This is a genomic window from Bradyrhizobium liaoningense (genome assembly GCF_018130825.1).
Taxonomy (GTDB): domain Bacteria; phylum Pseudomonadota; class Alphaproteobacteria; order Rhizobiales; family Xanthobacteraceae; genus Bradyrhizobium; species Bradyrhizobium liaoningense_B.
The window spans coordinates 57,672-519,044 of sequence record NZ_JAFCJS010000002.1 but is presented as its reverse complement, the minus strand read 5'-3'; the positions used below and the strand labels follow the sequence as shown (position 1 = coordinate 519,044).

General features: G+C 63.1%; 388 protein-coding genes, 1 tRNA gene and 7 pseudogenes (1 of these 396 cut by a window edge). 179 read left to right on the top strand and 217 right to left on the bottom strand.

What is annotated here, in order from left to right; genetic code table 11:
* The 3 genes from JQ603_RS10880 to JQ603_RS10870 all read right to left on the bottom strand — a co-directional run.
* Positions 1 to 383, bottom strand: partial view of a TetR/AcrR family transcriptional regulator gene (locus JQ603_RS10880; protein WP_212339330.1) — the 5' portion only. It extends 319 nt beyond the left edge of the window; 383 of the gene's 702 nt are visible here — the first part of the coding sequence; its start codon is at positions 381 to 383; the stop codon falls past the left edge of the window.
* Positions 384 to 451: 68 nt separating this feature from the next.
* Positions 452 to 1,753, bottom strand: coding sequence for a multidrug effflux MFS transporter (locus JQ603_RS10875; protein WP_212339328.1), 1,302 nt, complete (start codon positions 1,751 to 1,753; stop codon positions 452 to 454).
* Positions 1,754 to 1,872: 119 nt separating this feature from the next.
* Positions 1,873 to 2,559 carry a TetR/AcrR family transcriptional regulator gene (locus JQ603_RS10870; protein WP_212339326.1) on the bottom strand — a complete coding sequence of 229 codons (687 nt, stop codon included), beginning with the start codon at positions 2,557 to 2,559 and terminating at the stop codon, positions 1,873 to 1,875.
* 128 nt (positions 2,560 to 2,687) lie between these two features.
* Between JQ603_RS10870 and JQ603_RS10865 the strand changes: the two genes are divergently transcribed.
* The 4 genes from JQ603_RS10865 (at position 2,688) to JQ603_RS10850 (ending at position 8,921) form a co-directional block, all read left to right on the top strand.
* Complete coding sequence (locus tag JQ603_RS10865) at positions 2,688 to 3,779, top strand: efflux RND transporter periplasmic adaptor subunit (protein ID WP_212339323.1); 1,092 nt, start codon at positions 2,688 to 2,690, stop codon at positions 3,777 to 3,779.
* Positions 3,776 to 4,846, top strand: coding sequence for an efflux RND transporter periplasmic adaptor subunit (locus JQ603_RS10860; protein WP_212339320.1), 1,071 nt, complete (start codon positions 3,776 to 3,778; stop codon positions 4,844 to 4,846). The genes JQ603_RS10865 and JQ603_RS10860 overlap by 4 nt, the downstream gene beginning before the upstream one ends.
* Positions 4,843 to 7,911 carry an efflux RND transporter permease subunit gene (locus JQ603_RS10855; protein ID WP_212339317.1) on the top strand — a complete coding sequence of 1,023 codons (3,069 nt, stop codon included), beginning with the start codon at positions 4,843 to 4,845 and terminating at the stop codon, positions 7,909 to 7,911. Before JQ603_RS10860 ends, JQ603_RS10855 begins: the two co-directional genes overlap by 4 nt.
* A 548-nt stretch (positions 7,912 to 8,459) precedes the next feature.
* Entirely contained in the window at positions 8,460 to 8,921 is a 462-nt protein-coding gene (locus tag JQ603_RS10850) for a nuclear transport factor 2 family protein (protein ID WP_212339314.1), read from the top strand.
* Positions 8,922 to 9,414: 493 nt separating this feature from the next.
* On the opposite strand, the gene JQ603_RS10845 is transcribed toward JQ603_RS10850, so the two are convergent.
* A complete protein-coding gene (locus JQ603_RS10845) occupies positions 9,415 to 10,077 on the bottom strand; it encodes a PadR family transcriptional regulator (RefSeq protein WP_212339311.1) in 663 nt (220 codons plus the stop codon).
* A gap of 383 nt (positions 10,078 to 10,460) precedes the next feature.
* Between JQ603_RS10845 and JQ603_RS10840 the strand changes: the two genes are divergently transcribed.
* The 9 genes from JQ603_RS10840 to JQ603_RS10800 all read left to right on the top strand — a co-directional run bounded on the left by JQ603_RS10840 (position 10,461) and on the right by JQ603_RS10800 (position 21,623).
* Positions 10,461 to 12,149 carry an FAD-dependent oxidoreductase gene (locus JQ603_RS10840; protein WP_212339308.1) on the top strand — a complete coding sequence of 563 codons (1,689 nt, stop codon included), beginning with the start codon at positions 10,461 to 10,463 and terminating at the stop codon, positions 12,147 to 12,149.
* Entirely contained in the window at positions 12,146 to 13,033 is an 888-nt protein-coding gene (locus JQ603_RS10835) for an SDR family oxidoreductase (protein WP_212339301.1), read from the top strand. Before JQ603_RS10840 ends, JQ603_RS10835 begins: the two co-directional genes overlap by 4 nt.
* Before the next feature lie 44 nt (positions 13,034 to 13,077).
* Positions 13,078 to 16,542, top strand: a complete 3,465-nt coding sequence (locus JQ603_RS10830) for an indolepyruvate ferredoxin oxidoreductase family protein (RefSeq protein WP_212339296.1) — start codon at positions 13,078 to 13,080, stop codon at positions 16,540 to 16,542.
* Between the two features lie 245 nt (positions 16,543 to 16,787).
* Positions 16,788 to 17,423 carry a VOC family protein gene (locus JQ603_RS10825; protein WP_212339294.1) on the top strand — a complete coding sequence of 212 codons (636 nt, stop codon included), beginning with the start codon at positions 16,788 to 16,790 and terminating at the stop codon, positions 17,421 to 17,423.
* 7 nt (positions 17,424 to 17,430) lie between these two features.
* The gene (locus JQ603_RS10820; RefSeq protein WP_212339292.1) at positions 17,431 to 17,868 is read left to right on the top strand and encodes a nuclear transport factor 2 family protein; all 438 of its coding nucleotides are present in this window, start codon (positions 17,431 to 17,433) and stop codon (positions 17,866 to 17,868) included.
* A complete protein-coding gene (locus JQ603_RS10815; protein ID WP_212339289.1) occupies positions 17,820 to 19,196 on the top strand; it encodes an MFS transporter in 1,377 nt (458 codons plus the stop codon). The genes JQ603_RS10820 and JQ603_RS10815 overlap by 49 nt, the downstream gene beginning before the upstream one ends.
* Positions 19,183 to 19,584, top strand: coding sequence for a hypothetical protein (locus JQ603_RS10810; protein ID WP_212339286.1), 402 nt, complete (start codon positions 19,183 to 19,185; stop codon positions 19,582 to 19,584). The genes JQ603_RS10815 and JQ603_RS10810 overlap by 14 nt, the downstream gene beginning before the upstream one ends.
* A 52-nt stretch (positions 19,585 to 19,636) precedes the next feature.
* Entirely contained in the window at positions 19,637 to 20,485 is an 849-nt protein-coding gene (locus JQ603_RS10805) for a fumarylacetoacetate hydrolase family protein (protein ID WP_212339283.1), read from the top strand.
* 94 nt (positions 20,486 to 20,579) lie between these two features.
* Entirely contained in the window at positions 20,580 to 21,623 is a 1,044-nt protein-coding gene (locus JQ603_RS10800) for a quinone oxidoreductase family protein (RefSeq protein ID WP_212339271.1), read from the top strand.
* Positions 21,624 to 22,110: 487 nt separating this feature from the next.
* Here the strand turns inward: JQ603_RS10800 and JQ603_RS38495 are convergent, their stop codons facing one another.
* From JQ603_RS38495 to JQ603_RS10760, 8 genes are all read right to left on the bottom strand, one after another.
* Positions 22,111 to 22,284: a GGDEF domain-containing protein gene (locus JQ603_RS38495; protein ID WP_212339269.1), complete on the bottom strand. Its 174-nt coding sequence runs from the start codon at positions 22,282 to 22,284 to the stop codon at positions 22,111 to 22,113.
* 688 nt (positions 22,285 to 22,972) lie between these two features.
* Positions 22,973 to 23,866 carry a transporter substrate-binding domain-containing protein gene (locus JQ603_RS10790; RefSeq protein WP_212339260.1) on the bottom strand — a complete coding sequence of 298 codons (894 nt, stop codon included), beginning with the start codon at positions 23,864 to 23,866 and terminating at the stop codon, positions 22,973 to 22,975.
* A 45-nt stretch (positions 23,867 to 23,911) separates the two neighbouring features.
* Positions 23,912 to 25,222: an aspartate aminotransferase family protein gene (locus JQ603_RS10785; protein ID WP_212339258.1), complete on the bottom strand. Its 1,311-nt coding sequence runs from the start codon at positions 25,220 to 25,222 to the stop codon at positions 23,912 to 23,914.
* Positions 25,223 to 25,274: 52 nt separating this feature from the next.
* Positions 25,275 to 26,165: a MurR/RpiR family transcriptional regulator gene (locus JQ603_RS10780; protein WP_212339256.1), complete on the bottom strand. Its 891-nt coding sequence runs from the start codon at positions 26,163 to 26,165 to the stop codon at positions 25,275 to 25,277.
* A 438-nt stretch (positions 26,166 to 26,603) separates the two neighbouring features.
* Complete coding sequence (locus JQ603_RS10775) at positions 26,604 to 27,083, bottom strand: MarR family winged helix-turn-helix transcriptional regulator (protein ID WP_212339253.1); 480 nt, start codon at positions 27,081 to 27,083, stop codon at positions 26,604 to 26,606.
* Between the two features lie 93 nt (positions 27,084 to 27,176).
* Entirely contained in the window at positions 27,177 to 28,226 is a 1,050-nt protein-coding gene (gene gtdA, locus JQ603_RS10770; protein ID WP_212339252.1) for a gentisate 1,2-dioxygenase, read from the bottom strand.
* 12 nt (positions 28,227 to 28,238) lie between these two features.
* On the bottom strand, positions 28,239 to 29,900 hold the full coding sequence (locus tag JQ603_RS10765; RefSeq protein ID WP_212339250.1) for an AMP-binding protein: 1,662 nt from the start codon (positions 29,898 to 29,900) through the stop codon (positions 28,239 to 28,241).
* A complete protein-coding gene (locus JQ603_RS10760) occupies positions 29,897 to 31,117 on the bottom strand; it encodes an ABC transporter substrate-binding protein (RefSeq protein WP_212339248.1) in 1,221 nt (406 codons plus the stop codon). Before JQ603_RS10760 ends, JQ603_RS10765 begins: the two co-directional genes overlap by 4 nt.
* A 152-nt stretch (positions 31,118 to 31,269) precedes the next feature.
* Between JQ603_RS10760 and JQ603_RS10755 the strand changes: the two genes are divergently transcribed.
* Together JQ603_RS10755 and JQ603_RS10750 are read left to right on the top strand one after the other, a co-directional pair.
* Entirely contained in the window at positions 31,270 to 32,124 is an 855-nt protein-coding gene (locus tag JQ603_RS10755) for a fumarylacetoacetate hydrolase family protein (protein WP_212339245.1), read from the top strand.
* Between the two features lie 396 nt (positions 32,125 to 32,520).
* Positions 32,521 to 33,723 (top strand): FAD-dependent monooxygenase, encoded by a 1,203-nt coding sequence (locus tag JQ603_RS10750; RefSeq protein ID WP_349630727.1) that lies wholly within the window; start codon positions 32,521 to 32,523, stop codon positions 33,721 to 33,723.
* Between the two features lie 144 nt (positions 33,724 to 33,867).
* Here JQ603_RS10750 and JQ603_RS10745 read toward each other — a convergent pair whose 3' ends face one another.
* The gene (locus JQ603_RS10745; RefSeq protein ID WP_212339242.1) at positions 33,868 to 34,371 is read right to left on the bottom strand and encodes a MarR family winged helix-turn-helix transcriptional regulator; all 504 of its coding nucleotides are present in this window, start codon (positions 34,369 to 34,371) and stop codon (positions 33,868 to 33,870) included.
* 250 nt (positions 34,372 to 34,621) lie between these two features.
* Between JQ603_RS10745 and JQ603_RS10740 the strand changes: the two genes are divergently transcribed.
* The 9 genes from JQ603_RS10740 to JQ603_RS10700 all read left to right on the top strand — a co-directional run bounded on the left by JQ603_RS10740 (position 34,622) and on the right by JQ603_RS10700 (position 45,625).
* Positions 34,622 to 35,503: a 3-keto-5-aminohexanoate cleavage protein gene (locus tag JQ603_RS10740; RefSeq protein WP_212339241.1), complete on the top strand. Its 882-nt coding sequence runs from the start codon at positions 34,622 to 34,624 to the stop codon at positions 35,501 to 35,503.
* 9 nt (positions 35,504 to 35,512) lie between these two features.
* The gene (locus JQ603_RS10735) at positions 35,513 to 36,505 is read left to right on the top strand and encodes a 3-hydroxyacyl-CoA dehydrogenase NAD-binding domain-containing protein (protein WP_212339239.1); all 993 of its coding nucleotides are present in this window, start codon (positions 35,513 to 35,515) and stop codon (positions 36,503 to 36,505) included.
* Positions 36,506 to 38,227: an acyl-CoA dehydrogenase family protein gene (locus JQ603_RS10730; protein ID WP_212339237.1), complete on the top strand. Its 1,722-nt coding sequence runs from the start codon at positions 36,506 to 36,508 to the stop codon at positions 38,225 to 38,227.
* Positions 38,228 to 39,049, top strand: a complete 822-nt coding sequence (locus JQ603_RS10725; RefSeq protein WP_245003543.1) for a crotonase/enoyl-CoA hydratase family protein — start codon at positions 38,228 to 38,230, stop codon at positions 39,047 to 39,049.
* A gap of 17 nt (positions 39,050 to 39,066) precedes the next feature.
* Positions 39,067 to 40,683: a class I adenylate-forming enzyme family protein gene (locus JQ603_RS10720; RefSeq protein WP_212339235.1), complete on the top strand. Its 1,617-nt coding sequence runs from the start codon at positions 39,067 to 39,069 to the stop codon at positions 40,681 to 40,683.
* A 47-nt stretch (positions 40,684 to 40,730) separates the two neighbouring features.
* Positions 40,731 to 41,867, top strand: coding sequence for an ABC transporter substrate-binding protein (locus JQ603_RS10715; RefSeq protein WP_212339233.1), 1,137 nt, complete (start codon positions 40,731 to 40,733; stop codon positions 41,865 to 41,867).
* 136 nt (positions 41,868 to 42,003) lie between these two features.
* The gene (locus tag JQ603_RS10710; protein WP_212339230.1) at positions 42,004 to 43,041 is read left to right on the top strand and encodes a branched-chain amino acid ABC transporter permease; all 1,038 of its coding nucleotides are present in this window, start codon (positions 42,004 to 42,006) and stop codon (positions 43,039 to 43,041) included.
* A gap of 70 nt (positions 43,042 to 43,111) precedes the next feature.
* Entirely contained in the window at positions 43,112 to 44,884 is a 1,773-nt protein-coding gene (locus JQ603_RS10705; RefSeq protein ID WP_212339974.1) for a branched-chain amino acid ABC transporter ATP-binding protein/permease, read from the top strand.
* 3 nt (positions 44,885 to 44,887) lie between these two features.
* Positions 44,888 to 45,625 (top strand): ABC transporter ATP-binding protein, encoded by a 738-nt coding sequence (locus JQ603_RS10700; RefSeq protein ID WP_212339228.1) that lies wholly within the window; start codon positions 44,888 to 44,890, stop codon positions 45,623 to 45,625.
* A 1,001-nt stretch (positions 45,626 to 46,626) separates the two neighbouring features.
* On the opposite strand, the gene JQ603_RS10695 is transcribed toward JQ603_RS10700, so the two are convergent.
* Both JQ603_RS10695 and JQ603_RS38415 read right to left on the bottom strand, forming a co-directional pair.
* Complete coding sequence (locus JQ603_RS10695) at positions 46,627 to 48,558, bottom strand: Na+/H+ antiporter (protein WP_349630726.1); 1,932 nt, start codon at positions 48,556 to 48,558, stop codon at positions 46,627 to 46,629.
* 393 nt (positions 48,559 to 48,951) lie between these two features.
* Positions 48,952 to 49,365 (bottom strand): annotated as a pseudogene (locus JQ603_RS38415) (hypothetical protein); the annotation flags it as partial.
* 784 nt (positions 49,366 to 50,149) lie between these two features.
* Here JQ603_RS38415 and JQ603_RS10690 point away from each other — a divergent pair.
* Positions 50,150 to 50,413 carry a hypothetical protein gene (locus JQ603_RS10690; protein WP_212339226.1) on the top strand — a complete coding sequence of 88 codons (264 nt, stop codon included), beginning with the start codon at positions 50,150 to 50,152 and terminating at the stop codon, positions 50,411 to 50,413.
* Positions 50,414 to 51,215: 802 nt separating this feature from the next.
* Positions 51,216 to 52,385: an LPS export ABC transporter permease LptF gene (gene lptF, locus JQ603_RS10685; protein ID WP_212339224.1), complete on the top strand. Its 1,170-nt coding sequence runs from the start codon at positions 51,216 to 51,218 to the stop codon at positions 52,383 to 52,385.
* A gap of 220 nt (positions 52,386 to 52,605) precedes the next feature.
* On the opposite strand, the gene JQ603_RS10680 is transcribed toward lptF, so the two are convergent.
* Positions 52,606 to 53,277, bottom strand: a complete 672-nt coding sequence (locus tag JQ603_RS10680) for a flagellar hook assembly protein FlgD (protein ID WP_212339973.1) — start codon at positions 53,275 to 53,277, stop codon at positions 52,606 to 52,608.
* A gap of 877 nt (positions 53,278 to 54,154) precedes the next feature.
* On the opposite strand from JQ603_RS10680, the gene JQ603_RS10675 reads away from it, so the two are divergent.
* The gene (locus JQ603_RS10675; protein ID WP_212339222.1) at positions 54,155 to 54,688 is read left to right on the top strand and encodes a hypothetical protein; all 534 of its coding nucleotides are present in this window, start codon (positions 54,155 to 54,157) and stop codon (positions 54,686 to 54,688) included.
* Between the two features lie 648 nt (positions 54,689 to 55,336).
* On the top strand, positions 55,337 to 56,308 hold the full coding sequence (locus tag JQ603_RS10670; RefSeq protein ID WP_212339219.1) for a hypothetical protein: 972 nt from the start codon (positions 55,337 to 55,339) through the stop codon (positions 56,306 to 56,308).
* A 2,638-nt stretch (positions 56,309 to 58,946) separates the two neighbouring features.
* On the opposite strand, the gene JQ603_RS10665 is transcribed toward JQ603_RS10670, so the two are convergent.
* From JQ603_RS10665 to JQ603_RS10645, 5 genes are all read right to left on the bottom strand, one after another.
* Positions 58,947 to 59,933: a Bug family tripartite tricarboxylate transporter substrate binding protein gene (locus JQ603_RS10665; RefSeq protein WP_212339216.1), complete on the bottom strand. Its 987-nt coding sequence runs from the start codon at positions 59,931 to 59,933 to the stop codon at positions 58,947 to 58,949.
* A gap of 96 nt (positions 59,934 to 60,029) precedes the next feature.
* Positions 60,030 to 61,052 carry a PdxA family dehydrogenase gene (locus tag JQ603_RS10660; protein WP_212339213.1) on the bottom strand — a complete coding sequence of 341 codons (1,023 nt, stop codon included), beginning with the start codon at positions 61,050 to 61,052 and terminating at the stop codon, positions 60,030 to 60,032.
* Positions 61,053 to 61,079: 27 nt separating this feature from the next.
* On the bottom strand, positions 61,080 to 62,177 hold the full coding sequence (locus tag JQ603_RS10655) for a 2Fe-2S iron-sulfur cluster-binding protein (RefSeq protein ID WP_349630725.1): 1,098 nt from the start codon (positions 62,175 to 62,177) through the stop codon (positions 61,080 to 61,082).
* 23 nt (positions 62,178 to 62,200) lie between these two features.
* The gene (locus JQ603_RS10650) at positions 62,201 to 62,686 is read right to left on the bottom strand and encodes an aromatic-ring-hydroxylating dioxygenase subunit beta (protein ID WP_212339208.1); all 486 of its coding nucleotides are present in this window, start codon (positions 62,684 to 62,686) and stop codon (positions 62,201 to 62,203) included.
* A complete protein-coding gene (locus JQ603_RS10645) occupies positions 62,683 to 63,945 on the bottom strand; it encodes an aromatic ring-hydroxylating dioxygenase subunit alpha (protein WP_212339206.1) in 1,263 nt (420 codons plus the stop codon). Before JQ603_RS10645 ends, JQ603_RS10650 begins: the two co-directional genes overlap by 4 nt.
* 199 nt (positions 63,946 to 64,144) lie before the next feature.
* On the opposite strand from JQ603_RS10645, the gene JQ603_RS10640 reads away from it, so the two are divergent.
* The 4 genes from JQ603_RS10640 to JQ603_RS10625 all read left to right on the top strand — a co-directional run bounded on the left by JQ603_RS10640 (position 64,145) and on the right by JQ603_RS10625 (position 67,446).
* Positions 64,145 to 64,711, top strand: a complete 567-nt coding sequence (locus JQ603_RS10640; protein ID WP_212339204.1) for an NADPH-dependent FMN reductase — start codon at positions 64,145 to 64,147, stop codon at positions 64,709 to 64,711.
* A gap of 337 nt (positions 64,712 to 65,048) precedes the next feature.
* Positions 65,049 to 66,287, top strand: a complete 1,239-nt coding sequence (locus JQ603_RS10635) for a cytochrome P450 (protein ID WP_212339202.1) — start codon at positions 65,049 to 65,051, stop codon at positions 66,285 to 66,287.
* Between the two features lie 2 nt (positions 66,288 to 66,289).
* Entirely contained in the window at positions 66,290 to 66,613 is a 324-nt protein-coding gene (locus JQ603_RS10630; protein WP_212339200.1) for a 2Fe-2S iron-sulfur cluster-binding protein, read from the top strand.
* 68 nt (positions 66,614 to 66,681) lie between these two features.
* The gene (locus tag JQ603_RS10625; RefSeq protein ID WP_212339197.1) at positions 66,682 to 67,446 is read left to right on the top strand and encodes an SDR family NAD(P)-dependent oxidoreductase; all 765 of its coding nucleotides are present in this window, start codon (positions 66,682 to 66,684) and stop codon (positions 67,444 to 67,446) included.
* 46 nt (positions 67,447 to 67,492) lie between these two features.
* On the opposite strand, the gene JQ603_RS10620 is transcribed toward JQ603_RS10625, so the two are convergent.
* The gene (locus JQ603_RS10620; RefSeq protein WP_212339181.1) at positions 67,493 to 68,320 is read right to left on the bottom strand and encodes an IclR family transcriptional regulator domain-containing protein; all 828 of its coding nucleotides are present in this window, start codon (positions 68,318 to 68,320) and stop codon (positions 67,493 to 67,495) included.
* Positions 68,321 to 68,461: 141 nt separating this feature from the next.
* Between JQ603_RS10620 and JQ603_RS10615 the strand changes: the two genes are divergently transcribed.
* The 5 genes from JQ603_RS10615 (at position 68,462) to JQ603_RS10595 (ending at position 73,344) form a co-directional block, all read left to right on the top strand.
* Positions 68,462 to 69,412 (top strand): branched-chain amino acid ABC transporter permease, encoded by a 951-nt coding sequence (locus JQ603_RS10615; RefSeq protein WP_212339180.1) that lies wholly within the window; start codon positions 68,462 to 68,464, stop codon positions 69,410 to 69,412.
* A 46-nt stretch (positions 69,413 to 69,458) separates the two neighbouring features.
* Positions 69,459 to 70,439 (top strand): branched-chain amino acid ABC transporter permease, encoded by a 981-nt coding sequence (locus tag JQ603_RS10610; protein ID WP_212339177.1) that lies wholly within the window; start codon positions 69,459 to 69,461, stop codon positions 70,437 to 70,439.
* Positions 70,436 to 71,263, top strand: coding sequence for an ABC transporter ATP-binding protein (locus JQ603_RS10605; RefSeq protein ID WP_212339174.1), 828 nt, complete (start codon positions 70,436 to 70,438; stop codon positions 71,261 to 71,263). The genes JQ603_RS10610 and JQ603_RS10605 overlap by 4 nt, the downstream gene beginning before the upstream one ends.
* Complete coding sequence (locus JQ603_RS10600; protein ID WP_212339170.1) at positions 71,260 to 72,078, top strand: ABC transporter ATP-binding protein; 819 nt, start codon at positions 71,260 to 71,262, stop codon at positions 72,076 to 72,078. The genes JQ603_RS10605 and JQ603_RS10600 overlap by 4 nt, the downstream gene beginning before the upstream one ends.
* A gap of 138 nt (positions 72,079 to 72,216) precedes the next feature.
* On the top strand, positions 72,217 to 73,344 hold the full coding sequence (locus JQ603_RS10595; RefSeq protein WP_212339168.1) for an ABC transporter substrate-binding protein: 1,128 nt from the start codon (positions 72,217 to 72,219) through the stop codon (positions 73,342 to 73,344).
* A gap of 156 nt (positions 73,345 to 73,500) precedes the next feature.
* Here JQ603_RS10595 and JQ603_RS10590 read toward each other — a convergent pair whose 3' ends face one another.
* On the bottom strand, positions 73,501 to 74,292 hold the full coding sequence (locus JQ603_RS10590) for a GGDEF domain-containing protein (RefSeq protein ID WP_212339166.1): 792 nt from the start codon (positions 74,290 to 74,292) through the stop codon (positions 73,501 to 73,503).
* A gap of 294 nt (positions 74,293 to 74,586) precedes the next feature.
* Here JQ603_RS10590 and JQ603_RS10585 point away from each other — a divergent pair.
* The 3 genes and pseudogenes from JQ603_RS10585 to JQ603_RS10575 form a co-directional block, all read left to right on the top strand.
* Positions 74,587 to 75,141: pseudogene (locus tag JQ603_RS10585) on the top strand (efflux RND transporter permease subunit); the annotation flags it as partial.
* A gap of 438 nt (positions 75,142 to 75,579) precedes the next feature.
* A complete protein-coding gene (locus JQ603_RS38025) occupies positions 75,580 to 75,831 on the top strand; it encodes a hypothetical protein (protein ID WP_245003542.1) in 252 nt (83 codons plus the stop codon).
* 182 nt (positions 75,832 to 76,013) lie between these two features.
* Positions 76,014 to 76,757 (top strand): response regulator transcription factor, encoded by a 744-nt coding sequence (locus tag JQ603_RS10575; RefSeq protein ID WP_212339162.1) that lies wholly within the window; start codon positions 76,014 to 76,016, stop codon positions 76,755 to 76,757.
* Positions 76,758 to 76,838: 81 nt separating this feature from the next.
* On the opposite strand, the gene tnpC is transcribed toward JQ603_RS10575, so the two are convergent.
* The 3 genes from tnpC to tnpA all read right to left on the bottom strand — a co-directional run bounded on the left by tnpC (position 76,839) and on the right by tnpA (position 79,190).
* Positions 76,839 to 78,410: an IS66 family transposase gene (tnpC, locus tag JQ603_RS10570; RefSeq protein ID WP_212337652.1), complete on the bottom strand. Its 1,572-nt coding sequence runs from the start codon at positions 78,408 to 78,410 to the stop codon at positions 76,839 to 76,841.
* A 73-nt stretch (positions 78,411 to 78,483) separates the two neighbouring features.
* Entirely contained in the window at positions 78,484 to 78,831 is a 348-nt protein-coding gene (gene tnpB / locus JQ603_RS10565) for an IS66 family insertion sequence element accessory protein TnpB (protein WP_212337653.1), read from the bottom strand.
* Positions 78,828 to 79,190 (bottom strand): IS66-like element accessory protein TnpA, encoded by a 363-nt coding sequence (gene tnpA, locus JQ603_RS10560; RefSeq protein WP_349630698.1) that lies wholly within the window; start codon positions 79,188 to 79,190, stop codon positions 78,828 to 78,830. The genes tnpB and tnpA overlap by 4 nt, the downstream gene beginning before the upstream one ends.
* A 185-nt stretch (positions 79,191 to 79,375) precedes the next feature.
* Here tnpA and JQ603_RS10555 point away from each other — a divergent pair, with 185 nt between their 5' ends.
* The 4 genes from JQ603_RS10555 (at position 79,376) to JQ603_RS10540 (ending at position 83,190) form a co-directional block, all read left to right on the top strand.
* On the top strand, positions 79,376 to 80,143 hold the full coding sequence (locus JQ603_RS10555) for a recombinase family protein (protein WP_212339160.1): 768 nt from the start codon (positions 79,376 to 79,378) through the stop codon (positions 80,141 to 80,143).
* 531 nt (positions 80,144 to 80,674) lie between these two features.
* The gene (locus JQ603_RS10550) at positions 80,675 to 81,076 is read left to right on the top strand and encodes a hypothetical protein (protein WP_212339157.1); all 402 of its coding nucleotides are present in this window, start codon (positions 80,675 to 80,677) and stop codon (positions 81,074 to 81,076) included.
* Entirely contained in the window at positions 81,030 to 81,803 is a 774-nt protein-coding gene (locus tag JQ603_RS10545; RefSeq protein WP_349630724.1) for a hypothetical protein, read from the top strand. The genes JQ603_RS10550 and JQ603_RS10545 overlap by 47 nt, the downstream gene beginning before the upstream one ends.
* 136 nt (positions 81,804 to 81,939) lie before the next feature.
* Positions 81,940 to 83,190, top strand: coding sequence for a hypothetical protein (locus tag JQ603_RS10540; RefSeq protein ID WP_245003541.1), 1,251 nt, complete (start codon positions 81,940 to 81,942; stop codon positions 83,188 to 83,190).
* 308 nt (positions 83,191 to 83,498) lie between these two features.
* On the opposite strand, the gene JQ603_RS10535 is transcribed toward JQ603_RS10540, so the two are convergent.
* The 9 genes from JQ603_RS10535 to JQ603_RS10495 form a co-directional block, all read right to left on the bottom strand.
* Positions 83,499 to 83,861: a hypothetical protein gene (locus JQ603_RS10535; protein WP_212339152.1), complete on the bottom strand. Its 363-nt coding sequence runs from the start codon at positions 83,859 to 83,861 to the stop codon at positions 83,499 to 83,501.
* Between the two features lie 295 nt (positions 83,862 to 84,156).
* Positions 84,157 to 85,077: a hypothetical protein gene (locus JQ603_RS10530; RefSeq protein WP_212339150.1), complete on the bottom strand. Its 921-nt coding sequence runs from the start codon at positions 85,075 to 85,077 to the stop codon at positions 84,157 to 84,159.
* A 201-nt stretch (positions 85,078 to 85,278) separates the two neighbouring features.
* Positions 85,279 to 85,352 (bottom strand) — tRNA-Gln (locus JQ603_RS10525).
* Positions 85,353 to 85,532: 180 nt separating this feature from the next.
* On the bottom strand, positions 85,533 to 86,504 hold the full coding sequence (locus JQ603_RS10520) for a Bug family tripartite tricarboxylate transporter substrate binding protein (RefSeq protein ID WP_212339148.1): 972 nt from the start codon (positions 86,502 to 86,504) through the stop codon (positions 85,533 to 85,535).
* 47 nt (positions 86,505 to 86,551) lie between these two features.
* On the bottom strand, positions 86,552 to 87,682 hold the full coding sequence (locus tag JQ603_RS10515; RefSeq protein WP_212339145.1) for an iron-containing alcohol dehydrogenase: 1,131 nt from the start codon (positions 87,680 to 87,682) through the stop codon (positions 86,552 to 86,554).
* Between the two features lie 13 nt (positions 87,683 to 87,695).
* On the bottom strand, positions 87,696 to 88,733 hold the full coding sequence (pdxA, locus tag JQ603_RS10510) for a 4-hydroxythreonine-4-phosphate dehydrogenase PdxA (RefSeq protein WP_212339142.1): 1,038 nt from the start codon (positions 88,731 to 88,733) through the stop codon (positions 87,696 to 87,698).
* Positions 88,730 to 89,836 (bottom strand): four-carbon acid sugar kinase family protein, encoded by a 1,107-nt coding sequence (locus JQ603_RS10505; protein ID WP_212339139.1) that lies wholly within the window; start codon positions 89,834 to 89,836, stop codon positions 88,730 to 88,732. Before JQ603_RS10505 ends, pdxA begins: the two co-directional genes overlap by 4 nt.
* Positions 89,837 to 89,838: 2 nt before the next feature.
* Positions 89,839 to 91,278, bottom strand: a complete 1,440-nt coding sequence (locus JQ603_RS10500; RefSeq protein WP_212339137.1) for an FAD-binding oxidoreductase — start codon at positions 91,276 to 91,278, stop codon at positions 89,839 to 89,841.
* Positions 91,279 to 91,305: 27 nt separating this feature from the next.
* Complete coding sequence (locus tag JQ603_RS10495; RefSeq protein ID WP_212339135.1) at positions 91,306 to 92,229, bottom strand: dihydrodipicolinate synthase family protein; 924 nt, start codon at positions 92,227 to 92,229, stop codon at positions 91,306 to 91,308.
* A 118-nt stretch (positions 92,230 to 92,347) separates the two neighbouring features.
* On the opposite strand from JQ603_RS10495, the gene JQ603_RS10490 reads away from it, so the two are divergent.
* Positions 92,348 to 93,193, top strand: a complete 846-nt coding sequence (locus tag JQ603_RS10490) for an IclR family transcriptional regulator (protein WP_212339132.1) — start codon at positions 92,348 to 92,350, stop codon at positions 93,191 to 93,193.
* A 16-nt stretch (positions 93,194 to 93,209) separates the two neighbouring features.
* On the opposite strand, the gene rnz is transcribed toward JQ603_RS10490, so the two are convergent.
* From rnz to JQ603_RS10465, 5 genes are all read right to left on the bottom strand, one after another.
* Positions 93,210 to 94,112 (bottom strand): ribonuclease Z, encoded by a 903-nt coding sequence (rnz, locus tag JQ603_RS10485; protein ID WP_212339129.1) that lies wholly within the window; start codon positions 94,110 to 94,112, stop codon positions 93,210 to 93,212.
* Positions 94,113 to 94,164: 52 nt separating this feature from the next.
* Positions 94,165 to 95,148, bottom strand: a complete 984-nt coding sequence (locus JQ603_RS10480; protein WP_212339126.1) for an antibiotic biosynthesis monooxygenase — start codon at positions 95,146 to 95,148, stop codon at positions 94,165 to 94,167.
* A 15-nt stretch (positions 95,149 to 95,163) separates the two neighbouring features.
* Positions 95,164 to 96,561 (bottom strand): guanine deaminase, encoded by a 1,398-nt coding sequence (gene guaD, locus JQ603_RS10475; protein ID WP_212339124.1) that lies wholly within the window; start codon positions 96,559 to 96,561, stop codon positions 95,164 to 95,166.
* A 15-nt stretch (positions 96,562 to 96,576) separates the two neighbouring features.
* Positions 96,577 to 97,794 (bottom strand): multidrug effflux MFS transporter, encoded by a 1,218-nt coding sequence (locus tag JQ603_RS10470; protein ID WP_212339122.1) that lies wholly within the window; start codon positions 97,792 to 97,794, stop codon positions 96,577 to 96,579.
* Positions 97,795 to 98,203: 409 nt separating this feature from the next.
* Positions 98,204 to 98,977 carry an alpha/beta fold hydrolase gene (locus JQ603_RS10465; protein WP_212339120.1) on the bottom strand — a complete coding sequence of 258 codons (774 nt, stop codon included), beginning with the start codon at positions 98,975 to 98,977 and terminating at the stop codon, positions 98,204 to 98,206.
* Between the two features lie 144 nt (positions 98,978 to 99,121).
* Here JQ603_RS10465 and JQ603_RS10460 point away from each other — a divergent pair, with 144 nt between their 5' ends.
* From JQ603_RS10460 to JQ603_RS10445, 4 genes are all read left to right on the top strand, one after another.
* Positions 99,122 to 99,772: a GntR family transcriptional regulator gene (locus JQ603_RS10460; RefSeq protein ID WP_212339971.1), complete on the top strand. Its 651-nt coding sequence runs from the start codon at positions 99,122 to 99,124 to the stop codon at positions 99,770 to 99,772.
* Positions 99,769 to 101,298 (top strand): aldehyde dehydrogenase, encoded by a 1,530-nt coding sequence (locus JQ603_RS10455; protein ID WP_212339118.1) that lies wholly within the window; start codon positions 99,769 to 99,771, stop codon positions 101,296 to 101,298. The genes JQ603_RS10460 and JQ603_RS10455 overlap by 4 nt, the downstream gene beginning before the upstream one ends.
* Before the next feature lie 77 nt (positions 101,299 to 101,375).
* Complete coding sequence (locus JQ603_RS10450; RefSeq protein ID WP_212339112.1) at positions 101,376 to 102,743, top strand: MFS transporter; 1,368 nt, start codon at positions 101,376 to 101,378, stop codon at positions 102,741 to 102,743.
* Between the two features lie 268 nt (positions 102,744 to 103,011).
* Positions 103,012 to 104,502: an amidase gene (locus JQ603_RS10445; protein ID WP_433996636.1), complete on the top strand. Its 1,491-nt coding sequence runs from the start codon at positions 103,012 to 103,014 to the stop codon at positions 104,500 to 104,502.
* A gap of 197 nt (positions 104,503 to 104,699) precedes the next feature.
* On the opposite strand, the gene JQ603_RS10440 is transcribed toward JQ603_RS10445, so the two are convergent.
* Entirely contained in the window at positions 104,700 to 105,122 is a 423-nt protein-coding gene (locus JQ603_RS10440; RefSeq protein ID WP_212339096.1) for a hypothetical protein, read from the bottom strand.
* A gap of 22 nt (positions 105,123 to 105,144) precedes the next feature.
* A complete protein-coding gene (locus JQ603_RS10435; RefSeq protein ID WP_212339093.1) occupies positions 105,145 to 107,331 on the bottom strand; it encodes a TonB-dependent receptor in 2,187 nt (728 codons plus the stop codon).
* Between the two features lie 163 nt (positions 107,332 to 107,494).
* Here JQ603_RS10435 and JQ603_RS10430 point away from each other — a divergent pair, with 163 nt between their 5' ends.
* Positions 107,495 to 108,103, top strand: a complete 609-nt coding sequence (locus JQ603_RS10430; RefSeq protein WP_212339091.1) for a TetR/AcrR family transcriptional regulator — start codon at positions 107,495 to 107,497, stop codon at positions 108,101 to 108,103.
* Positions 108,104 to 108,134: 31 nt separating this feature from the next.
* On the opposite strand, the gene JQ603_RS10425 is transcribed toward JQ603_RS10430, so the two are convergent.
* Positions 108,135 to 108,731, bottom strand: coding sequence for a TetR/AcrR family transcriptional regulator (locus tag JQ603_RS10425; protein ID WP_212339089.1), 597 nt, complete (start codon positions 108,729 to 108,731; stop codon positions 108,135 to 108,137).
* Positions 108,732 to 108,931: 200 nt separating this feature from the next.
* Here JQ603_RS10425 and JQ603_RS10420 point away from each other — a divergent pair, with 200 nt between their 5' ends.
* Both JQ603_RS10420 and JQ603_RS10415 read left to right on the top strand, forming a co-directional pair.
* A complete protein-coding gene (locus JQ603_RS10420) occupies positions 108,932 to 110,176 on the top strand; it encodes an efflux RND transporter periplasmic adaptor subunit (protein ID WP_212339087.1) in 1,245 nt (414 codons plus the stop codon).
* A 143-nt stretch (positions 110,177 to 110,319) separates the two neighbouring features.
* Positions 110,320 to 113,520: an efflux RND transporter permease subunit gene (locus JQ603_RS10415; RefSeq protein ID WP_212339081.1), complete on the top strand. Its 3,201-nt coding sequence runs from the start codon at positions 110,320 to 110,322 to the stop codon at positions 113,518 to 113,520.
* 122 nt (positions 113,521 to 113,642) lie between these two features.
* Here the strand turns inward: JQ603_RS10415 and JQ603_RS10410 are convergent, their stop codons facing one another.
* The 7 genes from JQ603_RS10410 to JQ603_RS10380 form a co-directional block, all read right to left on the bottom strand.
* Complete coding sequence (locus tag JQ603_RS10410) at positions 113,643 to 114,155, bottom strand: hypothetical protein (protein WP_212339076.1); 513 nt, start codon at positions 114,153 to 114,155, stop codon at positions 113,643 to 113,645.
* A 98-nt stretch (positions 114,156 to 114,253) separates the two neighbouring features.
* Positions 114,254 to 114,700, bottom strand: coding sequence for a MaoC family dehydratase (locus tag JQ603_RS10405; protein WP_212339072.1), 447 nt, complete (start codon positions 114,698 to 114,700; stop codon positions 114,254 to 114,256).
* 457 nt (positions 114,701 to 115,157) lie between these two features.
* A complete protein-coding gene (locus JQ603_RS10400) occupies positions 115,158 to 115,580 on the bottom strand; it encodes a hypothetical protein (protein ID WP_212339068.1) in 423 nt (140 codons plus the stop codon).
* Positions 115,581 to 115,592: 12 nt separating this feature from the next.
* A complete protein-coding gene (locus tag JQ603_RS10395) occupies positions 115,593 to 115,814 on the bottom strand; it encodes a hypothetical protein (protein WP_211409289.1) in 222 nt (73 codons plus the stop codon).
* A gap of 151 nt (positions 115,815 to 115,965) precedes the next feature.
* Positions 115,966 to 116,781, bottom strand: a complete 816-nt coding sequence (locus tag JQ603_RS10390) for a lytic murein transglycosylase (RefSeq protein ID WP_212339066.1) — start codon at positions 116,779 to 116,781, stop codon at positions 115,966 to 115,968.
* A gap of 118 nt (positions 116,782 to 116,899) precedes the next feature.
* Positions 116,900 to 117,703: a shikimate dehydrogenase family protein gene (locus JQ603_RS10385; protein WP_212339970.1), complete on the bottom strand. Its 804-nt coding sequence runs from the start codon at positions 117,701 to 117,703 to the stop codon at positions 116,900 to 116,902.
* Between the two features lie 5 nt (positions 117,704 to 117,708).
* A complete protein-coding gene (locus JQ603_RS10380; protein ID WP_212339064.1) occupies positions 117,709 to 119,553 on the bottom strand; it encodes a flavin-containing monooxygenase in 1,845 nt (614 codons plus the stop codon).
* 179 nt (positions 119,554 to 119,732) lie between these two features.
* On the opposite strand from JQ603_RS10380, the gene JQ603_RS10375 reads away from it, so the two are divergent.
* The 3 genes from JQ603_RS10375 to JQ603_RS10365 all read left to right on the top strand — a co-directional run bounded on the left by JQ603_RS10375 (position 119,733) and on the right by JQ603_RS10365 (position 123,920).
* Positions 119,733 to 121,358, top strand: coding sequence for a long-chain fatty acid--CoA ligase (locus JQ603_RS10375; RefSeq protein WP_212339062.1), 1,626 nt, complete (start codon positions 119,733 to 119,735; stop codon positions 121,356 to 121,358).
* 199 nt (positions 121,359 to 121,557) lie between these two features.
* The gene (locus JQ603_RS10370; RefSeq protein ID WP_212339060.1) at positions 121,558 to 122,676 is read left to right on the top strand and encodes a glycoside hydrolase family 172 protein; all 1,119 of its coding nucleotides are present in this window, start codon (positions 121,558 to 121,560) and stop codon (positions 122,674 to 122,676) included.
* Between the two features lie 32 nt (positions 122,677 to 122,708).
* A complete protein-coding gene (locus tag JQ603_RS10365) occupies positions 122,709 to 123,920 on the top strand; it encodes an acyl-CoA dehydrogenase family protein (RefSeq protein WP_212339058.1) in 1,212 nt (403 codons plus the stop codon).
* A 660-nt stretch (positions 123,921 to 124,580) separates the two neighbouring features.
* On the opposite strand, the gene JQ603_RS10360 is transcribed toward JQ603_RS10365, so the two are convergent.
* From JQ603_RS10360 to JQ603_RS10345, 4 genes are read right to left on the bottom strand one after another with little or no spacing between them, the layout of a single operon-like run.
* Positions 124,581 to 125,447 carry an efflux RND transporter periplasmic adaptor subunit gene (locus JQ603_RS10360; RefSeq protein WP_212339056.1) on the bottom strand — a complete coding sequence of 289 codons (867 nt, stop codon included), beginning with the start codon at positions 125,445 to 125,447 and terminating at the stop codon, positions 124,581 to 124,583.
* Positions 125,444 to 125,650, bottom strand: coding sequence for a DUF1656 domain-containing protein (locus JQ603_RS10355; RefSeq protein ID WP_212339054.1), 207 nt, complete (start codon positions 125,648 to 125,650; stop codon positions 125,444 to 125,446). Before JQ603_RS10355 ends, JQ603_RS10360 begins: the two co-directional genes overlap by 4 nt.
* On the bottom strand, positions 125,647 to 127,695 hold the full coding sequence (locus JQ603_RS10350) for an FUSC family protein (RefSeq protein WP_212339051.1): 2,049 nt from the start codon (positions 127,693 to 127,695) through the stop codon (positions 125,647 to 125,649). The genes JQ603_RS10355 and JQ603_RS10350 overlap by 4 nt, the downstream gene beginning before the upstream one ends.
* 2 nt (positions 127,696 to 127,697) lie before the next feature.
* Positions 127,698 to 128,171, bottom strand: a complete 474-nt coding sequence (locus JQ603_RS10345) for a MarR family winged helix-turn-helix transcriptional regulator (RefSeq protein WP_212339049.1) — start codon at positions 128,169 to 128,171, stop codon at positions 127,698 to 127,700.
* A 91-nt stretch (positions 128,172 to 128,262) separates the two neighbouring features.
* Here JQ603_RS10345 and JQ603_RS10340 point away from each other — a divergent pair, with 91 nt between their 5' ends.
* Positions 128,263 to 129,489: an MFS transporter gene (locus tag JQ603_RS10340; RefSeq protein ID WP_212339046.1), complete on the top strand. Its 1,227-nt coding sequence runs from the start codon at positions 128,263 to 128,265 to the stop codon at positions 129,487 to 129,489.
* 9 nt (positions 129,490 to 129,498) lie between these two features.
* Here the strand turns inward: JQ603_RS10340 and JQ603_RS10335 are convergent, their stop codons facing one another.
* The 5 genes from JQ603_RS10335 to JQ603_RS10315 form a co-directional block, all read right to left on the bottom strand.
* Positions 129,499 to 130,407 (bottom strand): amino acid ABC transporter substrate-binding protein, encoded by a 909-nt coding sequence (locus tag JQ603_RS10335; protein ID WP_212339043.1) that lies wholly within the window; start codon positions 130,405 to 130,407, stop codon positions 129,499 to 129,501.
* Positions 130,408 to 130,549: 142 nt separating this feature from the next.
* The gene (locus JQ603_RS10330; RefSeq protein WP_212339041.1) at positions 130,550 to 131,983 is read right to left on the bottom strand and encodes an amidohydrolase family protein; all 1,434 of its coding nucleotides are present in this window, start codon (positions 131,981 to 131,983) and stop codon (positions 130,550 to 130,552) included.
* Between the two features lie 27 nt (positions 131,984 to 132,010).
* Positions 132,011 to 133,036: an ABC transporter substrate-binding protein gene (locus JQ603_RS10325; protein ID WP_212339038.1), complete on the bottom strand. Its 1,026-nt coding sequence runs from the start codon at positions 133,034 to 133,036 to the stop codon at positions 132,011 to 132,013.
* Between the two features lie 39 nt (positions 133,037 to 133,075).
* Complete coding sequence (locus JQ603_RS10320; RefSeq protein WP_212339035.1) at positions 133,076 to 133,852, bottom strand: ABC transporter permease; 777 nt, start codon at positions 133,850 to 133,852, stop codon at positions 133,076 to 133,078.
* The gene (locus JQ603_RS10315) at positions 133,852 to 134,715 is read right to left on the bottom strand and encodes an ABC transporter ATP-binding protein (RefSeq protein WP_212339032.1); all 864 of its coding nucleotides are present in this window, start codon (positions 134,713 to 134,715) and stop codon (positions 133,852 to 133,854) included. The genes JQ603_RS10320 and JQ603_RS10315 overlap by 1 nt, the downstream gene beginning before the upstream one ends.
* Positions 134,716 to 134,907: 192 nt before the next feature.
* Between JQ603_RS10315 and JQ603_RS10310 the strand changes: the two genes are divergently transcribed.
* On the top strand, positions 134,908 to 135,666 hold the full coding sequence (locus tag JQ603_RS10310; RefSeq protein ID WP_212339031.1) for a GntR family transcriptional regulator: 759 nt from the start codon (positions 134,908 to 134,910) through the stop codon (positions 135,664 to 135,666).
* Here JQ603_RS10310 and JQ603_RS10305 read toward each other — a convergent pair.
* Positions 135,663 to 136,079 (bottom strand): nuclear transport factor 2 family protein, encoded by a 417-nt coding sequence (locus tag JQ603_RS10305; RefSeq protein ID WP_212339030.1) that lies wholly within the window; start codon positions 136,077 to 136,079, stop codon positions 135,663 to 135,665. The genes JQ603_RS10310 and JQ603_RS10305 overlap by 4 nt on opposite strands.
* A 148-nt stretch (positions 136,080 to 136,227) precedes the next feature.
* Here JQ603_RS10305 and JQ603_RS10300 point away from each other — a divergent pair, with 148 nt between their 5' ends.
* The 3 genes from JQ603_RS10300 (at position 136,228) to JQ603_RS10290 (ending at position 139,227) form a co-directional block, all read left to right on the top strand.
* On the top strand, positions 136,228 to 137,469 hold the full coding sequence (locus JQ603_RS10300; RefSeq protein ID WP_212339029.1) for an amidohydrolase family protein: 1,242 nt from the start codon (positions 136,228 to 136,230) through the stop codon (positions 137,467 to 137,469).
* A gap of 71 nt (positions 137,470 to 137,540) precedes the next feature.
* Positions 137,541 to 138,746 (top strand): amidohydrolase family protein, encoded by a 1,206-nt coding sequence (locus JQ603_RS10295; protein ID WP_212339028.1) that lies wholly within the window; start codon positions 137,541 to 137,543, stop codon positions 138,744 to 138,746.
* A 166-nt stretch (positions 138,747 to 138,912) separates the two neighbouring features.
* Entirely contained in the window at positions 138,913 to 139,227 is a 315-nt protein-coding gene (locus JQ603_RS10290) for a hypothetical protein (protein ID WP_212339027.1), read from the top strand.
* A gap of 12 nt (positions 139,228 to 139,239) precedes the next feature.
* Here the strand turns inward: JQ603_RS10290 and JQ603_RS10285 are convergent, their stop codons facing one another.
* The 8 genes from JQ603_RS10285 to JQ603_RS10250 form a co-directional block, all read right to left on the bottom strand.
* On the bottom strand, positions 139,240 to 140,163 hold the full coding sequence (locus JQ603_RS10285; protein ID WP_212339026.1) for a DUF1932 domain-containing protein: 924 nt from the start codon (positions 140,161 to 140,163) through the stop codon (positions 139,240 to 139,242).
* Complete coding sequence (locus tag JQ603_RS10280) at positions 140,163 to 141,032, bottom strand: ABC transporter substrate-binding protein (protein WP_212339024.1); 870 nt, start codon at positions 141,030 to 141,032, stop codon at positions 140,163 to 140,165. Before JQ603_RS10280 ends, JQ603_RS10285 begins: the two co-directional genes overlap by 1 nt.
* Before the next feature lie 24 nt (positions 141,033 to 141,056).
* On the bottom strand, positions 141,057 to 141,740 hold the full coding sequence (locus JQ603_RS10275; protein ID WP_212339021.1) for a 4-carboxy-4-hydroxy-2-oxoadipate aldolase/oxaloacetate decarboxylase: 684 nt from the start codon (positions 141,738 to 141,740) through the stop codon (positions 141,057 to 141,059).
* Positions 141,737 to 142,450 carry a PIG-L deacetylase family protein gene (locus tag JQ603_RS10270; protein ID WP_211403268.1) on the bottom strand — a complete coding sequence of 238 codons (714 nt, stop codon included), beginning with the start codon at positions 142,448 to 142,450 and terminating at the stop codon, positions 141,737 to 141,739. The genes JQ603_RS10275 and JQ603_RS10270 overlap by 4 nt, the downstream gene beginning before the upstream one ends.
* 69 nt (positions 142,451 to 142,519) lie before the next feature.
* The gene (gene dctA, locus JQ603_RS10265) at positions 142,520 to 143,821 is read right to left on the bottom strand and encodes a C4-dicarboxylate transporter DctA (protein WP_212339017.1); all 1,302 of its coding nucleotides are present in this window, start codon (positions 143,819 to 143,821) and stop codon (positions 142,520 to 142,522) included.
* Positions 143,818 to 144,702 (bottom strand): amidohydrolase family protein, encoded by an 885-nt coding sequence (locus JQ603_RS10260; protein ID WP_212339014.1) that lies wholly within the window; start codon positions 144,700 to 144,702, stop codon positions 143,818 to 143,820. The genes dctA and JQ603_RS10260 overlap by 4 nt, the downstream gene beginning before the upstream one ends.
* Positions 144,702 to 145,658: an amidohydrolase family protein gene (locus JQ603_RS10255; RefSeq protein WP_212339011.1), complete on the bottom strand. Its 957-nt coding sequence runs from the start codon at positions 145,656 to 145,658 to the stop codon at positions 144,702 to 144,704. The genes JQ603_RS10260 and JQ603_RS10255 overlap by 1 nt, the downstream gene beginning before the upstream one ends.
* A 75-nt stretch (positions 145,659 to 145,733) precedes the next feature.
* Entirely contained in the window at positions 145,734 to 146,444 is a 711-nt protein-coding gene (locus JQ603_RS10250) for a TetR/AcrR family transcriptional regulator (RefSeq protein ID WP_212339008.1), read from the bottom strand.
* Between the two features lie 114 nt (positions 146,445 to 146,558).
* On the opposite strand from JQ603_RS10250, the gene JQ603_RS10245 reads away from it, so the two are divergent.
* Together JQ603_RS10245 and JQ603_RS10240 are read left to right on the top strand one after the other, a co-directional pair.
* Positions 146,559 to 147,536: a tripartite tricarboxylate transporter substrate binding protein gene (locus JQ603_RS10245; RefSeq protein WP_212339005.1), complete on the top strand. Its 978-nt coding sequence runs from the start codon at positions 146,559 to 146,561 to the stop codon at positions 147,534 to 147,536.
* A gap of 10 nt (positions 147,537 to 147,546) precedes the next feature.
* Positions 147,547 to 148,347 (top strand): ABC transporter substrate-binding protein, encoded by an 801-nt coding sequence (locus tag JQ603_RS10240; protein ID WP_212339001.1) that lies wholly within the window; start codon positions 147,547 to 147,549, stop codon positions 148,345 to 148,347.
* A gap of 3 nt (positions 148,348 to 148,350) precedes the next feature.
* Here JQ603_RS10240 and JQ603_RS10235 read toward each other — a convergent pair whose 3' ends face one another.
* Positions 148,351 to 148,650 carry a DUF2218 domain-containing protein gene (locus JQ603_RS10235; RefSeq protein WP_212338997.1) on the bottom strand — a complete coding sequence of 100 codons (300 nt, stop codon included), beginning with the start codon at positions 148,648 to 148,650 and terminating at the stop codon, positions 148,351 to 148,353.
* 191 nt (positions 148,651 to 148,841) lie between these two features.
* Positions 148,842 to 149,057 (bottom strand): hypothetical protein, encoded by a 216-nt coding sequence (locus tag JQ603_RS10230; RefSeq protein ID WP_212338994.1) that lies wholly within the window; start codon positions 149,055 to 149,057, stop codon positions 148,842 to 148,844.
* Between the two features lie 188 nt (positions 149,058 to 149,245).
* Between JQ603_RS10230 and JQ603_RS10225 the strand changes: the two genes are divergently transcribed.
* Positions 149,246 to 149,755 carry a MarR family winged helix-turn-helix transcriptional regulator gene (locus JQ603_RS10225; protein ID WP_212338991.1) on the top strand — a complete coding sequence of 170 codons (510 nt, stop codon included), beginning with the start codon at positions 149,246 to 149,248 and terminating at the stop codon, positions 149,753 to 149,755.
* Positions 149,756 to 149,878: 123 nt separating this feature from the next.
* Positions 149,879 to 150,796: a PepSY domain-containing protein gene (locus JQ603_RS10220; protein WP_212338988.1), complete on the top strand. Its 918-nt coding sequence runs from the start codon at positions 149,879 to 149,881 to the stop codon at positions 150,794 to 150,796.
* 14 nt (positions 150,797 to 150,810) lie between these two features.
* Here the strand turns inward: JQ603_RS10220 and JQ603_RS10215 are convergent, their stop codons facing one another.
* Entirely contained in the window at positions 150,811 to 151,947 is a 1,137-nt protein-coding gene (locus JQ603_RS10215; protein WP_212338985.1) for a mechanosensitive ion channel family protein, read from the bottom strand.
* A 126-nt stretch (positions 151,948 to 152,073) separates the two neighbouring features.
* On the opposite strand from JQ603_RS10215, the gene JQ603_RS10210 reads away from it, so the two are divergent.
* Positions 152,074 to 153,324, top strand: a complete 1,251-nt coding sequence (locus JQ603_RS10210) for a DUF763 domain-containing protein (RefSeq protein ID WP_212338975.1) — start codon at positions 152,074 to 152,076, stop codon at positions 153,322 to 153,324.
* 36 nt (positions 153,325 to 153,360) lie between these two features.
* Here JQ603_RS10210 and JQ603_RS10205 read toward each other — a convergent pair whose 3' ends face one another.
* The 7 genes from JQ603_RS10205 to JQ603_RS10175 all read right to left on the bottom strand — a co-directional run bounded on the left by JQ603_RS10205 (position 153,361) and on the right by JQ603_RS10175 (position 157,076).
* Positions 153,361 to 153,603, bottom strand: a complete 243-nt coding sequence (locus tag JQ603_RS10205; protein WP_212338972.1) for a hypothetical protein — start codon at positions 153,601 to 153,603, stop codon at positions 153,361 to 153,363.
* 33 nt (positions 153,604 to 153,636) lie between these two features.
* Complete coding sequence (locus tag JQ603_RS10200; protein ID WP_212338971.1) at positions 153,637 to 153,873, bottom strand: hypothetical protein; 237 nt, start codon at positions 153,871 to 153,873, stop codon at positions 153,637 to 153,639.
* Between the two features lie 16 nt (positions 153,874 to 153,889).
* Positions 153,890 to 154,090, bottom strand: a complete 201-nt coding sequence (locus JQ603_RS10195) for a hypothetical protein (RefSeq protein ID WP_212338970.1) — start codon at positions 154,088 to 154,090, stop codon at positions 153,890 to 153,892.
* Positions 154,091 to 154,105: 15 nt separating this feature from the next.
* Entirely contained in the window at positions 154,106 to 154,291 is a 186-nt protein-coding gene (locus JQ603_RS10190) for a hypothetical protein (RefSeq protein WP_035667252.1), read from the bottom strand.
* Complete coding sequence (locus JQ603_RS10185) at positions 154,288 to 155,703, bottom strand: cytochrome P450 (protein WP_212338969.1); 1,416 nt, start codon at positions 155,701 to 155,703, stop codon at positions 154,288 to 154,290. Before JQ603_RS10185 ends, JQ603_RS10190 begins: the two co-directional genes overlap by 4 nt.
* An 81-nt stretch (positions 155,704 to 155,784) precedes the next feature.
* A complete protein-coding gene (locus JQ603_RS10180) occupies positions 155,785 to 156,111 on the bottom strand; it encodes a hypothetical protein (RefSeq protein ID WP_211409262.1) in 327 nt (108 codons plus the stop codon).
* 191 nt (positions 156,112 to 156,302) lie between these two features.
* Positions 156,303 to 157,076: a ferredoxin--NADP reductase gene (locus JQ603_RS10175; protein WP_212338968.1), complete on the bottom strand. Its 774-nt coding sequence runs from the start codon at positions 157,074 to 157,076 to the stop codon at positions 156,303 to 156,305.
* 158 nt (positions 157,077 to 157,234) lie between these two features.
* Here JQ603_RS10175 and JQ603_RS10170 point away from each other — a divergent pair, with 158 nt between their 5' ends.
* Both JQ603_RS10170 and JQ603_RS10165 read left to right on the top strand, forming a co-directional pair.
* Positions 157,235 to 158,431, top strand: coding sequence for an amidohydrolase family protein (locus JQ603_RS10170; protein WP_212338966.1), 1,197 nt, complete (start codon positions 157,235 to 157,237; stop codon positions 158,429 to 158,431).
* Positions 158,432 to 158,556: 125 nt separating this feature from the next.
* Positions 158,557 to 159,252, top strand: coding sequence for a hypothetical protein (locus JQ603_RS10165; protein ID WP_212338964.1), 696 nt, complete (start codon positions 158,557 to 158,559; stop codon positions 159,250 to 159,252).
* 4 nt (positions 159,253 to 159,256) lie between these two features.
* On the opposite strand, the gene JQ603_RS10160 is transcribed toward JQ603_RS10165, so the two are convergent.
* The 9 genes from JQ603_RS10160 to JQ603_RS10120 form a co-directional block, all read right to left on the bottom strand.
* Entirely contained in the window at positions 159,257 to 159,646 is a 390-nt protein-coding gene (locus JQ603_RS10160; RefSeq protein ID WP_212339969.1) for a hypothetical protein, read from the bottom strand.
* A 179-nt stretch (positions 159,647 to 159,825) separates the two neighbouring features.
* Positions 159,826 to 160,293, bottom strand: a complete 468-nt coding sequence (locus JQ603_RS10155; protein ID WP_018645580.1) for a MarR family winged helix-turn-helix transcriptional regulator — start codon at positions 160,291 to 160,293, stop codon at positions 159,826 to 159,828.
* 14 nt (positions 160,294 to 160,307) lie between these two features.
* Positions 160,308 to 161,012 (bottom strand): ABC transporter ATP-binding protein, encoded by a 705-nt coding sequence (locus JQ603_RS10150; protein WP_211409258.1) that lies wholly within the window; start codon positions 161,010 to 161,012, stop codon positions 160,308 to 160,310.
* Entirely contained in the window at positions 161,009 to 161,800 is a 792-nt protein-coding gene (locus tag JQ603_RS10145) for an ABC transporter ATP-binding protein (RefSeq protein ID WP_212338961.1), read from the bottom strand. The genes JQ603_RS10150 and JQ603_RS10145 overlap by 4 nt, the downstream gene beginning before the upstream one ends.
* Positions 161,797 to 163,686: an ABC transporter permease gene (locus JQ603_RS10140; RefSeq protein WP_212338959.1), complete on the bottom strand. Its 1,890-nt coding sequence runs from the start codon at positions 163,684 to 163,686 to the stop codon at positions 161,797 to 161,799. The genes JQ603_RS10145 and JQ603_RS10140 overlap by 4 nt, the downstream gene beginning before the upstream one ends.
* A 123-nt stretch (positions 163,687 to 163,809) precedes the next feature.
* On the bottom strand, positions 163,810 to 165,012 hold the full coding sequence (locus JQ603_RS10135; protein ID WP_212338957.1) for an ABC transporter substrate-binding protein: 1,203 nt from the start codon (positions 165,010 to 165,012) through the stop codon (positions 163,810 to 163,812).
* Between the two features lie 80 nt (positions 165,013 to 165,092).
* The gene (locus tag JQ603_RS10130; protein WP_018645575.1) at positions 165,093 to 165,677 is read right to left on the bottom strand and encodes an amino acid synthesis family protein; all 585 of its coding nucleotides are present in this window, start codon (positions 165,675 to 165,677) and stop codon (positions 165,093 to 165,095) included.
* Positions 165,678 to 165,692: 15 nt separating this feature from the next.
* The gene (locus JQ603_RS10125; RefSeq protein WP_212338954.1) at positions 165,693 to 166,589 is read right to left on the bottom strand and encodes a UPF0280 family protein; all 897 of its coding nucleotides are present in this window, start codon (positions 166,587 to 166,589) and stop codon (positions 165,693 to 165,695) included.
* Positions 166,586 to 168,043 carry a 6-hydroxynicotinate reductase gene (locus tag JQ603_RS10120; RefSeq protein WP_212338951.1) on the bottom strand — a complete coding sequence of 486 codons (1,458 nt, stop codon included), beginning with the start codon at positions 168,041 to 168,043 and terminating at the stop codon, positions 166,586 to 166,588. The genes JQ603_RS10125 and JQ603_RS10120 overlap by 4 nt, the downstream gene beginning before the upstream one ends.
* A gap of 251 nt (positions 168,044 to 168,294) precedes the next feature.
* Between JQ603_RS10120 and JQ603_RS10115 the strand changes: the two genes are divergently transcribed.
* Both JQ603_RS10115 and JQ603_RS10110 read left to right on the top strand, forming a co-directional pair.
* Positions 168,295 to 168,777, top strand: coding sequence for a (2Fe-2S)-binding protein (locus JQ603_RS10115; protein WP_212338949.1), 483 nt, complete (start codon positions 168,295 to 168,297; stop codon positions 168,775 to 168,777).
* A complete protein-coding gene (locus tag JQ603_RS10110; RefSeq protein ID WP_212338946.1) occupies positions 168,777 to 172,298 on the top strand; it encodes a molybdopterin cofactor-binding domain-containing protein in 3,522 nt (1,173 codons plus the stop codon). Before JQ603_RS10115 ends, JQ603_RS10110 begins: the two co-directional genes overlap by 1 nt.
* A gap of 13 nt (positions 172,299 to 172,311) precedes the next feature.
* On the opposite strand, the gene JQ603_RS10105 is transcribed toward JQ603_RS10110, so the two are convergent.
* On the bottom strand, positions 172,312 to 173,280 hold the full coding sequence (locus JQ603_RS10105; RefSeq protein WP_145658547.1) for a catechol 2,3-dioxygenase: 969 nt from the start codon (positions 173,278 to 173,280) through the stop codon (positions 172,312 to 172,314).
* A gap of 445 nt (positions 173,281 to 173,725) precedes the next feature.
* Here JQ603_RS10105 and JQ603_RS10100 point away from each other — a divergent pair, with 445 nt between their 5' ends.
* From JQ603_RS10100 to JQ603_RS10090, 3 genes are all read left to right on the top strand, one after another.
* Positions 173,726 to 175,468, top strand: a complete 1,743-nt coding sequence (locus JQ603_RS10100; RefSeq protein ID WP_212338941.1) for an ATP-binding protein — start codon at positions 173,726 to 173,728, stop codon at positions 175,466 to 175,468.
* Positions 175,469 to 175,693: 225 nt separating this feature from the next.
* Entirely contained in the window at positions 175,694 to 176,275 is a 582-nt protein-coding gene (locus tag JQ603_RS10095) for a peroxidase-related enzyme (protein WP_211403295.1), read from the top strand.
* The gene (locus JQ603_RS10090) at positions 176,272 to 176,766 is read left to right on the top strand and encodes an MgtC/SapB family protein (RefSeq protein ID WP_212338938.1); all 495 of its coding nucleotides are present in this window, start codon (positions 176,272 to 176,274) and stop codon (positions 176,764 to 176,766) included. The genes JQ603_RS10095 and JQ603_RS10090 overlap by 4 nt, the downstream gene beginning before the upstream one ends.
* Positions 176,767 to 177,015: 249 nt before the next feature.
* Here the strand turns inward: JQ603_RS10090 and JQ603_RS10085 are convergent, their stop codons facing one another.
* From JQ603_RS10085 to JQ603_RS10065, 5 genes are all read right to left on the bottom strand, one after another.
* On the bottom strand, positions 177,016 to 178,161 hold the full coding sequence (locus JQ603_RS10085; protein WP_212338937.1) for a PepSY-associated TM helix domain-containing protein: 1,146 nt from the start codon (positions 178,159 to 178,161) through the stop codon (positions 177,016 to 177,018).
* Between the two features lie 4 nt (positions 178,162 to 178,165).
* The gene (locus tag JQ603_RS10080) at positions 178,166 to 180,133 is read right to left on the bottom strand and encodes a TonB-dependent siderophore receptor (RefSeq protein WP_212338935.1); all 1,968 of its coding nucleotides are present in this window, start codon (positions 180,131 to 180,133) and stop codon (positions 178,166 to 178,168) included.
* 557 nt (positions 180,134 to 180,690) lie between these two features.
* The gene (locus tag JQ603_RS10075; RefSeq protein ID WP_212338934.1) at positions 180,691 to 183,240 is read right to left on the bottom strand and encodes an HAD-IC family P-type ATPase; all 2,550 of its coding nucleotides are present in this window, start codon (positions 183,238 to 183,240) and stop codon (positions 180,691 to 180,693) included.
* On the bottom strand, positions 183,237 to 183,404 hold the full coding sequence (locus tag JQ603_RS10070) for a hypothetical protein (protein WP_165405372.1): 168 nt from the start codon (positions 183,402 to 183,404) through the stop codon (positions 183,237 to 183,239). The genes JQ603_RS10075 and JQ603_RS10070 overlap by 4 nt, the downstream gene beginning before the upstream one ends.
* A 180-nt stretch (positions 183,405 to 183,584) precedes the next feature.
* Positions 183,585 to 183,815, bottom strand: a complete 231-nt coding sequence (locus tag JQ603_RS10065; RefSeq protein ID WP_212338925.1) for a DUF6894 family protein — start codon at positions 183,813 to 183,815, stop codon at positions 183,585 to 183,587.
* 234 nt (positions 183,816 to 184,049) lie between these two features.
* Here JQ603_RS10065 and JQ603_RS10060 point away from each other — a divergent pair, with 234 nt between their 5' ends.
* On the top strand, positions 184,050 to 184,202 hold the full coding sequence (locus JQ603_RS10060) for a hypothetical protein (protein WP_245003535.1): 153 nt from the start codon (positions 184,050 to 184,052) through the stop codon (positions 184,200 to 184,202).
* Between the two features lie 41 nt (positions 184,203 to 184,243).
* On the opposite strand, the gene JQ603_RS10055 is transcribed toward JQ603_RS10060, so the two are convergent.
* Positions 184,244 to 184,387: a hypothetical protein gene (locus JQ603_RS10055; RefSeq protein ID WP_212338917.1), complete on the bottom strand. Its 144-nt coding sequence runs from the start codon at positions 184,385 to 184,387 to the stop codon at positions 184,244 to 184,246.
* 305 nt (positions 184,388 to 184,692) lie between these two features.
* On the opposite strand from JQ603_RS10055, the gene JQ603_RS10050 reads away from it, so the two are divergent.
* A complete protein-coding gene (locus tag JQ603_RS10050; RefSeq protein WP_212338915.1) occupies positions 184,693 to 184,848 on the top strand; it encodes a hypothetical protein in 156 nt (51 codons plus the stop codon).
* Between the two features lie 15 nt (positions 184,849 to 184,863).
* On the opposite strand, the gene JQ603_RS10045 is transcribed toward JQ603_RS10050, so the two are convergent.
* Entirely contained in the window at positions 184,864 to 185,493 is a 630-nt protein-coding gene (locus JQ603_RS10045; RefSeq protein WP_212338912.1) for a ParB-like protein, read from the bottom strand.
* A 323-nt stretch (positions 185,494 to 185,816) separates the two neighbouring features.
* Between JQ603_RS10045 and JQ603_RS10040 the strand changes: the two genes are divergently transcribed.
* The 6 genes from JQ603_RS10040 to JQ603_RS10015 all read left to right on the top strand — a co-directional run bounded on the left by JQ603_RS10040 (position 185,817) and on the right by JQ603_RS10015 (position 190,621).
* Positions 185,817 to 186,158 (top strand): hypothetical protein, encoded by a 342-nt coding sequence (locus tag JQ603_RS10040; protein WP_212338908.1) that lies wholly within the window; start codon positions 185,817 to 185,819, stop codon positions 186,156 to 186,158.
* 223 nt (positions 186,159 to 186,381) lie between these two features.
* Positions 186,382 to 186,669 carry an acyl carrier protein gene (locus tag JQ603_RS10035; RefSeq protein ID WP_007592476.1) on the top strand — a complete coding sequence of 96 codons (288 nt, stop codon included), beginning with the start codon at positions 186,382 to 186,384 and terminating at the stop codon, positions 186,667 to 186,669.
* Between the two features lie 10 nt (positions 186,670 to 186,679).
* A complete protein-coding gene (locus tag JQ603_RS10030) occupies positions 186,680 to 187,150 on the top strand; it encodes a 3-hydroxyacyl-ACP dehydratase FabZ family protein (protein ID WP_212338905.1) in 471 nt (156 codons plus the stop codon).
* Positions 187,147 to 188,352: a beta-ketoacyl-ACP synthase gene (locus JQ603_RS10025; protein ID WP_212338902.1), complete on the top strand. Its 1,206-nt coding sequence runs from the start codon at positions 187,147 to 187,149 to the stop codon at positions 188,350 to 188,352. The genes JQ603_RS10030 and JQ603_RS10025 overlap by 4 nt, the downstream gene beginning before the upstream one ends.
* Before the next feature lie 50 nt (positions 188,353 to 188,402).
* Positions 188,403 to 189,680 (top strand): beta-ketoacyl-ACP synthase, encoded by a 1,278-nt coding sequence (locus JQ603_RS10020; protein ID WP_212338900.1) that lies wholly within the window; start codon positions 188,403 to 188,405, stop codon positions 189,678 to 189,680.
* Between the two features lie 8 nt (positions 189,681 to 189,688).
* Positions 189,689 to 190,621, top strand: coding sequence for a lipid A biosynthesis lauroyl acyltransferase (locus JQ603_RS10015; RefSeq protein WP_212338897.1), 933 nt, complete (start codon positions 189,689 to 189,691; stop codon positions 190,619 to 190,621).
* Between the two features lie 187 nt (positions 190,622 to 190,808).
* On the opposite strand, the gene JQ603_RS10010 is transcribed toward JQ603_RS10015, so the two are convergent.
* Entirely contained in the window at positions 190,809 to 192,545 is a 1,737-nt protein-coding gene (locus tag JQ603_RS10010; protein ID WP_212338895.1) for a tetratricopeptide repeat protein, read from the bottom strand.
* A 168-nt stretch (positions 192,546 to 192,713) separates the two neighbouring features.
* Between JQ603_RS10010 and JQ603_RS10005 the strand changes: the two genes are divergently transcribed.
* The gene (locus JQ603_RS10005; protein WP_212338886.1) at positions 192,714 to 196,925 is read left to right on the top strand and encodes an autotransporter domain-containing protein; all 4,212 of its coding nucleotides are present in this window, start codon (positions 192,714 to 192,716) and stop codon (positions 196,923 to 196,925) included.
* A 310-nt stretch (positions 196,926 to 197,235) separates the two neighbouring features.
* Here JQ603_RS10005 and JQ603_RS10000 read toward each other — a convergent pair whose 3' ends face one another.
* The 7 genes from JQ603_RS10000 to JQ603_RS09970 all read right to left on the bottom strand — a co-directional run bounded on the left by JQ603_RS10000 (position 197,236) and on the right by JQ603_RS09970 (position 205,812).
* Complete coding sequence (locus tag JQ603_RS10000) at positions 197,236 to 198,348, bottom strand: polyamine ABC transporter substrate-binding protein (RefSeq protein ID WP_212338883.1); 1,113 nt, start codon at positions 198,346 to 198,348, stop codon at positions 197,236 to 197,238.
* Between the two features lie 6 nt (positions 198,349 to 198,354).
* Complete coding sequence (locus JQ603_RS09995; protein WP_212338875.1) at positions 198,355 to 199,551, bottom strand: aminotransferase; 1,197 nt, start codon at positions 199,549 to 199,551, stop codon at positions 198,355 to 198,357.
* A gap of 8 nt (positions 199,552 to 199,559) precedes the next feature.
* Positions 199,560 to 199,886 (bottom strand): rhodanese-like domain-containing protein, encoded by a 327-nt coding sequence (locus JQ603_RS09990; RefSeq protein WP_080138282.1) that lies wholly within the window; start codon positions 199,884 to 199,886, stop codon positions 199,560 to 199,562.
* A 159-nt stretch (positions 199,887 to 200,045) separates the two neighbouring features.
* Positions 200,046 to 201,974: a potassium transporter Kup gene (locus JQ603_RS09985; RefSeq protein WP_212338865.1), complete on the bottom strand. Its 1,929-nt coding sequence runs from the start codon at positions 201,972 to 201,974 to the stop codon at positions 200,046 to 200,048.
* 141 nt (positions 201,975 to 202,115) lie between these two features.
* Entirely contained in the window at positions 202,116 to 204,014 is a 1,899-nt protein-coding gene (locus JQ603_RS09980; protein ID WP_212338863.1) for a potassium transporter Kup, read from the bottom strand.
* A gap of 169 nt (positions 204,015 to 204,183) precedes the next feature.
* On the bottom strand, positions 204,184 to 205,014 hold the full coding sequence (locus JQ603_RS09975; protein WP_212338861.1) for an OmpA/MotB family protein: 831 nt from the start codon (positions 205,012 to 205,014) through the stop codon (positions 204,184 to 204,186).
* Between the two features lie 24 nt (positions 205,015 to 205,038).
* Positions 205,039 to 205,812 (bottom strand): motility protein A, encoded by a 774-nt coding sequence (locus JQ603_RS09970; RefSeq protein WP_018645542.1) that lies wholly within the window; start codon positions 205,810 to 205,812, stop codon positions 205,039 to 205,041.
* Between the two features lie 120 nt (positions 205,813 to 205,932).
* On the opposite strand from JQ603_RS09970, the gene JQ603_RS38015 reads away from it, so the two are divergent.
* A complete protein-coding gene (locus JQ603_RS38015; RefSeq protein ID WP_245003534.1) occupies positions 205,933 to 206,400 on the top strand; it encodes a hypothetical protein in 468 nt (155 codons plus the stop codon).
* Positions 206,401 to 206,416: 16 nt separating this feature from the next.
* Here JQ603_RS38015 and JQ603_RS09960 read toward each other — a convergent pair whose 3' ends face one another.
* From JQ603_RS09960 to JQ603_RS09945, 4 genes are all read right to left on the bottom strand, one after another.
* Positions 206,417 to 207,136, bottom strand: coding sequence for an RraA family protein (locus JQ603_RS09960; protein WP_018645539.1), 720 nt, complete (start codon positions 207,134 to 207,136; stop codon positions 206,417 to 206,419).
* Positions 207,137 to 207,256: 120 nt separating this feature from the next.
* Complete coding sequence (locus JQ603_RS09955) at positions 207,257 to 208,138, bottom strand: CDP-alcohol phosphatidyltransferase family protein (RefSeq protein WP_212338859.1); 882 nt, start codon at positions 208,136 to 208,138, stop codon at positions 207,257 to 207,259.
* 85 nt (positions 208,139 to 208,223) lie between these two features.
* Positions 208,224 to 208,946 carry a phosphatidylserine decarboxylase gene (locus JQ603_RS09950; RefSeq protein ID WP_271580716.1) on the bottom strand — a complete coding sequence of 241 codons (723 nt, stop codon included), beginning with the start codon at positions 208,944 to 208,946 and terminating at the stop codon, positions 208,224 to 208,226.
* A gap of 54 nt (positions 208,947 to 209,000) precedes the next feature.
* On the bottom strand, positions 209,001 to 210,959 hold the full coding sequence (locus JQ603_RS09945; RefSeq protein ID WP_212338853.1) for an ABCB family ABC transporter ATP-binding protein/permease: 1,959 nt from the start codon (positions 210,957 to 210,959) through the stop codon (positions 209,001 to 209,003).
* Between the two features lie 201 nt (positions 210,960 to 211,160).
* On the opposite strand from JQ603_RS09945, the gene JQ603_RS09940 reads away from it, so the two are divergent.
* Positions 211,161 to 211,766, top strand: a complete 606-nt coding sequence (locus tag JQ603_RS09940; protein ID WP_212338851.1) for a TIGR00730 family Rossman fold protein — start codon at positions 211,161 to 211,163, stop codon at positions 211,764 to 211,766.
* 62 nt (positions 211,767 to 211,828) lie between these two features.
* Here JQ603_RS09940 and JQ603_RS09935 read toward each other — a convergent pair whose 3' ends face one another.
* The 4 genes from JQ603_RS09935 to cysS all read right to left on the bottom strand — a co-directional run bounded on the left by JQ603_RS09935 (position 211,829) and on the right by cysS (position 215,927).
* Positions 211,829 to 212,206, bottom strand: a complete 378-nt coding sequence (locus JQ603_RS09935; protein ID WP_212338850.1) for a VOC family protein — start codon at positions 212,204 to 212,206, stop codon at positions 211,829 to 211,831.
* Between the two features lie 139 nt (positions 212,207 to 212,345).
* Positions 212,346 to 213,944, bottom strand: a complete 1,599-nt coding sequence (cimA, locus tag JQ603_RS09930) for a citramalate synthase (RefSeq protein ID WP_212338849.1) — start codon at positions 213,942 to 213,944, stop codon at positions 212,346 to 212,348.
* Positions 213,941 to 214,432, bottom strand: a complete 492-nt coding sequence (locus tag JQ603_RS09925) for a GNAT family N-acetyltransferase (protein ID WP_212338848.1) — start codon at positions 214,430 to 214,432, stop codon at positions 213,941 to 213,943. Before JQ603_RS09925 ends, cimA begins: the two co-directional genes overlap by 4 nt.
* 115 nt (positions 214,433 to 214,547) lie before the next feature.
* Positions 214,548 to 215,927: a cysteine--tRNA ligase gene (gene cysS, locus JQ603_RS09920; RefSeq protein ID WP_212338847.1), complete on the bottom strand. Its 1,380-nt coding sequence runs from the start codon at positions 215,925 to 215,927 to the stop codon at positions 214,548 to 214,550.
* A 283-nt stretch (positions 215,928 to 216,210) separates the two neighbouring features.
* Between cysS and JQ603_RS09915 the strand changes: the two genes are divergently transcribed.
* Positions 216,211 to 216,516, top strand: coding sequence for a hypothetical protein (locus JQ603_RS09915; RefSeq protein ID WP_212338846.1), 306 nt, complete (start codon positions 216,211 to 216,213; stop codon positions 216,514 to 216,516).
* Between the two features lie 143 nt (positions 216,517 to 216,659).
* Entirely contained in the window at positions 216,660 to 217,841 is a 1,182-nt protein-coding gene (locus tag JQ603_RS09910; protein WP_212338844.1) for a DUF2865 domain-containing protein, read from the top strand.
* 54 nt (positions 217,842 to 217,895) lie between these two features.
* Here JQ603_RS09910 and JQ603_RS09905 read toward each other — a convergent pair whose 3' ends face one another.
* Positions 217,896 to 218,804 carry a DUF2189 domain-containing protein gene (locus JQ603_RS09905; RefSeq protein WP_212338842.1) on the bottom strand — a complete coding sequence of 303 codons (909 nt, stop codon included), beginning with the start codon at positions 218,802 to 218,804 and terminating at the stop codon, positions 217,896 to 217,898.
* A 528-nt stretch (positions 218,805 to 219,332) separates the two neighbouring features.
* Here JQ603_RS09905 and JQ603_RS09900 point away from each other — a divergent pair.
* The 5 genes from JQ603_RS09900 (at position 219,333) to JQ603_RS09880 (ending at position 223,860) form a co-directional block, all read left to right on the top strand.
* A complete protein-coding gene (locus JQ603_RS09900; protein WP_212338840.1) occupies positions 219,333 to 220,166 on the top strand; it encodes a cytochrome c oxidase subunit II in 834 nt (277 codons plus the stop codon).
* A gap of 75 nt (positions 220,167 to 220,241) precedes the next feature.
* Positions 220,242 to 222,020 (top strand): cbb3-type cytochrome c oxidase subunit I, encoded by a 1,779-nt coding sequence (locus JQ603_RS09895; RefSeq protein ID WP_212338837.1) that lies wholly within the window; start codon positions 220,242 to 220,244, stop codon positions 222,018 to 222,020.
* Complete coding sequence (locus JQ603_RS09890) at positions 222,017 to 222,721, top strand: cytochrome c oxidase subunit 3 (protein WP_212338834.1); 705 nt, start codon at positions 222,017 to 222,019, stop codon at positions 222,719 to 222,721. Before JQ603_RS09895 ends, JQ603_RS09890 begins: the two co-directional genes overlap by 4 nt.
* A 14-nt stretch (positions 222,722 to 222,735) precedes the next feature.
* On the top strand, positions 222,736 to 223,458 hold the full coding sequence (locus JQ603_RS09885; protein WP_212338832.1) for a heme-copper oxidase subunit III family protein: 723 nt from the start codon (positions 222,736 to 222,738) through the stop codon (positions 223,456 to 223,458).
* 9 nt (positions 223,459 to 223,467) lie between these two features.
* Positions 223,468 to 223,860 carry a cytochrome C oxidase subunit IV family protein gene (locus JQ603_RS09880; RefSeq protein ID WP_212338831.1) on the top strand — a complete coding sequence of 131 codons (393 nt, stop codon included), beginning with the start codon at positions 223,468 to 223,470 and terminating at the stop codon, positions 223,858 to 223,860.
* Positions 223,861 to 223,908: 48 nt separating this feature from the next.
* On the opposite strand, the gene JQ603_RS09875 is transcribed toward JQ603_RS09880, so the two are convergent.
* The 4 genes from JQ603_RS09875 to JQ603_RS09860 form a co-directional block, all read right to left on the bottom strand.
* Positions 223,909 to 224,442 (bottom strand): putative immunity protein, encoded by a 534-nt coding sequence (locus JQ603_RS09875; protein WP_212338829.1) that lies wholly within the window; start codon positions 224,440 to 224,442, stop codon positions 223,909 to 223,911.
* 155 nt (positions 224,443 to 224,597) lie between these two features.
* On the bottom strand, positions 224,598 to 226,355 hold the full coding sequence (locus JQ603_RS09870; RefSeq protein ID WP_212338826.1) for an NAD+ synthase: 1,758 nt from the start codon (positions 226,353 to 226,355) through the stop codon (positions 224,598 to 224,600).
* A gap of 21 nt (positions 226,356 to 226,376) precedes the next feature.
* Positions 226,377 to 226,730 carry a diacylglycerol kinase gene (locus tag JQ603_RS09865; RefSeq protein WP_212338821.1) on the bottom strand — a complete coding sequence of 118 codons (354 nt, stop codon included), beginning with the start codon at positions 226,728 to 226,730 and terminating at the stop codon, positions 226,377 to 226,379.
* Between the two features lie 4 nt (positions 226,731 to 226,734).
* On the bottom strand, positions 226,735 to 228,123 hold the full coding sequence (locus tag JQ603_RS09860) for a class II 3-deoxy-7-phosphoheptulonate synthase (protein WP_212338819.1): 1,389 nt from the start codon (positions 228,121 to 228,123) through the stop codon (positions 226,735 to 226,737).
* A gap of 180 nt (positions 228,124 to 228,303) precedes the next feature.
* Here JQ603_RS09860 and JQ603_RS09855 point away from each other — a divergent pair.
* A pseudogene (locus JQ603_RS09855) lies at positions 228,304 to 229,193 on the top strand (alpha/beta hydrolase family protein).
* 4 nt (positions 229,194 to 229,197) lie between these two features.
* Here JQ603_RS09855 and JQ603_RS09850 read toward each other — a convergent pair.
* Both JQ603_RS09850 and JQ603_RS09845 read right to left on the bottom strand, forming a co-directional pair.
* Positions 229,198 to 229,461, bottom strand: coding sequence for a hypothetical protein (locus tag JQ603_RS09850; protein WP_212338817.1), 264 nt, complete (start codon positions 229,459 to 229,461; stop codon positions 229,198 to 229,200).
* Between the two features lie 186 nt (positions 229,462 to 229,647).
* Positions 229,648 to 231,132, bottom strand: a complete 1,485-nt coding sequence (locus JQ603_RS09845; RefSeq protein ID WP_212339967.1) for an aldehyde dehydrogenase family protein — start codon at positions 231,130 to 231,132, stop codon at positions 229,648 to 229,650.
* Between the two features lie 115 nt (positions 231,133 to 231,247).
* Here JQ603_RS09845 and JQ603_RS09840 point away from each other — a divergent pair, with 115 nt between their 5' ends.
* From JQ603_RS09840 to JQ603_RS09830, 3 genes are all read left to right on the top strand, one after another.
* Positions 231,248 to 232,330, top strand: coding sequence for a substrate-binding domain-containing protein (locus JQ603_RS09840; protein WP_212338815.1), 1,083 nt, complete (start codon positions 231,248 to 231,250; stop codon positions 232,328 to 232,330).
* 75 nt (positions 232,331 to 232,405) lie between these two features.
* Positions 232,406 to 232,780, top strand: a complete 375-nt coding sequence (locus JQ603_RS09835; protein WP_212338807.1) for a winged helix-turn-helix domain-containing protein — start codon at positions 232,406 to 232,408, stop codon at positions 232,778 to 232,780.
* Between the two features lie 14 nt (positions 232,781 to 232,794).
* The gene (locus JQ603_RS09830; RefSeq protein ID WP_212338804.1) at positions 232,795 to 233,241 is read left to right on the top strand and encodes a hypothetical protein; all 447 of its coding nucleotides are present in this window, start codon (positions 232,795 to 232,797) and stop codon (positions 233,239 to 233,241) included.
* A 36-nt stretch (positions 233,242 to 233,277) separates the two neighbouring features.
* On the opposite strand, the gene JQ603_RS09825 is transcribed toward JQ603_RS09830, so the two are convergent.
* Together JQ603_RS09825 and JQ603_RS09820 are read right to left on the bottom strand one after the other, a co-directional pair.
* Entirely contained in the window at positions 233,278 to 233,655 is a 378-nt protein-coding gene (locus JQ603_RS09825) for a hypothetical protein (protein WP_212338799.1), read from the bottom strand.
* Positions 233,656 to 233,811: 156 nt separating this feature from the next.
* Positions 233,812 to 234,387 (bottom strand): hypothetical protein, encoded by a 576-nt coding sequence (locus tag JQ603_RS09820; RefSeq protein WP_212338798.1) that lies wholly within the window; start codon positions 234,385 to 234,387, stop codon positions 233,812 to 233,814.
* A gap of 162 nt (positions 234,388 to 234,549) precedes the next feature.
* Here JQ603_RS09820 and JQ603_RS09815 point away from each other — a divergent pair, with 162 nt between their 5' ends.
* Positions 234,550 to 235,488: a LysR family transcriptional regulator gene (locus tag JQ603_RS09815; protein WP_212338796.1), complete on the top strand. Its 939-nt coding sequence runs from the start codon at positions 234,550 to 234,552 to the stop codon at positions 235,486 to 235,488.
* A 55-nt stretch (positions 235,489 to 235,543) separates the two neighbouring features.
* Here JQ603_RS09815 and JQ603_RS09810 read toward each other — a convergent pair whose 3' ends face one another.
* From JQ603_RS09810 to JQ603_RS09790, 5 genes are all read right to left on the bottom strand, one after another.
* Positions 235,544 to 236,125 (bottom strand): TIGR00645 family protein, encoded by a 582-nt coding sequence (locus JQ603_RS09810; protein WP_212338793.1) that lies wholly within the window; start codon positions 236,123 to 236,125, stop codon positions 235,544 to 235,546.
* A gap of 35 nt (positions 236,126 to 236,160) precedes the next feature.
* The gene (locus JQ603_RS09805; protein WP_212338790.1) at positions 236,161 to 236,793 is read right to left on the bottom strand and encodes a YjbE family putative metal transport protein; all 633 of its coding nucleotides are present in this window, start codon (positions 236,791 to 236,793) and stop codon (positions 236,161 to 236,163) included.
* Complete coding sequence (locus JQ603_RS09800; RefSeq protein WP_212338787.1) at positions 236,790 to 237,152, bottom strand: hypothetical protein; 363 nt, start codon at positions 237,150 to 237,152, stop codon at positions 236,790 to 236,792. Before JQ603_RS09800 ends, JQ603_RS09805 begins: the two co-directional genes overlap by 4 nt.
* Before the next feature lie 2 nt (positions 237,153 to 237,154).
* The gene (locus JQ603_RS09795; protein WP_212338785.1) at positions 237,155 to 237,610 is read right to left on the bottom strand and encodes a TerB family tellurite resistance protein; all 456 of its coding nucleotides are present in this window, start codon (positions 237,608 to 237,610) and stop codon (positions 237,155 to 237,157) included.
* A 430-nt stretch (positions 237,611 to 238,040) separates the two neighbouring features.
* Positions 238,041 to 238,418, bottom strand: a complete 378-nt coding sequence (locus tag JQ603_RS09790; protein ID WP_212338782.1) for a nuclear transport factor 2 family protein — start codon at positions 238,416 to 238,418, stop codon at positions 238,041 to 238,043.
* A gap of 193 nt (positions 238,419 to 238,611) precedes the next feature.
* Between JQ603_RS09790 and JQ603_RS09785 the strand changes: the two genes are divergently transcribed.
* From JQ603_RS09785 to JQ603_RS38410, 3 genes and pseudogenes are all read left to right on the top strand, one after another.
* Positions 238,612 to 238,797, top strand: a complete 186-nt coding sequence (locus JQ603_RS09785) for a hypothetical protein (protein ID WP_212338779.1) — start codon at positions 238,612 to 238,614, stop codon at positions 238,795 to 238,797.
* A gap of 347 nt (positions 238,798 to 239,144) precedes the next feature.
* Positions 239,145 to 240,284: a hypothetical protein gene (locus JQ603_RS09780; RefSeq protein WP_212338777.1), complete on the top strand. Its 1,140-nt coding sequence runs from the start codon at positions 239,145 to 239,147 to the stop codon at positions 240,282 to 240,284.
* A gap of 1,000 nt (positions 240,285 to 241,284) precedes the next feature.
* Positions 241,285 to 241,468, top strand: a pseudogene (locus tag JQ603_RS38410) (hypothetical protein); the annotation flags it as partial.
* A 153-nt stretch (positions 241,469 to 241,621) separates the two neighbouring features.
* Here the strand turns inward: JQ603_RS38410 and gor are convergent.
* Genes gor through rpiA form a run of 3 tightly spaced genes read right to left on the bottom strand, consistent with a single transcriptional unit; the run spans position 241,622 to position 244,333 of the window.
* Positions 241,622 to 243,010 (bottom strand): glutathione-disulfide reductase, encoded by a 1,389-nt coding sequence (gene gor, locus JQ603_RS09775; protein WP_212338774.1) that lies wholly within the window; start codon positions 243,008 to 243,010, stop codon positions 241,622 to 241,624.
* Positions 243,011 to 243,065: 55 nt separating this feature from the next.
* Positions 243,066 to 243,617 carry a DUF2059 domain-containing protein gene (locus JQ603_RS09770; RefSeq protein ID WP_212338772.1) on the bottom strand — a complete coding sequence of 184 codons (552 nt, stop codon included), beginning with the start codon at positions 243,615 to 243,617 and terminating at the stop codon, positions 243,066 to 243,068.
* Between the two features lie 2 nt (positions 243,618 to 243,619).
* Positions 243,620 to 244,333, bottom strand: a complete 714-nt coding sequence (rpiA, locus tag JQ603_RS09765) for a ribose-5-phosphate isomerase RpiA (protein ID WP_212338770.1) — start codon at positions 244,331 to 244,333, stop codon at positions 243,620 to 243,622.
* A gap of 164 nt (positions 244,334 to 244,497) precedes the next feature.
* Here rpiA and JQ603_RS09760 point away from each other — a divergent pair, with 164 nt between their 5' ends.
* The 3 genes from JQ603_RS09760 to moaA all read left to right on the top strand — a co-directional run bounded on the left by JQ603_RS09760 (position 244,498) and on the right by moaA (position 246,941).
* The gene (locus JQ603_RS09760; RefSeq protein WP_212339966.1) at positions 244,498 to 245,172 is read left to right on the top strand and encodes an HAD family hydrolase; all 675 of its coding nucleotides are present in this window, start codon (positions 244,498 to 244,500) and stop codon (positions 245,170 to 245,172) included.
* Between the two features lie 155 nt (positions 245,173 to 245,327).
* A complete protein-coding gene (locus JQ603_RS09755; RefSeq protein WP_212338769.1) occupies positions 245,328 to 245,798 on the top strand; it encodes a hypothetical protein in 471 nt (156 codons plus the stop codon).
* A 108-nt stretch (positions 245,799 to 245,906) separates the two neighbouring features.
* On the top strand, positions 245,907 to 246,941 hold the full coding sequence (gene moaA, locus JQ603_RS09750; protein WP_212338767.1) for a GTP 3',8-cyclase MoaA: 1,035 nt from the start codon (positions 245,907 to 245,909) through the stop codon (positions 246,939 to 246,941).
* 81 nt (positions 246,942 to 247,022) lie between these two features.
* On the opposite strand, the gene JQ603_RS09745 is transcribed toward moaA, so the two are convergent.
* The 3 genes from JQ603_RS09745 to JQ603_RS09735 all read right to left on the bottom strand — a co-directional run bounded on the left by JQ603_RS09745 (position 247,023) and on the right by JQ603_RS09735 (position 251,857).
* Complete coding sequence (locus tag JQ603_RS09745; protein ID WP_212338765.1) at positions 247,023 to 249,272, bottom strand: ABC transporter substrate-binding protein; 2,250 nt, start codon at positions 249,270 to 249,272, stop codon at positions 247,023 to 247,025.
* Between the two features lie 147 nt (positions 249,273 to 249,419).
* Positions 249,420 to 250,949 (bottom strand): aldehyde dehydrogenase family protein, encoded by a 1,530-nt coding sequence (locus JQ603_RS09740; RefSeq protein WP_212338763.1) that lies wholly within the window; start codon positions 250,947 to 250,949, stop codon positions 249,420 to 249,422.
* An 8-nt stretch (positions 250,950 to 250,957) separates the two neighbouring features.
* Positions 250,958 to 251,857, bottom strand: a complete 900-nt coding sequence (locus tag JQ603_RS09735; protein ID WP_349630737.1) for an NAD(P)-dependent oxidoreductase — start codon at positions 251,855 to 251,857, stop codon at positions 250,958 to 250,960.
* Between the two features lie 80 nt (positions 251,858 to 251,937).
* Here JQ603_RS09735 and JQ603_RS09730 point away from each other — a divergent pair, with 80 nt between their 5' ends.
* The 4 genes from JQ603_RS09730 to JQ603_RS09715 all read left to right on the top strand — a co-directional run bounded on the left by JQ603_RS09730 (position 251,938) and on the right by JQ603_RS09715 (position 256,817).
* Complete coding sequence (locus tag JQ603_RS09730) at positions 251,938 to 252,864, top strand: LysR family transcriptional regulator (RefSeq protein ID WP_212338758.1); 927 nt, start codon at positions 251,938 to 251,940, stop codon at positions 252,862 to 252,864.
* A 273-nt stretch (positions 252,865 to 253,137) separates the two neighbouring features.
* A complete protein-coding gene (locus JQ603_RS09725) occupies positions 253,138 to 253,677 on the top strand; it encodes a TRAP transporter small permease subunit (protein ID WP_145831530.1) in 540 nt (179 codons plus the stop codon).
* Positions 253,674 to 255,275: a TRAP transporter large permease gene (locus tag JQ603_RS09720; RefSeq protein ID WP_212338755.1), complete on the top strand. Its 1,602-nt coding sequence runs from the start codon at positions 253,674 to 253,676 to the stop codon at positions 255,273 to 255,275. The genes JQ603_RS09725 and JQ603_RS09720 overlap by 4 nt, the downstream gene beginning before the upstream one ends.
* A gap of 252 nt (positions 255,276 to 255,527) precedes the next feature.
* A complete protein-coding gene (locus JQ603_RS09715) occupies positions 255,528 to 256,817 on the top strand; it encodes a M20/M25/M40 family metallo-hydrolase (RefSeq protein ID WP_212338753.1) in 1,290 nt (429 codons plus the stop codon).
* Positions 256,818 to 257,041: 224 nt separating this feature from the next.
* Here JQ603_RS09715 and JQ603_RS09710 read toward each other — a convergent pair whose 3' ends face one another.
* The 9 genes from JQ603_RS09710 to JQ603_RS09670 form a co-directional block, all read right to left on the bottom strand.
* Positions 257,042 to 258,436, bottom strand: a complete 1,395-nt coding sequence (locus JQ603_RS09710) for an ATP-binding protein (protein ID WP_212338751.1) — start codon at positions 258,434 to 258,436, stop codon at positions 257,042 to 257,044.
* A gap of 1 nt (position 258,437) precedes the next feature.
* Entirely contained in the window at positions 258,438 to 259,112 is a 675-nt protein-coding gene (locus tag JQ603_RS09705) for a response regulator transcription factor (RefSeq protein WP_130371747.1), read from the bottom strand.
* A gap of 184 nt (positions 259,113 to 259,296) precedes the next feature.
* The gene (locus JQ603_RS09700; protein WP_212338748.1) at positions 259,297 to 262,650 is read right to left on the bottom strand and encodes a DUF7379 domain-containing protein; all 3,354 of its coding nucleotides are present in this window, start codon (positions 262,648 to 262,650) and stop codon (positions 259,297 to 259,299) included.
* A 75-nt stretch (positions 262,651 to 262,725) separates the two neighbouring features.
* The gene (locus JQ603_RS09695; RefSeq protein ID WP_212338745.1) at positions 262,726 to 264,324 is read right to left on the bottom strand and encodes a hypothetical protein; all 1,599 of its coding nucleotides are present in this window, start codon (positions 264,322 to 264,324) and stop codon (positions 262,726 to 262,728) included.
* A 10-nt stretch (positions 264,325 to 264,334) separates the two neighbouring features.
* Entirely contained in the window at positions 264,335 to 265,564 is a 1,230-nt protein-coding gene (locus tag JQ603_RS09690; RefSeq protein WP_212338742.1) for a CHAT domain-containing protein, read from the bottom strand.
* 402 nt (positions 265,565 to 265,966) lie between these two features.
* Positions 265,967 to 266,740 carry an SDR family NAD(P)-dependent oxidoreductase gene (locus JQ603_RS09685; RefSeq protein WP_212338740.1) on the bottom strand — a complete coding sequence of 258 codons (774 nt, stop codon included), beginning with the start codon at positions 266,738 to 266,740 and terminating at the stop codon, positions 265,967 to 265,969.
* A 54-nt stretch (positions 266,741 to 266,794) separates the two neighbouring features.
* Positions 266,795 to 267,193, bottom strand: a complete 399-nt coding sequence (locus JQ603_RS09680; protein WP_212339965.1) for a (R)-mandelonitrile lyase — start codon at positions 267,191 to 267,193, stop codon at positions 266,795 to 266,797.
* A 118-nt stretch (positions 267,194 to 267,311) separates the two neighbouring features.
* On the bottom strand, positions 267,312 to 268,091 hold the full coding sequence (locus JQ603_RS09675) for a carboxymuconolactone decarboxylase family protein (RefSeq protein WP_212338739.1): 780 nt from the start codon (positions 268,089 to 268,091) through the stop codon (positions 267,312 to 267,314).
* Positions 268,088 to 269,296 (bottom strand): arabinose transporter, encoded by a 1,209-nt coding sequence (locus JQ603_RS09670; RefSeq protein ID WP_212338738.1) that lies wholly within the window; start codon positions 269,294 to 269,296, stop codon positions 268,088 to 268,090. The genes JQ603_RS09675 and JQ603_RS09670 overlap by 4 nt, the downstream gene beginning before the upstream one ends.
* Before the next feature lie 111 nt (positions 269,297 to 269,407).
* On the opposite strand from JQ603_RS09670, the gene JQ603_RS09665 reads away from it, so the two are divergent.
* Entirely contained in the window at positions 269,408 to 270,307 is a 900-nt protein-coding gene (locus JQ603_RS09665; protein WP_212338737.1) for a LysR family transcriptional regulator, read from the top strand.
* On the opposite strand, the gene JQ603_RS09660 is transcribed toward JQ603_RS09665, so the two are convergent.
* From JQ603_RS09660 to JQ603_RS09640, 5 genes are all read right to left on the bottom strand, one after another.
* The gene (locus JQ603_RS09660) at positions 270,288 to 270,920 is read right to left on the bottom strand and encodes a MarR family winged helix-turn-helix transcriptional regulator (protein WP_212338736.1); all 633 of its coding nucleotides are present in this window, start codon (positions 270,918 to 270,920) and stop codon (positions 270,288 to 270,290) included. The two genes, JQ603_RS09665 and JQ603_RS09660, sit on opposite strands and share 20 nt — an antisense overlap.
* 326 nt (positions 270,921 to 271,246) lie before the next feature.
* Positions 271,247 to 271,603 (bottom strand): YunG family protein, encoded by a 357-nt coding sequence (locus tag JQ603_RS09655; RefSeq protein WP_433996635.1) that lies wholly within the window; start codon positions 271,601 to 271,603, stop codon positions 271,247 to 271,249.
* Positions 271,604 to 272,031: 428 nt separating this feature from the next.
* Positions 272,032 to 273,123 carry a TRAP transporter substrate-binding protein gene (locus JQ603_RS09650; protein WP_212338735.1) on the bottom strand — a complete coding sequence of 364 codons (1,092 nt, stop codon included), beginning with the start codon at positions 273,121 to 273,123 and terminating at the stop codon, positions 272,032 to 272,034.
* A gap of 192 nt (positions 273,124 to 273,315) precedes the next feature.
* On the bottom strand, positions 273,316 to 274,458 hold the full coding sequence (locus tag JQ603_RS09645; RefSeq protein WP_212338732.1) for an Mrp/NBP35 family ATP-binding protein: 1,143 nt from the start codon (positions 274,456 to 274,458) through the stop codon (positions 273,316 to 273,318).
* 85 nt (positions 274,459 to 274,543) lie between these two features.
* Positions 274,544 to 274,993, bottom strand: a complete 450-nt coding sequence (locus JQ603_RS09640; RefSeq protein ID WP_245003531.1) for a VOC family protein — start codon at positions 274,991 to 274,993, stop codon at positions 274,544 to 274,546.
* Between the two features lie 195 nt (positions 274,994 to 275,188).
* Between JQ603_RS09640 and JQ603_RS09635 the strand changes: the two genes are divergently transcribed.
* From JQ603_RS09635 to JQ603_RS09615, 5 genes are all read left to right on the top strand, one after another.
* Positions 275,189 to 276,061, top strand: coding sequence for an NAD(P)-dependent oxidoreductase (locus tag JQ603_RS09635; protein ID WP_212338729.1), 873 nt, complete (start codon positions 275,189 to 275,191; stop codon positions 276,059 to 276,061).
* A 22-nt stretch (positions 276,062 to 276,083) separates the two neighbouring features.
* A complete protein-coding gene (gene nhaD, locus JQ603_RS09630; RefSeq protein WP_212338726.1) occupies positions 276,084 to 277,361 on the top strand; it encodes a sodium:proton antiporter NhaD in 1,278 nt (425 codons plus the stop codon).
* A 138-nt stretch (positions 277,362 to 277,499) separates the two neighbouring features.
* Positions 277,500 to 279,095, top strand: a complete 1,596-nt coding sequence (locus JQ603_RS09625; protein WP_212338723.1) for a sensor histidine kinase — start codon at positions 277,500 to 277,502, stop codon at positions 279,093 to 279,095.
* Positions 279,096 to 279,139: 44 nt separating this feature from the next.
* Positions 279,140 to 279,343, top strand: a complete 204-nt coding sequence (locus JQ603_RS09620) for a DUF1289 domain-containing protein (RefSeq protein WP_212338721.1) — start codon at positions 279,140 to 279,142, stop codon at positions 279,341 to 279,343.
* Positions 279,344 to 279,374: 31 nt separating this feature from the next.
* Positions 279,375 to 279,929, top strand: coding sequence for a TIGR02281 family clan AA aspartic protease (locus JQ603_RS09615; protein ID WP_212338719.1), 555 nt, complete (start codon positions 279,375 to 279,377; stop codon positions 279,927 to 279,929).
* Positions 279,930 to 279,933: 4 nt separating this feature from the next.
* Here the strand turns inward: JQ603_RS09615 and speB are convergent, their stop codons facing one another.
* A complete protein-coding gene (gene speB / locus JQ603_RS09610) occupies positions 279,934 to 280,896 on the bottom strand; it encodes an agmatinase (RefSeq protein WP_212338712.1) in 963 nt (320 codons plus the stop codon).
* 188 nt (positions 280,897 to 281,084) lie between these two features.
* Between speB and JQ603_RS09605 the strand changes: the two genes are divergently transcribed.
* Both JQ603_RS09605 and JQ603_RS09600 read left to right on the top strand, forming a co-directional pair.
* Positions 281,085 to 281,999, top strand: coding sequence for a polysaccharide deacetylase family protein (locus tag JQ603_RS09605; protein ID WP_212338709.1), 915 nt, complete (start codon positions 281,085 to 281,087; stop codon positions 281,997 to 281,999).
* 124 nt (positions 282,000 to 282,123) lie between these two features.
* Positions 282,124 to 282,792 (top strand): outer membrane protein, encoded by a 669-nt coding sequence (locus JQ603_RS09600; RefSeq protein WP_212338706.1) that lies wholly within the window; start codon positions 282,124 to 282,126, stop codon positions 282,790 to 282,792.
* Positions 282,793 to 282,853: 61 nt separating this feature from the next.
* Here the strand turns inward: JQ603_RS09600 and dusA are convergent, their stop codons facing one another.
* The 3 genes from dusA to JQ603_RS09585 all read right to left on the bottom strand — a co-directional run bounded on the left by dusA (position 282,854) and on the right by JQ603_RS09585 (position 302,362).
* Positions 282,854 to 283,849, bottom strand: a complete 996-nt coding sequence (gene dusA / locus JQ603_RS09595) for a tRNA dihydrouridine(20/20a) synthase DusA (protein ID WP_212338704.1) — start codon at positions 283,847 to 283,849, stop codon at positions 282,854 to 282,856.
* A gap of 258 nt (positions 283,850 to 284,107) precedes the next feature.
* Positions 284,108 to 284,923, bottom strand: coding sequence for a sulfotransferase family protein (locus JQ603_RS09590; protein WP_212338702.1), 816 nt, complete (start codon positions 284,921 to 284,923; stop codon positions 284,108 to 284,110).
* A gap of 30 nt (positions 284,924 to 284,953) precedes the next feature.
* Positions 284,954 to 302,362, bottom strand: a complete 17,409-nt coding sequence (locus JQ603_RS09585) for a beta strand repeat-containing protein (RefSeq protein WP_212338701.1) — start codon at positions 302,360 to 302,362, stop codon at positions 284,954 to 284,956.
* A 39-nt stretch (positions 302,363 to 302,401) separates the two neighbouring features.
* On the opposite strand from JQ603_RS09585, the gene JQ603_RS09580 reads away from it, so the two are divergent.
* The gene (locus JQ603_RS09580) at positions 302,402 to 302,710 is read left to right on the top strand and encodes a hypothetical protein (RefSeq protein WP_212338700.1); all 309 of its coding nucleotides are present in this window, start codon (positions 302,402 to 302,404) and stop codon (positions 302,708 to 302,710) included.
* Between the two features lie 140 nt (positions 302,711 to 302,850).
* Here the strand turns inward: JQ603_RS09580 and JQ603_RS09575 are convergent, their stop codons facing one another.
* Positions 302,851 to 303,714, bottom strand: a complete 864-nt coding sequence (locus JQ603_RS09575) for a hypothetical protein (RefSeq protein WP_212338690.1) — start codon at positions 303,712 to 303,714, stop codon at positions 302,851 to 302,853.
* Positions 303,715 to 303,982: 268 nt separating this feature from the next.
* On the opposite strand from JQ603_RS09575, the gene cysD reads away from it, so the two are divergent.
* Both cysD and cysN read left to right on the top strand, forming a co-directional pair.
* Positions 303,983 to 304,921, top strand: a complete 939-nt coding sequence (gene cysD / locus JQ603_RS09570; RefSeq protein ID WP_212338687.1) for a sulfate adenylyltransferase subunit CysD — start codon at positions 303,983 to 303,985, stop codon at positions 304,919 to 304,921.
* Positions 304,921 to 306,795, top strand: coding sequence for a sulfate adenylyltransferase subunit CysN (gene cysN / locus JQ603_RS09565; RefSeq protein WP_212338685.1), 1,875 nt, complete (start codon positions 304,921 to 304,923; stop codon positions 306,793 to 306,795). Before cysD ends, cysN begins: the two co-directional genes overlap by 1 nt.
* 110 nt (positions 306,796 to 306,905) lie before the next feature.
* On the opposite strand, the gene dhaK is transcribed toward cysN, so the two are convergent.
* The 24 genes from dhaK to JQ603_RS09445 form a co-directional block, all read right to left on the bottom strand.
* Complete coding sequence (gene dhaK, locus JQ603_RS09560; protein ID WP_212338683.1) at positions 306,906 to 307,895, bottom strand: dihydroxyacetone kinase subunit DhaK; 990 nt, start codon at positions 307,893 to 307,895, stop codon at positions 306,906 to 306,908.
* A gap of 38 nt (positions 307,896 to 307,933) precedes the next feature.
* On the bottom strand, positions 307,934 to 308,365 hold the full coding sequence (locus JQ603_RS09555) for a hypothetical protein (protein WP_212338681.1): 432 nt from the start codon (positions 308,363 to 308,365) through the stop codon (positions 307,934 to 307,936).
* A complete protein-coding gene (ptsP, locus tag JQ603_RS09550) occupies positions 308,362 to 309,960 on the bottom strand; it encodes a phosphoenolpyruvate--protein phosphotransferase (RefSeq protein WP_349630723.1) in 1,599 nt (532 codons plus the stop codon). Before ptsP ends, JQ603_RS09555 begins: the two co-directional genes overlap by 4 nt.
* A 4-nt stretch (positions 309,961 to 309,964) precedes the next feature.
* The gene (locus JQ603_RS09545) at positions 309,965 to 310,279 is read right to left on the bottom strand and encodes an HPr family phosphocarrier protein (protein ID WP_212338678.1); all 315 of its coding nucleotides are present in this window, start codon (positions 310,277 to 310,279) and stop codon (positions 309,965 to 309,967) included.
* Positions 310,272 to 310,658 (bottom strand): dihydroxyacetone kinase phosphoryl donor subunit DhaM, encoded by a 387-nt coding sequence (gene dhaM / locus JQ603_RS09540; protein ID WP_027557143.1) that lies wholly within the window; start codon positions 310,656 to 310,658, stop codon positions 310,272 to 310,274. The genes JQ603_RS09545 and dhaM overlap by 8 nt, the downstream gene beginning before the upstream one ends.
* Positions 310,655 to 311,269, bottom strand: coding sequence for a dihydroxyacetone kinase subunit DhaL (dhaL, locus tag JQ603_RS09535; RefSeq protein WP_212338675.1), 615 nt, complete (start codon positions 311,267 to 311,269; stop codon positions 310,655 to 310,657). The genes dhaM and dhaL overlap by 4 nt, the downstream gene beginning before the upstream one ends.
* Positions 311,266 to 312,273: an ABC transporter ATP-binding protein gene (locus JQ603_RS09530; RefSeq protein WP_212338673.1), complete on the bottom strand. Its 1,008-nt coding sequence runs from the start codon at positions 312,271 to 312,273 to the stop codon at positions 311,266 to 311,268. The genes dhaL and JQ603_RS09530 overlap by 4 nt, the downstream gene beginning before the upstream one ends.
* Positions 312,266 to 313,363, bottom strand: coding sequence for an ABC transporter ATP-binding protein (locus JQ603_RS09525; protein ID WP_212338671.1), 1,098 nt, complete (start codon positions 313,361 to 313,363; stop codon positions 312,266 to 312,268). Before JQ603_RS09525 ends, JQ603_RS09530 begins: the two co-directional genes overlap by 8 nt.
* 6 nt (positions 313,364 to 313,369) lie before the next feature.
* Positions 313,370 to 313,582, bottom strand: coding sequence for a hypothetical protein (locus JQ603_RS09520; protein ID WP_212338668.1), 213 nt, complete (start codon positions 313,580 to 313,582; stop codon positions 313,370 to 313,372).
* Complete coding sequence (locus tag JQ603_RS09515; protein WP_027557138.1) at positions 313,579 to 314,532, bottom strand: carbohydrate ABC transporter permease; 954 nt, start codon at positions 314,530 to 314,532, stop codon at positions 313,579 to 313,581. The genes JQ603_RS09520 and JQ603_RS09515 overlap by 4 nt, the downstream gene beginning before the upstream one ends.
* Positions 314,529 to 315,488, bottom strand: coding sequence for a carbohydrate ABC transporter permease (locus JQ603_RS09510; RefSeq protein WP_212338665.1), 960 nt, complete (start codon positions 315,486 to 315,488; stop codon positions 314,529 to 314,531). Before JQ603_RS09510 ends, JQ603_RS09515 begins: the two co-directional genes overlap by 4 nt.
* A gap of 101 nt (positions 315,489 to 315,589) precedes the next feature.
* Positions 315,590 to 316,924, bottom strand: a complete 1,335-nt coding sequence (locus tag JQ603_RS09505; protein WP_433996634.1) for an ABC transporter substrate-binding protein — start codon at positions 316,922 to 316,924, stop codon at positions 315,590 to 315,592.
* A 787-nt stretch (positions 316,925 to 317,711) separates the two neighbouring features.
* Positions 317,712 to 318,503, bottom strand: a complete 792-nt coding sequence (gene eutC / locus JQ603_RS09500; protein ID WP_212338660.1) for an ethanolamine ammonia-lyase subunit EutC — start codon at positions 318,501 to 318,503, stop codon at positions 317,712 to 317,714.
* 1 nt (position 318,504) lies between these two features.
* Positions 318,505 to 319,896 (bottom strand): ethanolamine ammonia-lyase subunit EutB, encoded by a 1,392-nt coding sequence (locus JQ603_RS09495; RefSeq protein ID WP_212339962.1) that lies wholly within the window; start codon positions 319,894 to 319,896, stop codon positions 318,505 to 318,507.
* Between the two features lie 5 nt (positions 319,897 to 319,901).
* Complete coding sequence (gene hisN, locus JQ603_RS09490; RefSeq protein WP_212338658.1) at positions 319,902 to 320,690, bottom strand: histidinol-phosphatase; 789 nt, start codon at positions 320,688 to 320,690, stop codon at positions 319,902 to 319,904.
* Positions 320,690 to 321,625, bottom strand: a complete 936-nt coding sequence (locus JQ603_RS09485) for a choline/ethanolamine kinase family protein (protein ID WP_212338652.1) — start codon at positions 321,623 to 321,625, stop codon at positions 320,690 to 320,692. Before JQ603_RS09485 ends, hisN begins: the two co-directional genes overlap by 1 nt.
* Positions 321,626 to 321,643: 18 nt before the next feature.
* Entirely contained in the window at positions 321,644 to 322,609 is a 966-nt protein-coding gene (locus JQ603_RS09480) for a phosphotransferase (RefSeq protein ID WP_212338649.1), read from the bottom strand.
* Complete coding sequence (locus JQ603_RS09475) at positions 322,606 to 323,886, bottom strand: Zn-dependent hydrolase (RefSeq protein WP_212338646.1); 1,281 nt, start codon at positions 323,884 to 323,886, stop codon at positions 322,606 to 322,608. Before JQ603_RS09475 ends, JQ603_RS09480 begins: the two co-directional genes overlap by 4 nt.
* A complete protein-coding gene (locus JQ603_RS09470; protein WP_212338644.1) occupies positions 323,879 to 324,640 on the bottom strand; it encodes a DeoR/GlpR family DNA-binding transcription regulator in 762 nt (253 codons plus the stop codon). The genes JQ603_RS09475 and JQ603_RS09470 overlap by 8 nt, the downstream gene beginning before the upstream one ends.
* A 67-nt stretch (positions 324,641 to 324,707) precedes the next feature.
* The gene (locus JQ603_RS09465) at positions 324,708 to 326,549 is read right to left on the bottom strand and encodes an ABC transporter ATP-binding protein (RefSeq protein WP_212338642.1); all 1,842 of its coding nucleotides are present in this window, start codon (positions 326,547 to 326,549) and stop codon (positions 324,708 to 324,710) included.
* Positions 326,546 to 327,466, bottom strand: coding sequence for an ABC transporter permease (locus JQ603_RS09460; protein WP_212338640.1), 921 nt, complete (start codon positions 327,464 to 327,466; stop codon positions 326,546 to 326,548). The genes JQ603_RS09465 and JQ603_RS09460 overlap by 4 nt, the downstream gene beginning before the upstream one ends.
* Positions 327,467 to 327,479: 13 nt before the next feature.
* Positions 327,480 to 328,460 (bottom strand): ABC transporter permease, encoded by a 981-nt coding sequence (locus JQ603_RS09455; RefSeq protein ID WP_212338639.1) that lies wholly within the window; start codon positions 328,458 to 328,460, stop codon positions 327,480 to 327,482.
* Between the two features lie 73 nt (positions 328,461 to 328,533).
* Positions 328,534 to 330,117 (bottom strand): ABC transporter substrate-binding protein, encoded by a 1,584-nt coding sequence (locus tag JQ603_RS09450; protein ID WP_212338637.1) that lies wholly within the window; start codon positions 330,115 to 330,117, stop codon positions 328,534 to 328,536.
* A gap of 338 nt (positions 330,118 to 330,455) precedes the next feature.
* Complete coding sequence (locus tag JQ603_RS09445; RefSeq protein ID WP_212338635.1) at positions 330,456 to 331,376, bottom strand: LysR substrate-binding domain-containing protein; 921 nt, start codon at positions 331,374 to 331,376, stop codon at positions 330,456 to 330,458.
* Positions 331,377 to 331,476: 100 nt separating this feature from the next.
* On the opposite strand from JQ603_RS09445, the gene JQ603_RS09440 reads away from it, so the two are divergent.
* The 23 genes from JQ603_RS09440 to JQ603_RS09330 all read left to right on the top strand — a co-directional run bounded on the left by JQ603_RS09440 (position 331,477) and on the right by JQ603_RS09330 (position 359,366).
* Positions 331,477 to 332,250, top strand: coding sequence for an ABC transporter ATP-binding protein (locus JQ603_RS09440; RefSeq protein ID WP_212338633.1), 774 nt, complete (start codon positions 331,477 to 331,479; stop codon positions 332,248 to 332,250).
* Positions 332,247 to 332,969, top strand: a complete 723-nt coding sequence (locus tag JQ603_RS09435; RefSeq protein WP_212338630.1) for an ABC transporter ATP-binding protein — start codon at positions 332,247 to 332,249, stop codon at positions 332,967 to 332,969. The genes JQ603_RS09440 and JQ603_RS09435 overlap by 4 nt, the downstream gene beginning before the upstream one ends.
* A gap of 3 nt (positions 332,970 to 332,972) precedes the next feature.
* The gene (locus JQ603_RS09430) at positions 332,973 to 333,887 is read left to right on the top strand and encodes a branched-chain amino acid ABC transporter permease (RefSeq protein WP_212338627.1); all 915 of its coding nucleotides are present in this window, start codon (positions 332,973 to 332,975) and stop codon (positions 333,885 to 333,887) included.
* A 3-nt stretch (positions 333,888 to 333,890) separates the two neighbouring features.
* The gene (locus tag JQ603_RS09425) at positions 333,891 to 334,964 is read left to right on the top strand and encodes a branched-chain amino acid ABC transporter permease (protein WP_212338624.1); all 1,074 of its coding nucleotides are present in this window, start codon (positions 333,891 to 333,893) and stop codon (positions 334,962 to 334,964) included.
* A 31-nt stretch (positions 334,965 to 334,995) separates the two neighbouring features.
* Positions 334,996 to 336,183, top strand: a complete 1,188-nt coding sequence (locus JQ603_RS09420; protein WP_212338621.1) for an ABC transporter substrate-binding protein — start codon at positions 334,996 to 334,998, stop codon at positions 336,181 to 336,183.
* Positions 336,184 to 336,267: 84 nt separating this feature from the next.
* Positions 336,268 to 336,996, top strand: coding sequence for a 5-oxoprolinase subunit PxpA (pxpA, locus tag JQ603_RS09415; protein ID WP_212338620.1), 729 nt, complete (start codon positions 336,268 to 336,270; stop codon positions 336,994 to 336,996).
* 43 nt (positions 336,997 to 337,039) lie between these two features.
* Positions 337,040 to 337,282 (top strand): acetyl-CoA carboxylase, encoded by a 243-nt coding sequence (locus JQ603_RS09410; RefSeq protein ID WP_212338619.1) that lies wholly within the window; start codon positions 337,040 to 337,042, stop codon positions 337,280 to 337,282.
* Positions 337,283 to 337,299: 17 nt separating this feature from the next.
* Positions 337,300 to 338,700 carry an acetyl-CoA carboxylase biotin carboxylase subunit gene (locus tag JQ603_RS09405; RefSeq protein ID WP_212338618.1) on the top strand — a complete coding sequence of 467 codons (1,401 nt, stop codon included), beginning with the start codon at positions 337,300 to 337,302 and terminating at the stop codon, positions 338,698 to 338,700.
* A gap of 43 nt (positions 338,701 to 338,743) precedes the next feature.
* The gene (locus JQ603_RS09400; protein WP_212338617.1) at positions 338,744 to 339,619 is read left to right on the top strand and encodes a 5-oxoprolinase subunit B family protein; all 876 of its coding nucleotides are present in this window, start codon (positions 338,744 to 338,746) and stop codon (positions 339,617 to 339,619) included.
* Positions 339,609 to 340,586, top strand: coding sequence for a biotin-dependent carboxyltransferase family protein (locus tag JQ603_RS09395; protein WP_212338615.1), 978 nt, complete (start codon positions 339,609 to 339,611; stop codon positions 340,584 to 340,586). The genes JQ603_RS09400 and JQ603_RS09395 overlap by 11 nt, the downstream gene beginning before the upstream one ends.
* Positions 340,587 to 340,810: 224 nt before the next feature.
* Positions 340,811 to 341,776 (top strand): LysR family transcriptional regulator, encoded by a 966-nt coding sequence (locus tag JQ603_RS09390; protein ID WP_212339961.1) that lies wholly within the window; start codon positions 340,811 to 340,813, stop codon positions 341,774 to 341,776.
* A 105-nt stretch (positions 341,777 to 341,881) separates the two neighbouring features.
* Positions 341,882 to 342,841, top strand: coding sequence for a helix-turn-helix domain-containing protein (locus JQ603_RS09385; protein WP_212338613.1), 960 nt, complete (start codon positions 341,882 to 341,884; stop codon positions 342,839 to 342,841).
* A gap of 167 nt (positions 342,842 to 343,008) precedes the next feature.
* Positions 343,009 to 345,033 carry a hydantoinase/oxoprolinase family protein gene (locus JQ603_RS09380; RefSeq protein WP_212339960.1) on the top strand — a complete coding sequence of 675 codons (2,025 nt, stop codon included), beginning with the start codon at positions 343,009 to 343,011 and terminating at the stop codon, positions 345,031 to 345,033.
* A gap of 3 nt (positions 345,034 to 345,036) precedes the next feature.
* Positions 345,037 to 346,998: a hydantoinase B/oxoprolinase family protein gene (locus tag JQ603_RS09375; protein ID WP_212338611.1), complete on the top strand. Its 1,962-nt coding sequence runs from the start codon at positions 345,037 to 345,039 to the stop codon at positions 346,996 to 346,998.
* Positions 346,999 to 347,104: 106 nt separating this feature from the next.
* Positions 347,105 to 348,202, top strand: a complete 1,098-nt coding sequence (gene torT / locus JQ603_RS09370; protein WP_212338608.1) for a TMAO reductase system periplasmic protein TorT — start codon at positions 347,105 to 347,107, stop codon at positions 348,200 to 348,202.
* A 62-nt stretch (positions 348,203 to 348,264) separates the two neighbouring features.
* The gene (locus JQ603_RS09365) at positions 348,265 to 349,803 is read left to right on the top strand and encodes a sugar ABC transporter ATP-binding protein (protein ID WP_212338605.1); all 1,539 of its coding nucleotides are present in this window, start codon (positions 348,265 to 348,267) and stop codon (positions 349,801 to 349,803) included.
* Entirely contained in the window at positions 349,800 to 350,819 is a 1,020-nt protein-coding gene (locus JQ603_RS09360) for an ABC transporter permease (protein ID WP_212338602.1), read from the top strand. The genes JQ603_RS09365 and JQ603_RS09360 overlap by 4 nt, the downstream gene beginning before the upstream one ends.
* A gap of 13 nt (positions 350,820 to 350,832) precedes the next feature.
* Positions 350,833 to 351,825: an ABC transporter permease gene (locus tag JQ603_RS09355; protein ID WP_245003528.1), complete on the top strand. Its 993-nt coding sequence runs from the start codon at positions 350,833 to 350,835 to the stop codon at positions 351,823 to 351,825.
* A complete protein-coding gene (locus tag JQ603_RS09350; RefSeq protein ID WP_212338583.1) occupies positions 351,822 to 352,697 on the top strand; it encodes an FAD binding domain-containing protein in 876 nt (291 codons plus the stop codon). The genes JQ603_RS09355 and JQ603_RS09350 overlap by 4 nt, the downstream gene beginning before the upstream one ends.
* Positions 352,698 to 352,718: 21 nt before the next feature.
* Positions 352,719 to 353,177 (top strand): (2Fe-2S)-binding protein, encoded by a 459-nt coding sequence (locus JQ603_RS09345; RefSeq protein ID WP_212338580.1) that lies wholly within the window; start codon positions 352,719 to 352,721, stop codon positions 353,175 to 353,177.
* Between the two features lie 14 nt (positions 353,178 to 353,191).
* Positions 353,192 to 355,567 (top strand): xanthine dehydrogenase family protein molybdopterin-binding subunit, encoded by a 2,376-nt coding sequence (locus tag JQ603_RS09340; RefSeq protein WP_212338572.1) that lies wholly within the window; start codon positions 353,192 to 353,194, stop codon positions 355,565 to 355,567.
* Between the two features lie 6 nt (positions 355,568 to 355,573).
* Positions 355,574 to 357,265: a hydantoinase B/oxoprolinase family protein gene (locus JQ603_RS09335; RefSeq protein ID WP_245003527.1), complete on the top strand. Its 1,692-nt coding sequence runs from the start codon at positions 355,574 to 355,576 to the stop codon at positions 357,263 to 357,265.
* Between the two features lie 22 nt (positions 357,266 to 357,287).
* Positions 357,288 to 359,366: a hydantoinase/oxoprolinase family protein gene (locus JQ603_RS09330; RefSeq protein ID WP_212338569.1), complete on the top strand. Its 2,079-nt coding sequence runs from the start codon at positions 357,288 to 357,290 to the stop codon at positions 359,364 to 359,366.
* A gap of 81 nt (positions 359,367 to 359,447) precedes the next feature.
* On the opposite strand, the gene JQ603_RS09325 is transcribed toward JQ603_RS09330, so the two are convergent.
* From JQ603_RS09325 to JQ603_RS09210, 25 genes and pseudogenes are all read right to left on the bottom strand, one after another.
* On the bottom strand, positions 359,448 to 362,765 hold the full coding sequence (locus JQ603_RS09325) for a molybdopterin-dependent oxidoreductase (RefSeq protein ID WP_212338566.1): 3,318 nt from the start codon (positions 362,763 to 362,765) through the stop codon (positions 359,448 to 359,450).
* A 26-nt stretch (positions 362,766 to 362,791) separates the two neighbouring features.
* On the bottom strand, positions 362,792 to 363,754 hold the full coding sequence (locus tag JQ603_RS09320; protein WP_349630720.1) for an ornithine cyclodeaminase family protein: 963 nt from the start codon (positions 363,752 to 363,754) through the stop codon (positions 362,792 to 362,794).
* 19 nt (positions 363,755 to 363,773) lie between these two features.
* A complete protein-coding gene (locus JQ603_RS09315) occupies positions 363,774 to 364,448 on the bottom strand; it encodes a helix-turn-helix domain-containing protein (protein ID WP_271580420.1) in 675 nt (224 codons plus the stop codon).
* Between the two features lie 53 nt (positions 364,449 to 364,501).
* The gene (locus JQ603_RS09310; RefSeq protein ID WP_245003526.1) at positions 364,502 to 365,722 is read right to left on the bottom strand and encodes an ABC transporter substrate-binding protein; all 1,221 of its coding nucleotides are present in this window, start codon (positions 365,720 to 365,722) and stop codon (positions 364,502 to 364,504) included.
* Between the two features lie 45 nt (positions 365,723 to 365,767).
* A pseudogene (locus JQ603_RS38010) lies at positions 365,768 to 366,652 on the bottom strand (branched-chain amino acid ABC transporter permease); the annotation flags it as partial.
* A gap of 147 nt (positions 366,653 to 366,799) precedes the next feature.
* A pseudogene (locus tag JQ603_RS38005) lies at positions 366,800 to 367,675 on the bottom strand (branched-chain amino acid ABC transporter permease); the annotation flags it as partial.
* Between the two features lie 26 nt (positions 367,676 to 367,701).
* On the bottom strand, positions 367,702 to 368,403 hold the full coding sequence (locus JQ603_RS09300) for an ABC transporter ATP-binding protein (RefSeq protein ID WP_212338553.1): 702 nt from the start codon (positions 368,401 to 368,403) through the stop codon (positions 367,702 to 367,704).
* Positions 368,396 to 369,175, bottom strand: a complete 780-nt coding sequence (locus JQ603_RS09295) for an ABC transporter ATP-binding protein (RefSeq protein WP_212338550.1) — start codon at positions 369,173 to 369,175, stop codon at positions 368,396 to 368,398. The genes JQ603_RS09300 and JQ603_RS09295 overlap by 8 nt, the downstream gene beginning before the upstream one ends.
* Before the next feature lie 213 nt (positions 369,176 to 369,388).
* A complete protein-coding gene (locus JQ603_RS09290) occupies positions 369,389 to 370,672 on the bottom strand; it encodes an NAD(P)/FAD-dependent oxidoreductase (RefSeq protein WP_212338547.1) in 1,284 nt (427 codons plus the stop codon).
* 509 nt (positions 370,673 to 371,181) lie between these two features.
* Positions 371,182 to 371,883: an HpcH/HpaI aldolase family protein gene (locus tag JQ603_RS09285; protein ID WP_212338544.1), complete on the bottom strand. Its 702-nt coding sequence runs from the start codon at positions 371,881 to 371,883 to the stop codon at positions 371,182 to 371,184.
* 13 nt (positions 371,884 to 371,896) lie between these two features.
* On the bottom strand, positions 371,897 to 372,700 hold the full coding sequence (locus tag JQ603_RS09280; RefSeq protein WP_212338542.1) for an SDR family NAD(P)-dependent oxidoreductase: 804 nt from the start codon (positions 372,698 to 372,700) through the stop codon (positions 371,897 to 371,899).
* 7 nt (positions 372,701 to 372,707) lie between these two features.
* Positions 372,708 to 374,390 carry a hydantoinase B/oxoprolinase family protein gene (locus JQ603_RS09275; protein WP_212338540.1) on the bottom strand — a complete coding sequence of 561 codons (1,683 nt, stop codon included), beginning with the start codon at positions 374,388 to 374,390 and terminating at the stop codon, positions 372,708 to 372,710.
* Between the two features lie 13 nt (positions 374,391 to 374,403).
* On the bottom strand, positions 374,404 to 376,470 hold the full coding sequence (locus JQ603_RS09270) for a hydantoinase/oxoprolinase family protein (RefSeq protein WP_212338538.1): 2,067 nt from the start codon (positions 376,468 to 376,470) through the stop codon (positions 374,404 to 374,406).
* 234 nt (positions 376,471 to 376,704) lie between these two features.
* Positions 376,705 to 377,643, bottom strand: a complete 939-nt coding sequence (gene nac / locus JQ603_RS09265; RefSeq protein ID WP_212338535.1) for a nitrogen assimilation transcriptional regulator NAC — start codon at positions 377,641 to 377,643, stop codon at positions 376,705 to 376,707.
* Positions 377,644 to 377,766: 123 nt separating this feature from the next.
* Positions 377,767 to 378,975 carry an aspartate transaminase gene (locus JQ603_RS09260; RefSeq protein WP_212338515.1) on the bottom strand — a complete coding sequence of 403 codons (1,209 nt, stop codon included), beginning with the start codon at positions 378,973 to 378,975 and terminating at the stop codon, positions 377,767 to 377,769.
* Positions 378,976 to 379,034: 59 nt separating this feature from the next.
* Positions 379,035 to 379,775, bottom strand: coding sequence for a branched-chain amino acid ABC transporter ATP-binding protein (locus JQ603_RS09255; RefSeq protein ID WP_212338512.1), 741 nt, complete (start codon positions 379,773 to 379,775; stop codon positions 379,035 to 379,037).
* Entirely contained in the window at positions 379,768 to 380,538 is a 771-nt protein-coding gene (locus tag JQ603_RS09250) for an ABC transporter ATP-binding protein (RefSeq protein WP_212338510.1), read from the bottom strand. The genes JQ603_RS09255 and JQ603_RS09250 overlap by 8 nt, the downstream gene beginning before the upstream one ends.
* On the bottom strand, positions 380,535 to 381,521 hold the full coding sequence (locus tag JQ603_RS09245; RefSeq protein WP_212338508.1) for a branched-chain amino acid ABC transporter permease: 987 nt from the start codon (positions 381,519 to 381,521) through the stop codon (positions 380,535 to 380,537). The genes JQ603_RS09250 and JQ603_RS09245 overlap by 4 nt, the downstream gene beginning before the upstream one ends.
* 44 nt (positions 381,522 to 381,565) lie before the next feature.
* Positions 381,566 to 382,438, bottom strand: coding sequence for a branched-chain amino acid ABC transporter permease (locus JQ603_RS09240; RefSeq protein WP_212338506.1), 873 nt, complete (start codon positions 382,436 to 382,438; stop codon positions 381,566 to 381,568).
* Positions 382,439 to 382,450: 12 nt separating this feature from the next.
* Complete coding sequence (locus tag JQ603_RS09235; protein WP_212338504.1) at positions 382,451 to 383,638, bottom strand: ABC transporter substrate-binding protein; 1,188 nt, start codon at positions 383,636 to 383,638, stop codon at positions 382,451 to 382,453.
* A gap of 289 nt (positions 383,639 to 383,927) precedes the next feature.
* Positions 383,928 to 384,173 (bottom strand): hypothetical protein, encoded by a 246-nt coding sequence (locus tag JQ603_RS09230; RefSeq protein ID WP_212338503.1) that lies wholly within the window; start codon positions 384,171 to 384,173, stop codon positions 383,928 to 383,930.
* 222 nt (positions 384,174 to 384,395) lie between these two features.
* Positions 384,396 to 385,538 carry a homoserine O-succinyltransferase MetA gene (metA, locus tag JQ603_RS09225; protein WP_212338502.1) on the bottom strand — a complete coding sequence of 381 codons (1,143 nt, stop codon included), beginning with the start codon at positions 385,536 to 385,538 and terminating at the stop codon, positions 384,396 to 384,398.
* Complete coding sequence (locus tag JQ603_RS09220) at positions 385,535 to 386,836, bottom strand: O-acetylhomoserine aminocarboxypropyltransferase/cysteine synthase family protein (protein WP_212339957.1); 1,302 nt, start codon at positions 386,834 to 386,836, stop codon at positions 385,535 to 385,537. The genes metA and JQ603_RS09220 overlap by 4 nt, the downstream gene beginning before the upstream one ends.
* Before the next feature lie 32 nt (positions 386,837 to 386,868).
* Positions 386,869 to 387,873 (bottom strand): amino acid--[acyl-carrier-protein] ligase, encoded by a 1,005-nt coding sequence (locus tag JQ603_RS09215; RefSeq protein ID WP_212338501.1) that lies wholly within the window; start codon positions 387,871 to 387,873, stop codon positions 386,869 to 386,871.
* Positions 387,874 to 387,897: 24 nt separating this feature from the next.
* A complete protein-coding gene (locus JQ603_RS09210; RefSeq protein WP_212338500.1) occupies positions 387,898 to 389,124 on the bottom strand; it encodes an acyl-CoA dehydrogenase family protein in 1,227 nt (408 codons plus the stop codon).
* Positions 389,125 to 389,366: 242 nt separating this feature from the next.
* Here JQ603_RS09210 and JQ603_RS09205 point away from each other — a divergent pair, with 242 nt between their 5' ends.
* From JQ603_RS09205 to JQ603_RS09190, 4 genes are read left to right on the top strand one after another with little or no spacing between them, the layout of a single operon-like run.
* Positions 389,367 to 389,636, top strand: coding sequence for a phosphopantetheine-binding protein (locus JQ603_RS09205; protein WP_026311989.1), 270 nt, complete (start codon positions 389,367 to 389,369; stop codon positions 389,634 to 389,636).
* Positions 389,633 to 391,543 (top strand): long-chain-acyl-CoA synthetase, encoded by a 1,911-nt coding sequence (locus JQ603_RS09200; RefSeq protein ID WP_245003525.1) that lies wholly within the window; start codon positions 389,633 to 389,635, stop codon positions 391,541 to 391,543. The genes JQ603_RS09205 and JQ603_RS09200 overlap by 4 nt, the downstream gene beginning before the upstream one ends.
* Before the next feature lie 35 nt (positions 391,544 to 391,578).
* Entirely contained in the window at positions 391,579 to 391,824 is a 246-nt protein-coding gene (locus tag JQ603_RS09195) for an acyl carrier protein (RefSeq protein ID WP_212338499.1), read from the top strand.
* Positions 391,811 to 393,196 (top strand): class I adenylate-forming enzyme family protein, encoded by a 1,386-nt coding sequence (locus JQ603_RS09190; RefSeq protein ID WP_212338498.1) that lies wholly within the window; start codon positions 391,811 to 391,813, stop codon positions 393,194 to 393,196. The genes JQ603_RS09195 and JQ603_RS09190 overlap by 14 nt, the downstream gene beginning before the upstream one ends.
* Positions 393,197 to 393,276: 80 nt before the next feature.
* On the opposite strand, the gene JQ603_RS09185 is transcribed toward JQ603_RS09190, so the two are convergent.
* Positions 393,277 to 393,531 carry a hypothetical protein gene (locus JQ603_RS09185; protein ID WP_212338496.1) on the bottom strand — a complete coding sequence of 85 codons (255 nt, stop codon included), beginning with the start codon at positions 393,529 to 393,531 and terminating at the stop codon, positions 393,277 to 393,279.
* A gap of 482 nt (positions 393,532 to 394,013) precedes the next feature.
* Positions 394,014 to 394,658: a response regulator transcription factor gene (locus JQ603_RS09180; protein ID WP_212338495.1), complete on the bottom strand. Its 645-nt coding sequence runs from the start codon at positions 394,656 to 394,658 to the stop codon at positions 394,014 to 394,016.
* A gap of 768 nt (positions 394,659 to 395,426) precedes the next feature.
* Here JQ603_RS09180 and JQ603_RS09175 point away from each other — a divergent pair.
* From JQ603_RS09175 to JQ603_RS09165, 3 genes are all read left to right on the top strand, one after another.
* The gene (locus JQ603_RS09175; protein ID WP_245003524.1) at positions 395,427 to 396,164 is read left to right on the top strand and encodes a LuxR C-terminal-related transcriptional regulator; all 738 of its coding nucleotides are present in this window, start codon (positions 395,427 to 395,429) and stop codon (positions 396,162 to 396,164) included.
* 985 nt (positions 396,165 to 397,149) lie between these two features.
* Positions 397,150 to 398,178 (top strand): Wzz/FepE/Etk N-terminal domain-containing protein, encoded by a 1,029-nt coding sequence (locus JQ603_RS09170; RefSeq protein WP_212338491.1) that lies wholly within the window; start codon positions 397,150 to 397,152, stop codon positions 398,176 to 398,178.
* A 111-nt stretch (positions 398,179 to 398,289) separates the two neighbouring features.
* Entirely contained in the window at positions 398,290 to 398,625 is a 336-nt protein-coding gene (locus JQ603_RS09165; RefSeq protein WP_212338489.1) for a hypothetical protein, read from the top strand.
* A 133-nt stretch (positions 398,626 to 398,758) separates the two neighbouring features.
* On the opposite strand, the gene JQ603_RS09160 is transcribed toward JQ603_RS09165, so the two are convergent.
* The 8 genes and pseudogenes from JQ603_RS09160 to asnB (JQ603_RS09130) all read right to left on the bottom strand — a co-directional run bounded on the left by JQ603_RS09160 (position 398,759) and on the right by asnB (JQ603_RS09130) (position 410,604).
* The gene (locus JQ603_RS09160; RefSeq protein ID WP_212338487.1) at positions 398,759 to 399,007 is read right to left on the bottom strand and encodes a hypothetical protein; all 249 of its coding nucleotides are present in this window, start codon (positions 399,005 to 399,007) and stop codon (positions 398,759 to 398,761) included.
* An 83-nt stretch (positions 399,008 to 399,090) separates the two neighbouring features.
* Entirely contained in the window at positions 399,091 to 400,518 is a 1,428-nt protein-coding gene (locus JQ603_RS09155; protein WP_212338486.1) for an HlyD family type I secretion periplasmic adaptor subunit, read from the bottom strand.
* Positions 400,505 to 403,183 carry a type I secretion system permease/ATPase gene (locus tag JQ603_RS09150; RefSeq protein WP_212338485.1) on the bottom strand — a complete coding sequence of 893 codons (2,679 nt, stop codon included), beginning with the start codon at positions 403,181 to 403,183 and terminating at the stop codon, positions 400,505 to 400,507. Before JQ603_RS09150 ends, JQ603_RS09155 begins: the two co-directional genes overlap by 14 nt.
* 108 nt (positions 403,184 to 403,291) lie before the next feature.
* Complete coding sequence (locus JQ603_RS09145) at positions 403,292 to 405,298, bottom strand: hypothetical protein (protein WP_212338473.1); 2,007 nt, start codon at positions 405,296 to 405,298, stop codon at positions 403,292 to 403,294.
* Between the two features lie 391 nt (positions 405,299 to 405,689).
* Positions 405,690 to 405,892: pseudogene (locus JQ603_RS38490) on the bottom strand (hypothetical protein); the annotation flags it as partial.
* 885 nt (positions 405,893 to 406,777) lie between these two features.
* Positions 406,778 to 408,067 (bottom strand): glycosyltransferase family 4 protein, encoded by a 1,290-nt coding sequence (locus tag JQ603_RS09140; RefSeq protein ID WP_349630719.1) that lies wholly within the window; start codon positions 408,065 to 408,067, stop codon positions 406,778 to 406,780.
* 66 nt (positions 408,068 to 408,133) lie between these two features.
* Positions 408,134 to 408,616, bottom strand: a complete 483-nt coding sequence (locus JQ603_RS09135; RefSeq protein ID WP_212338468.1) for an acyltransferase — start codon at positions 408,614 to 408,616, stop codon at positions 408,134 to 408,136.
* 83 nt (positions 408,617 to 408,699) lie between these two features.
* Complete coding sequence (gene asnB, locus JQ603_RS09130) at positions 408,700 to 410,604, bottom strand: asparagine synthase (glutamine-hydrolyzing) (protein ID WP_212338465.1); 1,905 nt, start codon at positions 410,602 to 410,604, stop codon at positions 408,700 to 408,702.
* On the opposite strand from asnB (JQ603_RS09130), the gene JQ603_RS09125 reads away from it, so the two are divergent.
* Positions 410,525 to 410,767 carry a hypothetical protein gene (locus JQ603_RS09125; RefSeq protein WP_212340007.1) on the top strand — a complete coding sequence of 81 codons (243 nt, stop codon included), beginning with the start codon at positions 410,525 to 410,527 and terminating at the stop codon, positions 410,765 to 410,767. The genes asnB (JQ603_RS09130) and JQ603_RS09125 overlap by 80 nt on opposite strands.
* A 91-nt stretch (positions 410,768 to 410,858) precedes the next feature.
* Here the strand turns inward: JQ603_RS09125 and JQ603_RS09120 are convergent, their stop codons facing one another.
* The 5 genes from JQ603_RS09120 to JQ603_RS09095 all read right to left on the bottom strand — a co-directional run bounded on the left by JQ603_RS09120 (position 410,859) and on the right by JQ603_RS09095 (position 416,397).
* Positions 410,859 to 411,881, bottom strand: a complete 1,023-nt coding sequence (locus JQ603_RS09120; RefSeq protein WP_212338462.1) for a glycosyltransferase — start codon at positions 411,879 to 411,881, stop codon at positions 410,859 to 410,861.
* A gap of 134 nt (positions 411,882 to 412,015) precedes the next feature.
* Positions 412,016 to 413,158 carry a glycosyltransferase gene (locus tag JQ603_RS09115; protein ID WP_212338459.1) on the bottom strand — a complete coding sequence of 381 codons (1,143 nt, stop codon included), beginning with the start codon at positions 413,156 to 413,158 and terminating at the stop codon, positions 412,016 to 412,018.
* Positions 413,159 to 413,383: 225 nt separating this feature from the next.
* A complete protein-coding gene (locus JQ603_RS09105; RefSeq protein WP_212338445.1) occupies positions 413,384 to 414,640 on the bottom strand; it encodes a DegT/DnrJ/EryC1/StrS family aminotransferase in 1,257 nt (418 codons plus the stop codon).
* Entirely contained in the window at positions 414,630 to 415,289 is a 660-nt protein-coding gene (locus tag JQ603_RS09100; protein ID WP_212338443.1) for a sugar transferase, read from the bottom strand. Before JQ603_RS09100 ends, JQ603_RS09105 begins: the two co-directional genes overlap by 11 nt.
* Positions 415,276 to 416,397 (bottom strand): Gfo/Idh/MocA family protein, encoded by a 1,122-nt coding sequence (locus tag JQ603_RS09095; protein WP_212338441.1) that lies wholly within the window; start codon positions 416,395 to 416,397, stop codon positions 415,276 to 415,278. Before JQ603_RS09095 ends, JQ603_RS09100 begins: the two co-directional genes overlap by 14 nt.
* 159 nt (positions 416,398 to 416,556) lie before the next feature.
* On the opposite strand from JQ603_RS09095, the gene JQ603_RS09090 reads away from it, so the two are divergent.
* The 8 genes from JQ603_RS09090 (at position 416,557) to galE (ending at position 430,859) form a co-directional block, all read left to right on the top strand.
* Positions 416,557 to 418,587 carry a hypothetical protein gene (locus JQ603_RS09090; protein WP_212338439.1) on the top strand — a complete coding sequence of 677 codons (2,031 nt, stop codon included), beginning with the start codon at positions 416,557 to 416,559 and terminating at the stop codon, positions 418,585 to 418,587.
* Positions 418,588 to 419,165: 578 nt separating this feature from the next.
* Entirely contained in the window at positions 419,166 to 420,602 is a 1,437-nt protein-coding gene (locus JQ603_RS09085) for an O-antigen ligase family protein (RefSeq protein WP_212338437.1), read from the top strand.
* Positions 420,599 to 421,762, top strand: coding sequence for a glycosyltransferase family 4 protein (locus JQ603_RS09080; protein ID WP_212338435.1), 1,164 nt, complete (start codon positions 420,599 to 420,601; stop codon positions 421,760 to 421,762). Before JQ603_RS09085 ends, JQ603_RS09080 begins: the two co-directional genes overlap by 4 nt.
* A 67-nt stretch (positions 421,763 to 421,829) precedes the next feature.
* On the top strand, positions 421,830 to 423,368 hold the full coding sequence (locus tag JQ603_RS09075) for a lipopolysaccharide biosynthesis protein (protein WP_212338433.1): 1,539 nt from the start codon (positions 421,830 to 421,832) through the stop codon (positions 423,366 to 423,368).
* A gap of 82 nt (positions 423,369 to 423,450) precedes the next feature.
* Positions 423,451 to 425,547: a WD40/YVTN/BNR-like repeat-containing protein gene (locus tag JQ603_RS09070; RefSeq protein WP_212338431.1), complete on the top strand. Its 2,097-nt coding sequence runs from the start codon at positions 423,451 to 423,453 to the stop codon at positions 425,545 to 425,547.
* Between the two features lie 124 nt (positions 425,548 to 425,671).
* Positions 425,672 to 427,522: an asparagine synthase (glutamine-hydrolyzing) gene (gene asnB, locus JQ603_RS09065; protein ID WP_212338428.1), complete on the top strand. Its 1,851-nt coding sequence runs from the start codon at positions 425,672 to 425,674 to the stop codon at positions 427,520 to 427,522.
* A gap of 554 nt (positions 427,523 to 428,076) precedes the next feature.
* Complete coding sequence (locus tag JQ603_RS09060) at positions 428,077 to 429,459, top strand: polysaccharide biosynthesis/export family protein (RefSeq protein WP_212338426.1); 1,383 nt, start codon at positions 428,077 to 428,079, stop codon at positions 429,457 to 429,459.
* Positions 429,460 to 429,728: 269 nt separating this feature from the next.
* A complete protein-coding gene (galE, locus tag JQ603_RS09055; RefSeq protein WP_245003573.1) occupies positions 429,729 to 430,859 on the top strand; it encodes a UDP-glucose 4-epimerase GalE in 1,131 nt (376 codons plus the stop codon).
* Between the two features lie 361 nt (positions 430,860 to 431,220).
* Here the strand turns inward: galE and JQ603_RS09050 are convergent, their stop codons facing one another.
* Positions 431,221 to 431,595, bottom strand: a complete 375-nt coding sequence (locus JQ603_RS09050) for a VanZ family protein (RefSeq protein WP_212339954.1) — start codon at positions 431,593 to 431,595, stop codon at positions 431,221 to 431,223.
* A 674-nt stretch (positions 431,596 to 432,269) separates the two neighbouring features.
* Between JQ603_RS09050 and JQ603_RS09045 the strand changes: the two genes are divergently transcribed.
* The 4 genes from JQ603_RS09045 (at position 432,270) to JQ603_RS09030 (ending at position 437,159) form a co-directional block, all read left to right on the top strand.
* Entirely contained in the window at positions 432,270 to 434,498 is a 2,229-nt protein-coding gene (locus JQ603_RS09045; protein ID WP_212338423.1) for a hypothetical protein, read from the top strand.
* Between the two features lie 41 nt (positions 434,499 to 434,539).
* Positions 434,540 to 435,583: a TAXI family TRAP transporter solute-binding subunit gene (locus tag JQ603_RS09040; RefSeq protein WP_212338422.1), complete on the top strand. Its 1,044-nt coding sequence runs from the start codon at positions 434,540 to 434,542 to the stop codon at positions 435,581 to 435,583.
* A 653-nt stretch (positions 435,584 to 436,236) separates the two neighbouring features.
* Positions 436,237 to 436,827: a DsrE family protein gene (locus tag JQ603_RS09035; RefSeq protein WP_212338420.1), complete on the top strand. Its 591-nt coding sequence runs from the start codon at positions 436,237 to 436,239 to the stop codon at positions 436,825 to 436,827.
* A gap of 104 nt (positions 436,828 to 436,931) precedes the next feature.
* Entirely contained in the window at positions 436,932 to 437,159 is a 228-nt protein-coding gene (locus JQ603_RS09030; protein WP_212338419.1) for a hypothetical protein, read from the top strand.
* Positions 437,160 to 437,225: 66 nt separating this feature from the next.
* Here JQ603_RS09030 and JQ603_RS09025 read toward each other — a convergent pair whose 3' ends face one another.
* Positions 437,226 to 437,657 carry a cupin domain-containing protein gene (locus JQ603_RS09025; protein WP_212338417.1) on the bottom strand — a complete coding sequence of 144 codons (432 nt, stop codon included), beginning with the start codon at positions 437,655 to 437,657 and terminating at the stop codon, positions 437,226 to 437,228.
* A gap of 917 nt (positions 437,658 to 438,574) precedes the next feature.
* Here JQ603_RS09025 and JQ603_RS09020 point away from each other — a divergent pair.
* The 20 genes from JQ603_RS09020 to JQ603_RS08925 all read left to right on the top strand — a co-directional run bounded on the left by JQ603_RS09020 (position 438,575) and on the right by JQ603_RS08925 (position 460,625).
* Entirely contained in the window at positions 438,575 to 439,825 is a 1,251-nt protein-coding gene (locus JQ603_RS09020) for an ABC transporter substrate-binding protein (RefSeq protein ID WP_212338416.1), read from the top strand.
* 122 nt (positions 439,826 to 439,947) lie between these two features.
* A complete protein-coding gene (locus tag JQ603_RS09015; RefSeq protein WP_212338415.1) occupies positions 439,948 to 440,775 on the top strand; it encodes a helix-turn-helix domain-containing protein in 828 nt (275 codons plus the stop codon).
* A 191-nt stretch (positions 440,776 to 440,966) separates the two neighbouring features.
* A complete protein-coding gene (locus JQ603_RS09010; protein ID WP_212338414.1) occupies positions 440,967 to 441,977 on the top strand; it encodes a branched-chain amino acid ABC transporter permease in 1,011 nt (336 codons plus the stop codon).
* A gap of 1 nt (position 441,978) precedes the next feature.
* Positions 441,979 to 443,061, top strand: a complete 1,083-nt coding sequence (locus JQ603_RS09005) for a branched-chain amino acid ABC transporter permease (RefSeq protein WP_212338413.1) — start codon at positions 441,979 to 441,981, stop codon at positions 443,059 to 443,061.
* On the top strand, positions 443,054 to 443,836 hold the full coding sequence (locus JQ603_RS09000) for an ABC transporter ATP-binding protein (RefSeq protein ID WP_212338411.1): 783 nt from the start codon (positions 443,054 to 443,056) through the stop codon (positions 443,834 to 443,836). The genes JQ603_RS09005 and JQ603_RS09000 overlap by 8 nt, the downstream gene beginning before the upstream one ends.
* Positions 443,829 to 446,039: an ABC transporter permease gene (locus JQ603_RS08995; RefSeq protein ID WP_212338409.1), complete on the top strand. Its 2,211-nt coding sequence runs from the start codon at positions 443,829 to 443,831 to the stop codon at positions 446,037 to 446,039. The genes JQ603_RS09000 and JQ603_RS08995 overlap by 8 nt, the downstream gene beginning before the upstream one ends.
* 3 nt (positions 446,040 to 446,042) lie before the next feature.
* On the top strand, positions 446,043 to 446,876 hold the full coding sequence (locus tag JQ603_RS08990; RefSeq protein WP_212338406.1) for a phosphoenolpyruvate hydrolase family protein: 834 nt from the start codon (positions 446,043 to 446,045) through the stop codon (positions 446,874 to 446,876).
* A 26-nt stretch (positions 446,877 to 446,902) separates the two neighbouring features.
* Entirely contained in the window at positions 446,903 to 449,803 is a 2,901-nt protein-coding gene (locus JQ603_RS08985; RefSeq protein WP_212338403.1) for a flotillin family protein, read from the top strand.
* 10 nt (positions 449,804 to 449,813) lie between these two features.
* Entirely contained in the window at positions 449,814 to 450,251 is a 438-nt protein-coding gene (locus JQ603_RS08980; RefSeq protein ID WP_011086163.1) for an SRPBCC family protein, read from the top strand.
* A 2-nt stretch (positions 450,252 to 450,253) separates the two neighbouring features.
* A complete protein-coding gene (locus JQ603_RS08975) occupies positions 450,254 to 450,697 on the top strand; it encodes an SRPBCC family protein (protein WP_212338401.1) in 444 nt (147 codons plus the stop codon).
* Between the two features lies 1 nt (position 450,698).
* Positions 450,699 to 451,517: an FAD binding domain-containing protein gene (locus JQ603_RS08970; protein ID WP_212338399.1), complete on the top strand. Its 819-nt coding sequence runs from the start codon at positions 450,699 to 450,701 to the stop codon at positions 451,515 to 451,517.
* Positions 451,518 to 451,523: 6 nt separating this feature from the next.
* On the top strand, positions 451,524 to 452,000 hold the full coding sequence (locus JQ603_RS08965; RefSeq protein ID WP_212338397.1) for a (2Fe-2S)-binding protein: 477 nt from the start codon (positions 451,524 to 451,526) through the stop codon (positions 451,998 to 452,000).
* A gap of 12 nt (positions 452,001 to 452,012) precedes the next feature.
* Entirely contained in the window at positions 452,013 to 453,605 is a 1,593-nt protein-coding gene (locus tag JQ603_RS08960; RefSeq protein ID WP_212338395.1) for a xanthine dehydrogenase family protein molybdopterin-binding subunit, read from the top strand.
* A 1-nt stretch (position 453,606) separates the two neighbouring features.
* Entirely contained in the window at positions 453,607 to 454,629 is a 1,023-nt protein-coding gene (locus JQ603_RS08955; protein ID WP_091887626.1) for a xanthine dehydrogenase family protein molybdopterin-binding subunit, read from the top strand.
* Positions 454,630 to 454,639: 10 nt separating this feature from the next.
* The gene (locus JQ603_RS08950; RefSeq protein ID WP_063694533.1) at positions 454,640 to 455,521 is read left to right on the top strand and encodes an AAA family ATPase; all 882 of its coding nucleotides are present in this window, start codon (positions 454,640 to 454,642) and stop codon (positions 455,519 to 455,521) included.
* Entirely contained in the window at positions 455,518 to 456,639 is a 1,122-nt protein-coding gene (locus JQ603_RS08945) for a vWA domain-containing protein (RefSeq protein ID WP_212338393.1), read from the top strand. The genes JQ603_RS08950 and JQ603_RS08945 overlap by 4 nt, the downstream gene beginning before the upstream one ends.
* On the top strand, positions 456,636 to 457,520 hold the full coding sequence (locus JQ603_RS08940) for an amidohydrolase family protein (protein ID WP_212338391.1): 885 nt from the start codon (positions 456,636 to 456,638) through the stop codon (positions 457,518 to 457,520). The genes JQ603_RS08945 and JQ603_RS08940 overlap by 4 nt, the downstream gene beginning before the upstream one ends.
* 30 nt (positions 457,521 to 457,550) lie before the next feature.
* Positions 457,551 to 458,399 (top strand): MBL fold metallo-hydrolase, encoded by an 849-nt coding sequence (locus tag JQ603_RS08935; protein ID WP_027557068.1) that lies wholly within the window; start codon positions 457,551 to 457,553, stop codon positions 458,397 to 458,399.
* A 21-nt stretch (positions 458,400 to 458,420) separates the two neighbouring features.
* On the top strand, positions 458,421 to 459,995 hold the full coding sequence (locus JQ603_RS08930) for an isochorismatase family protein (RefSeq protein ID WP_212338389.1): 1,575 nt from the start codon (positions 458,421 to 458,423) through the stop codon (positions 459,993 to 459,995).
* Positions 459,996 to 459,998: 3 nt separating this feature from the next.
* Positions 459,999 to 460,625: an FMN-dependent NADH-azoreductase gene (locus JQ603_RS08925; protein ID WP_212338387.1), complete on the top strand. Its 627-nt coding sequence runs from the start codon at positions 459,999 to 460,001 to the stop codon at positions 460,623 to 460,625.
* Positions 460,626 to 460,649: 24 nt separating this feature from the next.
* Here the strand turns inward: JQ603_RS08925 and JQ603_RS08920 are convergent, their stop codons facing one another.
* Positions 460,650 to 461,339, bottom strand: a complete 690-nt coding sequence (locus tag JQ603_RS08920) for an ABC transporter ATP-binding protein (RefSeq protein WP_349630718.1) — start codon at positions 461,337 to 461,339, stop codon at positions 460,650 to 460,652.
* Positions 461,340 to 461,373: the final 34 nt, after the last annotated feature.

The following is a 461,373-nucleotide window of genomic DNA, read 5'->3' as shown; positions in this document are numbered from 1 at the left end:
CGCATTAAGTCGACGTTATCATCAATCAGAGCCCAGTGCAGGAGCGCGATGCCGACGTCCGCAAGGCGCTCCTCTATTGTCGCCCCGGTCGGCACGTGATCTTCGAAGCGCGCGATGTTTGCAGCAACGTTGCGTATCACAGCCGTGGTGAAGAGCGCTTCCTTGCTGGGAAAGCGGGCATAGATGCTCGTCTTTGCCGTGCGGGCGATGCCAGCGATCTCCTCTATGCTGGCGCCGGCGAGCCCACGTTCGAGAAAGACGCGCTGTGCCGCATCAAGGATGCGCATCTCAATCTCTCCGGCAAGCCCCTGCGGGGGCCGGCCGATGCGGGCCGCGCTGCGGCGTTTGCCGAGACGTTTCTTGGTCTCCGAACTCCTTCGCATTGCGCGACTCCCACCTTCGCAATTCGTTGCTTGTGCTGCGGCGGTCGATACCGCGAATGGCGTTAGTGTCAGGTATGACGTGTGTCATGCGAGAGTGTCGCGTGCCTCGACACAAATTGTCCCAACTCAGTGTGAGGCTTCGGTACGAGCGAGTGCGGTGCGGCAGGCGCCGCGTGCGTGCGCCGGGTTAGCAAGACGAAGCTAACGATCGCCAAGCCTGCAGCTACAACCATCGCGGCGGTCATTGGTAATGCGCTATCCTCGCCGCCGAGCCCCACCAGCGGCGACGCAATTGCTCCCAGGAAGAACTGGAGCGCGCCCAATGCCGCCGAAGCCGTGCCGGCGTTGTCGCGCACCTCGGAGAGAGCTAGTGCGCTTGCATTACCTAGGATCGGCCCGACGGAAGCGACTGTGACAAAGACCAAAGGCAGCACCACTGCCGCACCGCTACCTACAAGGACAACACCGAAAAGCGAAACAGCGGTGATCAGTTGGACTCCAAGGCCAATCGCCGTTAGGCGCCGCGGAGGGATGCGGCCCACAAGCTTCGCCGACATGCCAGCGAATGTCAGGAGACCGACAGCGTTAGTTCCGAAGGCGATTGAGTAAGCCGCGGGCGAAAGGCCTAGAACTTTCTGGAACACGAAGGGAGAAGCGGCGATGTAGGCGAACATTACCGTGAAAGCGAAGCCTGTGGTGAGCGTGTAGCCGACATATGCCCGGCTGCTGAGGACGGAGCGTATCGCGCTGAGAAGCGCCCTGAGTCCGGCCGGAGTACGACGCTCGGGTGGAAGCGTCTCCTCTACGAAACGGACTACACCGAAAAAGGACAGCATCGAAAGCAGAGCGATGACCGCGAGCACCGTTCGCCACCCCGCGAAAGCGACAATTGCCGTACCGACGATCGGCGCCAAGACTGGGGCCAGACCGCCGATTATCATCATCAGCTGGAACAGCCGCGCCGTGACCGTGGCATCGCTTGTGCGATCGGCAATAACCGCTCGGGCAAGAACGATGCCGGCTGCTCCGCCAAACCCTTGCACCAGACGCAGCACGATGAGCGATTCGACGTTTGGTGCAACCGCGCATAGCAAGCCGGAGAGGACGCAGACCGCGGTGCCGATCAATAGTGGTTGGCGTCGCCCGAACCGATCAGACAGTGGACCAATCACGAGCTGTCCCGCTGCCAATCCTAGCAAGAAGCTGGTCAGCGTCACCTGGATCGCAGCAGCGCCGGTGCCAAGATCGCGGGCCATTTCCGGGAAGGCGGGAAGGTACATGTCTGTCGCCAGTGGTGCCACTGCCGAGAGCAGCGCCAGAACCAGAATAGCGAGGAGAGAAAGGGGAAAAGATGCGAAGTCGGTGGCCATCTGTTTCTCAGAACGAAAATCCCGGGTGCCTATAGTCGGGCGGGTAAGCAGCTTTCTTTGTATTGCGAGCCACGGGCTAGTGTGCCGCAACAGCGGGCAGATGCAGCATGTGAAGAGATTCACGAACTCGTTGGGGACTCGAATCGCCTGTTGGGTATCTTTCTTGGTGGTTTCGGTAGAGACAGCCCATTCATCAATAGATCGAAATGGGCATCGATGAAGGCTTCGAGGTCGATCTTCCGTCGATCGCCGGACAGCAGGGTCCAGAGATTCAACATAAGGATAGGACTCATAAAGATATCGGAGAATTCGAGCGCGGCGGTCGTGCGGAATTCTCCGGCTGCGACGCCGCTCGTGACCACCTCCCGCAACCGATCGATGAAGGGCCGTACGAATTCCTCGTAGTGGCGGTCGACAAGCTCGGGAAATCGGCCACCTTCGGCGATCAGGAAGCGGAAGACCTCCCGCGACGATCGGTCCTTAGCAATCCGATTATAGAGAAAGCCGATCAATGCTCGTAGGCGGCCAAGATACGGGCCGTTGAGCGTCGTTGCGAAATCGTTGAGTTCGGAGAATACAGGCCGCGCGACGTGTCGGATCATTTCCTCAAATACTCGTTCCTTCGTTTCGAAGTAAAAATAGATCGTGCCTTTGGTAACGCCGACACGTTTGGCCACATCCTCAAGCCGCGTCGCCGCATAGCCCTCCTTGGCGAACTCAATGAAGGCAGCGTCAAGAATTTCAGCGGGCCGCTCGGCCTTGCGACGAGCCCTAACCTTGGGTTTGAGACCTGTGTTTGACGGCATTTGATGTGGCTTATCATATTGATAATTCGTGCAACTTATATTATTGACTGACTAGTAAGTCAATAATATAAGCGGCGCCGCCGACCTTAGGGTCTGGCATGGCCCGTTTATGCCTCCCTGAGGATGTAATGAAATCTGGATCGCGTATCGGTGTTCGCGCTGCGAACCTGTTCTTGTTGTCGATGGCGCTTGCTGGCTGCAAGGACCAAGGCGCTGTAACGGTCAAGCTGCCGACACTCGTCCGGACTGAAATCGCGCGACTTGAGGATCGTCAGATTTCTGTGACGTTGACGGGTGACGTGCAGGCGCGCGTGCAGACCGACTTGGCCTTCCGGGTTAGCGGGCGGGTCACCGAACGCCTAGTGGACGTTGGGTCTCATATTAACGCCGGCGATGTGTTGGCGCGGATCGATCCGGCCGAGCAGCAAGCCGACGTGGATGCCGCAACGGCGGCCGTAGTTGCTGCGGAATCGCAGGTTAAGGTGACCGCTGCAACATTCGAGCGGCAGAAGGCCTTGATTGCGAGCGGGTTCACCACGCGTGCCTCGTACGATCAAGCGCAAGAAGCGGCGCGTACAGCCGAGGCCTCGCTCGAGACTGCCCAGGCCCTGCTGGGCAAGGCGAAGGATGCGCTCGGTTACACCGAGTTGCGCTCTGCGGTCCCGGGCGTCGTTACCGTTCGAAATCTCGAAGTTGGTCAGGTTGCACAAGCCGGCCAATCGGCGTTTACGCTGGCGCAGGACGGCGACCGCGATGCAGTGTTCGATGTCTACGAGACGACACTCCTTCGCGAGCCGGAAGGCGGCAAGGTATCGCTGGTCCTGCTGTCCGACTCCAAGGTCGTCGCGCAGGGCAGCTTGCGCGAAGTATCGCCGACCATCGATCCGAAGACCGGGACTGTACGGATCAAGATTGCCATCGATGAGCCGCCGGCGGCAATGATGTTGGGCAGTGCTGTGGCGGGTACTGCGCGTTGGAGGTCAGGTCGGCGCATCGTGCTGCCCTGGGGGGCTCTAACCAGAATGGCGGCGACGTCAGCGGTCTGGGTGGTGAATCCGGCGACTAGCACAGTTTTTCTAAAGCCGGTGATGGTCGATCAATATGAAACGCGAATGGTGGTGCTCAAGGGTGGGCTCGATCCGGGTGAACGGATAGTCACCGAAGGAGGCAAGCTGCTCAGTCCAGGTCAGGCCGTTAGATTTGCCCAGGGTGCTTCATGAGCAGCAATCGCATATGGGTCTTGCTCGTGCTTGGCGGTTGCCTCCCGATGTCCGGGTGCATGGACAAGCTTGCAGAGCCTGTACGGCCGGTCCTGTCAACTGTTGTGACTCCGATGCAATCGGATGGCGCGGTCATCGTGGGTACCGTGCAACCGCAGTTCAAGACCGATCTTGGTTTTCGCGTGCTGGGACATCTGATTGCTCGCCCAGTCAATGTCGGCGATCGCGTTGACAAAGGGCAGATTGTTGCAGCTATCGATCCTATCGCGCTTGAATTGGCGGTTCGATCGGCGGCTGCGGATCTTGTGAGCAGCCGAGCACAGTTGAGCAACGCTACGGGGGTCGAAGGCCGTCAGCGAACGCTGATCGAGACCGACGCCACGAGCAAAGCGACTCTCGAGGCTGCCGAACAGGCGCGCGCTGCGGCCCAGTCTTCGGTCGTTCGTGCCCAAGCGAATCTGACCAAAGCACAGGAGCAACTCGGCTATACCCAGCTCAAGGCGGACTTCACCGGAGTCGTTACGGCGGTGAGTGCCCAGGTCGGTCAGGTAGTCACGCCGGGACAGTCCGTCGTCACCATCGCGCGTCCCGATATCCGAGAGGCGGTGATCGATGTTTCCGAGGAGATCGCTAGCGATTTGCGGATCGGTCTGCAGTTCACGGTTAGCCTACAGATAGATCCTGAGGTTCATTCCGACGGAAGAGTCCGTGAGATCGCGCCGCAGGCCGATGCCACAACGAGATTGCGTCGGATACGCATCACCCTCGATGATCCGCCGGCGACCTTCCGCCTTGGCACAACCGTAGTCGTCAACATGTCGGGTAGCAGAAAAGCTCTGTGGCTGCCGCGATCGGCAATCCTAAGCAAGGATGGCCAGACAATGGTCTGGCTCCTGGATTCATCGACCAGCACGGTGACGCTACGCACGGTCGAGATTGCTTCGGACGACCGAAACAGCGTGCGACTCGAATCCGGCCTCGAACCCGGTGTTCGCGTAGTGACCGCTGGAGTGCACAGTCTCAAGGAGGGCCAGAAGGTCCGCCTCGATCAGGAGCCAGTACAGTGAAATCCTTTAATCTCTCTGATTGGGCGCTTGAGCACCGCTCGCTGATCTGGTTCTTCATGATCATCTTTATGGTCGCCGGGTTGTTCTCCTATCTGCGGCTCGGCCGCGAAGAGGATCCGGCTTTCACCATCAAGACCATGCTGATCCACGCGCAGTGGCCAGGCGCCTCGGCCGCGGAAACGGCGCGTCAGGTGACCGATCGGATCGAGAAGAAACTCGAGGAGCTTGAGTCGCTCGACTATACCAGAAGCATTACGACGGCCGGCCAGACCACGGTATTTGTCAATTTGCGCGATACCACCAAGGCCCGCGATGTGGCGCCGACCTGGGCGCGCGTGCGCAACATGATTGCCGACATCAAGAATGAATTTCCGAAAGGCGTGGTCGGCCCTGCCTTTGACGATCGGTTCGGCGACGTCTTTGGTAACATCTATGCATTCACCAGCGATGGGCTCAGTCAGCGCCAACTCCGCGATAGGGTGGAGGAGGTCCGCGCCAAAGTGTTGACGGTGCCGAATGTTGGTCGCGTCGACATCGTCGGTGCGCAGGACGAGGTCATCTATTTCGAGTTCTCCACCAGAAAAGTCGCAGCGCTCGGGATCGACAGCCGCTCAATCATAAACGCGTTGCAGGCGCAGAACGCTGTCACTCCCTCCGGAGTACTACAGGCGGGGCCAGAACGGATAGTCGTACGGGTCAACGGCCAATTTACCTCTGAAGAAAGCCTGAAGGCGATCAATCTACGAGTAAACGACCGATTTTTTCCCCTGAGCGACGTTGCCGTCATCACAAGAGGCTATTCCGATCCGCCGAGCTCGCTGGTTCGGTTCAACGGAGAGCCGGTCATCGCCCTCACGATCGGAATGAAAGCAGGCGCTAATCTGCTTGAGTTCGGTGAAGCGCTTAAGCAGGAGATGAAGAAGATCGTCGCCGACCTTCCGATCGGGGTCGGGGTGCATCTCGTCTCAGATCAGCCTCAGATCGTCGAAGAAGCTGTCGGCGGTTTTACCAGAGCCTTGTTCGAAGCCATTGTAATCGTACTCGCTATCAGTTTCATCAGCCTTGGCCTGCGCGCGGGCCTCGTCGTAGCGGTTTCCATTCCATTGGTCCTGGCCATCACCTTTGTGGTGATGGCCTATTCCGATATCTCTTTGCAGCGAATTTCGCTCGGTGCGTTGATCATCGCGCTTGGTCTGCTGGTCGACGATGCCATGATCGCCGTGGAGATGATGGTCGCTCGGCTCGAGATGGGAGATAGTCTGCGGAAGGCGGCGACCTACGTCTATACCTCGACTGCATTTCCGATGTTGACCGGTACGCTTGTCACGGTCGCGAGCTTCATTCCGGTTGGACTGAACAATAGCGCTGCGGGCGAGTTTACCTTTACATTGTTCGTGGTAATCGCTGTATCGTTATTGGTTTCTTGGGTCGTTGCAGTGCTGTTTACGCCATTGCTTGGGGTCACGATCTTACCGAAGACGATGAAAAAGCATCATGAGAAGAAAGGGCGTTTCGCCCGCGTATTCTCGCACATGCTCATCGTTTGCATGCGCCGGCGGTGGACCACTATCGCAGTCACGGCTTTTGTGTTTTTGCTGGCGATCGGCGCTATGCAGTTCGTGCAGCAGCAGTTCTTTCCCTCGTCAGACCGCAACGAGTTGATCGTCGACTGGAACCTACCGCAGAATGCATCGATCGAAGAAACCAGCGCCCAAATGGCTCGCTTTGAAGGGGAAGCGCTGAAGGGCAACGAAAACATTGATCATTGGTCAACCTATGTCGGCAGCAGCTCGCCACGGTTCGTGCTATCGTTCGACGTTCAGCCGCAAGCCGCAACGTTCGGCCAGATCGTCGTTGTGGCCAAGAGCTTGGCGGCTCGCGACCGTATTAGGGCTGAGCTTTCAGCTTACTTGAAGAAGACGTTCCCGGGTACCGACGGCTACGTGAAGCTGCTTGACATCGGTCCGCCCGTCGGTCGGCCGGTGCAGTATCGTATCAGCGGTCCGGAGATCGAGAAGGTGCGCGTATTGTCCTGGCAGCTCGCCGGCATTCTACGAGAAAACGATCATCTCGACGACGTCGTATTTGATTGGATGGAGCCTTCCCGTGTGGTGAAGGTCGACGTGCTGCAGGATAAGGCGCGTCAGCTCGGGGTCACCTCCGAGGACATCGCCAATACCCTTAGCGGGGTACTCGACGGCTCTACGGCGACCCAGCTACGCGATGATATTTATCTGATCAATGCGCTTGGTCGAGCGACCGCCACGGAGCGTCGGTCGATCGAGACGTTGCGGGATCTGCAGCTCGTCGCTTCAAACGGTCAGTCGGTACCGCTCGCCGCCGTGGCTAAGTTTCGTTATGAGCTCGAACAGCCCGTGATCTGGCGACGCTCGCGGTTGCCGACGATCACGCTAAAGGCAGGCATTCTGGATTCGACGCAACCGAACACCGTGGTGGATCAGCTCAAACCGCAAGTGGCAACATTTGCACAGCAATTGCCGCCGGGTTATTCCGTCGCGGTTGGAGGCAGTGTCGAGGACAGTGGCAAGAGCCAAGCTCCGATTGCGGCGGTGGTGCCGCTGATGTTGCTAAGCATGGCGACGATCCTGATGCTTCAGCTACAGAGCTTTCAGCGCCTGTTCCTCGTGTTTGCCGTGGCGCCGCTCGCCCTGATCGGCGTCGTTGCAGCGCTGCTGCCAAGCGGGGCGCCACTCGGCTTCGTTGCGATCCTCGGTGTGTTGGCCCTGATCGGCATCCTGATCCGCAACTCGGTGATTCTCATCGTGCAGATCGAACATCTCCGTGCGGAGGGCCGTCCGCCCTGGGAAGCTGTGGTGGAAGCGACTGAGCATCGGATGCGCCCGATCATGCTGACAGCGGCTGCGGCGAGCCTTGCCCTGATCCCGATCGCCCGGGAGGTGTTTTGGGGGCCGATGGCTTACGCCATGATGGGCGGGATCATCGCGGGCACCGTGCTCACGTTGCTGTTCTTGCCGGCGCTCTACGTTGCGTGGTTCCGGATCAAGCAGCCGGACGCTTCAGTAAGTCAGCCGCAAGTGCCTTAGCAGCGGCGTGTCGGCCGACCAGGTGCAGATCTTCGACGCGCGATGTCACATTTATTGGAGCACGATCGAGTGTCCGTTTCCGTCGCTAGCGCGGCCATAGGCATAATTTTGACGACAACGCACCCTGTTGACCGTGCCCCTCGGGGATGGTTATCGCAAGATCGGCCAGAGCAACCGATCCGTTCGCATCCTCGTGGCCCGATGGCGCTGCTGGATACAATTCGTCAGGTCACTTGACGATATCGTTGAGGTTCCTTACCGTGCGAGCAATGCTTGGAAAGAGAAGCATCATCGGAATCAGTTCTAACGGGCTCGGCGCTAATTGCGGGAAGGGCGGCTTGCGGACTCACGCCTGCCAGTGCGCTGTTTCTTTCGTCGCCATCGGCGCGAAGCTTGGCAGGGAATTCAATCCACGGGCTCGCCGACACGAGGCCAGTCGGTGGTGGCTGTTTGGCCGTCTGACTTCGTCTTCTCTTTGCTGAAGCTCGGCCCAGCGCTCCAGGCCCGTACTCATAAAGTCCTGCTCATCAATTGAGGAACATCGCGCTATGATGCTCAAGAAACCACTCGTTTTCCTGGCGGGCATTGTAGGCCTGTGCCTTGCCACGGTCGTCGCTGCCCAGCAACCGCGTGATCTCACAGCCGAAGAACGCAACAAGAAAATCGCATTGTCTTTTCTTCAAGAATTTTTCGGCGATCACGACCTTACCGCGGCGGAGCGGTATTTGGTTCCAGACTACATTCAGCACAATCCGCGAGTTGCTGATGGTCGCGATGCTCTGGTCAATGCTGTGAGAGACTTGCTCGCGAACGCTCCAAAGGCGAAGCTCGACCTGCAGCGAGCTTCCGCGGAGGGGGATTTAGTGTGGATTCATCACCGTGTGAAATTTGAAGCCGTCAGTGCGGTCGTTGATATCTTTCGCTTCAACAAGGAAGGAAAGATCGTAGAGCATTGGGACGTTATCCAGGCCGTGCCCGAGAAATCCGCTAATCCCCACCCGATGTTCTGAACGCTAGACATTCAGTTGCGTACTCAATTGTCGCTGTGACGCGACAGCGTATGCGGTTGGGAAGCGTTGAATCTTCTCCACGTTCCTGAAGAACGATGGGGCTTCCAGTCTCACTGACTGATAGAAGCTCAAGCGGCATAAGGGGCCTGATCTTCCCAAATGTAGAATGAAGCGACGTCGCTCTTGGCTGGTGACGACCGCGTTTGCAATCTCGGACATTGTGATCGGCAAGTGAAGATTGGACCGCATGCAGTCGATCGTCTGGTTGGCGCGGAGCGGAGCACCGCTACGGCTGTTGGCGAGCGCGCTGGTGGTCGACTGCGCGGTCTATCTCGGCTGTCGAAAGGTCGATTACGAATGTGAGATCGAGGCTCGTCAAGGCACCCTGCCTCGCAGGGAAGCGTCGCGCCAGCCAGCAATCCCGTGTGCTGTGCGCAATATCCTGCGTTCGCTCCGATTCGTGGGAATCAAGAAGCCTGATGCAACAGGCCGATCAACGCGGTCGTTTCGCGTGCGTTCGAACTACCCTTGCACTCTCTTCTTGGCGCGATAGATCGTCAAGTAATTTACGGTATGCATCGGCTGCAGTGATCTTGAGATCACGTGAGAGCCGGATAGCCGAAATCAAACAAAATTGCCGGTGGTCGCTGGGTGGCGGTTCAGGGATATCCAATCTGCGGGCAAAATCGACCAGATGCAGATTGATGGCTGCTATCTCTCCCTCTACCAGCTCAATCTGTCGAGTTAGCACGGCCACTGCTTCACCTGGGGAGAGCATGCGTAGCGCAGCCATTTTGACGCTGAACTCGTCTCTGACGGGTACATGTGTCGGGCCCTTCTTCGCCCAGTTCCTAAGCGCTTCGATACCGGGGCCTGTAATCTCATAGACCTTCTTGTCGGGTCTACTGTCCTGCTGAACATCCTCGAACGCGACGTAGCCATAGCGCGTCAGTAGCTGAAGCGTTGGATAAACTTGGCTGTGTCGTGCCTCCCACATGTAATTCCTTGGAGGGCCCATCAATTGGGTCAACTCGTAGCCAGTATGGGGGTGATGAGCCAGGCTTGTCAGGATCGCGTACCCGATAGTCGGGACCTTTGGATGTGTCGCCGATGCGGCTCTCTTCTTGGACGCCTTCTTTTGAGGTGTCTTCGACATGGACTGGTCCTATTCGCCGACTTGCTTGCCGGGGGGGCTCGGTCTCCGACAGCGGCGACCACAGGCAGCCCTGCATAGCTTCAACCGCTAGGCTTGGCCATGCGTAAGATTTGACATATGGGCAGTGGCCTGTTAGATCTATATGTAAGAAGTGACATATAGGGCACGGATGGCTTGGGGGGGGCGAAAAATCAGTTATCGCCGCTGCGACAGCTGCTTCCTTCTGCGCCAGAGCGGGAGAGCCCTGTTGCTCTCTGCAGCAACAGCTTTGACTGCGTGGCGCGTCCGATGATCTTCGTTCATTTCGGGAACGTTGGGGCGGGCCTTGCTGGGTCTTGCGTGCTGCTCTGTCCAAAAGGTCGACTGATTTAGGAGTGGAGCTCGTGGAGACGATTGATACGTCAGTTTTGATAGTCGGGGGTGGCCCGGTTGGACTGTCGCTCGCGATAGACCTAGGTTGGCGTGGAATCGCGACGGTGCTCATTGAGCAAGAGCAGCCGGACGCGCGCCGGATTCATCCTCGCATGGACAATGTCGGCATTCGCTCAATGGAATTCTGTCGACGTTGGGGAATCGTCGAGGCGGTCGAGAATGCAGGGTTTCCGCGCGATGTCCCGCTTAGTATCGTATACGCCACGGCAGTCCTCGGCCACGAGTTGGCACGCGATGTTTATCCTGACAAGGCGAATGCGGTAGCACCCCCGTTTAGCGCCCAAAAACATGAGCTCTGCCCGCAGAATTTCTTCGATCCGGTGCTTCAGAGGGCAGCGTCGAGCTATTCGACGAATCGTTTGCTGTATGGGTACCGGTTCGAGGACTTCGAGGAGAAGGGTGATCGGATAATCGCGTCTGCGCGGCCGGTGTCGGGCGGCGAGCCGTTGCAGGTGCGTGCCCAGTATCTCGCCGCCTGCGATGGAGCGAACAGCGCTATCGCGCAGCGCCTGAGCCTCGCGCCTGCGAAGACCAAGGTCTTGAGTTGCAGCACTAATGTCTTCATCCGATGTTCGGTCCTGGCGCAGAGGACGGCTGCATGTCGCGCCTATCGTTACCTGCTGATCGGGCCCGAGGGGATTTGGGGAAGTTTCGTCAATATAGATGGGCGTGACACGTGGCGACTTCAGTTGCTCGGTGACGATCGCTGGCCCGATTGGAGCGAAGCCCAGATCCACGACTTTGTGCGCCGCGGCATCGGAGCGGACATCGACTACGAACTGCTTTCCTGGCTGCCGTGGTCACGGCGTGAAACAACGGCCGCGCGATTTGGTTCCGGACGCTGCTTCCTTGTGGGTGATTCCGCCCACCAGCTTTCTCCGACAGGTGGATACGGCATGAATACCGGTATCGCCGAGGCGGTTGATCTTTCATGGAAGATCGCTGCAAGGCTCGAAGGATGGGGTGGAGAGGCACTGCTGGAAAGCTATGATGCTGAGCGGCGCCCAGTTGCGATGCGCAACGTTCTCCAGGCGTCCGAGAATCTCCGCGCGATGCGCTCGCTACCGTTAGAACCTGCATTGCTCGATCAGACCGCAATAGGCGAGGCTGCGCGCCGCGCGATCGGCGCCTATGCGCAGCAAGCCTTGCAACGGGAGTGGAGATCGTTTGGCATCCATCTGGGAGCTGTCTATCGCGGCTCTCCGATCATCGTCGAGGAAACGTCTGATCGACCAGAGCCCGACGTCGCGAACTTCGTTCAGTTGGCGGTGCCCGGTGGCCGCGCGCCTCATGTCTGGCTGGCACCAGGTCATTCTACGTTAGATCTATTTGGCCGCGGGTTCGTGCTCCTGGAGTTCTCGTCCGACTCGGACGTTGCAGTGGCGGCATTGATCTCCGCCGCGCGCGCGGCACGTATGCCAATCTCTCATCATCTGATCACGCACCCAGACGCGACCGCAGCTTATGGTCGCCGCTATGTCTTGGTGCGTCCGGATGGTCATATCAGTTGGTGTGGTGACGTCATCCCGCGAGAGCCTGCGCAGCTCATAGACCGAGTTCGAGGCGTCGATGCCGTGCGCGAGGATTATGCTTCCAAACCTGCTGCCTTGGCTTCGAGCGCGGACGGTGTGGCCCTATGAGTCTGGCAGGCAAAACGATCTTCATTACCGGCGCAAGCCGGGGCATCGGTCTGGCCATTGCGCTGCGAGCTGCGCGGGACGGCGCCAATATCGCAATCGCGGCGAAGACCTCGGAACCGCATCGGCATCTTCCCGGCACGATCTATTCGGCTGCCGAAGCGATCGAGAAGGCGGGCGGGAAGGCGCTGCCTCTCGTCGTCGATGTTCGCGACGAACTCGCCGTGGAGGCTGCCGTCGGGGAAACGGTGAGGCAGTTTGGCGGCATCGATATCTGCGTCAATAACGCGTCAGCGATCCATCTGACCGGTACCCTTCAGACGGATATGAAGCGCTTCGATTTGATGCACGGAGTGAATTCGCGCGGGACGTTTGTCGCTACCCGAGCCTGCCTGCCGCATCTCATGAAGGCGACTAACCCACATGTTTTGATGATATCCCCGCCGCTGGACATGAGCCCGCGGTGGTTTGGGCCACATACCGCCTATGCGATGGCAAAGTTCGGCATGAGCATGTGCGTGCTTGGCATGAGCGATGAATTTGCGAAGGGCGGCATCGCATTCAACGCGCTGTGGCCCCGCACCGCCATAGCGACCGCCGCGATCCAGTTCGTATTGTCGGGCGAGGAGAGCATGCGTAACTGCCGGAAACCAGAGATCATGGCTGACGCGGCCCACGCGATTTTCATGAAGCCAGCTCGCGATTTCACGGGGAAGTTTCTGATCGACGATACGGTGCTCTACGAAGAAGGGGTGAGGGATTTCTCGGGTTACAGCGTGGATCCAGCGTCACTGCTCATGCGCGACATGTTCGTCCCGGACGAAATGGTCGCGCCGCCCGGGGTCAAGATCAGCTCGGCTATCGATGTCTCCCACGATCGATATTGATAGACGGGCTCTCGTCTGCGCCAGTGCACCATAGGGGAGTGCGGATGACAAAGTTTTCAGTGTCGCTCGATGACCGCTATCGAAAACGGGACGGGGCGATCCTGGTCGGAGGGGTTCAGGCGCTCGTACGTCTGATGTTGCTCCAAGCTGAACGTGATCGTAAATCCGGCCTGTCGACCGCCGGATTTGTCAGCGGTTATCGCGGCTCGCCGCTCGGCACACTCGACGGTGCGTTCGCTTCGGCGAGCCGGCTGACCGGCGAGAGCAAGATCGTCGTGCAGCCAGCCGTTAACGAAGAACTGGCGGCGACGGCAGTGGCCGGCACCCAGCAGATTCATCAATCACCGGGCGCGCGTGTCAACGGCGTGTTTGCGCTCTGGTACGGCAAGGGACCGGGATTGGATCGCGCGGCGGATGCGATCCGGCACGGGAACTCGCAAGGCTCCTCGCCGAACGGCGGGGTCGTGGTGGCGGTAGGCGATGATCATCTGGCGAAGTCGTCGACGGTCGCCTGCTACAGCGATGAAACCGTTGCCAGTCTCCTGCTTCCGCTGCTCTATCCGGCAGACCCTGGTGAGATCGTCAGCTATGGACTGCACGGTTTCGCGATGTCGCGGCTGACCGGCTCCTGGGTTGCGCTCAAGATTCTCACAGAGGTGGCCGACAGCACGCGCACGGTTCCGGCAACAGAGCTCGATGAACCGCCGATCCTGCCTGACGTCGCAGTGCCAGCCATCGGCCTGCATAACCGATGGCCTGATCTGCCGCTGGAGCAGGAAAGCCGTCAGCATGACTACCGGTTGCCGGCCGTTCTCGACTATGTCCGCGCAAACGGCCTTGATCGGGTTGTGATGAAACCCCCGGCAGCGCGAGTCGGCCTGATTGCAGCGGGAAAGTCCTGGATGGACCTCCAGGAAGCTCTGGACTTACTGAACCTTGACGAGTCCCGTCTGACAGAACTCGGAGTTGCGCTTTACAAGCCCGCAATGATCTGGCCGCTGGAGCCGCAGGGGCTCACGGCCTTCGCTGCGGGCCTGAGTGAGGTCGTAGTCGTTGAGGAGAAGGCGCCGCTGATTGAGCGCCAGGTCAAGGAAATCCTCTTCGGGCGGTCCCAGGCTCCGGCGGTTTGGGGGAAAAGCGGACCAGAACAACGTCCGATGTTCCCTGCAACCAGCGATTTGACACCGGAGCAGATTGCTATTCAGATCGCCTCGGTCATCGCACGGATGACCGGCGATCAAGCGATCGCGCGAGGCGGCGAACGTTGGCGTGGCGAATTGAGTAAGCCCGTGCCGACGGATGTCCCAGCGGCGCGGCGTCCATTCTTCTGCTCCGGCTGCCCGCACAACCGCTCGACGACAGTGCCCGCGGGCAGTCGTGCTCTCGCGGGGATCGGTTGTCATGGCATGGCCGCGCGCAATCGCCCCGATACCTTCTCGTATTCCCAGATGGGCGGCGAAGGGGTGCATTGGGTCGGCCTCGCGCCGTTCACTGACGAACAGCATGTATTCTCGAACATGGGGGATGGCACCTATTTCCATTCCGGCCTGCTCGCGATCCGTCAGGCCGTCGCCGTCAAGCTGAACATCACCTACAAGCTGCTCTACAATAGCGCGGTCGCGATGACAGGAGGGCAAGCGATCGATGGCGAGCTCACGTTAGAGCGGCTGCTGCAGCAGCTCCGCGCCGAGGGCGTGGGGACGATAGTCTTGGTCAGCGATGATCCGGCGTCTCACCGTCGGCGTCGCGAGATCGCCTCGTTATCAAATGAGATAACACACCGCGATGAGTTCGACGCCGTGCAGCGCAAACTCCGCGCTACGCAGGGCGTCAGCGTTGTCGTGTATGACCAAATGTGTGCGACCGAGCGACGGCGTAAGCGAAAGCGCGGCCAGATCCAGGAAGCTACACCTCGCGTCTTCATCAATGAATTGGTTTGCGAAGGTTGCGGCGACTGCTCCGTCAAGTCGAACTGTCTCTCGGTGGAGCCGGTCGAAACGCCTTTTGGGACCAAGCGAAGGATCAACCAATCGAGCTGCAACAGCGACCTCAGCTGCATCTCTGGCTTCTGCCCTAGCTTTGTCACAGTGGAGGGGGCCCGTGTGAAGCGTGTGCAGAAAGTCGATCTTACGCGGGTCGACGCGCCGCCGCCTGTGGCAACTGATCGCTTGTCCAAGCGCAACCGGGTATTGCTGGCTGGTATCGGCGGAACAGGTATCGTTACGACAAGTGCCGTGCTCGCGATGGCCGGACATCTCGATGGTCGGGAGACGGCGGTACTGGACCAGATCGGAATGGCGCAGAAAGGGGGAGCGGTAGCAAGTCACGTTCATCTCGGTGGGCCAATTCACGCGCTGCGGATTCCGGCGAAGCACTGCGATCTTCTGTTGGTCTGCGATCAGGTTGTGGGTAACGGGCCTGAGGTCATGGCGTCTCTCGATACGGCCCGCAGCCGTGTGATCGCGAATGCCGACGTGGCGGTTACAGGCGATTTCGTGACCAATCGTAACGCCATTGTGGACCCTGACCTTCTCACCAGGCGCATTCGTAGCCGAGTCGCTCCCGAGAATTTCATCGCGTTTCCTTTCACGAGCCTAGCTCAATCGCTGTTCGGCGATTCGATCTCCGCTAACTTCATGATGGTCGGTCTCGCCTACCAGATGGGCTGGCTTGACCTTCGTCTTGAGGATCTGCAGCACGCTATCGAACTCAACGGTGCCGCCAAGGAGGCAAACCTCGCTGCCCTGGAATGGGGGCGTCGGTTGGCGGTCGATCCTCGATCGGTCTTTGTTGCGGCTGGAAAGATCGAGGAACGAGAGCGCCTGTCTCCCGAGGCCGAGGTCGAGAGATTTGCCGCATTCCTTCGCGACTATCAGAATGGCGACTACGCTCGGCGTTACCTGGACGTCATCACCAGGATTCGTGCGTCAGAAGCGGCGGTTCATGCTGGGACATCGTTTACTCTCGCGGCAGCCCGGTCCTTGTTCAAGCTGATGGCTTACAAGGACGAATACGAAATTGCGAGGCTCTACACGAGTGGAGAGTTCGCACGTGCGATGCGTTCTCAGTTTGATGGCTATGACAAACTGTCCGTCTATCTTGCGCCACCGTTTCTCGCGCGCCACGACAAGGCGACGGGAGCGCCGCGGAAGATTCGTTTCGGGTCCTGGATTTTGCCAGTCTTACGACTTCTGGCATCGTTGAAGGTGCTGCGCGGAACTCGCTTCGACATTTTCGGAATGACCTCTGAACGCCGTACGGAGCGCGCTCTGATCGTCGAATTCACCGATGTCCTGGATCGATTGAGCGCGCAATTGACAACGCGGTCACTTGCAGATGCGGTTGCGATTGCGCAGATGCCCTCGGAGATCCGCGGCTACGGTCACGTGAAGCAAAAAGCGGTGGAGCTCTTTCGACGGCGCATCGGTGAGGCGCTCGAGAGATATCAGAGTCCGCAGTCGTCACCCAATAAGCCGGAGAACTTTGCCCGCTCCGCGGCGGCGACGTAGGTCGTTGTCCCAGCGACGTAAACCGCTTCGAGCGCGGCTGATGAGAACGCTGTAGCGGCCCGCGATTCCTAGTCTTCTTGCGCGTGCCGGCACTTTGCGAGTGTCGAGGCGCTGCTGCACGGGGAGGTTTGTCGCGCCTCGGCTCCCAATCAAATCACGCAAACAATACGTATGTAATAGTTGACATATGGGGTGTGACTGCTAGTCTTGATATAGGTCAAAAATGACATATGGGAGATCGCTCGATGAGTTCAGCAAATTCGCTGTCGCCCGATTTGCATAAGGCTACGGCTCAGCTGCCGTCGCCCCGGATTTCGGAGATCGTTCTGCAGACGGCACAATATGAGTCGATGCGGGACTGGTACTCGGCCGTACTGGGCTTGAGTTGGAGCATCGAGAATCCTGGTGGTGCTCCGGAGAACCGTCGTCGTTTCGCTGGCTCGCCTAAGCAGACCAGAGCGAGCGACGTTCGATCCTGCTTCATGTTTTTGGATCGCTCCCCTGTTCATGGGCAGGTTCTGGCCTTGTTCGAACTGCCGGAATTGTCGGGCGCGCCAGCTATTGATCCCGGCCTGAACCATTTTCAGTTTCGTCACGCCAATCTTGCAGCGCTGTTCGATCGAGTGGAGCTATTGCTTGGTTCTGGCCTGGAAGCTCACCGCGCGTCCAACCACGGCCCGGTAACGAGCTATTACTTCTCGGATCCGGACCAGAACGTCGTGGAACTTTGCTGCAACAACTTCGACGATCCCGCGAAGCTCAAGGCCTTCATCGACTCCGACGCCTTCAGGAAGAACCCTTCCGGAGTCGATGTCGATCCAAAGGGATTCATATCGCGATTCCGTGCTGGTGAACCCTTGCATCAGCTCCTTCAGATCTGAGGGGCTGATGCAATTCGACACGCTCGACCACGTGGCCGATGTTCTCGGGGCGCAAGAGGCGGCTGTGAGCTTTATGGCCCATTTTGATTACGGCGAGGCGGATGCTGCTGCATGGCTGTTCGCCGATGATGCCGTCTGGCAGCGCAATGACGGCGCGGTGCGCGGGAAAGACATGCTGATTGACTTGATCAATCGTCGTGATCGCGCCATCGTCGTGAGGCACCTGATCTCCAACCTGCGATCGGACTGGCGCGGTGCGGACTGCGTTATCGTGCATTCCTACGTCACGTTGCTGAGGCAGCGTAGCGATGCTGTACCGCAACAGTTTCCGCTTCCCTTGGAAGGTGTAGCGGGATTTGGCCGTTACGAAGATGAACTACGCAAGACAAACGGACGGTGGTTGATCGCGAAAAAGACGACCGTGACCGAATTCAAAAAAAAATAACTTACGCCGAAATGGGGAGGAAGATCATGACAAGCGCGAATACGCCTGTGCTGCCAACTGTTGCCGACTTCTCTTCAAACGTTCCGTTGCATGGCGTTGAAGCAACAAAGGTGGTGCTCGGCTCGGGCATCGGCATGCTGACGAACTTCGGTCCGATCGTGATCTACACGTTCGGCACATTCTTGCTGCCCATTGTAAACGATACTGGGTGGTCGCGCGCCAGCGTGGCTGCGGCTCTCGCGCCGGCTGCGCTTTGCTCCGGCTTCTCGCAGCCGGTAGTTGGCTGGCTGGTCGACCGATACGGACCGCGAGTGTTTGCCGGCTTTTCGTTTGCCTTTTTTGCGCTCGGCTTGGTTGCGCTGGGCCAGATCCCTCGTGATCCCCTGACCTTTGCCCTCTTCATGGGGCTGCTCGGCTTTCTTGGTGCAGGGCAAGGAATTACGGCATTCACCTATATCGTCACCAGGACCTTTTCAGGTCATCGAGGGCTAGCACTCGGAATTATTAATGCGGCGTCTGCCGCCGGAATCATGTTGATGCCAGGTCTCGCTACCTTTGCGATCTCCGAGTACGGCTGGCGCAACAGCTACACCGCGATAGGTGCGGGTGTGGCTGTTCTTGGAGCGGTGGCGGTGATCTGGCTCATCCCTGGCAGAGAGAGCTTTCAGAAGACCGCCACGCCGGCGCGATCCTCGAGGCTCGTCTTTGCAGAACTAATCGCTGCTCCGATGTTTTGGGCTCTTGCGCTTGCGTTCTTGCTGATGACGCTTGCCATCCAGGGCATGATTGTTCACATGACGCCCTTGTTGATTGATCGCGGTTTCCGGCCAGCCGAAGCCGCGGCTGTCATGGCCACGTATGGCATCACGATGCTGATAGCCCGCTTCGTTCTTGGTTCCCTGCTTGACCGGTGGTCTCCTCGATTGGTCGCGATAGTCGGCTGTCTCGGTCCGCTAACCGCGGGTCTTCTGCTGGTCTCGACCCAACAAACGCCCATTGTTTACTTGGCCGTGGCTCTTCTTGCGGTGGGAGCAGGGGCGGAATCGGACCTCATTCCGTACACTGTCGCCCGACAGTTTGGCGTCGCCCAACTTGGTCAAAAGATAGGAATATTCATCCTCGTATTTGCCATTGGCGTCGCTCTTGGGCCCCTGATGTTCTCCACGGTTCAAGCTTCACTCGGTAATTACGACGTTGCTCTCATGACCAGTAGCGCTCTGATGGTCGCGGCTTCCGTGATCTTCGGCTTGATCCGATCCGCCGCGTTGAGCCAAAGGGGCGAAAAGGGAGGATCTTCAGTGAGCAGGCCGAGCAATGACGCTGCGTGATTCGATCCTGGGCGCCCTGACGACGAACTGGCTGTCGGGCGGAGATATCGAGCGAAGGCTGGATTGGCCCGCGGACGTCGTGCGCATTGAACTGCAAAGGCTCGTCCGCGCCGGCGCGGTATGGCGCTTCACCGACATCGCATCCGGACTCGAGATGACCAACAAGTACTGCCTGCCGCATGATGTTTCCGCGCTGACGATTCCACGTCATGAGCGACGATCGCGGTGCGTGGACTGTCAGTTGAAGCAAGCGGCCGAAGCCGTCAATCTCTCAACCGCATTTGGTGCCCGAGCCGAAGGGGGACGTCATCAAGGGCTCGGTCTGCGAGCGCTGGATCAGGCGTGCCGGCGAGATGCTGCTCGAGCAGGGTCGGTTGCGGATAGCTGAGTTATCGTCATGGAGCCGCGTTAGCGCCTTCGATATTGGAGTAGGGACGTCAATGAAACTCGCTCGGTTTGGCTACAGAGAGTCGCTCGGCATTGGGCTCGTGAAAGAGAACGGCATCATCTCACTGTCGGGGCAAGATCCAGGCCTATCGGAGATCAGTAAGGTCGTGACGCCGGAAGGCTGGAGCAGGGCTGCGCAACTAGAAGCGAGGGCGCCCGACCTGGATGTTGGTGATGTCGTGCTTCTTCCGCCTCTGTCTTCTGGCTGCAGAGTGTTCTGCGTCGGCTTCAACTACAAGGCTCATGTAAATGAGACCGGAAACGAGGCGCCTGCTTATCCGACCTATTTTCTCCGGACCCACGAGAGTTTCGTCGGACACGGCCATCCACTAATACGTCCGCAAGTGTCTGAATTTCTCGATTACGAGGGAGAGCTCGCTGTCATCATTGGCCGTGCCTGCCACCGTGTTCAGGAAAACGAAGCGCTTGACTATGTAGGCGGATACACCTGCCTTAACGAGGGCAGTATTCGAGACTACCAGAAACACTCTGCTACCGGCATGACAGGCAAAAATTTCGACTCGAGCGGATCGCTGGGCCCGTGGATCGTGCCGGCGGCCGAAATCCCGCATCCGGAGAGTCTGATGCTATCAACTCGCCTAAACGGCGAAGTGGTTCAACAGGCATCGACGAGCCAGCTGATCTATGAACTGCCAAGACTCATAAGCTATCTGTCGACCTGCCTCAAATTGCTGCCGGGCGATGTCATCGCGACGGGCACTCCAGCAGGCGTTGGGTCTCGTCGTGTTCCCCCACGCTGGCTGAAGGCAGGCGACCGTGTCGAGGTGGAAATCTCGAGCATCGGCACTCTGGAAAACGTGGTCGTAGACGAATCGGTTTGAAATGAAGTGCCGTTGATCATCATTGCTCGCGGGACTTGTCGCGGAGCGCCAAGAAGCTGCTCCTCGACCAGGCTCTCTCGAGACAGGCGTCGAGATGACGACGCCCGTATCGGACGACGCACTGCAGCTTAAGGAGAAATTCGTGCCAACACCCATGATGAAAGCCGTTCAAGTCGATAAGCCGGGAGGGCCCGAGGTTCTCAAGTACATCGATATGCCGATCCCCGTGCCCGCTGCCGGGCAAGTGCTCATCCGAACGCACACGATCGGCGTGGGTAAATACGATGCTTTGGTAAGGACTGGACGCTATCCTTGGCCCGTCGAGTATCCTGAGGTGCCGGGAATCAGCATGACCGGATATGTCGAGGCTGTCGGCCCAGGCGTCGAAGGGTTCGTTGCCGGTGAACCCGTGCTCGCGTGGAAATTCTCCCGCCGGTGTTACGCCGAATATGTTGCCTGCGACACGCACGAAATCACGAAACTGCCGAACGACATAGACATGGAGGGCGCCGTCGCCATCCCCGACTATCAGGTCGCGTGGGGAATGCTAAATGATGCCGCAGATCCGCGCCGAGTACGGGTCGCGTCGATAAATGGAGCCACTGGCGGCATCGGCTGTGCGATGATCGATCTTTGCCGGGCGGCCGGTATCCAGCTGATAGCGATCTGCCGGGCTCCCAACAAGGCGGCGTTTGCATTGGAGAGGGGAGCATGTCTCGCCATAGATAGCAGTACCGAGGATGTTGGCGCGCGGATCCTGGACTTTACTAAAGGCCGCGGTGTCGATCTGATGTTCGACCAGTTGGTCGGCCCGGACTTCCGGGACAACATCAAGCTGGTGGCTCCCCTCGGTCAAATCGTGACGTTCAATGCGCTATCGGGGCTTCCATCGTCTGATCTATTCGCGGATTTGCGCAAGAACATGGACCGTAGCGTCTCCGTACGGGCTTACAGCGTGCACGTCTATGACCCCTTTCCAGAAGAGCGCGTACGTATCGCCGCGGAGGTATTCAAACTAATCGAAGCAAAGGCCATCACTCCCTCCGTAACCTTGCGATTGCCGCTCGGGAAGGCCGCGGAAGCACACCGAATGCTGGATGCTAGGGAAATCGTGGGTAAGATGGTCCTAAAGCCATAGTGCGTGCGAAGGTTGCTTCGAGCAATGATCTCTCTCTCTCTCTCTCTCGAGCCCAACTAGGCTCGAGAGTATTGTCAGCGACGTCGCCTGTACTCGGTGGCTCGAAGAGGGGGACGGTCACAAATATAGGATCGCGCGAGTGTTGTGCAAAAGCCGAGCCCACCCAAATCGAGGTCCGGCCCCCCGCTCGGCCATGTAAAGAGCATTCATCCACGAGACAAAGAACCTTCGACAGTTCTTCGTTTCCCTCGGCAATTGCGAGGCCAGTCACCCCTCTCAATGCACCGTTGCGCATAACGTCCCTCTCCGCGCACGCTTGCCACGACTGTTCAGCAACAAGCAGCGCGTTGTCGGGAAATATACCAACCAAAAGAGCTGCGAACTCTTCGCCCCCATGCCTTCCGATTAAGAGGCCGCGCTCCTTTGCCAACGAATTAAGTGCCTCGCTGATTTCGATGGGCACTGCATCGCCCAATTCGTGACGATATTAATCGTTGATTCGTTTGAGCCGATCGATGTCGAGCATCAATGCGACAGCGGGTATTTGATTGCCGTAAGCTTTCGTCAGCGCATTGGCTACCGCTTCGCCAAATCCCCTGCGCTTCAGAAGACCGGTAAGCTGATCGATCCTGGAGACTTGGAATAGCTCGGTGCTGCACAAGGTTAGCTCGGAGGCTCATGCTGCCGCGAGCGACAGCGCAAGCTGGCGTTCCAAGAATCCGACGCGATTGCCGCCGGCACTAGAATGGCAGCGACTTTCTGGGCAGATGTTCGACCAGCCTTTCGAGTAGAGAAGCAGTCTCTTAGTGAGCTGGCTTCGCGACGATAGGTTCTGGGGGGTCTCGACCGCTGACAAGATTCTCGTTGGCCAGCATGCAAACATGCACTTCCACAACATCGATGCCTCACAACGTACGCAGGGATCGGTGTAGAGTGCGTCAGACAGACCGTCGAACTCTATTTCCCGCTTCTAAAGCTGAATCAATTCTTCCGTAAGCCCAATGCGTTCAATGCGGCTCCGAATCGCACTTTCCCAAAGGCAGGTCTGAAGTATGTTAAGACGCATTTTGACCGTTCGAGGCTCTCTCAATTTTCACCGTCGATCGCGGTGCACGGCGGGACCTGGATTTCGGAAAAGTGATTCTTCACGCGCTCGTTGGCCGCGGCTGGATCATCAGCTTTCCTCATCGGGCCTTCCAAGTAGTTCTAAACCGGTTTGAAGATCGAAAGCGACCGTTGTGCCGGAGTAGCGGCGTTCGATCCTGCAATCGGTGATTGCTCGTCAAGTACTCCCAAACTGGCATTCGACCTAGCCGGCGCCCGAAAGAGCGCCGGCTTTCTTGCTCAGGTCAGATGCCATCATCGTTTGGCTTTTCGAAGGCTTCCTGGAGTTGCTTCGAGATAGGGAAGGCAAGATTGATGTTCCGCGGTGGAATCGGTTGCAGGAACCATTTACCATACAGCTTCTCAAGTTCGCCGCTCTTGATCATGCCGAGTATCGTGGCGTCAACGAGATCCTTAAAGGGTGCATCGTCCTTGCGCATCATTAGCGCATTTGGCTCGGATCTTAGAGTATCGTCCAGCATCCTGTAGCCGTTAGGATTGGAGCTATTCGCGGCCATGGATGCGATGAGCACGTCGTCAAATACGAAAGCGTCCGCGCGGCCGGTCTCAAACAGCAGGAACGCTTCAGCGACGTCTTTGCCGGCAATGTGATTAAAGTTGACTTTGTTGTCTGTGGCGTATTTCAGAAGCATTGGCAGGGCAGTCATTCCTGGAATCACCGCAATCGATTTTCCACTCAGGTCACTGAGTTTCTTGTAGGGCGCATCCTTTCGCACGAGCGCCCGGATATTCGACACGAAATGCGTGATCGAAAATGCGACGACCTTCTTGCGTTCGTTGAGATTGCTCGTCGAGGCACACTCTAGATCCATCGTACCGTTGTTTATCAAAGGTATGCGATTGTTCGCGTTAGCTGGCACATATTCGACCTTGAGGTCAGCCAGTCCTATTCGGGTTTTAACGGCTTCGACCACTTTCCGGCAAATATCGACGGCATAGCCGACGGGTTTTTGATCCCCATCATAATAAGAGAACGGAATCGACGACTCCCTCACTCCGAGGGCGATCTTCCCGTCGTCCTTGATCTTTTTGAGCGTGCCGGTCAAGTCTTGTCCGGAAGCTGCACCTGAGAGGGTACAAGACAGAACAAGCAGGCAAGACGTCAGATACTTACGCATAAGGTACTCCGTGCTGAAGGGCCGCCCCTAGGATTTGCGATGGCACTAGGCGGTCTTTGCCAAAGCTGTCGAGACACCGTCCAATATCTGAGCCACGTCGTCGTCGGTCATTGGCGTCGACAAGGCCATCAGTCCGTAGCCGGCCATGAGAACGCCCTCGTTGAGCAATGCCTTGAAGAAGGCCGCCGCTCGTGCGGCTTCGGCTGCATTTGGTTGGGCAGATCGATAGTCGCGCACGGGCTTCTCCGTGAAGTGAATTTTCAGAAGCGATCCCAAACCGACGGCGCCGCCCGGGACGCCTTGCCGAGCGAAGATTTCGCTGATGCCCCGACGTACTCGTTCGCCGATTTCGTCGAGCCGCCCGAAAGCAGTGGCATCGAGAAGCTTCAGAGCCGTGATGCCGCCTACCATGGTCAGCGGGTTTGCGGAGAAAGTCCCGCCGGCCGGAAGCGCTGGCTTGCCCTCGGTTGGATCGAAGACCGCCATGACTTCTGACCGCCCGCCTGTGGCCCCGACGGGCAGCCCGCCGCCAATCACTTTGCCAAATGTCGTCAGATCCGCTTCCACCCCCCAAATTGGCTGTGCGCCGCCGTGGCTCAGTCGGAACGAGATCACTTCGTCGAAGACGAGGAGCGCGCCGACCTCGCGCGTTACCTCGCGAAGCGCCTGGATATAGGCCCTGTCGGCCGGAACCAAGCCCGCCCTGTTCGGCATCGGGTCAACCAGAACACAGGCGAGGTCGGCGCCGTGGGCCCGGATAATACTCACGGCGCCATCGACATCATTGAACGGAATGGTGACGACATCGTCGAGTACGCCCGGCGGCGTTCCTTTGGCGTAGGCTACCGACAGCGGGGGCCCTTGATGCCAATGCTCCGGCTTCGTCTCGAGACTGACCTCGGCGTAGTCATAGGAGCCGTGATAGGCACCTTCGACCTTGGCGATCTTCGCCCGGTTCGTAAAGGCACGTGCTGCTTTGAGTGCCATCATTACGGCTTCGGTGCCAGAATTGCTGAAGCGGGTCTGATCAACTGAGGAGACACGTCCCGCTAGGATTTCGGCGAGCACAACCTCCGATTCGGTCGGCAAGCCCGGCGCTGAGCCGAGCCTCATCTGACGGCAAGTTGCTTCTACGATGACCGGATGCGCGTGGCCGTGTATGAGCGAAGTGAAGTTATTGATGCAGTCGATCCGGGCCATGCCATCAATGTCGAAGACGCGGCAACCTTCCCCATGTGAGGCATAGATTTGGTACGGCTTCATGTAAACTGTGGTGCGTGTATTACCGCCCGGAAGGCTGGCTTTGGCTCGATCAAACATCGCCCGAGAACGGGAAGCCGGATCTGGATAAGGCATGCTGATCACCTGGAGTTTCTATCGATAGAAGACGCGGCGGTGCGGCGAATGCTCATGGCGCAACTCTCGTCCGAGGGTGACGCCAATGGACACCGAACGCCTCCATTTGGGCCTCTCTGCGCCGGATCGCCGCGAGGGATTTCTCGCCTCCGCGACCAGCCATGAGCGCGGCCAACACCTCGCCGACGACGAAGGCTGGAGCAATGGTGTGGTAGAACGAAGGGCTTTCCGTCGGAACGAGGATCGTTTCGCGTGCCAACGCGGCAAGTGGCGAGACAAAGCTATCGGTAATCGCGACAATAGGTACGTTTTTGTCGGCCGCGTACTGGACCGCTTCAACCGTGGCGCGTGCGTAAGGCGCAACGCTGACGGCGATCAGAACATCTCGACTTGTGACGGATTGAAGCGGGTCGAGACCGATCCCGGCCGCAGCGTCGAGCAGAACAGTGCGCTCACCAAGAAACCCCATAACGTAGGCGAACTGCGCGACGACAGCATGGCAGGTTCGAAGACCCAAGCAGAGAATCCGCTCGGCCGATTCTAAGAGATCTGCAATGGCCACAAAGCGATCCAGCATCTCAGGCTCGGCGAGTCTTGCGATTTGGTGGCCAATCGTTACCGCAATTTCCGCGGCGAGCGCTCGCTCGCCCTTGAAGCGTTGACTCTGCATCTGCGCCCCCGCCTTTTCGGAAAAGCCGAGGGCACCCACGCGAACGGACTCTTGATAAAGAGCCTTGATTTCGTCGAACCCGGATAAGCCGAGCCGTTGAGCCAAGCGCGTCATGGTGTGCGGCTGCACGCCCGCTTGCCTCGCCTGCTCTCGCATAGACAGCAGGGCGACCTCGTTGGGGCGGTCGAGCACAAATCGCGCGGCCGCCCGCAATTGCGGCGACATCGACGGAAGCGCCACGATGATCTGGTCGGTCAGTGGACCACGTTGCATTTCCTGTGAATATCACGAATTTTCGACAGATGCAACGGATGTTGCAGTAGGAGCAACACTGCAACAATTGTGCAATTGACTAGCGGTGGGGTTCTATTTCGCATCTAGCGAAATTTATTCCGCGCGGGTGCGCGTGAACCTATCGTCGTTGCAGCGGATCGAGAGGAGAGCGGGGTATGGGGAGATCACGTGGTAGATATTGGCCGAGCCTTCCTATGGCCCTCGGTTCCATCCGCCATCATTGGAAGGGCAAAATTTCGTCGTGACGCGCTGGTGTGGATCAGCGCTAGGTGATCACTCCCGCGAGCGAAGCCGTCGTGATGGCGCGAATCGGGGCGGTTCGAATCCGGACCTAAGGACTGCCCAAGGGCAAGGCGTTCATCGCCTCAAATTGGGGGGATCTGCACGCAGGTTGAGCGCACCGCATTGTGAACCTCTCTACGGTCCTGCTTCGATCCCACGGCCTCGTCTTGTGCTCTTGAAGTCCATCACTCGCTGATACATCAGACGCAGCGTTTTGCGTGTGGTGTCGACGTCTTTCTCCGGCAAGCCTGCGAGAATCATTTCCTCATAGCCTAGGGCTTTAGGTGTGAGAGCCGCAACGAGTTCTCGCCCGCGATCGGCCAAGGAGACGGTGATCTCCCGTTTGCTTTGCTTGGACCGCTTTTTCCCGATGAGCCGACGCCGCTGCATGCCCTCTGTCAGACGCGAAAGTGTCGATGCATCGATACTGGTGTGAATCGATAGATCGATCAGTTTTTGATCGCCGGCGTCGTGCAGCACCGACAGAACCCGCCAATGCGCAATTGACAGGTTGTGTTCAGCCAAATCCAGCGAGAACAGCTCGTTGATGGCCGAGGCTACTCGATTTGTGAGATAGGGTATGCGCTCTTCCAGCGAGTAGCTGAGTTTCTTCATGTGTGACATTTGAAAAGCCGCACAATATTCCTGGGGCGGAGGCGACGCAAGTCGCGTTCGCCTCTTGGAAGGAGCGGAACGGCTTCTTGTTATTCATTGCTTCTCCTCTCGGAACAGTCCGAGCTTCTCGTGAACAGGGCGGTCCGAGAATGAGAACAGGACGCAATCGCCTTTCAATGCTTGAATTCGATACGAGCTCCATCCAGGCATCGCAAAGACGTCGTTGGCGTGCATTGTGATCGGCGGCTGGTCCTGGATCTCTATGCTGGCCTCTCCTTCGAGCAAGACGAACACTGCGCTGTCCGTAGAGCGGTATCCTGAGGTTGAGAAGCCTTCCGGGAGCAGCCTCATGCTGGGTCCAAGAGTGGGCATCACCCAATCGCCATTCACCGGATTTACATATCGCAGGCAGATGCCGAAATGAGGGTCGATTTCTTGCGTCTGCGCGAGCCGATGCAACGCCTCTCTCGTTCTTGAGTAGGGATAGTTGAATACTGGCGACGTCAGGGATCCGAACTGTTGCCCCACCGGAAGCAGGCCGCTTCCGTACCGAGCTGCGGAGTAGCCCTCGGGGCGAGACATGGTCTGCGCAGTGGCGGCATGTTCCTCCCGGAAGCCGGTCTTCAGAAAGCCTACCAGGGGTACGTCAAGACAATCCATCCAGATAACGGGACCTTCTCCATCATGTCCATGATCATGCCAGGTCCAGAACGGAGTGAGGATCAAGTCGCCGCGCTGCATGGTCGTTCGCTCGCCGTCGACGGCAGTGTAGCCACCTGCGCCTTCCAGAACAAAACGAAGCGCGGATTGCGTATGCCGATGGGCCGGCGCCACCTCTCCGGGCAGAATGAGCTGCAGGCCGGCGTAGAGCGTGTCTGTGATTTGGGACTTGCCCTTCAACTTCGGGTTCTCAAGAACAAGGACCCGACGCTCTGCCTCTTCCGCGCTAATCGATGCGCCCGCGGCCAACAGCTGCCGGCGTACCGTCGTCCAGTGCCAGGCGTAAGGCGCAGCAACGGGGCGCGGGTCGGCGGGAACGAGACCTTTCAGCACCTCCCATAGCGGAGCCAGGTTGAGGGAATCGAGCTCCTTGTAAAACTCGCTTCGGTCGACGCTATTCCGCCGGGGTTGTTGGTCATGCATGTCTCGTTCCTCTCACGACGATCTTGATTGTTGGCCCGTCTCTTGACGGATTTTCTCAGCGATAAGAGCTCGCAATGCCGCGCGGTCCAATTTTCCAACTCGTGTGGTTGGAAATGCCTCGGTGGGCTCGATCCGCTCAGGCAGTTTGAATTTGGCGAGCCCCTTTGCAAGCAGGAAGGTTCCGAGCTCGATGACCGAGGGAAGCGGTTGGCCCGGCCTGGGTATTAGGAATGCGCATGCCTTCTCGCCGTAAAGCGGATCTGGCATCGAGACCACTTTGCCATCGGCGATGTCCGGATGCAGCGCAAGCAGCCGCTCAATATCCTCGGTGCCGAATTTCTCGCCTCCACGGTTGATATTGTCGCGTGCACGGCCTTCGAACATGTACGCCGTGCGGTCGTCGATGCGGACGCGCCGCATCAGATCAGCGGATCTGAAGAAGCCGTCGCTGGTCAGGCATTCGGCAGACAAGGCGGGTGCCGCGAAGTAACCTCTTAGCGAAGAAGGGCCCTTGAAGCAAAGTTCGCCGAGCTCGCCGTCAGCCACATCTTCTTCAGAATCCGGGTGGAGCAATCGGACCTCGTCGAGCTCCGAACACGGACTGCCGACCGTCTCATGTCGCAAGGAGCGAGGATCATCGGGCTCGCCTGTAAGCACGAGTCCCTCTGTGATGCCGAACATGTTGGTTGCGGGAACTTTCGTGGCATGCTCGATCGCTGCGGCTCCCTGCAGGGTGAAGAAGAAGCTCAGCGAAGAAAGGTCGAATTTGTCGATCTCCTTGAAGGCAGCTATTGCCGGTGCGTGCGGACCAATCGTGAACGCATGGCTTACCCGCCATCGCTCGATCAAGGTAAAGAAGCGTATGGGGTCCCAACGCGACATCAATACGGTCGTGGACCCGTAAATCACCGTTCGCAGCAGCGCAAACATCATTCCGGCATTGTGCATCAGGGGCAGCGCCCATATTCCGATGGCGTCGGGCGTCATTGCGTATCTGTCGCACCACAGGCGTACATGGCCCATGTATTCCGCATGGAAGCGCGGAATGATCTTGGGCACTCCCGTCGAGCCGCCGGAAAGCTGCAGAACCGCAACGTCTTCACTGGAAGAGGATAATTGCGGCGCCTGCCCTACGTTGGTCGCGATCAGGTCACTGAGTTCGAATACGCCAACTGCGGTCTTGTCTCCGGAAACGAAGACGTGCTTGATCGATTTTTCGTTTGCGACCTTCTTCGCAAACTCGACCAGATCGAACGAGCCGCCATCCTTCTGCACAAAATATGCGGACGGACAAGTTAAGTCCGCGAGCTTGTGCATCTCCAGTTCGCGATATTGCGGGATCGCGCAAACGGGGATCACGCCGGCTTTCAGGCAACCGAGGAAAGCGACTGCCGTATCGATGGTCGTGCCCATCTGGAACAGGGCGCGGTCGTTCACCCTAAGACCTTGATGCCGCAAGCCGCGAGCCAGAGCGTCCGTGCGCCGATCAAGCTCTCCAAACGTCAGTACGGCGTCATCGCAGATGAACGCCGGCTTGTCGCCGTATCGGTCACGACTGATCTTAAGCTGCTGATCGATTCTTTGATTGATCCAGGCGCCGCCTTCAAAATATCGAGCTGCGGTTCCGGCGTCGGTGTAATCGACGCCGTCCAGCGGAGTTTGTGGTCCGGTCACTTTGCTTCCCCTTTGACAAGCGGGCAATTGCCCTCCGCAAGCGGCCTGAATGCCTGCTCGGCCGGAATCGTGTCGACCAGCTTGTAGTAGTCATAGGGATATTTGCTTTCTTCCGGGCCCTTGACCTGAAACAGGTAGATTGGGTGCACAGCGCGACCATCGGCCCGTACTGCGAGGTCGCCGAACAACGGATCCTTGATCGGCGCCTTTTTCATCTCGGGGACCGCTACCAGCGCATTGTCCGAACCGGCGGCGGCCACGGCCCTCAGATAGGCTAGGGTGGAGGAATAGACGCCGGCCTGGTTGGCGCTGGGCACCTTTCCGCCCATCCGTGCGGCGAAACGCTTTGCGAAGCCACGGGTTTCTTCGTTCATGTCCCAATAGTAGGACTCTGTGAGCAGCAGTCCCTTGGCCGTCTTGAGACCGACGGAATGAACGTCGTTTATGAAGATGAGAAATGCGACCAAGGACTGCCCGCCCTCGCGCAGTCCGAACTCATCGGCCTGTTTAAGGGCGTTGATCGTGTCGGTCCCGGAATTGGCAAGACCGATGACGTCCGCCTTTGACGCCTGTGCGCTGAGAAGAAACGAAGAGAAATCCGTTGTCGAAAACGGGTGACGAACAGAACCCTTTACCGATCCACCTTGCGAAACAATGAATGAAGTTGCTTCGGACTCAATTGCCTGCCCCAAGGCGAAGTTCGCTGTCAGAAAGTACCAGCTCTTGCTGCCCCGCTTCATCATTGCTGATGCGGTCGCATGTGCCGTGGCCCACGTGTCGTTGACCCACTGAACGGTGTTCGGTGAACAGTACTGACCTGTTAGGTCGGAGCTTGCGGTGCTGGATGCGAGCAAGGTCATCGGGGTGCCCCGGAGCAGTGCGTTCAACGCGAGCCCGACCGCTGAGTTCGGGACGTCGACGATTGCATCAACCCTCTCAATGTCCAGCCAACGGCGAGCGATCGCGCTCGCGACGTCGGCCTTGTTCTGATGATCGGCCTGAACGATTTCGACCTTGATCGCCCTGCCGCCACCAGCAAAGTCCTCAGCCGCCATTCGCGCGGCTTCGATCGATCCCGGACCATTTGTGTCTTGAAAGATTCCGGACGTGTCGTTGAGCACGCCCACGCGCACGACTCCATCTGAGATCTCGGCGCTCGCTGTTCCGCACAGTCCGATTGCTGCTCCGAACGCCGCGAGAATTGCCTGTCTAAACATCAATTTCCTCCATTCGCTGCGCCTCATTCTCAAGATGGGCTCTAGACGCTTGACGTTTCAGTGCGAATGATAATAAGCTGCAAATGCATCAATTGCAAATGCAGTAATATGTTTACTACAAAGAAGAGCGATTTCGGGAGGGTCTGAGAGTTATGAAAATCTGTCGATTCAACACGGATCGCGTTGGCGTAATCGATGGAGAGTCGATTATCGATGTCACGGACGCGCTCGACATGTCTCCGAAATGGCCTCTGCCACACGGCGACTGGATCGTGCCTCAGCTGGCCTCGCTTACGGAGCGAGGGGCAGACTCGAGCCGTCCAAAGTATTTGCTTTCTGAAGTAAGGTTGGAAAGTCCTGTCGCGAATCCGGGCAAGATCATCGGAGCTCCGATCAACTACAAAGCCCACATCGAGGAAGCGAACGCCGACCGCGAGATCAATCAGGGAAAGACCCACTACACTTCGCTCGATGAGTTTGGCTTGTTTCTGAAGGCGGGGAGTTCTCTTATTGGTCCGTCTCAGACTATCTATCCGAGGTTCCGTGATCGGCGAACAGATCACGAGGTCGAGCTGGCCGTAGTTGTCGGCAAATCTGCCAACCGCATCTCCCGACATGAGGCCTTGCAGTACGTCCTGGGCTATACGATCGCGTTGGACGTGACGGTCCGCGGCAAGGAGTTTCCCAGCTTCCGCAAGTCAGCCGACACCTACAGCGTTCTGGGGCCGTGGCTGGTTACGGCCGACGAAGTGCCGGATCCTAATGCTCTGGATCTGTCGCTCAGCGTGAACGGGCAAACGAAGCAAAAGTCAAACACGCGGATGATGATCTTCGACGTCGCCCGTCTCATTGAGTACGCCTCGTCGTTCTACACTCTCCATCCCGGTGACGTCATCATGACCGGGACGCCAGAAGGCGTTTCCCCGATTTCCCCCGGTGACAGGTTAGTCGCTGAGATCGACCGTATCGGCAGGCTTGAAATGCGGGTAGGGGAGACTCTCGATTGAGCGCATACTCGTATTCGCGGCGCTTGAACTGGAGCGAGTGCGATCCAGGTGGGATTGTCTTCTTTCCCAACTACGCAAAGTGGGCGGTTGACGGATTAAATGAGCTACTCCAAGCCGGAGGCTACATCCCGAACCGGAAACTGCCCGATGGCAGCACGGAAGGCATTCCGTGCGTGGAGTTCAATATGCGGTTCATGGACGCCCCGCATTTGCACTCCATCGTGGTTCACCAAATTTCCGTTCGGCGAATCGGCAAGTCGTCTTTCACGGTTTGCCACGTGTTTTCCGGTGACAGTCGATCCTATGCCGAGATAGTCGATACGCGCGTCTGGGCGGTGCACCGCGACCACGGGCTAAGTAAGAGCCCTCTGCCGGCCAAGGTGCTCGATATCCTAAGTGCTCGAAAAGACCCAGCAAGCGCAGAGTAGATATTCGATGCTGAAATCTCGTTCACCTAAGGTCCGAATTCTCGGGGCGGGTCCGGCTGGCCTTTATGCGGCCTACAGACTTAAGTGTCTGTTCCCAGACGCCGATATCGTCGTGGTGGAGCAGAACCCGCCCGATGTCACATTCGGGTTCGGAGTGGTCTTGTCTGCGCAGGGACTTCAATTCCTGGCCGACGACGATCCGGAATTGGTCAAGGCGATCTCGACCGGCCTAGAGTCGTGGCAAGATATCGAAATCAGGCTCGGCGGAGAGCGTATCCGGATCGATGGCGTAGGCTTCACTGCCATCGGCCGAATCGATCTGTTGCGTATCTTGAATGAGAAGGTGAGGGCGGCTGGTGTCGTTCCTGCTTTTGGAAGGGCTGTTGCTGACCTATCTGAGTTCGCCGATGCCGATCTCGTTGTGGCTGCCGACGGCGTAAACTCCATCGTGCGTGGTAAATATGCGGGAGAGTTCGGAACCAAGGTGGAAATGCTCTCGAATTGGTTCGCTTGGTTCGGCGCTTCACGGCCCTTCGACGCGCTAACTCAGACCTTCAAGATGACTGAGGCGGGGCCCTTCAATGCCCACCACTATCGATATTCGCCGACACACAGCACGTTCCTCGTGGAGACGACCACCGAGAACTTCGAGCGTCAAGGCATGTCGAAGTTGTCCGAGGATCAGTCCCGCTCGTTCTGTGAAAGTCTCTTTCGAGATGTCCTCGAAGGTGCCCAACTGATCTCGAATCGCTCGATCTGGAGGCAGTTTCCGAAGATCACCAACGAGCGATGGTCGTATAACAACATGGTCCTCGTAGGAGATGCTCTAAGAACAGCGCATTATTCGATAGGGTCTGGCACCCGCTTGGCCCTGGAAGATGTTCAGGCTCTCGCGGAGGCTATCGCCTCGACCAACGGCGACATTCCGGAAGCGCTGCGGCTGTACGAGGAACGGCGTAAGCCGATCGTTCAGAAGTTGCTTGCTGCCGCAGCCCGAAGTGCGGACTGGTACGAGCATTTCGAGCAGAATATGAAGCTTCCGCCGTGGGAGTTTGCAAACGAGTATATGAGCCGGTCTGGACGGGTTGATCCAGCCCGGCTCGCTTCAGCCTGCCCGAACTTCATCAAGCAGTATGCCGAGTGGAAGGATAGCCAAAGGGCTTCGGCATAGGTGCATTTGCCCGGGTGCCTCGACATGTCGCGCTTTCGGAAGGTTCGATCTGTTCTGCGCGAAAAAGCGCCTCGCTCCCTGTGGTGCGCTCAGGCGTCATGATGCCGTCGCCGGAAAACGGAGCCTGTGGGGGGCCACGATTCCTTAACTGTCCCCAGAGCCGCTCGTGATGGCCACGCGCTTCAGCAACGAGATCAATTGCAGACGTTCCGCCTTGGTCAAGTCTGATGCGATCTTCTCTTCAAATCGTTCGACGGCTTCGTTGTAACGGCGCAGCTCGGCCACGCCCTTTTCCGTCAGCCTTACGGCATAGACCCGACGATCTTTGCTCGGACCGCGCTCCAGCAATTCGCGCTTTTCCAGATCGTCGACGACTTTCACGACGCTGGGGCTGGCTATGTTCAACAGCGTTCCCAATGCGCTTTGGCTGATTCCAGGGTTCGCACCGATGGTCGCCAGCGCGGCAAGACGGGCGGGCGAAATCCCGGGTTCCAGATAGCGCATCAGTTCGGTATCGCAACGAACCTGCGCCCGCCTGATGAAGTAAGCAAGCGAGTCCTCCAGCAGGTTCTGCTCGGGAAGAGAACGGACACGAGTGCGTCCTTCGCGGTCTCGTCGATTTTGATACTTGGCGGCGGCTTTCTGCATCGTGATGTCTGCTAACTCTCTCTGGCTTCGAGAAAAACGCAATTTCGCTTGTCTCTGCGAGTCTAGCTTGACGAGCCGCCATCCGTCTAGTATTTAGTTAGCTAGGCTAATGAATATCTAGACTAATGACTATCTAGGCGATCTAATCTTATGTCGCGCGCGCAGGGTGGCGCCGCTTGAGTGAGCAGGCCTGGCGTCAAAGGTTCTGGGTGACAGGGGTAGCAAGACCCCGTCCGTTCGGGAGGAAGACATGTCGAACAACAAGATCATCGTGACCATTGCTCCGACAGGCGGCATGGCAAAGAAGTCGCAGAATCCGAACCTGCCGACCCAGCCCGAGGAAATCGCCGATTCGGTATATCGTTGTTACAATGCCGGAGCCTCAGTCGCGGCCCTGCATGTCCGGCGACCGGACGATCAGGCGACCTGCAACGCCGGGATCTATCGTCGCGTCAATGAGCTCGTCCGGGCGAAGTGCAACATCGTCATCAATAATTCGACTGGCGGCGGTGTCGACGGCGACATGCTGATTGAGCGGCTGGACGGTCTCTTTGACGTGAATTTTGAGGAGCGCCTCAAGGGGCTTGATGCCGGTGCCGAGATGGCGACCTTCGACTGCTTCACGGTCGCGGCAATTCATGGCAAGCGCGAAATGTTGGTCAGCACGACGCCCAGCCAGTGCGATAAGCTTGCCGAGCGTTTCAAGGAGCGGGGCATCAAGCCGGAGTGGGAAGTGTTCAATCCCGCCCACATCCTGCAAGACGTTACGCGACTGATCGCGGCTGGCTATGACAAGCCGCCGTACTTCGTCAACATCGTGCTGAATGCCGATCGTGGGTTCCAGGGCGCTATGCCCTATACGCCGGACGTCCTGCAGATGATGGTGAAGCTCCTGCCAAAGGACTCGATCTTCAACGTCTCCGCGATCGGCACGGCACAGTTGCCCGCCACCACTCACGCCATCCTGCTCGGCGGACACGTTCGGGTCGGCCTCGAGGACAATTTGTATTACGGCAAGGGCGTTCACGCGACCAATGAGATGTTCGTGGAGCGACAGGTTCGGATCATCCGGGAGCTCGGCTTCGAACCTGCCACCCCGGATGAGGCGCGGCAAATGATGGGCCTGGCCTGAGGCATCGTCGTGGCGCGCGAGTTCCTTCCTCTGGAAGCTGTTCGGGGCGTCGGTCTCGCCGGCGTGGGGGCGGTGGGGGCCGCCTGGGCCGCGCTCCTGCTTGCCTCCGGCTACGAGGTCGTTGCGTACGATCAGGATCCTGCGGCGGTGGATCGCCTCGATGCCACAGTCCGTGCCGCATGGCCGGTGCTGTCATCATTGCGCAGCGGCGTGCCCGACAGCCCGCCGATGGAAAAGGTGCGGTTCGTAAGCTCGCTGGAAGCGCTCGCGGATGCGAGTGATCTGATTCAGGAGAATGTTGCAGAGGCGCTGGAGACGAAGCGCGCGGTGATGTCACGGATCGACGCCGTGTTGCCGCCCGATCGGCTTATCCTTTCGAGCAGCGGGGGCGTTCCGCCGAGCCAGTTGCAGGAATTCTGTCGGCACCCCAAACGCGTTGTGTTGGGACATCCGTTTCATCCTGCCTACGTCATTCCCCTTGTCGAGGTTGTCGGTGGACGGCGAACGAGCCCGGAAGCGGTCGATCTGGCAATGTCGTTCTATGCGCGCCTTGGAAAGCGGCCGATCCGACTGCAGAAGGAGATGGTCGGGCACCTGACAAATCGATTGCAGTTCGCAATCCTGCGCGAGGCGATCCACTGTCTCAGCGAAGGTGTTGCCTCAGCGGATGATATCGATGTTGCCGTGAGATGGGGGCTGGGGTTGCGCTGGGCCCTGCTCGGGCCGCTCATGACCTTCAATCTGGCGGGCGGGTCCGGCGGTGTCGAGCAGGTGATCGCCCGTTTCCACGATGACGTCGAGAAATGGTGGGATGCGCTCGGCGTGCCGCGGCTGACGCCTGAGGTGTGTGCCAAGCTGTACGACGGCGTTCGCCAGTTGCGGCACGGAATATCGAACGAGAAGTGGGGGCAGTGGCGCGACGCGGAACTCATCGAGCTTCTCAAATACCGCGCCTTGCATCCCTACCTGGCCGAACCCCCTGATCCGGCGCGGGAAACCTGAATGGATCGCGGTTACCGCTATCACGCCGACCTGATACAGCGCCACATCGAGCTGGTGCCGGGCTATGCGGCGATCCGGGACAGCTTGCTGCCCGGATTGGATATCGGCGAGGAGACACTTCGCGCGATACTGGGCGCCGCTGCGGAGTTTGCCGAACGACGGCTGGTCCCTGTCAACCGAGCCGGAGATCTCCAGGGCTGCAGGTTTCAAGCCGGCCGCGTGCTCACGCCCGATTGTTACAAGCAAGCCTGGCAGGAGCTCACCTCCGCTGGATGGAACAGTGTCGATCAACCCACGGAATTCGGGGGGCAGGGGCTTCCCTCATTCGTCAATACCGCCTGTCGCGAGCTCTTCGATCGAGCCTGCATGGCGATCGGAATGCTGACGGGCCCGACGCGGGCGGGCACGCAATTGCTGCTGGAGTTTGCTGATCCTGCCCTCCAGCAGGAGTGGATTCCCCAGCTCGTAGCGGGGAAGTGGTCGCTGACGATCTGCATCTCGGAAGCTGATGCCGGTTCGGACGTGGGACGGGTCCGTTCACAGGCGGTCCCCGATGCTGATGGACGCTGGGGCGTCACCGGCGAGAAGATGTGGACTTCTTTCGGCGACAACGATCTGGTCGAGCGGATTGGCCATCTTCTCCTTGCGAGAACGCCCGGCGCTCCTGCCGGTACGGCCGGTCTCAGTCTCTTCCTGGTGCCAAACAAGGTCAGGGGCCAATCCGGTGAGTGGGTTGGCAACGGAGTCAGCCCGCGGCGCATCGAGGAGAAACTAGGCCTCCATGGTTCGCCTACATGCGCCATGGGCTTCGAAGGTGCCAAGGGGCACTTGCTCGGCCGGCTGCACCGTGGCCTGCCCCAGATGTTTGTGATGATCCAGAGCATGCGCCTGATGGTCGCAACCGAAGGCGTTGGCATTTCCTTTGGCGCGGAGCAGGCGGCCCTCGGTTATGCGGCGGAGCGAAGGCAGGGCGGCAACCCATCGCAGCCGCCGGTCGCGATCAATACCCATGTCGACATTCAACGCCAGCTCCTCTCGATGGCCGCACGCGTCGAGGTCCTTCGCGGCATGCTCTACGAGCTTGCCGTGCGAATCGATGTGGAACGGCAAAATGTCGTTGTGGATGAACGACATGCGCGGATCACTCAATGGCTGCTCCCCATCGCCAAGGCAAGCTGCCCCGAAGCCGCTTTCGAGGTCCCCAGCGCCGCCATCCAGGTTCTCGGAGGTGCCGGTTACACACGCGAATGGCCGTGCGGGCAATGGCTGCGTGACGCGCGCATGATGTCGATCGCGGAGGGGTCGACCGGGATACAGGCGCTTGATCTGCTGCATCGGCGCCTGTGGCGCGATGGAGGAGAAACGCTGTTTGCCTTCGTCGAGACGGCAACGAACGAGATCGGCAGCGCCAGCAGCGAGGTCGCAGGTCCTGCCCGGCGCGTGATCGAGCGTCTCCATCGCGTCGGCCGCCGGATGCTTGGTTGGCGCGAGAGCCCTCGCGAGGCGGAAACAGGTGCTGTCGCTTTCCTGCAACTCGCTCTGCTCGCGGCTACCGCCTGGATCGCCGTTCGACTTGCGACCCAGGTCGACGGCGACCGCATAGGCCGGCGTCTCGCCGCCGCCGGACGATATTGGCTGTCTGACATCGATGCACGGTCGGCCTTCCATGAACAAGAGGCGCTCGCCGGTGCAGCGAGACTCGCAGAATTCCAACAGGTCTAGATGGTCAAGAACATGTCCGAACGTGACAACCACATTTCGTACGAACTTGACGGCGATATCGCCCTCATCGGAATCGATCGCGCAGCCAAGCGGAACGCGATGAACCAGGGCATGTTCGAAGCCCTCGGCCGCGCCGCCACGAGAGCCCAGCAGGAAGCACGGGCTGGCGTGATCTTCAGTCACGGCGAGAATTTCTCGGCCGGCCTCGATCTGGCCGAGCATCTGGATCGCGACCCCGTATCGTCGATGCATGACTCGCGCGCGCAACACGCGATACTCAATCTCCTGGAGCAAGGTCGGATTCCGTTCATTGCGGCTTTGCAAGGCGCCACCATCGGTGCCGGCCTGGAGATAGCTGCATCGACGCATATACGCGTAGGCGACGAAACGACCTTTTTCGCGTTGCCGGAGGGAAAGCGCGGAATCTTCGTCGGCGGGGGCGGCTCCGTTCGGGTCGCGCGGCTCGTTGGCGTGGCTCGCATGATGGAGATGATGCTGACGGCGCGCGCGCTGACCGCTGCCGAGGGCTTCAACTGCAACCTGCTTCAGTTCGTCACTCCCCGCGGTGAGGTGCTGGCCAAGGCCATGGATCTGGCGCGCGGGATTGCCAAGAACTCGCCCCTGTCGAACTACGCGATCATCAACGGCCTGCCTAGAATTCGGGACGCGTCGCACGACGACGGGCTGTTCTTCGAATCCGTGCTCGCTGCCATCACGTTGGCGAGTCCGGACGCGCATGCCGGACTGCGCGAATTCCTCGAGAAGCGCGCAGATCGCCTTAAACCAATTCCTTCGGACACGGCAGACACTGCCGGCGGCTGAAAAAGGAAGCTTCTGCGATGGGAAATTTCAGACTGTCGGTCCAGGACGAGAGCGGTCAAGGCGAGACGGTGAGCGTCTCGAGCCTTGGCTCAATTATCAGACGTCAGGCGAGCCTTGGCGCGAAGGTCGCTTTTGCCGACGCGGACCGCTCCGTCACGTTCTCCGAATTTCGGCAACGTGTCGACAGATTGGTCGACTCATTCTATCGGCTGGGACTGCGGCCAAGTAACCGCATAGCATTGCTGAGCCGAAATTGTGTCGGTGCAGTAGAATGCATCGCGGCCGCCAAGGCAGGTTTCATCGCGGTGCCGCTGAATTGGAGGTTGGCGCCATCCGAACTGGTCGCGTTGCTGCGGGATTGTGCACCCTCCGCGCTTGTTTGCGATGCACATTGGGCTGACATTGCAAATGCGGAACTGTTCAATCATGTTGCCGTTCCAACCCGTATTGCGCTGGGCCGCGCTCCTGAGGGCTGGCTAGACTTCGAAGATGTTGTCGCCGCAGGGCATGCTGATGCGGCGCATGCCGAGGCCGAGGGAAGCGACACAGCACTACTTATTTATACCAGTGGGACCACGGGCACGCCCAAGGCCGCGATGATCAGCCATCGCGGTGTGGCAACGAACAGCTGGGCTTCGGCAGGCGAAGCGATCGGGGTAACAGCCGCGGACAAGGTTCTCTGTGTCATGCCGCTCTTTCATGTCGGCGGCCTCTGTTACTATCTGCTGCCCAGCTATATGGCGGGCGCGACGTCGATCCTGCGGCCAGCGTTCGAAGTGAATGATCTCGTCGAAGGCCTCGCGACCCTGGCGATTACCAACGTTCACCTGGTGCCGACGATGATCTCGGATCTGGTCGCGCATCCGCGCGCAGCAAGCGCAGCGGCCAGTCTCAAACGCATCGTCTATGCAGGATCCACAATGCCCGTGGCGCTGCTTGAGCGGGCAATGAAGGCGTTTCCCTCCTGCGCGTTTTCGCAATCATACGGTCTCACCGAAGGAGGAATCGTCACGACGCTCGGGCCGGAGGATCACCGGATAGCCGCAACTTCGGAAACCCACGCACGCCTTCTCGAATCCTGTGGCCGCGCATTGTCGAACACCGACTTGCGTCTTGTCGATGACAATGGCGCGGATTGCAAGGTCGGTGTGCCCGGCGAGGTTCTGGTGCGGAGCGAGCGGGCAATGAAGGGCTATTGGAATTCGCCCGACAAGACCGCGAAGGCATTCGCCGGTGATTACTTGCGCACCGGTGACATCGGCTACCTGGATCAAGGTGGACACCTTTACCTCATCGATCGCAAGAACGACATGATCGTCACCGGAGGCGAAAACGTGTTCCCCTCCGAGGTGGAGCAGGTTCTTTACCGATCTCCGGACGTCTCCGAAGCCGCAGTTTTCGGGATCGCCGACGCTCGTTGGATTGAGAAGGTGGTTGCGGCGGTAGTGCTGCGGCCGGGCTCGGCGGCCACGCCGGAAAGCATCATTAGTTTCGCAAGACAACATCTTGCCTCCTACAAATGTCCGAAAACGGTTTTCCTCGTCCGCGATCTGCCGCGCACCGGTGTCGGCAAGATTTCCAGGAAGAACCTTCGTCAAACCTTCGATACCAGCCCTTCGAACGGAAGCGGGTAGCGACTGGCTGCCCGCCTCCGAATACACCTCAAATTGTCGGAGATATCATGAAGCACTTCCGAACCGCTGCTTTGACAACCTTCCTCGCAATTGCTCCCATGCCCGCCCTGGCGCAGGTCACGGTTGGCGTGATCACCGCCGCCACCGGACCGGGGGCTTCGCTGGGTATCCCGTACAAGAATACGTTTGCTGCCCTGCCTGCCACGCTCGGAGGGCAGCCCGTAAACTACATCGTGCTCGACGACGCCACCGACCCGGCAACGGCGACTCGCCTCGCCCGCAAGCTCGTGACTGAGGACAAAGTCGATCTCATCATCGGATCGGGAAACGTGCCGACCGCATCTGCGATCAGCTATGTCGCGTCCGAAACCAAGACGCCGCAAATCGCGCTTTCGCCGCTGAGTGGTGAGCCTGCAAAGAATCCATGGGTCTATTCGGTGTCTCTGCCGACTACCCTGCAACTCGGAGCGATTGCTGACGACATTGTCGCGCGCGGAGCAAAGAAGGTGGGGTATATTGGCTTCAGCGACGGCTGGGGCGACCAAGTCTACGGTGCGCTGATGGAGCACGCACCGAAGAGCGGTTATGAAGTTATCACCAATGAGCGGTATGCGCGTCTCGATACCAGCGTGACCAGCCAGGCGCTAAAGGTGATCGCCGCCAAGCCTGATGTTGTCGTGCTCGGCGGCTCCGGAACGCCGGGTGCTCTTCCCCATACAACTCTCGTGGAGCGCGGTTACAAGGGGCAGATCTATCACACGGCGGCCGTCGTAAATCCCGACTTTCTGCGCATCGGCGGGAAGGCGGTCGAAGGGGCGCTGGTTTCGGCCGGGCCCGTCGTCGTCGTGGAACAGTTGCCGGATGGCAATCCGGTCAAGAAAGCCGGTCTGGACTTCACTAAAGCCTATGAAGCCAAGTACGGCCAGGGCTCCCGCAACTCCTTCTCTGCGTATTCATGGGATGCGTACCTGATTGCCGATCGGGCTATAGCGGCTGCTAGCCAGAAGGCAAAGCCCGGTACTCCCGAGTTCCGGCAAGAGCTTCGGGATGCGCTCGAGGATACGAAGGAGTTCGCTGGTGCTCAAGGCGTGTACACGATGAACCCATCGAATCATGCCGGTTCCGACAAGCGGGCGGTTGTGGTCCTGCGTATCAAGGAAGGCGCGTGGATCCTGAATAAGTGAGGAGTCGCCACAGGTTAGGTGCGGACGATTCGCCTGCACCGCCCAAACAGTTAGTTCAAATCAGGGGCCACGCGACCGGCGACCGCCTTGCTCGTTCATGGGGTCCAAGCGCGTGCGTTGCAGAAAGAACAGGACCATGGACTTCACCATTGCATCGATGCTTGCGCTCGACGGAGTGACGAACGGCGCCCTGTATGCCCTGCTGGCGATGACGATTATCCTGGTGTTTGCCGTGACCCGCATCCTGTTTATCGCGCAAGGCGAGTTTGTGGTTTTTGGCGCGATGAGCTTGGCGCAGCTCTCCGCAGGCAAGCTTCCGAGTACAGTGTGGCTGCTTGGCGTCATGCTCGTGGCTGCCATGATGCAGGAACTCTTCGTCGGGATTCGCGAGCGACAACCGAATTCTCGTCTCGCGTCGTCGATTCTGCGCCTGGCGATATTTCCCGTTGTGGCGATTGCGATCACCTGGATTTTGGCTCCCCTTAACCCACCTCTCGTCGTGAAAGCGATGCTTTCGCTCGCTTTGGTCGCGCCGATGGGAACCTTATTGTATCGCCTCGTCTATCGCTCCCTGACCAGGGCGAGCGTATTGACGCTGCTCATCGTATCCGTTGGGGTTCACTTCGCCTTGGTCGGGCTAGGCCTCGTGTTCTTCGGTCCAGAAGGCTATCGAACGCCGGCTTTCCTGCAGACCTCGTGGGAGGTCGCGGGCGTGCCGGTCCCGGGGCAGGCCGTTCTGGTCGTTGGCATGACGGTCGCGCTCATTGGCGCTCTCTTCTGGCTGTTCGCCTTTACGTTCCGCGGAATGGCCTTGCGAGCGACCGCGGTAAACGAACTCGGTGCGCGCATCGTCGGACTTTCCACCGAGCGCGCAGGAGAAACCAGCTTGATGCTCGCCGCCGCAATCGGTGCGTTGACCGGTCTGCTCATCGGATCCAGTACCACAATCTATTATGATACCGGGTTCTTGATCGGATTGAAGGGTTTCGTTGCGGCGGTATTTGCAGGCCTCGCAAGTTTTCCCGGGGCGCTGGCCGGAGCGATCGCCGTCGGGCTGATCGAATCGTTCGGTTCATTCTGGTCCAGCGCCTTCAAGGACTCCATCGTGTTTGCTGCCGTCATTCCGATCCTTCTCTGGAGATCGGTTTTCTTCAGCGTCGCGGAAGAACATTGAAATGCTTCAGGTCGGTCAAACGTCCACACTAGTTCCGGCGCGGTTGTCGCAACGAACCAAAATCGGCCAGATGGGGAATTTTGGATATGGGCTTGCAGCACTATTTGTGCTGCTGCTCCCGCTCGTGCCCGTCCCCGAGTTCGTCATCACCCAGATGAACTACATCGGGATCGATGCACTCGTGGTGGTCGGGCTGGTTCTCCTGACCGGTGTCTGCGGGCTCACCTCGTTCGGGCAAGCCGCCTTTGTCGGAGTTGGGGCCTACGCCACCGCTTACGTTACGACGGCTCTGGGCTGGTCTCCGTGGATAGGCCTGGGTGTCGGTCTACTGCTGACCGCGGCGATCGCTTTGGTCTTGGGTTTCGTCACGCTGCGTATGTCAGGGCACAACTTGCCGCTCGCGACCATCGCCTGGTGTATTGCGCTCTATTACGTGCTGGGAAACTTGGATGCTCTTGGCCGGTATGATGGGCTCGTCAACGTCCCGTCGGTGAGCATCGCCGGTTTCAGTCTGCAGAGCGGTCGGCACTACTACTACCTGATCTGGATTACTGCGGGCTTGGCTGCGTTCGGAAGTCTTCGTCTCCTCGACTCACGAACTGGACGCGTTCTGCGCGCCATGAACCCTGACCATGGCGGAGGTAGCACTATGCCCGAAGCAATGGGCGCGTCGGTGTTCAGGCATAAGCTGCTGGCGTTCCTGATAGCGGCGTTGCTGGCCTCGATTGCGGGTTGGCTGTTTGCTCATCTTCAGCGCACCGTAAATCCTTCCCCGTTCGGCATCGGTCGCAGCCTGGACTATCTGTTCATGGCAGTGCTTGGGGGCGTCGGCTACGTTTGGGGAGCATTCGTCGGCGCAGCTTTCACCACCATTCTGAAGGATGTTCTTCAGGACTGGCTTCCCAAGCTCTTTGGCGGCAGCGGGAACTACGAAACGGTCGTGTTCGGGATCCTTCTGATCGCAGTACTCAAGCTCTCGCCTGGAGGCCTCTGGTCGCTGGTAGGAAGTCGCTTTGCGACAAAACGCACAGAGCTCGGTCCATCCGGGAACGCCACTCTGCAGCTCCGGATCAAGCCTCAAGCCGGCGATAGATTGCTGGACGTGGTAGGCATTCACAAGCAGTTCGGCGGGCTTGCCGCGGTACAGGACATCAGCTTCTCGGTGAGCGCCGGCGAGATCGTTGGCCTCATTGGACCGAACGGCGCGGGGAAGTCGACAACATTCAACCTGATCTCGGGTGTTCTCGCCCTCTCGAAGGGCGAGGTAAGATTTTCGGGCAGAAAGATTGATGGCGTTCCTTCCAGGCACATTGCGCGACTGGGGCTTTCGCGCACCTTCCAGCACGTCAAGCTTATCCCAGAGATGAGCGTGATCGAGAATGTGGCATTGGGTTGTTATCTACGCACGAGGTCGGGGGCGCTCGCCGCCGTTATGCGAACCGACAGACGTGAAGAGCGCATGGCGCTCGCGGAAGCCGAAAAGCAATTGGCGCGCATCGGATTGGGCGACGTTCCATTCGAACAAGCAGGCAATCTCTCCCTCGGAGCTCAGCGGCTGGTCGAGATTGCGCGTGCATTGGCGACGGATCCAACATTGCTTTTGCTCGATGAGCCAGCGGCGGGCCTGAGGCACGCGGAAAAAGTGGCACTCTCCAACGTCTTGGCTCGGCTCAAGCAAGAGGGCTTAAGTCTGCTACTTGTGGAGCACGACATGAATTTCGTCATGGGACTGGCGGATCGAATTGTAGTAATGGAGTTCGGTAGGAAGTTGATCGAAGGCACGCCAGCCGTGGTGCAGGCGAGCCCCATAGTCCGAGCCGCGTACCTGGGCGTGGAGCATTGACCGATGTCTGTGCTGATCGAGGTCGAGGGGCTCATCGCAGGATACGGCAAGGTGGTGGTGCTCGAAGAGTTGTGGCTTCGCGCTACAGCCGGGACCATCGTTTCGGTGCTTGGCCCGAACGGGGCCGGCAAGTCGACCCTCCTGAATTCGCTCGGCGGAGTGCTGCCGTCAACTGGTAGAGTTTGGTTCGACGGTGAGGATATCTCGCGCATTCCCGTCGAAGAGCGATTGATGCGCGGTATCGCTCTTGTCCCGGAGAAACGAGAGCTGTTCGGCTCGATGACGATTGGGGAAAACTTGCTGCTTGGCGGGTACCGGCCGCGCCAACTCGGAGATCGCGCCTGGCGCGCGGGGCTCGATCGGATCTTCGAGCTGTTTCCACGCTTGGGAGAGCGTAGGAGCCAGCGCGCTAGCACATTGTCCGGAGGAGAGCGCCAGATGCTGGCCATCGGTCGCGCGCTGATGAGTCGGCCTAAGCTGCTCCTGCTCGACGAGCCGAGCCTTGGCCTTGCTCCCCTGATCGTGTGGGACATCATGCGTGCCGTCGCCGAGCTAGCAGCATGCGGCCTGACGGTGCTTCTGGTTGAGCAGAACGCGCGGGCAGCCTTGAGGATATCGTCCTACGGCTATGTGCTTGAAATGGGGCGCTTCGTTGCCGAAGGAAATGCCAAGCAGCTGATGGATGATGAGAGACTTGTCGCCACATACCTGGGGGCGAGCGCCGATTCGCCAGCTCAATGAGCACAGAATCTCAACTGCAGATATTTCGTTCCGCTCTCTCGGGGCCTTCGCGGCCTGCAATATTGCAAGCGGAGGGGTGGTCTCGATCTCGGGAGTCTCCCCTCGCACAATGAGCCGCCAGCAGTCCGCCACGAGAGCCCGCGGCTATTCTACGTCGGGATATTTGTTCGTATATCCGAACCCCGCTACAGTGGCCTAGAACGTCTGACGACAAGCCGAGATCGGCGGGACGTGCATTCGCTTGTGCGGATCAACGCGTCGGAACGCAGCGAGCCGTGCCGGAGTGGCGATGGCAATCTGCGCTGATGTGATACAAAGGCAGCGAACGATCTTGATGCCTTTATGGCGCGGCGCCCAGTGAGTTGCAGGACGGCTTCCCCGGAACGGTGCTGTCGCGCGGTGGCGACGTGTTGGGGTGGCGGCATCAATCTTGGCGAGTGGTTAGCACGGAGTGGTCTCGTGCTGGATTGGCGCCATACTCCAGCAGCGATACGAAGCTGCGCGGCGCGATGCTGATCTAGGCCAGGGCATCGAATACGCAAGAGCGGTGTGACACATTCGGCGGGCTCGCCTTTGCTGATGTCCTGCTTCGGAGTATGCGATCATTTACGGAGCAAGTTCCTCGATCGAGAATAGTCTCAGTGTTGTGCGAACTTCGCGCAGCGTGTCTTCCGTTTGTTTGCGTGTTCGGCCCGTACCCTTCGAATCGGCGCGGGGGACTTACTAAAGTGCTTCGTTCAGCCACTTCTTGACCTATGCTTCTCCGAGGTCGGCACGCTGCAGCGGTCCTTCAGAGCTTCAACTTCGCCGTATAGTCGTCGAACGTACCGAGATATATGAAGACCACGTTGCCGTCACGCGACCGTGTTGATGTGTGCAAGATCTCATCGCCAGCCGTTGTCGATCTGTCGCGGCCTGACACTCGCGATTTGCGGCCGGCCCATCGTATTCGGTGGCATTGATACCTGTAGTATCGCGCGAACTTCGTACCTCCTGGAATCTCAGTCGCCGATCCGCGCCTCCATCAGGTCGATCTCACGAACTAGCTTGTGCATGGCTTCGGATTCAAGTTGGCTAGCGCGGGCTAGTCGCACGACTTCCTCACGTTCGGCTTTGAGGCCAACCTTGAACAAGCGACGTTCGATTTCGTGCAATTGCTGACTGCTTGCTGAGTCCTCGAGACGTTTCGTGCCGAGATCCGCGCGATAGCGGTAATAGTCGATCACCCGCAGGCTCGCCTCCGCCGTGAGAGCGGTATCGGTTGTTCCGTCGGCCAGCGTGCGCTCAACAGCTTTGATGGCAGTTTCTGCTGCCCTGATGCGCGCGGCGTTTTCCAACCCTTCCGAGGGTTCCTCAGGTGGGAGATTGAGATTTCTGAATAGAATTGGAAGACAGATGCTGGCCGCCAGCAGGGAGAGGATAATGACGCAAGCGGCCAGGAAGATCGACAGATCACGTGCGGGAAAAGGAGAGCCGTCGGATAGCGTCAACGGCAAGGTGAGAATACCGGCGAGCGTCATGGCGCCCTTGGCACCGGCTAATGAAGTCGCAGCAACAAAGCGCCAGCCCGGGCGCCAGCCGTGAGGCGCGATCGTCTCACCACGTTGCCGAGCACGAAGCAGGGTGAAGCGTAGCGACACCCAAACCCAGACGAAGCGGGTTGCGGCGAGAACGAGCATGATGGAAGCCGCGTAGAGCATCAGCCATCCGGGGTCATGATGCCCAGTCTCGTGCACCGTCTTCACCGCACCGGCAAAGATGCCTGGAAGTTGTTCGCCGAGCAGAATGAAGATCGTACCATTGGCCGCGAATTGGACCATGTCCCAGACTACATCCCGTCGCATCCGGCTTTCCGCAGGCGACCATACTGGGTTCTCGACAATGCTCATCGTGAAGCCGGCCGCGACGGCAGAGAGGATACCAGAGCAATGGGCATGCTCTGCGACCAGATAGGAGGCGAACGGGATCAGCAGGCTCACCAGAATAAAGGAACCGGGACCGTTGTCGTATCGCATCGAGATCAGGCTCCAGGTGCGGCTTGCACACCATGCCACCGCAACGCCGATGGCAAGGCCGCCGGCGGCTAGCCACAGGAACGTTACTGCAGCAGTGGTGATGGAAAATGAGCCGGTGAGGGCGGCAGCGATCGCGAAACGCAGACATACCAGGCCCGAAGCATCATTGAGCAGCGCCTCACTTTCGAGGACATGCATCATGCGCTTCGGAACAGCGACGCGTGTGGAGATCGCGGACACCGCGATTGGATCAGTGGGGGCCAACACGCTGGCGAGCGCGAAGGCACCTGCCAGCGGCATCGCCGGGATCATCCAGTGAATGAAAAAGCCCATGCCAACGACGGTGAATACCACAAGACCGAGCGCCAATTCCAGGATGACACTGGCGTCGCGAAACAACCCATCTTTTGGAATGCGCCAGCCGTCAAGAAACAGCAGGGGTGGTAAGAATAAAAGAAAGAAGATCTCGGGCCTCAACTTGACCCCCACGTCCAGCGTGGCTGTGATCAGGGCGCCGATCGCGATCTGGATTAGCGGAAGTGGGATAGCGACGGGAATTATGCGCCCAAACACCCGCTGATCACAACCGCAAGCAAAAGAATGAGGACGAGTGTGATCGTGTCCATCGACAGTCCGTTCGTGGGGCCGAGAGATACGGCAGACCGGGTTTTTCCGAAACTGATGATAGGGTGGGGAGCGGGCGCCCTGCAAGGTGGCATCCAGGACACCGATCTTCGGACAGTTCGTACCGTTGCTGTAAACCACAACGAGATTGACTGTGATGGTGGTCTCATCGATCCTGTCGTTGTGATCGAAAGAGCTATATATCTTCGATGCTACCGCCCTGAACGTGGCCTCCACTTGCGATGCCTGCCGAGAGACGTGCAGCTGCGTTGTTTTAACAGGATCGATAATCAACAGCCGGGGTCGATGCCGTCCGGTTAGGGGTAAATGCAACTTGGTGATAGTGGAGGTCGTGACATTAAGTAATCGACCGGCGCGCGTTAGTTGTGGCCGGAGCCAGAGGTCACCAGGCGTAATGCACGACGCTCTTATTATGATAGCTTCGTGTCAAACTAGAAAGCATACCCTTCGGAAGTCACCACGGCGGACCGGCCTTTGAGCCACTAACGAATGTCGCCAAGGTCAACGCTACAAGCGTAGGACCGCCGCCGGGCGTCTCGTCAACGTCCGGGGCTTGGGCGGCGGCCCATCGCGGCCCGAGAATTTGAAGGTCTTGGACCACGAGAGCGACTCTAGAGCGTTTGCTGCAGGCCCATCAAGCTGGGAAAAATTTCATTGTATTGGCGTTCATTGACGCCTGTTGCAGAAGGAGCGAATCGACGTCAAGTCAAGCAGAGTCACCATAAGGCCGGCAAGAGGGCCTCGACGCTCCGGCAGGGGGCCTGACAAACCTGGACGATCTTGCTGTCCCCTAGAACATGGCGCTCCGCCACAGGCCAATCGTCGTGCGGCGTGGTCGATCTGCGCATTGCCTTGAGCGACGATGGAGAGCGGCTGCAAAGGAGCTGCGGGCCCCGTCACGGCAGTTACCGCGGCCGCCGGACTAAAAAGCTCCTCGCCCGAACGCCCTGCCTGGCTGCCGTCGGGAAGAGAGATGAATACCTTGAGGCCATGCGGTCGCCTGTCCTGCAACAAGAGCGATCCGCCGTGCGCCTCAATGATGTTCTGGGCGATCGAAAGCCCGAGCCCAGAGCCGCTGGTCTTGTTCCTCGTGCGAGGATCGTCGCTCCGAGCGAAAAGGCAAGCATGGCCGCTTTTCTGTGATCCGGAATTCCGGGGCCATTATCCGAGATCTCGATGGTCGCGGCCGCGCAGCCGAGGCGTAGGGTGACGTCTGCTTTGGTGCCAGAGCCAAGTGGCATTATCGATCAGATTGCTGATGGCGCGTTAGATCTCATCCGGTTTGGCGGTCAGTGCGAGGCGCGTCGGGCCGTGATAATCTACGGAACGTCATAGATCCGAAAACTCATCGCACACCATTTGCACCAGCGCGGCGAGGTCTACGAGAGTCGGCTTGACGGCGCTCGTGCCACGCAGGAGCGTCCGAATAGAGTCGAGCATCGATTGCATCTCGTCGAAATCGCGCAAGATCTGCATACGCTGCGTAGGATCTTCAAATATATTCCGAACGCAGCCGGAGTCGGGTGATCGGGGTCCGCAAATCATGGCTGATCGCGGCGAGCATGTGGCTTCTATTGTTGATCAGAGACGTGATTCGATCCTGCATCCAGTTCAACGCTCTCGTCGCAGTCCTGATCTCCTCCGGTCCAATCTCGGGTAACGGCGCCGATGGTCGATTAAGACCGAAACTATCCGCTGCCGTGGCGAATACCGACAAGGGTGCGCTCAGGGCGCGGCTAGCCCACATGCTGAGCATCGAAGTGCCGACAATCAGGAACAACAGGTTGCTCGGCCAGAGACCCGTCACGAATCTTGGCGGGTTCGGTGTTTCCACTGTGGCGTCAAGAATGTCACCATCTCCAAGATGAAGCAGGACGCTGGTCGTTTCGGATCGATGCTGCAGGAGCAGTTCGGCACCGCCATTGAGCAGTGGCGGAATAGTTATGCGGGCCCGCGTGGCTGCTGCGAGAAGTTTGCCATCAAACAGTCGAAGATCAAGATCAGAAAGAGTGCGATCAATATTCTGAAGGACAATGCGACGCTCGTCGCGGGGTGTTTCTTCAATGATCCTTGCAACAAGCTCGAACTGCCTGAACGGATCGTCCTTAAGCCGTGCGGTCGAGCATGATGTCGCCGGCTATCAGCGCATAAACCAGCACAAGTAAAGCCATTACCAGCGCGGTGATTTGACCACTGAAGCGCACTAAGAGTGCAAAGCTCTAAGAGTTTGCCGGACCAGATCGCGCTTTCCCACAGGGGGCGTAGGGATATGGCAGCCTGCTCTTGCTAGATTGTGATGCGTTTATGAGTGTTTCATCGGCGAGCGGATGAGGCGAGGGATCGGTAGAGAAACGCCAAGCTGCCTCTATGAGTTCGAGGTGAGCGTTCGGACCCTTGGCGACCTCGAATTGCGGCGGGGTGACACTGCAACGACGGCGGTTCGGTAGGCGGAATGTTGCTGAAATGTAAATGTAGGGTCTGATGGATGCGGTCCTTTGCGAGTTTCGCGATAAGCTCGCGGCTCCCTCCTTGAGAGCTCTTGTTCCAGTTGATGGGCTCGCGTCGATCGTGTCCTGCGCCTGCGAGCCAGTATTTCGTTATGTATGGGGGGCTCGTTTTACGCGCATTCCCTCGAATATGATTTCGACATCGATAGCGGTGGCGGGCGATGCAAGTTCAATTTGCGCTGAGCCCTCAACTTCCAGAAATATAGTGAAATAATTTAGTACGGCGAGATCTGTGTGCATGACTGTAAGCCGAGCAGCGTCGCTCTCGTCAAGCCGAGCGCGGGGAGCGCTCACGGTCGCGATCGAGGTCGAGCCTCAATTAAGCGGTTGAGATCTTCGCGCCGTAGCTGGGTACTGTACTCGGCGATGCGAGTGCCAAAGCGATCGTAACGTTCTCGGAATTCATGGGGTGGACGGTGATGCATGGGGTCGATCGATAGGTATATCTTCCGCACGACGCTGGCGTCGTTTGCGCTGGTCCTGGTCAGCCTCACCGGCGTGATCTGGATTACGCAGGCGTTGCGCGGCATCGACCTGATGACGAGCCAGGGTCAGACCATCCTCACCTTCCTCGGCATCACCAGCCTCGTCATCCCGGCCCTCGTCCTGATCATCTCGCCGATCGCGCTGATGATCGCGATCTCGCACACGCTGAACAAGCTCGCGACCGATTCCGAGATCATCGTGATGAATGCGGCCGGCTTCTCGCCGTTCCGGCTGTTCTATCCGTTCTTCTACGCTACCTGCGTGGTGGCGCTGCTGGTCGCCTTCATCGCGGCCTATCTCGCCCCCGACGGCATGCGGCGGATCAAGCAGTGGGACGCCGAGATCACCGCGGACGTGCTCACCAACATCCTCCAGCCCGGCCGCTTCGCCCAGCTCGACAAGAACCTGACGATCCGGATCCGGGAACGCCAGCCCGGCGGCATCCTCGCCGGCATCTTCATCGACGACCGCCGCGATCCCAATGAACGTGTCTCGATCGTCGCCGAACACGGCGAGGTCGTGAAGAACGATACCGGATCGTTCCTGGTGCTGGAGACGGGCAATCTCCAGCGCTTCGAGGCGGGCAAACGCGATCCCGCGCTGGTGGCCTTCGGTCGTTACGGTTTCGACATGTCGAAGTTCTCGGGCCAGGGCCGCGACGTCACACTCGGCATCCGCGAGCGCTATCTCTGGGAGCTGTTCGCACCGTCCGAGGATGATCCCGTCTACAAGCAGATTCCCGGTCAGTTCCGCTCGGCCTTGCACGACAGCCTGTTGGCGCCGATCTATCCGTTTGCCTTTGCCGTGCTGACCTTCGCCTTCCTCGGTGCGCCTCGCACCACCCGCCAGAGCCGTAACTTCTCGATTGGCGGCTCGGTGCTCGCTATCCTTGGCCTACGCATGGCGGGCTACGCCTGTTCGGTGATGGTCGTCAAATCGCCGGAGGTCGCGTACGTGCAGTACATGATGTTGTTCGCCGCGATTGGCTCCGGCGTTTGGATGATCATCGCTGGCGTCGTGGTTGAGCCACCGCCAGCGCTGACGGAAGTGATCCGGAGATCGAATGCGCGCATCGCGCGGCTGTTGCAACGGGGAGCCGCCACGTAAGGACAATCCCTGCAACTCGCTTGTGAGCGAACGCTAAACCGTTGGTGCGCGCCCGCATGGCATGCTTGACTGAGCCAAGACACGGAAGGAATGCCGCCGAGGGCGTCAACATCCAGGTTCTGAGGCGGTGGCTGATTGGGCCTTAAGCGCCTGAGGACCATCTTGGGCCACACGGACGACCCTAACCCGGCCCGTCCAAGCCCAGATAGAACTTCATGGATCAGTCCGTTACGCCGACGATGTTTGCGGCACTGACGGAGACGCCGTTCACGGTGAGTGATGGCGTGCTGGTCGAGGTATCGATGCCGGTCACTTTACCTGTCGTCGTTGCATAATTGAAGACCGAGTTGCCGACGGAATTGGTCGCTGTCACCGATATCGTGTATTGGCCGCCGTCTGTGAGCTGATTGCCGTCCGAATCCTTGCCGTCCCACGTGAATGTGTTGGATCCGGCGTTGCCGGTGCCAGTTCCAGTCCACACGGTCTTTCCAGAGGAATCGTTGATGCTGATCGATACGTTCGATGCCGTGCTGGATAACGAGTAACCGTACGTCGCTGAGCCGTTAGTGAGCGTTGCCGTATCGGTTTTTGCTTCCACGGTATGGCCGATATAGTTGACGGAGTTTAGCGTCACGAGGCTAGAAAAGGAACTCGATAGCGAGCTCAGACTGCTATTGATGGACTGCTGCTGATCGTAGTTCGAGTATGACATCAATTGATTGGTGAGTTCAGTGGTTGATGTCGTGTCGAGCGGATTCTGATTTTGTAGCTCGCTGACCAGGATCTTCAAGAAGTCGCTTGAGGAGAGGTTGCTCGACGACGAGGAAGAGCTCGAGGACGACGTCGTGGCTGTTGTTGCGGTCGAAGCGGATGTGGTCGCGGAGACAGTCATCGGGGGCCTCGGTTCACTGGCTATGGGCGCGATGAGTGCATCGGCCAACCACAAGGAAGTTCTCTGCAGATGAAACGTATGGGGCGGCATATCCAGGCGCGAAAAGTAGGCCGAACCGCTGATGCAGGCGGTTTTTACTGCGCGTGCGCGCATCTGTCGCGGTTCGGCGACGCAAGGCTTTGAGCGCTGGCAATACCGGCAGAGACGTCCGAGCGGCGGCTTGCGCTCCCAGCGATGGAGGTCGAGCCGATCGATGCCCAGGTCGGTCGTGAGGACCATCGAAAGAGACGGCGACGCGGAAGAACGGGCGAGCGTCGTCATGATCGCTGCTCAGTGGTGAGTGTGAGATTGCGCGCTCGTTCGGTCGCGATGATGTGCGTGACGCCAGACAGACCGTGCGTCGCGATTGGAGGTCCCGTTGTTTCAAAGAATGTCAGACCATTTCATGGTGTCGCTCGCGTCATCACCGGGTAGATCGCAGGGTGCCGGAGCTGTCTCAATGGGGACGATCCTCCGGGACCGGCACATCGGTCGCGGAGGCGCAACGGCGTTGAGAGGCGGGCGAGCCCCCCGAGCACGAGCCCGCGTCCGAGCTGTTGGTCAAAAAACTGGAAAAAAGTGCGCCTGATCGTGCGGCATTGACCGTTGAAATCGAAGGGCTGAGCGGAATCCGGGGCCGGCGGGCTGACGCAGGGCAAATCTCGTTAGTTGTCGGCAGTTGTTTGGATGAGTGCGGTCGTGACGCTTTGGCTCGGCTGTCGCCAGATCCTGTTAGGTCTGGCGATCACTACAGGCGCGGAGGGCGAGTTCGCCAACCCGTCCTTGTGGCGTCGGTTAGGCCGACAGTTGATATTTCTACTCCGGCGGAAGGTAATCTATGATGAAGACCATTATCTTGCTCACGAGCACCGTCCAGCATCAGGCCCCCATTGCAAGGCTCTTGCTCGAGCACAATCCAGAGTTGCGCGTCTGTTGTGCGCGGAACGAACGAGATCTCACTAGCATCGAGCCAGATGTGTTGCGTGAGGCGAGGCTGGTCTCATTTGCCACCGATATCGCCGTTCCGGAGAAGATATTGCTACAGCTCGGCTATGACGCGTACAAGTTCCATGCAGTCCCGCTCCGATATCTCGGCCTGCTGCCGCCCCCGGCCGACGAAGATGATGCGGATTGCATATCCGCAATCGCGCAGTCGATGGCAATCTGGCCCGATGCGAGAAAGATCGTCGGGCTCGAGACGCTGACCATTTCCAATACGACCGCCGAGGTCGAGCGCGAGCGTTTGATTTTTGCCCGTATCGCTCATCTTTTCTGGCGCATGGCCTCGCTGATCGCCTGTAATGTGGTCGATCTTCCAGGCGTCATCGACCACCGCGCGAGCCAGAGGCCCGCGTTCGCGCTGCCGAATTGAGTTGGATTTCAGACGTTCGGAGTCCAGCGGAAGAGGGGTTCGATAACCTCGCATAGGCGAATCCAGCTGCTCCTCTCATTTGGGTGACGCCCTGGCGGGCTTGATGATAGCGGAACCCAGCCGACGTTCGATGTCTTCGTCAGCACGAGACAAGAGATTCTCGTGTGGGGCTTTGGCAAGCGTTGACGCCCCGAGTTGAGGCATAGATGGGGGTGAGCGCCGGCTTGAGGTTGGAGGGCGCGACTCCACATCGTTCAGCGTTTGGGGCATGCAACGATCCAAATCGTACCGGGAGCGATTGCCAACGAGTGGCCAATCCATCTGTCGGTCATGACGTGGTGTAAGCGGCCGGGCGACGTTCGGCGCATCGCGCCCATAGCACAGGCAGCTGGGAGGTTGCTCAAGACATCAGGAGTCGCTTGGTGCGCTCGATACTGAGGCGCTCCCGGATGCGCCGTATTGATCGGCATGCAGGCCGCACGCGGAATCCTACACGATCGCGGGCAATAAGGTACAGTTACACTTGGTAACAGGTAAAGCCGGATTTTAGCCTCTAGTCTCCGCAATGAGTGAATAGCGGGTCCCGCTTCGTCCGACGGCGAGCGCGGTGCACACCGATCTTACTCCGGGACTTTGGGACTTTGGGACATGAAGCAGACGACGCTGCGCTACCGGGCCTTGCGACGAATCCGCAGCCTTCCGGCGGAGACCGCCTTGAGAGTTCTGGGAATTCCGGCGATCAGTCGAAGATTGAGCGGGGCCTATGAGGCGGCACGAGCATCTCACCAGCCGCGCCTCCCCCAACTCTCGCAGCTTGAGATGGACATCGTCGCCGGCTTGAATACGAACGGCGTCCATATCACTTCGCTGGAAAAGCTGGGGCTGCCTGATACGGACGCGCTTTGGAGATCGGCGACCGAGATAGCGGCCGCTTACGCGCTCCGTGCCGCGAACGGCGAGTTTGACGGCGAATATACGGTGCAGGTCGGGGCCGACGATATGATGCGCCATCCGCACATTGTGCGTTGGCCTCTGAACGATCGCATTCTAAACATTGTCGAGACATATCTCGGCTTGCCCGTTGCATATGACACACTGAATTTCTTCTATACTGTCGCCGACGGCAGGCAGATTGCGGCGCGCAGGTGGCATCGCGACGTCGAAGATTGGCGGATGGTCAAGGTGGTCGTTTATTTGCACGATGTCGACATGGACACCGGCCCCCTCGAGATCCTGCATCGCTCCTTTTCCGGCAGCGACGCGCTCGACGGCGCCAATTATCCAATCCTGACGCAGGAAATGCTCGAGCAGAGGCTCGGAAGAACGCTGGAAGACGGTGACGTGACAACCTGCACCGGTCGGGCCGGCACGGTAATCTTCACTGACGTCGCAACTCACTACCATCGTGGGCGCCCAGCAAGCGCGCGCGACCGCTGCGCGCTCTTCTACAACTTCTTCTCGCGCAATCCGCTTCGGCCGTTCTTCTGCGAGAGGCATGTGTTCTCACGGGAGCAGCTTTCCGAACTTGCTGCCGGCCAGGCCGCCCGGGCGCGCCACTGCATGTTATGGCGCTCAAATCTACCTTTACTCGCTCGCATCGTACCGACTGCGCCGCTTTGAATGCTGATGGTAAGCTGTGTCGGTGGCTGTAGTTCGCGTGGCTCCAGCTCGGGCCTCATCTGGAAGTCGACAGTGAACGTGGAGTAAGATTGCAACAACCTGAGGCTTGCCGAGTTCGGGAGCGTTCTCAAGGCCGTGGAAATCGCGCGGGGTGTGCCAGACGAGCGGCTCGTGGTCTAGCCGATTGGACATCTGACCCAAGGGCAATGGTTTGATTGAGAGGGCAGGAGCTCTCACTGCCATGGAGTAGCGTACTCGCTGGGGCCGACGGTGCTTCAGAAATCAGGTGCCGCCGTCAAAATGGCAGGTGGCGGCGTCACGAGTTTGCCCTCCTTAGACAAGGTGCCGATGATCCCGGCGGTTCGTAAAGGCGACCCAAAACGCAGCGTTTGCATCCATGCTGGGAAACGGGCTCTCGATCTTGTCAAGGCGGCCATCGCCGTCGCGGCTGTACCTGGCAGCGCGCGCCGGCCTCCAGTGTGAGCTGCATCGAACAGAGGCACCTGGCCACTCGCGCCCGCGCTGTCCCGCCGCCTTGGATCATCTGGGCCAATATCCAGCGAGCTTATCCGGGTGTCGATGGCCCGGGAGCCGCCTCTGCTCACGAAAACATCGCCCGACTGCGTCCGGCCGCTGGCCAAGATCAGGGTATTCACCAATGCTGCATTCAGCGTCGCGGGACAGCCTTTGTCATCTTTATGGTGGTGATCGGAGGGATTGGCACCATTGAAGGACCTATCATTGGTACTCTCCTCTACTTGCGGTCATTTCTTGCGGAATTTGGGTCCCCTTACTTGATCCTCCTCGGCGGGCTGGCAACCGCCACCATGATGGTTGCTCCGAAGGGTATCTGGGGGATGTCATGGGACGTTCAGACCTATCGCTGTTTTCGGTTCGCTATCGCGTGAAGCTTCAAGATCGAGGTGCGCACGACCATCAGGAGGAAAGTGCCCGTCAAACCCGACTAGGACTCTCATAAGTCCACACTGGATCATCTGCGTTTCGATGCCGCTATACGCGGACCCGCGTGGCCCGCGGCGCATTGATGAGTTGGTTCGGCGATCGGGCTAACGCGAAAAAAGATGCCATAGGCCTAAGCACCATCAAGTAGAAAACGGATGATCAAGTCTTGGATATTCGAGTTTCTGTATGCGTCCGACGCAGGCGGCGAAGTCACGGAGCAGGCTGCCACAATTGTATTCGACAACGCGATCGCGCTCTGGCCAGGGATAGAGGCGCTTGGGTTAGAAGGTATCTTCTTCAGCGAGCACCTTGTGGTCTTTCGTACAGACCATCGGCCAATCTGCTGATCGCTGCGGCTGCTCGCTCGACCGCGCGGCTGCGGCTCTGCGTCATGGGCGTGGTGCCGGTACGCCCGCTCAGATCGCCGAGCAAATTATCATGCAATGTCGGGGCTGCGGTGCCGGGCATGTCCTGGCACTGATCCGGCGCGCCCCGAACGAGCAGCGGATTCAAGCGCTCGAGCGGTTTGGAACGCAGGTGATTCCCAGTCCTCGCCGGGCTCAGATCGGGTGAAAGATCCTTCGGAGGCCCGATCGTCGCGGGGCGCGACGTACGCACTGTAGCAGACAGTTGCGCGCGAGGATCCTGATCAGATGATGGTCGACGGAAAGCGAGCACTGAGCGATCCTCTGGTGCATCGCCACAGCAGTTCACTGCCGTATCACTGCAACGGTCGTATCGCGACAAGCAGGTTGGCAATTGGAACGCAAACGCAAAAAATCCAAGCTGAGGGCCTGGATGGCCAGCGCGCCGTTGCCCCAATAGGTGAGGGCACCCCGCGAGCGTCACGAATCCAGGTGGAGCGCTCCGGGGCAGCCCTCTTGGTGTTGCTTTGAGCGTTCGACATCGCTCTGCCTGCGGACGATCAACGTCATGGCACCGGCTCGAACACTGCTCGTCAACGTTGCGTGACACTCCCGGACTCGTTGTTCTAGCCACAGGGCTATCGGTAGAGCCCTGGTGCGCTCTTCGAAGTGCTCCTGACCACCACTGTCGGAAGCCCATCATCGGATGCCCAGCGGCGCCAAAACCATCCTTTCACGAAGCAGGCCGAACGTCAGTCGCAGACGCGCACTCTTCGATAGCGCCACGCATTGCCGGTCCAGACGCGATGCCGTTCGTACCAGCAATCTGCACCATATGCCGCGTCAGGCCCGACATAGGCGGGCCCAGGCGGCGGTGGCGGCGGAGGAGGTGGAAGGAGTGGCGGTCCGAAGCCAGGTCCGGGGCTGGGACCGGCCATCGGAAACGGTTGTGCACTGGCTGCTGATGCCAGAAACACGCATCCGGCAATGGCGAGCAGGAGGAGGGGTAGTCTCATCTTGAACAACTCCAAAAAACGGCCAGGAACACTGCAGCCATCCTGATCAATCATCCGTCCCATCTGAGCGTCACCGACACCGGTGTCACAGACACCATGGGCCTCAATGGCGCAATCCGGAATGGTGCTTGCAAAAAGCTCCCGACCGAGCGATGTCAGGGAGCCCGCGTCCACTTCTTCACTTCGCTAGCATGATCGTCGAGGGATTTTCACGAGGCGAATTGTTTTCAAATGTAAACGGGTGTCATGATCGAGGAGGCTGGCCAAATCCAAGAAGGGCCAGGGTCTGGCAAATCATTGGACCTCAATCTGGGCGGAACGGATGATGCCGCCCCACCTCGCCCGCTCGCTACTGATGAACGCCTCTGTGTCCCTGGAATTCATCGGAGCAGGCTGAACGCCGAGCGCCTCGAACTTGGCCTTCACATCTGATTCGCGGAGTATCTCAGTGACTGCAGAGTTGAGGGTGTCGATCGCCGCTTGTGGCGTGTTTTTCGGTGCCATCAGAGCGAACCATGTTACCGACGAGAAATCCGATACACCGGCCTCGCGCACGGTGGGGACATCCGCGAGTGACGGCGTGCGCTCAGGGCTGCATACGGCGATTATTCGTATTGCGCCGCCTTGCTGAAGGCTGAGCGAGGAGCCGAGATTATCAAAGAATAGATCCACCGTGCCTGCCATCAGGTCCTGCAGAGCAGGTGCCGTCCCGCGATAGGGAACATGGGCGAGCCTCGTATCCGTGAGCCGCTGGAACAACATCGCCGTCAGATGGGATGTCGACCCGTTGCCCTGCGAGGCGAAGGTAACCCTATCGGGGTTGGCCCTGGCGTAGTCGATCAATTCGTGGACCGTCTTTGCTGGGAAATCATTACGTACGTCGATGACATTCGGTGCAGTCCCCAGCAGTGTAATCGTTCGGAGGTCGCTGGGACGGAATCCAAGCGTCCTGTAGAGCCCTTCATTGATCGCAATCGGCCCCGGCGGGCTGGCTAGTAACGTATAGCCGTCGGCTGCACTGTTTGCGACGAACTCCGCACCGATATTGCCGCCGGCACCGGTTTTATTCTCGATGATGACGGGCAGTCCCCATCTCTGTCTCAGCTTCTCCGCAACGATACGAGGCAAGCTATCGGCCGTTCCGCCAGCGGGAAACGGCACGATGATTTTGATGATCTTGGATGGATATCTCGAATCGTCGGCGGCGCAACTGGAGAAGGGATGGAGTGCCGCAACCATCGCAGCGAACAGGGCCAGTCGTATCGGAGACTTGCACGTCATACTCGATCTCTCCTCCCGAAAACTGTAGCTATTGTTGTTTCGGACGAGCCGGGCCTCTGGTTCCGCCAAACCGTCGTGCTTCGCACCAACAGGCCGTCACGGCTTCAGTTGGGCGCCGGTGGACTCGCCGCCGGCGTCTGCCACTCGATCTCCGATGAGTCGCAATGTACGAAGCACGGCGGTCGATTCCGCCTTTCCCTGGCCGGCGATATCGAAGGCACTGCCATGGCCGACGCTTGAGAAAATGATGTCGGATCCGACGGAAAGCGCGGACACGTCACGGCCGGCCAATAGCTTCACCGGGATATGCCCCTGATCGTGATAGATCGCGACGAATCCGTCGATATCCCTTCGTGTCAGGAGGATATCTGCGCCAATCGGACCTTCGACGAGGAGTCCGGCCTCACGCATGCGTTTGACAGCGGGAACCGTGATGTGCTCGTCGTCGTCGCCAAACAGCCCGTTCTCGCCGGCGTGGGGATTGATGCCGAAGATACCGATGCGCGGGTGAGAGAGACCGAGACGTTGCAGCGCACTTGCACAAGCCATACCGGCCTTCTCAATGAGCTCCGGGCTTAGCCTAGCAAGCGCATCGCGCAGTCGCTCGTGCAACGTGGCGTGCAAAATCTTCAAGCCGCCGCCGATCAGCATCAGGAAAACGCTGTTCTCGTCCGTGTGCGTCAATCGCGCGATCAATCCAGGATAGCCGGAAAATGGAATGCCGGCAGCGTTGACCGCGGTCTCGTTGTGCGGGCATCCGACGATCGCTCCCGCCGCGCCTGACCGAACCAGGTCGATCGCAGCTGCGACGTAGTCGACCGTTGCCCGTCCGGCGGCGGGGTCGACCCGACCGGGATCGAAGTGCATCAGTGAAAGCGAATCGACCGAATGCCAATAGATTGCCGGATGATCATCCGAGCGCCTGTTCTCATGAGAAATGAGCTTGATGCCGTTCGCATGACGCTCTGCGTAGTGGCGAATGACATGGCCGTCGCCGACAAGGATGACATTCAAGCTCGACTGGCCGGCGAGCGCGCCGGCAGCCTTCACTGCAATTTCGGGTCCAATCCCATTCGGATCGCCGATGGTGAGGGCAATCGTATCAATTGCTTTACTCATGAGAACGCTTCGCTGCGTGAGGAAAGATTAGGTTGAAAGCGCCGCATAGCCTTTCGCTGTCGCCGCGGCAGCTGCCAGCCGATCTGCGCCGCGGTCGCCGGAAGGCACGAATGCATCGCTAAAAAACGCATCGTTTGTCAGCCCCGACTCCGAGCAGAGATCGTGTCGCGCCGCTTCAATCATGACTGGAGCACCGCAGGCGTAGACCTCCAATTCCGACATGTCGGGATAATCGGCTTGCACCGCGCGATGAACGAGGCCGGTTCGCCCGCGCCATTTCGAAGACGGGGCGGAAACAACCGGCGTGAAGGTGAACCACGCATGCGCCTCTGCCCAACTCCGCGCGAGGTCAAGCATGTAAAGGTCAGATTCGATATTTGCGCCCCAATACAGATGAAGGGGCCTCGTCAGACCCGACTTGATGCCATTCTCGATGATTGACTTCATCGGCGCGAAGCCGGTTCCTGTAGCGATCAAGATCGCCTTCCGGTCAACAGCATCAGACAACGAGAATTCGCCGTACGGAAGCTCGACGTCCAGCGTGCTTGACGGCGCGAGACGGGTAAGGATGCCCTCCGAGAACGTGCCGCCCGATACCCGACGAATATGCAACTCGACCTCGTCATTCTTCTGCGGCGGATTCGCCATCGAATAATTCCGGGAGTCGCCCCCGGACATCAACACGCGCAGGTATTGGCCGGCACGGAAAATCCCGCGCCGTCCAATCGGCAGACGAAGTTGGATGATCGATACGGTTGGTGTTGGTCGGTCGATCTTGCGAACTTTGGCTGTAAAGATCTTGCGTTGTATCGTCTCCGACGGTCGGATCCGGCTCGGAGAGATTTCAATGTCGCTTTGCGGGCGGGCCTGGCACAGCAGTACGCTCTGCATGGGGCCCGTGCACATACCTTGTCCGCGGACGAAAGCTGTTCCCGCAACGAGATCGCCCAGGCACGATGCGCAAACGCCCTTCCGGCAAGAGTAGGGAATTGAATAGCCCGCTCGCTCCGTTGCATCGAGGACGCTTTCATTAGGCGCGCAGTCGTAGGAAATATCCTGATCCGCAACGCGTATGGTAAAAGTCAACGAAGCCTCCAGTCGTCTTGTTCTTCTGGCAAGCCACACTTCGGGCTGATCAGGCAGCGCAGTTAGAGAGGAAAGCCCAACAACGTATCGATATAGCCACTGTCGAGGACGACGATGCGTCTGACTAGCTTCGCGTCGTCATCGGTCATGCGGTAACGGTCGACGTAGCGGCCGGTGGCAAAGAGATCGGTCGGGCCCTCCCGCGTGATCCTGGCCACCATGAACGGCGTCTCGGAATCCAGCTCGTTTCCGTCAATATCGGAGATGTAGGGGTGTCCAAGGAGGTGACGATAAGAGTGGCGCTCGTACACATTGGCCTCAAGTAGCGAGAGAATGCGGTCGCGCAACATATTCTTGCTGTCCATCCACATAAGGCCGGCTTCAAGATTATGGGCGTAGTTGTCGGCGGTCGTAATCTTGTAGAAGCAGTCGTCCACGAAGAAGTCCGGCCATGCGGTACTGTCGCCGTCGTCGATCTCACGCACGTAACGTGCCTGTACCATTGAGATCAGCATCATCAGCTGCTGACGTCGAATGAGGTCTCTCATACGCTCATCCTCAATCGGTATTCCTTCCAGAAGCCGCGAACGGCCGCCTCGGTGATGCGATCGTCACTGCTGCTAGTGGAATAGCCGCCCATAGCCAACACGGCCTGCTCATTCGGTGAGCCAGCGGTGCCGCGCTGTACAAAGCCGCCGATGCATCCGTCCTCCATCGACACGTAACCGCCGGGACCCACGAGATTGGATTGCTTCATCCTGATTTTGCGCTGCTCGGGAGTATCCTCCTCAAAGCCGAAATAGGTCCATTTGAGATGCATCGAGTTGATTCCGCGTGGGAGGATCGTCCGCACGGCGAGCGCATTCTGGATCTGTTGCAGAACGAAGTTGGGAAAGACCGTCAGAATCTGCAGCGTTACGTCGTCGCCGAACTCCTTGAAGTTGGCGAGCAGCGACATGTCCGAGAGCGTCAGATCGGATTGGGAACGGATGTTTTGCCCCGAATAGACTTGCTTTGCTTTCGCGGCCTCTGCTTCGCCGTCGACCGCGGAGTAGCTGACGTGCGATCCACCATTCTGGTTGACGATGATGCCGCCACGCTGGGACAGCCGGTTCAACTCGAACGTGGTGAAGAACGTGTGCAGGATGCTCGCGTGATAGCTGTCCTTGGTGTTTTCGACATACAGCTTCCAATTGTTCGGCAAGATCTGCGTGAAGCGACCCAACACCACGGGCTTGCGGCCGTTCAGGACACGCGCGATCCGGCGAACGATCTCTGGGCCAAGGTAGTCTTCGATCTCGTCCACGTTCTCGTCAAAGCTGCCGAAGACCAGGCCGGACAGGACGGCGATCCGCAGTTTGCGCGGACCGTGATCCGACTTGCAAAAGTCCCTGGCGATCCCGCCTTTGCCTGCAATCCCGTTCTGAAACGCGATCCCGATGAGATCGCCTTGAAGGCTGTGCGTCCAGGCGTGATAGACGCATGTGAAATCCTTGACGTTCCCGCGGTCTTCGAGCGCAAGCAGGGAGCCGCGATGCGCGCAGCGGTTCTCGAAGCCATAGATTTCGCCGTCGCGATCTCGCGTCACGATGACAGGCGTTTCGCCGACATGCACCGCAACGAAATCTCCGGCGATCTGCAGCTCGACCTCAAGGCAGAGGAAGCTCCAGGTTGGCCCATTGAAGAGCTTTTGCTGTTCGCGCTTGTAGAGGTTCGCATCGTTGAAAGTCCAATAAGGGATCTGCCGGATCTCTTCCTCTTGTTGCCACTCAGGTGGCTTCGCTTCGAGACGCGAAAACTCGTTCATCAGAGAAGCTCCGGCAATTATGTTCGATATACGAACATCGGTCGATATGCGGTTTTTGTTTACAGGCCGTCTCCTTTGGTGTCAAGATTTGGGCGGTGCCGAGGGGTGACGCGGCCTCCCGCGGGCGCGCCGTCGGCGATGATGCGGATGGTCGCGCTCGAGCCCAATGGTCATCAGCGAACGGAAAGGATCGCGCTTGATGAGGCTGCTTTTTCTCTCAGGTAGTAGTCGTATCGGTTCGGTCAATTGGAGACTGGCGAGCGCTGCTGCCGATCTCGCGCTACAGTCGTTCGCAGATCGCATCGACGTTGTCGGTCTCGATCTCTCCGAACTCGATCTGCCGAATTGCGAGAAGGCGACCGGCCATGATTGGCCCAACGATCTCGCGCGTCTCAAGGAAGCGTTTGACGGGGTTGCGGGCGTGTTCATGAGCGCCGATGAGTACACGGGGAGCTATTCAGCTATTTTGAAGAACGCGATCGGCTGGATGCGTCGCAGCGATCCGGAAATGCGCACGCCATTCGCCGGCATGCAAGTGGCGCTTTGTGGAAGTGCGACGCGCGGTGTCGGTGGTTTGCGAGGCCTGCCGGCGCTTCGACAGTTGCTTCGCGAGCTTGGTGCGTTGGTCATCCCTCAGCATCTTGAGCTCGGCACTTCGGAAAGCGCCTTCGATGGGGAAGGGCGGCTTTTGCCGAAGCTGCAGAGGCAACTGCTTGACGGGTGTCTTGGCAAGCTGTGCGCGCTCACACCTAGGCCGCTCGTATAGGTTGGAAGGCAGTGTGCGAATAGCGAACGAAAGTTGGTGCGGCGAGCTCTCATCGGCCTGATCTGTCAGGTACGCTTCGGCGCTCATTTGTTGTGCAAGGGCTGACTGCGCCGCTTCGGTGCGATGATGCCGGTCCGTGAGACGAGCGTGCTGCGGGCGGACGCGTCGTTTGTGCGCGCTGGCTGCTAGGCAGGCGACCGCTGCGTCAAAAGCGAAACGTTGACACCCAAAATAGAGCTGGGTAAATCATAAGTCGAATAACGGACAGGGTTCGAATAACGAACAATAGCTCTGCAAGGCCAGGCCATCGTCAGGCTGGCTAGGGATGGAGGAATGGATGCTGCAGGTTGGCCGTGACGAGGTCGGCGTGACGCCGTCGCCGGGGGCGCCGGTCATCACCCTCGATCCGTACTCTGACGAGGTGATGTCCAATCCCTATCCCTATTATCAGGAGATCCGCGAGGCCGGACCGCTTGTGTGGATGCAGAAGTACGGGACCTACGCCGTCGGTCGTTACGCTTCGGTCATGCGGGTCTTGACCGACCACGAGACGTTCTGCTCGAGCGCCGGCGTCGGCCTCACCAACTTCCATACTGAGACGCCCTGGCGGAAGCCAAGCATCATTCTAGAAGTGGATCGCCCGGAACACACTCGCACCCGCAAGGTGTTCTCGCGGATCCTCTCACCGCGGTCGCTCGGTAGGCTTCGTGAGCGGTTCGAGCAAGAAGCGCAGGCGATGGTAACGCGCTTGGTCGCGCAGAGTGTCTGCGACGGTGTCAGAGATATCGCTGAGGCGTATCCGCTGAAGGTTTTCGCGGACGCCGTCGGACTGCCCGCGGAGGGGCGGGAACACCTGCTCCCTTACGGTGACATGGTATTCAATGCCTTCGGGCCGCAAAATGATCGCTTCCGGGACTGCCTGGCGCGGCTCGGCCCATCGATCCGTTGGATCAACGAGGTCTGCCAACGCAAGAATCTGAGCGAAGGCAGTTTCGGTGCAGAACTCTACGCCGCAGCCGATGCCGGTGAAATTACCCATGAAGAAGCTGGGATGCTGGTGCGCACGATGCTGTCGGCGGGTCTCGACACCACGATCTTCACCATCGGAAATGCGCTTGCGTGCTTTGCACGGTATCCGGATCAGTGGGCGGCTGTCAGACATGATCCGGCGATCGCGCGGCAGGCGATCGAAGAGGTCTTGCGCTATGATAGTACCTTCCACTCATTCTATCGTACGACGACACAACCCGTTACGCTGGAAGGTGTCGATCTCGACAAAAACCAGAAGATCCTTGTCTTGATCGCCTCGGCGAACCGCGACGCGAGCCATTGGACAGCCGCCGATACGTTCGACGTACATCGCAAACCGGCGTCCAACCTGGCCTTCGGCACGGGTATCCACGGCTGTGCGGGGCAAATGATCGCGCGACTGGAGGCCGAGATCGTCCTGAAGGCACTGGCAGCGCAAGTCGAAGTGTTTGAGGCGCTCGGCGAGCCGGAATTACACTTCAACAACACCGTTCGTGGATATTCGTCGTTGCGGCTGCGATTGATCGCGAAAGAAAAAAGGGCGTAGCGATGCCGGTGATCGTCTACGTCGAGGCGGGTGGCCAACGCACTCGGGTCGAGGTCGAGGCAGGGGCCAATGTGATGCGAACCGCAGTACATAACGGAATAGGCGGAATCGTGGGAGAGTGCGGCGGTGCCGCGATGTGCGCCACCTGCCACGTATATATCGAGGACGAAGGGGCCGAAACTCTTCCGCCGGTCGGCGAGGTCGAGAACGAGATGCTGGAAAGCGCCGCAGCCGAACGATTGCAGAGCAGTCGTCTGAGCTGTCAGCTCAACGTTACCGGCAATATCGAGACCCTGGTGGTGCGGATCCCTGATCGGCAGCTCTAATAAGATCGTCATCCAGTCTTCCGTCGAACGATCTCCGCATCCGTCGGAGAGCTGCTGAGGAGAGTTTCATGTCTGAAAGTCCAAAGAGCCAACGCGTGGCTATTGTTACGGGAGGAGCGAGCGGTATCGGTCTCGTGCTGGCCCGCGCGCTCGCCGCCGACAGCTATTCGGTGGTTATCGCAGACACGCAAAACGCGGAAGCGGCTGCAAAGACACTTTGTGATGAAGGCCTTCGTGTCGTGGGGGTCTATGCCGACGTGACGAAAGTCAGCGATACGGAAAACATGGTGGCCCATGCAGTCGCGGCGTACGGTGGATTGGACGTACTGGTAAATAATGCCGGTCTGTTCACGTCTCTGACCTTGAAGCCGTTCGACCAGATCTCGCCAGCCGAGTGGATGAAGGTCATGGAGGTCAATACGCTCGGACCGTTCCTGTGCGCGAGGGCTGCATTGCCCGCCTTGCGTTCGCGGGGCGGCGGCCGGATCGTGAATATCGCGTCCACCTCGCAACTGAAGGGGGCACCCTTCATGCTTCACTATACCTCAAGCAAGGGGGCGGTCGTTGCCTTCACGCGTAGCCTGGCGCGCGAGCTCGGTGGCGAGGGCATCACCGTCAACGCAATCGCGCCGGGTTTCACCTTGAGTGATGGCGTGCTTGCGGCGGGAATGGAGGAGAGGATGGGGGAAGTCGTCAGGCGCTTAAGCCGGTCGATCCAGCGCGACCAGATGCCGGCCGACCTCGTCGGTGCCTTGCTGTTCTTCGCGGGCGACGGCTCAGCCTTTGTTACGGGACAGACCTTGGCTGTCGATGGTGGGAGCGTCTTTCTCTGATATCCGTCGATAGCTTCTATGCGGCGCGGTCAGGTCTTTTCGCAGACTATTTGCCCTCGTCTACTGACGGACGGCGTCTGCCGAAGCATTGTTCCTCGAGTTGGGCAGCGCAGTCACGAATAACGTCGAGGAACTGCGTCAAAAATACCTTACGATTGATGCGCGCCGTATAGGCGCTGACGCTGAGCGCGGCGACGATCTTGCCGTCGATGTCACGAACCGGCACCGCCATTGCGCGCATGCCAAGTTCGAGCTCTTCGTCGCAGAGCGCGAAGCCGGACGCTCGGCTCTGGTTGATTTCCTGCAGAAGAAGCGTGGGTTTAACAATCGTCTTCGGGGTCCGCTGAGCTAATGTTTTGCTGCCGATGATGCCACGTATATCTTGGTCGGCGAGGGCGCCGAGAAGAACGCGGCCCGTCGCCGAACAGTAGGCTGGAAGCCGCGCGCCGATGCGCACGCCGGTGGACACAATGTGTTCGGCTTCGGCTCGCGCCACGAACAGAACACTCTCACCTTCGAGTACGGCCAGCGACACGGACTCATTCAGCTTGTCGCGACCGGAGGCAAGAATGCTCGCGCTCGTCTCGATCAGTCTGTCGCGCAAGCTTCCGGGCTGGCCGAGGTTGCGCAGCCTTGGCAGCGGCTTGAACTCGCGTCCGACGCGCTCCACGTAGCCCAATTCGACCAGCGTAAGCAGGCACCGGCGTGCGGCCGCGCGTGTCGATTGTGCGGCGCGCGCCGCGTCGGCCGCGCTTTGGACGCCGAACGAGGAGAGAGCCTCGATGATGGCGAGGCCTTTCGCCAAGCCACCCATGCCTTCGGCAGGACGGCGTGGTTCGGAAGACGGTGTTCGCTTAACGCGCTTGACAGTCATCGGCATTACAGCCCAATGTTCAACAAAACAGTCAGATGTTCGATATACGAACACTTTTCGCTGGGTGTCAAGGGAGGGTGACGTGACGTTCGTTTTTGGGCGCGATCTGTCGGCGATCTTCACCAAGAGTGCCAGGGCCGAGTGTCGTCCCCCTTTGAATTGACCCGCGCGGCGCGCGAGCCCTTCGGTCCGTTCATCATCAAGAGATATCCGGTGACAATACAGCTTGTGATCAACATCGTTGTGCTGGCCGCGATCTACGCACTGATCGCAAGCGGCTATGTCCTGGTCTATCGGACGAGCCGTGTTTTGAACCTCGCGCATGGCGAGCTGATGATGCTCGGCAGCTATCTGGTGATTGCCGTCGCGTCCGGCATTTCGTCGTCCCCCATCGTGTCGCTGGCGGGTGCTGCGCTGCTGAGCGCCTTTGTTGGCATTCTCGTCTATGTCCTGTTGATCCAGCGGATAACCGGGCAAGCTGTGCTGGCGGCGGTACTTGCCACGATCGCGCTGGGTGTCACGCTCCGTGGCCTGGTGCTAATGATTTGGTCAGCGCAACAACAGTATCCGGCCCGAATCATCGGTTTGACGAATCGATCGATAGAGCTGTTCGCCGGCGCGCGCATATCGACATTCTCATTGTCGCTGATCGCTGCGACCGTTTTGATCTACCTGACACTGTTCGTAGCGCTCTATCTGACGAAGTGGGGTATTCGCACGCGCGCGGTCGGTGAAAATCCGCTGCTTGCCGCTCAGCGTGGGATCAATCTCGGCGCCATCTACGCGCTGACATGGGGACTGTCGACGTTCGCGGGAGCGACGGCAGGTATTCTGATCTCGCTTGATTCCGGCCTCGATAGCACCATGACGATGATCGGACTGAAGGCGTTTCCGGCCGCGCTGGTTGGCGGCCTGGACAGCCTCGTTGGCGCGTTATTCGGGGCGCTGCTCGTTGCCGCAGTCGAGGTCTTGCTCATTCAAGTTGTGGACCCGCTGTTATCTGACGTTGTGCCATTCTTGGTCTTGATCGTTGTGCTCGCGATCCGTCCCTGGGGCCTGTTCGGGACGCGGGAGGCGCTTGACCGTGTCTAGTTCGTCAATAGGTGAGATCGTGGGGCTGGCTTGGCTGAGGCGAGGGGTGATCTTTATTGTCGCGTCGACCATTCCCCTCGTCGCCACGCCCTTCCAGATCGATTTGCTCTGCCAGGTGTTCCTGGCCTGCATTGGCTCACTGTCGCTCATGGTCCTGACCGGCTTCGCCGGGCAAGTCTCGCTTGGCCATGCGGGGCTGATCGCAGCCGGCGCTTTCACGACTGGAATTCTGGTGAAGGAATTTAACGTGCCGGTTTTTTCGACAATTCCTGTCGCGGGCGCGATTGGCATGATACTCGGTCTGGTATTTGGTTTGCCAAGCCTGCGATTGCGCGGACTTTATCTCGCCGTGAGCACGCTCGCACTGTATTTTGCCGTGATTTATCTTGGCGGCGAGTATGAGACCAAACGTGGTTTTTCGACAGGAATCCTGATCGCGCCGCCGTCGGTCCTTGGCTATCGCTTCACCGACGCCCGCGGATGGTATTTCATCCTGCTCGCCGCCGTGATCCTGGTCTTCTGGGGCGCGCGCAATCTCTTGGCCAGTCGCACCGGGCGAGCTTGGGGCGCGCTTCACGTCAACGAGGTCGTGGCGGCTGCACTCGGCGTGAACGTAGCACGGGCCAAGTTGATGGCCTTTGTGGTCACCTCGGCGGCAACCGCGGTTGGTGGCGCTCTCTTCGCATCCTATCGTGGCTTCGTGTCTGTCGATGCATTCCCGCTGATGCTCTCGGTTCAGTATGTCGCTATGATCATCGTCGGCGGGATGGGGTCGTTGGTGGGCGCCGTTCTCGGCGCGGTGTTTCTCACCATCCTGCCCTATGCCATCGAAGCGTCAGTCGCTCTGCTGCCGGGCGCCAGTGGTTATGCCAGCCAGATCTTCGCCGTCAACTACGCCGTCTTTGGCCTGGTGATGATTGCCTTTCTGGTCCTGGAGCCGGGCGGTCTCGTAGCGATTGGGCGTCGTATTCGCGTCCAGCTGGAAACCAGACGTGTTCGCGTGCGGACGCTGGAGAAGGTCTCGTGAGCACCCGCGGCGCAGTTGTTCTTGCTGTCGAACATCTCGAGGTGATTTATCAACGAGCCATCGTGGCGTTGCGAGACGTCTCGTTGGATATCAGAGATGGCGAGATTACCGCGCTCTTGGGCGCCAACGGCGCAGGCAAGTCGACCACTTTGCGCGCGATCTCGGGGTTCATCGGCCTGGACAATGCCCGCGTGTCGCGTGGTCGAATCCACTACCTCGGCCAGCCGATCGAGAATTGGCGTCCGGACGGCGTCGCTCGGCTTGGGGTCCGTCTCATTCCGGAGCGCGATAAGGTGTTTCCAGGTCTTACCGTGCAGGAGAATTTGGAGGCGGTTGCATCGCCCAACCTCACCAAGATACAGCGTTCGCAGCTCGTTGAGCTGGTCTTCGAGACCTTTCCACGGCTGGTGACCCACGTCAGAAAATCGGCGGGTCTGTTGTCGGGTGGGGAGCGGCAGATGCTTGCGATTGGTGCGGCGGTTGTCAGCAGGCCAGACCTGTTGCTGATCGATGAGTTGTCGCTTGGGCTTGCACCCGTCATCGTCGAGGAAATCGCGAACCGTCTGCTCTCGTTACGCCGCGAAATGCGTTTGACCATCTTGCTGGTTGAACAGAGCGCGAGCGTCGCACTCAAGATCGCGGACTATGGCTATGTGCTCGAGAACGGGCGTGTCGCTATCGCCGGCACCGCGGCCGACTTGCGCCGGAACCCGTCCGTGCAGAGTGCCTATCTCGGTCACGGCGCGTCCAATGTTGAGCGGCGGAGCTATCGCGACATAGCTCTGGCCCGCGGCGCACTCAACGGCGGGAGATCACCTGCGTGACTGTTGATAGCTCTGTCATCGGCCTCAAACCGGCAGATAGCGCCGCGTCCAATGGCGTCGCACTCTCGGTGGAGAGCGTCAGTCTCGCGTTCGGAGGCCTCACGGTACTGAACGGAATATCCCTCAACGTGCGCGTCGGCGAGCTTCTTGCGCTGATAGGGCCCAACGGGGCCGGCAAGACCAGCCTACTGAACTGTATCAGTGGTCTCTACCGGCCGTCCGCGGGCCGAGTTCGTCTGGGCGATGCCGACATAACCGGCCTTAGGCCGGATCGCGTCGCGCAGCTAGGCATCTCCAGGACCTTTCAGCACGGGGAATTGTTCCCGCAGATGAGCGTGATCGACAATTTGCTCGCGGCGCGGCACGCCCGCATCAGGACATCGGTATTGGCGGAGATGTGCCGGATGCGAACTATTCGCGGCGAGGAGGAGAGGCATCGCTGTCGCGCCGAAGATGTTCTGAAGTTCGTGGGACTGGAACGCAGCCGTGATGTGGCCGCGGGCGATCTCTCGTTCGGACAGCAGAAGATCGTGGGCTTCGCGCGCGCGCTTGCGGCCGAGCCGTCAGTGCTGCTGCTGGATGAGCCGTCGGCAGGTCTGTCGCGAGACGACCGCGAGAATCTCGCCTATCTGATCCTTATGAGCAAGTCGGAGCTGGCATTGCCGATCATATGGATCGAACACGATATGGAGATGGTCTCGGACATCGCAGATCGGATTCACGTGCTCGACTATGGTCGTTCGCTGGCTGACGGTGCGCCACGCGAGGTGCTGGACAGCCCAGAGGTCATCAAGGCCTATCTCGGCGAGGCATAACGAGAACTTATGGGCGAGCTCAAGACAGTCGCTCGCCAGCGCCGGCTCGGCTTCGAGGGCGGTGCAAGGGCAAGGACGATAGATCGGTGTAGCGGGAGGCGTAAAATGCGATTTGTTAGATTAGGTGTTATTTCTGCGATGTTTGCCTTGGCAGGAGCGGCGCAGGCGCAGGAAAGCTATGTGATCGGCATGAGCGCGGCGCTTACGGGGCCGGGCGCGAGCACGGTCGCTGGCGCGGCGGAGGGGCTGAGGCTTTATGTCGACCGGCTCAACAAGGCAGGCGGTGTCAACGGCCGGCCGATTACGCTGATCTTGCAAGACGATCAGAGTGAGCCGTCGAAGGCCGCAGCCAATGCCAAGAAGCTGCTGACCCAGGACAACGTCTCGCTGCTTATCAATACAAGCCTGTCATCGACCTTCGCCCCAATGATTGCAGAAGCACAGCGCGTGGGCGTTCCGCTGCTGTTCGCCGGGTCGGTTTGTCCATCCGAGGTCTATCCGCCGGCAAACGAATTCCTGTTCTGCACGACTTCATTTTCGGCAACCCATGATGCCCGGGCGACAATCGATTTCATCAAGCAGAAATCGAATGGCGCGATCAATATCGGCCTCGCGGCCATGGCGATTCCCGTGTCACGGCTCGGGATCGATGCCGCTGAAAAATTCGCGGCGGAAGCGGGTATGAAGGTGATCGGCAAGGAGGTCATCCCGCCAGCCACGGCCGACTATACGCCGTTCGCGACCAAGATCATGCAGGGAGCGCCGGATTGGGTCTATTGCTGGGCACCGTGGATCACCGAGATCAAGACATTCGGTGCCTTGCGCAAGCTTGGTTGGAACGGCAGCTACGCGCTCAACGTGCTTCCTGAGACCGAAGGTGAGTTGGCTCAAATCAAGGACGGGGAGCTCTACGCGTTGGGATCGAACGCGATGTTTTTTGAAGGACTCGCCGTTCAGAAGGAAATCTCAAGGGCCGCAAGAGAGGCTGGTTCGACCTACAAGCCGGAGCAGATGACTGACGGCTGGATCGGTGGCATGGCCATAGAAGCGACCTTAAGGTCGGCTGGTTGGCCGACGGCTCCGACGAGGCTGAAGGATGCCATGTCCGTGCTGAAGGTTGATACAAAGGGCCTGCGTGGAGGGCCGATCGAATGGACCAAGGACAATCACTTCCGAACCAGGCAGTACTACAGAGTGTATCGCTGGAACCCTGCCGAGAACTCGGTTCAGATCGCGTCGGATTGGAAAGGGTATGACATTCGATAGAGAGACCAGGGCTTACGGGCGGGCCGTATGAGGGCCCGCCGAGCCACCAATCTCCACGGGCAGTTTGTGCGTTCAAGGAGCTGAACAGATCGTCCCTGAACCGTGCCAACCAGCGAGAAGGCGAATGGGGTGTCGTAGCCCACTGAGTTACAACGTCTATGAGGCCGGCAGGAGTTCTCCTCCGGTACCATGTACCGACACCCGATCTCGTCCTCCGTGCTTGGCGCGATAAAGCGCCTCGTCCGCAAGGCTAAGGACCTTTGACAAGCTCTCGCTGCCCTTGGCGGCAGCAAGCCCGATACTGACCGTTACCTTCGTCAGCGTGCCATTGCGTACAACTTCTTTCTGCGCGCATGCGCGCCTGAGTTGTTCGGCAATAGCGAACGCATTATCTGGAGACTCGCCGACCAGAAGCGCAGCGAACTCCTCGCCTCCGTGTCTGCTTACCACAAGGCCGCGCTTCTTGGCAAAGTTGTTGAGTACTTCGCCGATCTCAATCAAAACGGCGTCCCCGAAATCGTGTCCAAATAGATCGTTGATCCTCTTGAAGCGATCGATATCCAACATCAGAGCAACTGCAGGAGTTTGGGTGTTGTAAGCCTCGGCCAGCGCTTGAGCGCCGATCTCGCTGAAACCCCTACGGTTGAGGAGCCCGGTGAGCTGGTCGATTCTAGAGATGCGCAGCAACTCGGCTTGCGCCATGCGTAGCTCTTTCTGCAGCAAATGGTTATGCAGGCTCATGCTGCCTCCGATGACAAGGGAGGCCAGCGTACCAAGGAGCGCGACGCAAGTTGTTGCGTATGCGCTGCTTACGGTCGCAGCCGGGTCATTGCCGAAAAGGAAGACATAAGCCAGCCATGTTAGGGGAACGGTGGCGATCATTCCGATCGCAACGTCGCGAAGTGCTCGACGATATACGTCACCGTGCTTCATCACGAAGATGTTCATCAATCTGGTCCTTCGGCATTTTCTTCAGCCTAGGCAGATCAGCTCCCAGTGATCTTAAAGTCTGTTGAGATTTGCAAGTATCGTTAATGATCTCCTAAACGCGCTCGCTCGCCCGTCGCTCCGGTGGAAAGGGAACTCCGCGGCGCCGGCAGTTGCGTACGGCGCGTCAAAAGGCGGTAATTGTAGTCGATTGAAATCAAGGCGACCAGTTAAGGGAGATCGTGATCACCTGCAGCGCGGCGGATGATTACGCTCGGCCCGAAGAGAAAGGCCGCTGCGCCGGCTCATGAAGCATCAGTGGATTTCGGCGGCGCCTCGCGGCAGCTTGAGCAGGAGTCGGGTAGATTCGTCGTCACCTTTGCTTTCGCCGAAATCATCATCTTCCTGGCGCTTGCGGCGCTGTTCAACAGCTTTCTCGATCCTGTCATCATCCTGGTTTCAGTTCCGATGTCGCTCGCCGGCGCGCTGATCTTCATTAGCATCGGCATCGGTGGCGCGAGCCTCAACATCTACACCCAGGTCGGGTTACTCACACTGATGGGGCTGGTCAGCAAACACGGAATTCTGATGGTCGAGGTCGCCAACGAACTGCGGGCGGCGGGGAAGGACCTCGTCGAGGCGATCATTGAGGCGGCAACGATCCGGCTGAGGTCGATCCTAATGACCACGGCGGCGATGGTGCTCGGCGTCATTCCCTTGATCACGGCAAGCGGCGCGGGTGCTGTGTCACCCTACAATATGGGGCTTGTCATCGCCACGGGGTTGTCGATCGGTACGTTGTTCACGCTGTTTGTGGTCCCTGTGGCCTATTGCCTGATCGCTCGTCGCGAAGCCCAGACAGCGGCCTAAGTCGATACGCATCTGCGGTGGTCGCTGGCACGGTCGCCAATCGCGCGTCCGTTGCCCGTTCTCGCAGTGAAGGAGAGGCAGCTGCCGGCGAGGACCTCCGTCAGGTCTGGCAACACAATTAAACATTTGCGTCAAACGCGGATGGTCGACGGTGGGTAGGATCGATCCAAATGTGCGAATCGGGAGATCGGCGTAATGGCTTTGAAATTTTTGATGACGCGGACGTGCGTGGGCGCGGCTTGCTTGGCCTTGGCAGCCTTAAGTCCTTCATATGCGGAGGCAACCTTGGAGACATTGGCAGGCTCATGGTCCGGAATAGGGTCGATGAAGCCCTCCGATGGCCCCCGAGAGAGGGTCCGTTGCAAGGTCGCGTACAGTGTTACGAGGCCAGGCCGATCGCTGACATTGGATCTGCGTTGCGCAAGCGAAGCCTATAAAATGGTCTTGTCTGCCAATATCGAGCAGAACGGAAATGATCTGTCCGGAAATTGGTTTGAAAGCGAATATCGGCAGGGCGGTAAGATCTATGGAACCAGTGTGGATGGGTTGATTGAGGCGAGAATTGAAGGCAACACAGTTGCCGCTCTGGTGACAATCCAAACCAAGGGCAACCGTCAGTCGTTTGTGATGGATGCTCCAGGGGCCTGGGTTTCGCAGGTCTCAATCGACTTGAACAAAGATGCCAAGTGAATGAGGCTTCTGAAGCCTCATTCGTAGGCACGGGTGCCTAGTCACGCGTGCGATTGACAACGTCCCTGATGCTACGAAGATACGGCGCCTGAAATCATCTGTTACAAAACTGAACACGACGCTTATCAAGTGTAGCCTGCGAAACGATATGTTGTTGTCCGAAAGATCTTGCAATTCGGACTATGTCGAAACAGCAGCCCCACATTCTGTTTGTATCCGCCATCGCAGAGGATCGGCGGTCAGTCAGTTCGTATCTTTCGATTCAACAATTCAGGACAACGGCGGTTGGTTGTAGCCGGACTGCGCGCCACGAATTTGAAGCCAATACGATCGATGCGGTGGTTCTCGATGTCGCCAATGACGACGGAACCGGAGCTCAAACGTGCCGCAGGCTGCGCGAGTGCGGCGTCGTGGTTCCCATCATCCTCTTTACAAGCGGAGGAGATCCCATCGACCGGATCGTTGGGCTCGAGCTCGGTGCCGATGACTGCATCGACAAGCCGGTCAACGAGAAGGAGCTGGTAGCCCGCATCAGAGCGAGGCTGCGCATCATTGATCGCAGCGATAACAGGGTCATCGATTGCTATTCTTTCGCAGGATTGCTGTTGGATGTGAGCGAAAGAAGAGTGACCCGGCCGAACGGTTCGGCGCTCCCACTGACCTCTGGTGAATTCGATCTGCTGGTCGCCTTCGTCAAGAAGGCCGGACGAAAACTATCGCGGCCTCAATTGCTCGATCTGACCGAACGGCGTGTGACAGACGATTCGACCAGGTCCATTGATGTGCTGGTCAGCCGATTACGTCGGAAGTTGTTTGCCGTGACGAACAACGAGCACATCAGCACGATCCGCAACGGCGGCTATCAATTCACCTCCGAGGTCAATGCGGTCCATCGGGATCAGGCGAACTCGCCCGCGTCCAGATGATCTGGATGCTGCACATCATATCGGTACGCGTCCGGTGACGGCCCCTGGTTAGGTCATCTTGAGCGGGATGGCTGACCGCGCTTATGCGGCGTGAGCGACGTTCTGAGGTCGCCAATTGCAGGGCATGAGTTCGTGGATGCGCTTGGCGGGATGATCCGGCAGGCGGGCCAGCACGTCGGCGAGCCAAGCCTGTGGATCGATGTCGTTGAGCTTGGCGGTTGCGATGAGGGTGTAGATCGCAGCCGCACGCCGGCCGCCCTCATCGGAGCCGGCGAAGGTCCAATTTCTTCTGCCCACGGCGACAGCCCGAAGCTCGCGCTCGGCGGCATTGTTCGACATGCACAGCCGTCCGTCATTAAGGAAGCGGGTAAATGCGTCCCAGCGGCTGAGGCAGTAATTGATTGCCTTGGTCGTATCGTTGTTCCTGGAGAGCTTGGCGCGCTGTTCGCGCAACCACGCCTGCAGTTCGACGATCAGAGGGCGGCTACGCTCCTGGCGCACGCGCAGGCGCACCTCGGGAGCAAGACCGTTGATCTCACGTTCGATGGCGAACAGGACATCGATGCGCTTGACCGCCTCGGCCGCGATCGGCGCCTTGCTGAGCCGCGCGAGATCGAAGAACTTGCGCCTGCCGTGTGCCCAGCACGCGGCCTCGATGATCGGGCCTGCTTTGCGATTGGCCTCGTAGAGCTTGCTGAACCCAGCATAGGCGTCGGCCTGCATCAGTCCGGCATATCCGGTCAAATGCTGCTCCGGATGCTCACCGCCACGATCCGGCGAGTAGAAGAACACGGCCGCCGGCGGATCTGGCCCGGCAAACGGGCGGTCGTCGCGCACATAGGTCCAGAGCCGGCCGGTTCGGGTCTTGCCCTTGGCCAGCACCGGCACTGTGGTGTCGTCGGCGTGGATGCGCTCGGCCGCAAAGACATGGCTCCGGATCGTATCGACCAACGGCATCAGGGTTGCGGCGGAGCCTCCCACCCAGTCTGCCAGCGTCGAGACATCGAGGTCGATGCCTTCACGCTGGTAGACGTCGCTCTGACGATGAAGCGGCAGGTGCAGGCCGTACTTGGCGAACAGGACATGGGCCAGCAGCTTGGGCCCTGCACGCCCGCGCGCAATCGGGTGCGAGGGAGCCGGCGGCTGGGTGATCGCTTCGCAGGCCCGGCAGACGAGCTTCTCGCGCACGTGCTGGATCACTTTCCACTGGCGCGGAACGAGCTCCAGCGTCTCGGTCACGTCCTCGCCGATCTTGCGCAACCGGCTATCGCCGCAGCATGGGCAGGTCGCAGGCACCGGATAGACAAGGCGTTCCCGCGGCAAATGCTCCGGCAGCGGCCGGCGGGCTGGCTTGCGGCGCTCGAACGATGGCACCGCAATCTTCTCGGCTGCCATCTGCGTCGCGGTCTCGGCTTGCGCCGCGTTCTCCTCCAGGTCGGCGAGCTGTAGCTCGAGCTGGTCCAGCAATGCGCCTCGCTCGGAGGACTGTCCGAACTGCTCGTGCCGCAGCTTCTTGATCGTGAGTTTGAGCTTCTCGATCAACAATGTCCGCGCCTGGGCCTCCGCTTCCGCGGCCAAGCGGGCCGCTCGCTCGGCGCGCAGCATCGCCTTCAGGGTGGTCACATCGTCAGGGAGAGAATCATCGGCGCTCATCGCCGACCAGAGAATCACAAGACGCCGGCTCTGTCCGGACTGCCGATCGTGCCGTCGATTCAAATCACAGCGATCAGCCGGCCGCCTGCGGCCGCCACGTGTGTTGCGGCATCCGCCAATCGATGCCCTCCAGCAAGTAGCCAAGCTGGGCTGGGGTGATGGTCACCACGCCATCAGCCGACGACGGCCAGAGAAAGCGGCCGCGCTCCAGCCGCTTGGCATAGAGCGACATGCCCAGCCCATCATGCCAAAGGATCTTGATAAGCTTGCCGCTCTTGCCACGGAACACGTAGAGGTCGCCGCCGTGCGGGTCGCGCCTAATGGCTTCCTGCACCAGCAAGGCCAGCGAGTTCATGCCGCGACGCATATCGGTGTGGCCGGTCGCAATCCACACCCGTACGCCCGACGGAATGGGGATCACCGCGGCCGTCCATCTGCCAGTGCCGCGACCGCGGCCTTCAGCGTCGCCGCGTCGACCGTGCCCGTGATCCGCATCCGAGCCCCGGCCGCAAACTCGATCTCGATCGCGCCGCCGCCGGCCGGCCCGACCGCACCAGGCGTAGGCCCCGATTCCGCGACCACCATCGCCGGTACGAAGCCCGTTTGATGGGCAGCATCCTTCGGCTCGGGGCGAAACGACCGTCGCCATCGGAGCAGCAATGAGCGCGAAACGCCATATCTCCGCGCCGTCGCCGCGACCTGGCGCGGCGCCTGTAAGCTCTCCAGGACGATCTTGAGCTTCTCATCCTCGGACCAGCGCCGCCGTCGGCCTGTGTCCACTACTTCGAGCCGTTCGACTTGGGCACTGCGCCTATCACTGTCCATAAGGACAGTTCTCAACAACACGCCTCACTCGGCAAGGCGGCCTTCACCGGACGGATACCTCGCCGGCCGAGCTGAGTCGTTTTATCGCATGGCCAATTGCCAAACGTTCGTTAGCCTAATGGGCGCACAGCGAGGACGGAATGGCAAAACGCAATCAAACTGATCAGAAATCCCAGCGCTACATTTCATATCTGCGAGTGAGCCGAGAGTCTCAGGGCCTACACGGGCTCGGCATTGAGGCCCAGCGTAGAACTGTCCGGGAGTATCTCGCCCGCTTGGGTGCCGCCGACGCGCTGCTCGCAGAGTATGTCGAAGTCGAAAGCGGAAAGCGGGACATGCGTCCGGAATTGCTACGGAGCTTCGATCACGCTCGCAACGCGAGAGCGACGTTGATCATCGCCAAGCTGGATCGCCTCTCGCGGGACGTTCACTTCCTGACCGGCCTGGAGCGGGCGGGCATCGAATTCGTTGCTTGCGACCTTCCAAACGCAAACAGACTTACTATCACCATTCTGGCCGCCGTCGCTGAACACGAGCGCGATATAACGGCCGAACGTACGAAAGCCGCGTTGGCGGTGGCCCGTGATCGCGTGGCCAGCGTAGGCCAAAAGGGGCATCCCGAGATTCGGCGCTTAGGCAACCCGAAGGGTGCGGCCCACCTAAGGCAGTACGGCAACCTTGCTGCAGTCTCAGCATTGAAGGCGAACGCCGACGATACAGCAAGGCGCCTCCGGCCGAGCTTGCAGGCCGTTTTGGATGCCGGTGCGAAGTCGGCTCGCAGCGTCGCCGCTGGTCTCAATGCTCGTGGGGTATTAACGCCGCGCGGCGCTCAATGGGATTCTAAGGCAGTGATCAAACTACAACGCCGCTTGGCCGCCCTCGGGCCAGAGGGCTCATTCTCAGGCTAAGAGCCCCTAGCTGAATCCTGTATCTGCACTGGGTAGCGGCCCTACTGGCGTGGGGGTGGTCTGTCATCCCGGGGGCTGTTGATCGTCATGCCCCCTACCCGTGACAGCCTAGTGGAGGTGTGTGCCCCGGCCACCGCATGCTGGGCTACTCGTGCTCATAGCGAGCATCTCCCTGCCTCGACCACATGGTCATCCGCCCGGCCCAGCGCATTGGATCAGTATCGACCCTGGTCAACGCCTTCCATCGCCTCGCTGAGTTGTCTTCGTCACCCGTGACCTCGGTGCTCACAGGCATGCCGTGCGTTGTGAACGTCACATGGTGTCTAGCAGCTGCATTAGAGAGCACCCTCTTCTCCTACCCGTGGGTGGGGGACCATGTCTCCTAGACCCTTGTTTCATAGGGTATTTATGCATTTTTTGAATAGCGACATGCTGTCAGTTTTCATGCCGAGTTCATTGCACAACACTCAGTCGTGGATATCTAACGCAAAGCATCAGCATGATGCTGCCAACAACAGAAAGGAGATCAACATGTTCACGATGACTGAGCATGGCGCGGTATGGCTTGCGGGACACCTCGATGGTTTCGGAGAAATCACCTGGGATTCCGGGGCTCCCGCAGTGAAATTCAAGACACCATACACGGACCGGCTGGACGCGATTGAATCGGTTACGCCCGGAGGTCCACTAAGCCGCCCTTTTAAAAAATCAGGCCATTCGAAGAAGCCGCAGCGCATCTTAATTTTCAGAGGGATAAACTTCATCTTTTTGGAAAATGCCGTGTCTAAGCACATGCTTACAGAGAAGCGCGAGCTATTCGCGAGACTAAGGACTCGATGGTTCAACGATATGAAGGAACGCGCGTCGAAGAGCCGAAGAGCGGGTTGTGCTGCGCCTTCTGGCCAGTATGGAAAGAAAGAAGATGGCTCTTAGTCGGCGATCGCAGAACACAAGTCAGCTGAAGGAGCGCATCCGTCTGGGCGCTCTGACTGCGGCCACCACCTGCGTCAACCTTGGCTGCGGGCGGCCGACGATGAAAGCTGCCATGGAGGGTTTGGCCCCACATCATTGCCGTCGTTGCACCGAGCGCAGGCAGCGCCACGGCAGCTATTTTCTCAGCACATACACGGCTGCTGAGTTGAAGCCCTATCTTACAGCGGCGACCTCCTACGTGCGCCTCTGGGCTGCGAACGACAAGTTCATCAGCGCAGCAATAGCCGCCACGCAGTCCGCTTTGGAACAGGCGGGGCCCGTCGAGATTGCGACGAGATTAAAAGGCCTCGCAACTGCCAAGCGGGCTAAGATAGGACTGGCTCGCCTACGGGTCGCCAAGGTCAAGCCCGAGCGCATCGTCTCAATCGTTGTCGCCGTGCATGCGCTTGCCGAGGAGCGAGGTCACCGGGCAAAGGAATTCCGGACGGTACAGACGTGCAAAGCCGTGCATAGGCTCGCCAGTGGCACAGGATGGGTCGCCTACGACGCTCAGGGCCGCGAGCATCGGTCGAGGACGCGGGCCTATCCAAGATCGTCCGGCCGCGTGCTGCGCTTGATGGGGCGTATGCTGGAGGAACCCTGCGAGTGGGTCATCGAGAAGCACCTGAAGGGCGTGCTAGCTCATAAGCAGCGCTACGGGCGCGGCCCGCGCAAGGCGTCCGGCTGAGCGCTCCGGCCGGTGATTGGCGTGCCAATGTCCTTAGCGTGAGATCAGGTCAGACTAGTCGGGTGCGTCAATAATCGATGTTAGAGCCGGTCACTTTAAGCACCGAAATCCTATGCCCTCCCAACCGCAGCCTATGATGTTCGACCCCCAGCTTCGCGCGAAAGGCGCCGAGCTTCGGGCCGCTGTTAGAGGGCTGGCCGACACATTGCTGGCCCACGAGGCCGCGAGCGGCACCCGCAAGCGAGCGCGAAAGGAGGCGGACGCGGCGAAATTCTACGTGGCCGTGGAGGCGTTGGCCTGCAATCTCATTCTGCTAAAGGCCACCGGGAGCAATGCCAAGCTTGCGGTGCCTCGGTCACATGCCGTTATCTGGCAAGGGAACGCTGTTCTCGGCCAACATTTCCTAACTGCCATCGCCCTCCTATCCGCCATGGGCCTCATCGCGGAAGGGCGACGCGGCTACAGGATCTCCGATAGGTCGAAAATGCCTTCGCTCATTGAGTCACGAGAGCATCTCGCGGACTATCTCCCATTCACTCCGCCCGAATGGCGCGCTATCCATCGAATTGATGATCCCGTGTTGGTCATCCTGAAGGGAGGAAAAGACGAGAACGGGAACGCGGCCACCATCGCCCACCGCGAGACCGCGCGGTCTAAGAAGTTCACGAACCAAGTTCGGAGCATAAACGGATTTTTGCGCGACGCTGACATTGAGGTCGCGGGCCAGGACGACTCCGGCCTCTCTTTAGGAAGGGATGGGCAAATCATTGCGCCCCATCGCCGCTCGCTGAGGCGCATCTTCAATAACGGCACGTGGCTTCACGGCGGCCGTCTTGCGGGCGGCTTCTGGATGTCAATGGAGCGAACGGAACGCCCGCGCATTCGTATCGACGGCCAACGCGCGGCGGAAGTCGATTATGGGCAGCTTTTCCCACGCCTCGCTTACGTGCGGGCCGGAGCGCCGCAGCCTGAGGGCGACCTCTATGATGTGTTCGGGAGTGGCACCGGCCGCGATGGCTGCAAGAAGCTCATGAACGCACTCCTGTTCTCGAAGGGGCCGCTGAAGAATTGGCCCGAGGACACGCACCGGCATTTTCCGGATGGCATCAATCTCCGGACGGCAGTCGAGATGCTAGTCGCGAAGCATGCGCCGATCGCTCACCTGTTTGCGAAGGGGCTTGGCTTCCAGCTGATGCGCATCGAAAGCGACATGCTCATCGAGGTTCTTACTGAACTAGCGTCCGCTGGAGTCACCGCCCTGCCTCTCCACGATGCGGTGCTCGTTGCGAAATCCAACGCGGGTGTGGCGCAGGAAACCATGGGGGCCGTTTTTCGACGCTGGAGCCGCTCGCCGTGCGCGATTGTCTCAGTAAAATTTCATCAATAATTAGAATGACATAATTCTTACACCTCCGCTAATGGAGGAGCAACATAGGGGGGGGCAGCTTAGAGTGATTAGAGCTTGGAGCCGTAACCTTTTGGCTCTCCTCTGTGGGTTGCCTTCAAGCGAGGGTGAGTGATCACCACCCCTTCCTAGAGGCTCTCCTTTATGGCTCTGCCGAGCACAGCAGTCGCCGAGTCTCCGCCCCCAAGGGGATATGTCGACGACACTTCGAGGTCCGTGCTCAAATTGACCGACCAGACACCGGACGAGATTGAGTTATCCCCCCACAAAGGCCTTCACGAAGCCAAGCCTCAGGTCAAACCATAGAGGCTCAGGAAGGCCCACCTCGCGGCCACTATCGGTGCCCCTATCTCGAAGAGGTTGACCAACAGGCTCGCGAGACCCGTAAGAACCTCCAGCAGGGGCTTGCCGCGTGCACGATTGAGATAGAAGTCTTGGTGCGCAGCGAAGAGATAGTGACTTGCGGCTCCGAATACGAGCGCAGCACCAAACATGCCGCCGATGAAGAACAGTGCCGCTTGCCAAGACAGGAAGGCCGCAGCTTCGGTGCTCGCGAAATAGTAGATGCCCGTCGCGATCCAGAGCAGCGAGGCGGTACGTCCGGCAGCCTCCTTCTTCTTGCTCTCCGTGAGTGCAGTCGCCGTTGCGTCCATCGCTCCAACCTCCGGAGGCTGGCCCACGGTGCGCCCCCGTAAGCAATTGCCTCTTGAGCCCTGGTGATCGGGGAGTTGGAAACCGTGCTAGACGGCCCTACGACCTTTAGTTCGGGAGAACCTGGACATACGTCGCAGGCTCCCCGACCATAATGGTCAAGGAGACCGTACCCATTCCGGCGGGCACCGACCGCTAGCACGAGGTTTCCACGCCCCGGAGCGACGCGTATCGCTCGAACATGAATCTATTGGAATTCTGAGCCGAAAAGCAACCCGTCTAAGCGAGAAGAAAGCACTAACTGCGTTCCCTTGGTCTGTATCTCGACCGCCAGCTCTGGCCGGCGCTTAGCCAGATGCCGTCCGGCTGGTAACCCTCAGCGACGAGCGCCGCACGTTGCTTCGTAGCCAGCTCTTTCGCACTCAACCACCGACCCGCAACAAGCAGATGCTGAATTTCGGGATGGATGATCACCTGGACGTCAGCTAGCTCTCGATCAGGAGATTTTGCCAACGCAGCAGCGTCCAACGCTAAACTCAGTGCTGGTTCGTAATAGTAGCGCCATTCTTCATCCGGGCTCGGCACCCTAATGGCTTCCACATCGTCAGGTTCTGGGTCTCGCCAATAGAATTCAAGAACGTCCGAACGAAAGAAAGCGAACGAACCAATATGCAAAGAGCAACCTTGCCCATTTACCGAAACAAGCCTTTGAGCCTGAAGTTTAGCCTTCGCTCGATCAGCTGCTGAAGGGACTGATGACCGTCCCTTGCTTTCAAAAGCGTGCCACTGGCCATTCAGGTCCTCTCCGACTAGATCAGGCCGCGATCGCCCAAGAACCGTTGCTCCCAATGCATTGCGGAATACGTCTAAGTGAAGCAGCCAAGGCGCCGTGAGAAGGCGGGACGCAAAAAGCTTACAAACTGTCATGCCGAGAAAATAGCTCACCATCCCCTTTTCAGTGGGATCGAGGGCGGCAAAGGCATCTGTGCGTCGAAGATATCCGCCCGGGTCCTGCTCGACCGCCATTCGGATCAATGCCAACCGAAAGATCGCTTCGTGAAACGAGGCCTCTCCATGCCGGAACACATGGTACGTACTTGGTCGGCCAATCGTAACCGCAGCCCAAAGCAATTCATCCCATGTTGTGGAGAGCGTGCCAGAGGGAAGTGCATATGCGGCCGGAAAGAAGTGGCTACTAAACTCGATCAGCAACGTCATTCATCCCCCAGCGGTCCAAGCTCCGTACGACGCAAGGGTGAGAGAATGTACCGATTCGCCGATTAGTTGCTCACCCAGAAGGGGCGAACGTGGGCCGATTTACGCGTTGGGGGCATGCGTTGGGGGCGCCGTTAGGGTACACCGGCTACCCAGTCACCTAGAATGCAGCAATTACAGCCAGTTAGCGGACGCCCGTGGAGATGGCTGGGGAACCTGGATTCGAACCAAGACAAACAGAGTCAGAGTCTGTTGTGCTACCGTTACACCATTCCCCAACGGAATAGTCGAACAAATTCAATATCTTACTGATTTGTCCGACTGTGGCCGGAAGCGCGTTTGGCGCAAATCACGGCTCAGGCGTGGCAGCGTTCTACCCGCTCGCATCTGGGCTGGCAAGCGCTGCGATCCACTGATCAAAGCGCGACAGCCAGAGCTTGGGGTGAACGCCCTCGCCACTACTCCAGCTTGATGTTCGCGGCCTCGATCACCTTCTTCCAGCGTGCGGTTTCCGAGGCGATGTAGGCCGCGAACGGCTCCGAATCCACCGCCACCGCGGAGGCGCCGAGCTCGGCCATCTTCTGCACCGTCTCCGGCTGCTGCATGAAGGCGCGAATCTCGGCCGAGAGCTTTTCGACGATCGGCTTCGGCGTACCCGCAGGGACGAAGAAGCCGTGCCAGGCCACGGCCTCGAAGCCCGGCAGGAATTCGGCCACGGCCGGGACTTGCGGATCGAAGTCGGCGCGCTTGGGCGTCGCGGTCGCAAGCATCGCGAGCTGGCCGGTCTTCACCTGCGGCAGCAGCAGCGGCACGTTGTCGAAGGCGAGATCGATCTGGCCGCTGAGCAGGTCCGTCAGCATCTGGCTCGAGCCCTTGTAGGGCACGTGCACCATCTTGGTGCCGGTCATCTGCTGAAACAGCTCGCCGGCCAGATGCTGCGAGGTGCCGACGCCGGCGGAGCCGAACGAGACCTTGTCCGGGTTGGCCTTCAGATAGGCGATCAGCTCCGGCACGGTGCGGGCCTTGATCTTGTTGGGGTTCACCACGAGCACGTTGGGCACAACGCTGATCTGGGCGACCGGCACCAGATCCTTGTCCGGCTGGTAGCTCAGCTTCGGCCCATAGAGCGACGGGTTGATCGCAAGCGCGGAGGTGCTGGCAAGGCCGAGCGTGATGCCGTCAGGCGCCGACTTCGCCAGCCGCGTCACGCCGAGGATCGAGCCGGCGCCGCCGACATTCTCGACCACGAACGGCTTGCCGAGCTTGACCTGCAGATGGTTCGAGACCATGCGCGCGAAGATGTCGGCGGTGCCGCCGGCGGCGAAGGGAACGATCACCGTCACCTGCTTGGATGGATAGGCGTCCTGCGCCTGCACCGGTGACGTCGCCAGCAGCACTGCCGACACAAGACCAAGCCACATCGATCTCATCGAGGTTTCCTCTACTTTCACTGTTGTTGATTGGGTGTTGCGAGCCGTTAGAACGCGACCTCGTACATGTTCAGGATCGCATCCCGGCTGAGGTCACGCGGGTTGTTGTCGAGCAGGCGGCGGATGGCGTGCGCCTCGTCAGCCATCACGCCGAGATCGCTTTTGGGCACGCCGAGAGCTGACAGCCGCATCTCGATGCCGAGATCCTTGCAGAACGCGTAGGTCGCCTCGAACACGAACTTCGGATCGCGTTGCTGGGGCAGCCCCAACGCACCCAGCACGGCGACCGTCTTCTCTTCCACCGCCGGCATGTTGAAGGCGAGCGTGTGCGGGAAGATCACCGCGCAGGCGAGGCCGTGCGCGACGTGATGGCGCGTGCCGAGCGGATAGGCCACGGCGTGACCCGCGGTCGTATTCACCGGCCCGAGGCAATAGCCGCCGTAGAGCGAGGCCAGGGACAGGCCGGCACGCGCCTCGCGGTCGCCGCCATCGGCCACCGCGCGCTTGAGATAGCGCCCCACCAGCCGCGCGCCTTCGAGCGCATAGAGATCGATCGTCGGATGCGCCTTGCGGCTGGTGTAGGCCTCGACGCAATGTGCCAGCGCATCGACGCCGGTCGCCGCCGTCACCTCCTTCGGCACGGTCATCGTCAGGTCCGGATCGACGATGGCGATGTCGGCGAGCATGAAGCGGCTCTGCACCGCCTGCTTGTTCTGGCTGACGGGATCGGTGACGAGCGCACGGGTGCCGGCCTCGCTGCCGGTGCCCGAGGTGGTCGGGATCTGCATCAGCGCGACGCTGCGGCCGGCGACCTTCTCCGGCCCGACGATGTCGGCAAAGGGCACGTCACTGGTGCACATCACCGCGATCAGCTTGGCGAGATCCATGGCGCTGCCGCCGCCGAAACCGACGACGAGATCGGGCCTGGCGTCCTTCGCCATGGCCACCGCCTTCTCGAGATTCGGCAGGTCCGGCTCGGGCTTGACGTCGCCGAACACCTTCACCGCGCCCGGCAGCGCCAGCGTGTCGACGCGGCGCGCATTGAACGGATCGGAGATCACCAGCGGTCGCTTGGCGCCGATCCGCTCGGCGAAGCGCGCCGCAGCGGTGATCGTGCCGTTGCCGAACTCCAGGATCGTGGGGCGTTGGATTTCGATGGGCGTGAAGGCGTTGGTCATCGTGCGTTCGATCTCATGATTTGGCTGCGGAGGCGCCGGCGGCCAGCCGCTCGGCATAGTCGATGGCCTCGATCAGGCTGTGCTCGTTGGCGATGCCCTTGCCGGCGATATCGAAGGCGGTGCCGTGATCCACGGAGGTGCGGATGATCGGCAGGCCCAGCGTGATGTTGACGCCGGAAAGCTCCTGCCAGCGGCCGGTCGCGGGATCGACCTGGAAGCCGAGCAGCTTGACGGGAATGTGCCCCTGATCGTGATACATCGCGACCGCGGCATCGAACTGGCCGGCACGCAGCTTGACGAAAATGGTGTCGCCCGGCACCGGGCCGACGACGTCGAGGCCGTCGGCGACCGCTTTCGCGATCGTCGGCGCCGACACGTCGATATCCTGCCGGCCGAACAGGCCGCCCTCGCCCGCATGCGGATTGAGCGCGGCGATTGCGATCTTCGGTTTGGCGATGCCAAGCCGGCGCAGCGCGTCGTTGGTGAGGTCGATCACCATGCGCAGCCGCTCCGGCGTCAGGCGCTTCGGCACGTCCTCCAGCGCAACATGGGTCGAGACATGGCTGACGCGCATGTTGCCATGGGCGAGCAGCATCACCGAGCCGCGCACCCCGGTGAGATGCGCCAGCATCTCGGTATGACCGGGGAAATGATAGCCGGCCTTGTTGAGCGCTTCCTTGTTGAGCGGCGCGGTGACGATCGCCGCGGTGCGGCCGGCCTGCGTCAGGCGCACGCCCTGCTCGATCGCCTTGTAGGCGAAGCGGCCGCCATCGGCGCTGAGCACGCCGGGCTTGATCGGATCGCCCTCGGCGTCGGCCTGCAGGTAGCAGAGATTGGGCCATTCGCGATCGTCGGCCGTCACCTCCGGGATCGCGACGTCGGCACCGAGCGCGGCCTTCGCGCCTTCCAGCGCCGCGCCGCTGCCGATGACGAGCAGGCGCAGATCGCCCTTCGCGATCCGCTCCTTCAGCCCGACGCAGGCCTTGACGATGATCTCCGGCCCGATCCCGGCCGGATCGCCCATGGTGATGGCAAGATGACGAGAGGTCATATCGGACTCTCCATTCTGAGCAGATGATTGTCCCGGAGCAGGTCACGCCACAGCTCGCTGGGACCGAATGCACCGGATTTCGAGATGACGTCGACGCCGGACCAGCGCCCGCCTTGCAGGATCGAGCGCGGCAATCCCGGAACAACACGCCCTGTCACCTCAAGCGCGTGCGCGCCAAGGGCAACACAGGCGGCCTTCAAGGTCTCGCCGCCGGCGACGATCAGCGTGCCGGGCGGATCGAGCGCCCCAATCAATGCCGCCATTTCGTGCGCGATCCGCTGCGCCGCTTCAGCGCGCGTCAGGCCGCAGGCGAGCGAGAATTTGACCACGGCCACGCGGTCATCGGCGAGCTTGCGCTGGACGCGCGTCGCGCCCTCGCCTTCCGCAAGCTCAATCGTCGCTTCGCCGCATGCAGCGAGCTGAGATGCAGTGGCGGGCTGGTCGGAGCCGAACAGCCCCAGCACCGGCAACTTCAATTGGCTCGGCGCATCGGCACGGTGACTGCGCGCAAGCGCGCCGGCCAGTCCACCGCTTCCGCACCACAGCACGGGCCCCGGCATCCGCCGTCCCATCTCGACGACGCGGTCGAGGTCGATGTCGCTCTCGGCATCGAACACCTGAACGCCGCCCTGCGACAGCGTATCGGAGCTGCCCCGCAGCGCCTCGATGCCGTCTTGCCTCAACTGATCCAGCAAATTGTCGCCGACCCGGTGCCACTCGCCTTGCACCGTGCGTGCGAATTGCTGGCCGCCTGCGGTGCGGCGCCCCTGATAGTCGAAGGCGGGCGCGACCACGCAGGATGCCCAATGACCGCTGCGCAGGCAGGCGCCGAGCTCGGCAGCCCACGCCCCGCGCAGGAGACTGTCGACCTTCTTGTAGGCGATCGTCGCTCCCTGAAGCCGCGGCGCCAGCTGCCCGACGATCTCGACGCTCTCGGCCTTCGACCGCTCGCGGGTACCGCTGTCGATCGCGAGGCTCCCGGAGCCGGACGCCGCAGGTGCTTCCGGCCAGGTGACGTCGAACGGTCCGCACAGGCCGACGAACTCCGCAGCGGTGTCGAGCGCACCGGTCAGATCGTCAGCAAGCAGCCGGACGCTCGTCATCGTCATCTCGCTCCCGCGCCAAAAATCTTGCCGGGATTCATCAGGCCATTCGGATCGAGCAATTGCTTGATGTCGCGCATCAGCTCGATATCGAGCGGATCGGCAACCCGCGCAAGCCTGCCGCGATTGGTGATTCCGATGCCGTGCTCGGCACTGATCGCACCGCCCTGCGCCGCGGTCTCGTCGTCGACGATCTCGTTGATCACAGCCACCAGCCTCGCCGTCGCATCCGGGTCCTGGCAATGTACCCGATCGATCAGGGCCACAACGTGGATGTTGCCGTCGCCGATGTGGCCGTGCATGACGACGTTCGCATGCGGAACCGCCGCCTTGATCCGCGCCTCGACATTGTTGACGAAGGCCGCCTGGCGCTCCAGCGGCACCACACTGTCATGCGACACCACATAGCCGCTGCGCTTGTTGCCTTCGGACACGCTGTGCCTGACAGCCCAGATCGCCTTCGCCTGCGCCAGATTGGAGGCCAAGATGGCGTCCTCGGCTAGCCCCGCTTCCATCGCGTCCGCAAGCACAGTGGCCAGCGGCTCGTTGAGGTCGACGCCTGCGAGCGTGTCGGTCAGCTCGACGATCAGATACCATGGCGTCGTCAGCTCGAAGGGAATCGTGACATGCGGCACCGTCGCGGCGATCGCCTCGATCTGCGAGCGCGACATGATCTCGAGGCTGCCGAGCCGGTCGCCGACCGCGCCGCGCAGGCGCTGCATGATTTCGAGCGCCTGCTCCACGCCCTGCAGCTTCAACAGCGCCAGGGCCGAGCTGCGCGGCGGCGCGAACAGCTTCAGCACCGCCGCGGTGACGATGCCGAGCGTGCCCTCGGCGCCGATGAAAAGCTGCTTCAGCGCATAACCCGTATTGTCCTTGCGCAACGCGCGCAGGCCGTTGAAGACGCGGCCATCGGGCAGCACGACCTCCAGGCCGAGCACGAGATCACGCGTCGGACCGTAACGCAGCACGGCGGTGCCGCCGGCATTGGTCGAGATGTTGCCGCCGATCTGGCAGGAGCCCTCCGCGCCGAGGCTCAAGGGAAAATAGCGGTCGACGTCGCGCGCCGCGTTCTGCACCTCGGCGAGGATGCAGCCGGCCTCCACTGTGACGGTGTTGGCGAGCGGGCTGACGTCACGAATGGCGCGCATGCGGTCGAGCCGGATCACGACATTGCCGGCGTGATCGTCGGGCGTCGCGGCGCCGCACATGCCGGTATTGCCGCCCTGCGGCACGATCGCGAGCCGCCTTTCCGCGCAGAACTTCACGACAGTGGCGACCTCGGCGGTCGAACCCGGCTTCACCACCGCGACCGCACGTCCGTGATAGCGCCCGCGCCAGTCCACCACATAGGGTTCCTGGTCGGGTCCGGACGCGATGACGTGCTTGCCGCCGACGATAGCGGCGAGCCCGGCCAACGCATCCTGGAAAGAATCGGACATCGGTTCGCCTCGTCGCCCGGGCTGATTCTAGACGGTGGCGGCAGCGAACGCCGCGGCATCCGCAAGCAGCTCTTTCGCTTGAGCCGGCGGCAGCGACTCCAGCGGCGGCCGCAGGCGTTGCCATCCGGCATGGCCGGTGCGCTCGGCGACGATCGCCTTCAGCGAGGCCATCTGCGGGAAGCGCGAGACCAGCTCGCGCGCTTTCACGATGCGCGCCTGCGCCGCCTTGAGCGCCGCATCATCGTCGCTGTCGCGAAAATGCTTGTAGACATAGGCAAGGTCGCGCGCGATGAGGTTCGAGGTCGCGGTGATGCAACCCGCCCCGCCCTTGCGCAGCAGCGGCAGGAGCAGCGGATCGGCCCCGACGAGAACCGAAAAGCCCGGGAAGCGCTCGACCATCGCGGTCATGTTGGCGAAGTCGCCGGAGGAATCCTTGATGCCGGTGAAGACGGCCGGATAAGCCTTGCGCAGCCGCTCGATCAGCGCGTGCGAGATCGGCTGCGCCGACATCTGCGGGATGTGATAGAGCACGACCTTGAGCCGGGCATCGCCGATGCGCTGCACGACTTCGCTGTAAGACGCGTAGATGCCGTCGTCGCTGACGCCCTTGTAGTAGAACGGCGGCAGCATCACCACGGTGTCGACGCCGACCGAGAGCGCGTGACGCGTCAGCGCAATGGTCTCGGTGAGCGCGGCGACGCCCGTTCCAGGGAGAAGCCGCTGCGGCGCGATGCCCGCGGCCACCACCGCCTCGAGCAGGGCCATACGTTCGGCCGCGGAAAATGAGTTCGCCTCGCCGGTGGTGCCGAGCAGCGCGATGCCGTCGCAGCCTTTGTCCAGCAAGTAGCGGCAATGCGCGACGAAGCGCGCATGATCGGGGGCGAGCTCGGCGTCGAGGGGCGTCAACGCGGCGGAGAACACGCCATGAGGGTGCAGCGATGATGTCGACAAACTTCCTCCGATCGTCAAATCGATATTGTTCGGAATGCGAACATTTGTTATGATCTGCCTCGTTGGTAAGATCAGGCTGCCGCCGCGTCAAGGGCAGCTGTCGTGGCGGGGCATTCGAATGGCCAAGACCGAGAGCAAGCCTGAGAACAAGGCCACACGGCGCAAACCTGAAGCGGCAGCGAAAAATCCAAAGAATTACGTCGCTTCGGTCGGCAAGGCGTTTGCCGTACTCAAGAGTTTCACCAGCGAGGCCTTCGAGCTCACCCTGAGTGAGATTGCCGCACGGGCCGATCTCGACCGCGGAACCGCGTTCCGGCTGATCCAGACCCTGATCGAGCTCGGCTACCTTCAGGCGGTTCCGCAGAGCCGCCGGTTCCGCCTCGGCGTCGCCTGCCTCGATCTCGGATACACCGTGCTGTCGCACGGGTCCTTGCGGACCATCGTCGAGCCGCTGCTGCGCGAGCTCGTGCCTGCGGTCGGCGATGCGGCCTCGCTCGGCATCCTCGACGGCGGTGATGTGGTCTATCTCGCCCGCGTCGGCGCCGGCCTCGATCGCCACAAGATGGATCGCCGGCCGGGCACGCGCATCCCCGCCTACAGCGCCGCGCTCGGCCACGTGATGCTGGCGCATCTGGCGCGCGACGAGCAGATCTCGCGGCTTGAGTTGCGCCCTCGTGTCAAACTGTCGGAGCGAACGCTCACCGACCTCGATGCCCTGCTCGCCCGGCTCGATCAGGTGAAGAAGAAGGGCCATGCCGTCTCCGACGGCGAGAACGCCTATGGCCTGCGCACGCTGGCAACGCCGATCTTCGACGCCCAGGGTCTGGTGGTCGCCGGACTGAGCGTCACCGTCGATGCGATGCGGATGGACATGCCGTCCTTTCGCGACCGGGCGCTGCCGCGACTGGTGCAGCTGACGAGCCAGGCGCAGGATCTCGCGATCAAGTCGGGATTGTCGAGCTGAACGGGGGTCGCGGCGACTAGATGACCACATGGTCGAAGTCGGCGGCGATCCGGCTGTTTGGAAAGATCCTTGTGGCCTCCGCCCGGATCTCTTCGTCCTCATAGCGTCCCGACATGTGAGTCAGCACCAGCTGGCCAACGTTGTTCGCGGCCGCAAAGGACGCCGCCTCTGCCGCGGTGAGATGGCCGTAATTCCGCGCCGTCGGCGCGTCGCGATCGAGGAACGTTGCCTCGATCACCAGCATATCGGCGTCGGCGACATGCTTGGAGAGTCCATCCGTCGTCTCGGTGTCGCCGATCACGACGAGCTTTTTGCCGCCGCTCGGCGGCCCCAGGACATCTTCCGGATCGATCGTTCGGCCATCGACGACGATTGGCCGTCCCTGCGCCAGCTCGCCGCGCAAGGGACCGTCGGGGACACCGAGCGCCGCGAGGCGATCGGACCGAAGGTGGCGGCGAGCGGGACTCTTGAAGACGAAACCAAAACTGTCGGTGTCGCGGTGGCGGACCGGAAAGCAGTCGACGGTGAAGTCGCCGGCGTCGATGACCTGCCCTTCGCTCAAGGCTGAGAACTCCACCGCAATCGGCGCTCTGCCCGCACCCCATAGCCCTGCGAGAATACGGATGACGATGTCGAGCGTGCCTTCCCCGCCGTGAATGGTCATCACGTCGGAGGTCTGCCGCAAGCCCAGTGTCGAGAACAGGCCGGGGATGCCGAGCACGTGATCGAGATGCGCGTGCGTCAGCAGGATGCGGTCGAGGCGCCGAAAGCCGGCGCCGCTGCGCAGCAGCTGGCGCTGCGTGCCCTCACCGCAATCGACCAGGATGCGCTGGCCCGCCGCCTCCACAAGGAGTGCCGGATGATTACGCTCCGCCGAGGGAACGCTTGCCGAGGTGCCGAGAAATGTCAGGGCGAACATGGTCGTCGATGTCCAGCGACCGTCCCTCTCCGCGACAATACGGTGGACGGCCTCACCGTCCCCAATGCCACGCGAGCAGCAGCGCGTACAGGCCCATCGATGCAGCATAGAGCGCGGCAAGCAGCACATAGCCCGCGATCTGGCGACTGATCGCCGCCTTCGGCGCCACCCACCAGTCGAGCGCCCTGAAGGCGGCGGGCACGAGCCACCAGCCGAGCAGCTGGGTGCTGACGAGGTTGCCGACGAACAGCGACAGCCAGACCGGCACGCCATGGCTGTCGATCAGCGGATGGCTGATGAAATAGCCCCAGAGATAGACCACGGGATAAAGCACCAGCAGAACGATGAGGTTGCTCTTCCAGATGAAGCCAGGTCCTTGCTCGGGGGCCTGCGTCTTGCCGGCGGGGAACCAGAAATTGAAGCCGTAGCTCGCCCGCTTCACATTCATGCCGGCGTTGAAGCGCGCGCCCTCCTTCAGCAGCGTCTGCCGCAACGGCGAGTCGAGCCAGGCATTGAGATTGGCATCGCTGTCGAACGACAGGATGATGATCCACTCGTCATGCAGGCCCGGAATCGGCCGCTCGATCTTGTGGCGCAAAAACCCCTTGAACTCGGCCTCGGCGGCCTGGATGCGCTGCTGCCATTTGAGGAAGGCGTCGTCGAGCCCATCAGGGACCTTGAACGAGATCACGGCGGAGACTGCATTGTCGCGCTGAACACCGGTGTCGGGCAGGATATGAACATCCTCCGAGCCGACGAAGAAGCGTTGCACGTCCGCGATCAGCTTCGCCCGCACCTCGCTCTGGAGCCAGGCGCGCGCGGCGGCCGGGCTCGCAAAGCGCAGGATCGTCACCCAGTCCACATGCGCCGGCGGCTGCGGCGGAACCACCTCCTGGCCGAGGAAACCTGGCCAGGTCTTGAGCACCTCGCCGACCTCGCCGTTCCAGCGTGCGAACGCGGCAAAGCCGTCGTCCGTGATGCGGCGCTGGATGACGAGGGCGACCGGCTGGCCGGCTGTGTCGGGAGATGTGCTCATCGGCGGCCGTCCGCTTCAGCTCTTCTTGTAGAGACGCTTGCCCATCACCCAGGTCTCGTCGACGCAGCGGTCGTCGCCGACCATCATGACGGCGAACAGCATGCTCGCGGCCTCGTCCATCGTGCGCGGGCCGGCGCCGTCGGCGATCAGCGACTGATGCCAGGGTTGTGCGAGCTGGCCACCGTTCGGATCGAGTGCGACGAAATCAGCCTCCTTGCCGGGCTCGAAATTGCCGAGCTTGTCGTCGATGTAGAGGCCTTCGGCACCGCCGAGCGTGATCGACCAGAAGCCGCGATAGGGCGAGAGCTTGTTGCGCTCGGCCTCGGCAAGGTCCTTGCGCGCGGGATCGATGCTGCCGTCGAGCAGCGTGTTGTTGCACATGCCGACCTTGTAGGCGTCGTCGAGCACGGAGATCATCGAGAAGCGGTTGCCGCCGCCGACGTCGGTGCCGAACGACATCTTCACGCGATGCTCGGGATCGGTGGCGCGGCCGAGGCGGAACAGGCCGCTGCCGAGGAACAGGTTCGAGCACGGGCAGAACACCACCGCCGCACCCTTCTTCGACATGCGGCGGAACTCGTTGTTGGAGAGATAGACACCGTGGCCGCCGGAGAATTTCGGCCCGACCAGGTCGAACTTCTCATAGACGCCGAGATAGTCCTGGCAGTCCGGATGCTCGACCAGCACGCCGGTGCATTCGGCCGGGTTCTCGGAGATGTGGGTGTTGACCCAGCAATCCGGATGCTCGTGCTTGAGGCGCTGACACGCCTTGAGCAGCTCCGGCGAGGCGCCGAAGGCGAAGCGCGGCGTGATGGCGTAGAGGTTGCGGCCCTTGTTGTGATACTGCGCGATCAGCCGCTTGCTGTCGCGATAGAAATTCTCGGGGGTATCGATGAAATCGGCCGGCGCGTTGCGATCGATGCCGGTGAGGCCCGCGATGACGCGCATGTTGCGCCGGCTCGCTTCCTCGAACAGCTCTTCGGTCGAGACCGGCGAGGAGCTTGTGAAGGCCTGGCAGGTGGTGGTGCCGCCGGCGAGCAACGCGTCGAGGAAACGCTTCACGCCCTCGCGCGCGTAGTTGCGATCCCGGTATTTGAGCTCTTCCGGATAGACCCACTTCTGCAGCCACGGCAGGAGCTGCTCGCCATAGGCGCCCAGCACCCGGGTCTGCGGCAGATGAATGTGGCCGTCGATGAAGCCGGGGACGATGATGCGGTCCTTGATATGGGTGACCTCGACGCTCGGATGCGCGGCGGCGATCTTGTCATAAGGACCGAACGCCTTGATCACGCCGTCCGAGACGACCATGAGGCCGTCCTGGTGAAAGCGCGCGGCCGCCTGCTCGTTGCCGACGTGCTTCCAGGGGTCGTCGACGAAGTCGAAGAACGTGCCGCGAATACCAACAGTGGCCATGATCTGGTTCCTTCCTTAAGGTTGTGTGGCCTGCCGCGCCGAGGGCAGCGAGATCGCAAGCAGCGCGCCCGCGACGGCGCACAGGCCGAGATAGAGCCATCCGATCGGCGCCTGCGTCGCCTCGGGCAGCACCGCCGCGATCGCCATGGCGCCGCTGACGGCGAGATAGCAGAGCGCGCTGATGAGGCCGCCGATCAGGCCGTGGTCGCGCTCGAACAGGCCGAGCGCCATGCCGTACATCATCGGGCACAGCACGCCGCAGCCGCCGAGCACCAGCGCGCCGCCGATCGTGATCGACATGAAATCGAGACCGAGGGTCATGCCTGTTACGGTCAGGACCGCGGCACCGGCGAGGAATAGCGCGAAGGCGCCGAAGCCCATCACGCGGGCCGGCATGAAGCGCGCGAAATGCGCGCAGCCGAGCTCGCCGGCGAGATTGACGCCGCCGAGGCCGAGCGCGACGAGGCCGTAGATGGCAGCGGAATAGCCGAGGCCGGTCTGGTAGAAGAACGGCGCGACGACGCCGAATGCCAGCTGCGCGCTGGCTGCCGCTGCAAACACCAGCACGAAGGCGAGGAAGCCCGGACGCACGAGTGCATCACGCAGGATGCCGGCGGTGCGGCGCGGATCGAACGGCGCGCGGCGCTCGGCCGACAACGTTTCGGGCAGGAGAAATACGACGATCGCGGCGGCGATGGCCGCTGCGATGGCAATGACGACGAAGACGCCGCGCCACGAGGTCAGCTCGACGATGAAGCCGCCGGCGGCCGGCGCCAGCACCGGCGCAAGCCCCCACGCCGCGCCAAGCAGACCGGAGATCGCGGTGAGCTCGCGGCCGCGGAAACAATCGGCGGCGACCGCATAAGCGACGACGAGACAGGTGCAGCCGCCGATGCCTTGCAGGAAGCGCAAGCCCAGCAGCAGCGAGGCGCTGGTGGCGAGCGCGCAGGCGATGCTCATCGCGATCAGCACCGAGAGCCCTGCGAGCAGGACGTTGCGGCGGCCGAGCGTGTCCGAGGCGATGCCGACCGGCACCAGCGCCAAGCTCATGCCGAGCATGTAGGCGGTGACGGTGTTCTGCATCGACGCCGCGTCGGCGGCGAGATCCACCACCATTTGCGGCAGGCCGGGCGTATAGGCATCGAGCGGAATCTGGCTGAATGGAACGACGCACAACAGGATCGGCACGATCCCAGCCCTCGCGCGACCGGCGTCCGAAGCAAGTGCAGTCATGGCTTACGCCCCCTCGATGCCCGCGGGTCCTGTCTTTTCGTGCGCACAATGAGAGGCGACGATGCAGGTTGCGGATATTGACGCGCGGAGCGTGCCAGAACTGTGTGTAAAAACTCTTAGGGGTGGCCGTGTCGATACGGACGTTGACGGCTGACGTTCCGCCCCGGGGAACCTTCAAACAAAAAATGCGAAAACGACCCCATGCACAGTACAAATCATTGAGGAATTTCGCGCGGCATGGCGCGAGCCCGACGTGCACGGGCGTTTGACACGTCGGGCAAAACAGACGCCGGATCGCACGAGGGCCGGTCGAGTGTTCGCCGCCGAGCCGCTCCCGTTAACTCTTCGGAAGGCATCGCTGCTTCGAACGCAAGGCGCTTTCGTTCCGGTGCCGGGTGCAAAGCGCCGATCAGAGCAGGAAGCCCTCGAGCGCTTCGAGAAACTGCCACGGCGCCTGAAGCTGCGGCACGTGTGCGCAACCCGGAATGATCTTCAGTTCGGCGCGCGGCAATCCGGCGGCCAGCTCATGCGACATCGGCGGAGGCGTCGCCTCATCGTGCTCACCGACCAGAACGAGCACTGAAACCTTCACCGCGGCAAGCTCAGTGCGGAGATCCAGGCTCGCCAACGCGGCGCACGCGGCGCGAAATACATCGGGATCCGTCCGTAGGAACGCTGCACGGCGATCCTGCATCAGTTCCGGATGCTGCGCCTGAAACTCGGGCGCGAACAGCCGACGCATCGCGACCTCGGTGATGGCCTCGAGCCCCTTCTCACGCGACACCTTCGCCATGTTGCGAAACGCCTCGCGGCCGGGCTCCGAGAACGCCGCACCGCTGTCGGCGAGAACGAGCTTGCTCGCGATCTCAGGATGCCGGATCGCCATCTGCAAGGCGACGAAGCCACCGTAGCCATTGCCGAGCACGATCGCCGGCGCACCGCCCGCGGCGTCTTTGACAGCCTCTGCCATCCGGTCCGCGACCGCAGCAAGGCCGCCTTCGACCGCGCGTGAGCGGCCGAACCCCGGCAGCTCCGGCACGATGGTGCGAAACGATGTCTCGAGCTCCGGCACGATCGCATCAAAGCTCGCGCGATCCGACAACAGCGAGTGGAACAGGAACAGCGGCGGCCCCTCGCCCGATTGCGCGGCGTTGACGGTCCCGTTGGCTAGAAGCCTGTCCATGTGCGGTCTTTCCCTAACTTCATTGCCCGTTCGCGTGCCCCGAAGGCCCCGACTGATAAATCAACTGTCAGGGAATTCAAGCATTTGGCACTTGACCTGAAATATCACGATTGAGATATTGAGGCCAAGGAGCCAAGAGAAATGATGCTTTTGCGTGAAAATATCTACGATCGTCTCAGATCTGATATTTTAGCATGTCGGTTTGCGCCAGGCGATGAAATGCGCGAGCAGGACCTCGCCGAGCGCTATGACGTGAGCCGGCAACCGGTCCGGGATGCACTACTGAGGCTGCAGCGCGAGCACCTCGTCACGGTGCAGCCGCGCCAGGGCTACCGGGTCACGCCGATCTCACTCTCGGATGCCCACGACCTTCTGCGCTTCCGTCTTGCTCTGGAGCCGGCCTGCGTCGCCGAAGCCATCGAGAGCGCGCCCGACAGCGTCTTGAAGTCGCTCGACGAATTCCGCCGCTTCTCCGGCAACCACGAGGATTTCATCGCCTACAACCGCGGCTTCCACACCGCGCTCGCCCATGCGTCCGGAAATCGCCGCATGGCGACGGCGCTGTGCGACCTGATCGGTCAGGCCGACCGGCTGGTCCGCGTCAGCATCTCCAATCTGAAGGGCCACGACCCGGCGAAGCTCGTTGCCGAGCACGTCGCCCTGATCGACGCCATGCAGCAGCGCCAGACGCGAACCGCCGCGCGCATCATCAAGGCCCATATCGGAGCTACCGAAAAACGCGTTCTGCCGGCGCTCAAGCGCAATGCCGTCATCGTGGAAGAGAGGTCGTCATGAACATCCCGTCAAAACCCGCGTCGATCGACGTCGAAATCCACGGCAATTTCATCGATGGGCGTGAAGTCGAAGCCGGCAACGGCGCGATGCTTGATGTCCGCAATCCCGCCACCGGCGACGTGATCGCCCGCATTCCCAATTCCACCGCCGAAGACATCGACCGCGCCATGAAAAGCGCGCGCGCCGCGTTCGAAGGCGAGGCCTGGGGCGGCATGGACACGCGCGCGCGGGCGAGGCTGGTCAACAGGCTCGCCGATGCGTTCGAGGCCAATCTCGACAGCCTGTACCGGCTGGAGACCCTCAACAACGGCCGCCCGGTCAACGAGACCCGCGCCCAGCTCTCCCGCCTGCCCGATTTCTTCCGCTACTTTGCCGGCGTCGCGCTGTCGCGCCGCGACTCCGTGATCCCCGTCGAAGGCGCTTATCTGAACTACACGCTCCGCACTCCGATCGGCATCGTCGCCAACTGCACGCCGTTCAATCACCCACTGATGATCCTGTGCAAGTCGCTCGCCGTGGTGCTGGCGACCGGCTGCGTCACCGTGGTCAAGCCGTCCGAATACACGCCGCTGACCACGCTGAAGCTGGCCCAGATCTTCACCGAAGCGGGCCTTCCGCCCGGCGTCTTCAATATCGTCCTCGGCCTCGGCCAGAGCGCGGGCAAGATGCTGGCCGAACACTGCGACATCAACAAGCTGGTCCTGACCGGTGGCACCGAGGCCGGCCGCATCGCCGGCAGCGCAGCCGCAAAGGTGTTTGCGCACCAGACCATGGAGCTCGGCGGCAAGACGCCGGTGATGGTGTTCGACGATTTCGACGTCGACCGCGCCGTCAACTATGCCGCGTTCGGTGCTTTCATCGGCGCCGGTCAGACCTGCGTCTGCGCCTCGCGCCATCTGGTCCAGGCCTCGATCTATGACGAATTCGTCGAGAAGCTGCAGGCCAAGACCCGCACGATCCGCGTCGGCGATCCCTTCGATCCCAGCACCCAGATGGGTCCGGTGATCTCGGCCAGGCAGCGCGACCGCGTTCTCGCCTACGCAGGCTATGGTCACGCCGATGGCGCGCGTCTTGTCACCGGCGGCGTTGCCGCAAAGGTGCCGGGCCATGACAACGGCTATTTCGTCGAGCCGACGGTGTTCGCCGACGTCAAATCCGACATGCGGATTTTTCAGGAAGAAGTGTTTGGTCCGTTCACCTCGGTGACACCGTTCAAGGATGAGGCCGAGGCGCTGCGGCTTGCCAACGACTCGCCGTTTGGCCTGGCCGCCGCCATCCGCACCCGCGACGTCGCCCGCGCGCACCGCGTCGCCGCAAACGTCAAGGCCGGCATCGTCTGGATCAACGATCATCACCGGCTCGACCCCGCTTCGCCCTGGGGCGGCGTCGACGATTCCGGCATTGGCCGCGAATGCGGCACCGAGAGCTTCAACGACCATTTCAACACCAAGAGCGTGATGGTCGCGACCCACGAGCAGCCGTTCGACTGGTATCGCGACACGGCCAATCAGAAGCGACTGAACTAGCAGAGACCAGAAGCAGCTCACCGCCCACAGAAGGCGGGCCGCATCAACCAGAACAACAGTCAAGGGAGAGAGCGTCAATGTCGACATCGGTGAACGCAGGCGGCCGTCTCGATCGGCTGCCGATCGGACCATTCCATCGCCGCATCATGCTGCTGATCGGCATCGGCATGTTTTTCGATGGTTTCGACATCTACATCGCCGGGACCGTGCTCAGCGTGACGCTGAAGACCGGCTTTTCGACGCTCGCCCAGAACGCAGCGTTCATCTCGGCGACCTTCGTCGGCATGATGCTGGGATCGTTCGGCACCGGCTTCCTCGGCGACCGCTATGGACGCCGCTTCACCTATCAGTTCAATTTGCTACTCTTCGGCCTTGCCTCCCTCGCCGCGGCGTTCTCGCCGAACATGGCGTTCCTGATCGCCTGCCGCTTCGTGATGGGCGTTGGCTTAGGGGCGGAGAACGTCGTCGGCTATTCGACGATGACGGAATTCGTGCCCGCCCGCACCCGCGGCAAATGGCTCGGCTTCACCACCGTGTGCGTCGTCACCGGCCTGCCCGTGGCGCTGCTCGTCGCATCCGTGCTGGTGCCGCAATTCGGCTGGCGCTCGATGTTCGTGCTCGGCGGCGTCGGCGCCCTCGTCGTCTGGTATATGCGCAAGTCGCTGCCGGAATCGCCGCGCTGGCTGGAAGCGGTGGGACGCACCGCAGAAGCGGAAGCGCTGATGCTGGCCATCGAGAAGGAGGCGGCGCAGGGCCAGCCCCTGCCCGCTCCCGCGCCTGTCACGTCAGCCCCGGTCGCGGCCGATCTCGGCACGCTGTTCACCACGCCCTTGCTGTCGCGGATGATCGTCGGCTCGGTCTGCCTGATCACGATCAACACGCTGCTCTACGGCTTCGTGACGTGGCTGCCCGTCTTCTTCGTCAAGCAGGGCCTCTCGATTGCGACTTCGTTCGGCTATTCACTGCTGATGGCGCTCGGCGCGCCGATCGGCTCGGCCATTGGCGCATTGACCGCCGACCGCTGGGGCCGCAAGCCGACCATCATCGGCGCGTCGCTGATCACGGTGGCCTTGGGCATCCTCTACCCCATGATCTCGGATCCGATCCTGCTGCCGGCCGTTGGCTTTGCGCTGACGGTGCCGATTTACGTCCTGGTCGCCCTGCTGTTCGGCATCTACATCCCCGAACTGTTTCCGACCGAGGTCCGCCTGCGCGCCTCCGGCATCGTCAACACGCTGGGGCGCGGCGCCACGATCATCACGCCGTTCCTCGTCGTGTCGCTGTTCGAGTCGCGCGGCGTCGCCGGCGTGATGGCACTGATGATCGGCCTTTTGGTGGTGCAGATCATCACGGTCTGGGCGCTGGGCATCGAGCCGCGGCATCGCAGTCTCGAGGAGCTCAAGGCGGAGGAATCGGCGGCGCCGGTCCTCAAGGAAGCCTCCTGAGAGGCTGCCGGACGAGCACGGCCTGCATGGTTCGAGACGCCCGCTTCGGCGGGCTCCTCACCATGAGGGTCTGATATCTTGCCACAAAACGCGACCTCATCCTGAGGGCCCGCCGAAGGCGGGCGTCTCGAAGGATGCGCCACAGCCCCGTAGCCCGGATGGAGCGATAGCGTAATCCGGGTCCTGCATCCGTGTCGGGACATGTCCCGGATTGCGCTGCGCTCCATCCGGGCTACAAGGTCTCGGCCGGGATACAATGGAGCGCGCGATGACTGCAGACGCCACTGACCTGAACTACGGCTCGATCGGCGAACTTCTGAGCGCTCTGCGCGCGCGCAAAATATCTGCGTCAGAGCTACTCGCGCACACCGTCGCGCGCATCGAGGCACTGGACGGGCGGATCAACGCGATCATCGTTCGCGATTTCGATCGCGCCAGAGACGCCGCCCGCGCCGCCGATGCCGCGCTTGGCCGCGGTGAGCGGTTGCCGTTGCTCGGCATTCCCGTGACGTTGAAGGAACCGTTCAACGTCGTCGGCCTGCCGACGACATGGGGCTTTCCGCATTTCAGGGATTTTCAACCAAAGGAAGATGCTCTCGTCGTCGCTCGGTTGAAGGCGGCGGGCGCCGTCATCATCGGCAAGACCAACATCCCGATCGGGCTGCGGGATTTCCAGAGCTACAACGAGATCCATGGGACCACGAACAACCCGTGGGACCTTGACCGCTCGCCCGGCGGCTCCTCGGGCGGATCGGGCGCGGCGCTGGCCGCAGGATTCGGTCCGCTCTCGATCGGCTCGGATATCGGCGGCTCGATCCGGGTGCCCTCGCATTTCTGCGGCGTGTTCGGACACAAGCCGAGCCTCGGCCTGGTCCCGCTGCGCGGATATAGTTTGCCTCCGGCACCGCCCGTCCCCGGCCAGGGCGATCTCGCTGTCGTCGGGCCGATGGCGCGCACCGCCTCGGACCTTGCATTGTCGCTCGACGTGATTGCCGGCCCGGACGAGACGCGCGACGGCATCGGCTATCGCCTTGCGCTGCCCGCGCCGCGACATGACCAGCTCAAGGATTTCAGAATCCTCGTGATCGACACCCACCCGCTGATGCCGACGGGTGGCGCCGTGCGTTCGGCCATTGGACGATTAGCCGAACGGCTCGAACGATCAGGGGCGCTGGTGGCGCGCTCAAGCGCAGCGCTGCCGGATCTTGCCGAATCTGCGCGGCTTTACATGAAGCTGCTCAACGCCGCGCGCAGTCCGCGCCTGACACCGGCCGCACTCGCAGAGGTGCAAGGACTTGCCGCAGCCCTCGCGCCCGATGACCGGAGCCTGCAGGCCGAGCGCGCCCGCGGCTGGGGCATGATCCATCGTGAATGGCTGGCGACCGATGCGGCCCGCCTGCAGCTGCAGCAGCGGTGGCAGCACTTCTTCCGCGAATTCGACGCCGTGATCTACCCGGCCGCCGCCGTGCCGGCATTTCCGCACGATCATTCCGAACCGTTCGATGCGCGGCAGCTCGACATCGATGGCAAGCTCTATAACTACTCCGACGCCTGCTTCATCTGGGCGGACCCCGCTTCGACCTGCGGATTGCCGGCGACCGCCGTCACGATCGAGCGCACGCAGTCAGGCTTGCCGGTCGGCGTCCAGATCATCGGGCCGTATCTCGAGGATCGGACGACGATTGCGTTGGCCGGACTGATCGAACGCGAGTTCGGCGGATTCGTCCCGCCGCCTTCGCTGTCTTTCGCCCAATCCTGACCGTCATGATCCGGCGCCATCGGCGAATGCGCGGAATGTCGATGGAAAGCAGCGAGAGCGCGGCCGGCAACAGCACGAATCCGGCCGGTGGAAGCATTCCGCGCACAAGCAGAGCGACACCAAGGGCAATACGGATTCCGCGCCGCCTCGGAATGCGCAGACGCCGCTTGCCGATGCGCAGATATGACGGGGCCGCGTCAATCGCCTTCGACATCGTCGGGCACGGACAGTCCGGCGAGCGCGAGAGCCGCAAGACGTTCCGCCTCCTCGCGCGTCGCTGCGATACGAAAACGTATTCCCAATGCCGCAGCGAGCCCCTTGCCCTGCGCACGTTTGGCGCGGCGGGTCGCCATGTCCCGCTCCACGCTGAAGATGCCCACGCATCTCTCGGCCAATCGCGCCTTGTTCGCCTTCAGGAACAGGGCTCGCAGCTTCTGGTCCTCGTGATCCTCGTCCTCGGCGGAGTTTGGAAACACCAGGGCGAATGCTTGCCCCTGGCTCAACAAGGCATCGAACTCCTTGACCCAGGTCGGACCGTAACCGCGCGGCAGCGCGCGCCCGAACAAGACGACCAGCGGAAAGCGGGACACGTCATGCAGCGTGAATTCATCGGGCTTCATCTCAATCCTCCGGGAAGCAGCGCTAGAACCGCGACGTCGCGCCCAGGCCGACGATCCGCCCCTGCCCGACGCGGACCGACTGAACCGTCCCAAAGCTCTGGCCGAACGTCTCGTAGCGCTCATCGAGCAAATTGTTGGCGAACAGATAGGCTTCGAAATTGCTCACCTTCCAACCCATCCGGCCGTTGACGACGCCGTAGGACGCAAGATCGAAACTGTTGGCGACATCGGCGGCGCGCGCTCCGACGAACTGATAATTTCCGCGGACGTAGACATCGCCGTTCAAGCGAAACGCTGCGGCCGACACCTGGTATTGAAAGCCGACATTGGCAGTGACCGGCGCAACGTTCGGGACGCGCCCGCCGTTCTTCGCCCCGGTGGCGCTGCCTGCGGGAACGTTGACGAGTTCGGCATGGGTGAGGCCGATGCCGCCGGACAGATCGAGGTTCGGGGTCACGCGCAAGCTGGCTTCGAGCTCGCCACCCCAGGATTGATAGTCGAGCGCGGCGATCGTGAACGATGCCGAAGGCACGTCGAAGACCACCAGGTGCCCGTTCTTGACGTCGTTGAAGAAGGCGGCGCCGGTGAATTTCAGGCGGCGATCGAGGAGCTCGGATTTGAAGCCGGTCTCGTATGTCCAGCTCGTCGAGGCGGCGAACGGGACTTCCGGCTTGCCCAGGGGATTGTTGACTGAGTTTGCAGGAAAGCCGCCGGTGACGTAACCGCGGGCGACTGTGGCGTAAGTCATGACCTCCGGCGCCCAGTCGTAGCTCAGGCCGGTGCGCCCCGTGAGAAAATCATCGCTCAGCTTGAGGTCCTGGGCATAGCCCGGAACCGTGCCGGGCGTGCCGACACCGAGATAACGATAGGCCGCCGCCTTGTCTTCGTGCGTTGCGCGCAGCCCGAGGACGCCTTTCAACGCGCCCACCAGCGGCACCGTCACTTCTCCGAATCCGGCGTAGCTGTTGGTGACGAAGCTGTTGTCACGAATTCCGGTTGCGGTCGCATAGGCAGGCGTGACCGATCGCGTGTCGCTGTTGAGCTCGACTTCGGTTCGATAGAGGTTGAGGCCTGTGGTCCAGCTGACAGCGCTTCCCTGCGGCGCAGACAGGCGCAGCTCCTGCAGCCATGTGCTCTCGCCAATTCCGACCTTGGCCAGATCCGCCCCGGGCGTGGAGAAGAAGGCGGCGGGCAAGCCAGTGAGTTTGGCGAAGACAAGCGAGTCGGTCAGATCGGATCGCTGGAACGAATTGGTCCGCTGAAAATTCGACACGGAATCGAAAATGACCGGCCCGAAATCGTGTCTGACCTTCAGATTGTAATTCTGGCCCTCGCGGTCGACTTCATTGCGCGGGTTCACCGCGCTGACGGGGAAGTTCGGCGCCCCGCGCAGCAGCCAGCGCGGCATCGTGTCGTCGTCCTTGCTGTAGGATGCGCTGAAGGTGACGGTGGTTCGGTCCGTCGGCTTGTAGAGCAGGCTGCCGCGAAATGCCCCGATCTGCGTCGCGGCATCGTTGCCACCGAGCAGGATGTTGGGCACGTCGCCGTTGAAATTTGCGTAGCGCATGGCGATCCGGCCTGCGAGCACGTCCGAGATCAGGGGCGCATTCGCAATCAGCTCGCCAAGCGCATATCCCTTGGTGCCGACTTCGCCCGTGAGCGAAAACGCGCGGTCGAAAGTCGGCAGCCGCGAGACGATGTTGACGGCGCCCCCTTGGGAATTGCGGCCGAACAACGTGCCCTGCGGCCCTCGCAACACCTCCACGCGCTCGGTGTCGAGAAGATTTGGCGCGATGCCGTAGACCGACTGCGGGGCATCGTCGACATAGAAGACGACGGAGGTGTCGTCCGGCGAGACCGGCGAGAACGATCCGACGCCACGGATGTTGGCGAGGTTCGAAGCCTGACCGCCGAGATCGACGAAATTGAAGTTCGGCACGCTCCGGGCAAGATCGGCGTTGGAGCGGGTCTTCGAGATGTCCTCCAGTTTCGCGCCGGTCACCGCCGTCACGCTGACCGGCACTTCGGTTTCGATTTCCGGCCGTTTGCGGGCTGTCACCGTGGCTGCGACCGGGGCCGGCGGACGCGGCGCAACCCGGGCACTGCTGCTCCTCTTCTTCTTGGCCGGCGCGTCAACAGACACCGCCGGAAGTTCGACCGACTGCTGCGCCAGGGCGCCGTCCAGCGGCAATCCGAATGCCGTCACCATAATCGCAGCTCGCGAAACGCATCCGAGCTGACCACCGCTTCCCAACCCCAACCACATATTTCCCACGCAATTCCAAATACTGACTGGTTGACCAGTCAACACTGGCTGCTTGACCAGTCAATATAAAATTCGTAAGCGATTTAGAATAGTTAGAAGGTAGCAGATGAGCCCACGCCGGTCCCCCAACTCCCCTGTCGCCGGCCGTGAGGCGATCCTCGCCGCAGCGCGCACGGAGTTTGCGAAGTCGGGGTTTCACGGCACGCGGATGCGCGACATCGCGGAGCGCGCGAAGGTGTCCCAGGGGCTGCTGCACCACCATTTTCAAAGCAAGGAAGAGCTCTGGAATATCGTCGGCGAACAGGCCTCCGGCGAGTTTCTCGCCTATGTGGGCGACGCGATCTCCCCTGAGCCGCTCGATGCACAGTCAATTCCAACCGCGCTCAGAACTTACCTGCGGTATTGGCGCGAGCATCCGGAAGCGTTCCGGATCAACCTTTGGCGCCAGCTCGACGGTCCGAGCGACGAGCGCAAATCGCGCTCTCGCCGGCTGAGCGAAAAAGCGGTCCCGCTATTCATGAGAGCGCAGCAGGCCGATCTCTTGCGCCGCGATTTGCCTACCGGCCTCGTGTTTTGTGCCGCCGGCGCCCTCGTGCAATTCTGGCTGCACAGCCGCGTCGAGCTTCAGGACGCGATCGAGATCGGTGGAGCCGAGATGCTTGACGACGATCAGTTCGTCGAAAGCATCATGAAGCTCATAGGCGGCGCGAAGTGATCGCGCCACGACGCTGATATCGCTTTTCAATTCAGCCCGACTGCGCCTCGACCGCCTGCACGGCGACATCAGCCACCTGTCGCAGCGCTTCGCGGTCCGCGCCTGACGACGCCATCACGCCCATGCCGACGGACACCGCAGAGACATAGCGCGCGAGCGCGGCGGGATCCGACGTCGGCTTGAGATCGCCTTCGGCCTTGGCCCGAATGAAACGATCGCGGAGCTGGTCCTCGTTCTGGGCTCTCCGGGCGGCGAGCTCGAAGGGGACGTTCTCGGAGCCGGTGCCGCAGGCGATGCCGCCCTGCACGAGCAGGCAGCCGGGCGGATTGGCGGGATCGGTCTGCTTGTCGGCGATGCCCATCAGCATCCGCTCGGCGACCTCGCGGGCGGTTGGGGCAGCAACCACCTCGTCCATCCAGGCGCCGCGCAGCTTGGTGTAACGATCGAGCGCGGCCTTCAGCAGGCCTTCCTTGTTGCCGAAGCAGGCATAGAGGCTCGGCGGGTTGATGCCCATGGCCTCGGTGAGCTGAGCAATCGTGGCGCCCTCATAGCCATGGCGCCAAAACACTTCCATCGCCTGGTCCAACGCCACATCGGCATCGAATTCGCGGGGGCGTCCCATGCCCATGTCTTCAGTCTCCTCACAATCGGCGCTTCGCCCCAATCAACGCTCGATGCTATCTAATTGTTCTCGCTTTATTTTCTCTTTCGCCTTCCCATTCTTGCGGTAAGCGGCTACAATTTTCTTAGCGAACGGTACATAAGTATCTTGCGCTGCGATATCCAGCTCCACATCTGTAGTGAACACTACATATCTGGAGCGCGCAAATGCCCCCCTCCCAAAATACCTTCCGCGCCGGCCGTATCCGCCGCCTTCTCGGCGGCGTCGCCATCGTGGGCGCCCTCGCCGTAGCCGGCTCGATCGCGACCGGCCACTACTTCCGTGCCGCGCAGGCAACCGCAACGGCGGCCGCTGCTGAACAAGCCGTCCCCGTCACGGTCGCACTGATCGAACCCAAGCAGACCGTGCTGTGGGATGATTTCTCCGGCCGGCTCGAGGCGATCCAACGCGTCGAGCTGCGCCCGCGCGTTGCCGGTGCGATCCTCTCCACCAACTTCACCGAAGGCGCGCTGGTGAAGGCCGGCGATGTGCTGTTCAAGATCGACCCGGCGCCTTATGCAGCCGAGGTCGACAAGGCCGCCGCCCAGCTCGAGGCTGCGAAAGCGCGCGTCGTGTTCACCCAGAGCGAGCTCGAGCGCGGTGCGCAGCTCGTCGGCAACGCCGTGGTCACCCGGCGTGACTATGACCAGCGCGACAACGCCAATCGCGAAGCGATCGCCAACGTCAAGGCGGCCGAAGCGACGCTCCAGACCGCAAAGCTCAATCTCGACTACACCGAGGTGCGCGCACCGGTGGACGGACGCGTTGGCAAGATCGAGGTCACCGTCGGCAATCTCGTCGCCGCCGGCACCGCCTCCCCCGTGCTGACCTCGCTGGTCTCGGTCAACCCGATCTACGCGTCCTTCGATGCGGATGAAGAGGTCGTGCTGCGCGCACTGAACTCGATCGCAGATAGCACCGGCCAGCGCGGCAAGCTCGACCAGATCCCGGTGGAGATGGCGACTTCAGGCGGTCTCTCGGCGAAAGGCCACATCCAGCTCATCGACAACCAGGTCAACGGCCAGAGCGGCACGATCCGCGTCCGCGCGGTGTTCAAGAACGAGGACGGGCGTCTCATCCCCGGCCAGTTCGCCCGCGTGCGCATGGGCCAGCCGAAGCAGCAGACCTTGGTGATGATCGACGAGCGTGCGATCGGCACCGACCAGGACAAGAAGTTCGTGATGGCGGTCGGCGACGACAGCCGCGCGGTGTACCGGCCGATCACGCTCGGCGGCGCGGTCGATGGTCTTCGCATCGTCACCACGGGCTTGAAGCCCGGCGACCGCATCGTCGTCAACGGCTTGCAGCGCGTGCGTCCCGGCGCCCTCCTCAAGACGGAGATCGCACAGATGGGCGCGCGCGGGCCGCAGCAGGCGTCGAACCACAGCAATCAGGACGTAGTGCAACGTTAGTTACGTCCTTCCGGGCCGCGCATCATGCGAGCCCGGAAGGACGACGTCATAGACCGACCAAGACAACACTTCTCGATTCCGGGCGCGGGCTCAGCCGCCTTCCGGACTAACGGGAGAGCTGTCTCTCGCGCAGGGGCAAAGCCATGAATCTCTCAAAGTTCTTTATCGATCGTCCGATTTTCGCCGGTGTGCTGTCGGTCCTGATCTTCCTCGCCGGCCTGATCTCGCTGTTCGCGATGCCGATCTCGGAATATCCCGACGTCGTGCCCCCTTCGGTGCTCGTGCGCGCAACCTATCCCGGCGCCAATCCGAAGGTGATCGCGGAGACGGTGGCTACTCCCATCGAGGAGCAGATCAACGGCGTCGAGGGCATGCTGTACATGTCGAGCCAGGCGACCACCGACGGCGCGATGACGCTGACGGTGACGTTCCGCCTCGGCACCGACCCCGACAAGGCGACGCAGCTGGTGCAGAACCGCGTGCAGCAGGCCGAGCCGCGCCTGCCGGCCGTGGTGCGCCAGCTCGGTATCATCACCAAGAAGTCCTCGCCCGACCTCACCATGGTCGTGCATCTCTTGTCGCCGAACGGCCGCTACGACATGACGTATTTGCGCAACTACGCGGTGCTCAACGTCAAGGATCGCCTGGCGCGGATCGACGGCGTTGGCGACGTCCAGCTCTATGGCGCCGGTGACTATTCGATGCGGGTCTGGGTCGATCCGCAGAAGGCGGCCGAGCACGGCCTCACCGCCAGCGACATCGTCAAGGCGATCCAGTCGCAGAACGTCGAGGCCGCCGCCGGCGTGGTCGGCTCCTCCCCGAACGTCAAAGGCATCGATCTCCAGCTCTCCGTCAACGCCGAAGGCCGTCTCGCCAACGAGGAGCAATTCGGCGACATCGTGGTCAAGACCGGTACGCGCGGCGAGGTCGTTCGCCTGCGCGACGTCGCGCGCATCGAGCTGGGGGCGTCCGAATACGGCCTGCGCTCGCTGCTCGACAACAAGCAGGCGGTGGCGATCCCGATCTTCCAGGCGCCCGGTTCCAACGCGCTGCAGATTTCCGACCATGTCCGCGCCACCATGGCCGAGATCAAGAAGAACATGCCGGAGGGCGTGTCCTACCAGATCGTCTACGACCCCACACAGTTCGTGCGCTCCTCGATCGAGGCGGTCATCCACACCCTGCTGGAAGCGATCGCGCTGGTGGTGCTGGTGGTGATCCTGTTCCTGCAGACCTGGCGGGCCTCGATCATTCCGCTGCTGGCCGTGCCGGTCTCGATCGTCGGCACGTTTGCGGTGATGCACGTGTTCGGCTTCTCCATCAACGCGCTCAGCCTGTTCGGCCTGGTGCTCGCCATCGGCATCGTCGTCGACGACGCCATCGTCGTGGTCGAGAACGTCGAGCGCAACATCGAGGCCGGGCTGTCACCGCGCGATGCCACCTACCAGGCGATGCGCGAGGTGTCCGGCCCGATCATCGCGATCGCGATGGTGCTGATCGCGGTGTTCGTGCCGCTCGCCTTCATCTCCGGCCTGACCGGGCAGTTCTATAAGCAGTTCGCGCTGACGATCGCGATCTCGACCGTGATCTCCGCGGTCAACTCGCTGACGCTGTCGCCGGCCCTGTCGGCCCTCCTGCTGAAGGGCCACAACGAGCCGAAGGACAAGCTGACGATCGTCATGGAGAAGAGCCTTGGCTGGTTCTTCCGCCGCTTCAATCGGGCGTTCACCTACTCCTCGAACAGCTACAGCGGCACCGTCACCAAGGTGATCTCCGGCAAGGCCGCAGTGATGGGCCTCTATATCGTGCTGGTCGGCCTCACCGCCTTCCTGTTCCAGCAGGTGCCTGGTGGATTCGTGCCGGGCCAGGACAAGCAATATCTGGTCGGCTTCTCCCGCCTGCCCGATGGCGCGACGCTCGACCGCACCGAAGAGGTGATCCGCAAGATGAGCGACATCGCGCTGACCCAGCCCGGCGTCGAGAGTTCTGTCGCCTTCCCGGGCCTGTCGATCTCCGGCTTCACCAACTCGTCCAACGCCGGCATCGTGTTCTCGACGCTGAAACCGTTCGACGAGCGCAAGGATCCCTCGCTCAGCGGTCCCGCCATCGCGGCCGAGCTGAACAAGAAGTATGCGGGCATCCAGGAAGCCTTCATCGCCATGTTCCCGCCGCCGCCCGTCAACGGCCTCGGCACCATCGGCGGCTTCAAGCTGCAGATCGAGGATCGCGCCGGCCTAGGCTATGAAGCGCTGAACGAGGCGACCAAGGCATTCATGGCGGCGATGCAGAAGGCACCGGAGATCGCCGGCGTGTTCTCGAGCTTCCAGGTCAACGTGCCGCAGCTGTTCGCCGACATCGACCGCACCAAGGCGCTGCAGCTTGGCGTGCCCGTGACGGAAGTGTTCAACACGCTGCAGATCTACCTCGGGTCCTACTACGTCAACGACTTCAACAAGTTTGGCCGCACCTACTCCGTCTATGTCCAGGCCGACGCGCCGTTCCGCGCCCGTGCCGACGACATCAGGCAGTTGAAGGTGCGCTCGTCGTCCGGCGACATGGTGCCGCTGTCGGCGCTGCTCAAGATCCGCCAGAGCGCGGGGCCGGAGCGTGCGATCCGCTACAACGGATTCCTGTCGTCCGACATCAACGCGGCCGCCGCGCCCGGCTTCTCGTCAGGCCAAGCCCAGGAGGCGGCAACGCGGATCGCGGCGGAGACATTGCCGCCCGGCTTTGCCTTCGAATGGACCGACCTGACCTATCAGGAGTTCATCGCCGGCAATTCCGGCATCTGGGTGTTCCCGCTGGCGATCCTCTTGGTGTTCCTGGTGCTGGCCGCGCTCTATGAGAGCCTGACCCTGCCGCTGTCGATCATCATGATCGTGCCGATGGGCCTGCTCGCCGCGATGTTCGGCGTCTGGATCTCCAAGGGCGACAACAACGTTTTCACCCAGATCGGCTTGATCGTGCTCGTGGGACTCTCCGCCAAGAACGCGATCCTGATCGTCGAATTCGCGCGCGAGCTCGAATTCGCGGGCCGCACGCCGATCCGCGCCGCGATCGAGGCGAGCCGGCTGCGGTTGCGCCCAATCCTGATGACGTCGATGGCGTTCATCATGGGCGTGCTGCCGCTGGTGCTCTCCACCGGCGCCGGCTCGGAGATGCGACGTGCGATGGGCGTTGCCGTGTTCTCCGGCATGATCGGCGTCACCGTATTCGGCCTGTTCCTGACGCCGGTGTTCTATGTGCTGCTCAGAACCATCACCGGCAACAAGCCGCTGGTGCATCACAGCAGTGACACCAGCGCGGCCCCGGTCCAGGGGCTTCACGAAGTCCAAGGGCACTAGATCAGGGAGATTCCCGAGATCAGCAACAGAACGAGCACGGTCTTGCGAAAGACCGTCTCGTTGACGCGGTGAAAGGCGATCACGCCGAATACCGAACCGGCTTCGCGGCCGGCGCCGACAATCTACTTTCGGTTCTCCTCGCAGAACTTCAGCGCGGCGAGCGCCTCGCCGGCGTGCGGGATCTGCATCTCGATGCTGTCCTCGTCATCATCCTCGAAATCGAGCGTGAGGCGCTTGGCCTTGGAGAGCCGGTCCATGATCGACTGGTCGTATTCGAAGATGCCGCGCACGGTGGTCTTGTCCATGACCTCCCACTTCGCTTTCTTCATGATGTCGGCGTCATCGGTGCCGACATCGGCCCGGAGGATCTCGCCGACCTTGTCCCATTCCCAGCCGTCATAGATCATCACGATCACGATCGCCTTGTCGGAATAGGTGATGACGATGACGTAGTCGCGGTTCTCGTCGTCCTTGTCCTTGTAGCCGCGGCTCGCATTGCAATGCGTATCCTGGGAACGCTTCTCGATGGTCCAGTCGCCGACCTTGGATTGCTGCGCGAACACGGGCCTCGAGCTCGAGGCAGCTGCGCTCAAGATGCCCGCGAGAATTCCGGCGGCGAGAACAGATCGATGCATGTCAGCCTCCAGCGCGTTCCCCACGCCGAGATGACCATCTCTGCCGGCGACCCGCAAGGGCTTCGGGTAGCGGGCGAGGCAAACGGCCAGCAGCCGCCCTAACCCCGTCGCGGCACGATTGCGATCGGCGTGAAGGTGTAAACCTCCTCGCCGTTCTGGTTGAACATCGTCCATTTCACCAGCGCGACGCCCTGCGGCTTCGACTTCGAAGGCGTGAGGCTCATCACCTCACCGACCAGGTGCAGGCGGTCGTTGGGCCGCACCGGCATGGTCCAGCGCAGCCCGTCGACACCGGCACCGATCAGCGGATGCGGTCCGAACGGGCGGGCCTGGATCGCGAGGTTCATGGCGATCGCGGCGGTGTGCCATCCCGAGGCAGCCAGCCCCTTGAACAGGGTCTCCTTCGCCGCCTCATGGTCGAGGTGCATCGGCTGCGGATCGTACTCGGCGGCGAAGCGCTTGATATCGGCTTCGGTGACCACCACCTCGGGCGACTTGAACCGCATTCCAATGGTGAGATCGTCGAACCACTCGACCTGCGCCATGATTTTGCCTCGCAATTTGGTCCGCCGCTGCCGGGAATGCGCGGCCAGAAGGATTTAGCGAAATTGCGATGTAACGGGTCCGCCGTGCTCAAGCCAGCCCCGGGTTCCCCCGCGAAACCTCTTTCCCGATGCGACGAAACACGCCTGAAACGGATCGCCGGTTAAGTCGTTGTCAAAATAAATACAGGGACGGCTACCATGCAATTCCTCCTCGACCTGATCTACGACTATGCCTGCTGCCAGAACCTCGTCGCGCAGTCGCCACGGGAGGACGAGCTATGATTGAACTGATCTCCGGCCTCCTCGCCCTCTGCAGCATCGGCATCTTTGCGGCGCATGCGCTGGATGCCTATCGCACCACGCATTACTGAGCGCTTGCTCTTCGCTTGAGCATGATCTTTTCGGAAAACCGCTGCACACTTTGCGCTAACGCGGCCCTTCGGGTCCGGATCATGCTCTAGAACGGCCGCCGGTAAAAGTGCTCCGAATGCGTTGCCGGCGGAAACCGGTTGGCGAGCGCGAGCGCGGCCTTTTCATCCGTCTCGAGCGCGATCTTCTGCGCCAGCATCACGTCGCCCGGCACGAGGAAGCCCGAGGGGACGAAGCACCACCCCATTGTCGCGTGACCGGCATCGTCGACTTCGTGGACATTGGCGGCCGTACCGTAGTGAATGCGATACTTCTTGCCGCTATCGCAGCCGATGACGTCGAAATACCGGTGCTGCTCGAACTGCGCCCGCTGCTCCGGCGTCAGCCATTCGGCCAGAAGCCGGCGGCCCCGCGCATCCGGCGTGTTCTCGCCGAAGAAGCGCCGGTAGAGTTCGCGCAGCGCGTGCAAGCGGGCACGCGCGGGCGCGCGGAACCACAATGCCGCGAACATGAGCAGCTCAGATCAGCCGCCGACCAAGCGGGGATAGAACAGCGTTTCCTGCGCGGTCGGATCGAACGACTTGATACGGGTGACTTCGCCGGGTCCGGTTCGGTAGGCGGCGGTGAAGCCGGCTCCGGTCAACTCCCGAAAGCGCTGTTCGGCTCGCGCCAGCGCTTCGGCATTGCCAGGATCAAACTCGTGGCGGGTGTCGCCAGTCTGGTCCATCACGATCTGGGTTGCCATAGTTGAGTCTCCTCATGCCCAGCCCTGAAACGGATCAAAGCAAACCTCGTGCCGTCGGTTCCCGATAGCAACAACTTTCTCGCACCAGTGTATCACGCCTTGCTGAGCAAGAGCGTTTTCGAGCGAAGTGGACGCCGGTTCGCGTGACTTCTCAGCGCGAGGCCGCCGCCCCTCCTCCCTCGTCGATCTGCCGGCCCATCAGTGCGATCGCCTTCTGATAGACGCCGGCAGCATTCCATGCCTCGATGGCGGCGAAATTCGGTTCTCCCGGCTGGTAACCGGCTCCCGCACGCCAGCCATGGGCCTTCAGGAAATTCGCAGTCGAGTTCAACGCATTGGCGGCGACCTCGAGATTGCCGGTGCCATAGGCCAGGATGTTCTTGGGCATGAACTGGGTCTGGCCGACCTCGCCGTGCATGGAGCCGCGGGTCGATCCCGACAGGGTACCGCGGTCGATCAGCTTCAGCGCGGCATAGAGCTGGTCGGTGAAGAATTCGGGACGGCGGCAGTCATAGGCGAGCGTCGCGATCGAGGAGAGCATGTTCTGGTTACCGCGCTGGCTGCCGAAGCCGGTCTCCATGCCCCAGATCGCGATCAGCGGCCCGGGCGGGACACCGTAACGCTGCTGGATCGAGGCGAACAAGGCGGCCTGCGACTGCTTGAGCTGCCGGCCCTTGGCGACGATCGTCGTCGCGCCGCGCTTGGCGAGGAACTGGTCGAGCGACAGCGAGAAGCTGCGCTGGCCACGGTCTGCCGCGATGGTGGCACTGGCGTAATTGGTTTGCATCAGCGCCGAGAGCGCGGTGGGACCGATGCCCTTTCCTTGCGCCTCAGCGCTGAACTCGCGCTTCCAGGCCTCGAAGCCGGCGGGCCCGTTGCCGCAAGTGGCAGCCTCGGCCATGGGCAGGGAGAGCAGCAGCGCGGTCGCGCCAAGCACCGCCGTTGCGACTGTCCTGCCCCTGATCATTGCGCGTTCCTCTTGCTGGTGCGCGACCGGCTCGCGCGAGCGCATGATCCTACGTCCGTTGCAATCGCTCAAGTCCCGCCGGATACAATCAATCCAAGCAAAGCCCTTGACACGCGCCTTACGTTCCCTCCGCTCCCAGCAGAAAATCCACCATGATGCTCTGATGCTGCCGGTACATGTCCGTGCCGGTCCCGGTCACGCAACCGATCCTGCGGGCGGCTGCGATGAACGGTGAAACGTCGGGCTTGGTGATGACGCAGCCGCAATAGGTCGATGGCGCCAGCCGCGCGACGTCGACCGGCAGCGGGTCGCCATCCTTCATTCCGGCGGGGGTGGCATTGGCGACGAAGTCGAAGCCGGCCGGATCCGCCGAGCCGATCCGCACCGACGCTTTGCCCAGCCTGTTGAGCTGGCCGACCAGTGTGTCGCGGCGCCCGATTGCACTGTCATGGATCGCAAGCTCGCGGACACCGGCCTCCACCAGCTCAAGTGCAATCGCCGATCCCGCACCGCCCGCTCCGACAAGCAGGGCCCGCATGCCCTTCGGATCGATCCCCTTCGCCCGTGCCGCGCCGACGAAGCCGAGGCCGTCCACCATGTCGCCATGCCATGCGCCGTCGGGACGCCGGCGCATCAGGTTGACGGTCCGCAGGAAATGCGCGCGCGACGTCGCGCTCGTGCAAGCCTGGTAGCAGGCGAATTTGTGCGGGATGGTCACGACGATCCCGTCGAGGTTCTTCAGCCGCGTTGCCACCGAAAGGAAATCCGGCAAGTCCTCCGGCGCGACCTGGACAGGCACGAGGATGCCGTCGTGCCCGCGCGCGGCAAAGGCGGCCGACACGCCCGCCGGCGAGCGCACCTGCGCGATGGGATCGCCGACGATGACGTGGAGCCGCGTGGCGCCTGATGGAGCCGGGATCATGCCGCTCAAGCCCGGGCCTCCGCGGCGGTCCCGTAAGCCAACTCCAATCCGCCCAGATTGCCCTCCTTGCGCCATTTCTCGAGCATCCGCAGGAACGCCACCGGCCCGCGCCAGTACTGGCTGTTTCTGGCCGCGATGGGATCGAACACGCCTTCATTGTTGTAATAGCCGGGCGTGCATTCGGCGAGATAGGTCTGGCGGCCGAGCGCGGCCTTGACCACCTCATCGACCCAGGCGTTCTCGGCAGCTGACGTCGGCTCCAGCGTCCTGGCGCCGCGCTTGCGCGCCTGATCGATGACATAGGCGATGTGCTGAGACTGCTCGTCGATGATGTGCGGAAAGTTGGCGCTCTGGCCGGCCTGCACCGTGACGATCAGGAAGCAGTTCGGAAAGCCGCGGCTGTAGAAGCCGTGCATCGTCTTGACGCCGTCGCGCCAGCGCTCGGACAGGCTGATGCCGTCGCGGCCGTAGACCTCAAAGCCCATGCGCCGCGCATAATCGGTGCCGACCTCGAAACCGCTGGCATAGATCAGGCAGTCGAGCTCGTAGGCCTTGCCGTCGACCACAACCGCATTCTCCGTGATGCGCTCGACACCCTGCCCCTTGGTGTCGACGAGATGGACGTTGGGTTGATTAAAAGTGTCGAGATATTCGTCGTGGAAGCACGGCCGCTTGCAGAACGCCTTGTACCAGGGCTTGAGCGCCGCCGCGGCTGCTTCATCTTTTACGACGGCGTCGACGCGGGCGCGGATCTCCTCCATCTTGCGATAGTCGGCCTGCTCAATGACTTTCAGCGCCTCCTCCATCGAGCTCACCGGCTGCGGTTGCCGGCGCGGCGCCAGCAGGATCTCGCCGAGGAGGCCAGTCCAGCCGTCCTGCACCAGATCCCGCTCGAACGGCTCACCGGAGATCACGGCGGTGAAATTGTCCATGCGCTCGCGCTGCCAGCCGGGCTTGAGCTCCTGCACCCAGGCTTGATCCGTCGGCCGGTCGTCGCGCACGCCGATCGCCGAGGGCGTGCGCTGGAAGACATAGAGCTCTTTCGCGGAGCGGCCGAGATGCGGCACGCATTGCACGGCGGTGGCGCCGGTGCCGATGATGCCGACGCGCTTGTCGGCAAGACCGGTGAGATCACCCTCCGCACTGCCGCCGGTGTACGCATAATCCCAGCGGCTGGTGTGGAAGCTGTGGCCCTTGAAAGTTTCAATGCCGGGAATGCCCGGCAGCTTCGGACGGCTCAGCGGACCGCCGGCGAGGATGACGAAGCGCGCGCGGATCTGGTCGCCGCGATCGGTCTCGACCAGCCAGCGTGCCTCCTGCTCCTGCCAGGTCATCCGCGAGATGACGGTCTGAAACAGCGCGCGCTCATAGAGCGAGAAGTGACGGCCGATGCGGCGCGAGTGCTCGTAGATCTCCGGCGCCCGCGCATATTTGCGCACCGGCATGTAGCCGGTCTCTTCCAGCAGCGGCAGATAGATGTAGCTCTCGGTATCGCAGGCCGCTCCAGGGTAACGATTCCAGTACCAGGTACCGCCGAAATCCGCGGCCTTTTCCACGATACGAAAATCCGCGATGCCCGCTTCGCGCAGGCGCGCGCCGCAGAGCAGCCCGCCAAAGCCGCCGCCGACAATCAACACTTCGGCCTGCTCGCTGACGGGCTCGCGCGCAAGGCCGGGATCGGCCCAGGGATCGTCGAGATAGCGGCCGAATTCGCCGGTGACCTCGACATACTGCGCCTTGCCTTCGGCGCGCAGACGGCGGTCGCGCTCGTCGCGATAGCGCGCGCGGAGTGCGGAAATATCGACCGTAGCTGCGCCGGCTGTGCCGGTCTTGTGTCTTTCCGCTGACATTCATTTCCTCCACGGCGGACGCTGCTTCGCCGGCAGCTCAACCTCAAATTAGCCCCGAAAAAGTGACGCATGCAATCACGTCCGCTGTTTTTTGCGTGAACGCCGCGTGACGTTCCGCTACCCTCCGCACAAATCACAAGCCTACGCCATGCAACGACGTGGCAATCCGGAGGAAGACCATGCAGGGATTAATGATGGACATGCCGCTGCTGATCAGCGGCCTGATCCAGTATGCCGCCGACTATCACGGCGAGGCCGAGATCGTCGCGCGCGAAATCGAGGGCGACATCCATCGCTATACCTACGCGGACGCTCATCCGCGCATCAAGCGCATGGCGCTGGCCTTGAAACGGCTCGGCATGAAGCAAGGCGACCGCGTCGGCACGCTGGCCTGGAATACGCACCGGCATTTCGAAATGTTCTATGCGGCGCCCGGCATGGGCTACGTGCTGCACACCGTCAATCCCAGACTATTTCCCGAGCAGCTCGTCTACATCATCAACCACGCCGAAGACCGCCTGCTGTTCATCGACCGCGCCACGCTGCCGATCGTCGAAGCGATCGCGCCGCAACTGAAGACGATCGAAGCCTATGTCGTGATGTCATCGCGCGAGCGGATGCCGGAGACGAAGCTTGCCAACGTGCATTGCTACGAGGAATTGCTGGAGAAGGAAGACGACGCCGGCTTCACCTGGCCGGAGTTCGACGAAAAATCGGCGTCCACCATCTGCTACACTTCGGGCACGACGGGCAATCCCAAGGGCGTGATCTATTCGCACCGTGCCGCGATCCTGCAGACCATGACCTGCTGCAATTTCGACTTCCTGCCGGGACATGTCGAAGGCGTGCGCGAGGTGATGATGCCGATGGCGCCGCTATTCCACGGCAATGGCTGGAACATGCCGTTCACCGCGCCCTACACCGGCTCCAAGCTGGTGCTGCCCGGCCGCAACTACGAACCCGACAAGCTGTACGAGTTGCTCGAAGGCGAGAAGGTGACGCTGTCGGCGGGCGTACCGAGCTTCTGGCTGATCCTGCTCGACTGGCTCGGGCGCACCGGCAACAGATTCTCGACGCTGCGCGCGACATTATCGTCCGGCTCGGCCCCGCCGCGCGCCATGGTCGAGAAGCTCAAGCGCGAATACAATGTCGACTATATCCAGGCCTGGGGCATGACCGAGGCGCTGGGCTGCTCGATGCCGGGCCTGCGGCCGGGCTCGGAGCATCTCGGCGACAAGGAGAAGTTCGACCGGCGCCAGGTCTCCGGCCGCGCCTGCTTCGGCACCGCCTTGCGCATCGTCGACGATGCCGGCGATGAGCTGCCGCGCGACGGCAAGACGGTCGGCCATTTGCGGGCCCGCGGGCCGTGGGTCGCCTCCGGCTACATGAAGCTTGACGAGGGCCTCGACCGCGACGGCTGGCTGATCACCGGCGACATGGCCGTGATCGATCCGCAGGGCCACGTCACGCTGACGGACCGCTCCAAGGACGTGATCAAGTCCGGCGGCGAGTGGATCTCCTCGATCCAGCTCGAGGATATCGCCCTGTCTCACCCCGACGTGCTGCAAGCCGCGGTCGTCGCCATCGCGCACGAGAAATGGCAGGAGCGCCCCCTCCTCCTTGTCGTCCGCAAGAAAGGCGCGACCGTCGACGGCAAGACGCTGCTCGACCACATGCGGCCGAAGATCGCGAGCTGGTGGCTGCCGGACGCCGTCGAATTCCTCGACGAATTCCCGATGACCGGCACCGGCAAGGTGCTCAAATCGGCGCTGCGCGAACGATTTAAGGAGTATCGCGTGGCATGAGCCGCGCGCAAAGGCGTCGACCTCGTAGCCCGGATGGAGCGCGGCGTAATCCGGGAATCTTGCCATGACGCACGACCCCGGATTGCGCTGCGCTCCATCCGGGCTACGAAGCAGATCTTCGCGAACGCGATCATCTTCATGTTTTGGTCAATTCGGGGGCGATATACGGGGTCATCGCTAACCCCGCATCGAGGACATCATGACGTTTTCCGGATTGGGCATGCATCTCGGCAACCTGTCGCGCCTGTCGAATGCGCTGACGCGCTCGATCAGCCCGGAGAACTTCACCGGCGAGAAGGGCAAGGGCGGCATGTCCGTCGACGGCCCCGCCGCGCGTCAGGCCCGCGATCTCGGCCAGGGCTGGAAGGTCTCTCCTTACGTCGTCATCGAGCCCGGCACGACGTTCACGCTCGCCGACATCGAGGGCCAGGGCGCGATCCAGCAAATCTGGATGACGCTGGCGCGCGGACGCCTGCGCCACTCGATCCTGCGCGTCTACTGGGACGATCAGACACAGCCGAGCGTGGAATGTCCGGCCGGTGATTTCTTCGCCTGCGGCTGGGAGGAGTTCGCGCAGGTCTCCTCGCTCGCGGTCTGCGTCAATCCCGGCCGCGCCTTCAACTGCTATTGGGAAATGCCGTTCCGCAAACGCGCGCGCTTCACGCTGGAGAACCGCAGCGAGGAGCAGGTCACGATCTACTACCAGATCAACTACACGCTGACCGATGTCCCTGAGGAGTGCGCCTATTTCCATGTCCAGTTCCGCCGCACCAACCCGCTTCCTTTCAAGGAGGTCTACACCATCCTCGATGGCGTTGAGGGTGCGGGCCACTATGTCGGCACCTACATGGCCTGGGGCGTCCACAACAATGGCTGGTGGGGCGAAGGCGAGATCAAATTTTTCATCGACGGCGACGGCGCATTCCCGACCATCTGCGGCACCGGCACCGAGGATTATTTCTGCGGCGCCTATAATTTCGATCCCCATGTCGCCCATGGCGGCCAGGCCCCGTTCCAGCAATCGCGCTATCAGGAATTCACCACGCCCTATGCCGGCCTGCCGCAGGTGATCCGTCCCGACGGCGTTTACCGGTCGCAGCAGCGCTTTGGCCTCTATCGCTGGCACATCCCCGATCCCGTCCGCTTCCGAAGCGATCTGCGCGTGACCATCCAGGCGCTGGGCTGGCTGCCCGGCGCCAGCGACGGAAAATATCTTCCGCTGCAGGACGACATCGCCTCGGTCGCGTTCTGGTACCAGACGCTGCCGACGGCACCCTTCCCGACGCTGCCGGGGCCGGACTACCTCGAAGTCGCATAGGCCCTGCTGCCGCCCGATCAAGGAGACGAAACATGCTCTACCCGATGTCGCCCAAAGTCGTCGAGCTCAAGCGCAAGCTCGAGAGTTTCATGGACCGGCACATCTATCCTAACGAGGAGCGATTCTATCGCGAGGCGGAAGAGCTCGGACCGTGGAAGGTCTATCCGGTCGTCGAGGAGCTGAAGCCGCTGGCGCGCGCTGAAGGTCTCTGGAATCTGTTCCTGCCGGAGTCCCGCCATGGCGCCGGGCTCACCAATCTCGAATATGCCCCGCTCTGCGAGGTGATGGGCCGCTCGCACCTGGCGCCCGAAGTGTTCAACTGCTCCGCGCCCGACACCGGCAACATGGAGGTGCTGGAGCGCTACGGGTCGGAGCAGGACAAGGAGCGCTGGCTGAAGCCGCTGCTCGCGGGCGAAATCCGCTCCTGCTTCGCCATGACAGAGCCTGCGGTCGCATCATCGGATGCGACCAATATCGAGAGCTCGATCGTGCGCGACGGCGACCACTACGTCATCAACGGCCGCAAATGGTACACGACCAACGCGACCGATCCGCGCTGCAAGATCTGCATCTTCATGGGCAAGACCGATCCTGGCAATCCCGACCGCCACAATCAGCAATCCATGATCCTGGTACCGATGGACACGCCGGGCATCGAGGTCAAGCGGCCCCTGCCCGTGTTCGGTTTCTACGGCGTGCCTGATCGGGCCTCCGAGGTCGTCTTCACCAATGTGCGAGTCCCGAAGGCGAACATGCTGCTCGGCGAAGGCCGCGGCTTCGAGATCGCGCAGGGCCGCCTCGGCCCCGGCCGCATCCACCATTGCATGCGGCTGATTGGGCTCGCCGAACGCACTCTGGAAAAGATGTGCCGCCGCGTCCGCAGCCGCATCGCCTTCGGCAAGCCGGTCTCGGAGCAGACGGTGACGCAGGAGCGCATCGCGGAAGCCCGCATCATGATCGAGCAGGCCCGGCTGCTGACGCTGAACGCGGCTTACGCGATGGATACGGTCGGCAACAAGGTCGCGAAAGCCGAGATCGCCATGATCAAGGTCGCCGTGCCCAACATGGCCTGCCAGATCATCGACTGGGCGATCCAGGCCCATGGCGGCGGCGGCACCTCGAATGATTTCGGCTTGACGCAAGCCTACGCCACCGCGCGCCTGCTGCGTCTTGCCGACGGACCGGACGAGGTTCACAGGAACCAGATCGCGCGATTCGAGCTGAAGAAATACTCGAATATCTAAGCCGACGCTGGTGCGTCGGTACTAGAGACTGCGCCAAGGGATCGGCGTCTAGTCGAAGCTTGGCGGCTCCTGGATGGGCGCAGATACATTCTGATTCGAAATCGCTTCGAGCATCGCTCCGAAAATGATGAACGGCAGATAGAACGCAAGCATGATCGTATTCCTCCTGCTGTGACAACCCTGGCTCGCAGGGCCAGGTTCCTCAAATTGACGCTCGCCCGCCTCGGAACATTTTCGGCTCTTACCTAGCTACCGACGAAACCGAGTCACAGGCCGTATCAAGAACGCATCGCGTCAATCGCATGGGCGATCAGAACGACTGCGCTTGCGGCAATGAGAAACACTAACAACCAGCTCACGTCCGCCTCCGATCCCGGAAGTGAACGCGTTCATCCATGCACAGTCAAAAACCATCGGTCTGGAACCGCTATTCCGCGGCTCGCTGATGCTTCGCGGCAACAATTGCATCTGCAATCGGCGCTATCGGCAGAACGCCAACAGGAGCAACGTGCCGACGATGCAGGCTGCTAGGACTAAAAACCAAACGCCCATACAGTCCCCCGACTCAACACACGCGAGTCAGGATTAGCCTTACGATTTGGCATTGAAACGCTCGTCGCCGGTTTTCCCCAGGCCAAGCGCGATCATCTGCTCGCAGCGTTAGTCCAATACCTCCACCGTCGCGGAGCGGCCGGCGACCAGCGACACGTTGCCCGGAACATTGTCCAGCGCAATCCGCACCGGCACGCGCTGCGCGAGCCGCACCCAGCTGAAGGTCGGGTTGACGTTGGCGAGCAGGCTCGCGCCTTCCGCGCGGTCGCGGTCCTCGATGCCGGCGGCGATGCTCTCGACATGACCGGTGAGCGTGGTCTTCTCGCCCATGAGGCGCACCTGCACCCTGTCGCCGACGCGGATGCGCGCGAGCTTCGTCTCCTCGAAATAGCCTTCGACATGCAGCGTGTCGGTGTCGACCAGCGCCATCACGCCCTTCCCGGCCGTGACATAGGCGCCGGGGCGCAGGTCCATGTTGGTGATCACGCCGTTCACGGAGGCACGGACCTCGCTGCGGTCGAGATTGAGCTGGGCCACGGCGCGGTCGGCGACGGCCGCATCGAAGGCCGCCTTGGCCTGCAGCTGGGTGGCCAGCACCTGCTCCTGCTTCTGCTGCGACACCGCATCGGTCGTCAGCGTGCTGTAGCGCTTCAGATCGGCATTGGCCTGGTCAAGCGTGGCCTGATGACCGGCAACCGACGCATCGGCCTGCCGCAGCGCCAGGGCGAAACGCTCGCGGTCGATCCGGAACAGAACGTCGCCGCGGCGGACCTTCTGGTTGTCCTTGACCAGCACCTCCGTGACGAACCCGGAGACATCGGGCGCGACCTGGACCACGTCGGCGCGCACGCGGCCGTCACGGGTCCAGGGCGATTCCATGTAATAGACCCAGAGCTCGCGTCCGACGACGAGTGCAAGCACGACGGCTATGACGGTCAGCGCGATACGGCCGAGCCAGGCAAGATTGCCCTTCATGTGAGGTACTCCGAGAGATAGACGACGCCGCCGAGCAGGCAGACGAAAATGGCGAAATCGAACAGCGCGCGGTGCCAGACCAGGCGATAGAGGTCGAAGCGCTGCATCAAGCGGCGCAACAGCGCGCTGAGGACGTAGGCGATGATGATCCACAGCAGCAGCGCCGGCACCAGCACGCCATAGATGTCGATCACATGTCTCATGCTGCAACACTCTCCGCGCGCGGCCGATAGGCCGGCGCGTCCGGGAACAGGCCGCGGCGGATGCCGACGAGCCCGATCAGGGCGTCCTCGCGCGCGCTGTCATTGGGATCCTTCACCGCCTGGGCCAGCGCCCGGTCGACGCTCGTCAGCAGCTCGCCCGGCATTCCATTCCCCGCATAGCTGCGGCAGGCCTTGGCGAGCTGATCGAGCATGTCGTCGATGACGGCAATGGTGGATGCCGCAAGCCCGTAGCGGGCGCGGCGCAGGTCGATGATGTTGATGCCGATGCGGAGCTGGACCAGGCTGTCGGCGTCGCGCCGGTCACTCTCCGAGAGGAAGGCGATACGCTGCACCAGCAGCCCGAGCCGGTGCAGCATGAGGCCGGCGAACTCGGCGCGGTCGCGCTTGCCGCGGCGTTCGGCAGCGACCGCGAGCGTCTTCCAGCTCGACAGCACCAGGCGGTTGGCGATCCATTCGGCGCCCACCCCGCGCGCGATCCGCGTCACCAGCTCGGCGATGACGACGCCGACGAAGAAGGCGACGGCGGAATTGGCGTAGGAGGCGAAATCCGCACTGTAGGTCGATTGCAGCGCCAGCAGCGTCGCAGTGTTCGCCGCGAGCGCCATGCCGGTGCCCGCCGTCGCCGGCCGGCTGATCAGGAAGCCATAGACCAGGAAGGTCGGCGCCAGCGCGACGATCAGGACCTCGAGATGGGAGATCGCGGGCACCAGTGCGAACAGGTAGATCGCGACCACGACGATGGCGACGAGCGACCACAGGCCAAAGCTGCGGATGAAGCGCGCCGGCTCGTCCTGCGCGGCAAAGAACGAGCAGGCGACCGCCGCCATCATCGGCGCCGACGCACCGTCCGGCCAGCCGGTCCCGATCCAGAATGCGCAGCAGATCAGGATGGCAATGGCGGCACCAGCCGCCGACCACAGCGCAAGACCGCGATCCCTGTGACGCACGGGCGCGGCGCCGGCCTCGGAATGGAAGGCAAGATTGAGAGCCGAGACGTTGCGGTTCGCAGCGATCGCCTCGGTCAGCTCGCGGCAGTCGCGCGAGAGGTCGACGAGTTCGCGCAGCCGCAACAGCAGGCTTGTGGTGATGATCCGCTCCCAGGAGGCGCTGTCGTCGAGCACCGCCTGCTGCTCCGCGATCGCGGCGCGGATCCGGTCGGCCGGCTGCCGCGCGCAGACGTCGCTGACGATCCATTGCGCAAGATCATCGACCAGCTGTTTCAGCTCGGGCTGCCGGCGCAGCGCGTCCTCCCCGAGCGCAGCCAGCCGGTCCTCGATCGAGGCGATCACCGGCAGCAGCGTCAACATCCGGAGCCGGATCTCGCCGAGGCCCGTCACCGCATTGCGGTCGGTCAACCGGTCATAGGCAAGATGGGTGGAGAGCGTATCGATCTCGACGATGTCGATCGCAAGCTTGAGGCGCTTGCCGCGGCGGGTCTCATTGGTGCCCTCGCGCAGCAGCACGACCTGGCTGAGACGGCGCGCGTCCGCCAACCAACTATCGACGCGGTGGGCCACGGCAGGCGCGACGCTGCGAGGGAACACGATGGTCGAGACCAGGCTGGCGCAGATGATGCCGAGCGAAATCTCCTCGAGCCTTGCCACCGCGGTATCGAAGATGGCGCCGGGCTCGGACACCGCGGGGAAACCGATCAGCGCCACCGTGTATCCGGCCAGCATGAAGACGTAGCTGCGCGGCGTGCCGTCGAGCAGCGACAGATAGAGACAAAGCCCGACCCATAGCGCGATGGCAAGGCTGAGCAGTTCCGGCGCATCGATCAGGTTCGGCACCATCGCCACCGTCATGACGGCACCGACGAGCGTGCCCATCACGCGGAAGAACGCTTTCGAGCTGGTGGCCCCCGCCAGCGGCTGCGAGGTGATGTAGACGGTCGCCATCGCCCAATAGGGCCGCGGCAGGTCCATCGCGAGCGCGATGACGAGCGCCAGCATCGACGCGGCGAACGTCTTCAAAGCAAAAATGAGGTCCGCATGGCGGACCAGGAACGTCTCGTCTGCGCGCATGGCTATTTCGCTTCGGGACCAGTCTTGACGTCTTGCAGGCGACTGGCCCGCTGTTCGATGCGCTGAAGAGTCTCGAATGTTATCGCAAGTTCCTCGGGCCCGATATCCTTCAGGAGGCTGGCCCGCACCCGGCGCAGCACCCGGTTGGTCTCCTCGACCTTGGCCGCGCCCGCTTTCGTCAAATGTAACGTTTTGGCACGACGATCGGTCGGATCTTCCCGGCGTTCGACCAGACCCTCGGCCTGGAGCAGATCGATCAGGCGCACCAGCGACGGCCCTTCGATGCCGAGCTCATCCGCGAGCACGCCTTGCCGGACATTCTCGCCCTGGCGCGACAGCACCAGCAGCGGAATCGCGGTCGCATAGGACAGGCCGTGCTCGGACAGAGCAGAATCCGACTCGCGCCGCCACATCCGCCCCAGGCGCGCGATGAGCCGGCCGATTTCGGCGTGGATATGAGCCTGCGAGGGAGCCATGCAAATTAGATAGGACACGAACTATTAGTTTACAACTATATACCCCGGCATCGCAGCGGCGATCACGCAAAAGCGAACGAGGACAGGCGCCATGGGACCGGGTTCCCCGGCACATGCAGCGGAGACGATGGCCGGACACAGCGCGCTGACGCTGGTCCCGACCTTCGTGGTCGTGGCCGTGGATGCCACCGGGATGGGCATCATCCTGCCCTTGCTGCCGTTCTATTCGCAGCGGCTCGGCGCCACGCCGTTCCTGCTCGGCGCGCTGATCTCGGTCTACGCCGTCTGCCAGCTCATCGCCGGGCCCGTGGTCGGGATTCTCTCGGACCGCTACGGACGGCGAAAGGTGCTGGTCGTCAGCCAGATCGGAACGCTCACCGGATTCGTCCTGCTCGCGCTCGCCGGCAATCTGACACTCGTGTTCGTGGCCCGGATCATCGATGGCCTGACCTCCGGCAATATCTCGGTCGCGCATGCCTATGCCGCCGAGCACAGCGCGCCCGCAACCCGCAAGCAGGCGCTCGGCATGACCAGCGGGGCGATCGGGACCGGGCTCCTGCTCGGGCCGGCGCTGTCGAGCTTCCTCGTCCATTACGGCCAGACCGCACCGGTGTGGGCCGCGGCCGCACTCTCCGTGATCAGCATCGCCGCGACAATCGCCCTGCTCCCGCCGGATCATCCGGCGTCCGAGCCGCTCTACCAGCATCGCGTGCCCGAGCCGACGCTGACCCGCAGCCTGTTCGGCATGCGCTACGCCTGGCGCCTGCTCGGCCTGCTCATCGTGTTCTTCTTCGTCAATTCGATGTTTCTGTCGCAGATCGGCTTGTTCCTGTCGGCGCGGTTCTCCTGGGACGGCCATGCCTTCGGCGCGCGCGAACTCGGCTGGATCTTTGCTTACGCCGGCTTCATCAACATGGTCGTGCAGGGCCTCCTGATTACACGCGTGAACCTCATCGCATCCGACCGCAGCATCGTGATGGCGGCATTCGCCTGCATGGCCCTCGGCTTTGCAGGCCTTGGAGCCGAGAACAATGTCGGCCTGCTCGCAGTCAACCTGACACTGATCATCGTCGGCACCATGTTTGCGCGGAGCACGCTGACGGCGGAATTGTCGCGCTCGACCGCGATCAACCGCCAGGGCATGATCATGGGCCTCAACCAGTCGCTGATGTCAGGCGCGAATATCAGCGCGCCGCTCTTGAGCGGTGCGCTGATCGGTCATCGGTTGTTCGTCGCCTGGGCGCTTGTCATGGCCGCGATCGCGACAATCGGCGCGGCGCTGGCAGGCCAGCTCCTCGACACGCCGCGGATGCGCTGACGCCCCGCCTTAGTTCACGACGTAGACGTCAGGATCGGCGCTCGAGCTCGGCTTCTTGAAGGCATTGCGCAAGGCTGCCGACATCGGGACGTTGTAGTTGAGACCGTTCGGCGGCGTCGGGGATTCCAGCCACTTCCGGTAGAGCACCTCGATCTCCGGGCTCGCATAGAGCTCCGCGGTGGCGCGATCGGCCAGCGTCTTGAACGGTGCATCCTCCCGCCGCAGCATGATGCCGTAAGGCTCGGGCTTGGAGAACGTCTCCTCGCTGATCATGAAGGCTTGCGGGTCCTTCGAGCGCGCGATCGCGACCGCGAGCTGGACATCGTCGAGCGCGTAGGCCTGAGCGCGGTCGGTCTCCAGCAGCAGGAAGGCCTCGGCCTGGTCCTTGGCCGGCATGATGTTGATGCCGAGATTGCGCTCGGTGTTGACCTTGGCGAGCTGGGTCAGGTTCACCGATCCCGCAACCGCCGTGACCGCTTTGCCCTTGAGATCGTCGATGGTCTTGATGTTCGCCGCCTTCCTGGCCGCGAACCGCGTCGCGCTGAGGAAATGCGTGTTGGTGAAGGCGACCTGCTTCTGGCGGTCGGCATTGTTGGTGGTCGCCGAGCAATGCAGATCGAGCGTGCCGTTGACCATCAGCGGGATGCGGTTCGACGACGTCACCGCGAGGGTCTCGACGGAAATATCGGGCATGCCGAGCTGCTTCTTCACGGCATCGACGATCCTGAGGCAGATGTCCATGGCGAAGCCCACCGGCTTCTGGTTGCCGTCGAGATAGCTGAACGGGACCGAGGCCTCCTGATAGCCCAGCGTGATCTTCTTGGTCTCCTTCACCTTCTGGAGCGTGCCCGTGAGGTCTTCGGCTGAGGCTGCGCCGGCAAGACATGTCACGGCCAGAACAATGGTAGAAAGACGCATCGGAGGGCTCCTCAAGGGGGTCATCGACTGGTGTCGAGACGCAATCGCGGAGCTGATAGCGCATAGATGCAGCCGGCGCCAGACGAGGCAGGTTTTAGCAGTTATCGCCTTTTTATATACATCGCGGCCAAGGACAGGCGCCTCATTGACAGGTCAGCTGCTGCTCGAACCAGCCGCTCAGCCGTTCCGACAGAGGCGGCCATATCCGCTGGAAGCTTTCGAGCTTGCCGACATTGGCGCGGTACATCGCCCGCAACTCCTGCTCGACGGCCGGCAGGTCGACACCTGCCACGACCCCGTCCCTGACGATCGTCTTGCCGGCGACGACGACCTCCTTCACGAGCGACGCATTGCCGCGTGCGAACAGCAGCGCCATGGGATCGACGGGCATGATCCGGTCGCGGTCGAGCCGGTCGAGATCGATCACGACGTAGTCGGCCGGATTGCCGGCCGCGAGCTCCCCGCTTCCCGGCGCGCCGGTGGCTTGGCGTCCGTTGCGGATGGCGAGCGAGAACATCTCGGCCGGCGTCCATGTCGCCTTGAAGCCGAGACCGCCATGGACCATCTGCACCAGCCGCATCTCGCGCAGGACGTCGTCGTCCTCGTCCAGCGCCAGCCCGTCGACGCCGACAGCGATGGCGCAGCCGCATTTGTATGCGGCGGCGATCGGGGCAAGGCCCGAGCGCAGATGCATGTTCGAGCTGAAATTGGTGACGATGCGCGCGCCGGAGGCGGCGATCATCTCGAGCTCCTCGGGACGGGCGTGGATGCAATGCGCCAGCGTCAGCCGCTCGGAGAGGAAGCCGATGTCGCGGAGCCAGCGCACCAAGTCCGGAAAGTTCTGGTCGGCCCAGGCGCGCTGGTACACGGTTTCCAACAGATGCATGTGAATGCGGCGGCCGGTCCGCGCGGAATTCTCCGCCACCGCCTCCAGCAGCGGCTTCGAGCACCACTGCACGCCGGCAGGACCAAGCTGCACGTCCACCATCGGGCCTGCGATCCCTGAGGCAATGGCGTCGGTCAGCTCGATATACGCTCTTGGCGACATCGGTGCGCGAACGAAGAGATCCTCGATGGTCTTGCGATCCTCCCTGGGAAGCCCTGCGAGCACCGGCTCGGCATCACCGTAGACGATCGGATTCTGGTCGCGCACGGCCAGCGCAAACGCGATGCGGATACCGACGTCGGACGCGGCCTTCGCAATGGCCTTGGCCTCGTCGACCAAGGGCATCGTCCCGCTCGGCCGCGTGTAATGCACCATCATGGCGGCGCAGCCGGCCTTGGCCGAACGGGCCAAGGCAGAGGCAGCAGCGAGGTAGGGATCGACCGGCGTGCCGAGCGCAGTCCGCAGGATCCAGCTTTCCAGGGGCATGCCGACCGCGCCGAAGGACGATGCGGTGGCGCGGGCGTGGTCGTGGGCGTTGACGAAGGCCGGGATGACGAAAGAGCGCGGTCCCGGCCCCGCTCCTTCCGCGATATCGGTGATGACGCCCCCATCGTGCCGCAGCACGACGTTGTCGCTGACGCCGCGGTCAGGGCCACGGAACAGGCTGGTTGCCGAAATCTCCGTGGCCATGACCGTCTCTCCAAGACCCGTTGAAGATCAGTTGGCAGTATACACCAGCTCCCGCTCCGCGCGCGGCGGCAGGAATTCGCGCGAGAACACCTCGGCCGGCGTCGGCGCGCGGGCGAGCTGATAGCCCTCGACCACGATGCCGATGGCGCGGGTCATGCGGTCGTCCTTGATGTCGCCGATGCCGATCTCCTTCATCTCGGGCGAGACGATCAGCTTCTCGAAGGAATATTGCAGCCGGCGCTTCTCGACATCGGCATTGATGAGGTTGTCGTAGTTCAGCGCCGCCTTCATACCGGCATTCTGGTCCTTGGCGACCGCGATCGCGCCCTTGTTGATGGCGCGGACGAGGCCGGCCACCGCCTTCGGGTTCGACGCGATCAGCTTCTTCGAGACCATCACGCCGTTGGAGTAGAGATCGAGGCCGTACTCACCGAAGGAGAACCATTTAAAATCCTTGTCCGGGTCCTGGCGGTTGAGCACCAGGTTGAAATAGCTGGTGATGTTGAAGACGAGCGCAGCATCGATGTCGCCCTTGATCAGCATCGGCTCCTGCAGGTTCGGCGCCATGTTGGAGATCTTGATCTTCTCGCCGTCGAGCCCGTTCTTGCGCGTGAACACCGGCAACAGGCGCGTCGTCGGCGTACCCTGCGCGCCGCCGAGGGTGTGGCCCTCGAAGTCCTTGATGGTGTTGATGCCACTGGTCTTCTTGGCGACGATCGCGAACGGCGGCTGGTTCCACATCATGTAGACCATGACGGGTGCCTCCTGCGGCTTGGTCGAGGCGTTCTGGATGATGGCGTTGACGTCGCCGAAGCCGGCGTCATAGGCGCCGGACATCACGCGCGTGACGGTGGCGCCGGAGCCCTCGCCCTGGTCGATGACGACGTTGAGGCCCTCATCCTTGAAGTAGCCGTTGTCCTTGGCATAGAAGAACGCGGCATCGCTGCCCTGGGTTTTCCAGCCCAGCGTGAACTTGATCGTGATGTCCTCGGCGCTAGCCGCGCCCGCGGACAGGGCCAATCCCAGCAGCGCGGCAGTTACTTTTCTCAACATCGAGACCTCCTCAGCTTCGTTGCGTGACGGTTCAAGACTTCAGGTGGCGATCACGTCGTTCTTGCGCGTGGCCCAGCCGGTGACCTGTCCCTCGATCAGCGAGAACACGACGTAAAGCGCGACGCCGAGGCCGGCGAGCACGAACAGGCCGGCGAACACCAGTGGCACGTTGAAATTGGAGGACGCGGTCATCATGACATTTCCGATGCCGCGGTTGGAGGCGACCGTCTCCGACAGCACCGCGCCGACAAAGGCGTAGGAGATCGCGACCTTCAGCGAGGCGAAGAAGAAGGGCATGGTCCTGGGCAGGCCGACATTCCAGAGGATGTCGAGCTTGCTGGCGCCCAGCGCCTTCAGGACGTCCTCGAGCTCGGGCTCGGTGGTCGCCAAGCCCGTCGCGATGTTGACGACGATCGGGAAGAAGCAGATCGACAGCGCCGTCAGCACCGCCGGCACGGTGCCGGAGCCGAACCACAGCACGAAGATCGGCACCACCGCGACCTTGGGGATCGAGGAGAAGCCGATCAGCAGCGGATAGCAGGTGTCATAGGCCGTCTTCGACACGCCGATGATCGCGCCAAGGGCGACGCCGAGCGCAACGCCAAGGACGAAGCCGAACATGGTGGTGGCGAGCGTCTGCACGATGTGCGGCCACAGCACCGGAAAGCGCTGGACCAGCGTCACGAACACCTGCGAGGGCCGCGGCAGCACCAGGTCCGACATGCCCGTCATCAGGCAGAACAGCTCCCAGGCGACGAAGAACAGCACGATCAGTCCCGCCGACCACGCCTTCTGCCTGATATCGATCCCGAACATCAGCCTGCTCCCTGCTGGGCCGCGCTGCGCGCATCCTCGATGAAGGCGCGCAGCTTCTGGTTCAGCGCGACGAAATCCGGCTCGAAGGTCATGGCGACGGTGCGCGGGCGCGCGAACTCGACGCGGCTGTCGTCGAGGATGCGGCCGGGACGTGCGCTCATCACGCAGATGCGGCTCGCAAGGAAGCCGGCCTCGCGCAGATCATGCGTGACCAGCAGCACGGTCGGCTTGTGCGTCATCCAGAGGTTCTGGAGGATCGCCCACAGCTCCTCGCGGGTGAACTGGTCGAGCGCGCCGAACGGCTCATCGAGCAGCAGCATGCGCGGCTCGTGGATCAGCGCGCGGCAGAGATTGGCGCGCTGGAGCATGCCGCCGGAGAGCTGCCAGGGATAACGATTGCCAAAGCCCTTGAGGCCGACCTGCTCCAGCAGCGCGTTGGCCTTGTCGCGAAACTCGGTCTTGCGCAGCCTGCGGAAGTTCGAGCGGAACGGCTCGACGATCTTCAGCGGCAGCATGATGTTCCGCTCGATCGTCATCCACGGCAGCATGGTCGGGTTCTGGAAGGCCATGCCGACCCGCATCGCCCGCGCCGCAACCTCGCGCCCGCCGACGATGACGACGCCGCTGGTCGGCTGCACCAGGCCGCTGACGAGACGCAAAATGGTCGATTTGCCGCATCCGGACGGGCCGACCAGTGCGACAAACTCGCCGTCGGCGATCCTCAAGCTGGTCTTCGCCAGCGCGGGCACGGCGCGGTCGCCGCGTCCGAAGGTCACGGAGGCCTCGGACAGCTCGATGGCGGTCGCGGCAGCCCCTTCGGGAACGGGCTGGCCGTCAAACTGGATATTGGGTTGCATGCGCATCACAGCAAAAGTGCATGCAAGCTGAATGCCAGCGGTCGCCTCCCGCAAAATCAATGGATTGGCCAAATGAGCCGCCGATTGAGCGGATTCCATTTAGGCAATCCGGACACCAAACTGCATGCAATTGGAGCGCGGAATTGGCGAAGGGCCGTGCTAAAGAGTGGTTTCGACCCTCCCCTCAAGGATTCGCCGATGGCGGCGCGCGCAAGCAGCAAGACTTCTGAATCGTCGGACAAGGTCAGCGTGATCTGCCGCGCGCTCCGGCGCGCCATCATCGAGCAGGCGCTAGAGCCCGGCGCCAAGCTGCCGGAGGATGCGCTCGGCGAACGCTTCGGCGTCAGCCGCACCATTGCCCGTCACGCGCTGGGGCAGCTCGCCGCGGAAGGCCTCGTCGAGCTCCGCCGCAACCGGATCGCGGTGGTGGCGACGCCGAGCTGGCAGGAGGCGCGCGATGCCTTCGACATCCGCATCGAGCTCGAGCGCCTCGTCGTCCGTCAGCTCGCGGGCAAGCTGACCAAGGCGCAGATCGCCGAGCTGAATGCCCATGTCGATGCCGAGGATCGCGCCCGCGGCGGCACGGATGCGGTCTCGATCCGCCTCGCGACCGAATTCCACATCCTGCTCGCGCACATGACGAACAGCCCGATCCTGGTGCGCTATGTCAGCGAGGTCGCCTATCGCTGCTGCCTGACCCTGTCGCTCTACAGCCGGCCGCATTCCACCGAATGCGCCATCAACGAGCACCGCGCCATCATCTCAGCGCTTGCCAAGGGCGACGAGGCCAAGGTGATGGACTTGATGCATCATCACCTGGATTCCGTGGCCAATCGCGCGCTGGTCGCCCCCACTCCGCAGCGCGGCCGTGATCTCCTCGATATTCTCGCGCCCTACGCCGACGAGGTGACGGGCGACCGCGTCGTCAAGCTGCCGAAAGTCGCGCGAAGAGGCTAGGTTTCAATGCCGCGCTGAACGAGGATGCGCTCGGCGCTGTCGTTCCAGACATCCATCTTGACGATCTGCCCGCCCCTCACGACGAACCGATCGACATAGCGATTGCCCTCGAACGGGGTGCCGTCCATCCACTCGCCATAGAGCGTGCCGACGCTGTAGACGACGGTCTCGTCGGCGCCGGGGCAGACGTCGAACCGGTCCATCTTCTTCTTGACCCAGCGGTAGCGTTTGGCGTTGAAGCCGGTCGGCCCGCGCGGATGGTCGAACTCGCGCCCGCCGGTGAACGTGATCACCGTGCCCGGCTTCATGTAGGCCGCGGCGGCGTCGGGATCGGGTATCATCGAGGCCGTCAGGTAGGCCTCCACGATCTCGGCGTCGGTCATCGGGCGTTCGGCTTTGGCGGGAGCGGACATGGCGAATTCTCCGAAAGTGCCGGCATTCTACAATTCGGCCCCCAAAGTGCATGCATATTTTTTGGACAATCTGATGCCTCGACTGCACACAATCTGGAGCTGCCCGCCCCCTCAGCTTTCGCTAGACTACCACAGCTGAATCCGCGCCATGACCACCCAAGCCGCCCTCGACCTGATCTTCCGCAACGCGCTGTTGCGCTCATCCGCCGCACCCGTCGATATCGGCGTGAAGGACGGACGTATCGCCGCGATCGCGCCAAAGCTCGCCTGCGAGACCGTCGAGGTCGATGTCGGCGGCCACCTTGCCCTGCCCGGCTTCGTCGACACCCACATCCATCTCGACAAGGCCTGCCTGCTCGGCCGCTGCGGGCACGATCACGGCAGTGTCTCGGAGGCGATCCGCGCCGTCGCCGGCATGAAGAAGGATTTCACGGTCGAGGACGTCTACGCACGCGGCGCTCGCGTGCTGGAGCGGGCAATCGTGCACGGCACGACGCGCATGCGCACACATGTTGAAATTGACCCGCGCATTGGCCTGCGCGGCTTCGAGGCGGTGCAGGCGCTCAAGCGTGACTACGCCTGGGCGATCGATCTCGAACTCTGCGTCTTCCCGCAGGAAGGCCTCACCAACGATCCCGGTGCCGAGGACCTGCTGATCCAGGCGCTGCGCAACGGCGGCGAGGTCATCGGCGGCTGTCCCTACATGGACACCGACCCGAACGCCCATCTCGCGCGCATCTTCGATCTCGCTGAGGAATTCGACATGGACGTCGATCTCCATCTCGACTTCGATCTCGATCCCTCCTGGTGGCACCTCGACGAGGTCTGCCGCCTCACCGAGCGGCGCAACTACGGCGGACGCGTGGCGATCGGCCATGCCACAAAACTCTCGGCATTGCCGCCGGAGCGGATGAAAGCCGCCACCGCGCAACTGGCCAAAGCAGGCGTTGCCGTCACGGTGCTGCCCGCGACCGATCTCTACCTGATGGGGCGCGAGGCCACCCACAATGCGCCGCGCGGGCTGACGCTCGCCCACAAGCTCGCCGGCGATGGCGTGCTGTGCTCGGTCGCGACCAACAACGTGCTCAATCCCTTCACGCCGTTCGGCGATGCCTCGCTGCTGCGGATGGCGAACTTCTACGCCAATGTCGCGCACGCCTCGGTCAGCGACTTCGACACCTGCCTCGACCTCGTCACTGACCTGCCGGCGCGGCTGATGAACCTCGGTGATTACGGCATCAAGGTCGGCAATCCCGCCGACCTCATCGTGCTCGATACCAGGGACAGCCGCTTTGCCATCGCCGAGCTGCCTGACGTCATGATGGGCTTTAGGGGTGGCCGGCAGACCTTTGCGCGGCAAAGGGCCATGCTGTTCCGCCCCCAGAACTGATCGACCCACGTCTTGCGCCATCGTCGCCGCCTGCGCGAGGATCACCGCGATCAATCGACGGAGGAACCCAAATGGCCTTCGACACAATCTTCCTGAACGCGCGCTTCGATGGCGGCACCCGCCAGCACATCGCGGTCACGAACGGCCGCATCGCTGCGATTGCACCTGCTGACCAGCCGCCGGCCGGCGCCGAGACGGTCGACCTCAAGGATGCGCTCGTCGTTCCCGGCTTCGTCGAGGGCCACATCCATCTCGACACCAGCTTCTATGGCGACGCCTGGCGGCCACACAAGCCGTGCACTGACGGCTTCAACGTGCATGAGCGCGTCGCCTTCCAGGCCGAGAACATGGCCGTGTCAGCGCCGATGGACGTGCGCGCGCGCAACCAACTCGATCTCTGCATCGGCCATGGTACCACGCAGATGCGCAGCCACGTCATGGTCGACGGTTCGGTCGGCCTGAAATCGCTCGAAACGATCCTGCGCGTGCGCGAGGAATACAAAGGCCTGATCGACATCCAGCTCGTCGCCTTTCCCCAGAGCGGAATCCTGTCGAGCCCGGGCACCCCGCAACTGCTCGACGAAGCCATTGGTCTCGGCGCCAACCTCGTCGGCGGGCTTGACCCTGCGAGTTTCGATCGCGACGTCGAGAAGCATCTCGACGTCGTGTTTGGCGTCGCCGGCAGGCGCGGCGTCGATGTCGACATCCACCTGCACGACATGGGTACACTCGGCGCCTTCGAGATCGAGCAGATCGCGGCGCGCACGCGCGCGCTCGGCATGGAGGGCCACGTGGCGGTCAGCCATGCCTACGGGCTCGGCGATATCACGGCAGACTACCTCAAGAAGATCGCGGATGTTCTCGCCCGCTCCGGCGTCGCGATCATGACCAACGCGCCGGGCGCGCGGCCGTTTCCGCCGATCCTTGCCCTGCGCAAGGCCGGGGTCACCGTCTTCAGCGGCAACGACAACATCCGCGATTCCTGGTGGCCCTATGGCGATGGCGACATGCTGCGGCGGGCGACGACGCTCGGCTATCGCTCCGGCTTCAATATCGACGAGGAACTGCGCGCCGCATTCGACGTCGTCACCGCATCGGGTGCCAAGGCACTGCGGCTGGAAGGCTACGGCCTGCAGGTCGGGGCGAAGGCCGACTTCGTGACGCTCAATGCGGAGCACGTGCCCGAGGCCATCGTCGCCGTACCGCAGGGGCGCTCCGTCTATAAGGAAGGCAGGCTTGTCGCCGCGCATGGCAGGATTGCGCGAAAGTCGGGCTAACCCGCAGCAACCTTCACTCCATTACCGTTCGCCGTTCCAAAATTCCGAATCCGGTACTCTCCCGGATAGTAGATTCTCTCCGATTCCCCGATAGCTGCACGCAATGCAAGTCCCGCGGTGCCGGTCTTAGTGAGACCGCACTGATGTCTGCATTCAACCGGGAAGCATGGACGTGTTCAGCGCATTCAGCAGCATCAATTCTCGCTCCGTTCGGGCCGGGACGCCCGCCGAGACCGCCATCAAGCGACTGAATGGTATCGGCGAAGTCCTGTCTGGCCTCGATATCGCGGCGGTCCGCTCCGAGGACGAGATGGCCCGCATGCTGTGGACGCTCGAGACCGCCGACAAGTGCATTCGCATGATCCTTGCCGAATTCCGCACTGAGCGCACGACCGAAGTCGTCCGGCAGGCCAAAAACCTGATCGATTTGATCGACCGCGCCCGCGACGAGCTCACGGGCTGTTGCGCGGCGAAATCCTGAGCCGGAGCCGCCCTATTTCGCGCGGTTGATCTTCGCGAGGATCCGATCCGCTTCGGTACGCCAGTCCGCGCTGCGGGCAAACTCCCTGGTCCCCTTGGGTCCGAACAGCCCCTCATCGGCGAGATCGGCCACCCAGGCCTGCCGCTCGGCCGTGCCCTGCGCCGACCACGGCGTCAGTCCCGCCTCGCGCACGGTCTCGGCGACCTCCCGCACCTCCTCGGCCCGGCGGCGCCCGTGCTCGATCACGCGCTGGAAGAAGTAGGCGCCCTGCTTCTCCCAGTTGATGGCGGGGAATGTCTCGGTGAGTGACGCCAGCACGGCATCTTCGACACCATAGGCGCGCGCGGTGGTGAAACTCTCGATGACCATGGCCTCGAGGCCCTTGATCATGATGCTGCGGCACATCTTCACCGCCGAGGACACACCCAGCTTGTCGCTGGCAACCTTCGCCGCAAAGCCGATCGCGTTCAGCAGCGGCTCCAGCTCCCTCGCGCCGGGCCCACCGAGCAGCAGCGGCACCTTGATGCGATATGGCGGCACCGAGGTCATCACCGCGCCCTCGACATAGCGGCCATCAGCGCCATCGATAAGTGCCGCGGCGCGCTGCTTGCCACCTGGAGAGGCCGAGTTGAAATCGAGGAACCAGGTGCCCTGGTTGATCGCGCTCGCGCAGGCCGTGGCGACGGGGACGGCCTGGCTTGCGGTGACGGCAGAGATGATGAAATCGGATTTCGCGGTCAGCTCGGCATGAGAGGCGGCGAGCGTCACTCCGAACTTGGCCGCATGCTCCTTCAGCGGCGCGCCCTGCTCGCCGCCGAGCTTGATGTCATAGGCCGAGACCTTGATGTCCTGCTGGCGCAAATCCTCGGCCAGGATACGGCCGACCTCGCCATAGCCGACCAGTCCGATCTGCCAGCGCCTGGGATCACCTGCCATCAGTTCAATCCTCGCGTCGTCGCGTCGAACAGTTCTTCGACCGCATAGCGGCGCGGGATCAGCGCCTGCTGGAATGCATAGTCGACGATGAGCTCGAGCGGTTTCCTGTTGGCTTCGATCCCGAACGGAACGAGGTCGGGCGTCGCCGCGGGCCCCGCCTGCTCCTTGTTCCGCTTGAGCAGATCATAGACGCCCGCAACCACGTCAGGACGCGATTTCGCGAGCTGCTCGGTCACGACCACGAGATGATTGACCGGGACGACGCCGCGGCGTTCGTACCACTTCGCCGCCTCCGCGGCCGGATCGGGGAACAGCGGCTTCAGCTTGGGATCGTTGGAGGTCTCGCCGAGCACGGCGTCGAGTTCGCCGTCGAGCAGCATCTGCAATACCTTCTTATCTTTCGGCGCACGCTCGGTGGTGTCGACATATTCGGCAACATGCGGATCCTCGAACGTGATCCAGCGGATCTTGTCGAGATTGACGCCGTAGTCGTTGGCGAGGATGCCTCTGATCCAGGCGCCCGTCGTGGTCGTGAACGAGCGGATGCCGACCCGCTTGCCTTCGAGATCGGACGGCCCCAGCGTTCCCCGGGCGGGATTGTACAGCGCATAGGAATGCTGGAAGCGGCCCATCATGGTCGCCGGCAGCAGCACCAGCGGCTTGCCGTGGGCTTTCGCCATCAGGTAAGTGACGATCGCCATCTCGCAGACGTCGAAGGCCTGCTCGCGCACCATCGGCTTGAACGCGGTGTTGGTCGGCGTGTACTCGATGAAGTCGAGATCGAAGAGGTCGGAGCGGAGCACGCCGCTCTTCACCGCCTGGACATGGGGGTGACTGCCGAGCACGGCCTTCAGCTTGAGACGATCCATCCGCCCGCTCCGCTTGTCTTCGCTTTAGACATCCTCGGGATTTTCGACATAGACGAGGCCGGCCTTCGCCAACGCCTCGCGCATGCTGTACATGTCGAGGCCGAGTTCGCCCGAAGCCAGCCGCTTGCGCTTGCCGCCCTCGTCCGCGTTGCGCTTCTTCGCCTTCTCGGCGACTTCGGTCGCATAGCGCTTCGGCACCACCACGACGCCGTCGTCATCGGCGACGATGATGTCGCCGGGATCGACGTTGACGCCGGCGCAAACCACGGGGATGTTGACCGAGCCGAGCGTGGCCTTGACCGTGCCCTTGGCCGAGACCGCGCGCGACCACACCGGAAAGTTCATCTCGTGCAGCGCTTTGACGTCGCGGCAGCCGGCATCGATGATCAGCCCCTGCACGCCGCGCGCCTGCAGTGAGGTCGCGAGCAGCTCGCCGAACATGCCGTCGGTATTGTCGGTGGTGCAGCCGACGACGAGGATGTCGCCTTTTTTGCACTGCTCGACCGCGACATGGATCATCCAGTTGTCGCCGGGCTGCGCCAGCACGGTGACGGCGGGACCGGCGATCGACGCACCCGCCCAGACGGGACGCAGATAAGGCTTCATCAGGCCGAGGCGGCCATAGGCCTCGTGCACGGTCGAGACGCCGTACTCCGCCATGCCGGCGGGATCGGCACGCTTGATGTTGCGAACGACGACGGGCTTCATGCCAATTCCTCCGCAACGGTCGGGAACAGGCGCTGATAGGCCTCGCCATAGGTCATGGGCACGCCGGTGTTGCGGCTGCCCTGGATGCCGCGGTTGAGTGCGACACGCTCGTAATAGCCCCAGAGGTGCTTCTGCGCGGCGAGGATCTGGAACGCCTCGTACTTCTCCTTCCAGACCTCGTCGATCTTGAGGATCGTGTCCGGCTTGTAATTGCACTGCTCGGGCTGGTGCGGCTCGAACAGGAACACCGGCGGCGCCGAATATTTGTACTGCGCGCCGGGCTTGTGGCCCATCGCCTGCGCGACCACGCGCGTTTCCTGGGCGAAATGCGCCGCGTTCGGATGGTCGAAATTATAGGGGTCTTCCAGCGCATGCGTCAGCACGAAGCTCGGATTGAGCTCGCGGTAGATATCGACCATGCGGTCGAAATGCGCTTCGGTCAGCTTCAGCGGATAATCGCCGCAGTCGAAGAACTCGATCTCGGCACCGAGCAGCTTGGCCGCCCGCTCCGCCTCGTCCTTGCGGCCGGCCTTGACCGATTCCAGCGTCGCGCCCTTTTCCTTCCAGGCGAACTGGCTCTCGCCACGCTCGCCGAAGGACATGCACACGATCTTCATGCGATAGCCCTTCTTCGCATGCAGCGCGATGGCGCCGCCGGCGCGCCAGACGAAATCGCCGGGATGGGCGGTGACGACAAGACCTGTTTTCATGGGACAAACTCCCCTCTTTCGTTCGTAAGCATCATAGGCCGACTGCTTCATGCCGGCAGCAGGTTCATTTCACGCCGCAGCGGCCACCGGTTCCTCGCCATCGAGCACGCGCTGCAACCGCTCGCCGTCGAGCGCGCCCTCCCATTTGGCAATCGCGATGGTCGCAACCGCGTTCCCGATCAGATTGGTCGGCGTCAACCCCTGCGACATCAGGCGGTGGATGCCGAGCACCAGCGCCACGCTGGTCACCGGAATGGTGCCGGTCGCCGACAGCGTCGCCGCCAGCACGACGAAGGCCGCGCCTGCGATTCCCGCCGCGCCCTTGGAGGTCACGAGCAGGATCAGCAAGAGCTCGATCTGCTCGGCGAGCCCGAACGGCGTGTTGGTCGCCTGCGCCAGGAATACCGAGGCCGCCGCGAGGTAGAGGCAGGTGCCGTCGAGGTTGAAGGAATAGCCGGTCGGGATCACCAGCCCGACCACGCTCTTTTCGCAGCCGGCCTTCTCCAGCTTGGTTAGCATCCGCGGCAGCACCGTCTCCGACGAGGTCGTGGCGATGCAGATCAGCAGCTCCTCCCAGATGTAACGGATCAGCTTGAGCAGCGAGAAGCCGCAGAGCCGGGCCACCGGTCCGAGCGCCACGACGATGAAGACCAGGCAAGTCAGATAGAAGCCGCCGAGAAGCTTGCCGAGCGAGGCCAGCGAGCCCACGCCGAACTTTCCCACCGTGAACGCAATGGCACCGAACGCGCCGATCGGCGCCGCCCACATCACGAAGCCGACCACCGCGAACACCATCTTGGCGGCGATGTCGATCAGATGGACCAGCGGCGCGGCCCTCTCGCCGAGCTGCACCAGCGCGAACCCGCACAGCACGGAAATGAACAGCACCTGGAGGATGTTTCCTTCCGCAAAGGCGCCGATGAACGTGGCCGGCACGATGTTCAACAGGAACGGCACGAAGCCGATGACGCCGGTCTGCTTGACGTAAGGTTCGATCGCGCTGGCATTGATGCTGGCGGGGTCGATGTTCATGCCGACGCCGGGCCGCATCAGGTTCACGGCCACGAGCCCGATGATCAGCGCGATCGTGGTCATGATCTCGAAATAGACGATCGCCTTCACCGCAACGCGCCCGACCCGCGCCATGTCGGCCATGTGCGCGATGCCGTGCACGACGGTGCAGAAGATGATCGGCGCGATCAGCATCCGGATCGCCTTGATGAAGGCATCGCCGAGCGGCTGCATCTTGGCGCCCGCCTCGGGGCTCACGATCCCAAGCGCGATGCCGGCCGCCATGGCGATGAGCACCTGGATCCAGAGCTCCTTCCACCAGGCGCGGCCGCGCGGCTTGTCGATCGTGATCGCCGTCATCGGTCGAACTCGAACAGGCGCGCGGGGTTGTCGACCAGGATTTTTTGCTGGAACTCCGGCTCCGGCGCGAACAGCGGGATCAGGTCGACGAGGTCGCCGTCGTTCGGCATCACCTTGACGTTGGGATGCGGCCAGTCGGTGCCCCAGATGACGCGGTCGGGCGCGGTCTCGACGATTTTGCGCGCGAACGGCACCGCATCCGTGAAGGGCGGACCGGCTGAGGAGACCCGCTCGGACCCGCAGATCTTCACCCAGCACTTCTCGTCGCGCTGCATCAGCTCGATCAGGATCTTGAACGGAAGCTGGTCGAGCCCCTCCGAGGCCTTCACCCGGCCCATATGGTCGATGGTGTAGCTCAGCGGCAGCCTGGTCAGCATGTCGGCATATTCAGGCAGGTCGATCGCATCGAAATGCAGATCGATGTGCCAGCCGAGCGGCGTGACCATCGCGACGATGCGGTCGAACACGCGCTTGTCGGGAACGCCGCCGAGATGGCGGACGAAATTGAAGCGGCAGCCGCGGAAACCGCCCTCATGCAGCACGCGAAGTTCGCGCTCGGTGATGGTGTCGTCGATATTGGCGACCGCACGATAGGCGCCATTGCTCTCGGCGATGGCATCGAGCGCCACCGTGTTGTCGGTGCCGTGCACGCTGGCATTGACGATCACCGCACGCTCCACGCCGAGCTTGGCGTGCAGCGCCCTGAAATCCTCCAGCGGCGCGTCAGGCGGCGTGTAGGAACGGTCAGGCGCGTAAGGATATTTCGAGCCGGGCCCGAAGATGTGGCAATGCGCGTCGCATGACAGTTTTGGCAGCTTGAACTTCGGCGTGCGCGTGTTCGGATCGGGCGGCGGGATGGTCGGCGTGTACATCATTGTCATCAGGTGAACTTGAACAGGCGCGCCGGATTGTCGACCAGCAGCTTTTGTTGGACCTTGGGATCGGGCGCGAAGAGAGGAATGAGGTCGACGATCTCGCCGTCGTCAGGCATGACCTTGACATTGGGATGCGGCCAGTCGGTGCCCCAGAGCACGCGATCGGGCGCGTTGTCGATCAGCGCCTTCGCGAACGGCACGGCGTCATGGAACGGCTTGCCGGTGCTGGAAGCGCGCTCCAGGCCCGTGATCTTGACCCAGCACTTCTCGTCCTTCTTCTGCAGATCGAGCAGCGCAGTGAAGCCGGGATCATCTAACCCCTTCCCCGCCTGCACCGTGCCCATGTGATCGATCACGTAAGGCGTCGGCAGCGCCGTCAGGATGGGCGCGAATTCGGCAATCGTGCCCGGCTCGAAATAGACGTCGATGTGCCAGCCGAGCTCGGCGACGCGATGCACGATGCGCTGGAACTTGGTCATGTCGCCAACGCCGCCGAGGCGCTTGAGGAAGGCGAAGCGGCAGCCGCAGATGCCGCCCTTGTCGAGCGCCGCAAGCTCCTTCTCGGTCGTCTCGTCGCTGACGTTGGCGATGCCCTTGTAGGCGCCTTCGCTCTGGGCGATGGCATCGGTGACGACCCGATTGTCGGTGCCGTGCACGGTGGCGTTGACGATCACGCAGCGCTCGACGCCGATCTTCTCGTGCACGCTGCGGAACGTCTCCAGCGGCGCATCGGCGGTGTTGTAGGGCCGCTTCTCGGCGAAGGGATAGCGGGCCGCCGGCCCGAAGATATGCGTATGGGTATCGCAGGATTTCGCCGGCAGCTTGAAGGACGGCGTCTTGGGATTGGGGTCCGGCGGCGTGATCGTCGGGATCGCCTTCTCAGCGCTTTGCGCGCGCGCCTCGCCCGCAAGCGCGGCACCGGCCAATCCGGTCAAGAGATGCAAGCACTCCCGCCTGTTCATTTCCTAAAGCACCCTGTTACATGGCCCGCTTGCGAGCAAAAGCGCTGTTACGCGCCTCCCCTCGGTCGGTTTCTTTCAAGTCTTGCTGCTGACGACCGGCCGCCGGCGTGCCGGTGCGGCCTGGTCCAGCGCCGGCGCCTGGAATGCGGCGACGGTCGCCTGCACCAATTGCTCGATGGCGCCCGCGGCGTCGCTGCCGTCGGCCTCGCCGCGCGACAGGCGCGAGACGCGGTCCGGCGTCACCAGCGAGTAATAGAGTGCGCCGAGCAGGAAATGACTGCGCCAGACGATGTCGGTGCGCGGAATGTGCGGCAGGCTCTCGTGGATCGCGTCGATGAAGGCGTGGCTGGTGTCATCGAAGGTCTGCGCGATGATTTTTCGCGCGACTTCATTGCCCTCAGCCGACATCACCGCGCGCAACCGCGTGAAGCGTGCCCCGCCGCCGGCGAGATCGCTGCCCGAGGTGAAGGCCGGCACCACATAGGCGCGCACGATCGCCTCCAGCCGGTCCTGCAGATCACGCACGCGTTTTGCGGCGGCGAGCAGCTCGGAACGGCGCAGGTTCATCGGCCCGCAATGCCGCCGGTAGATCTCCAGCAGCAGGCCGTCCTTGGTCTTGAAATGATAGGTGACGCTGCCGGGATTGGCCCCGGCAGCCTGCGCGATGTCGCGCACCGAGACGGCATTGAAGCCGTTGGTGGCAAACAGCTCCTCGGCCGCGGCGAGGATCGCCTCGCGCATGTTCGGCTTGCGGGCCGATTCCTTGCTGGTGGGCTTGCGTACCATGTGATTTGTACTATCGTACAAAAGATCAGGTCTCGTCAACAAAAACCATGGGTATCGTCCGGAGCGGCTCAGAGACCGCCGTCAGGGACGGAATGCCCGCAAGGAGTGCTGGGAATGCTGGGTTTGAACAAGAAGATCGCCGGCTTGATGCTGGGCGCCGGTCTGCTGCTGGCGGGCAGCGCCGCGCAGGCCGACAATTATCCGAGCAAGCCGGTCCACATCCTCGTGCCCTACGCCGCGGGCGGTGCGGTCGACGTCCTCGCCCGCACGCTGGGACAGGCACTCGCAAAAACCTGGGGCCAGCAGCCGGTGATCGACAACCGTCCCGGCGCCGGCGGCATCGTGGCGTCGCAGACGCTGGCGCAGGCCGCACCCGACGGCTACACGCTGATCCTGGTCGCCAGCGGCCATCCGCTCAACCAGTTCATCTATCCGAGCGTGCCCTACGACACGTTCAAGGATTTCACCGCGATCACCGAAGTCGCTTCCTCGCCGCTCGCGATCGTGGTGGCGAAGGACAGCCCCTACAAGACGCTCGGCGATCTGCTCGCCGCGGCCAAGAAGGAGCCGGACAAGCTCTCCTACGGCATGTCGGGCAACGGCACCTCGGCGCATCTTGCCGGCGAGCTGCTCAAACACATGTCAGGCACCAAGATCGTCGCGATCCCCTACAAGGGCGGCGCACCGGCGCTGACGGCCGTGATCGCCGGCGAGATCCCGCTCAGCATCAATCCGCTTGCGGAAGCCATCGGCCAGCTCGAGGGCGGCCCGGTGCGCGCGCTCGCGGTGACCTCGGCCGAGCGCTCCAAGGCCCTGCCGAACGTGCCAACCGTCGCGGAGTCCGGCGTGCCCGGCTACGACGTCTCGGTCTGGTGGGGCGTGCTTGGTCCGGCCAAGATGCCGCCGGAGATCGTCGCGAAGCTCGAGACCGACCTCAAGGCCGCGCTGCAGGACGCAAACGTGCTGTCGACGCTCGGCAAGATCGGCGCAGCTCCCGTCGGCTCCTCCGCCAAGGATTTCGACGCCTATATGCGTGCCGAGGCGACCAAATGGGAGCCGGTGCTGAAGGCCGCCAACATCCGCGCGCAGTAGGGCTCTTCCCATGAGGACCTCTGGGCACTTTGCGCGCACCGCCCTGCTCGCGGTTGCAATCATCAACCTGATCGGCGCGCCGCCCGCGCGCGCCGATGGCGAGGCAAAGCTCCTCGCGCCAAGTGGGACCTTGCGCGTCGGCATCTATCCGGGCAGCCCGACCTCGATGGTGACGGACGCCGCCGGCAAGCCGCACGGCCTCGCCTATGATCTCGGCGGCGAGCTGGCAAAGCGGCTCGGAATCGGCGTCGACTATGTCAGATTTCAGCGCGTCGCCGACATCGTCACCGCGATCCACGACGGCCAGATCGATTTCACCGTGACCAACGCCACGCCCGCTCGCGCGAACGAGGTCACGTTCACCCAGCCAGTGCTGGCGATCGAACTCGGCTTCCTCGTCCCGGCGAATTCGCCGATCGCAAAAGTCGAGGACATCGACAAGCCCGGCGTGAAGATCGGCGTCACCAAGGGCTCGACCTCGGAACGGACGCTGCCGGCAAAATTCAAGAATGCGACCATCGTTCCGGCCGAAAGCGTCAAGGTCACCATCGCCATGTTCGGCCGCGGTGAGATCGATCTCTACGCCACCAACAAGCCGACGCTGTTCGAGATGTCCGACCAGATGCCGGGCGCCAAAATCCTCGACGGCAATTGGGGGCTGGAGCACATGGCGATCGCGATCCCGAAGGGGCGCGAGGACGCGCTTCCCCTGCTCAATCGCTTCGTCACGGAGGAACAGTCCAGCGGCGCGCTGGACACGATCCAGCAGCAGGCGGGCCTGCGTGGCGCGATCAAGGCCAAACGCGAGTAGGCCCTAACTCGCCGCCTGCTCCGCGGACCGCCAGACGATCTCCGGCGGATCGCGGAAGGCGAAGCGGACGAGATGCCGCTCGACAATGCCCTCGACCTGCTTGAGGAGGTCCGCATTCTCGGCGTCCGCCCTGAGCACGAGCTTGCCGGCCGCGGCTTCGAGCCGGCACGTCCCGACTGAAAACGGGATCGTGCCCTGCTCCGGCGTGAACTCCACCGGCAGCTTGTGCGCAAAGTGCTTGCAGAGCTGCTGGAGGTAGATACTGGCCCGGTCGGTGGCGATCTCGGCCACGGAATGATTCATGGGATGCCCTTTCAGGCTGATGATGTCGGGACGTCCGCCTTGCACGGCGATGTAGGCCGCAGGTATCTTCCCAGCAAGCTATTAGCCGCTAACGATGCCGTGAGGGTTTTCGGATGATGTCGCCGGACATGCAGAATGCTGCCGACAGGCTGGAAGGCCGGCCCGCCACTCGGCACCCCCTGTTTCCGGGATTACCAGGCGCCGGGCTGAGCCGGCGGACGAGCGATGGCAACCGCTTCAGCGGAATTTGTGCCGGCCGGCGCGGCCCCGAAAGCTTGCCGTGCGGTGGCCTGCTTGGTCGCCTTGGCCGCGGCAGTCGTCCTGGTCTGACCGTTTTCAGCGAAAGCCGCCGGCGCGGCCAGGATCACCACCGCGGTCAAGGTCAGCGTCAGATATTGCTTGATCATGTCATGCTCCGTTTTGGCAAAGGCTCTCCCGTTCGCGCGCCGGCTTCTCGCGCGCGTCGGGCTCATGTCCGGATTCTCGCCGACCGACAACGGCCGATCAGTTATCTTTCTAGGAAGATATCTCCCGGATATCTTTCTGGCAAGACATCCACCGATGAACTCTTCGTTAGATGAACTCAGGAGGCAACGTGACCGAACCGCGCTATCCCGCGGACAAGCTTCTCGGCATCAGGAAGAAGCATTGGCCCGAATCCGTCACCGCCGTCGGCGAGTTCATGGTGCGCGTCTATCGCCTGAACAGCCTGATGCGCGACGGCGTCGCGCAGCAGATCGCCGCGCACGACCTGTCATTCATGGAATTCGAGGTGCTGATCACGCTCCGCGGCGTCGCTCCCCCGTACGAGATGATCCCGACCGAGCTTTACCCGGCGATCCTGATCTCGTCGGGCGGACTGACCAAGGTGCTCAATTCCCTGCAGGAGCGAGGCTTCATCACGCGGGCGGAAGGCGCGGAAGACAAGCGCAGCAAGCCGGTCCGGCTGACGGCCAAGGGCCGCACGCTCGCCGAGCGCGTCATGGCCGACGTTCTCGAGCACGGCGACACAATGGTGCGCGGCGGCCTCTCGGACGCCGACATCGAGCGCGCGACGCGGTTGCTGCACAAGCTGCTGACGACGCTCGAACCTGCGAACGATTAGCATTCGCCTGCGACGCTACGCAGACTCCGTTTGCTGCAAATCAACGCAACAACATGGACAAAGCGTCATTTGTCTTCGGCGCCGCGTTGGGCAACCAAAGCGGCGGATCGTCGGAGACCGGACATGAGCAAGCCCCTGCTGTTGACACTGCATCGCTGGATCACGCTGGTCTTTGCCCTACCCCTGCTCGCGATCATCGCCACCGGACTGATCCTGTCCTTCGAACCGCTGATGCAAGTCAATGGCACCAGCGGTCCTGGCATTGATGCTGCGCGCGTCGTCGAGCTGGTGAAGCGATACGATCCGGACGGCAAGGCGCGCGGGCTGTCGATCAATGCCGCCAGCCAGCGCATGACGCTGCAAGGCGCCGGCGCCCCGGCGATCGATCTCGCAACCGGCGAATCCGCCGCCGCAGCTTCCGGCCTCTCCGATCTCCTGCTGTGGGCCCGCTTCACCCATGAACGGTTGCTCGGCCAGGCGTGGCTGGTGACGAGCTCGACCATCGCCATGGTCACGCTGATGGTTCTCGGTATCTTCATGGGACTGCCGCGGCTGCGCAACACGCTGTCCGGATGGCACAAGGGCACCGCGTGGTTCGCGCTGCCGCTGGTCCTGCTCAGCCCGCTGACCGGCCTGTGCATGGCGTTCGGCCTGACGTTTCAGAACGGAGCCGCTCCAGCCGGCGGCGGACGTCCAGTTGCCCTGCCTGAGGCCGTTCGCATGGTCGCAGACCAGCACGACCTCACCCACGTGATCTCGATCGGCACCCGCGGCGGCCGCGTGATGGCGCGAATCTACGAAGGCGGCGAGCTGCGTGCCTACGCGGTCAATGCGAGCGGCGTCACGCCGCTGCCACGCAACTGGCCGCGGTTGATCCACGAGGGAAACTGGTCGGCCCTGATCGCTTCGCCACTCAATGTCGTCACCTCGATCGCGCTCCTGACGCTGCTCTCGACAGGACTGCTGATCTGGGCCCGGCGGAAACTGCGCAAGCGGCGCCCGCGCGCCGGAGGACAGGCCGCCATGGCTGGAGCTGCCTAACAACCCCGCCCCGTTCAATTGCGCGTGCTCGCCCGCATCTTGTCCGGTGGCGGCCGCAGGAAGGCGGCATCGTCGCCGGCGGACGGGATCAGGATTGCGCGCTCGCGCGGCAGCGCCTCCGGCATCTCGTCGCGGATGAAGGCCACGAGCTTCTCCCTGATCTCGCAGCGCAGGTCCCAGGATTGCGGCGCATTCCTGGCGCTGACCAGCGCACGCAGCTCGATGGTGCGCGAATCCGCATCGATCACCTGGAGATTGACGACCTCGCCGTCCCACAGCTTCGACTGCTTCACCGCCTCCTCCAGCCAGCGCCGGATGCGCGGTACATCGGCGCGGTAATCGACATGGAGCGCGATGACGCCGATCAGGGAGGCGGTATCGCGGGTCCAGTTCTGGAACGGTTTTTCGATGAAGTACGACAGCGGCACCACCATGCGGCGCCAGTCCCAGAGCCGGATCACGACATAGGTCGAGGCGATGTCCTCGACCCAGCCCCACTCGTTCTCGATGATGACGGCATCCTCGATCCGGATCGGCTGGGTGATCGCGATCTGCAAGCCCGCGATCAGGTTGCTGAGCAGCGGACGGGCGGCAAGACCGACGATGATACCGGCAGCGCCCGCGGAGGCGAACAGGCTGACGCCGTACTGCCGCACCGAATCGAACGTCATCAGCGCGGTCGAGACCGTGATGATGACGATGATGATGTCGGTGACGCGTTTGAACACGCGCACCTGCGTGACGTGCTTGCGCGCGATGAAATTTTCGGTGACGTCGCGGAAACTCTGCAAATAGCGCGCCGCGCTCATGTCGACGACCCGGATCGAGATCCAGCCGATCAGCGCGATGAAGGCGACGACGAACAGGCGCGTGAGCGGCGCGCGGATGGTGTCGTCGAGCGAGGCGAGCGGCAGGACGAGCGCGACGGCGGCAAGACACAGCGCAAGCTGGGCCGGCCCCGCCGTCCGCTCGATGAACACGCTGATGAGGGGAAGCCGGGTCCCGAAGGCGCGATTGAGCAGCCGGACCGCGATTCGATAAACGAACAGGGCAAGCAGGATCGCCCCGGCAACGAGGCAGAGCCCGATGAACCATGGCGGTATCCAGCCGAACATCCTGTCGATGTCGGTCATCAGGGCCTGCCAATTCATTGCTGTCCCCATCTTGCATTCGCGTCAGCGCTCAACGCCTCCCGGCCGGCTTCGCTCCCCCCGCCCCCTGCAACGCGGCATTCCGCTGGTGCAACCGTCGCCGACCTGCGCTAGTTTGTGGTTCGCATGACCAGACGAACCGGCAGCGCCGATCTTCCTCTCCACACCGGACGGGTTCCGCCGTGGCTCGCAAGCCGCATGGCGACGCTCGGCGCGATCGTCACCCAGGCAGTCGTTCATCATTACGGACGCGATGCATTCCTGCAGCGTCTGTCGCACCCGTTCTGGTTCCAGTCGTTCGGCGCCGTGATGGGGATGGACTGGCACTCCTCAGGGATAACCACCTCGGTGATCGGCGCGCTGAAGCGCGGACTCGGCCCGCTCCAGGACGAGCTCGGCATCTATGTCTGCGGCGGCCGCGGCCAGCATTCGCGCAAGACGCCGGACGAGCTGTTGCTGCTCGGCGATCGCGTCGGCTTCGACGGCGCAAAGCTCACGCGCGCCAGCCGCCTGGTGGCGAAGGTCGACAGCGCCGCGGTGCAGGACGGTTTCGATCTTTATCTCCACGGCTTCTTCGTCACCGCCGACGGCAAGTGGACGGTGGTGCAGCAGGGCATGAACGGCGACAAGCGCCAGGCCCGCCGCTATCACTGGCATTCCGAGGTGCTGAAGAGCTTCGTCGATGCGCCCCACAGCGCGATCGACGGTCCGCAGCAGGGCGAGATCGTCAATCTCACCGATCACCGCGCCGACGTCTCGCGCACCGCGCAACTGGAGCTCTTGAGCGATCTCGGTCCCGACCGCATTCTCGCGGAATTCGAGCGGCTCACCGGGACGGCGCCCGAGCCGGCGCAAGCCCTGCTGCCGCACCTGATCATGCCTGATCATCACGACGTCAGACCCAAGGACGTGTTCGCGCGCCGCCTGCACGGCACGCTGGCTGCGGCGGCCGAGCGCGGCCCGGTCGATTTCCCGGAGCTGCTGCTGACGCCCGGCGTCGGCGCGCGCACGGTGCGTTCGCTGGCGATGGTCGCCGAAGTCGTGCACGGCGCGCCCTATCGCTTCACGGACCCCGCGCGCTTCTCGCTCGCCCATGGCGGCAAGGACCGGCATCCCTATCCCGTCCCGATCAAGGTCTATGACGAGACCATCCGCGTGCTGAAGGGTGCGATCCAGAACGCAAAGCTCGGGCGTGAGGAAGAGATGCAGGCGATCAAGCGCCTCGACGACCAGGCGAGGCGGCTGGAGCGGACCGCACGTGGACCGTCGGTGGAGTCGTTCATCGCAGGTGAACGTGCAGCCTCGCCCGATCTCGACGGTCGCTCCGTGTTCGGCTGGGAGCGCGAGCTTGCGCAGACAAAAAAGCGGACCGGCTGAACACCGGTCCGCTTCGTTTGTCGGGAGGACCCTTTCTCAGGTCTCGTCGGTCCCCGGCTCCTCATCGAGCCGGTTCGCAGCATGATCCTGGTACTGTTCGGTCTGGATGGACTTGCCGTCCATGCCACGAATGTCCGAATGCAGCTTCTTGTCGCGGTTCGATAGCACCATGTTGTCGCCGATCATGTCCTTGGGTACGTCGGTCAATCCGCCGGTGCCGTCGCCCTTGCCATGCATGCCGGACCTGAAATGCGTCTTGCTGCCATGCCCACCTGGCATCGCTCTCTCCTCTTGCAGTGATCTTGCGAAGGCTCAGTGCTTCTGTTGCGCCGGCGTCGGTTTCGGCGGCTTGTGGCCGCTCTGGCCGGGATTGTTGTGCTTGTTGTGGTCGCTCTCCTGATTGAGACCACCCCGGCTCACTGGAGATTCGTTCTGTCGCGTCTCCCCGGGTTTGGTCACCAACGCCTGATCCAGCTCTCGTGCGTCGGGGAGATCAGGCTTGCGCTCGAGAATGCGGACCTGCTGCTCATGGGTCTTCTTGCCTTGCATGCTGGCTCTCCGGTCTTCACCTGCCTCCGCCCTTGCCGGCCTCATCGTGCGTGTGATGGGAATCGTGCTCGCCTCCGCCACCCGAGACGCGGCTGCGGCTTCGCTGTGCATCGTCGGCGGGCGGCTTCTTGATCTCCAGCGGCGCCTTCGCGTTCTCGTGCGATGCGCCGGGTCCGCCCTGACGAATGCTGTTCGGTGTCTTGGTGGATGTCGACATGTAGCGTCGTCCTCCTCAACGGTCCTGCTGATAACCCTGATTGGTCGTGTTCTGCTTGATGTTGCCCTGGTCTCCCTGCTGGTCCGGATTTTCCGTGCGCTGTTGTCCGCGCGGCGTCTGCTTGGCTGACGTTTGTTTGCTGTCGCCAGTTCCCTTCGGGCTCTGATTGTCGGGCGGAACAGGTGGCATTCGGGTGCTCATGATCCAGACTCCTCGAGAGATGTGGAATCCTTGCGGCACGGAACCTGTTCGTCGCGTGCCGAGGTCCTGATGACAACAGCGACCGCCGAACACCGTTCCTGACTGATCACAGCCGCGACGATTTTCCGAAGGCAGGAAACGTCAGTCTGCCTGTGCGAGGAACGATCAACCACCATTCGCGCAGACGCCGCGACATCTGTTCCCCTGGCCTCTGCCGTAACAGGAAGCTTCGCGATCGCGCGCAGGCCCGGGCGCCTGCGCCAGCGAACCTGCGAGGGATCAATGGCCAGACCAAGTTTCGGCCATCGTTCCAACAGCGCCGCAAGCGCGCAGGCCGCTTCGATCCGCGCGAGTTGATGGCCAAGGCAGAAATGAATTCCCGTCCCGAACGAGATGTGGCGGTTCGGCTTGCGCGCGAGGTCGAGGCGCTCGGGCTGATCGTGCACCGCCGGATCCGTGTTCGCGGCGGCGAGCATGACCATGACGCGATCGCCCTTCTTCAGCCGCACGCCCGCTAGCTCGATGTCCCGCCGCACATAGCGCGGTTTTGAGAACTGCACCGGCGAGACGAACCGCAAAAACTCCTCGACGGCGAGCGCGATGCGGCTGCGGTCTTGCTCCAGCCAGTCGCGCAAGGCCGGATCCTTGAGAAGTTCATAGGCCGAACCGCTGATGAGATGCGTCGTGGTCTCCGAGCCCGCAGCCAGCAGCAGGAACACCATCGAGACCATTTCATCCGGCGTGATCTGGCCGCCCTCGCGCTCGACCTGGACCAGCTCGGCGATCAGGCCCTCGCCGCCCCGTACCCGCGCGATCTGCAACTGCCCTTCGAGATAGCGTCGCATCTTGCGGAACGCGAACAGCAACCGGAAGAAGCTGAGGACATTGGTGAGAGACGACATTGAATTCGCCCAGGCGATGAACCTCGGACGATCGGCGGCCGGCAGGCCCAGCAGCTCGCAGATGACCGCCAGCGGCAGCAGGCGGGCATAGCGCTGGACGAGATCGGCGGGGCCGCCGCCGGCAAACAGCTCGTCGGCAAGACCGTCCGCTATCGCGCGAATGCGCGGCTCCATCGCCACGATGGCACGGCGGCGAAACGCTTCATCGACGATGCTGCGCAGCCGCGTGTGATCCGGCTCGTCCATCGTCAGCATGTTATTGGCGATGGTCTTGACGTATTTCGGCATCCACCAGCGTAGCCCCGCGACCTCGCCATCCTCCTTGCGCAGCGTGAAGGTCGCGCCGTCCTTCAGGACCTCTGCCGTGGCGTCGTGCGTGGTGGTGATCCAGACCTCGCCGACCAGGGGAAAGCGCGTCGCGACCACCGGGCCGGAGGCGCGCAGCATCGCGATCGCCTTGGGCGGATCGCGGAAGAAGGCCTCGCTGGTGAAATCGAGGCGCTGTGCCATGGGATCACCGGAATGGTTGGCGCCTCAACCAGATGGTGTGCGCGCGGCGGCGCGCAAGAGCCGGAACGGGCGGAAGAGAGCCTATCCGCGTCCGGGCGAACGCTGGCCGGTCTTGCGTTGCTGCTGGTTGGTATAGGAGTCCCAATGGCTCCAGCTGCCATTGCTGAGGCTTTGCAGGTCGGTGCCAAGCGGACGCCGCGTGCGCTTGTCGTGATCGGCGATGACGCGCTCGGACTGCGCGATCTTGCGCTTGAGTTCCGCGATCGTCTTCTGGGTCTGGCCGTTCCGCTTCGACGAGGCGATCTCGCCCATCGTGAAGCGCGCGGTCTCCAGCGCCTTCAACTCCGCGCGGTTCTTCTTCAACTGAACCCGGTGCCAGGCGATGTTGCTGTCGCTGTCCGCAACCATGTGGGAACTCCGCTGATTCGGTCCCACATAGTATCGTGCGCCGAATCGGCGCCGCAACGCCCCGGCGGTGGCGAAAATGCGATCTTCTCGCGCAGAAATTCTGGATCTAGAGCCCCCGGAACGGGGCTCTAGATTCTTATTTGGACGCGTTTTCTTTACGCGAACCGGCATCCACTTCGCTCGAAAACGCTTTAGCGCTCGGCAAAAGCCTTTTCGACCACGAACTGGGCCGGCTCGCCGTGGTTGCCTTCGATGAAGCCGCGCTCGCCGAGCAGCACACGGGTATCCGCCACCAGCGCCGGGCTGCCGCAGATCATGACGCGATCATGGGCGGCGTCCAGCACCGGCAGGCCGATATCGGCGAACAGCTTGCCTGAGGTGATAAGGTCGGTGATGCGGCCGCGGTTGCGGAAGGGATCGCGGGTCACGGTCGGGTAGTAGATCAGCTGGCTCTGGATGTACTCGCCGAGAAGCTCATCCTTCGGCAGATGCTCGGTGATCATCTCGCCATAGGCGAGCTCCTTCACATGCCGGCAGCCGTGCAGCAGCACCACCTTCTCGAACCGCTCGTAGGTCTCGGGGTCCTTGATCACGCTCAGGAACGGCGCGAGACCGGTGCCGGTGCCGATGAGGTAGAGGTTGCGGCCCTCTTCCAGGTTGTCGATCACCAGCGTGCCGGTGGCCTTGCGGCTGACGATGATCTCGTCGCCTTCCTTCAAATGCTGGAGGCGCGAGGTCAGCGGTCCATCCGGCACCTTGATCGAGAAGAACTCCAGCGTGTCCTCGTAATTGGCGCTGGCGACGCTGTAGGCCCGCAGCAGCGGCTTCTCGCCGACCTTGAGCCCGATCATGGTGAATTCGCCGTTGCGGAAGCGGAAGGTCGGGCTGCGGGTGGTCTTGAAGGAGAACAGCGTGTCGGTCCAGTGGTGGACGCTCAAAACGCTTTCCTGATTGAAATTGCTCATCTCACCCTTCCGTTTCGCTTCCAATGCGGTTCCGAGGCGGTCAGCTATGCGTCGTTTGTACACGATCATTCGTATACTAATGAATAATCCGGCTTGATCCCGCGGTCAAGGCTGCCCAAGATCGGAAGCGTTGCAGTTAGGAATAAGGAGCCCCTTCCATGGCGCATGACGCACCCCAGGCCACCGGACCCTCGAAGCTGGTGATCCGGAATATCGGCCTGATCCTGTCCGGCGCCCTGGAAAAGCCGATCCTGGACGGCGACACCATCGTCGCCGAGAACGGCAAGATCACCGCGATCGGCCGCTCCAAGGACCTCAATACCGAAGGCGCGACCACCATCGTCGAGGCCAACGGCACCACGGTGGCGCCCGGCCTGATCGACAGCCATGTCCACCCCGTCGCCGGCGACTGGACGCCGCGGCAGAACCAGATCGGCTGGATCGACAGCAATCTGCATGGCGGCGTCACCACCATGATCTCCGCCGGCGAGGTCCATATGCCCGGCCGTCCGCGCGACGTCGTCGGGCTCAAGGCGATGGCGATCTTTGCCCAGCGCGCCTTCTGGAATCTGCGACCGGGCGGCGTAAAGGTTCACGCCGGCGCGCCGGTCATCGAATGCGAGATGGTCGAGGAGGACTTCAAGGAGCTGGCCGCCGCCGGCGTCAAACTGCTCGGCGAGGTCGGCCTCGGCGGCGTCAAGGACGGCCCGACCGCGCGCAAGATGGTCGGCTGGGCCCGCAAATACGGCATCCAGAGCACCATTCACACCGGCGGCCCCTCGATCCCCGGCTCAGGCCTGATCGACAAGGACGTGGTGCTGGAGGCCGACACCGACGTGGTCGGCCACATCAATGGCGGCCACACCGCGCTCCCCGACGACCAGATCCGCTGTATCTGCGAGGGCTGCAAGCGCGGCCTCGAGATCGTTCACAACGGCAACGAGCGCTCGGCCCTGTTCACGCTGCGCATCGCGCGCGAGATGGGCGATCTGCATCGCGTCATCCTCGGCACCGATGCGCCCGCCGGCTCCGGCGTGCAGCCGCTCGGCATCTTGCGCATGGTGTCGATGCTGTCCTCGCTTGGCGAACTGCCGGCCGAGCTCGCGTTCTGCCTTGCCACCGGCAACACCGCGCGGATGCGCCAGCTCGACTGCGGCCTGATCGAGGTCGGCCGTTCCGCCGACTTCGTCATCATGGACAAGGCCCAGCACTCGCCCGGCAAGAACATCCTGGAGAGCGTCCAGCTCGGCGACCTCCCCGGCATCGGCATGACCATCATCGACGGCATCGTGCGCACCCAGCGCAGCCGCAACACCCCGCCCGCCGGCCGGGTGCCGGAGGTGGTGGCGAAGTGACGCAGCCGGAGCGGCGCGCCGCTCCGCATCGTCCCTCGACGGCATTGAACAAGACTGCTGCCTGCTGCGTCTAATGCAGGCAGCCCTCGGCGGCGGCAGTTCCTTGCTGGACCATCGAGGGCAACATGAAGAACTCATCGCGAATAGGCGTCGGCATTGCTGGCGCGGTAGCGGGCTATATCGCGGTCTTTGTGCTGTTCTCCATCCTCGATTTCGGCAACCGCGCGGACCCGATCACATCGGGCCTGTTGGGACTGTTCTTCTACTCTCCCATCGGCGCGATCGCCGGCGCGGTGCTTGCCAGCTGGCTGGTGACGCGTTCGGGCAAGGATAAGGATGCAGGCAATGGCAGCGTCGCGCGCAACAGCCTGAAGTCGCTCGGCGTCGTCGTCCTGCTCTGCGTCGCCGGTATCGGCATCTACATCGCCTACGCCTATGCAACCGCGACGCCCTGGCTCAACCGGAACGGCAACAATCCCCTGCTCGTGTTCGAGGTCCGTTTTCCGGCCGGAGTAAAAGTGCCGGCGACCGCGCAGGGCATCACCATCGAGCTGCAGACCGACCTCAACACCATGCCGGGCGAAGTGACGCCCGCCGCCTTCTATCGCGACGGCGACCAGCCCGTCATCGCAGGCGAGGTCGAGCTGGCGTTTCGCACCTCGCACCGGCAGCTCGCGGTCAACATCCAGGGCCAACCGAGCCGGGTCTATCCGATCGATCTGACGGCCCGGGCGCCGCATACACCGGAATTCGGGACGTGGCGGCGACTCGCTGACGGCAGCGAAATCCGCTACCGCGCCAAATGGCCGGGAAAGACGTAAGCGATCAGCGCTTCTTCGCGATCTCACAACGCACATAGGTCTGGCGTTTGGCCTGTCCGACCGGGCCGTTGTCCATCACCAGCCTGCCGTCCGCCGCGATGGACACCCGGGGATTGGAGCGAAACTTCTCGCCTTCGCCTTCGCAGGCGAGCTTCATTGTCCAGCCAAGCTTGCCGTCGGCGGTGATCTCGCTGGCGCGGCATCGTGTCTCGTACCAATAGAGACGGTTGCCGCCCTCGATGCTCATGCGGTTGGGGCTGTCGTCGTCGCGGCAGTCCTTTTTGGTCGAGGCCCAGAAGCCTTCGTAGGGCTGGGCGGCAAAGGCGGGCACGCATTGGCCCGCGAGTGCCGCGCCAACAGCCAGAACTATCGCAAATTGCGCCGCCGCTCTCATGACGAAGAACCTCGACAAACCCTTCATCGAGGTTAGTCGCTCGTTCCAGCAGCTTGTTCAACTGCCGTAGGGTGGGCAAAGCGAAGCGTGCCCACCAATCTTCGTTAAATGCTGAGATCGTGGGCACGGCGCTTCGCGCCTTTGCCCACCCTACGGCACCGATTTTTACCGCACCTTCCTCACCGCAGCTTGTTCAACAACGCCATCAGCGTCTCGCGTTCCTTGGCGTCGAGCGGCGCCAGTGTCTCGCGGGTGATCGCCAGCGCATTGGGCGCGAGCTTCTCCGCAAGCTGCTGGCCGGCGCGCGTCAGGCTGACCAGCAGGCGGCGGCCGTCCTCGGGATCCTGGCTGGTCTCGGTCAGGCCGCGCGCGGTCAGGCGATCGATCACGCCCTTGATGGTCGCGACGTCCATCGCCGTGAGACGCCCGAGCTGATTCTGCGAGCACGGACCGGTCTCGGCGAGCTTCGACAGCGCCGCCCATTGCGTCGGTGTCAGATTGGTGCCGATGTCGCGGGAGAAGATCGAGCTGTGACGCTGCCAGACCTGACGCAGGATGAAACCGACCTGCTCGTCGAGCACGTAGGGCGGCTTGCTAAGCGCTCTGGCCGGTTTGCCGTTCTTCTTCGCCGCAACGCTTCTCGCCATCCGTCCGCCACCCCTCACAACGACAGATGCGCGTCGCGGATGTCCGGACGCGCGTCGAGCTCGGCCATGGTGCCGCCGAAGCAGATCCGGCCGCGCTCGATGATGTAGGCGCGGTCGGAGATCAGCCGCGCGAAATGCAAATTCTGCTCGGAGACGACGATGCTGACGCCCTCCTTCTTCATGGTCAGGATGGCATCGACCATCTGCTCCACGATCTTCGGCGACAGGCCTTCCGACGGCTCGTCGAGCAGCACCAGCGACGGATTGCCCATCAGCGTGCGCGCGATGGTCAGCATCTGCTGCTCGCCGCCGCTCATGCGGCCGCCGGGTCGGTTCTTCATCTCGCCGAGATTGGGAAACAGCGTGAACAGCTTTTCGCGCGTCCAGTGCGGCGCATTGGGACGCTTCGGCTGCCGGCCAACTTCGAGATTCTCCTCCACCGTCAGGTCGGTGAAGATGCGCCGCTCCTCCGGCACGTAGCCAAGGCCATCGCGCACGATCTCGTGGGTCGGCTTCGCCGAGACGTCCTTGCCCTCGAACATGATGCGGCCGGAGCGCTGCGCCACGAGGCCGACGATCGAGCGGAACGTCGTCGACTTGCCGGCGCCGTTGCGGCCGAGCAGCGCCACCACCTCGCCCTCGCCGACCTCGAAGCCGATGTCGAACAGGATATGCGCCGGACCATAATGGCTGTTGAGGTCTTGCACCGTGAGCTTCATGCCGAGGTCCCCTCGCGATGGCGGGCATCGTAGACGAGGCCCTCGCCGAGATAGACCGCCTGCACCTGCGGATTGCCGCGCACCTCGGCCGGCGAGCCCTCGGCGATCAGCGTGCCGCGGTTGAGCACGATGATGCGGTCGGCATGCTCGAACACCACGTCCATGTCGTGCTCGGTGAAGAGCACGCCGATCGACTTTTCCCGCGCGATCTGCGCCGTCAGCCGCATCAGGTCGACGCGTTCGCGCGGCGCCATGCCTGCGGTCGGCTCGTCCATCAGCAGCAATTTCGGCTGGTTGGCGAGCGCAACCGCGAGCTCGAGCCGCTTGAGGTCGCCATAGGCAAGCTCGCCGCAGGGACGATCGGCGTAGCCGCCCATGCCGACCAGCTCGAGCAGCCGTCCCGCCTCGTTGCGATCGAAATTCGGCGCCGAGCCGAAGAGATTATAGAGCTGCTTGCCGTGCGAGATCAGCGCGACCTGCACGTTCTCCCGCACGGTCATGGTGGCGAAGGTCGCGGTGATCTGGAAGGTGCGCCCCACCCCCATCCGCCAGATCTCGCGCGGCTTCTTGCCGGTGGTCTCCTCGCCGAGCAGGCGGACATGACCACTGTCAGGCTTGTTCTGGCCGTTGAGCATGTCGAAGCAGGTGCTCTTGCCCGCGCCGTTCGGCCCGATCAGCGCCAAAATTTCGCCGGCGCGCAGCGAGAACGAGACGCCGCGCACGGCATGGATGCCGCCATAGGATTTGGTCAGGCCTTCGACCGCGAGAAGTGGGGGTGCAACACTCATTCGGCGGACTCGATCGTCTTGGCAAGCAAGGGGGATCCCGGCGGCGACGACTTCCTGCGGCGCTGCGCCAGCATCTCCAGCATGCCGACGATGCCCTTGGGGAAGACGACGACGATCAGCACGATGAAGCCGCCGAGCACGAGTTTTGAGAGATCGGTCTGGCTGACCAGCCAGATGTTCAGGGCTTTGTAGACGATGGCGCCGATCACCGCGCCCGACACGGTCTCAACGCCGCCGAGCAGCACCATGACCAGCGCGTCGACCGAGAGCGAGATGCCGAGATTGTCGGGGAAGACACTGCCCTTCAGATAGGCGAACAGCGCGCCGCCGATGCCGGCGGTCGTGCCGGCGATCACAAAGGCGGTCCACTGGATGCGCTTGGCGTCGATGCCGATCGCCTCGCTGCGCAGAAGCGAGTCACGCGTGGCCCGCAGCGCGTAGCCGAACGGCGAGAACACCATGACCCGCAGCACGATCGTGACGAGCGCGGCAACGCCGAGTGCCAGCCAATAGAAATTTGACGGGCTCGCGGCCCATTTCTCCGGCCAGACGCCCAGGATGCCGTTGTCGCCGCCCGTCACGCTCACCCATTGGAACGCGATCGACCACACGATCTGCGCAAAGGCGAGCGTCAGCATGGCGAAATAGACGCCGGAGAGCTGCACGGCGAAGAAGCCGAACACGGCCGCGCCCATGCAGCCGAGCAGCGGCCCGAGCAGCAGACAGACGATCATCGGCAGCCCCGCCATCTTGGCGAGGAAGGCGATGCCGTAGGCGCCGAGGCCGAAATAGGCGGCGTGGCCGAAGGATGCGAGCCCGCCGACCGACATCAGGAAATGCAAGGAGACGGCGAAGATCACGAAGATCGCGATCTCCGAGCCGACGGTCAGCGCGTAATTGCCGGCGAACAGCGGCAGCGTCGCCGCGATGACGAGCGCTGCCAGCGAGGCCAGCCGCTCGTTCGACGTCAGCGGCCGCCAGGGATTGACCGTGAGACCCGGCGTCTTGCGCGCGGCGGCCTCCGGCTTGCCGAACAGGCCCCAAGGCCGGACGATCAGCACCACCGCCATCACCAGGAAGACCAGGATGATGGAGATCTTCGGGAAGATCAGGATGCCAAAGGCATTCAATTCCGACACCAGCACCGCCGCAACGAACGCGCCGACGATGCTGCCGAGGCCGCCGATCACGACGACGACGAACACCTCGACGATGATGCGCAGATCCATGGCGTGATGCACGGCATCGCGCGGAATCTGGAGTGCGCCGCCGAGGGCGGCGAGGAAGACGCCGACCGCGAACACCGACGTGAACAGCCATTTCTGGTTGACGCCGAGCGCTGCGACCATGTCGCGGTCCTGCGTCGCCGCGCGTACCAGCACGCCCCAGCGCGTGCGCTGGAACAATAGCCAGAGAATGCCGAGCACGACCGGGCCGAGCACGATCAGGAACAGGTCATAGCTCGGGATGTTCTGGCCGAAGAAATCGATCGCGCCCTTGAAGCCCGGCGCGCGGCGGCCGACGAGATCGTCGGGCCCCCAGATCAGCACGACGAGGTCCTCGACCATCAGGGTCAGGCCGAAGGTCGCGAGCAGCTGGAACAGTTCGGGCGCATGATAGATGCGGCGCAGCAGCACCATCTCGACGATGACGCCGATCAGCGCCACGGCGAGCGCCGCCAGCACGATGCTGCCCCAGAAGCCGAACGCGCCGGAGAGGCGCTCGGTCAGCGTGAAGGCGATATAGGCGCCGATCATGTAGAAGGCGCCGTGCGCGAAATTCACGATCCGGGTCACGCCGAAGATGATCGACAGGCCCGACGCCACCAGGAACAGCGACGCTGCGCTGGCGAGACCGGTCAGAAACTGTACGACGTAAAAGGCCATCTTCGGTCCGGGTTAGGTGAAGTCGTAGGGTGGGTTAGCGAAGCGTAACCCACCACCTCTTCTCGTGTGGCACCGAAAGTGGTGGGTTACGCCTTCGGCTAACCCACCCTACGGCAGCGGAGACTAATCCTTCGGCCGCAGCTTCTCGACTTCCGCGTCGCTGGGCAGATAGTCAGCGCCCTTCTTATAGGTGGAATCCACCATCACGCCCTTGCCGTCCTTCAGCGCGGTCTTGCCGACGTAAGCACCAAGCGTCGACTGGTGGTCGATCTTGCGGAAGGTGATCTCACCGAACGGCGACGGCATGGAGAGGCCCTCCGCCGCGACGATCAGCTTTTCCGGATCAGTCGAGCCGGCCTTCGCCAGGATCGCTGCCGCCGACTTGATGGTCTGGTAACCGACGATCGAGCCGAGGCGCGGATAGTCGTTGTACTTGGCCTGGTAGGCCTTCAGGAACGCATCGTGCTCGGGCGTCTTGATCGAGTACCAGGGATAGCCGGTGACGATCCAGCCCTCCGGCGTCTCGTCCTTGAGCGGATCGAGATATTCGGGCTCGCCGGTCAGGAACGACACCACCTCGCGTCCCTTGAACAGCCCGCGGGTGTTGCCTTCGCGCACGAGCTTGACGAGGTCGGCGCCGAAGGTGACGTTGAGGATCGCCTCGGGATTGGCCGCGGCAACCGCCTGCACCACCGGGCCCGCATCGATCTTGCCCTGCGGCGGCCACTGCTCGTCGACCCACTGGATGTCAGGGCGCTTCTCCGACATCAGCTTCTTGAACACGGCAACCGCCGACTGGCCGTATTCATAGTTCGGCGCGATCGTCGCCCAGCGTTTTGCGGGCAGCTTGCTGGCGGCCTCCACCAGCATCGCGGCCTGCATGTAGTTGGAGGGGCGCAGGCGGAACGTATACTTGTTGCCCTTGGACCAGGTCACCGCGTCCGTCAGCGGCTCGGCCGCGAGGAAGAACACCTTCTTCTGGTTGGCGAAGTCCGAGACCGCAAGACCGATGTTCGACAGGAACGTGCCCGCGAGCATCGCGACGCCCTCGCTCGAGACCAGCTCGTTGGCGGCGGTCTGCGCGTCGGCCGGCTTGCCGCCATCATCCTTGGAGATGACGACGAGCTTCTTGCCGTTGATGCCGCCGGCCGCGTTGATCTCTTCCACCGCGAGCTGCCAGCCCTTGCGATAGGGCTCGGTGAATGCCGGCAGCAGCGAATAGCTGTTGATTTCGCCGATCTTGATGTCCTGCGCCATGGCCGACTGGGCCATGCCGCCCGCCAGAAGCGCGAAGGCCGCGCCCACAAAATAGTTTCTCGCTCGCATCCCAACCTCCAGTTTTGAACTCTCTACGTCTTCAGCGCGATCTTGTCGGGAAAGCTGTGCCCGCCTCCCCGGTTCAAACCCTATCTCAGGCCGTCTTCGCCCTTGACTTCAGCAACCGTCAGCCCGCCCACGCGCGGCAGCGGACGGCCGCTGTCGGTGACGGCGACCGCGACCATGATCTCGTTGGCGCGCGGCGCGTCGTTGATCTGCACCTCCATGCCGTCGAAATGGCTGCGCACGAAGGCGGCGTCCTTGTGCCCCAGCGGAATGTCGAGCGTCGTGCCCGGCCCGCTGCGCTTCTTCGACGACGGGATCAGCGCCGCGCCCTTGCCCAACACCTTGCGGACCGGCGCGCCCATCTTGGGGTGAAGGATGGCGGCGGCATGCTCGAGCTCACCGTTCTCGCCGACGGCTGCGGCCTTGCCATAACTCTGCGCCTTCGCGCCTTCGATGCCGAGCGCCGCCACCGCGCGCTTCGACAGGAGCTCGCCGAGCTCCTCGCCGATCGCGATCAGCGGCGAGAGATCCTCGACATACTTCCCGGCAAACGGGTTTTCGATCACGGCGATCGCCGCGGCACGCCGGGTCGGCGGCGAGACCTGGCGGCCCATCTCCATCTGCGTCTCTTCGACGACGGTGACGATCTTGCGGATGATCGCGCTCATGTTTCGCTTCCCTGTTCAGGCATCGACCGCGTTCTCCAGCACGAGCGGGCGCGTTCGTTGCTCTTCTATATCCTTAGGTCCGATGACAAGCATATCACCACAAAGCCGCAGCACGGCACCCTCGATCAGTCCGCGATCGAACAATTGCCGTGCACATTCCGCGCCAGATTCCAGCGCGGCCGCGATCTCGTCTTGCGACAATTCACCGACGCCGCGGGTGACGAGACGCCCGCCGAGGTCGCTGTCGGGCTGAAGCTCGTTCGCGGGCGTCCGGATGATGGCGGGATGCCCGGGCAGATCGACGGCATTGGCGATGACAGTCGCGGCCGCATCGGCCTGCGATGCCGTCGCCGCGAGCACCGTCACCGCGTCGGCAATGCCGAGCGAAAAGCTGCGGCCGTGACGGCCGCTGGTCGCGATGCCGCACACGGGTTCATCTGAATCGACCCTCAGGGTCCGCATCACGCCGTCGCGGTCCGGCCGATCCATCAGGCCGACGGCAAAATGCTCGCCCTTGCCGAGATGCAGCGCGATGTCGCCGCCATTGTTGACGTAAGCCCGGTCAAGGGACGCGACAGCCAGCATCGCGCCAAGAATCTCTTCCGCCACACTGCCGGCTACTGCCGCCATTGGGGTGATGAAGCAGTCGGCGGCATAAGGTGCAACAGCGGCGTGCATGCGCCGCGCAACGACGCCCTTCAAGGACGTTCGCGTCCCAGCGGCCGCCCGCAGTTCCGGCAGTTCCGCGCAAAGCTCGTCGAGAAGTCCGGTGAACCGCTGCGCTGCCGCCTCATAGGCCGCACGCACTGCGTCCGCGCGCCCCCTCGCCTCCACGATCAGATCAATCGGTCCATCCTGCAAATGCAGCCGCCGGCCATCAGACAGCAATGCGATTTGCGGGAGCCGTGTCATGCCCGCGGTCCCGGAATCGGGTTCTGCCAGGGCAACTGGCGGACATCGTCGCCGTTCTGCACCTCGGAGAGCGGCTTCACATAATCCATGTGCCCGCCGAGCGCGGCATAATCCGTCAGCTTCATCGTGAACTCGATCGGCGCGACCAGCGCCGGCGTCGGCACGTAGCCGAACGCGCCCGAAGGCATCTGCGTCACGTCGACCATGTAGGTGATGCCGCCGCCCGGCCAGACATAGACCGGCGCGCCGCCGCTGGTGACGCGCGTCAGCGCATCCTTCACCGAACGGGTGAGCCGCACCGGATTGTCGGTGACGCCGGCGCGCAGCGAGCCGCCCGCGCCCGCCATGAACAGCACCGTGCACAATGCCGGCTCGCAATTCTCCTGGATACGCTCGACGGAGAACTTGAGGTCGGCAGGCATCTCGGTCTCGACCGGGTTCAAGGACTCGTCGAGCACGTAATAGGACGAATGCTCGCCGGTCGTGGACACCATCAGCATGGTCAACCCGGCCTTCGCCTCCTTCTTGTCGAACGGCCCGAGGATCGAGAGCGGATCGGAAATGTTGGTGCCGCCCCACCCCGTGCCGGGATCGGCGACCTGGAAGTAGCGGCCGGGCGTCGAGCGACGGCCCTTCATCTTGATTCCGGTGTCGGCGATGTCGAGCAGCTTGCCAGCCTGGTGCTCCGAGAGCACGCCGGTGATGTGGTCGTCGACCACGACGACCTCGTCGACCTTGCCGTGCCATTGCTTGGCGAACATGCCGATCGTCGCCGAGCCGCAGCCGACCCGCATGCGCTCTTCCTTCACGCCGTTGACGATCGGCGGCTGGCCGGCCTGCACCACAACGCTCGCGCCGCCATCGATGGTCAGTTCCACCGCCTTGCAATTGGCGAGGTCCATCAGCGTATCGCAGGTGACGCGGCCCTCCTTCTTGGAGCCGCCGGTGAGATGATGCACGCCGCCGAGCGACAGCATCTGCGAGCCGTATTCGCTGGTGGTGACGTGGCCGACCGCCTCGCCCTGCGCGCGCACGGTCGCGGTTTCGGGCCCGAGATAGCGGTCGGTGTCGATCTTCACCTTGATGCCGCAATAGGAGAAGATGCCCTCGGTGACCACGGTCACCATGTCGACGCCGTCCACTTCCGCGGAGACGATGAACGGCGCCGGCTTGTAGTCGGGATAGGTCGTGCCCGCGCCGATCGCGGTGACGAAGGTCGAAGGCTCGTGGACGATCTTGCCGTCCCAGTCTTCCGTGCGGCTGAACGGAACGAGCTTGCCGCCATGCGAGACGGTGCGCTCCAGGATCACATGCGGATCGACGCGGACGAGCTTGCCGTCGTGATTGGCATAGCGGTCGCAGGCGCCCGCCGCGCCCGGCTTGATGTAGCACATCACCGGACAGGCATCGCAGCGGATCTTGTCGGTGGCAGCGCTCGTTGTTTCCATCACCATGTCAGGCCAGCGGAGACGTCGTTATCATTCGTATACGAACGATGTTGCGCGCGGTCCCCCGGCGCTGTCAAGCGGCGGTGCAGCGCAAAAGATGTGGCTGCTGCATAAAACCTCATTTGCCTATCGGCTCTGTCCACAAAGAAGGCAATCGCGCTGCAGTGCGACATGCACGGCTTGCACGTTTGTGTACAAACGGTATCGTCGCGGCGTAGAATTTTTGCGACTGCATGGTCTTGGGCTTGGGAACAGGGATGACGCAGACACCGATCCGCCTCACCGTGAACGGCAGGATCCACGAGGTCGCTGCAGAGCGCCAGACGCCGCTGCTCTATGTGCTGCGCAACGATCTCGCGCTCAACGGTCCGAAATATGGCTGCGGTCTCGGCGAATGCGGCACCTGTACTGTCCTGATCGACGGTACCGCGGCGCGCTCCTGCGTAATTCCGATCGGCGGCTGCGCCGGACGCGACATCGTGACGCTCGAAGGCCTCGGCACGCGTGACAAGCCCGATGTCGTGCAGCAGGCCTTCATCGACGAGCAGGCCGCGCAATGCGGCTACTGCCTCAACGGCATGATCGTGACCACCAAGGCGCTGCTCGCGCAGAACCCGCGTCCGACCGAGCAGGAGGCGCTGGCGGCGCTGCGCTACAATCTCTGCCGCTGCGGCACGCATGTCGAAATCCTGCGCGCGGTGATGCGCGCATCCGGCCAGCTCACCGAGGCCGCGGATTGATGGCCTCCCCTGTTTCGAACGGAGCTGAGCGGCCATCCGGCTCGCTTGTCGTCGCCCGCAGTGTGGACGAGGTCACATCCGAGACCTTCGTCCGCATCACCGCGGACGGTTCGGTCACGGCCTATAACGGCCATGTCGATCTCGGCACCGGCATCCGCACTGCGCTAGGCCAGATTGTCGCCGAGGAGCTCGACGTCTCCTTTGCGCGCGTCGTCGTCGTGCTCGGCGACACCTCGGTGGTGCCGAACCAGGGCGCAACGATCGCGAGCGAGACCATCCAGATCACCGCCGTTCCCCTGCGCAAGGCCGCGGCGCAGGCGCGTCATTTCCTGATCGCACGCGCGGCCGAACGGCTGGAGCTGCCGGCCGCCGACCTCAAGATCGAAGACGGCCTCGTGCGCGGACACAATCGCAGCGTCAGCTATGGCGAGCTGATCGGCGGCGAAGAGATCCGGCTCGAGCTCGAAGACGACGTCACCGTGAAGCCCGTGGGCGACTACGCCATCGTCGGCCACTCCGTCCCGCGTGTCGACCTGCCGGCCAAGGCCACGGGCGAATTGACCTTCGTGCACGACATTCGGGTGCCAGGCATGCTGCACGGCCGCGTGGTGCGGCCGCCCTATTCCGGCGTCGATGCCGGGCCGTTCGTCGGCACCAGCCTGCTCGCGGTCGATGAATCCTCGGTGCGCGACATTCCCGGCCTCGTCGCCGTCGTCCACATCGGCGATTTCGTCGGCGTCGTTGCCGAGCGCGAAGAGAATGCGATTCGCGCCGCCGAGCAGCTCAAGCTGAGCTGGAAGCCGACGCCCGCCCTCACCGACCTCGCCGATATCGAGACCGCGCTGCGCGCCAATCCGTCGACGCCGCGCACGCTGATCGACAAGGGCGAGGTCGACAAGGCAATTGCCGGCGCGGCCAGGCCGATGCAGCGCACCTACGTCTGGCCGTACCAGATGCACGCCTCGATCGGCCCGTCCTGCGCGGTCGCCGACTTCCAGGACGGCAATATCCGCGTCTGGTCGGGCACGCAGAACCCGCACGTGCTGCGCAGCGATCTCGCACTGCTGATCGAGCGTCCCGAGAGCGAGATCGAGGTCGTCAGGCTGGAGGCCGCCGGCTGCTACGGCCGCAACTGCGCCGATGACGTCACCGCGGATGCCCTGCTGCTGTCGCGCGCCGTCGGCCGCCCCGTCCGCGTGCAGCTGACGCGCGAGCAGGAGCATGCCTGGGAGCCCAAGGGCACCGCGCAGCTCATCGACGTCAACGGTGGCCTCGATGCCAACGGCGGCATTGCGGCTTACGATCTCGCCACGCGTTATCCCTCGAACGCCGCCCCGACGCTGGCGCTGCTGCTGACCGGCCGCATCGCGCCCGATCCCGCCGTGCTGCAGATGGGCGACCGCACCGCGATCCCGCCTTACGACTACGACCACATGCGCGTCGTCGCCCACGACATGGCGCCGATCGTGCGCGCGTCCTGGTTCCGCGGCGTCTCGGCGCTGCCGAACACCTTTGCGCATGAATCCTACATCGACGAGGCCGCGACCGAGGCCGGCGTCGATCCGATCGAATATCGCCTGCGCTATCTGAAAGACCCGCGCGCCGTCGATCTCGTCAATGCGGTCGCCGAGCGCGCGGGCTGGGCGCCGCGCCCGGTTCGCGAAGAGAAAGATGGCGAGATCGTGCACGGGCGCGGCTTTGCCTATGCGCTCTATGTCCACAGCAAGTTTCCCGGCTATGGCGCGGCGTGGTCGGCATGGGTGACGGACGTCGCGGTGAACAAGACCACCGGCGACGTCAGCGTGACGCGCGTCATCGCCGGGCAGGACTCCGGGTTGATGATCAATCCGGACGGTGTGCGCCACCAGATCCACGGCAACGTCATCCAGTCCACCAGCCGCGCGCTGATGGAGGAGGTCTCGTTCGAGCGCGGCGCGGTGGCGGCGCGCGAATGGGGCGCCTATCCGATCATCCCCTTCCCCGACGTCCCCAAGATCGACGTGCTGATGCTGCCGCGGCAGGACCAGCCGCCGCTCGGCGTCGGCGAGTCCGCTTCCGTGCCGAGCGCAGCGGCGATTGCCAATGCGATCTTCGATGCCACCGGCGTGCGCTTTCGCGAGCCGCCGTTCACGCCCGAGCGCATCCTCAAGGGCCTACACGGTGAGGCAGCGGCGACACCGCAGGCCCTGCCCGCGCCCGCAGCCCCGCCTCCGCCTCGCATCTGGGAAAATCCGTTCGCCAAGCGCGCCGGCATCTACGCGACGATTGCGGCGGTCTGCACCGCTGCAATTGGAATTGGCGCCGCGTTTCTGCCGGGGCGCGCCATTGCGCCCATCGCACGCCCCGATGCGTCGGTCTATTCCGCGGCGACGATCGCGCGCGGAGAGCAGCTTGCCGCGCTCGGCAATTGCGCGGAGTGCCACACCAGCCTTGGCGGCGTGCCCAACGCGGGCGGCCGCGCGCTTGAGACGCCGTTCGGCACGATCTATTCGACCAACATCACGCCCGACGTCGAGACCGGCATCGGCGCCTGGTCCTATCCCGCCTTCGAACGCGCGATGCGCGATGGCCTGCATCGCGACGGCCGCCAACTCTATCCCGCCTTCCCCTACACGCATTTCGCGAGGACTGGCGATGCCGACATGCAGGCGCTCTACGCCTACCTGATGGCACAGCCCTCGGTGCGCGCGACGGCGCCCGCCAACACGCTCGCCTTCCCGTTCAATCTCCGTCCGCTGCTTGCGGGCTGGAACGCGCTGTTCCACGGGACGAGCGAATTCAAGCCCGATCCCACAAAATCCGAGGCGTGGAATCGCGGCGCCTATCTCGTCGAGAGCCTCGGCCATTGCAGCGCCTGCCATTCGCCGCGCAATGCGCTCGGCGCCGAGCAGCGCAATGCCTATCTTGCCGGCGGCTTTGCCGAGGGCTGGGAAGCCCCGCCGCTGACTTCGCTCTCGCACGCGCCGATCCCGTGGAGCGAGGACGAGCTCTACGCTTACTTGCGCACCGGCCATTCGCGCTATCACGGCGTCGCCGCCGGCCCGATGGCGCCGATCGTCAGGGATCTGAAAGCCCTGCCCGACCAGGACATCCGCGCGATGGCGGTCTATCTCAACTCGTTCAACGACGGCGCAGCCGAGACGCCGGACGCGGTTGCGGCACGGCTAGAAAGCGCGACACAGGTCACCGTCGCCTCCTCCACTGGCGCGCGTCTCTATCACGGCGCCTGCGCCGTGTGCCACGAGGTCGGCGGCCTGCCGCTGTTCGGCAGCAGGCCCTCGCTCGCGCTCAACAGCAATCTGCACAGCGCGACATCGGACAATCTCGTGCAGGTGATCCTGCACGGCATCACTGATCCCGTGTCGAGCGATCTCGGCTACATGCCGGCGTTCAGGAACAGCATGAGCGACGCACAGGTCGAGGAGCTCGTCACCTTCCTGCGCAAGCAGTTCGCGCCGGACAAGCCGGCGTGGAGCGGCGTGCGGGAGACGATCGCAAGGCTACGATCGTCCACGCATTGAGAGAAGCGCGCAATCAGCCGTGCTTCTTCACCTCCACCGGCGGTGTGCCGTGGGTGTGGAAGGACTCGATCGTCTTCAATCCCCAGGCCTGGCCCTTCTTGCGCTCCTCCTCGGTCCACACGATCGGCTTCCAATCGGGCGCGAGGATCAGGCGCGCGCCGGCATTGGCGACCTCGACGCGGTTGCCGCCGGGCTCGTAGACGTAGAGGAAGAAGGTCTGCTGGATCGCGTGCTTGTGCGGGCCGGTCTCGATATGCACGCCATTCTCAAGGAAAATATCTGCGGCGCGAAGAATCTCCTCGCGGCTGTCGAGCGCGTAGGTGACGTGATGGAAGCGGCCGGGCGTGCCGGAATGATCGAGCGAATAGGCGAAGTCGTAGCTCTTGTTCGACATGGTCAGCCACATCGCCGCTTCCCGGCCGTCGTTGAGCACGATCTGCTCGGTGAGCCGGCAGCCGAGATAGTTTTCGAAGAACTCGCGGTTCGCCTTGATGTCGACGGCGAGGCAGTTGAGGTGATCGAGGCGGCGGACATTGACGCCGCGCGCGGGAAAGCGCTGCGCCTGGTTCTTCAGCGCGGGCTTCAGCTCCGGCGGCGCCTGATACCATTCGGTCTCGTAATAGAGCTCGACGATGTGCCCATCAGGGTCGCGGCAGCGGAACGTCGGCCCCTGCCCCATGTCGCCGTCGATCCAGCCGATGTCGAAGCCGGATCCTTTCAACGCCGCAACACGGCGCTCCAGCGCCTGCTGGCTGCGCGCGCGCAGCGCCATGTGCTCCATGCCCGACGTCTTCGATGCCGTCAGCTTGAGCGAATAGCGCTCGTAATCGTCCCAGCCGCGCAGGTAGACCGACTCCCCTTTCTGCCCGCTGACGGTCATCCCCATCACGTCGACGAAGAATTTCAGGCTCTCGTCGGGCTTCGGCGTCAGCAGTTCCATATGGCCGAGATGGGCGAGATCGAGGATCGGTTCGGGCTGCATGATTTCCTCCAGGGCTTGTCCAGTAAGGCGTGGCTGCTTTTCCGCCTGACCGACGGTGCCATTCATTGGGGCACAAAGAGGGGCGCCCCTGCGCGGCAGCGATGGTTACGATTTCATTTGTACTAATGTACAAATGATTAGGTCCCGTCAACAAATGAACCGCGGCGCCCCTTGCGAATGGCCCCGGCTGCTCGCGTGGGTCCTCCCGACGGACGTCAGCCTGCCCGGATGGTAAAATCTTCCTTAAGACCGCCTCGCCCATCCCCGGCCTCGAAATGCAGTATTTTCCTGGCGTTTCGACCCCAAAATTTGCATTTGCGACAAAGCTTGCGACCGAATTACCGCGGATTTAACGGAGCGGGCGCGCCCGGCGTTTAACCGTTTGTCCAGCGACGGCCACGCATAGTCTGGAACAAATTCCTCGCTCTTGCCGGGTTCATTCATCGTGACATCCTTTGGACGCGTGATTTCGGTACGTGGATCGCTCGCCCGGGTCGGGCTTTTGGCGACCAGCCAGATGCCGATCTCGGAGGTTCGGGCCACCGTCGGCCGCTTCGTCAGCATTCGCTGCGCCAGTTCGGTCATCGTCGCGATGATCACCGAAGTCTCCTGCGAGAATTTGTCGAGCACGGACAATTACATCGCCATCGCCTCGGTCGACCTGCTCGGCGAGATCCTGAACGCCGCCGACAAGGCCAAATTCCAGCGCGGCGTCACCAATTATCCGACCATCGGCGATGCGGTCGAACTGATCACGAGCCAGGAGCTGCGCACGATCTACGCGCCGACCGGATCGGACCAGATCAACGTCGGCTTCCTGCAGCAGGACCGCTCCGTCGTCGCCTATGTCGACGTCGAGGAAATGCTGTCCAAGCATTTTGCCGTGCTGGGTTCGACCGGCGTCGGCAAATCGACCGGCGTTTCGCTGCTGCTCAACGAGATCCTGAAGGCGCGGCCGAACCTGCGCATCTTCCTGCTCGACGTCCACAACGAATACGGCCGCTGCTTCGGCGACCGCGCGCTCGTGCTGAACCCGCGGAACCTGAAGCTGCCGTTCTGGCTGTTCAACTTCGAGGAAATCGTCGACGTGCTGTTCGCGGGCCGCCCCGGCGTGCCGGAGGAGCTCGATATCCTCGCCGAGGTGATCCCGCTCGCCAAGGGCGTCTATACCCAGTACCAGAACGCCGACCGCATCGGTCTGAAGCGCATCGATCCCAAGCAGGTCGGCTACACCGTCGACACGCCGGTGCCGTATCGCCTCGTCGACCTGTTGTCGCTGATCGACGAGCGCATGGGCAAGCTGGAGAACCGCTCTTCGCGCATCATCTATCACAAGCTGATCTCGCGCATCGAAGCGGTGCGCAACGACCCGCGCTACGCCTTCATGTTCGACAACGCCAATGTCGGCGGCGACACCATGGCCGAGGTGATCAGCCATCTGTTCCGCCTGCCGGCGAACGGCAAGCCGATGACGGTGATGCAGCTCGCCGGCTTCCCGGCCGAAGTCATCGATTCCGTCGTCTCGGTGCTGTGCCGCATGGCCTTCGATTTCGGCCTGTGGAGCGACGGCGTCTCGCCGCTGCTGTTCGTCTGCGAGGAAGCGCACCGCTACGCCTCAGCCGACCGCAATATCGGCTTCGGCCCGACCCGCAAGGCGGTGTCGCGCATCGCCAAGGAAGGCCGCAAATACGGCGTCTATCTCGGGCTGATCACCCAGCGTCCGGCCGAGCTCGACGCCACCATCATCTCCCAGTGCAACACGCTGTTCACGATGCGTCTTGCCAACGACCGCGACCAGGCGCTGCTGCGCGCCGCGGTATCGGACGCGGCCGCGAACCTCTTGTCCTTCGTGCCCTCGCTCGGCACCCGCGAGGTGCTGGCGTTCGGTGAAGGCGTCGCGTTGCCGACCCGGTTGCGCTTCAAGGAGGTGCCGCCGCACCAATTGCCGCGCGGCGAAGCCACCATCAGCAGCGTACCGTCGGTCACCGCCGGTCACGACATGCATTTCGTCAGCGCCGTGCTCGAACGCTGGCGCGGCGCCACCTCGCAGCGCGATTCCTCTCCGAACGATCCGGTGTTCTCGGCTCCGCCCACGAAGACGATGTCCAGCCTCGAAGCCCCGATGCTGCAGCCGTCGATGGGGCTCGATCCCGACCGCTTCTCGCTGCTGAAGAAGCCGCTGCGGTAAGGCAACGCTCGCGCTCCAAGCACACTGTCATGCCCCGGCTTGACCGGGGCATCCAGTACGCCGCAGCCTCTCTGCTCGATCACTAACGCCTCTGGAATACTGGATCGCCCGATTAAATCGGGCGATGACGCGAGTGTGTGGCGCCCGCCCCTGGCATACCGCGGCACGTTGAGGCCGCCGCCCGCATCGACTATGGTGGCCGGCCCCCAGCCGGAATCCATGCACATGACAAAAACCGCAGCGCAACGCTTCCCCGCTCCCGCTCTCGACACGCTTCCCGAGGACATCCGCACCCGTCTCCTCGCCGTGCAGGAGAAGAGCGGCTTCGTGCCGAACGTGTTCCTCACTTTGGCCTATCGCCCTGACGAGTTCCGCGCGTTCTTCGCCTATCACGACGCGCTGATGGAGAAGGACGGCGGCCTGACCAAAGCCGAGCGCGAGATGATCGTGGTGGCGACCTCGGCCGCCAACCAGTGCCAGTATTGCGTGATCGCGCATGGCGCGATCCTGCGCATCCGCGCCAAGAATCCGCTGATCGCCGACCAGGTCGCGGTGAACTACCGCAAGGCCGACATCACGCCGCGCCAGAAGGCGATGCTCGATTTCGCGATGAAGGTCTCGGCCGATGCGCAGCGCGTCTCGGAGGAGGATTTCGCCGCGCTCCAGCCGCACGGCTTCAGCGACGACGACATCTGGGACATCGCCGCGATCTCCGCGTTCTTCGCGCTGTCGAACCGGCTGGCGAATTTCACGGGCATGCGGCCGAACGAGGAATTCTATCTGATGGGACGCCTGCCGAAAAAATGACCGAGCTTGATTGGCCCGATGTGCTGCTGCGCCTCGGCGTTGCGACGCTCGCCGGCGGCGCGATCGGGCTCAACCGCGACCTGCAGGGCAAGCCGATCGGGCTGAAGACGCTCGGCATCGTCGGACTCTCGACCGCGACCGTCGTATTGCTGGCCGTGCAGTTCGCCGAGGCCGGCAAGATCACCGATGCGGCGAGCCGCGTCATCCAGGGCATCCTCACCGGCATCGGCTTCCTCGGTGCCGGCGTCATCGTCCACGAAAGCGAGAGGTTCCGCGTCCGCGGCCTGACCAGCGCCGCCTGCACCTTCCTGGCCGCCTGTCTCGGCATCGCCTGCGGCGTCGGCCAATGGAAGATCGTCGCCGTCGCGCTGACACTGGCCTTCGTGCTGCTCACCATCGGCCGCCGCATCGAGCGTTGGCTGCACCGCATGCTCGGCGGCAGGGACGAGACGCATGACGTCGGCAGCGGCCCGGAAGAGCGGCACCCGTAGCAACCCGTTCGACGGTTCAGTCAGTGCGAGCGACCTGCGCGGCGCCAGTAGAAGACCGCAAGCGCGACCGGCAACGAAAGTGCCAGCCACGACAGGCCATCCCAGATCCCATCTCCAACGAGCGCCAGACCGAGTCCCGCGGCGCAGACCAAGCCGACGAGGAGCGGCACCCGGAACACATCCCAGGCACTTCTATGGTGCCGGACCCGGTTAGGAACGTCCGCCTTGGAAACGGAAGGGAGCATGGGACTAGGCACCGACTGCTTCGGTCCGGCCTGCGTCGATCGGCTTGCGGCGGGCCGACGACCTTCTCCTCGCCGCCCAGAGATAGATTCCACTGGCGAGGACGATGATCGTCATCACGTCCAGGACCGCCCAGACGATCTTCAGCGGAAGCCCGCCATAGTCGCCGAAATGCAGCGGACGCGAGACCTGAAGCGTCTTCAGATACCATGGCACTTCGGGCGCGACGATCGTCTTGCCGTCATTGGCGTCGACCAGCATCGGCTGGAGCATGCGCGCCGTGAAGGGCGTCGCGCCCTTGGTCCAGACGACGAGGTGCTGCGGGCTGCCGAAGCGCGCCGACGTCGGCATCGTCACCGAGGTGACGAGGCGATCCGGAAATCTCGCACGGACGAGTTCGACCGCGGCTTGAACCGACGGGATCGGAGCCACGGGCTTGCCCAGATGAGGCGCCAGCAACACGGGAATGAGCTGCGCCCGCCACAGGTCGAACAGCGGCGTCGCCAGCGTGTTGATCATGCCGGTGAGGCCCACCACCATCGTCCAGGTCACGGTGACGATGCCGAGGAGATTATGAGTGTCGAGCCATTTGACGCGGGGCGACGTCCGCCGGCGGATCGTGCCGAAATCCAGCCGCCGCATGAACGGCCAATAGACCACCACACCGGATATGATCGACATCACGAACACAAGACCCATCGCCCCGAGAAAGAGCTCGCCGGGGAGCCCTGCGAACATGTCCTTGTGAATCCGCAACACGATGTCCATGACGTCCTGATGCGGAGCCTCCTCTCCGAGCACCTCGGCCGTACGCGCATCGAGAGTCAGGCGATGGAAATTCCCGGGCGCCGGGACAGCGGTCGGAGACACCGCGACAGTCACCAGCGGCTCGGTCTGCTTGAGGTTGAGAAGCAGGACAAACTGGCCGGGAAAGCGCGCCTGCGCCGCCGCGATCATCCGGTCGAGCGAGAGACGCGGCGTTCCTTGCGGCATCGCGGGCGCCGCGATCTCGTCCTCGAGCAGATCGTCGATCTCGTCGTGAAAGACCAGCGGAAGCCCCGTCACGCACAGCATCAGCAGGAACAGCATGCACACCAGCGACGTCCAGGTGTGAATGCGGGACCAGAGCCGGATCGTGCGTGCCTGAACCATGCGTCTACCAGCGATAGCTGAGCGTACCGGTGACGGTGCGCGGGCTGGTGTACTGGCAACCACCATTCGTCGTGCAAGCGAGGGTGACGCGGTCGGCGATGTTCTTCACGTCCAGAGCCAGGTTCACCCCCTTCGGCTGGCGATAATGCAGGCCGGCATCGAACACGACATAATCCGCGTTGACGATGGTGTTGGTGGTGTCGGCAAAGGTCGGCCCGTTGTAGCGAACGCCGCCGCCAAGACCCCAGCCATCCCATGTGCCGCCCTGGACCGTATAGTCGACATAGGCCGATGCGAGCTGGCGAGCCACCAGCGTCGGGACCTTGCCGAGGTCAGCGGCGACGGTGGTTTGCGTCACCTTCACGTCCATATTGGTATAGGTCGCCACCAGGTTCAGCCCCGGCACGATCTGCGCCAGCACCTCGAACTCGACGCCGCGCGAATTGACCTCGCCGAGCTGGGTGTTGAAGTTGAGATGTGCCGGGTCGGTCGTGAGCGAGTTCTGGCGCGTCAAATCAAACAGCGCCACGGTCATCAGCAGGGTCCGCGACGGCTGGTACTTCACGCCGACTTCGTGCTGCTGTGCCGTCGTCGGCTTGAACGGACTGCCCGCGAAATCCGTGCCTGGCGTCGGCAGGAACGCTTCCGAATAGCTGTAATAGGGAGCCACTCCGGAATCGAACACGTAGGAGACGGAGCATCGCTTGCTGAAGGCGGTGTCCCTGGTGTCGGTGGTCTTGTTCGTCAGCAGGGCAAACGTCTTCTGCTCGGAGGCGTCGTACCGGCCGCCCAGCGTGAAGATCCAGTTCTGGAGCTTCATCTGGTCCTGAACGTAGACGCCGACCTGATCGATCGCCTGGTTCGACGAGTTACCGAACAGCGTCGTCGGAACGACAATGGTCTGGTCGTAGACCGGATTGATCCGGCTGAGCGAGGGCGCGACACCGGAATAGGTCCGGTTGGTCATGTCGAGCGTCAGATAGTCGATGCCGGAGACCACCGTATGCTGAAGCGGCCCCATGCTGAACTTGCTGATCAGGTGGTTGTCGGTCGACAGAGAGTCGGACTGCTCCACCGTGCGAACCGCGCGCCGCCCGAACACCGTGAGAGTGTCGAGCGGCGTTCCGGTGAACATCAGGTAACGATAGTCGAGCTCGCTGTGGCCGTAGCGGGTCTTCGACTCGAAGATCAGATTGTTGCTGAAGCGATGCTCGAACAGGTAGCCGACGCGCTCCTGCTCCTGATCGAACTTGTTGTAGCTGGGATCGCCGAGGAACAGCGGTGCCGCGGTGACGCCTGTGATCTTCCCACCCGCCACATGCAACATCGACAGCGGAAAGGCGTTTCCGGTCAGGTCGTGGGTATAGTCGGCGAGAATCGTCAGCGTCGTGTCGTTGGTCGGCTTCCAGGTCACGGCCGGCGCGATATAGGTCCGGTTGTCCTTAACGAAGTTGGAGAAGTTGGCGATCTGCGCGTCGGAATCGCGGAACACGCCGGTCAGGCGGTAGAGCAGCGTCCCGTCCTTGGTCGCGGGCCCGCCGAAATCGAAAGCGCCTTGATAGCGGTCGTAATTGCCGAACTGCCCGACGATCTCGCCGAAGGCCTTGTCGGTCGGCCGCTTGCTGATGACATCGACGAGGCCGCCAGGCGCGCCCTGCCCGTACATGACCGAGCTCGGTCCCTTGATGACGTCGATCCGCTCGAAACCGTAGGGCTCGTTGCGGAAAAGCGAGAAGAAGTTGGGATCGCCGACCTCGCGAAGTCCGTCGCGATAGGCGCCGTAGCCGTTGTTGTCGAAGCCGCGGATGAAGACGTTGTCGTAGCGCGGGTCCTTGCCGCCCGGCTGGATGGCAAGACCCGCGACATACTGCAAGCCTTCGACCAGCGTCGTCACCGAGCGGGCATCGAGCTGATCGCGGCTGACGACGGAAACGGATTGCGGTGTCTCGAGGATCGGCGTGTCGGACTTCATCGCAGCCGAGCTGACGACAGGTACAAAACCCCTCACCGGATCCGTACCGCGTTCCGTTGCAGCGGCGGCCGACTGTGAAGCCGCCTGAGGCGTCTGTCCTGCCGCACGAGATCGGGTGCGCTGGGCGCTCGCCGATCGCGAGCTGCGCGACGCCGTGACCTGGCGTTTGCTTGGGCGGCTTTGCTCGACCACGACGGGCGGAAGATCCGATGCTCCGCTCGCGCTTTGGGCTTGCGCGCTGCCGCCGAAGGCGATGGCGGGAGGAAGCGCGAGAAGACCGCACAAGACCGACACGCGCCCGCGCTTCGTTGCGCGTGCGTCAAACACAAATTCCAGCATTCCCAGTCCCCAAATTTACGGGGACGACCATGCGAACACTCCGAATGCACAATCAAAGATTTTTGGGCGTTCGCGCTGTGGAATCGATATAGATTGGATCTGTTCTAATGAAACAGCGTCGCCGTCTTGCTCGCGTCTTCCGTTAGCTGCATGAATTACGGACCGACAACGGCGATGATGTATCGCCATTCTTCGCGATCATACGGCAGCGCCGCGACCTAGAATCGCAACCGCCGCGCCCACAGCGGCTTCAGCAATTCGAGCAGCGTCAGCAGCAGCAGTCCCGCGCCGAGCGTGATCAACAGATCATCGGCATGCAGCGGACCGAAGCGGAACAGGCTGGAGGCCGGCGGCCAGAGCAGCGCTGCAGCGAGAACGGCGGCGACCGCCGCGAAGATCCAGGCCAGAGCGGGATTTGGCCGGAAGAATGCCGACGCGAACGACGCACTGAAGGAGCGGTTGACGAGGACCAGCGCGACGAAGCAGACCACGAGCGTCACGAAGGCCAGCGCCCTCGCCTCGTCGGAGGCAAGGCCGGAGCGAAGCGCGCCGACGAATATGGTGGCGGTGAGGGCGAAGGCGAGCGCGCCCTGGAGAACGCTCCAGCCGACCAGGGCCCACGAGAACAGCTCGGCATCGGCCCGTCTCGGCGGCCGCGTCATCGCATCGCGCTCGTCGCGCTCCGCCTCGAACACCAGCGAGCACACGGGGTCGATGATCAGCTCCAGAAACGCGATGTGCACCGGACTGAAGATCAGCGGCAGCCCGAACACCAGCGGCAGCAGCGCAAGTCCGGCGATCGGGACGTGAACCGCGAAGATGAAGGCCATCGCCTTGCGCAGATTGTCATAGATGCGGCGCCCCAGGCGAATGGCCGACACGATCGAGCCGAAATCGTCGTCAAGCAGGACGATCGACGACGCCTCGCGGGCGACGTCGGTCCCGCGCCCGCCCATCGCGATGCCGATGTGGGCGGCCTTGAGCGATGGCGCGTCATTGACGCCATCGCCGGTCATCGCCACGATCTCGCCATTGGCCTTCATCGCCTGGACGATGCGCAGCTTCTGTTCCGGCAGGACCCGCGCGAACACGCTGACATGCCTGACGCGCCGTGCAAGCTCCGGATCATCCGCCAGCCTGACCTGATCGCCGGTCATGACGTCCTGGACGTCAAGGCCGGCCTGGTTCGCAATGGCAACGGCCGTTGCTGGATAATCGCCCGTGATCATGACGACGCGAATTCCGGCCGCACGGCATTCGCGAACCGCCTCCGGGACATGGGGCCGCAGCGGATCTGCAAGCCCGACCAGGCCGACAAAGCGGAACGCGAACGCCTGCTGTGACTGCGGGAGCGAAGCGTCGTCGCAGACGGCGACGGCGACGCCCAACACCCGAAGCCCGTCCTTCGCCATCGCGCTGGCGGCCTCTCGCACCGACTCCTGGCTGGCATCGTTCAGCCTGCACAGCCGCGCAACCGCCTCGGGCGCACCCTTGGCGCATGCGACGAGGTCCGCCCGGCCGGCTGTCCACCAGACCTGGGTCATCGCCAGCAGTTCGGGGCGCAGACCGTAGGTGCGCACGAGCGTCCGCTCGCCATCCATGGCATCGCCCTCCTGCAAGGCGTCGTGCGCGAACTGGTGCAGCGCCTTCTCCATCGGATCGAACGGTTCCGGAGAGCTCGCCAGGGCGCCGCAGCGCACCAGCTCGGCGAATTCCGGTCCGGCGCGATCTTCCCCGGCCGCTGGGCGCATCCGCGCCCCATCGGGCAGCCGCAGCTCGGCGACGGACATGCGATTCTGCGTCAGTGTTCCGGTCTTGTCGGTGCACAGGACGGTCGCAGACCCCAAAACCTCGATGGCGGCGGCGCGCCGCGTCAGCACGCGCGCTTGGGAGATCCGCCACGCTCCCATCGCCATGAAGACCGTGAGCACGACGCCGAATTCTTCCGGAAGCATCGACATACCGATGGCGATGCCTGCGAGCAGCGCCTGCAGCCAGTCCCCGCGCAGGACGCCATAGAGTGCGACGGCGGCCATGCTGACCACGGCGCCGCCGAGGAAGCAGAGCCGCACCAGCCTTGCGGTCTGTTGCTGGAGCCGGGGCGGCTCGGCCTGCAAGCCGCGCAACGACAGTCCGATCTTTCCGATCTCGCTGCGCGGGCCGGTCGCCTCGACCAGCGCCAGCCCCTCGCCGCGCACGACGAGCGAGCCGGAATACACGAAGGGCTGATCCTCGCCGCCGGGCCGGTGATCGACTGCCGCGATCATGTCCGCAGCCTGCTTGCGGACAGGCACGGACTCGCCGGTGAGCAGGGATTCGTCGAGTTGCAGATCGTGCGCCTCCACGAGCGCGGCATCGGCGGGAACCCGATCGCCTTCGCCGAGGACGAGAAGATCGCCGCGCACGACCTCTCGGCCCGGAATTCGCCGGCGCGCACCGTCCCGCACCACGAGCGCACGCGGGCTGGTCAGGTCGCGCAGGGCGTCCAGCACGCGCTCGGTCCGGGTCTCCTGCACCACCGTGATCACGATGGACATCGCACCGAAGGCCAGCAGGATCAGCGCTTCCTTGAGATCGCCGAGCACGAGGTAGATCAGCCCACCACCAAGCAGCAGCAGGAGCATCGGCTCGCGCAGCACCTCCACGACGATGCGCAAGGGGCTGCGCCGCTCGGGCCGCGGCAGCTCGTTGGCGCCGTCCTTTTCCAGTCGCGCCTTTGCCTCTGCCTCGCTCAGTCCGGACGGTCGCGCGCGCGTCTTGCCGCTCACGTCTTCCGCCGCAGGCTCCAGAGGCTCCCGGCGAGCAGGACGGCGGTCACGAGCAGAATGGCGACGAAGGTCTGGATGATGGTGAAGTTCAGCGCATCCCGCGCGACGAACAGCGCGGTGATGGCTCCGGCGAGGACGAACAGAATGCGAAGGATCAGGCTCATCGTGGCGTCTCCAGGTCGGCATGATCCGGAGTCCATTTGCCTCCGCGGGAGCGCAACGCTGGTTCGGCAGTCATGCAAGCACACCTTACCCACCGCCGACGGCGTCTCTTTGCGATACGTCAAGATCGCATGCGCCGCTCTGCCGCAGGTTCGCACCGGCCGCGCTCCGACAGCGCACGCCTAAATTTCCTCGACATCGAGCGTGATCGACACCTTCAGGAACGGTGCGCCCTCCTCGCGAACGTCGACGACGACGTGCCGCGCACTGCCCAAGACGAAGGCGTCGCGAGCGACGGAAGCGCCGGTCATGAGCGCCTCCTTGCGCGCGTCGTTCTCGCTCGCAAGATCCTGGCCGTCTTCGTCGGGAAACACCCGGCCGTTCTCGTGGATGTCGAAATGGAAGCGCGGCATCGGCGGCTCAGCGTTGGCGACTGCTGCAGCTAACGGCCGTCGAAATCCGACAGTTCCTAAAGTTTTCCGCTCATCGAGCACGATGAGCCCGAGGGAACGCCCGCGGTCGGTTGGCAGCACCAACAAAAGTTAAGGACAGTGCTCGCGCGGCCATGGTTGTCTTTGCACCGGAAAGGGCAATTCATGACCAGGAAACGCAACCGAACGCGACCACCCCTCTCGCTCCAGGAGCGCTTGAACAAATTCACACGGGACGCCCGCGCCGCCGCGAGCAAGCTGCCGGCCGGCGCCGAGCGCTATACGCTGCTGCAAAAAGCGCGCGACGGCGAGGCCGCCGCGGCGATCGAGCGGCTGCTCTCCTCACCCGGCCCGCAGGATCCTGAGTGATCACACCCCTGCACGGCCCGCGGCTGGGAAGCGCGAGGCCGCTACTGCTTCGCCATCAACTCGAGCGCCGGGGCAAAGCGCTCGGCAAATGTCAGTGTCTTGGCATGGTGAACTGCGGCGAACGAGGCCGAGATTCCTGCTGAGGCGACGGCGAGCAAGGCAATTGCGAAAAACACACGGCGCATTTCTGCCTCCTGAGTGAGCTCGATACCGCAAATAAATGGGCCGGCTCTGTTTCAGGACGGTTTCGTCGATGCGGAAAATGATGTCGCTCAAGCGGCTGTGATGAGAGCCGGCTTATCGGGCCGCATGCCGTAACCAACTAACAATAGTCGCCGTCGTTTTGCAGCGGGCGTGAGCGAAACCGGGAGCTTTGCCCCGTCATCACGATCGTCAATCGCAGGGCCCGCCGCGACAGGCAGCGCTTGCTCAATGCAGCGCTTGCTCAATGCAGCGCTTGCTCAATATGGAGTCGTCGAGGACTACGCAAATGAACGTCGTCATTCAGAAGCTCAATGGTCTGTGGCACCTCATCATCGGATCGTGCCGGATCCGAACGCCCTTCCTGGCCACCCAGGACCGGGCGCTGGTCGTCACCTATGCGCGGCGCGCTTATCCCGGCGCCAAGATCTTCCAGCGCGACTGATATGAGCGGTTGCGCTCAATCGTCGTCCGCCGGCCCGCACCAGCCGGGCAGGTAGACCGCATCCTTGCTCTTGGCCGCGGCCAGGGCCTTCTCCAGCGCCCTGTCGAAATTGGCATCCACCGCCTTGCGCGACAGCTTTCGGCGCAGAAAGTCCGCCCACAGAAATTCGGAGAACGGCGTGGTGTCCTTGGCGAAGCCGCCCATGCGGCGGAGCTCGCCGGCAAGGCTGCGGAAGGGATCATCCTTGAGATCGGCGACCGATTTCGGCAGGTCGCGGAACGGCCGCCGCTCGCCCTTGGAGTCGTATGGGTAGACCCAGCGCTTGTTGTCCATCACGCCCCAGAACGCCTCGCGCTCGACCATGCGGAGGTCGCCGACCACGGTCACCAGCACCTCCTTGATACCCTCGTCGTGCAGCGCGCGGCCGAGATGATGATGGTCGATCACGTAATAGCGCTCGTCAGGACCGTGGACGACGGGGATCATGTGGGTGCCTAGCAGATCGGCTTGCTTCTTCCTGCCGTGCTCGCGCCAGCGCTTGCGCTTCTCCTTGACCTCGCGCATGCCGACCGTCATCTGCGTCGGCCGAAGCGACAGGATCGGCACCGGATGCACTCTCGGCTCGCGCGCGTTGGTCGTGGTCATGGTCGAGGGGCCCCTCACATCGTTGCAACCGGTCGCCCGGGTTCCCTGGATTATGCCATGGGCCCCATGCCGGTAAATGCGTTCGACCTGCACCGGGAGATCACAAGCCGATGTTCACGAGGCTGCACGCGGCGCCATCTTTCGTTGCTGCAACGCAACCCGCACGTCCTGACCAGGGCATGACGCCCCGGCACCGCGATCTCCAGGGTTTCGCGAGGAGGCGTGCAAGAGGCACAATGCACGTACGCGTTGAGAAGATTTTCTGCAACGCTTTCACCACGTGTGCTATCTAAAAATCGCTGCTTCGGAGTGATCCTCGCCCCATGAAAACCCAGCGGCCCATAAGCTCGGATGACGAGCACCGGGTGCTCCAGTTCAGGCCGCGCACGTCGCCCACCCCGGGGGGCAACCGGGGCAACGGCACCGTGCAGCCGCTGCGCGTTGCGCCCGAACCGCTCGACCTGTCGCGCTACGAGCGGCCCCGCGCCGAGCCGGACGAATTCCGCCACCGCATGCTCGCCAACATCGCCGCGCTCGCCTTCACCATCGCGCTGACCGCGATCGGGATCTGGCTCGCGGTCAGCATCGCCGACCTGCGCCGGACCCAGGATTGCGTGCTGATGGGCCGCCGCGACTGCGCCAAGATCACGACGCCCCACATCTAGGCCCCGCCTGCGGCCGGCAGCCCTGCCGGCGGCATCCCCAGCCCTGTCCCTTGCTGTCCCCTTGGGCCCGCCCGGCTCCATTGAACTCAGGGCGGCGCTCCGATATACGGGCTTTCGACCCGGCCAGAGGGGGGTTTGAGGGCGTCATCAGGGGCGCGATGCCCTCCCTTCGCGCCACTCTGGAAAATCTGACAAATATCCGCAATATATCAAAGGCTTAGTGATGTCTTCCACATTCGATCAGGTCGCCACGATCATCGCTGAAACCTGCGACATCCCGCGCGACACGATCACGCCGGATAGCCATGCCATCGATGACCTCGGCATCGACAGCCTCGATTTCCTCGATATCGCCTTCGCGATCGACAAGCAGTTCGGCATCAAGCTGCCGCTGGAGAAGTGGACCCAGGAGGTCAACGACGGCAAGGCGACCACCGAACAATATTTCGTGCTGAAGAACCTGTGCGCGCGCATCGACGAGCTGGTTGCCGCCAAGGGCGCGAGCGCCTAATCGGGCGGCCATGCAACTCGAATACTTCCACATGATCGATCGCATCGTCGACCTCAACGTCGACGAGAAGAAGATCGTCGTCGAGGCCCAGGTTCCCCAGGAGAGCACCGTCTTCGAGGGGCACTTTCCGGGCTATCCCTTGATGCCCGGCGTGCTGCTGATCGAATCGATGGCGCAGGCCTCGGGCTTCCTGCTGCTGGGCGTGCTGAAGTTCGAGCGCATGCCGATTCTCGCCGCCGTGAAGGAGGCCAAGGTGCGCGGCTCGGTGTTTCCGGGCGACCTGATGACCCTCGAGGCGAGCGTGGCTCATGAGGGCTCGGGCTATGCGATGACCGAGGCCAAGATTCGGGTCGGCGGCAAGCTGCGCGCGAATTCGACGCTCACCTTCACGCTGATCCCCTTCCCCAATTCGGATATGCGCGGATACATGGACGCGGTCGCGCAACGCGTCGGCTTTCCGCAACAGGCCGTATCGCCATGACCGACACCGCTTCGAAGCCCGGCCAGACGGAAGTCTGGATCACCGGCATTGGCCTTGCCACCTCGCTCGGCGAGGGCCTGGACGCCAACTGGGCCGCGCTGCAGGAAAAGCGCATCAATGTCGACGAGAAGGGCTTTGCGCCCTACATCGTGCATCCCCTGATGCCCGTCTCCTTCGACAGCCAGATTCCGAAGAAGGGCGACCAGCGCCAGATGGAGGCGTGGCAGCGCATCGGCACCTATGCTGCCGGCCTCGCGCTCGACTCCGCCGGCATCAAGGGCAACAAGGATATCCTGTCGAAGATCGACATGGTGATCGCCGCCGGCGGCGGCGAGCGCGACCTTAATGTCGACACCGGCGTGCTCACGGCCGAGGCCAAGGGGGCCAACGCGCCCGGCTTCCTCAACGAGCGGCTGATGAGCGATCTCAGGCCGACGCTGTTTCTGGCGCAGCTCTCCAACCTGCTCGCCGGCAACATCGCCATCGTGCACGGTCTTGGCGGCACCTCGCGCACCTTCATGGGCGAAGAGGTCGCCGGCGCCGATGCCGCCCGCATCGCGCTTGCGCGCATCGCCTCGGGCGAGAGCGATATCGCCCTCGTCGGCGGCTCGCATAATGGCGAGCGGAAGGACTTGCTCGTTCTCTACGAATTCGGCGACTTCAATCTGAGGGACAAGTTTGCCCCTGTGTGGGCGCGCAAGGACCATGCCGGCTTCGCGCTCGGCTCGGCCGGCGCGTTCCTGGTGCTGGAATCGAAGGCCCACGCCGAAGCGCGGGGCGCAAAGCCGTTCGCGAAGCTGTCGAGCGTCGTCGCCGACCTCGCCCGCCGCAAGCAGCCCGGCGACATGGCCGCAACGCTGGAGAAGCTCTGGGCCAAGCTGCCGAAGCGCGAGGGCAAGGGCGCGATCATCACGGGGGCGACCGGCGCCGAGCCTGCGACCTCGGAAGAGCGCGGCTTCCTGAAGAGTCACGCCGATTTCCCGGTGCGCTCGACCGGCACGATGTTCGGTCACACCATGGAGACGCAATTCCCGCTCGGCATCGCGCTCGCCGCGCTGTCGATCTCGCGCGGTGCGCTGTTCCCGCCGAACGATTCGACCGGAACCGAGATTGAAATGCAGGGGGCGCCCACCCAGATTGTCGTGGTGGGGGCCGGACACTGGCGCGGCGAAGGCATGGCGCTGGTCGAGGCGGTGAGCTAAAGCGCGTTGCGCCTTAGCGGATGCTCTAGCTCTTCTATCGGGGGATCGACATGACTGCACCACGCGACAAATTCGGGCGTCCCGTCGTCGTCGTCACCGGCATGGGCATCATGACCTCGCTCGGCGCCGGCAAGGCCGACAATTGGGCGAAGCTCGTGGCCGGCGAATCCGGCATCCGCACCATCACGCGCTTTCCGGTCGAGGGCCTGAAGACCACGATGGCCGGCACCGTCGATTTCGTCAGCGTCGATCCGTTCTCCTCCACCGCCCTCTCCGAGCGGATGGCCGAGCTCGTGACGCAGGAAGCGCTCGAGCAGGCCGGCATCGGCGCCAAGGCCGATTTCCCGGGCCCACTCTTCCTGGCGGTCGCGCCGGTCGAGGTCGAGTGGCCGCAGCGCCGCGAGCTTGGCCGCGCGGTCGGCGCGCAGGACTTCAACTATGACGATCTGCTGCGCATCTCCGGCGGCGGCAAGTACAGCGCCTATCACCACCGCTTCATGTTCGGCTCGGTCGCAGCCCATCTCGCCGAGACGTTTGGCACCAAGGGCTCGCCGATCTCGTTGTCCACGGCCTGCGCGTCCGGAGCCACCTCGATCCAGCTCGGTGTCGAGGCGATCCGCCGCGGCGAGACCGATGCGGCGCTGTGCGTCGCGACCGACGGCACCGTGAATCCGGAAGCGCTGGTGCGCTTCTCGCTGCTCTCGGCGCTGTCGACCCAGAACGATCCGCCGCAGGCGGCCTCCCGTCCCTTCTCCAAGAACCGCGACGGCTTCGTCATGGCCGAGGGCGCCGGCGCCCTCGTGCTGGAGAGCTACGAGGCAGCCACCGCGCGCGGCGCAAAGATTCTCGGCGTGATCGCCGGCTGCGGCGAGCTCACCGATTCCTTCCATCGCACCCGCTCTTCTCCCGATGGGAAGCCGATCATCGGCTGCATGAACAAGACGCTGGCCGATGCAGGCATGACGCCGGACCAGATCGACCACATCAACGCGCACGGCACCGCGACGCCCGAGAACGACAAGATGGAGTTCAACACGACATCGGCCGTGTTCGGCGATCTCGCGCAGAAGATTCCGGTCACCTCGAACAAGTCGATGGTCGGCCACACCATCTCGGCCGCCGGCGCGGTCGAGGCGATCTTCTCGCTGCTCACGCTCGAGCACCAGCGCATCCCGCCGACGATCAACTACGAGACCCCGGATCCCACGATCCTGTTCGACGTCGTCGGCAACAAGGCGCGCGATGCCCGCGTCACCGCGGTGATGTCGAACTCGTTCGGCTTCGGCGGCCAGAACGCCTCGCTGATCCTGACCCGCGAACCGGCCTGACCGGACGCATGGCGCTGATTTCTCTCGGCGCGAAGATCCGCGCGCGCAATGCTGCCAAATCGATCGGCGGCAGCCTGATCGGCGCCGCCACGGTCGGCATGCTGCGCACCACGCGCTATTTCGATCCGGTCAAGACCTCGGACTTCTTCGCACGCGTCGTGAAGATGATCGGCCCGCGCCTGCGCGAGCACCGCATCGGCCGCGCCAATCTCACCGCGGCGTTTCCGGAGAAGTCGCCCGAAGAGATCGAAAACATCCTGATGGGCGTGTGGGACAATCTCGGCCGCGTCGGCGCCGAGTTCGCCCACATGGACCACGTCTGGGACTACGACCGCGACCATCCCGAAAAGAGCCGGATCGAACTCTCGGCGCGCTGCGTCGAGCTGTTCGACCAGATCCGCGACGACGGCAAGCCGGCGCTGATCTTTGCCGCGCATCTCGCCAACTGGGAATTGCCGGCGCTCGCCGCCGTCTCGCATGGGCTGGACGCCGCGATCCTCTATCGCCGCCCGAACATCGCCTCCGCCGACCGCATCATCCAGGAGATGCGCCAGGTCAACATGGGCACGCTGATCCCGGCCGGCCGCGATGCGCCGCTGCGCCTCGCGCAGGCGCTAAAGGACGGCAAGCACGTCGCGATGCTGATCGACCAGTATCTGACCGGCGGCGTCGAGGTCACCTTCTTCGGCCGCAAGACCCGCGCCAACCCGATGCTGGCCCGTCTGCTGCGCCAGGTCGAATGCCCGATCCACGGCGTCCGCATCATCCGCCTGCCCGGCGGCCGCTTCCGCGGCGAGCTGACGGAAGAGGTCCAGCCGGTGCGCGACGCCGAGGGCAAGATCGACATCCAGGGCACGACGCAGGCGATCACCAGCGTGGTGGAGGGCTGGGTGCGCGAGCATCCCGAGCAGTGGCTCTGGCTGCACCGCAGGTGGCGGTAGTTACTCCGTCATTGCGTGGAGGCCGAGAGCGCGCCTCATTCTCGGTGTCATCGCCCGGCCTTGACCGGGCGATCCAGTATTCCAAAGGCCTGGGTTGGAGAGCTCGCTCTCACAATTCACGCCGCGGCGTACTGGATGCCCCGCCTTCGCGGGGCATGACAGCGAGGGTTCCGAAGCTCTCGCGCCTTCACTGCTCCGGCAATCCCGCGTCGACCTCGGCCTGCACGACGCGATCCCAGGCTGCGACACAAACCGGACTTGCGTTCTTCATCGGCGGCGAGACGTTGAGCTTCGTCGTGCCGGGCCGCAGCCTCAGCCCTTCCTGCATCGTCGCCCTCGCCTCCTCAAGGCGGCCCGTTCTCTGGTAGGCAGCAGCGAGCAGAAAGTGCGAGCGGCCGGTCCCCGGCGTGATGGCGATCGAACGTTGGAGCCACGGCAAGGCCTCCTCGTAGCGTCCCATCAAGGCATAGGTCATGCCCGCGCCGAGCAGCCAGGTCCAGCGCGAGGCCGGCGGCGTGTCGTAACGGTCGGCTTGCTGGAATGTCGCGAGCGCATCGTCGAAGCGGCCGAGATAGATCTGCCCGAGGCCGATCAGATAGAGCGCCGACCCGTTCCACTGATCGAAGCTCAACGCCTTGGCGCAGGTGACGAGACTCTCGACGAAATGATTGGTCGCGCTGAGGAAGCGGCAAGTGGCCTCGAGCACCGGAATCGAATTCGGCTTCGACCGCAGCGCCTGCTCCAGCGTCGCATTGGCCCTGGCCTCGACCGCGACCGCCTCCTCCGGGCTGAACCAGACCATCTGGATGCCGCGCAGCTGGAGCGAAGCGAGTGCAACCGCGATGTCGAGATTGTCAGGGTCGTCGCTGAGCGCCTTTTGCAGCATCGCCTGTGCCGCGCCAAAACGCTCGCGCGTGGTCTGGTTGATCGAGGCGAGCGCCTGCTCGACGGCGACCTTGTCGCCGCCGGCCGACGCCCCCGCGGCCTGCGGGCGCGGCGCACGCGACTCCAGGACCTCGTTGAGACGGCGCGCAAGCCCGTGACCGACGCCGGCGACGAGCCGGGACTGCGCAAGCTGCGCGTCCGCCTCGTCAGCAGTGACCGACGCTGCGACGACCGACTGAACCTCGCCGGTGGCGGCCTTGATGATCCGCGCGCGCAGCGTCCAGGACTTGTCGCTGCGCTCCAGTTCGCCGCGCAGCTCGTAATCGGATGATGCGGCGGACGCAGCGCTGCTGTCGCCGCCATTGGCTGCCAGTCGTGGCGCAACCACGCTGATGTTCTGGATCTTGGCAAAACCATCGGTGAGGCGGGCGGTGACCTCGGCGGCCATCGCCGCGCCGCGCGGGTCGTTGCGGTCGTCAGCGATCGGCATCACGGCGAGCCGCGGCGGCGTTCGCCTGAACAGCAGGTCCGGCTTCAGCACGGGCGCGGCAACCGCAAGCCCCATGACGATCACGCAGAGCCCGGCCACGGCGGCAACCGTGGCCTGCCGGCTCAAGCCGAACCAGGCGCGCCGTGGCCTCACGGGCGCCGCGGCGACCTCGTCCGGCGGCAGGGGCGCGACCTCACCGGGCGGGTCCGGCCGGGCCGCCTCGGCCTGCGCCGGGTCGGATTCGGGCGCAGCCTCAACCTCCGTCGCCAGCAGATAGCCGCCGCCGGAGGCGAGCTTGATCAGCTGCCGCCGCTCGTCGCCGAGTGCGGCGCGGAGCTCGCGGATGCACTGGAACAGGCTGTCCTCGCCGACATGGACGTTCGGCCAGACCGCCTCCATCAGCTCCTGCTTGCTCAGCACCCGGCCGCCGCTGGTGGCGAACAGCCGGAGCATCTCGAACGTCTTGGGCCGGAGCTTGATCGGCGTGCCATCGGCCCCGCGCAGCTCCGCGCGCGGCAGGTCCAGCTCGAAGCCGGCGAAACGAAGCAAGTGATCCCCCAACACGTCTCTCAAGGCGGCTCATATAGCGGAAGTCTGCCGAAATTGCCCGAAAATCGGGTCTGAAACGCAAATATCAGAAACTTTCAGAAACTAGCCAACCCCTTATCAGGACACCACTCCCTGCCGATGAGATGAATCCAGCCGAGGACTCGGGACGTGTTGGGGGACGTAGTGAAGACGGGGAAAGATTGTTTCAAGGCGACCCGCCACCTGCGGGCCGCGCTGCTGACGTCGTCGGCGCTGGCCTTGGCCTGGATGCTGCCGGCCGCGCCCTCGCACGGCTCGTCGAATGGCACCTGGCTCGCCTCCCCCGGCAGCAACGACTATGGCACCGCCTCCAACTGGGACGGCGGCTTCGTGCCGGTGGGCACGGCCTCCTTCGGCACCTCGGACACCACCAGCCTTGCGGTTTCAAGCGTCAGCGTCGGCGGCTGGACCTTCAATGCGGGCGCCTCGAACTACACGTTTGACGTCAACGGTCCGTTGACCTTCACGGGTGCCGGCATCACCGTCAACGGCGGCAGCGCCACCATCACCAACCACCATACCCTGTCTTTCTTCGGTAGCAGCACGGCTGGCAGCGCCACTATCATCAACAACGATACCCTGGGATTCTTCAGCACCAGCACGGCGGGCAACGCCACCATCACCAACAACAACGAGCTGGACTTCAGCGACGCCAACACGGCAGGCAACGCCACCATCACCAACAACGGAACTCTGTATTTCCTTGGCACCAGCACGGCCGGCAGCGCCACCATCACCAACAATTCCGTCCTCCAGTTCCGGTACAGCAGCACGGCCGGAAGCGCCACCCTTATCAACAACGCCGGAGGCACCGTCGATTTCTCGAACAGCACCGGTCCGAACGGCGACGGCAGGCTGAGCGCGGGATCGATCGCCGGGGCCGGCAGCTACGTCCTCGGCGCCAACGAGCTGACGGTCGGCTCCAACAATTCCTCGACCGAGGTCAGCGGCGTCATCTCAGGCACGGGTGGCTCGCTGGTCAAGATCGGCACCGGCACGCTGACCCTGTCGGGCGCCAATACCTATACCGGCGGCACCACCATCAACGGCGGCACGTTACAGCTCGGCAGTGCCGGCGGCGTCGGCTCCATTCTGGGAACCGTCAACGTTGGCGCCAGCGGCACGTTCGACGTCGTCAACGCCGACACCAGCGGCATCACCAGCATCTCCAACGACGGAACCACGAACTTCCAAAACGCGAGCAGCGCCGGCTCCGCGACCATCTCAAACAACGGCTCGATATACTTCTACGACACCAGCACCGCCGGGACCGCCACCATCACCAACAGCAGCAGCGGCACGGTCCTTCTCTCCGGAAACGCCACGGCCGGCAGCGCAATCATCACCACCAACAACCTCATGTATTTCTACGGCGGCAGCACGGCCGGCAACGCAACGATCACCAACAACAATTGGCTGTCTTTCAACGAAACCAGCACGGCAGACCACGCCACGCTCACCAACAATCGCTGGCTGTATTTCTACAACGACAGCACGGCTGGCAGCGCGACCATCACCAACTCCAATTTGCTGGTTTTCCGCGACAACTCCACGGCCGGCAACGCCTCCATCACCAACACCAATACCATCAATTTTGTCGTCAGCAGCACGGCCGGCAGCGCCGTGATCACCAACAATGCCGGCGGCACGACCACTTTCCAGGACAATTCGACCGCCGGCAATGCGCAGCTGATCAACAACGCGGCCAATGCCGTCTTCGATTTCTCCGGCAGCTCCGGCGCGAGCGGCGACCACAAGCTCAGCGCCGGCTCGATCGCCGGCAACGGCACCTTCTATCTCGGCGCCAACGAACTGACGGTCGGCGGCAACAATCTGTCGACCACCGTCAGCGGCGTGATCGCCGACGGCGGCTACTTCGGCGGGACCGGCGGTTCGCTGGTCAAGACCGGCACCGGCACGCTGACGCTGTCGGGCGCCAACACCTATACCGGCGGCACCACCTTCGCCGGCGGAACGGTCAGCGTCTCCTCGGACGCCAATCTCGGCGACCTCGCGGGCGGCCTGACCTTCAACGGCGGCACCCTGCAGATATCAGGCACGGCATTCAACGCCACCGCACGCACCGTCACCCTGGGTGCCGGCGGCGGCACATTCGACATTGCGGACGCCGCCAACGATTTCGTCATCAGCCAGAGCATCAGCGGCGGCACGCTGACCAAGTCCGGCGCCGGCACGCTGACCTTGACCGGCGCGGCAGGTTTTTCCGGCGCGACGGTGTCCGCCGGGACGCTGGCATTCCTCAATACCACGGCAGGTAGCGCGGATATCGCCAACAACGCGCAGCTGGCGTTCTACGGCCACTCAACGGCCGGCGATGCGACCATCGTCAACAGCGGCAACGTCCTGTTCGACGGCAATACGACGGCCGGCAACGCGCAACTCGTCAACGCCATCTCCAGCGCCGTCATCGACTTCAACACCCCCGGCCCGGGCAGCGACGGCAAAATCAGCGCCGGCTCGATCGCCGGCAGCGGCACCTTCAACCTCAACGGCGCGGAGCTAACGGTTGGCGGCAACAATCTGTCGACCACCGTCACCGGCGTCCTCACCGGCGACGCACATAGCACCGGAACATCGCTGGTCAAGGCCGGCACCGGCACGCTGACACTGGCGGGCATCAACACCTACACCGGCGCCACGATCGTGGACGGCGGTACGCTGGCGGTGAACGGCTCGATTGCGTCCTCCGGCAGCCTCACCGTGAACAGCGGCAGCACGCTCGGCGGCACCGGCATCGTCGGCAACACGACGATCGCGAGCGGCGGCACGCTGGCGCCAGGCAATTCCGTGGGCACCCTCACCGTCAGCGGCAACCTCGCCTTCAATGCCGGTAGCTTCTACCGGGTCGAGGTCTCCACGGCCGCCGCCGACCGGACCAACGTCTCGGGCATCGCGACGCTGACCGGCGCCACCGTGCAGGCGGTGGCGATTCCCGGCAGCTTCCGCAGCCAGACCTACACCATTCTCAACGCGACCGGCGGCTTTGGCGGAACGCAGTTCGCCGGGCTGAGCGTGAGCGGCAGCTTCAGCCCGACACGCAATCCGCACCTCACCTACGATCTGAACAACGTCTATCTCGTGCTCGATCCCGGCACGATCGTGCTGCCGGCGGGCAGCGGCGCCAACCAGAGCAACGTGGCCGGTGCCATCAACAAGGCGGTCGAAGGCGGCGCGACGCCGCCGGCCGGCTTCGACGCGCTGCTCAACATGGGCCAGCCGCAGCTCAACCACGGGCTCAGCCAGGTCTCCGGCCAGCCGGGCGCCGCGGGCACGCAGGCCTCATTCAACGCCATGCAGCAGTTCGTCGGCATGCTCGATCCCTTCGGCGGTGGCACGGACGGCGAGCGCGGCACAACTGCCGGCGATGGCGGCGCGCTCGGCTATGCCTCCACCGCACCAAACGACGCCAGGGTGCGCGAGGCCTACGCCGCAGTGACGCCGCGCGAGGCGAGCGGGGATGTCATCGACCGGCGCTGGGGCGTGTGGGCCTCTGCTTACGGCGGCGCCAGCACGTTGAACGGCAACACTGCGGCCGGTTCGAGCACCACCACCAGCCGCATCTACGGCACCGTGGTCGGCGCCGACTATCGCGTCTCCCCGAACACGCTGCTCGGCTTCGCCCTCGGCGGCGCTGGCTACAATTTTACGCTGTCGGACAGTCTCGGCGGCGGCCGCGCCGATCTGTTCCAGGCCGGCTTCTACGGGCGCCACACATTCGGGCCGGCCTATATCTCCGCGGCACTCGCCTATGGCTGGCAGGACGTCACCACCGACCGCACCGTGACGGTGTCTGGCACCGACAAGCTGACCGCCAACTTCAAGGCCAGCACCTTCTCGGGCCGCCTGGAAGCCGGCTGGCGCTTCGCACCGATCCCCGCATCGAGCTTCGGCGTGACGCCTTACGCGGCCGCACAAGTCACGACCTTCCACCTCCCCGGCTATGGCGAGACCGCGATCGTCGGCAGCAACCAGTTCGCGCTCTCCTACACGGCGCAGGACACCACCAATGTCCGCACCGAGCTCGGCGCCCGCACCGACCAGCGCTTTCTCGTCAACGACGGCGTGCTCACTTTGCGCGGCCGCCTCGCCTGGGCCCACGACACCAATACGAACCGCCTCGTGAACGCCGCCTTCCAGACGCTCCCCGGCGCGGCCTTCACCGTCAACGGCGCGCAACCGGCAGCAGACTCCGCGCTGGTCGGCGGCCGCGCCGAGATGAAATGGAAAAACGGTTTCTCGCTCGCGGGCACGGTCGAGGGTGAGTTCTCCCGCAGCACGCAGACCTACACCGGCAAGGGCACGGTGCGGTATGAGTGGTGAGGTTCGCGCCTTCGTCACAGTTAGCTGTCATCGCCCGGCTTGACCGGGCGATCCAGTACGCCGAGACAGTTGTCGTTGAACCGAGAGGCCGCGGCGTACTGGATGCCCCGCCTTCGCGGGGCATGACGGAGGAATTTAGGGCCACAGCACAGGCCAACCGCATCATGCCATTCTGCCGCTGTTTTGCCCGACGCCGCAACCGAATATTTCGTATTTCCAGAAATCAAAAAAGCCCAATGATTTCCGTCCGGTCTCTACTGTGCATGGGGTTGTTTTCAGGTTTTGGATTCGAGGCTGGTCGCGGGAACGCCTACCGCCCGGTCTTCACCTTGGTCCACAGCCGGTTGATGATCCGCTGCGTCGCCGGCTCACGCGCCGTGATGACGAAGAGCTTTGCGAGCGTCGCCTCGTCCGGATAGATGTTCTTGTCGTTCAGGATTTTTGGGTCGACCAGCTTCTGGCTGGCGAGGTTGCCATTGGCGTAGGACAGGAAGTCCGAGTTCTTGGCGGCGACGTCGGGGCGGTAGAGATAGTTGATCAGCTCGTAGGCTTCCCTGACGTTCTTGGCGTCCGCAGGGATCGCGAGATTGTCGAAGAACATCTGCGCGCCCTCCTTCGGGATGGTGTAGCCGATCTCGACGCCGCTCTTGGCTTCGGCCGCGCGAGCGCGGGCCTGCATGATGTCGCCGGACCAGCCGACCACGAAGCAGATCTCGCCGGTGGCGAGCGCGCTTAAATATTCGGAGGAGTGAAACTTGCGCACGGACGGCCGGACCTTGGCGACGACGTCGGCGGCCTTCTCCAGGTCCGCCTGCTTGGTCGAGTTCGGATCGAGCCCGAGCCAGCTCAGCGCTGCCGGAAAGATGTCGTCGGCGGAGTCGAGCATGTGCACGCCGCAGTCCTTGAACCTGGCGAGGTTCTCCGGCTTGAAGACGATGTCCCAGCTGTCGATCTTCGCGTCCGCCCCAAGGATCTGCTTCACCTTGGCGACGTTGTAGCCGATGCCCGTCGTGCCCCACATGTAGTTGGCGGCGTAGACATTGCCGGGATCGTAGATGCCGAGGCGCTGCGTCACCACGGGCCAGGCATTGGCGAGATTTGGCAGCTTCGCCTTGTCTAGCTTCTGGAAGATGTTCGCCTTGATCTGGCGCTGCAGGAAGTAGGCCGTGGGCACCACGACGTCGTAGCCGGACTTGCCGGCCATCAGGCGCGTCTCCAGCGTCTCGTTGGCGTCGAAGGTGTCGTAGACCACCTTGATGCCGGTCTCCTTGGTGAAGGCCTCAAGGACGTCAGGCGCCATATAGTTGGACCAGTTGTAGAAGTTGACGACCCGCTCCTCGGCCCCGGCGGGGGCGGAGAGCAACGTCAGCGCTGCGGCGATTGCAAGACCGAGGCGAAACCCCGAGCGGCTGACATTGGTCATCTCTGTCTACCTCTTGCGTCCACGCACCGCGTCCGACAGCCGCTCCAGCGCGGTGTCGAGCGTCTCGTCCTTCTTGGCGAAGCAGAAGCGCACCACCGAGGTCACCGGGTCCTGCTCGTAGAACGCCGAGACCGGGATCGCCGCGACCTTGTAGTCCTTCACGATCCGCCAGCAGAACTCGGTGTCGCTCTCGTTGAGCCCGAGCGGCGACAGGTCGACGGTGAGGAAGTAGGTGCCTTGCGACTTCAGCACGGGAAAGCCGAGGCTCTCGAGGCCCTTGGTCAGGCGGTCCCTGCTCCGCGTCAGATCCTTGCGCATCGACAGGAAGTAGTCGTCGGACTTGCCGAGGCCGTAGGCGACGGCGGCCTGCAGGTTCGGCGCGGTGGTGAAGGTCAGGAACTGGTGCACCTTGGCGGCGACGCGGAGCAGCGGCGGGGCGGCGCAGACGAAGCCGATCTTCCACCCCGTCAGCGAGAAGATCTTGCCGGCCGAGCCGACCTTGATGGTGCGCTCGCGCATGCCGGGGATGGTGATCAGCGGGATGTGCTTGTGCTCGTCGAAGGTGACGTGCTCCCAGACCTCGTCGCAGATCGCGATGACGTCGAACTCCTGGCAGTAGCGCGCCAGCAGCTCGAGGTCCTCGCGCGGATAGACCACCGCGGAGGGATTCAAGGGGTTGTTGAACAGCACCGCCTTGGTCTTTGAATTGAACACGCTTTTGAGCATGTCCTCATTCAGCCGCCAGTGCGGCGGCTCCAGGCGAACCAGGCGCGGAATGCCGCCGGCCTGGCGGATGATCGGCAGATAGGAATCATAGACCGGCTGGAAGCAGACCACCTCGTCGCCGGGCTGGACCACCGCGAGGATGGCCGAGGTCAGCGCCTCGGTGCCGCCGGAGGTGACCATCACCTCGCTCATCGGGTCGAGCTTGAGGCCATGCCAGTGGCCGTAATGGGTCGCGATCGCCTGGCGCAGCTCCGGCAGGCCCATCATCGAGGGGTATTGGTTGTAGCCGTTCAGCGAGGCCTCGGCCGCGGCGCGGCGGATGTCCTCGGGGCCGGGATCGTCAGGGAAGCCCTGGCCGAGATTGATGGCGGCATTGTCGCGCGCGGCCTGCGACATCGCCTCGAAGATGGTGACGGGAAGGTCGGCGAAGACCTTGTTCAGGGACGAGCTCTTGTTCAAGGAAGAATTCTTGGACATCGGGCCGATCAGCCACCGACCTTGCTGGGAAGACCCGCCGCTTTCCAGCCCAGCATGCCGCCGGCCAGATGCTTGTCGTAAGGCAGGCCCGCCGCCTGCGCCGCCAGCGAGGCCGTCACCGAGCGCTTGCCCGAGCGGCAGGCGAACACGACCTGCTTTCCTTGCGGATCGGGGATCGCCTTGGGATCGAAGGTCGAGAGCGGAACCACGACGCCGTAAGGGTAAGCCTCGGCCTCGACCTCGTTCGGCTCACGGACGTCGACGAGCAGATAGCGCCCTTCCGCGACACCCTTGGAGACCTCGTCCGGGGTCAGATCCTGTACCTGGTTTGCCACTTCATCCTCCAACGTCGCGGGCTGCATGCCGGGGCGATCCCGGCGCGCGGCAACCTCGCCTCTCGGGAAACGAAAATCAAGCGCCACAAAGGCTTGAGCCGCGCGGCGCAAGTTAAAGCTAAATCGCAGCGACTTGAAGTCCGGCGTTGGTTTCCCGCCCTAGATCGTCACCTGGGTGCCGACCTCGACGACGCGCCCCGAGGGGATCTGGAAATAGTCGGTGGCGTCGTTGGCGGAGCGGCTGAGCGAGATGAACAGCCGGTCCTGCCAGCGCGGCATGCCGGAATGGGCGGCGGGCTTCAGCGCCCGGCGCGACAGGAAGAACGAGGTCGACATGATGTCGAACTGCCAGCCGAGCTTGCGGGCGATGGCGAGCGCCTTCGGCACGTTGGGCGATTCCATGAAGCCGAACTTCAGCGTCACCTTGGAGAAGGTCGGTGAGATCTGCTCCAGCCTGACGCGCTCGGCCAGGTCGATCCGCGGGGTCTGCGCGGTCTCGATGGTGAGAATGACATTCTTCTCGTGCAGCACCTTGTAGTGTTTCAGACTATGCATCAGCGCGGTCGGGGCGCTGAGCGGGTCCGAGGTCAGGAACACGGCGGTGCCGGGCACCCGCTGCGGCGGCCGCTTCTCCAGCATGGCGACGAGATCGGCGAGCGGGAACTCGAGCTTGCGCGACTTCTCGAACAGCAGCCGGCTGCCGCGCCGCCACGTGTACATCAGGATGATCATGACCGCACCGAGCGCCAGCGGCACCCAGCCGCCCTCGAACACCTTGAGCAGATTGGCGGCGAGGAAGGTCAGGTCGAGGAACAGGAACGGCGCGATCAGCGCACCAGCGGCGATCGGCGACCAGCGCCACACCTTCCACACCACCACAAAGCCCATCATCGCCGTGACCACCATGGTGCCGGTGACGGAGATGCCATAAGCCGAGGCCAGCGCGCTGGAGGAGCGGAACAGCAGCACCAGAAGCACCACCGCGACCAGCAGCAGCTGGTTGATGCGCGGGATGAAGATCTGGCCGGAATGGGCTTCAGACGTATGGCGAATTTCGAAGCGCGGCAGCAGGCCGAGCTGGATCGCCTGGCGCGTCAGCGAATAGGCGCCGGTGATGACGGCCTGGCTCGCGATCACGGTCGCCATGGTGGCCAGCACGACCATGGTGCCGCGGAAAAAGCCTTGCGGAAAGAGCTGGAAGAACGGGCTGACGATCGCGCCGGGATCGCCGAGCACCAGCGCCCCCTGCCCCAGATAGTTCAGCGCCAGCGACGGCAGCACGATGAACAGCCAGGCGGTCTGGATCGGCCGCTTGCCGAAATGGCCGAGGTCGGCATAAAGCGCCTCGGCGCCGGTCACGGCCAGGAACACCGCGCCCAGCGTCACGAAGCCGATGATGCCGTGGTGGAGCATGAAGGACACCGCGTAGAGCGGATTCAGCGCAAACAGGATCTGCGGCTGCTCGATGATGGGGTGGATCGCCGCCACCGCGAGGACTGCGAACCAGACGCACATGATCGGGCCGAAAAAAGCCGCAACGCGCGCCGTGCCGCGGGACTGCACCGCGAACAGGCAGACCAGGATCACCACGGTCAGCGGGACGATGTATGGCTCGAAGGTCAGGGTGACGTCCTTCATGCCTTCGATCGCCGACAGCACCGAGAGCGCCGGCGTGATCACGGCATCGCCGTAGAACAGCGCCCCGGAAATGATACCGAGCAGGACAATGGTCGCCCCGCCGGTTCCAACCGCGCGCTGGGCCAGCGCCATCAGCGCCAGCGTGCCGCCCTCGCCGTTATTGTCGGCGCGGAGAAGGATCACGACGTATTTGAGCGTCACCACCACGATGAGCGCCCACAGGATCAGGGAGACCACGCCCAGAATGGCCGCCGGCGTCGGGGCACCTTCCGCCCCCGAGGCCGCCATCACCGCCTCGCGGAACGCGTAAAGCGGGCTGGTGCCGATATCGCCATAGACGACGCCGATGCTGCCGAGCGTCAGCGCGCCGAAACGGGCGGTGGTGTGGGCCTCGCCATGCCCATTGGCCGCCGTCGTTTCCGGGGCGGAAATCGCTACGTCACTTGTCATGGGAGAGCCTGGAGGCCTCTAAAATGCTTCACTGCACAATGGCAGAAAGGGCGCGCGGCTTATAGTCCTGCGCTACCGGCATAGCCTAGCCCGATTCTGGGCCCTAGGCATGCAAATCTGCATGGTTCCACCGGTTGCGTTTTAGATGGTGACCTGAGTCCCGACTTCAACCACCCGCCCCGTGGGAATCTGGAAGTAATCGGTGGCGTCGTTCGCCGACCGGCTCAGCGCGATGAAGATATGGTCCTGCCACAGCGGCATGCCCGACTGCGCCGAGGCTTTCAGCGACCTTCGTGACACGAAGAACGACGTCGACATGATGTCGAACTGCCAGCCCTGCTTGCGTGCGATCGCCAGCGCCTTGGGCACGTTTGGCTGCTCCATGTAGCCGAAGCGCAGGCGGACTTTCGAGAACTTGTCGCTGATCTTCTCCATGCGGAACCGCTCGGACAGATCGACCCGCGGCGTATGCGCGGTCTCGATGGTCAGGATCACGTTGTGCTCGTGCAGCACCTTGTTGTGCTTGAGATTGTGCAGCAGTGCGGTCGGCACGAAGGAAGGATCGCTGGTCAGGAACACCGCGGTGCCCTTGACGATGTGCGGCGGCCGTTTCTCCAGGCTCCGGATCAGATCGTCCAGCGGCACCTCGATCCGGCGCGTCTTCTGAAGCAGGATGCCGGTCCCCTTGCGCCAGGTCCAGATCGTCCCGGCCATGGCCGCGCCGAACAGCAGCGGGACCCACGCGCCTTCGAGCAGCTTGAGCAGATTGGCGCTGAAGAAGCTCATGTCGACGACGACGAAGGGCACGATCACCGCCGCCGCCGTCGCGGCGCGCCAGTTCCACAGCTTCCAGATCACGACGAAGCCCATGATGCCGTCGACGACCATGGTGGTGGAGACGGCGATGCCGTAGGCCGAAGCCAGATTGCTGGGGGTGTGAAACAGCAGCACCAGCAGCATCACGCCAATCAGCAGCAGCCGGTTCACGCGCGGCAGATAGATCTGGCCGGCGTGGGTTTCGGAGGTGTAGCGCACCTCGAAACGCGGCAAGAGGCCAAGTTGCACCGCCTGATAGACCAGCGAATAGGCGCCGGTGATCACCGCTTGACTCGCGATGACGGTCGCCGCGGTCGCAAGTCCGACCAGCGGCAGCACCAGACTCTCGGGCACCATGCGGTAGAACGAATGCTCGATCGCGCTGGGATCGGACAGCACCAGCGCGCCCTGCCCGAAATAGTTGATCAGCAGCGCGGGCAGCACGAAGAACATCCAGGCCGACTGGATCGGCTTGCGGCCGAAATGGCCGAGATCGGCGTAAAGCGCCTCGCCGCCGGTCACCGCGAGGAACACGGCGCCCAGCGTCACGAGGCCGATCGTGCCGTGCGACAGCAGGAATTGCAGGGCGTAATAGGGATTGATCGCGGTGAGCACCGACGGATCGTCGGCGATGTGGACGGCGCCCATCACCGCAAGAACGGTGAACCAGACCACCATCACCGGCCCGAAGGCCGAGGCCACCAGCGCGGTCCCCTTGCTCTGGACCGCGAACAGCAACACCAGGATGATGACGGTGAGCGGTACGACATAGTGCTCGAAGGCGGGGGTCACGAGCTTCAGACCCTCGACCGCCGACAGCACCGAAATTGCCGGCGTGATCATGGAATCGCCGATGAACATGGAGGCGCCGACCACACCGAGGGCGAGCAGGAACCAGCTTCGCCGCCCGAGCGCGCGCTGGCCGAGTGCCATCAGCGAGAGCGTGCCGCCCTCCCCGTTATTGTCGGCGCGCAGCAGGAGCAGGACGTATTTGGCGGTGACGACGATAAAGAGTGCCCAGAGGATCAGCGAGAGCACGCCGAGCACCATGACCCGCGAGACCGGCTCGCCATGGGCCGCGCCCCTCATCGCCTCGTGGAATGCGTAGAGCGGCGAGGTCCCGATATCGCCGAAGACAACGCCGATGCTCCCGAGCGTAAGGGCCCAAAAACCCGAGGTGACCGGCCCTTCCTGGGTCTCGGTCTGTGTGATGCTCGCCGCCATGAGGATGGAAAACGCTTCGTCCCTGAATTTGATCCGGCGCCTTTTGACGCTTCCTGCGCGCCTGTCAATCCGCGCAGCATAGCAGGCATGGAGCCGGATGCTGTGACGGCGCGGCCACGCCGTCGCCTGCGCGACGAGATGCCTCAGGTAAGATGGTAGCGCAAGGGGATTACGGCTTCAGATTCGGCGGCAGCGGCGGGTCTTCGCGCATCAGCGTGATGGTGACGCGCCGGTTGGCGGCGAGCGATGGATCGTCCGGAAACAGCGGCTGGGTGTCCGCCTTGCCGGAGACGGCGAAGATGTGCGAGGCCGGCAGGCCCTCGCGCTCGAGAATCTGGCGCACGGCATTGGCGCGGTCCGCCGACAGATCGAAGGCGCCATAGTCGCTGCGCGTCGGCACGAATCCGGCTGCGGTGTGACCGGCGATGGAGACGCGAAGCGGCGTCGCCTTGAGCGGGATCGCGAGCTTCTCGATCAGGCGGCGGGTGCGGTCATAGGGCACCTTGGAGCCGTCGGCGAACATCGAGCGGCCGTCCTGGTCGACGATCTCGAGGTTAAGACCCTGCTTGGTCTCCTCGAACATGATGTGCTTGGACATCTCGGTCAGTTCCGGCATGTCCTGCAGCGCCTGCCGCAGCGAGGCCGCGGCCAGCGCGAAGTTGCGGTCGACCTTGATCTTCGCGCCCGACGTGCGGTCGCGGTCCTCCTGGTCCGGCGTCGGCGTGTTGGAGGCATCCTCGGGCTGGATGTGATCGACGTTCTTCAGCCGCGGACGGGTCGGCAGGCCGTCGGACTCGACGATGCCGGCGTAGCGCGCCTCGCTCTGCACGCCGAACGCGTCGCGCATCGAGCCGGCGACGATCTTCAGCTTGTTGGCGTCCTGGGTCGAGAACGCGACGAGCATCACGAAGAAGCTCATCATCAGGCCCATCAGATCGGCGAAGGTCACGAACCAGCCGTGACCGCCGCCGTGAGCATCGCCGCGTTTCTTCTTGGCCATCTCTGTTGATCCCGGGGAGCGGCCTTACGCCGGCACCGGCTCGCCCTCGGCGTGGCGATGCTTCTCCGGCAGATAGGCCAGCAGCATTTCGCGCACCAAGGTCGGGCTCTTGGAGTCGCGGATCATCAGGATGCCGTCGATGATGAGGGTGCGGTTGGTCTCTTCGTCGAGCAGCTTGCCGTGCAGCTTGTCGGCGATCGGCAGACAGAACAGGTTCGCGACGAGCGCACCGTACAGGGTGGCCAGCAGCGCGGTCGCCATGAACGGGCCGAGCTTGGAAGGATCGGTCATGTTGGCGAACATCTGCACCATGCCGATCAGCGTGCCGATCATGCCGAAGGCCGGGGCGCAGTCGCCGATGGCGCGGTAGATCTTGCTGCCCTCGTCGAGGTGCATCAGGAAGTTGTCGCGGTCGCGCTCGAGATTGTCGCGGATGAAGTCGAGGTCGTAGCCGTCGGCGACGTAGCGGATGCCCTTGGCGAGAAAGGGCTCGTCGGTCTCGACCTTTTCGAGACCCACCGGGCCCTGCTTGCGGGCGATCTCGGCGATGCGGGCGAGCTCGTCGACGAGGTCGTGGGCCGACAGCCGGCTCATGGTGAAAGCGAACTTGGCGCCGAGCGGAAGGCCGTGCAGCAGCGCCGAGAGCGGAAAGCGGATCATGGTCGCGGAGATCGAGCCGCCAAAGATGATAATCATCGCATGTTCGGAGATGAACATGTGCAGGTCGCCGCCCATGAAGATCATCGCCGTGATGACGATGATGCCCGCCGTGAGCCCAACGCCCGTCATGATATCCATGGAAGACTCCAACGCGTCCGCAACAACGGCCATCCTGGCCGCTGGCGCGGTCCAACCCCGAACCGCATCGGAAACCCTAGAGCGCCGCCCTTAAAGCCGCGTAAAGGTTAAGCCGGGGCAGTGTGCGGCCCGCTGCTGCGCGCAGCGATTGCCGTCCAGCAACGGGAATCTCAACACTTCGCTAACCATAAGCAGGCGCGCTGGAACGACGCTGCGGCCCTACGCCACGTCGAGACGATCGATCATTTGGTATTTGCTAACCGTCCGGCATGCTCGATCGCGGGAGACATCGCGATGTTGACGCTGTTCAGCCTTCTCACTGCGTTACCGGCGGTGCTGGCGCTCCATCTGCTCGAGCCGGAACTCGTGCTGCCGGCGTTCAGCGTGCTGCTGTTTGTCGAGGCTGCCTTCGCCGTGATCGCAGCGCGCTTGATTCACAGCCCCGACAGCGCAGACGACATCACCCTGTGGGATCTCGCCGGCGGCTTCACCCTAATCGGATGCGCCGCCGCCGTGCTCGGCGAGCCGGATCAGGCCGCCCTGTTTCTGACGGAACAAGGCGATCCACGGCCGGCGTCGCGGCCGTAGATCGCCCAATTACCCGTCAGTGGATCTCCGCCGAACGCTTCAGCGCGGCCTTCAGCTTCTCCAGCGAGAAGTCGGGGCTGCGGGCAATCTCCAGGATCGGCGTCTCGCGGCGGCCGCAGAGCTCGGCGGCCTCGGGCAGCTTTGCGGCGACGTCGAGCGGGATCACGATCGCGCCGTGCTGGTCGGCGTGGATCAGATCATCGGACTTCACGGTCATGCCGGCGACGCGCACCTCGCCGCCAAAGCTCTCAGCGTGCACCCAGGCATGCGACGGGCCGATCGAGCCGGCCAGCGCCTGGAAGCCCGGCGCCCATTGCGGAATGTCGCGGATCGAGCCGTCGGTAATGACACCGAGACAGCCGAGCGCCTTGTGGACGTTGCTCTGCACCTCGCCCCAGAACGCGCCGTAGCCGACATCAGGACCGTCGATGTCCTGGATCACCGAGATGCGCGGACCGTGACCGGTGCCGACATATTCGTAGTACTCGATGCGGCGCTTCGACTGCTCTTCAGGTGCAAGCGAGGATTTCAGCACCGATCGGATTGCGACCGTGCGGGCATAGCCGACGATCGGCGGCAGGTCGGGAAACGGGCAGACCAGTTGCTTGGTGGTGTAGCCGATCAGCCGGCGCTCGGGCGCCACGATCTCCATGGCGTTGCAGATCGTCGGCGTGTCGTAGCGGCCCAGCGCTTCGAGGACGGAAGCGGGCAGCGGCCCGGTCGCTTTATCAGTCACGGCGTTCTCTCCCAGATTGGCGGCTGATTGACGCGATGCCGCCGGCACAGGGCGATATAGCCGAGATCAGGCCTCAACCCAACTCAGGGGGCCTCATGGCAGATATCCGCGTGTGGCCGCTCAGTGCAGCCGTCCGGGTCGGTCCTCGTCGTGCGGCGGCTCCGACAAATTCGCCAGCGTGGGTGCCGACGGCGGCGACGGGACCTCGCCTCCCGACGGCGTGGTGGCTTCCATCGCGCGCGCCTGGTCGCGATAGGATTTGTAGCCGAGCGGCAGAGCGAGAAGATACAGCACCGTGCCGATCGACAGCACGTGCCAGGGATAGGCGATCAGCAGTGCAATGAAGACGATCACCGCGACGAAGGCCGGCAGCACCAGCTCGGGCGGCACGCGCATGCGCTTGGTCTTGCCGGAGAACACCGGCAGGCGCGACACCATCAGGAAGGCGATCAGCAGCGTATAGGCCGCCGTCACCGCCGCGGGCAGCCGGCCGAGATCGAGGAAGGCGACATAGATCGGCAGCAGCACCGTGATCGCGCCGGCGGGTGCCGGCACACCGGTGAAGAAATTGGCGGCGAAGGCCGGCTTGTTCGGATCGTCCATGGTGGCGTTGAAGCGCGCCAGACGCAGGCCGCCGGAGATCGCGAACACCATGGCGGCGATCCAGCCGGCATTGCCGAGCTCGTGCAGCTGCCAGAAATACAGCATCAGGCCGGGCGCCACGCCGAAATTGACGAAGTCGGCGAGGCTGTCGAGCTCGGCGCCGAACTTGGACTGGCCCTTGATCATGCGCGCGATGCGACCGTCGATACCGTCCAGCGCGGCCGCGAACACGATGGCGTAGACGGCCAGCGACATCCGCCCCTCGATCGACAGGCGGATCGAGGTCAGGCCGGCGCAGATCGCCAGCAGGGTGATGACGTTGGGCACCAGCATCCGCACCGGAATGGGGCGGAACCGCCGGCGGCGGACATCGGGATCTCTCACGTCATAGGGCGTCATGGCTCGTCCTTATCCTGAGGCGAGATATAGCAAGCCCCGTCCCCCTCCGCCATTGCGGCGGAAGGCCCGCAAGGACCGACTTTGGTTAATTGGCGCGGAAGGCGCGGCTCGGGTCCTCGCCGGCAAGGTCGGCCAGAATGGTCTCGCCGGCGATCGCGGTCTGCCCTTCCGAGACCAGCGCCTTGGTGCCGACAGGCAGGTAGACGTCGAGCCGCGAGCCGAAGCGGATCAGGCCGAAGCGCTCGCCGGCGCCGATTGCCTGCCCTTCCCTGACGAAACAGACGATGCGCTTGGCGACGAGGCCTGCGATCTGCACCACGCCGATTCGCGCCGTCGGCGTCGAGATCACCAGCGAGTTGCGCTCATTGTCCTCGCTCGCCTTGTCGAGCTCGGCATTGATGAACAGGCCGGGCCGGTAGGCGATGCGGTCCACCCTGCCCGCGATCGGGCTGCGGTTCACGTGGCAGTTGAACACGCTCATGAACACCGAGATGCGCGGCAACGGCCGGTCGCCGAGGCCGAGTTCGGCCGGCGGCAGCGCCATGGTGATCATCGAGACGCGGCCGTCGGCCGGCGACACCACGAGACCCTCGCGCACCGGCGTCACCCGCACGGGGTCGCGGAAGAACAGCGCGCACCAGACGGTCAGGATCGTGCCGATCCATCCCAAAGGCGACCACAGCCAGAACAGGATCAGGCTCGCCAGCGCAAAGGCTCCGATGAAGGGATAGCCCTCCTTGTGGATCGGCGGGATCTGACGCTGGATCGAATCGAGAATGGACATCGTTATCTGCCGCCTGGGGTTGATGGCGCGGGTCGTCGCGCGGGCTTGTTTAGGCCAGAGTTGGGATCGGAGACAAGATCACTCCGCAGCCGCGGGCGTCGTCAGGACGTCGGCGACCGGCGGCGGCTCCCGGTTGGGGGCCTCGCTGGAATCGGCCATCTTGGCCAGCTTCTCGCGCGCTGCCTCGGCCTCGCGCTGCCTGTTCCACATGCTGGCGTAAAGGCCCCCCAGCGCGAGCAGCCTGGCGTGGGTGCCGCGCTCGGCAATGCGGCCCTGGTCCAGCACGATGATCTCGTCGGCACCGACGATGGTCGAGAGCCGGTGTGCGATCACCAGCGAGGTGCGGTTCTTGGCGACGCGGTCGAGCGCGCCCTGGATCTCGTGCTCGGTGTGGGTGTCGAGCGCCGAGGTCGCTTCATCAAGCACCAGGATCGGCGGCGCCTTCAGCACCGTACGCGCGATCGCGACGCGCTGCTTCTCGCCGCCCGACAGTTTCAGGCCGCGCTCGCCGACCTGGGTCTCGTAGCCCTTCGGCGCCAGGCGGATGAAATGGTCGATCTGCGCGAGGCGCGCGGCCTCCTCGACCTCGGCATCGCTGGCGTCCCAACGGCCATAGCGGATGTTGTAGCGGATGGTGTCGTTGAACAGCACGGTATCCTGCGGGACCATGCCGATGGAAGCGCGCAAGCTGGCCTGCGTGACCTCGCGGATGTCCTGGCCGTCGATCAGGATCTTGCCACCGGAAACGTCATAGAGGCGGAACAGGAGGCGCGAGATCGTCGACTTGCCTGCACCGGAGGGACCGACGATCGCGACGGTCTTGCCGGCTGGCACCTCGAAGCTGATGCCTTTCAGGATCGGCCGCGTCGGCTCATAGGCAAAGCGCACGTCCTCGAACCGCACCGTGCCGGCGGAAACGGCCAGCGGCTGCGCGTCGGGCGCGTCCTTGATCTCGGCCTCACGGCCGATCACGTTGAACATCTTCTCGATGTCGATGATCGCCTGCTTGATCTCGCGATAGACCATGCCCATGAAATTCAGCGGCTGGTAGAGCTGGATCATCATGGCATTGACCAGCACGAAATCGCCGACCGTGTTGGTGCCGTTGCGCACGCCGATCGCGCACATCAGCATGGTCGCCGTCAGTCCCATCGTGAAGATCACGGCCTGGCCGGTGTTGAGCACGGCGAGCGAGGTATAGGTGCGGATGCTCGCCTCCTCGTAACGCTCCACCGACCTGTCGTAGCGCTGCGCCTCGCGCGCCTCGGCGCTGAAATACTTGACGGTCTCGTAATTGAGCAGCGAGTCGATCGCCTTGGTGTTCGCCTCGGTGTCGGAATCGTTCATCTTGCGGCGGATGCCGATCCGCCACTCGGTCGCGATGTAGGTGTAGTACATGTAGACCGTGACGGTGATCAGCGTCGCGACCACGTAGCGCCAGTCGAACTGCCAGAGCAGCACCGCCATCAAGAGCGAGACCTCGACGATGGTCGGGATCAGTTGCAGGATCACCATGCGCACGATGACCTCGATGCCCTCGCGGCCGCGCTCGAGCACGCGCGTCAGGCCGCCGGTCTTGCGCTCGAGGTGGAAGCGCAGCGACAGCTCGTGCATGTGAACGAAGGTGATGGTGGCGAGCTTGCGCACCGCGTGCATGGCGACGCGGGCGAAGATGCCGTCGCGCCATTGCGTCAGCACTGCCATCACGATGCGCATCGCGCCGTAGCTCGCGGTCAGCAGCAGTGGCGAAGCGATCACCCAGAGGTGCCAATTGTCGGCCGCGACAGGGGCGGTGTTGGCGCCGGTCAGCGCATCGGTGGCCCATTTGAAGCTGAACGGTACGGCCAGCGTGATCAGCTTGGCGGCGAGCAGCAGCACCAGCGACCAGACCACCCGCATCTTCAGGTCGAAACGGTCACCCGGCCAGATATAGGGCCACAGATGCGCCAGCGTGCCCATCAGCGTGGCCCGTTCCAGTGGTCCCCCGGCGGGAGGATCAGGAACGTCGGCGCCGTCGAACGATTGGGGTTGGTCCATCAACAAACCTGAAAGCCCACCGGATGCGGGCGTCGCTGCGATTAACGAATTTCGCTTGTCATATAGAGCCTTCCCGATGCCCGCGCACCCCGCCAGATGGCGAATCTTCGATTGTTTCTCGCCATTTACCGGTAGATTTCCGGGCAGTCCGAATCACCGATTGGGCTTGACGCCTCTTCGCTGCAATGCATCATGGCACCAATGAGCACTATCAAAACCGTCTGTGTCTATTGCGGCTCCGGCCCCGGAACCAATCCCCGCTTCACCGAAGGCGCCAAGGCGTTCGGCAAGGCCCTCGCCGAGAACAACATCCGCCTGGTCTATGGCGGCGGCTCGCTCGGACTGATGGGCTCGGTCGCAACCTCCGTGCTGGATCACGGCGGCACCGTCACCGGCATCATCCCCGAATTCCTGCGGATGCGCGAGAACGCGCTGACCCGCGTGCAGGAGATGATCGTCACCCCCGACATGCACGAGCGCAAGCGGCTGATGTTCGAGCGCTCCGACGCCTTCGTGGCCCTGCCGGGCGGCGTCGGCACGCTGGAAGAGCTGGTGGAGCAGCTGACCTGGAAGCAGCTCGGCCGTCACGCCAAGCCGGTGCTGCTCGCCAATATCGACAATTTCTGGGAGCCGCTGTTCTCGCTCCTGTCGCACATGCGCCAGACCGAGTTCATCCGCGCCGGCCTGACGGTCGACATCCTCAAGGCCGATCGCGTCGAGGAGATCCTGCCAAAGCTGAAAGCAGCCGCGGCACAGATCGCCGAAGAGGAAAAGCAGCTCGCCCCGGAAGTCGCGCGCAAGCTGTAAGAACTTTTTTGCTGGCGCATGATCTTTTCGGAAAACCGCTTCACACTTTTCCGGATCATGCGCTACTCGCTCGGAAACGTCACCGCCTCGATCCGGTTACCATCGGGATCGAAGACGAAGGCCGCGTAGTAGCGCACGCGATCGTGCGGACGGATGCCCGGCGCGCCGTCGGACTCGCCGCCGGCGGACAGAGCGGCGGCGTGAAACGCATCGATCTCGACCGTGGTCTTCGCCCGCAGGCAGATGTGCACGCCGCTCGAAGGCCCGACACGCGGCATGCCCTCGCGCAAATTGATCCAGAACTCCGGATAGGCCTTGCCGAAGCCGACTGTGCGCGGCCGCGTGACGAGGCGAGTGAGGCCGAGTGTGGCGAGCGTCGCCTCGTAGAACTTTGCGGCGCGATCGAGATCGCCGACGCCGACGGAGATGTGGTCGATCATGCCTTGCCCTCTCCTCACCCCAACTGTCATCGCCCGGCTCGACCGGGCGATCCAGTATTCCGAGACGCCAGAGAGCGACCGAGAAGCCGCGGCGTACTGGATACCCCGCTTTCGCGGGGTATGACAGCCGTCGTGGGGCTTACGCCGGCGCGCCCGACTTCACGAGCTTGTAGATCACCGAATCCATCAGCGCCTGGAACGAGGCATCGATGATGTTCGGGGACACGCCGACCGTGGTCCAGCGATCGCCGTTCTCGTCCTCGCTCTCGATCAGGACGCGCGTGACCGCGCCGGTGCCGCCGTTGAGGATACGCACGCGGTAGTCGATCAGCGTCAGCCCCTCGATGTATTTCTGGTACTTGCCGAGATCCTTGCGCAGCGCGACGTCGAGCGCGTTGACAGGGCCGTTGCCCTCGGCTGCCGAGATCAGGTGCTCGCCGGCGACGTCGACCTTGACCACGGCCAATGCCACGGTGACGCGCTCGCCGAGCGCGTTGTAGCGCTGCTCGACATTGACGTCGAACTGCTCGACCTCGAAATAATGCGGCACCTTGCCGAGCGTGCGGCGCGCCAGCAGGTCGAACGAGGCGTTGGCGGATTCATAGGCGTAGCCCTGTGCCTCGCGCTCCTTCAGCTCTTCAACGAGACGGGTCAGCTTCGGATCGCTCTTCTCGTAGGCAATGCCGGCCCGGTCGAGCTCGGCGATGACATTGGAGCGGCCGGCCTGGTCGGAGACCAGCACCTTGCGATGATTGCCGACCAGCTCCGGCAGCACATGCTCATAGGTCTGCGGATCCTTGAGCACGGCGGAGGCATGGATGCCGGTCTTGGTGACGAAGGCGCTCTCGCCAACATAGGCCGCGTGCCGGTTTGGCACGCGGTTGAGCATGTCGTCGAGCGTGCGCGAGACTTTGACAAGCGTCGCCAGCTTCTCGGACGTGACGCCGATTTCGAAAACGTCGGCAAAACCCTTCTTCAATTTCAGCGTCGGGATCAGCGAGCAGAGATTGGCGTTGCCGCAGCGCTCGCCAAGGCCGTTGAGCGTACCCTGGATCTGCCGTGCGCCCGCGCGCACCGCGGCGAGCGAATTGGCCACCGCCTGCTCGGTGTCATTGTGGGCGTGGATGCCGACATGATCGCCGGGGATGTGTTTCGTCACCTCGGTGACGATTGCTTCGACCTCGTTCGGCAAGGTGCCGCCATTGGTGTCGCACAGCACCACCCAGCGCGCGCCGGCCTCGTAGGCCGCCTTTGCGCAGGCGAGCGCGAAGCTCGCGTCTTCCTTGTAGCCGTCGAAAAAATGCTCGCAGTCGAGCATGACTTCGCGGCCGGCCGCCTTCGCCGCGGCGACGCTGTCGCGGATCGAGGCGAGGTTTTCCTCCTTGGTCGTCTCCAACGCGACGCGCACCTGATAGGCCGACGACTTCGCCACGAAGCAGATCGCATCCGCTTTCGCTTCCAAAAGGCCCGCGACACCGGGATCGTTGGAAACCGAGCGCCCTGCTCGCCGCGTCATGCCGAAGGCGGTGAAGCGCGCATGATTGAGCTTCGGTTTGCTGCCGAAGAACTCGGTATCGAGCGGGTTGGCGCCGGGATAGCCGCCCTCGACATAGTCGATGCCGAGGTCGTCGAGCATCGCCGCGATGACCTGCTTGTCGGCCAGCGTGAAATCGACGCCGTTGGTCTGCGCCCCGTCGCGCAAAGTGGTGTCGAACAGATAAAGACGCTCCTTGCTCATGGCGCCGCTCCAAGCGTCTTCTTCATGGTGGTGTTGGCGAGCCACTCGTCATTGATGGTGACGCTGTTGCGCTGCTGGGCGGTGTAGCCGCGCTTGGCGAAGAAGCCTTCCGCGGTGTCGCTGGCGTCGACCGAAAGGCTCTTGGCGCCGCGGCCGCCCGCGAGCTTCTCGAGCGCGTCGACCAGCATGGTCGCGATGCCCTGCCCGGCCACTGCCGGGTGCACGTAGAGCATGCGGATATGATCGGCTCCGCGCAGCGAGGCGAAGCCGACCGGCGAGCCCTCGAGCGTCGCGATCAGCGTCAGGTCGGCCGCGAGCTGCTTGCCGAACTCCTCGTCCTCGGCCGCCTCCATCCAGGCCTGCTGCTGCGCCTCGCTGTAGTCATCGCCGGTCAGCTGTTCGATGCTGGCGGTAAAGATGGCGGCGAGCACCGGCACGTCATCGGGCAGGAACGGCCGCAGGCCGGGCTTTGGCAAAGTCTGTCCCATCGTCCTCACCACATCCCATAGAGTTTCAGCACGATCGCCACCGCGGCGCCGAGCAGCAGGATCTTCAGCGCGATGTAATAGAGCCAGTGCCGCGGGAACGGCGTGTCGGGCCGCTTCATCGCGCGATCTCCCAGGTCGTCCCGTCCTTGGAGTCCTTGATCGCAACGCCCATCGCGGCGAGTAGATCGCGGATGCGGTCGGACTCCCTAAAGTCCTTCCGTGCACGCGCGGCCGTCCGCTCCGCAAGCAGGCGTTCGACTTCCCCGGCATCGACCCCGCTCGCCTGCTGCTTGCGGCTTTCCCACTGCGCGGCACTCTCCGACAGGAAGCCGAGCAGCCGCAACGAGCCCGACAATGCAGCGGCTTCGCCGCGCAAGCCGTGCAGCGCCGCGATCGCCAGCGGCGTGTTGAGATCGTCGAGCAACGGCTCGACCACGGACGCGGCCGGCCCGCCCGGCGCGACGTCGGCAGCGACGCGATACCAGTCGTCGAGCGTCTTGGCGCTCTCCTCCAGCGACTTCATGGTCCAGTCGATCGGCGAGCGGTAATGCGTCTTCAGCATGTTGAGGCGCAGCACCTCACCCGGCCAGTCCTGAAGCAGCTCGTGGATCGTGATGAAGTTGCCGAGGCTCTTCGACATCTTCTCACTCTCGACCTGCAGGAAGCCGTTGTGCATCCAGTAGTTCGCCATGCGCTGCTGGTGGAACGCGCAGCAGGTCTGCGCGACCTCGTTCTCGTGATGCGGAAACACGAGATCGATGCCGCCGCCATGGATGTCGAAGTGCTCGCCGAGATGCTTCCAGGCCATGGCCGAGCACTCGATGTGCCAGCCCGGACGCCCCTCGGCCTTGATGCCGGCCGGCGACGGCCATGACGGCTCGCCCGGCTTGGACGGCTTCCACAGCACGAAATCGGTGTTGCCCTTCTTGTAAGGCGCGACATCGACGCGGGCACCGGCGATCATCTCGTCCAGCGAGCGATTGGACAGCGCGCCGTAGCGCGGCAGGCCGGCATTGGCCGCGTTCATCGCCTGCGGCGAGAACAGCACGTGGTCCTCGGCGGCATAGGCAAAACCGCCGGCAATGAGCCTTTCGATGATCTCGCGCATCTCGCCGATATGCTCGGTCGCGCGCGGCTCGACGCTCGGCCGGAGTGCGCCAAGCGCATCCACGTCGGCGTGAAACTGCCTGCCGGTCTGCTCGGTGACCTTGCGGATCGCCTCGTTCAGCGGCAGGCCGGGAAAGTCGCGCGCAGCGCGATCGTTGATCTTGTCGTCGACATCGGTGATGTTGCGGACATATTTGACATGCGCCTCACCGTAAGTGTGGCGGAGCAACCGAAACAGCACGTCGAACACGATCACCGGCCGCGCATTGCCGATATGGGCAAAGTCATAGACCGTCGGTCCGCAGACATACATGCGGACGTTCTTCGCATCGAGCGGCACGAAGGGGCGCTTTTCCTTCGTCAGCGTATCGTAAAGGCGCAATTCCATAGGGACACCCGTCGGCTGTTGGCCGGGCGTCCAGTGCTCTCAATGTGTTTGAGAAAAGACGGCTCCAGCCAGCGAATCGCTAGCTCGTAATCTCGCAAATGATGCAAATGGCGAGGAGACCGTTCATGCGGGAACATATGGGCCACGAGGGCCCCTGACGTCAAGAGAGCCGCGAAAATGCCGTGTTCTCCCCGCAATGCGCGCCGGCCCGCCGCAATGGTTCCATTCCCCTTAACCTTTTGAGTTTATTAAGAGCGGGCGGTCTCCAGCCCCCGGTATTCCCATGCGATTTCTGTTCGCGCTCGTCTCCTGTGCCTCCCTCGTCGCGGCATCCGGCGCATTCGCCGAGACCCGCGTCTTCATCATTGCCAACCAGGCGGACGGCTATGGCATCGACCAGTGCCTGGCCAGGGGCGACAAATGCGGGGCGCAGGTCGCGCGCACCTACTGCCAGTCACGGGATTTTGCCCAGGCATCAAGCTATCGCCGGGTCGATCCCGACGAAATTACCGGCTCTGTCCCCAAAACCGGCGCAAACTGCTCCCATGGCCGTTGCGACGAATATGTCGCAATCACCTGCCAGCGCTGAATTCCCTCGGAGCTGGCAGATCTTAGGACCAGTCTTAGGCCCCCTGAAACGACGTGACGATGCCGCAGGAAGCGGCTATTGGAGGGCGCGCTTCGGCCCCCAAGTCATCTTGGAAAGTCACGCTGGGCCGTGACCTCGCTAGAATGGCGGATATGCCTGAATTTTTGTCTCTCTCCCGTGCCCGCTCCCTCCTTGCCTGCACCGTGCTCCTCGGCACCGTCGTGCTCGCCAATGGCGCTTTCGCGCAGGCCGGCCCGCCGCCTCAGCCCGGCCAGAACGGGCTCGGCCCCAATCCGATGTGCGCCCGCCTGGAAGGCCAGCTCGCCGCGCTCGATCGTGGCGGCGGCGGTGGTGATCCCGCGCGCGAAGAGCAGATCCGCCGTTACCAGGATTCCCAGGCCAAGCAGCAGGCCGAGCTCGACCGCGTCACCATGCAGGCCAAGCGCATGGGCTGCGATTCCTCCGGCTTCTTCTCGCTGTTCAACGGCCAGCAGGCGCAGTGCGGGCCGGTCAACACCCAGATCCAGCAGATGCGCGCCAATCTGGACCAGATCACCGGCAATCTCGAACGCCTGCGCGGCGGCGGCTTCAGCCCGGAGCGCGACAACCAGCGCCGCTCGGTGCTGATGGCGCTGGCGCAGAACAATTGCGGCCCGCAATACGCCAATGCCGCGCAGTCACAAGGCGGCGGCAATTTCCTGAGCAATCTGTTCGGCGGCAACAACCCGAACAATCCGCAAGCCGTGCCGCCCTCCGACCTCGGCCCGCAATCCGGCACCTTCCGCACCGTGTGCGTGCGCACCTGCGACGGCGCCTATTTCCCGATCTCCTTCGCCACCGTGCCGGCGCGCTTCCCCGACGACGAGAAGACCTGCAAGGCGTTGTGCCCCGCCGCCGAAGCCGTGCTCTACACCCATCGCAATCCCGGCGAGGACATGAACTCGGCGGTCTCCATCGGCGGCCAGCCCTACACGGCGCTGCCGACCGCGTTCAAATTCCGCAGCGAGTTCAATCCGTCCTGCTCCTGCAAGGCGGCCGGACAGACCTGGGCGGATGCGCTCAAATCGGCCGACGACAAGGCCGCAGCCGAGCAGCAGGGTGACATCATCGTCACCGAGGAGAGCGCCAGGAAGATGCAGCAGCAGCGCCTCAACAAGGGCGCGCCGCAGCCTGCCAATGCCAAGAAGGGTGCGACGCCCGCGCCGACGACGGCCACCGCACCGGCCGCGACACCGCCGGCGGACACCGGCGCGCCCGCGCCGAGTTCAGAGAACAAGCCGATCCGCTCGGTCGGCCCGACCTTCCTGCCGCAGCAGCAGAAGTAGGTCCTCACCCGTCATGCCAAGCGAAGGCGGCCGCCAGGCGCGGCCGTTTCGCTGTTACTGTTCGCCCTCGCGGCTCCACGGGAAGAGATTGGCCGGGAAGTCCGCCGCGTAGCGCTTTCCCTTCGGGGGCGGCGGCAGCTCGTCCGGTGGATTCGGATTGGGCTCGACCACCCGCCGATAGAGGTGCCAGGTGGCATGACCGAGCACCGGCAGGACAACGGCGAGACCGACGAAGAGCGGCAGCGAGCCGATCACGAGCAGCGCCGCCACGATGAGGCCCCATCCGGCCATCGCAACCGGATTCGCCCCTACCGCTCGGAGCGACGTGCGGATCGCGTCGATCGCAGTCGCATGCCGGTCGAGCATCAACGGAAACGACACGACACTGACGCACAAGGCCACAACCGCAAACAGGAAGCCAACACCGCAACCGACGAGGATGAGCGACCAGCCTTCCGGCGTCGTCAGCACACGCGTTGCGAAGTCGGGAATGCTTGCAGCCGCCGCGTGACCGAAGATTGTGACATAGATTGCGTTCGCGACACCGATCCAGGCCCCGAACAGGACCAGCAGGAGCACGCCGAGCTCGACCATGGCACCGAACGACGGTGCGCGCAGCACCTTGATCGCATCCCACGCATCGACCTCCTCGCCACGCTCGCGGCGCCGGCTGAGTTCGTAGAGACCGATCGCGGCGAAGGGCCCGATCAGGGCGAAGCCGGCGGCCAGCGGAAACAGGAGCGGCAGCACCGAATAGCCGAGGACCATCCTGAACAGGACGAGACCGAGAACGGGATAAATCACGCACACGATGATCGCGTGGCTCGGCATCGCCTGGAAATCCTCCCAACCCAGGCGCAGGGCCTCGGTCAGGTCGGAAAAGCCGATCTTGCGAATGGGATAGGAGGCCGATTCGCCGAATACGTGCCGCCTGACGATGTCGTGGGAGTACAGAGTGGCCATGAACGGACCCTCCCGTGCTGAAAATCGCGGTTTTCGATCACACGCGCTTTTCAGTCACGCGTGTCCGCCTGACGAGCAGGAAACGCGAGGGGTCGGGTACGGCAACCCAGGTTCAGCGAACAGAGCCTGGCCGGACGGAACCCGTCGCGACCTGCTTGGCCAGCTTAGCGCGCGCGGGGCACGGCTGCGCTCACGGTTAGGTGAATTGTCTGATTGTGCGCTGCATCGCCACGCCGCCATCCAACATGCGCGCTTGATGCTTTGTCGACTGGCCGGGCGACGGCAACCACGCCATGTCGGAGCACCTACATTGCTCTATTGACGCCGGATTAGGCCGGTATCATTTTAGACTCAGACGCCCTTAGAGTTTGGTCGCGAGCACTGTCCTGATTTCGCGACCGGTGGAATGGGCGAGGCAAAAGGCCGGCGATGGCATGAATGCCAACCAAGAAAGGCCAGCCATCGCGACAGACATGAGCTCCGCCCTGGATTCGTATCCGTAGCCTTCGATGGCAAGGATGGATCAGGATGGCTGTCGCACTGATACTGCTTCTGGTCGCGATCGGCTCGGTGCTGTTTCACATCTACAGCCCGTGGTGGTGGACGCCGATCGCCACGAACTGGGCCTATATCGACCACACCATCAACATCACGTTCTGGATCACGGGCTTCGTTTTCGTCGCGGTCATCGCCTTCATGGCTTACTGCGTCTTCCGCTTTCACCACAAGGAGGGAAGACGGGCCGACTACAATCCCGAAAACAAGAGGCTCGAGTGGTGGCTGAGCGTCGGCACCGGCATCGGCGTCGCGGCCATGCTGGCCCCCGGCCTCGTGGTCTGGCACCAGTTCGTGACGGTGCCTGCGGATGCCACCGAGGTCGAGGTCATGGGCCAGCAATGGCAGTGGAGCTTCCGCCTTCCGGGCAAGGATGGGAAGTTGGGCACATCCGATGTCCGCAACATCGCGTCCGACAATCCGATGGGACTCAATCGTGACGATTCACACGCGCAGGACGACGTCGTGATCGAGAACGGCGACCTGCACCTTCAAGTGGGAAAGCCGGTCAAGGTTCTCCTCCGCTCGGTCGATGTCCTGCACGATTTCTACGTGCCCGAGTTCCGGGCCAAGATGGACATGGTCCCAGGCATGGTGACCTATTTCTGGATAACGCCGATCCGAACCGGGACGTTCGATGTTCTCTGCGCCGAGCTTTGTGGCGCCGCTCATTATCAGATGCGAGCCAAGGTCATCGTCGACGAAGAGCGCGAATATCACGCTTGGCTGGAGCAACAAAAGACGTTTGCGGAATTGTCGCCGGCAAAAGCCGTCGTGAAGGCGACGTACCGATCCGGCGGCAAGTAAAGCCGCCGCCGCGAAGATAAATCGGGTGCATGAGGCGAACGCTTCACCCCGATGGAAACGACCGAGGAGGTTTCTATGGTCGATATTCCATATGAAGGGATCGCAGGCGTCCCACCTGCCGAAGTACCCGATGTCGAGCTCTATCATCCGAAGAGTTGGTGGACACGGTATGTCTTCTCGCAGGACGCCAAGGTGATCGCCGTTCAGTATTCGCTGACGGCCACGGCCATCGGCCTGGTGGCCCTGGTGCTGTCGTGGCTGATGCGGCTGCAGCTGGGATTCCCCGGCACCTTCTCCTTCATCGATGCCAATCAATACCTCCAGTTCATCACCATGCACGGCATGATCATGGTGATCTATCTGCTCACCGCATTGTTCCTGGGCGGCTTCGGCAACTACCTGATCCCGCTGATGGTCGGCGCCCGGGACATGGTCTTCCCCTATGTGAACATGCTGAGCTACTGGGTCTACCTGCTCGCAGTCCTGGTGCTGGCCTCGACATTCTTCGTGCCCGGCGGCCCCACCGGCGCCGGCTGGACGCTCTATCCGCCGCAAGCAATCCTCTCCGGAACGCCCGGGCAGGATTGGGGCATCGTTCTGATGCTGGCCTCCCTGATCCTCTTCATCATCGGCTTCACCATGGGCGGACTGAACTATGTGGTGACCGTGCTCCAGGCACGCACCCGTGGCATGACCTTGATGCGTCTGCCCCTGACCGTTTGGGGCATCTTCACGGCGACCGTCATGGCGCTGCTGGCATTCCCTGCACTGTTCGTCGGCTCGGTGATGTTGCTGCTCGACCGTCTCCTGGGAACCAGTTTCTTCATGCCCGCCCTCGTCGAGATGGGCACGCTGTCGAAATATGGCGGCGGCAGCCCGCTGCTCTTCCAGCACCTGTTCTGGTTTTTCGGCCATCCCGAAGTCTACATCGTCGCCCTGCCCGCCTTCGGCATCGTCTCCGATCTGATCAGCACGCATGCGCGCAAGAACATCTTCGGTTACCGCATGATGGTCTGGGCGATCGTGGCCATCGGCGCGCTCAGCTTCGTCGTATGGGCGCACCACATGTATGTAAGCGGCATGTTCCCGCAATTCGGGTACTTCTTCGCCACCACGACGCTCATCATCGCAATCCCCACCGCGATCAAGGTCTACAACTGGGTGCTGACCCTGTGGCGCGGCGACATTCATCTCACGGTGCCGATGCTGTTCGCCCTTGGCTTCATCATCACCTTCGTAAACGGCGGGCTCACCGGCCTCTTCCTCGGCAACGTCGTGGTGGACGTGCCTCTCTCGGACACCATGTTCGTGGTCGCGCATTTCCACATGGTGATGGGCGTTGCGCCGATCATGGTCGTGCTCGGCGCGATCTATCATTGGTACCCCAAGGTCACTGGGCGGATGCTGAACGACACGCTGGGCAAGTTTCACTTCTGGGTCACCTTCCTCGGCGCCTACCTGATCTTCTTCCCGATGCACTATCTTGGATTGCTCGGGGTTCCGCGCCGGTATTTCGAGCTCGGGGACACGTCATTCATCCCGTCCTCGGCCCATTCACTGAACGCCTTCATCTCCGTAATCGCCTTGACCGTCGGCTTCGGCCAGATGGTGTTCCTCTTCAATCTGGTCTGGAGCCTGTTCAAGGGTGAAGCCTCAGGCGGCAATCCGTGGCGGGCCACGACGCTGGAGTGGCAGACGCCGGAGACGCCCCCGGGGCACGGCAACTGGGGCAAGGAGCTTCCGGTCGTGTACCGCTGGGCCTATGACTACAGTGTACCCGGCGCCGCGGAGGACTTCATTCCGCAGAACCAGCCGCCGCGCGCGACGCAGCTCGTTCAGGGAGCTGCTTCGTGAGCGCCATCATCCTGTTCCTGGCTGTGCTCGCGGTGATCGCCGGATGGTGGCTGTCGCAGCAGCGGCTGACGGCCAAGCCCTGGCTGGAGGAAGGCGCGGTCGGTGACTTCCCGGGCGGGGATACCATGACCTGGCCGGCGGCGAAGGTCGGCCTTGGCGTGTTTCTCGCTGTCGCGAGCGCATTGTTCGTCCTCTTCATCAGCGCCTACTCGATGCGCATGAGCGTGGTCGACTGGCGGCCGCTGCCGGTACCGCGGCTGCTGTGGGTCAACACGGGCGTGCTGGTCCTGAGCAGCGTCGCGCTGCAATGGGCGTACCTGGCCGCACGCCGAAACGACGCTGAAGGCGTCATGGTCGGTCTGTTCGCCGGCGGAGCATCTGCCGTGGTCTTCCTCGCCGGACAGCTCCTGGCCTGGCAACGGCTCGGAGCCGCCGGTTATTTCATGGCGTCCAATCCGGCGAATTCCTTCTTCTACCTGTTGACTGCGGTGCACGGGCTGCATCTGACGGGCGGCCTGGTGGCTTTGGGCCGGACCTTGGCCAAGATGTGGCGTGGCGCCGAGATCGCGGACATGCGCTTGAGCGTGGAGCTGTGCACCATCTACTGGCACTTCCTGCTCCTGGTCTGGCTTGTGCTGCTCGGTCTTCTCACGGGCTGGGCCGACGATTTCGTCGACATCTGCCGCCAGTTGCTGCGCTAGGGAGGCGAGACCAGATGGCTGAGACCGTGCTGACAAATCCGGGCCAATCGACTGCACAGCTTGAAGGCTGGCGCGGCATCGCCGCAGACTGGGCCTCGGATCAACGCGCCTTCAAGAACGTGTCCTGGGGCAAGGCCATGATGTGGATCTTCCTCCTCAGCGACACCTTCATCTTCAGTTGCTTCCTGCTCTCCTACATGACGGCGCGCATGTCGACGACAGTGCCGTGGCCGAATCCCAGCGAAGTCTTCGCCCTCAATATCGGGGGCAACCACATCCCCCTGATCCTGATCGCCATCATGACGTTCGTCCTGATCAGCAGCAGCGGAACAATGGCGATGGCGGTCAATTTCGGCTACCGCAGGGATCGCGTGAGAACCGCAATCCTGATGCTGATCACGGCGGCCTTCGGCGCAACTTTCGTCGGCATGCAGGCCTTCGAATGGACCAAGCTGATCATGGAGGGCGTCCGTCCCTGGGGCAATCCGTGGGGCGCGGCGCAGTTCGGCTCGAGCTTTTTCATGATCACGGGCTTCCACGGCACCCACGTGACGATCGGCGTGATCTTCCTGATCGCGATCGCGCGAAAGGTCTGGCGGGGAGACTTCGACGTCGAGAGGCGTGGTTTTTTCACAAGCCGCAAGGGCTATTACGAGATCGTCGAGATCACCGGGCTGTACTGGCACTTCGTCGACCTCGTGTGGGTGTTCATCTTTGCGTTCTTCTATCTATGGTGAGGTCGGCGCATGGCAAACGCGACAATACACATGGAAGGACAGCTCCACGCTCCGGCGCATGGTGCAGTCGCAACGGGAGCCGTTCACGCCAAGGGGCAACAGCACCCGATCAAGCTCTACCTCGTGGTCTGGGGCTGGTTGTTCGTCCTCAGCACGTGCTCCTACCTCGTCGACTATTTTGGCCTGCATGGCTATCTGAGGTGGTCGCTGATCCTGCTGTTCATGATGTTGAAGGCCGGCCTGATCGTCGCCGTCTTCATGCACATGGCCTGGGAGCGGCTGGCCCTGGCCTATGCCATCCTGGTGCCCCCGATCGCGGTCTTGGTATTTGTGTCGATCATGGTGCTCGAATCCGAATACACGCACTTCCTGCGGGTGCTGTTTTTCGCAACCCCGTCATAGCGGCAATCTGAGTTCTCGCCGCCATCGCCCTGGGGCGTGGGCATCCAGTTACGGCAGCTCGCCGCGAAGCCTCCGATCGATTGCGCGCAGGAGTTCGCCAACCCGCCCGCCGCCGATCGGCGCGAGCGGGTAACGCCGCAGGACCTCGACAAGCCTTGGCGTCGCACGCCGGATGGCGCGCTCAACATGGTCGGCACCAACACCGGGAGCGTCACCCGCAGCAAGTTCGGCGGCTCGGGCTGCGTGGGCGGACGCGCCAAGAATGTGCCTGACCTGAGTCGATCGAGCCAGCGGATGAAGATAAGCCGCGGATGAGGCACACATCGCAGCGCGCGCAGCCTGGCTGGCTGCTGCATTTTCGGTTTCCTTTGATGCCTTCAGCGCCGCCCAGGCCGCATCGCGCAGGGCCTTCACCCGCTTGCCTCCTCTTGCGAACGTCCGCGCGGTTTCAATCGCGTCCCGCGGACGGGAATCCGCAGGATGCGATTGCTCGAATATCTCCAGCACGTCCGCAGCATTTTCCACCGCGTAGGCAGCGACCTCTCGGAGGTCCTCAATATCCAGGATGAACTCGTCTGCCATGTTTCATCTGCCCGACACGAGCGTTCGGCCATACCTATTGACGTTCTATGGCTGAAGTCGGTCGTCTCAACATCCGCCGCGGAGTACTGGATCATCCGCCATCGCGGATGATGACAGCGAACCTTGGGGCGCTGTCGCCCTCACACGCGAAAGCGTCACCCCTCGAACGCGTCGATCGACGCCCGGCTTCCGCGCGAGACCAGCGTCTCGTCCGGCGCGGGCAGCCTCTCGCCCTTGTCACGGAAGCGGTTGGTGATGGGATAGCGGCGGTCGCGGCCGAAATTCCTGGGTGTCACCTTCACGCCGGGCGCAGCCTGGCGGCGCTTGTATTCGGCGACGTTGAGCAGATGGTCGATGCGGGTGACGGTCTCGCGGTCGAATCCGGCGGCGATGATCGCATCGAGCGGCTCCTCGCGTTCGACCAGCCGCTCGAGGATCGCATCGAGCACGTCGTAAGGCGGCAGAGAGTCCTGATCGGTCTGGTTCTCGCGCAGCTCCGCCGTCGGCGGGCGTGTGATGATATCGGGTGGGATCACCTCGCCCGCGGGGCCGAGCGCACCGTCCGGCTTCCAGACATTGCGCAAGCTTGCCAGCCGAAACACCTGGGTCTTGTAGATGTCCTTGATTGGGTTGAAGCCGCCGTTCATGTCGCCGTAGAGCGTGGCATAGCCGACCGACATCTCCGATTTGTTGCCGGTCGTCACCACCATCAGGCCGGTCTTGTTGGAGATCGCCATCAGCAGCGTGCCGCGGGTGCGGGCCTGGAGGTTTTCCTCGGTGATATCAGGCGGCAGATTCTTGAAGATGCCCGAGAGGATCGTCTCGAACCCGGTCACGGCTTCCGCGATCGGCAACACCTCGTAGCGGATGCCGAGATGGCCGGCGAGCTCGCCGGCGTCGGCGATCGAATGTGCGGCCGTGTAGCGATAAGGCAGCATCACGCCATGCACCTGGTCGGCGCCGAGGGCATCGACCGCGATGGCGGCGCACAGCGCGGAATCGATGCCGCCGGAAATGCCGAGCAGCACGCCGGGAAAACCGTTCTTGCCGACATAGTCCCGCAGGCCCAGCACGCAGGCGGCATAGTCGGCCTTGTCGCCCTCGACCTGCTCCGCGAGCGGCCCCGTACAGCGCCAATCGTCGCCGTTTCGGGTGAAGCGGAGCGTGGTGACGCTTTCCTCGAACGCCGGCAGTTGCGCCGCGAGTGAGAGATCGCCGTTGAGCGCGAAGGACGCGCCGTCGAACACCAATTCGTCCTGGCCGCAAACCTGGTTGAGATAGACCAGCGGCAGCCCGCTCTCGGTGACGCGCGCGACCGCGACCGACAGGCGCACATCGTTCTTGTCGCGGGCGTAAGGCGAACCGTTCGGCACGAGGATGATCTCGGCACCGGTCTCGGCCAGCGTCTCGACCACGTTCTCGTAGTCTTCGGACTCCTCGAGCCAGATGTCCTCGCAGATCGGCACGCCGATGCGAACGCCGCGCACCGTGACGGGGCCGGCGGCCGGGCCGCGCGAAAACAGCCGCTTCTCGTCGAACACGCCGTAGTTCGGCAGATTGCACTTGAAGCGAAGTGCGGCGATACGGCCGCCGTCGAGCAGCGCGCAGGCATTGTAGAGCCTGCCCTCCTCGACCCAGGGCGTGCCGACCAGCATGGCCGGCCCGCCATCGGCGGTCTCGCGGGCGAGCGCTTCGATCGCGACGCGGCAGGCGGCCTGGAAGGCCGGCTTCTGCACCAGATCTTCCGGCGGATAGCCGGCGACGAACAATTCCGGAAACAGCACGAGATCGGCACCGTCGGCGGCGGCTTGCGCGCGCGCGGCGCGCACCTTCGCGGCATTGCCCTCGATATCGCCCACGGTCGGATTGAGCTGGGCGAGCGTGACCGCGAATGCGTTGAGACGTTCGGTCATGACGGCCCTTTTCAATTCTCGTCAGACGAAACCCAGCCGCTCGACGATGGCGAAGATCCAGAACGCGCCCGCCATCAGCAGCGCCACACCGACGGCCGCCGAGCCCATGTCCTTGACGCGGCCGATCTGCTTGTCGTGATCCATGGTCAGGCGGTCGGCGAGCTTCTCGATCGCGGTGTTGAGCAGCTCGACCGTCAGCACGAACGCGACCGCACAAATCAATTCGACCGCGCGCATCGCGGTTGCGCCGATGAACCAGGCCAGCGGCAGCGACGCGAGGAGCGCAAATATCTCCTCCCGGATGGCCTGCTCCGAACGGAACGCAAAAGCCAGACCGTTGCGGGAATTGATCGTGGCCTTCCAGATTCGCAGCAAGGTCCTAGAGCCCCGCTGCGGCCGGCATCGGCTTGGTCTTGCCGGCGCGTTCCTGCTTCAGCAGCTCGGCGACCAGGAAGGCCATATCGATGGATTGCTCGGCGTTGAGGCGGGGATCGCAGACCGTGTGGTAGCGGTCGTTGAGATCCTCGTCCGTGATCGCGCGGGCGCCGCCGAGACATTCGGTGACGTCCTTGCCCGTCATCTCCAGATGCACGCCGCCGGCATGAGTGCCTTCGGCGGCGTGGATCGCGAAAAACGACTTCACCTCGGACAGGATGCGGTCGAACGGGCGCGTCTTGTAGCCCGACGTCGACGTGATGGTGTTGCCGTGCATGGGATCGCACGACCAGACCACCACCCTGCCCTCGCGCTGCACGGCGCGGATCATGTTGGGCAGATGCTCGCCGACCTTGTCGGAGCCGAAGCGGCCGATCAGCGTCAACCGGCCCGGCTCGTTGTCGGGGTTGAGCACATCGATCAGCTTCAGGAGTTCGTCGGGCTTCAGCGACGGGCCGCATTTGAGCCCGATCGGATTCTTGATGCCGCGGAAATATTCGATGTGGCCGTGATCGAGCTGGCGGGTGCGATCGCCGATCCAGATCATGTGGCCCGAGGTCGCATACCAGTCGCCGGTCGTGGAATCGACGCGGGTCATGGCCTGCTCGTAGCCGAGCAGCAGTGCCTCGTGGCTGGTGTAGAAATCGGTCGAGCGGAGCTCGGGATGGGCCTCGAGATCGAGGCCGCAGGCGCGCATGAAATTGAGCGCGTCCGAAATGCGGTCGGCCAATTCCTTGTAGCGGCGGGACTGCGGACTATCCTTGAGGAAGCCGAGCATCCACTGATGCACGCTGCCGAGATTGGCATAGCCGCCGGTGGCGAACGCGCGCAGCAGGTTCAGCGTCGCGGCCGACTGGCGATAGGCCATCAGCTGGCGCTGCGGATCAGGCACCCGCGCCTCTTTCGTAAACGCGATGTCGTTGACGATGTCGCCGCGATAGCTCGGCAGCTCGACGCCATCAACCTTCTCAGTCGGCGATGAGCGCGGTTTTGCAAATTGGCCGGCGATACGGCCGACCTTCACCACCGGCACCGCGCCGGCATAGGTCAATACGACCGCCATCTGCAGCAACACGCGGAAGAAGTCGCGGATGTTGTTGGCGCCGTGCTCGGCAAAGCTCTCGGCACAGTCGCCGCCCTGGAGCAGGAAGGCCTCACCGGCCGCGACACGGGCCAGCGCCTTCTTCAGATTGCGCGCCTCGCCGGCGAAGACCAGCGGCGGAAAGGTCGCAAGCTGCGCCTCGACGTCGGCCAGAGCCTTGGCGTCGGGATAATCGGGCACCTGTAGCACCGGCTTGCTGCGCCAGGACTCGGGCGTCCACCGCTCGGACATCGCAATCTCTCCGTGAAGCAAAAAGCACAACCTGATCTAAGGGTTGCGAGGGCCGCCTTATACACAGGCTGGCACGACATCGCCAGTTGTAAATCCGTTTCGCATTGCAAACCCTTGCGGGTAAAGCTGAATTCGCATTTGCTAGGGGTAGCGAGGAAACCGGCAAGATACCTTCCGCCCATGGACGCGGCACCGGACGACGTTTTCATCGACGAGATCAGCTTCCCGGCGACCGACGGGTATGCGCTGGCCGGCACCCTGTTCCTGCCGCGCGGCGCCAAGCGCCACGCCGTCCTGATCAATTCGGCCACGGCCGTGCCGCGAAAGATCTATCGCGGCTTTGCCTCCTATCTCGCCCATCGCGGCTGTGCGGTGCTCACCTACGACTATCGCGGCATCGGCGACTCCCGGCTGCCGGCGATGGTCGGCTACAACCAGCCGAAATCGCTGGTCGGCTTCAAGGCCTCGATGTCGGACTGGGCCGCGCTCGACGTCGCCGCCGCGGTGCGCTGGATGCGCGAGCGCTATCATGGCTTGCCCCTTGCCTATGTCGGCCATTCCTACGGCGGCCAGGCGCTCGGGCTGATCGAGAACAACAGCGAGATCTCCCGCGCCGCCTTCGTGGCCTCGCAGGCCGCAACCTGGCGGCTGATGACCTCGCCGGAGAAGTACCGCGTCTACGCCTTCATGAATTTGGTCGGCGTGCCGCTGGCCCACGCACTCGGCTACGCGCCGGGCTGGGCCGGCATCGGCGAGGATCTGCCCAAGGGCGTCTTCCTGCAATGGGCCGAGTGGGTCCGGAGCCCGCGCTATTTGTTCGATTCAAAGCTGCCGGCGCTGGACAATTTTGCAAAATTCAAGGGCGAGCTGCGCGCGCTGTGCTTCTCCGACGATCCCTGGGCGACACGCCCGGCGGTCGAGCTGCTCGCGAGCGGCTTCACCGCGATCAAGCCGGAGGTGTTGACGGTGAAGCCGTCCGACGTCGGCACCAAGGGAATCGGCCATTTCGGCTTCTTCCGCCCCGCGACACGCTGTGGCGCGGCGTCGCGGAATGGCTCCAGGGGGAGTGAGCCGTCAGCGAATGATCGTCGTCAGCGACGAGTAACGCCTGTTCGGCTTGGCATCGCTCGGCGCAAACTGCGCGAAGGCGTCGCTGACGCGGACCGCCGGCGGCGTGTCGCTCGCAAACCGAAACTCCTTCGGCCGCGGCGCATAGAAGCTGGCGCTGTAATAGTTGTCGTCGAAGCGCGTCTCGCCGACGCCGAACACTGCATCGCAGGCGAACAGGAGCGCGTACACTCCCGCAACCGCCACGACGACCTCCTTGAAAATTGACATGATAATGCCCTGCCCTGTTGCGGGCAGGATGCAGCTCGGTTCCAAAGCTCTGGTTTAAGGCGCCGTGCTTCTTATAGAGAGGGTTTGCGGCCGCTGAGCCGAATGCAGACAATTTTATCGATCTCGAAAAAGAGCCCGCCTGACCGGACGATCAGGCGGGCTCAGGATTGGCCGATCGGGAGGTTATCAGACGGCCAGATTCATCCAGACAGCCTTGGGCTCGGTGAAATTGTCGAGCGCGGCGGAGCCGTGCTCGCGGCCGAGGCCGGAGTCGCGCTCGCCGCCCCAGGGCAGGCGCACGTCGGTATAGCCATAGGTGTTCATCCAGACCGTGCCGGCGCGGGCCCGTTTGGCGAAGCGCTGCAGCTTGCCGACGTCGCGGCTCCAGACGCCGGCGGCGAGGCTGTAGGCGGTGCCGTTCGCGATCCGCAGGGCGTCGGCTTCGTCCTTGAACTTGATGACGCTGACGACGGGGCCGAAGATTTCCTCCTGCGAGATCCGCATCTCATGCGCGACATCGGCGAACACGGCGGGGCTGATGAAGTAACCGCGCTCGCCGATCCGCGTTCCGCCGGTGACGAGGCTCGCGCCTTCCCTCTGGCCGATATCGACATAGTCGAGGATCGACTTCATCTGCTTCTCGGAGATGACGGGACCGAGCGCCGTCTTGCGGTCGAGCGGATCGCCGATCCTGAGCGATTTCGCACGTGCAGCCAGTCGCTCGACGACCTCGTCATAGGCCTTCTCCTGCACCAGCACCCGGGAGCCTGCCGAGCACACCTGGCCGGCATTGAAGAAGATGCCGGAGGCCGCGGCCTTGGAAGCCGCTTCAAGATCGGCATCGTCGAAGATGACATTGGCCGACTTGCCGCCGAGCTCGAGCGAGACGCGCTTGAAGTTGCCGGCCGCGCCCTTCATGATTCCGCGCCCCACACCGGGCGAGCCGGTGAAGGTGACCTTGTCCACGTCGGGGTGATTGACCAGCGCGTCGCCGACGACGCGTCCCGGACCCGTCACGACGTTGAAGACGCCAGCCGGCAGGCCCGCTTCGAGCGCGAGCTCGGCGATGCGCAGCGCCGATAGCGAGGTCAGCTCGGCCGGCTTCATCACGACGGTGCAGCCGCAGGCCAGCGCCGGCGCGAGCTTCCACATCCCGATCATCAGCGGGAAATTCCACGGCACGATCGCCGCGACCACGCCGACCGGCTCGCGCATGGTGTAGGTCAGCGCATCGTCGCGCACCGGCACGACGTCGCCGCTGATCTTGTCGGCCCAGCCGGCGTAATAGATCAGCGTGTCGACAGCAGCGGGAAAGTCTTGACGCATCGTCGCGGCAATGGGCTTGCCGGCGTCGATGGACTCGAGCTCGATGATTTCCTCGGCGTGTGCCTTCAGCAGGTCCGCCCAGCGCAGCAATATCTGGCCACGCTCGGAGGCGCGCATCGTGCGCCAGGGGCCTTCGAACGCCCGGCGTGCCGCGGCGACCGCATGCTCGACATCAGCCTCGCCACCCTCGGCGACGATGGCAATGACCTGCCCCGTTGCGGGGTTGAGGGATTTGAAGGTGCGGCCGGAGCTGGCGGGGACGCGGCGGCCGTCGATGAGCAGATGCTGCGGCCGGGCCATGAACGCGGTCGCCGGCGAATGCGCAAAGTCATATGCAACTGACATCATATTTCCTCCTGTTCTGGTATACCAGACTAGGCGCCTATTCGCCGGAGTAAATATGATATGATGTGCAAATGGACGCCAAGTATATGAAGCGAAGTTCATAAGGAAAGGTCAAATGCTTCAGATCGAGATCGAGGCCGTCTGGCGGTTTCGCCGCGAGGGCAGCCCGCGCACCGTCGCCGTCATGCTCGGCGTCCTCAACGAAATCCGGAAGACCGGCAAGATCACCAGCGCCGCCAGCGACGCGCACCTCTCCTATCGCCACGTCTGGAATCTGATCGAGCAATGGTCGGAGTTCTTCGGAACCCCTCTGGTCGAGACCCAGCGCGGCAAGGGCTCAAAACTCACGCCGTTCGGCGAGCGGCTGGTGTGGGCCGGCGAGCGGATGCAGGCGCGACTCGGGCCGCAGCTCGAGAACCTCGCGCAGGAGCTGGCAAGCGAGATCAAGCCGTTCCTCGAGCAGCGCCCGTCCGTGATCCGCGTGCATGCCAGCCACGGCTTTGCCGTGGCAAAGCTGCGCGAATTCCTCGACCGCGAGCCCGGCATCGGCGTCGATCTGCGCTATGTCAGCAACCAGCATTCGCTGGTCTCGCTGGCGCAAGGCGCCTGCGATCTCTCCGGTCTGCATCTGCCGCACGGCGCGCTGCGCGCACAAGGCATCAAGGCCGCGCGCGAATGGCTCGACCCGCGCGAAGACCGCATCATCAGCTTCGTCACGCGCGAGATGGGGCTGATGGTCGCGCGCGGCAATCCGCTGCGCATCGCCTCGCTTCACGACCTCACCAAACCGAACGTCCGTTTCGTCAACCGCGACCATGATTCCGGCACGCGCCTGCTGTTCGACCAGTTGCTCGCCGCAAACGGCATCGACGAGAGCAAGATCAACGGCGCGCAGCAGATCGAGTTCACCCACGCCGCGGTCGCGGCCTATGTCGCGAGCGGCATGGCGGACGCGTGCTTCGGCGTCGAGGCGGCCGCGCGACAGTTCGGCCTCGACTTCATCCGCATCCTCACCGAGGATTATTTCTTCGTCTGCAAGCGCGCCTTCCTCGATACCGCCCCGATGCAGCGCATCCTCGAGATCATCCGCAGCGCCGATTTTCGCGCCGCCGTCGCCACCCTGCCCGGCTACGTGCCGTCGGACACGGGCACCGTGACCGGCGTGAAGGCGTTCCTGGAGATGCACGCCGTGCGGTGACGAATGCGCCCTCACCTTGTCCGCGGCAGGCAAGAGTGGCAATCTCAGTTGCGAATTGATCCAAGAGTCCTCGTCATGTCGCGCGCGAGCGCCAAATCGCTTCCCCAATTGAGCCTTCGCATCGACCTCGACGGCGAGGACCGGATCGGGCCCGGCAAGATCGAGCTGCTTGAGCAGATCCGCGAGCACGGCTCAATCTCGGCGGCCGGTCGCGCCATGGACATGTCCTACAAGCGGGCCTGGGATCTCGTCGACGAGATCAAGCGCATCTGCGGACATCCCGTCGTGGAGCCACAGGCCGGCGGCAAGAACGGCGGCGGGGCGATGCTGACCCCGTTCGGCGAAAAGCTTGTCGCACGCTACCGCAAGATCGAGCGCGACGCCGCGCGCGCCGTGCACAAGGAGCTGGAAGCGCTCAGGAGCGACATCGCCCGTTCGCGGAAGTCGTGAGCGGACGGGTGGACATGATGGATCGGCTTGAATTAGCGCCCCTGCATCGGATCGGCGGCACAAATCCTCCGCACCAGGAGCGGCGAACGTTCGACTTCGTCGTCAATGGAGTATCGCTCTTCGAAGCTGCCGGGGGGCTCACATTCGATATGTGCGGTTCTCTCTCGAACCCAGAATTCGAACGTGACTTCGCCCGACGGTTCAATGGACGAACGGCGGCCATGTTGTCTTCTGATGCCCCGGTGGACGGGCACCGGGTGGCTCTTTTTGTCTGTCCGGAGTGTGGCGACTTCGCTTGTGGCGCCATCACCGCTCGCGTCTCTCGAACTGATCGTGGCGTGCGGTGGTCCGATTTCGCACATGAAAATGAAATTGATGCCGCTTCCGAGCTCGGCGTCGGGCCCTTTGAATTCGAGTGGGCCGATTATGTGAACGAAATCGAACGCTCTAGGGCCGAATGAGCCCGGCGCTGGCTGCCGCGGCTTTGAGTGCGCGCGCTAGCTCGGCCGCACATTCACTTCCGGCATCGGCTGCGTCAGAGCCTCACCGAGCAGGCTCTGCTCCGCCTTCGGGATCGAGAAGCGGACCTTGAAGCCGTCCTCGGTCTGCAGCGTGATGATGCGCTGGGTCGTGTCGGTCGATTGCTCCAGCACCCAGGACGCCAGCGGATAGGCGTAGCGCAGGCTCTGGTCGCCGTAACGGGCCTTCAGCGCCGTCTCGAGCAATCCCGGAAGTGTCATGATGAGGGCACCGACCTGGTTGAGCGAGACGCGGACGGCAGCCGAATTGCCCGTCACGTCCTCGAACCCCAGCGAGATCGCACCGCCGTCGGCCGCCACCTCGCAGGTCGTGAGCGATCTGACCTTGATCTCCATCGAGAACTCCGGAGCGCAGTTCCGCTATATCCTTAAAGATATAGCGATAGATGCGATCAGGTCCAGCCGGTTCTTTTGGAATATCTCGAACCGGCCGGGGGAGCGTGGCTTCGACTTCTGAGGGCGACACGGTCCCGGCAGCGCCACCCGGCCCGCTCACATCAGCGGCTCGTCCTTCAGCGCCGACACCACCTGCTCGCCGCGTTCGGTCAGGCGATAGGTCACCAGCGGCCGGCTCGACGGTGGCTTGCGATCGATCTCGACGATATAGCCGCGCACCATCAGCGCTTCGAAGCTGCCGTAGTAGCCGAACATGCTGATCCGGTTCTGCTTGAGCAGCTTGAACTCGCGCAGCAGACGGATCTCGTTGCCGGAGAGCAGCGAGCGGCGCACGCGCTGCACGAACCGCGTGCGCTGCTCGAACCAGGCCTGATCGGGCAATTCATGCGAGGGTGCCGGATCGCGCTCGCAGGGGTGCGCCTCCGGCGCGGCGTCGGCCATCACCTGCGGCAGGCACGGCATGCTGCTGACGACCGCTTCCCTCGCGACGTCGAGCAAGGCGATCGGCCAGCGCCGCTTGTTGTCCACCATGACCGGCGGCGGCACGACGTTGTCGCGCACCAATTGCTCGAAACGCCCGGCGGTCACGCCGACATAGGCGGCCGCGCGGCGGCGATCGACCAGACGGGTGTCCGGCCCGTACTCCAGCTCGCAAGCGATATCTTCGTTCACCCCAAATCCCCTGGCGCGGCGTTGCGCACGGCATGGCGTCGTCCCGGCAGGGCCGGCCAAGCCGGCCGCGAACCTAGGGAGGAGGAGCGCTCTCGAAAAGCAGAGAATTTCGCACATATTGCTGCCGTTTCGGCAACGGTTATAGTCCTGCCAAGGGGCCCCATGCGATTTCATTCACCCGCCATCCAGTACTTCCACGCGGTTCGCCGCACCGGCTCGATCCGGGCGGCGGCGCGCGTCCTGAACGTTGCGTCCTCGGCCGTCAGCCGCCAGATTCTCAAGCTGGAGCAAGAGGTTGGATCACCCCTGTTCGAGCGCAATGCGCGCGGCCTGACGCTGACGACGGTCGGCGAGATGCTGGCCCGGCATGTCATGAACGTGCTCCAGGACCTCGACCGCTTCCGCTCGGACGTCGCGTCCCTGTCCGGCGCCTGGAGCGGCACCGTCAGCATCGCCTGCATCGAATCGCTGACGGAATCCGTGCTGCCGGACCTGATCGCGTCCCACCGCGGCCGGGCCCGCCGCGTCAGCTTCACCATCGAGGTGAAGGGATCGTCGGACGTCCTGGAGGCCTTGAGCCGCGGCGAAGCCGACATCGGCATCGCCATGGCGCTCCGCCATCCGCCCGATTTGCGGCAGGCCGCCTTGAAGCGGTTTCGTCTCGGCGCGGTGGTCGCACGCGAGCATCCGCTGGCACGCCGCAAGACGGTGACGCTGGAGCAATGCCTCGCCTTCCCCGTCATCAACGCGCTGCCCGAGCTGTCGATCTATCATCTGCTGCAGCCGCTGATTGCGCAGCTCTCGGAGACGCCGGAGCCGGCGATCCAGGCCAACTCGATCGACCTGATGCGCGAGCTCGCCGCGCGCGGCGTCGGTGTCGCCTTCCAGACCCAGCTCGGCATCAACAGGCTGTCGCGCGACAGCCGGCTCGTCTTTCTTCCACTCGACAATGCCGGCAGCCCGGTCTGGTCCGATCTCGGCATCTATGTCCGCGCCGAGCGGACGCTACCCGCCTACACCGAATCCTTCCTTCAGGAGCTGGTGCGCGAATTGGGCGAGCGCGAGCGGCGCGAGAACGCCGCCCATCCGCACACGCCCTAGCGCTGGAGACGCAGCACAGCCGGCAAGCGCTCCGCAACCGTTCGCAAGTCGACGCTCAGTGACCAGCCTGCTTGCGGTGGCCGTTCTCGCTGAGGCGGTCGACCCAGGCGATGCCGATCGCGGAGATGATGAAGGTCAGGTGGATCAGGACCTGCCACATCACGCCGCTCTCGGTGAAATTGCTGCGCGTGGTTCCGAGATTGCCGGCCTCGATGAAGGTCCGCAGCAGCGAGATCGAGGAGATGCCGATGATGGCCATCGCCAGCTTGATCTTGAGCACGCTGGCGTTGACATGGCTGAGCCATTCCGGCTCGTCGGGATGGCCGCTCAGGTTGAGCCGGGAAACGAACGTCTCGTAACCGCCGACGATCACCATCACCAAGAGGTTCGAGATCATGACGACGTCGATCAGTCCGAGCACGACCAGCATGATCTGCTGCTCGCTGGCGTCGAAGGAATGCACGACCAGGTGCCAGAGCTCCTTCAGGAACAGCAGCACGTAGACGCCCTGTGCGATGATCAGGCCGACATAGAGCGGCACCTGCAGCCAGCGCGAGCCGAAGATCAGCTGCGCGAACGGGCCGATTTGCGGCCGCGATGACGGCACAGCCAAATGTGCTTTGGGTTCAGACTTCATTGATCACTCCGCAAGTGCAGGCAGGAAGCGTCCGCTTAGAGACTTGCGATCACGGGCGCAAGCTCGAGCGAGCCGCGATAGATCATCTCGAAGGCGACGTAAACGATGATGGCGAGACCGACATAGGCGATCCAGCGCTGCTTCTGCAGCACCCGGCCGAGCAGGTCGGCGGCAACGCCCATCATCGCGACCGACAGCAGCAGGCCGAAAGCCAGGATGTAGGGGTGCTCGCGCGCGGCGCCCGCGACCGCGAGCACGTTGTCCAGCGACATCGAGACGTCGGCGGCGACGATCTGCACCGCCGCCTGGCCGAAAGTCTTCTGCGCCGGCGCAGCACTCGCGCCGCCATGGCTGAACGCGAGCTGGCTCGAATGGGCGGAATGCTCGCGCAGTTCGCGCCACATCTTCCAGCACACCCAGAGCAGCAGCACGCCGCCGGCGAGCAGAAGGCCGATCACCTGCAGGAGCTGGGTCGCGACGCCGGCAAAGACGATGCGCAGCGCGGTTGCGGCGGCAATGCCGACGATGATGGCACGCCGGCGCTGCGCGGCCGGAAGTCCGGCGGCGGCAAGGCCGATCACGACGGCGTTGTCGCCGGCGAGCACGAGGTCGATCAGGATGACCTGAAGCAGCGCGGTCAGCGCGTCGGTTGTGATGAATTCAGTCATGATTGATCATTTTTCGATGCAGACGGATCGAGCCATCCCGGCTTTTTCCGCTCGACCCAATCGAGGACCTTTGAACGGGAGGTGCGCAGCGCCGGCACGTCCTCGGCGAGCAGTGCGAGGCCAAGCGGCAGCATCCAGACGCCGAGTACCGGCAGGAAGGAGAGCACGCCGCCGACGACGAGCAGCGCGCCAGAGGGGATCCGCACCCACCGGCTGGACGGCCTGAGCAGATAGGTGACGGTATCGCCCATGCGCGGCGGCAGGCGATGGACGAGCTTGTCGAGGCGCGGATCGCCGCCGGCCATCTGGCTGGCGGCGCCCGCGTTCCCTGCCGCTTGCTCATCCGAAGTCGTGCTCATGCTCACTCCTTTTGGGCAGTGCTCATCGCACCCGGCCCGACCTGCTTCGCGCGCGGCAGCACCAGCGTCAAAAGCCGCAGCAGCTTGATCGCCTGCACCTCGTGCGGATGCACGTCCTCGTCCGCGGCCGCGACGCGCTCCGACAGCTCGATCAGATGCGATGACAGCGGCATGTTCGAAACCGGCCGCAGCGTGTCGATCACCACATTGGCAAAGTCCGGCTCCTCCAATCGTTCCGCGAGTTCGTCGAAGATCGAAAGCAGCCGTTCGTCATCGATGTGCGGCGCCAATCCGCGATCCCTGATGAAGCGGATCACCTCGTCGCGTTCGACCGGCGAGACGCGCCGGTCGGCCACGGCGACCAGCGCGCCGGCAATGACAAGCGCCACCGCCGCCTGCTCGTTCAGGCTGGACGGTTCGGTGATCTCGATTGAATTTGAGAATTTGGCGTCAGACATCGTTGCTCCTCATTTTGCGCAAATGGCCGCGCGGAGCTGCGATGGGGACGACGGATCGGAAGGAAGTCGAGAGGGCCCGACAGTCGGCCGATCCATCGCATTCGCGCGGGACAGGTCATCCGACATCGCGAGGTTTACCGACATTTGTCGGCGTCCTCGCCAGAGGGGCCCGGATTCTTGTTCGCCACCAGAAATAAAGATGGGTCTGTCGGAATCAAGGCGATCCGACTGCGACCAGCCGCCGCATCGGTTCCGTGTTGCCATGTTTGGTTAAGCAATTGCGGGCGACGCACCTGATCACATTCTCGCTGTCATCGCCCGCGCAGGCGGGCGATCCAGTACTCCGAGACGTGCGTGATTATCGAGTAGCCGCGGCGTACTGGATTCCCCGCCTCCGCGGGGAATGACAGCGGAGCGCGGAGCACGCAGCTCACTCCCGCTCGACGAGATGCGCACGGGACGGTGACGGATCGAACCGGTCGCCGAAATATTGCGTTTCGTGCGCGACCAGTCCGTCACGGAATTCCATGATGCTCACGACGTAGGACGGCACCCCGTCATAGCTCAGGACGAACTCGCTCACCCAGAGATCGCCGCCGCCGATGATTCGCCGGATCGTAAAGCGCTTCCTGTTCGGCTGCACGAAACGGCTCTCCTGGATGTTCCTGCGGCCATGAATGCGCTCGCCCGATTGCGGATAGTCGAGCACGGCATCTTCGCGATAGATGTCGTGCTCGGCCTCGAAATCATTGGCGTCCGAAGCATCCCAATGGCGCTGAAGCGCGGCTCGCGTGGCCTGATCGTCCATCTCGACCTCCGATCTCGACGTCCCGCATCTTAACACCGGGGCCGGGCGAAAACGGCGGCATCGCAGCCGCGTCACCATAGATCGCTATGATCTCGGGCGAGCTCCGATGGGGCGCATCGCTCCGTCATAGCGCCCGCGCAAGCTTCGGCAGCGAAAAGGTCGCCCCTGAAGTTCGATGATCGCGGAGAATCGCATGCACAGCATCACGTCCTGCACCGGCTGCGGCCATGCGCTTGTCCCGATGCTGACGGCCAAGGGCCGCGCGGAGCTGAGCTGTCTCTGGTGCGAAGGCATCGACGCGCGCGCGGTCGACATGGCGAAGTGGGCAGACAGCCCGTCCGGCAAGCCCGAGCGGACCGTCCGTCAGTCGTTCGAATGAGCCGCCCCGGAGCTTGAGCCGCCGGCGATTGCCTGTCCCAGCGACCTGTACGACTGCATGGCCTTTGCAGGACATGCCGACAAATTAGACAAAATGCGTGCCTCGACCGGACTCGCGAGCTCTGCGAACAGGGCCTGGCAGGCTGGTGAACCACGCGATCTAACTTCAGGCGCAACCTCGATTTTTCTCTCGCCGCGAGACGCCGGAGAGCCCGCGCGCTGCGCCGCACGCCGACTGGCCCAAAATTCGCAAGACATCGTCACGCCGGATTCCCTGCCCTCCCACGACAGGAGCAGCAAGATGCGTGCGCCCAGCTCCGGGATGACGGCCTCACATCGGAGAATGCCATGAACGTGCATGCTGCGGGCGATCTCAAATTCACCGGCCTCACCCGCCCGGATGGCTCACCCCTTCGCCTGAATGACCAGGACTTCGTCGCGATCGACCGCGACAAGAATGCGAAATATGAGGCGACCTACCGGCCGCAGGCGCTCTACAACCGCGCCAACGAAGGCTTTCACGCCAACAATGAGACCTTCCTGCTGCACGAGGTCGCGACCAACCTGCCGATCTACCGTCCCGACACCGGCCCCACCGATTTCCATCTGCATCTGCCACCGGGCGGCTTTCAGCTCGTGCTGGTCACTTCGGGCGCGTTCACCTTCGACTATGACGGGCGCTGGTACAATGTTGGCCCCGGCGCGGTGATGCTGCAAAGCGCGATCGTGCATCGGCAGCTGTTCTACACCTGGTCGGGACTGTCGACAGAAGAGAATCTGAAGACGCCGCAAACGGTGGTGCCCGATCCGATCTCGATGGGCTATTCCGGCAAATTCCTCGAAGCCTTCATCACCGATCCCACCACCTTTCCAAACCCGACCATCGTCGGCCCGGATCAGATCAATGAGGACGAAACGCCGCGCGTGGCCTGGAGCCATCCGCTGCATGATCGTCCGGCCGATGCCGGCTTCTGGCTGCAGGATCCCCTGGCGCTGGACGCGCTGTTCAAGCCGCTCACCGATGGTCCTGTCAAATCGGCCATGCCGGTTTACGTGCGCGATATCGGCATCGAGATTCCGAGCGGGCATCTCGTCACCGGCCACATCATCGCGACCGACCCGCGGGGCCACGCACTCTTGCCGAAGAGCACGTCTACCGCGGCGGACGCGACCTGTTTTGCCAAGGGCGAGGTCGTGATCTACCGCGTCATTCGCGGCACGGCCGAATTCAAGAAGAAGTCCGGCGAGAGTTTTGAACTCTCCGCCGGCGACGTGGTGACGGCGGGCAAGGAGTCCATCAGCCTCATCGGCGTCGGCGAGAACACCCAGGTCCTGCGCCTCGGCCTGCTCAAGGGCATGAACGAGCTTCGCAGCTGGACCCCGACGCAGCGCGACGAGATCGACGGCCTCGCCGGCCAGATCATCACCCACAAGGACGTCCGTCCCCTGCGCACCGAAGGCAAGCCGGTCGGATATTTGTACGGCTGAGCGCCGGCCTCATCTGGGCGTAGGCGTGATCAGGTTCAGTCAGCTGACCGGAGTTTATCTTCTCGCGGGAGCCTGACTGGCCAGAAAAATCCAACAAAATTAATATGTTAGGTTTTAAGAGCTTCGGGAATGCCCGGCGGCTTCCTGTGGATAGGCTGGCGGCCTGCCCGGCCCCGTGGTGCTGCCGCTCCCAGGCGCTGGACGGCCTTCCTGCGGCCCGGGATGACCTCCTACATAGCGTTCGTTTAGCGATTGGGCTGCCTCAGTTGGCGGCGTTCTGGTTTTAGCGCTTTTGGCGTTTACGCCATCGCGCGCCAGCCCGTAGGGATCGCCTGGCGGTGTCGCCCGTTGCTCCCGGCCTGCCCCGCTCCCGGTGCGCGCTGCCTGCCGCGTCCGTCGCCTGTCCGCGCCGTGACGGTGACGCGGTGACGGTGCGTGCCGTGCATCTCAACGAAAGAAGCCGTGTCGAGGTGATGCGCACGCGACGGCGCGACCGTCGAAGGATGGCGGATGTGAGTGCAACCGTCCAATGACATAGATCAAGACGAGGACGGGCAGAGCGAGTAAATTTTTAAATCTTGGGGCAGTCCAGCAAGGGAGGTAGTCATGATCTCTCGGCGGAAGCTTCTTTCTTCTTTGGGCTTGGCGACTGCAATAGCCGCGTTCCCGACCGTGCTGATGGTCCCTGACGCGGAGGCGCAGACCGCTGGTATGGAAAGGCGTCAAGATCGACGTGAGGGGCGACACGAGCGCCGCGAGGATCGCCGTGACGCGCGCCAAGTGCGCCGCGAGGGTCGCCGTGAAGCGCGCCAAGTGCGGCGCGGAGTTACGACGGCGCCAGGAGTTGCGACGGCGCCAGGAGTTACGACAGCGCCAGGAGTTACGACGGGGACAGCTAAGTAGCTTGGCTAGAGCGTAGTGGGTCGATAGGCCATCATCTCCGCTCACCGCCCGGTGCAGCGCCTGCAGTAGCTCGCGTGCATGAAGGGAAGAGTCGATCAGCCTCATCGGCGTCGGCGAAAATGCCCAGGTCCTGAGAGGCCTGCTGAAGGGTATGAACGAGCCGGCGCGGCTGGACACCGACGCAGCGCGACGAGATCGACGGCCTCGCCGGTCAGATCATCACGCACAAGGACGTCCGTCCCCTGCGCACCGAAGGCAGGCCGGTCGGGTATCTGTACGCGTACGTCTTCGCTTGCGGCCATCCTTCGAGACGCCCGCCTATGGCGGGCCCTCAGGATGAGGTCACACTTCGCGGCGAGATCTTAGACCCTCATGGTGAGGAGCCCGCCAAAGCGGGCGTCTCGAACCATGCAGGCCAGGCTCTTCCGACAGCCCTACTCCGCCGCCTGCCGCACGTGGCGCGCGGTCGGGGTGCGCATGGTGACGAGCTCTTCTGCCGCGGTCGGATGCAGCGCGATGGTCGCGTCGAAATCCGCCTTGGTCGCCTTCATCTTCACCGCGATCGCCACGGCTTGCGTGATCTCGGCCGCGGCATCGCCGACGATGTGGCAGCCGAGCACGCGGTCGGTCGAGCCGTCGACCACGAGCTTCATCAGAACGCGGGTGTCGCGGCCCGACATCGTTGCCTTGATGGGGCGGAAGGTCGTCTTGTAGATGTCGACATGGCTGAATTGCGCGCGCGCCTCGGTCTCCGTCAAGCCAACGGTGCCGACCTCCGGCTGCGAGAACACGGCCGTCGGGATGTTGGCGTGATCCACCTGCACCTCGCGCTTGCCGAACACGGTGTCGGCGAAGGCATGGCCCTCGCGGATCGCGACCGGCGTCAGGTTGAAGCGATGGGTGACGTCGCCGATCGCGTAGATGCTGTCGACCGAGCTCTTGGAGAAATGATCGACCGCGATACCGCCATTCCTTGGATTGATGGCGACGCCGGCGTTCTCCAGGCCGAGATTGGCGACGTTGGGATGGCGGCCGATCGCGAACATCACCTGGTCGGAGGCGATGCTCGAGCCGTTCGACAGATGGGTGGTGAACTCCTCGCCGTGACGGTCGACCTTGGTCACCGTGCAACCGGTGAGGATGGTGATGCCCTGCTTCTCCATCTCGGCTCGCACATGCGTGCGGACGTCCTCGTCGAAACCGCGCAAGATGTTGTCGCCGCGATAGATCACGGTGACGTCGGAGCCGAAGCCGGCAAAGATGCCGGCGAATTCCAGCGCGATGTAGCCGCCGCCCTGGATCACGATCCGCTTCGGCAGCTTCTTGAGGTGAAACGCCTCGTTGGACGAGATCACGTGCTCGATGCCGGGAATCGCCGCGCCATGGTTGGGCGCACCGCCGGTGGCGATCAGGATGTATTTCGCCGTGAGCTTCTTGTCGTTCTCGAGCAGGCGGATGGTGTGCTTGTCCTCGATCACCGCACGGCTCTTGACGATCTGCGCGCCCGACTTCTCGACATTCGTCGTGTAGGCCGCCTCCAGCCGCGCGATCTCCTTGTCCTTGTTGGCGATCAGCGTCGCCCAGTCGAAGCTCATGGACGGGATGGTCCAGCCGAAGCCGGCGGCATCCTCGATCTCGTGGCGGACATGCGAGCCGATCACGAACAGCTTCTTCGGCACGCAGCCGCGGATCACACAGGTGCCGCCCATGCGATACTCTTCCGCGATCATTACGCGGGCGCCGTGACCGGCCGCGATGCGGGCGGCACGCACGCCGCCCGAGCCGCCACCGATGACGAAGAGGTCGACGTCGAATTCAGCCATTGTCCACTCCGACCTCTTCTAGACCACGATCAGGATTCTGATCAGATAGTGTCTGTCAGATTTCCTTGCCACGCTTGCGCATCTCGGCGCGGAAGGCACCCATCACGGTTTCCGAGAAGTTCTGGGCCCAGGAGTTCATGAAGGCCATGCTGAGGCCGATCGCGCGCGGCTCGGCTTCGATCAGCTTCTTGCCCAGCGGCGACCTGTAGAAGGTGACGAGATCCTTCAGCTCCTGCTCGGTGAACTCGCTGGCATAGATCTGCGCCATGCCTTCACCGATCTCGTTCTGGCGGCCGGCGAGCTGCTGGGCCACGATCGGCGCGACTTCGTTGAGGTCCTTCTGGTAGTTGAGGTTCTGCTGCGTCAGCGCGATCTTGGTCTTCTCGACGAGGCCGGGCACGGCGCCCTGATACATCGCCGTGGCGTTCTTGATCTGCAAAATTTCCCTGGCCGCGGCGATCGCCGCCGGCGAGGCCTTCGGCTGGGCCGGCGCTGCGGCAGCCTTGGGCTGGGCCGGCGCCGCCTGCTGCGCCATCGCCGGGACCGCCGCGACGGCCAGGCCAGCAGCAAGGGTCGCGGCCGGCAATAATTTCAAAAAGCTCTTCATTCCTAGTCTCCTTTCGGCTTTCGCCGTTCAATCACGCGAATTCCCTCGCCACCCGCCAGGACGGCCGAGCTGGCCAAGCCGATGAACAATCCATGCTCGACCACGCCGGGGATCGCGCTCAACGCCTTGGCGAGGCTGGCGGGATCCGCAATACGTCCGAGCTGGGCATCGACGATCCAGTGGCCGCCATCGGTGACGAAAACGTGGCCGTCCTTGGCCTTGCGGACCGCCATTTGCCCGGAAACGCCGCAGTCGGCAAATGCCTTTTCGATCGCGCGGCGCGTCGCGCCAAGCCCGAACGGGATGACCTCGACCGGCAGCGGAAACTTGCCGAGCGTCGGCACCCATTTGCTGTCGTCGGCAATCACGATCATGCGGTCCGAGGCGGCCGCCACGATCTTCTCGCGCAGCAGCGCTCCGCCACCGCCCTTGATCAGATTGAGCTCGGGATCGATCTCGTCCGCGCCGTCGACGGTGATGTCGAGATGGTCGATCTCATCCAGCGTGGTCAGCTTCACACCGCAACGCTCCGCATCGGCGCGCGTGGCCTCGGAGGTCGGCACGCCGATCACCTTGAGCCCGGCCGCCACCCGCTCGCCGAGCAGCTCGACGAAATGCTTTGCGGTCGAGCCGGTGCCGAGCCCGAGCTGCATGCCGTCACGCACCTCCTCCAGCGCCCGCGCCGCCGCCTGCCGCTTCAACTGGTCCATGTTCAATTTTGCGCCCGCCTCTGGCTTGAGAGTGCCGCCGGTATTAGCCGCTTGCGGCGGCCTATGTAGCCTCGTTTTTCCCGCCGGAACAGGCCTCTGGGCCGATCTTATAAGGTGAACTTATGGCTTCGGCCCTTGCGTCGATCCGGCCGGCCCGATAGCGCTTGGCCATGACCTCCCCCTACACCCTCGTCTTCGATCTCGACGGCACGCTTGTGGATACGGCGCCCGACCTGATCACCGCGCTGAACTACGTGCTCGACCGCGAAGGCCTGCCGCCCGTCCCGGTGGCGTCGGCCCGCAACATGATCGGCGCCGGCGCCCGCAAGCTGATCGAGCGGGGGCTGGAGGCCGAGGGCCGGAGCGTCACGCCCGCCGACATGGACCGGATGACGGCGGATTTCATCGCCTATTACGCCGAGCATATCGCGGTCGAATCCCGGCCCTTCGAGGGGCTCGAGGCGGCGCTCGACCAGTTTGCGGCGCAGGGCCATCGCCTCGCCGTCTGCACCAACAAGCTGGAATGGCTGTCGAAGCGGCTGCTGGACCAGCTCGACCTCAGCCGCCGCTTCGCGGCGATCTGCGGCGCCGACACTTTTGGGGTCCAGAAGCCCGATCCGACCATCTTCCGGGAAACGGTGGCCAGGGCCGGCGGGGACGTGAAGGCCAGCATCATGGTCGGCGACGCCGGAACCGACGTCGGGGTCGCCCGGCGGGCCGGGGTTCCCGTGATCGGGGTCAGCTTCGGCTACACGGACGTACCGATTGCCGAGCTGAAGCCGGACCGGCTGATCCACCACATGCGCGACCTCCCGGCAGCCGCCAGCAGCCTGATGATGGCCTAGCATTCGACAAGATCCTGAAATCCCACCAAAAAATCAAAGATACCCCGCGTTAACCAACTATTAACTATGCGCGGCGCGCCAGTTGCCTGCCCTCAGCGACGTCCCTAAGGTCCGCCCGGGATGTGGCGGTTCGTCGCAGCAGATGTGGGTGGTTCATGCGTCGTGTGATCGCGATTGCACTAGCGGGAGCAAGCTTGGGTGGCTGCTCCTCGATGTCCTGGGACATGTTCAAATCGGCGCCCCCGACCGTTCAGGTCCAGCTCGAATCCAATCCCCCCGGGGCTGATGCCACGACCTCGCTTGGTCAGGGCTGCAAGACCCCCTGCTCGGTCTCGGTTCCCGCGCCCGACGCCCCATTCACGGTTGCTTTCGCGCTGCCAAAATACCAGCCCGCGAGCGTGCCGGTGAACGTGATCAAGAATCCCGGCGATTTCACCACGCCTGCCTCGGTCACCACCGACCCGAATCCGGTGCTTGCGGAGCTCCAGCCAGCCGCCCCGCCGAAGCCCGTCCGCAAGCCGCACCGGCCGAAGAAGCCGAAACCGGCCGCGACCGCCGCGGCGCCGGCCGATGCTGCACCTGCGGCCGGCTCGCCGTTCCCCGATCCGAACGCGGGCAAGCGCTGAGTTACGTATACCACCCGATTGTCCTCGACGCGTCCGATGCTTAGATTGCTTCCAGAGCACCGCTGAAGCAAAGGTGCGCCCGTCGCCGTAAGTGACAAGGCATTTGGTATGAACGGACCTTCCGTGAGCCCCCGCGCTGCGCTGTCGAGCGCGATGACCGATCCGTTCGGGCGGACGATCACCTACTTGCGCGTTTCCGTCACCGATCGCTGCGACCTGCGCTGCTTCTATTGCATGTCGGAAGACATGACGTTCCTGCCCAAGGCGGACCTGCTGACGCTGGAGGAACTCGACCGGCTCTGCTCGGCCTTCATCGCCAAGGGCGTGAAGAAGCTGCGCCTCACCGGCGGCGAGCCGCTGGTCCGCCGCAACGTGATGTCGCTGGTGCGCTCGTTGTCGCGGCACCTGACGAGCGGCGCCCTGAACGAGCTGACGCTGACCACCAACGGCACCCAACTCGCAAAGCATGCGAAGGAACTCGCCGATTGCGGCGTCCGCCGCATCAACGTCTCGCTCGACACGCTCGATCCCAAGAAGTTTCGCGAGATCACCCGCTGGGGCGAGATCGACAAGGTCCTGGAAGGCATCGAGGCCGCGCGGGCCGCTGGCCTCGCCGTGAAGATCAACGCTGTCGCGCTGAAGAACCTCAACGAGGACGAGCTGCCCTCGCTGATGCGCTGGGCCCACGGCAAGGGCATGGGCCTGACGCTGATCGAGGTGATGCCGATGGGCGAAATCGGATCGGGCCGCATCGACCAGTATCTGCCGCTGTCGCTGGTGCGCGCACGCCTCGCCCAGCAGTTCACCATGACGGATCTCGCTGAATCCACCGGCGGCCCCGCGCGCTATGTCAGCGTCGCCGAGACCGGCGGCAAGCTCGGCTTCATCACGCCGATGACCCATAATTTCTGTGAATCCTGCAACCGCGTGCGGATCACCTGCACGGGGACGCTACACACCTGCCTCGGCCACGAGGATGCTTCGGACCTGCGCAAGCCGCTGCGTGCATCTGATGACGACATGCTGCTTGCCGATGCGATCGACCGCGCCATCGGACTCAAGCCCAAGGGCCACGATTTCATCATCGACCGTCGCCACAACCGGCCCAGTGTCAGCAGGCACATGAGCGTCACTGGCGGCTGAAGCATGATCCGGCCCCGGAGGGCCGGACTCATGCTGCGAATTTCAAGAAGGTGTGGCGGACCGGCGAGGTATCGACGCGCCTCACAAGGCATAGCGCCGGTAGAGCACGACGATGACAGCGAGCACCGTCCCGGCATAAATGACCTGCGCTGCGTGATCCAGAACAACAGCGGCGCGCTTTCGGCCGGTGGCCCGAAGTTTTTCATGTTTGTAGCCCGCCAATATCGTCATCAGGCATAGTACAAAGAAAATGTAGAACATCTCTTCGACCACCACCGTGTATCCGACATCGCCGATCTGGCTGCTCACCGCCACGAGCAGCACCGCGCTCGCCAGGATCGAGGTCACCGGGATCGTCACGCGTTCACGAAACATTGTTTCGGGAAAGAACAGCGTCGCGAATACGACGAGCACGAGCAGGAACATCGGCAGCAGGTTCTTCAGCATGTAGATGGAGGAGCTGCGGCGCAGCACGATGGTCGCATCGAATCCTGCGAATTCCGTCATTGCCCCGGCATCAAACAAGGACGCCTTGCCGAGCGTCGATCCGCTGGACATGGATTCGACGAAATAGTTCAGTCCGAGAAATCGCCAGAGCGGAAGTCCGGAATAGGCCCCGTCCTCGGCCCGCGAGCTTCCGTCGTCGGCAAGGCGCAAGCCGAACCGATCGATGACATAGGTGACGAGTTCCCGCCGCTGTTCCGTGTTCTGGAAATGCAGACGCAATTTCTGCGTGTCGAACGGATAATCATGGAGATCGAAACGGGCCTTGAAATCGCCGTTGATGCGATAGAGCCGATAGCTCAGGCCGTCTTCCTGTCCAGCCTGAATCGGCCGAGCTGCATCGAACGCCCCGCGATCCAGCAAGGCCGGGAATTCGACGTGCGTCTGCGCCTCATCGTCGCCGGCGAACCGCATCCAGAGATAGAAGTCGACGTTGAACGAATTTTGCTTCACGTCGATCCGACTGACGCGAATGATGTCGATGCCGGTATAAACGACGCGTTGAATCCAGTAGCGCCGACCCTCGAACGCGATGACATGGCCCTTCTCCCGTTCGGCGTCGAGATCGATTCCATCCGGCTGATCGATGCGCACGAGTTGCAGCGGCGCCGTGACGAACCGACCGTAACGGAAGAAACCCATTCGGATCGGGCGCGGAATGTCGCGGTTCGCGTTGAAATAGAGCCGCCCCGTCAGCCCGACGACCGCCGATTTTGGACTGTTGATCGCGGCCAGTGCGAGGCGCACCCGGTCGCGATCCGCAACCTTGCTGTCGGATGGTTTCTGAATCCCCTGCCCCATAAACCGGCGATGTACGGCGGCTCGTCTCAGCGCGTCGATCATCAGGCGCGCGGCGTCATACGAGCCACCGCCAACCCAGCTTGGGGAGGTTCCCGCTCTCGCTTTGTAGTCGGCGGCGAAAGCCTGCGCCGCCACGCCGGCGCTGTCGAAAATCAGCGACGATGCCGCATACAGATTCTCACTGAAGAAACCAGGACGCGTTTGTTCCTCGGGCTCGTTGACGAAATTTCTCAAATAGCTTTCGCGGCCCGCACCCTGGGTTGTGACGATCATCCCCTTGATGCCGCGGCGACGCAGCGCCTTGACAATGTCTGCGATATAGTCGGCTGCCGCGCCGACGACGATGACACCGGGACCGGGCTCCTGCGCGGCAGCGTCCAGCGCCTCATCCAGCGATCGGATCTGACCGGCTGCGACGTCCAGTCCGAAGACACGCAACTGCTCCGCCGGATAGGCCGCCGCAAATCCACGCTCAAAACTGTTGCCGTAGGAATCGCGCGTGTGAACAAGACGGACTCTTGGCTCCTTCATCACGGCGCGCAGATGCTCCGCGATCGAGCGCGCCTGTGCGGAGACCGGCGACAGCGCACGAAAATAGTAATCATTGGTGGATGTCAGATCGTCGGCAGCCGCGGTTCCCGTGAGCGCCGGAATCCGCGCATCCTTGTATGCCGGCGCTGCCGCGAGCGATGCGGAGCTGAGATAATGGCCGAGCACAGCGACGCATGGGCTGTCGGCGATCGCCTGCGCATTCGCGCGCGCCACGGCTGGATCGCTTGCGTCGTCGAACGGAACGAGTTCAATCGGCCGTCCGCTGACGCCACCCTTGGCGTTCACTTCGTCGAATGCAAGCTGCATCGCGATCAGGCTTTCCGTCCCGGCCGGGGCGGATGGGCCAGAGAGCGAATTGGCGAACGCGATGCGAATAGGCTCCGGGCGGGTCCAGAGGATGGCGGCCCAGGCGATGCCGAGCACCAGGGCGACACCCGCAACAACGGCAAGCCACATGATCAGCCGCGGCTTCATCGTCGATCCTCGCATCGGTCGGCATGAGCCGAGATTCTCCAGATCGAGGCCTCAGTCAGGTGGAGATTGCCGCCGCTGAGAGCGTTTTTCAAGCCTGCCCGATTGCCCCGGCAAGATCTACGACCGCTCAAACAATAGCCTAAAGCCTTACTCCCGAATCCCCGGCGCGTAGCCGAAGCCCACAGCCGGCTCGGCCGCGGTCTCGACCCAGACGCTCTTGACCTGGGTGTACTCGAACAGCGTCTCGACCCCGCTCGAACGGCCATAACCGCTCATGCCGAAGCCGCCGAAGGGCGAGGCGACGTTGATCGTTTTGTAGGAGTTGATCCAGAACGTTCCGGCCCTGACCTGCGCGGCAACCCGATGCGCCCGCGCGACGTCGCGCGTCCAGACTGCGCCGGCGAGACCGAAATCGCTGTCATTGGCGAGCGCGATCGCGTCCTCCTCGGAATCGAACGGGATCGCGGCGACGACGGGTCCAAAAATCTCGTCGCGCGCAACCGCCATGCTGTTGCTGACGTCGCGCAGCACGGTCGGCGCGACGAAGAAGCCGCCCTTCCCCGTGCTGCCGTCGCTGCCGGTCGCGAGCTTTGCCCCTTCCGCGAGGCCCTGCTTCACCATGCTGAGCACGCGGGCATATTGCCGGGCATTGTTGATCGGCCCGACCTCGGTGTCCGCGGCGTCGGGCGCGCCGACCTTCAGCTTCGCGGCACCATCGGCGACCATCTTGACGAAGCGCTCATAGACGGAGCGTTCGACCAGCAGCCGCGAACCTGCGACGCAGCTCTGCCCGGCGCCTGCGAAGATGGCCGACTGCGCGCCGATCGCAGCGCGTGCGAGGTCGGCGTCGGCAAACACGATGTTGGCGGACTTGCCACCGAGCTCGAGCACGCAGGACAGCAGCCGCTTGGCCGCGGCTTCCGCGATCAGCCGGCCCGTCGGCACTGAACCTACGAACACCACCTTCTTCACCGCCGGCTGGCCGAGCGCGGCCTGCCCCGTCGTGTGGCCGTAGCCAGCGAGCACATTGACGAGCCCGACCGGCAATCCCGCTTGTTCTGCAAGAAGCGCCACCGCCATGGAGGTGAGCGGCGTCAGCTCCGACGGCTTCAGCAGCACGCCGTTGCCCATGGCGATGGCGGGTGCGACCTGCCAGCCGCAGGTGAAGATCGGCGCATTCCAGGGCGTGATCTGCAGCACGACCCCGACGGCTTCGCGCCGCGTGTAGTTGAGATGGCTCGACGGCACCGGGATCACGTCGCCGTGGAATTTGTCGGCCCAGCCGGAATAGTACTCGAACATCTCGGCGACCTTGGCGACCTCGACGCGCGTGTCGCGGATCGGCTTGCCGGCCGAGAGCGATTCAAGGCGCGCCAGCTCCTCGGCCTTGCCCTGAATGGCCCGCGCAATCGCCTGCATGATGCGGCCGCGGGCCGCTCCGGTGAGCCGTGACCAGCCGGCTTGCGCTGCGCTGGCCACTGCTGCCGCCTCGGCAACGACCGCCTCGCCGGCATCACGATAGGCATAGAGCGGCACGCCGGTTGCGGGATCATCGATCGCGATGAGCTCGCCGGTACCAGGAACGATACGGCCCGCGACGTGAGAGCCGATCGCCGCGCAGTCGGGCCAGAAAGGCGCGAGTGCGTCGCGCAGTCGCGTTTCGATGAAAGGGGTCATGGTGTCACTCACATCTTGCCGAGCTGAGTCTCGACGATCCTGTTGAAGTCTTCGCCGTCGCCGATCGCGGCGGCGCTTTGCGACCAGACCCGTGCGGCTTCCCCGGCGATCGGCAGGTCGAGCGCGAGTTCGCCGATGAGCTGGCTCGCCAGGCGCACGTCCTTGCGCATCAGCTTCATGCTGAAACCGGAATCGAACGCGCCGTTCAGCACCCAGGTCGGCAGATTGACCTGCGTGACGCCGGACCGGCCGGAGCCGGCATTGAGGCCTTCGAGCAGCCGGGCCGGATCGACCTCGGCCGCGCGCGCGATCCGCATCGCCTCGGCAGCGGTCAACAGATGCGCCGCGCACAGCAGGTTGTTGATGATCTTGCAGACATGCCCGGCGCCAACCGATCCGACATGGACGCGCTTCGCGCTGATGTCGGCAAGAACAGGCTCGACCGCGGCCACATCGGCGTCGGCACCGCCGATCACCATGGTCATGGTGGCGGTGATGGCGCCCTTCGGGCCGCCGCTGACCGGCGCGTCGATCATGGACATGCCGTGCGCGGCGAGAGCTGCGGCAAGGCGGCGGGTCGTCTCGGGATGGGATGTCGAGGTGTCGACCACGCGCAGGCCCGGCCGTGCATGGGCGATGATTCCGCCCTCGCCGGCCACGACGGCATCGACGATCTCGGCGGTCGGCAGCGAGAGGATGAGCAGATCGGCGCGGGCGCAAAGCGGTCCGACACTCTCGAAAACCGCAACACCTTCCGATGCGAGCGCACTGCGCACCTTTTCCGAGGCGTCGGTCCCGAGCACCTCGTGCCCGGCCCGCGTCAGCGAGAGCGCCATACCGCGCCCCATATTCCCGAGCCCAACGACGCCGACGACCGCCATGTCCAGTCCCTCACCCTGCGATTTCAGGCAAAACCATAGGGATTCGGGCCCGGGCTGGGGATCAGCGGCGCGGTTGCCTAATGTTGCCTCATAGGCAACATTAGGGCATGAGCAATGCACTCGACGAAAACCGGCTCCGCTACCTTTTCGAGGCCGCGCATTACGGCGCCGTCCGCGCCGCGGCCGATGCGCTTGGGGTGAACCCGTCGGTGGTCAGCCGGCAGATCGCCCTGCTGGAACGGGAGCTCGATGCCGCCCTGCTCGACCGCCATAGCCGCGGCGTGCGGCCGACCGAGGCTGGCGAGCTCCTGATCGCACACTACCGTCGCCATACCGTGGACCGCGACGACACCCTGGCCCGCTTGCGGGAACTCCAGGGGCTGCACCGCGGTCACATCGACCTCGTGCTCGGCGAAGGCTTTGTCGCCGATCTCATGGGCGGCGCGCTCGGCGAGTTCTGGCGGCGGCATCCGCGGCTGACCATTTCGCTGGAACTCGCCGGCACCAGCGAGGTCATTCGCGCCATTGCCGACGATCGCTGCCATATCGGGCTCGTCTATCACCCGCCCCAGGATCCGCGAATCCGCTCCTGCGCTGCCATCCGTCAGCCGATCTGCCTGATCGCGCGCCCCGACCATCCGCTCGCGAAGCTCCGCCGCCCGGTCAAGCTTCGGGAGATCGCCAGGCACACGCTCGGGATCATGCATGCGGGTTACGGCACGCGTCAGTTGCTCGCGATGGCCGAAACGTCCGAGAAAATAGGTCTCTCGCCGAAGCTGACCACGACCTCGATCAGCATCCTGAGAGATTTCGTCCGCTCCGACCTCGGCGTCACCCTGCTCCCGGCGTTTTCGGTGGCAGCGGACCTCGAGGACGGATCGCTGGTCGCCCTCCCCGTCGACAATGTGCTGCTCTCCTCGGCGGAAGCCCACATCGTCACGCGGTTGGGCCGCGAGCTGCCGAACGCGGCCAGCCAGTTGCTCAGGTTCTTGATGAGCCGGATGAAGGCCTTCCAGGCCGCCGGCCGCCGCTAACCTAAGCTTTTGACCACGCGTCAATTTGTCCATTTTCCGATTGACGGCAGGTGAAGCCGCTGGTTTGGTGCGACCGCCTTTGCTTGCCCGGCAGCAATAAGCCGGCCCGCCCGTTGGCGGTCGCGGTCAAGACGGCAAGGCACGAGGGGAGGACTGACGCCGCAACGCTTTCGGAAAACGAGCCGTGCGGTCGCGTGCTTTTTCGCATGCGGACCGAGCGATGCGTGCTGATGCTGCTCCCGTGAAGTTAGACCGCGACGGAGAAAAAATAAGATGCGTCCATTGCTGGCGGTGAGCAACGCCATCGATCTTCTCAATGAGAAGATCGGCTACGTCTGTAACCTCCTGGTGCTTTTGTCCTGCCTGGTCAGCGCGGCCAACGCCATGATCCGCTACGCCTTCAGCTACTCCTCCAACGGCTGGCTGGAGATGCAATGGTACATGTTCGCGATCCTGGTGATGTTCGGCGCGTCCTACACCTTCAAGCGCAACGAGCACGTCCGGGTCGAAATCTTCTATCTGCTGCTGTCCGAGCGCGGCCAGCTCCTGCTCGACCTGATCGGCACGCTGTTCTTCCTGATTCCCGCCTGCCTCCTGCTCGCCTATCTGTCCTGGCCGTTCTTCATGCAGGCCTATGACGTCGGCGAGATGTCCGGCAATGCCGGCGGCCTGATCCGCTGGCCGATCAAGTTCGTAATTCCCGCCGGCTTCGTCCTGCTGGCGCTCCAGGGTGTTTCCGAAGTCATCAAGCGTATCGCGGCTCTCCAGGGCTATGTGACGATCGACGCCAAGTACGAGAGGCCGACCCAATGATTACGCTGGAAATGATGCCGCCGCTGATGTTCGGCGGCCTGGTTCTGGCGATGCTGATCGGCTTCCCGGTTGCGTTCACGCTTGCCGCAGTCGGCCTGTCCTTCGGCTTCCTTGCCATCCATCTCGGCTTCTTCGACCTCAACTTCCTCCAGGCGATTCCCGGCCGCGTGTTCGGCAGCGTGCTCTCCAACGAGCTGCTGCTCGCGATCCCGTTCTTCACCTTCATGGGCGCGATATTGGAGCGATGCGGGCTCGCCGAGGACATGCTGGATTCGATGGGCCAGCTGTTCGGCCCGGTTCGCGGCGGCCTCGGCTATTCCGTGATCATCGTCGGCTTCATCCTCGGCGCCATCACCGGCACGGTGGCGGCGCAGGTGATCGCCATGGCGCTGATCTCGATGCCGGTGATGATCCGCTACGGCTACAACATGCGCTACATCACCGGCGTGCTGGCGGCCTCCGGCACCATCACGCAGCTGGTGCCGCCCTCGCTGGTGCTGATCGTGCTCGCCGACCAGCTCGGCAAGTCGGTCGGCGACATGTATCTCGGCGCCTGGGGCCCCTCGGTGTTCCAGATCATGCTGTTCGCCGGCTACACCTTCATCCTCGGCCTGATCAAGCCGGGCCACGTGCCGCCGGTGCCGAAGGAAGCGCGCACGCTGACCGGCTGGGCGCTGTGGAAGAAGTGCCTGATGGGCATCATTCCCTCGGCCGTGCTGATCTTCGTCGTGCTCGGCACCATGATGATGGGCCTTGCGACGCCGACGGAAGCCGGCGCCATGGGCGCGGTCGGCGCCATCGTGCTCGCCGCGATCCACCACAAGGACTTCACCTCGAACGATCGCAAGGTGCTGGTCATTGGCGTGATCGCCGCCGGCATCGGCACCATCATCGCGATCCTGTACAGCGAGAATTTGATCTTCAAGCTCGCCTTCGCGGTGACTTATCTCGCGGTGGCATGGATCTGCTTCCAGGCCGCGCGCATTCCCGACCTGCGCGACCTCATCAAGCAGGGCTACGAGTCCACCATGCGCCTCACCTGCATGGTCACCTTCATCCTGATCGGCTCGACCTGCTTCTCGGTGGTGTTCCTCGGCGTCTCCGGTGGCGTTTGGCTCGAGCATCTCCTGACCTCGCTGCCCGGCGGCGTCTGGGGCTTCCTGATCTTCATCAACCTCTTCATCTTCTTCCTGGCGTTCTTCCTCGACTTCTTCGAGATCGCCTTCATCATCCTGCCGATGATCGCGCCGATCGCGCAGAAGATTCTCGCCCCCGTGGTGGGACCGGACGCGGCGCTGATCTGGTTCGGCGTGATGCTGTGCGTGAACATGCAGACCTCGTTCCTGCATCCGCCGTTCGGCTTCGCCCTGTTCTACCTGCGCGGCGTCGCGCCGAAGGAAGTGAAGAGCTCCGACATCTATTGGGGCGCGATGCCCTGGATCGGCCTGCAGATGATCATGGTGCTGCTGGTGATCATCTTCCCGTCCGTGGTGACGGGCCTGCTCGACAAGCCGCTCAACGTCGATCTCGACAAGGTCAAGATCGAGGTCCCGCAGATCGAGCTGCCGCCGTTGGATCTCGGACCGCCGCAGAAGTAAGGCGACTCGCACACCTGCCCTCTTACCCTCCCCTGGAGGGGGGGGTCGATCGCGCGTAGCGCGAGCGGGGTGGGGTGATCTCTCCCCGCGGGCAGTGTTCGTGTGGAGAGATCACCCCACCCCGTCGCCCATTTCGCTGCGCTCAATGGTCGCCGACCCTCCCCCTCCAGGGGAGGGTGGAGACCGACACGCGTGACACGCGCGGCGAACACAGGCATACCGGCCCATCCTCCAACCGATGGACCGCCGCGCATGCCCCGATCGCACCCTGTTCCCTCGCTCGTCGCTTCGTTGATCGCCTCGCTGTGGCTGACATGTACTGCCACCATCACGCACGCCGAGCCGGTGGCCGACGTCCACGCGCTGGCGCAGAAGGAGCGGCAGCCGCTGCTCGACACGCTGCGCGATCTCGTCAGCATCGAATCCGGCAGCAAGGACATCGACGGCCTGAACCAGATCGCCGGGCGGGTGGCCGACCAGCTCAGGCAGCTCGGCGGCACAGTGGAGATCCTGCAGCCCACCGACATCTATCGCCTCGACGACACGCCCGAGAAAATCGGTCCGGCCGTGCACGCCGTGTTCAAGGGCACCGGCAGCAGGAAGATCATGCTGATCGCCCATATGGACACGGTGTACCTGAAGGGCATGCTGAAAGACCAGCCGTTCCGCATCGACGGTGACAAGGCCTATGGCCTCGGCATTTCCGACGACAAGCAGGGCGTCGCGCTCATTCTCCACACCGTGGCGATGCTGCAGAAACTGAACTTCAGGGAGTACGGCACGCTCACGGTGCTCACCAATGGCGACGAGGAGATCTCCTCGCCCGGCTGGCGCAGCACCATCACAAGATTCGCCTCGGATCAGGACGTGGTATTCTCGTTCGAGGGCGGCGGCACCGACGGCACGCTGCGGCTCGCCACCAGCGGCATCGGCTCGGCCTATCTTTCGGTGATCGGAAAGTCGTCGCATGCCGGCGCAAGACCCGAGGGCGGCATCAACGCACTCTACGAGCTCTCGCACCAGGTGCTTCAGATGAAGGACCTGTCCAAGCCCGAGCAAGGCCTGAAGCTGAACTGGACCGTCTCCAAGGCCGGCACCAACCGCAACGTGATCCCGGCCGAAGCCACGGCCCAGGCGGATGCGCGCGCGCTCAAGGTCTCGGACTTCGACGAGCTGGAAAAAGCGCTGCAGGAGAAGATCAAGAACCGCCTGCTGCCCGATTCCAAGGTCGAGCTGAAATTCGAGGTGCGCCGTCCGCCGTTGGAGGCCAACGATGCCTCGCGCCGCGTGGCGGCCTACGGCAAGACGATCTATGGGGAGCTCGGAATGCCTCTCAAGGTCGACGAGAAGGCCACCGGCGGCGGCACCGACGCCGCCTTTGCCGCGCTCAAGACCAAGGGCGCCGTGGTCGAAGGCATGGGCCTCTCGGGCTTCGGCGCGCATTCCAACGATGCCGAATATGTGAAGCTCGACACCATTGTGCCGCGTCTCTACCTGACCACGCGCATGATCATGGATCTGTCCACCGGCAAGGTGAAATAGCGCCAGCCTCTTCTTCCCTTCTCCCCTTGTTGTGGGAGAAGGTGGCGCGAAGCGCCGGATGAGGGGTATCTCTCCGCGAATTCAGTATCGTAGGGTGAGCAAAGCGAAGCGTGCCCACCACTTCTCTGTTGCAGTGTTGGATCGATGGTGGGCACGGCGCCAGTGCGCCTTTGCCCACCTACGATTCCGGACTCGCGGACAGATACCCCTCACCCGTCGCGCCGCTATCGCGGCGAGCCACCCTCTCCCACAAGGGGAGAGGGTAAAGCGCCCGCCTCCGCCAATCTAAAGCGCAGCGTGAACTCCGCGCCGCCGCCGGGAAGGTTCGCCACCGCCACCGTCGCGGCGTGATCGTCCGCGACGCCGCGCACGATCGAGAGCCCGAGGCCGGCGCCGTCGCTGCGCTGGCGGTCGGCGCGCCAGAAGCGCTGGAAGATCAAATCGCGCTCGGCTTCCGCGATGCCCGGGCCGCAATCGCGCACGCGCACCGAGCCGTCCTCGCCGACCTCGACGTCGACCGCGGTGTCCGTTGCAGTGAACTTGATGGCGTTTTCGGCGAGGTTGAAGATCGCGCGCTGGAGCATCTCGGCATTGCCGTGGATCAGCACCGGCGCATCGACGCCTTTCAGCGCGATGTCCTTGTGCTGGGCGAGCGCGAACGGCGCGATCGAACCGACCACCTCGGTGCAGACGGCGCGCAAATCGGCGGTCTCGCCGGGATCGAGCACCAGGGTGTCGAGCTCGGCGATCTCCAGCAGCTGGGCGACGATGCGGCTCATGCTCTCGATGTCGGCGTGCAGCGCCTCTCTTGCCGCGCCATCATGCAGCGTCTCGATCCGCGTGCGCAGGATCGTGAGCGGCGTGCGCAGTTGATGCGCGGCATCCGCGGTGAACTGGCGCTGCACCCGGAAGCCGTCCTCGAGGCGGTCCAGCGCCTGGTTCACAGCGGTAACGAGCGGCATGATCTCGCGCGGGATCTGCTCCGTCGGCAGACGGATGTCGGTGCGTGCCGGACCGATATTGCTGGCTTCCTCCGAGGCCTTCCACAGCGGCGCGATCGCGCGGCGGAAGATGATGATGTCGGTGGCGAGCAGGACCAGCAGGATGGGGATGGTGATCCAGCCCACCCGCCGGAAGAAGTTCGAGATGATGTCGTCGATGATGACATCGCGATGCGAAAGGTCCTCGGCGACGCGGATGCGCACCGTCTTGCCCTCGATGACGCGCGTCACGCCGGCGCCGGAAATCGTTTCGGACAGCGGCGGCGCCGGTGTCGCGGCGCCCGCCTTGCGGCGGGATGAGAACAGCACACGGCCGTCCTCGTCGCGGATGTCGTAGAGGTAGCGGCCGTAGGCTTCCGAATAGAGACCTCGCAGGCTGTCCGGCAGAATGAACGTCAAGGTGCCATCCGCCTGCGGGACGATGCGCTCGGCGAGCACCTCGGCCTGGGCGCGCATGGCGTCGCGATGGAGCTGGTCGACCTCCGAGTTGAGCAGCCAGAACAGCACCAGCGGCAGGAAGATCGCAACCACCGCAACGGCCACGATGTGCAGGAACACGATGCGCCAGATCAGCGATTTGAACGTCGGCGATCTGCCATAGGCGCTCGCGGCGGCCACGCTATTTCTCCTCGGCCATCAGGTAGCCGACGCCGCGGATGGTGTGGATCACGACCCTGGCGCCATGCTCGGCGAGCTGCTTGCGCAGCCGCGAGACGTAGACCTCGACCGCGTTGGAGGCGACCTCGCCTTCGAGACCGAAAATGTGGTCCTCGACGTTCTTCTTCGGCACCACCCGCCCCTGCCGGCGCAGCAGGATCTCCAGCACCGAGGTCTCGCGCGCGGAGATGATCCGCGGCTGGTCGTCGACGAAGATCTGGCGGCTCTCGGTGTCGTAGACGAGGTTGGCCAGATGCAGCGAGCGGCCGAGCAGCTGGCCCGGCCGGCGCAGGATCGCCTCCAGCCGCGCCACCAGCTCCTCCATCGCGAACGGCTTTGCGAGATAGTCGTCGGCGCCGCTGCGCAGGCCGCTCACGCGATCCTGCAGGCCGCCGCGCGCCGTCAGCACCAGCACCGGCAGCGGCTCCATCTGCCGGCGCAACTCGCGCAGCACCGACAGGCCGTCGCCATCAGGGAGGCCGAGATCGAGGATCATCGCGGCGTAGCTGACGCTGCTGACCGCCTCGCGCGCCTCGGCCGCGCTGCCGACGATGTCGCTCTCATAGCCGGCCGCCGACAGACCGGCGGCCACGAGCCGCGACAGCTCGGCATTGTCCTCGACGATCAGAAGGCGCATCGCATTTCCTGCCGGATGGTCCGGTGTCACGGCACGGCTCGCGCCGCATCCGTGCTCTCTTCCCCCATTCGTCCGGTTTCGGCCAGCGAAAAAGCACCGGGCAGGCCGACCTCGAAGGTCCCGTCAGGTTCATGTAAGCCGATCCGGCGCGAGCCCGGGATGCGAGGGCGGCGGATGGATCCCGCTAGGGAGCATCCGCGGCGCGCGCGAACGGATTGCCATACACGGAATAGGCGAGCCAGGTCAGTTCCTTCCGGTTCTTGGCGGCCTCGCGCGCGGCGCGGACGGCATCGACCAGCGCATCTCCCTGCTTGAGCGAACGATAGAACGCCTCGGCAAAGCTGTAGGCCAGCTTGTCGTCGACCGACCAGAGCGCGCCGACCAGCGCGCCGGCGCCGCGCTCGGAATACGGCCGCAGGAAGGCGTCGACGAAGCCGGCGACACCTCCGCCGATGCCGCGCCCGGCGCGCCCGGTCTGACAGGCGTTGATGAAGACCATCGGATTCGGCCCGCTCTCGGCGAAGCGGGCATACGCCTTGACCTGATCCGCCGAGAGCGAGTCCTGGGCAAAATTGCCGTCGACCTTGGTGCCCGTCATCAACAGGTCGGCCGTCATCACCGCGCGCTGTGCGGCCTCGCCATGGCAGGCAAAGTGCAGGACGTCGCAGTCCTTCGCATCCTTCTGCAGGAAGCTGGTCACGGCGATGCTCTCGGCCGTCACCTCGCGCGGGCTGCCGAAGAGCTTGGCCAGCATCTGACGTTCGGCATCGGCGCCTTCGAGCTGCAGGCCGGGATCGACATAGGCCGGGATCACGCAGTTGACGCGATCATTGCGCATGGCGAGTTGCGGACCAGGCCACGGCGTGCTGTGCAGCCAGCGCACCAGCCCCCATTCCGCGAGAAAACCCTTCCCGTCCGGTCCGGACTTCCGGTCGTTGATGTAGAGCAGCTCCCAGGGAATGAACGGCTCCTCCGAGATGACCTGGATCGCGCGGATCGCGTCGCGGTGGGTCCACAACGCCTCGCGCACCTTGTCCGGCAGCAACTCGTTTGCCATGACGATTCCGTTGGCCTGCAGGCGCGACAGGAACTGGTCATACAAGCGGTTCGTTGCGAGCCACGCGCTCTCGATGCCCTTGAAGATCTCCGCGACATAGACATCGCGGGAGAAGCCGCCCGGAAGCGTGCGCGATTCCGAAACCGCGATGTTCGGGTCGACGCAGGCCAGATCGAAACGCAGCGTCACCTTGCCGCTCTCGACGATCTCGTAGATCCGCAGCACCGCCGGCTCGTCCGGATGTGCCGCCATGGCCAGTCCAGCCTGGCTCCGGCGCAGGGTCTTGCTGTCGGCATCGACGAACACGGGCGCCAGGGTAAATGACGCGAGAATGCGCGGGCCCTGCCTTGCTTCGACCAGGATGTCGGCGGCGCCTTCCGCGGCGCCCTCCACGACGAAGCGGAGCGACTCCGCCCGCTGATCCCGCGGCAGGTCGATCTCGGCGCTGGTGTCGCCGATGACCCGGCAATTCTTGCGCGCGATGACCTCGACGACGATCGCGCGTGCCGTATCGACGTTGACCGGTGCATCCAGCGCGGCCGAAGCCGGGCTCTGCGCGGCCTGAATCTTCTCGCGGGAGACCGTGACGAACAGCGGGACCGGCTTCTTCGGCGGCGGATGAGACTCGATCTCCGCCGCAAAATAGCAGGCCGCGGTTCGTGAATCGGGCGACGTCGATACCGGGGGTGGCGTGTCACCTGCGGCAGGCGCCTGCTGCGGTCTGGCTGGCCTCGCCGAAGGAGCGGAGCGGGATCGCGTCCGTCGCAATGTGAGCGTGTCCGACATGGGGCCGGATCCCGGGCTTTCCCATTCGCGCGCAGCCACACCGGATTCAAGCGGACTTTCGACAATGGAGCCCACTCCCCGCCTCGATCGTCGCGGCGGCGGCTGCTGCAGCTCGATCTGCACCGGGGCTCTCTCGGGACGAGCTGCGCCAAGACCCAGCCACTCGCTCAATTTCGCGGGCACGATGTCGGTCGCGAAATACGTGGTATGAAACACGTCGTCCGTATCGCCGAAAGCAAACGTCGCGTCCTTCGCAAGGCGTGGGCCACGGGTCCCGAACGACGTCATCGACGCCGTATCCACCACCAGATCGTTGTCGAGCTGGAACAGCCGATTTGTCACGCGATCGGCAACGAACTCGGCGAACTCCTTGGTCACGCCCTTGTCGGGCGCGATCTGCGCGACGAAATTCGACGTGATCGCATGATAGGCTGCGAGCCCGTCGAGAGGACCGGCCGCGCCGTTCAGTTCCTTGACGAGATCGCTTGTCGGGCGCATCGCGGCAAGTCCGGGCACCCGGCCCTCGTCGATGGCGACTTCGGAGAACGCCTGGACGAAACGGCCAACGGTCTTGATCCCCTGCGACACGATGGGACTCAGCGCCGCGCCTCCTGCGAGGAATGACACCGCGCGGACGCCGGCCATGATCCCGTTGGTGTAGAGGTCGATCATCGCCGCCCAGTTCTCGGGCTCGGCCAGATGCGTTCCGGCATTGGTGCAGCCGACAAAGACGGCCTTGCCGAGCCGGATGTCGGGCCGCTTCTCCGCGAGCAGATTTTCGGCCACGCGATAGACCAGTCCGCCGCGACTGTGGATGACAGCGTCGATCGAGGAATTCTTGGGGATTCCGAGCGCCTGCAGCGCGGCAACAAGAGCGGCCGCGTTCTCTGCCGGTGCGACTGTCAGGGTCTTGTGATCGAAGCCGAGGACGGCGTCGTAATGCGCGCCGGCCTTCGACAGGAACGTCTTCCCGCTGTCGGAGCCAGCGAGCTGCGCGAAGCCGCTCGCCGTCGACGAGAACGTGCCGTGCACCATGAGCAGGATCTTCAGCGGGCGATCCTGCGGCAGTCGGGGCCGCGCCGATCGTGCCGGCGTCCATGCTGCCGGATCGGACCCGGCCATCACCACGATGCCCTCTTCCTTGTCCCCCTCGATGTAGTCGGTCGCCACGTCGATCGCCGTTCTGGCGGCGAACTTCAGCACATAGGCACGGACCGGATCGATCAGCTTGTCGGACACCCAGTCGAGGACGGGACCGCGCTTGCCGCTGGCGGGGACGATGCCGCGCGGCGAACCCCTCGCCCCAGCCGTCAGCGGAAATACCAGAACCTGTCCAGCTCCGCGCCGCCTTGACGGTTGGCCCGCCGCTTGCGGATAGGTCCAGGCATAGACGCCGCCTGCGCCCTCGATCAGGACCAGCGCCCGTTCAGACGGGTCGACTTCGACCTCGATCTGCGTCGGCGTCGATGCGTCCCGTCGCAGCGCACGCGTTCCCGGGCGCGTCGGCACCATCTCGACCTCGGCCGCGATGGTGAAGTCGGACGCCAACGCTCCCCTCAGCTGATCGGCGCCATCGATCTGGCTGGCAGTGCCCCGGCGAAATCCGCGGCGAACGGGACCGTCCTGAACGATCCTGATTTCGACATCGTCGGGACTGCGAACCACGATCCCGTTCGCTACTTCGAGTTCAGCCATGACTTCGCCCCTCTCCAGACGATCTGCTTCGTCGCGTCCTCATATGGCGCACGGGCTTGCGAGCCCGGCATGAAATCAAGATCTGAGCTGCGTGCTCGGCTGAGACGCCGGTGCCGCCCATTCGAGCCGATTGCCATCAAGCGCCGACGATTTCCGGATCAGCTTGTTGGCCTCGATGTAGGCTTCCGCGGTCGACGGCACGAGATAACCCATGACGAAGCCGAGCACGCCGAACAGAGCGACGATGAACCCGTATTGCAGCCAGGAGATGTACGGCATGTTCAGGCCAAAATGCCTGCTCACCAATGTGAAGCCGATGAGAAGACAGAGCATGGTAGAGGCCATGACCACCGCATGGGTCGCGCCATCCCTCAGCCTTGCTTCGTGATAGTCCAGTCGATCGGCCCGGAGCCGCACGTCGAGAAGAATGCTCAGGACCATCGTATTGACCAGGAAGACCAGGGACACCAGCGAGCTTGCCGCAAGCGGATGACCGCTGGCCAGCCAGCCGGGCGCGATCGGGATCGTGCTGTAGGTGATCCAGAGCACGGCGTTGCCGATCAGATAGGATAGCCCCCCGAACACCACGTAGGAGCGCCAGGGCAAGGCGTATAGCGAGGGGCGCGCGAAATTCGTCGAGGCCTTCGGATAGATCGCAAAGAAGATCGAGATCGTCAGGGCTACCGCATGTGCGGCGGAGGAGAGCCCTCCGGTCAGCGAGCCGACTTCATAGTTCTTCGACAGGTTCATGAAGAGCAGCGGCAAGACGGAGACCACGAAGTCGAGCACGAAGATGATCACCAGGGGGGCAAACGGCAGCGGCTGGGGGAGAACAGTGTGATATCCGAAGCTGGAAATCAGCTCGATCCGGGAGTCGCGCCTGTCGACGACCGACAGCGTCGCCTCGGCCAATCGACGCTGGTAGGCGACGCGCAGATCCTCGCATTCCTCCGCGATGAAATCGGAAATCTCGAGCACCAGCTCCATCGCGTCCACGTCCGACACCGTGATGTCCTCCGTCAGCAGGAGCGCACGGGCCGAGCGTCGCAGCATGCGCCGATATTGCTTTTCCATCTCGTCGAAGGCGGCTTTCCGGGCCCGGAAAAACCTGTCGAACCGCTTGTTCTCGCGCAGCGCGACAAAACTGGTGTGGAGGGAAGCGACCTGCTTGATCATGGTTGCCGCGCCGACGGCGAGCACGTCGTTGTCGTCATTGAGCGCCTTCTCGATCAGCCCGGCGGGAACGCCGTAGCCTTCGAGCTCGCGCTGCAACTCGGGCCTTGCCCGCTCCGTCACGCTGATCGGCGACCGCGCGATGGCCACGATGACCGTCTCCACGGCCTGCGGGTAGCGGGCCAGCGTCTGCATCATGGTCCGCAGGAAATCGATCACCCAACCGAGCAGCGGCAGGTGGGGCGCCAGCACCATGAAGGCGATCGTCGCAGGTATCGCAACGAGCGGTTCGAGTCCGCGGGACAGCAGGATCGCGACGAAGAAATAGAACACCACCGCGATCATGACGTAGCCAAAGACCGCAAAATAATAGCGATCGCGCATCACGGCATAGCGAATGTCCGAGATTTCGAAGGGCGCGTGAAAGTCGATCGCGCTGACGACGCAGATCGCAATCGCACCGAGGCAGAGAGCTACGATCGACGGGTCAACGCCTTGCATGGATGAAAACTCACTCCGATCCGGCCCGGTCCACGAAAATTTCCCCGTCGAGGCCGCGCATGTACAGAACCGGCGAAATCCATTCGGCGAATTGCCGCGCCTTCAATTCGGCCCGGGTATGCGCAAGCGCCGCCTGAATCGAAACGCTTTCCGCCAGATAGGTGTAGAAGGTGTCGGCGAAGGCCAGACCCATATTGTCGCTGATCTCGAACTGCATGGCGATCACGGCGGGCACGCCTCCCTGAATGAGCTCGGCGGCGGTGCTCGAGAACAGCGAGCCGGGTTCGCCCTGGGCACCGCTGCAGGAGTTCAGGACGACGAGGCTCGGCGTCTGACCGGGCTGAGTCAGAAACGCTTTCAGCATGTCGGCATAGAGCCTGATCCCCTTCGACCCGCCCTCCTCCTGCACCACGATGAAGCCCATCTGCCGCTCGGGATCGTGGCCGCCATGCCCGATGAAGTGAAACAGGTCCCACCGCTTGCCCTCATCCCCCCTCAGGAAGCGGCGGTTGAGATCCCGGGCCTTCGCCGAGGGTATCCACGACAGTTTCAGCCGCTTGCCGTCGTTCAGCTCGCTCAGCGCCTTCTTGATCGCGACCTGCTCGGCATCGACCTCGATCTCGTCCAGCGGGAATCCGTTCAACACCTTGACCCGTGCGGCCATGCCCAGCACCCGTATCGGCCTTGCCGCGGCCACCCTGCGCTCCTCGGCATAGTCGTCGACGGCACGCGTGAATGGCGTGCTCTGGGACGTCGTCACGTAGAAGCGGTTCTTCTTGTCGTACATCGTCTCCCAGGGCACGTAGGCGAGCGTGGGATCGGTGACCCGCAAACGGATCAGGAACGGCTGATCGACCTTTCGCGCCGCCTGGGAACATTCCTGATAGAGCTCGAGGATCTTGCGCTGAAAGATGAACTCGAAGAGTTGCGATCCGACCTCCTGCACGATCCGCTCGTCCGATCCCGAGGTCAGACTTCCCGCGGCATCACGGAAAGCGGGTCTTGCTTCATCACCGCCATTTGCCGCGACCGCATCGTTTCGCGGGCGCAATGCTACGTCGGCGTTGCGCGCGGCAGCGCATTGGAGAATGGCCTCCTGCAACGGCCTCAGATTCTGACGAAAGCTCGGCTTGAGCTTCTCGACTTCAATCTCGCGGCTCGATGAATTGTATTCCGCGACGATGCGGCAATGACTTTCGCCACTATCTTCAATGGTCAGATTGAAAACGACTTTCGCCACGACGCAACCCTCAGCCGCGCAACAGCCGGCGCAAAATCCTCACGCCTACTCAAAGTCTATGCCGGACAGAAAAGCGCGCAACGGGCGAAACGAGCCGGCGCTGTTCTCCGCATCCGCGGTGCCGGCATCCTGCCGGTCTGTTTTCCGTCCAGGACGCTCACCATCGATGGTGGGCGCCCGCTTGAAATCCAATCGAATGATCGTCCAAACGACGCGGAACCGGAGTTCAGGCCTGCCGCTCCGAGCTTCGCGGCTGGCGCACCCATCGCGGCCATCGGCGCAGAGCGGAAGCTTGCCGGCTCCCGAGCTTTTCTAGAGCCAATTCTCCGGGGCGAATGTGAGCCGCTTCACACCTCCCGGTTTATTGATCCCGCCCGTGGTTTGGAGCGTGTTAGTTGCAGGCTACGCCATCGGAAGCTGCACGCCTGTCAGCTCGCCCAGTCTGGCGATAAGCGCGTCCTGGAATGTCGGGTCGGACGCCTCAGCGGCCGGCGGCTCCTGCCGCAGGTGATGCCAGTAGCGGCCGCTGACCATCGCGGCCGGCTCCTCGCTCACGGCGAGCCAGGACTGTGTCCGCTGTCCGGTGTCGAGATCCACGGGGGCGCCCGCACCGCCCATTCTGGTGCGCACCCAACCGGGATCGACCGCATTGCAGAGGACGTTCGGCCAGCGCCGCGCCAGCGCGTAAGCCAGCGCGACCGCGTGCAGCTTGCTTTCGGCATAGGCCTTCCCCGCATCCCAGCTTCGCTGGGTCCAGTCGAGGTCGCGCAATGAGCCCTCGCCGCCGCGATGCAGGCCGCTGCTGAGATAGACGAGCCGCTTCGGCCGCGCGATCAGGGCCGTCAGCATGTACGGCGCCAGCGTGTTGATCGCCAGCGTGCCGGCATGTCCCTCCGCGGTCGGGCCGCGGCTCCGCTCGGTATAGACGCCGGCATTGTGGATGATCGCATCCATGCGTCCGATCGCGTTGACCTGGTCCGCGATGCCTTTCGTCTCGACGGCGCTCCTGAGGTCGCCGACCACGATCCCCGCGGCATGCGAGGCGAAGTCCGCGACCGCCGCGGCGCGCTCGGCCGAGCGCGCGTGCAGCACCACGCGGTGTCCCTGATCGAGCAGCGATTGCGCCGCTGCCCGGCCAAGACCATCCGTGCTGCCGGTGATGAAGACGATCGCCATGCGCTGCTCCCTGGGTCTTCGCAGAACGCAAGCTCGACGTGGCTTCTCCGCGAGCTATGCCCTGCGATATTGTTCGTCGCTGACCTTCTCCATCCAGTCAACGGTTTTGCCGCCGAGGGCTTCCTGGATGGCGATGTGCGTCATCGCTGTCGTCGGCGAGGCTCCGTGCCAGTGCTTCAGTCCCGGCGGAAACCACACGACGTCGCCGGGCCGGATCTCTTCGACCGGGCCGCCCTCCCGCTGCACCCAGCCGAGCCCGGCGGTGACGATCAGGGTCTGGCCGAGCGGATGCGTGTGCCAGGCGGTTCGGGCACCCGGTTCAAATGTCACCTGACCGGCCGCCACGCGCGCGGGATCGGGCGCCTGGAACAGCGGATCGATGCGAACCGTTCCGGTGAACCAGTCGGTAGGACCCTTCTGAGAGGGGCGCGATCCGTTTCTTTTGATGTCGATGTCCATGTGGGCTTCCTTCTGTGCTGTGGCCGCAAGCGCGTGGCGAACTCCGATCGCAGCGACGGCGCCGCCGATCAGCGCCTCCCTGCGTGTGACGTGAGGCATGGTCCGGCTTCCCTCAGTGCGGACGTTTCTCGATGACGTCCTTGACGACCGGCGCCGCGGAGAACGCGTTGGGCCAGCCGGCGTAGAAGGCGAGATGCCCGAGCACCTCGCCGGCCTCCTCACGTGTCAACCCGTTATCCATCGCCCGGTTCAAATGATAGGTGATCTGCGCGACCTGGCCGGTCGCGATCAGCGCGCTCACGGTGACCAGGCTGCGGTCGCGCGGCGCCAGCGCCGGCCGCAGCCACAGATCCCTGAACAGCACGTCGGTCGTGTATTGCACGAGGCTCGGCGTGATCTGCCCGAACTGGTCGCCGACACGGCTCGCGCGCTGGTTCTCCGCGGCTTCGTCGAGCGGAAGCTGCGGTCCCGAGGCCGGCGGCAGTTGATCGGCGCCGACGTTGCGGCTCCTGAACGCATCCCGCGCCGCCGGGATCGCCCCCATCGCATTCGCCCAGCCGGTGTAGAAGGCCAGATGCGTGATGATCTCGGAGATCTCGGACGGCTTCACGCCGCTGTCGAGCGCGAGACCGAGATAGGTCGGCAGCTCCACCGTCTGGTTGCGGGCAATGAGAGCCGCGACGGTGACGATGCTGCGGTCCCGGACCGAGAGGCCCGGCCGCTTCCAGAGATCGTCCTTGAGAACCTTCTGCGCAAAGCTTTCGAGCGCGGGCGCGACGGCGCGGATGTCTTCGGGCTTCGACATAAGATGGGCTCCTTGTACCTCGCTGGCGGCGGCCACGTCGCCGGCGCACAGGCAGAACGAAAACAGGGTGACTGCGAGCAGCTTCATCGCTCGGATCCTTCCAATGTTGAGGGGTGCGCGATCAGCCACCAGGCGACGAGTGCGGCACAGAGCACGGTCATGGCGCTGACGAGAAACACGGTGTTGAGGCGCGCGCCGGTCGCGATCAGTCCGAGCGCAGGGCTTGCGAGCCCTTGCGCGAGGTCCAGGAAGGCGGTGTAGGCGCCCATGGCGAGGCCGCGGCTCTGCGCGGGAACGCGGCGTACGGCTTCGACGCCGAAGCCGGGATACACCAGCGAGAAGCCGAAGCCGGTCAGCGCCGCGCCGGCGAGCGCCATTTCGGGTCGGGCGGCGAGCCAGATCAGCGCCTGCCCGACCGCTTCGATCAGCGCGCAGACCAGCGCGACCTTTGCGCCGCCGACTGCGTCAGCCACGTGACTGAAGAACGCCCGTGCCAGGATGAACGCGACCGCGTAGGCGCTGTAGGCGAGCCAGCCGCTCGCCCATCCACGGTGCGCGAACAGCAAGGCGACGAACGTCGTCACCGCACCGAACCCGACGCTGCCGAGTGCCGAGCCGAAACCCGGCGCCCACACCGATCCGACCACCTGAACGAACGAGAGACGCGCCTGGTGCACCGGCGCAATTGCGGGAAGCGGCGCGACGAGCAGCAGTGTCAGCAGCGGCGCCACCGCCGTCGCGGTCGCGATCGCGGCAAATCCATAGGCAGCGTAGAGCGCGGAGCCTGCGGGCGCGCCGATCGCGAAGGCCGCGAACATCCCTGACCCCACCCAGGCGATCACCTTGCCTGTGCTGCGGCTGTCGGCAAGTGCAAGCCCCCAACTCACCGCAGCGGTGATGATGAAGCTCTCGGCCGCGCCCAACAACGCGCGCCCGAGCAGAAGTATCGCGACCGAGATCAGCGGCGCGTGGGTCAATCCCAGCGAAGCCAGATACAGCAGTCCGGACACCGCGGCCGCAAGCAGACCGGCGACCACGCCGCGCTTGGCTCCGCTTCTGTCCGAAAAGTGGCCCGCCCATGGCCGCGACACCAGCGAGGCCGCAAACTGACTGCCGGCGACGAGGCCGACCACGAAGGTGCCGAAGCCCAGCCCATCATGGACGTGAAGCGGAAGCACGGGCATCGCAACGCCGATGACGAGGAAGGCCACGAAGACCACGCCCATGATCGGCAGCAAGGCTGCAGCCCCGCCAGGGCCCGCGACCGGCTCCTGCATCGTTGTTGCCGACATGCCTCTCTCGGTTCCTGCTTCGTTGGTCTGATGGCTGAGCCGAACCTAGAGCTTCCGCGCTTCCCCGATTAGGTGATAGATTTCGAATGCAGTCATTAGCTGGGCTAATTAATGAACCGGGACGATGCGGGCGATCTCCTCGCCTTCCTTGCAGTGGCGCGCGAACGCAGCTTCACGCGTGCAGCGGCAAAGCTCGGCATGACGCAGTCTGCGCTCAGCCAGATCATCCGGAACCTGGAGGAGCGGCTCGGCATGCGGCTGCTCAACCGGACGACGCGGAGCGTCACACCGACCCAGGCCGGAGAACGCCTGTTTGCAAGCATCGCTCCCAAATTCAGCGAGATGGACGCCGACCTCGCCGCGCTCAGCGAGCTCAGGGAGAAACCGGCCGGGACCGTGCGGTTGACCGCGACCGAATACGCCGCCGCCGAAATCGTGCTGCCCGCACTGGCCAGGCTCCTCCCGAAATACCCCGACATCCATGTCGAGATCGTCATCGACTACGGTCTCACCAACATCGTGGCGCAGCAGGTCGATGCGGGCATTCGACCCGGTGAGCTCGTGGCCAGGGACATGATCGCGGTACGCGTCAGTCCCGACCTTCGCATGGCCGTGGTCGGTTCGCCCTCCTACTTCGCCGCACGCAAGCGCCCGAGGATTCCGCAGGATCTGACGCACCACAACTGCCTCAACCTGCGCCTGCCGACCCATGGCGGCAGCCTGTATGCGTGGGAGTTCGAGAAAGGCGGCCGCGAGCTGAATGTGCGCGTCGACGGACAGCTCGTCTTCAACAGCGCCGGCCTTCTGCTCGACGGAGCGCTCAAGGGCCTGGGCCTCGCCTACCTCACGGAAGGACACGTGCAGCCCTACCTGTCCAGCGGCAAGCTTGTCAGGGTGCTATCGGACTGGTGTCCGCCGTTCTCGGGCTATCATCTGTACTATCCGAGCCGCCGCCAACCCTCGCCGGCCTTTTCGCTCCTGGTCGAGGCACTCAGGTATCGCCGGAAATAGCAGGTGCTCGCATGGCCTTCGCCAAAAGGTCTTGCGGGCCTCCTATAGCGGACCTCTCGCTCCGTCCCTCGAAATAGGCGCAAAGCAGGGTCGTGTCTTTTTGGGCGATGGCTTTCCGGAAGAATTGGCACCTGAAATGTCGGTCCTTCCCCTCGCCCCTCTCGATCAGGAACATGCATCCGGTACAAACGTCGGCATGATGGCGGCGCTTGCCAACGTCGAACCCGACCAGGACGCGGCGAAGCGTGTCGAGCAGCTGAGATCGATCGATGACATCAAGTGCCACAAGCCGGTCTCGCAGAGCGTTCATCGGATCATGATCGAGGAATCTCTCGCCTGCTCCCGTAAGACAGAGCGCGATCGAACGCTTGTCCTCTGCAACTGGCTTGCGGACCATCAATCCCTTGCTCTGCAGCACGGCGGCAATCTGCGATGCGGCGCTGCGGGTCGTGCCCAGAAAGCTGGCAAGAGCGCTCGGCGTCCTCGAAAACCTGTTTGCGCGGGCAAGATAGCGCAAGGCCATCCATTCACGATCGCTCAGACCCGAAACACTGCCCTCAAAAATCCAGCTGTCGGCCGATCGGACCAGGAGCTGTAAAATCTCAATTGCCATTGTCACTGATAAGTCCCCAGGCAACGGCCGTCCTGGCATCTCGATCCGGAATCGAGACGCCGCCGTATTCGATGAAGGTTGAATTCCCGTCGGGACTTGTTGGGTCCGGTATACCGTCCCTTGAAGCCGGAACGGCGGTGGTGGTACCGCCGCAACCTCAGCCCGATCGCAGGATTCCGATAGCCTGATCGTTCCGCAAAAGGAACACCGAAAAAATACGTACCGCACTCACGTTGAGATAGGCATCAAGTATCGAGCACTCGAACAGGTTGGGAGGCCTGTGGCGCCACGTCACCCTCTGCTAGCGTCATCCCCGAACCGCTGTTCTAGGTTGACTCGATGTGGTGCTCCCGAAATGCCGCTCTGAGTTGAGCCAGCTCCTCGTGTGTCGCCCCTCGCGCTGCGTCGCCGCGACTTGTTGGCAAATCCATGTAGACGATCGGCTGATCGAACTGGCTCGCCGTGAAGTCGTGCCGCTTGCCTTCGATCCAATTATAGAAATGGTCGCCTGCCGGCAGCGGCGTCTTCAGCAAGTCACCGCCAAAGAGTTCGTGGATCAGCAGTGACGTGACGTTGCATTGCCCCGCGGCCGGATTGTCCGCCGTCCATTGGCTGGCCGTCGACAGCGACCAAGCCTTGCGCAACGCGCGTTGAATCTCATCGGGATCGAAGAACATGGTCATCGCCGGGATCAGCGCCGAGGCAAATTTCGGATTATTCGATTATCGCTTTCTACCACTGTTTTGCCCGACGAGTCAAAACGGCCCCAGCAATCCAGTATCTTTCCGCGGAGGGACTCTGGATTGCTTCGCTGCGCTCGCAATGACGATGGGAGGCAGAGGCGCGCCAAACGATGACGTCTATCCGGTCACCGTCAGGCAAAAAGCGCCGCGTCGGAGCCGGCTGCTCCAGAATTGCTCAGTCCCGCTGATTTGCCTAACATGTCAGACGACTAGCCGCATCCACTGAGCAACCTGGCCTGAGCCCGCCTCTACTGTGCATGGGGTTGTTTTCGATATTTTTTTTGTTTGGCCCTTCGGACGCGCCGCAAAGAAAAAGCCCGGCCTCTTCTCGAGGCCGGGCTTTCCGGTCTTGCGACCAGCTCGAACGATCAGCCGCGGGTGCGCGAGCGGATCATGAAGCTGTCGTAGGTGTATTCGGCGACCTGCCACCACAGATATTCGTCGGAGCGGTAAGCCTGCATGGCGTCGATCGACTTCTTGAAGTCGGCGTTCTTGGCCGAGGTCTCCGCCCACAATTCATTGGTCGACTTGAGACAGGCTTCCAGCACCTCGTTGGTGAAGGGACGAAGCTGGGTGCCGCCGGCAACCAGACGCTTCAGCGCCGCCGGATTCTGCATGTCGTAGCGCGCGGCCATCCAGCTGTTGGCATTGGCCGCCGCGTTGGTGAGGATCGCCTGGTAGTTCTTCGGGAGCGAGTTCCACTTTTCCAGATTGGTGAAGGCATGGACCATCGGACCGCCTTCCCAGAAACCCGGATAATAGTAGTACTTGGCAACCTTGGCGAAGCCGAGCTTCTCGTCATCGTAGGGGCCGACCCACTCGGCGGCGTCGATGGTGCCCTTTTCAAGGGCCGGATAGATGTCGCCGCCGGCGAGCTGCTGCGGCACCACGCCCACCTTCTGCAGCACCTGGCCGGCGATGCCGCCGATGCGCATCTTCAGGCCCGAGAGGTCGGCGACGGTCTTGATCTCCTTGCGGAACCAGCCGCCCATCTGGGTGCCGGTGTTGCCGCAGGCGAAGCCGATCACGTTCGACTTCTTGAAGAACTCATTGCCGAGCTCCTGGCCACCGCCCTGGTACCACCAGGAGTTCTGCTGGCGGGCGTTGAGGCCGAACGGCACCGAGGCGTAGATCGCCCAGGTCGGGTCCTTGCCGACGTAGTAGTACGAGACGGTGTGGCACATCTCGACCGTGCCGTTCGAGGTCGCGTCGAGCGCCTGGAGGCCGGGGACGACTTCGCCGGCGGCGAACACCTGGATCTGGAACTTGTTGTCGGTCATCTCGGCGACGTACTTCGCCAGCTGCTCGCCGCCGCCATAGATGGTGTCGAGCGACTTCGGGAAGCTCGACGTCAGGCGCCACTTGATCTCGGGCGAGGACTGCGCGATCGCCGGCGAGGCCACCGCGGCGGTCGCCGCCGCGCCTGCTGCCGACACTTTGAGAAAATCACGACGCTTCATCTTCAGGTCTCTCCTTGCTGGGGCGTTTCCCCTTAACTTCTCTTTTGCCGCCGCTCATTCCGGCGACGCGTTCGGGCCGCGTCGAACCGAAGGGGCTTGACTGCCGTGGGCCTTTAACACGGACGGGCCGCTTTCGGAACGCGACAATGGCATGACGGGGCTCTACGAAAGTCGCATGCCCCGACGCCTGCTTCAGGCCGCGGCGATGACGCCCTTGAGCTGGTCGCGGACCTGGCCCGCAATGGCGCGGTAGATCGCCGCATGGGGACCGTCCGGCTCGCTGTCGACGACGGGATTGCCGGCGTCCGACGTGGCGCGAATCGCCATGTGGAGGGGGATCTCGCCGAGGAACGGCACTCCAAGCTTTTCGGCCTCGTGCCGCGCCCCGCCATGGCCGAAGATGTCGGATTTCGTGCCACAATGCGGACACTGGAAATAGCTCATGTTCTCGACGATCCCGAGCACGGGCACGTTGACCTTCCTGAACATCGCAAGCCCGCGCCGGGCGTCGATCAGGGACAGGTCCTGCGGCGTCGAGACGATCACGGCGCCCTTCAGCGGCACGTTCTGCGCCAGCGTGAGCTGGGCATCGCCGGTGCCCGGCGGCATGTCGACCACGAGCACGTCGAGCTGGCCCCATGCAACGTCGCGCAGCATCTGCGTCACCGCCGACATCACCATCGGCCCGCGCCAGATCATCGCGGTCTCCTCTTCCACCAGGAAGCCGATCGACATGATGGCAAGGCCGAAGCGCCGCAGCGGAATCATCTTGCGCTCGCCGTCCAGCTCCGGCTTGTTGCGCAGGCCGGTCAGCCGCGGCACCGAGGGGCCGTAGATGTCGGCATCGAGCAGCCCGACCTTGAGGCCGAGGTCGCGCAGGCCGAGCGCGAGGTTGAGCGCGGTGGTCGACTTGCCGACGCCGCCCTTGCCCGAGGCGACCGCGATCACCGCGGCGACGCCGGGGATTTCCGACTGCCGCGCCATCGGCGATTGGGCGCCGCCCTGCGGCGGCGGCTTGTGGGCATGGATCGGCTGCACGCCCGGCGCGCCGCGGCTCGGCTGTGGTGGCGGCGGAGGCGCCGAGCCCGCCTTGCGTTCGGCGGTCAGCGCCACCATCACGGTGGTGACGCCGGGAAGGCTGCGCACCGCGGCCTCGGCCTCGGCCCTGATAGGCTCCCAGGCCCGCGCCTCGGCGGCATCGACATTGATCGAGAAGAACACCTTGCCGTCGGAGGCGCTGATCGGGCTCAGCACATTGGCATTGGTGAGCGCAACCCCGCGCGGCGACTTGATCCGGGCGAGGCTGTCGAGAACCTGTTGCTGCGTCACGCTCAAAGCGCATCTCCCAAACGGGGCATGATCCCGTCAGATCAGGCCCAAGGCTTCAGGATGCCCCATTAGAGCGGAAACGACCAAAAGGCTACTGCCTGCCGATATCGTCAGCCATCTCGGCGGGCGCGGCGCCCTGCTCCAGGGCCGCCTCGTAGTTCAGCTCGATCATGACCCCGTTGGGGTCGTGGACGAAGATCTGCCAGAGGTCGCCGCCGGGCACCTGGCGGGAGTCGAACTTCATCCCCTTGGACGTCAGCCGCTGCTTCATGCCGTCGAACCCGCGACTGACGAAGGCGACATGGTGGACAACGCCGGAATCCGGCTTTTGTGGCTCCGAGGTCAGCGAAATATCGACGAGGTGCACCACCGCCTTGCCCTCGCTGTACATCCAGGCCCCCGGGAAGGCGAAATTCGGCCGGGGGCCTTTTTCCAGACCCAGCACATCCTCGTAGAAGCGGACCGTCTCGGCCAGATTCCGGGTCCTTATGTTGAAATGATCGAGGACGCCAACGCTCACGCCGCCCAAGCCCGATGCCATGTTTCGCTCCCTTGTTTTGAAGTTCTTGAGGTCCGCCATCCTAGCACAGGAGGGCGCCAAACGAAGCCGTTGCCCTCCGCCCCTAAGGGTTTATGGTGCGCCCGATCCGCTCCAGGGCGGAACCCCGAAGATGCCGCCTGGGCGCCCCCCGCCCGGCTACAACCGTAAAACCCAAACTACGGACAAGGTACCACAATGGCTAAAGTCGCTTTCCTCGGTCTCGGCGTGATGGGCTTCCCCATGGCCGGACACCTCGTGAAAAAAGGGGGCCATGAGGTCACCGTCTACAACCGCACCGCGGCCAAGGCGAAGGAATGGGCGGACAAGTTCGGCGGCAAGACCGCGGCCACCCCGAAGGCCGCCGCCGAGGGCCAGGATTTCGTGATGTGCTGCGTCGGCAACGACAATGACCTGCGCTCGGTCACGATCGGCGCCGATGGCGCGTTCGCCGGCATGAAGAAGGGCGCAACCTTCGTCGACCACACCACCGCCTCCGCCGAGGTCGCGCGCGAGCTCGATGCGGCTGCGACCAAGGCCGGCTTCAAGTTCATCGACGCACCCGTGTCAGGCGGCCAGGCCGGCGCCGAGAACGGCGTGCTGACGGTGATGTGCGGCGGCGCCGAGGATGTCTATGCCGGCGTCGAGCCGATCATCACGGGCGCCTATGCACGGATGTGCAAGCTGCTCGGGCCCGCCGGCTCGGGTCAGCTGACCAAGATGGTCAACCAGATCTGCATCGCAGGCCTCGTCCAGGGTCTCTCCGAAGGCATCCATTTCGCCAAGAAGAGCGGCCTCGACGTCGCCGCCGTGATCGAGACCATCTCCAAGGGCGCCGCGCAGTCCTGGCAGATGGAGAACCGCTACAAGACCATGAACGAGAACAAGTACGATTTCGGCTTCGCGGTCGAATGGATGCGCAAGGACCTCTCGATCGCGCTCGCCGAAGCCCGCCGCAACGGCGCCAATCTGCCGGTGACCGCACTGGTCGATCAGTTCTACGCCGAGGTCGAGAAGATGGGCGGCAAGCGCTGGGATACGTCGAGCCTGCTCGCGCGCCTCAATCGCTGATACCTGACGATCTGAAACGACCTTGCTGATCGCGATCGCCGCCATCTTCGTTCTTGCCTATGCGGCGATCGCGCTCGAGCACCCGCTTCGCGTCAACAAGAGCGCCACAGCGCTGCTCGGCGCGGGGCTATTGTGGACGATCTACGCGGTCGCGACCGGCGACCACGCGCTGGTCAGCCGCCAGCTCGACGAGTCCGTCGGCTCCACCGCGCAGATCGTCTTCTTCCTGATCGGCGCCATGACGATCGTCGAGGTGATCGATGCCCATGACGGCTTCGAGGTCATCACCTCCCTGATCCGCACCACGCGCCAGGTCACGCTGATCTGGCTGATCGGCTTCGTCACGTTCTTCCTCAGCGCGATCCTGGACAATCTGACGACCACCATCGTCATGATCTCGCTGATCCAGAAGCTGATCGCCCGCCGCGACGACCGCCTGCTGTTCGCCTCCCTCATCGTCATTGCCGCCAATGCCGGCGGCGCCTGGACCGTGATCGGCGACGTCACCACGACCATGCTGTGGATCGGCGGGCAGATCTCGCCGCTCAAGATCATGAGCGCGGTGTTCCTGCCCTCGCTGCTCAATCTGCTGGTGCCGCTCGCCTTCATCAGCTTCTCACTTCGAGGCAAGACCATCGCACCGCCGCCAAAGGACAACGGGCTGCTGGCCGTCGACCGGTTCGAGCGCAACCTGATGTTCTATCTCGGACTCGGCACGCTGATCGCGGTGCCGGCCTTCAAGGCGGTCACGCACCTGGCGCCGTTCATGGGCATCCTGTTCGGGCTCGGCGTGCTCTGGCTGGTCGGCGAGATCGTGCATCGCCACAAGGAGGAGCACGTGCGCCAGCCTCTCACGCTGGTGCACGCGCTGGCGCGGATCGACATGAGCTCGATCGTGTTCTTCGTCGGCATCCTGCTCGCGGTCGCCTGCCTCGAGCACGCCGGCCTGCTGTCGATGCTGGCGCGCTGGCTGGAGACCGCGATCGGCCGCCAGGACGTCATCGTGATCGTACTTGGCCTGCTCAGCGCCGTCATCGACAACGTGCCGCTGGTCGCCGCGACCATGGGCATGTACGACCTCGCGCACTATCCGCCGGACAGCTTCATCTGGGAGTTCATCGCCTATTGCGCCGGCACTGGCGGCTCGATCCTGATCATCGGCTCGGCCGCGGGGGTTGCCGCCATGGGCCTCGAGCGGATCGAGTTCCTCTGGTACGCCCGCCGCATCGCCGGCCCCGCGCTGGCGGGCTATCTGGCGGGCGCGGTGGTATACATCGCCCAGCATGCGGCCCTGCATTGACGGTGCCGGCCGGCTCCAAAATTAACGCCGGGTTAACGTAATTCTTTAGCTCCTTAAGTCACCTCTTAAGGATTTCTTGCCAGAGATAGAGAATGCAGAAGGCCCGCGCCCGGCGCGGGCAGGAATCGTTGTTGTTCGATGAGTAACCCCGCTGAAAAGCCTGAGGTAGTGCAGCTTCCGGCCGAGCCGGTGAGCGCTCCATCGGCGAGCAGCCGAAGGGCTGCGGCGCAGCGGGTGCGCGAGGCGCGCGATAAGTTAACGTCGACCAGCGGAACCCGGCCGGCCTTCGACGCCGAGATGCTGCGCCAATATGCCCAGACGCGGTTATCGGCCTCCTATGTCGTGATGCTGCTGGTGGTCGCGACCGGCGTACTCTTCGGCCTGTGGATGCAGCCGATCCCGGCCGCGCTCTGGACCGCCGGCATGCTCTGCATCCACGGTGCGATGATCCGCAGCTGCCGGCGTTTCCTGGTCGAGCCCGCCTCGCCCGCGGCCACGCGCGCCTGGCGCACCCGCTTCGTCGTGCTCGACCTGCTCTATGGCCTGTGCTGGATGGCGATCCTGATCCATCCCGTGCTCGACATGGTGACGGAAACGCTGATGATGTTCCTGATGCTGCTGGTGATCGCGGTATCGAGCATGCTGGCCGCGAACCTGCCGATCGCCGCCCTCGCCGCCACCGCGCCGGTCGCGGTTGCGATGGCGCTGAGCTTCGCGATGACCGGCTCGCTGGACAATTACATCCTGGCCGCGCTCGCGATTGCGGCCGAAGGCTATTTCGTGCTGCTGGCGCACCGCCTGCACTCCTCGACCTTCGCGACGCTCGAAGCGCGGGCCGAGAAGGACGCGCTGATCGGCGAGCTGGAACAAGCCAAGGCGATCTCGGACGAGGCGCGCCACCGCGCCGAATCCGCCAACGTCGCCAAGTCGCGCTTCCTCGCGCAGATGAGCCACGAGCTGCGCACGCCGCTGAACGCCATCCTCGGTTTCTCCGAGGTGATGAAGAGCGAGATCTTCGGCGCGCATGCGGTGCCGGTCTACAAGGAGTACTCGGCCGACATCCATAATTCCGGCGTGCACCTGCTCAACCTCATCAATGAGATCCTCGATCTGTCGCGGATCGAGGCGGGCCGCTACGAGCTCAACGAGGAAGCGGTGTCGCTGGTCGGCATCGTCGCCGACTGCCATCATTTGATGAAGCTGCGCGCCTCCAGCCGCGGCATCACCATCCACGAGGTGTTCGAGCAGGCCATGCCGCGGCTCTGGGCCGACGAGCGCGCGATCCGCCAGGTCGTGCTCAACCTGCTCTCCAACTCGATCAAGTTCACCCCGCAAGGCGGTGAGATCTGGCTCAAGGCCGGCTGGACTGCGTCGGGCGGACAATATCTCTCGGTGAAGGATACCGGCTCGGGCATCCCGGAGGACGAGATCCCGGTCGTGCTCGCCTCCTTCGGCCAGGGCTCCAACTCGATCAAGTCGGCCGAACAGGGCGCCGGCCTCGGCCTGCCGATCGCCAAGAACCTGATCGACCTGCATGGCGGCACATTCACGCTGAAATCGAAGCTGCGCATCGGCACCGAGGTGATCGTCACCTTCCCGCCGGAGCGCGTGATGAGCGCGCTGGCGCCGCTGTCGGACGATTCTCCGCCGCTGCAGCCCGAAGGGTCCGTCGTCCCCGACGAGAAACGCCGGCCGCGCCACAAGCCGATCATGAGCGCAGGCACGGGCTCGTAACCAGATGCTTGCAGACATGCCCGACAATCCTCCACTATGTCCGAATGAGCAAAGAAACGCCGTGCGTCGCCGTCTGCATGATCGATCCCAGGACCAAGCTGTGCTTCGGCTGCGGCCGCACCTTGCCGGAGATCGCGCGCTGGCACGCCATGGAAAGCGCGGAACGGCTCTCGGTCATGGCACTGTTGCCGGCACGCATGGCGGACGCCGGTTTGCAGCCGATCGCGGGATCTCCGAAACGCACCTGACCGGCCTGAGCGGTTGCGGCGGAGGTGCGCGATGATCCGCTTCCTCCTCGTCCTCGTCATGCTCGCCGGCACAGCGGGAGCCGTCGTCGCCTACGGCGACCCCGATCAGATCGCGCGCGCGAGCCACAAGGTCTCGCACATCTTCCGCGGACAGACCGCCACCCCGCCCCCCGCCGTGCAGATCCCGCGCGGCCAGGGCGGCGAATTCGCGCTGCGCGCGAAGATCAACGGCGTCGCCGCACCGATGGTGATCGACACCGGCGCCACCTCCGTGGTGCTGACCTGGGAAACGGCGAAAGCGATCGGGCTGCCGCTCGAAATGCTCGAATACGACGTCGACCTGGAGACCGCAGGCGGCCACACCAAGGCGGCACGGCTCACGCTCGATCGTCTCGCCGTCGGCCATCTCGTCGAGAAATCGGTGCCGGCCCTCGTCGTGCAGCGCGGCCAGATGAAGACCAATCTGCTCGGCATGAGCTTCCTCGACCGCCTGGAGAGCTGGGGCGTGCGCGCCGACAAGCTGATGCTCACCGGCTATCCCGAGCTGCAGAGCGGCCACCGCCGCCCGCGCATGGCGGTGGACTAGGACATCACGATCGCCGCGAACGCTCCTCGAAGATATAGCCGAGAAAGTTCATTAGCACCTGCGCCGCGAGAATGCTCGTCACGCCGGCAGGATCGTAGGCGGGAGCGACCTCAACGAGGTCGATCCCGACGACATCGCCTCGCTTCGTCAGGCCCTGAAGGATCTCCATCACATCGTAATATTGAAAGCCGCCGTGGCTCGGCGTTCCCGTCCCTGGTGCGATCGAGGGATCGAAGCCGTCGATGTCGATCGTCACATAGTAGCGGGCGCCGTGCGGAATCCGGTCCAGGACGCCCTCGGCGCCGAGCTTGCGTGCCTGGCGGACCGAGAGGATGGTCGAGCCGCGCGCGCGCGCATCCTCATAACCTTCTCGGGCGGTCGACGACACGTTGCGGATGCCGATCTGGGTCAGGCCGGTGACATGGTCCTGCTCGGCGGCGCGGCGCATGGGATTGCCATGGCCCTCGCGCACGCCGTGCCTCACGTCGACGAAATCGAGATGCGCATCGATCTGGACGACATGGATCGGGCCATGGCCGCTGAAGGCCCTGACGCAGGGAATGTTGACGGCGTGATCGCCGCCGAGGACCACGGGCAGCGCGCCGCGTTCGAGGATCTTCCGGACGGCTGCTTCGGCGTTGGCATGGCTCCTTGCCGTGTCGGTGTGGACGATGTCGACGTCCCCGACATCGACGATGCGCACCTTGTCGAGCGGCAGATAGGTGATGTCGTCCTCGTGATCATAGGCGCCGCCATGGCCGAAGGAGAAAAGCGTCGAGGCTTCGCGGATCGCGCGCGGCCCGAACCTCGCGCCGGAGCGGTATTGCGTGCCCATGTCGAAGGGCACGCCGAGCACGGCGACATCGGCGTCGAGCTTGTCCCACTCGAGGCAGACGGGCCGCTTGCCGAAGGTACAATGCCCGACAAATGGCAGGTCCAGTCTGCCGCCCTCATACCCGTGTGCCATGTATCCTCCGATCGGCGAATTGTCAGCTCTGGCAGAAGCAGATTCCGTTCCAGTTGACATGACGATTCCGCCGTAGCGATCAGCACCATCGATCAGCGCGCGATTGAGCGATGGCACGCCCGATGCATGGCCCCGAAACCGCTGCCGCCGCGCGCTTGCGCGGGAGGCGGAGTCCGGAGACCACACGAATGATCGCCAATCCCGTCCGCTGGCCCGACGGCGCCAAGTGCGCCTGCTGCCTGACCTTCGACATGGATGCCGACAGCCTGATCCATGTCGAGCATCCCGGTGACGGCAATCAGCGCGTCTCGGGCATCTCCATGCTGCGCTATGGCCCCACCGTCGCGGTGCCGCGCATCGTCGAGACCTATCGGCAGCTCGGCATCAGGCAGACCTTCTTCGTTCCGGCCTGGTGCATCGAGCAATATCCCGCCGCCATCGAGGCGATGCTCGCCGGCGGCCACGAGATCGGGCATCACAGCTACATCCACGAGAACCCGCTCGACCAGACGCCGGACGCGGAATCCCATTGGCTCGACCTCGGCATCGACATCATCCGCAAGGCGACGGGACAGTCGCCGCGTGGCTGGCGGGCGCCACTGTACAATTTCTCGCACCGCTCGCTGGACCTGCTGCTGGCGCGCGGCTTCACCTACGATGCTTCGCTGATGGGCGATGACGTGCCCTATGTCATCAAGAGCAGGGCGAACGGCGGCGAGCTGATCGAGCTGCCGACGCATTGGGGGCTCGATGACTGGCCGCAATATGTCCAATCCTTCGACCTCGACTACTTCATGCCCATACGCAGCCCCAGTAACGGCTTTGCGGCATTCCTCGAGGAGTTCCAGGCGGCCTACACCTATGGCGGGTTGTGGATACCCACGCTGCATCCGTTCGCGACGGGACGGCTCGCGCGCTGGCATGTGTTCGCCGGCTTCCTCGAACGGATGGTCGCGCAAGGCGACGTCTGGTTCGCGCCGATGGAAGAGATCGCCGCGCATGTCCGGCGCGAGGTCGACGAGGGACATTACCTGCCCCGCGTTGAGCTCCTTCCGCAATATGCCGAACCGGTCGGCCGGATCTTTCCACAACGCCAGCGGTAGATCGCGGGTGTGGCATTTCCGCCATTTACAAACCGCCTGGTCGGTTTATAACGATGACATTCCCGGATCGGGGTTGGACAAGCGCTGCTTCCCGCCGGAAGCGGCCAAGTGGGAGATGTGACCAATGACTGCCAGAGCCGCCTTACGTCGCCTGATGCGCGCCCTGCCCTTTGCCGCGACGATCGCCGCGGGCAGTGCCAGCGCTGCCGACCTTTCGCCGCGCTATGCGGCGCCCTCTTCCGCCTACACGGCACCGCAGCCGGTCTATTCGTGGACGGGCCTCTATGCGGGCCTCAACGCCGGCTACGCCGAGAGCGGCGACGATGCCTTCAACAACCTCGTCGGCGTGAGCGGCGGCAAGGTCAAGGGCGCCTTCGGTGGCGTGCAGATCGGCTACAACTATCAGCTCTCGCCGATGTTCGTGGTCGGCATCGAGAACGACTTCGAGGGTGGAGACATCAAGAACCACGACGCCCTCAACAGCGCCGCCGTGAGCATTCCCTGGTTCATGACCGGCCGGGCCCGCGCCGGCATCGCCACGATGGATTCACGGCTGTTGTTCTTCGGGACCGCGGGTCTTGCCGCGGGCGAATTGAAGGACGGCCCCATCAACAAGATGAAAGTGGGCTGGACCGCCGGCGGCGGTGTCGAGTGGGCGTTCCTGCCCAAATGGTCGGCCAAGGCCGAGTACCTCTACACCGAGGTCAAACACGACGATCTGCCGGACTGGAACGCTGCGAAATTCCACACGTTCCGCGTTGGCGTGAACTATCATTTCGACCTGTTCCGCTGATTTGCGGATCGACGACGGGGCCGGATCTTGCGATCCGGCTCCTTATTCATGATGGGCGCTGTTAAGCAGCCGCCTCCGCCGGCACGCGCGCACCAACGCGCGCGATCGCATCGCGCAGCACGCCGAGACCTGCGCCCGGCTTGACACCCTGCTCGGCGAGATGCCGGCGGAACGCACGTGCGCCGGGAACGGCGTGGAAGGCGCCGACGAAATGCCGCGTGATGGCGTGCAGCCGCGTGCCGCGCGCGAGTTGCTCCTCGATGTAGGGCATCATCGCCTCGAATGCGTCCTGCATTGTCGCATGCGGCGCAGCCTCGCCGAAGATCTCGGCATCGACAGAGAGCAGCCGCCACGGCTCCTGATAGGCGGCCCGACCGAGCATCACACCGTCGACATGTTCGAGATGCGTTTTCGCCTCGTCGATGCCCGGGACGCCGCCATTGATAATAATAGGCACGTCCGGCATCGCGCGCTTGAGACGATAGACGCGATCATAATCAAGCGGCGGGATGTCGCGGTTCTGCTTCGGCGACAATCCATTGAGCCAGGCTTTTCGAGCATGCACGATCAGCGCGTCGCAGCCGGATGCAGCCACCGCACGCGCGAGCGTATCGAGCGCCATTTCAGGATCCTGATCATCGATGCCGATGCGGCACTTCACCGTGACAGGAACGGCAACCGCACGCTTCATCGCATCGACGCACCGCGCCACGAGCTCCGGCTCCGCCATCAGGCAGGCGCCGAAGCGGCCGTCCTTCACGCGGTCGGACGGACAACCGACATTGAGATTGATCTCGTCATAGCCAAACTCCTCGCCGATCCGCGCCGCCAGCGCGAGCTCGCGCGGATCCGAGCCGCCGAGCTGAAGCGCCACCGGGTGCTCGATCGCATCGAACCCGAGCAGCCGGTCCCGGTCGCCGTGGATGACGGCGCCGGTCGTCAGCATCTCCGTATAGAGAAGCGCCCGTCGGGTGAGGTGACGGTGGAACACCCGGCAATGCCGGTCGGTCCAATCCATCATGGGCGCTGTGGAAAATCTCCAGCGTAAATCATTCATCTAATTGATATATTACATCTCCAATCGATCCTGCAAGGGACGAACCAAACTGAGAAATCCGGCACGCCGTCCTTGCACTGCCGCGCTATGAGCCGGCACACATTTTCGCAACGCTCTGGCCTATCGCGTTGCGAGCAGGATTCGTGTTCTCTCGTCTTGGAAGTACTGAATCAGAAAACGTCGGTATCCATAGGGGGCAAAGCGCAATCGCAGGTATCGTCGCCACGCGAAACCTGATCCGAGGTATTCGTACCTGCCCTAGATCACCTTCACCTGGTTCGGGTTGCGCGCGGGGTCGCCCCAGAACGCATCGTTCTCGTATTTGCGCCAGAGATCGCCCGGCAGCACGGTTTTGCGACCCGGGGATTCCACGCGTTTACCAACCTTGTGCAGACCCGGCGTACCGATCCTGCGGTCGAACTCTTCGGCGTCGAACTCGATGTTCTGGAAATCATGCGCGAACGGCTTCTCGCCGATGAACTCGTAGACCGCCGCGATCGCCCGTTCCGGCTGGCTGGTCAGCGTCTCATAGGTCAGCGCCAGCAGGCACGCGGTCTGCTCGCCGCAAAAAGCTTCGCGTAGCGCATTCCAGGCAAAGCCGACCATGCCGTTGGGGGCCGCCAACCCTTCGACACGCGAATACACCGTGCCGCCCGGCTCGAAATTGAAGATGCCCGACGGCTGATACTTGTTCTTGCGAATGAGCCGTTCGACCGAATCCAGGATCCAGGGGATGTGGCGCACGCAGCAGATCACCTTGGCGCGCGGAAACAGCTCGGTGATCAGTGGCAGCCGCGCGCACCAATTGCGGTTGGTGTCGAACACCACATGTCCCTTCGGCAGGTCGGCGTAGTAGGTCGAGAAGATCGCCTTGACGAGCTCCCGGCGCTGCTCGTCGGTGATGAAGATCGCGGTCTCGTTGCTCATGCTCATGCTGCGCAGCATGCCGTCGACCAGCGAGCCGACCGGGCCGGTCATTCCGGCGCGAAATCGCGGGTTCTGCCGCAATATGGCCGACAGCAGCGTCGAGCCCGCGCGCGGAAGTCCAGAGATGAAATGGATATCGCCTTGCATGATCCTGCAAACCTGACCGGAGATTCGTGACTAGACTACCAGAAAATCCCGCTGCTGCAGCAGGTTCGGGCTGATACCGTTCAGCGTGACCGAGTGAAGGGCATCGAGCGCGATGACGGTATCGGCCGGGTTGCCGGCGTTGTGGGGATCGGCCGTGATCGCAGCCAGCGCTGCCGCCGCGTCCGCATAGACGGACTGGCTGAGCTGCAGAACGTCATGCGCCACGTCGAAATTGCTTATAGTCGCTGTGGCCGCCACCTGCGAATTGAACTGGAACACGTATGTATCGTTCGTACCCGAGGCCGTGAGCGCGGCGTTGGCCCCCTGCACCGTGACCGTGTGCGATCCGTCATTGTTGGTGACGTCCTGCGCGACCACGGCGCCATTTGCGTCATAGCTGACCAGAGACTTGGCGTAAGGCGGATTGGCGCCGAGATTGAAACTGGCGAACGTCTCATTGGCCGTCGACGGCGTCAGCAGCGTGTTCAGATGCGCATCATCCGTCGGCGTCGTGTTCTGGAATTCGATTTCCAGCGGGCCTGAGCCGACGCCCTGCACCAGGATATGCGCCGTACCGCCAGTGACGGTGACAGCGATGTCGGTGTCGTGGCCGCCGTTGACGGTCGAGACCGTCACCGCATTGGGATCGACGCCTTCGATATGGATGCGGTCGTGCTCGCCGCTGCCGGTTGCCCACGAGAAGTCGGTAATCTTGTCGGTCACGCCAGCGGCAAGATCTGTTCCACGGAAGAAGAACACGTCGTCGCCCGTCCCGCCGGTGAGACTATGCGCGCCGCTACCGTAATGGATCACGTCGCTGCCCGAGCGATCCGGGCCGGCGGTGACGGTCGTGGTGTTTGCCGCAGAATCGTAGACGAAATGGAAATCCGACAGCGTCGCGATATCCTCGCCGGTCACCGCAAGGCTGATCGATCCGGTGGCGCCGCTCAACACCAGCACCCCATTGCTGTAGCTCTCGCTGGTGGCATGGAAGCCATCAACGACGATCTGGTCACGCGTGCCGAAATGCTCGATCGCGTTGACGGGCGCGTTGGCGGCGCTGAATTCCAGTGCGGCATGGCCCGCCGCAGAGAAGTCGATCGCGCCGGACCCTGCCGCACCGTGCGCGGTCAAATCGAGCGTGCCGTTCTCGATCGTGACGCCGCCGGTGAAGGTGTTCGTTGCCCCCAGCACCAGCGTTCCCTCGCCATCGAGCAGCAGACGTCCCGCGCCGGTCTGGCCGCTGGCATCATGCGAGCCGGTCATGTCGGCGATCACGTCGCTGATCGTGATGATGTGCGTCGCATCCGGCGCAAAGGTGATGGTCTGGTTGCCCTGAAGGAAGATGCCGCTGCCGAACGCCGAGCCTGCATGGGCGCCGGTCCAGGTCACGGCGGTGCCGCCAGTCACGCCGCCGTTCTGCTCGCTGCCGGAGCCGGCGAAGATGAGCGTGCCGCCCTGCTGCACGAAGATCGCGCCGCCGGCGCCGAGACCACCGCCGCCATAGGCGCCCGTGCCTCCGGCGCCGCCGCCAAAGCCGCCCGCACTGCCATAGCCGCCACCACCGCCGCCGCCGCCGAAACCACCGGCGCCGCCGCCATGCTGGCCGGCGCCGCCGCCGCCACCGAAGCCGCCGGCGCCGCCATATCCACCGATGAAGGACGGCCAGATAAAACCGCCGCCGCCGCCACCGCCGCCGAAGCCGCCCACACCGCCCGTGGCGATCGTGCTGCTGCCATTGACGGTGCCGACACCGCCCCCGATGCCACCGCCGCTGCCCGGGTTGCCGTATCCAGAAAAGCCGAAATAGCCCGCGCTGGTGTAGAATCCGATACCCAGACCGCCGCCGCCGCCCTGTGCACCGCCAAGATAGGCCGGGTTCGTGCCGACGACCTGTCCGCCACCTGTGGCCGCGCCCACTGCGATGCCGGCACCAGCGCCTGTTCCTGTGTAATAGGGCCGCGGATGGCTGGCGCCGGATGCATGAATGCCAATTCCGCCACCGCCCTGGAAACCGCCGGCACCGCCGAGTCCACCGCCGCCGCCGTAAAGCGCAACACCCATGTAACCGATCGCGCCGCTGCTGTTGCCGCCGATTGCCTTGTCGTTGGCGAAATTGACGTTGGACAGCGTCACCGTGCCTGCCGATGCGATGAACAGGCCGCCGCCGAGGCCGGCGCCGCCGCCGCCACCGAAATTGCTGTCGCCGCCCTTCGCCACGGCATTGATGATGCTGAGATCGTCGATCTCGACGCTGCCGGCGTAGACGAACAGACCCGGGAGGCCGTGAGCGTCGAGCACATGGCCATGGCCGGCGATGGTGAGCGAGGCGCCCGGCGGAAGATTGAAGGCCGGCAACTGATCAGCGAGCTGCAGATCACCGACCACGTCGAACGTGTAGTGCGCGCCGGCTTGCGCGCTCGCACCGGAGACGTCGATCGCCGCGATCGCCTTGGCGAGATCGGCTGCCGAGGTGATGGTCCAGGTGTTTGCCACCGGCGTGACCGTGACGTTCGAGCCCGCCGAAGCCGGTCCCGTGATGCCGTCGATGGTCGTCGCGGTGACCGTGATGCTGTGCGCGCCGCTGCTGACCGACTGGAATTCGCTATAAATGTCGAAATGGCCTGATACATCGACCGTGCCGGTGCCGATCACCGTGGTGCCATTGTCGGCATAGAGCTTGATGATGGTGCCGGCCTCGCCGCTGCCCTTCACCTCGACGCGCCCGACCGCGTCGGGCACCGCGAGCACCGACGCGACGACGGGCGCGGCGGGCGCCACGCTGGCGTCGAACGCAGCCGCGGGGCTGGCGTGACCGAGGCTATCGGTCTGGATGACCGTGACGTGCTGGAGGCCGGGGCCGAGCAGCGCGCCCGCAGCCGGGTCGGTCGTCACATCGAAATGACCGGATGCGTCGACCGCGCCGGTGCCGATCACGGTGTTGCCGAGCATCAGCGTGATCGTGTCGCCCGGCTGGCCCGAGCCCTGCAGCTCGATGACGCCGTGATCCGCGGCGACCCCTACCTGGCTGATGCCGGTGACCGGAGCCGGATCGACATACATCGCAAAGCCGGTCGACGGCGCGCTGACGTCGGCGCCGGCCGCATCGGTGGCGGTCAGCGTATGATTGCCGTTCGCGAGCGCCACCGTGGTCGTGATGGTGAAGGTGCCGTCGGCTGCCACGATACCTGTGCCGATCGCGGTTGTGCCACCATCGGCATAGAGCGTGATGGTCTCGCCGACATGCTGGCCGGTGCCCTTGACGATGAAATCGTGGCTGGCATCGATCTGTGTCGCGACCAGCGGCGCCACCGAGGTGATGACGGGCGCCTTCGGCGTGACGTCGATCGCGACGCCCGCGGAGACGGGGCTCGTCAGATTGCTGCTATTGGTCTCGGTCGTGGTGATGACGTGGTGACCGCCGGGCGCATCGACGCTGAAATCGAAATGCCCGGTCTGATCAACCACGCCCGAGCCCAGCAAGGTCGTGCCGTCGGCATAGACCTTGACGGTCTCTCCCGCCTCGCCGGTGCCTTGAATTTCGATCGTCTGCGGCGCCGTCGCGATGACGGCCGAGATCACCGGCGCAGTCGGCAGGACGGTGACGTTGAACGCGGTGGAGAGCGTGCTGGTCAGGCCGTCGGCGTCCGCTGCCGTCGCCCGCAAGGAATGGACGCCCTCGGCGAACGTGGCGGTGGTGACGATATCGAAAACGCCGGCGCCATTGGCGACGCCTGATCCGACCACCGTGCTACCCTCATAGAGCGTGACGGTGCTGCCCGCCAGCGCATTGCCCTTGATCTCGACGGTGCCCCCGTTGACGCTCTGCCCGACGATCGAGGTGATCACGGGTGCCTGCGGATCGACGTGGAACGTGAAGGGGAGCGCCTGGTCGCTTATCAGGTTTGCGGAATCCTGCGCCAATGCGAGCAGCGTATAGTTGCCGTGGCCGATCGGCTGGGTCGCCGTGAAATCGAAATGGCCCGTGGCATCGGCCCTGCCGGAGCCGATGTACTGATCGCCGGACTGGTTGCGGACCCAGATGTTGATCGTGATGTTGGGATCGGCGCTGCCTGCCACCTCGATCCTGGCACCGTCGAGCGGCTGCCCGACCACCGCGATCACCGGGGCTTTCGGATGGACGTCGAAGGCGAGCACGCCCGACGGCGGGCTGACGAGGCCTTGCGCGTTGGTCTCGGTCACATTGACCGTGTACTGGCCATCAGGCAGGTTCGGCGTCACGAAGTCGTAATTGCCGCTGCCGTCGGTCACCGTGGTGTATATAAGGGAGCTGCCGCCGGGCCCGCTGAGATGCAGCGTGACGGTCTGGTTCGGCTCGCCGCTGCCCTGCAGATGCACGCCGACATTGGTGGCCAGCGCCGTCTGTCCGGGCGCCAGCGCGACCGACGGTGCGCTCGGCAGCACGTCGACGACGAGCGAGGCCGTGATCGGAGTTTGGCCGGCGACCGTCTGCGTTGCCGTGACATGATACTCGCCATCCGCAAGCGCCGAGGTCGAGAACGTGAAACGTCCGGAGCCATCCGGCGTAGCGGTACCAACCTGATTGCCGTCGATGAAGATCTGGACGGTGCTGCCCGGCGCCCCGCTGCCGCTGAGCACGACCTGGTTGCCGTTCAGCGGCTGGCCGACGAGCGTGATGTTCGGCGCGATGATCCCGGTCAGCGCGATGCCGCCGTTGTAGGCCGTCACGTTGAACTGGGTGGTCGAGTAATTGAAGCTCGGGTCGAGATGAAGCTGGGCGCTGTGCGTGCCGTCGCTGATCGTGAGCACATTGCCGGCGCCGAGCGTCGCAGTCGCGCCGGCGGCAAAGCCGGCCAGCTTGATCGTGTCGCCGGGGAGGAAGCCGTCGATCTCGTTGAGCGGCGTGGCGCCCTGATCGATGATCAGGGTCGCCTGCGCACCCGACTGGAAGGTGATCGCGCCGCTCCCGGCCGCACCGGCTGCGGCCAGCTCGACCGTGCCGTGCTCGGCGAGTCGAACACCGCCGGTCACGGTCTCCGTAACGGCGATCGTGAGCACGCCATGGCCGGCCGCGCCGAAGTAGCCGGCGCCGCTGAAGCCACTCGAAGTGACGGTGTAGGTGGCCGAACCCGACACGGTCAGGGAGTCGTTGATGAGCGAAGCAGGCAGCGTCAGCGCGCTGCTGCCGGTGATGTCGATGATCGTTGCTGCGATCGCGTCCAGCACGACCGTGCCGGCGCCGTCGATATGGAGCGTGCCGGTCATGTTGCCGGCGATCGAATCGGAAATATGGATCGTCTGCCCGAGCGAGGGAGCCAGCGTGACGTTGCTCGATGCGGTGAAGAGGCCCGCGCCGATGCCAGCGCCGTTGGCGCCGGCGTTCCCACCCGCGCCGCCGAGGCCGCCCTGCACCGCGTTGCCGGCAACGGATGTGCTGCCGCCAATGGTCAGCGAGCCGCCGGAGGCGACGAAGATGCCGCCGCCAAGCCCGGCGCCGCCGCCACCGCCGCCGCCGTGCTCCCTGTTGTTGCTGTCAGATCCGGCTCTGCCGCCGGCGCCTGCGCCGTAGCCGCCGGAGCCGCCCGGATATTGAAACTGTAACTGCCAGGGACCATATCCGCCGCCGCCGCCGCCACCCAGGCCGCCGCCGCCGCCGAAGCCGCCGCCCGACGTGTTCCAGTTGCCGCCATCGCCGCCCGTCTTGATTCCGGTCAACCCACCATTGGTGGCGCCGCCACCGCCGCCCCGGGATCCGAAATTGGAGTAAAGCCCTTGGCCAGCGCCGCCATTGCCACCGACGGCCTGGTTGCTCAGCACGTTGACGTTGGTCAGCGTGGCCGTGCCGCCACTGCCGATGTAAAATGCGCCGCCCGCGCCGAGACCGCCGCCGCCGCCGCCGCCAGCCGCCGCCGCGTGGCCGAGATTGGTGATGCCGGCATAGCCGTCCTGACCGCGCTCGACCATGTGCTGCATGGTGACGTTATCAAAGGTGACGACGCCGGACTGAACGGTGAAGCCGCCATAGAGGTTGCCGCCGTCGATGGTGTGGCCGTTGCCTTCGAAGGTCAGCGTGTCTCCGGCCGCGATCGTCAGGAATGGCAGCACCGCGCTCAGGTTCAGGTCCGCGGTGAGATTGATCACGTAGTTGACGGGCAGACCCGAGATCGGATTGCCGTCGATGGTCTGGATCGCGGTGACGAGCTCGGCCGCCGTCGAGACGTTGTAGACCGGCTTGATCGTCAGCGTGCCGGTGCCGGTGTGGGTGATGGACTGCTGGCCGTGGAATTCGCCCTGCAACAGCACATTGCCCGCCCCCGACACGTTGATGGCGGTGGCCGTGATGTCGTTGAGCAAGGTGACGTTGCCGGAGCCGGAAATGTTGAGGACGCCGGTTCCGATGCCCTGCGTCAGCACGACGATGCCGGACGCGTAGATGTTGAAGGTGCCTTGCGTGCCGGCGACGAACTGATCGATGGTGAGTGTTTGTCCGGCGTTGGACGTCAGGCCGATGGTGCCGCCGTAGTTGAAGATATCGTTGCCGATGCCCTGGCCCGCCGTCCCGCTGGTACCCCATAGGCTGCCGCCGCCGGCGCCGCCCGTTGCACCATTGTTGGAGAAGGTCCAGTCGGTGATATTCAGTGCACCGCCGGAAGCGACGAAGACCGCGCCACCGAGGCCCGCGCCGCCGCCACCACCGCCGCCACCGCCTCCGCCACCAGAGGTTCCAGTGCCGCCCATGCCGGCGCCGTAGCCGCCGGCGCCGCCACCGCCGGGCGGAAAGGATGTGACCGGACTACGCCCGCCGCCGCCACCGCCACCGCCACCGCCGAAATCCCCGCCGCCTCCGTTGGCGGTGAAATGACCACCCGCCCCGCCATAGCCGAATCCCAGCTGGCCCGGGCTCGATGCGCCTCCCGTCGTAACGCCCTGGTCGCCATTCGGCACGCTCGGTGCGTAGATGCCGCCCTGACCGCCATGTCCGCCGAAGACATGATTGTCGGTGAAAGCGACGTCGGTCAGTGTCGCCGAGCTGCCGGCACCTATGAACAGCGCGCCGCCCGCACCGAGTCCGCCACCGCCGCCGCCATACTTCGACGCAGTTCCCGGTGACGACCCGTCACCGCCGTGCCGGACGAAGTCGGCGACGGTCAGATGATCGATCGTCACGTCGCCGGATCGCAGGACGAAGCCGGAATAGGTGGCGGCGCCGTCGATCTCATGGCCGAGGCCATGGATCGTCAGCGTGTCGCCGCTGGCGAGATTGATGTCGGGCAGCGCGCCGTCCAGCGTGAAGCTGCCGACGATATCGATCTCGTAGTTCTGGTTGGTGGCGGAGAACACGCCGCCGACGCTGATCTCGTTGATCGCACGGACGAGCTGCGCCGCGGTCGACACACGGTAGACCGGCGCCTCGTTGAGGATGACCTCGGTGCCGCCGGCACCATCGGACTCCAGCACGAATCCGTGCGGCGCGATATTCTGCTGGGCTGGATCGAAGTGGATGGTCGCAACCGGCGCGCCACCGGGGCCCGTCAGCGTCAGCACGTTGTTGACGAAGCTGCCGATGCCCGTCGCGTTGATCGTCGCAAGATCGATCGTGTCGCCGACGCCGAAACCGTGCACGACGGCGCTCGGCATCGCGCCTGTGACGGACAGGGTCTGCATCCCCGTGCCGAAATTGATCGATTGAAGGCCAGACAGCCCACCCTGGAAGGCGGCGACATTGTCGCCGTCGCCGAGATCCAGCGAGCCCGCCAGCGAGACCGACGCGGTGAAGGTGACGGTGATGATCTGGGCGCCGAATGCGAGATCACCGCTGCCGCTGAACGCATTGCCGAACGTGCCGGAATGGGCAATGACGAGGTCGCCATTGTCGACGACGGCGCCGCTGCCAAGCGTGCCCTGGCCGCCGAGCGTGAGCTTGGCGCCCGCATCGATCGTGGTGCCGCCGACATAGGAATTGGCGCCGTCGAACTCGACGGTGCCCGGTCCCTTGATCTCGATCGAGACACTGCCGCCGTTGCCGCCCTGGTCGGCAATCCCGTCGGCAATCGTGATCGCATTGCCGGACGTCGGCGCGAGAACGATCGACTGATTGCCCTGGAAGAAGATGCCACTGCCGAGCCCCTGGCCAGCGCCGGGCATATCGTACAACTGATGAGCAGCCTGGATCGCGCCCGCAGCGCCGCCGGCGACGGAGCCGCCGGACAGCGAGCCGCTCTCGAGGATCAGGGTGCCGCCTTCCTGGACGAAGACCCCGCCGCCGGCGCCAAGGCCGCCGCCGCCGACGTCGCCGATCCGCGACTGGAATGTCCCGTCGGCAAGATAAGCGAGCGCGACGCCGCCATTGCCGGCGCCGAATCCGCCGAGGCCATCGTGACCGCGGAGCCCGCCGCCACCACCGCCGCCGCCGAAGCCGCCATTGCCGCCGGCACTGTTGGCGCCGCCGCCATAGGAGTCATTGCTGTTGTAGCCGCCACCGGCACCGCCGCCGCCGCCGAAGCCGCCCTGTGCACCGGGGCTTCCGGCTTTCAGGTTAGCGAGAAAGGCGCCGCCGCCGCCGCCACCACCGCCAAAGGCGCCGGAGGCCGGGGACGATCCGCGATACGACGTCGCTCCTGCGCCGCCTCCGCCCGGAAGATTCGACAGGCCGAGCCCGCCGCCGGCGCCACCCGCATAGCCCCAGCCGGTCAAGCTCTGGTAGTGATTGAGATGGTACACCCCGGTCGTGGAGCCGGCGGCTCCATCGATGCCCATGCCGCCGCCGCCGGCGCCGCCCTGAAATATCCGGCCGGCCGGGTTGACGCCACCACCGTCGCCGCCATGGGCCGCGTTGTCGAGGAAGGTCACGTTGGCGATCGTCGCCGACGCGCCGGCCGCGACGAACAGGCCGCCGCCAAGTCCGGCGCCGCCGCCACCACCGCCGATGCCGCCATCGCCGCCTTGCGCCAGCGTGTGCGCGATCGTGAGATTCTGGATTCTCACATTGCCGGCGTATTCGAAGAAGCCGCGATGGGCGCCGGCGCCGTCGAGCTTGAAACCTGCGCCATCGATCAGCAGCGAGCTGCCGGTGTCGAGATTGATGGCCGCGAGCTGCGTCGAGGCCGCGAGCGAGGCCAGCGAAATGTCGCTGGCAAAGTGGATCGTATAGGCGACGTTCTTCGCGTAGGACGTGCCGCCTTGGCTGATCGCGGTGAGCGCCGCGCTGAGCTCTGCGGCGGAGCTGACGTTGAAGGTGGTCTGGATGGCGACGACCTTGGTGCCGCCCTGACCGTCGCTCGTCACGCCGAACGGGCCCAGCGTCTGCGCCGGATCGAAATGCAACGTCGCGACAACGGCGCCGCCGGCATCCTTCAACGTCACGACATTGCCGGCATCAACGGAAGCCGTGGTCGCCACCACCGACCGGAGGTCGATGACGTCGCCATTGGCAAAGCCCGTGATGGTCTGGGTCGGCACGCCGTGCTCGAACACGGCCGTCCCGCCCGACGTCCCGAAATTGATCGTGCCGCTGCCGGTGATCGATCCGGCGAAATCTGCGTTCGCGGCATTGATGGTGACGGTGCCGTTGTTGACCACCGTGCCCTGGAAGATCGCGGACGCGTTGATGTTCAGCGCGCCGTTGTCGGTGACGGTGTTCGCAAAGGTCGTCGCCGCATTGACGTTCAGCGCGCCGCTGTCGATGACCGTGCTCGCGAATGTCGTGACAGCATTGACGTTGAGCACGCCGCTGTCGGTGACCGCGCCGGCAAAGGTCGTTGCCGCGTTGACGTTGAGGACACCGCCGTCGCTGACCGTGCTGGCAAACGTCGTTGCAGCGTTGACGTTCAGGGTGCCGTTGTCGGTGACCGCGCCCGTTCCCAGCCCGCCGGGCGCCTCGATGTTGAGCGTGGCGCCGGCGTCGACGGTGGTCGTGCCGACATAGCTGTTCGCCGCGGCGAAATGTACGATGCCGCTACCGGAGATCTCGACATTGCCGGTGCCGCCATTGCCATGCTGATCGGCGATGACGTCGGAGATCGTGAGATCATCGCCGGAGGCCGGCGCGAAGGTGACCGTCTGGTTGCCCTGGATGAAGATGCCGGAGCCGAGCGCCTGGCCGCCTTGCGCAGCCGTGCCGATGGTCCCAGCGGCGCCGCCAGCGACGGTTCCTCCCGACAGCGAGCCGCCGCCGACGATGAGATGTCCACCTTCCTGGACGAAGATGTCACCGCCGGCGCCAAGACCGCCGCCGCCAACCCCAAGCAGACCGGAGCTGCCATGGCCGCCACCGGCGCCGCCGCCATAGCCGCCGGCGCCGCCAAAATATCCGCCGCCTCCGCCACCACCGAATCCGCCGGCACCGCCGGTGGTGTGTAGTCCGGCCGAGCCGCTCGCCCCACCGCCGCCGCCGCCGCCGAAGCCGCCATTGCCGCCATTCGTGCCCAGCCGCGAGATTTGGGACGTATCGATGGCGTTCATGTAGCTGTAGAAGCCGCCACCGCCGCCACCGCCGAACCCACCGGTTGCAGCCGGCGTGTAGTTGGTGAAGCTTCCGCCGGTCCACGCGCCGCCGGCGCCGCCATGCGCAAGCCCAGCTTGGCCGGGAATGTTGAGTCCGGCGCCGCCGCCGGCCGTGCCGTCGAACGCCGTTGCGACGTAGGTGGAATGGCCTTGCGGCCCTCGTGTCGCGTCGTGCCGGTATTGTCCGGTGTTGGCGCTGGCGGCCGATCCCATGCCGCCGCCGCCGGCGCCCCTGTTCGCGCCGCCGTCGAGGCTGCCGCCGTTGCCGCCGACCGCCCTGTCGCCGCTGAAGCTGACGTCGCTGATCGACACCGTCGCGCCCGCCGCCACGAACAGGCCGCCGCCCAATCCGGCGCCACCGCCGCCGCCCTGCGTGCCTCCGGCGCCGCCCTGCGCCAGCGTGTGGTTGATGGCGAGATTGTCGATCGCGACATTGCCGCCGTAAACGAACAGGCCGCGATAGACGTTGCCGCCATCCAGCGTATGCCCGCCGCCATGGATGATGAGCGAGCTGCCGCTGGCCAGATTGATCGCCGTCAAGTTGGTGCCCAGCGAGGCAACCGAAATGTCGGCCGCGAGCTCGATCGAATAGCTGCTGTTGACAGCGGCCGCCGAGCCGCCCTGGCTGACCGCGAGCAGCGCCGCATTGAGCTCGGCCGCATTATGGACGGTGTAGACGTTGGCCGGCCTGATCACCGTGCCGGTGCCTGAGGCATCCGTCGCAGACGCGAAGCCGTAGGTCGCGCCGCTGAAATGCAGAGTGGCGGTGTTGGTGCCGTCGGTCACCGTCAGGATGCCGGTCGCCGCATTGAACGATTGCGAGAACTGCGCGGAGTTGTGGTTGATCCCGGCGAGGTCGATCGTATCGGTCGCGCCGCTGAAGCCGGTGATGGTGCCGGCGAAGCTGGCGGGATGATCGATCTTCAGCGTTCCCGACGTACCGCTGAACGTGATCGTCTGCCCGGCGCCGACATTGCCGCCGAACTCGACCGTTCCGTTGTCGTCGAGGATCACGGCACCCGACCCGGTGACGTTGCCGGCCACCAGCAGCGTGCCGCCGCTCTCCGCCTTCAGCGTGCCCGAATTGGTGACGCTGCCGGCGAGATCGAGCGTGCCGGCCTTGGCGTCGATGGTTCCGGTGTTGGTGAGCGCGGTCGAGATCGCCGTGGTGCCGCCGCCGGTTTTTTCATAGCTGCCGGCGACATTGACCGTACCGGTGCCCGCGCTGGAGGAAATATTGAAAGCCGTGCCGCTGGCGGACGCATCGGTGAAGGTGACGCCGGCGTCGATCTTGAGCACCGCGCCGTTGTTGAGTTGCAGCGTATCGCCGGAAAACGCCCCGCTCTGCGCGGAGCCGTGCAGCTCGAGCGTTCGGCCGTCGAGCGTGAAAGTCTGGTTGTTGGCATTGAAGAACGTCGCAAGTCCATTGACGACCGTCGCGCCGCTGCCGCTCTCGGTGCCGCCGGTGAACGTCGCCCCGTTGGCGTCGGTCAACGTTCCCGTGCCGGACAGCGTGCCGCCGGACTGGCTCAGACTGTGGATAGTCTCAGAGACGTCGCCAAGATCGACATTGCTGGTAATGACGAAGTCGCTGTCGACGGCGACATTGACGGTCATTCCCGCCGTGGTCAGGCTGCCGTCGGTCGCGGTGACCGTAAAGCTCGCGGCGGGATTCTGGGTCCCGTCGTTGACGAAGATCACCTGGCCCGCCGCAAGCTGGGCCTGGGTGAAGCTGGTGATCGCCACGCTAGGGGCGCCCGACAGCGCCACGTAGCCGTGAACGGTACTACTGACGTTGAACGTCAGCTGGCTCGCCGTATTGTCGATATCAGCAGCGCTGAGGTCGGCGGTGGTGATCACCGTCGACGTCCCCTGCAGCAGCGAGGCCGCCGCGTCTCCGGAGAGCACCGGCGCATCGTCGGTGCCGGCAATCGTGATGGTGATGACCTGCGTGCTGCCGGCCGTCGTGGTGACGGTGAAGGTGTCGGTAAGAGCGGCGCCGGCATTCAGCGCCTGGACCGTGGCATTGCTGTTGTTGAGCGTGTAGGTCCACACCCCACCTGACGTCAGGACGTACGTCCCATAGCCGCCGGTGCTGGCCGTCGCGGAAGCAACCGCGACAAAAGCCCCCGTGGCGGTCGTCAGCGTGCCGGTGGTGACCGGCGTTCCCGGCGTGCCGTTGTTGACGCCGCCCGCCTCGGTGACCGCGCCGGTGATTGCACCGGTCACCGCGGCCGTATCGTGAGCGCCATTGATGGTGATCGTCACCACCTGCGCGGTGCCATCGATGGTGGTCACCGTGAACGTGTCGGTCAGAACAGCGCCGACATCGAGCGCCTGCACCGTCGGATTGTTGTCGTCGAGCGTGTAGGTCCACACACCGCCCGAGGTCATCGTGTAGGTGCCGTAGCCGCCGGCGCTCGCCGCCGGCGTGCCGACCGCGGTGAACGTATTGGCCGGATTGTCGACGTCGCTGTCGGTCAGCGTGCCCGTTGCGACCGGCGTTCCCGGCGTGCCGTTGTTGATGCCGCCCGCCTCGATCACCGCGCCGCTTGTGGTGCCCGACACCACCGCCGCGTCATTGGCGCCGTTGATGGTGATCGTCACCACCTGCGCGGCGCCGTCGATGGTCGTCACGGTGAACGTGTCGGTCAGCGTTGCGCCGGCGTTGAGCGCCTGCACCGCGGAGTTGCCGTTGTCGAGCGTATACGTCCACACGCCCCCCGACGTCATCGTGTAGGTGCCGTAACCGCCGGCGCTCGCCGTTGCCGTGCTGACCGCGGTAAAGGTGTTGGCCGGATTGTCGGCGTCGCTGTCCGTCAGCGTGCCCGTTGCGATCGCTGTTCCCGGCGTGCCGTTGTTGAGCCCGCCCGCCTCGGTCGCCGCGCCGCTGCCGGTGCCCGACACCACCGCCGCGTCATTGGCGCCGTCGATGGTGATGGTCACCACCTGCGCCGTACCATCGATGGTCGTCACCGTGAACGTGTCGGTCAACGTTGCGCCGGCGTTGAGCGCCTGCACCGCGCTGTTGCCGTCATCGAGATGATAGGTCCATGCCCCGCCCGAGGTCATGGTGTAGGTGCCGTAGCCGCCGGCGCTCGCCGTGGGCGTCGCGACCGCGGTAAAGGTGTTGGCCGGGTTGTCGATGTCGGAGTCCGTCAGCGTGCCAGTCACGCTCGGCGTGCCCACGACCGCGTTGCCGACGCCACCCGCTTCGATCACCAAACCCGCGCTCGTGCCCGACACGACCGCAGAATCATTGGTGCCAAGGATCTTGACGGTGACGGACGAGGTCGTGCCGTCCCAGCTCGTCACGGCGAAAGTGTCGGTATAGGTCTGCCCGGCGACGAACTCGTCATGTGCCGAACTTGCGACATAGCTCCAGGCGCCGTTCGTACCAACCGTGAAGATGCCGTATTGCCCGGGCGTACTCGCCTGCGCAACGAAGGTTTCGGGACTGTCGACGTCGTGGATCGTCAGCGTGCCGTTCGTCGACAGCACTGAATCGGTCTCGCTCAGGTTGACTGAATCGGCCGAGAGCACCGCGGCATCGTTGGCGCCGTTGATGGTGATCGTGACCACCTGCGCGGTGCCGTCGATGGTCGTCACCGTGAACGTGTCGGTCAGCGTGCCGCCGGCATTGAGCGCCTGAACCGCGCTGTTGCTGTTGTCGAGATTGTAGGTCCAGACGCCGCCCGACGTCATGGTGAAGGTGCCGTAACCGTGGTCACTCGCCGCGGCCGTCCCGACCGCTGTGAAGGTGTTGGCGGGATTGTCGACGTCGGTGTCCGTCAGAGTGCCGGTCGCGCTTGGCGTCCCCGCCACAGCGTTGGCGACGCCGCCCGCTTCGGTCACCGAGCCGGCGCTGGTGCCCGAGATCACGGCTGGGTCGTTAACCGGCTGCACGACGATATCGACGGTAGCCACGTTGGAATCGGCGAGGCCGTCATTGACCTTGTAGGTGAAGCTATCGGTGCCGTTGTAGTCGGCGACCGGCGCGTAGGTGAATGAGCCGTCGGCATTCAGCGTCAGCGTGCCGTGGGCCGGACCGTTGACGAGGATCGAGTGAAGCGCATCGCCATCGGGGTCGCTCGCGCCGGCAAGCACACCCGCGCCCGGCACCACCAGCACATGGTCTTCGTCGGTCGTGTAGCTGTGCGCGACGGCCACCGGCGCGTCGTTGGCGCCGTTGATGGTGATCGTGACATATTGCGTGGCGCTGGTCGCGGTGCCGTCGCCGACCACGACCGCGTAGGTCAGCGTGAGCGCCTGGCCCTGCTTCAGGAAATCGAGGTCTGCCGCAGCCGGCTGGTAGGTCCAGCCGAACGTCGTGGCGGCGCCCGTCGATAGGTGACCAGTGGAGTCGATCGCAAAGGCGGCATTGTCGGTGAGCGCCAGCGCGCCGGCCGGCAGATTGAAGGCGTGCCCGTCGAGGCTCACCACCGGCGCGCCGACCACCGAAGCCGTCAGCGTGTCGCCGACGTCGCGGTCGCTGGCCGAGATCGAGCCCGCCAGCGAAATGACCTGCGCATGGGCATCGGCCGCCTCGTTGGCCGCCGCGGTGTCGCCTGTCACCACGGGCTCGTCGTTGGTGCCGGCGATGGTGATGGTCAGGGTCTGCTGGTTGCTGGTGATGAGTCCGTCGCTGACTTCGACCGTGTAGGTCAGGACGAGGCTCTGCCCCTCCCGCAGGAAATCCAGGTTGGCCGCGGACGCATCATAGGTCCAGCCTACGCCGGCAGTGCCGCCGTTGGAGCTGCCCGCATGGAATGACAGTGCGTTGTTGATCAGCGACGCCGCCCCTGCCGGCAGGGCGAAGGCGTGGCCGTCGAGAGTCACGACCGGAGAACCGGCGATCGAAGCGGTCAGCGTATCGCCGACGTCGGGATCGGTCACCGGCAGGGTGCCCGTCAGCGTGATGTGCTGCGCGGCGGCGTCAGCAGCTTCTCGGGTGCCCCCCGATGCAGCGGCCAGCACGGGCGCATCCTCGTCGCCGGTGATCGTGATGGCGACGTTCCGGCTTGCCAGCCCCCCATGACCGTCACTGACGGTCACGGCATAGGTTTCCGTGACGGTCTGCCCGGCCCGCAGGAACTGGACGTCCGCGTTGTCGACGAGATATTGCCACGTCGCCTGCCCGCCGAGGCCATTGACGGTGTCGGCAGACAGATGCGCGCTCATGGTCCCGAGCCCCAGCCCGCCCGCGCGGGTCGAGCTGACGAAGGTGGCCGAGACGACATGCGCGTCCGCCAGATCGACGTCGGTGAACGCGATCGCACCGTCGGCATGCAGCCGCCCCTGGGCATCGAGCGCCGTATCCTCCTGCACCGCACCGGTTGTCTGCGCAGCGCTGATGACCGGAGCATCGTCGACCGCACTGACCGTCAGCTCGCGCGTGGCGACGGCCGTGTCGTGCCCGCCGTGCGCGCTGCCGTCCGGGTCCTGCACCGTCACGGTCAGCGTGCGGGTCAACGGCGAGGGATTGTCGCTGGTGTCGGTGTAGAAGACCGCTCGCAACGCGGCCGCAAAATCCGCAACCGACGGCTGCTGGCCGGCCTTCGCCGTAAGCGTCAGCGTGCCGGTGGCCGCATCGAACCTGCCCTCGATCAGCGTGGTGTTCGTAAACGACAGGATGTCTTCGCCCGGCTGATAGTTGCCGGTGATACGGACCGTCGCCTGCAGCACAGTGCGGCTGTCTGGATCGGACAGCGTCAGCGCCGGCGCAATCGCGACTGGCGTTTGCTCGAGCGCAGCCAGCGGCGCCGATCCGGAATTGAAAGATAGCGACGGCGGATCATTGACCGGCGACGCCGGGGTCGATGCAATTCCGGGACCGGCTCCGCCGTTACCACCTCCGGGCATATGGGGAGCGACGTCCGCACCGGTGCTGACCGGCGGGCCGTGGCCCGAAGCTCCATCAGGCAGAGACGATGGCGCGCCGCCTCCCGGATCGTACGAGACAGGTGGAGGAGACGACGAACCGTGTGTACCGGCACCGTTCCACGAGTCGCTGCTATGGCGGTCCGCAAGGTTCTTGATCTGCAGAATGTTGTTCAACGCATCCAGCTCGTCTGCCCGATCGGCGTCCGTCTTTACCTGCTCGCTGGTTGCTATCTGAGCTGGACCAGTCGGCTTCAGCTCCAGCTTGCCGCCTTCGCTGCTGATGATTGCAATGGCATTGCCGTTCCGATCATAGGCGGTCGCCTGATGCCGCCCGTCGTTCTGATGAAAGATGGTCAGCGTGACCGATCCATCGTCCGGGGAGATCTCGCCGCCACCGGCCGAGCCTGCAATCCTTGCCGAACCGATCGGCGTTCCAATCCGCATCTCGCCCGAATTGGCAATCTTGCCGGACGCGAAACTGAACGATCCCTGGATGAGATCGACGACTTCCAGATTGGCGCTGCCATGCGGGTCGAATCTGAACTCACTCAGTACGAGGCGCGAACCATGCCCGATCTGGAACGCGCTGCCGTCGTTGAAAACCAGGCCAGCCGCGCCCCCGCTGTCGGTCTGGACCACGTCTCCCTTGAGCAGCACATCGCCGTTGTTGAGCGCCACCACGACGCCGTTGCGCAGGACCGTCACCTGGCCTTCGACCCGTACTGCGTGTCCGATCACCTGCATCGCCGGCGGCGGTGCGTCCTTGGCAGCGTCCTGTCCGGGAGCAGCTGGCCCGGCCAACACAGCGACGATTTCGCCGCTCAGCCTGGCACCATCCAGCGACCGCAGCGCGTGCAGGTTTTCCGATTTGAAATAGCCGGCAACTACGTGGCTCTTTCCGTCTGAGCCCGTCAGCATCAAGTCGTCGCCGGCGCGCTTCAGTTCCGCGTTGACGAGATGCGTATGCGTATCCTGAATCGCCGCGGCAGACGCGTCCGACGCGCCCTCGGCCGAAAGCTCTTGCGAAATGGAGAGCGAAAAATATCGATCACTGCCGACATGCAGCATCATTCATTCCATCTGAAAACGGTAGCGCAAACGAGGCGGAAGATGACCGCCGAAACACATCCGACCGACGCTGTTGTCGTGCTCTCCATCTACCGACCGATGAGAGCCATCCTCCTCACCAATGCCATTCTCATTCAGCGCAGCCCGGAAGCGACGATTCCTCAGCGGACCCATTGGTACGGTGTCGAGCTGCCGAAGGCTGCGAACCAGCGTTCACACGCGCCCATTTTCATCAATTGTGCTTACCCGCCCGGCGCGCATAAAATCCGAAAATGCGTTTACCTAGATCGCGACATGCTCTCATTCCGCGCACGAAACTCTGCTGCGAAATCAATGCCCGCAGCGCCATGAACCACTGCGGCACTTTCCGCAGCGGGTCCAACATGTGCGGTAAAGATCGAGACCGGCCGGAAAGGTCGACCACCAAAAATGGTCAGGCGACAGCGGATTGATCAATGCTGCCGATCATCGGTCCAACGATGTCGTTGACTTCATCGATGCGACACGAAACAGGCGTCGAAGGCTGCGTCGATGATCGCGAGCTTGACCGCCTGCGCCTTGTGATATTCGCGGCGGAAGCCTTTCGAGACCCAGAGTCGGGACTTGCCGCGCGCTCCAACCCAGCCAACGCTTCCCATGGACTCTGCCTCGGCGAGCTTGCGGCCCAGTTGTGTCCGCGACAATTTCAGCCGTTGCGCCAGAGCGGAGACCGACGTCACGTCGGTCGTGATACGATCGAGGCTGGCGTCCTCTTCCTCACAGCCGACGATCAGGCGATCCATCAACACGCCCCCCTCGTCGACCCAGGTGAACAGCTTGAACGTCGGTTCGGGTTCGCGAACCATGTGAGACCCGAGCAAGCCGTCGGCAATCAGCGGCTGCATGCGCTGAACGACCTCTGGTCGGGCGGCCAATGTCGCCGAACGGCTTCCGCCATCCAGGCCATCCAGCGTTGCCAGATGCAGCAGATGCCATTGATGCAGCGCATCAAGCGCTGCAGGTCCCGGCTCCACCGGGCGATGACGCTTGCCCTCGCTTCCCGCAACATGGCGCACGATGCCGTATTTCAACATCTCCTTGACGAAGGCAGCCGCGGTGTTCCGGCTTGCGATCTGGTGATGCTCGACAAGATCGAGCACACGTGCGGTCAACACTCCGGAGCCAGGACCGGCCACGGCAACATCCCGGAAGAACTGCGCTACCGCCGCGTGCGCCATCAGCCAGCGTTGCTGCGTTGCAAACAACGATCCCATCCGCGGATCGGCAGCGTTGAGAAGCAAGAGCGCCCAGGCTTGTCCGCGCACGCGGGATTCAAGCGCGGGATTCAGAAAAATGTCGTCCGCATTCAATGCCATCGGGTCTCTTTAATTCAAAGTGTGCCGCTGAACGCCGCGACCGCTCGCTTCACCGGCACCTTGAAGTCGCATCAGCCACTACCGCGTTCAGAATGCAAGGCAACAAGGCCCACGCATTTACTATCGCACCAAGATCAAGAATTCGTCGGCGCCGGCTTCCCAGCGGCCGGACGACATAGCTCCGCGCGCCGTAGACATCAACTATCGCTGCCGGTTTGGCATGAAGTATGTTGGCATTCCCAATGAGATTCCCCTGAAGGCGCCTGCAATGAATTTCGTCGCATCGACCACTGACGGGACGCAGCGCGGGCTTCCGAAGCACCTCAAGAGTCTGGAAGCTCAATCAATCGAGATCATGCGCGAAGTCATCGCCGAATTCAGACGCCCGGTGATGCTCTATTCGATTGGCAAGGACTCCAGCGTCATGCTGCATTTGGCGCTCAAGGCGTTCTACCCCGCAAAGCTCCCGTTTCCGCTATTGCACGTCGATACGACATGGAAGTTTCGCGAGATGATCTCGTTTCGCGACGAGACAGCGCGTCGGCTCGGCATCGAGCTGCTCATCTACATCAATCAGGATGGTCTAGGCCGTGGCATCTCGCCGATTACATCGGGCTCATCGATCCACACTCAGGTGATGAAGACCCACGCGCTCAAACAGGCGCTCGACCTCTATGGCTTCGATGCCGCTTTTGGCGGCGCTCGCAGGGACGAAGAGAAGAGCCGGGCCAAGGAGCGGATCTTCTCCTTTCGCTCGCGCGGACATGTCTGGGACCCCCGCAACCAGCGCCCGGAATTGTGGAACCTGTACAACACCCGTGTCGGACCAGGCGAAACCGTTCGCGTTTTCCCGCTATCGAACTGGACCGAACTGGATGTCTGGCACTACATCCATCTGGAAAACATTCCCGTGGTGCCGCTCTATTTCGCCAAACACCGCCCGGTCGTGGCGCGCGGCGGCTCCTGGATCATGGTCGATGACGAGAGACTGCCCCTCAATGCGGACGAGCAGCCGGAATCGCGGCAAGTTCGATTTCGGACGCTGGGTTGCTATCCCCTGACCGGAGCGATCGATTCCAGTGCCACAACGCTGGAAGATATCATCTCGGAAATGAGATCGACGCGGCTCTCGGAGCGGCAGGGTCGCCTGATAGACAGCGACGAACCCGCATCAATGGAGCGAAAGAAGCGCGAAGGCTACTTTTGATGGACAGCCGCGAACTTCCCGTCGAAGCGCAGAGCAAGGACCTGCTTCGTTTCCTCACCTGTGGATCGGTGGATGACGGAAAGTCCACGCTGATCGGCCGCCTCCTGCATGACTCCAAGCTGATCTTTGAAGATCAACTATCCGTGTTGGCGACGGATTCGAAGCGCCACGGCACCACCGAAAACGACATCGACCTTGCGCTCCTCATGGATGGGCTCGAAGCCGAACGGGAGCAAGGCATCACGATCGACGTTGCACATCGTTTCTTCAGCACACCCCGACGTTCTTTCATTGTCGCCGACACGCCCGGCCACGAGCAGTACACGCGGAATATGGCCACCGGGGCATCGACAGCCGATCTCGCCATTCTCCTGATCGATGCGCGCAAAGGTGTTTTGCCTCAGACCAGACGACACTCCCTGATTTGTTCGCTGCTCGGCATACGTCATGTTGTCCTGGCCGTGAACAAGATCGATCTGATCTCCTATCAAAGCGAGATTTTCTCTCGCATTGTCGATGAATACAGAGGCTTCGCCGCGGAACTCGGCTTTTCGTCGATCGCACCGATTCCAATCTCGGCCCGACATGGCGACAACGTCACGAAGGTGTCGGACAACACGCCCTGGTTTCGCGGGCCAAGCCTGCTCGACTATCTCGAAACCATCGATGTGAGTGGCGACACGATCGAACGTCCGTTCCGCTTTCCGGTGCAATGGGTCAACCGACCCCATCTTGATTTCAGAGGTTACGCCGGCACGGTAGCATCCGGGACAATCAATGCCGGCGATCCCATCGCCGTCGCGAATTCCGGCAGGCTCTCGACGAGGGTGAAGGAACTCCTGACCGCGGAAGGCGCTCAGACCTCCGCCCAGGCCGGTGACGCGATCACGATCACGCTCGCAGACGAGCTGGACATCGCCCGCGGCGATCTCCTGATCAGTCCGGATTCTCCTCCCGAGGTATCGGACCAGTTTGCGGCACATGTCATCTGGATGAGCGACCAGCAACTCATGCCTGGCCGCTCCTATCTGGCCCGCATCGGCACCCGGACGACGCCTGTTACGGTCACCGGGATCAAGTACAAGATCGACGTCAACACCCGCGAGCACCTTGCCGCTCGCACGCTCGGCCTCAACGATATCGCGTTCTGCAATCTGTCGACGGGCACACCCGTCGCGTTCGACCCGTACGGGCAGAACCGCAAGACTGGATCATTTATCGTCATCGACCGCTTGACCAATCATACGCTTGGCGCGGGGATGATCGCGTTTGGCCTGCGGCGTGCCACCAATGTCCCCTGGCAGGCCACGCTGATAGGAAAGTCGGAGCGCGCTGCGCAAAAGCACCAGAAGCCAGCCATCGTATGGCTCACCGGCCTGTCGGGTGCCGGCAAGTCGACGATTGCCAACATCGTTGAACGCCGGCTTCATGCCGGCGGCCATCACACGATGATGCTGGACGGCGACAATCTGCGCCATGGCCTCAGCCGGGACCTCGGTTTCACGGAGGCGGACCGCGTTGAGAATATCCGTCGTGCCGGAGAGACAGCAAAACTACTGGTGGATGCAGGCCTGATCGTGCTGTGCTCGTTCATTTCTCCCTATCGCGCCGAGCGAGACATGGTGCGCCGACTGGTGTCCGATGGAGAGTTCATTGAGGTATTCGTCGATACACCTATCGACGAATGTGCACGGCGGGATCCAAAGGGTCTCTACGCCAAGGCAAAGGCCGGCAAGATCAGGAATTTTACCGGCTTCGATGCCCCGTACGAACCGCCGGAGACTCCCGAAATACACCTGCAAACGATTGGTCAGCAGCCCGAGCAATTGGCGGACCAGATCGTGAAGAAGTTGGCCGCACTCGGAATCGTATGAACGAAGCGTCGATGCGGCATTCGAACGCTAAGTTCAGATCACGGCATCATTCGGATTTACCGGGCCACGAGCCTTTCCAACTGAAAACTCCGAGCTCTCGCTTCGGTCCATCAGATACCCCAGCGTAGCGCCGCGGTATGCACGGGGGCATCCCACAATTCTTTTGCCTGACCCTCGAGCACTGAGACGGTGATCGAAGCACCGGCCATGTCGAGAGACGTCACATAGGAGCCGGTGAGGAAGCGCGTCGCCGTGATCCCCGCCCCGTCCAGGATGCGCTTGGCGCTGTTGGCCATCAGATAGAGCTCGATCAGCGGCGTCGCGCCGAACCCGTTGATGAGAAGCAGGACTTCGCTGCCCTTGCTCGGTGCGAGATCGCCCAGGATCGCGTTGAGCATCTCGGCCGCGATCGCATCGGCAGAGGCCAGCGGCACCCGGCGGCGACCCGGCTCGCCGTGAATGCCGACCCCCATTTCCATCTCGTTGTCGGCCAGGGTGAAGTTCGGCCGGCCCGCCGCCGGAACCGTGCACGGCAGCAGCGCCACCCCCATCGAGCGAGTGCGTCGGTTGACGTCATCGCCAAGCGTCTTGAGCGCGGCGAGCGGCATTCCCCTTTCAGCAGCGGCGCCGACCATCTTTTCCACGATCAGCGTGCCCGCGACGCCGCGACGGCCGGTCGTGTACGTCGATTTCTCAACCGCGACATCGTCGTTGGTCACGACGCTGACGACCTCACGCCCTGCCATCTCGGCGGCCATGGTGAAATTCATCACATCGCCTTCGTAGTTCTTGACGATGAACAGCACGCCTGCCCCGGTGTCGACGGCCTCAGCCGCCTCGATCATCTGATCCGGTGTCGGCGACGTGAAGACCTGGCCCGGACAGGCGGCATCGAGCATGCCGTCGCCGACAAAGCCGGCGTGGAGCGGTTCATGGCCGGAGCCGCCGCCTGAGATGAGCGCAACCTTGCCCGGCTTCAGTGTACGACGGCGCACGAACTTCCGCTCGGCGCCGAGCAGCAGGATATCGGCATGTGCAGCCGCCAATCCGTCGAGACTCTCTTCGAGCACTGTGTCGACGCTGTTGATCAGCTTTTTCATGGCGTCCTCCCGGCTATCTTTCTTGCGTTTCGAATTCGTCAGCCGATGCTTTCGGCGTAGCGCGCGAGCTGGGCAGCAAAATCGACGATGAGCTGCTCGAGCGCGCGATTTTTCTTGTCGTCGCCGAGATCTGGCACGGTCACGGAAACAATGCGCGTGCGCGCCTCGCGGTGAGCGCCACGCAGCCGACCCGGATGTGCGCGCCCATAGGCTTCGAGGAAAGCCGCGCGCTCGGCACCTGCGAGATGGCAGACCTCGAAGATAATGGGGACATGCTTAGCCGGAATCGGCACCAGATAGGCCGGATTGGTGATCTGGCTCACGAAGGAGCGGTTCTTGCCGAGCGCGGCCGCGAGCTTCAACCGCGTCCCGGACGGCCTGTTGTCGAGAGCCCTCCGCAGGATGAGCTTGTAATCCGCGACGTTGCTGTCGCCCGGCCGGCTTGTGTCTTCGCCTGCATCGTCGGTCATGCGGTCACCCCAGCGATGGCGGCCTTGAGCCGCGCTACCGCAATCGGCGAGACCGAGAGGGTCGTCAAGCCTGTCGCCAGCAGCGCCTTCGTCAAGCGCGTATCCGCTGCGGCATCCCCGCAGAGCGAAACCTCGACACCGCGCTTGCGCCCGGCCTCGACGGTTCGCGCGATCAGCGCCAGCACCGCCGGATGGCCGGCATCGTTGAGGTCGGCGACAGCGCCGATATCGCGTGCGGCAGCCATTGTGTATTGGGTCAGGTCGTTCGACCCGATCGAATAGAACGCCGCTCCGAACTCTTCCGCGCACAGGGCTGCCGCCGGGACCTCGACCATGATGCCGAGCGGCGGACGCGCGCAGGCGATCCCCGCTGCCTCGAGTGCCGCAAACTCCGCGTCCATCATGGCCTTGGCACGGTCGAGCTCCGAGGGGACCGCGATCATCGGCAACATCACCTTCAGTGTCCCATGAACCGCTGCACGGCAGAGTGCCCGCAACTGCACACGAAACACCTCCGGCCGCGCAAGCGAGAGCCGGATCCCGCGCAGGCCCAGGAATGGATTGCGCTCACCATCGACCGTCAGGTCGGCGATTGGCTTGTCGCCGCCGGCATCGAGAGTGCGGATCGTCACCGGCCGTCCCGCAGCCCATTCGAGAATGCGCCGATAGACCGAATATTGCGTATCCTCGTTGGGCAGGCCTCTCGATCCCTCGAACAGAAACTCGGTCCGCACGAGTCCGATGCCGTCGCAAATAGCGGGATCGAGCGCCGCGAGGTCTTGGGGCGCGGCAACGTTGAGCAGGACGGCGATGCGCCGGCCATCGGCCGTCAGCGCCGGCTTGAGGCGCCCCGCGTCGGCAGCGATCTGTGCGGCACGCGCCGCCGCCATCCGCTGCTCGAACAGGCGGCGCGTTTCCGGCTTGGGATCAAAGATCACGCTGCCGGTATCGCCGTCGACCAGAGCCAATGACGGCGGCTGTCCGTTCCACGGTAATGGACCCAGTCCAACCACCATGGGGGCACCGCGCGATCGCGCGAGCATCGCGACATGCGACGATGGCGATCCGCTAGCGAGCGCAACGGCACCGCCGCGGGTCCAGTCTACGGCGAGGAACGTCGATGGCGAAATATCGTCGCCCGTGACGACGGACTCTCCGGAGATTTTTGCGATCGTGTTTGCGCCGTTGAGCCCTGCGAGCACGCGATCGCGAATGTCGACGAGATCGGCGGCACGGGCGCGGAAATACTCCTCATCCGCCGCGCGATAGCCGGCGATCTCCGCGTCGAGTGCTGCGCGCCAGGCCTCATCGGCAGCCGTACCGCCCGCAACAGCCTCGTAAGCCCCCTCCGCGAGCGCATCGTCACCGAGCATCGCGACCTGGAATTCCAGGATCTCCGCGGCCTCGCCATGAACCGTCGCGATCAGTTCGGCAAGCTCGGCTGCTGCCCCCTCGATCGCTGCCTTCAGCGCTGCGGCCTCCTGCCCGGGATCGCCCCTCGTCAACCTGCTCGCCACGGCACTCGTCAACATGGCGACCGGGCCGATGGCGAGGCCTGGCGAGGCGGGATGGCCGGTGAGGTGAATCTCGCCCACGATTCTACGCCTCGCCGAAGCCGTCATGCACCAGCGCCAGCATGGCCGCAAGCGCCGCCTCGCCGTCAGGACCAGCGATGCGGAAATGCAGCGTTGCGCCTTGCGGCGCCTTCACACGCATCACCTTCACCGGGCTCTTGGCGTCGGTCCAGGGTCCCTCGGCAGCAAGCGCAATTTCGATCTTGGCGGCAAAGCCTTTGGCGCATTGCGTGAGCTTCACCGACGGCCGCGCGTGCAGGCCGACCGGATTGACGAGGACCGCCGAGGCGGTCAGCGGCGCAGACGTCTGAGCCGCCCGGTTGGCGTTGGCATCATGCATAGAATTCCTCCGCACTGCGCTTGACGGCGGCAAGCGATGAGCCGCCCGAAGATTCGGTCGCAGCGATCACGGCCCCCTCGACCACCGGCGCATTGCAGACAAGGACGCGCGCGCGCCGGTCTTCCGGGAGCATCTCGACCGCCATCTCCGAATTGGTCTCGGCACCGCCGAGATCGACGAGGATCGCAACGCCCGCCGGTGACCAGGCCGTCTCGATCGCCTCGAGGATTCCTGCAACATTCGTACCTAGGCCGCCATCGACATCGCCACCGGTCCAGGCCAGCGGCACCGCGTCTCCGACCATCTGGCGCACCATATCGGCCGCGCCTTCCGCGATCTTCGGCGAATGCGACACGATGACAATTCCGACATTGCTCATGTATTGACCTCGAACTCCAGTGTCTCAACTGCTGCGCCGATCAGAAGTGACGCCGAGCGCGAGCCCGGGTCCATATGACCGATGGAACGTTCGCCAAGAAACGACGCGCGACCGCGGATCGCCAGCATCGGCGTGGTACGATCGGCCGCTTGCACAGCCTCCGCCGCGATCGCCTTGGCGTCGCCGCCTCCCGCAAGTAAGGCGTGAACCGGCACCAGGACATCCAGCAGCGTCTTCTGCCCTGCCTCCGAACGGCCGCGCGCCTTGACGGCCTCGATCGCCTTCTCCGTCGCCGCGACGAGATCGGCCCGGCTCGGCTGCCCCGGAAGTGCCTTGCCCAGTTCCATGAAGAAAGTCCCGACCAGCGGCCCCGAAGCACCGCCGACCTTCATCACCAACGTCATTCCGATCGCCTTCAGCATTTCCGGAAGCGACTTGTCGGCAAGGCCTGGCAGCGCCGCAAGCACCGCCTCGAAACCGCGCTTCATGTTCAGCCCGTGATCCCCATCGCCAATCGCCTGGTCGAGGCTCGTCAACTCGTCCGCGTGTTCGATCACCGACGCTGCCAGCGCACGCACCAATCTTTCCCTGGCTACCCGATCAAGGCTCATGCCGCTACCCTCCAGCCCTTCGCATCGAAAAACAGCGGTTTATTCAAACGGAGCGACACGACGTCTCCTGCGCCAAAGCCCGCTTCGGGATCCGCCAGGGTCACGACCGGCCTCCCGGCGAGGTCGAGATGAAGGTGGCTCTGGTCACCGAGGTGCTCGACCCGCTTGACGGTTGCCGAGACATCGCCGCCGTTACGCGCTATCGTCAGGTGCTCGGTCCGCGCGCCGATGGTCTCGGCGCCGGCTGGCGCGCCGCCGAACAGAGCCGCCGGCAGCAGATTGATCACCGGCTGGCCCAGCCTTGCCGCGACATGCGCGTTGATCGGATTCTCGTAGATCTCCCGCGGCGAGCCGATCTGCATCAGCCGCCCGCTTTCGATCACGCCGATGCGCGAGGCCATGGTCATCGCCTCCGTCTGATCGTGGGTGACATAGAGGATGGTCGCGCCGAGATCGACCTGGATCCGCTTGAGCTCGAGGCGCAGCTCGCCGCGCAGCTTGGCATCCAACGAGGAGAGCGGCTCGTCCATCAGATAGATCGAGGGCGAGCGGACCAGCGCCCGGCCGATCGCGACGCGCTGCATCTGCCCGCCTGACAGCTGCGTCGCCTTGTTGTCCAGCTTGGTCTCGATATGAAGCAGGCGCGCGACCTCCTGCACCTTCGCGCGAATCTCGGCTTCGGGCACGCGGCGGGTCGGCGCACGCAACGCGAAGGCCATGTTCTCGAACACGGTGAGGTGCGGATACAGCGAATATTGCTGGAAGACAAAGGCCACATCGCGGTCCGCCGGCGCATCGCCGGTCACGTCACGCCCGTCGATACGGATCGAGCCGCTGTCCGGCTGCTCCAATCCGGCGATCAACCGCAATGCCGTGGTCTTGCCGGCGCCGGTCGGGCCTAACAATGCCACGAACTCACCGTCGCCGATTGTCAGCGACAGATCGCTCAGGGCTTGCGTCTTGCCGAAGGCCTTGGAGACGGCTTTGATCTCGACTTCAGCCATGCGCGCCTCCTTCATGCAGCGCAGTGCGAATCGCCCGGCCGGATGCCTTGTCGAAGATCGACAGCGTATCGGGCCTGAAGTCGAGGCCGACAGTCTCGCCGGTCCGGAAGGATCTGCTGCTGGGTGAGCGAGCCTTGAGCGCACCGTAATGCGTCGTCACGGTCACGATCTGCGTCGTGCCCAGATATTCCGTGCCATAGACTTCGCCGCGCACCATGCCGCGATCGGTGAAGCGCACATGCTCGGGCCGCACCCCAAGCACGAGCTCGCTTTCCGCCATTGCCTCGCGCGCGGCAGGAATTGCAACGTCACGCTCGCCGAGCCGGACCGCCTCTGCGCCGGTCTGCAAGCCGCCGCGGAACGGCAGGAAGTTCATCGGCGGCGAGCCGATGAAATCTGCGACGAACAGCGATGTCGGCCGGTCATATATATCGCGCGGGCTCGCCACCTGCTCGACCACACCATTGTTCATCACCGCGATCCTGTCTGCCATCGCCATGGCCTCGAGCTGGTCATGCGTAACGTAGACGGTCGTCGCGCCGAGCCGATCATGCAGGGCACGCAACTCATGAATCATCGCCTCCCGCATCTCGGTATCGAGCGCGCCGAGCGGCTCGTCCATCAGAAAACATTTTGGCTTGCGCACGATCGCACGCCCAAGCGCAACGCGCTGCCGGTCGCCGCCGGCAAGGCCCGACACGGAACGGTCGAGGAGATGCGAGATCCGCAGGATGCGCGCTGCCTCGACAACCCGCCGATCGCGCTCGGCGGCACCGATGCCCTCGCATTTCAGGGGAAAGCCGATGTTGCGGCGGACATTCATGTGCGGATAGAGCGCGAAGAGCTGGAACACGAAGGCAATGTCGCGCGCCGACGCGCGGTTCATCGTCACGTCTTCGCCGCCGAGCCGGATGGTACCCGCCGTCGGCAGCTCCAGGCCCGCGATCATGCGGAGCGTCGTGGTCTTGCCGCAGCCGGAAGGTCCGAGCAGGCAAAGGAACTGGCCGTCCTCCACCGTGAAGCTGGCGGACTTGACCGCATGAAATGCACCGAAGGATTTGTCGAGCGCCTCGACCTTGATCTGTGCCATCGCGCCCTACTCCCGAACCTTGGACACGATGGTGTACATCACCGTGCCTAACAGGGTCGTCGCAAACGACCAGGAATAAAGTGTCAGTGAGAATGGCTGCATCAGCATCACGACACCGGCAGCGATGATCGTCGTCGCCACGGCTTCGAGCGGACCGCGGCGCAGAACACGGTCCGCAAGACCGCGACGCGCAATGGAGGGGGTGGCGTCGATACTCATTTGCGGACAGCTCCAAAGGTGATGCCGCGCAGCAGATGCTTACGCAACAAGACCGTGAACACCACGATCGGCACCAAGAACAGCGTCGTGCCGGCGGCCACCGCGGGCCAGTCCTGCCCGCCCTCGCCGATGATGATCGGAATGAATGGCGGCGCCGTCTGTGCGTTGCCCGAGGTGAGAAGCACCGCGAAGGCGTATTCGTTCCAGGCGAAGATCAGGCAGAAGATCGCCGTCGCCGCGATTCCCGTGGTGGCTTGCGGCAGCACCACCTTCACGAAGGCCTGGAAGCGGGTGTATCCGTCGATCATCGCCGCCTCCTCGTATTCGCGCGGGATTTCGTCGATGAAACCCTTGAGCAGCCAGACCGCGAGGGAGACGTTGACCGAGGTGTAGAGCAGGATCATCCCGAGCCTGGTGTCCGACAAGCCGATGGTGCGGTACATCAGATAGATCGGGATCGCGACCGCGATCGGCGGCATCATCCGGGTCGACAGGATGAAGAACAGCAGGTCATCTTTCAGCGGCACGCGGAACCGGGAGAAGCCGTAGGCCGAGAGGGTACCCAAAGCAACGGCGAGCACGGTCGAGCCGAACGCAATGATCAACGAATTGACGAAGCGCGGCACATAGTTCGAGGGACCGGCGACAACCATGTTGCGGCTACGCGCGATGTCATCGCACAGCCCTTGCGGCGGCCCGAGCGAACGGATGAATTCCGGCGTCTGGCGCGAGCGGGTCGTGAACAGGTTGCAGAAGCCTTCGAGCGACGGCTTGAACATCACCTTCGGCGGATAGGAGATCGCATCGTCAGGCGACTTGAATGCGGTGAGCATGATCCAGACCAGCGGGATCATGGTGATGATCGCGTAGAGCACGACGAGCGAGCCGGCAAAGCGCCGTGTCGTGGCCGACGGCTCGACGACTGAATGGGCTGTGGTGGCTGATGTCATCGGCTTTTCACCTTGTTCAGCGCCTTCACATAGATGTTAGCGAGTCCGAAGACCGTCACGAACAGGATGATCGCGAAGGCCGAGGAATAGCCGGTGCGCCAGCTCTCGAACGCCGCCCGCTTGAGCGTGATCGAAGCGACTTCCGTGGTCGATCCCGGCCCGCCGCCGGTGAGCAGATTGACCATGTCGAACATCTTGAAATTCTCGATGCCGCGGAAGAGCACGGCCAGCATGATGAACGGAAGCGCCATCGGCAGCGTGATCGACCAGAACTGCCGCCATTTCGACGCGCGGTCGACCTCGGCCGCCTCGTAGATGTAATCGGGGATCGAACGCAGGCCGGCGAGACAAATCAGCATCACATACGGCGTCCACATCCACGCATCGACGATGACGATGGCCCAGGGGCTCAGCGTGACGTCGCCCAGCATCTGGAAGGACGAGGCTGCGCGGCCCGTGAAGAAGGCGACGACGTAATTGAACAGGCCGATCTGGGGCTGGTACAGGAACGTCCAGAAATTGCCAACGACGGCCGGCGAGAGCATCATCGGCAGCAGGATGATCGTGGTCCACATGCCGTGGCCGCGGAATTTCTTGTCGATGAGGTAGGCCAGGCCGAATCCGAGGATGGTCTCGATCACCACCGTCCAGATCACGAAATGCGCGGTCACCTGCATCGCTGCCCAGATGTCAGGATCGGTCAGGATCGACTGGTACCAGTCAGCGCCCAGCCAGATCATCGGCACGTTGGCCCTGTTCGCGCGGTAGTTCGTGAACGACAGATAGATCGTCCAGAGCAGCGGGAAGATATTGATCGCCAGCAGCAGCACGATCGTCGGCGTGATGAAGAGCCAGGCGAGCGTCCTGTCCGACAGACCTCGGATACGACGCGCCACGCCTGGCCCGACCATGACGGCCCGATAGGTCATCCGCGAAGAGGCACTCAATTCGTTCATTGCGTGAACCGATCCTGACACCCGGCGTCGACACTGCGACGAATTCCGGTCATCTCGAAGGAAACCCGGAGCGCGAGCGTACGCGCTCCGGGCAGATTGCATCAGAACTTCTTGCCTTCTTCCTTGAAGATCGCCTTCCAGTCCTTCACCAGACCGTCGAGCGCTTCCTGAGCGGTGCCCTTGTCGGCAACCACGTAGTCATGTACGCGCTTCTGCTCGGCTTGCAGCAGCTGGGCGTAGGATGGCTCGGCCCAGAAGTCGACGACCATTCCCATCGACTGCAGGAACTCCTTGGCGAAGGGCGCGCTGTTCGGGAAGCTCGGGTCGTTCAGCACGGACTTGGCGCAGGAATAGCCGCCGAGCGCCCACCACTTCTTCTGGACGTCGCCGCCGGAGAACCACTTGATGTATTGCAGCGCCTCGGCCTGGTTCTTGGAGTAGGAGACCACCGAGATACCCTGTCCGCCGAGCTGCGTCGCTTGCGCTGCGGGACCGGCCGGATTGACGAAGAAACCGATCTTGTCGCCGCCGACATTCGGGTCCTTGTAGAGGCCCGGGAAAAACGCGAAAAAATTCATCTGCAGCGCGACCTGGCCGGACTTGAAGGCATCAAGCCCTTCCGACATGTAGGAGTTGGAGGCGCCGGGCGGCGTGCAGCACTTGTAGAGCTCCTTGTAGGCCTCGAGCCCCTTCACCGCGCTGGCCGAGTTCACGAACCCATCCATCGCATAGGGCTTCTTCGGATCGTCGTATTTGAAGCCGTAGTCGTAGAGGTAGTTCGAGACGCCCATGGTGATGCCTTCCGAGCCGCGCTCCGTATAGATCGAGGCGCCGTAGACCTTCTTGCCGTCGATCTCGCGGCCCTGGAAGAATTGCGCGATGTCCTTGAGCTCATCGAGCGTCTTCGGCACGCCGATCTCGCGGCCGTACTTGGCCTTGAAGTCCTTCTGCACGTCCGGCCGCGCGAACCAGTCCTTGCGATAGGTCCAGCCCACCGCATCGCCCATCGCCGGCAGCGCCCAGTAGTTTGGCGTGTTCTTCGGCCACTCGGAATAGCCGACCACCGTGGCCGGCATGTAGTCGTCCATGCTGATTCCTTCCTTCTTGAAGAAATCGTTGAGCTTGACGTACTGGCCGTTCTCCGCAGCGCCGCCGATCCATTGTGAATCGCCGATGATGAGGTCGCACAGCGAGCCGTGCGAATTGAGTTCGTTCAGGAATCGATCGGCGTAATTGGTCCACGGCACGAATTCGAACTTCATACCGATACCCGACTTGGCGGTGAAGTCCTTCGACAATTCGACCAGCGCGTTGGCGGGATCCCATGCGGCCCAGCACAGCGTGATGGTCTTGCCTTGCGCCTGCGCGGGCGTGGTGCCCGCTCCGACGCCGAACGCGGCGGCAACAGCCCCGCAGGCCACTACAAGCGTCTTCATCGTTCGTTTCATTGCACGTTCCCTCCGAGTGCGCCGGCCATCGAGATGGCGCGGCTTTCCTACCCGCTCGAATGCTTCGAGCAGAGCGACACAGTCCATGACGAGCTGAACAACTAAACTTGCGTTTCCTCGCGCCACCCGGATTCTATAGGCCCGGCAGGCTCGATTTGTTTAGTAAGGCACGATTTACTAAACATTGCAAGTGCAGTTTGGCTGGTCGTCCGCTCGGTCGATTGCAATTTTCTCGTCACGAACTGATCGCTGTTGCGGACAAGCCGGAGCGTCGACGGAGCAAGGGCGATCGCCAGGTCCAGGTGATGATAGTGAGCTTCATAGCTTTAGATGAATGGCATCGGCCAGTGAGCAACGTGCTGGAGTCAACGCTCGACTTGAGTGTGGCTGCGCTACGCCCACAGCTGCGTAGCCGTCGGTAAGGTCGGCCGCGTGGACACCGATGTAATGTACTTCGCGAGCAGCGAGAGAGGGCGCCGGAGATTGTAGCGAACGCTCCCGCATCGATGTTGGCGCAAACTTCGCTGAGATCTACAGAGGGCCTCTATGCAACTCGTCGCGGAGCCACTTTTGGGACTCGCTTCGCCCACTCCGGAGAGCTTGTTCACGTCGGTTGCTGCAAGATTTTCTTGATCTCCCGGTGCACACGGCGCGCACACCCGAAATCGGGGCGGAGTGCACACGCAATGCCGACCTTTACGGGGCTCAAGTCGGCTAGCTGGCGCGTTCGCAACCCACCATCAGCGAGTTTGAGCCAGTTACGGCCAAACAAGGACTACTCCATCAAAGCTGATGCCCCGGAGCTGCTGTCGAACGCGCAGAAGTCCCACGATGCATCCTTCAGTCCAACTCCGCTGATGCCCGTTTTCAGCATATGCGCAACCAGCGACGCCACTCCATCCGCCGCATGACCGATTGTGAGCCCGCCATCGCGGATGTTGGACATGCAATTCCTTCTCGAATCGGGTGTTCCTGGCCGCGGCGAGCAAGTCACATAGATCCCGACGCTGTCGGCCGCCGACAGGCCGGGCCGCTCGCCGATGATCACGATGGAGATCCGCGCACCCACGATCTCCGCAATGGGATCACCGAGCGCGACACGCGCCTGCGATGCCAGAACCAGGGGCGCGATGGAAAGCCGCCGTGCCGAAAGCAGCCCAACGACGGCTCGCACCAACGGTACGGCGTTTGTGTCGATTGCGCGGGCAGACAATCCGTCAGCTACGACGATCAAGATGTCATGGTCCGAGCGGGCGCCGGTGAGACGGTCCGCCGCTTGCAACGAGAGTTTCCGGCCGAGGTCCGGCCGACGAACATAGATAGCGCGGTCTCCAGCCTGGCTTTCCACCTCGACAATTCCCAGCTCCAGATCGATCAATCCGTCGCGAACCGAGACCCAATCAACCTCTGACCAAACCGCCTGCCGCGCGCGCGCATGGTCGAGCAGGAACGACTGCGCCGCACGCGTCGGCAGCCCCGCACCGAAACGGCCGAGAAGGACCCGCGCCTGGGTCATTCCCCGGAGATCGAGCGACGCCGTCGGCCCTCGATCGAGTTCGTCCGTCATGTCACCTCCCCAACTGCCGGGCGTCTGCCATATAGTCCGCGAGCCTCGGAGATGCCTCCAGAAGTCGACCGGCGCCATCGGTCAACCCGACGTCAAGGAGCCATCGCTCGAATTCCGGCGCCGGCGGCCGTTTCAGGACCTCCCGGCAATAGACCGCATCATGATGTGCGAGCGACTGATAGTTCAGCATCACGTCGTCGGCGCCCGGCACGGTGATGACGAAATTAACGTTGGCCGCGCATAGCAGCGTCAGCAACGCATCCATGTCTTCCTGATCAGCATCGGCATGGTTGGTGTAGCAGACGTCTACGCCCATCGGCAGGCCGAGCAACTTGCCGCAGAAATGATCTTCGAGGCCCGCGCGGATGATCTGCTTGCCGTTGAAGAGGTATTCCGGCCCGATGAATCCGACCACGGTGTTGACGAGAAGAGGGCTGAACTCGCGCGCAACAGCATAGGCGCGGGCTTCCATGGTTTGCTGATCGACACCGAAATTCGCCTCTGCCGACAGGGCCGCCCCCTGCCCGGTCTCGAAATACATCAGGTTGGCGTCGATCGCGCTGCGAGCGAGACCGCGTACGGCCTCATGAGATTCCCGCAACAGCGACAGGCTGACGCCGAATCCCTCATTGGCCTTCTGCGACCCCGCGATTGACTGGAATACGAGATCCACGGGTGCTTTCGCCGCAATCGCCTTCATCGCCGTCGTCACATGGCCAAGGCAACACGTCTGTGTCGGAATCGAAAGGCGCATGCGCAGCTCATCCAGTAGCGAGACGATGCGGATATAGTCGTCCACCGTATCGGTCGCCGGATTGACGCCGATCACGGCGTCGCCTGAGCCCATCAGGAGGCCATCGATCGCCGACGCAGCAATGCCGTGGGAATCGTCGGTCGGATGATTTGGCTGATTGCGCGTCGACAAACGTCCCTTGAGGCCGATGGTCGAGCGGAACCGCGTGACCACCTCCCGCTTGGACGCGACGGAAATCAGGTCCTGCAGCCGCATGATCTTCGACACCGCCGCCACCATCTCCGGCGTCAAACCGGGGGCCACGGCCTCCAGCTGCCGCTGCGCCGTCTCCGGCTTGAGCAGCCATTCGCGAAATTCACCGACCGTCAGCGACGAGACGATCGCAAAGGCCGCCGGATCATGGCGTTCCATGATGAGGCGCGAGACCTCGTCTGTCTCGGCCGGAATGATCTCCTCGGCGACAAAGGTCTTCAGCGGGAGGTCTGCGAGCGCCATTTGCGCGGCAAGCCGCTCGACCGGACCGTTCGCGGCGATGCCCGCAAGCTGGTCGCCCGACCGCTCTGGCGTCGCCTTGGCCAGCAGCTCCCTCAGGTCGGAGAAGCCGAAAACCGTCCCGTCGATGGTCGTCTTGTACGGCATGAGCGCTACCTGCCGATCAGCGCAAGTGCTTCCGCATGGAGCCTCGGCGTAGCGGCCGCCAAGACATGCCCTTCCGAGCGAATCGTGAGCGGTCGTCCGGTCCAGTCGGTGATACACCCGCCGGCGCCTTGCACGATGGGAATCAGCGCCATGTAGTCATGCGGCTGGAGACCCGTCTCCAGAACGATGTCGCAATGTCCCGATGCAAGCAGGCCATAGATGTAACAGTCTCCGCCGAAGCGGCGCAATCTCGCGGCTCTCGAGATCCGCTCGAACACCTCGGCATCGCCGCCGGCGAACATATCGGGCGAAGTCGTGTAGAATCGCGCGTCTGCGATATTCTTGCACGCGCTGGTTCGCGCCAATCGACCACCGAACAGCGACAGCCCCGGCCGCGCCATCCACCGCTCCCCCGTGAAGGGAATATCGATCAGGCCGCAGAACGGTTGCTCCTCACAGGTCAATGCAATCAGCGTTCCGAACAGGGGAAAGCCGGTGATGAAGCTCTTGGTGCCGTCGATGGGGTCCACGATCCAGGTGAAGGCGCCCCCCGGCTTGCCCCCGATCTCCTCACCGATGATGCCGTGTTCCGGAAAGCGCTCCTCGATCCTCTCCCTGAGACGAAGCTCGACGGTGCGATCGGCAATCGTCACGGGGCTGTCATCCGACTTCGAAACGACGTCCAGCGGCGTACGGAAATAGGACAGCACAGTGGGCCTGACCAAATCCGCCAGTTCGGCGGCGAAGGACAGGTAGACGTCGGCGTCATCAGCCGCGACGGCGGGGTGAGCCATCACAGCGCCTTCAAGAACAGCGGCCATCGCGGGTCGTAGATGATGGAGCGGGCCCGCATATGCTTCCAGACGCCATATTTGTAGAAGTCGAAGTCCAGTGTCGAGATGCGGTTCTGCACCATCGCCCAGGTGCTCCACTTGATGTCGGCGAGTGCCTTGTGAACGATAAAGCGCGCGTGCCACTGCTTGCGGTAAGAGCCGAAATACTCCTCGATAATCTCCTGTTCGATATCCTCTGAGAAGAAGTGTTCCCCGCTCCAGATGGCGAGATCATAGAGCCTCTCGTTGTTGGACGCGTATTCGAAGTCGATCAGCTTGATCGATCTATCTTCCCCGACAAGGAAATTCCCCGGCATCGGATCATTGAAGCAGGGCACGAGATCGAGCCCGGCAGCTTCAAGCGCCGCACGCGCCTGCCTGTACTGACGTTGAAGCCAGACGTGATCTTCCGGAGAGTAGCCACCGAGCTGTCTCACCTGCTCATAGTGCTCGTCGATCATGTCGAACACGGTCTTGGTCAGCGGAAGCGGCTCGCCTTCGTGAAAGCGGCGGTACATCCTGACCACGTTGGCGCGAAACAGCGGATCGACGCAGTCGCGATGGGTCGAAGCCCGGCGATCATCGAGGAACTCGGACACCTCAATGTCGAGGTGGTCGAGATAATCGAAGGTCCGCGGCCCGACCGCCATCATCTCCGCCTGCTTGCTTGCGGCCCGGGCCGCGCGGCGATCGATGAACATCTCGGTGCCGCGACCGGGTATCTTGACGAAATATCCGACCGGGTCGCCTTCGACTGTGACACGAAAATTGGTGTTGCTGATACCGCCCGACACCGGCCTGTAAGTCAGACGAGATCCCTTCCAGACTTCCACCCCAACGATGGCCGCCTCCAGCGTTCGTTCAGCATCGGATCGGCCAGATCCCATCTCCATCATCACCTTGCCCCATCTTCACTAGAGAGACCGCACGCGCTCTTCGAAGCCGGGATGCCCAAGCAGCATCCGGCATCGCAGGAAGCGCCACGATGCATATTTCAGGAATTCGACGCCCTGCAGCGGTGAACGCACATCCTGCAGCAGGCTGCGGAGCGCCCAGTAAAGATCGTCCGCGGCGGCATAGAGCCGGCATCGATTGAATGCCTTCTCGCAGAACCGGCCATCATGCATCTCCAGCAGTGGCTTCATCCAGCTCTCGAACTGATAGAGCTCGTTCATCTGAACGCCCAGTTGATAATAGGGGTCGATGTCGCCGGCCATATCGAAATCGACCAGCATCAGGGCCTTGTCCGGTCCAAGCATCACGTTGGAGGATTGCGGGTCGCCATGTGCCGGCCTCAGCTCGACGCCGGACGCAGAGATCGCCTCCCGGATAGAGATCATCCAGGCCAGCATCCAGTTCACATCGCCCGGGAGCACCGCGCCTGACGTCGAGATCAACGGCCAAAGCCGGTCGATGCCGTCGAAAACAGACCAGGGGCGTCCCAGCGGTTCTCCTGCGGCAATCGTCTTCTGCATCTCAACCAGCCGGACGACCGCGTCTTCTTGCATCAGATCGTCGATCTTGGCCGTACGCCAGCCCTCGTCGAGGCGAGAAAACAGCACGGCCCTTTCAGCCGGCACACGCGCGACCGGCGGCGGCGACAGGCCCAGGCCGTGAAGGCGTTGTGCCGCCACAAAGGCCACGTCGTCGTCGACCAATTCGGCGACCTCGTCGTTCGCAAGTCGAAGGAGGAGATTTGCGCCATTGCCGTCAGGCGCGACGTTGAATGTCGTCGACTCGACCGCATGATACGACGGCGAGGCCACTGGGAACGCGGACACCGCGTACGTTGCCTTGTTCGCGTCGATGACCGACATGTTCCGGATTGCCCGCTCGGCGCGCTCCTCCGCAGCCGTATTGGGATGACCAAGCTTTTTCATGCCGCAGCCTCATTTGCCGGCAGCCCTTCGCTGGCCATCGCATACAGCATGTCGGCGAGGACCTGCGCTCCAAAGGCCTGGTCTGCGGCGCTCGTGAACTCGGTCGGGTGGTGGATGACGCCGTCACGCGAGCGGACCGCCAGAACGATCGAGGGGCAGACGGCGGACAGCGCCACGGCATCATGACCGCCGATCGTATCGAGATGACGCGCCGTTTCACCGAACCCCGCGGCCGTTCGCTCCGCAAGCGAGACCAGCCCTTTGGCAAATCGGCCGGCCTTGCGCCGATCGATCGCCCTCACCTCGAATGTCACCCCAGCCTTCTCCGCGGCGGCTTCAATTCCCAACTCCATCTTTCGTTCGGCCTCGGCGAGAACCTCGGGTGATCCCGAACGCAGTTCGATGAAGAGGACGGCCTCGGACGGAACGGTATTGGGCGAATTTGGAAACACTTCGAGGCGGCCGACCGACGTATGCAGATCAAGGCCGTGTTCGGCGGCGATCCGCTTCAGATCCGCAATGAGGTAAGCGGCGCCCAGCAACGCGTCCTTGCGCTGCGCCATCGGCGTCGGCCCCGTATGGGCCTGCCGGCCCAGGAAGGCGAGACGATATTTGGTGGCGCCCCAGAAGCGGGTGAAGATGCCAAACTTTTCATCGGCTTCGAACAGCGCCTTGTCGCCCTCGATGTGAAGCTCGATCAGCGCGCTCGGCCTCGCCACACTGTCCTTGCCGGCATAGCCGATCTGCGCAAGGGATTCCCGCACGGTCACGCCGTCACCGTCCTTGCGGTCGAGCGCCCATTCGCGCTCCAGAGCACCGGCAAAGACGCTGCTTCCCAACAGGCTCGGCTGGAAACGCGCGCCCTCCTCGTTGGTCCAGTTCACCACCTGAAAGTTGCAGACGGGGAGCTTCTTCTCCGCCTTCAGCCGTTCCGACACGGCAAGCACGGCCTCGCAGGCCGAGACGACGCCGAGAGCTCCGTCGAAACGGCCACCGTTGGGCTGGCTGTCGATGTGAGATCCGACCATCACCACCGGCGCATTGGCGCCGGCGAGCGACAGGCTCCCGAATTGATTACCCATGCCATCGACCGCCTGGTTGAACCCGCTCCGGGCAAACCAGCGCCCGAGCCAATCGCGCGCCGCGCCGTCCTCCTTCGAGAGGGCCAGGCGTGTCATGGACCCGTCGGGGCCGCCGCCGAACGTCGAGAGTTCGTCCATCATCGCCTGCAAGCGCGATGGGTTGATTGGGGCGCGCACGGAGTTGATGTCAGGCATAGATGATTTCCACGTGGGATTTGAGAAATTGCTCGGAGAAGTCCTTGGTCAGGCTGCCTCCCGTGACCACGCCATGCACGTCCTGCAGGCCAAACGTATGGATCGAGCCGAGGCGGCCGAACTTGGAGCTGTCCGCGACGATGACCGAACGTTTCGCCTGAGCGCGCGCGACGCGGCGGATGATCGCCTCGTCCTCGCCATAGTCCATGAATCCGCGCTCGGCATGAACCGCGCTGATCGCGATGATGGCGAGATCGAAGAAGTGCTCCTTCATTGCTGCCACCGTCTCAGGACCAAACGTCGCCTGATAGTCCGGCCGTAGCCGCCCGCCCAGCACGCGAACGCTAGGCGTCGGCGCGTAGTAGAAATGGGCGGCAACCGCCAGCGAGTTGCTCACGATCGTAAGGTCCTTGCGGGTCTCAAGATGCTTCAGGCAGGCAAGCGCCGTGGTGCCTTCGTCGATGAAGATCTTCATGCCGTCACTGACGAGCGCCGCAGCGGCCTCGCCGATCCGTGCCTTTTCCCTCGCGCCGACGCGCAGGCGCTCGGCGAAGGGCTGGTCACTCTCCTGCCGATCGAGCACGGCGCCGCCATAGACGCGCCGGGCAAACCCCTGCGTCTCGAGCTCCCTCAAATCACGCCGGATCGATTCCTGGCTGACCTTGAGCTGGTCGACGAGGTCCTTGACGTGGACCCGCTGCTTCTGCCGCAACAGATCGCGGATCAGCTCGAGCCGATGCTCCGTAAAGCTCATGGACGTTCCCCGCATGTCGCGGCACTGCCGGCCGCTTCCTGGCGCGTATTCCTGCTCACGATCCGTCTCATGGCGCGGTCGTGCCCACCTCACCGAGGCCTCCCGATGCCGATGGCGGCAGGACGAGGTGGCAAGCGGCGAAATCCTGCCGCTCACGCACCGTCAGGCTCGGTTGAAGACGGCCGCATTTGTTCATGGCCTGCGGGCAACGTGATCGGAAGCTGCAGCCGACAGGGATATCCAGCGGGCTCGGCGGCTCGCCCTCGAGCAGGCACTCCTCCGGCCGGTAGCGGCGCGGCTCCAGTGTCGGCATCGCGCTCAGCAGGGCCTTCGTATAGGGATGGCCGGGATCAAAGAAGAGACGCTCATTGTCGGCGAGCTCGAAGACCTCGCCGAGATACATCACGGCGACGCGATTGCAAGCCTTCCTGACCATCGCGAGATCGTGCGAGATGAAGATGTAGGTCAGGTCGTATTCCTTCTGGAGCTTCTCGAACAGGTCGAGCAGCTTGAACTGCTCCGCCTGATCCAGGGCTGACAGCGTTTCGTCCATGATCAGGATTTCCGGCTCGAGGACGAGCGCGCGGGCGACGTTGATGCGCTGCCGTTGTCCCGCGCTGAGGCCCAGCGGAAGCTCGCCGTAGAGTTCGGCCGGCAGGCCCACCTCCCCCATCACCTTCAGAACGCGCTCGCGAATTCTGGCGTCGTCGCGCCAGCCGTGCGTCCGCAGCGGTCCCTCCAGCATCCTTCCAACCGCCGTCCGCGGCGGCAGCGAACCGAAGGGATCCTGTAGCACCATCTGGAGCTTCCCGCGAAATTCGAGCAGCGACCGGCCCCTGAGCGCCGCGATATCCTTGCCTGCACAGAGGATCTGCCCCGAGCTCGGCAGTTCGAGCCTGCACAGAAGCCGCATCAGGGTCGATTTTCCACAGCCGGATTCACCGACGATGGCGAAGCTGTCGCCGCGGCGGATGTCGAAGGTGACGTTGCGGACGGCACGAACAAGATTAACCCCGCCAAACCCGGTCTTCTTCCTGACCTTGTAGCTCTGCGAGGCATCGCGCAGGCTGAGGACCACCTCCCGCTGGTCGTCATGGCGGGGCGCCGGGACGGCCTCGCCCCAGATTTTCGGCGTCTGCCGCACGAGCTCGCGCGTGTAGGGATACACCGGCCTTTCGACCAGATCTTCGGTAGACTGCTCCTCGACAATGCGCCCCTCGTCCATCACCAGGATCCGCGTACAGGCTTCGCGAGCCACTGGCAGCGACGATGAGACGAACAGAACGGCCGTGTCGAAGCTCGTCGTCAATTCCTTCATCAGCCGGATCACCTGGGCGGCGACCGTGACGTCCAGGGGCTGGGTGACGTTGTCGGCCACCAGGAGTGCCGGGTTGGTCACCAGCGCATCCACGATCAGCGCGCGCTGCATCATGCCGCCCGAGAATTGTGCGGGATAGTCGTGAAAGCGGTTGCGTGCCGAGGGAATACGCACGGCGTCCAACAGTTCGATCACACGGCTTTCGGCCGTCCGCCGCGACACCCCGGGCACGACCGCCCGCATCTTCTCCACGATCTGGGCGCCGACCGGCAGAGTGGGATCGAGTGCCCCCATCGGATTGGCGCCGACGTAGGAAATCCGCTGACGCAGAACGCGCATGTCCGCGCCGCTCATGGCATAGATGTCCTGCCCCTCGAACAGCACCTCGCCCGACCGCTTCGTCAGCGGCGGCTCGAGCCAGTTGACCACGGCCTTGGAGAGCACGGTCTTGCCGGAGCCACTGGCACCGACCACACCGACGATCTCGCGCGGCGCAAGGCTCAGCGAGACGCCGTCGAGGAGGACCTTCGCGGTCGCCGAGCGACCGGCGGCGATCGTGACGTTCGTGAGAGCGAGAAGCGGTCGCGTCATCCTTCCACTCCCCCGTGGATCGTGTTGCGCGCGCGCTCGAGGGAGGCGCCGATCAGATTGATGCTGGTCAGCGTCAATCCGAGGAAGAGGCCCGGCATGGTGGCGATCCACCAGGCGTTGAGCAGATATTTGCGTCCGTCGGCAATGATGTTGCCGAATGTCGGCGTCGGCGGCTGCGCACCGAGCCCGAGAAAGCCGAGCGTCGATTCGAAGATCATCATACGCGCCACATCCAGGACCGAGGTGAACAGCACCGGCGGCAGCAGCAGGGGAAGCAGCAGCGTCAGGATGATCCGGACATCGGTCGAACCGCCGATCTTCGCAGCGCGGACATATTCGCGCTGCCGCTCGGTCATCACGATGCTGCGCATGATGCGCGCATAGACCGGCCAGTTGGATACCCCGAGCACCAGGATGATAGCCGGAATGGTCGGCCGGGAGACGCCAAGAACGGAAATCGCGAGAATGATCATCGGGATCGAGAGCTGCGCGTCGGTCAGGCGCATGATGACGGCGTCCGTGCGCCCGCCGAAATACCCAGCAATCGTGCCCAGCGCGCATCCGATCGCCAGCATGACGATGACCGAGGCAACGCCGATGAGGAACGAATAGCGCAGGCCGACGAGCGAGCGTACCAGCATGTCACGACCGATCTGGTCGGTGCCGAGCGGATGAGCCCAGCTCCAATTGCCGCCAAGAAACAGCGGCGGCAGCAGGCGGGCCTTGACATCCATCTTGGTCGGGTCAAGGCCGCTCAGCTCCGGATAGCACGCGGCTGCGAGCGCAAGCACGACGAAGATTCCGAGGCCGACCCGAAACCCTGGCGTAGAGGCCGCCCGATCGAAGATTCGCCGGGCAATGGAGCGTTGGGCTTGCTTACGCAAGATCGGCGCAGCGGTGGCGGTAGCGACGGACATCAATATTCAAGCCCTAATATTCGAGCCTTGGATCCACGGCGGTGGCAACGAGGTCGACGACGATGTTGATCAGCACGAAGATGGCGCTGGTGACGATGGCGATCCCCTGGATCAGCGGAAAGTCGCGCTGGAGCACCGCATTGATGGTCAGCAGGCCGAGCCCCGGATAGTCGAAGATGTATTCGACGATGATCACCCCTCCGAGCAGGCTCGAGAACTGAATCCCGAGCAGATTGAGCAGCGGCACCGAGGCGTTGCGCAGCGCATGGTTGGCGATGATGCGTCCCCGGCTGAGACCGCGCACATGCCCGACAGCGACATAGGGCTCTGTCATCTGCGCCGACACAGAGCTGACCAGCGTCCGGATCAGAACCGGCGACAGCTCGACCGCGAGCACGATCGCCGGCAGGATCGTATAGGCAAACCCCTTGTATCCGATTGCGGGCAACCAGCCGAGCTTGACCGAGAACAGCAGCGCGAGAACAATTCCCAGCCAGAAATTGGGCAGCGATATGAAGATCGAGGAGATGTAGAATGCGAGCTTGTCCGGCCATCGGCCGACCGAAAGGCCACCGGCAATTCCCACCACGGCGGAGAAGAGCAGCGCGATCACGAGCGTCACCGCCGCGAGTTGAAGGGTCATGGGCAAGGCTTCCAGGATCAGGCTCAGGACCTTCGCCCGCTCGCCACGCGTGGTGTCGTTGAAGGTCGCGCCGCCCGTCGCGGCGCCGTTGGCGGGTCGCACGAAGGACTGGCCGAGATCGCCGCGCACGACGCCGCCCATGTACCGCCCGAACTGGACGACGATCGGATCCCGCAGGCCCATGTCGGCCGCAATCTTCTCGATCAGGGCTTCCGGTGCCATTCCGCCCGCCATCAGGCGCACGGGATCGCCCGGCACGATCCGGAGCAACGTGAAGATCAGCAGCGAGACCAGAAATATGATCAAGACGCCCTGAGCCAGACGACGCAGCAGGAAATTCAGGACGAACATCTTCCGAGCTCCGTAAGAAGCGTACCAAACCGCGCACCGCACGAGTGCGGCACGCGGCGGCCATCCATGATCATCAGGCGACGGGCTTGGAGGCGTCCATCGATCCATCCGGATAAATATAAAGACCTTCGAACTCCTTCTGCATCGCGTGAATCATCACTGAGGTGAAGAGCGAAAGCGCCGGCATCTTCGAGGCCAGCAAGGGCATCGTCTCGGTCTGGAGGATCTTCTTCCGCTCTTCGAGCGTGGGAGCGCTGCGCTCCTTGTCGAGACTTGCATCGATCGCCGGATCCTCGATGCCGCAGATGCGATGCGAGGAGGAGTGGAAATGCGTGCGCAGAATCAGATCGGGTTCGGGAGAGCCGGTCGACCATCCGCAATCCACCATGTGGCCGGGACCGCCGCCCGGACGATGATACAACCGCTCGTTCCAGGCAGCAGGCTCGAGCACGGTCAGGCTGACATTGAAACCCTGCTCGTTGAGCATCGCTGTGACGATCTCGCCGTACTCCTTGGTCTTGGGATAGAAGCCTACCGACGTGATGTATTCGAGCGGCGGCAACCCCTTGCCATTCGGGAAGCCGGCTTCGGCGAGCAGCGCCTGGCACTTCTTCGGATCGAACTTCGGGTAGTTTTCGAGGTCGATATAGCCGAACTTCACTGGAGAGACGAAATTCGAGGACGCATGGCCCGCCGAACCCAGCACCTCCAGAATGAGCTCGCGGTTGATCGCATGACACGCTGCAAGGCGGATACGCGGGTCGTTGAAGGGCGGCTTCGAGCAGCGGAACCAGAGATATTTGTTCTCGACGGACACCACGCGGTTGATGCGGATGTTGGCGTTGCCCTTGACCGTATCGACCTGCTCCGGCTCCAGCCGCTCGACGATCGAGGCCTGACCGTTCATCAGCGAGAGCATGCGGGTCGTGGAGTCGCCGGTGAAGGTGAAGTCGATGCCCGCGATCGCCGGCTTTCCCTTGAAATAGCCGTCGAAGGCTTTCATCACGGTATCGTTGCCGCGCTGCTCGACGAACTTGAACGGACCCGTGCCGTTAAGACGCTGCGAGAGCGGGCCGCCGGGCCCGGCTGCGATGTCCTTTGCCGACATAATCGGCAGGAAGGCCGCGAGGAACATGAAGAGGTGCGCGGGGTAGCCGCCCTTCGACGTATCGACGATGACGGTATAGTCATCAGGCGTCTCGATCTTCAGCGTTTCGCTGGGGCCGGGATACCATTGTGCCGGGCGGTCGGGCTTGGATCCGTATTCAAAGGTGGCCTTGACGTCCTCCGCCTTGAACGGCTTGCCATCGTGGAACACCACGCCCTCGCGCAGCTTGATCTGCAGGCGATTGGGATCGAGCAGCTTGATGTCGGTTGCGAGCTCATAGATGACCTCGCCCGGGTTCTCGAGCTTCATCGGCGTGCGGGTAAGAAAGCCCATCACGAAGCCTTCGATATTCTTCTGCGACAGGGTCGTATGGGCCGTCGGGTCCCAATTGCCGGTGATGTTCTCGGCCGACAGGAACGTCATGACCTTGCCGGCCTGCGCGTGCGCCACCGACAGGAAAAAGTCCGGATTGATCTGCATATAGCCCGCGGCGACCGCAGCTCCCGCCACCCCCTTCAAAAGCTGGCGGCGATCAAATTTCGGATACATCGATATTCCCCTTTTCTTGGTGCAACCGACCAATCGGTCAAAACGGTCATGCAGAAGGTGTGCCAAGAGGATTTCAGCGTGATCTTCGTCGCTCTTTTTGTGGTTTTTGACCGATCTTGAGGCAAAGTGCCTCTCTTATGGTCCGGGACTTGGGCAATATCGGTCTGCTGCGGACTCTCCACCCAGACCCGTGCGATCGCACGCACGCCGGGCCGCTATCGGTGTGTCGGAGCCGGCCCCACTCACGATGAGTGATTCAAGCTACACTGAGATCCGTGACGGATTGCAGATGATCGTCGCGCGAGCCCGTTGCAACGACGCTCCACCTAGCGCCCCGGTCAGTCAAACTGGACCGGTTCCGATCCGGGATAGGAATGAGCGACGAACTCGCAGAACGCACGAGCCGCCGGCGACAGCTCTGCGTTACTTTTCCAGGCGAGCCCGACATCCATGGTATGAACATCATCATCGACCGTCTTGAGATCGATGCGATGTCCCTCGAGCGACCAGGGGCGGTAAACCATATCCGAGAGAATGGTGATTCCCATGCCGGTCGCCACCATGCTGCGAACGGCTTCGACCGACAGGGTCCGGAAGATGACGTTCGGAACGCGTGCCGTGTGCTGCCAGTAGCGCATGGCGGAGCGCTCGGCCTCGTCGACGGTCAACATCAGATAGGGTTCGCTCGCCAGATCTTCCAGCCTGATACTATCCCTGCGGAGCAGCGGATGATTGGCGCATGTCCACAGGCGGCGCGGCGAGCGCAGCAACAGTCGCGAACGGATAGAGAGGCGGTCATGCAGGTTGGAGACAAGCATCACCGCCGCATCGACGCTGCCACTGATCAGGCTCTGCTCGATCGCATCGCGCTGAAACTCGTGCAGACGCACCGTGATCCCTGGGAAGGATCGCCAGAAGCGCGACAACAGTGGCGGCAGGAAATATCCGGCGATCGTATAGCTGACCGCCACGTCGACCGTTCCGTCGACCTGTGATCCCCAGCGATGCGGGCCCCGCATCGCGTCCGACACACTGGCCTCGATCGCCCGGGCGCGCTGCAAGAACTCCTGTCCGTCAAAGGTCAGCGTCACGCCGTTTGAGTGACGATCGAATAATTTGCGCCCGAGCTCGGCTTCGAGCGCCTTGATGGACGCCGTGACTGCCGACTGCGTCACGTTCAGAGCTGCCGCCGCAGCCGACACCCGCCCTGTCTCGGCCGTTGCAATAAAGTGCCGAACCTGACGGAACGTCAGAGACATCAAAATTTCCGATATCAGTGAACGATATTTCGAATTTTACAATCCCCCGGTGGAACGGAAAAATCAATCCATCGGTTTTTGGGTGAGAAGGCGCTGATAGATGTCCGATGGCTTGGAGTTGGTCGCTCGCAAAGTCAGCGTCCAATTCGAAGGCTTGAAAGCGCTGTTCGACGTGACCCTTGCCGTGCCGCGCGGGCGCATCACCGGCCTGATTGGTCCCAACGGCGCCGGCAAGACCACCCTTATTAATGTGCTCACGGGTTTCCAACCGGTCGGTGCAGGCACCTTGGAACTGGAGGGCGAGCCGATCAACGGCATTGCGGCGCACAAGCTCAGACAAACGGGTGTTGCACGCACATTCCAATCAGGTCGACTTTTCCGTGATCTCCCGGTCATCGACAACCTTGAGGTGACCGGCGTCGGCCTTGGCCAGACCCGCCGCGACGCGATCGCCGAAGCCGATCGCGTCATGGCCTGGCTCGGCATTTCTCATCTCGCCAACACCGTCGCGGGCGCCCTGCCCTACACGGACGAACGTCGCGTTGCGATCGGCCGCGCCATCATGTGCACGCCGCGCTACCTCCTGCTCGACGAGCCCGCAGCAGGAATGTCGGAGCACGAGAGCCACGATCTGGCCGCCATCATCCGGCGGATCGCCCGAGAGCTGAACGTCGGCGTGCTTCTGATCGAACACAATATCGGCCTCGTTCTCGAACTCTGCGAACGCATCTTCGTCCTCGATTCCGGACAGATCATCGAAGTCGGCCCTCCCGCGCAAATTCGCAGCAGCGACGAGGTGCGGCACGCCTATATGGGCACGCGGCGCGACGACTTGATTCCGCCGATTGCCGCCGAAGAGGCCGTTGCGTCATGACGCTGCTCGCGGTCAACGACATCACGGTCAGCTATGGGCGCCTGACGGCCCTGCGCGGCGTCACGCTCAATATCGATGAGGGCGAGGTCCTGTTCGTGACCGGCCCGAACGGCGCGGGCAAGTCGACCTTGCTCAACGCCATCGCCGGCGTCGTGCCGCCGGCATCGGGCTCCATCACCGTCGACGGCGCGAAGGTAACCGGCGCCTCGCCAGAGGATATCGCGCGACGCGGCTTTTCGCTGGTGCCCGAAGGGCGCAGCGTCTTCGGCGGTCTGACGATCGAGGAAAACCTGAAGGTCGGTACCGGCATGCGGACTGACCGCAGGAAGATTGCCGACGACCTCGACTCTGTCTACGAGGAATTCCCGATGCTGGCCGAGCGCCGCCATACTCCGGCAGGGATGCTCTCCGGCGGCCAGCAACAGATGCTCGTCATCGGTCGCGCCTTGATGGCCGCGCCCCGCATCATGGCGATCGACGAGCCCTCGCTCGGCCTTGCGCCGAAGATCATCGACCAAGTCTACGAGATCCTGGTACGGCTGCGCGCCCAGCGCAAGCTTACCCTGTTGATTGTCGAGCAGAGCTCGACGCGTGCCCTCATGACGGGCGGACGGATGGTTCTCATCCGGGGCGGCCGTATCGTACTCGAGGGTGCGGCCGCCGACATGGTCAAGGACGACCGGCTGAAGCAGGCCTATTTCGGCTTCGGAGACCATTGACAGATGACAGCGGTCCTCCAGGTCGTCTTCGACGCGCTGAGCCTCGGCAGCCTCTATGCTCTCGGCGCGCTCGGCATCGCGCTGATTTTCGGCGTGATGCGGCTCGTCAACTTCGCGCATGGAGACTTCATCGCCTTCTGCGTGTTCGCCATGCTGTGGCCGTCGACCGATGCGGCGGCGATCGTGTTTGCCGGCCAACTGCCGTCCTACCTGCTGATTCCGCTCCTGCTGCTGATCGGCGCTGCGCTGTCGGTTCTGTCCGAGCTCATCGTCTTCCGCCGCTTCCGCAACGCCAATCCGGCGACGATGATGATCGCGTCATTCGCGCTCGGCTTCGTCATCCGCCACCTCCTGCTGATGCTGTATTCGAGCCGGCCGAAATCGGTCACGCTGTGGCCGAGCCTCGGCCTGCCGGTCGAATTCCTGGGCGCCCACATCCCGATACTCCAGGTCGTGACCATCGTCATCACGCTGATCGTTCTTGCCGCGCTGGTGCTGTTCCTGAAGCGCACCCGCTATGGCCTGGAAATGCGTGCAGCAGCCGAAAATTTCACCATGGCGCGCATGCTCGGCGTCCGCGCCAACGGGGTGATACTGTTCGCCTTCGCCATCAGCGGCATGCTGGCAGCCGCGATCGGCCTGATCCTCGCCACCAATTCCGGCACCGCCGACATCGGCATGGGCGCCAACGTGATGCTGATCGCGTTCATCGCAACCGTGATCGGCGGCCTCGGTAGCATTCCCGGCGCCGTTGCCGCCGGCTTTCTGATCGGTGCGGCGAGCGTCGTGTTCCAGGCCACCTTGCCGCACGATGCGCGCGTGTTCCGCGACGCCTTCGTCTACGGCGCGGTCATCGTCGTCCTTCTGGTGCGGCCGCAGGGCCTGTTCGCGCCGAAATCCGCCAAGCAGAGAGTCTGATCGATGTCGCAGCGGCCCTCCGTCATCCGGCAAACGATCGTCACGCCGATCGTGCTGATCGCGGCACTGCTCGTCGCGGCTGCCCTCACCTATTATTTCGGCAGCCGGCCCTTCAACCGCACGATCGTCGAGATGTTCATCAACATCATGATCGTCGTCGGCCTCTACGTGTTCGTCGGCAATTCCGGCCTGCTGTCGTTCGGACACATCAGCTTCATGTGCCTCGGCGCCTACATGACCGCGTGGCTGACCATCCCGCCGGTGATGAAGTCGATCACGCTCAAGGGACTTCCCGGCTGGCTGCTGCATACGCAATTGCCGATGTGGATCGCGACACCGATCTCCGGACTCTTCGCGGCGCTGATCGCATTGATCGTCGGGCGCATCATCATGCGCCTGTCGGGCATTGCCGCCTCGATCGCGACCTTCGGTCTGCTCGGTGTCGTCAACAACATCTATTCGAACTGGGATTCCGTCACCGGTGGCCAAGGCTCGATCGTCGGCATCCCCCCTACTATGAACGTCTGGACCGGATGGATCGGCGCGGCGGTCGCCATCGCAATCGCCTATCTCTATGCGATCTCGCGCTCGGGGCTGGCGCTGCGTGCCACACGTGACGAAGCGATCGCGGCGAGCGCCTCCGGCATTGATATCGTTCGTGAACGCCTGATCGCCTTCGTCGTCAGCGCGTTCATCATCGGCCTTGCCGGTGCGCTCTACGCGCATTTCCTGAGCATCGTCAATCCGGGCGCATTCTATCTCCGAACGACCTTCATCACCCTGTCGATGCTGGTGGTCGGCGGCATGTATAGCCTCAGCGGCGCGGTCGTCGGCGTGGTCGCGATGTCGGTGCTGATCGAGCTGTTCCGCAACCTCGAGAAGGGCGTCGGCTTCGGCGGTCACATGATTGCGCTTCCGAACGGCGTCCAGGAAATAGCGATCGGCATCGTCACGATCGCCATCTTGATGTACCTGCCGACGGGATTGACGCGCAACCTGGAATTCCGCTGGCGCGGATGGCCCTTGCAGCGGCGCCTGGCGCGCCCCGCCCAGACGGCCCTCAAGGAACTGAACTGACGTCCTTTCGCACAAATTAGAGGAGTGGCTCATGCGTTTCAGATCAATACTCGGCGTTCTTGCCGGAGCATCCGCGCTCTGGTTCACCCCCGCCCAGGCGGCCAACGAAATCGTCGTCGGATTCGCGACGGCCGCATCCGGCTTCATGCAGGCCTACGACAAGCCGGCACAGGATGCGGCGCTGATCCGGATCGACGAGATCAACAAGGCCGGCGGCCTGCTTGGCAAGAAGATCAAGCCCGTCTTCGCCGACACCAAGACCGATCAGGCCGAGGGCGCCAAGGCCGGCCTCGCCGTGCTCGACCAGGGCGCCGACCTGGTCATCGTCTCCTGTGACTATGATTTCGGCGCGCCCGCGGCCCTCCAGGCACAGGCCGCCGGAAAGGTCTCCTTCTTCCTGTGCGCTGAGTCCATCAAGGCCGGCATTCCCGGCGTGGGCCCCTTCTCGTTCTCGGCGTCGGTGCTCGCGGCCGTGCAGGGCGCAACCATGGCGGAATGGGCCTACGAAAAGAAGAACGCACGTACCTTTTACCGTCTGCTCGATAGCTGGACCGTCTACAACAAGGGAATCTGCGACGGCTTCGACTGGATGCTGCCACGCCTGAAGGAAGCCAAGCTCGCCGGCAGCGACACCTTCAAGAACGATGACGCCTCGATCGCCTCGCAGATCACGCGCATCAAGAGCCTGCCGAAGGAGCCCGACGCAATCATGCTCTGCACGATGATGCCGGGCGCCGTCTCCGCCATCAAGCAGATCCGCGCCGCCGGCATCAAGTCGATGATCGTCAACGGATCCGGCGTCGACGGCAGCTATTGGCTGAACGCCGTGCCGGACCTGTCAAACTTCTATGTTCCCGTGCAGGGCTCCGTCTACGGCGACGATCCGAACCCGAAGGTCAACGAGTTCAACAAGAAGTATAAGGAAGTCACCGGCGGTGATCCGTCCAGCCAATATGTCTATCCGGGCTATGTCCTGATCGACGTCTGGGCCAAAGCGGTCGAACGCGCCAAGTCGACCGAGGCAGCGCCTGTGGTAGCCGAGCTCGAGAAGATGACCAGCGAACCGACGCTGTTCGGACCGCGCACGTTCACCAAGGACATTCACCACCAGAACCAGGGCCGTTACCTGATCGTCGATACGGAAGCCGGCAAGCCGCGCGTAATCGATCAGTGGACGATCTCGGAAAAGATCCCGCTGGATTATCTGGTGTCCAAGTAAGCCGACAACGCGCCTCCCGAGGGGCGAGCCCCCGGGAGGTTTCACCTCGGATCGACGCAAGCGCTGTTGGGAGGAAATTAGGAGATGGTCGTGATCAACTGCGACATGGGCGAGGCCTACGGCCTCTACAAGATGGGCGACGACAAGGCACTGATGCCTCACATCGACGTCGCGAACGTCGCGTGCGGCTTTCATGCCTCGGACTTCAACCACATGCGCAAGACCGTGCGGCTAGCCAAGGAGTTCGGCGTCAAGGTCGGCGCGCACCCCTCGCTGCCGGACTTGCAGGGGTTCGGTCGCAGGGAAATGAAGATCAGCCGTGAGGAGCTGGCCAATTGCCTGCTCTATCAGATCGGCGCACTCAAGGCGTTTCTGGATGCTGAGAACATGGCGCTGAATCACATCAAGCCGCATGGTGCGCTCTACGGGATGGCCTCACGCAACGAAGAGATCGCCGAGGCGGTGGCGGACGCTGCCGACGTCTATAAGGTGCCATTGCTCGGCATGAAGGGCACACTGCACCAGAAAGTCTACGAACGGCGTGGCCATACCTTCGTGGCCGAGTACTACGCCGATCTCGACTACAATGCCGACGGCAGCCTGATCATCACGCGCGAGCACGAGGCCAAGGATCCGACCGACGCGGCTTCCCGCTGCGCAAGAGCCGTCAATGAAGGCAAGACACGCTCCGTGGCAGGAAACGACATTGTGGTCGGCGCCGATTCAATCTGCATCCACTCCGATACCCCCAACGCCGTCGCCATCGCCGAGGCGGTTCGCGAGGCGGTCCGCCCCTATCTGACCGCGCCCTGAGCCGGCGCACCGAGAGCCCAAGCACGGACATCAGGAGGACACCATGACAACACAGCAAATCTTCTCGCCGCTTCCGGGCATCTTCTACCGCAAACCCGCGCCCGACAAACCCGACTACAAGAGCGACGGTGACGTCGTCGCCGATGGCGACACGATCGGCCTCATCGAGGTGATGAAGTCATTCAACGAGGTGAAGGCCGGCATTACCGGCAAGATCCTGCGGTTCCTGGCTGAGAACGAGGAAGCCGTGATGGCCGGCCAGCCCATCGCCGAAATCGACGTCTGAGACCGCCCGTTCCCTTCATGGCCATCAAGAAGCTGCTCATAGCCAATCGCGGCGAAATCGCCGTGCGTATCAATCGCGCGGCGCGCGAGCTCGGCATTGCGACCGTTCAGGTCTACAGCAAGGCCGACAAAGACTCGCTCGCGGTCAGGCTCGCTGACGAGTCGATCGAAATCGGTCCGCCACAGGCATCCAAGTCCTATCTCAACCAGGCGACCATCCTCGCCGCGGCCAAGACCACCGGGGCCGATGCTGTCCATCCCGGCTATGGCTTTCTGGCGGAAAATGCCGAATTCGCGGCCACCGTCGAGGCGGCGCATCTGACTTTCGTCGGCCCGACCGCACAATCGATCCGGCTCATGGGCGACAAGGTCGCGGCACGTGAGGCCGCTGCTGCAGCCGGGGTGCCAACCGTTCCCGGCAGTCGGGGGCGCCTCGAGTCGGCAGAAGCCGCCTTCGCATTGGTGGAGACCACCGGCTTTCCCGTCATGATCAAGGCGGCCGCCGGTGGCGGCGGGCGCGGTATACGCATTGCGCGGTCGGCGGACGAGTTCAATCATCTGATGCCGCAGGCGCAGGCCGAAGCGCTCGCGGCCTTCGGTGACGGCGGACTCTATGTCGAGAAACTCATCGAAGGCGCGCGGCACATCGAGGTGCAGGTGCTTGGCGACGGATACGACGTCATCCATTGCTTCGAGCGCGAATGTTCGTTGCAGCGCCGCCGCCAGAAGGTCTGGGAAGAGGCTCCCTCACCGTCGCTGGCGCCGGCCATCCGTGAAAAGCTCTGCGCGTCTGCGGTCGCGCTGGCCAGGGCGGTCAATTATCGCGGCGCCGGGACGCTCGAGTATCTCTATGACGACAGGACCCACGAGTTCTATTTTCTGGAGATGAATACCCGCATCCAGGTCGAGCATCCCGTGACCGAAATGGTGACGGGCATCGATCTCGTTCGCGAGATGATCCGGATTGCGGGCGGCGAGCCCCTGCGCATCCGCCAGGACGACCTGCGCGTAACCGGGCATTCGATCGAGGTTCGCATCAATGCCGAGGATCCCGCCAGGAATTTCATGCCCAACCCGGGCACGGTGAGCGCGCTCAGCATCCCTGGCGGCGACGGCGTGCGCTTCGATAGCATGCTCTATCAGGGCTACACCGTGCCTCCATTCTACGACAGCCTGCTGGGCAAACTGATCGTGCACGACAAGGATCGGCCGAGCGCAATACGAAAGCTCTCGCGTGCGCTCGCCGAGCTCAGCGTCGAAGGCCTCGCCACGACGAAACCGCTGCATCAGGCGCTCGCCGGCAACGCCGACGTGCAGGCCGGACGATTCCATACCGCCTGGCTCGAACCGTGGCTGGAGCTCCATGCGTCGACCCTCGCCACGGACCAGGCGTCACCGGCCGCAAGAGCTACCCTATGAACGCGAGAAAATCCGCCCCGCCCACAACAGGAGGCTGCTAGCCATGCAAACTCGATTTTCCTTCGGCGGCGATGAGCATATCTTCGCCGAGGTCGGCGAGGCAATGTCGCTCGAGGCCTTCTTCAAGAGCCTCTTCATCACCAACGCAGTGCGCGACGCCAGGATCAAGGGCGTGACCGAGATCTGCCCGGCGAACGCGTCCTATCAGGTCAAGTTCGATCCCGATCAGATCAAGCCCGATGATCTCCTCGCGGAATTGAAACGGCTGGACACCGCGTCCGAAAAGTCCGAGCCGGTGATCAAGACGCGAATTATCGAAATCCCCGTGCTCTACAACGATCCCTGGACGCATGAGACCCTGATGCGCTTCCGGGAACGCCATCAGAATCCGAACGGCACCGATCTCGAATACGCCGCGCAGATCAATGGCCTCGACGGCGTCGACGCCTTCATCAAGGCGCACTCCAGCGCCCCCTGGTTCGTCTCCATGGTCGGCTTCGTGGCCGGCCTGCCCTTCCTCTACCAGATGGTCGAACGCCAGCGGCAGATCCAGGCGCCGAAATACCTGCGCCCGCGCACCGATACGCCAAAGCTCACCATCGGTCATGGAGGATGCTTCTCCTGCATCTACTCGGTGCGCGGAGCGGGCGGCTACCAGATGTTCGGCATCACGCCGATGCCGATCTACGACCCCAACCAGAAGATCAGCTATTTGCGCGACTTCATGTGTCTGTTCCGGCCAGGCGACATCGTCAAATGGAAGCCGATCGACCGAACGGCCTATGACGCGGCGGTCGCCGATGTCGACGCCGGACGCTTCGCGCCCGTCATCCGCGACGTCTCGTTCTCGCTGACCGAGTTCAACCGCGACATTGATGCCTACAACCGTAAGCTCGATGGAGTTCTCCATGGCCATTAAGGTTTTGAAGCCGGGTCTTGCGACCACCGTCCAGGACCTCGGGCGTCCAGGCTACTATCACATCGGCATCCCCCTCTCTGGCGGCATGGACCGTCACGCGCTCGTCGCCGCCAATCTCCTTGTTGGCAACGAGGAAGGTGCGGCCGTCCTCGAAGCGGTCTTCATGGGACCGGAGCTCGAATTCACCGAAGATGCGACCGTCGCGATCACCGGCGCCCAACTGCCGCCGAAGCTCGATGGCAAACCGCGCGAAACCTGGACGAGTTTCAAGGTCAAACGCGGCCAGGTCCTCTCCTTCGATTTCCTCAAACAGGGCGCGCGCGGCTATATCGCGGTGGCCGGCGGCATCGACGTGCCGGTCGTCCTCGGCTCGCGCTCGACTTACGCGCTCGGCGCGCTCGGTGGATTCAAGGGGCGCAAGCTCGAGGCCGGCGACGAGCTGCCGGTTGGCAAGGCTGCGGCCTCCGTCAAGGACGGACGCGTGGTCGCGAGTGAGCTGCGCGGCCAGCCAACGGCGATGCCGACAGAGCTGCGCGTCATGCCGGGCCTCTACTGGCACCGCATTACGGAGGCGGCCGGCGACGACTTCTTCGCTGACACGTGGAAGGTCGCACCGGAGGCGGATCGCATCGGCTACCGCTTCAAGGGCGGTAAGGCGCTTCAATTCGTGCCGCGCGAGCCGCCATTCGGCGCCGGCTCCGATCCGTCCAACATCACCGACGCCTGCTATCCCTACGGTTCGATCCAGGTTCCCGGCGGCACCGAGCCCATCGTGCTGCATCGCGACGCGGTCTCGGGCGGCGGCTACTTCATGGTCGGTACGGTCATCTCCGCGGACATGGATCTCATCGGCCAGCTCCAGCCCAATACGCCGGTGCGGTTCGTCAAGGTTGGGATGGATCAGGCCCTGGCAGCACGTAAGAGCCGTGCGGAGTTGCTTGGCAGGCTGCGCAACGCGCTGACGTAACCCGCGCAGATTGCACGACATTTGCCGCACCTCGGCCGACTATGGCCGAGGTGCCCGCGGATGGCGCGATCCTCAAACCTGCGGCTGTCCGTGATCAACCCCTAAATCTAACGTGGCGCGACCGTCATCTTTCCGACCTCGGCACGAGAGTTGCAGCGGATGTCACTGGGCTGAGGAGCAACGCTCAACTGCGCACGACTTGTGCAAACATCGGATCAACCGCGATGTCAGTTTCACTGAAACAGATTCGCTATTTCGTCGCCGCGGCCGAAACCGGCCGCATCAGCCAGGCGGCCATGGAGCTCAACGTCTCGCAATCCGCGGTCACGGCGGCGATTCAGCAACTCGAAGCGACCATCTGCACGCGCCTCCTCGAGCGCGCGCCCAACGGCGTCACCGTGACCATGGAAGGCAGCCGCTTCCTGTCCCAGGGCCGGCAGATACTGGCAGCCGTGGCCGAGGCGGTCCGCAGCACGCACATGTCCGCGGGCCCGCTCTTTGGGACCGTCCGTATCGGTGTCACCTACACCGTGTCCGGCTATTTCCTGCCTCGCCACCAGATGCGTTTTCAGGCGAGCTTCCCGGGCATCACGGTCGAGCTGTTCGAGGCCCCGCGCGACGTCCTCGAACGTGCGCTTGTCGATGGCGCTCTCGATCTCGCGGTCATGCTGGTCTCGAACCTGCGCGACAACGCGATGCTCGGTAGCGAAACGTTGTTGCGCTCGCCCCGCCGCCTGTGGCTCGCTCCCGATCATCCGCTCACCCGCGCCGAGCACGTCCGCCTCGCCGAAGTCGCGACCTATCCCTACGTCATGCTCACCGTGGACGAAGCCAAGCACACCTCCATGCGCTATTGGAACAACGCTTTACTCGAGCCAAAGACCATCTTCCGCACGTCTTCGGTCGAGGCCGTGCGCTCCATGGTCGCCGGCGGAATGGGCATCGCAATCCTCTCGGACCTGATCTACCGGCCCTGGTCGCTGGAAGGCCAGCGGATCGAGACCCGGGTGATCGAGGACGAGATACCGACCATGGACATCGGTCTCGCCTGGCGCCGCGACATCAAGCTGTCGGAAGCCGCAAAGGCATTCCGGGATTTCATGCGCTTTGCGGTAGCGGGCGTGGGTCCCGGCCGACCGCCAATCAGCGTCGACCACCGGCATCACGCCGAGGAGAGGATCGAAATCTGAAATATCTGATTCCGCCTTATTCGACTTGACGTCATCCGGCCGCCCTCGCCACACTCACCAAGGGCCTGGCCGCCGGAGAAGCAGCCGGCAGCGGGGAGCGCAGCAATGCAAGTCAGTTACGCGACCAACGACATTCCAGCGCATAGCCGGCAGCAATACTGGCAGGACATCGTCTCCAGGACCTATTTCTCACTGGACTTGCGCTTCCCGAGCGGCCGCGATTTCGATGCGCGCCTCGGCGCCTTGTCGATGGGGCCCGTTGCAGTATCCCGCAACATCGCAAATGGCTTGCTCTACAAACGCCATGAACGGCATCTCCAGAGCGAGCGCGAAGAATCCTTCCTGATCACGGTGCCGGAGCTCGCCGAAATCCGCTTCGAGCAGGACAACAAGGTCGTGCACTGTCGGCCAGGCGCATTCCTGATCGAACGCAGCCATCTGCCATACGAATTCAGCCATCAGGATCGGACGGCGCTGTGGGTTCTGAAGATTCCCAGCGCAGTCCTGCGTGCGCGCATCTCGCGCCCCGAACGTCTCGCGACGCTTCAGTTCGATGCAAGCCGCAGCGTCGGCGCCTTGTTCGTCGACACGCTGCGCCTTGCCGGCGAACGCATCAGCGAAATGGACGAGATGGCGCGCACGTTGATGGGCAAGCACCTCGTCGAGCTCCTCACGATGGCCATCGAATCCGACGACCGCGTCCTGACCGGCCACTCGTCCTCCGTTCGTAACGGCCATCTGCTCCGCTGCGAGCATTTCATCCGAACCCGCCTCGAAGACATGCGACTGACGCCGCAGACCATTGCCGACGGCTGCGGCATCTCGCTTCGATACCTGCACCAGATCTTCGAAGGCGAAGGCCTGACGGTCTGCGCCTATATCCGCAACCAGCGTCTGTCGATGTGCGACACCCTGTTGCGCGATCCCAACTGCCGCAAGAGCATTTCAGAAATCGCCTATCAATGGGGATTCGCCGACCAGGCGCAATTCAGCCGGAATTATCGCGGCCGGTTCGGGTGCACCCCGAGCGAAGCACGCGCGGCCTCACGCATCCCGACGTCCTGACGGCCCCACGCCGCACCGGTCTGGCCGATCCTTAGGCAACCAGCCGTCGATCCAGGCACGGGCGAGGTTCGCTCTCTCGCACAAATCTTCCTGCACTCAGCGTCAAGCGCCCAAGCCGCCGGTCTGCCTATGATCGGCGAAACGCTTGCCGGAAAGGAAGACGCATGATGCAGAACCTTCGTGTGGCCGTCGATGTCGGGGGGACTTTCACCGACATCTGCATCATGGACGAGGCGACCGGCCTCATCCGCATCGAGAAGACTTCGTCCACGCGCGACCCGATCGAAGGGATCATGGGCGGCGTATCCAAGGCCGGCATCGATCTTTCCAAGGTGGCCCTGTTTTCGCACGGCACCACGGTTGCGACCAACGCGCTGATCACACGCAGGCTGCCGCGCACCGCCGTGGTGACGACCCAGGGCTTCCGCGACGTGATCGAAATCCGGCGCGCCAACAAGGAAGATCTCTGGGATACCTACAAGGACGTTGTGCGCCCTTACGTGCCGCGACGCGACCGTTTGACTGTGCCCGAACGGGTTGATGCAGGCGGCGCGGTGATCGAGCCGCTCGACGTCGAAGCCGCGCGCAACGTCGCGCGGATTCTCAAGCGCCGGGGCGTCGCCGCGGTCGCCGTATGCTTCATGAACGCCTATCTCAACGGCGCCAATGAACGCGCCATGCGCGATATCCTGCTCGCTGAGATGCCCGACGTCCCCGTCTCGATCTCCTCGCAAGTCCTGCCCGAGATCTTCGAGCACGAACGCTTTTCGACGACAGTAGCCAATGCCGTCGTGAGCCCGGTCGTCGTCAGCTACACGAGCCGGCTCGGCGACCGCCTCGCCGATGAAGGATACACCCGCGATCTCCTGCTGCTCCACACCGGCGGCGGCGTCATGACGCCGGCCTCCGTGAAGGACTTCGCCGCCCGCCTCGCCGGCTCCGGCATTGCCGCAGGCGCCATCGCCAGCCGCTACATCGCCGGCCTCTGCGGCTATCCCAATTCGATCGGCCTCGACATGGGGGGCACCTCGACCGACGTATCGCTGGCCTATGAGGGCCAGTCGCGCATCACCAAGGATTGGTATATCGAGTTCGGCTATCCGATCCGCTTTGCCTCGATCGAGGTGCTCACCATCGGCGCCGGCGGTGGCTCGCTGGCCTGGACCGATCCGGCGGGCTCCTTGCGCAACGGCCCGCAATCGGCCGGCGCCTATCCGGGCCCCGCCTGCTACGGCAACGGCAACACCCAGCCAACCAACACCGACGCCAACGTCACGCTGGGCCGGCTCGGCACCGATCTCGCCGGCGGCAAGGTCAAGCTCGATCCCGCCCTTGCCCGGCAGGCCGTCGAGGAAGGCGTCGCAAAGCCGTTCGGCCTCGGCCTGCATGAGGCGGCCGACGCGATCGTCAAGGTCGCCAATGCCAACATGTCGGACGCGGTCCGGCTGATCTCGATCAGTCGCGGCTATGATCCGCGCGATTTTGCGCTGGTCGCCTTTGGCGGCGCCGGCGCCCTGCATGGCGTCGACGTGGCGCGCGAGCTTGCGATCCCCGTCGTGATCGTGCCGCCAAATCCCGGCGTCACTTCAGCGCTCGGCTGCCTGCTGGTCGACATGCAGCACGACTTCTCGCAGAGCTGCATGGTCGGCGCTGACGAGGCCGACTCCGCCGATATCGAAGCACAGTTCATCGCGCTGGAGAAGGAAGCGCTCACCCGGCTCACCCACGAGGGCGTTGCAGAGGGCGACATTGTGCTGCAGCGATCGATCGACATGATGTATCGCGGCCAATGGCGGTCGCTCGCGGTCCAGGCACCGCGCCCGATCGGCTCGATCTCCGACCTGGTCCAGAGTTTCCATGCCGAGCACAAGCGCGAATACAATTTCCGCCGCGACGATTCGCCCGTGAGCTTCTTCCGGCTGAACCTGAAAGCAATCGGCGTCGTGCCCAAGGCCGAATTCGCCGTCCACAAGCCGACCGGCGTGATCCCTGAGCCGGTCAGCCGCCGCAGGGTGTGGTTCGAGGGCAACGGGCTCGATACGCCCGTCTATGCCCGCGACGACCTGCCCTGCGGCTTCTCCTTCCAAGGCCCTGCGATCGTCGAGCAGGTCGACGCCACCACCGTCGTGCCGCCCGGCGCCAGCGCCGAGGTCGACAAATATCTGAACATCATCATCCGCGTGAAGGAATGAACCATGGCCGGAGATCTTCCGCTCGACCCCGTGACCTTCGAGGTTCTGAAAAACTCCTTCATCACCAGCGTCGACCAGATGGGCGAGCAGGTGCTGCGCACCTGCTACTCCTTCGTGATCTACAATCGTGACTTCTCCAGCGCCCTGCACGACGCCAAGGGAGAATGCGCAGCGCAGGGCAATCAGGACATCGCCGTCCATGTCGGCACGCTGCACTTCACCTGCCAGGACGTCATGCGCCACTTCGAGGGCGACATGCACGAGGGCGACGTGTTCGCAATCAACGATCCTTATGCGGGCGGCACCCACTTCTCCGATGTGCGGCTGATCCGGCCGATCTTCGCCGACGGCAAGATCATCGCCTTCAGCCAGTCCAACGGTCATTGGTCCGACATGGGCGGCAGTGTACCCGGCTCGTTCGACGTCGCGGCGCGCGACATGTTTCGTGAAGGCCTGCGCATCACGCCAGTCCGGCTGTTCGACAAGGGACGCTTCTGCAAGGACGTCGCGCATTTGATCGCGTCCAACACGCGCGATCCCGCCTCCATCATCGGCGATATCCAGGCGCAGGCCGAGGCCACTGCCGTCTGCGGACGCGAGATCCTCCGCCTCGTCAACAAATACGGCCGCGATACGGTCGAGGCCGGTCTGGCCGCAGTCCAGGACTATGTCGAGCGCTCCGCGCGCCAGCGCATCGCCGCGCTGCCCGACGGTGAATGGGAGACGGTCGACTTCATCGATCGCGATCCGGCGGGCGGCGAAGGCATGATCCCGATCCGCATCAAGATGACGATCAAGGGCGACAAGGCGATCTACGACTTCACGGGCAGCCATCCGACCATCGGCTCGATCTACAACTCAGCCTTTGGCGCAACCTTCTCGGCCGTCGCAGCCGGCATGAAGACCTTCTTCCCCGACCTGCCGCTCAACTCCGGTTTCTATCGCTGCTTCGAGATCATCGCTCCTGAAGGCTCGATCGTCGATGCGAAGTGGCCGATCGCGGTCACCGGCTTCCTGATGCCGTTCGAGAAGATCATGAACTCGATCTACGAGATGTGGTCGAAGCTAATGCCCGAGCGTGCGCTCGCCTGCGCCTTCAATCTCGAATATCTGCTCACCGGCGGGTTCGATGGCCGTAGCGCCGACAAGCCGATCTTCATGTTCTACGACTGGCTGCCGGGCGGTTGGGGCGGTCGCAACGGCAAGGACGGCAGCAACGTCACCACCGCCTGCTTCGGTACTGGACTGATGTCGCAGCCGGTCGAGGGCCAGGAGCGCGCCAATCCGATCCTGACCACTAAATGCGAGATCCTGAAGGACTCACCCGGCCCCGGCAAATGGCGCGGCGGCGCCGGCGTGATGAAGACCTCGCGGATGCTGCAGGCCGAGAAGACCGTGATCTCCTACATCTGCGACCGCGAACGCGCCGTGGTGTGGGGCATCGAAGGCGGCCTGCCTTCCATGCCGCACGGGCTGACATTGAAGCGCAAGGACAGCACGCGCGAAGAACGGCTCGGCTCGATCTTTTCCGACGTGCCGATTGGCGAAGGCGACGTTTTCTCCCGACCGACCGCAGGTGGCGGCGGCTTCGGTGATCCGCTCGACCGCGACCCGCGCCTCGTGATCGAGGACATCAAGGACGACTACGTCTCAGTCGAGCGCGCCGCAAAGGACTACGGCGTCGTCGTGCAGATCATCGACGCCGAACTCTGCGAGTACGAGGTGGACAAGACCGAAACCGACGCACTCCGCGCCAGGATCAGGGTGGAGCGGGTCGCGAAGGCCAGGCTCGATCCGGAACTTGTCGCGCGGCGCTTCCGCAGCGGCGAGATCGATGCCCTCGATGTCATCCGCCAGCACGCCGTGATCCTCGACTGGGGCAGCGGCGCCCTCCTTCCCGAATCCACACGCCAGTTCCGCGAAGTCTTCGAGCGGCGCTCGGTCGCAAAGTGGGCAACGGGCTGATCCCCGTCGACGACTGCGTCGCCCACGGGCGGCGTGGCGGTTGCATGCAACAGAGGAACCGAAGCCGTCGGCCCTCACCTTTCATTCGAACCAGGAGGATAGAGCTATGACTCATGCGACGTGCCTTTCGATCGAGCATTTTCGGCCGATCTGCTCCACCCTCGGCATCGCCGCAGGCCTCGCCTTCGCCGCGATGGCGCCCGCCGCGGCCGAGACGCCATGGTTCCCCATGAAGGTCTACGATGCCTCCTCAGGCACACCGAAGCCGGCCGAGTACACGGCTTTGACCAAGGCCGAGAAGCCCTACAAGCTCTGCGTCCTGTTTCCGCATATGAAGGACAGTTTCTGGGTCGCGGTTGCTTATGGCATCGTCAAGCAGGCCGAGGCATTGAACGTCAACATGACGCTCTATGAAGCCGGCGGCTACGAGAACCTGCCCAAGCAGCTCTCGCAGTTCGATGATTGCATGGCGAGCAGTCCCGACGCGATCATCGTCGGCGCCATCTCGGGTGCAGGTCTCAGCAAGAAGTTCGAGGAGGCCAAGGCCAAGGGTGTGCCCGTGGTCGGCGTCGCCAACCCGCTGCCGCCGAATGCCCTGCCTGCCGCGATCTATGTCGACTTCGTCGCCATGGGCGAAGTTACCGGCGCGGGTCTGCTCGCGCAGGCCAAGCCCGGCGACAAGCTCAACATCGTGACCTTCCCCGGGCCGGCCGGCTCGGGCTGGGCGGAGTCCTTCAACGAAGGCTTCAAGAAAGCGGTGGCGAAGAACCCCAACGCCAAGGTCCTGGCCGAGAAGTTCGGCGACTCCGGCGTTGCGGTCCAGCTACAGCTGATCCAGGACGCGCTCCAGGCCTATCCAAACATGAACGTGATCTGGGGCACCGCCCCGACCGCGGAAGCCGCTATCGGTGCGGTCGCCGAAGCCGGCCGCAGCGACATGAAGATCATGTCCTCTTACGAGAACCAAGCGATGCTCGACGCGCTGAACCGCGGCGACGTCCTTGCCTTTGCGACGCAGTACCCGGTCGGCGAAGGCGCCGTCTCGGTCGACCAGGCCGTGCGCCTGATCGAAAAGAAGCCGGTGATGAGCCTCGCCCAGCCGCTGGCGTCAGCCGTCGACAAGACCACCGTTCCGAAACTGCAAATGGACCTCGTGCTGGCACCGGGCAGCTGGAAGCCGGTCTATTCGGTCAAGGCCAAGTAACCCGCAAATCATCGAGGCGGGAGACCTGCGCTCCCGCCTCATCCAACGCCCGCGGAGACCAGATGGACGTCGATACCGACCTGAAGCCGGCCGAACCCTTGCTCGCCTTGCGCGGCATCTCGAAGCGATTCACCGGTGTTCGTGCGCTCGACCGGGTCGATCTCGATGTCCATGCCGGCGAGTTGCACGTGCTGTTCGGTGAGAACGGTGCCGGCAAATCGACCCTGATCAACGTCGTGTCAGGGACATTCCCGCCCGACGAGGGCACATTCCATTTCGGCGGTGAGGAAATCCGCCATCTTACGCCGCAGCGGGCCCGGGCGATCGGCATCAGTCCGGTGTTTCAGGAGTTCTCGCTCGTTCCAAGCCTCACGGTGGAGGAGAACCTGTTCCTCGGCCGCGAGGTCACGCGCGGCGGCGTATTGCATGCCGGCGAGATGCGCAAGCGTGCAACCGCGTTGATCGATGAGCTCGGCTTCGATCTCGATCCCTCGCAGCGGGTCGACGACCTCTCGCGAGCGCACCAGCAGATGACCGAGATCGCCAAGGCTCTACTCAGCCGCGTTCGCCTACTCATCCTCGACGAGCCGACGGCGTCGCTGACCGAGCGCGAGACCGGCCGGCTGTTTGAGCTGATCGCTCGCCTGAAGAGCCAGAATATCGGGCTGATCTACGTCTCGCATCGCATGCGTGAGATCCGCGCACTCGCCGACCGCGTGACCGTGCTGCGCGATGGCCGCCACATCCGCACCCTCGACGCCGCGACCTCGACCGACAGCGAGCTGGTCGAGCTGATGACGGGCCGCAAAATCGACCTGCTGTTTCCGACCATCACTCACAAGCCGGACAAGGTCATGGTCGACGTCGAGAACCTGACACTGGCAGACGGAAGCGTGCGCGACGTGAACTTCCACGCCCGCGCCGGTGAGATCACCGGCGTCGCCGGCCTCGTTGGCTGCGGCAAGTCCGAGCTGATCCGCGCCATCTACGGAATCGAACCGATCGTCTCCGGCACGATCCGGATCGATGGCCTGCCTTACGAATTCCCCGCGCCACGGCGAAGCCTGAAGAATGGCGTCGCCTACTTCCCTGCCAACCGGGTCGCCGAAGGGCTCGCGCTGTCGCGCCCGATTCGCGAGAACGCATCGATGACCGTGCTCGATCTGCCCGCCTTCGCCCGCTTCGGCGTGCTGCGGCAGGCGGTGGAACGCACCACGATCCAAGGCGTCATGGAGCAGTTGCAGCTCAGGCCGCCGAACATCGAGCGGACCGCCGGCGCCCTGTCCGGCGGCAACCGTCAGAAAGTGATGCTCGGCCGCGCGCTGACGCGCGAGCTGACCGTGTTCCTGTTCGATGAGCCGAGCGTCGGTATCGACGTCGGCGCTAAGCTCGGGGTTTACGAATTCATGAAGCGCCTGGTCGAAGCCGGCGCCGCCGTGATCGTGGTGTCGTCGGAGCTGCCGGAGGTGCTGGCGCTGTCGAACCGACTTTACGTCATGCACCACGGCCGCATCGCCGCAGAGCTGACGGGTGCCGAGAAGACCGAGCAGAGCGTGCTGGCGAGCTTCTTTAGAGAGCATCTTGTCGCGGAGGTCGCATGAGCACGGTTGTGACCGCCGGGATGCCTCGACGGTCGACAAGCCTCGGCCGATCGATCGTCGGCCGCATCGGATTCCTGCCGGCGCTGCTGGTCGCCCTCGTCGCGGGCATGTCGGCCGTCGATTCCCAGTTCTACGGCCTCATCAATATCCTCAACATCCTGCGCAACGCATCGTTGCTGGCGATCGTCGCCTGCGGCCAGGCGCTGGTGATCGTCGCGGGCGGCTTCGACCTTTCGGTCGGCGCGGTCGTCGCGCTGGCAAGCGTGGTGACCGCCAAGACCATGGCGGCGACCGCCGCGGCATTCCCGGGCAACACCGCCCTGATCATCGCAAGCGGGGCCGCCGCAGGGATCGGCTGCGGACTCGTGGTCGGGCTCGTCAACGGCTTCTGCGTCGCGAAGCTGAAGGTCTCCGGCTTCGTGGTCACGCTCGGCACGATGTCGGCGACCGCCGGCGTCGGTCTCATGATCACGAGCGGCATCCCTGTCTACGGCATGCCCGACAGCTTCGTGAAGGGATTTGGGCGCGCACAGCTGTTCGGCCTGCCGACCGCTGTCTATGCTGCGCTTGCCGTCATTGCCGTGATGATGTTCATACAGCGGCGCACGCTGTTCGGCCGCTATGTCTATGCGATCGGCGGCAATGTCGATGCCGCCGTCGTCTCAGGCGTGTCGATCCAGCGCCACATCGTCGGCACCTACGCCGTGTCAAGCGTGCTGGCAGCCCTCACCGGTATCCTGCTCACCGCACAGGTTGGCTCCGGCCAGGCTAGCTTTGGTGGCGACCGCATGATGCTGCAGTCGATCGCTGCGGCCGTGATCGGCGGCGTCTCCTTGCGAGGCGGTGTCGGCCGCGTCGAGATTGTGGCCATCAGCGCGCTGTTCCTGACCATTCTCGGCAATGCGCTCAACCTGCTGCATGTCGACTCCCGCCTGCAACCGGTCTTCCTCGGCGTCATCATGGTGGCAGCTGTGGCGCTGGATGAAATGAGCCGACGGAGCAAGGCCCGTGTCTGACCTGGAATTGTCCATGACAACCGAGCAGACCAACCGCAAGAATTCGTTTTCGAGCGAATGGCTGTGGCGCGCGGTCCTGCCGATCGCGCTGGTTGTGCTGCTGCTCGGCTTTGCCGCCGTCGATCGCAGCGTGCTCTCCCCGGCCAATCTGCTTAATATCGCGCAGCAGACCAGCTATCTGGCGCTGTTTGCCATGGCCCAGACCGTGGTGATCCTCACCCGCGGCTTCGACCTCGCGCTTGGGCCGGCCGTTTCAATGGTCAGTGTCGGCACCGCGTTGGCCATGGCCGGCGCCACGGCAGCCGGCCATGATCCGTCCACCGTCCTGCTCGCGGGGCTCGGCGCCGGCTTCGGCCTCGGCATCGCCTGCGGCCTGTTCAATGGCGTGGTCATCGCGCTGCTTGGCGTTAGCCCCTTCGTCGCGACGCTGGGTAGCTACAACATAGCGATCGGCGTCGCCACCACCCTGTCCGCCGGGCGTCCGGTCCAGGGGGTGCCCAAACTGTTCTCGCAGCTCTTTTACAGCGGCAATATTTTTGGCATCCCGGCAGCCATTGTCATCACGCTGGCCATTGGCCTGGTGCTGCATCTGATGCTCGGCCGCACGGTGTTCGGCCGCTCACTCTACATCATCGGGACCAACCCACGCGCCGCGACGGTCGCCGGTCTGCCGGTCAAGCGGATCCTAATCGGCACTTATGTGCTGTGCTCGACGCTCGCCGCGCTCGGCGCGATCATGATGACCGCGCGCACCGGCTCGGGCGAGCCGAATCTCGGTGGCTCGTTGTCATTGCAGGCCATCGCCGGTGCCGTGGTCGGCGGAACGAGCCTGGCAGGCGGACGCGGCGGGGTCGGCACCGCCGTGCTCGGTGCCCTGTTCGTCACGATCCTGTCCAACGGCATGAATCTCACCCGCATCGACGGTTACATCCAGATGGTCGTGCTCGGCGCCATCGTCATCATCGGTGTGCTGCTCGATCGCCTGCGACTGGAGCGACGCCGATGACAACTTGTACTCCCGCACAAGGCAATGCGACTGGAACATTCCATATCGCATCGTCATTGGCCGCCGCCCTCGACGCGCTGAACGACTACGGCCCGGAAGGCGCGGCCTTTGCCGGGGGCACCTGGATCATGCGCGCGCCGATCCGGCATCAACCGCTCAAGGGCTGCTATGTTGCGATCGGGAAAATTCCCGAGCTGACCGAGATTCGGATCGGCCCCGATGCGATCGAAATCGGTGCAGCAGTCACGCACGCCGCACTGGCCTCGGCTTTGGCCGATCTGCCCGAGTTCGCGGTCCTCACGGCGGCCGCGGGCCGCTCTGCGAACCCGGCGATCCGCGCGATGGCAACGATCGGCGGTAATCTGGCGACATCGGACTTTTCCGCGGCAGATTGCGTGCCCGCCCTGCTCTGCCTCGATGCCCAAATTGAGGTCTCGAGCCGAAGCGGCCACGAACGCATGAGCCTCGAGGCGTTCTTGGCGCAGCGATCGGCATTGGCACCAGGCCGGCTGCTTACCAAGATCGTGGTGCCGCGATCCCGGCACAAGACTGCGCATGCGCGACTGCCATTACGTAAGGCTGGCGACTATCCAGTCGCCATCGTGAGCCTGTCCCTGGATGTCGATGCGACGAACCATGTACGCGCGGCGCGGATCGCGATCGGTTCGGTCGAAACGATCGCACGCCGCTGGGAACGGCTCGAAACGGCTCTGCTTGACCGCCTACTCGACCCCTCGCGGGCCGCGGATATCGCCGCCGATCTGGCTGATGAATTCGCCGGCCGCGACAGCGTCGAGGCTCCCCCATGGTATCGCGTCAGCGTACTGCCTGGCCTCGTCCGGCGAGCGACTGCCACGGCGCTTGGCGCCTGAACGAGATTGCTGGAGGTGAACATGGCCCTGAGCCTGACCGTGAATGGTGACCGCCGCGCATCAGCCGCCGATCCCGTAACTCCACTGGTCGACATCCTGCGCGAGGAATTCTATCTCACCGGCACCAAGCCGGTGTGCCGCGAAGGCTTTTGCGGTGCCTGCATGGTGCTGGTCGACGACAAACCGACCCCATCATGCCTGATTCCGGCAGCGCTTGCCGAAGGTTCTGATATCCGGACCGTCGAAGGTCTTGGCACTGGAGGTGCGCCGACCGCAATCCAGGTCGCGCTCGAAGCCTGCGATGCAGTCCAATGCGGCATGTGCTTCCCGGGCATGGTGGTGACCCTGACACATCTTCTGGCGACCTCCCCGGAAGCAACGCGCGACGACGTCCGCGCTGCGCTGAGCGGCAACATCTGCCGTTGCACCGGGTATGAGCGCATCGTCGACGCTGCGCTGTCCGCACTTGCCGCAAAATGATCGAGGGCTACCCCATGTCCGAAATCGCTGCCACCATGGATTTCCGCCGCCGCGATGCGCGTGACAAGCTGCGCGGCCGGACGCGCTACACCATGGATCGCTACCTGCCCGGGATGCTGCACGCCGCTGTACTGCGCGCCAACGTGGCCTCGGGGCGCATCGTCCACCTCGACACGTCGCGCGCCGCGCGCATGCCCGGCGTGCGCGCGATCGTCACCGCGGCGGATGCCCCCGGCAAGATCGGGATCGGTATCGCCGACCACCCGCTATTTGCCCGCGACGTGATCCGCTATGACGGCGAGCCGCTGGCGGCGATCGCAGCCGACACGCTTGCACAGGCGCAGGCTGCGCTTGCGGCGATCGATGTCGAGATCGCGCGGCTGCCGGCAGTGCTCACCATGGCGGAATCCCTCGCACCGGCCGCGCCGCTGGTTCATCCCGACTGGCGCGACTACGAGGTGCTGTTTGAAGGCGGCGCGCGGGCGGGCAACGTGGCCTGGGAGGCAACGGTGATCCGCGGCGACGTCGACGCCGCCTTCGCAAGGCCCGACGTCGAGATCGTCGAGAGCAGTTTTCGCGTTGGCCGCCAGAACCATGTCGCTTTCGAGCCGCGCGCTGTCATCGCGAGCTATGAGGACGGACGATTCCATATCGAGACCTCGACCCAGGTTCCCTGGACCATCCGCAATGCGACCGCGCGGATCCTCGGCGTTGCTCCCTCGCGAGTGCGGGTCACAGTGCCGCCGGTGGGCGGGGCCTTCGGCCTCAAATTCGATCTCGCCATCGAACCATTCGCGGCCCTGCTCGCTCGCGCCAGCGGACAACCGGTGCGGCTTATCAATTCGCGCGAAGAGGAGATGCTGACCTGCCTGTTCCGCGAGAACGCCGAGATTCGCATTCGCTCGGCGGTGACGGGCGATGGCGAGATCGTCGGACGCGAGGCGGTCGTCCTGATGGATTGCGGCGCCTATGGCGGCGAGCAGATCTTCCTGACCACCATGACCGCCCATACGCTTGGCGGAAACTACCGGCTCGGGTCGACGCGCCTGGTCTCGCGCGCGGTCTACACCAACACCGCACCGAACGGTGCCTTCCGCTGCTGCAATGGCGTCTATTGCACCTTCGCGCTGGAGCGGCACACCGACGAGATCGCAGCGCGGATCGGCATGGATCCCCTCTCCTTCCGCCGCCGCAACGTGCTCGGCGACGGCGACCTCGGCGCCACCGGCCAGGTGTTCGAGGGCAACGTGCTCGGCCCGATGCTCGACCGGATGGATACGCTGCGCGAAGCGGCCGCGCCCTCCCACACGCTGGCCGATGGCCGATTGTTCGGACGCGCCACCACGGTCGGCACCTGGTTCGTGTTCGTCGGCCCCTCAGCCGCGACCGTCAACATGAACGCCGACGGGACAGCCACGCTCGTGACATCGGGTGTCGAGATCGGTTCCGGCTCGATGATGCAGAGCCTTCCCCAGATCGTCGCCGGCACGCTCGGCCTCGAGCCCGACGACGTCGTGGTGCGCGCGGCCGATACCGACGCGGCCGGCTACGACGTCGGTGTCGGCGGCGGTCGCACCACAGTGTCGCTCGGCGCGGCGAGCCTTTCGGCAGCGCACGAGGTGCGAACCAAGCTGCTGAAGGTCGCCTCGGAGATGATCGAAGCGGCGCCCGAGGACCTCATGATGCGCCGGGGGCGGATCGAGATCGCCGGCGCGCCCGGCTCTGGTCGTACGATCGCTGACGTCGCAACCCGCGCACAGGCCCAACTCGGTCCGGTTTCCGGCACTGGCGCCTTCACGGGCGCCGGCGTGCCGGCGATGCCCGGTTGTGTCGCCGGACACTTCATCGACGCGATCGATATCCCGGTGTTCGCGGTCCATGACTGTGATGTCGCCGTCGATCCCGACACGGGACATGTCGAGGTGCTGAACTATCGCGTCGTGCAGGATGTCGGCCGCGCGTTGAATCCGCGCGCGATCCATGGCCAGATTCAGGGCGGCGTCGTGCAAGGCCTGGGTTATGCCCTGCACGAAGAGGTGACGATCGGTACAAATGGACGCGTCTGCCAGAACGGCTTCGAGACGTACCGCCTGCCGCTGGCGCTCGACGTCGTGCCGGTCGAGATCAGCCTGTACGAAGGCGCGCCGTCGGTCGGGCCGCTCGGCACCAAAGGTGCCGGAGAGGTGCCGATCCTGAACGTCGGCGCGACCATCGCCTGCGCGGTGGCGAACGCAACCGGAAAGCGTGTCCAGGAACTGCCGCTGACGCCGCCGCGGGTGCTCGAACTGCTGCTCGACCGCAAGGGTGAGCTCAGCCTCCCCCACATCGCCGAGGCCTGGGTCGACAATCTGGTACGACCCCACGGCACGGCTGCACCGAATCGAAAGTGACGCATTTTGGCCATTGAAACCATCGATTCTGCCGCGTCGTTCGATCCGGTCACGCACGAAATCATCCAGGGCAAGCTGCTCTCCGTCGTCGATGAAATGGCGATCGTGATGACGAAGACCAGCATGAGCCCGGTGATCTACGAGGTGCTGGATTTCGCATGCGGCATCTGCAATGCGCACGGCGAGCTCATCGCCCAGACCAACGGGATTACGCTGTTTACCGGAACGTTCGGCGCGCAGATCCGCAGCGTCATCGACCGGTTCGGCACGTCGATTTTTCCCGGCGATGTGATCGTCACCAACGACCCTTTTCGCGGCGGCACCCATGCCTGTGATTTCGCGATGGTGCGTCCGGTGTTCGCCGAAGGTCGACTGATCGCGTTTGCCATCAATGTCGCGCATTGGCTGGACGTCGGCGGCGCGATTCCGGGAAGCCTGCCGCCCGATGCGACCTCGATCTTTCAGGAAGGGCTGCGACTGCCCTGCGTGAAGATCACCGAAAGAGATCAATTGGTCGAGAGCATCGTCGAAATCATCCGCGAGAACGTCCGGCTTCCCGACATGGCTATTGGCGACCTCCATGCCCAGCTCGCCACCGTCCAGATCGCGGACCAGAGGCTGCAGGAGGTGGTCGGCCGATACGGTGCCGACACACTGCTCGCTTCGTTCGATCAGTTGCTGCGAGATTCTGAGACCAGAGCCAGGGAACTCATCCGATCGCTGCCGAATGGCGAATACATCGCCACCGACGTGATCGACGGCGATGGCGTCAGTCCGCTTCCCATCGAGGTCAGGGTTGCGGTCCGTATCGCAGGTGACTGCATGGAGGTCGACTTCACGGACTGCCCCTCGGCATGCGCCGGTCCGATCAACTGCGCCCGCGGCGCACTGCACTCCGCAGTGAAGACCGTCTTCAAAGCCCTGGTCGCGCCCCACGAACCCTCGAACGAAGGTTGGTTTCGCCCATTGTCGATCTCGGCCCCGCAGGGCACGCTGTTTACCGCCGAGCGACCGTCTCCGACCGGCTGGTATTATGAAGGGTCAGTGCATGCCTCCGAGCTGGTCTGGAAGGCGCTGGCGCCGATCCTGCCCGAACGATTTTCTGCCGGCTCCTATACCAGTCTCTGTGTCACCTACATCGCCGGACATGATGAAGCCGGCGACTTGTTCGTCCATATCGAACCCGAGCACGGAGGCTGGGGCGCTTGTCACGACAGGGACGGCGCCAATGCGCTGATCGCGCTGACCGACGGCGATACTTACAACTATTCCGTCGAACTGATCGAAGCCAAGTTTCCGCTGCTGGTCGAACGCTACGGCTTCAATGTCGAAGGCGGTGTCGGTGCCGGCCGCTTTCGTGGCGGATACGGTCTGGTGAGGGAATATCGGATCCTGGCCGAGCGCGCCGAGGTCTATTGCGGCTTTGGGCGGACGGTCACGCCGCCATGGCCAATGGACGGCGGCAAGTGCGGATCGGTCAACTATCTTGAAATCGTGAAGCCCGACGGAGGCGTCTTGAAGCTCGGACGATCGCCGACCAAACCCGTTGGCCAGGGCGACCGTATCAAGATCGTGACGGGCGGCGGCGGCGGTTGGGGAGCACCATCGGACCGGGCCCCCGCAATGGTGACAGCCGACATCGAGAGCGGACTGATCTCGCGGGAAGATGCACAGCGCATTTACGGAAGACAGCAATGACGCTTGGCCAGGGGTCCACGGCATGATTCGCCTTGCCACGGATGTGGGCGGCACTTTTACCGACCTGATCGCCTATGACGACACCAGTGGTGCAGTCGTCTTCTCGAAGAGCCTGACAACCGTCGATGATCAATCCGTCGGGGTACTAGACACCATCGCCATGGCCGAGCGATCCGGATTGGGCGTCGACGCCATCGGCTTCTTCGTTCACGGCGGCACAACCGTCATCAACGCCATAACCGAGCGCAAAGGCGTCAAGACTGCGCTGATTACGACGGCTGGTTTCCGTGACGTGCTCGAAATCGGCAGGGGCAACCGACCCGATCTGTATAATTTGCGTACCAGGACTCCGGCGCCCTTCGTACCGCGCCATCTGCGGTTCGAAGTGCGAGAGCGCATGAGCGCGTCAGGCGAGGTCCTGCACACCTTGGACCAGGAAGATGTCGCGCGCTGCGCCCGGCAATGCCGCGAGCAGCAGGTTGCTGCTGTCGCGATCATCTTCCTTCATAGCTACGCCAATCCCGCCCACGAGAAGCAATGCGCGGAACTGCTGCGCAAGGAGCTGCCTGGGATTTCAGTTTGTGCCAGCCACGAAATCTCGCGGCAGTGGCGCGAATACGAGCGATCCAACACGGTCGCGCTCAATGCCTATGTTCAGCCCATCATCAGAAATTACTTCGACAACCTCGGTACCGCGCTGGAAAGGAAGGGGATAAATTGCCCCACCTATGCGATGCAATCGAACGGCGGCGTCGCAAGCTTCGAACAGGTGGTAACAGCTCCCCTCACACTGGTCGAATCCGGTCCATCCGGCGGCGTGGCCGGCGCGGCGCGTATCGGATCGGAGATCGGCGAAACCGATATTCTGTACCTGGACGTCGGCGGCACGACCGCGAAATGCTCCCTGATCAAGGCGGGACAGCCCAAGGTCGACGCAGAATATCGCCTCGAGAAGACCCGAAGCTCCCCTGGTTACACCATTCAAGTCCCGGTCGTTGATATCGTAGAGGTCGGCGCCGGCGGGGGCTCGATAGCCTGGCTCGACTCGAGCGGCAGGCTGCGGGTCGGCCCTCAAAGCGCGGGATCGAACCCAGGACCTGCCTGTTACGGCAGAGGTGGCGCCGACCCGACGGTGACGGACGCCAAACTGGCTCTCGGAATTCTGGACCCGCTCACCTTCGCCGACGGCCGCATGCCGCTCGACGTCGATCGTGCGCGTGCGGCGATCGCCCGTGTCTCCCTGCCGATGAAGCTCCCCGTCGAACAGGCCGCGCTCGCGATCGTCAAGGTGACCGAAGAGTCCATGATCAACGCACTGAAGTTGATCACCATACAGCGGGGACACGATCCGCGCGATCTCGTTTTGATCGTATCCGGAGGCGCGGGACCGTTGCTGGCTGCCAGCCTCGGGCGAGAACTGAATGCCAAACGGACCGTGATTCCCACGCATCCCGGTATCTTTTCGGCCTGGGGAATGCTTGCTGCGCGGCCGCGCGCTGACATCAGGCGGACAGTGTTAAAGACGGTCAGCGAGCATGAAATGGATTCGATTGCGCAATTGTTTGCGGAGCTCGAACAGGAGGCCATCGAATATTTCGCCGGAACCAGCACAGCCAGATTGAAATTCCATCATTATGCCGAGATGCGATATAGAGGCCAAGAGCATAGCGTCTCCGTGACCATTTCCGGCGGCAGCGCCGAGGAATTATTGTCCAGTTTCCATGCCACCCATCAGAAGGCATTTTCGTTCGCGTTGATGACCGCAACAGCCGAGATCACGACGCTTCATCTGCAGACCGAGATGCTCAGCGAAGTGATCGCCCTGCCGAAGATCCAGGGCAACCCGCAAGATACGCTCGACAACGCTCTCAAGGGCCAACGCTTCATTTTCCTGGCAAGGGAGAATGATTGGGTCGCCTGCAACGTCTATGACCGAAACCTACTTCCGATCGGATCGCTGACTCCGGGCCCGGCGCTCGTCGAAGAAGCCACGACGACAACGTTCGTGCCGCCTGACCAGATGTTCACTCGCGACGAGACGGGTCAGCTCGTCGTCCGGGGTCATGCGCCGATGACCGGCTCGGAAAGTGGAGCGGCCTGATCCGACATTCTCTGATCGTAGCCGTTACGAATTCGAGAGATTCTTCAGGCAGCGTGCTTGTACGACGCTGCATTTCATCCACTAGGCATCTAAAATGAGATCGGTCAGAGGAATCGCCTGACAGGTTAGACAGTGCCCTTCTTCCAAATCAGGGCTGTCGATCAGATGACGTACGCGGCCCTCCTTGATGGACACACAACAATTTTCGCATTGGCCGACGCGACATCCGCTCGGCAGCGAAAGACCCGCTTGTTCCGCTACAGCCAAAATGCCGCCTGCCGGATTTTGCGGAAGCCAGGTCACAGTTTTTCCGGAGCGGACAAAAGTGATCCGTCGGGGCGATTGATCGTCCGGCATCGCCAGGACAGGCGAGTGGAACCGTTCGGAAAAAATCTCGAAATCCGGTACGCCCCGAGCTTTCAGGCCATCCCTGACGTCGCGCATCATCGAGTCGGACGCGCACATGTAAAATCGCGCGCGGCGGCGCAGGAGATCCGGCTCGATATCATAGGCGGTGAAACGCCCCTCGCGATCGAAGCGATCATTGTCTGTAGGCTGGCTAAGATAGGTAATCACCGTCAGGTTCGGCAGCCGCTGTCGCAGCACCTCCAGCCGTTCGCGGAACGGCTGGCTTGAGCCCCTACGGCAACCATAGTGCAGCGTGATCTCGGGCTCGTCACTATCGCTCTGCAAGGTTTCCAAATAGGACAAGAACGGCGTGATGCCGATGCCGCCGGCGATCAGCACGATCGGAAATTCGTTGCGCAGTGGAAGAACGAACCCTCCCCTCGGCGCTTCCAGCTCGACATGGTCGCCGGGCGCGAGTCGGGATCTGATCGCTCCCGAAACCAATCCGCCTTCGATGTGCCGTACGGCAATGCGATAGGCGTCGGGCTCCGCGATGGCCGCGCCGATCAGCGAATAGCACCTGCTGGCGCCCTCCACGCGAAAGCCGACATATTGGCCGGGCCGGAACGGCGCCAGCAAACCGCCATCGCTCGGTCGCAAGGTCAGCTCGACGACATCTCCGGTGATCTCGCGGCGCCCGGCGACCGCAAAGGATCTCCAGCCGGCCCAAGCCCGGTTTTCGCAGCATTCCACATCGCAGGCGAACGAACGAAGCGCCAACGCCCCGCTGAGCGGATCGCGCTCGTCTTCGGAGATCACGGCGTTGAAGCTCGATCCGATAGGTAGCGTGCCGTCGGGCAGATAGCCGGGCAGACCGAGATCTGGAGATGGCTGCCACCAACCGTAATCGCTGGCTACGACATCCTCTGCCAGCGCATCGTTGAACGCCGCCCGCATCCTGATCCTGCCCTTGCGGGTGCACACCGTCATCCAGGCACCGGCGTCAATTCCCTTACGGCGCGCGAGCGCGGGATGAATTTCCGCTGTCGGCTCCACGCGCTTGCGACGCAAGGCGATGATACCACGGTGCTGGCTGTGACAGAAATGGCCGCTATTGGCTGAAAACAGCGTGAGCGGGAAGCTGTCGTTGCGGTGCTCGGCAGGTTCGACAAAGCGCGGCACCGCCGGATAGCCGTAGCGGTGCAACAGCTCAGAATAGAGCTCGGCCTTGCCCGTTTGGGTCGCAAATCCGCTGCGGCGATATTTTCGATGATCGTGCTTTAGCGGCACTCGGATGCCTTCAGGCGCCGCACGCAGGGCCTTAAGAGTCAGCCCCAGAGGCGCCAGCAGATGCGCAAAGCCCTTCTCGATGTCGCCGTCGAAGAACAATTCTCCCATGTCCAGGCGGCGCGCTAGCTGAAAGACGATCCACATGTCCGAGCGCGCATCGCCCTGACGCGGAATCATCGGGTTCCGCAGCTGAACCAGCTCCTGCGCCTCCGGCGAGATTTCGAACCCGAGCCGCAGCGCCTCGTGCTCCCACGGACTGGAGACCGGCAACACGATGTCGGCCATTTCCGCGGTCGGATTGAGAAACAGATCGCAGTGAACCTGGAAATCGAGCGCCTTCAACGCCTCGCGGCCACGGTCAGGCGCCGGATGCGATACCAGCATGTTCGAACCGAAGGCAAACAGCGCGCGAATCCGATAGGGCTTGCCGATCAGGGCCGCGTCATAAAAATCGGTCGACGTGATCCAACCATCGGCCGGCGGACCAAGCGGCCGCTCGGCAAGACCAAGTGCGCGCACGCGGGTCTCAGGCTCGATCATCGAGATCGAATGCAGCGCAGGAGCCGGCAGAGCCGGCATGCGGACGTTGCCGCCTGGCGCGTCGAAATGGCCTGTCAGCGCGTAGAGCGTCGCGATCGCGCGCTCGGTCTGCGAGGCGTTGGTGTGCTGCCCGACGCCGGTCCAGCCATGGTAGCAGATCGATTTGGCATCGGCGATGGCGCGAGCAAGCTGCTCCACCTCGGCTGCCGGAATGCCAGTGATCTGTTCGACGGTTGCCGGATCGTAGGCCTGAGTCGCACCGAAATAATGATCGAATGCGGTCCTGCATGCGATGGTCCTGTCGGCCGCCGCGATCTCAAAACAGCCTTCGAGCGCGGCTTCAGTGAGTCCGTCCTCGGCCGCCGCCAGCTGATCGGAGCGCGATGACCAGACCAGATAGCCCTCGCCTGACAGGCCGACATCAGCCGGGCGCAGAAACCGTCCATCATCCTCGCGCACCAGAAACGCGGCGTTGGTCCAGTGGCGGACGAACTCGGCGTCATATGCGCGATTGACGATCAGCCAGCGGGCAAGCCCGAGGGCGAGCGCTGCATCGGTCCCCGGCCTGATGCGCAGCCAGAGATCGGCATCGCGTGATGATCCGTTGCGCCGGGGATCGATCGCAACGAGCCTAGCGCCCTTCTTCCGTGCTTCTGCGATCGCCTCGGCTTGCGCCAACCAGACGTTGGCGGGATTGTGCCCCCACAGCAGGATCAGATCCGAATGCCGATAGTCGGCAGGCGGCAGACCACAGCCGAACGTAAAGGCGTGGGCGTGGTCCTTGTGCCAGTTGCATATCTCCGTCGAGAAGACCGTATTGGGGCTTCCAAAGCCGCGAACAAAGCGCTGAATCCAGTCGAGGCTGTCCGAGGTTGACGACGACGAGCCGGATGTAATGGCGAATGCGACCGACTCCGGTCCCGTCTCGGCACGGTAGCGCGCAAGCTTGTCCGCGATTTCAGTCAGCGCCTCGTCCCAGGTGATCGGCACGAAACCGGGATTCGCAGCGCCCTTCGGCGCCGTTCGCCGCAACGGGGTTTTCAGCCGACGCGCCGAATGCGCAATCTCCGGCGCAGCCCGCCCCTTCGGGCACAACGCCTTGCCAGTGGGGTGTGAGGGATCGGGCCTGACAGCGACGAGCCGGTCATTCTCGATGACGTTTATGGTACCGCAGCGCGATCGACACAACGTGCAGAAGCCCGGTTTTTCGATGGTCGGCATTGCCCTTCCTTTCGAGGCGACCCGGCTTATGGCGCCGCACCGCCCGCTACGGAATCCCATCCACCGACGAGCAGCGAGGCCGCCGCAAGATCCTCGGATGCCGCGCCGACCGACTTGAAGATCGTGATCTCGCTCTCATCGAGGCGCCCCGGTCGCGCGCCACTCGTCAGCTCATGCAGATCACCGCAGATCTTGTCGGCCTGCCAGCGGTGCGCAGCAATCGGTTGGAGCAGATCGCCTGCTTCGGCGAGCGCGCCGCCATACGTATCGACAAACACGCGGCTGCGGCAGATCGCTTCGTCGTCGCTCTCGCGCATGTTCGGCGTGAACGCGCCGACGAGGTCAAGATGTGTCCCGGGCCGCAAATACCGACCCAGCACGATCGGCTCGGTGGACGTCGTGGCACAGCTGACGATGTCCGCCCGAGCCAAAGCCTCCGTCAGATCGGCGACGGGCTCGGCGGCGAATCCCTGGCGGGAGAACGTGTCGGCGAAGCCCCGCGCACGTTCCGAATTGCGCCCCCAGACAAGCACGCGTTCGATCGGACGTACGGCGCGATGCGCCGCAGGCAGGCTGGCCGCGATGCGGCCGGTTCCTATGACGAGCAGCGTATTGCTGTTCGATCGCGACAGATATCGCGAAGCCAGGGCAGAGGCGGCTGCGGTACGCCGGTTGGTCAGCGCTTCGCCATCGATCATGGCGCGAGGCTGTCCCGTTGCCCCGTCGAACAAGGTATAGAGCGACGATACCGAGCCGATCCCGCGGTCGGCATTGGCAGGAAACACCGTGACGAGCTTCACCCCGAGCGCCTTCCCGCGCTCCCAGGCCGGCATGGTCAGCAGATGTCCCGGCTTGTCGGGCGTTCCAAGCTCGTAGCTCTGTCGAACCGGCATCGCCTCGCCGCCGCGTCGAAAGGATTCGGCGAGAGCGTCGATCAGCCTGACATAGTCGAGGCCGACTTCTACCTCGGCTGCCGTATAGTAACGCAACAAGATTTCCTCACTTCATCTATTCGATCGACGCGATGCCCGTGCAGGTCCAGATGATCTCTGCGTCCACTCTGCTCAGAGAAATGATCGCATGTCCCATCTTGCTGTCGAAGTAAGCGCTGTCGCCGGCCTCGAGAATGACGGGCGCGTAGAACTCCGTGTGAAGCTGGATGCGGCCGGAGAGCACGCAGAGGAACTCCTCGCCCTGATGGCGCACCCAGTTTGGAAATTCGTCCAGGCTCCGCGCGACCACCCGCGACTTGAACGGCAGGATCTGCTTGTGCGCGAGATCAGTCGCGAGCAATTCATAGTGATAGGTCGCCGTCTGATGGGATCTGCCCTCGCCACGGCGCGTGATGCTGCAGCGCCCGAACGGAGCGCTCTGCTGGCGCGTGTCGAACAGCTCGACAATGTCGAGCCCGGTGCCGCGAACAATCTTCTGCAGCACATCGTATGTCGGCGACATCTGGCCATTCTCGATCTTTGAGAGGGTCGAACGCGATACGCCGGTGCGCTGGCTGACGTCTTCCAGCGTCCAGCCGTTGTCGAAACGCATGCGCTTCAAGCGCTGGCCGAGATCGACGGACGTATCCTCCTTGGCCGGCCGTGGCGCGGAAAACCGGGCCGGCACCGACGGCGCGAGCTGCGCCGCGGCGCTGATGCGGGGTTTGGTCGCTTTCTTGGCCACGGCCATTCCTTCTCGGGACCGTCACGGACGGCGCTGGTCACGCCGCCCGTGGCGGGGGTTCATTTCTTCACGAGCGAACACTCGCTCTGGCTGAGTGGAAGGAATACCTGATCCCCCGGCGCACTTGCCACAACATTATAATAGTCCCACGGCCCCTTCGATTCGGAAGGCTTCTTGACCTGGACGAGCAGCATATCATGGACCATCCGCCCGTCCTCCCGGACCTTGCCGTTCTTGGCAAAGAAGTCGTTGACAGGCAGCTCACGCATCTTGGCGGCGACAGCCTTGGCTTCGTCCGTCCCCGCGGCCTGCACCGCCTTGAGATAGTGCAACACTTCCGAATAGACGCCCGCCTGCAGCGCGGTCGGCATGGTCTTGCGTACCTCGAAGACGCGCTTGGCGAAGGCACGGGTTTCGTCGTTCTGATTCCAGTAGAAGCCCTCAAGGAACGACATGCCCTGCGCGCTGGAGAGACCGAGCGCATGAATGTCGGTCAGAAACACCACCGGAGCGCTGAGGATCTGGCCGCCTGCGGTGATCCCGAATTCGCTGGCCTGCTTGATGGCCGTTGTCAGATCCTTGCCCGCAGTTGCCAGCAGGATCACCTTGGCCTTCGACGCCTGGGCCGGCAGCAGGAAAGCCGAGAGATCGTTGGCGCCGAAGGGGTGGCGCACGGAACCGACGAGCTTACCGCCATTGGCCTTGATTGCGTCGATCGCGATCTTCTCGAGCGAATGTCCGAACGCGAAGTCAGCGGTGATGATGAAGAAGGTGTCGTTGCCCTTCTCGATCAAGGTCCTGACCGGACCGACGACATTGGAGTAGTTGTCGTAGACCCACTGAAATCCGGTCGGTGAGCACGCCTTGCCCGTGAGATCGGTCGTACCCGGCGAGGAAAACAGTGCGATCCTGTTGGTCTCTCGCGTCAACTGCTGAACCGCCAGCGCAATGGCGCTGTTGGTGACGTCGACGATGGCGTCGACCTTCTCGCTTTCGATCCACTGCCGCGCAATGCCGAGACCGACATCGGCCTTCTGCTGGTGGTCGGCGCCGACCACCTCGACCGGCTTGCCGAGCACGGTCCCGCCGAAATCGGTGACGGCCATTCGCGCGGCAAGCAGCGAACCCGGACCGTTCATGTCCGAATACTGGCCAGACATGTCCGTCAGCACGCCGAGCTTGACGATGTCGTCGCTGGCTTGCGCGAACGCCGTTCCCGCCTGACCGAGAGAACCGAGGACGGAGAGCGCTGCAAGTCCCCGCATGAATCGCCGATGCATCTTCAATTGCCGCTCCTCTTTATTGCACAAGAATCCACTTCAAGCTCACTTGCCGGACACAGCCTGCACGGGGCTGGGCGCCGGACCGGCGCCATGCGGTTTGCGCCGGCGCCACCACGCCGCGACCTCGCCAACGATGCCGCGGCGGAACGCAAGAACGCAGACCGCGAAGATCAACCCGTGGATCACCGCGACCCATTGGCCGAGGCCGGCCAGATAGTTCTGCATGGCGACGACCACGAACGCGCCGATCACTGGCCCCAGGAGCGTGCCGACACCGCCGAGAAACGTCATGAGCAGGACTTCGCCCGACATCGACCAATGCGCATCGGTGAGACTGGCAATCTGGGTGACGATCGCTTTGGTCGACCCGGCAAGGCCCGCCAGGGCGGCCGACAGGGTGAACGCGACGCATTTGTAATGGTCGATCTCGAAACCGAGCGACTGCGCGCGGGCCTCGTGATTGCTGATCGCCCTCAGCACACGGCCGAACGGCGAGTCGACCAGCCGCATGATCAGGACGAAGCCGCCGAGAAAGATCACCGTCACGAAGACGTAGAGATTGACGGGATTGGACAGATCGATCCGCCCGAACAGCGTGCCGCGCGGAACGCCCTGCAAGCCGTTTTCACCACCCGTGAAGGGAGCCTGCAACGCGACGAAATAGACCATCTGCGCAAACGCAAGCGTCACCATGGCGAAGTAGATTCCGCTGCGGCGGATCGCGAGCCAGCCCGACACCAGCCCGAGCAACGCCGCCGTCCCGGTCCCGGTCAGGATCGCAAGCTCCGGCGTCAATCCCCACACCTTGGCCGCATGCCCGCAGACGTAGCCGGCCGAGCCCAGAAACATCGCGTGCCCGAAAGACACCAGACGTCCATAGCCAGCGATCAGATTGAAGGCGCAGGCGAACAGCGCGAAGATCATCGCCTTCATCATGAAGCCTGGATAGATGACGAGCGGCGCCGCGATCAGGCTTGCGGCGAGCGCCAGGACGATGAAAATCTGCGCACCGGGAGATGATGTCGGCATCACGGCGTCCGCCTGATGGGGAGCGCCGGCATTGTCCAGCTTTGAGCCGAACAATCCCGCCGGCCGCAGCATCAGCACCACGGCCATCACCAGGAAGACGATCGTGCTCGACAATTCGGGATAGAAGGCCTTGGTCAGGCCTTCGATCAGCCCCACGAGGAATCCGGTCACGATCGATCCCATGATCGAACCCATGCCGCCGATCACGACAACGGCGAACACCACGATCAACAGGTCCGCCCCCATGCTCGGGCTGACCTGGTAGACCGGCGCGGCCAGCACGCCCGCCAGCGCCGCGAGCGCGACTCCGGCGCCGTAGGTCAGCATGATCATGCGCGGCACCCTGATCCCGAACGCTTGAACAAGCATTGGATTCTCGGTCGCCGCGCGCAGATAGGCGCCAAGCCTCGTCCGCTCGACCACGTACCAGGTGCCCAGACAAACGATGAGCGACGCGGCGAGGACCCAGGCCCTGTAGTTCGGCAGGAACATGAAGCCGAGATTGCGGCCACCGGAAAGCTCGGCGGGAATCGCATAAGGCTGGCCGGACGACCCGAACCAGTTGCTGAGCGCGCCCTGGACCATCAAGGCCAACCCGAACGTCAGCAGCATTCCATAGAGGTGATCGAGCCCATAGAGCCGCCGCAGCAGGAATCGCTCGACGACGATGCCCGTCAATCCGACAAACAGCGGCGCGATGATCAGTGCCCACCAGTAGCCGATGCCGAGAAAGTTGAGCAGCAGCCATGCCAGCATCGCCCCCATCATGTACTGCGCACCATGGGCAAAGTTCACGATGTTCATCATGCCGAAGATGACCGCCAACCCAAGGCTGAGCATGGCGTAGAAGGCGCCATTGACGAGGCCGAGCAACAATTGGCCGAACAGCACCGCCGAAGGAATGCCAAAGATCGTCGTCATGTCCCAGCGTTCCTCATCATCGTGCGTCAGAGCCCGAGATAGCTGTTGACCGAACCGAGCCGCCGCTCGAATTCGTCACCGGCTATCTCGTCGACGACACGCCCCATTTCGACAACGTAGTGGCGGTCAGCCAGCCCGCAGACGAATCCGGCGTTCTGCTCGACCAGGAGGATCGTGAAGCCAAGCCTCTTCAGATGCGACAGCATGCGGCCGATCTGCTGAATGATGACCGGCGCGAGCCCCTCGGTCGGCTCGTCGAGCAGGAGGATGCGCGCACCGGTACGCAGGATGCGCGCGAGCGCCAGCATCTGCTGCTCGCCGCCAGAGAGCTTGGAGCCCTGACTGTCGAGCCGCTCCTTCAGATTTGGAAAGAGGTTCAAGACCTCGTCGAGTGCGATGCCGCCTTCGGCGATCTTCGGTGGCAACAGCAGATTTTCCCGCACGCTGAGGCTGGCAAAAATGCCACGCTCTTCCGGGCAGAAAGCAATGCCCTTGCGCGCGACGTCGAAGGGGGCCGCGCCAATGATCTCCTCACCATCGAGGCGGATCGATCCTGCTCGCCTCTGGAGCAGCCCCATGATCGCCTTCAGCGTCGTCGTCTTGCCCGCACCGTTGCGGCCGAGCAGCGCCACTACCTCGCCGGCGCCGACGGAGAAATCCATGCCGTGCACGACCTTGGACTCGCCGTACCAGGCCTCGAGCCGGCGGACGCTGAGCGCCTCAAGCATGCGCACGCCCCGTGTAAGCCGCGATCACGACCGGATTGGCGGCGACGTCGTCATAGGGGCCTTCCGCCAGGATCTCACCCCGCACCATCACGGTGATCGTGTCGGCAAGCTCCGCAACGACATTCATATTGTGCTCGACCAGCAGCACCGTACGGCCCTGCCGCGCCTCCTGGATGAGCGCTGTAACCCGGCCGATATCCTCCCGGCCCAATCCCGCCATTGGCTCGTCGAGCAGGAGAACCTTCGGCTCCAGCGCCAGCGTCGTAGCGAGCTCCAGCACGCGCTTGCGCCCATAGGAGAGGTTGCCCGCCATCGTGGTGGCGTGCTCGGCAAGGCCAAAGCGACGCAACAACGCGGCTGCGCGCTCGATGATGCCGGAACGCTTCGATATACGACCGAGAACGTTCCATGCGAGGCCGCTGCTACGCAGCAACGCGACTTCGACGTTCTCCTGCACGGTAAGGCCGGCGAACACCGCAGATATCTGAAAGGAGCGCACCACACCGCGTTTGGCCATCGCCGGCATTTTCAGGCGCGTGACGTCCTCGCCCTCGTGCAGGATCACGCCGCCGGTCGGGGCCAGATGCTTGGTCAGAAGATTGAACAGCGTCGTCTTGCCGGCCCCGTTGGGGCCGATGACCGCGTGCACGCCGTCACGGGCAAGCCGGAAGTTCACGTTCTTCACGGCGAAGAAGCCATCGAACTGGCGCGTGAGATTCCGCGTTTGCAGAACGAACCCGGGATTCTCGATGTGCTCGGCAATGTCAGCCATACCGCAGCGTGGAACAAAAGTTTCCTATCGTCAATAAATTCCACGATGATGCTTGCGGAGATTCTCGGCATTTGCCGGCCTAAAGAGGCAGCAACCGGGCTGGCGGCGCAGCTCCGCTGCGCATCTTGCAATGATTGACGTGCGAGGACCGATCCTGACCGCGCGCAGGATCGCCCGGCTCGACTGCCGCGAGTGACGGCGTCGAACGACCGATCAGAGCCGTGATTCAGTCAAATGAACGAACTGAGAGCCCACACGGTACAACGCCTCCTGCGCGGCGCGCCATCGCGGCTCCTCGATCGCCGCGACGGGAAGCGGGAGATCCTTCTCGCTGACGTGGCCGAGCACATAGGATGCTAGCAGGCGCCCGAAGACCGTGCCCGGTGCGATGCCCCGGCCATTATATCCGCTGAAGGCAATCACGTTGCGGGCGAGCTTGTGAAAACGCGGCAAGTTGTCGGAGGTCATGCCGATCATACCGAACCAGGCGGCTTCGAACTCGACCGCGGTGAGCTGCGGATACATCCGGCGCAGCGTGCGGATGGCCCACGCCTTGTGGATCGCCGTACCGCTCCCCTCGAGTGCGCCGACGCTGCCGAAAATGAGCCGGCCTGCACGGTCGAAGCGAAACGAGGAGAGTACCTGCCGCGTGTCCCAGGCCCCCTGCCGTTCCGGCAGGATCGACGCCTTCAGATTGTCCGGCAGCGGCCTGGTCGCGAAGTTGAAGTAGGGCAGATGTACCTGCTCCTTCCGTAGCTGGGACCAGGGTCCTCGCGCATAAGCATCGGTCGACACGATCACCCAATCTGCACGTACGATTCCCGCTTTCGCGTCGACCTGCCAACGGGCGCCGGCGTCCCTTGCAGCGAGTACGGGGCTCTGGGTGAAGATCTGGGCGCCAGCCGCAAGCGCGGCTCGTGCCAGGCCGCGGACATAGGCCAGCGGCTGAATGGTGCCGGCCCGCTTGTCGAGCAGCGCCCCGGCATAGTCGGCTCCGCCGACCTTTCGGCGCGTTTCTTCGGCGGTGAGCACTTCGACGGGCGCACCGCGCCGCTGCCACTGCTTTGCGCGCGTCTCGATCTCTTCCAATCCTCTGCGACCGACTGCGCAATGCAGCGTGCCCGCATGCACCGGCTCGCAGTCGATGCCGTGCCTGGCGATAAGATCGAACACCTCATTCGGCCCATGCCCCAACAGCTCGATCAGGCGCTCGCCGAAAGTCTGCCCCAACGTCGATACCAAAACGTCAGGCATGACCCACATGCCCGCATTGACGAGACCGACGTTGCGGCCGGACCCGCCGAAGCCGATCTCGGAGGCTTCCAGCACGACGGCGCGGACGCCTTTTTGGGCCAGGTGAACAGCCGCGGACAATCCCGTATAACCGCCGCCGATGATGGCGACATCGACATCCATCTCGCCCGCCAATGGCTGAGTCTGAGGTGCTGGCGGCGCCGTCAACTCCCACAGTCCGTGCGATTTCGCATCGCCCTCCATCAGGCAGACTCCTTCAGCCGTAACGCATCTGCCGCGTCGGCAATCCGCCGACTGGCCTCCAATATCGACGTGGCGTAAGAAATCCGGAAGCAAGGCGCAAGCTCAAATGCGGAGCCGGGCACGACGTCGACGCTGTCCGTTCTGAGAAGATGCGTGGCGAGATCGGTATCGCTCTACACTATGATTGCATCGTCAAGGCATTCAAAACGAAGATTACTCAAGACATCATTCCAATTGAGAATACGTGCAGCCCCGTCCTTGCTGGGCTTGTGATCGTAATGTTCCCCAAGCACTGGTTGATGCCCGTCGTCCAGGTTGCACTGGATGGGGCACCGGGCCTTGGAATGACCAGTCAACATGCCAAAAAGGGGTGTCCATTCACTCGGCCAGGCCGCGTGGCGATGGCAAGGCCGATCTCTCACGACGGCCCGGTCACTAGTGCGCGTCGGCCGACGAGATTGGACAATTCGAGATGGCGGCCGTCACACGACATGGCGCTACATCCGCGATCAGCGGGCGAGCAGCCTCTTAACGCCGGCCAGACCGACGCGCAGGAACGGATCAGAGTGGATGTAGAAATACCGCACACCTTGTTCGAGCAGGGAAGGCAGTTCGTCCGACGTCACGAGCGTGCCGGCGACTTTGCCGGCCGCACGGATCTTCTTCACGGCATGCGCGACCCGCTCCATCACGGCCTGCGGCCGCGGCTGGCCGAATGGCGGTGCCGGCGGAAAGCCCATGTTCTGCGAGAGGTCGCCGGGCCCGATGAAGAAGACGTCAATGCCATCGACCGCGACCAGCGCGTCGATGTCGTCGATCGCCTTCGGCGTCTCGATCATGGCGATGACGAGCCGCTTCTCGTAATCGGCGGGACAGGCGTAGCGCACCGCATCGACGATGGCCCGCGCCTGCTCTGCGGTATCGACCATCGGCACCATCAAGCCGTCGGCGCCGGCGTTGAGATAACGGATCAGCACCGGCCGCTCATGGGAATGCGGGCGGACGATTGCGGCGCCGCCGGCACCGCGGATGGCCTGCGCTGTCACCCGCACGTCCTCGAAGCTCCAGGTGCCGTGCTCGCAATCGACGAAGATGGCGTCCGCACCGAGCTCGACCAGGCGCACCGCCAGTCCCGATGAGGCATGGTGCGGCGTGAACATGGTGACCGCCTCGCCCCTGGCAAGGCGCTCGCGCAAGTTGGCTCCGTTCATGGGATCCTCTTCTCTAGCTTTTCGGCTTGTCGGCAAGACCTGCGGGCGCGCCGACCCAGCGGGCCGTCTCGATATCCACGGATGTATCCCGCATGAAGGTCGGGCAGATGTGCAGTTCGGGAATCATCGCGCCCTTTTGCAGGCTGGCGCAGAGCAGCACTGCGCGCGCGACGTCGTGCGGATTGAGCATAACAGCGCGTTCGCTGTCCAAAGGCGGTCTTGCACGATTGTCCATGATCGGCGTGTCGGTCTCGCCCGGCAGGATCGTCGTCGCGCGGATGCCCTGATTGCGGAACGTATTGTGCAGGAAAGTCATGAAGTTCTTCACGCCGGCCTTGGCTGCGCCGTAGGCGGCACCGCCGAGCAGGTTCGGATTGACCACCGCGAGCGAGGACACCGTGATGATCGTACCTTCCTTCCTGGCGATCATGTCGTCGAGCACGGCCTGGGTCAGATTGAACACCGCCGTGAGATTGACGTTGACCGTGGCGTTCCACTCGGCCTCGGTGATGAACCGCGCGTTCAACACCTTGCTGGCACTGCCGGCATTGTTGACGAGGATGTCGATCGATCCGACGTTACCCTTGACCCAGGCCACCGTCTCGATGATCGCCTCACGCGAGGCCACGTCGAGCGCGCGAGCGGTGGCCTTGCCGCCCGCCTTCTCGATGACGGACACGACCGCCTGAAGCGGCGCGATGCGGCGCCCGGTCAGGACAACGGTTGCCCCCTCCTGGGCCAGCAGGATCGCGGTCTCCCGCCCGATCCCCGTGCCTGCCCCCGTGACGAGTGCGACTTTTCCGTCGAGTAGCCCCATGATTCACCTATTCGGCGGCAGTCGCCGCCAGGCTTGAGCCTTGATAGCCGTAAAACTGCCGCGCAGCCTGCGGTGTGATCAACCCCTCCGCAAGATCGAGCTCGATCGATGCAACAGAGCGTTCCGACGTTTTGCCCCAGCCACCACCACCGGGCGTTTCGACTTCGAGGCGGTCCCCGGTCTTCAAGACGACCTTGCCCTTCGGAAATTGCGGTTCGCAGTTCTTATACACCTTGCCCGCGCTGCCGGACTGACCGCCGACCACACCGAAGCAGGGATGACGCACCCGCTCGGAGGCAAGGTAGATGTTCATCGGGTTGCGGCCGAGGTTGCGCAGCACGACGTGCTGGCCGAGACCGCCCCGGCTCTTGCCGGCGCCGCCGGAGTCCGGAATCAACTCCTTGCATTCGACAAGCGCCGGCACGGCGATCTCGAACATCTCGATGGCGGTGACCCTGCAATTGGACGGGAAGCTCAGCGTGTCGAGGCCGTCGAACTCGGCGCGCGCGCCCTGCCCGCCGTGGAAGTTCTGCACCGAACCGTATTGCGAGCCGTCATCCCGCCGGCCGACGCAATTGGCGGCCCAGATCGGCGCACCGCCGCTGTCACCCATGACCTTGTCGGGCACCACACTCTCCAGCGCCTTGAAGATCAACGATGGAATGACGTGCCCGATCAGGTTTCGCGAATTGCCCGCCGTCCATTGCTGCGGATTGAGAATGGAACCAAGCGGCGCCTCGTCGGTGATCGGGGTGATGCAACCCTCGTTGTTCGGCGTGTCCGGATCGAGCAGGCACTTCAGCGCATAGACCGAATGGGCGTAGCGGTAGTTGGTGCGGCAATTGATCGAGTGAAGGATCTGGTCGGACGTCCCGGCGTAGTCGACGTGGATGGAATCGTCGCGCACGATGACCGATGCTTTGAGTCTCACGTCGGTGTCATAGCCGTCGAGCAGGACCTCGGCGGAATACGTCCCGTTCGGCCACTGCCGGATGGCCTTTCGCGTTTGGGCCTCGGAGCGCGTATGGATGGCGTCCGCGAGTTCGTCGATGCTGTCGAGATCGTACTCATCGAGAAATTTCAGAAGCTCGCGCCCCATGACGTTGTTGGCGGCGACCATGGATTCGAGATCGCCCATCACCTCGGTCGGGAGGCGAACGGAGGCCGCGATGATGTCGAGCACATCCTGGTTGGGAACGCCCGCCTTGTGCAGCTTCACGATCGGAAAGCGAATGCCCTCCTCGAAGATGTCGCTAGCTTCCGAATGCAGGGGAGCGCCGCCGATATCCGGCAGATGCGCGATCGAGCCGGCATAGGCCACGACCTTGCCCTTCTTGAAGATCGGCGTGATCATCGTCACGTCGGGAAGATGGCCGGTGCCGATCTCCGGGTCGTTGGTGGCAAGGACGTCGCCCTCCTGCAACGTCTCCGCCGGAAACTTCGGCAGGAAGTATTTCTGCGCGGCAACCGGCAGCGAGGTGATGAACACCGGGATCGACCAGGTGCACTGCGCGAGCGCGCGGCCCCGGCTGTCCAGCAGCACGGTCACATAGTCGTGGTTCTCGCGCACGATCGGCGAGAACGCGGTCCGGCCGAGCACGATGTCGGCCTGGTCGGCGATGAAGATCAACCTGTTCCACATCACCTGGAGGTTGATCGGATCGTTGAAATCGGCGGCGTTCACGGACATGGATACGTGGTCCTCAGGCGATATTGATCACGAGATTGCCGTTAATGTCGACGTGAGCGGTACCGCTCGGTCCGACCACCGCAGTGGACTCGCGCTGCTCGACGATGGCCGGCCCCCTGATCTCCTCGCCGACCGGCAGCTTGTAGTGCTCGTACACCGGCGTTTCGACGAAGTCCCCATGCTCGCTGAAATAGACCGGACGGGTCCCCTTCTTCGCCTCGGCAGCATGGCGCGCGTGCGGCCGCGTCACCTGATCCTTCTGGCCGCCGGCGCGCAGGCGCCAGGTGATCACCTCGACCGATGAGCCTGCCACGGTCCGACCGAATAGCTCGCGGTAGAGCTTGAAGAAATTGGCGAGCAGCTGTTCGTGGAACTGCTTGGGCGGCAAGCTGCGATCCGGCAGGGCGACGGTAATCTCGTGGCCCTGCCCGACGTGACGCATGTCGACGGTGTAAGTGTTGGTGATGGTCTCCGGTGCAACGCCCGCGGCACGGACGACTTCAGCGCCCTGGGCGGCGAGATCTCCGAGCAGGCGATCCATCGCGGCGAAATCCCAATTGTCGACCTGCATCGGAAAGCTCACCGACAGATCGACGGCGACCGGAGCGATCAGCAGGCCGATCGCCGAAGTGACGCCGGCCCCCGTCGGACAGATGATGCGCTTGATGCCGAGCTTGCGCGCGATGCCATAGGCATGCACCGGCCCCGCGCCGCCGAACGCGACCATCGGCAGGCTGCGCGGATCGACGCCGAGATCGGTCGCATGCACGGCCGCGGCCTTGCTCATGGATTCATTGACGAGATCGTGGATGCCGAAGGCGCAGCGGGGAACACTGACGTCGAGCGAGGATGCGAGCTTCGTCATCGCCGCGAGCGCGGCGTCTTTCGATACCTTGAATGAGCCTCCGACGAAGGACCCGGTGCCCATATAGCCGAGCAGAATATCGGCATCGGTGACGGTCGGCTCGGTGCCGCCGCGCTGATAGGCCGCCGGTCCCGGCATCGCGCCGGCCGAACGCGGTCCGACGTCGAGCAGGCCAAGCGGATTCTTCGCGGCAATGGAGCCGCCGCCAGCCCCAATCTCGATCATGCGGATCGACTGGATCTTCAGCGGGAAGCCCGAGCCCTTGCGGAAGCGGTGATAATGCGCGACTTCGAGATCGGTGCCGACCGTCGGCTCACCATTCGGAATCAGGCACAGCTTTGCCGTGGTGCCCCCCATGTCGAAGGACAGCACGCTGCCCTCTCCGGCGATGCGACCGAACTCGGCGGCGGCGACCGCGCCTGCGGCGGGTCCCGACTCGATCAGGCGCACCGGCAGCTCGGCGGCGCGGCTGCTCGGCACGAGGCCCCCCGATGACGTCATCCAGAGTACCTGGCGATCTATACCCTTGACGGCGAATTCGCGCTCGAGGTGAGCGACGTGTCCCGACATCTGCGGCCGCGTATAGGCGTTGACGACGGTGGTCGAAGCGCGATCGAACTCGCGCACTTCCGGGCAGACCTCGGAGGAGAGCGAGACGAAGATATCAGGATCCTCCTCGCGCAGCAGGGCTGCAATGCGCTGTTCGTGGGTCGGATATTTGTAGGCATGCAGCAGGCAGACGGCGACGGACTTGATACCCTCCTGGCGCAGCCGGCCGGCGATCCCACGGACCGTCTCCTCCTCCAGCGCCGTGATGACTTCGCCGTCAGCGGAAATGCGCTCGACCGCGCCGAAGCTGTTCGCGCGCGTCACCAGGGGATCCGGATATTTCAGATTGAGGTCGTAGAGATCGTAGCGCCCTTCATTGCGGATACGCAGCATGTCCTGGAAACCGGCGGTCGAGATAAAGCCGGTCTTGACGCCCTTGCGCTCCAGCACGGCATTGGTGACCACGGTAGTCGCGCCGAGCACCTGGATCTTATCGAGATCGACGACATCACCAAACTGCTCGAGCAGATCGGACACACCGCGGACCACGGCTTCGGCGGGATTGTGCGGCGTGCTCAGCACCTTGTGGAGATGCAATTCACCTTTGTCGTCGAGCAGCGCGAAATCGGTGAAAGTTCCCCCGGTATCGAATGCGAGCTTGGCCATCTTTGTCCTCGAAGCGATCGCCGTGCAGGACGAAGCATTTTCGAGCTGCCTGCTGAACCGTGCGATCAAGGCTTGAATCGGGAACGCCGGGTTCGACGATGTCTTCGACGGTAGGAAATGCACCCGCCGCTGGCCAACACAACTCCGGTCTGCCGCCATAGGTTTTGCTTATGGCGTGCAGCGATCGGCGTTGGACACATCTTGTCCCTGCAATGGATACGCGGTCAGCGGCGGCTAGACCGCGCGGATGCCTTGTGGATGGCCGCGCATCAGCTTCTCCACGACCGTAAGAAGCACCGATCGAGTCGCAAGCGCCGGCTCCGAGAGCGGCAGGTGATCCGACACGCAAAGCGAAACGGTCGCTTCGATCGCGGGACGGACGAGCCGCCGGACCTCGACGCCCTCAAAGCTGGATGCGCTTGCCGCCACCGAAGCCGGCAGGATGGTCGAGCCGAGCCCTTCCGTGACCGCCGCTCCCAGCGCCGACACGGATTCGATCTCCGAGACGACGTTCGGCGTCACCCGCGCCCGCGCCAGCGATTCATCGATCAATCGCCGCAGGAAATGGCCCTGGCTCGGCAAGAGCAGCTTGACGTCGGCGAGCGCCGACAACGCCAGCGGCTCATCGGCCTGCTTCTTCGCTCCCTGCTCCACCCGGGAGACCAGATACAGCTCCTCCCGAAACAGCGGCTGCAGCTTGACGCCCTTGATCGGACCGGAGCCGTAGATCATCGCCATGTCCATCTTGCCGGTCATGATGAGCTCGCTCAGCACATGACCGAAACTGTCGTTGATGTGGACGATGATCTGGGGATGCAGCGTGGACATCTCCTTCAGGATCGGCAGCGACAACGTGCTCGATGCTGAATAGGTCGCGAGCCCGATCGACACACGCCCAGCCAACGCCTTCGTCGATTGATCGATGTCGATCTGCGCCTGCTCGATCTGCTTCAGCAGCAGTTGGGCGTGACGGTAGAGAATGAGCCCCGCTTCGGTCGGGACGATGCCGTGATTGCTGCGCAGAAGCAGCTTGTGCTTGAAATGGCTCTCGAGTGCAGCGATCTGCTGCGACAGCGCGGGCTGAGCCGTCCGCAACAGGCCGGCGGCGCGCGACACGCTGCCGGCGTCGACGACTTTGACAAAGCTCTTCAGCTTCCTGAAATCGACACTCATAGGGGCCGAATGCTCGTCCTGGAAAGAAGGTCGGGAGCCGCACTATCCTTTATCTAGCCCATTGATTTCAATGGGATTCTCGTCGATTTAGAGGGTTTTCGCCGTATCCACGGCTCGCCGCGCTCAGGAAAGCGCGCGGCAGGCCTTCTCGATGCGGTCGCAGGCCTCTTTGATCGCCTCCATCGAGGTCGCGATCGACAGGCGGAAATACGGGGAGAGCCCATAGGCGGCACCCTGCACGGCCGCCACACCGACTCCGTCGAGCAAATAGAGCACGAAATCGAGATCGTTCTCGATGACCTTGCCATCCGGCGTGGTCTTACCGATGACACCGGCGCAGCCGGGGTAGAGATAGAACGCGCCGTCCGGCACCAGACATGACAGGCCCGGGATCGCATTCAGCCGCGCGCAAGCATAGTCGCGACGTTCCTTGTAGAGCTTGACGCTGTCGCGAACGAACGCCTGGTCGCTGGTGAGCGCATGGGCGGCCGCGGCCTGGCTGATCGACGAGGGACACGAGGAGATCTGCGATTGCAGCTTGTTGATGGCTGCGATCAGCGGCGCGGGACCCGCCGCGTACCCGATCCGCCATCCGGTCATGGCGTAGGTCTTGGACACGCCGTTGGCGAGCAGAACACGTTCCTTCAGCGCCGGCACCGCAGCCGCCAGCGTGGTCGCCGGCTCGTCGCGGTACCAGATCTGGTCGTAGATGTCGTCGGACAGTACCAGCACATTGGGATGGCGCAGCAGGACCTCGCCGAGGGCCTGAAGGTCCGAGCGCGAATACGCCGCGCCTGTCGGGTTCGAGGGCGCATTGAGGATCAGCCAGCGTGTTCTGGGCGTGATGGCGGCCTCGAGCGCGTCAGCCGTCAACTTGAAGCCCTGGTTCTCCGAACAGCGGACGATGACGGGCTTGCCGTCATTGGCAATCACCATGTCGGGATAGGAGACCCAATAGGGTGCGGGGATGATGACCTCCGCCCCTTCCTCCACGCTCGCCATGAGCGCGAGAAACAGGATCTGCTTGGCGCCGCCACCGACGCAGATCTCGTTGTCGGCATATTCGAGGCCGAGGCGGCGCTTGTAGTCGGCTATGATCGCCTTGCGCAGGGCGACGGTGCCGTTCACCGCGGTATATTTCGTCTCGCCGCGATCGATCGCCTCATGCGCGGCCGTCTTGACGTAATCGGGCGTGTCGAAATCCGGCTCGCCGATCGCCATGTCGATGATGTCGCGTCCCGCCGCCTTGAGCTCGCGAACGCGGGCGGACGCCGCCGTGGTCGGAGAGATCTTGATGCGCGAGACGCGCGAAGCCGGCACGAAAATCGTCACGTTTGTCGTCCTTCAGTTTGCGAATATGGGGCGCGCGTCCGCGGCGAACGCCGTGATAGCTAGTGCTCGACCTCGGTCTCGCCGCGCATGCGGCCCGTGAGGAACAGTTCGCCCAGCTCGTCGTGGGTAATATCTGCCGGCCGGCCATCCCAGATCACCTTGCCGAGACGCAGGATGACCGCGCGCTGAGCGACCTCCATGGCCTTCTTGGTGTTCTGCTCGACCAGCAGAATGGTCTGACCGGTCGCGTTGATACGAAGCAGCTCGTCGAAGACGATGCCGATTGCGCTCGGCGAAAGTCCCACGGACGGCTCGTCGACCAGCAGGATCTTCGGCCGTTGCAGCACGGCCATCGCCACTTCCAGCAATTGCTGCTCGCCGCCGGACATGTTTCCGGCAAGCGTATTGCGCCGTGTCTTCAGGATCGGGAACAGGTCGTAGACATAGTCCCGCTCCGCCTTCACCTGGCTGTCGCGCAGCGTATAGGCGGCCATCTGCAGATTTTCGTCGACCGTCATCACCGGGAAATTGCAGCGTCCCTGCGGCACCCATGAAATGCCTTCGGCCAAGATCGCGCGCGACTTCAAGGCCGTGATGTCCTTGCCTTGCCAGTTGATATTGCCACCCTTGATGGTCGTCATGCCATAGAGCGTCTTCAGCAGCGTCGACTTGCCGGCGCCGTTCGGTCCCATCAGCGCGACGAACTGCCCCTGCGGAACGTCGAGATCGACGCCGTTGAGAATATCGAGCGAGCCGTAGCCCGCGCGCAATCCCTTGATCGAGAGAGATGGTTCAGCCACCGAGATAGGCCTCCCGCACCGCCTGGTTCTGGACGATATCCTCCGGACTTCCCTCCGCAAGCTTGCGGCCCTGGTCGAGCACGACCACGCGCTTGCAGAGGCTCGTCACCACATCGATGTTGTGCTCGATGATGAGGAAGCTGACACCGAAGGAGGTGTTGGCGAGGCGGATGCTCTCGACCACGCGTTCGATCAGCTTGGGGTTGATGCCGGCCATCGGCTCGTCGAGCAGGATGAGCTTCGGCTCCGGCATCAGCATCGAGGCGAACTGGATCAGCTTCTGCTGGCCGCCGGACAGCTTGCCCGCCGGCTGGAAGCGCACGTCCCAGAGGCCGGCGATCTTGATCAGCTCGCGCGCCCGTTCCCGCAGCGCCGCGACGCGGTTGCGGGCCGCCGATCCAATCCCGAACGTCGACGAGATACCGGGAAAGGTGAACATCTGGCCGGCGATGACGAGGTTCTCCTCGATATCGAGCGCTGAGAACACCACGGTCTTCTGGAACGACCTGAGCATGCGGCCCTCACGGGCGATGTCGTTCAGCGACCAGCCCGTGATGTCCTGGCCGTCGAGCTTCACGGCACCGGCGCTGGGTTTCGCGAGCCCCGTCACGCAATCGAAGAAGGTCGACTTGCCCGAGCCATTGGGGCCGATGAGCCCGCAGATCTCGCCGCGGCCCACGTGCAGATCGACGCCATCGACGGCGCGGACGGCACCGTAGGACTTGCAGAGACCGGAGATGTCGAGGATCGGAAGGCCGGTCATTTGCGCCTCTCAAGGAAAGACCAGAAGCGGCCGATCAGCGGCGCGAATCCGCTCGGAAACCAGAACACGAGCCCAAGCAGGAAGAAGCCATAGGCGATCATGCGCAGCTCCGGCGTGACGCGCAGCGCTTCGGTGAGACCGACGAACAACAGGCTGCCGAAGATGACGCCCGAAATGGTCCCGGCGCCGCCGCCGAGCACGATGATCAGCATCGTGGTCGAGTAGTACATCTGGAACGTGAGCGGGCTGACGACGGTGAGGTAGTGCGCATAGAGGCTGCCGCCGAGACCGGCGAACGTGGCGCTGATCATGAACACCACCAGCTTGTAGTGCCAGGTGGGGATACCGACGGATTCCGCCAGCGTCTCGTTCTCGCGGATGGCGATCATGTTTCGTCCGGCCGGCGAACGGACGATGAGGAAGGCGACCAGCGTGGCGATCGCGGCGATGGCGAGGACCAGATAGTAGAAGCCGACCGTGCCGGAGACGGTGAACGAAGCCGGCCCCAGCGCAAAATAAGGTTTTGGAATCGCCGCCAAGCCCATGTCGCCGCGCGTCAGGCTGATCCAGTTCTTGGCGATGGCTTGGCCGATGATGACGAAGCCCAGCGTACACATCACGAACGACGTCGCACGCAGCCTCAGCGCCGGAATGCCGAGCGGCAGCGCGATCGCGCCGGCCATCAGTCCCGCTGCCAGGAAGTTCACATAGAAAGGTGTGCCGAAATGCACCGCGAGCAGCGCGGACGTGTAGGCGCCGATGCCGAAGAACGCCGCCTGCGCCAGCGACAGCAGGCCGGTGTAACCGAGCAGCAGGTTGAGCCCGTGCGCCGGCAGGAGGAAGATCAGCGCGATGATCATTGCGTGCAGGGGATAATTGCCGAGGAACAGCGGCGCGACACATGCCAGCACCACGAGCGCGACGCCGAAGGGAACGCGAAGGTCCCGCCCCGTCGTTGCGGCCGTGAGTTCAGCGGACGTCATGTTCGGCTCTCGGGCGATCTCGCTCACCTGTCACCACCGCATCTCTAGAAGCGCGCCTGCGCGGAAAAGAGCCCGTGCGGACGCCACATCAGCACCAGCATCAGGGTTGCGAAGCCGACCGTGTCGCGGAATTGCAGGCCGACGTAAGTCGCGACCAGGCTCTCGGCGATACCGAGGATCATGGCAGCGACGAACGTGCCGCGCACGTTGCCAAGCCCGCCCATGATGATGATCGGCAGCGTCTTGAAGGTGATCAGCTCGCCCATGCCGCCATAGACGCTCACGTTCACCGGCGCGGTCAGCACGCCCGAGAGCGCGGCAAGACAGGCACCGACGATGAACGTCCACAGCGCGATGTGGCGAACGTCGATACCGACCACTGCGCAGCACTCGATGTTCTGGGAGACCGCGCGCATGGCCTTGCCCATCCGGCTGTAGGTCACCATCAGCTCGAGCCCGACGAACACGATGAGGCCGACGATGATGATCAGGATGCGCTGTTCGGCCAGGGTGAAGCCCAAAACGCTCACCGGCTCGATATAGCCGCCGGAGAAGAACTTGTAGCTGCCGCCGAAGACCAGGATCACCGCGTTCTGCAGGATCAGGGCGACGCCGAGCGTGGCGAGAACGCCAGCCTCCGCCGGCGCTCCCACGATCCTCTGCATCACAAAGTTGCCGACGACGACGGCAATGGCCGCCGTCGCAACCACGCCGATCACGACCGCGACCGGATAGGGCAGATCGAAATAGTCGATCGCAAACCAGGCCCCGAACGTCCCGAGCATGTAGTATTCGCCATGAGCGAAGTTGATCGCACGCAGGACGCCGAAGATCATCGTCATGCCGACGGCAACGATCGCGTAGACCGATCCGGAAACGATGCCGTTAACGACCTGCTCGATGATCGTGTAGAACATGGGCCACCGTTCTTACTTGGGGTAGTCGATCTCGGCCTTGTAGGCGCCCTTGATCACGGGCTTGCCGCCCTCGATCTCGAGGAGGATCATCGGCAGGCGTGCCTGGTTGTGATCGTCGAAGGTGACCTCGCCGACCGCGCTATCATATTTGATGCCAGAGAGCGCGGCGCGGACTTTCTCTCGATCGACGCTCTTGGCCTGCTCGATCGCCTTGGCGAGGAGATGCACCGTCTCCCAATGCACGTAAGCGTGATTGTTGGGAGCTTCGCGATATTCGGCAGTGAATTTTTCGACGAAAGCCTTGCTCTTCGGAGAGTCGTACGCCGGAAGCCACGCTGCAGCCTCGATCGCGCCCTCCATCGCCTTCGGCGCCGCCTTGATGGTGCTCGCCGTATTGAACTCGGCGTTGCCGATCAGCGGGATCTTGCCTGCGATTCCGACTTCCATCATCTGGCGCCCGACGATGGGCGAGGAATCGGCATTGCCGTACATGATGATGGCCTGGGCGCCGGAGTCGCGGATCTTGGAGAGCACGCTGCGGAAATCCACCTCGCCCTCCTTGTAGTAGTCTTCCGTCAGGATCGCGCTCTTGAAGCGCGGCAGGTATTTCTTGGTGAACTGGATGGCGGCGCGGCCGTAATCGCTGTCGACCGAGAGCACGGCGTATTTGGTGAAGCCCTTCTTTTCGGCCGCGTACTGCAGCACGAGCAGTGCGCGGTTCTCGTCGGTCGGATAGTTGCGGAAGGACCATTTGAAGCCGCCGACGCCCGCCTTGTAGGTGATCATCGGATTCGACGAGGCCGCATTGAGTAGAAGCATGCCGGCGTCCTCGGCGACCGGCTGCATGGCCAGCGTGACCGAGCTCGAGACATCGCCGATGATGAAGTCGACCCGGTCCTGGTCGATCAGACGGCGGGTCGCAGAAACGCCCTCGACCGGCGTACCCTGACTGTCCCCGGGCATGACGTTGATCTTGCGTCCGCCGACGCCGCCGGCGTCGTTGATTTCCTTCGCGGCCATCTGGGCGCCGCGCATCGAAAACGCCCCATACCGGGCGTTCGGGCCGCTCATGGGCGCAACGAGACCAAGCCTCACTGTCCCGTCTTCACTTCGGGCCGCGAAGGCGGCGGAGGACATCGTCTGGAGCCCAACCAGAGCGGTTCCGATGCAAAATCCCCGTCGGCTCAACTCGATCGTCATTAGCCCGCTCCATTGCTGCCACAAAATGATGCGCCCGCGAACTGTGCCACTTCGGTGGTCTTGCCCTTGGAATTTTTTGCTGCGGCCGACGGTAAAAAATAGATTTACGTTTGATGACAGGGGAAGCACGACTGTCCTCTGCCGCCATAGCGAATTCTTATGGCGCCCTGAGGGGCGATGGAGGCGTTTGCCCGCCACCGGCGCGCGGAGCATCTGATCGACACCCGCATTGAACTTGCTGGCGCCCCGTTTGGAACTGTCATGGAACGACGAAGTCACGGCCCGTAGATCACCAGCTCCGAGTCGGACAGATCGGCAAGCCAGGGCAATGCGGACCCTTGAAGTACTTCCGGCCGATCGGCTCCCTGTAGATGCCGAGGAGGCCGGTCACGGGGCCATTGGCATCGAGAGCAATCGACATCCAGCCGCGTCGAACCAGGAAGCGCCCCATAGCGCCGGCGCAAACGACGTAGTCGGCCAGATCGGCGCAATAGATCAATTGCATCACCGGCAGCCTGATGCGACGGATCCGCATCGGCTGCAGCACGAACGGAAAGGCGCGGCCATCGCCAGCGCGACACAGCTGGAGAGATTGCAGCGGATGGAGGCACCACCGCCCTCGTTCCTTGCGGTGTGGATCAACAGCAGAGCGCCGACAGGTGCCTGGTCGTGCTCGAGCATATAGCCAAAGCGCGGGAAGCGGTCGGGCGTCTCGCGCTTGTTCCTATCTCACGGCAGCGGATCATTATCTAGACTCTCACTCGTTGTATCCGAGCCGCCTCATGGTCCCCTGGTTTGGCGAGCGCGCCAGGCGAGCGGATCGAGCGACAACCAACTTGCGTCCGTGGCGACGGGCCGGAATTCCGGCTGCAGCGAGAGCTGCTTCTCGCATCGAGTGTGCGCGTCGCTGCGTGACGATGTAGCGCAACCAGTTGCGGTATATGCGCTGGGCCGGAAGACGCCAGACGTTGCTCAGGTCCTTCGCCAGCTGATCGGCTGGAAAATCAGCGAAAAGCTCCGGGTTTCTGTCCGAAAGGGCCTTCTGTCGGAAAGCGATCAGCATCTTTTCCGCGCCCTCGTTCAGGTAGCCTCTCGGTATCGTCGGACAGACTTCGTTCTCTCCCCGGAGGAAACGCCCCATATCCCTCCGATATTCACCCAGCAGGCTCTGGGTTTCGTATTCCGGGTGGCCCTGGAAATGGACGAATAGGCTGTTCTTCTGCTGCTTGACGAAGCAGTCGACCCCGGCCTCCGCCGACCAAGTGAGAACTGAATATCCGCAGTCCGAGAGATCCTCCTCCTGCACCTCGTTCCAACGGGCGTGCGGTATCCCGAAGGTCCTCGGAACATCCTGCATCAAGGGATGATGTCTCGTCTTCGTTTGAGCGAAGACACCGAAGCATTTGCCAGGCAGCTTGTGGCGCACAACGCCGTCCCGGTGCAGGACGGCCCCATGGACAGCCAGGCAGGAAAATACCGACGACACGGTATTCTCGGTCGCCCAGTCGGCGATCTCGGTGAAGGTGCTCCAATATGGCTCTTCCGTGAGGCTGGCGGCCCTGGGTTCGGCGCCCGTGATGATCACGCCATCCAGGCTCCTGTTCAGCAGATCATCGATGCCACGGTAGTATCGACCCACGTAATCGCGTCCCCATTCCGAACGGGGCGTCGCCGCCATCGCATAAAAGTGCAGCCTGACGCACAGTCGTCCGGCAGCCGCATCGAGCAGATCGAACAGCTGCCGCTCGGTCGACATCAGGGCGGCATCCGACATGTTGTTGATGAGCCCGATGTCCAGACACTCTCCCCGGTTTCCTTGCGACGCCGTCGCACAGGCGCCGCGCGGCGCTCTGGAGAAGAGGTGGTGATCGTGTGAATCGATATCGATTAAGACAGTCATCCGAATGCCTTCACGTTTGACGAAACGCTCGCTGCGCAGAGCGCCTGATCGAGATCCGCGAGGATGTCGTCGATGTGCTCGATTCCGACGCTCAGCCTGATCATCTCGGGCCGCACGCCGGCTTTCTCCTGTTCCTCGACGGACATCTGCCGGTGCGTCGTCGACGCGGGGTGGCAGGCGAGCGTTTTCGCATCGCCAATGTTGACCAGCCGCTTGCAGAGCTTGAGCCTGTCGTAGAACCGCTTGCCCGCCTCGAAGCCTCCGGCGACGCCAAAGGTCAACAGCGAACACGCTCGACCGTCCAGATACTTCTGCGTCAGCGCAAAATAGGGGCTGTCGGGAAAGCCCGCATAATTCACCCACCCGACACGGCCGTCATCGCGCAAGAATCGCGCGACCTTGGCGCCATTCTCGACATGCCGCTCGATCCGGAGCGCGACGGTCTCGATGCCCTGAAGCAGCAGGAAGGCGTTCATCGGCGCCAGCACGGCGCCGGTGGTCCTTTGCGAAACGGCGCGGCAACGCGCAATGTAAGCAGCGGCGCCGTAGCGGTCGGTGAAGACCAGCCCGTGGTACGATTTCTCCGGCTCGTTCATCATCGGAAAGCGCCGGCGATGCTCGGTCCAGGGGAATCTGCCGCCGTCGATGATAATTCCACCGAGCGTCGTGCCATGCCCGCCCATGAATTTCGTCAGCGACTCCACAACGATGTCAGCGCCGTATTCGATCGGCCTGAGCAGCATCGGTGTCGGCACGGTGTTGTCGACGATCAGTGGGACACCGTGCCGGTGCGCGACCTCCGCCATTGCCTGGATGTCGCAGACGTTTCCGGCCGGATTTCCCACGCTCTCACAGAAAACCGCGCGTGTGTCGTCGTCGATCAGCCTTTCGACACTTTCCGGCCGGTCGTCTTCCGAAAAGCGGACATCAATGCCCTGCCGCGGCAGGATGTGCGCGAACAGCGTATGGGTGGTGCCGTAGAGCTGCGGAATCGAGACGATATTGGAGCCCATTTCCGCGATGTTGACCACCGCATAGTTCACCGCAGCCTGCCCACAGGCGACGCTGAGTGCCTCGATGCCTCCTTCAAGGGCGGCAACGCGCTTCTCCAGCACGGCGTTTGTTGGATTGCCGATCCGGGTATAACGGAAGCCGTCGACTTCGAGGTTGAAGAGCGCCGCTCCATGGTCGGCGCTGTCGAATGCATAGGAGGCCGTCTGGTAGATTGGCACGGCAACAGCCTTCGTTGCCGGATCATCTTCGAAGCCGCCATGAACGGCGACAGTCTCTCTTCTCATGGTCGCTGGCTCTTCGGCTCTCCTGCCCCGGGCTAGCTCCCGACTTCCCTGGCGCATCGGACCTCCTCGCTTGCTGAAGGTGCTCGGCCGTCGGTCGGCGCGAAGCCCAGCAGCTCGCGCACTGCGGTCGGCCACCAGTCGACGTCTTTGCCGTGGGTATGGAACATGGCGACGGCCAGACGATCCATTCCGAACGCCACGCAGGCCGTGTGGGCCGGCTTGGAGGCTGCATCGACGATGCCCCAGGTCGTGCCGAAATGATCCCGGTGGTAGTTGAAGCTCATGCAGGCGGTCGGTTGCTCCTCGGAGCGCAGCGGCACCAGCAGTTCGAACTTCAGCGAAAGCTGCTTCTGGCTTACCGCCATCATCTGGCCGACCCGGCCGAAGAACGGGTCGTTGGCATGGTCGACCCTGAAGGTCAGCCCGAGATCCCGAGCAAGATTCTGCGCACGTATGATCCAACGTTCCCGGAACGCCGAGACGTGATCCGCACTACCGATGCAGACGAATTCCCGCATTCGGAACGACTGCAGCCGGTCGAGATGGCGCGACGGTTCGCGGCGGAAACAGTCGGCGGCCACGTCGAAGGTCCAGCCGCCGGCCGGCACGGGCCCCCGGCTCGCCGCGATCGGATAGACCGGATAGCAGGCGGCCGGCGACAGAACGAGATCGGCGGGCGATAGCGACGTGGTCCAGTCGCCGCCGGCATCGAAGCGGCTGACCGCCGCGTCAATCTCACTTTCCATGCCGTGCAAGCCACAGACGCAGCCGAGCAGATTGGGAAAGCTCTTCAGGTAACCCGACCTCTCGAGCTGGGCGCGATTCATGACGGGTGGAAAACGCATCACCTCGGTGTTCGGGTCGCGATTCCGTGAGATCACCGCGGCAATCCGCTCCACGACGTCTTCGTAGAGCGCGGTACGGCCATAGACGCCGGGAGACCCCATCTCGTGGAACAGCGCATCGGCGAGATGGTCCAACGGATCGGCTGCAGGTTGAGTGGAGAGCGCCGGTGCTTCAACAATGGCGAACTTCATCAGGCCTTTCCTTTCAGAAGAAACTCAATCGCACAGAGAGTCTGGAACCGTGCTCATGAGCGTGGCGGGGCCAATATTGGCGAGGATGCGATCGTTGTTGATCATGATCGGAGCGGAAAGCACGTCCCGCAGGTGGCGGCCGATACTCACGTCGGTGTCGTTGCGGTAACCGGACAGGCCGCAGGTGCGCATCGCGTGCATGACGGTCGCAACCGCAAGCTCGGAGGCCTCCACCTTGAGGAGATTGATCGAGGACTGGAAGTCAACGGACGACAGCGCGCGCACGTCCTGCCCACGAGCTTCATAGAACTGCAGATTCGCCGCGATGACGGCCCGCAATTTCGTCAGGGTCATCCTGGCGGCGGTGAAGTGCGCCGCGGCAGGAGGCATATTGCCGCCCGACCCGCGAGCGGCCTTGCGGACGAACAGCTGTGCCCGATCCACCGCGGCTGCCGCGATTCCCGCCCAGACCGAGGACCAGCACAGATGAGCGACGGGCGTCATCGTCTGCGCATGGATCTTTTCGTATGCCACGGGGAATATCTGGTCTGAAGTCCCCCTGAAATTCAGCTTGAAGCCTGCGCTGCAGGTCCCGCGCATGCCGAGCGTCTCCCACCCCAGAGTGCGCTCCAGGGTATAGTCATCACGGGTGATGGCCAGCAGCACCTGATCAGATCCGGCAGCGGATTCGGAGCGACGAGCGACGGTGATGATGCCGTCCGCCTCCGCGCCGTAGGAAATCACCGTCGCGTCGCGCAGCAGCGAAATCTCGGTGCCCGCGCGTTCCACCGCGGCCGAGCTGAAGCGAATGTTTCCGCCGTTCTGCCCTTCCGTGGTCGATGATGCCAGCAGCAGCTGCTCGGCAGCCACGCGTCGCATGAGATTTTCGTGCCACGAACTGTCCGCGCCGTGGCGAACCAGGCACGCGACCTTGGTCTGATGCATCGCGAAGATCATTCCGACCGAGGCGCAGGCGCGGCCGAGCGCGTAGCACATATCCGCGACCTCGGAGATGGCTGCGCTTTCCCCGCCGAACTCGATCGGAATCTGAACTCCCAGAAGTCTTTCCTTCCGCGCCGCGTCGATCGCCTTCCGCGGGAAGCGCGCCTCGCGATCGACCGCTTCTGCCTCCGCCGCGGCGACCTCCACGACATTTGCCGTTCGCTGTTGGAACGAGGGGTAGTCGGGAGAGAAGGTAATTCGACCAGTTTCGGTGGCGCTGTTGCGGAACTGAACTTCCTGCACAGTCATGGGCCAGAGCCTCCCGCTTCGTGGTTGTCATGATTGAACGATGCAAGCCGGGTCGAGACGAATTCCGATCAAAAGCGACAAGTAGCCCACTTCCCTCACCGCGTCCTTGGCGCAGAAGTGGGTGTCAGGACTCTTCCGCTCCCGGGCGAGGTACCTCGGAAGCAGAGCTGTTGGCCGAAGGTACAGTTGGGTATCGTCGCCTCCATGTGATCACGCCTGGCCACGGCAGGAGACCGGCTGAAATGCACGACTTTGCCGTCAACGTTCAGAACCGCGTCCTATCGGTCGTCAGGAGCGTCCTCCAGCAGAACGCAATCATCGCCGAGGTCCACCCGGAGTCGCGACTCGTGGACATTGGGCTGAGCTCGATGGGCATGGTCGAGTTGATGCTCAAGGTCGAAGCCGAGTTCGATCTCATCCTTCCCCAACTCGAGATCACGCCCGAGAACTTCCAATCGGTGAAGGCGATGGAGCGGATGATCCTCAACCAGCTCGGATCCGGGTCGGGATGAAGCCAGTTGAACAAAGATTGCGCTTCGAGAACCAGGCAAGCCGCTTCGCCCGGGTGCGCGAGGATACCGATCCAGCCCGGCCGCATGATCAACTCGCAAACAAAGCCGTGATCGAGAGCGCGACCAGACGCGACGCTCCGCGGCGCTCCGCCGCCAAGACCTGGCTGCAAGCCATCGCACTGACCGCACGGCTCGAAGCCCAGCCGCATCGCTTGTTCGCCGACATCATCGAGGACTGGGCACAACGGCAGCCCGGGCGTGCCGCCTTGCTCTCGGATGGCCAATCCTTCACCTACGGCGAGCTCACCAACCGGATCAACCGCTATGCGCGTTGGGCACTGCACCTTGGCCTTCATGCCGGTCGCACCGTCTGCCTGCTGGCACCGAACCGCCCGGACTACCTCGCCTGCTGGCTCGGTATCAGCAGCGTCGGCGGAACGGTGGCGCTGATCAACACCAGGCTGGTCGGCCGGTCGCTCGCCCATTGTATCGACGTCGCTGATGCCGATCACCTCATCCTCGCTGCCGATTGCGTGGACGCCTTCGAGGGCGCGCGTCCCCACCTGCACCGCGTGCCGCAATGCTGGAGCCTTGGCACAGGCGATCGACGCAACGATCTGGATGCGGCGCTCTCCGCCTTCGAACCACGACCGCTGTCCTCCGACGAACGCGGCGACGTCACGATCGATGGGCGCGCGCTCCTCATTTACACCTCGGGCACCACCGGCTTGCCGAAGGCGGCGAACGTCAGTCATCGTCGCGTTCTCGCCTGGGGTGGGTGGTTTGCCGGACTGACGGACGCGTCCACCGACGATCGTCTCTACGATTGCCTGCCGCTCCATCACTCCGTGGGTGGCGTCGCGGCTCCCTGCAGCATGCTCTGCGCGGGCGGTTCTGTCGCGATTGCGGAGAAATTTTCCGCCGGCGGCTTCTGGCGCGACATCGAGCGTTTCGACTGTACCGTCTTCCAGTACATTGGCGAGCTCTGCCGGTATTTGCTGAAGGCGCCAGTATCTGAACAAGAGACGCGGCACCGGCTGCGGCTGGCTGTCGGGAACGGGTTGCGCCGCGACATCTGGGAGATGTTCGCCAACCGGTTCGCGATTCCGCAGATCCTCGAATTCTATGCTGCAACCGAAGGCAATTTTTCGCTGTTCAACGTGGACGGAAAGCCGGGCGCGATCGGCCGGATACCGCCGGTTCTGGCGCATCGCTTTCCGACCTCGCTCGTCAAGGTCGACGCCGACAGCGGCGGCCCGATCCGTAACGAGGCGGGGCTATGCATCGCGTGCGCCCCCGGCGAGACCGGCGAGGCCGTCGGACGTATCGGCGAGGCCAATTCCGACGGCCGCCCTTTCGAGGGCTACACGGATCCCGCCGAGACCAAGAAGAAGGTCTTGCGCGACGTATTCGAAAGGGGGGATGCCTGGTTCCGCAGTGGAGATCTGATGATGCGCGACGCGCAGGGCTACCTCCACTTCATCGACCGCGTCGGCGATACCTTTCGCTGGAAGGGCGAGAACGTCGCGACCAGCGAAGTGAACGATGCAATAGCCGACTGCCCCGGCGTTCTCGACGCTTCGACCTATGGAGTTGCGGTGTCCGGGGCCGACGGCCGCGTCGGCATGGCGGCCCTGATGGTGGACCAAAATTTCGACCTCGGAATGTTCAGCGAATACCTCTCGCATCGCTTGCCGCCTTACGCGATCCCGGCTTTCGTCAGGTTATGCCCCGCGCTGGATACGACCGACACTTTCAGGAAGAAGAAGCAGCGATTGATCTACGAGGGGTTCGATCCTTCGGTCGTGGGAGATCCGCTGTTCGTGCGCGATCCGGTGACCGGTCGCTATCGTTCGATCGACCGGGCCGTCTACGCGCGCATCGTCGAGGGCGAAATCAGGCTCTAACATTGGCTCCGAAGCCGAAATGTGAGGTGTGTACCATGTCGGTCAGAACGAAGATTTTCTCCGCGATGAAGCAGATCTCCGAAGAACAGCAAGTCACGCTTCCACCTCTTCAGGACGACCTGTCCCTGAACGAAACCGGCTTCGATTCGCTGGCCTTCGCTATCCTGGTTGCGCGGCTGGAGGACGAGCTCGGTATTGATCCCTTCACTATTGCCGAGGACGCAGCCTTCCCGTCTACCCTCGGTGAGTTTGTCAGAGCCTATGAGAATGTTCCCGCCTGACATCATCGCGCTGCGCCGCTACCTCGGCCAGGGAGCGAAGGACCGCACCATTTCCGACGCCCGGCACAGTGTATCGCTGACCGACATGGTCGAGCACAGCTGCCTCGCCGGCGAATGCAACGAGTTGTCCGGCCGCTCGGTGCTGCTTGCGACATCGAGACAGCTGTTCTCCGCGCTTGCAATGATCGAGCTCGACGGCGTCGCACGCCGCATGCTTCTATGCCCGCCCGATCTCGATTGGGAGCGCCTGCAGGCTCTGGTCGAACAGGCCGGGATCGACACCATCGTCACCGATCGACCGCTATCCGGATCGCGTGCGGGAAAATGCACTATTATCGGCATCGACCTGCCCGATCGGACGGACACGAGACCGACGGTGGACCACGCAACCGAATGGTTGATGCTGACATCGGGGACGTCGGGGTTGCCGAAAATCGTCCGACACACACTCGACGGGCTCGCCGGCGCGATAATCGCCGAGGGGCCTGCGCGTCACAGTGACGCCACCTGGGCAACGTTCTACGATATCCGCCGCTATGGCGGCCTGCAAATCCTCCTGCGCGCCGTGATCGGCGGTGGATCGATGGTGCTATCCGAGCCCGGGGAAACCATCGCGGCCCATGTGGAGCGGCTGCGCGCGGGCGGCGTCAGCCACATCTCCGGCACGCCGTCGCACTGGCGCAAGCTCCTGATGAGCGGCGCGGCCGCCAATTTTTCGCCGCGCTATATCCGCTTGTCCGGCGAAATCGCCGACCAGGCCGTGCTCGACAGCCTGGCCCAGGCATATCCGCACGCGTCGATCGGTCATGCCTATGCCTCAACCGAAGCCGGAGTTGGGTTTAGCGTCGACGACGGGCGCGAGGGGTTTCCTGCCCACCTGATCGGACGAAATCGGGACGGGGTAGAGATGAAGGTCGTCGAGGGCTCGTTGCGGATCCGCTCCAAGCGTACTGCGCGCGCCTATGTCGGCGCCGATGCGCCGCCGCTCGCCGACGCGGAGGGCTTCGTCGATACTGGCGATATCGTCGAGTTGCGCGGCGAACGATACCATTTCGTCGGCCGGCGAGGCGGCATTATCAACATCGGCGGGTTGAAGGTGCATCCGGAAGAGGTGGAGGCTGTGATCAACCGTCACGCCTGTGTTCGAATGTCGCGGGCGCGATCGCGCAAGAGCCCGATCACGGGCGCCATCGTGGTTGCCGACGTCATCCTCGCGGGCGGCACCGATGAGAAGCGCCACGAGGCCATCCGCGCAGAGATACTCAGCCAATGCAAGGACGGCCTGGCAGCATGGAAGGTACCCGCGGTGATCCGTTTCGTCGAGCGACTCGAGGTCACGGCAGCGGGAAAACTGGCGCGCACCGATGCGTAACATCCTCGTCACCGGCGGCAGCCGTGGTATCGGCTTGGCCATTGTGCGCAGGCTCGCGCCGGCTTCACCCGCTCTTCAACTCAGCCAGCCCCCGTCAGATGCCCAAGCATCGTGTTGCAGGCCTTCTCGGCCTCCGCAAGAGATACAAACGCCGAACCACCGATCTTGATCGCGCCGTTCCCCCCATAGAGCGGCCGCCATGACGCCACATAGCCTGCGCGTCCATGAAAACCGGCGCCAGCCGGGCTCTCATACGTGATAACGAACGAAAAGCCGTCGCCAGTCGCGCTCCAGATTTCCATATCGTCGACGGCACGGTGAAACTCGAGGGACATCTAGCTGCGCCCCATACTGGCCTTCATCTCAACCACAGAATTATCCGCCCTGCCGGAAAGGCCGAGACGGAGAACGGCCCTGACCACTGGGGGGGCAGGAAGGAAAGGCCAGGGCCGCCGCTCCGCAGTTGCCGAGTTCCAATCGGCATATTTCTGCGATGCTATCTCGAGCCGTTCGCTATAGCCCGCGACGACGCTTTACCTGACAGCGGACCACTTCGATCGACCCAGAGCCGCAGATGATGAATCAATACCCCTCTCTCTCCTTGCATTGACTGCCATTCCGGATGAACTGACGGTCCTGACGGATTACCCCATTCAGCTTGCGATGGCGCAGCGGCCGCCGATGTCGGGGCCTGTCGTGCGCGCGACGCAGACTTTGCCTTCGGGCGCGATCGCGAGATTCTTTCGAGTCGGACCAGCCCATCCGTGCTCATTGCAGTGGGAGGCGCGACCGGGATTGGCGGACCGCGACGATTCTCCTAGTGCTCTCCACCTGACGCACGATCATCTTGCGCGATAGCTATTGCCGCGAGCTCTGTTCGATTGCTGATTTCAAGTTTTTGAAAAATGTTGTGAAGGTGCACTTTGATGGTGCCGACGGAAACGCCCAGCCGCCGCCCGATTTCCTTATTCGACAATCCTTCGCATACCAGACGCATGATCTGACGCTCGCGGTCCGTCAGATATGTCACAATCTTGTCCGAATTCGCGCCCTGCTCCTGCGATGCGATCGAACCGGATGACATCATCGGCAGCAGACCTCGGCCATTGGCGATGTGCCGCAACGACTGCACCAGCGCTTCTGGCTCCGTATCCTTCAGGACGATGCTGCAGGCAAAGGGGGCATCCAAAAGCAATCCGCAATCTTCACTCGAGGCGAAAAACACCAAATGCGTCGAACGATTTTCTGAATTGACGGAGAGAACTATCAGCGCGGCGAGTTCGGGCATCGCGGGATCAACAATCGCGATGTCGGGCGCCAAGTTACGAATCGCCTGGATGCAGCTTGCAGTGTCGCTACAAGACGCAATGATGTTGAAGTCCGCCGCGGTACTGAGCACGTTACTCAGTCCCTGCAGGACGACCGGATGCCGGTCTGCAATGACTACGTTAGTACGTCGCATTGGGCGCTCCTCAGCCCGCGCCCCCCTAAACACATTAACGCCTGGAACGTGCTGCTATTTCCCCCAGCGCAGGACGGACCTTTCGAAATTTCTCTAATACGATCGATGCCTATGTCGCAGTGCAATATTGGATTGGATTGACGCGCTGCTCTGCTCGCTCCCCGACGCTCACGCGGCGACTTGCGATTCCGGTGTCCGCAACACCCTGAGACTACACTACGGCCAGAGCACCGCGAAATTCGGCTGCATACCGGCGTTCGCGTGGAGGTAGATTCGGCGACCAAAAGCCCGCCCCTCCTCCACTTTGAATAAACATGATCATCAAGTTCACGCAGAGACTGCGCCAAAAACAGTATTGCGAGTCGAACTGCGGCGCATGGACACCTATAGCAAAGGATATATATGGCTACCGTAAATTCGTGTTTAACATAATTTAAAGATTTAGCAACATGGAGGGATATAGCCTACGGACGTAGGCATTCGGAGTAACGAAAATTCACTAGCCCAAAGGTGTTCAGGCGGGGCGATGACCCTACTAGAAAGGCCCAATCGCCGATCGCGAGACTACATTGAGTTTGTTCCTGTTGTGTCAGTGCGTGGTTGGAGGATAAAATGAGGAGGCGTCAACTTTACGGCATGGCACTTCTCGGAAAGAACGTTTTAATCCGTGAAGGTATTGCCAGAATATTGCATACGGCACATTTTCGTATTGCCCTGTCTGCTTCGAGCCCTGAGGAGCTACCAAGTTCCCTTCAAGATGAGAAACTGATGTTTCTCATCATCCACACCGGCGATGATTTCGGCATCGAGATAGCGCAGATTGGATATTTGAAAGATCGCTATCCCGACGCACCCATTGCAATCGTGTCCGACAATTATCGGCCGGTCGAACTGGCTTCTGCATTTCGTGCAGGCGCCAACGGCTACTTCGTCAACATCATTTCGTGCGACGCTTTCATCAAGTCCGTTGAGCTCGTCACGATGGGCGAGACCGTCTACCCACCGGCATTTCTGGCGTTCGCTCTAGACGGCAATCACGAACGCGAAACGACAACACTCAGCGAAAACGGGCACGCGATCCTCGTCACGTCGGACGACGCGATCTCGCCGCAGCTTTCGCCACGCGAAAAGGCAATTCTATCCTGCCTTATCGAGGGCGATTCCAACAAATGCATTGCCCGAAAGATCGACATCGCCGAAGCTACCGTGAAGGTCCACGTCAAGGCGATCTTGCGCAAGATCCGGGTCCAGAACCGGACGCAAGCGGCGATCTGGGGAATGAACCACGGATCGCTGGTACGCGCGGCAAACGGTCGGGCGCTCACAACCGTCGATCTGGGCAGAGGGATCGCGAAACCTCTCCAGGTGGTTTCCGAGATGGAGCCGATCACCGAGCCGGCTCCATTGTCCCCCCAGTCTAGTCACGTAGCGGTGCCCCCTATCGACGACCTACTCCGCAAGGGCGTGGACCGGGGGACGCGCGCCGCGGCAAGGCTCTACAAGTAGACGCAGGGACAGACGACTGAGTCGCGCGCACGATCCCATCGTGGAGCAAAGCTGCGACAATTTCGTCGACTTCCTCGACGCCCAGGCCGCGGGTAGAATGTTCGATGCTGCTCTTGTGTGATTAGCACGCAAGATTGCGCAGACAGTCTCCTCTGGTTGACGGCGCGCAGTGCGCAGGCTGCGGGAGCCCAGTTTGTTTATCGCTCCCGCAGCGATTCCTGCTTGTACCTCGCCAGCCGCGAGAGAAGATAACTGACGCGGTCTTGATCTCGACCATTGCCGCCGAGCCCGGACCGGGCTTCGGCGAGCTTGTCCTCCATCTGCATGTGCGTGCGGTCGAGTGAAATACGCGCTGCATATTCCAGCTCAAGACATTCAGTTCACCGCTGCTTTGCGCCGCGCCCGACGCCCGGTCATTCGGCCGCCTTCTTCCGCAAGATTTTGCTTCAGCCCTGCGGGGCGCTCGCGCTCCTGTTCAGGAATTTTTGCAGCTAATTCAGACCGCGCCGCTTTCGCTCATATGATTCCGCTGGGAAGCTTTCTGGCTTGCTTTCGCCGCCAGCGCGGCCGATTTGCAGCTCGAACCTTCGGCAGTGCCGTCGCTCCATCGTAGTTACCTAATTATCGCCAATTCCCATCCACTGAGCGGCAAGGTACTGATACCCGGAGATGAGCGACTGGGTAGTAGAGGCCATGGGTCATGCGTTCTTCACCAAATTGCCGGCCTCTACACAGTTTCCGGCACATTTAGTCGACGGCGGCAGGGCGGCCCCACCAAGCGTCGGTAGGGGCCGGCTAATTGCCTCGTGCGACTTCATCTGCTGCATCTTCCGCCAACCGACGATCGCCCTATCGGCATATTCAGCTTGGTCATCGTCGCGAAGCCTCAACTATCAGCGCTGGTGCGAAAATGGTGCAGACCAATAGAACGGATAATTGGGTAAATCGGGACAGTATGCCGCCTGACTTTCGGCCGGCACCCACCATGTCCCTGGTAGAAGTGCTAGCCTTCATACGACGTCATCTCTCGATCATATCGCTGGCAACTTTGGCAGCGCTTGGTATTGCCACAATTTACCTCATTGCCGCGGCACCCACGTATACGGCGAAGGCGGAACTCGTGGTGGACTCGAGAGCGGTCGACCCTACCTCGGTGTCAACGATCGTGGAAAGCCAGATCAAGATCATAACGTCTGAGAGCATCGCTAACGCTGTGATCGAAAAGCTCGGCCTTGCTCAAGATCCGGAATTTGAGGCCAGCCAAGCCAGCCCCCTGCAAAGCATGACCAGATCGATATCCCGTCTGCTCGGCTGGAGTAAACCGGAAACGAAAGCCAATGCGGCGCGGTATATTGTGGAATCGTTCCAACGCAAGCTTTCAGCCAAGCGTCTCGGCGCTACGTATCTTGTCGAGATCACCTTCGACTCCAGAGATCCCGATCGAGCGGCGCAGATCCTAAACGCCGTCGCAGAAAAATATATTACCCGTCAAATGGACTATGCCGGCATACGAGATGATTCGTGGATCAAGGATCGATTGAACGAACTGAGCACTCAAGCATTAGCTGCCCAAAAAGCATTGGAGGATTTCAGTAGAAACGGGAAAGATACAGCGGATTCCGCTGCTACTATCGATAAACTGGCAGTCGCCGCTGAATCATCCAAAAGCGCCTACGATAACTTTCGCCACGTGCTGCGTAAGATGGAAGCCACGCGACAGCAATCCTTGCCGGTGTTTGAGGCGAGTCTCATCACTGGGGCGTCGCCTCCGTTGAGGGCCAGTTCGCCAAAAGCCAGAGTCGTGCTTGGAGCAGCGATTGTTGCGGGAGCGCTTCTTGGCATCGCTATCGGAATACTGCGCGAACTGTCCGCAATTCTCGCCATCGGGCGGGAACCTCGTCTAAGCGCACAAGACGACTGGATCGAGCGACCTATTCCGGACGTGCTCCGATCAGATCATCAATCTGAAATATCGGCAAAGACAAGGCCAGCGCGCCTTACGGGTGCGGGTTGAAGGATACCTAACAATCGGCGTGCCACCAGCGGTCAGTTTGTGCTGGACACGACGGCGCTTCGGATCGCGCCTACCGCTTGGCTGCGAGGAATACATCCAGAAGCTCACCGGATGAGCGCGTCGCACTCGCTGGATGAACTGCCGTTCGACTTCGGCCAAGGTGGCGCTTCTTCGCATTTTTGGATTGGGTCTAAGGGCAAGGCTGGGCTCTTCGCACAGGAGGCGACATTCTTTGCCTCAATTCGCCTTGCCCGGGCCGAGATCGACGACGCGATCTTCAGCCTTCAGCTGCCGCAGCTCGAGCGAGATCCGGGCGGCGTAGACGAGATTGTCCACCCCCTGCTGTCGCCTTTTCGGACGCGTTCTGGCCATGAGACCTGGGTTCGGCGACATCGCGGCCGTCGCGTCGAAGTGGTGTCGGGCGAGACGCTCAACACCTTGCCATGAAGCACCCCCTAGCGCGTGAAGTTGAAGGTATGGACCTTGATCTCGGCGTCCTGCCCAGGGTGGACGAAACCGACGTCGTTCGCAGCGTGGCTTCGATCTCAAGGTGGCTATCCTGTGGGACAATCGCGAGCACCTAGGCCGGCGTGACGACGTCCCCCACCGCATACACCGCAAGCTGCTGGACGACGCCGTCGACGGGGGCCACGAGACCCAGGAGCTTCGTTCGCCGTTCGGCCTTGATCTCGTCGTGGGCGACGCCGGGAAGTTCGCGAGCGGATCGCCGCCGTCGAAGAGCACTGCCTGCAAATTCGCGACGTCGAGCCGAGCGGCGATGAGGTCTGCCTTGACATGCCCCTGTCATGGTCGGATCGAGCTCGATCATGCTTTCTCCGGCTCGTACACCTAGCCACGGGCAGTGGCCGCTTCCAGTTGCGCGCAATGCAACTCGATGATGCTCCACTTCGTCTATCGCTCCCGCAGCGATTCCTGCTTGTACCTCGCCAGCGGCGAGAGAAGGTAGCTGATGATGGTGCGCGCACCGGTCTTGATCTCGACCGTCACTGCCATGCCCGGGCCGAGCTTGACGAGCTTATCCTCCACCTGCATTTGCGTGCGGTCGAGCGAAATTCGCGCCGCATACTCCAGCTCCTGGCCTTTCGGTTCACTGCTGCCTTGCGCCGTGCCCAACGCGCGGTCGTTCGATCCGCCCTGTGGCCTGTCGCGCGTGATGGCATCCGTCGACACGCTGAGTACGTCCCCATGCAGGAGCCCATAGCGCGTGAAGTTGAACGTATCGACCTTGATCTCCGCCTTCTGTCCGGGATGGACGAAGCCGATGTCCCGGTTGGATAGCATCGCCTCGATCTCGAGCTGGCTCTCACTTGGAACCACGATGGCGAGCGCCTGCGCCGGCGTTACCACGCCTCCCACCGTATGCACCGCGAGTTGTTGCACGACGCCGTCGACCGGCGCTGTCAACTGCTGGAGTTTCGTGCGACGCTCCGCCTTGACCACTTCCTGCGCAGCGCTCGCCGCCTTCTGCTCGGCTTTGGCAAGTGCGTCAAAGGTCGCGCGCCGATACTCCGCGGCGATCCTGTCCTTCGTTTCCTTCAGCAAGGCGATGGCTGCGTCGGCTTCGTTCAGCCGGCTCTGCTGGAGGACGAGATCCTGCTGAAGGCCGACCAGCTCCTGATACTCGGACAGATAGATCACCTTCGAAGCCAGGGCCTTGTCGACGAGCCCCTTGCGAATATCGACCCGCTCCTGGAGCACGGGGATCGTCGCCTGCAGCTTCGCCACGCTCGCTGACGTGGTTGCCCGCTCGGCTTCCTTTTGGACCTGCTGGCGCGCGATCTCGGCGAGCTTGGCGTTTTGCTCGGCACGCTGGCTGATCAGAAACTGACGGTGCATCTCGATCTCCGCGGCACTTGCGTTCTGCGGTGGCCGGAAAGTTGCCAGCGGATCCTCGGTGAGCGCTGCGCGTAGCCGCGCGACGTCGAGCTCTGCCGCGAGGAGATCGCTCCTCTGCCGCTCCTGATCGGCTTCCGTCATCGTCGGGTCGAGCTCGATCAGGACGTCGCCGGCCTTGACGGTCTGTCCGTCGCGGACGTGGATGGCGCGGACAACGCCCGTCTCGAATGGCTGGATCAGCTTGGTGCGTCCGCCCGGCACGATCTTGCCCGTCGCGGTCGCGACGATGTCGACGCTGCCGAACGATGCCCACGCCAGCGCAATGCAGAACACCGCGATGATGCTCACCCCGATTGCGCGCCCGACCGGCGACGGCGGCGTTTCGGTGATCTCGAGTGCGGCCGGCAGGAACGCGATTTCTTGTTCGCGGCGGCGAGGCTCGCGTCTCGGAAACGGAACGATATTTCGACTAGCGGACGTCATGGATACCGGCCTGCAGATAGTGGAGGTTTGCGTAACGCCCGTTAGAGCGGATCAGTTCGTCGTGGCTGCCGTCCTCGACGATGCGGCCGTGCTCGAGCGTGATGATCCGGTTGGCATTGCGTACGGTCGAGAGTCGGTGCGCGATCACGAACACGGTCCGCCCAGCGGAGATCCGTCTCATGTTCTGCTGGATGGCGCGCTCGCTTTCATAGTCGAGTGCGCTGGTCGCCTCATCGAGAATGAGGATGCGCGGGTCGGTGATGAGCGCGCGGGCGATCGCGACGCGCTGGCGTTGCCCGCCGGAGAGACTACTGCCACGTTCGCCGACGATGGTATCGTAGCCCTCCGGCAGTTCCAGGATGAAGTCGTGAGCGCCGGCGAGCGACGCCGCCTCGATGACGCGCTCCATGGGCATGGCCGGGTCGGCGAGCGCGATGTTCTCACGGATCGAGCGGTTGAAGAGCACGTTCTCCTGCAACACCACGCCGATCTGGCGTCGAAGCCAGGCCAGGTCGACCATCGCGAGGTCGACGCCGTCGACCAGCACGCGACCGCTCTCCGGTACATAGAGGCGCTGGATCAGCTTGGTAATCGTGCTCTTACCCGAGCCCGAAGAGCCCACGATGCCGATCACCTGCCCCGGCTCGACGTCGAAGGACACGTTGTGCAGCACTTCGGGGCCGTCGGCTCGGTAGCGGAAGGTCGCGTGCTCGAACGTGACCTTGCCGCGGATCGGTGGCAAGGCGGCGCGGGCCGGACTGAAGCTTGGCTCGGGAATGGTGTTGAGGATGTCGCCGAGACGATCGATCGACAGACGAGCCTGATGGAAGTCCTGCCACATCTGCGCGAGCCGAAGCACCGGCATGCTCACCCTACCCGCCAGCATATTGAACGCGACGAGCTCGCCAACGGATAGGTCTCCGCCGATCACGAACTTGGCGCCGAAGTAGAGCGTTGCGGCTGTGACCAGTTTGTTGATCATCTGGACCGCCTGGCTCGCGGTATTGTTCAGGCTGAGTACGCGGAAGCTCGCACCCACATAGCCGGCGAGCTGCTCCTCCCAGCGGCGCTGCATTTGCGGCTCGACCGCCATCGCTTTCAGGGTCTCGACGCCCGTGACGCTCTCGACCAGGAAGGCTTGGTTCTCCGAGCCACGATTGAACTTCTCGTCGAGGCGCCGGCGGAACAGCGGCGCGGCGCCGGCGGAAATACCGATGTAGAGCGGGAACGATGCCAGAACGATCAACGTCAGCGCTGTCGAATAGTAGAACATTACCGCAAGGAAGACGGCCGTGAACAACAGATCGACGACAAGCGTGAGCGCCGAGCTCGTCAGGAACTGACGGATGTTCTCCAGCTCTCGAACGCGTGCGACCGAATCGCCGACGCGGCGCGTCTGGAAATATGCGATCGGCAATGCCATCAGGTGACGAAACAGCCGCGCGCCGAGTTCGACGTCGATGCGGTTCGTCGTATGCGCGAACAGATAGACGCGCAGCGTGCCGAGAACGGTTTCGAACACGGTCAGCGCGACGAGGCCCGCAACGAGGACGTCGAGCGTGCTCAGGCTTCGATGCACGAGCACCTTGTCGATGACAACCTGGAAGAACAGCGGAGAGACAAGGGCGAAGACCTGGAGGAAGAACGACGCGGCCAGCACTTCCGCGAGCAAGCGCCGATACTTGTGGACCGCGCCAACGAACCAGCCGATATCAAAACGCCTGGACAGATCCGTCAGAGCCGCGCGCCGGGTCATCAGGATGATGTCACCGCTCCAGATGGCCTCGAGCTCGGCCTGAGTGATGGCTTCGGGGCGGGGAGACAATGGGCGCTGAACAAGAAGCTTGTCGTCGACGACCTTGCCCAGGATCAGAAAGCCGCCGTCGCGAAGCACGGCAATGGCCGGCAGCGGCGTGACCGCAAGCCTGCTCCAGCTCGATCTCTGGGACCGGGCCTTGAGCCCAAATTCCTTGGCACAGCGGAGGATTTCGGTCAGACCGATCCGCGCAGTGCCCATGCGATGCCGAATTTGCTCCGGATCGGCCGCAATGCCATGGCAACGCAGCAATATCGCGACCGCAAGGAGCCCTGACTCGTCGCCGCTCTCAAGACCTGCCTCCTGGACAGGCATATCGGATCGATCGGGCGCTCGCATGAAAACGCCCCGTGCGCGCGTCAAGAGATTGTCAGCGTGCATCACGGCATCGCGGGCGCGCCGCGCCAGATCCCGCCCCAGATGACTTATGCCAGCGAGTGAATGAAGCAACCGGTGCACGCGAGTCTGTGAGCCGGCCAGGATCAAACGGCCGTCCCAGACTTCTTCGAACTCGGCACGCGTCATCTTGTTCGGACGCGACGCAGTCGGGTGCAGCACAATTGCCGTCTCGTCATCAACCTTGCCGAGAAGCAGGAATCCGCCATCACGCAGCGAGGCGATTCCGGGCAGCGTAGTGCTCGCCAGTCGCTTCCAACGCGTCGTGCTCGAACGGACTTTGACCCCGAATTCATGGGCACAGCGAAGCATTGCGCTGATGCCGATATCGTTGCTCCCGCAACGGTCGCGGAGCTGGTCGGGCTCGGCGTTCACGCCATGAAGGCGCAGGAACAGAGCCAGGGCTCGAAGCCCGAGGTCTGCGGCATGGGCATTTCCATTCTGGATCGCCATTTTAACTCAACCCTTCGCGGCTACCGACCGCGTTCGATGTTCCTTCTCATGCATTCCAAGACATTGCGGGTGCCGCACCCAGGCGCTGAGCCTGGGTGCGGCTTGGCCTCAGTGTTGCGGTCTGGCCAGCAACGAGTCGTGCCCCCAACCGGCGGCCTGCGACACGGCCGCCACGATCTGACCGGGATCCACCTGGCCGGTGTGAGTGGCCAAGTACTGGTTCAGCAGCGCAAAGCTCTGGCTTGCGAGCGACGCCATCGTGCTCCCGGTGGCAGTCGGATGATCTGCCGCCATGACCGGATGGGCAGCGGTCGTTGCCAGGCTGCTGGCGGCCCGATCAAAATGCTGCTGGAGCAGCTCAAAGCCCCGGTTTGCCAGGAATCCCGTGCTTGCCGCCGCTGCCTGCTGATGATCCGTGGGCTCGATCGTCTGCGAGGCCGTCGGGGTCACAGCTGTCGCGGTGGCAACAGGCTGCTGATCCGTCACAGCGTGGCCGTGCGACGACGTTGTTGTAGTCGCGTCCCTCGCAGGTCGGGGGTCCGTCACGGTGATGATCTGCGGCGAAGCCGTCGCAACCGCACCGGTTGACGGATCCGTCGCGGTTGCCGTCAGCGTAAGGTCCGCAACCGGATGGCCACCGCCCCTGTAGGTGGACGTCAGAGTCAGCCCGCTGTTGACCTGCGCGGCCGTCAACGTGATGTCTCTTCCGCGGAACGTTTGACCGTCGAGCGCGTCAGTGATCGATTCATATTTAGGCAACCCCGTGATGTGCAAGGCCACGCGGTCGTTGGAATCGGTCGTTGTCACCTTCGTCCCGAGATCGACCGTACCACCTCGACCCGCCACCCAGAGCGAGTCATCCGCAACGGTGAGGACAGGCCTCGTCACGGAGGGGGTCGGCGGGGTCGTTGGGCTGGTCGACGTGGTTGACGTCGGATCGATCTGGAGCCCGGTGAACGTCTTCACCGCACCCGAGAGGTTGGCCGCAAGGCCGCCCGTATCCTTGATGCTCGCGCCACTCGGAAGGTTGACCCCGGTGATGGCGAGCGCCGAAGTCGTGGTGTCGGTCGACGCGACGGTCGTCTTGAACGTGAGCGAGTTCGTCCCCGAGCCGCCGACATAGGTGGCCTTGGCGCCATCATTGAGCGACAGCGTCGGGGTACCGGTGACGGTCACGGCCTCGCTGAAGCCGAGTGTCATTGTGACGGTATCGCCGACATGCTCGACTCCCGTCCCCGGTGAAGCGGAGGCCTGCGTCACCGTCGGCGCAACGTTGACGGGGGCGGTCGGGCTTGTCGGCGTGCCCCCGCTCACCGCCTTGAGCATCGGAAGCATCAAATTCATGTCCAGACGGAGGGCGTTCATTGTCGCCGAATCATAAGCGTTCGCCTGGGTGCGAATGGCGGTCTGGGTGCCTCCGTCGTCGATGACGTAGGCGCCGTATTGCTGGAGGGCGCGGAACACCTCCTGGCCGAGCGTCGAAAGGCCGGATGGCATCGGCGTCCCGGGCGCAATGGCCAGAAGCTGCCCTTCCTGCATTATGCCGCTGGAACTGGAGCCGTCGGTGGAAATGGCGGGGGAAACGTAGCCTGACTTCAAGAGCGAGCCCTCGACGGCGAGCTGCAGGGCATGATTGATCGTGCCCGTGTCCGTTTGCGCCTGGACCAGGAGCCCGCCGAGCTCGCTCGAGCCGGCCGCAGTGATGCCTGCGCCCAACCCGGGGGTGCCCCAACCGGTGCCCGTGACCACGTTCGCCTCGGCATACGACACGGCGGTCGCGGTCGTGGTGCTCGTGCGGTTGAATCGCCAGAAATTGTAGGCGATGTCGCCGTCGACGATGACGACCGGTCCGTCCGTGCCGATGCCGCCGGTCCCCCCGGCCGGAACATGGAGGCTGACGGTCCCGCCGGGCCATCCCCAGCTGGCGGGAACAGACACCTGCACGACTGGGTCCGACGACGAGGCGACGTAGACTGGCACGTTGCCCCAGCCCACGTCGTAGTTCCATCCGGTCGCGGTGGGCCAGTTCAGCGACGTATACGTTGCTCCGGTCGGGACGAGCTGGTTCCAAGCGGAGGTCGACGAAAACGGAGTGGATGATAAGTTGAACGACATGCGTACCTTTCGTTCTGCGTGAGTCTTTGACGTTGACAAAGGAATTCCACTGCCGCGCATCACGAAGGCGCGCGACATACCACGTGCTCGCAACCTCAGGCCACAAGCAGATTCCAACGCATCACAGTCTCGGACCGCGAGCGGATTCCAACGCATCGCGGTCTCGGACCGCGAGCGGACTCCAAAGCAGTGGGATTTTTGAAGGTGCCCCCCGACTGCTAGGTCGGTTGCCTAATGAGCAAAAATGGCGAAAAAACTTTCAAAGTGTGATTTATACTCAAGTAGGTAGCGCCCGGCACTTGCCTCATACGCGCCTATATTACGCCACGTATTGAATCGGTTGGTTCAAGACACGCGCACCCGATTTTTCTGTCAGCTTGTATCGCGTCGGAGAGTACAGCTTGGTCCGATGCCAGCGCGGGAACGTCGCATAGGCGAGCACATCAGTCGCATCTTCCTGGGCGAACGGTGGCGATGGAAGCGGAGACGACGCGCCGCGTGCTCTTGCCCGCATGCGCCAGCACGTTTGCCCGCATGCGCCAGCACGTTGCGCATGAAGTGCACGTGGCAACGCTGCGCCCATAAGCATGCAATGTGGCGTCGTTTGTCGATCTGTTTGGAGGAAGTGGCGTTGCAGGTCCACCGATCGGCGGCATGGCGGAGCCATCTTGCGACCGAACAGATTGCCGCTCCAGGGTAACCCGTAAGGATTATTGCGAAGGCTGACCTCAAGTACGATCTGGAAGTTGAGCGCGTTGCCGGTGACCTGCGCCCAGCAATCGGAAGAGAGGCGAACCCGGTGACCTACCAAGTCGTGCGGCACGCGGCGGCGGACCCGCCCATCGGCATCGGTCCACCAGGATGCAGTCAGGTGACCTCGTCAACTTCATCGTGGGCTAGGAGAGCAGCCGTATCTCGCCTGTCCCACCGCGCGAGCCGATCGCCACGATCTCAGGCTAGGCGAAACGAGCGGCCACATCGAACGGAGGCGAGTGTGTTGACGAAGCTGATGCCTGACTCATGTGGCGATCCAGCGTCCACGCATGGAGCGTCTCAATGAGACTAGCGCAGCACAATGCGATTTACGGTCGCATTAAAACACGCGGACAAGAACTGAAAGAGGTGGACCAAAGAGGTACCGCCCCAGACGCCTAGACAAAAACATCCGACAGCGCGGACAAAATCAACGTCAGCGTTCTCTAGCGGGGGGCTGGCAGTTACCTGGTCCCGATCGGCACCCGAATCTTCGAAACCGCATTTTCAATGAAAGGTTTTCTACCCGGCACGAACGAACATCGCAACGATTGACACGCGAGGTCCGGCCGCTGGCGCGCACCCCGTGCAGATCGGTCTTGCCGCTGCCGGGAGCCAAGATCCGGACATTACGCTCGCGATCCAAGGGGCTGGGCCGTGGTACACTCGACCTCGCGATCGAGCAGTTCACCCGCTCCACGGCCCGGAGGCTAATTGCTTCCGCTCTCAGTGAGGATTCGCATCGGCTGGTGTCCCTGCACGTGCGCGCCTCGGCGCCAGCGTCGTATAGGCGGCGAGAAGCGAACGCTTTTCGAGCTCCCACTGAAATGCGCCGTAGGCACGCTCCCTGCCGTAGTTCCGCATACGCTCGCGCCCGGCCTCGTCCTCAAGCAGCGCCACGATTCCTTCGCCGAGCGCCCGCGGCGTCGGCTCCGCCACCACCAGGCCAGCGTCGCCTGCATCAACCCTCGCCTGTGCCAAGTCGAACAGGACGAACGGCAGCCCGAGCGCCATGTATTCAAAGACTTTGATCATCGACATAACCACATTGCAGGCATTGGGCGGATCCGGAACGACGCCGATGTCGCAAGCCGCCAGCATGGCGGGAAGCGGATCGCCCGAAATGTATCCGGCAAATTCGACTTTGTCGGTAATCCCGAGTTCGCTTGTGAGCGCCCTGAGCCGATCTGCCTCCGGCCCGTCGCCGATGATCAGGCAGGCGATATCCGTTCGATGCAGGCGCTTGACGATGTGTTCCATCGCCTTGACCAGGAGGTCTACACCGTCCTGCTCGGCCATCATTCCCACGTAGCCGACGAGATATCGACAGTCCCGCCTGACCGACAGTTCGGGCTTGACCCGGCTGAAGCGCCCAAGCTCGGGGACGCTTCTGACAATCCAGACCCTGTCTGGCGGCATCCCGCCTCGCTCCACGGCCTGCCGCTTCAGGGTAGGGTTTGTCACAAGGCTCCCGTCAGCCGAGCGAAACGTCCAGCGTTCAAGCAGGAGCAGGAGCCGATAAAGGAAATCCTGGCGGCCGAACTTGACCTCATAAAGTTCGGGCGCGGGATCATGCTGATCAAACAGAAATTTCTTGCCAAAGAAAACTTTGTAGAAAAGCGCAATCAAGAAGATCAAGTCCGGTGGATTGCATGCATGAAGAATATCGAATCCATGCCTGGACAACACTTTCAACGAGAGAACGAATTGCCAAAAAAGGGCGACGGTATATTCGAGAAGATAAGTCAGGGCGCCCGAGCCTTCCACACCCCGTGGATGGCGGTAGATATGCACACCGTCCATCTGCTCGTATCCCTTGTCATATCCCCTTCCTTTGGGGCAAATGACCGAGACGGTGTAACCAGCGTGATGCAGCGCTGTGGCCTGCGTCCAGACCCGGCGATCGGTCGGCACCGGCAGGTTCTCAACGATGATGAGGACCGCGCCGGCCGTATCACCTGCCGCAGATATGTTCGCTGAGAGAACCATTGCGCCTACCTCGGTCAGTGAGAACACGGCAAGCTTTATGCGCGGACTGGGCAGCTTGAGGAACGAGAGGTCAAGCTGAAGCGGCGGCCGCGCTCAGCCCTGACAAGTCGCCGCTGCAGACGTTTCGCGGGAGCTTTCTTGGGTTGAGCAGCGGGTTCCCCATGGGCCGGTTATAATGTTCTTCTGAACGATTTTGGCCGGATTGCCCATTACGATGGATCCCGCTGGCACATTTTGCAAAACCACGCTGTTTGGCGACACAATGCAATTATTTCCGATTTGAATTCCTGGCATTATTACCGAACCCGCTCCGATCAGGCAGTTGTCGCCAATAAAAACGTCCTTGTGCTTTGTGTTTATGAAATCATGAGCAAGTATTGCAGATCGAAAAGCAACCGCAGTATTCTCACCAATGTGTATACCCGTAGGATTTGTCTTATCCAGTTTTGCGCTAAGCGAGATGCGTGTCCCCTTTTTTATATCCATTTTCCAAAAATAAACAAAATACAACCGCCTCAATTCATAATTGAGCAAAGCTAACTTGGATCTAACCCGCGCGATCATCGGTTTTGGCATACTATCACTCCGAACCATACTTACTGTCGCAATTGTCGCGCCCTCTCAGGGATAATTTAGTGCCCGCTTGGCGACCCTCCAGCCTAATGCACGGGATGTGGACATCGCGTCCGCCGTGTCAGACGGACGCTGCGGAGCCATTGCTCCAGCACGACGATACTAAATAGCATCTTGTGGTGGTCGGCCCGGCCTGCCGCGTGGTCACGCAGCATGGATTGCACCGCAGCCGGCTCCAAGAACCGGTAGATCTGTGACTGCGGATCGGCCAAGTATTGCCGGATCCCTCCGTCGAGGGATTGGCGGAACCACCCATCGACCACATTCACCGCAAATCCGCGCTTCTTGCGATGGATGATTTCCGACGACAACAGCCGCTTGCTCACTTCGCGATGAAGCCACTTGCGAATGCCATGACGCACCTTGAAGGACGCGCCCAATTGCTGGACGTGCTCGACCACTTCACGATCGAGATAGGGTACGCGAACCTCGAGGGCGTGCGCCATGGACAGCTTGTCGCCATACATGAGCAACTCGTCCGGCAGCGACGAGCGCAGCTCGAGTAACTGAAAGGCGCTCAGGTCGTCCAGGTTTTCGAAGGCCGGCCGGTATTCCTCCCAGCAGCGGGCCGCCACGGCAACTTCCCCGTCAGCAATCAGTTCGGGGCGAAAAAGCCCCTGCATCGCGTCGTCCGAAACCAGGGAGAATATCTGCTGGAAACGACGAAGCCGGTCGGACTCGTGCAGCGAGTAAAGGCCACGCTTGATCGTATCGTTCCGCGGGAGGGCGCGCGCGAGTGCGGCACTGGGTGTCTGCAACCAGGCGGGCAGCGCGCGCCAGGCGGCGCCATAGTGCACGCCTAGGTGTCGGTTGTATCCGCCGAACAGCTCATCCGGCCCTTGGCCGATGAGTGCCACCTTCACGTTTTCACGAGCCCGCTGACAGACGAAGTACATGGGCACGATCGATGACGAGGCGACCGGTTCCTCGAGGACATCCACGATGCGGGGCAGGACGTCTTCAAACGTTTCCCGGGTGAGGTGAACCGCATTGTGCTTGGCCCCGTAGGTCCGGGCCGTTTTTCCGGCATCCTCGAGCTCATCATCGGCGAACGACGAACCATACCCGATGCTAAACGTGTGCCAGTCGCGGCCATAGGAGCTCATCAGCGCCAACAGCAGACCCGAATCCAGGCCGCCGCTGAGCAGCAGTCCGAGCGGAACGTCGCTGATGAGATGCCGCTTCATGGCCGCCCTGTACAGCTCGACCAATTTTTCCGCCGCCTCCTCCGGGCGGGGCTGCGGGGCGAATGGCTCCGGGACGAACTGGTAGTAGCGCGAGACGTGCACCTGGCCGTTTTCGACGACGAGTTTTTCACCCGCGGCGAGCTTCTGGATGCCCTTGAACATCGTGCGCGGGGCCGGCGTGTAGCGATAGCGCAGAAAAAGAGCGACGGCTTCGGGATCAACGCCCGGCTCGCCTAGAGCAACGCGGACCGGCCGAATCTCCGAACCAAAAGCGAGCGATCCGTTGCGGATTGCGTAGTAGACCGGCTTGATGCCCATCGGATCGCGCGCCAGCAGCAGCCGGCGCTTTTTCACGTCCCAGATAGCGAGGCCGAACATGCCGTTGAAGCGGTTCAGCGCGGCGTCACCCCACTGCTTGTAGCCGTGCACGATCACCTCGGTGTCGCAGTTGGAACGAAACACGTGGCCGTGCCCCTGCAACTCCTGCCGGAGCTTCTGATAATTGTATATCTCTCCGTTGAAGACCACCCACACCGTTTGGGCTTGGTCAGACATGGGCTGGTGTCCCGCGGGTGACAGATCGATGATCGCCAGTCGGCGGAAACCCAAGCCGAGATTCCGGTCCAAATGCCGGCCGGCGTCGTCGGGGCCGCGGTGGACGATCGTGCCCATCATCGCCTCGATGGTGGAAGCGCTGACGGGCGCACCGTTGCCGAAGTTAAACTGCCCGCAGATGCCGCACATGGTGGAATCCTTTGGCGCGCTCGATCGCCTCGTCAACGACAAACCAGGAAGACAGAAAACACTCTCGCATTATCTTGTCGAGGTTGCCCGGTTCGGCGATTATCTCGCCCGCACCTGCGATCGGGTTTCCCAAATTGTCTCTTCAATCCCAGCGCCGGCGTGACTATCGGCGGCGAAGCGTTCGTCGGCGACGGTGTGCTGTTCATCGACGATCGCCATCGGCCGCCCCGCGCCAGCCTTCCGCTCCTGCAGCTTCACGAAAGAACGCGTTCGTACAAAGATTGTATTCGCCTTGCGACCGTTGCAAGCGAAAGTTCATGGACCGCGGCATAACCGCCGGAAAGACGCTTTCCACGGACCAGTACCTTCTCTGCAGCTTCCGCGATAGAGGTCGGTTCGTCAGACACGATGTAACATCCTTCGAACTCTTTAATTCGCTCGGCCACGTCGCCAACATCGACGGAAACAATCGGTAGATTGCAGGCAAGAGCCTCCTTTACAATGTTCGGAGAACCCTCATGAGCGGACGTAAGCAGCAAACAATCGACGGCGTTCAGGAAGCGCGCTACCTCTTCCTGAGGCCTCTTATCAAGTGTGACCAATTGGGCAGATGGATTGGATTTTCGAACCAACTCAAAAGCGGCTTCGGCGAGCGGGTATCTCTTATAGCCCCCTGCCGAAGGCCTGCCTGCAAATAGGACGTGCTGCTCGTCTTCCTTTAAACCCACTTCGTGCTTAGCGACCGTTCTGGGATAGAAGACATCAAGATCTATCCCATTGGAAATGATCGACGTTGTTTTGGCGCGAAGATATTTTGCAAGGCCGGCACTCTTCGCAATATTGCGAGCCGTCGCACACGACAATAAACGGGAGAATAGTCCGTGCAACACTCGATTCGAGAATCGATATTCTCCCCGCTCGTTGCAATCTCCATATACGTCGTTGCCCATAAAAGACACAACGAGCGGCAGGGTCGTAGCGAATCTGGCTGTCCAGCCTGAGTACATATAGTGCGCATGAACGATATCGTACTGCCTCGAACGTACAGCCCTCCGTACTTCAGCAATACCCTTGATATATTTGCCAATGCCTGTGCTCTTCAGCAGGCAAACATCAACATCAATCCCAAGCTTCGCCAGCGACTCCACTTGAGTGCGGATGAAAACGCCCGCAGACGGATTCTGTGCAGTAGGGTACGCGCCCGTAACATGCAGAACAATCAACGCAGCTTGCTCCTTGTGGCCTCCGGGAAATGGCCATTCGCTCACCCGGCGCACGTCAAAAACCCCGTTTGATGACCAAATAGGAAATCAGATCCAGCTCGACTATCGCAATCCCGCACATAGCGACCAATGCTTCTCAACAGGCTCCAAATATGGTCGTTCGATCAATCTGAGGCCCCGGCTCGCAGTCAAACCGCAACAGAAGGCACCCTATGGCCGCTTGCCAATTGCCGAAACAGCTCAACGTGCTTCTGCACCATTTGCTCAATCCCGAACTTCTCCTCGACGAGCACCCGTCCTGCACGACCGAACGCGCTTCCAATGCCAGGACAGTCGACAATTTCCCTTATCCGCGACGCCAGTGCATTTTCGTCTCCGAATGGAATTAGGAATCCATTCTCTCCGTCCTTGACGATTTCGCGATTGCCCGCCACGTCTGTGGCTATGACCGGCTTTTCCAGCGCCATGTACTCTAGAATCACATTAGAGATTCCCTCTCCGTTTGTTGAGACCAATACTCCGACGGAAAAGGTTCTTATGACTTCTTCGACCCGTTTTCTGACTCCCAGAATGCGCACATTCGAAAGACCGTCGCGCTTCACACGCTCCATGAAGCTTTCAAGATCTGGGCCTTCGCCCACAGCGACGAATGTAATGTCCTTCCGCTCGCTGCACACCAATTTTGCCGCCTTGAAGAACGTACTATAGTCTCTCTCTCGATGGAATCTTCCGACCATACCGACTACGTGTTTGGTTCTTATATCCATCGAACGCTTGACATCGTTGACGTCCGGAAGATTGTTTATTCGATCAAAATCAAAACCGTTTCGTATACAAAGAGCTTTTTTGCCCTCAACTCGAAAAGCTCTAAGTCCCGCTAATGAATTTGCCAATATTACAGTTGAAAATGGAGCTGTCAGACGTAAACGTCGGTACGTATAATCTTTCAAATTCAGATGGGGCGGTGCGTTTTGTATCATTGCATTGATCAGAGCCGATCGAGATATCAACGCAATTGGTGACGCATACACCGAACACATCGACTCCCACGAATATATTATGTCCGGTCGGTATCGTCTCGCCAGGCCATATAGCTTTTCGAAAATACTGAAGTCCCATTGTCGGCTTCTTCTGATGATGTGTATTTTTATTCCCAGTGACCTAATCTCGTCATAGTGGATGGTATCTGAAAGAACGACGAGTTCGTTAATGAACCCATCTAGTTTGCTGAACCCACGCAGCAATTCAACCAGTTGCCGCTCCTTCCCCCCGGAGGCCAACGTGTCGGTTATATGCAGCACCCTGATCGCGGGCCTTGACGAATTCAGCATTCCTTCACCCGACCTTACGACCGCAGTCCCAGCGCTCAACCACAATTGGGACTTTGATATAGGTTGATGTACGTTGGCGACGCAGAGGATCCTCACGATTAGTGTTGCCTCGACGCTCGGCACGAACTGCCACCGGGTCACTGGTCTGCACCGCTAGCCCGTTGAGCCGTCGTCGGATCTCCGCCGGGACGCCCATCACGAGCGCACCGTCGGGCACGTCCTTCGTCACCACCGCACCGGCGCCGACGACGGCGCCAACGCCGATTCTGACGCCTGCAGCGCAGCGGACGAATACGCCGACTTCCGCTGCAAGTTCTTGTGACCGTCCCGCTCGGCCGCAGCGCGCGCAATCGCGGCGACACGGCGCACTTGGTCGCGTGTGAGCTCGGGAAACATGGGCAGGGACAATGATCGAGCGGCCATCGCTTCGCAGCACGGCAAGTCGCCCTGCCTGTAGCCGAGATGCTCGAAAGCAGGCTGTAGGTGGAGCGGCAACGGATAGTGAATCCCGGTCGCCACGCCGGCTTCGTCTAACTTGGTTCGCATTGCGTCACGATCGTTCGTGGTGATCACATACAGATGGTAGACGTGCGTCGCCCCCTTGCGAACGAACGGCGTCTCGATCCCCGACTGGGCCAATTCAGTGGCGTACCACTCCGCAGCGCGTCGCCGATTGGTGTTCCATTCATCCAGACGCCGGAGCTTGACCTGCAGGACTGCCGCCTGGAGCGCGTCGAGCCGGCTGTTGAACCCGATCTCGGCGTGGCTGTAGTGAGTGGTTCGACCGTGGTCACGCAGTCGTTCGATCCGCTGGGCGATCGCGGCATTGTTGGTGGTGACCGCTCCGCCGTCGCCATAGGCGCCGAGATTCTTCGCTGGATAAAACGAGAAACATGCGACATCGCCGAGCGCCCCCGTTCGGACACCCTGATATTCCGCCCCGTGCGCCTGGGCTGCGTCTTCTAGTACATAGAGGCCGCGCCGCCGTGCGATGTCCTTGATTGGACCCATGTCAGCCGGCTGCCCGAAGAGGTGGACTGCGATGATTGCTCTTGTACGATCCGTTACGGCGCGCTCGATCATCTCGGGATCAATCGTGTAGGTGTCCGGATCGATATCGACGAACACAGGCCGCGCCCCCGTCGCCACGATGGCGGCCGCGGTGGCGATGAAGGTATGGGCGGTTGTAATCACCTCGTCGCCATGACCAATATCCAAGGCCCGCAGCGCCAGATGAATTGCGTCCGTGCCGTTCGCCACGCCGCGCGCATGGCGCACCTGGCAATACGCGGCGAAATCTCTTTCGAACGAGGCAAGCGTTTCGCCGCCTATGAACTGCGCGGAGGTTAGAACGTCCCGAATTGCTTCGGCCACGTCGTCTTTTAGCGTCTCATATTGCGCTTTGAGATCGACAAACGGAATGTGCATTTTTTCCAACCTCACGAGAATCCGTCTTTGTTTCCAGAGAACGTCATCGAGCACCGTGCCCCCGCAGAACCGCGGGAAACGTCAGGGCAATCAACTTCAGGTCGGTCCATAGGGTCCAGTTCATTGCATAGTCGACGTCCATCTCGAGCATCACCTCGGGGCTGACACGACCCCGACCGCGCACCTGGCAAATTCCGGTTATCCCGGGCTTCACAATGTGACGCTTATGGTGCCAGTCCCGGAAGTATTCGAGTTCATAGGGAATCGCTGGCCGCGGACCGACGATGCTCATTTCGCCCCGCAATACGTTGAGGAATTGAGGCAGTTCGTCGAAGCTGGTTCTCCGCAGCCACCGTCCCACGCGCGTCACGCGAGGATCGTCCGTCAGCTTGTATGGGGCGGCGGGGTCGTTCGAGAGGAGTTCCTTTGCCCAAGCCCTCCGGATCGCCTCGCGATGGACGTTTTCGTCGGCGTTGTGGTGAAGTGTCCGGAATTTGAAGCAGTCGAACGGCTTCTCGTCTCGCCCGATGCGACGTTGGCGAAAGACCGCTGGCCCGGGACTGTCGAGATGGATTGCTATCCACACCACGATGAAGACGAGGGCCAGCGGCACGATCGCGATAACGCTGATCGCGACGTCGAGCGCCCGCTTGCCGAATTCCCGCGGGGTCGCCTTCCGTCGCGTGGCGTCATGCGACGGCAACTTCGGGACCTCCCGCCGGCATGTTCCGCCGCCGAAATATCCGTTGATCCTTGCCATTGCTACCGTGCTTGTACTTGAGCCGTAGACACGCCGATGCCGCCTCGAGCGCTTCGACGACGCGCAGCCCGTGCATTCCGTCCGCGCACGGCCGTTCCCCGGTCACGATCGCATTGACGAAGTCGAGTATCTCGAGCTTCAGCGGTTCACTGCTGGATATCGCGGGAATATGCACGTCGCCATGATGATAGGCCGACTGGAAATCGGCATAGGAGTCGCCGTCGATCCGCGGCCTGAATCGCTTCTGGTAAACGCGCAGTTTTTCGGACGGCTGCACGTCGTCGAACACCAGCATCGCATCGCTTCCAACGATCGTCGTCTGGCGCACCTTGACCGGGTCCAACCAGGAAACATGCACATGGGCGGTCGGGCCGCTCTTGAAGCCCATCTTGGCGTAAACAACATCCTCGACGTTGGGCAGAACGTGCGCGCACCCCCAGGCGCCGATGGTTTGCGGCACCTCCTCCAGCAAGCAGAAGATGATCGAGAGGTCGTGCGGCGCCAAGTCCCAAAGGACATTGGCGTCCTGCCGGTAGAGACCGAGATTAAGGCGCCGCGAATCAATGTAGTAAAGCTCACCGAGAGAGCCGCTCTTGATCATCTGGCGCATGACACCGACCGCCGGGTGATACTCGAACGTGTGCCCGACCATCAGCACGCGCTTTCGCTTTTCGGCGATCGCATTCAACTCGCGGCATTGCGCGCTCGTCATGGCGAGCGGCTTCTCGACGAGCGCGTGCTTTCCGGCCTGGAGCACCGCTCGCGCCAATTCAAAGTGCGTCTCTACAGGGGTGGCGACAATGACTCCGTCTATAGAAGGGTTATTCAGTACCGCGCCGATATCTCGCGAAACAGCGACAGAAGGATATTGTGAACGGATATATTCCAATCTGTCAGGACGCGGATCAACGGCCATCGACAACCTTGCATCGCGTATATCGCAGCTGACGCGGATGTGCTTCGAACCCCAGTAGCCGCAACCGATGACTGCGAGCGAAGGGCCGCCGTTCCTGGTCCGAATTTCCGCGTCCTTATTCGCCATATTCGCCATGTTGGCTCCTGTCTGAAGGCGCTCAGCGTGCATCGATTCAAGATAACCGATTGGGCGCGCGCGCCGCGTTAGAACAGGGATTATGATCCACGCTCTTTGGGGGTACACAGGTTGGACCACCCCCCGCGCCCTGCTCTCGTAGCGTTGGTCATAGCCAAAGTGATTGATTGGCTGGTCAACCATCTAACGCCTTATCACTCCATGGGTTTTCAGCGCAGAGTCCGCGCCGATTGCGACAAGCTGCCCGCATCGCCCATCGCAGATATGTTGGCCGACAGAACCATTGCGCCGGCGTCCTTCAGTGGAAACCTGGCGATCTTTGGTATAGGACTCCCCAAAGAGGAGCACAGTCTCAAGGTCGCGGGCGATCCGCAGGATGTCCGCTGGCCTTACCGAGGGATGATGCGACAACCAGGGAGGAGCGCCCACGCCATGGACACGGGTTCTTCGATCGCGCTCCTGCTCCGCAGCGACGACACCCCATCGCCCGAGGATTGCAATCTAGCGGAAATCCTAGATTTTTTCGGAATTCCATGGACAGCGCTGACAGTCAGCGAAGCCAACGGGGACAAGGTAGCCGAGCTGACGGCAAGTCATCCGCAATTCTCCATCCTGACTTCCGCGCGCTGGCTCGCCGAAATCTTGCAGCCCTGCAAGGCCGGAACGTTTCCGGCCTGGTTGGCGGCAGCCGCTTCAGTGTTCGTCTATGGATTTCAACCTGGGGATCCCTGCAGGGCTCTGCTGCGCCAGATCACGGGAGACCCGGAGGCGGATATCCGCGGCATCGACGCGTGGCCGATAACCGTGTCCGTCACTGATGCTTTTCCAGACATGTGCGGCCCTATGTCGGCCCTGCAGATCCAACTGCAGCCCGGCGCCGCGGATGCGGCGCTTGTCATCCGGGATGGTGGCGAATTGCAGAGCATCGCCGTGGCGCCTGAGGGACATCTGTTCGCCGGATTTGCTCATTCCGGCGTGCGCTTTTTTGCCGACGCGTCACTGACGATGGTGGACATTCGCGAACGGGCTGCGACTTATTTTGACGTGAAGAGCCGTTTCGCCGGTGCGGTGCCAGTCGTGATGTATCTGAAGTGGTCGTTCCGCGACATCTGCTGGACCACCTCCGAAACAAACGCGTGCCTGATCATCGACGATCCACCCCTGAGGCCACGATACGGCCTTCTCGATTTTGGCGAGCTACTGCACTTGGCCGACAAGCAGACGTTCGCGACGACCATCGCCTTCATTCCATGGAACTGGCAACGAACAAATCGCGACACCGTTGCCGCCTTTCGGAAAAATAGCGGAAAACTATCCGTTTGTGTGCACGGCTGCGATCACACCCGTGGTGAATTTGCAGCCCGTTCAGCCGAACTCCTCGACAGAAAACTGAAGACCGCGAAGTGTCGGATGCAGTCCCTTCTCAACAAGACCGCGCTTGATCATGAAAACGTGATGGTTTTCCCGCAAGGGGCATTCTCGCCGGAGGCAGCGTCGGCTCTTAAACGAAACGGTTTCGTCGCGGCAGTGAACACGGAAGTCGCACCAGCCGATGACGCGTCGAACGAAACGACACTTGCCGACCTGTGGAGTGTCGCCATCGTCCGGTATGGGGGATTCTCGATCTTTACCCGGCGGTACATTCACCACGGCATTGAAAACTTCGCATTTGACGGAATCCTGGGCAAGCCGTGCTTCATCGCCGGGCATCACGACATTTTCCGGGGCCATGGCAGCGAACTGGCGGAGTTCCTCCGACAGCTTGCATCCTTGCGGTGGAAACTCTGTTGGCGGACTCTCGGGGACGCCGTTTGCCGCAGCTACAGCATTAAAGCCAGCGGCGGAACGAGCAAAATAAGGATGTTTGCTGAACAACTCCGCATCGAAAACAAGGAGGCGATGACGCGACGGATCCGAGTTATGAAGGAAGAACCACAGGTCGCCTCCTTGAAAAATGTTACAGTCAACCAGGAGATCGTCGCGCACGAATACATGGACGGATGTCTTAGACTGATCGTCGATATCCCGCCCGGCAGAACGGCGGATATACGCTGTGTTTATCACGAACAGCCGGATGCTTTCCCAGATTCAGAATCGGTCTCATACCGACTTGGAGTGGCGGCTCGGCGATATCTATCCGAACTTCGTGACAATTACGGGTCCAGCGACCTGTTTCGCTTTCGCCTGTAGCCGGGAGGCGCGCCGCAATCGAGACGCCTGACCCGATAGGTCGCGTTCAATCGGTCGTCACTCGGCCTCCCGCGCGCCCCGTCGGATCTAACATTGGGACGGCAAATTGGCGTTGCGCAATGGAATGGTATCGTCTCCTGCATGGCGGCACCGCGGATCAGGCATTGTGTTGCGGAAAGGTCGAACGGCGATCGAGGCCCAGATGTGCAACCTCGCTGGAGGGTGGCCGCGAAGCCAGCAAGCGCCTGTGGCCCGAAAGAGATTCTGCATTGAAGACTGGGCGCTGCCCTGGTCTCGAAAGGGCATTGCTGGCGCACTGGTCCGCGCGCACACAGGCGGCGGTCTTGCCCGCCGCCAGGAGCACGTGTCGGAGCAGTCGAAAGGATTACCCCCAATTCGCAGAGTTCACGCAGCATCAGACGCTTGCATATGAAGCATGAGACGGCGAATCTCGCGCACTATCTCAATCTGGTCACGAATGACATCAGCTGCGCTCACGATCTCCTCGCGGCATCATCCGTGATGTCGCGGACGATGACGCCACGCAAAACGTCATTCGACAACATGGCCATCGATAGATGAACGGCTCCTTCTCGAATTCCAGCTCCGTCTCGCCGTTGCGAGCCGACATTTTATTCTTGATTCTCATCGGGATATTTGCCGCGATCGGCGGCGGATTGACGGCAATGGTCGGGGGAACGATTCCCTTTTTTCTCTATTCGTTGCCGATTGCCGCGGCGGTGGTTCTCGCCGACTACCGGAATGGAGTCTGGCTGTTGGTGTTACTGTTACCCTTCGCGTCAACCCAAATGGTTCCGCGTCAGGTATTCGAGGTCACCGGATTCAATTCGGAAAATTGCCTGCTCGTGCTCACGTTCTCGTCGTTGTGCTTGGCTTCGCTCCGAGAGGCCGTTCGATTCCCCCACCTGCCGTCGGCACTACTGGTTTATGTCGCACTGATTGCACTCGCCGCCTACAACGGCTCCGGGTCGGCAGAGCAAGCGATCACGATTCCAGGCGAGGAGCCTTTAACCGTGAAGACATACATCCTCGACAGTTTCGCTAAGCCGATGATTATCCTTGTCGTGGCTTGGATGGCGGCTGTGGTCTCGCGAAATGGAGGTGGGCAATCTCTGATCTGGGCGCTCGCAGGGGCCCTTGTTGCCTTCTTCATGCTCGTCGTGGGCGACCTCGTTGGCAACGGCATCAGCCTTGAAAGTCTCGCGTCCGCAAGAGAGCGCGGTTTTCTCAGTTGGACCGGAATGCACGCCAATGAGATCGGCCTCATGGCGAATTTGGGGTTTGCGATCCTGCTCTACACGGCGGCGGCCACCGCCCGACCGATTCCGCGCCTGACGCTTTTTGCATGCGCCATCGCCGCCGCCGCGATGGCGGCGCTGACCTTTTCTCGAGGCGCCTTTATCGGCCTTGCCATCATCGTTGGACATTATCTGATCACCCGGCGCCGAACAGGCCAGATCGTTCTTGCGCTATCGATCATCGTCGGTGTCACCTTGTTATTGCCCGGCGCATTCGTCGAACGAGCGACGACAGGTTTCGCCACAGACGATACTCATGCAATCACGGCCGGTCGCCCCGACATGATCTGGCGCCCACTATTGCCAACGTTCTGGGAAGCGCCCATCCTCGGGCATGGCCTCGGTTCGACCATGTGGGCCACTCCCAATCTCCACGGAGAAATGCTTCCGGTCGGACACCCCCATAATGCCTATCTCGGCGTTCTTCTTGATATGGGGATGGTGGGTGTCGCAGTCGTCGCAGCCTTCTTCTGGTCGGCTTGGGCCATGTTCAGACGCCTCGCGAAGAACCATGGTGATCCCCTATGGCGCGGGGTTTTCGAAGGGGGCGTTGTTTGCCTGATGTGCCTCGCCGTCCAGGGATTGACGGATGACCGATTTGTACCGACCTACCCGCAGGTAGCCCTTTGGCTGTGTTATGGGCTCGCACTCGGCCAGGCCCAATCAACCTGTTCGACCAAAAGAACGCAGCCATGAAGGTGTGTTTCGTCGGTCTTGAAAACCTCCCGGTCCTTGCCCCCGAATACAATCACCATGGTATTGGCGGGGAGGAGGTCCAACAGACGCTGCTCGCGAGAGCACTCGTTGCTCGTGGATACCAGGTTTCCATGGTCGTCGGCGATTACGGTCAGTCCGACGCAGCGGCCTGGCACGACGTCACGACCTACAGAACCTATCGTGCGGATGCAGGCCTTCCGGTTCTTCGTTTTGTTTATCCCCGTTGGACCGCAACGTGGGCGGCGTTGATGCGTGCCGATGCCGACGTCTACTACACGAGCAGTGCCGGCACGCGCGTCGGCTTGGTCGCGATGTTCTGCCGCCGGCATGGACGTGGCCTCGTCCACCGATTGGCACATGACACGGATGCCGATCCGGAGAAGCTGCTGATACGCTACACACGAGACAAAAAGCTTTACGAATACGGATTGAGGAGGGCTGATAGTGTCCTTTGCCAGCACGCCGGCCAGCAACGCGCGCTCTTGGAAAATTATGGATTGACGAGCGTGGTCGGTGACATGCTGGTGGATCCCCCGGATCGGCAGCTGGAGCGCGATCAGCGCGACGTGGAAATTCTTTGGGTCAGCAACCTGCGTGACTTCAAGCGCCCCGAGCTCGCCATCGAGTTGGCGCGCCGCATGCCTTCCCGGCATATCCACATGGTTGGCGGTCCACAACCGGGTTGTTCCGACCTGTACAGCAAGATCGAGTCTGCCGCGAAACAACTGCCGAACCTGACGTTTTGCGGTCGTGTGCCTTATCACGACGTCGGTGACCTCTATGACCGCGCCAAGATTTTCGTCAATACCTCGCACACAGAGGGTTTTCCCAATTCCTTTCTTCAGTCCTGGCGTCGCGGCGTTCCGGTAATATCATTTTTCGATCCCGATGGACTCATCAAGCGCGAAGGTCTGGGTGCCTCACCCCGGTCCATCGATGAGATGGCTTACGTTGCCGACCACTTGATTGCCGATGAAACAGAATGGCGAAAGGCGTCCGAGCGATGCAGAAGCTACATGGACCGGATGCATGGCGATCACGTGGTGCTGAAGCCCTATGTCGCAGCAATCGAAAAAGCGATTCGCCGAAGGAAGGAACGACGCGCGTCGAGCAAACCGGTGTGGCGATGGGGCTCCTGATCGGCGGCGATGGACACAGGAGGGATGGCATGCATGCGCGTCAGCGCGTGCATGGCCTCATTTCCTTATGACCGATGCGCTGGAAGCACGACAGCCTGCTGGACGAGGCCGCATGGAGGGGGGCGCGCACGGCATGACGTCAGGGATTCGCCGCAAGGCCGGTTTTCTGGCTACCGCAGGGCTATTCGAGTATGCCATACAAATGGCGCTGCCGGTCATCCTGGTCCGCCACCTGACCCAGCAGGAGTTTGGGGACTACCGCCTGATGTGGTTGGTTGCCTCGACAGGGTTGATCCTGTTTCCCCTTTTCCTGCCGCAGTCCCTGGTTTATTTCCTGCCGCGCGCTACTCCCGGGACTCGGCCGAAGCTGGTGGGGAATACGCTCCTGAGCCTGTTCGCACTCGGCGGTCTTTCGGTTCTCTTGCTTTTGGTGCTGATGCCCGTCTTGCCTGGCTCGATCGCCGGCTTGCAGCGCTACTCGCCGCTCGTGCAGATTTTCGTCGGCACCTGGATATTGGCATCGATTCTCGACGTATTGCCGAACGCGGATGGAAAATCGGAGTGGCAGGCCTGTGCAACGGTCGGCTTTGCGATACTCAGGGCGGCGGCATTGGCAGGTGCGGCAGTCGCGTCGGGGGACGTGACCTGGGTTCTGGTGGCCATGTGCGGCGCGGCCATGGTGAAGGTCGGGATAGCACTCGCCTATGCTCTGTTTGCCGCGCAGGAAACGGGACTCGCATTCGACAGGCAGCTCGCACGCTTGCAATTGAATTATTCGTTGCCCTTTGCTGTCGCCCAGGGGTTTTTCCTTTTGCGCGTGCAGGCGGACCAATGGGTCGTGGCGACGAACTTCTCGAACACGGCCTTTGCACTTATCTCGATTGCGTCGACGGTTCTGTTGGTCGGAACGTTGACCCGCCAGCCTCTCAATGATGCTCTTCTACCCAAGATCAGTTCCTTGGTTGGCGCGGGCAAACTCGATGACGCCCTCGCCCTGATACAGAAGGGATACCTCGTACTGGGAATGATGCTGCCCCCAGTTCTCGGGTTGCTGATCTCGACCGCAAACGAGCTCGTCGAACTCATATATACGCGCGAGTATCTGGGGGCGGTGCCGCTCATGCGCATCTATCTCCTGGGACAGATGGCTACCGCCTTCGCGGCAGGCCATCTCCTTCAGGTATTTGGATTCGGCCGGCGGGCCGCAAAAATCGGCGCAATATCTCTTCTGCTATCGATTGCTTTGAGCATTCTTGGTCTCCAGTTTTTCGGACTTGCCGGCGTGGTAGCCGGAAGCGTCACAAGCCTTGTTCTTTGGGAGTGCTGGGCCTTGAACATGGTTTCCAAAGCACTGGGAACCAGCATCGCTCAAATGATACGGCTCGATCAGACTTGTAAAGTCATCGTTGTGGTCGCAGTCGGTGTGCTCGTCGTCCACGTCCTCTGCTCCGGGCTGGACACATCCGTCTTTCTCCGCCTCGTCGTGAAGTCCTCGGTCTTTGTGATGACCATGCTGCTCGGATTTGTGCTCACGAACATGCATCGGTCGCTGTTGTCTCTCCTTCGTGAAACGGCGGAAGTAACGCCCGATGGCCGAACCAGCTGAGCGCCGACATTCAAGACACGTCCCCCTGGCAAAGAGTGCCTGGAGCGCATGGTTCATTCGTCGAGCGTGTCTAGGAATGCTGTTGGCCGCTTTGAGCTTCGCCGCCGGGCATGCAGGCGCTGTCAAGAGCGAGCCATACGTCTGGACAAACGTGAAGTGGGGCGGCGGTGGGTACGTCACCGGAATCGTCGCACATCCATCGGCCCCCAACTTGCTCTACATCCGAACCGATGTCGGCGGATGTTACCGGTGGGATGCTGCCAACCAGCGGTGGATTCCGTTGCTCGACTGGCTCCCGCTCTCGCACCAGAATCTATTCGGCGGCGAGAGCATTGCTATCGATCCATCGAACCCGAATAACGTCTACTTCGCTGCCGGGATGTTCAACTGGTGGCGCGGCGGACCGTGGGATGTGCTTAAGTCCACGGATCAAGGCAAGACATGGGAACGCACCAATCTGAACGTCGTAATGCACGGCAACGATGGTCGCGGAGCGCTCAACGGGGAGCGGCTGATTGTAGATCCGAACGACGGCAACGTCCTTTACTTTGGTTCGCGCAACGACGGTTTGTGGAAGAGCACCAACGCTGCAGTAAGTTGGCAGCGGGTCGAGAGTTTTCCCAAAGGCACGGCGGGAGTCGGGATCACCTTCGTGACCATCGATCGCACGACAGGCAGGGCGGGGTCGCCGTCTTCAACAGTCTATGCCGCTGTACGCGGCCACGGGGTCTATCGCAGCATGGACGCAGGGCTATCGTGGGCCGTCATGGCCGGCAGCCCGGTTGCCCCTCATCGCGAAGCCATCGCATCTGATGGAACCCTCTACGTGACCCACGACGACGGCGTCGCGAAATTTTCCGGAGGGGCCTGGACCAATATCTCGCCGCCTCAGCAGAGGCGCAACTTTTCAGCCATCAGCGTTGACCCGACCAATCCAAAGGTCGTGGTGACGATGGAGAGCCACTACGGCTGGTACCGCTCCACGAACGGCGGCGCCAGTTGGACCTTTTGGAACGTGAGCGCCACTTCTGCGGTTCCGTGGCTGCCCAACAGCGAGTTCGCCGATGGGCCGTCGGCGATGGTAATTGATCCTGCCGATCCGAAGCGGGTCTGGTTCACGGACACCGGTGGGGTGTGGCGCACCGACGACATTACCGCCAAGCGCCAAATTTGGCAGAGCTACGTAAATGGGCTGGAAGAGATGGTCGTCTTCGACGTCAAGTCCCCGCCCCGGGGCGCACCCCTGCTCTCGGCTGTGGCTGACCATATCGGGTTCAGAAATGCCTCTCTCACCACGCCACCGCCCAACGAGTTCGGATATACCCCCTTCGGCAACTCCACAGGAATCGATTTCGAGGAGGCGGATCCAAACTTCGTCGTGCGGGTGGGACATCCTGGAGACACCTCGCCGGCCGGTGGCTATTCCATCGACAATGCGAAGACCTTCACGGCTTTTCCATCCAACCCAAACGGAAACTTAGACGGCCGAGTGGCGGTTTCGGCCACGTCACGGCGGATCGTATGGCTGCCGAAAGGAAGCGTTCCCTACTACTCGACCGACCTGGGCGCCTCGTGGACGCAGTCGGTTGGAGCGCCATCGGCCGCCGTTGAAGGAAAGAACTACTGGAGCAAGAACAAACCACTGGCCGCGGACCGCACAGATGGAAGCAAGTTCTACCTGTACGACTACAACAACGGGCATTTCTACCGCTCGACCGATGGTGCGGCGACATTCGAGAGCGTCTCAACTATTCCGTCGTCGGGCTGGCGACAGCAGGTCGTAGAGGCCGCCCCAGGAATGAGCGGGGAGGTTTGGATGAGCAACGGTGCCTCGGGCCTTTATCGTTCGTCGAACGCAGGTGAGACCTTCGCCAAGGTCGCCAACGTGCAGTACGCCTTCATGTTCAGCTTCGGAGCGCCCCCGAACGGGTCGAAAGTCCCGACGGTCTTTCTCTACGGGACAGTGGAAAATACGAAGGGGGTCTTTAGGTCCGACGACATGGGGACCAGCTGGATTCTCATCAACGACAGCCAGTACCAAATGAGCGATCTCGTAAACGGAGCCGGGGCCATGGCGGGCGACCGGCAGATCTGGGGCCGCGTGTACATCGGGACCGACGGACGGGGCGTCTTCTACGGTGTACCGTCTGATGCAGCCCCAAGCGCGCGGATGCAGTGATTGATTTTGTCCGCTCGTTAACCCCTGGAGATTTGACGAAGAGCGCCCCTCCTTTGTAACCTGCTCTGTAACTTGCAATGTTTCGCGTATCTTTCGTTTCGCATAGAAAAACGATCGGGCAACCATGTGCGGAATTGCCGGCATAGTCGAGGCCGAGAAGCCGGTTAGCTTTCAATTGGTGCAAAGCATGTGCGATGCACTCGCACACCGCGGCCCGGACGACGCTGGTACCTGGCTCAGTCCTGATCGGCGGGTAGGCTTAGGTCATCGGCGCTTAGCCATAATCGATCTCAGCCCTCTCGGTCATCAGCCAATGAGCTCGGACGATGGCCAGATAACAATTGTCTTTAATGGTGAGATTTACAATTTTCAGGAAGTTCGAGCCGAACTTCAGGCGCGCGGCAATAGTTTTCGCAGCACAAGCGATACCGAGGTCGTGATCGCCGCGTATCGAACGTGGGGCCCCGCGTGTCTCGATCGTTTGGTCGGAATGTTCGCGCTCGCGATCTGGGACGGCGCCAAACGACGCCTGTTCGTTACTCGCGATCGGGCCGGCGAAAAGCCTTTATTCTATTTGCACAAGAATGGCCGGTTCGCTTTCGCGTCCGAGCTGAAAGCTATTCTCGTTGATCCGAACATCCCACGGAGCATCAATCGCGAGGCGCTCGACGATTACTTGGCGTATGGTTACGTTTCCGGGTCACTTTGCATCTTCGACGGATTCGCAAAACTACCGCCGGGGCATTGGCTGACTTACGAACCCGATCTGGATCGACTGCAGATCAGCAGATACTGGGACCTACCGATACGTGCCACCAACACCGCGCAGAGCGATTTGCAAGAGCTCACGAGCGATCTCGAGGTCCTGCTGACGCAGAGCGTGCGCTGCCAGCTTATCGCAGATGTGCCGATCGGCATCATGCTGAGCGGTGGTCTTGATTCGAGCCTCGTGGCTGCCGCGGCCGTCAGGAGTTCGGGGCGGGCTGTTCGCACTTTCAACGTCGCCTTTCCAGGCTATCCGAGCTTCGACGAGTCGCGCCACGCGCGTCGGGTCGCTGATTATCTCGGTTCAAACCATACTGAACTCGTCGCTGAGCCGGGCTCGGGCGAGTTCCTGCCTTCGCTCATCCGTCAATATGACGAGCCTATCGCTGACAACTCGTTGCTTCCCACCTATCTGGTGAGTCGCGCAATTCGAAACGAATGCGCTGTCGCCCTAGGAGGCGATGGCGGCGATGAACTCTTCGGTGGCTACATTCATCATCCTTGGCTTCTGAAGATCGCGCAACTACGGCAGTTTGGTCTGCATCGGCTCGGATTGGAGGCACTCGCCGCAAAATCGATACCGTTGGGAATCGAAGGACGCAACGCGATCATGGGGCTACTCAGCTGCAATGAGCCACAAACAGTGCTGACGCGACTACTTGATCCGATTACGAGGTCGCGACTGACCGGCCGGCCTGTGTCGGTTACCCCGGAACTTCGCCGCGCTGGATTGGAAACAGTCTGCGGTGGCATAGATGCGATTTGTGCCGCCGAGTTTCGCAGCTACTTGCCGGATGACATTCTCGTCAAAGTCGATCGGGCCAGCATGCTCACATCCCTGGAGGTGCGCGCGCCGCTCCTGGATCATCGAATCGTCGAGTTTGCTTTTGGGCGATTGCCCGGAAGATTCAAAGTCCAGAATGCTCGAAGAAAGATCATCTTGCGTGCTCTTGCGCAGCGTTGGCTACCTCCCGACTTTGATAGTCACCGAAAGCAGGGTTTCTCGATCCCTCTGCATGAATGGTTCCAGGGACCTTGGCGGCCGCTCGTGGACGATCTCATCGCGACCGGCTCGCCACTTTTTGAAAAGCGATTTTTGGCGCGCCTCCTGTCAAGCCTTCGGTCGACGGAGCGCGGAAGTCGCCGCCTATTTCAGCTTATGATGGTCGAGATGTGGCGCCGTGAGTATCGTGCTTCCGTACCAGAATAGCTTGCAGCTCGGTTCGAGCGTTTTCACCAGCGATGCCTGCGCTCGGTGGATCCTGGCGTCGGCGTGATCATCGGCGGTGAAGCGTTCGTCCGCGATGGCCGTACTGTTCTTAAACGATCGTCATCTGCGCGCCCATGTTCCGCACCGGCTACGAGTAGGAACTCGGCACCTGCCGCCAATAGTAATAGAGCGGCCACTCTGCCCCTTCCAACGGCCTGCGACCGCCGTGCCGCCATCGACCGGATGTGCCGGAAGTTTGGCGGAGGCCGGAAAAACGGGCAATAAGTGGGTAACTACGATGGTCGATTGAGCCGCGACCGCGCGGGATTAGATTCGGGCAGCGATGGAAGCGCCCGTCCCAATGGGTTCGATGAGTATGATAGAGAACCGTTCAATCGAACTGAGCGGAAGAAGGCACCGAGTGGTTCGGCGTCAATGAGAGAACGGAACGTAATTTTGCTGATCGCCTGTCGGGAGACTACTCGGACGGTTGTCCGCGAACAAATTTGAAAGACTTTCACTTCGGTGACTACGTTCGTACAGGGAATGACCCCATGCCGAACTCCAGACTGCGCAATCGCTTCCATGTCGACGTCGATGGCAGCGACCTGGGTCGTTGCATCAAATGGGCCTTGGTGGCTATTGGCCTGACAATTTCCGTCACTCAAGCAAAGGCGGAATATCTGGTAAGCATCGGAGATGTGCTGGAGGTTGCGGTGGCGGGCGTGCCGGAGCTGCGGCATCGTGCTCCCGTTCAAATGGACGGGAATATTTCGTTGCCTCTGGTTGGAACGCTTCCGGTGGCCGGCCTGCCCTTACCACAGATCCGAGCCAAAATCGGGGCTGCACTTGCGCGCAAGGTATTTCGACAGCGGACGTCCGATGGCCGTGAGACGGTCGTCGTGATCGACGCAGGCGAGGTCACGACGATCATCGCGGAATACAAGCCCATATACGTAAATGGGGATGTATCGAAGCCGGGTGAGTACCCTTATCGTCCGTCTATCACCGCACGCCAGCTCGTCGCCGTGGCAGGCGGCTACGACATCATGCGCGTCAAAATGAACAACCCGTATCTCGAGGCAGCGGACCTGAGAGGCGAGTATGGTTCGCTTTGGACAGAGCTGGCCAAAGAACAAGCGCGTATGTGGCGCATCAAGACCGAACTTGGAGAGGCAGCCCAGATCAGTTCAGGCGCTCTGATGGACGCGCCCTTAGCTCGATCGGCGATTTCGGACATCGTTAATGCAGAAACGGAATATCTGAAGACCAAGCAGAGTGATTATCAGCAGGAAAAGACGTATCTTCAGCGCGGCATTAGGCAGGGAGACGACGAGGTCCGCGTGCTGTCAGAGCAGCAGAAGAAGGATGAAGAGGGACTTCAAGCAGATCTTGATGACCTGCAGAAAACGACCGAGCTCTTCGGCAAGGGTTCCTTGATCAGCCCTCGCGTTACGGATGCGCGTCGCGCCGTGCTGCTGTCATCAACCCGGAAGCTGCAAACCTCTGCGCAACTGCTGCAAGTCAAGAAGCAGCAGGACGAGTTCGTCAGGAAGCTGGCAAAGCTAGACGACCAGCGGAGGCTCGACTTGCTCCGCGAGCTGCAAGATACCAGCGTGAAGCTCAATCAAATTCGCGAGAAGCTGCAGAGCGTCGGCGAGAAACTTCAGTACACTGCGATGGTTCGATCACAACTCGTGCGAGGAACCGGCAACCACGCGGAGATTGCCATCATCAGGAAGGGCGATAAGGGACAGGAACGGATCATCGCAAGCGAAGATGCCGAACTGCAGCCGGGTGACGCCGTCGAGGTCACCCTCCGATACCAGGATGGTCCTCCCGTCCCTCCCCGAAGGATAGGCAGTTCAGACATTCCATCAGGGACAAGCCGGACCGATGAGAACGCTGGCGATTCGGTGCGCATCGGGCAGAGGTAACAACAGCCGTCGCAGTTCCGTAGCGGGAGATAGCATTTTGCGACGCTATCCTACGTTGGCGGATCCAAACCTCATCCGCGACGCCTGGAAATGGATGATGCAACGGTCATGAGCGCCCGATGGTCCGTTCCCGGCTGCATCACCCGCGATGCAGTCCAGTAGAGGTAGCTCATAAGGCCCAGAATCTCCACGCCCCGTGGACGCGACTTCCGATTAATGTGGTGTCGCATCCACGGAGGCCAGTTGAGCGAATGCGGAAGCTGTCCGAGATGATCTTGGTGACTGGAGGTACCGGCTACATCGGGTCCCACGTCTGTATCGCATTGCTGGACGCCGGGTTCGACGTCGTCGCGCTCGACAATCTCTCCAACAGCAGCCAGACTTCGCTCGAGCGGGTGCAGTCCATTTGCGGGCGTTCGCTCGTCTTTCGGCACGCAGATATCCGCCATGAAGAGGCGATTCACGACATACTTAGTTCCTGCGGAGTGACCGCGGTCATTCACCTTGCAGGGCTGAAGGCCGTGGGTGATTCCAACGTACGTCCCCTGAACTATTACGAGAACAACGTTCTGGGAACGATGCGGCTCGTATCGGCAATGAAGAGGGCGAATGTAAAGACACTTGTATTCAGCTCGTCCGCGACCGTTTACGGAATACCTAAATACTTGCCGCTCGACGAGAAGCATCCCCTCTGTCCGACCAATCCGTATGGCCGCACAAAGCTCGTTATCGAAGAGATGCTGAAGGATCTCTGCAGGTCCGACGACGATTGGCGGATCGCCAATCTGCGCTACTTCAATCCGGTTGGAGCACACGAAAGCGGGCTGGTCGGAGAAGACCCGCTGGGCCTTCCCAACAACCTGCTCCCGTTTGTGGCGCAGGTGGCGATTGGACGGAGGGAGAAGCTGCAGATCTGGGGAAACGACTATGACACGCCTGATGGCACCGGAGTCCGCGACTTCATTCATGTGGTCGATCTCGCATCCGGGCACTTGAGCGCCTTGCGCAACCTGAGACAGCCTGGTGTGCTCACGGTCAATCTTGGCACGGGGAACGGCAGCAGCGTTCTGGACATCGTTCGTACATTTGAAGCAGCGAGCGGGCGTTCAGTTCCCTATGAAATCAGGGAGCGTCGGGCTGGCGATGTCGCCGCCTGCTATGCCGACCCGACCTTTGCGATGGAGGCCTTGGGCTGGAAGTCGACCCGATCGTTGGAGCAGATGTGTGCGGACCATTGGCGTTGGCAATTGCAGAACCCCGACGGTTACCATGGTAGCGCACTTTCAAAGACCGGAGCTGTCCAGGCATTTCCACCGTCACGGATGAGTGCGTGCGCCTCAGCTATTCGAACGGGCGACGCCGAGCGGGTTCGGGGCGAGCACACCGCCCATCAGAGGTAGCTCGCAATGCTCCATAATCTCCAAACCGGAGAGCGAGGCGGCAGGTAAGATGCGGTCGCGTGGGGATTTGCTATGCCACACTATCGTGCATTTGTTTTGGACGAACACGGCCAATTGGGGAGCGTGGTCAACCTCCACTGCCCGGACGACGCGTCCGCAACCGAGCGGGCCGGGCGGTTGGCGGATGGTCACGAGGTTCAGCTTTGGCGACTGGTCGCCGAGCTAAAGTTTGACGATCCGCGGCAACGACACAAGCGGCGGCGGGCTGTCCGTGCACCAATGCACTGAGCTCGATTGATGGTGCGCTCCGTCTCGCGGTCAGCTCGCGCATCTTCCGCTGCAAGTCAGATCAGTGCGCTCGCTAAGGACGCTGGCGCCTCACCGCGTCGGGATCGTGGATCAATTGCGCCATCATCCGGCTGGCCGCTGCGGAAAGCGCGAAGCCGGCGCAGGTCGAAAGCGCATCGACCATAAAATCCTCAAACCTCGCGTGCCGTCCCGGTACCCATAGTTGCATGATCTCAAGCAGGCCGATCAGGACAACGGCGAGCGCTGAAGCAGTCCAGCGCCGCTGCGGATAGGCAAGGCCGAAGGCGATCCCGACCAGAAGGAAGGCGAGCGCGTGATCGCCGTGCTGTCCGAGAAAGGGACGAGGCCGAGCGTCCTGAGGTCCAAGCGTTGCAAATGTGACGGCCGCTGCGAGGAGCCACGCGACAAGCCGAAGGATAGCGGTAATAGCCACTAAAGGGCCTCGATTGGCAGCCCCTGCCGGGGCTCTTCATTTCTGAGACTCGATTTCAAGAACATGCTCCCTTCACTCGGCGCAACCGGCACCCCTGAGCGGTAGAACGCCAGGTCCATGATTACCACTTGCTCTTGACATATGAGTGCAGGATTCCTGACGTGCGTGGACGAAAGGAGAGTACTCCAAATGGATGGGACACCGAACCAAAATCCGGAACTGGCCTTCTGCACCGGCTCGGCGATGCGGGCTTGCGCGCTCGCTCTGGATCAGCACATGGCCGATTAGATGCGAAACATCTTCGGACACTCGACATACAATTTAGAATAGCGGTCGCATAGGTGCATCCGCACTGGGAGTACCTATCCATGGCAGTTGTTAATCGCTGTTTGTTAGCAACAATAGCTTCTGCTTTCCTCACGATTGAGGACAATGCAATGGCGATCCGTGAAGGCGCTACTCGCAGGCGCGGGGCTGGACGGCCCTAGGGTCCAGCCCGCTGCGGCCATCTCATTGTTCACGGCTCGGGCACAATCCGTACTCTAACCCAAAAGTGGTGGGGAGGGTCCTCCATGCGAGCTATATGATTCGCGTAAAGATGAAGCGCATAATGAGGCGTCTGAAGGCATCTGAGAGATATCGTATCTCCGCGCGACAGGTGATTGCAGATGGCTCGCACGGTCGTGCTCAACGAGGAAATGAAGAACTCCCTCACGCGGGGACCATGCGCGCACCTGTGGATGGCAGCGGTCATGCTCGCTATGACATGGGCGTCGGAGGCGGAGGCTTCCCGGGACCAGGCGCGACACCGCGCAGACGGGCAACTGGCTGTCCACGATCTCGGTTCTGACGAGTTCAAGAGGTTGCTGCCGGGCCGGGGCGGCAGTGACAAATCGATACAGGTTGCGCAAGCGACGACTGGCGACACAGGAGCGCTGCAGCAGCCCCCTAAACAGCAACGCGACTGGCCAGAGTCCCTGTCATGCGAACTCGCCCTTGCAAGGCGCGACATCGCATTGCTGCAACGCCTGGAGCAGGAGCACGATCGAGCCGAGTGGCTGGCGCAGGGTCTTGACGCTGCGCGGCACGAGATCGAAACCCAAAAGGCGTTAGCGGCGAAGGCCATCGAGGACGCTTCCCGATTGAAGGAAGCTTCCCGAGTGAATCAAGCGGGCGAGAGTGGCGCCGCTGAGCTGCAAACATCGCTGCAGCAGGAGCGCGAGCGGTCGGCGCGGCTGGAGCAGGAGTTCGCAGCCGCGCGGCGCGATTTCGACACCCAGACTGCGCTGGCGACGAAAACAAGTGAGGCGCTGTCCCGGCTGAAGCAGGCAGGAGAAAGCAGCGCCGCGGAGTCGCAGAAAGACCTGCAGCAAGAGCGCGAGCGGTCAGCGCGGCTCGAGCAGGATCTCGCGGCCGCCCGGCACGATGTCGAAACCCAGACCGCGCTGGCGACGAAGGCAGGTGAGGAAGCGTCCCGGCTGAAGCGGGCAGGAGAAAGCAGTGCCGCGGAGTTAGAGAAATCGCTGCGGCAGGAGCGCGAGCGCTCGGTCCGGCTGGAGCAGGATCTTGCAGCCGAGCGGCAACACGTCGAGTCCCAGGCTGCGCTGGCGACAAAGGCTAACGAGGACCTTCTGCAGCAGAAGCAGGCAGCGCAAGCCAGTGCCGCGGACTTGAGGCAGTCGATGCGGAACGAGCGTGACCGGGCCGAAACTCTCGCACAAGACCTATCCCTGACACGGAGCGCAATTTATGCATACCAGGTGCAAACCGCGCCGTCGGCGAGAGCCAGCGACGGCTCGTCCTTGCTGAAAGCGGCCGAAAGGGACGGCACGGCGGAGCTGCAGAATTCCCTGCAACAAGAGCGCGATCGGACCGGGCAGCTGGAGCAAGCGCTGGTGGCCGCGCACCGAGATATCGATGAGCAGGCCGCGCTGGCTGCAAGGGCGAGTGACGAGGTCGGCAGACTGACGCGAGCGGCAAAAGCCGAAGCCGCAGACCAGAAGCAATCGATCCAGAAGGAGCAAGAGAGAGCTGATGCGCTGGCGCAGGATCTCTCGATCGCTCGCAGCAAGATTTACGCATACGAAGCGCAAGCCGCCAAAGCCAGCGAGGAAGCGGCACAGCTCAGACAGACGGCGGCGAGCAATACGGCCTCGTTGGAGCAAGCGCAGCAGCAGGAGCGCGAGCGGGCTGAACAGCTGGCCCGGGACTTTGCAAAAGCAAGCCGCGAACTCGACGCGCAGACCGAACGAGCGTCCAAGGCGAGCGAGGACGTCGCACGGATCAGGCAGGCCCGAGAACGCGAATCGACCGAGCTGCGGAGCTTGTTGCAGCGTGAGCGCGAGCGCGCCGAGGAATTAGAAAGGGATCTCGCATTGGCGCGTCGAGATAACGGCGCGCTTGTGGGGAACTCTCCCTCTGCTGCGCCTCCGCCGGCTACCACCGGCAGGGCTGTACGCGAGGAACCGCCGTCGGCGCCGACCCGGCCAATCCAAAACCGGCCTGTGCAAGACGGACCCGTCCAGGACAAGCCCATCCCACATAAATCGGTCGGAGCCCGACCTGTCCCAGACAAGGCCATAGCAGCGCGTGGCCAGAGCAATGCTCAGGTCCAGTCCAACGACAGCGCGCAAGCGGAAAAATTGGTCGCGCGCGCAAGCGCACTACTTGAACAGGGAGACATCGGCTCGGCTCGGATCGTGCTGGAGCGCGCCGCTGAGATGGGGAGCGCGAAAGCAAGCTTCGCGCTCGCGGAAACCTACGATCCGCTGATCCTGCCGAATTTCGGAACGTACGGAACGCAAGGGGATTCCACCAAAGCGCGAGATCTTTATGCGCGAGCCGAAGCCGGGGGAATCAAGGAAGCAAAAGCGCGATACGAAGCGTTGCGCCGATAGAAAGCCCAAAGCGGATGCAGCGTGCGTAAAGGAGTTCGTCGATGAAAGGGTTCATAGGATTCCGCCGGTTGGCCTTGCTTGCGGCGTTCGCATCATCGCTCATGGCCGTTCAGCCCTGGGCGGATGCGCGGCCGTTGAATTCGCAGTCCCACAATGCTCGGCCGGTTCGCCCCGCGCCTTCGCAGCCGAGACCTGAGGTGCTCTCCATGAACGCCTGGACTGTTGGCCTGGCCGGAGGCCTGCTCGAGGGCGCACCGATCCGTCTGGCGGCTGAGATCGCGCGTGTGGTTGACGACGGGGATAACCTGCACGTTCTGCCGGTCGTCACTCGCGGAGCCACTGAAAACGTGAATTCCCTGCTCTATTTACGCGGCATCGATGCCGCAATCATCAATTCCGACGCACTCGAGGAATACAAAAGCCAGGTGCCGGACATCCAGCAACGAATTGCATATGTCCTGAATCTGTTCCCGTCCGAGCTGCATATCTTCGTTCGACCGGAGATCCAGAGCCTGAGCGATCTTTCCGGCAAGAAGGTCAACTTCAATACGCAGGGCACCGCTGCAGCCTATTCGGGCCCGCTGATCTTCAGCCGCCTCAAGCTCGAGGTGGAAAAGACGTTCATCCCGCACCAGATCGCGCTCGAGCAGATGCGCAAGGGCGAGGTTGCAGCGGTTGTCTTCATTACATCGAAGCCGGTAGATGCCTTCGTGCGGGGCCGCTGGGAGCCGGGTTTCAAGTTCCTGTCCCTCCCCTATGACGGCAGGTTCGAGGATTACTATCTCCCCGCCTCCCTCGGCGAAGCCGACTATCCCAATCTGATCAAGCCGGGCGAACGGGTTTCGACGATCGCCGTGCCGACCGCACTGGTCGCCTTCAATTGGCCGATCAACTCAAACCGTTCCGAGCGCGTCTCTCGTTTCATCGACCACCTGTTCTCCCGGATCGACAGGCTGCAGGCGCCCGGTTTCGACCCGAAATGGAAGTCCATCAACCTTGCTGCGACAGTTCCGGGTCTCACCCGCGTCCCTGCGGCGCAGGCGTGGCTGGATCGTCAGCACCGCGCAACACAAGCATCACAATGAACCGGGCCGCGACCCTGCTTCTCCTGGCGCTCGCGGCTACCGGCGGCGTAGCGTCGGCGCAGGATTCGATGAGGCAACTGCGCTCCTGCCTTCAGAGGCAACACGCCGAGCGCCTCGAATGTCTGGACAAACTGACTCGCACCGTCGCGCCTCAGCATCGTCAATCCCCCGAAGACGGCTGGGTCGTCAGCCAGACGACCTCGCCGATTGACTACTCTCCGATCGCGACTGCCACGACATCCTCACGCGGCGGAGCCGGCGAGTCCGCGATGCAATTGTCGCTTCGCTGCCGCAGCGGGCGGACCGAATTGGTGCTTACGGGACCAGGCATCTCCCGTGGGGGCGGTGACGATGCAATTTTTTACCGCATCAATGATAACCCGGCGATACAAATCGGGGCAGCCGTCCCTACCTTCGGGCCCGGCGTTGCGTTTACGGGGGAAGTTGTTCGCTTGGTGCAGTCGCTTCCAGACAGCGGGGACCTCATTGTCCTGTTCTCGCGACGGGGCGGCGCCGCCCATGACGGATCGTTCTCCCTCGCTGGGTTGGACGAAGCGCGTGCGAAGATAGCAGCGGCATGCAAATGGCCGCGCGCGCTCGCGACACCGAGTCATTGATGACATGCAAAACGATTTTCTCGATGGAGGCGGATAATGATGACGTTCCAACATACTGCCAAGGTGTTCGCGGTGGCGGCGATTACAGTTCTGGCTTCTGCATCGTTTGCGGCCGCGGAGCAAGGCGGAAGATACTGGACGCCGGCAGACGGGCAACAAGTCCAGCATAGGGCGCACGCAAGACAACACGTGGCGAAGCCGGCAAAGCGAAAGCAGGACGCGTTTGCCCATATGAAGAATTCGGCGGCGCCGAAGGAAAGAGAACATCATTTGATCCTGCAGGTAAATACCAATGACGCCCCGGCGATGAATCTCGCGCTCAACAACGCGATGAACGTGGCGCAATACTACAAGGACGCCGGCGAGAAGGTGAAGATCGAGGTCGTCACATTTGGGCCCGGGCTACACATGCTGCGTGACGACACGTCGCCGGTAAGAGCGCGCATCGAGGAAATGGCCCTGAGCACGCCTGAGGTTTCGTTCAAGGCCTGCGGCAACACCCAGGAGAAAATGAAGAAGGCCGAGAACAAGGACATACCGATTATGCGTCAGGCGGAGATCGTGAAATCGGGCGTCGTGCGCGTGATGGAATTGCAGGAGATGGGTTGGACCTACGTCAAGCCGTGACAGGTAAGTAGTGGCAGTGACGTCGGCCGCCATCGCGGCGCCTAAGAGCATTTCATCGGAAATTCGTGGGGGCGAGCATTGTCTCATTCGCTGCTGAGAAAGCCATGCCGGAATCAGCCTGCACCAATCTCGGGTTTCCCCCGGGCTCACGCGTTCAGGTCAAACCTGAAGCTGGTGCTCGCTTGGCTGGAAAAACCGGACGCGTCATTGGCGGCGGATTTTATCCGAGAAGCCTCCGTCTGGTTCTGGACGGATCGAAGGTTCCGATCACTCTGCACGTAAACTATGTGGCGGCGATCGACGACGACATCGGTCGGGTGAAATCGGATTGATGGATGGGGCGAGGTCGGAACGCAATCGACTCCCGTTCCAAGAGCGTTCCAATTCGCTGCATCCCGTCAAGTAAGTCGCGACGCCGCAGGCTGGCCGAGCATCGGTGACTTGAGCTTGCTGGCGGCACGCATGACAAGGCCCAGCGGAGTCCGCCGGCAGAAGGCGACCTTCTTCACACAATCCTCGACGTGCCACTTGGCATGCGAACCGGTGCGGAACAAGATCACGTCGCCGGCACCATAACGCGTCGGCGGTGCACCATCGACCTCGAGCATGATTGATCCTTCGAGGATCACGACGGTCTCGTCGAAATAGTAATGCCAGTTGAACTTGCCTTGGGTGCAGGACCAAATCATCGTCCACCAGGTCTTGAACGCGCTCTTCGACAGAAGGTGCGAACGAGCTTCCGGCCGACCTTCGATGATCCACGACGGCTCGATGGGGGACGGCGAGAGTTCAAACGTCTTCCAATATTCCGCTTCAGCAAGTTCGCGCATCTGCATCACTCGCACTGGTTGATGGATATTTGGCTCCCTCTCCTCAACATATTCTGGCCTCAATCGAAGCCCGGGAAGATGTCGCCTTGTCGCACTCCCCGCTCGTGCGCAACCATTATGAGGTACCTCAGGCCGGCAGGTCCACGCACGTTGTTTTGCGGTCCAAGTTTTCGTCGCGCAGGGATCAGAACCGAACACCAACAGGATCGAACGACGCGCTCTTATGCGTGCTGCTCGTCGACGGATCGGAGGGAGCGCTTGGCGATGGCGGCTTACTTGTCTTCGTCAATATCGAGGGCAGGAACGCTAACCCTAGACTGAATGTACCGCCGCTAATGGCTTCCAGTCCGTGCTGCTGAGTTCGACTGACACAGGTCTCTCCTGCTCGACCAGTTGATTTTCAGTCGCAGCCATAGCGCAGGTCGATATCGTCGGCTGTGACCATCATCACTGGGCCAACCATGGACCGGGTTATTCGGCGCCGACGAATTCAATCAAAGGAGACAGATGTACGACATCAGGTAGTGGCCGAGCCTTGGTCAGCTTGCGCAGCGCGAGCACGCGCCCCGCAGGACATCGTTCCTTTCAACGAGCTGAAGGCCTCCTCTTGGTTGAAGGCCTTTCGCCGTCAGCGGATCAGCGCCTGTGAAGACTGGTCGTGGGCTGAGATGTCACCGGCTTGTGGACGGCATCCATCGGACACTGGCCCAGAGCCTCGTATGGGACTGCTGCACCGCGAAACCATTTGCGCCGCAACATTCAAAAATGAGACTGCCAGTCAAGCCGAACGAGGCGTCCGCGCATGCACCGCATCCGACTTCGGCTAGCTTCCCCACAAAGCCGCGGGCCGCTCGAGAGGCCACGGGCGTCGCGCCAATTCGGTGCGGCAATAAGTCGACGACACAGGGAGGAGCACAATGTTGAAATGCAGTGTTGGTCTGCTCGCGCTGAGCAGCCTGTTTCTTTCAGGTGCAGCGATCGCCCAGGAAAAGATCAAGGTGGGCGTGACCGCGACCCTCGAAGGCACCTACACGGTGCTCGGCGAGGACGGCATGCGCGGCCACCAGACGGCGCTCAATGTCCTTGGCAAGAAGATCGGCGACAAGGAGCTCGAATTCATCGTCGCCTCGACCGACGCGACACCGGACTCCGCGGTGCGCGCGGTCCGCAAGCTGATCGAGCAGGACAAGGTGCAGATCCTGCTGTCGCCCCTCTCCGGCGACGAGGGCATCGCGGTGAAGAACTTCGCGAAGACCCACCCCGAGCTGACCTTCATCAACGCGGCATCCGGCGCGCAGGAAACCACCTATGTCGACCCTGCCCCGAACTTCTTCCGCTACAACATGGACGGCGCACAGTGGCAGGTGGGCCTCGGCAAATACGCCTATGACGAGAAGAAGTATCGCAAGATCGCGACCGTCGGCGAGGACTACTCTTTCATCTACACCCAGGTGTTCGGGCTGGTGCTTGAGTTCTGCGGCGCCGGCGGACAGGTCACCAACAGGCAATGGGTGCCGCTCGGCACCAAGGACTTCGCCTCGGTCATCGCCGCCCTGCCCGACGACGTCGATGCCATCTATCTCGGCCTTGGCGGGGCGGATGCCGTCAACTTCCTCAACCAGTATCAGCAGGCCGGCGGCAAGGCGCATCTGATGGGCGGTTCCATCATGATCGACCAGACCATCCTGTCGTCGAAGGGGAACGCCAAGAATGCGCTGATCGGCACCATCGCGGCGAGCGGCCAGGCCGACACCTGGGAGGACCCGGGCTGGCAGAAGTTCGTGAAGGCCTACCAGGACGCCTTCCCGCCCAACAAGCGCTTCCCGAGCCCGTCGCTGCTGGCGACCAACTACTATGACTCAACCATGGCGCTGATCCTCGCGTTACGCCAGGTCAACGGCGATCTCTCCAACAACCAGGCGAAGTTCAGGGAAGCACTGGCGAAAATCGAGCTCGACGCGCCGAACGGCAAGATCAAGCTCGACTCCAACCGCCAGGCGATCGGCACCAACTTCGTCACCGAGGTCGTCGATGATGGCAAAGGCGCGCTGTTCAGCAAGGTCGTGAAGGTGATCCCGAACGTCAACCAGACGCTCGGCTATGACCCGGCCGTGTTCTCGAAGATCGGCCTGCCGAGCCGCACCGTGCCGGAATGTAAGAAGTACTGACGCATCACATCGTCAAGAAGCGACGGGGGAGCGACCAGCTGACGCGGTCGCTCTCCGCTCTTGCAATCTCGGCGGGGTTGTTGAACGCTGGCTGAAAAGAAGAACATTCGGGAGGGGAAGGCATGAGCCGTGCGCTCGCCGTCTTCCACGGCAGGTTCGGCCGGGCGACGGTTTATCAGTTGAACCGCCCTTTCAATATCCACGCCCATCGTGAAGGTCATCTGATCTTCCATGTCGGCGGCATGCCGGCATGCATCGATGTCTGCGACGGACATTATGATCTCAACGACTCCTCCGTTGTCGCCGTCAATCCCTGGGAGCCACACAACTTCCTGCCGACCGATCTCGATGGCGGCGCCATCTTCTTCGTGCTCTACGTCAATGCCGAATGGTTTGCGCCCGATGCGTCGGGCACCGACCGCATGCGTTTCGGCCGGACCCAGTTCAAGCGCACGCCGGCGCTCGACAAGCACATCAGGCGAACCGCTGCGCTCGTGTGCGGCGCACCATCACTCTCGAGTCTCGATTGCGAGCTGCGGAGGCTGATCGACATCTGCTACGACGAAAGCTGGCAGCAGGCCGAGATCGTGCGGGACCCGCGCGCAGGCGGCTCCGTGACCGACTTCCGCGTGCGCAAGTGTATCAAGATGATGTCCGAGAGCCCCGGCGCCGAGATCGAGCTCGACACCATTGCACGCGAATCCGGCCTGTCGCGGCCGCATTTCTACCGGCTGTTCCGCGTCCAGACCGGGGTGACGCCAAACCTCTATCTCAACACGCTGATCATGGAACAAGCGCTCGAAGCGCTGGTGGCCAGCGAAACGCCGATCGCCGACATCGGCTTCGATCTCGGCTTCTCCTCGCAGAGCGGTTTCACCCGCTTCTTCGCCGCCAATGTCGGGATGGCACCGACTGATTATCGTCGCGCAGCCAAGGTTTTGCGCGCCTGACAGCTGCACGAAAAGATACTCACGATCAAACGTCGCCCTCGCCGCCCGGCTAGGATGTGGGCAACGCGATCCCGAGATGATCGCGACCGACGGGAGCGCACGTCCATGGCAAGGCCTGCAGCCGCTATAGGGCTGTCCGACCTGCATTCAACGAACCTTCGGCGTGGCGCCCGGACGAGCGGACCGCGCATATGAGCCGTTTCATCGAACGCCATCCCGCTTGGGCGCTGATCACCATCATTGCCATTGCCGTCGCGCTCTGGCTGGTCTTCGCGGTCTGGCCGCCGGGCCTGGAGGAGGCGATCGGGCGCAAGCGCGTCTTCCTCAACGCCGTCTTCAACGGCATCACGCTCGGGGGCCTCTACTTCCTCGTCGCCAGCGGCTTCACGTTGATCTTCGGCCTGATGCGCAACGTCAACCTCGCACATGGCTCGCTCTATCTGTTCGGCGGCTATGTCGGCTACGCCATCAGCACATCGACCGGATCCTGGCTGCTCAGCTTCATCGTCGCCTTCATCCTGACCGCCCTGGTCGGCGTCCTGCTCCAGGTGATCGTGTTCCGGCGCATGGAAGGCCAGGACCTCAGGCAGACCATGGTGACGATCGGTCTGTCGATCGTGTTTGCCGACCTCATGCTCTGGGCCTGCGGCGGCGATTTCTACCAGATCCAGACCCCGAGTTGGCTGATCGGACCCGTGGACCTGCCGCTGGTCACGGCGGTGAAATCCTCGGGCGAGCCGGTCTATCTCCGATACCCGCTGGTCCGGCTCGTAATCCTTGCCGCCTCCGTGGTCATCGGCGTGGCGATGTGGCTCGCGCTCAACCGCACCCGGATCGGCATGATCATCCGCGCCGGCGTCGACGACCGCGATATCCTGGCCGCGACCGGTGTGCGCATCCAGCTCGTCTTCGTGCTGGTGTTCGCCTTCGGCGCGGGACTTGCCGGTATAGCCGGCGTGGTCGGCGGAACGTTCCAGTCATTGTCGCCGGGCGAGGACATCCGCTTCCTGCTGGCCTCCCTCGTGGTCGTGATCGTCGGCGGCATGGGCTCGATTCCCGGTGCGGCACTCGGCGCGCTGATCATCGGCCTCGCCGAGCAGCTCGGCTCGGTCTACATCCCGACCTATGCCATCGTCGTGACCTTCCTGATCATGGTGCTGGTGCTGGCGATCCGGCCGCAGGGCCTGTTGGCGAGGCGCTGAGATGTCGCTCGCCCACGATGCCCGCGTTACCGTTCGTCCCGCTGCCGGAACGCAGCGGCCCGCGCGGACATGGCCGGAGATCGACAATCCTGCCGCCTGGGTCGTCGCGGCCATCCTCCTGATCATGCCGCTGATCGCCAACGGCTTCTTCCTGATCGAGATCTTCGCGACCACGCTGATCCTCGGCATCATGGCGCTGAGCCTGATGTTCCTCGCCGGCTATGGCGGCATGGTCAGCCTGATGCAGCTCACCATCGCGGGCTTCTCGGCCTACATGGTCGCCGTGTTCGGGGTGAGCGGCAACGCCAATATCAGCCTGGGCTGGCCGTGGTGGCTCGCGGTCCCGATGGCGCTGACGCTGGCGACCGCCTTCGGCACGCTCGGCGGAGCACTCGCGGTGCGCACCGAAGGCATCTACACCATCATGATCACGCTCGCGATTGGAGCTGCCTTCTACTATTTCACCAACCAGAACTGGGCGATCTTCAACGGCCATACCGGCATCAACAACGTGGCGACGCCTCACTTCTGGGGCGTGAACTGGCGCGCCGACATCCCCTTCTACTATTTGGCGCTCGCGGTTGCCGCGCTCTGCTATTTCGCGGTCGAATATGTCTCGCGCGCCCCGTTCGGCCTCGCGCTCCAGGGCGTGCGCGACAATCCGCGGCGCATGGCCGCCCTGGGCTTCAACGTCAACGCCCATCGCGTCGCCGCCTATGCTTTCGCGTCCTTCGTGGCCGCGCTCGCCGGCGTCCTCCAGGTCTGGAACTATCGCCAGATCTCGCCGGGCTCGGTCAGCGTCGGCGCCTGCATCGACGTGCTGATCATCGCCGTGGTCGGCGGGATCACCCGCCCGATCGGTCCCTTCATCGGCGCGCTGATCTTCGTGCTGCTGCGCACCTTCGCGCTCGACTTCCTGGTCAGGCTCGGCCTCGACGGCAACCGTTTCCGTCTGCTGATCGGGCTCGGCTTCCTCGCCATCGTGTTCTGGTCATCGGATGGCGTCGTCGGCCTGTGGCAGCGCTGGCGCCAGAGTCAGCGTCCCCGCACAGACCGCCCAGACGGAGGGCGCCGCCATGGATAGCGTCGCCCAGCGCCTCTCCGCCGTCGGTGCCAGTGCCGCGCTCGAGCTGCGCGGCGTGACGCGGCTGTTCGGCGCGCTTGCGGCGCTGACGGACGTCACCATCACAGTGCGTCCGGGCGAGCGGCGCGCCGTGCTCGGCTCCAACGGTGCCGGCAAGACCACGCTGTTCAACTGCATCACCGGCGATTTCCCGCCCTCCTCCGGTACCATCCGCTTCTTCGGCGAGGACGTCACGCACTTTCCTCCCTATGAACGCATCCGCCGCGGTCTGCGCCGCACCTACCAGATCTCGGCGCTGTTCCCCGGCCTCACCGTGCAGGACAACGTCTATCTCGCCTGCCGTGGCGTCTCACGCGGGCGCTTCTCGTTACTGCGTCCGGGTCAGAACGACGCCCTGATGCATGCCGCCGACAACCTCGTCCAGGCCGTGCATCTGTCCGCCGTGAAGGACCAGCTCGTCGCCGAACTCGCACACGGCCAACAGCGCCAACTCGAGATTGCGCTCGCGCTGGCCGGCGCACCGCGCTTCGTCCTGTTCGACGAGCCGGCCGCGGGCCTGTCGCCGACCGAGCGGGCCGAGCTGATCGAGATCCTGACCTCCCTGCCTGCGCATATCGGCTACATCATCATCGAGCACGACATGGACGTGGCGCTGCGGGTCGTCGAGAGCGTCACGATGATGCACAACGGGCGCGTCTTTAAGGAGGGCCTACCGCAGGAGATTCAGTCCGATCCCGAGGTGCAGGAGCTCTATCTCGGAGGCGGCCATGAATGAGGCCCGCCGTTCTTCCCCTGCACTCGAGGTCCGCGGCCTCGACGTCTATTACGGCCACTCGCACGCGCTGCAAGGCGTCGATCTCACGCTGGAAAGCGGCGTGTTCTCCGTCGTCGGCCGCAACGGCATGGGCAAGACCACGCTGTGCAAGGCGATCATGGGGCTGGTCGGCGTGAGCGGCGGATCGATCCGCGTCCGCGGTGAGGACGTCACGCGGCGGCCGCCGGCCCAGATCGCGCGGCTCGGCGTCGGCTATGTGCCGCAGGGGCGCCGTCTCTGGCGTTCGCTCAGCGTCGAAGAGCATTTGCGGCTCGCCGGCGGCATGCGCTCCGGCGCCTGGACCGTCGAGCGCATCTACGACACCTTCCCGCGGCTCGCCGAACGCAAGGGCCACGGCGGCGGCCAGCTCTCCGGCGGCGAGCAGCAGATGCTGGCGATCTCGCGCGCGCTGCTCACCAATCCACATCTCTTGATCATGGACGAGCCGACCGAGGGCCTTGCGCCCGTCATCGTGGCGCAAGTCGAGGAGATGCTGCTGCGGCTGGGCGAGGATGGCGACATGTCCGTGCTCGTGATCGAGCAGAACATCGGCGTCGCGACCGCCATCTCACGCAACGTTGCGATCATGGTCAACGGCCGCGTCAACCGCATCATCGACTCCGGTCGCCTCGCCGCCGACCGCGAGCTGCAGCAGCGCCTGCTGGGCGTCGGGCTTCACGCCGAGCTTGAGCCGGATATCGACATACCCGCCCCGGCTGCCGGCTCGAAGCCAGCGCCGGCGCCACGCCGCGACGGCCCTGTCCGCATCTACGTCTCCAACCCCGTGCCGCCGACGCGATGGTCGCAGCCTGTGCCGATCGCCCGCATCGAGGCGGCGGCCCGCACGCGCTCGACAGAGGTCACGCGGCTGGAGGAGACGACGCGGCGCAGGCGCGAGCCGGCGGCGGCGCAGATCGCGGGCCCGCCCGTCGTGCTGGTCGTCGGTACGCTCGATACCAAGGGCCAGGAATTGCGCTTCATTCGCGACGTTATCGCAGCAACCGGACTTCGCACGCGGCTGGTCGACGTTTCGACCAGTGGCAAGCATTCCAGCTGCGATGTCTCCGCGCAGGAGATTGCCCTGAACCATGGCCGCGGCGGATCCGCCGTATTCGGCACCGACCGCGGCGCCGCTGTGACCGCGATGGCCGATGCTTTCGCCAACTGGCTGCGGCGACAGGGCAACATCGCCGGCGTGATCTCGGCCGGCGGTTCGGGCGCAGCGTCGCTGGTTGCGCCCGGCATGCGCACCCTTCCCGTCGGTCTACCCAAGCTCATCATCTCCTCCATCGCCTCCGGCGATGTCGGGCCCTATGTCGGCCCTGCCGACATCACCATGATGTACTCGGTCACCGACGTTCAGGGGCTGAACGCGATCTCACGCGCGGTGCTGGCCAATGGCGCCAATGCCCTCGCGGGCATGGTCAAGGCACGGCTCGACGAACGCGCCGCATCAGCACGCGAGACCGGCAGCCTGCCCGCCGTCGGCATCACCATGTTCGGCGTCACCACGCCGGCGGTGCAGAAGATCGCGGCCGAGCTGCACAATGATTTCGAATGCCTGGTCTTCCACGCTACCGGCGTCGGCGGCCGCTCCATGGAAAAGCTCGTCGAGTCCGGTCAGCTCGCCGGCGTCATCGACCTCACGACGACCGAGATCTGCGACCTGCTGATGGGCGGCGTGTTTCCGGCGACGGAAGATCGCTTCGGCGCGATCATCCGCAGCCGGCTGCCTTATGTCGGCTCGGTCGGCGCACTGGACATGGTCAATTTCGGCGCGCCCGACACCATTCCCGAACGTTACCGCGGGCGCAAGTTCCACGTCCACAATCCACAGGTCACGTTGATGCGGACCACGGCCGAAGAGAACGAGCGCATGGGCCGCTGGATCGCCGAGCGGCTCAACCAGATGGACGGCCCTGTCCGCTTCTTCCTGCCCGAAGGCGGTGTCTCCGCGCTCGATGCGCAAAGCCAGCCGTTCTGGGATCCGGACGCCGACGCCGCGCTGTTCCGCACGCTGGAGCGCGACGTGCGCCAGACCGGCAACCGCCAGCTCATTCGCACGCCTAAGAACATCAACGATCCCGACTTCGCCGCCGCCGTCGTCAGTGCGTTCCGAACGCTGTTCGGCCGCACCGGCACGCGGCGGAGACTAGCGAGGTGACCGATGGCCAGGTTTGAACGCGCAGCCCTCCTGAAGAAGTTCCGCGACATGGCAAGGCGCGGCGAGCCGATCGTCGGTGGCGGCGCCGGCACCGGCCTGTCGGCCAAATGCGAGGAGGCCGGCGGCGTCGATCTTATCGTCATCTACAATTCCGGCCGCTATCGCATGGCCGGGCGCGGCTCGCTCGCCGGCCTGATGGCGTATGGCGATGCCAACGCCATCGTGCTGGAGATGGCCGGTGAAGTGCTCCCGGTGGTGGACCAGACGCCGGTCCTTGCCGGCGTCAACGGCACCGATCCGTTCCGCGACATGGACGCGTTTCTCGACCAGCTGAAGGCGCTCGGATTTTCGGGCGTCCAGAACTTTCCGACGGTCGGCCTGATCGACGGCACCTTCCGCGCCAATCTCGAGGAGACCGGCATGTCCTATGCGCTCGAGATCGACATGATCGCCAAGGCGCACGACAAGGACATGCTGACGACCCCTTACGTGTTCAGCGAGAAGGAGGCCGCCGCGATGGCGATCGCCGGTGCCGACATCATCGTCTGCCACATGGGCCTGACGACCGGCGGCACGATCGGCGCGCAAACCGCCGTGAGGCTCCAGGACTGCCCCGCGCGGATCGACACCTGGGCCACCGCTGCGCTCAGCGTCAATCCGGACATCCTGGTGCTGGCCCATGGCGGCCCGATCGCGGATCCCGCCGATGCCGATTTCATCATGAAGAACACCCGTCATTGCCACGGCTTCTACGGCGCCTCCTCGATGGAGCGACTGCCCGTGGAACGGGCGCTGACGGAGCAGGTCCGTCAATTCAAGGCGATCGGCGCGCGGTAACGCCGAGAGGTTCGAGGGAGGGAAAGATGTCAGGGATGCTGGTCGGTGAATTGATCCTCTGGCTGATCGTCGCGATCGTCGTGGTCGTGGTTGGCGTCTATATCGTGAACTGGCTCTACCACCGCTCCTCCAAGGAGACGTCGTTCGTCAGGACCGGATTCCTCGGCGAACGCGTGGTGATCAATGGCGGCGCCTTCGTGCTGCCGTTCATTCACGACTACACGCCGGTCAACATGAACGTGCTGCCGATGGGCATCGTGCGTTCGAGGCAGGACGCCGTGATCACCCGCGACCGCATGCGGGTCGACATCGAGGCCGACTTCTACGTTCGGGTGCAGCCGACCCGCGAGGCCGTCTCGATCGCCGCAGCCACGCTCGGCCGCCGCACCATGGAGCCGGAGCAGCTGCATGCCCTCCTCGCCGGCAAATTCATCTCCGCGATCCGATCGGTCGCCTCCGAAATGACCATGGAGGAGATGCACGAGCGGCGCGGCGACTATGTCGCACGCGTCAAGACCAATGCGGCAGAGGCGCTCGCCCAGAACGGCCTCGAGCTCGAATCCGTCGCGATCACCGACCTCGACCAAACCGACCTCGAGTTCTTCAATCCCTCGAACCGATTCGACGCCGAAGGCCTGACGCGCCTGATGGAGGACATCGAGGCGAAGCGGAAGCTGCGCAACGACATCGAGCAGGACTCGATGATCAAGATCCGCTCCCGCAATTTGGAGGCCGAGCGGCAGGCGCTGGAAATCGAGCGCGAGAGCGAGACCGCGCGCCTCGAGCAGGAACGCGACATCGAGATGCGCCGCGCGCTTCAGCGCACGGAAGTGGCCCGCGAACGCGCACTGCGCGAGACCGAGGCCGAGCAGGCGCAGATTTCCGCGCGCGAAGCCATCGAGCGCGCCCGCATTGCCAATGACCAGGCGATCGCCGAGGCCCGTATCGCCTCGGAGCGTGAGACCCGCCAGAAGGAAATCGAGCGGACCCGCACCATCGAGGAGAAGGAACTGCTTGCGCGCGAAGAGATCGAGAAGACCCGGATCGCCAACCAACGCTCGATCGACACCACCCGCATCGCCTCGGAACGGGAGGTGCGCCAGCGCGAGATCGAGCGGATGCGCACGGTCGAGGAGGCCGAGATCGCCGCGCGCGAAGCCATCGAGAAGGCCCGGATCCAGCAGGACCGCGTTGTCACCGATGCCCGCATCGCCAATGAGGAAGAGACACGCCGCCGCGAGATCGAGCGCACCCGTGCCGTGGACGAGGCCGAGATTGCCGCCCGCGAAGCCACTGAAAAAGCCCGCATCGCCCAGACCTTGATCGTCAATGTCGAGCGCATCTCCTCGGACGAGCGCACCCGCGCGCTGGAAATCCAGCAGGTGCGCACCATCCAGGAAGCCGAGATCGAGGCGCAGCGCGCGGTCGAGGCCGCCCGCATCGCGCGCGAGCGGACGCTCGCCGCCGAGCGCATCGCCGCCGAGCAGAACACCCGGCAGCTGGAGATCGAGCGCAACCAGACGCTCGATGTCGCCGGCATCGCGGCCCGTGAAGCAACGGAAGCCAGCCGCATCGCCCAGGAGGAGCGTGTGCGTTCGCTGGAGATCGCCCGCAACCGTGCCGTCGAGGAGGCCGACATCGCCTCGCGCGAGGCGATCGAGGCAGCCCGCATCGCCCAGGAGAAGGCGGTCGCGGCCGAGCGCATCCAGGCCGAGCGCGATACGCGTTCGCTCGAAATCGAGCGGACCGGCATATTGGAGGCGGCCGAGCTGAAGCGACGCGACGCCATCGAGCGCCAGCGCATTACGGTCGATCTTGCGCTCGAAGCCGAGCGCATCAACTCCTCCAAGAAGCGCGAGGTGCTCAACATCGAGCAAAAGAAGGCCATCGAGATCGCGGACGAGGACCGCGTCATCGCCCTCTCTACCAAGCGCTCCGAACGCATCGATGCCGATCGCCAGGTCAAGCAGGCCGAGATCGTCGCGCGCAAGGAGGTCGAGACCACCGACGTCTCACGCGAACAGGCACTCGAAGCGGCCCGCATCGAGCGGCGGCGTGCGATCGAGCAGCTCGAGGTTGCTCGCGTCCAGTCACTCCAGGAGGCGGAAATCGCAGCGCGCGAAGAAGTCGAGCGCGCCCGCATCGCCTCCGACCGCGGGCTGGACGAGGCCCGTATCGGCCGCGAACGCGAGCTGCGCAAGCTCGAGGTCAATCGCGAGAAGGACGTCGAGACGGTGCTGATGGAGAAAGCGATCGCCATCCATCAGAAGTCGCTGGAAGAGTCGGCCGCGCGCGCTGCGGCTGAGGAGGCACGGATGCGGGCGACGGAAGCGGCCGAGCGTGTCGTCACCGCACGCGAGAGCGAGATCGCAAAGCGTCGCAAGACCGTCGAGGTGCTGCTGGCCGAGAAGCAGGCCGAGGAAACCCGCATCGCGGCCGAGGCCGAGCGGGTGCGCGCCGCGGTCGAGGCCGAAGCGCAGCGGATGCTCAACGAGGCCGAGAACGTGCTGACCGATCAGGCCCGCTACTCGCTATTCCGCCGCAAGCTGCTCGACCGCATTGAAGGCATCGTGCGCGAGAGCGTCAAGCCGATGGAGAAGATCGAGGGTATCCGCATCCTCCAGGTCGACGGCCTCAACGGCAACGGACATGGCGGTGGCAATGGCGGCCGCAGCGCCACCGACGAGGTGATCGACTCCGCCCTGCGCTACCGCGTCCAGGCACCACTGATCGATTCCATCCTGTCGGACATCGGCGTCGAAGGCGGTAGCCTCGCGAAAATGCCGGGTTTGATCCGCGAAGCCCGCGACATGCAGGGCATCAAGGAGTCCACGCGCAAGAGCGGCGGTGGCGACAAGCCGGCCGCCTCCCCGCCCTCTGCCGAGGGCGAACCGCCGGCCGAGCGTGGTCCGCGGAAGAAGAGCTGAGGTCGAGATCATGGCCCGCGTCTACGTCTCCACCGTCGTCAACGCCCGCAACGATCGCGTCTGGGCGCGGGTGCGCGATTTCAACGGCCTGCCGAACTGGCACCCGGCGATCGCCGAGAGCCGGATCGAGGGTGGCGAGCCCTCCGACAAGATCGGTTGTGTGCGAGATTTTCGCCTGCGCAACGGCGACCGCATCCGCGAAAAGCTGCTCGGCCTCTCCGACTACGACATGTTCTGCACCTATTCGATCCTGGAATCGCCGATGGGAGTCGAAAACTACGTTGCGACGCTGCGGCTCACTCCCGTGACCGATGGCGACCAGACTTTCATGGAATGGACCGCGGAGTTCGACTGCGCGCCGGAGCGCGAGACCGAGCTCGTCAACAACATCGGCGGCGGCGTGTTCCAAGGCGGCTTCGACGCGCTGAAGCGTGTGTTTGGAGGCTAGCCGTGCCGCATGTCGTCAAGAGCACGATCCTGAACGCGCCGAGCGACGCGGTGTGGGACGTGTTGCGCGATTTCAACGGGCATGACCGCTGGCATCCGGCGGTCGCGACCTCCTGCATCGAGCGCGCGCAGTCCGCCGACAAGATCGGCTGCGTCAGGCGGTTCAAGCTGAAGGACGGCTCCGAGCTGCGCGAGCAATTGCTGGCCCTGTCCGACCTCGAACAGACCTTCAGCTATTGCCTGCTCGATACGCCGATCCCGATGTTCAACTACGTCGCCCATGTCCGCCTGCTGCCCGTGACCGACGGCGACCGCACCTTCTGGCACTGGGAGTCGCGATTCACGACCAGATCCGAGGACCGGGACCGCATCAACCACATGGTCGCGGAAGATATCTATCAGGCCGGGTTCGAAGCGATCCGCCGGCATCTGAAGGAGGCCAAATAACATGGCCGTGACGGTAAAGACCTTTGCGAATGCGAGCGAGGCGGCAGGAGCGCTGTCCTCGGACCGTAGCGCGCGCTACCTCGGCGGCGGCACGCTGGTGATGCGGGCGCTGAACGAAGGCGATGTCTCGATCTCCACGATCGTTCGCGCGCAGGATCAGGCGCTGACCCGGATCGATGCCTCCGGCCCGCGCGTGACGCTGGGCGCCGGCGTCACCTTCGCGCGCGTGCTCGCCGAGCGCGACCTCGCCTTCCTGCACGCCCCTGCCCGCTCGATCGGCGGTCCCGCCTTACGCAACATGGGAACGGTTGGCGGCAATCTGTTTGCGCCAACTCCTTACGGCGATTTCACCGTGGCGCTGCTGGCGCTCGACGCCACCATCGCGGTGCAAGGCGGTTTCGGCGCGCGCGACATCCCGATCGAAGAGTTCTTGCAGGGGCGCGACCGGCAGGCCGGCACGCTGGTGCTGTCGGTCTCGTGCACCCGGCCGGCCAGCGCAGACGCCTTCCGTTATCGCAAGATCGCGCGCATCAAGCCGAAGGGCGGCGCGGTGATCACGCTGGCTGCACATGTGCCCGTCAGCGGTGGACGGATCGCGGGCGCGCGGATCGCGCTGGGCTCGATGGCCCCGACACAGATCCGCGCCCGCGCCGCCGAGCGCGCGCTCGAGGGCCGCTCGCTGGATGCCGCGACGATCGCGGCCGCCGCATCGGCGGCAACCGAAGGAACATCGCCATCCGACAACGCGCTCGGCAGCGCCTGGTACCGCCGCGAGATCGTCGGCGTGCATCTGCGGCGCCTGCTGTCGGGACAGGAATAGACCGCCATGTCGAAGGTCCCCCTGCAATTTCGTCACAATGGCCGCGACGTCGCGATCTTCGTTGATGGTGGCACCAATCTGCTCGTGGCGCTGCGCGAGCTGATCGGCGACATGACACCGAAATTCGGCTGCGGCCAGGGCGGCTGCGGCACCTGCAGCGTGCTTGTTGACGGCGAGCTGCACCTGTCCTGCCTGACACTGGCCGAAACGGTCGCGGGCCGCTCGGTCGAAACGCTCGACGGCATGAAGCAGGGCCCGAACCTGCATCCGCTGCAGCGCGCCTTTGCCGACCATTTCGCCGCCCAGTGCGGCTATTGCACGCCGGGCATGCTGATGGCCGCCAAGGCGCTGCTCGACCGCAACCCCGCGCCGAGCCGCGACGAGGTCGTCGAAGCCATCTCCGGCAACATCTGCCGCTGCACCGGCTACGAGCCGATCATCAACGCCATCCTCGCCGCCGCAGGCGGCCGGGTCAGCGCGTAAGGGAACGCGACCATGCTGGAACTGCGCAAGGACATTTTCGCCGACGAGCGCGACGATAATCTGAAGGAGATCGGCAAGGGCACCCAGCGCCAGGACATGCTCGGCCATGTCACGGGCACATCCAGCTATTTCAACGATCATAAACTTCAGGGCATGCTGCACCTGAAGGTCGTGCGCTCGACGCATGCGCATGCAAGGCTCCGCCGCATCGACACCGCGGACGCGGAGCGCTCGGCGGGTGTCCGGCGGATCATCCGCGGCGCCGACGTACCGGTCAACCTCAACACGCTGCTCAGCCTCATCAACTTCGGCAAGGACGATGAGCCGTCGCTGGCCGTCGACAAGGTGCGCTACAAGGGCGAGCCGATCGTCGCCATCGTCGCCAACAGCGAGCGCGAGGCCTTCGAGGCGATCGCAAAGGTCAAGGTCGACTACGAGCCGCTGCCGACCGTGCTCGACGTCGAGGACGCGCTGAAGCCCGGCGCGCCTGTGGTCAACGAAACCTATCCGAAGAACGCCTTCATCTATCACGACGTCTACGATCACCAGCGCCTGCGCTTCGGCGATGCCGACGCGGCGCTTGCAATCGCCGACCACGTGCTCGAGCAGCGCTACCAGATGTCGCCGATCGAGCACGCGCCGACCGAGACCAACGGCGCGATCGCCGCGCCCGACACCAACGGCCGCTACGTCGTCTACACCTCGACGCAGGCGCTGTTCTTCTCGGTCGACACCTGCGCCAAGATTTTGGACGTGCCCTCGAACACATTCCACTTCATCGGCGGCACCGTTGGCGGCGGGTTCGGCGGCAAGGTGGACACTCTGACCGAGCCGCTCGCGATCCTCGGCGCGATGCTGACCGGGCGCCCCGTCCGCTACGTGTTCGGGCGCGAGGAGGAGATGCAGTACGGCCCGCCGCGCGGCGCCGAACGCATCTACATCAAGGACGGCGTGATGCGCGACGGCCGCATCGTCGCGCGCAAGATCCGCGCCTACTTCGATAGTGGGGCCTATACACGGCTGTCGAGCTACGCCGCGGTGAAATGCGCCGCGCATCTGCCGGGCCCCTATACCATCCCGAACGTCTATGGCGACGTCTATTGCGTCTTCACGAACCGGACGCCGGCCACCGCAATGCGCGGCTTCGGCGTCACCGCAATGGATTTTGCGATAGAGTGCCAGATGGACAAGCTGGCCAACCTCGTCGGCATGGACCCAATGGAGTTCCGCATCCTCAACGCCTATCGCGACGGCGACATGAAGGCGCACCGGCGCGAGGCCAAGAACACAGCATTGATCGAATGCGTCCAGGTCGCGGCCGAAAAGGCAAAGTGGCCGATCCGCGAGGAGTTCAAGCGCGCCTCCTCGCGCAAGGATGGCGGCGGTAGCCGCGCCGTGATCCCGCCGACGCCCACGGATTCGCGCAGCCGGCCTGCGGCTCCGGCGCAGCAGCGCACCAGCTATGACCGGCTTCCGCCCACTGTCACCCGCGAACCGCCGCGCGAGCCGCCACCGCCCGCTCCGCCGCCCCCCTCGCCGCGGCCAGCAGCGCCCTCGCATGGCACGACCCGCTTCTCATCCGTGTTCGGAACAAGGAGACGCTGAGATGACCAGGCATCGCGGACGCGGCATGGCGTCAATCAACTATCCCATCGGCATGAATCTCGGCGGCGATCCGAGCCAGGCGCTGGTGCATTCCAACCCGAGCGGCAAGTTCACCGTGGCGCTGTCGTCGATCGATCTCGGCCAAGGCATGAAATCGGTGACGCGGCAGATCTGCGCGGAGACCTTGGGCGTGCCGGTCGAGGACGTCTATGTCGACACCGCCGATTCCGACACCGGCCCGCATTGCATGGGCTCGTTCGCCTCGCGCGGCACCCATCGCGTCGGCAACGCCGTGATGGCCGCTGCCCGCGAGGCACGCGGCGTGATGATGGAGGCGGCGGCCGAGGAGCTCGAGGTCAACGCCGCCGATCTCGAAACCGACGGCCGCGGCAACATCCACGTCAAGGGCGCGCCGCACCGCTCGATCTCGACCAAGGACGTCGCGATCGCAGCGCAATTCAAGCAGGGCAAGACTATCTCCGGACGCGGCATCTTCCTCGTGCCGCTCTCCGATGTCGATCCCGAGACCGGTGAGATGTCGCCGGCGACCTGCTACGCCCATGCCTGCCTCGTCGCCGAAGTCGAGGTCGACGACGAGACCGGCGAGGTCGCGATGGTCCGCATGGACTCCGCCTATGAGCTCGGCCGCGCGCTCAACCCGCGCCTGGTCGAGCAGCAGCTCGTCGGTGGCGCCTGGATGGGCGTCAGCCACGCGCTCTACGAGACGCCCGAGCCTTATTACCCGGACCCGGCTCACGGGCCCCGCGACTTCGTCGAATATCTGATGCCCGGCCCCGGCGACATCTGCCCGCACGATATCGCCGTGCTGGAACGGCCCGCGCCTGACGGTCCGTTCGGCGCCAAGGGGCCCGGCGAGATGTGCGCCAACCCGGTACTGCCCGCCGTTGCCAACGCGATCTTCAATGCCGTCGGCGTGCGCATCGACGATTTGCCGATCACGCCGGAAAAGGTGCTGCGGGCGATCAAAGCCCAAGGCGGCGCACGGCCGCAGGCACGGCGCTGAGGGAGACACCGTGGCCGTTCGTAGCAACATCGTCGGTATCGACAGCCCGGAGGCGCTGGAGAAGGCGTTGCGGGCGGCTTATTACCTCGCCGACGAAGGGCTCGCGACCGCCGCCTATCTCGGCCTTGCCCTCGGCAAACCGCTGCTGCTGGAAGGCGCGCCCGGCGTCGGCAAGACGGAAGCGGCGAAGGCCATCGCCGCCGTGCTCGGCCGGCAATTGATCCGCCTGCAATGCTACGAGGGCATCGACGCCTCTGCCGCGCTTTATGAATGGAACTACCCGCGCCAGATGCTCGCGATCCGCCAGGCCGGCGACGACAGTATCGACATCTACGGCGAAACCTTCCTGATCGAGCGGCCGATGCTGGCGGCGCTGCGCGCGCCCGATTCAACCGTGCTGCTGATCGACGAAATCGACCGGGCCGACCAGGAGTTCGAGGCGTTCCTGCTCGAATTCCTGTCCGATTTCCAGATCTCCATCCCCGAGCGCGGCACGGTCCGCGCGGCCGAGCGTCCCGTGGTCGTGCTGACCTCGAACCGGACGCGCGATCTGCACGAGGCCCTGCGCCGCCGCTGCGTCTATCACTGGATCGACTATCCCACCGCCGAGCGGGAGGCGCGGATCATCATGATGCGCGCATCCAGCGTCGCCGAAGCCACGGCCCGCGCCGTCGTCGCAGCCGTCGAGAAGCTGCGGCGCGAGCCGTTGAGCAAGGCGCCCGGCATCGCCGAGGCCGTCGACTGGGCTGAGGCCGCGACGCTCCTCAACAAGGGCGGCGCACGCTGGCCCGACGCCTTCAAGCGCTCGATCGGCGTCGCGCTGAAGGACGAGGAGGACCTGCACTTCATCGCCCCCCGGCTCGATGCCATGCTCGCGGAGGCGACCGCATGAGCACCGAGCAGCAGCTCCCGCGCGCTGCGCGCATCTTCGTCTCGTTCGTCGCGCTGCTGCGTGCCAACGGTTTCGCCGTAGCGCCGGAGCAGACCACCGCCTTTCTCGCCGCGATCGCATTGCTCGGTCCGCGCGACCTCGACGACATCAGGCAATCTGCGCTCGCCACGCTCGCCCCACCGCCCGAGCGGCGCGCCACCTTCGACCGGCTGTTCGACCTTCATTTCCGCGGCAGCGAGGCCATTGCGCGCGACGACGAGGGCGAGGACGACGAGACCGTCCGTCTCCAGGAGGAAGGCCGCGGCGACGAGGAGCCCCTGCTCTCCGATGACGCCAACGAGTCCGGCCTGACCGCGACGCGCACCGAAGCGCTGGTCGAGCGCAGTTTCGGCCAGCTCTCAACCTCCGATCCGCTCCGCCGCCTGGCGCGCGAAGCCCCGCGACGCCTGCCGCGGCGGCGTGGGCACCGTCGCATGCGGGCCCGCCGCGGCCCCTTTGCCGACCTCCGCCGCACCCTGCGCGACAGCGTCCGCAGCGACGGCGAGATTTTGCGGCTCGGCCACATGAAGCGGCGCCAGCGCTCGCGCAAGATGCTGCTGCTGATCGACGTCTCCGGCTCGATGAAGAGCCGCACCGAGGAGAACATGAAGCTCGCGCACGCGCTGATACAGGCGGCGCCGAATGTCGAGGTCTTCACCTTCGGCACGCGGCTGACCCGTGTCACCCGCGCGCTGCGGCTGAAGCGCCGCGAGCAGGCGTTGAACGCCGCGGCGCATCTGGTCAGCGACTGGGACGGCGGCACCCGCATCGGCGACGCGCTGCAAGCCTTCCTCGCGGTCCCGCGGTTCGGCGGCTATGCCCGCGGCGCCGCCGTGGTCGTCGTGTCGGATGGACTCGAACGCGGCGAGCCCGACGCGCTTCGCGACGCAGTCGCGAAACTGGCGCGGCGGGCCTGGCGCCTGAGCTGGCTGACGCCGCTCGCGACAGGACCGGGCTTCCGCCCGCAGACCGAAGCGCTCGTCGCCATCGAGCGGTTCGTCGACGATCTCGTGGACGGCGGATCGAGCTCCTCGATCGTCGCCCATGTACTGGCACAGGGACGAAGGAGAGCTGCGTGAACGATATTGTCGACGGCCATCATCACATTTGGCGGCAGGCCGACCTGCCCTGGCTGACCGGCCCCATGCAGCCGCGCATCTTCGGACCTTACGAGCCGATCCGCCGCGATTATCCGATCGAGGAGTATCTCGCCGATCTCAAGGTCACCGGCGTTGCCCGCTCCGTCTATGTGCAGACCAATTGGGCGCCCGAGCATTTCGAGGAGGAAGCCGCCTGGGTGCAGCGCACGGCCGAGGAGCACGGCTGGCCGCATGCCATCGTCGCCTACGCCAATTTCGCAGCCGACGACGTACGCCCGCAGCTCGACCGCCTCAAACGCTATCCGCTGCTGCGCGGCGTGCGCATGCAGCTGCACTGGCACGAGAACCCGCTGTACCGCTTCGCGGCTCGTCCGGATCTCTGCGCCGATCCCGTGATCCGCCGCAACGTCGCGCATCTCGCCGATTACGGCTGGAGCTTCGACTTGCAGGTCTTCACGCCGCAGATGCCGGATGCCGCACTGCTGGCGGAGTCCTGCCCCAAGGTGACGATCGTCCTTCAGCATGCCGGCATGCTGGAGGATCTCTCGCCGGCGGGCCGTGCGGCCTGGCGTGCGGGAATGGCCCGGCTCGCGGCCTGTCCGAACGTGGTCTCAAAACTGTCCGGGCTCGGCACCTTCATCCATCGCAATGATCCCGCGCATATCGCCGCCGTGCTCACCGACACCGTTGCAATCTTCGGCGCCGAGCGCTGCCTGTTCGGCTCCAATTTCCCGATCGAGAAATTGTGGACCAGCTATCGCGATCTCGTTAGTGCCTTTCGCGCAGCTGCCACCCCGTTCAGTGCGGAGCAGCAGGACGCGATCTTCAGGGCGACGGCGACGCGCGTCTATCGGCTTTGACAGACAAGACACGAGACAGGAGGGCAACGAATGGCGCTGGAGATCAAGATCCTGGACTATGGCGATATCGAGCTGGAATCGAGCTTCCTGGTGCTCGGCCGCGACTGCGGCCGTACCCGCCGCGTCCTCACCCTCGGCTTCCTGATCCTCGGCGGCCCCTATCCGGTCGTGGTCGACACCGGCTACCGCTCCAACCAGATCATGGAGACGCTGGGGATGCGCGGGCTGCAGTACCATGAGCACATGATCGAGAACCAGCTCGCGCGCCACGGCGTGCGCATGGGCGACGTGCGCTTCGTCTGTCACACCCATCTGCACATCGACCATGCCGGCAAGGACGACCTGTTCCCGATGAACACGACCGTCGTCGTCAACCGCAAGGAGCTTGAATATTCCGTCTCCGGCCTGATGCATCCGCAATATCCAGCACCCGACATCAAGCACCTGATCGACCGCCTGCACACCAAGAGCGCGCTGCGCTTCCTCGACTTGGAGATCACCGGCCCGATCGAGCTGATGCCCGGCGTCTATTGCGATGCCGCCAACGCCCACACCGAGGGATCGATGAACATCATCGTCCACACCGCCGATGGCATCGCCACCATCTGCGGCGACGTGATCTACGACTTCAACGACCAGATTGTCACACCCTTCCACGAGATCCACGATTGGGAGCCACGCACCACCGGCAATCATGGCACCAGCAAGCGTGCGGAAAAGGCCGCGATCAAGAAGCTGCTGAGCAGTTCGCGCTATCTGCTTCCCGTCCACGATCGGCCTGCCAAGATCGAAGGCGGCAATGTCGTCGGGCGGCTGCACGATCAGGTCCCCGGACCGATCGTGCAGTCCCTGCCGCAGCGCAACTGGTTCCCGGCCTGAGATGATCTTTGAGATAGACCGATGACGCATGTCACCCTGCGAAGCGAATTCGAGAGCCTGATCGACCCCTACGCTCCCGTTGCACAGATCGGCACCGGCTTCGACTTCACGGAAGGGCCGATCTGGCATCCGGTCGATCGATACCTGCTGTTCTCGGATATGCCCGCTGACGTGCGCCGGCGCTGGGACGCGCGGCGCGGCGTCGCCGAGGTCAAGCGTCCCTCGAACAAATGCAACGGCATGACCTATGACGCCGACCTCAATTTGATCGTCTGCGAGCACGCGACCTCGTCGCTCGTCCGCGAACGTCCGGACGGCCGGCGTGAGGTACTCGCTTCGCATTTCGGCGGCCAGGAACTCAATAGCCCGAACGACGTGTGTGTGCACAGCTCAGGCGCGATCTATTTCTCCGATCCCTGGTATGGCCGGATGCCGGTCTATGGCGTCGAGCGACCGCGCCAGCTCGGTTTCCAGGGCGTCTACCGGGTCGTGCCCGGCGCCGAACCCAGGCTCGTGGTCGAGCGAAACCTGTTCGATCAGCCGAACGGGCTGTGCTTCTCGCCGGACGAGACGCTGCTCTACGTCAACGACACCGTACAGGCCCTGATCCGCGTGTTCGACGTCAACGGCGACGGTTCGCTGTCGAATGCGAGGGTGTTCGCGAGTGGCATCAAGTCCGAACTCGAGCCTGGCCTGCCCGACGGCATGAAGTGCGACCAGCACGGCAATGTCTGGGTCACCGCACCCGGCGGCGTCTGGGTCTATTCGCCGCGCGGCGAGCTGCTCGGCAAGGTCCGTGTGCCGGAGCTGGTCGCCAACCTCGCCTGGGGAGGGCCGGATTTCCGCTCGCTTTATCTCACCTCGACGCATTCGGTGTACGCGATCCCGACCAAGGTCGGTCCGCGCCATGAGCCCTATATGAGCGGCAGGCGCGCCGGCAGCGGAGCGGGCCCGGCTCCATCTCCGGCCTCGCCTGTCCTCACCGAGGGCGAGATGAGGCTCGATCCGCAGCGCTGCGCCATGATCATCCAGGATCTCCAGAACGACGTCATCATGGACGGCGGCGCGTTCGCCGAGTCAGGCGCGCCGGGGCACGCCAAGCAACAGCACGTCGTGGAGAATGTGCGGCGTCTTGCGGAAGCTGCGCGCGCCCGCGGCGTCCCCATCATCCATGTCTGGTTCATCGTCGAGCCCGGCGCGCCCGGCGTCACGCTCAACGCCCCGCTGTTCGAGGGCCTCGTCGACAGCAAGGCGATGGTGCGCGGAAGCTGGGGCGCGGCCCCGGTCTCAGGCCTGGAGCCGCGGCCCGGCGACTTCGTCGTCGAGAAGATGCGGATGAGCGCCTGGGAGGGCACGCGGCTGGAGACGATCCTGAAAGCGACCGGCCGCGACATGATCATCAATACCGGCGCCTGGACCAACATGTCGGTCGAACACACCGCGCGCACCGGCGCCGACAAGGGCTATTTCATGATCGTGCCCGAGGATTGCTGCTCGACCATGAACGCCGACTGGCACAACGCCTCGATCAATTTTGCCATGCAGAACGTCGCGGTCGTGACCAGGGCCGATACCGTCGTCAGAGCGCTGGGATGAGCTGTGGCAAAGCTCCTGCATCTGTCCTGCTCGCCCCGCGCCGAGTCCGTCTCGACGGCCGGCGCACACGTCTTCCTTGATCGCTTCCGCCAGGCGCGGCCGGATTGGGACGTCGATGTCGTGGACCTCTGGCGTGAGCGCATGCCGGAATTCACGGGTCCCATCGTCGAGGCCAAGTATGCGCGCATGAAAGCTCAGGCCTTCACCGAGGCGCAACGCGACAGCTTTGCCGAAGCCGAGCGCATGGCGCTGCGCTTTTCGCTCGCCGATCGGGTGTTGATCTCGACCCCGATGTGGAACTTCGGCATTCCCTACAAGCTCAAGCAATGGTTCGACGTCATCGTCCAGCCCGGGCTCACCTTTCGGTTCGATCCGTCCCAGGGATATTTCCCGCTGCTGAAGGATCGGCCGACACTGGTGATCATCGCCAGCGGCAGCGATTTTGCCACCGGCATGAACCGCGGCCGCATCGACATGGCAACGCCCTACCTGCGGGAAATCCTGCGCTTTGTTGGAATCAGCAATGTCCGTTTCATGCTGATCGGTCCAACCACTGGACCGCAGCAGCCGATCGATGCCGCCCGTGACAGGGCCTATCAGCGCCTCGCTGCAATGGCCGCGACCTTCTAGGCACTTCGGTGCCTCAGCGAGCAATTACGCCGCGCCGCCAAGATAGAGCCGCTTGACGATGTCGTTGCCCCTCAATTCGTCGACCGAAGCGGCCGCCACGACGATTTCACCATGCACGATGATATAGCCGCGGCTCGCGATCCGGATCGCCTGATTGAAGTTCTGCTCCGCCATCAGCACGGTCAGGCCGAGGTTTTGATTGAGTTCCCCGATCTTGGTGATGGTCTGCGAGACCAGTAGCGGCGAGAGACCCACCGAAGGTTCGTCGACCAACAACAGGCGTGGTGACGACATCAGGGCGCGCGCAATCGCCAGCATCTGCTGTTGTCCGCCCGACATCGTGCCCGCGAGCTGCCCCTGCCGCTCCTCGAGGACGGGAAATGCTTCGAAAGCGATCGCAAGGTTGCGGTCGATACTGCGCCGGGCTGACTTGCGGAACGCGCCGAGCATCAGGTTCTCGAGCACGGTCAGCCGGGGGAACAAACGCCGTCCCTCTGGAACCATCGCTACGCCGAGTTCGACGATGTCTTCGGCCGACAGACGGGACAGATCGTGCGCCGTACCGTCGATCGTAAGCGATATGGCCCCACGCTGCGGCCGCACCAGGCCCGCGATGCACTTCATCAGCGTGCTCTTGCCGTTGCCATTGGTGCCAAGCAAGGCAACGGTCTCGCCGGCCTCGACATGGAGCGAAACGCCGCGCAACGCCTTCACGGCGCCGTAACCCGCATCAAGATCGTTGATGGCG

Excerpts from the sequence above, each read along its gene's own strand:
- JQ603_RS10875 (WP_212339328.1), bottom strand. The coding sequence starts at position 1,753 with ATGGCCACCGACTTCGCATCTTTTCCCCTTTCTCTCCTCGCTATTCTG.
- JQ603_RS10870 (WP_212339326.1), bottom strand. The coding sequence starts at position 2,559 with ATGCCGTCAAACACAGGTCTCAAACCCAAGGTTAGGGCTCGTCGCAAG.
- JQ603_RS10865 (WP_212339323.1), top strand. The coding sequence starts at position 2,688 with ATGAAATCTGGATCGCGTATCGGTGTTCGCGCTGCGAACCTGTTCTTG.
- JQ603_RS10860 (WP_212339320.1), top strand. The coding sequence starts at position 3,776 with ATGAGCAGCAATCGCATATGGGTCTTGCTCGTGCTTGGCGGTTGCCTC.
- JQ603_RS10850 (WP_212339314.1), top strand. The coding sequence starts at position 8,460 with ATGATGCTCAAGAAACCACTCGTTTTCCTGGCGGGCATTGTAGGCCTG.
- JQ603_RS10845 (WP_212339311.1), bottom strand. The coding sequence starts at position 10,077 with ATGTCGAAGACACCTCAAAAGAAGGCGTCCAAGAAGAGAGCCGCATCG.
- JQ603_RS10835 (WP_212339301.1), top strand. The coding sequence starts at position 12,146 with ATGAGTCTGGCAGGCAAAACGATCTTCATTACCGGCGCAAGCCGGGGC.
- JQ603_RS10830 (WP_212339296.1), top strand. The coding sequence starts at position 13,078 with ATGACAAAGTTTTCAGTGTCGCTCGATGACCGCTATCGAAAACGGGAC.
- JQ603_RS10825 (WP_212339294.1), top strand. The coding sequence starts at position 16,788 with ATGAGTTCAGCAAATTCGCTGTCGCCCGATTTGCATAAGGCTACGGCT.
- JQ603_RS10820 (WP_212339292.1), top strand. The coding sequence starts at position 17,431 with ATGCAATTCGACACGCTCGACCACGTGGCCGATGTTCTCGGGGCGCAA.
- JQ603_RS10810 (WP_212339286.1), top strand. The coding sequence starts at position 19,183 with ATGACGCTGCGTGATTCGATCCTGGGCGCCCTGACGACGAACTGGCTG.
- JQ603_RS10805 (WP_212339283.1), top strand. The coding sequence starts at position 19,637 with ATGAAACTCGCTCGGTTTGGCTACAGAGAGTCGCTCGGCATTGGGCTC.
- JQ603_RS10800 (WP_212339271.1), top strand. The coding sequence starts at position 20,580 with ATGACGACGCCCGTATCGGACGACGCACTGCAGCTTAAGGAGAAATTC.
- JQ603_RS10790 (WP_212339260.1), bottom strand. The coding sequence starts at position 23,866 with ATGCGTAAGTATCTGACGTCTTGCCTGCTTGTTCTGTCTTGTACCCTC.
- JQ603_RS10785 (WP_212339258.1), bottom strand. The coding sequence starts at position 25,222 with ATGCCTTATCCAGATCCGGCTTCCCGTTCTCGGGCGATGTTTGATCGA.
- JQ603_RS10780 (WP_212339256.1), bottom strand. The coding sequence starts at position 26,165 with ATGCAACGTGGTCCACTGACCGACCAGATCATCGTGGCGCTTCCGTCG.
- JQ603_RS10775 (WP_212339253.1), bottom strand. The coding sequence starts at position 27,083 with ATGAAGAAACTCAGCTACTCGCTGGAAGAGCGCATACCCTATCTCACA.
- gtdA (WP_212339252.1), bottom strand. The coding sequence starts at position 28,226 with ATGCATGACCAACAACCCCGGCGGAATAGCGTCGACCGAAGCGAGTTT.
- JQ603_RS10760 (WP_212339248.1), bottom strand. The coding sequence starts at position 31,117 with ATGTTTAGACAGGCAATTCTCGCGGCGTTCGGAGCAGCAATCGGACTG.
- JQ603_RS10755 (WP_212339245.1), top strand. The coding sequence starts at position 31,270 with ATGAAAATCTGTCGATTCAACACGGATCGCGTTGGCGTAATCGATGGA.
- JQ603_RS10745 (WP_212339242.1), bottom strand. The coding sequence starts at position 34,371 with ATGCAGAAAGCCGCCGCCAAGTATCAAAATCGACGAGACCGCGAAGGA.
- JQ603_RS10740 (WP_212339241.1), top strand. The coding sequence starts at position 34,622 with ATGTCGAACAACAAGATCATCGTGACCATTGCTCCGACAGGCGGCATG.
- JQ603_RS10730 (WP_212339237.1), top strand. The coding sequence starts at position 36,506 with ATGGATCGCGGTTACCGCTATCACGCCGACCTGATACAGCGCCACATC.
- JQ603_RS10725 (WP_245003543.1), top strand. The coding sequence starts at position 38,228 with ATGGTCAAGAACATGTCCGAACGTGACAACCACATTTCGTACGAACTT.
- JQ603_RS10720 (WP_212339235.1), top strand. The coding sequence starts at position 39,067 with ATGGGAAATTTCAGACTGTCGGTCCAGGACGAGAGCGGTCAAGGCGAG.
- JQ603_RS10715 (WP_212339233.1), top strand. The coding sequence starts at position 40,731 with ATGAAGCACTTCCGAACCGCTGCTTTGACAACCTTCCTCGCAATTGCT.
- JQ603_RS10710 (WP_212339230.1), top strand. The coding sequence starts at position 42,004 with ATGGACTTCACCATTGCATCGATGCTTGCGCTCGACGGAGTGACGAAC.
- JQ603_RS10705 (WP_212339974.1), top strand. The coding sequence starts at position 43,112 with ATGGGGAATTTTGGATATGGGCTTGCAGCACTATTTGTGCTGCTGCTC.
- JQ603_RS10700 (WP_212339228.1), top strand. The coding sequence starts at position 44,888 with ATGTCTGTGCTGATCGAGGTCGAGGGGCTCATCGCAGGATACGGCAAG.
- JQ603_RS10690 (WP_212339226.1), top strand. The coding sequence starts at position 50,150 with ATGAAGCAGGACGCTGGTCGTTTCGGATCGATGCTGCAGGAGCAGTTC.
- lptF (WP_212339224.1), top strand. The coding sequence starts at position 51,216 with ATGGGGTCGATCGATAGGTATATCTTCCGCACGACGCTGGCGTCGTTT.
- JQ603_RS10680 (WP_212339973.1), bottom strand. The coding sequence starts at position 53,277 with ATGACTGTCTCCGCGACCACATCCGCTTCGACCGCAACAACAGCCACG.
- JQ603_RS10675 (WP_212339222.1), top strand. The coding sequence starts at position 54,155 with ATGATGAAGACCATTATCTTGCTCACGAGCACCGTCCAGCATCAGGCC.
- JQ603_RS10670 (WP_212339219.1), top strand. The coding sequence starts at position 55,337 with ATGAAGCAGACGACGCTGCGCTACCGGGCCTTGCGACGAATCCGCAGC.
- JQ603_RS10665 (WP_212339216.1), bottom strand. The coding sequence starts at position 59,933 with ATGACGTGCAAGTCTCCGATACGACTGGCCCTGTTCGCTGCGATGGTT.
- JQ603_RS10660 (WP_212339213.1), bottom strand. The coding sequence starts at position 61,052 with ATGAGTAAAGCAATTGATACGATTGCCCTCACCATCGGCGATCCGAAT.
- JQ603_RS10650 (WP_212339208.1), bottom strand. The coding sequence starts at position 62,686 with ATGAGAGACCTCATTCGACGTCAGCAGCTGATGATGCTGATCTCAATG.
- JQ603_RS10645 (WP_212339206.1), bottom strand. The coding sequence starts at position 63,945 with ATGAACGAGTTTTCGCGTCTCGAAGCGAAGCCACCTGAGTGGCAACAA.
- JQ603_RS10640 (WP_212339204.1), top strand. The coding sequence starts at position 64,145 with ATGAGGCTGCTTTTTCTCTCAGGTAGTAGTCGTATCGGTTCGGTCAAT.
- JQ603_RS10635 (WP_212339202.1), top strand. The coding sequence starts at position 65,049 with ATGCTGCAGGTTGGCCGTGACGAGGTCGGCGTGACGCCGTCGCCGGGG.
- JQ603_RS10630 (WP_212339200.1), top strand. The coding sequence starts at position 66,290 with ATGCCGGTGATCGTCTACGTCGAGGCGGGTGGCCAACGCACTCGGGTC.
- JQ603_RS10625 (WP_212339197.1), top strand. The coding sequence starts at position 66,682 with ATGTCTGAAAGTCCAAAGAGCCAACGCGTGGCTATTGTTACGGGAGGA.
- JQ603_RS10620 (WP_212339181.1), bottom strand. The coding sequence starts at position 68,320 with ATGACTGTCAAGCGCGTTAAGCGAACACCGTCTTCCGAACCACGCCGT.
- JQ603_RS10595 (WP_212339168.1), top strand. The coding sequence starts at position 72,217 with ATGTTTGCCTTGGCAGGAGCGGCGCAGGCGCAGGAAAGCTATGTGATC.
- JQ603_RS10590 (WP_212339166.1), bottom strand. The coding sequence starts at position 74,292 with ATGAACATCTTCGTGATGAAGCACGGTGACGTATATCGTCGAGCACTT.
- JQ603_RS38025 (WP_245003542.1), top strand. The coding sequence starts at position 75,580 with ATGGTCTTGTCTGCCAATATCGAGCAGAACGGAAATGATCTGTCCGGA.
- JQ603_RS10575 (WP_212339162.1), top strand. The coding sequence starts at position 76,014 with ATGTCGAAACAGCAGCCCCACATTCTGTTTGTATCCGCCATCGCAGAG.
- tnpC (WP_212337652.1), bottom strand. The coding sequence starts at position 78,410 with ATGAGCGCCGATGATTCTCTCCCTGACGATGTGACCACCCTGAAGGCG.
- JQ603_RS10555 (WP_212339160.1), top strand. The coding sequence starts at position 79,376 with ATGGCAAAACGCAATCAAACTGATCAGAAATCCCAGCGCTACATTTCA.
- JQ603_RS10550 (WP_212339157.1), top strand. The coding sequence starts at position 80,675 with ATGTTCACGATGACTGAGCATGGCGCGGTATGGCTTGCGGGACACCTC.
- JQ603_RS10540 (WP_245003541.1), top strand. The coding sequence starts at position 81,940 with ATGTTCGACCCCCAGCTTCGCGCGAAAGGCGCCGAGCTTCGGGCCGCT.
- JQ603_RS10535 (WP_212339152.1), bottom strand. The coding sequence starts at position 83,861 with ATGGACGCAACGGCGACTGCACTCACGGAGAGCAAGAAGAAGGAGGCT.
- JQ603_RS10530 (WP_212339150.1), bottom strand. The coding sequence starts at position 85,077 with ATGACGTTGCTGATCGAGTTTAGTAGCCACTTCTTTCCGGCCGCATAT.
- JQ603_RS10520 (WP_212339148.1), bottom strand. The coding sequence starts at position 86,504 with ATGAGATCGATGTGGCTTGGTCTTGTGTCGGCAGTGCTGCTGGCGACG.
- JQ603_RS10515 (WP_212339145.1), bottom strand. The coding sequence starts at position 87,682 with ATGACCAACGCCTTCACGCCCATCGAAATCCAACGCCCCACGATCCTG.
- pdxA (WP_212339142.1), bottom strand. The coding sequence starts at position 88,733 with ATGACCTCTCGTCATCTTGCCATCACCATGGGCGATCCGGCCGGGATC.
- JQ603_RS10505 (WP_212339139.1), bottom strand. The coding sequence starts at position 89,836 with ATGACGAGCGTCCGGCTGCTTGCTGACGATCTGACCGGTGCGCTCGAC.
- JQ603_RS10500 (WP_212339137.1), bottom strand. The coding sequence starts at position 91,278 with ATGTCCGATTCTTTCCAGGATGCGTTGGCCGGGCTCGCCGCTATCGTC.
- JQ603_RS10490 (WP_212339132.1), top strand. The coding sequence starts at position 92,348 with ATGGCCAAGACCGAGAGCAAGCCTGAGAACAAGGCCACACGGCGCAAA.
- rnz (WP_212339129.1), bottom strand. The coding sequence starts at position 94,112 with ATGTTCGCCCTGACATTTCTCGGCACCTCGGCAAGCGTTCCCTCGGCG.
- JQ603_RS10480 (WP_212339126.1), bottom strand. The coding sequence starts at position 95,148 with ATGAGCACATCTCCCGACACAGCCGGCCAGCCGGTCGCCCTCGTCATC.
- guaD (WP_212339124.1), bottom strand. The coding sequence starts at position 96,561 with ATGGCCACTGTTGGTATTCGCGGCACGTTCTTCGACTTCGTCGACGAC.
- JQ603_RS10470 (WP_212339122.1), bottom strand. The coding sequence starts at position 97,794 with ATGACTGCACTTGCTTCGGACGCCGGTCGCGCGAGGGCTGGGATCGTG.
- JQ603_RS10465 (WP_212339120.1), bottom strand. The coding sequence starts at position 98,977 with ATGGACAGGCTTCTAGCCAACGGGACCGTCAACGCCGCGCAATCGGGC.
- JQ603_RS10460 (WP_212339971.1), top strand. The coding sequence starts at position 99,122 with ATGCTTTTGCGTGAAAATATCTACGATCGTCTCAGATCTGATATTTTA.
- JQ603_RS10455 (WP_212339118.1), top strand. The coding sequence starts at position 99,769 with ATGAACATCCCGTCAAAACCCGCGTCGATCGACGTCGAAATCCACGGC.
- JQ603_RS10450 (WP_212339112.1), top strand. The coding sequence starts at position 101,376 with ATGTCGACATCGGTGAACGCAGGCGGCCGTCTCGATCGGCTGCCGATC.
- JQ603_RS10445 (WP_433996636.1), top strand. The coding sequence starts at position 103,012 with ATGACTGCAGACGCCACTGACCTGAACTACGGCTCGATCGGCGAACTT.
- JQ603_RS10440 (WP_212339096.1), bottom strand. The coding sequence starts at position 105,122 with ATGAAGCCCGATGAATTCACGCTGCATGACGTGTCCCGCTTTCCGCTG.
- JQ603_RS10435 (WP_212339093.1), bottom strand. The coding sequence starts at position 107,331 with ATGGTGACGGCATTCGGATTGCCGCTGGACGGCGCCCTGGCGCAGCAG.
- JQ603_RS10430 (WP_212339091.1), top strand. The coding sequence starts at position 107,495 with ATGAGCCCACGCCGGTCCCCCAACTCCCCTGTCGCCGGCCGTGAGGCG.
- JQ603_RS10425 (WP_212339089.1), bottom strand. The coding sequence starts at position 108,731 with ATGGGCATGGGACGCCCCCGCGAATTCGATGCCGATGTGGCGTTGGAC.
- JQ603_RS10420 (WP_212339087.1), top strand. The coding sequence starts at position 108,932 with ATGCCCCCCTCCCAAAATACCTTCCGCGCCGGCCGTATCCGCCGCCTT.
- JQ603_RS10415 (WP_212339081.1), top strand. The coding sequence starts at position 110,320 with ATGAATCTCTCAAAGTTCTTTATCGATCGTCCGATTTTCGCCGGTGTG.
- JQ603_RS10410 (WP_212339076.1), bottom strand. The coding sequence starts at position 114,155 with ATGCATCGATCTGTTCTCGCCGCCGGAATTCTCGCGGGCATCTTGAGC.
- JQ603_RS10405 (WP_212339072.1), bottom strand. The coding sequence starts at position 114,700 with ATGGCGCAGGTCGAGTGGTTCGACGATCTCACCATTGGAATGCGGTTC.
- JQ603_RS10400 (WP_212339068.1), bottom strand. The coding sequence starts at position 115,580 with ATGTTCGCGGCATTGTGGTTCCGCGCGCCCGCGCGTGCCCGCTTGCAC.
- JQ603_RS10395 (WP_211409289.1), bottom strand. The coding sequence starts at position 115,814 with ATGGCAACCCAGATCGTGATGGACCAGACTGGCGACACCCGCCACGAG.
- JQ603_RS10390 (WP_212339066.1), bottom strand. The coding sequence starts at position 116,781 with ATGATCAGGGGCAGGACAGTCGCAACGGCGGTGCTTGGCGCGACCGCG.
- JQ603_RS10385 (WP_212339970.1), bottom strand. The coding sequence starts at position 117,703 with ATGATCCCGGCTCCATCAGGCGCCACGCGGCTCCACGTCATCGTCGGC.
- JQ603_RS10380 (WP_212339064.1), bottom strand. The coding sequence starts at position 119,553 with ATGTCAGCGGAAAGACACAAGACCGGCACAGCCGGCGCAGCTACGGTC.
- JQ603_RS10375 (WP_212339062.1), top strand. The coding sequence starts at position 119,733 with ATGCAGGGATTAATGATGGACATGCCGCTGCTGATCAGCGGCCTGATC.
- JQ603_RS10370 (WP_212339060.1), top strand. The coding sequence starts at position 121,558 with ATGACGTTTTCCGGATTGGGCATGCATCTCGGCAACCTGTCGCGCCTG.
- JQ603_RS10365 (WP_212339058.1), top strand. The coding sequence starts at position 122,709 with ATGCTCTACCCGATGTCGCCCAAAGTCGTCGAGCTCAAGCGCAAGCTC.
- JQ603_RS10360 (WP_212339056.1), bottom strand. The coding sequence starts at position 125,447 with ATGAAGGGCAATCTTGCCTGGCTCGGCCGTATCGCGCTGACCGTCATA.
- JQ603_RS10355 (WP_212339054.1), bottom strand. The coding sequence starts at position 125,650 with ATGAGACATGTGATCGACATCTATGGCGTGCTGGTGCCGGCGCTGCTG.
- JQ603_RS10350 (WP_212339051.1), bottom strand. The coding sequence starts at position 127,695 with ATGCGCGCAGACGAGACGTTCCTGGTCCGCCATGCGGACCTCATTTTT.
- JQ603_RS10345 (WP_212339049.1), bottom strand. The coding sequence starts at position 128,171 with ATGGCTCCCTCGCAGGCTCATATCCACGCCGAAATCGGCCGGCTCATC.
- JQ603_RS10340 (WP_212339046.1), top strand. The coding sequence starts at position 128,263 with ATGGGACCGGGTTCCCCGGCACATGCAGCGGAGACGATGGCCGGACAC.
- JQ603_RS10335 (WP_212339043.1), bottom strand. The coding sequence starts at position 130,407 with ATGCGTCTTTCTACCATTGTTCTGGCCGTGACATGTCTTGCCGGCGCA.
- JQ603_RS10330 (WP_212339041.1), bottom strand. The coding sequence starts at position 131,983 with ATGGCCACGGAGATTTCGGCAACCAGCCTGTTCCGTGGCCCTGACCGC.
- JQ603_RS10325 (WP_212339038.1), bottom strand. The coding sequence starts at position 133,036 with ATGTTGAGAAAAGTAACTGCCGCGCTGCTGGGATTGGCCCTGTCCGCG.
- JQ603_RS10320 (WP_212339035.1), bottom strand. The coding sequence starts at position 133,852 with ATGTTCGGGATCGATATCAGGCAGAAGGCGTGGTCGGCGGGACTGATC.
- JQ603_RS10315 (WP_212339032.1), bottom strand. The coding sequence starts at position 134,715 with ATGCGCATGCAACCCAATATCCAGTTTGACGGCCAGCCCGTTCCCGAA.
- JQ603_RS10310 (WP_212339031.1), top strand. The coding sequence starts at position 134,908 with ATGGCGGCGCGCGCAAGCAGCAAGACTTCTGAATCGTCGGACAAGGTC.
- JQ603_RS10305 (WP_212339030.1), bottom strand. The coding sequence starts at position 136,079 with ATGTCCGCTCCCGCCAAAGCCGAACGCCCGATGACCGACGCCGAGATC.
- JQ603_RS10300 (WP_212339029.1), top strand. The coding sequence starts at position 136,228 with ATGACCACCCAAGCCGCCCTCGACCTGATCTTCCGCAACGCGCTGTTG.
- JQ603_RS10295 (WP_212339028.1), top strand. The coding sequence starts at position 137,541 with ATGGCCTTCGACACAATCTTCCTGAACGCGCGCTTCGATGGCGGCACC.
- JQ603_RS10290 (WP_212339027.1), top strand. The coding sequence starts at position 138,913 with ATGGACGTGTTCAGCGCATTCAGCAGCATCAATTCTCGCTCCGTTCGG.
- JQ603_RS10285 (WP_212339026.1), bottom strand. The coding sequence starts at position 140,163 with ATGGCAGGTGATCCCAGGCGCTGGCAGATCGGACTGGTCGGCTATGGC.
- JQ603_RS10280 (WP_212339024.1), bottom strand. The coding sequence starts at position 141,032 with ATGGATCGTCTCAAGCTGAAGGCCGTGCTCGGCAGTCACCCCCATGTC.
- JQ603_RS10275 (WP_212339021.1), bottom strand. The coding sequence starts at position 141,740 with ATGAAGCCCGTCGTCGTTCGCAACATCAAGCGTGCCGATCCCGCCGGC.
- JQ603_RS10270 (WP_211403268.1), bottom strand. The coding sequence starts at position 142,450 with ATGAAAACAGGTCTTGTCGTCACCGCCCATCCCGGCGATTTCGTCTGG.
- dctA (WP_212339017.1), bottom strand. The coding sequence starts at position 143,821 with ATGACGGCGATCACGATCGACAAGCCGCGCGGCCGCGCCTGGTGGAAG.
- JQ603_RS10260 (WP_212339014.1), bottom strand. The coding sequence starts at position 144,702 with ATGACAATGATGTACACGCCGACCATCCCGCCGCCCGATCCGAACACG.
- JQ603_RS10255 (WP_212339011.1), bottom strand. The coding sequence starts at position 145,658 with ATGAACAGGCGGGAGTGCTTGCATCTCTTGACCGGATTGGCCGGTGCC.
- JQ603_RS10250 (WP_212339008.1), bottom strand. The coding sequence starts at position 146,444 with ATGGTACGCAAGCCCACCAGCAAGGAATCGGCCCGCAAGCCGAACATG.
- JQ603_RS10245 (WP_212339005.1), top strand. The coding sequence starts at position 146,559 with ATGCTGGGTTTGAACAAGAAGATCGCCGGCTTGATGCTGGGCGCCGGT.
- JQ603_RS10240 (WP_212339001.1), top strand. The coding sequence starts at position 147,547 with ATGAGGACCTCTGGGCACTTTGCGCGCACCGCCCTGCTCGCGGTTGCA.
- JQ603_RS10235 (WP_212338997.1), bottom strand. The coding sequence starts at position 148,650 with ATGAATCATTCCGTGGCCGAGATCGCCACCGACCGGGCCAGTATCTAC.
- JQ603_RS10230 (WP_212338994.1), bottom strand. The coding sequence starts at position 149,057 with ATGATCAAGCAATATCTGACGCTGACCTTGACCGCGGTGGTGATCCTG.
- JQ603_RS10220 (WP_212338988.1), top strand. The coding sequence starts at position 149,879 with ATGAGCAAGCCCCTGCTGTTGACACTGCATCGCTGGATCACGCTGGTC.
- JQ603_RS10215 (WP_212338985.1), bottom strand. The coding sequence starts at position 151,947 with ATGAATTGGCAGGCCCTGATGACCGACATCGACAGGATGTTCGGCTGG.
- JQ603_RS10210 (WP_212338975.1), top strand. The coding sequence starts at position 152,074 with ATGACCAGACGAACCGGCAGCGCCGATCTTCCTCTCCACACCGGACGG.
- JQ603_RS10205 (WP_212338972.1), bottom strand. The coding sequence starts at position 153,603 with ATGCCAGGTGGGCATGGCAGCAAGACGCATTTCAGGTCCGGCATGCAT.
- JQ603_RS10200 (WP_212338971.1), bottom strand. The coding sequence starts at position 153,873 with ATGCAAGGCAAGAAGACCCATGAGCAGCAGGTCCGCATTCTCGAGCGC.
- JQ603_RS10195 (WP_212338970.1), bottom strand. The coding sequence starts at position 154,090 with ATGTCGACATCCACCAAGACACCGAACAGCATTCGTCAGGGCGGACCC.
- JQ603_RS10190 (WP_035667252.1), bottom strand. The coding sequence starts at position 154,291 with ATGAGCACCCGAATGCCACCTGTTCCGCCCGACAATCAGAGCCCGAAG.
- JQ603_RS10185 (WP_212338969.1), bottom strand. The coding sequence starts at position 155,703 with ATGGCACAGCGCCTCGATTTCACCAGCGAGGCCTTCTTCCGCGATCCG.
- JQ603_RS10180 (WP_211409262.1), bottom strand. The coding sequence starts at position 156,111 with ATGGTTGCGGACAGCGACAGCAACATCGCCTGGCACCGGGTTCAGTTG.
- JQ603_RS10175 (WP_212338968.1), bottom strand. The coding sequence starts at position 157,076 with ATGAGCAATTTCAATCAGGAAAGCGTTTTGAGCGTCCACCACTGGACC.
- JQ603_RS10170 (WP_212338966.1), top strand. The coding sequence starts at position 157,235 with ATGGCGCATGACGCACCCCAGGCCACCGGACCCTCGAAGCTGGTGATC.
- JQ603_RS10165 (WP_212338964.1), top strand. The coding sequence starts at position 158,557 with ATGAAGAACTCATCGCGAATAGGCGTCGGCATTGCTGGCGCGGTAGCG.
- JQ603_RS10160 (WP_212339969.1), bottom strand. The coding sequence starts at position 159,646 with ATGAGAGCGGCGGCGCAATTTGCGATAGTTCTGGCTGTTGGCGCGGCA.
- JQ603_RS10155 (WP_018645580.1), bottom strand. The coding sequence starts at position 160,293 with ATGGCGAGAAGCGTTGCGGCGAAGAAGAACGGCAAACCGGCCAGAGCG.
- JQ603_RS10150 (WP_211409258.1), bottom strand. The coding sequence starts at position 161,012 with ATGAAGCTCACGGTGCAAGACCTCAACAGCCATTATGGTCCGGCGCAT.
- JQ603_RS10145 (WP_212338961.1), bottom strand. The coding sequence starts at position 161,800 with ATGAGTGTTGCACCCCCACTTCTCGCGGTCGAAGGCCTGACCAAATCC.
- JQ603_RS10140 (WP_212338959.1), bottom strand. The coding sequence starts at position 163,686 with ATGGCCTTTTACGTCGTACAGTTTCTGACCGGTCTCGCCAGCGCAGCG.
- JQ603_RS10135 (WP_212338957.1), bottom strand. The coding sequence starts at position 165,012 with ATGCGAGCGAGAAACTATTTTGTGGGCGCGGCCTTCGCGCTTCTGGCG.
- JQ603_RS10130 (WP_018645575.1), bottom strand. The coding sequence starts at position 165,677 with ATGAGCGCGATCATCCGCAAGATCGTCACCGTCGTCGAAGAGACGCAG.
- JQ603_RS10125 (WP_212338954.1), bottom strand. The coding sequence starts at position 166,589 with ATGACACGGCTCCCGCAAATCGCATTGCTGTCTGATGGCCGGCGGCTG.
- JQ603_RS10120 (WP_212338951.1), bottom strand. The coding sequence starts at position 168,043 with ATGGTGATGGAAACAACGAGCGCTGCCACCGACAAGATCCGCTGCGAT.
- JQ603_RS10115 (WP_212338949.1), top strand. The coding sequence starts at position 168,295 with ATGACGCAGACACCGATCCGCCTCACCGTGAACGGCAGGATCCACGAG.
- JQ603_RS10110 (WP_212338946.1), top strand. The coding sequence starts at position 168,777 with ATGGCCTCCCCTGTTTCGAACGGAGCTGAGCGGCCATCCGGCTCGCTT.
- JQ603_RS10105 (WP_145658547.1), bottom strand. The coding sequence starts at position 173,280 with ATGCAGCCCGAACCGATCCTCGATCTCGCCCATCTCGGCCATATGGAA.
- JQ603_RS10095 (WP_211403295.1), top strand. The coding sequence starts at position 175,694 with ATGACAAAAACCGCAGCGCAACGCTTCCCCGCTCCCGCTCTCGACACG.
- JQ603_RS10090 (WP_212338938.1), top strand. The coding sequence starts at position 176,272 with ATGACCGAGCTTGATTGGCCCGATGTGCTGCTGCGCCTCGGCGTTGCG.
- JQ603_RS10085 (WP_212338937.1), bottom strand. The coding sequence starts at position 178,161 with ATGGTTCAGGCACGCACGATCCGGCTCTGGTCCCGCATTCACACCTGG.
- JQ603_RS10080 (WP_212338935.1), bottom strand. The coding sequence starts at position 180,133 with ATGAAGTCCGACACGCCGATCCTCGAGACACCGCAATCCGTTTCCGTC.
- JQ603_RS10070 (WP_165405372.1), bottom strand. The coding sequence starts at position 183,404 with ATGAGCCTGATCCTTCGCATTCTGTTCGTCCTCGCCGGAGCCATCACC.
- JQ603_RS10065 (WP_212338925.1), bottom strand. The coding sequence starts at position 183,815 with ATGCCGCGCTTCCATTTCGACATCCACGAGAACGGCCGGGTGTTTCCC.
- JQ603_RS10055 (WP_212338917.1), bottom strand. The coding sequence starts at position 184,387 with ATGCGCCGTGTGTTTTTCGCAATTGCCTTGCTCGCCGTCGCCTCAGCA.
- JQ603_RS10050 (WP_212338915.1), top strand. The coding sequence starts at position 184,693 with ATGAACGTCGTCATTCAGAAGCTCAATGGTCTGTGGCACCTCATCATC.
- JQ603_RS10045 (WP_212338912.1), bottom strand. The coding sequence starts at position 185,493 with ATGACCACGACCAACGCGCGCGAGCCGAGAGTGCATCCGGTGCCGATC.
- JQ603_RS10040 (WP_212338908.1), top strand. The coding sequence starts at position 185,817 with ATGAAAACCCAGCGGCCCATAAGCTCGGATGACGAGCACCGGGTGCTC.
- JQ603_RS10035 (WP_007592476.1), top strand. The coding sequence starts at position 186,382 with ATGTCTTCCACATTCGATCAGGTCGCCACGATCATCGCTGAAACCTGC.
- JQ603_RS10030 (WP_212338905.1), top strand. The coding sequence starts at position 186,680 with ATGCAACTCGAATACTTCCACATGATCGATCGCATCGTCGACCTCAAC.
- JQ603_RS10025 (WP_212338902.1), top strand. The coding sequence starts at position 187,147 with ATGACCGACACCGCTTCGAAGCCCGGCCAGACGGAAGTCTGGATCACC.
- JQ603_RS10020 (WP_212338900.1), top strand. The coding sequence starts at position 188,403 with ATGACTGCACCACGCGACAAATTCGGGCGTCCCGTCGTCGTCGTCACC.
- JQ603_RS10015 (WP_212338897.1), top strand. The coding sequence starts at position 189,689 with ATGGCGCTGATTTCTCTCGGCGCGAAGATCCGCGCGCGCAATGCTGCC.
- JQ603_RS10000 (WP_212338883.1), bottom strand. The coding sequence starts at position 198,348 with ATGACCAATGTCAGCCGCTCGGGGTTTCGCCTCGGTCTTGCAATCGCC.
- JQ603_RS09995 (WP_212338875.1), bottom strand. The coding sequence starts at position 199,551 with ATGTCCAAGAATTCTTCCTTGAACAAGAGCTCGTCCCTGAACAAGGTC.
- JQ603_RS09985 (WP_212338865.1), bottom strand. The coding sequence starts at position 201,974 with ATGACAAGTGACGTAGCGATTTCCGCCCCGGAAACGACGGCGGCCAAT.
- JQ603_RS09980 (WP_212338863.1), bottom strand. The coding sequence starts at position 204,014 with ATGGCGGCGAGCATCACACAGACCGAGACCCAGGAAGGGCCGGTCACC.
- JQ603_RS09975 (WP_212338861.1), bottom strand. The coding sequence starts at position 205,014 with ATGGCCAAGAAGAAACGCGGCGATGCTCACGGCGGCGGTCACGGCTGG.
- JQ603_RS09970 (WP_018645542.1), bottom strand. The coding sequence starts at position 205,812 with ATGGATATCATGACGGGCGTTGGGCTCACGGCGGGCATCATCGTCATC.
- JQ603_RS09955 (WP_212338859.1), bottom strand. The coding sequence starts at position 208,138 with ATGACGCCCTATGACGTGAGAGATCCCGATGTCCGCCGCCGGCGGTTC.
- JQ603_RS09945 (WP_212338853.1), bottom strand. The coding sequence starts at position 210,959 with ATGGACCAACCCCAATCGTTCGACGGCGCCGACGTTCCTGATCCTCCC.
- JQ603_RS09940 (WP_212338851.1), top strand. The coding sequence starts at position 211,161 with ATGAGCACTATCAAAACCGTCTGTGTCTATTGCGGCTCCGGCCCCGGA.
- JQ603_RS09935 (WP_212338850.1), bottom strand. The coding sequence starts at position 212,206 with ATGATCGACCACATCTCCGTCGGCGTCGGCGATCTCGATCGCGCCGCA.
- cimA (WP_212338849.1), bottom strand. The coding sequence starts at position 213,944 with ATGAGCAAGGAGCGTCTTTATCTGTTCGACACCACTTTGCGCGACGGG.
- JQ603_RS09925 (WP_212338848.1), bottom strand. The coding sequence starts at position 214,432 with ATGGGACAGACTTTGCCAAAGCCCGGCCTGCGGCCGTTCCTGCCCGAT.
- cysS (WP_212338847.1), bottom strand. The coding sequence starts at position 215,927 with ATGGAATTGCGCCTTTACGATACGCTGACGAAGGAAAAGCGCCCCTTC.
- JQ603_RS09915 (WP_212338846.1), top strand. The coding sequence starts at position 216,211 with ATGCGATTTCTGTTCGCGCTCGTCTCCTGTGCCTCCCTCGTCGCGGCA.
- JQ603_RS09910 (WP_212338844.1), top strand. The coding sequence starts at position 216,660 with ATGGCGGATATGCCTGAATTTTTGTCTCTCTCCCGTGCCCGCTCCCTC.
- JQ603_RS09905 (WP_212338842.1), bottom strand. The coding sequence starts at position 218,804 with ATGGCCACTCTGTACTCCCACGACATCGTCAGGCGGCACGTATTCGGC.
- JQ603_RS09900 (WP_212338840.1), top strand. The coding sequence starts at position 219,333 with ATGGCTGTCGCACTGATACTGCTTCTGGTCGCGATCGGCTCGGTGCTG.
- JQ603_RS09895 (WP_212338837.1), top strand. The coding sequence starts at position 220,242 with ATGGTCGATATTCCATATGAAGGGATCGCAGGCGTCCCACCTGCCGAA.
- JQ603_RS09885 (WP_212338832.1), top strand. The coding sequence starts at position 222,736 with ATGGCTGAGACCGTGCTGACAAATCCGGGCCAATCGACTGCACAGCTT.
- JQ603_RS09880 (WP_212338831.1), top strand. The coding sequence starts at position 223,468 with ATGGCAAACGCGACAATACACATGGAAGGACAGCTCCACGCTCCGGCG.
- JQ603_RS09875 (WP_212338829.1), bottom strand. The coding sequence starts at position 224,442 with ATGGCAGACGAGTTCATCCTGGATATTGAGGACCTCCGAGAGGTCGCT.
- JQ603_RS09870 (WP_212338826.1), bottom strand. The coding sequence starts at position 226,355 with ATGACCGAACGTCTCAACGCATTCGCGGTCACGCTCGCCCAGCTCAAT.
- JQ603_RS09860 (WP_212338819.1), bottom strand. The coding sequence starts at position 228,123 with ATGTCCGAGCGGTGGACGCCCGAGTCCTGGCGCAGCAAGCCGGTGCTA.
- JQ603_RS09850 (WP_212338817.1), bottom strand. The coding sequence starts at position 229,461 with ATGTCAATTTTCAAGGAGGTCGTCGTGGCGGTTGCGGGAGTGTACGCG.
- JQ603_RS09845 (WP_212339967.1), bottom strand. The coding sequence starts at position 231,132 with ATGTCAGTTGCATATGACTTTGCGCATTCGCCGGCGACCGCGTTCATG.
- JQ603_RS09840 (WP_212338815.1), top strand. The coding sequence starts at position 231,248 with ATGCTTCAGATCGAGATCGAGGCCGTCTGGCGGTTTCGCCGCGAGGGC.
- JQ603_RS09835 (WP_212338807.1), top strand. The coding sequence starts at position 232,406 with ATGTCGCGCGCGAGCGCCAAATCGCTTCCCCAATTGAGCCTTCGCATC.
- JQ603_RS09830 (WP_212338804.1), top strand. The coding sequence starts at position 232,795 with ATGATGGATCGGCTTGAATTAGCGCCCCTGCATCGGATCGGCGGCACA.
- JQ603_RS09825 (WP_212338799.1), bottom strand. The coding sequence starts at position 233,655 with ATGGAGATCAAGGTCAGATCGCTCACGACCTGCGAGGTGGCGGCCGAC.
- JQ603_RS09815 (WP_212338796.1), top strand. The coding sequence starts at position 234,550 with ATGCGATTTCATTCACCCGCCATCCAGTACTTCCACGCGGTTCGCCGC.
- JQ603_RS09810 (WP_212338793.1), bottom strand. The coding sequence starts at position 236,125 with ATGAAGTCTGAACCCAAAGCACATTTGGCTGTGCCGTCATCGCGGCCG.
- JQ603_RS09805 (WP_212338790.1), bottom strand. The coding sequence starts at position 236,793 with ATGACTGAATTCATCACAACCGACGCGCTGACCGCGCTGCTTCAGGTC.
- JQ603_RS09800 (WP_212338787.1), bottom strand. The coding sequence starts at position 237,152 with ATGAGCACGACTTCGGATGAGCAAGCGGCAGGGAACGCGGGCGCCGCC.
- JQ603_RS09795 (WP_212338785.1), bottom strand. The coding sequence starts at position 237,610 with ATGTCTGACGCCAAATTCTCAAATTCAATCGAGATCACCGAACCGTCC.
- JQ603_RS09790 (WP_212338782.1), bottom strand. The coding sequence starts at position 238,418 with ATGGACGATCAGGCCACGCGAGCCGCGCTTCAGCGCCATTGGGATGCT.
- JQ603_RS09785 (WP_212338779.1), top strand. The coding sequence starts at position 238,612 with ATGCACAGCATCACGTCCTGCACCGGCTGCGGCCATGCGCTTGTCCCG.
- JQ603_RS09780 (WP_212338777.1), top strand. The coding sequence starts at position 239,145 with ATGAACGTGCATGCTGCGGGCGATCTCAAATTCACCGGCCTCACCCGC.
- gor (WP_212338774.1), bottom strand. The coding sequence starts at position 243,010 with ATGGCTGAATTCGACGTCGACCTCTTCGTCATCGGTGGCGGCTCGGGC.
- JQ603_RS09770 (WP_212338772.1), bottom strand. The coding sequence starts at position 243,617 with ATGAAGAGCTTTTTGAAATTATTGCCGGCCGCGACCCTTGCTGCTGGC.
- JQ603_RS09760 (WP_212339966.1), top strand. The coding sequence starts at position 244,498 with ATGACCTCCCCCTACACCCTCGTCTTCGATCTCGACGGCACGCTTGTG.
- JQ603_RS09755 (WP_212338769.1), top strand. The coding sequence starts at position 245,328 with ATGCGTCGTGTGATCGCGATTGCACTAGCGGGAGCAAGCTTGGGTGGC.
- moaA (WP_212338767.1), top strand. The coding sequence starts at position 245,907 with ATGAACGGACCTTCCGTGAGCCCCCGCGCTGCGCTGTCGAGCGCGATG.
- JQ603_RS09745 (WP_212338765.1), bottom strand. The coding sequence starts at position 249,272 with ATGAAGCCGCGGCTGATCATGTGGCTTGCCGTTGTTGCGGGTGTCGCC.
- JQ603_RS09740 (WP_212338763.1), bottom strand. The coding sequence starts at position 250,949 with ATGACCCCTTTCATCGAAACGCGACTGCGCGACGCACTCGCGCCTTTC.
- JQ603_RS09730 (WP_212338758.1), top strand. The coding sequence starts at position 251,938 with ATGAGCAATGCACTCGACGAAAACCGGCTCCGCTACCTTTTCGAGGCC.
- JQ603_RS09725 (WP_145831530.1), top strand. The coding sequence starts at position 253,138 with ATGCGTCCATTGCTGGCGGTGAGCAACGCCATCGATCTTCTCAATGAG.
- JQ603_RS09720 (WP_212338755.1), top strand. The coding sequence starts at position 253,674 with ATGATTACGCTGGAAATGATGCCGCCGCTGATGTTCGGCGGCCTGGTT.
- JQ603_RS09715 (WP_212338753.1), top strand. The coding sequence starts at position 255,528 with ATGCCCCGATCGCACCCTGTTCCCTCGCTCGTCGCTTCGTTGATCGCC.
- JQ603_RS09705 (WP_130371747.1), bottom strand. The coding sequence starts at position 259,112 with ATGCGCCTTCTGATCGTCGAGGACAATGCCGAGCTGTCGCGGCTCGTG.
- JQ603_RS09700 (WP_212338748.1), bottom strand. The coding sequence starts at position 262,650 with ATGGCTGAACTCGAAGTAGCGAACGGGATCGTGGTTCGCAGTCCCGAC.
- JQ603_RS09695 (WP_212338745.1), bottom strand. The coding sequence starts at position 264,324 with ATGCAAGGCGTTGACCCGTCGATCGTAGCTCTCTGCCTCGGTGCGATT.
- JQ603_RS09685 (WP_212338740.1), bottom strand. The coding sequence starts at position 266,740 with ATGGCGATCGTCTTCATCACCGGCAGCACGGATGGTCTTGGCCGGGCA.
- JQ603_RS09675 (WP_212338739.1), bottom strand. The coding sequence starts at position 268,091 with ATGAAGCTGCTCGCAGTCACCCTGTTTTCGTTCTGCCTGTGCGCCGGC.
- JQ603_RS09670 (WP_212338738.1), bottom strand. The coding sequence starts at position 269,296 with ATGTCGGCAACAACGATGCAGGAGCCGGTCGCGGGCCCTGGCGGGGCT.
- JQ603_RS09665 (WP_212338737.1), top strand. The coding sequence starts at position 269,408 with ATGAACCGGGACGATGCGGGCGATCTCCTCGCCTTCCTTGCAGTGGCG.
- JQ603_RS09660 (WP_212338736.1), bottom strand. The coding sequence starts at position 270,920 with ATGGCAATTGAGATTTTACAGCTCCTGGTCCGATCGGCCGACAGCTGG.
- JQ603_RS09655 (WP_433996635.1), bottom strand. The coding sequence starts at position 271,603 with ATGACCATGTTCTTCGATCCCGATGAGATTCAACGCGCGTTGCGCAAG.
- JQ603_RS09650 (WP_212338735.1), bottom strand. The coding sequence starts at position 273,123 with ATGAAGCGTCGTGATTTTCTCAAAGTGTCGGCAGCAGGCGCGGCGGCG.
- JQ603_RS09640 (WP_245003531.1), bottom strand. The coding sequence starts at position 274,993 with ATGGCATCGGGCTTGGGCGGCGTGAGCGTTGGCGTCCTCGATCATTTC.
- JQ603_RS09635 (WP_212338729.1), top strand. The coding sequence starts at position 275,189 with ATGGCTAAAGTCGCTTTCCTCGGTCTCGGCGTGATGGGCTTCCCCATG.
- JQ603_RS09625 (WP_212338723.1), top strand. The coding sequence starts at position 277,500 with ATGAGTAACCCCGCTGAAAAGCCTGAGGTAGTGCAGCTTCCGGCCGAG.
- JQ603_RS09620 (WP_212338721.1), top strand. The coding sequence starts at position 279,140 with ATGAGCAAAGAAACGCCGTGCGTCGCCGTCTGCATGATCGATCCCAGG.
- JQ603_RS09615 (WP_212338719.1), top strand. The coding sequence starts at position 279,375 with ATGATCCGCTTCCTCCTCGTCCTCGTCATGCTCGCCGGCACAGCGGGA.
- speB (WP_212338712.1), bottom strand. The coding sequence starts at position 280,896 with ATGGCACACGGGTATGAGGGCGGCAGACTGGACCTGCCATTTGTCGGG.
- JQ603_RS09605 (WP_212338709.1), top strand. The coding sequence starts at position 281,085 with ATGATCGCCAATCCCGTCCGCTGGCCCGACGGCGCCAAGTGCGCCTGC.
- JQ603_RS09600 (WP_212338706.1), top strand. The coding sequence starts at position 282,124 with ATGACTGCCAGAGCCGCCTTACGTCGCCTGATGCGCGCCCTGCCCTTT.
- dusA (WP_212338704.1), bottom strand. The coding sequence starts at position 283,849 with ATGAATGATTTACGCTGGAGATTTTCCACAGCGCCCATGATGGATTGG.
- JQ603_RS09590 (WP_212338702.1), bottom strand. The coding sequence starts at position 284,923 with ATGCAAGGCGATATCCATTTCATCTCTGGACTTCCGCGCGCGGGCTCG.
- JQ603_RS09585 (WP_212338701.1), bottom strand. The coding sequence starts at position 302,362 with ATGATGCTGCATGTCGGCAGTGATCGATATTTTTCGCTCTCCATTTCG.
- JQ603_RS09580 (WP_212338700.1), top strand. The coding sequence starts at position 302,402 with ATGACCGCCGAAACACATCCGACCGACGCTGTTGTCGTGCTCTCCATC.
- JQ603_RS09575 (WP_212338690.1), bottom strand. The coding sequence starts at position 303,714 with ATGGCATTGAATGCGGACGACATTTTTCTGAATCCCGCGCTTGAATCC.
- cysD (WP_212338687.1), top strand. The coding sequence starts at position 303,983 with ATGAATTTCGTCGCATCGACCACTGACGGGACGCAGCGCGGGCTTCCG.
- cysN (WP_212338685.1), top strand. The coding sequence starts at position 304,921 with ATGGACAGCCGCGAACTTCCCGTCGAAGCGCAGAGCAAGGACCTGCTT.
- dhaK (WP_212338683.1), bottom strand. The coding sequence starts at position 307,895 with ATGAAAAAGCTGATCAACAGCGTCGACACAGTGCTCGAAGAGAGTCTC.
- JQ603_RS09555 (WP_212338681.1), bottom strand. The coding sequence starts at position 308,365 with ATGACCGACGATGCAGGCGAAGACACAAGCCGGCCGGGCGACAGCAAC.
- JQ603_RS09545 (WP_212338678.1), bottom strand. The coding sequence starts at position 310,279 with ATGCATGATGCCAACGCCAACCGGGCGGCTCAGACGTCTGCGCCGCTG.
- dhaM (WP_027557143.1), bottom strand. The coding sequence starts at position 310,658 with ATGAGCAATGTCGGAATTGTCATCGTGTCGCATTCGCCGAAGATCGCG.
- dhaL (WP_212338675.1), bottom strand. The coding sequence starts at position 311,269 with ATGAGCCTTGATCGGGTAGCCAGGGAAAGATTGGTGCGTGCGCTGGCA.
- JQ603_RS09530 (WP_212338673.1), bottom strand. The coding sequence starts at position 312,273 with ATGGCTGAAGTCGAGATCAAAGCCGTCTCCAAGGCCTTCGGCAAGACG.
- JQ603_RS09525 (WP_212338671.1), bottom strand. The coding sequence starts at position 313,363 with ATGGCACAGATCAAGGTCGAGGCGCTCGACAAATCCTTCGGTGCATTT.
- JQ603_RS09520 (WP_212338668.1), bottom strand. The coding sequence starts at position 313,582 with ATGAGTATCGACGCCACCCCCTCCATTGCGCGTCGCGGTCTTGCGGAC.
- JQ603_RS09515 (WP_027557138.1), bottom strand. The coding sequence starts at position 314,532 with ATGACATCAGCCACCACAGCCCATTCAGTCGTCGAGCCGTCGGCCACG.
- JQ603_RS09510 (WP_212338665.1), bottom strand. The coding sequence starts at position 315,488 with ATGAACGAATTGAGTGCCTCTTCGCGGATGACCTATCGGGCCGTCATG.
- JQ603_RS09505 (WP_433996634.1), bottom strand. The coding sequence starts at position 316,924 with ATGAAGACGCTTGTAGTGGCCTGCGGGGCTGTTGCCGCCGCGTTCGGC.
- eutC (WP_212338660.1), bottom strand. The coding sequence starts at position 318,503 with ATGACGGACGAACTCGATCGAGGGCCGACGGCGTCGCTCGATCTCCGG.
- JQ603_RS09495 (WP_212339962.1), bottom strand. The coding sequence starts at position 319,896 with ATGCCGTACAAGACGACCATCGACGGGACGGTTTTCGGCTTCTCCGAC.
- hisN (WP_212338658.1), bottom strand. The coding sequence starts at position 320,690 with ATGGCTCACCCCGCCGTCGCGGCTGATGACGCCGACGTCTACCTGTCC.
- JQ603_RS09485 (WP_212338652.1), bottom strand. The coding sequence starts at position 321,625 with ATGATGGAGATGGGATCTGGCCGATCCGATGCTGAACGAACGCTGGAG.
- JQ603_RS09480 (WP_212338649.1), bottom strand. The coding sequence starts at position 322,609 with ATGAAAAAGCTTGGTCATCCCAATACGGCTGCGGAGGAGCGCGCCGAG.
- JQ603_RS09475 (WP_212338646.1), bottom strand. The coding sequence starts at position 323,886 with ATGCCTGACATCAACTCCGTGCGCGCCCCAATCAACCCATCGCGCTTG.
- JQ603_RS09470 (WP_212338644.1), bottom strand. The coding sequence starts at position 324,640 with ATGAGCTTTACGGAGCATCGGCTCGAGCTGATCCGCGATCTGTTGCGG.
- JQ603_RS09465 (WP_212338642.1), bottom strand. The coding sequence starts at position 326,549 with ATGACGCGACCGCTTCTCGCTCTCACGAACGTCACGATCGCCGCCGGT.
- JQ603_RS09460 (WP_212338640.1), bottom strand. The coding sequence starts at position 327,466 with ATGTCCGTCGCTACCGCCACCGCTGCGCCGATCTTGCGTAAGCAAGCC.
- JQ603_RS09455 (WP_212338639.1), bottom strand. The coding sequence starts at position 328,460 with ATGTTCGTCCTGAATTTCCTGCTGCGTCGTCTGGCTCAGGGCGTCTTG.
- JQ603_RS09450 (WP_212338637.1), bottom strand. The coding sequence starts at position 330,117 with ATGTATCCGAAATTTGATCGCCGCCAGCTTTTGAAGGGGGTGGCGGGA.
- JQ603_RS09445 (WP_212338635.1), bottom strand. The coding sequence starts at position 331,376 with ATGTCTCTGACGTTCCGTCAGGTTCGGCACTTTATTGCAACGGCCGAG.
- JQ603_RS09440 (WP_212338633.1), top strand. The coding sequence starts at position 331,477 with ATGTCCGATGGCTTGGAGTTGGTCGCTCGCAAAGTCAGCGTCCAATTC.
- JQ603_RS09435 (WP_212338630.1), top strand. The coding sequence starts at position 332,247 with ATGACGCTGCTCGCGGTCAACGACATCACGGTCAGCTATGGGCGCCTG.
- JQ603_RS09430 (WP_212338627.1), top strand. The coding sequence starts at position 332,973 with ATGACAGCGGTCCTCCAGGTCGTCTTCGACGCGCTGAGCCTCGGCAGC.
- JQ603_RS09425 (WP_212338624.1), top strand. The coding sequence starts at position 333,891 with ATGTCGCAGCGGCCCTCCGTCATCCGGCAAACGATCGTCACGCCGATC.
- JQ603_RS09420 (WP_212338621.1), top strand. The coding sequence starts at position 334,996 with ATGCGTTTCAGATCAATACTCGGCGTTCTTGCCGGAGCATCCGCGCTC.
- pxpA (WP_212338620.1), top strand. The coding sequence starts at position 336,268 with ATGGTCGTGATCAACTGCGACATGGGCGAGGCCTACGGCCTCTACAAG.
- JQ603_RS09410 (WP_212338619.1), top strand. The coding sequence starts at position 337,040 with ATGACAACACAGCAAATCTTCTCGCCGCTTCCGGGCATCTTCTACCGC.
- JQ603_RS09405 (WP_212338618.1), top strand. The coding sequence starts at position 337,300 with ATGGCCATCAAGAAGCTGCTCATAGCCAATCGCGGCGAAATCGCCGTG.
- JQ603_RS09400 (WP_212338617.1), top strand. The coding sequence starts at position 338,744 with ATGCAAACTCGATTTTCCTTCGGCGGCGATGAGCATATCTTCGCCGAG.
- JQ603_RS09395 (WP_212338615.1), top strand. The coding sequence starts at position 339,609 with ATGGCCATTAAGGTTTTGAAGCCGGGTCTTGCGACCACCGTCCAGGAC.
- JQ603_RS09390 (WP_212339961.1), top strand. The coding sequence starts at position 340,811 with ATGTCAGTTTCACTGAAACAGATTCGCTATTTCGTCGCCGCGGCCGAA.
- JQ603_RS09385 (WP_212338613.1), top strand. The coding sequence starts at position 341,882 with ATGCAAGTCAGTTACGCGACCAACGACATTCCAGCGCATAGCCGGCAG.
- JQ603_RS09380 (WP_212339960.1), top strand. The coding sequence starts at position 343,009 with ATGCAGAACCTTCGTGTGGCCGTCGATGTCGGGGGGACTTTCACCGAC.
- JQ603_RS09375 (WP_212338611.1), top strand. The coding sequence starts at position 345,037 with ATGGCCGGAGATCTTCCGCTCGACCCCGTGACCTTCGAGGTTCTGAAA.
- torT (WP_212338608.1), top strand. The coding sequence starts at position 347,105 with ATGACTCATGCGACGTGCCTTTCGATCGAGCATTTTCGGCCGATCTGC.
- JQ603_RS09365 (WP_212338605.1), top strand. The coding sequence starts at position 348,265 with ATGGACGTCGATACCGACCTGAAGCCGGCCGAACCCTTGCTCGCCTTG.
- JQ603_RS09360 (WP_212338602.1), top strand. The coding sequence starts at position 349,800 with ATGAGCACGGTTGTGACCGCCGGGATGCCTCGACGGTCGACAAGCCTC.
- JQ603_RS09355 (WP_245003528.1), top strand. The coding sequence starts at position 350,833 with ATGACAACCGAGCAGACCAACCGCAAGAATTCGTTTTCGAGCGAATGG.
- JQ603_RS09350 (WP_212338583.1), top strand. The coding sequence starts at position 351,822 with ATGACAACTTGTACTCCCGCACAAGGCAATGCGACTGGAACATTCCAT.
- JQ603_RS09345 (WP_212338580.1), top strand. The coding sequence starts at position 352,719 with ATGGCCCTGAGCCTGACCGTGAATGGTGACCGCCGCGCATCAGCCGCC.
- JQ603_RS09340 (WP_212338572.1), top strand. The coding sequence starts at position 353,192 with ATGTCCGAAATCGCTGCCACCATGGATTTCCGCCGCCGCGATGCGCGT.
- JQ603_RS09330 (WP_212338569.1), top strand. The coding sequence starts at position 357,288 with ATGATTCGCCTTGCCACGGATGTGGGCGGCACTTTTACCGACCTGATC.
- JQ603_RS09325 (WP_212338566.1), bottom strand. The coding sequence starts at position 362,765 with ATGCCGACCATCGAAAAACCGGGCTTCTGCACGTTGTGTCGATCGCGC.
- JQ603_RS09315 (WP_271580420.1), bottom strand. The coding sequence starts at position 364,448 with ATGGCCGTGGCCAAGAAAGCGACCAAACCCCGCATCAGCGCCGCGGCG.
- JQ603_RS09310 (WP_245003526.1), bottom strand. The coding sequence starts at position 365,722 with ATGCATCGGCGATTCATGCGGGGACTTGCAGCGCTCTCCGTCCTCGGT.
- JQ603_RS09300 (WP_212338553.1), bottom strand. The coding sequence starts at position 368,403 with ATGCTTGAGGCGCTCAGCGTCCGCCGGCTCGAGGCCTGGTACGGCGAG.
- JQ603_RS09295 (WP_212338550.1), bottom strand. The coding sequence starts at position 369,175 with ATGGCTGACATTGCCGAGCACATCGAGAATCCCGGGTTCGTTCTGCAA.
- JQ603_RS09290 (WP_212338547.1), bottom strand. The coding sequence starts at position 370,672 with ATGGAGGGCGATGCGAAATCGCACGGACTGTGGGAGTTGACGGCGCCG.
- JQ603_RS09285 (WP_212338544.1), bottom strand. The coding sequence starts at position 371,883 with ATGAACGGAGCCAACTTGCGCGAGCGCCTTGCCAGGGGCGAGGCGGTC.
- JQ603_RS09280 (WP_212338542.1), bottom strand. The coding sequence starts at position 372,700 with ATGGGGCTACTCGACGGAAAAGTCGCACTCGTCACGGGGGCAGGCACG.
- JQ603_RS09275 (WP_212338540.1), bottom strand. The coding sequence starts at position 374,390 with ATGTCCGTGAACGCCGCCGATTTCAACGATCCGATCAACCTCCAGGTG.
- JQ603_RS09270 (WP_212338538.1), bottom strand. The coding sequence starts at position 376,470 with ATGGCCAAGCTCGCATTCGATACCGGGGGAACTTTCACCGATTTCGCG.
- nac (WP_212338535.1), bottom strand. The coding sequence starts at position 377,643 with ATGAGTGTCGATTTCAGGAAGCTGAAGAGCTTTGTCAAAGTCGTCGAC.
- JQ603_RS09250 (WP_212338510.1), bottom strand. The coding sequence starts at position 380,538 with ATGACCGGCCTTCCGATCCTCGACATCTCCGGTCTCTGCAAGTCCTAC.
- JQ603_RS09245 (WP_212338508.1), bottom strand. The coding sequence starts at position 381,521 with ATGACGTCCGCTGAACTCACGGCCGCAACGACGGGGCGGGACCTTCGC.
- JQ603_RS09240 (WP_212338506.1), bottom strand. The coding sequence starts at position 382,438 with ATGTTCTACACGATCATCGAGCAGGTCGTTAACGGCATCGTTTCCGGA.
- JQ603_RS09235 (WP_212338504.1), bottom strand. The coding sequence starts at position 383,638 with ATGACGATCGAGTTGAGCCGACGGGGATTTTGCATCGGAACCGCTCTG.
- JQ603_RS09230 (WP_212338503.1), bottom strand. The coding sequence starts at position 384,173 with ATGCGGATCCGTCGCATCAGGCTGCCGGTGATGCAATTGATCTATTGC.
- metA (WP_212338502.1), bottom strand. The coding sequence starts at position 385,538 with ATGACTGTCTTAATCGATATCGATTCACACGATCACCACCTCTTCTCC.
- JQ603_RS09220 (WP_212339957.1), bottom strand. The coding sequence starts at position 386,836 with ATGAGAAGAGAGACTGTCGCCGTTCATGGCGGCTTCGAAGATGATCCG.
- JQ603_RS09215 (WP_212338501.1), bottom strand. The coding sequence starts at position 387,873 with ATGAAGTTCGCCATTGTTGAAGCACCGGCGCTCTCCACTCAACCTGCA.
- JQ603_RS09210 (WP_212338500.1), bottom strand. The coding sequence starts at position 389,124 with ATGACTGTGCAGGAAGTTCAGTTCCGCAACAGCGCCACCGAAACTGGT.
- JQ603_RS09205 (WP_026311989.1), top strand. The coding sequence starts at position 389,367 with ATGCACGACTTTGCCGTCAACGTTCAGAACCGCGTCCTATCGGTCGTC.
- JQ603_RS09200 (WP_245003525.1), top strand. The coding sequence starts at position 389,633 with ATGAAGCCAGTTGAACAAAGATTGCGCTTCGAGAACCAGGCAAGCCGC.
- JQ603_RS09195 (WP_212338499.1), top strand. The coding sequence starts at position 391,579 with ATGTCGGTCAGAACGAAGATTTTCTCCGCGATGAAGCAGATCTCCGAA.
- JQ603_RS09190 (WP_212338498.1), top strand. The coding sequence starts at position 391,811 with ATGTTCCCGCCTGACATCATCGCGCTGCGCCGCTACCTCGGCCAGGGA.
- JQ603_RS09185 (WP_212338496.1), bottom strand. The coding sequence starts at position 393,531 with ATGTCCCTCGAGTTTCACCGTGCCGTCGACGATATGGAAATCTGGAGC.
- JQ603_RS09180 (WP_212338495.1), bottom strand. The coding sequence starts at position 394,658 with ATGCGACGTACTAACGTAGTCATTGCAGACCGGCATCCGGTCGTCCTG.
- JQ603_RS09175 (WP_245003524.1), top strand. The coding sequence starts at position 395,427 with ATGTTTCTCATCATCCACACCGGCGATGATTTCGGCATCGAGATAGCG.
- JQ603_RS09170 (WP_212338491.1), top strand. The coding sequence starts at position 397,150 with ATGTCCCTGGTAGAAGTGCTAGCCTTCATACGACGTCATCTCTCGATC.
- JQ603_RS09165 (WP_212338489.1), top strand. The coding sequence starts at position 398,290 with ATGAGCGCGTCGCACTCGCTGGATGAACTGCCGTTCGACTTCGGCCAA.
- JQ603_RS09160 (WP_212338487.1), bottom strand. The coding sequence starts at position 399,007 with ATGATCGAGCTCGATCCGACCATGACAGGGGCATGTCAAGGCAGACCT.
- JQ603_RS09155 (WP_212338486.1), bottom strand. The coding sequence starts at position 400,518 with ATGACGTCCGCTAGTCGAAATATCGTTCCGTTTCCGAGACGCGAGCCT.
- JQ603_RS09150 (WP_212338485.1), bottom strand. The coding sequence starts at position 403,183 with ATGGCGATCCAGAATGGAAATGCCCATGCCGCAGACCTCGGGCTTCGA.
- JQ603_RS09145 (WP_212338473.1), bottom strand. The coding sequence starts at position 405,298 with ATGTCGTTCAACTTATCATCCACTCCGTTTTCGTCGACCTCCGCTTGG.
- JQ603_RS09135 (WP_212338468.1), bottom strand. The coding sequence starts at position 408,616 with ATGCCAAAACCGATGATCGCGCGGGTTAGATCCAAGTTAGCTTTGCTC.
- asnB (WP_212338465.1), bottom strand. The coding sequence starts at position 410,604 with ATGTGCGGCATCTGCGGGCAGTTTAACTTCGGCAACGGTGCGCCCGTC.
- JQ603_RS09115 (WP_212338459.1), bottom strand. The coding sequence starts at position 413,158 with ATGCTGAATTCGTCAAGGCCCGCGATCAGGGTGCTGCATATAACCGAC.
- JQ603_RS09095 (WP_212338441.1), bottom strand. The coding sequence starts at position 416,397 with ATGGCGAATATGGCGAATAAGGACGCGGAAATTCGGACCAGGAACGGC.
- JQ603_RS09085 (WP_212338437.1), top strand. The coding sequence starts at position 419,166 with ATGAACGGCTCCTTCTCGAATTCCAGCTCCGTCTCGCCGTTGCGAGCC.
- JQ603_RS09080 (WP_212338435.1), top strand. The coding sequence starts at position 420,599 with ATGAAGGTGTGTTTCGTCGGTCTTGAAAACCTCCCGGTCCTTGCCCCC.
- JQ603_RS09075 (WP_212338433.1), top strand. The coding sequence starts at position 421,830 with ATGACCGATGCGCTGGAAGCACGACAGCCTGCTGGACGAGGCCGCATG.
- asnB (WP_212338428.1), top strand. The coding sequence starts at position 425,672 with ATGTGCGGAATTGCCGGCATAGTCGAGGCCGAGAAGCCGGTTAGCTTT.
- JQ603_RS09060 (WP_212338426.1), top strand. The coding sequence starts at position 428,077 with ATGCCGAACTCCAGACTGCGCAATCGCTTCCATGTCGACGTCGATGGC.
- galE (WP_245003573.1), top strand. The coding sequence starts at position 429,729 with ATGATCTTGGTGACTGGAGGTACCGGCTACATCGGGTCCCACGTCTGT.
- JQ603_RS09045 (WP_212338423.1), top strand. The coding sequence starts at position 432,270 with ATGGCTCGCACGGTCGTGCTCAACGAGGAAATGAAGAACTCCCTCACG.
- JQ603_RS09040 (WP_212338422.1), top strand. The coding sequence starts at position 434,540 with ATGAAAGGGTTCATAGGATTCCGCCGGTTGGCCTTGCTTGCGGCGTTC.
- JQ603_RS09035 (WP_212338420.1), top strand. The coding sequence starts at position 436,237 with ATGATGACGTTCCAACATACTGCCAAGGTGTTCGCGGTGGCGGCGATT.
- JQ603_RS09030 (WP_212338419.1), top strand. The coding sequence starts at position 436,932 with ATGCCGGAATCAGCCTGCACCAATCTCGGGTTTCCCCCGGGCTCACGC.
- JQ603_RS09025 (WP_212338417.1), bottom strand. The coding sequence starts at position 437,657 with ATGCGCGAACTTGCTGAAGCGGAATATTGGAAGACGTTTGAACTCTCG.
- JQ603_RS09020 (WP_212338416.1), top strand. The coding sequence starts at position 438,575 with ATGTTGAAATGCAGTGTTGGTCTGCTCGCGCTGAGCAGCCTGTTTCTT.
- JQ603_RS09015 (WP_212338415.1), top strand. The coding sequence starts at position 439,948 with ATGAGCCGTGCGCTCGCCGTCTTCCACGGCAGGTTCGGCCGGGCGACG.
- JQ603_RS09010 (WP_212338414.1), top strand. The coding sequence starts at position 440,967 with ATGAGCCGTTTCATCGAACGCCATCCCGCTTGGGCGCTGATCACCATC.
- JQ603_RS09005 (WP_212338413.1), top strand. The coding sequence starts at position 441,979 with ATGTCGCTCGCCCACGATGCCCGCGTTACCGTTCGTCCCGCTGCCGGA.
- JQ603_RS09000 (WP_212338411.1), top strand. The coding sequence starts at position 443,054 with ATGGATAGCGTCGCCCAGCGCCTCTCCGCCGTCGGTGCCAGTGCCGCG.
- JQ603_RS08995 (WP_212338409.1), top strand. The coding sequence starts at position 443,829 with ATGAATGAGGCCCGCCGTTCTTCCCCTGCACTCGAGGTCCGCGGCCTC.
- JQ603_RS08990 (WP_212338406.1), top strand. The coding sequence starts at position 446,043 with ATGGCCAGGTTTGAACGCGCAGCCCTCCTGAAGAAGTTCCGCGACATG.
- JQ603_RS08985 (WP_212338403.1), top strand. The coding sequence starts at position 446,903 with ATGTCAGGGATGCTGGTCGGTGAATTGATCCTCTGGCTGATCGTCGCG.
- JQ603_RS08980 (WP_011086163.1), top strand. The coding sequence starts at position 449,814 with ATGGCCCGCGTCTACGTCTCCACCGTCGTCAACGCCCGCAACGATCGC.
- JQ603_RS08970 (WP_212338399.1), top strand. The coding sequence starts at position 450,699 with ATGGCCGTGACGGTAAAGACCTTTGCGAATGCGAGCGAGGCGGCAGGA.
- JQ603_RS08965 (WP_212338397.1), top strand. The coding sequence starts at position 451,524 with ATGTCGAAGGTCCCCCTGCAATTTCGTCACAATGGCCGCGACGTCGCG.
- JQ603_RS08960 (WP_212338395.1), top strand. The coding sequence starts at position 452,013 with ATGCTGGAACTGCGCAAGGACATTTTCGCCGACGAGCGCGACGATAAT.
- JQ603_RS08955 (WP_091887626.1), top strand. The coding sequence starts at position 453,607 with ATGACCAGGCATCGCGGACGCGGCATGGCGTCAATCAACTATCCCATC.
- JQ603_RS08945 (WP_212338393.1), top strand. The coding sequence starts at position 455,518 with ATGAGCACCGAGCAGCAGCTCCCGCGCGCTGCGCGCATCTTCGTCTCG.
- JQ603_RS08935 (WP_027557068.1), top strand. The coding sequence starts at position 457,551 with ATGGCGCTGGAGATCAAGATCCTGGACTATGGCGATATCGAGCTGGAA.
- JQ603_RS08930 (WP_212338389.1), top strand. The coding sequence starts at position 458,421 with ATGACGCATGTCACCCTGCGAAGCGAATTCGAGAGCCTGATCGACCCC.